At 63.4% G+C, this 377,010-nt stretch carries 360 protein-coding genes, 5 tRNA genes and 2 pseudogenes (1 of these 367 cut by a window edge); 128 read left to right on the forward strand and 239 right to left on the reverse strand.

Annotated features, from left to right (window positions below; genetic code table 11):
- Together narH and ONR57_RS06660 are read right to left on the reverse strand one after the other, a co-directional pair.
- Positions 1–1,153, reverse strand: partial view of a nitrate reductase subunit beta gene (gene narH / locus ONR57_RS06655; RefSeq protein ID WP_265122319.1) — the 5' portion only. 482 nt of this gene lie to the left of the window's left edge; 1,153 of the gene's 1,635 nt are visible here — the first part of the coding sequence; the start codon lies at positions 1,151–1,153; its stop codon lies beyond the left edge, outside the window.
- 34 nt (positions 1,154–1,187) lie between these two features.
- The gene (locus ONR57_RS06660; protein ID WP_265122320.1) at positions 1,188–4,886 is read right to left on the reverse strand and encodes a nitrate reductase subunit alpha; all 3,699 of its coding nucleotides are present in this window, start codon (positions 4,884–4,886) and stop codon (positions 1,188–1,190) included.
- A 530-nt stretch (positions 4,887–5,416) separates the two neighbouring features.
- On the opposite strand from ONR57_RS06660, the gene ONR57_RS06665 reads away from it, so the two are divergent.
- Positions 5,417–8,524: a serine/threonine-protein kinase gene (locus ONR57_RS06665; protein ID WP_265122321.1), complete on the forward strand. Its 3,108-nt coding sequence runs from the start codon at positions 5,417–5,419 to the stop codon at positions 8,522–8,524.
- 51 nt (positions 8,525–8,575) lie between these two features.
- Here ONR57_RS06665 and ONR57_RS06670 read toward each other — a convergent pair whose 3' ends face one another.
- Entirely contained in the window at positions 8,576–9,355 is a 780-nt protein-coding gene (locus ONR57_RS06670; RefSeq protein WP_265122322.1) for a hypothetical protein, read from the reverse strand.
- Between the two features lie 98 nt (positions 9,356–9,453).
- Here ONR57_RS06670 and ONR57_RS06675 point away from each other — a divergent pair, with 98 nt between their 5' ends.
- The 14 genes from ONR57_RS06675 (at position 9,454) to ONR57_RS06740 (ending at position 21,935) form a co-directional block, all read left to right on the forward strand.
- A complete protein-coding gene (locus ONR57_RS06675) occupies positions 9,454–10,956 on the forward strand; it encodes a DHA2 family efflux MFS transporter permease subunit (RefSeq protein WP_265122323.1) in 1,503 nt (500 codons plus the stop codon).
- Between the two features lie 333 nt (positions 10,957–11,289).
- The gene (locus ONR57_RS06680; RefSeq protein WP_265122731.1) at positions 11,290–12,144 is read left to right on the forward strand and encodes a transporter substrate-binding domain-containing protein; all 855 of its coding nucleotides are present in this window, start codon (positions 11,290–11,292) and stop codon (positions 12,142–12,144) included.
- The gene (gene ehuC / locus ONR57_RS06685; protein WP_265122325.1) at positions 12,141–12,875 is read left to right on the forward strand and encodes an ectoine/hydroxyectoine ABC transporter permease subunit EhuC; all 735 of its coding nucleotides are present in this window, start codon (positions 12,141–12,143) and stop codon (positions 12,873–12,875) included. The genes ONR57_RS06680 and ehuC overlap by 4 nt, the downstream gene beginning before the upstream one ends.
- Positions 12,876–12,878: 3 nt before the next feature.
- A complete protein-coding gene (gene ehuD / locus ONR57_RS06690) occupies positions 12,879–13,526 on the forward strand; it encodes an ectoine/hydroxyectoine ABC transporter permease subunit EhuD (protein WP_265122326.1) in 648 nt (215 codons plus the stop codon).
- Between the two features lie 10 nt (positions 13,527–13,536).
- Positions 13,537–14,298 carry an ectoine/hydroxyectoine ABC transporter ATP-binding protein EhuA gene (gene ehuA / locus ONR57_RS06695; RefSeq protein WP_265122732.1) on the forward strand — a complete coding sequence of 254 codons (762 nt, stop codon included), beginning with the start codon at positions 13,537–13,539 and terminating at the stop codon, positions 14,296–14,298.
- Positions 14,299–14,311: 13 nt separating this feature from the next.
- On the forward strand, positions 14,312–14,467 hold the full coding sequence (locus ONR57_RS06700; protein ID WP_265122327.1) for a hypothetical protein: 156 nt from the start codon (positions 14,312–14,314) through the stop codon (positions 14,465–14,467).
- Positions 14,468–14,572: 105 nt separating this feature from the next.
- Positions 14,573–15,661 (forward strand): ribosome small subunit-dependent GTPase A, encoded by a 1,089-nt coding sequence (gene rsgA, locus ONR57_RS06705; RefSeq protein ID WP_265122328.1) that lies wholly within the window; start codon positions 14,573–14,575, stop codon positions 15,659–15,661.
- 53 nt (positions 15,662–15,714) lie between these two features.
- Positions 15,715–16,230 (forward strand): GNAT family N-acetyltransferase, encoded by a 516-nt coding sequence (locus tag ONR57_RS06710; protein WP_265122329.1) that lies wholly within the window; start codon positions 15,715–15,717, stop codon positions 16,228–16,230.
- A gap of 108 nt (positions 16,231–16,338) precedes the next feature.
- Positions 16,339–17,343, forward strand: coding sequence for an alpha/beta hydrolase family protein (locus ONR57_RS06715; protein ID WP_265122331.1), 1,005 nt, complete (start codon positions 16,339–16,341; stop codon positions 17,341–17,343).
- A gap of 48 nt (positions 17,344–17,391) precedes the next feature.
- Positions 17,392–18,402 (forward strand): YdcF family protein, encoded by a 1,011-nt coding sequence (locus tag ONR57_RS06720; protein WP_265122332.1) that lies wholly within the window; start codon positions 17,392–17,394, stop codon positions 18,400–18,402.
- A 122-nt stretch (positions 18,403–18,524) separates the two neighbouring features.
- Positions 18,525–19,427 (forward strand): ABC transporter substrate-binding protein, encoded by a 903-nt coding sequence (locus tag ONR57_RS06725; protein ID WP_265122333.1) that lies wholly within the window; start codon positions 18,525–18,527, stop codon positions 19,425–19,427.
- Entirely contained in the window at positions 19,424–20,533 is a 1,110-nt protein-coding gene (locus ONR57_RS06730) for an ABC transporter ATP-binding protein (RefSeq protein ID WP_265122334.1), read from the forward strand. Before ONR57_RS06725 ends, ONR57_RS06730 begins: the two co-directional genes overlap by 4 nt.
- Positions 20,530–21,255 carry an ABC transporter permease gene (locus ONR57_RS06735; RefSeq protein ID WP_265122335.1) on the forward strand — a complete coding sequence of 242 codons (726 nt, stop codon included), beginning with the start codon at positions 20,530–20,532 and terminating at the stop codon, positions 21,253–21,255. The genes ONR57_RS06730 and ONR57_RS06735 overlap by 4 nt, the downstream gene beginning before the upstream one ends.
- Positions 21,252–21,935 carry an ABC transporter permease gene (locus ONR57_RS06740; RefSeq protein ID WP_265122338.1) on the forward strand — a complete coding sequence of 228 codons (684 nt, stop codon included), beginning with the start codon at positions 21,252–21,254 and terminating at the stop codon, positions 21,933–21,935. Before ONR57_RS06735 ends, ONR57_RS06740 begins: the two co-directional genes overlap by 4 nt.
- A 44-nt stretch (positions 21,936–21,979) precedes the next feature.
- Here ONR57_RS06740 and thpD read toward each other — a convergent pair whose 3' ends face one another.
- The 7 genes from thpD to ONR57_RS06775 all read right to left on the reverse strand — a co-directional run bounded on the left by thpD (position 21,980) and on the right by ONR57_RS06775 (position 27,445).
- Positions 21,980–22,900 (reverse strand): ectoine hydroxylase, encoded by a 921-nt coding sequence (gene thpD, locus ONR57_RS06745; protein ID WP_265122339.1) that lies wholly within the window; start codon positions 22,898–22,900, stop codon positions 21,980–21,982.
- Between the two features lie 189 nt (positions 22,901–23,089).
- Positions 23,090–23,749 carry an urease accessory protein UreD gene (locus ONR57_RS06750; protein WP_265122340.1) on the reverse strand — a complete coding sequence of 220 codons (660 nt, stop codon included), beginning with the start codon at positions 23,747–23,749 and terminating at the stop codon, positions 23,090–23,092.
- Positions 23,739–24,440, reverse strand: a complete 702-nt coding sequence (ureG, locus tag ONR57_RS06755) for an urease accessory protein UreG (RefSeq protein ID WP_265122341.1) — start codon at positions 24,438–24,440, stop codon at positions 23,739–23,741. The genes ONR57_RS06750 and ureG overlap by 11 nt, the downstream gene beginning before the upstream one ends.
- Positions 24,441–24,464: 24 nt before the next feature.
- Positions 24,465–25,091: an urease accessory protein UreF gene (locus ONR57_RS06760; RefSeq protein WP_265122342.1), complete on the reverse strand. Its 627-nt coding sequence runs from the start codon at positions 25,089–25,091 to the stop codon at positions 24,465–24,467.
- Positions 25,091–26,812 (reverse strand): urease subunit alpha, encoded by a 1,722-nt coding sequence (locus tag ONR57_RS06765; RefSeq protein WP_265122343.1) that lies wholly within the window; start codon positions 26,810–26,812, stop codon positions 25,091–25,093. The genes ONR57_RS06760 and ONR57_RS06765 overlap by 1 nt, the downstream gene beginning before the upstream one ends.
- Positions 26,812–27,123, reverse strand: coding sequence for an urease subunit beta (locus ONR57_RS06770; RefSeq protein WP_265122344.1), 312 nt, complete (start codon positions 27,121–27,123; stop codon positions 26,812–26,814). The genes ONR57_RS06765 and ONR57_RS06770 overlap by 1 nt, the downstream gene beginning before the upstream one ends.
- Before the next feature lie 19 nt (positions 27,124–27,142).
- Positions 27,143–27,445 carry an urease subunit gamma gene (locus tag ONR57_RS06775; RefSeq protein ID WP_265122345.1) on the reverse strand — a complete coding sequence of 101 codons (303 nt, stop codon included), beginning with the start codon at positions 27,443–27,445 and terminating at the stop codon, positions 27,143–27,145.
- Between the two features lie 263 nt (positions 27,446–27,708).
- Here ONR57_RS06775 and ONR57_RS06780 point away from each other — a divergent pair, with 263 nt between their 5' ends.
- From ONR57_RS06780 to ONR57_RS06800, 5 genes and pseudogenes are all read left to right on the forward strand, one after another.
- Entirely contained in the window at positions 27,709–28,311 is a 603-nt protein-coding gene (locus ONR57_RS06780) for a LemA family protein (RefSeq protein WP_265122346.1), read from the forward strand.
- Positions 28,312–28,314: 3 nt separating this feature from the next.
- Complete coding sequence (locus ONR57_RS06785; RefSeq protein WP_265122347.1) at positions 28,315–30,264, forward strand: M48 family metallopeptidase; 1,950 nt, start codon at positions 28,315–28,317, stop codon at positions 30,262–30,264.
- A gap of 1,966 nt (positions 30,265–32,230) precedes the next feature.
- A pseudogene (locus ONR57_RS23495) lies at positions 32,231–32,323 on the forward strand (hypothetical protein); the annotation flags it as partial.
- 653 nt (positions 32,324–32,976) lie between these two features.
- Positions 32,977–33,846, forward strand: coding sequence for an alpha/beta fold hydrolase (locus tag ONR57_RS06795; protein ID WP_265122348.1), 870 nt, complete (start codon positions 32,977–32,979; stop codon positions 33,844–33,846).
- Between the two features lie 72 nt (positions 33,847–33,918).
- The gene (locus ONR57_RS06800) at positions 33,919–34,368 is read left to right on the forward strand and encodes an SRPBCC family protein (protein WP_265122349.1); all 450 of its coding nucleotides are present in this window, start codon (positions 33,919–33,921) and stop codon (positions 34,366–34,368) included.
- 65 nt (positions 34,369–34,433) lie between these two features.
- On the opposite strand, the gene ONR57_RS06805 is transcribed toward ONR57_RS06800, so the two are convergent.
- On the reverse strand, positions 34,434–35,750 hold the full coding sequence (locus tag ONR57_RS06805; RefSeq protein ID WP_265122350.1) for a LuxR C-terminal-related transcriptional regulator: 1,317 nt from the start codon (positions 35,748–35,750) through the stop codon (positions 34,434–34,436).
- Positions 35,751–35,888: 138 nt separating this feature from the next.
- Here ONR57_RS06805 and ONR57_RS06810 point away from each other — a divergent pair, with 138 nt between their 5' ends.
- Entirely contained in the window at positions 35,889–36,353 is a 465-nt protein-coding gene (locus ONR57_RS06810; protein WP_265122351.1) for a DoxX family protein, read from the forward strand.
- A gap of 74 nt (positions 36,354–36,427) precedes the next feature.
- Here the strand turns inward: ONR57_RS06810 and ONR57_RS06815 are convergent, their stop codons facing one another.
- Positions 36,428–37,003 carry a flavodoxin family protein gene (locus ONR57_RS06815; protein ID WP_265122352.1) on the reverse strand — a complete coding sequence of 192 codons (576 nt, stop codon included), beginning with the start codon at positions 37,001–37,003 and terminating at the stop codon, positions 36,428–36,430.
- A 230-nt stretch (positions 37,004–37,233) separates the two neighbouring features.
- Here ONR57_RS06815 and ONR57_RS06820 point away from each other — a divergent pair, with 230 nt between their 5' ends.
- Positions 37,234–38,511 carry an amidohydrolase gene (locus tag ONR57_RS06820; protein WP_265122353.1) on the forward strand — a complete coding sequence of 426 codons (1,278 nt, stop codon included), beginning with the start codon at positions 37,234–37,236 and terminating at the stop codon, positions 38,509–38,511.
- Here ONR57_RS06820 and ONR57_RS06825 read toward each other — a convergent pair.
- Positions 38,469–40,523: an alkaline phosphatase family protein gene (locus ONR57_RS06825; RefSeq protein ID WP_265122354.1), complete on the reverse strand. Its 2,055-nt coding sequence runs from the start codon at positions 40,521–40,523 to the stop codon at positions 38,469–38,471. The two genes, ONR57_RS06820 and ONR57_RS06825, sit on opposite strands and share 43 nt — an antisense overlap.
- Positions 40,524–40,655: 132 nt before the next feature.
- Here ONR57_RS06825 and ONR57_RS06830 point away from each other — a divergent pair, with 132 nt between their 5' ends.
- On the forward strand, positions 40,656–41,465 hold the full coding sequence (locus ONR57_RS06830) for an MBL fold metallo-hydrolase (protein WP_265122356.1): 810 nt from the start codon (positions 40,656–40,658) through the stop codon (positions 41,463–41,465).
- Here the strand turns inward: ONR57_RS06830 and ONR57_RS06835 are convergent.
- Positions 41,457–41,789 (reverse strand): hypothetical protein, encoded by a 333-nt coding sequence (locus tag ONR57_RS06835; RefSeq protein ID WP_265122357.1) that lies wholly within the window; start codon positions 41,787–41,789, stop codon positions 41,457–41,459. The genes ONR57_RS06830 and ONR57_RS06835 overlap by 9 nt on opposite strands.
- 206 nt (positions 41,790–41,995) lie before the next feature.
- On the opposite strand from ONR57_RS06835, the gene ONR57_RS06840 reads away from it, so the two are divergent.
- Positions 41,996–42,349, forward strand: a complete 354-nt coding sequence (locus ONR57_RS06840) for an RNA polymerase-binding protein RbpA (RefSeq protein WP_265122358.1) — start codon at positions 41,996–41,998, stop codon at positions 42,347–42,349.
- A gap of 66 nt (positions 42,350–42,415) precedes the next feature.
- On the opposite strand, the gene ONR57_RS06845 is transcribed toward ONR57_RS06840, so the two are convergent.
- The 6 genes from ONR57_RS06845 to ONR57_RS06870 all read right to left on the reverse strand — a co-directional run bounded on the left by ONR57_RS06845 (position 42,416) and on the right by ONR57_RS06870 (position 49,048).
- Positions 42,416–43,219 (reverse strand): polyprenol monophosphomannose synthase, encoded by an 804-nt coding sequence (locus ONR57_RS06845; RefSeq protein WP_265122359.1) that lies wholly within the window; start codon positions 43,217–43,219, stop codon positions 42,416–42,418.
- A gap of 71 nt (positions 43,220–43,290) precedes the next feature.
- Complete coding sequence (gene lnt / locus ONR57_RS06850) at positions 43,291–44,913, reverse strand: apolipoprotein N-acyltransferase (RefSeq protein WP_265122361.1); 1,623 nt, start codon at positions 44,911–44,913, stop codon at positions 43,291–43,293.
- Positions 44,910–46,511: an amidohydrolase gene (locus ONR57_RS06855; RefSeq protein WP_265122362.1), complete on the reverse strand. Its 1,602-nt coding sequence runs from the start codon at positions 46,509–46,511 to the stop codon at positions 44,910–44,912. The genes lnt and ONR57_RS06855 overlap by 4 nt, the downstream gene beginning before the upstream one ends.
- A gap of 6 nt (positions 46,512–46,517) precedes the next feature.
- Positions 46,518–47,114, reverse strand: a complete 597-nt coding sequence (locus ONR57_RS06860; RefSeq protein ID WP_265122363.1) for an FxsA family protein — start codon at positions 47,112–47,114, stop codon at positions 46,518–46,520.
- An 82-nt stretch (positions 47,115–47,196) separates the two neighbouring features.
- On the reverse strand, positions 47,197–47,856 hold the full coding sequence (locus tag ONR57_RS06865) for a response regulator transcription factor (protein ID WP_265122364.1): 660 nt from the start codon (positions 47,854–47,856) through the stop codon (positions 47,197–47,199).
- Between the two features lie 13 nt (positions 47,857–47,869).
- Positions 47,870–49,048 carry a histidine kinase gene (locus ONR57_RS06870; RefSeq protein ID WP_279347575.1) on the reverse strand — a complete coding sequence of 393 codons (1,179 nt, stop codon included), beginning with the start codon at positions 49,046–49,048 and terminating at the stop codon, positions 47,870–47,872.
- A 104-nt stretch (positions 49,049–49,152) separates the two neighbouring features.
- On the opposite strand from ONR57_RS06870, the gene ONR57_RS06875 reads away from it, so the two are divergent.
- Positions 49,153–50,673 (forward strand): TldD/PmbA family protein, encoded by a 1,521-nt coding sequence (locus ONR57_RS06875; RefSeq protein ID WP_265122367.1) that lies wholly within the window; start codon positions 49,153–49,155, stop codon positions 50,671–50,673.
- Positions 50,670–52,046: a metallopeptidase TldD-related protein gene (locus ONR57_RS06880; protein WP_265122369.1), complete on the forward strand. Its 1,377-nt coding sequence runs from the start codon at positions 50,670–50,672 to the stop codon at positions 52,044–52,046. Before ONR57_RS06875 ends, ONR57_RS06880 begins: the two co-directional genes overlap by 4 nt.
- Positions 52,047–52,056: 10 nt before the next feature.
- Here ONR57_RS06880 and ONR57_RS06885 read toward each other — a convergent pair whose 3' ends face one another.
- From ONR57_RS06885 to ONR57_RS06915, 7 genes are all read right to left on the reverse strand, one after another.
- Positions 52,057–52,440 carry a PPOX class F420-dependent oxidoreductase gene (locus ONR57_RS06885; protein WP_265122371.1) on the reverse strand — a complete coding sequence of 128 codons (384 nt, stop codon included), beginning with the start codon at positions 52,438–52,440 and terminating at the stop codon, positions 52,057–52,059.
- Positions 52,441–52,457: 17 nt separating this feature from the next.
- Positions 52,458–53,531, reverse strand: coding sequence for an ABC transporter ATP-binding protein (locus tag ONR57_RS06890; protein WP_265122373.1), 1,074 nt, complete (start codon positions 53,529–53,531; stop codon positions 52,458–52,460).
- Between the two features lie 143 nt (positions 53,532–53,674).
- Entirely contained in the window at positions 53,675–53,899 is a 225-nt protein-coding gene (locus tag ONR57_RS06895) for a hypothetical protein (protein ID WP_265122374.1), read from the reverse strand.
- A gap of 135 nt (positions 53,900–54,034) precedes the next feature.
- Entirely contained in the window at positions 54,035–54,847 is an 813-nt protein-coding gene (locus ONR57_RS06900; RefSeq protein WP_265122376.1) for a shikimate 5-dehydrogenase, read from the reverse strand.
- Between the two features lie 6 nt (positions 54,848–54,853).
- Positions 54,854–58,456 (reverse strand): cobaltochelatase subunit CobN, encoded by a 3,603-nt coding sequence (cobN, locus tag ONR57_RS06905; protein ID WP_265122378.1) that lies wholly within the window; start codon positions 58,454–58,456, stop codon positions 54,854–54,856.
- 121 nt (positions 58,457–58,577) lie between these two features.
- Complete coding sequence (locus ONR57_RS06910; protein WP_265122379.1) at positions 58,578–59,126, reverse strand: hypothetical protein; 549 nt, start codon at positions 59,124–59,126, stop codon at positions 58,578–58,580.
- A 102-nt stretch (positions 59,127–59,228) separates the two neighbouring features.
- Positions 59,229–60,122: an alpha/beta fold hydrolase gene (locus tag ONR57_RS06915; protein ID WP_265122380.1), complete on the reverse strand. Its 894-nt coding sequence runs from the start codon at positions 60,120–60,122 to the stop codon at positions 59,229–59,231.
- 63 nt (positions 60,123–60,185) lie between these two features.
- Between ONR57_RS06915 and ONR57_RS06920 the strand changes: the two genes are divergently transcribed.
- Positions 60,186–60,839: a helix-turn-helix domain-containing protein gene (locus ONR57_RS06920; RefSeq protein ID WP_265122382.1), complete on the forward strand. Its 654-nt coding sequence runs from the start codon at positions 60,186–60,188 to the stop codon at positions 60,837–60,839.
- Positions 60,840–60,856: 17 nt separating this feature from the next.
- On the opposite strand, the gene ONR57_RS06925 is transcribed toward ONR57_RS06920, so the two are convergent.
- The 4 genes from ONR57_RS06925 to ONR57_RS06940 all read right to left on the reverse strand — a co-directional run bounded on the left by ONR57_RS06925 (position 60,857) and on the right by ONR57_RS06940 (position 63,736).
- A complete protein-coding gene (locus tag ONR57_RS06925; RefSeq protein ID WP_265122384.1) occupies positions 60,857–61,576 on the reverse strand; it encodes a hypothetical protein in 720 nt (239 codons plus the stop codon).
- Positions 61,577–61,642: 66 nt separating this feature from the next.
- Positions 61,643–62,299 (reverse strand): cysteine hydrolase family protein, encoded by a 657-nt coding sequence (locus tag ONR57_RS06930; protein ID WP_265122386.1) that lies wholly within the window; start codon positions 62,297–62,299, stop codon positions 61,643–61,645.
- Entirely contained in the window at positions 62,292–62,858 is a 567-nt protein-coding gene (locus tag ONR57_RS06935; protein ID WP_265122733.1) for a class I SAM-dependent methyltransferase, read from the reverse strand. The genes ONR57_RS06930 and ONR57_RS06935 overlap by 8 nt, the downstream gene beginning before the upstream one ends.
- Positions 62,859–63,292: 434 nt before the next feature.
- Positions 63,293–63,736, reverse strand: a complete 444-nt coding sequence (locus ONR57_RS06940; RefSeq protein ID WP_265122388.1) for a GNAT family N-acetyltransferase — start codon at positions 63,734–63,736, stop codon at positions 63,293–63,295.
- A gap of 213 nt (positions 63,737–63,949) precedes the next feature.
- Between ONR57_RS06940 and ONR57_RS06945 the strand changes: the two genes are divergently transcribed.
- Positions 63,950–64,579, forward strand: coding sequence for an isochorismatase family protein (locus ONR57_RS06945; RefSeq protein WP_265122390.1), 630 nt, complete (start codon positions 63,950–63,952; stop codon positions 64,577–64,579).
- Between the two features lie 95 nt (positions 64,580–64,674).
- Here ONR57_RS06945 and ONR57_RS06950 read toward each other — a convergent pair whose 3' ends face one another.
- The 4 genes from ONR57_RS06950 to ONR57_RS06965 form a co-directional block, all read right to left on the reverse strand.
- Positions 64,675–65,028: an RNHCP domain-containing protein gene (locus tag ONR57_RS06950; protein WP_265122391.1), complete on the reverse strand. Its 354-nt coding sequence runs from the start codon at positions 65,026–65,028 to the stop codon at positions 64,675–64,677.
- A complete protein-coding gene (locus tag ONR57_RS06955) occupies positions 65,028–65,396 on the reverse strand; it encodes an RNHCP domain-containing protein (protein ID WP_265122392.1) in 369 nt (122 codons plus the stop codon). The genes ONR57_RS06950 and ONR57_RS06955 overlap by 1 nt, the downstream gene beginning before the upstream one ends.
- A gap of 165 nt (positions 65,397–65,561) precedes the next feature.
- A complete protein-coding gene (locus ONR57_RS06960; RefSeq protein WP_265122393.1) occupies positions 65,562–66,095 on the reverse strand; it encodes a putative glycolipid-binding domain-containing protein in 534 nt (177 codons plus the stop codon).
- The gene (locus ONR57_RS06965; RefSeq protein ID WP_265122395.1) at positions 66,092–66,826 is read right to left on the reverse strand and encodes a 3-keto-5-aminohexanoate cleavage protein; all 735 of its coding nucleotides are present in this window, start codon (positions 66,824–66,826) and stop codon (positions 66,092–66,094) included. The genes ONR57_RS06960 and ONR57_RS06965 overlap by 4 nt, the downstream gene beginning before the upstream one ends.
- A gap of 209 nt (positions 66,827–67,035) precedes the next feature.
- On the opposite strand from ONR57_RS06965, the gene ONR57_RS06970 reads away from it, so the two are divergent.
- A complete protein-coding gene (locus tag ONR57_RS06970) occupies positions 67,036–67,254 on the forward strand; it encodes a hypothetical protein (RefSeq protein ID WP_265122396.1) in 219 nt (72 codons plus the stop codon).
- On the opposite strand, the gene ONR57_RS06975 is transcribed toward ONR57_RS06970, so the two are convergent.
- Positions 67,246–67,899 (reverse strand): TetR/AcrR family transcriptional regulator, encoded by a 654-nt coding sequence (locus ONR57_RS06975; RefSeq protein ID WP_265122397.1) that lies wholly within the window; start codon positions 67,897–67,899, stop codon positions 67,246–67,248. The two genes, ONR57_RS06970 and ONR57_RS06975, sit on opposite strands and share 9 nt — an antisense overlap.
- Before the next feature lie 159 nt (positions 67,900–68,058).
- On the opposite strand from ONR57_RS06975, the gene ONR57_RS06980 reads away from it, so the two are divergent.
- Both ONR57_RS06980 and ONR57_RS06985 read left to right on the forward strand, forming a co-directional pair.
- Positions 68,059–68,763 (forward strand): DUF4386 domain-containing protein, encoded by a 705-nt coding sequence (locus tag ONR57_RS06980; protein WP_265122398.1) that lies wholly within the window; start codon positions 68,059–68,061, stop codon positions 68,761–68,763.
- Between the two features lie 88 nt (positions 68,764–68,851).
- Positions 68,852–69,433, forward strand: coding sequence for a GNAT family N-acetyltransferase (locus ONR57_RS06985; RefSeq protein ID WP_265122399.1), 582 nt, complete (start codon positions 68,852–68,854; stop codon positions 69,431–69,433).
- 13 nt (positions 69,434–69,446) lie between these two features.
- Here the strand turns inward: ONR57_RS06985 and ONR57_RS06990 are convergent, their stop codons facing one another.
- Positions 69,447–70,355 (reverse strand): LysR substrate-binding domain-containing protein, encoded by a 909-nt coding sequence (locus ONR57_RS06990; RefSeq protein ID WP_265122400.1) that lies wholly within the window; start codon positions 70,353–70,355, stop codon positions 69,447–69,449.
- A 131-nt stretch (positions 70,356–70,486) separates the two neighbouring features.
- Here ONR57_RS06990 and ONR57_RS06995 point away from each other — a divergent pair, with 131 nt between their 5' ends.
- The 5 genes from ONR57_RS06995 (at position 70,487) to cobG (ending at position 76,857) form a co-directional block, all read left to right on the forward strand.
- Positions 70,487–71,512 (forward strand): YeiH family protein, encoded by a 1,026-nt coding sequence (locus ONR57_RS06995; protein ID WP_265122734.1) that lies wholly within the window; start codon positions 70,487–70,489, stop codon positions 71,510–71,512.
- 60 nt (positions 71,513–71,572) lie between these two features.
- Positions 71,573–72,493 (forward strand): LuxR C-terminal-related transcriptional regulator, encoded by a 921-nt coding sequence (locus ONR57_RS07000; protein ID WP_265122403.1) that lies wholly within the window; start codon positions 71,573–71,575, stop codon positions 72,491–72,493.
- Between the two features lie 136 nt (positions 72,494–72,629).
- Positions 72,630–74,042 carry an MFS transporter gene (locus ONR57_RS07005; RefSeq protein WP_374116406.1) on the forward strand — a complete coding sequence of 471 codons (1,413 nt, stop codon included), beginning with the start codon at positions 72,630–72,632 and terminating at the stop codon, positions 74,040–74,042.
- Positions 74,043–74,086: 44 nt separating this feature from the next.
- Positions 74,087–75,628, forward strand: coding sequence for an AMP-binding protein (locus ONR57_RS07010; protein WP_265122405.1), 1,542 nt, complete (start codon positions 74,087–74,089; stop codon positions 75,626–75,628).
- Between the two features lie 95 nt (positions 75,629–75,723).
- Positions 75,724–76,857: a precorrin-3B synthase gene (gene cobG / locus ONR57_RS07015; protein WP_265122407.1), complete on the forward strand. Its 1,134-nt coding sequence runs from the start codon at positions 75,724–75,726 to the stop codon at positions 76,855–76,857.
- On the opposite strand, the gene ONR57_RS07020 is transcribed toward cobG, so the two are convergent.
- Positions 76,838–77,431 (reverse strand): DUF305 domain-containing protein, encoded by a 594-nt coding sequence (locus ONR57_RS07020; RefSeq protein ID WP_265122409.1) that lies wholly within the window; start codon positions 77,429–77,431, stop codon positions 76,838–76,840. The two genes, cobG and ONR57_RS07020, sit on opposite strands and share 20 nt — an antisense overlap.
- Before the next feature lie 74 nt (positions 77,432–77,505).
- On the opposite strand from ONR57_RS07020, the gene ONR57_RS07025 reads away from it, so the two are divergent.
- Genes ONR57_RS07025 through ONR57_RS07045 form a run of 5 tightly spaced genes read left to right on the forward strand, consistent with a single transcriptional unit; the run spans position 77,506 to position 82,554 of the window.
- Positions 77,506–77,712, forward strand: a complete 207-nt coding sequence (locus ONR57_RS07025) for a heavy-metal-associated domain-containing protein (protein WP_265122411.1) — start codon at positions 77,506–77,508, stop codon at positions 77,710–77,712.
- 29 nt (positions 77,713–77,741) lie between these two features.
- A complete protein-coding gene (locus ONR57_RS07030) occupies positions 77,742–80,042 on the forward strand; it encodes a cation-translocating P-type ATPase (RefSeq protein WP_265122413.1) in 2,301 nt (766 codons plus the stop codon).
- Positions 80,026–80,358, forward strand: a complete 333-nt coding sequence (locus ONR57_RS07035; protein WP_265122415.1) for a metal-sensitive transcriptional regulator — start codon at positions 80,026–80,028, stop codon at positions 80,356–80,358. The genes ONR57_RS07030 and ONR57_RS07035 overlap by 17 nt, the downstream gene beginning before the upstream one ends.
- A 43-nt stretch (positions 80,359–80,401) precedes the next feature.
- The gene (locus ONR57_RS07040; RefSeq protein WP_374116407.1) at positions 80,402–81,070 is read left to right on the forward strand and encodes a precorrin-8X methylmutase; all 669 of its coding nucleotides are present in this window, start codon (positions 80,402–80,404) and stop codon (positions 81,068–81,070) included.
- Complete coding sequence (locus ONR57_RS07045) at positions 81,067–82,554, forward strand: precorrin-2 C(20)-methyltransferase (RefSeq protein WP_265122417.1); 1,488 nt, start codon at positions 81,067–81,069, stop codon at positions 82,552–82,554. Before ONR57_RS07040 ends, ONR57_RS07045 begins: the two co-directional genes overlap by 4 nt.
- Positions 82,555–82,558: 4 nt before the next feature.
- Here ONR57_RS07045 and ONR57_RS07050 read toward each other — a convergent pair whose 3' ends face one another.
- From ONR57_RS07050 to ONR57_RS07095, 10 genes are all read right to left on the reverse strand, one after another.
- Positions 82,559–83,410, reverse strand: coding sequence for a F510_1955 family glycosylhydrolase (locus tag ONR57_RS07050; RefSeq protein ID WP_265122419.1), 852 nt, complete (start codon positions 83,408–83,410; stop codon positions 82,559–82,561).
- 16 nt (positions 83,411–83,426) lie between these two features.
- Positions 83,427–85,517 carry a heavy metal translocating P-type ATPase gene (locus tag ONR57_RS07055; RefSeq protein ID WP_265122420.1) on the reverse strand — a complete coding sequence of 697 codons (2,091 nt, stop codon included), beginning with the start codon at positions 85,515–85,517 and terminating at the stop codon, positions 83,427–83,429.
- Positions 85,518–85,605: 88 nt separating this feature from the next.
- Positions 85,606–86,355, reverse strand: a complete 750-nt coding sequence (locus ONR57_RS07060; protein ID WP_265122422.1) for a metal-dependent hydrolase — start codon at positions 86,353–86,355, stop codon at positions 85,606–85,608.
- A gap of 107 nt (positions 86,356–86,462) precedes the next feature.
- Positions 86,463–87,011, reverse strand: a complete 549-nt coding sequence (locus ONR57_RS07065) for a GNAT family N-acetyltransferase (RefSeq protein ID WP_265122424.1) — start codon at positions 87,009–87,011, stop codon at positions 86,463–86,465.
- Positions 87,008–87,763, reverse strand: coding sequence for a DUF1906 domain-containing protein (locus ONR57_RS07070; RefSeq protein ID WP_265122425.1), 756 nt, complete (start codon positions 87,761–87,763; stop codon positions 87,008–87,010). The genes ONR57_RS07065 and ONR57_RS07070 overlap by 4 nt, the downstream gene beginning before the upstream one ends.
- 184 nt (positions 87,764–87,947) lie before the next feature.
- A complete protein-coding gene (locus tag ONR57_RS07075; RefSeq protein WP_265122426.1) occupies positions 87,948–89,006 on the reverse strand; it encodes a YdcF family protein in 1,059 nt (352 codons plus the stop codon).
- Between the two features lie 63 nt (positions 89,007–89,069).
- Positions 89,070–89,810 (reverse strand): cobalt-precorrin-6A reductase, encoded by a 741-nt coding sequence (locus tag ONR57_RS07080; protein ID WP_374116416.1) that lies wholly within the window; start codon positions 89,808–89,810, stop codon positions 89,070–89,072.
- Complete coding sequence (cobM, locus tag ONR57_RS07085; RefSeq protein ID WP_265122429.1) at positions 89,807–90,556, reverse strand: precorrin-4 C(11)-methyltransferase; 750 nt, start codon at positions 90,554–90,556, stop codon at positions 89,807–89,809. Before cobM ends, ONR57_RS07080 begins: the two co-directional genes overlap by 4 nt.
- Positions 90,553–91,764, reverse strand: a complete 1,212-nt coding sequence (gene cbiE / locus ONR57_RS07090; RefSeq protein WP_265122430.1) for a precorrin-6y C5,15-methyltransferase (decarboxylating) subunit CbiE — start codon at positions 91,762–91,764, stop codon at positions 90,553–90,555. The genes cobM and cbiE overlap by 4 nt, the downstream gene beginning before the upstream one ends.
- Entirely contained in the window at positions 91,761–92,555 is a 795-nt protein-coding gene (locus ONR57_RS07095; RefSeq protein ID WP_374116408.1) for an SDR family NAD(P)-dependent oxidoreductase, read from the reverse strand. Before ONR57_RS07095 ends, cbiE begins: the two co-directional genes overlap by 4 nt.
- Before the next feature lie 31 nt (positions 92,556–92,586).
- On the opposite strand from ONR57_RS07095, the gene ONR57_RS07100 reads away from it, so the two are divergent.
- Entirely contained in the window at positions 92,587–93,045 is a 459-nt protein-coding gene (locus ONR57_RS07100) for a TIGR03618 family F420-dependent PPOX class oxidoreductase (RefSeq protein ID WP_265122431.1), read from the forward strand.
- Here the strand turns inward: ONR57_RS07100 and ONR57_RS07105 are convergent.
- The gene (locus ONR57_RS07105) at positions 93,004–93,768 is read right to left on the reverse strand and encodes a DsbA family protein (protein WP_265122432.1); all 765 of its coding nucleotides are present in this window, start codon (positions 93,766–93,768) and stop codon (positions 93,004–93,006) included. The genes ONR57_RS07100 and ONR57_RS07105 overlap by 42 nt on opposite strands.
- 33 nt (positions 93,769–93,801) lie before the next feature.
- Complete coding sequence (locus ONR57_RS07110; RefSeq protein WP_265122433.1) at positions 93,802–94,935, reverse strand: Xaa-Pro peptidase family protein; 1,134 nt, start codon at positions 94,933–94,935, stop codon at positions 93,802–93,804.
- A gap of 127 nt (positions 94,936–95,062) precedes the next feature.
- On the opposite strand from ONR57_RS07110, the gene ONR57_RS07115 reads away from it, so the two are divergent.
- Positions 95,063–96,022, forward strand: coding sequence for a 5'-3' exonuclease (locus tag ONR57_RS07115; RefSeq protein WP_265122434.1), 960 nt, complete (start codon positions 95,063–95,065; stop codon positions 96,020–96,022).
- Here the strand turns inward: ONR57_RS07115 and ONR57_RS07120 are convergent, their stop codons facing one another.
- The 8 genes from ONR57_RS07120 to pafA form a co-directional block, all read right to left on the reverse strand.
- Positions 96,023–97,573 carry an aldehyde dehydrogenase family protein gene (locus ONR57_RS07120; RefSeq protein WP_265122435.1) on the reverse strand — a complete coding sequence of 517 codons (1,551 nt, stop codon included), beginning with the start codon at positions 97,571–97,573 and terminating at the stop codon, positions 96,023–96,025. It lies immediately after the preceding gene.
- Between the two features lie 49 nt (positions 97,574–97,622).
- Positions 97,623–98,111: a DUF4333 domain-containing protein gene (locus ONR57_RS07125; RefSeq protein ID WP_265122436.1), complete on the reverse strand. Its 489-nt coding sequence runs from the start codon at positions 98,109–98,111 to the stop codon at positions 97,623–97,625.
- A gap of 6 nt (positions 98,112–98,117) precedes the next feature.
- Entirely contained in the window at positions 98,118–100,820 is a 2,703-nt protein-coding gene (locus ONR57_RS07130) for an RNA helicase (RefSeq protein ID WP_265122738.1), read from the reverse strand.
- Positions 100,821–100,864: 44 nt separating this feature from the next.
- Positions 100,865–101,779: a twin-arginine translocase subunit TatC gene (tatC, locus tag ONR57_RS07135; RefSeq protein ID WP_265122438.1), complete on the reverse strand. Its 915-nt coding sequence runs from the start codon at positions 101,777–101,779 to the stop codon at positions 100,865–100,867.
- Between the two features lie 85 nt (positions 101,780–101,864).
- Positions 101,865–102,137: a Sec-independent protein translocase subunit TatA gene (gene tatA / locus ONR57_RS07140; RefSeq protein WP_265122439.1), complete on the reverse strand. Its 273-nt coding sequence runs from the start codon at positions 102,135–102,137 to the stop codon at positions 101,865–101,867.
- A gap of 117 nt (positions 102,138–102,254) precedes the next feature.
- Positions 102,255–103,232, reverse strand: coding sequence for a YafY family protein (locus tag ONR57_RS07145; protein ID WP_265122440.1), 978 nt, complete (start codon positions 103,230–103,232; stop codon positions 102,255–102,257).
- Positions 103,229–104,227 (reverse strand): YafY family protein, encoded by a 999-nt coding sequence (locus ONR57_RS07150; RefSeq protein WP_265122441.1) that lies wholly within the window; start codon positions 104,225–104,227, stop codon positions 103,229–103,231. The genes ONR57_RS07145 and ONR57_RS07150 overlap by 4 nt, the downstream gene beginning before the upstream one ends.
- A 24-nt stretch (positions 104,228–104,251) precedes the next feature.
- A complete protein-coding gene (gene pafA / locus ONR57_RS07155; RefSeq protein ID WP_265122442.1) occupies positions 104,252–105,610 on the reverse strand; it encodes a Pup--protein ligase in 1,359 nt (452 codons plus the stop codon).
- Positions 105,611–105,738: 128 nt separating this feature from the next.
- Between pafA and ONR57_RS07160 the strand changes: the two genes are divergently transcribed.
- On the forward strand, positions 105,739–106,380 hold the full coding sequence (locus ONR57_RS07160) for a phosphatase PAP2 family protein (protein WP_265122444.1): 642 nt from the start codon (positions 105,739–105,741) through the stop codon (positions 106,378–106,380).
- On the opposite strand, the gene prcA is transcribed toward ONR57_RS07160, so the two are convergent.
- From prcA to arc, 5 genes are all read right to left on the reverse strand, one after another.
- A complete protein-coding gene (gene prcA, locus ONR57_RS07165) occupies positions 106,369–107,100 on the reverse strand; it encodes a proteasome subunit alpha (protein WP_265122445.1) in 732 nt (243 codons plus the stop codon). The two genes, ONR57_RS07160 and prcA, sit on opposite strands and share 12 nt — an antisense overlap.
- A gap of 5 nt (positions 107,101–107,105) precedes the next feature.
- Positions 107,106–107,975: a proteasome subunit beta gene (gene prcB, locus ONR57_RS07170; protein WP_265122446.1), complete on the reverse strand. Its 870-nt coding sequence runs from the start codon at positions 107,973–107,975 to the stop codon at positions 107,106–107,108.
- Complete coding sequence (locus ONR57_RS07175) at positions 107,972–108,166, reverse strand: ubiquitin-like protein Pup (RefSeq protein ID WP_265122448.1); 195 nt, start codon at positions 108,164–108,166, stop codon at positions 107,972–107,974. The genes prcB and ONR57_RS07175 overlap by 4 nt, the downstream gene beginning before the upstream one ends.
- A 119-nt stretch (positions 108,167–108,285) precedes the next feature.
- On the reverse strand, positions 108,286–109,788 hold the full coding sequence (dop, locus tag ONR57_RS07180) for a depupylase/deamidase Dop (RefSeq protein WP_265122449.1): 1,503 nt from the start codon (positions 109,786–109,788) through the stop codon (positions 108,286–108,288).
- Between the two features lie 90 nt (positions 109,789–109,878).
- On the reverse strand, positions 109,879–111,636 hold the full coding sequence (gene arc / locus ONR57_RS07185; protein WP_265122450.1) for a proteasome ATPase: 1,758 nt from the start codon (positions 111,634–111,636) through the stop codon (positions 109,879–109,881).
- A 375-nt stretch (positions 111,637–112,011) separates the two neighbouring features.
- Here arc and ONR57_RS07190 point away from each other — a divergent pair, with 375 nt between their 5' ends.
- Positions 112,012–112,296 (forward strand): hypothetical protein, encoded by a 285-nt coding sequence (locus tag ONR57_RS07190; RefSeq protein WP_265122452.1) that lies wholly within the window; start codon positions 112,012–112,014, stop codon positions 112,294–112,296.
- A 9-nt stretch (positions 112,297–112,305) separates the two neighbouring features.
- Here ONR57_RS07190 and ONR57_RS07195 read toward each other — a convergent pair whose 3' ends face one another.
- The 5 genes from ONR57_RS07195 to ONR57_RS07215 all read right to left on the reverse strand — a co-directional run bounded on the left by ONR57_RS07195 (position 112,306) and on the right by ONR57_RS07215 (position 116,620).
- Entirely contained in the window at positions 112,306–112,761 is a 456-nt protein-coding gene (locus ONR57_RS07195; protein ID WP_265122454.1) for an SRPBCC family protein, read from the reverse strand.
- A 72-nt stretch (positions 112,762–112,833) separates the two neighbouring features.
- Entirely contained in the window at positions 112,834–113,577 is a 744-nt protein-coding gene (locus ONR57_RS07200) for a hypothetical protein (protein WP_265122455.1), read from the reverse strand.
- A gap of 65 nt (positions 113,578–113,642) precedes the next feature.
- Positions 113,643–114,878, reverse strand: coding sequence for an APC family permease (locus ONR57_RS07205; protein ID WP_265122456.1), 1,236 nt, complete (start codon positions 114,876–114,878; stop codon positions 113,643–113,645).
- Positions 114,879–114,951: 73 nt separating this feature from the next.
- On the reverse strand, positions 114,952–115,758 hold the full coding sequence (locus ONR57_RS07210; protein ID WP_265122457.1) for a tryptophan-rich sensory protein: 807 nt from the start codon (positions 115,756–115,758) through the stop codon (positions 114,952–114,954).
- Positions 115,759–115,792: 34 nt separating this feature from the next.
- Positions 115,793–116,620, reverse strand: a complete 828-nt coding sequence (locus ONR57_RS07215) for a tRNA (adenine-N1)-methyltransferase (protein ID WP_265122458.1) — start codon at positions 116,618–116,620, stop codon at positions 115,793–115,795.
- 75 nt (positions 116,621–116,695) lie between these two features.
- On the opposite strand from ONR57_RS07215, the gene ONR57_RS07220 reads away from it, so the two are divergent.
- Both ONR57_RS07220 and ONR57_RS07225 read left to right on the forward strand, forming a co-directional pair.
- Positions 116,696–117,682, forward strand: coding sequence for a RecB family exonuclease (locus tag ONR57_RS07220; protein ID WP_265122459.1), 987 nt, complete (start codon positions 116,696–116,698; stop codon positions 117,680–117,682).
- Between the two features lie 5 nt (positions 117,683–117,687).
- A complete protein-coding gene (locus ONR57_RS07225) occupies positions 117,688–118,506 on the forward strand; it encodes a thioesterase family protein (protein ID WP_265122460.1) in 819 nt (272 codons plus the stop codon).
- Between the two features lie 16 nt (positions 118,507–118,522).
- On the opposite strand, the gene ONR57_RS07230 is transcribed toward ONR57_RS07225, so the two are convergent.
- Complete coding sequence (locus ONR57_RS07230) at positions 118,523–118,957, reverse strand: VOC family protein (protein ID WP_265122739.1); 435 nt, start codon at positions 118,955–118,957, stop codon at positions 118,523–118,525.
- A 188-nt stretch (positions 118,958–119,145) separates the two neighbouring features.
- Here ONR57_RS07230 and ONR57_RS07235 point away from each other — a divergent pair, with 188 nt between their 5' ends.
- A complete protein-coding gene (locus ONR57_RS07235; RefSeq protein ID WP_265122461.1) occupies positions 119,146–119,799 on the forward strand; it encodes a TetR/AcrR family transcriptional regulator in 654 nt (217 codons plus the stop codon).
- 27 nt (positions 119,800–119,826) lie between these two features.
- Here the strand turns inward: ONR57_RS07235 and hisG are convergent, their stop codons facing one another.
- From hisG to ONR57_RS07325, 20 genes are all read right to left on the reverse strand, one after another.
- A complete protein-coding gene (gene hisG / locus ONR57_RS07240) occupies positions 119,827–120,675 on the reverse strand; it encodes an ATP phosphoribosyltransferase (RefSeq protein ID WP_265122462.1) in 849 nt (282 codons plus the stop codon).
- 51 nt (positions 120,676–120,726) lie between these two features.
- Positions 120,727–120,990, reverse strand: coding sequence for a phosphoribosyl-ATP diphosphatase (locus tag ONR57_RS07245; protein WP_265122463.1), 264 nt, complete (start codon positions 120,988–120,990; stop codon positions 120,727–120,729).
- Between the two features lie 83 nt (positions 120,991–121,073).
- Positions 121,074–121,805, reverse strand: a complete 732-nt coding sequence (locus ONR57_RS07250) for a DUF6390 family protein (RefSeq protein ID WP_265122464.1) — start codon at positions 121,803–121,805, stop codon at positions 121,074–121,076.
- Positions 121,806–121,812: 7 nt separating this feature from the next.
- Positions 121,813–122,853: a hydrogenase expression/formation protein HypE gene (gene hypE / locus ONR57_RS07255; protein ID WP_265122740.1), complete on the reverse strand. Its 1,041-nt coding sequence runs from the start codon at positions 122,851–122,853 to the stop codon at positions 121,813–121,815.
- A 34-nt stretch (positions 122,854–122,887) separates the two neighbouring features.
- Entirely contained in the window at positions 122,888–123,997 is a 1,110-nt protein-coding gene (gene hypD / locus ONR57_RS07260; protein ID WP_265122465.1) for a hydrogenase formation protein HypD, read from the reverse strand.
- Positions 123,994–124,347 (reverse strand): HypC/HybG/HupF family hydrogenase formation chaperone, encoded by a 354-nt coding sequence (locus ONR57_RS07265; protein WP_265122466.1) that lies wholly within the window; start codon positions 124,345–124,347, stop codon positions 123,994–123,996. Before ONR57_RS07265 ends, hypD begins: the two co-directional genes overlap by 4 nt.
- A 33-nt stretch (positions 124,348–124,380) precedes the next feature.
- On the reverse strand, positions 124,381–126,651 hold the full coding sequence (gene hypF, locus ONR57_RS07270; protein WP_265122468.1) for a carbamoyltransferase HypF: 2,271 nt from the start codon (positions 126,649–126,651) through the stop codon (positions 124,381–124,383).
- Positions 126,648–126,926 (reverse strand): HypC/HybG/HupF family hydrogenase formation chaperone, encoded by a 279-nt coding sequence (locus ONR57_RS07275; protein ID WP_265122470.1) that lies wholly within the window; start codon positions 126,924–126,926, stop codon positions 126,648–126,650. The genes hypF and ONR57_RS07275 overlap by 4 nt, the downstream gene beginning before the upstream one ends.
- A 3-nt stretch (positions 126,927–126,929) precedes the next feature.
- On the reverse strand, positions 126,930–127,478 hold the full coding sequence (locus ONR57_RS07280) for a hydrogenase maturation protease (RefSeq protein ID WP_265122472.1): 549 nt from the start codon (positions 127,476–127,478) through the stop codon (positions 126,930–126,932).
- An 11-nt stretch (positions 127,479–127,489) separates the two neighbouring features.
- Positions 127,490–127,609, reverse strand: coding sequence for a hypothetical protein (locus ONR57_RS23500; protein WP_374116409.1), 120 nt, complete (start codon positions 127,607–127,609; stop codon positions 127,490–127,492).
- A complete protein-coding gene (locus ONR57_RS07285; RefSeq protein ID WP_265122473.1) occupies positions 127,606–129,027 on the reverse strand; it encodes a hypothetical protein in 1,422 nt (473 codons plus the stop codon). The genes ONR57_RS23500 and ONR57_RS07285 overlap by 4 nt, the downstream gene beginning before the upstream one ends.
- Positions 129,024–129,680 (reverse strand): DUF6084 family protein, encoded by a 657-nt coding sequence (locus ONR57_RS07290; protein WP_265122474.1) that lies wholly within the window; start codon positions 129,678–129,680, stop codon positions 129,024–129,026. Before ONR57_RS07290 ends, ONR57_RS07285 begins: the two co-directional genes overlap by 4 nt.
- The gene (locus ONR57_RS07295) at positions 129,677–130,363 is read right to left on the reverse strand and encodes a DUF5947 family protein (RefSeq protein WP_265122475.1); all 687 of its coding nucleotides are present in this window, start codon (positions 130,361–130,363) and stop codon (positions 129,677–129,679) included. The genes ONR57_RS07290 and ONR57_RS07295 overlap by 4 nt, the downstream gene beginning before the upstream one ends.
- Entirely contained in the window at positions 130,360–131,268 is a 909-nt protein-coding gene (locus ONR57_RS07300) for a NifU family protein (RefSeq protein ID WP_265122476.1), read from the reverse strand. Before ONR57_RS07300 ends, ONR57_RS07295 begins: the two co-directional genes overlap by 4 nt.
- A 9-nt stretch (positions 131,269–131,277) precedes the next feature.
- The gene (locus tag ONR57_RS07305) at positions 131,278–133,014 is read right to left on the reverse strand and encodes a nickel-dependent hydrogenase large subunit (RefSeq protein WP_265122741.1); all 1,737 of its coding nucleotides are present in this window, start codon (positions 133,012–133,014) and stop codon (positions 131,278–131,280) included.
- A 93-nt stretch (positions 133,015–133,107) separates the two neighbouring features.
- Positions 133,108–134,160 (reverse strand): hydrogenase expression protein HypE, encoded by a 1,053-nt coding sequence (locus tag ONR57_RS07310; protein ID WP_265122477.1) that lies wholly within the window; start codon positions 134,158–134,160, stop codon positions 133,108–133,110.
- Positions 134,161–134,270: 110 nt separating this feature from the next.
- On the reverse strand, positions 134,271–134,363 hold the full coding sequence (locus ONR57_RS23505) for a hypothetical protein (protein WP_374116410.1): 93 nt from the start codon (positions 134,361–134,363) through the stop codon (positions 134,271–134,273).
- A complete protein-coding gene (locus ONR57_RS07315) occupies positions 134,323–134,784 on the reverse strand; it encodes a cupin domain-containing protein (protein WP_265122478.1) in 462 nt (153 codons plus the stop codon). Before ONR57_RS07315 ends, ONR57_RS23505 begins: the two co-directional genes overlap by 41 nt.
- A gap of 10 nt (positions 134,785–134,794) precedes the next feature.
- Positions 134,795–135,640, reverse strand: coding sequence for a hydrogenase nickel incorporation protein HypB (hypB, locus tag ONR57_RS07320; protein ID WP_265122742.1), 846 nt, complete (start codon positions 135,638–135,640; stop codon positions 134,795–134,797).
- 2 nt (positions 135,641–135,642) lie between these two features.
- Complete coding sequence (locus tag ONR57_RS07325; RefSeq protein ID WP_265122479.1) at positions 135,643–135,972, reverse strand: hydrogenase maturation nickel metallochaperone HypA; 330 nt, start codon at positions 135,970–135,972, stop codon at positions 135,643–135,645.
- Between the two features lie 95 nt (positions 135,973–136,067).
- Between ONR57_RS07325 and ONR57_RS07330 the strand changes: the two genes are divergently transcribed.
- Positions 136,068–136,904: a (2Fe-2S)-binding protein gene (locus ONR57_RS07330; protein WP_265122480.1), complete on the forward strand. Its 837-nt coding sequence runs from the start codon at positions 136,068–136,070 to the stop codon at positions 136,902–136,904.
- On the opposite strand, the gene ONR57_RS07335 is transcribed toward ONR57_RS07330, so the two are convergent.
- Genes ONR57_RS07335 through metH form a run of 3 tightly spaced genes read right to left on the reverse strand, consistent with a single transcriptional unit; the run spans position 136,901 to position 141,547 of the window.
- On the reverse strand, positions 136,901–137,275 hold the full coding sequence (locus tag ONR57_RS07335) for an MmcQ/YjbR family DNA-binding protein (protein ID WP_265122481.1): 375 nt from the start codon (positions 137,273–137,275) through the stop codon (positions 136,901–136,903). The genes ONR57_RS07330 and ONR57_RS07335 overlap by 4 nt on opposite strands.
- A 41-nt stretch (positions 137,276–137,316) precedes the next feature.
- Entirely contained in the window at positions 137,317–137,985 is a 669-nt protein-coding gene (locus tag ONR57_RS07340) for an HAD family phosphatase (protein WP_265122482.1), read from the reverse strand.
- A complete protein-coding gene (metH, locus tag ONR57_RS07345) occupies positions 137,978–141,547 on the reverse strand; it encodes a methionine synthase (RefSeq protein ID WP_265122483.1) in 3,570 nt (1,189 codons plus the stop codon). Before metH ends, ONR57_RS07340 begins: the two co-directional genes overlap by 8 nt.
- Before the next feature lie 148 nt (positions 141,548–141,695).
- Here metH and ONR57_RS07350 point away from each other — a divergent pair, with 148 nt between their 5' ends.
- Complete coding sequence (locus ONR57_RS07350; protein WP_265122484.1) at positions 141,696–142,604, forward strand: PAC2 family protein; 909 nt, start codon at positions 141,696–141,698, stop codon at positions 142,602–142,604.
- Positions 142,605–142,616: 12 nt separating this feature from the next.
- Here ONR57_RS07350 and ONR57_RS07355 read toward each other — a convergent pair whose 3' ends face one another.
- From ONR57_RS07355 to ONR57_RS07380, 6 genes are all read right to left on the reverse strand, one after another.
- Positions 142,617–143,018 (reverse strand): hypothetical protein, encoded by a 402-nt coding sequence (locus ONR57_RS07355; RefSeq protein WP_265122485.1) that lies wholly within the window; start codon positions 143,016–143,018, stop codon positions 142,617–142,619.
- A gap of 53 nt (positions 143,019–143,071) precedes the next feature.
- Positions 143,072–144,334: a cysteine--1-D-myo-inosityl 2-amino-2-deoxy-alpha-D-glucopyranoside ligase gene (gene mshC, locus ONR57_RS07360; RefSeq protein ID WP_265122486.1), complete on the reverse strand. Its 1,263-nt coding sequence runs from the start codon at positions 144,332–144,334 to the stop codon at positions 143,072–143,074.
- A 17-nt stretch (positions 144,335–144,351) separates the two neighbouring features.
- Entirely contained in the window at positions 144,352–145,179 is an 828-nt protein-coding gene (locus tag ONR57_RS07365) for an SCO1664 family protein (protein WP_265122487.1), read from the reverse strand.
- A 9-nt stretch (positions 145,180–145,188) separates the two neighbouring features.
- A complete protein-coding gene (locus ONR57_RS07370; protein ID WP_265122489.1) occupies positions 145,189–145,812 on the reverse strand; it encodes a DUF3090 domain-containing protein in 624 nt (207 codons plus the stop codon).
- Positions 145,813–145,891: 79 nt separating this feature from the next.
- The gene (locus ONR57_RS07375; protein ID WP_265122490.1) at positions 145,892–146,581 is read right to left on the reverse strand and encodes a histidine phosphatase family protein; all 690 of its coding nucleotides are present in this window, start codon (positions 146,579–146,581) and stop codon (positions 145,892–145,894) included.
- Positions 146,582–146,599: 18 nt separating this feature from the next.
- The gene (locus ONR57_RS07380) at positions 146,600–147,433 is read right to left on the reverse strand and encodes an undecaprenyl-diphosphate phosphatase (RefSeq protein ID WP_265122743.1); all 834 of its coding nucleotides are present in this window, start codon (positions 147,431–147,433) and stop codon (positions 146,600–146,602) included.
- 247 nt (positions 147,434–147,680) lie between these two features.
- Between ONR57_RS07380 and ONR57_RS07385 the strand changes: the two genes are divergently transcribed.
- On the forward strand, positions 147,681–148,316 hold the full coding sequence (locus ONR57_RS07385) for a heme oxygenase (biliverdin-producing) (protein ID WP_265122492.1): 636 nt from the start codon (positions 147,681–147,683) through the stop codon (positions 148,314–148,316).
- 123 nt (positions 148,317–148,439) lie between these two features.
- On the opposite strand, the gene ONR57_RS07390 is transcribed toward ONR57_RS07385, so the two are convergent.
- On the reverse strand, positions 148,440–148,808 hold the full coding sequence (locus ONR57_RS07390) for a hypothetical protein (protein ID WP_265122493.1): 369 nt from the start codon (positions 148,806–148,808) through the stop codon (positions 148,440–148,442).
- 163 nt (positions 148,809–148,971) lie between these two features.
- On the opposite strand from ONR57_RS07390, the gene ONR57_RS07395 reads away from it, so the two are divergent.
- Positions 148,972–150,018, forward strand: coding sequence for a YncE family protein (locus ONR57_RS07395; RefSeq protein ID WP_265122494.1), 1,047 nt, complete (start codon positions 148,972–148,974; stop codon positions 150,016–150,018).
- 13 nt (positions 150,019–150,031) lie between these two features.
- A complete protein-coding gene (locus ONR57_RS07400; protein ID WP_265122744.1) occupies positions 150,032–151,123 on the forward strand; it encodes a quinone-dependent dihydroorotate dehydrogenase in 1,092 nt (363 codons plus the stop codon).
- Between the two features lie 39 nt (positions 151,124–151,162).
- On the opposite strand, the gene ONR57_RS07405 is transcribed toward ONR57_RS07400, so the two are convergent.
- A complete protein-coding gene (locus tag ONR57_RS07405) occupies positions 151,163–151,693 on the reverse strand; it encodes a YbhB/YbcL family Raf kinase inhibitor-like protein (protein ID WP_265122496.1) in 531 nt (176 codons plus the stop codon).
- 32 nt (positions 151,694–151,725) lie between these two features.
- Positions 151,726–153,060, reverse strand: coding sequence for a M20/M25/M40 family metallo-hydrolase (locus ONR57_RS07410; RefSeq protein ID WP_265122497.1), 1,335 nt, complete (start codon positions 153,058–153,060; stop codon positions 151,726–151,728).
- 186 nt (positions 153,061–153,246) lie between these two features.
- Between ONR57_RS07410 and ONR57_RS07415 the strand changes: the two genes are divergently transcribed.
- Positions 153,247–153,331, forward strand: a tRNA-Leu gene (locus tag ONR57_RS07415).
- Positions 153,332–153,480: 149 nt separating this feature from the next.
- On the opposite strand, the gene ONR57_RS07420 is transcribed toward ONR57_RS07415, so the two are convergent.
- A complete protein-coding gene (locus ONR57_RS07420; RefSeq protein ID WP_265122498.1) occupies positions 153,481–153,804 on the reverse strand; it encodes a hypothetical protein in 324 nt (107 codons plus the stop codon).
- Between the two features lie 191 nt (positions 153,805–153,995).
- Here ONR57_RS07420 and ONR57_RS07425 point away from each other — a divergent pair, with 191 nt between their 5' ends.
- Positions 153,996–155,414 (forward strand): SDR family NAD(P)-dependent oxidoreductase, encoded by a 1,419-nt coding sequence (locus ONR57_RS07425; RefSeq protein ID WP_265122499.1) that lies wholly within the window; start codon positions 153,996–153,998, stop codon positions 155,412–155,414.
- A gap of 12 nt (positions 155,415–155,426) precedes the next feature.
- Here ONR57_RS07425 and ONR57_RS07430 read toward each other — a convergent pair whose 3' ends face one another.
- The 5 genes from ONR57_RS07430 to ONR57_RS07450 all read right to left on the reverse strand — a co-directional run bounded on the left by ONR57_RS07430 (position 155,427) and on the right by ONR57_RS07450 (position 160,875).
- Positions 155,427–156,047: an FHA domain-containing protein gene (locus tag ONR57_RS07430; RefSeq protein WP_265122501.1), complete on the reverse strand. Its 621-nt coding sequence runs from the start codon at positions 156,045–156,047 to the stop codon at positions 155,427–155,429.
- A gap of 85 nt (positions 156,048–156,132) precedes the next feature.
- The gene (locus ONR57_RS07435) at positions 156,133–156,624 is read right to left on the reverse strand and encodes a DUF4333 domain-containing protein (protein ID WP_265122503.1); all 492 of its coding nucleotides are present in this window, start codon (positions 156,622–156,624) and stop codon (positions 156,133–156,135) included.
- A gap of 90 nt (positions 156,625–156,714) precedes the next feature.
- Entirely contained in the window at positions 156,715–159,123 is a 2,409-nt protein-coding gene (locus ONR57_RS07440; RefSeq protein ID WP_265122504.1) for a serine/threonine-protein kinase, read from the reverse strand.
- A 110-nt stretch (positions 159,124–159,233) separates the two neighbouring features.
- A complete protein-coding gene (locus ONR57_RS07445; protein ID WP_265122505.1) occupies positions 159,234–160,148 on the reverse strand; it encodes a hypothetical protein in 915 nt (304 codons plus the stop codon).
- Positions 160,149–160,284: 136 nt separating this feature from the next.
- Positions 160,285–160,875, reverse strand: a complete 591-nt coding sequence (locus ONR57_RS07450) for a TetR/AcrR family transcriptional regulator (protein WP_265122506.1) — start codon at positions 160,873–160,875, stop codon at positions 160,285–160,287.
- Positions 160,876–161,110: 235 nt separating this feature from the next.
- Here ONR57_RS07450 and ONR57_RS07455 point away from each other — a divergent pair, with 235 nt between their 5' ends.
- The 4 genes from ONR57_RS07455 to ONR57_RS07470 all read left to right on the forward strand — a co-directional run bounded on the left by ONR57_RS07455 (position 161,111) and on the right by ONR57_RS07470 (position 165,540).
- Complete coding sequence (locus ONR57_RS07455; RefSeq protein ID WP_265122745.1) at positions 161,111–162,118, forward strand: nucleoside hydrolase; 1,008 nt, start codon at positions 161,111–161,113, stop codon at positions 162,116–162,118.
- Between the two features lie 168 nt (positions 162,119–162,286).
- Positions 162,287–163,078: a histidine kinase gene (locus ONR57_RS07460; protein WP_265122507.1), complete on the forward strand. Its 792-nt coding sequence runs from the start codon at positions 162,287–162,289 to the stop codon at positions 163,076–163,078.
- A gap of 15 nt (positions 163,079–163,093) precedes the next feature.
- The gene (locus ONR57_RS07465) at positions 163,094–163,858 is read left to right on the forward strand and encodes an energy-coupling factor transporter transmembrane protein EcfT (RefSeq protein WP_265122508.1); all 765 of its coding nucleotides are present in this window, start codon (positions 163,094–163,096) and stop codon (positions 163,856–163,858) included.
- 2 nt (positions 163,859–163,860) lie between these two features.
- Complete coding sequence (locus ONR57_RS07470) at positions 163,861–165,540, forward strand: ABC transporter ATP-binding protein (protein ID WP_265122509.1); 1,680 nt, start codon at positions 163,861–163,863, stop codon at positions 165,538–165,540.
- 3 nt (positions 165,541–165,543) lie between these two features.
- On the opposite strand, the gene meaB is transcribed toward ONR57_RS07470, so the two are convergent.
- Genes meaB through ONR57_RS07485 form a run of 3 tightly spaced genes read right to left on the reverse strand, consistent with a single transcriptional unit; the run spans position 165,544 to position 170,728 of the window.
- Positions 165,544–166,515: a methylmalonyl Co-A mutase-associated GTPase MeaB gene (gene meaB, locus ONR57_RS07475; protein WP_265122510.1), complete on the reverse strand. Its 972-nt coding sequence runs from the start codon at positions 166,513–166,515 to the stop codon at positions 165,544–165,546.
- Between the two features lie 11 nt (positions 166,516–166,526).
- A complete protein-coding gene (gene scpA, locus ONR57_RS07480; protein ID WP_265122511.1) occupies positions 166,527–168,767 on the reverse strand; it encodes a methylmalonyl-CoA mutase in 2,241 nt (746 codons plus the stop codon).
- Between the two features lie 26 nt (positions 168,768–168,793).
- Positions 168,794–170,728 carry a methylmalonyl-CoA mutase family protein gene (locus tag ONR57_RS07485; protein WP_265122512.1) on the reverse strand — a complete coding sequence of 645 codons (1,935 nt, stop codon included), beginning with the start codon at positions 170,726–170,728 and terminating at the stop codon, positions 168,794–168,796.
- Between the two features lie 144 nt (positions 170,729–170,872).
- On the opposite strand from ONR57_RS07485, the gene ONR57_RS07490 reads away from it, so the two are divergent.
- The 4 genes from ONR57_RS07490 (at position 170,873) to ONR57_RS07505 (ending at position 174,586) form a co-directional block, all read left to right on the forward strand.
- The gene (locus ONR57_RS07490; protein WP_265122513.1) at positions 170,873–171,634 is read left to right on the forward strand and encodes a TVP38/TMEM64 family protein; all 762 of its coding nucleotides are present in this window, start codon (positions 170,873–170,875) and stop codon (positions 171,632–171,634) included.
- Between the two features lie 58 nt (positions 171,635–171,692).
- Entirely contained in the window at positions 171,693–172,274 is a 582-nt protein-coding gene (locus ONR57_RS07495; RefSeq protein WP_265122514.1) for a SatD family protein, read from the forward strand.
- Entirely contained in the window at positions 172,271–172,840 is a 570-nt protein-coding gene (locus ONR57_RS07500; RefSeq protein WP_265122515.1) for a hypothetical protein, read from the forward strand. The genes ONR57_RS07495 and ONR57_RS07500 overlap by 4 nt, the downstream gene beginning before the upstream one ends.
- A gap of 234 nt (positions 172,841–173,074) precedes the next feature.
- Positions 173,075–174,586: an NAD(P)/FAD-dependent oxidoreductase gene (locus ONR57_RS07505; protein WP_265122516.1), complete on the forward strand. Its 1,512-nt coding sequence runs from the start codon at positions 173,075–173,077 to the stop codon at positions 174,584–174,586.
- A gap of 28 nt (positions 174,587–174,614) precedes the next feature.
- Here ONR57_RS07505 and ONR57_RS07510 read toward each other — a convergent pair whose 3' ends face one another.
- From ONR57_RS07510 to ONR57_RS07520, 3 genes are all read right to left on the reverse strand, one after another.
- Positions 174,615–175,760: an SPFH domain-containing protein gene (locus ONR57_RS07510; RefSeq protein WP_265122517.1), complete on the reverse strand. Its 1,146-nt coding sequence runs from the start codon at positions 175,758–175,760 to the stop codon at positions 174,615–174,617.
- Positions 175,760–176,191 carry an NfeD family protein gene (locus ONR57_RS07515; RefSeq protein ID WP_265122518.1) on the reverse strand — a complete coding sequence of 144 codons (432 nt, stop codon included), beginning with the start codon at positions 176,189–176,191 and terminating at the stop codon, positions 175,760–175,762. The genes ONR57_RS07510 and ONR57_RS07515 overlap by 1 nt, the downstream gene beginning before the upstream one ends.
- An 87-nt stretch (positions 176,192–176,278) precedes the next feature.
- Positions 176,279–177,103: a DUF3097 domain-containing protein gene (locus ONR57_RS07520; protein WP_265122519.1), complete on the reverse strand. Its 825-nt coding sequence runs from the start codon at positions 177,101–177,103 to the stop codon at positions 176,279–176,281.
- A 62-nt stretch (positions 177,104–177,165) separates the two neighbouring features.
- On the opposite strand from ONR57_RS07520, the gene ONR57_RS07525 reads away from it, so the two are divergent.
- Positions 177,166–177,972, forward strand: a complete 807-nt coding sequence (locus ONR57_RS07525; protein WP_265122520.1) for a hypothetical protein — start codon at positions 177,166–177,168, stop codon at positions 177,970–177,972.
- Here ONR57_RS07525 and ONR57_RS07530 read toward each other — a convergent pair.
- The 8 genes from ONR57_RS07530 to ONR57_RS07565 all read right to left on the reverse strand — a co-directional run bounded on the left by ONR57_RS07530 (position 177,936) and on the right by ONR57_RS07565 (position 186,544).
- Positions 177,936–179,024, reverse strand: a complete 1,089-nt coding sequence (locus tag ONR57_RS07530; protein ID WP_265122521.1) for a ferrochelatase — start codon at positions 179,022–179,024, stop codon at positions 177,936–177,938. The genes ONR57_RS07525 and ONR57_RS07530 overlap by 37 nt on opposite strands.
- Before the next feature lie 3 nt (positions 179,025–179,027).
- A complete protein-coding gene (inhA, locus tag ONR57_RS07535; protein ID WP_265122523.1) occupies positions 179,028–179,819 on the reverse strand; it encodes an NADH-dependent enoyl-ACP reductase InhA in 792 nt (263 codons plus the stop codon).
- 50 nt (positions 179,820–179,869) lie between these two features.
- Positions 179,870–180,601 carry a 3-oxoacyl-ACP reductase FabG1 gene (gene fabG1, locus ONR57_RS07540; RefSeq protein WP_265122525.1) on the reverse strand — a complete coding sequence of 244 codons (732 nt, stop codon included), beginning with the start codon at positions 180,599–180,601 and terminating at the stop codon, positions 179,870–179,872.
- 84 nt (positions 180,602–180,685) lie between these two features.
- Positions 180,686–181,666, reverse strand: a complete 981-nt coding sequence (locus ONR57_RS07545) for a VWA domain-containing protein (protein WP_265122528.1) — start codon at positions 181,664–181,666, stop codon at positions 180,686–180,688.
- Positions 181,666–182,691 carry a DUF58 domain-containing protein gene (locus tag ONR57_RS07550; RefSeq protein ID WP_265122529.1) on the reverse strand — a complete coding sequence of 342 codons (1,026 nt, stop codon included), beginning with the start codon at positions 182,689–182,691 and terminating at the stop codon, positions 181,666–181,668. The genes ONR57_RS07545 and ONR57_RS07550 overlap by 1 nt, the downstream gene beginning before the upstream one ends.
- Before the next feature lie 6 nt (positions 182,692–182,697).
- Complete coding sequence (locus tag ONR57_RS07555) at positions 182,698–183,702, reverse strand: MoxR family ATPase (RefSeq protein WP_265122746.1); 1,005 nt, start codon at positions 183,700–183,702, stop codon at positions 182,698–182,700.
- Positions 183,703–183,874: 172 nt separating this feature from the next.
- Positions 183,875–185,434 carry an NlpC/P60 family protein gene (locus tag ONR57_RS07560; protein ID WP_265122530.1) on the reverse strand — a complete coding sequence of 520 codons (1,560 nt, stop codon included), beginning with the start codon at positions 185,432–185,434 and terminating at the stop codon, positions 183,875–183,877.
- A 468-nt stretch (positions 185,435–185,902) separates the two neighbouring features.
- The gene (locus ONR57_RS07565) at positions 185,903–186,544 is read right to left on the reverse strand and encodes a DUF6676 family protein (protein ID WP_265122531.1); all 642 of its coding nucleotides are present in this window, start codon (positions 186,542–186,544) and stop codon (positions 185,903–185,905) included.
- 423 nt (positions 186,545–186,967) lie between these two features.
- On the opposite strand from ONR57_RS07565, the gene acnA reads away from it, so the two are divergent.
- The gene (acnA, locus tag ONR57_RS07570) at positions 186,968–189,772 is read left to right on the forward strand and encodes an aconitate hydratase AcnA (protein ID WP_265122532.1); all 2,805 of its coding nucleotides are present in this window, start codon (positions 186,968–186,970) and stop codon (positions 189,770–189,772) included.
- 123 nt (positions 189,773–189,895) lie between these two features.
- Positions 189,896–190,486 (forward strand): TetR/AcrR family transcriptional regulator, encoded by a 591-nt coding sequence (locus ONR57_RS07575; protein WP_265122533.1) that lies wholly within the window; start codon positions 189,896–189,898, stop codon positions 190,484–190,486.
- Positions 190,487–190,544: 58 nt separating this feature from the next.
- Here the strand turns inward: ONR57_RS07575 and ONR57_RS07580 are convergent, their stop codons facing one another.
- On the reverse strand, positions 190,545–190,778 hold the full coding sequence (locus tag ONR57_RS07580) for a helix-turn-helix domain-containing protein (protein WP_265122534.1): 234 nt from the start codon (positions 190,776–190,778) through the stop codon (positions 190,545–190,547).
- A 188-nt stretch (positions 190,779–190,966) separates the two neighbouring features.
- Positions 190,967–192,598 carry an ABC-F family ATP-binding cassette domain-containing protein gene (locus ONR57_RS07585; protein ID WP_265122535.1) on the reverse strand — a complete coding sequence of 544 codons (1,632 nt, stop codon included), beginning with the start codon at positions 192,596–192,598 and terminating at the stop codon, positions 190,967–190,969.
- A gap of 175 nt (positions 192,599–192,773) precedes the next feature.
- Between ONR57_RS07585 and ONR57_RS07590 the strand changes: the two genes are divergently transcribed.
- Entirely contained in the window at positions 192,774–193,541 is a 768-nt protein-coding gene (locus tag ONR57_RS07590) for an SDR family oxidoreductase (protein WP_265122536.1), read from the forward strand.
- Between the two features lie 12 nt (positions 193,542–193,553).
- Here ONR57_RS07590 and ONR57_RS07595 read toward each other — a convergent pair whose 3' ends face one another.
- On the reverse strand, positions 193,554–194,222 hold the full coding sequence (locus ONR57_RS07595; RefSeq protein WP_265122537.1) for an acVLRF1 family peptidyl-tRNA hydrolase: 669 nt from the start codon (positions 194,220–194,222) through the stop codon (positions 193,554–193,556).
- 32 nt (positions 194,223–194,254) lie between these two features.
- Between ONR57_RS07595 and ONR57_RS07600 the strand changes: the two genes are divergently transcribed.
- Complete coding sequence (locus ONR57_RS07600; RefSeq protein WP_265122538.1) at positions 194,255–195,394, forward strand: lycopene cyclase family protein; 1,140 nt, start codon at positions 194,255–194,257, stop codon at positions 195,392–195,394.
- Between the two features lie 6 nt (positions 195,395–195,400).
- Here the strand turns inward: ONR57_RS07600 and ONR57_RS07605 are convergent, their stop codons facing one another.
- From ONR57_RS07605 to ONR57_RS07635, 7 genes are read right to left on the reverse strand one after another with little or no spacing between them, the layout of a single operon-like run.
- On the reverse strand, positions 195,401–195,736 hold the full coding sequence (locus ONR57_RS07605; RefSeq protein WP_265122539.1) for a metal-sulfur cluster assembly factor: 336 nt from the start codon (positions 195,734–195,736) through the stop codon (positions 195,401–195,403).
- A gap of 25 nt (positions 195,737–195,761) precedes the next feature.
- Positions 195,762–196,208, reverse strand: coding sequence for a Fe-S cluster assembly sulfur transfer protein SufU (gene sufU / locus ONR57_RS07610; RefSeq protein WP_265122540.1), 447 nt, complete (start codon positions 196,206–196,208; stop codon positions 195,762–195,764).
- Positions 196,208–197,506, reverse strand: coding sequence for a cysteine desulfurase (locus ONR57_RS07615; RefSeq protein ID WP_265122541.1), 1,299 nt, complete (start codon positions 197,504–197,506; stop codon positions 196,208–196,210). The genes sufU and ONR57_RS07615 overlap by 1 nt, the downstream gene beginning before the upstream one ends.
- 1 nt (position 197,507) lies before the next feature.
- Entirely contained in the window at positions 197,508–198,269 is a 762-nt protein-coding gene (gene sufC, locus ONR57_RS07620; RefSeq protein WP_265122542.1) for a Fe-S cluster assembly ATPase SufC, read from the reverse strand.
- 35 nt (positions 198,270–198,304) lie between these two features.
- Positions 198,305–199,528: a Fe-S cluster assembly protein SufD gene (sufD, locus tag ONR57_RS07625; RefSeq protein ID WP_265122544.1), complete on the reverse strand. Its 1,224-nt coding sequence runs from the start codon at positions 199,526–199,528 to the stop codon at positions 198,305–198,307.
- On the reverse strand, positions 199,528–200,982 hold the full coding sequence (gene sufB / locus ONR57_RS07630) for a Fe-S cluster assembly protein SufB (protein WP_265122546.1): 1,455 nt from the start codon (positions 200,980–200,982) through the stop codon (positions 199,528–199,530). The genes sufD and sufB overlap by 1 nt, the downstream gene beginning before the upstream one ends.
- Entirely contained in the window at positions 200,979–201,776 is a 798-nt protein-coding gene (locus ONR57_RS07635; protein WP_265122747.1) for a metalloregulator ArsR/SmtB family transcription factor, read from the reverse strand. The genes sufB and ONR57_RS07635 overlap by 4 nt, the downstream gene beginning before the upstream one ends.
- Positions 201,777–201,888: 112 nt before the next feature.
- On the opposite strand from ONR57_RS07635, the gene mptB reads away from it, so the two are divergent.
- The 5 genes from mptB (at position 201,889) to ONR57_RS07660 (ending at position 206,978) form a co-directional block, all read left to right on the forward strand.
- Positions 201,889–203,577: a polyprenol phosphomannose-dependent alpha 1,6 mannosyltransferase MptB gene (gene mptB, locus ONR57_RS07640; RefSeq protein ID WP_265122547.1), complete on the forward strand. Its 1,689-nt coding sequence runs from the start codon at positions 201,889–201,891 to the stop codon at positions 203,575–203,577.
- A 19-nt stretch (positions 203,578–203,596) separates the two neighbouring features.
- Positions 203,597–204,541 (forward strand): ABC transporter ATP-binding protein, encoded by a 945-nt coding sequence (locus ONR57_RS07645; RefSeq protein ID WP_265122548.1) that lies wholly within the window; start codon positions 203,597–203,599, stop codon positions 204,539–204,541.
- Positions 204,542–204,573: 32 nt separating this feature from the next.
- Positions 204,574–205,368 (forward strand): ABC transporter permease, encoded by a 795-nt coding sequence (locus tag ONR57_RS07650; RefSeq protein WP_265122748.1) that lies wholly within the window; start codon positions 204,574–204,576, stop codon positions 205,366–205,368.
- 119 nt (positions 205,369–205,487) lie between these two features.
- Positions 205,488–205,940 (forward strand): hypothetical protein, encoded by a 453-nt coding sequence (locus ONR57_RS07655; protein ID WP_265122550.1) that lies wholly within the window; start codon positions 205,488–205,490, stop codon positions 205,938–205,940.
- A gap of 66 nt (positions 205,941–206,006) precedes the next feature.
- A complete protein-coding gene (locus ONR57_RS07660) occupies positions 206,007–206,978 on the forward strand; it encodes a heme A synthase (protein ID WP_265122552.1) in 972 nt (323 codons plus the stop codon).
- On the opposite strand, the gene ONR57_RS07665 is transcribed toward ONR57_RS07660, so the two are convergent.
- Positions 206,923–207,252: a hypothetical protein gene (locus tag ONR57_RS07665; RefSeq protein ID WP_265122553.1), complete on the reverse strand. Its 330-nt coding sequence runs from the start codon at positions 207,250–207,252 to the stop codon at positions 206,923–206,925. The genes ONR57_RS07660 and ONR57_RS07665 overlap by 56 nt on opposite strands.
- An 89-nt stretch (positions 207,253–207,341) precedes the next feature.
- Between ONR57_RS07665 and ONR57_RS07670 the strand changes: the two genes are divergently transcribed.
- Complete coding sequence (locus ONR57_RS07670; RefSeq protein WP_265122554.1) at positions 207,342–208,307, forward strand: quinone oxidoreductase; 966 nt, start codon at positions 207,342–207,344, stop codon at positions 208,305–208,307.
- Positions 208,308–208,311: 4 nt separating this feature from the next.
- On the opposite strand, the gene ONR57_RS07675 is transcribed toward ONR57_RS07670, so the two are convergent.
- Entirely contained in the window at positions 208,312–209,292 is a 981-nt protein-coding gene (locus tag ONR57_RS07675) for a heme o synthase (protein WP_374116417.1), read from the reverse strand.
- A 334-nt stretch (positions 209,293–209,626) separates the two neighbouring features.
- Between ONR57_RS07675 and tkt the strand changes: the two genes are divergently transcribed.
- From tkt to ONR57_RS07695, 4 genes are all read left to right on the forward strand, one after another.
- On the forward strand, positions 209,627–211,729 hold the full coding sequence (tkt, locus tag ONR57_RS07680) for a transketolase (RefSeq protein WP_265122556.1): 2,103 nt from the start codon (positions 209,627–209,629) through the stop codon (positions 211,727–211,729).
- Positions 211,730–211,837: 108 nt separating this feature from the next.
- Positions 211,838–212,965 carry a transaldolase gene (tal, locus tag ONR57_RS07685; protein WP_265122557.1) on the forward strand — a complete coding sequence of 376 codons (1,128 nt, stop codon included), beginning with the start codon at positions 211,838–211,840 and terminating at the stop codon, positions 212,963–212,965.
- 12 nt (positions 212,966–212,977) lie between these two features.
- On the forward strand, positions 212,978–213,742 hold the full coding sequence (gene pgl / locus ONR57_RS07690) for a 6-phosphogluconolactonase (protein ID WP_265122558.1): 765 nt from the start codon (positions 212,978–212,980) through the stop codon (positions 213,740–213,742).
- Complete coding sequence (locus ONR57_RS07695; protein WP_265122559.1) at positions 213,739–214,656, forward strand: hypothetical protein; 918 nt, start codon at positions 213,739–213,741, stop codon at positions 214,654–214,656. Before pgl ends, ONR57_RS07695 begins: the two co-directional genes overlap by 4 nt.
- Positions 214,657–214,735: 79 nt before the next feature.
- Here ONR57_RS07695 and secG read toward each other — a convergent pair whose 3' ends face one another.
- From secG to rpe, 14 genes are all read right to left on the reverse strand, one after another.
- Positions 214,736–214,969: a preprotein translocase subunit SecG gene (gene secG / locus ONR57_RS07700; RefSeq protein WP_265122560.1), complete on the reverse strand. Its 234-nt coding sequence runs from the start codon at positions 214,967–214,969 to the stop codon at positions 214,736–214,738.
- 105 nt (positions 214,970–215,074) lie between these two features.
- Entirely contained in the window at positions 215,075–215,857 is a 783-nt protein-coding gene (gene tpiA / locus ONR57_RS07705; RefSeq protein WP_265122561.1) for a triose-phosphate isomerase, read from the reverse strand.
- 3 nt (positions 215,858–215,860) lie between these two features.
- Entirely contained in the window at positions 215,861–217,087 is a 1,227-nt protein-coding gene (gene pgk / locus ONR57_RS07710; protein ID WP_265122563.1) for a phosphoglycerate kinase, read from the reverse strand.
- A 17-nt stretch (positions 217,088–217,104) separates the two neighbouring features.
- On the reverse strand, positions 217,105–218,121 hold the full coding sequence (gap, locus tag ONR57_RS07715) for a type I glyceraldehyde-3-phosphate dehydrogenase (RefSeq protein ID WP_265122564.1): 1,017 nt from the start codon (positions 218,119–218,121) through the stop codon (positions 217,105–217,107).
- A gap of 78 nt (positions 218,122–218,199) precedes the next feature.
- Positions 218,200–219,177 (reverse strand): DNA-binding protein WhiA, encoded by a 978-nt coding sequence (whiA, locus tag ONR57_RS07720; protein WP_265122749.1) that lies wholly within the window; start codon positions 219,175–219,177, stop codon positions 218,200–218,202.
- Entirely contained in the window at positions 219,174–220,235 is a 1,062-nt protein-coding gene (gene yvcK / locus ONR57_RS07725) for a uridine diphosphate-N-acetylglucosamine-binding protein YvcK (RefSeq protein WP_265122565.1), read from the reverse strand. The genes whiA and yvcK overlap by 4 nt, the downstream gene beginning before the upstream one ends.
- Complete coding sequence (rapZ, locus tag ONR57_RS07730; protein WP_265122566.1) at positions 220,232–221,116, reverse strand: RNase adapter RapZ; 885 nt, start codon at positions 221,114–221,116, stop codon at positions 220,232–220,234. The genes yvcK and rapZ overlap by 4 nt, the downstream gene beginning before the upstream one ends.
- 63 nt (positions 221,117–221,179) lie before the next feature.
- Positions 221,180–223,168 carry an excinuclease ABC subunit UvrC gene (gene uvrC / locus ONR57_RS07735; RefSeq protein WP_265122567.1) on the reverse strand — a complete coding sequence of 663 codons (1,989 nt, stop codon included), beginning with the start codon at positions 223,166–223,168 and terminating at the stop codon, positions 221,180–221,182.
- Between the two features lie 41 nt (positions 223,169–223,209).
- Positions 223,210–223,695 carry a PH domain-containing protein gene (locus ONR57_RS07740; protein ID WP_265122568.1) on the reverse strand — a complete coding sequence of 162 codons (486 nt, stop codon included), beginning with the start codon at positions 223,693–223,695 and terminating at the stop codon, positions 223,210–223,212.
- Positions 223,692–224,183 (reverse strand): 6,7-dimethyl-8-ribityllumazine synthase, encoded by a 492-nt coding sequence (gene ribH / locus ONR57_RS07745; protein ID WP_265122569.1) that lies wholly within the window; start codon positions 224,181–224,183, stop codon positions 223,692–223,694. The genes ONR57_RS07740 and ribH overlap by 4 nt, the downstream gene beginning before the upstream one ends.
- Positions 224,180–225,448 (reverse strand): bifunctional 3,4-dihydroxy-2-butanone-4-phosphate synthase/GTP cyclohydrolase II, encoded by a 1,269-nt coding sequence (locus ONR57_RS07750; protein ID WP_265122570.1) that lies wholly within the window; start codon positions 225,446–225,448, stop codon positions 224,180–224,182. The genes ribH and ONR57_RS07750 overlap by 4 nt, the downstream gene beginning before the upstream one ends.
- 5 nt (positions 225,449–225,453) lie before the next feature.
- Positions 225,454–226,137: a riboflavin synthase gene (locus ONR57_RS07755; RefSeq protein WP_265122750.1), complete on the reverse strand. Its 684-nt coding sequence runs from the start codon at positions 226,135–226,137 to the stop codon at positions 225,454–225,456.
- A 34-nt stretch (positions 226,138–226,171) separates the two neighbouring features.
- Entirely contained in the window at positions 226,172–227,176 is a 1,005-nt protein-coding gene (gene ribD / locus ONR57_RS07760; RefSeq protein ID WP_265122571.1) for a bifunctional diaminohydroxyphosphoribosylaminopyrimidine deaminase/5-amino-6-(5-phosphoribosylamino)uracil reductase RibD, read from the reverse strand.
- Between the two features lie 9 nt (positions 227,177–227,185).
- Positions 227,186–227,875 (reverse strand): ribulose-phosphate 3-epimerase, encoded by a 690-nt coding sequence (gene rpe, locus ONR57_RS07765; RefSeq protein ID WP_265122572.1) that lies wholly within the window; start codon positions 227,873–227,875, stop codon positions 227,186–227,188.
- 41 nt (positions 227,876–227,916) lie between these two features.
- Here rpe and ONR57_RS07770 point away from each other — a divergent pair, with 41 nt between their 5' ends.
- The 3 genes from ONR57_RS07770 to ONR57_RS07780 all read left to right on the forward strand — a co-directional run bounded on the left by ONR57_RS07770 (position 227,917) and on the right by ONR57_RS07780 (position 229,019).
- Positions 227,917–228,297 carry a hypothetical protein gene (locus ONR57_RS07770; protein WP_265122573.1) on the forward strand — a complete coding sequence of 127 codons (381 nt, stop codon included), beginning with the start codon at positions 227,917–227,919 and terminating at the stop codon, positions 228,295–228,297.
- Positions 228,294–228,734, forward strand: a complete 441-nt coding sequence (locus ONR57_RS07775; protein WP_265122574.1) for a hypothetical protein — start codon at positions 228,294–228,296, stop codon at positions 228,732–228,734. Before ONR57_RS07770 ends, ONR57_RS07775 begins: the two co-directional genes overlap by 4 nt.
- A gap of 72 nt (positions 228,735–228,806) precedes the next feature.
- On the forward strand, positions 228,807–229,019 hold the full coding sequence (locus ONR57_RS07780; protein ID WP_265122575.1) for a DUF2945 domain-containing protein: 213 nt from the start codon (positions 228,807–228,809) through the stop codon (positions 229,017–229,019).
- A gap of 13 nt (positions 229,020–229,032) precedes the next feature.
- On the opposite strand, the gene ONR57_RS07785 is transcribed toward ONR57_RS07780, so the two are convergent.
- From ONR57_RS07785 to ONR57_RS07800, 4 genes are all read right to left on the reverse strand, one after another.
- A complete protein-coding gene (locus ONR57_RS07785) occupies positions 229,033–230,472 on the reverse strand; it encodes an amidase (RefSeq protein WP_265122576.1) in 1,440 nt (479 codons plus the stop codon).
- A 10-nt stretch (positions 230,473–230,482) separates the two neighbouring features.
- Entirely contained in the window at positions 230,483–231,979 is a 1,497-nt protein-coding gene (locus tag ONR57_RS07790; RefSeq protein WP_265122577.1) for an RsmB/NOP family class I SAM-dependent RNA methyltransferase, read from the reverse strand.
- Positions 231,980–232,008: 29 nt separating this feature from the next.
- Positions 232,009–232,944, reverse strand: a complete 936-nt coding sequence (gene fmt / locus ONR57_RS07795; RefSeq protein ID WP_265122578.1) for a methionyl-tRNA formyltransferase — start codon at positions 232,942–232,944, stop codon at positions 232,009–232,011.
- 93 nt (positions 232,945–233,037) lie between these two features.
- Positions 233,038–234,042, reverse strand: a complete 1,005-nt coding sequence (locus ONR57_RS07800; protein ID WP_265122579.1) for a triacylglycerol lipase — start codon at positions 234,040–234,042, stop codon at positions 233,038–233,040.
- 261 nt (positions 234,043–234,303) lie between these two features.
- On the opposite strand from ONR57_RS07800, the gene ONR57_RS07805 reads away from it, so the two are divergent.
- Together ONR57_RS07805 and ONR57_RS07810 are read left to right on the forward strand one after the other, a co-directional pair.
- Positions 234,304–235,518, forward strand: a complete 1,215-nt coding sequence (locus tag ONR57_RS07805) for an acetyl-CoA C-acyltransferase (protein ID WP_265122581.1) — start codon at positions 234,304–234,306, stop codon at positions 235,516–235,518.
- Between the two features lie 15 nt (positions 235,519–235,533).
- Positions 235,534–237,636, forward strand: a complete 2,103-nt coding sequence (locus tag ONR57_RS07810; RefSeq protein WP_265122582.1) for a 3-hydroxyacyl-CoA dehydrogenase NAD-binding domain-containing protein — start codon at positions 235,534–235,536, stop codon at positions 237,634–237,636.
- Positions 237,637–237,737: 101 nt separating this feature from the next.
- Here ONR57_RS07810 and ONR57_RS07815 read toward each other — a convergent pair whose 3' ends face one another.
- The 18 genes from ONR57_RS07815 to ONR57_RS07900 form a co-directional block, all read right to left on the reverse strand.
- On the reverse strand, positions 237,738–238,103 hold the full coding sequence (locus ONR57_RS07815) for a nitroreductase family deazaflavin-dependent oxidoreductase (protein ID WP_308198662.1): 366 nt from the start codon (positions 238,101–238,103) through the stop codon (positions 237,738–237,740).
- A gap of 9 nt (positions 238,104–238,112) precedes the next feature.
- Complete coding sequence (locus ONR57_RS07820) at positions 238,113–238,739, reverse strand: PadR family transcriptional regulator (RefSeq protein ID WP_265122583.1); 627 nt, start codon at positions 238,737–238,739, stop codon at positions 238,113–238,115.
- 84 nt (positions 238,740–238,823) lie between these two features.
- A complete protein-coding gene (locus ONR57_RS07825; RefSeq protein WP_265122584.1) occupies positions 238,824–240,779 on the reverse strand; it encodes a primosomal protein N' in 1,956 nt (651 codons plus the stop codon).
- 60 nt (positions 240,780–240,839) lie between these two features.
- Positions 240,840–242,054, reverse strand: coding sequence for a methionine adenosyltransferase (gene metK, locus ONR57_RS07830; protein ID WP_265122585.1), 1,215 nt, complete (start codon positions 242,052–242,054; stop codon positions 240,840–240,842).
- 99 nt (positions 242,055–242,153) lie between these two features.
- Positions 242,154–243,425, reverse strand: coding sequence for a bifunctional phosphopantothenoylcysteine decarboxylase/phosphopantothenate--cysteine ligase CoaBC (gene coaBC / locus ONR57_RS07835; protein WP_265122586.1), 1,272 nt, complete (start codon positions 243,423–243,425; stop codon positions 242,154–242,156).
- A gap of 11 nt (positions 243,426–243,436) precedes the next feature.
- Positions 243,437–243,730, reverse strand: a complete 294-nt coding sequence (gene rpoZ / locus ONR57_RS07840; RefSeq protein ID WP_265122587.1) for a DNA-directed RNA polymerase subunit omega — start codon at positions 243,728–243,730, stop codon at positions 243,437–243,439.
- 39 nt (positions 243,731–243,769) lie between these two features.
- Positions 243,770–244,378, reverse strand: a complete 609-nt coding sequence (gene gmk, locus ONR57_RS07845) for a guanylate kinase (protein WP_265122588.1) — start codon at positions 244,376–244,378, stop codon at positions 243,770–243,772.
- 19 nt (positions 244,379–244,397) lie between these two features.
- Positions 244,398–244,718 (reverse strand): integration host factor, actinobacterial type, encoded by a 321-nt coding sequence (gene mihF / locus ONR57_RS07850; protein WP_265122589.1) that lies wholly within the window; start codon positions 244,716–244,718, stop codon positions 244,398–244,400.
- A 281-nt stretch (positions 244,719–244,999) separates the two neighbouring features.
- Entirely contained in the window at positions 245,000–245,866 is an 867-nt protein-coding gene (pyrF, locus tag ONR57_RS07855; RefSeq protein ID WP_265122590.1) for an orotidine-5'-phosphate decarboxylase, read from the reverse strand.
- Positions 245,863–249,189 carry a carbamoyl-phosphate synthase large subunit gene (gene carB, locus ONR57_RS07860; RefSeq protein ID WP_265122591.1) on the reverse strand — a complete coding sequence of 1,109 codons (3,327 nt, stop codon included), beginning with the start codon at positions 249,187–249,189 and terminating at the stop codon, positions 245,863–245,865. The genes pyrF and carB overlap by 4 nt, the downstream gene beginning before the upstream one ends.
- Positions 249,189–250,355 (reverse strand): glutamine-hydrolyzing carbamoyl-phosphate synthase small subunit, encoded by a 1,167-nt coding sequence (gene carA / locus ONR57_RS07865; RefSeq protein WP_265122592.1) that lies wholly within the window; start codon positions 250,353–250,355, stop codon positions 249,189–249,191. Before carA ends, carB begins: the two co-directional genes overlap by 1 nt.
- Positions 250,352–250,924 carry a transporter gene (locus tag ONR57_RS07870; RefSeq protein ID WP_265122593.1) on the reverse strand — a complete coding sequence of 191 codons (573 nt, stop codon included), beginning with the start codon at positions 250,922–250,924 and terminating at the stop codon, positions 250,352–250,354. Before ONR57_RS07870 ends, carA begins: the two co-directional genes overlap by 4 nt.
- Complete coding sequence (locus ONR57_RS07875) at positions 250,921–252,222, reverse strand: dihydroorotase (RefSeq protein ID WP_374116411.1); 1,302 nt, start codon at positions 252,220–252,222, stop codon at positions 250,921–250,923. The genes ONR57_RS07870 and ONR57_RS07875 overlap by 4 nt, the downstream gene beginning before the upstream one ends.
- Positions 252,219–253,169 carry an aspartate carbamoyltransferase catalytic subunit gene (locus ONR57_RS07880; protein ID WP_265122594.1) on the reverse strand — a complete coding sequence of 317 codons (951 nt, stop codon included), beginning with the start codon at positions 253,167–253,169 and terminating at the stop codon, positions 252,219–252,221. The genes ONR57_RS07875 and ONR57_RS07880 overlap by 4 nt, the downstream gene beginning before the upstream one ends.
- On the reverse strand, positions 253,166–253,810 hold the full coding sequence (gene pyrR, locus ONR57_RS07885) for a bifunctional pyr operon transcriptional regulator/uracil phosphoribosyltransferase PyrR (protein ID WP_265122595.1): 645 nt from the start codon (positions 253,808–253,810) through the stop codon (positions 253,166–253,168). The genes ONR57_RS07880 and pyrR overlap by 4 nt, the downstream gene beginning before the upstream one ends.
- A gap of 66 nt (positions 253,811–253,876) precedes the next feature.
- Positions 253,877–254,461, reverse strand: coding sequence for a transcription antitermination factor NusB (gene nusB / locus ONR57_RS07890; protein ID WP_265122596.1), 585 nt, complete (start codon positions 254,459–254,461; stop codon positions 253,877–253,879).
- Positions 254,458–255,015, reverse strand: coding sequence for an elongation factor P (gene efp, locus ONR57_RS07895; RefSeq protein ID WP_265122597.1), 558 nt, complete (start codon positions 255,013–255,015; stop codon positions 254,458–254,460). Before efp ends, nusB begins: the two co-directional genes overlap by 4 nt.
- 76 nt (positions 255,016–255,091) lie before the next feature.
- On the reverse strand, positions 255,092–256,219 hold the full coding sequence (locus ONR57_RS07900) for a Xaa-Pro peptidase family protein (protein ID WP_265122752.1): 1,128 nt from the start codon (positions 256,217–256,219) through the stop codon (positions 255,092–255,094).
- Between the two features lie 226 nt (positions 256,220–256,445).
- Here ONR57_RS07900 and ONR57_RS07905 point away from each other — a divergent pair, with 226 nt between their 5' ends.
- Positions 256,446–257,081 carry a B-4DMT family transporter gene (locus ONR57_RS07905; protein ID WP_265122598.1) on the forward strand — a complete coding sequence of 212 codons (636 nt, stop codon included), beginning with the start codon at positions 256,446–256,448 and terminating at the stop codon, positions 257,079–257,081.
- Between the two features lie 269 nt (positions 257,082–257,350).
- Here the strand turns inward: ONR57_RS07905 and ONR57_RS07910 are convergent, their stop codons facing one another.
- From ONR57_RS07910 to ONR57_RS07955, 10 genes are all read right to left on the reverse strand, one after another.
- Positions 257,351–259,225 (reverse strand): HNH endonuclease signature motif containing protein, encoded by a 1,875-nt coding sequence (locus ONR57_RS07910; RefSeq protein WP_265122599.1) that lies wholly within the window; start codon positions 259,223–259,225, stop codon positions 257,351–257,353.
- 95 nt (positions 259,226–259,320) lie between these two features.
- Positions 259,321–260,433, reverse strand: coding sequence for a 3-dehydroquinate synthase (gene aroB, locus ONR57_RS07915; protein ID WP_265122600.1), 1,113 nt, complete (start codon positions 260,431–260,433; stop codon positions 259,321–259,323).
- The gene (locus ONR57_RS07920; protein ID WP_265122601.1) at positions 260,430–261,101 is read right to left on the reverse strand and encodes a shikimate kinase; all 672 of its coding nucleotides are present in this window, start codon (positions 261,099–261,101) and stop codon (positions 260,430–260,432) included. Before ONR57_RS07920 ends, aroB begins: the two co-directional genes overlap by 4 nt.
- Position 261,102: 1 nt before the next feature.
- A complete protein-coding gene (gene aroC / locus ONR57_RS07925) occupies positions 261,103–262,335 on the reverse strand; it encodes a chorismate synthase (RefSeq protein ID WP_265122602.1) in 1,233 nt (410 codons plus the stop codon).
- Between the two features lie 63 nt (positions 262,336–262,398).
- The gene (locus tag ONR57_RS07930) at positions 262,399–262,872 is read right to left on the reverse strand and encodes an A24 family peptidase (RefSeq protein WP_265122604.1); all 474 of its coding nucleotides are present in this window, start codon (positions 262,870–262,872) and stop codon (positions 262,399–262,401) included.
- A 3-nt stretch (positions 262,873–262,875) separates the two neighbouring features.
- Positions 262,876–263,706 (reverse strand): shikimate dehydrogenase, encoded by an 831-nt coding sequence (locus ONR57_RS07935; RefSeq protein WP_265122606.1) that lies wholly within the window; start codon positions 263,704–263,706, stop codon positions 262,876–262,878.
- Positions 263,696–265,018 carry an endolytic transglycosylase MltG gene (gene mltG / locus ONR57_RS07940; RefSeq protein WP_265122608.1) on the reverse strand — a complete coding sequence of 441 codons (1,323 nt, stop codon included), beginning with the start codon at positions 265,016–265,018 and terminating at the stop codon, positions 263,696–263,698. Before mltG ends, ONR57_RS07935 begins: the two co-directional genes overlap by 11 nt.
- Complete coding sequence (ruvX, locus tag ONR57_RS07945; RefSeq protein WP_374116412.1) at positions 265,015–265,527, reverse strand: Holliday junction resolvase RuvX; 513 nt, start codon at positions 265,525–265,527, stop codon at positions 265,015–265,017. Before ruvX ends, mltG begins: the two co-directional genes overlap by 4 nt.
- On the reverse strand, positions 265,527–268,196 hold the full coding sequence (gene alaS / locus ONR57_RS07950; RefSeq protein ID WP_265122609.1) for an alanine--tRNA ligase: 2,670 nt from the start codon (positions 268,194–268,196) through the stop codon (positions 265,527–265,529). Before alaS ends, ruvX begins: the two co-directional genes overlap by 1 nt.
- Before the next feature lie 106 nt (positions 268,197–268,302).
- Positions 268,303–269,679, reverse strand: a complete 1,377-nt coding sequence (locus ONR57_RS07955) for a replication-associated recombination protein A (RefSeq protein ID WP_265122610.1) — start codon at positions 269,677–269,679, stop codon at positions 268,303–268,305.
- A gap of 97 nt (positions 269,680–269,776) precedes the next feature.
- Here ONR57_RS07955 and ONR57_RS07960 point away from each other — a divergent pair, with 97 nt between their 5' ends.
- A complete protein-coding gene (locus tag ONR57_RS07960) occupies positions 269,777–271,435 on the forward strand; it encodes an alkaline phosphatase (protein ID WP_265122612.1) in 1,659 nt (552 codons plus the stop codon).
- Positions 271,432–272,733 carry an alkaline phosphatase family protein gene (locus tag ONR57_RS07965; RefSeq protein ID WP_265122613.1) on the forward strand — a complete coding sequence of 434 codons (1,302 nt, stop codon included), beginning with the start codon at positions 271,432–271,434 and terminating at the stop codon, positions 272,731–272,733. Before ONR57_RS07960 ends, ONR57_RS07965 begins: the two co-directional genes overlap by 4 nt.
- Here ONR57_RS07965 and ONR57_RS07970 read toward each other — a convergent pair.
- From ONR57_RS07970 to aspS, 4 genes are all read right to left on the reverse strand, one after another.
- Positions 272,730–273,869, reverse strand: coding sequence for a phosphotransferase family protein (locus tag ONR57_RS07970; RefSeq protein ID WP_265122614.1), 1,140 nt, complete (start codon positions 273,867–273,869; stop codon positions 272,730–272,732). The two genes, ONR57_RS07965 and ONR57_RS07970, sit on opposite strands and share 4 nt — an antisense overlap.
- 79 nt (positions 273,870–273,948) lie before the next feature.
- On the reverse strand, positions 273,949–274,863 hold the full coding sequence (locus ONR57_RS07975) for a transglutaminase family protein (RefSeq protein ID WP_265122616.1): 915 nt from the start codon (positions 274,861–274,863) through the stop codon (positions 273,949–273,951).
- Positions 274,860–277,388: a circularly permuted type 2 ATP-grasp protein gene (locus ONR57_RS07980; protein WP_265122617.1), complete on the reverse strand. Its 2,529-nt coding sequence runs from the start codon at positions 277,386–277,388 to the stop codon at positions 274,860–274,862. Before ONR57_RS07980 ends, ONR57_RS07975 begins: the two co-directional genes overlap by 4 nt.
- 26 nt (positions 277,389–277,414) lie before the next feature.
- Entirely contained in the window at positions 277,415–279,202 is a 1,788-nt protein-coding gene (gene aspS, locus ONR57_RS07985; RefSeq protein WP_265122618.1) for an aspartate--tRNA ligase, read from the reverse strand.
- Positions 279,203–279,349: 147 nt separating this feature from the next.
- On the opposite strand from aspS, the gene ONR57_RS07990 reads away from it, so the two are divergent.
- Positions 279,350–280,249, forward strand: coding sequence for a neutral zinc metallopeptidase (locus ONR57_RS07990; RefSeq protein WP_265122619.1), 900 nt, complete (start codon positions 279,350–279,352; stop codon positions 280,247–280,249).
- A 19-nt stretch (positions 280,250–280,268) separates the two neighbouring features.
- On the opposite strand, the gene ONR57_RS07995 is transcribed toward ONR57_RS07990, so the two are convergent.
- The gene (locus ONR57_RS07995; protein WP_265122620.1) at positions 280,269–281,135 is read right to left on the reverse strand and encodes an Fpg/Nei family DNA glycosylase; all 867 of its coding nucleotides are present in this window, start codon (positions 281,133–281,135) and stop codon (positions 280,269–280,271) included.
- Positions 281,136–281,383: 248 nt separating this feature from the next.
- On the opposite strand from ONR57_RS07995, the gene ONR57_RS08000 reads away from it, so the two are divergent.
- Positions 281,384–281,809 carry a hypothetical protein gene (locus ONR57_RS08000; RefSeq protein ID WP_265122621.1) on the forward strand — a complete coding sequence of 142 codons (426 nt, stop codon included), beginning with the start codon at positions 281,384–281,386 and terminating at the stop codon, positions 281,807–281,809.
- Here ONR57_RS08000 and ONR57_RS08005 read toward each other — a convergent pair.
- From ONR57_RS08005 to ONR57_RS08025, 5 genes are all read right to left on the reverse strand, one after another.
- Positions 281,792–283,126, reverse strand: a complete 1,335-nt coding sequence (locus ONR57_RS08005; RefSeq protein ID WP_265122622.1) for a nitrate/nitrite transporter — start codon at positions 283,124–283,126, stop codon at positions 281,792–281,794. The genes ONR57_RS08000 and ONR57_RS08005 overlap by 18 nt on opposite strands.
- Positions 283,127–283,235: 109 nt before the next feature.
- Positions 283,236–284,279, reverse strand: coding sequence for an Rv2578c family radical SAM protein (locus ONR57_RS08010; RefSeq protein WP_265122623.1), 1,044 nt, complete (start codon positions 284,277–284,279; stop codon positions 283,236–283,238).
- A gap of 21 nt (positions 284,280–284,300) precedes the next feature.
- Complete coding sequence (locus ONR57_RS08015) at positions 284,301–285,002, reverse strand: hypothetical protein (RefSeq protein ID WP_265122624.1); 702 nt, start codon at positions 285,000–285,002, stop codon at positions 284,301–284,303.
- Positions 284,995–286,257 carry a histidine--tRNA ligase gene (gene hisS, locus ONR57_RS08020; protein WP_265122625.1) on the reverse strand — a complete coding sequence of 421 codons (1,263 nt, stop codon included), beginning with the start codon at positions 286,255–286,257 and terminating at the stop codon, positions 284,995–284,997. The genes ONR57_RS08015 and hisS overlap by 8 nt, the downstream gene beginning before the upstream one ends.
- Before the next feature lie 21 nt (positions 286,258–286,278).
- On the reverse strand, positions 286,279–286,959 hold the full coding sequence (locus tag ONR57_RS08025; protein WP_265122626.1) for an MBL fold metallo-hydrolase: 681 nt from the start codon (positions 286,957–286,959) through the stop codon (positions 286,279–286,281).
- A gap of 164 nt (positions 286,960–287,123) precedes the next feature.
- Between ONR57_RS08025 and ONR57_RS08030 the strand changes: the two genes are divergently transcribed.
- Together ONR57_RS08030 and ONR57_RS08035 are read left to right on the forward strand one after the other, a co-directional pair.
- Positions 287,124–288,005: a peptidylprolyl isomerase gene (locus ONR57_RS08030; protein ID WP_265122627.1), complete on the forward strand. Its 882-nt coding sequence runs from the start codon at positions 287,124–287,126 to the stop codon at positions 288,003–288,005.
- 5 nt (positions 288,006–288,010) lie between these two features.
- Entirely contained in the window at positions 288,011–288,811 is an 801-nt protein-coding gene (locus tag ONR57_RS08035; protein WP_265122628.1) for a peptidylprolyl isomerase, read from the forward strand.
- A gap of 19 nt (positions 288,812–288,830) precedes the next feature.
- Here ONR57_RS08035 and ONR57_RS08040 read toward each other — a convergent pair whose 3' ends face one another.
- The 20 genes from ONR57_RS08040 to ONR57_RS08135 all read right to left on the reverse strand — a co-directional run bounded on the left by ONR57_RS08040 (position 288,831) and on the right by ONR57_RS08135 (position 310,140).
- Positions 288,831–291,173 (reverse strand): bifunctional (p)ppGpp synthetase/guanosine-3',5'-bis(diphosphate) 3'-pyrophosphohydrolase, encoded by a 2,343-nt coding sequence (locus ONR57_RS08040; RefSeq protein WP_374116418.1) that lies wholly within the window; start codon positions 291,171–291,173, stop codon positions 288,831–288,833.
- A gap of 149 nt (positions 291,174–291,322) precedes the next feature.
- Complete coding sequence (locus ONR57_RS08045) at positions 291,323–291,904, reverse strand: adenine phosphoribosyltransferase (RefSeq protein WP_265122630.1); 582 nt, start codon at positions 291,902–291,904, stop codon at positions 291,323–291,325.
- A gap of 2 nt (positions 291,905–291,906) precedes the next feature.
- Positions 291,907–293,637, reverse strand: a complete 1,731-nt coding sequence (locus tag ONR57_RS08050) for an ABC transporter substrate-binding protein (RefSeq protein ID WP_265122631.1) — start codon at positions 293,635–293,637, stop codon at positions 291,907–291,909.
- A 26-nt stretch (positions 293,638–293,663) separates the two neighbouring features.
- Complete coding sequence (gene secF / locus ONR57_RS08055; protein ID WP_374116413.1) at positions 293,664–294,911, reverse strand: protein translocase subunit SecF; 1,248 nt, start codon at positions 294,909–294,911, stop codon at positions 293,664–293,666.
- Positions 294,908–296,503, reverse strand: a complete 1,596-nt coding sequence (gene secD, locus ONR57_RS08060; RefSeq protein ID WP_265122632.1) for a protein translocase subunit SecD — start codon at positions 296,501–296,503, stop codon at positions 294,908–294,910. The genes secF and secD overlap by 4 nt, the downstream gene beginning before the upstream one ends.
- Positions 296,504–296,565: 62 nt before the next feature.
- Complete coding sequence (yajC, locus tag ONR57_RS08065; protein ID WP_265122633.1) at positions 296,566–296,934, reverse strand: preprotein translocase subunit YajC; 369 nt, start codon at positions 296,932–296,934, stop codon at positions 296,566–296,568.
- 105 nt (positions 296,935–297,039) lie between these two features.
- Positions 297,040–298,137, reverse strand: coding sequence for a Holliday junction branch migration DNA helicase RuvB (ruvB, locus tag ONR57_RS08070; RefSeq protein ID WP_265122634.1), 1,098 nt, complete (start codon positions 298,135–298,137; stop codon positions 297,040–297,042).
- A complete protein-coding gene (ruvA, locus tag ONR57_RS08075) occupies positions 298,134–298,748 on the reverse strand; it encodes a Holliday junction branch migration protein RuvA (protein ID WP_265122635.1) in 615 nt (204 codons plus the stop codon). Before ruvA ends, ruvB begins: the two co-directional genes overlap by 4 nt.
- Positions 298,745–299,359 carry a crossover junction endodeoxyribonuclease RuvC gene (gene ruvC / locus ONR57_RS08080; protein WP_265122636.1) on the reverse strand — a complete coding sequence of 205 codons (615 nt, stop codon included), beginning with the start codon at positions 299,357–299,359 and terminating at the stop codon, positions 298,745–298,747. Before ruvC ends, ruvA begins: the two co-directional genes overlap by 4 nt.
- 104 nt (positions 299,360–299,463) lie before the next feature.
- A complete protein-coding gene (locus tag ONR57_RS08085; RefSeq protein WP_265122637.1) occupies positions 299,464–300,216 on the reverse strand; it encodes a YebC/PmpR family DNA-binding transcriptional regulator in 753 nt (250 codons plus the stop codon).
- 86 nt (positions 300,217–300,302) lie between these two features.
- Positions 300,303–300,920: a pyridoxal 5'-phosphate synthase glutaminase subunit PdxT gene (pdxT, locus tag ONR57_RS08090; protein ID WP_265122755.1), complete on the reverse strand. Its 618-nt coding sequence runs from the start codon at positions 300,918–300,920 to the stop codon at positions 300,303–300,305.
- 39 nt (positions 300,921–300,959) lie between these two features.
- Entirely contained in the window at positions 300,960–301,802 is an 843-nt protein-coding gene (locus tag ONR57_RS08095) for an acyl-CoA thioesterase II (RefSeq protein ID WP_265122638.1), read from the reverse strand.
- A 37-nt stretch (positions 301,803–301,839) separates the two neighbouring features.
- Entirely contained in the window at positions 301,840–302,724 is an 885-nt protein-coding gene (pdxS, locus tag ONR57_RS08100; protein ID WP_265122756.1) for a pyridoxal 5'-phosphate synthase lyase subunit PdxS, read from the reverse strand.
- Between the two features lie 163 nt (positions 302,725–302,887).
- Complete coding sequence (locus ONR57_RS08105) at positions 302,888–303,943, reverse strand: NUDIX hydrolase (RefSeq protein WP_265122639.1); 1,056 nt, start codon at positions 303,941–303,943, stop codon at positions 302,888–302,890.
- A 36-nt stretch (positions 303,944–303,979) separates the two neighbouring features.
- Positions 303,980–305,113, reverse strand: a complete 1,134-nt coding sequence (locus ONR57_RS08110) for a glycosyltransferase family 4 protein (protein ID WP_265122641.1) — start codon at positions 305,111–305,113, stop codon at positions 303,980–303,982.
- 137 nt (positions 305,114–305,250) lie between these two features.
- A complete protein-coding gene (locus tag ONR57_RS08115; protein WP_265122643.1) occupies positions 305,251–306,180 on the reverse strand; it encodes a phosphatidylinositol mannoside acyltransferase in 930 nt (309 codons plus the stop codon).
- Positions 306,177–306,833 (reverse strand): phosphatidylinositol phosphate synthase, encoded by a 657-nt coding sequence (gene pgsA, locus ONR57_RS08120; RefSeq protein WP_265122644.1) that lies wholly within the window; start codon positions 306,831–306,833, stop codon positions 306,177–306,179. The genes ONR57_RS08115 and pgsA overlap by 4 nt, the downstream gene beginning before the upstream one ends.
- 93 nt (positions 306,834–306,926) lie before the next feature.
- The gene (locus ONR57_RS08125; RefSeq protein WP_279347623.1) at positions 306,927–307,487 is read right to left on the reverse strand and encodes an HIT domain-containing protein; all 561 of its coding nucleotides are present in this window, start codon (positions 307,485–307,487) and stop codon (positions 306,927–306,929) included.
- The gene (gene thrS / locus ONR57_RS08130; protein WP_265122646.1) at positions 307,484–309,541 is read right to left on the reverse strand and encodes a threonine--tRNA ligase; all 2,058 of its coding nucleotides are present in this window, start codon (positions 309,539–309,541) and stop codon (positions 307,484–307,486) included. The genes ONR57_RS08125 and thrS overlap by 4 nt, the downstream gene beginning before the upstream one ends.
- 95 nt (positions 309,542–309,636) lie before the next feature.
- The gene (locus ONR57_RS08135) at positions 309,637–310,140 is read right to left on the reverse strand and encodes a TIGR02611 family protein (protein ID WP_265122647.1); all 504 of its coding nucleotides are present in this window, start codon (positions 310,138–310,140) and stop codon (positions 309,637–309,639) included.
- Between the two features lie 189 nt (positions 310,141–310,329).
- Here ONR57_RS08135 and ONR57_RS08140 point away from each other — a divergent pair, with 189 nt between their 5' ends.
- Positions 310,330–310,659 carry a TfoX/Sxy family protein gene (locus tag ONR57_RS08140; RefSeq protein ID WP_265122648.1) on the forward strand — a complete coding sequence of 110 codons (330 nt, stop codon included), beginning with the start codon at positions 310,330–310,332 and terminating at the stop codon, positions 310,657–310,659.
- Between the two features lie 39 nt (positions 310,660–310,698).
- Here ONR57_RS08140 and ONR57_RS08145 read toward each other — a convergent pair.
- Positions 310,699–310,770, reverse strand: a tRNA-Val gene (locus tag ONR57_RS08145).
- 193 nt (positions 310,771–310,963) lie between these two features.
- Between ONR57_RS08145 and ONR57_RS08150 the strand changes: the two genes are divergently transcribed.
- The 3 genes from ONR57_RS08150 (at position 310,964) to ONR57_RS08160 (ending at position 311,222) form a co-directional block, all read left to right on the forward strand.
- A tRNA-Gly gene (locus tag ONR57_RS08150) sits at positions 310,964–311,036 on the forward strand.
- Between the two features lie 25 nt (positions 311,037–311,061).
- Positions 311,062–311,132 (forward strand) — tRNA-Cys (locus ONR57_RS08155).
- A 15-nt stretch (positions 311,133–311,147) separates the two neighbouring features.
- Positions 311,148–311,222: transfer RNA gene (locus ONR57_RS08160), tRNA-Val, on the forward strand.
- Between the two features lie 113 nt (positions 311,223–311,335).
- On the opposite strand, the gene ONR57_RS08165 is transcribed toward ONR57_RS08160, so the two are convergent.
- A complete protein-coding gene (locus ONR57_RS08165) occupies positions 311,336–311,761 on the reverse strand; it encodes a DUF6463 family protein (protein ID WP_265122649.1) in 426 nt (141 codons plus the stop codon).
- Positions 311,762–311,841: 80 nt separating this feature from the next.
- Here ONR57_RS08165 and ONR57_RS08170 point away from each other — a divergent pair, with 80 nt between their 5' ends.
- Entirely contained in the window at positions 311,842–312,441 is a 600-nt protein-coding gene (locus tag ONR57_RS08170) for a TetR/AcrR family transcriptional regulator (protein ID WP_265122650.1), read from the forward strand.
- A 36-nt stretch (positions 312,442–312,477) separates the two neighbouring features.
- Here ONR57_RS08170 and ONR57_RS08175 read toward each other — a convergent pair whose 3' ends face one another.
- From ONR57_RS08175 to ONR57_RS08185, 3 genes are all read right to left on the reverse strand, one after another.
- Positions 312,478–313,035 carry an ABATE domain-containing protein gene (locus ONR57_RS08175; protein ID WP_265122651.1) on the reverse strand — a complete coding sequence of 186 codons (558 nt, stop codon included), beginning with the start codon at positions 313,033–313,035 and terminating at the stop codon, positions 312,478–312,480.
- Positions 313,036–313,132: 97 nt separating this feature from the next.
- The gene (locus ONR57_RS08180) at positions 313,133–314,029 is read right to left on the reverse strand and encodes an alpha/beta fold hydrolase (protein ID WP_265122652.1); all 897 of its coding nucleotides are present in this window, start codon (positions 314,027–314,029) and stop codon (positions 313,133–313,135) included.
- Between the two features lie 152 nt (positions 314,030–314,181).
- Positions 314,182–314,355, reverse strand: coding sequence for a hypothetical protein (locus ONR57_RS08185; protein ID WP_265122653.1), 174 nt, complete (start codon positions 314,353–314,355; stop codon positions 314,182–314,184).
- 178 nt (positions 314,356–314,533) lie between these two features.
- On the opposite strand from ONR57_RS08185, the gene ONR57_RS08190 reads away from it, so the two are divergent.
- The 3 genes from ONR57_RS08190 to ONR57_RS08200 are packed head-to-tail and all read left to right on the forward strand — an operon-like array spanning position 314,534 to position 316,064.
- Positions 314,534–314,920, forward strand: a complete 387-nt coding sequence (locus tag ONR57_RS08190) for a cupin domain-containing protein (RefSeq protein WP_265122654.1) — start codon at positions 314,534–314,536, stop codon at positions 314,918–314,920.
- Between the two features lie 30 nt (positions 314,921–314,950).
- On the forward strand, positions 314,951–315,421 hold the full coding sequence (locus tag ONR57_RS08195) for a GyrI-like domain-containing protein (protein ID WP_265122655.1): 471 nt from the start codon (positions 314,951–314,953) through the stop codon (positions 315,419–315,421).
- A gap of 34 nt (positions 315,422–315,455) precedes the next feature.
- Positions 315,456–316,064 carry a GNAT family N-acetyltransferase gene (locus ONR57_RS08200; RefSeq protein ID WP_265122656.1) on the forward strand — a complete coding sequence of 203 codons (609 nt, stop codon included), beginning with the start codon at positions 315,456–315,458 and terminating at the stop codon, positions 316,062–316,064.
- On the opposite strand, the gene zapE is transcribed toward ONR57_RS08200, so the two are convergent.
- Positions 316,061–317,086 carry a cell division protein ZapE gene (gene zapE, locus ONR57_RS08205; RefSeq protein ID WP_265122657.1) on the reverse strand — a complete coding sequence of 342 codons (1,026 nt, stop codon included), beginning with the start codon at positions 317,084–317,086 and terminating at the stop codon, positions 316,061–316,063. The two genes, ONR57_RS08200 and zapE, sit on opposite strands and share 4 nt — an antisense overlap.
- A gap of 67 nt (positions 317,087–317,153) precedes the next feature.
- Here zapE and ONR57_RS08210 point away from each other — a divergent pair, with 67 nt between their 5' ends.
- From ONR57_RS08210 to ONR57_RS08230, 5 genes are all read left to right on the forward strand, one after another.
- The gene (locus ONR57_RS08210) at positions 317,154–317,900 is read left to right on the forward strand and encodes a pyrimidine reductase family protein (protein WP_265122658.1); all 747 of its coding nucleotides are present in this window, start codon (positions 317,154–317,156) and stop codon (positions 317,898–317,900) included.
- Positions 317,901–317,974: 74 nt separating this feature from the next.
- Positions 317,975–319,549 carry an alpha/beta hydrolase gene (locus ONR57_RS08215; RefSeq protein WP_265122659.1) on the forward strand — a complete coding sequence of 525 codons (1,575 nt, stop codon included), beginning with the start codon at positions 317,975–317,977 and terminating at the stop codon, positions 319,547–319,549.
- A gap of 113 nt (positions 319,550–319,662) precedes the next feature.
- Positions 319,663–320,946: a glycosyltransferase family 87 protein gene (locus ONR57_RS08220; protein ID WP_374116419.1), complete on the forward strand. Its 1,284-nt coding sequence runs from the start codon at positions 319,663–319,665 to the stop codon at positions 320,944–320,946.
- A gap of 48 nt (positions 320,947–320,994) precedes the next feature.
- Positions 320,995–321,423, forward strand: coding sequence for a peptide-methionine (R)-S-oxide reductase MsrB (gene msrB, locus ONR57_RS08225; RefSeq protein WP_265122662.1), 429 nt, complete (start codon positions 320,995–320,997; stop codon positions 321,421–321,423).
- 218 nt (positions 321,424–321,641) lie between these two features.
- Positions 321,642–321,989, forward strand: a complete 348-nt coding sequence (locus ONR57_RS08230; protein ID WP_265122664.1) for a hypothetical protein — start codon at positions 321,642–321,644, stop codon at positions 321,987–321,989.
- A gap of 3 nt (positions 321,990–321,992) precedes the next feature.
- Here the strand turns inward: ONR57_RS08230 and hemQ are convergent, their stop codons facing one another.
- From hemQ to hemE, 3 genes are read right to left on the reverse strand one after another with little or no spacing between them, the layout of a single operon-like run.
- Positions 321,993–322,688: a hydrogen peroxide-dependent heme synthase gene (gene hemQ / locus ONR57_RS08235; RefSeq protein ID WP_265122666.1), complete on the reverse strand. Its 696-nt coding sequence runs from the start codon at positions 322,686–322,688 to the stop codon at positions 321,993–321,995.
- 4 nt (positions 322,689–322,692) lie between these two features.
- Positions 322,693–324,090, reverse strand: a complete 1,398-nt coding sequence (gene hemG, locus ONR57_RS08240) for a protoporphyrinogen oxidase (protein WP_265122668.1) — start codon at positions 324,088–324,090, stop codon at positions 322,693–322,695.
- Between the two features lie 11 nt (positions 324,091–324,101).
- The gene (gene hemE / locus ONR57_RS08245; protein WP_265122670.1) at positions 324,102–325,181 is read right to left on the reverse strand and encodes a uroporphyrinogen decarboxylase; all 1,080 of its coding nucleotides are present in this window, start codon (positions 325,179–325,181) and stop codon (positions 324,102–324,104) included.
- A 180-nt stretch (positions 325,182–325,361) separates the two neighbouring features.
- Here hemE and ONR57_RS08250 point away from each other — a divergent pair, with 180 nt between their 5' ends.
- The 3 genes from ONR57_RS08250 (at position 325,362) to ONR57_RS08260 (ending at position 327,600) form a co-directional block, all read left to right on the forward strand.
- Positions 325,362–325,958, forward strand: a complete 597-nt coding sequence (locus ONR57_RS08250; RefSeq protein ID WP_265122672.1) for a DUF3000 domain-containing protein — start codon at positions 325,362–325,364, stop codon at positions 325,956–325,958.
- 74 nt (positions 325,959–326,032) lie between these two features.
- Entirely contained in the window at positions 326,033–327,274 is a 1,242-nt protein-coding gene (locus ONR57_RS08255; RefSeq protein ID WP_265122674.1) for an HRDC domain-containing protein, read from the forward strand.
- An 11-nt stretch (positions 327,275–327,285) separates the two neighbouring features.
- A complete protein-coding gene (locus tag ONR57_RS08260) occupies positions 327,286–327,600 on the forward strand; it encodes a hypothetical protein (protein ID WP_265122676.1) in 315 nt (104 codons plus the stop codon).
- Here ONR57_RS08260 and dxs read toward each other — a convergent pair.
- The 3 genes from dxs to ONR57_RS08275 all read right to left on the reverse strand — a co-directional run bounded on the left by dxs (position 327,597) and on the right by ONR57_RS08275 (position 331,670).
- Positions 327,597–329,552, reverse strand: coding sequence for a 1-deoxy-D-xylulose-5-phosphate synthase (dxs, locus tag ONR57_RS08265; protein WP_265122677.1), 1,956 nt, complete (start codon positions 329,550–329,552; stop codon positions 327,597–327,599). The genes ONR57_RS08260 and dxs overlap by 4 nt on opposite strands.
- Positions 329,553–329,664: 112 nt before the next feature.
- The gene (locus ONR57_RS08270; RefSeq protein ID WP_374116414.1) at positions 329,665–330,972 is read right to left on the reverse strand and encodes a class I SAM-dependent RNA methyltransferase; all 1,308 of its coding nucleotides are present in this window, start codon (positions 330,970–330,972) and stop codon (positions 329,665–329,667) included.
- Complete coding sequence (locus tag ONR57_RS08275) at positions 330,972–331,670, reverse strand: DUF3159 domain-containing protein (RefSeq protein ID WP_265122758.1); 699 nt, start codon at positions 331,668–331,670, stop codon at positions 330,972–330,974. The genes ONR57_RS08270 and ONR57_RS08275 overlap by 1 nt, the downstream gene beginning before the upstream one ends.
- Positions 331,671–331,728: 58 nt before the next feature.
- Here ONR57_RS08275 and ONR57_RS08280 point away from each other — a divergent pair, with 58 nt between their 5' ends.
- Positions 331,729–332,460 (forward strand): alpha/beta hydrolase, encoded by a 732-nt coding sequence (locus ONR57_RS08280; RefSeq protein WP_265122679.1) that lies wholly within the window; start codon positions 331,729–331,731, stop codon positions 332,458–332,460.
- On the opposite strand, the gene ONR57_RS08285 is transcribed toward ONR57_RS08280, so the two are convergent.
- Positions 332,437–333,228, reverse strand: coding sequence for a DUF3710 domain-containing protein (locus ONR57_RS08285; protein WP_265122680.1), 792 nt, complete (start codon positions 333,226–333,228; stop codon positions 332,437–332,439). The genes ONR57_RS08280 and ONR57_RS08285 overlap by 24 nt on opposite strands.
- 98 nt (positions 333,229–333,326) lie before the next feature.
- The gene (gene dut, locus ONR57_RS08290; RefSeq protein ID WP_265122759.1) at positions 333,327–333,791 is read right to left on the reverse strand and encodes a dUTP diphosphatase; all 465 of its coding nucleotides are present in this window, start codon (positions 333,789–333,791) and stop codon (positions 333,327–333,329) included.
- A gap of 7 nt (positions 333,792–333,798) precedes the next feature.
- Between dut and ONR57_RS08295 the strand changes: the two genes are divergently transcribed.
- On the forward strand, positions 333,799–334,335 hold the full coding sequence (locus ONR57_RS08295; RefSeq protein WP_374116420.1) for a DUF3093 domain-containing protein: 537 nt from the start codon (positions 333,799–333,801) through the stop codon (positions 334,333–334,335).
- Between the two features lie 125 nt (positions 334,336–334,460).
- Here the strand turns inward: ONR57_RS08295 and ONR57_RS08300 are convergent, their stop codons facing one another.
- Positions 334,461–334,760 carry a DUF4193 domain-containing protein gene (locus ONR57_RS08300; RefSeq protein WP_265122682.1) on the reverse strand — a complete coding sequence of 100 codons (300 nt, stop codon included), beginning with the start codon at positions 334,758–334,760 and terminating at the stop codon, positions 334,461–334,463.
- A gap of 452 nt (positions 334,761–335,212) precedes the next feature.
- Between ONR57_RS08300 and cei the strand changes: the two genes are divergently transcribed.
- Positions 335,213–335,860 (forward strand): envelope integrity protein Cei, encoded by a 648-nt coding sequence (gene cei, locus ONR57_RS08305; protein ID WP_265122683.1) that lies wholly within the window; start codon positions 335,213–335,215, stop codon positions 335,858–335,860.
- 63 nt (positions 335,861–335,923) lie between these two features.
- Here cei and ONR57_RS08310 read toward each other — a convergent pair whose 3' ends face one another.
- The gene (locus ONR57_RS08310) at positions 335,924–336,835 is read right to left on the reverse strand and encodes an inositol monophosphatase family protein (protein ID WP_265122684.1); all 912 of its coding nucleotides are present in this window, start codon (positions 336,833–336,835) and stop codon (positions 335,924–335,926) included.
- A gap of 78 nt (positions 336,836–336,913) precedes the next feature.
- On the opposite strand from ONR57_RS08310, the gene ppgK reads away from it, so the two are divergent.
- The 3 genes from ppgK to ONR57_RS08325 all read left to right on the forward strand — a co-directional run bounded on the left by ppgK (position 336,914) and on the right by ONR57_RS08325 (position 339,771).
- On the forward strand, positions 336,914–337,702 hold the full coding sequence (gene ppgK / locus ONR57_RS08315) for a polyphosphate--glucose phosphotransferase (protein ID WP_265122685.1): 789 nt from the start codon (positions 336,914–336,916) through the stop codon (positions 337,700–337,702).
- 131 nt (positions 337,703–337,833) lie between these two features.
- Complete coding sequence (locus tag ONR57_RS08320; RefSeq protein WP_374116421.1) at positions 337,834–339,360, forward strand: RNA polymerase sigma factor; 1,527 nt, start codon at positions 337,834–337,836, stop codon at positions 339,358–339,360.
- A gap of 219 nt (positions 339,361–339,579) precedes the next feature.
- On the forward strand, positions 339,580–339,771 hold the full coding sequence (locus tag ONR57_RS08325) for a hypothetical protein (protein ID WP_265122688.1): 192 nt from the start codon (positions 339,580–339,582) through the stop codon (positions 339,769–339,771).
- Between the two features lie 75 nt (positions 339,772–339,846).
- Here the strand turns inward: ONR57_RS08325 and ONR57_RS08330 are convergent, their stop codons facing one another.
- Positions 339,847–341,601, reverse strand: a complete 1,755-nt coding sequence (locus ONR57_RS08330; protein ID WP_265122689.1) for a DEAD/DEAH box helicase — start codon at positions 341,599–341,601, stop codon at positions 339,847–339,849.
- A gap of 270 nt (positions 341,602–341,871) precedes the next feature.
- Between ONR57_RS08330 and ONR57_RS08335 the strand changes: the two genes are divergently transcribed.
- Positions 341,872–342,999, forward strand: a complete 1,128-nt coding sequence (locus ONR57_RS08335; protein ID WP_265122760.1) for a YihY/virulence factor BrkB family protein — start codon at positions 341,872–341,874, stop codon at positions 342,997–342,999.
- An 11-nt stretch (positions 343,000–343,010) separates the two neighbouring features.
- Here the strand turns inward: ONR57_RS08335 and ONR57_RS08340 are convergent, their stop codons facing one another.
- The gene (locus ONR57_RS08340) at positions 343,011–343,241 is read right to left on the reverse strand and encodes a DUF3039 domain-containing protein (protein WP_265122690.1); all 231 of its coding nucleotides are present in this window, start codon (positions 343,239–343,241) and stop codon (positions 343,011–343,013) included.
- A 71-nt stretch (positions 343,242–343,312) separates the two neighbouring features.
- On the opposite strand from ONR57_RS08340, the gene ONR57_RS08345 reads away from it, so the two are divergent.
- The 4 genes from ONR57_RS08345 (at position 343,313) to ONR57_RS08360 (ending at position 346,807) form a co-directional block, all read left to right on the forward strand.
- Entirely contained in the window at positions 343,313–343,714 is a 402-nt protein-coding gene (locus ONR57_RS08345) for a DUF3099 domain-containing protein (protein ID WP_265122691.1), read from the forward strand.
- Entirely contained in the window at positions 343,711–345,222 is a 1,512-nt protein-coding gene (locus ONR57_RS08350; RefSeq protein ID WP_265122693.1) for a class I SAM-dependent methyltransferase, read from the forward strand. The genes ONR57_RS08345 and ONR57_RS08350 overlap by 4 nt, the downstream gene beginning before the upstream one ends.
- Positions 345,219–345,644: a D-aminoacyl-tRNA deacylase gene (dtd, locus tag ONR57_RS08355; RefSeq protein ID WP_265122694.1), complete on the forward strand. Its 426-nt coding sequence runs from the start codon at positions 345,219–345,221 to the stop codon at positions 345,642–345,644. Before ONR57_RS08350 ends, dtd begins: the two co-directional genes overlap by 4 nt.
- A gap of 179 nt (positions 345,645–345,823) precedes the next feature.
- Positions 345,824–346,807: a sigma-70 family RNA polymerase sigma factor gene (locus tag ONR57_RS08360; RefSeq protein WP_265122695.1), complete on the forward strand. Its 984-nt coding sequence runs from the start codon at positions 345,824–345,826 to the stop codon at positions 346,805–346,807.
- Between the two features lie 192 nt (positions 346,808–346,999).
- Here the strand turns inward: ONR57_RS08360 and ONR57_RS08365 are convergent, their stop codons facing one another.
- A complete protein-coding gene (locus tag ONR57_RS08365; RefSeq protein ID WP_374116415.1) occupies positions 347,000–349,696 on the reverse strand; it encodes a GNAT family N-acetyltransferase in 2,697 nt (898 codons plus the stop codon).
- Entirely contained in the window at positions 349,680–350,936 is a 1,257-nt protein-coding gene (locus ONR57_RS08370) for an acetoin utilization protein AcuC (RefSeq protein WP_265122697.1), read from the reverse strand. The genes ONR57_RS08365 and ONR57_RS08370 overlap by 17 nt, the downstream gene beginning before the upstream one ends.
- A gap of 171 nt (positions 350,937–351,107) precedes the next feature.
- On the opposite strand from ONR57_RS08370, the gene ONR57_RS08375 reads away from it, so the two are divergent.
- Together ONR57_RS08375 and galE are read left to right on the forward strand one after the other, a co-directional pair.
- Positions 351,108–351,794: a metal-dependent transcriptional regulator gene (locus ONR57_RS08375; RefSeq protein WP_265122698.1), complete on the forward strand. Its 687-nt coding sequence runs from the start codon at positions 351,108–351,110 to the stop codon at positions 351,792–351,794.
- A 3-nt stretch (positions 351,795–351,797) separates the two neighbouring features.
- Positions 351,798–352,799, forward strand: a complete 1,002-nt coding sequence (gene galE, locus ONR57_RS08380; RefSeq protein ID WP_265122699.1) for a UDP-glucose 4-epimerase GalE — start codon at positions 351,798–351,800, stop codon at positions 352,797–352,799.
- Between the two features lie 22 nt (positions 352,800–352,821).
- On the opposite strand, the gene ONR57_RS08385 is transcribed toward galE, so the two are convergent.
- Together ONR57_RS08385 and ONR57_RS08390 are read right to left on the reverse strand one after the other, a co-directional pair.
- Positions 352,822–353,952 (reverse strand): DUF4192 domain-containing protein, encoded by a 1,131-nt coding sequence (locus ONR57_RS08385; RefSeq protein ID WP_265122700.1) that lies wholly within the window; start codon positions 353,950–353,952, stop codon positions 352,822–352,824.
- Between the two features lie 131 nt (positions 353,953–354,083).
- Positions 354,084–354,857: a hypothetical protein gene (locus ONR57_RS08390; protein WP_265122701.1), complete on the reverse strand. Its 774-nt coding sequence runs from the start codon at positions 354,855–354,857 to the stop codon at positions 354,084–354,086.
- Positions 354,858–355,380: 523 nt separating this feature from the next.
- Between ONR57_RS08390 and ONR57_RS08395 the strand changes: the two genes are divergently transcribed.
- The 4 genes from ONR57_RS08395 to ONR57_RS08410 all read left to right on the forward strand — a co-directional run bounded on the left by ONR57_RS08395 (position 355,381) and on the right by ONR57_RS08410 (position 360,984).
- Positions 355,381–356,382 (forward strand): proteasome assembly chaperone family protein, encoded by a 1,002-nt coding sequence (locus ONR57_RS08395; RefSeq protein WP_265122702.1) that lies wholly within the window; start codon positions 355,381–355,383, stop codon positions 356,380–356,382.
- Positions 356,383–356,425: 43 nt separating this feature from the next.
- On the forward strand, positions 356,426–357,271 hold the full coding sequence (locus ONR57_RS08400; protein ID WP_265122703.1) for a transglutaminase family protein: 846 nt from the start codon (positions 356,426–356,428) through the stop codon (positions 357,269–357,271).
- Between the two features lie 153 nt (positions 357,272–357,424).
- On the forward strand, positions 357,425–358,441 hold the full coding sequence (locus ONR57_RS08405; RefSeq protein ID WP_265122705.1) for an alpha/beta fold hydrolase: 1,017 nt from the start codon (positions 357,425–357,427) through the stop codon (positions 358,439–358,441).
- Positions 358,442–358,491: 50 nt separating this feature from the next.
- Positions 358,492–360,984 (forward strand): RNA helicase, encoded by a 2,493-nt coding sequence (locus tag ONR57_RS08410; RefSeq protein WP_265122706.1) that lies wholly within the window; start codon positions 358,492–358,494, stop codon positions 360,982–360,984.
- Here the strand turns inward: ONR57_RS08410 and ONR57_RS08415 are convergent.
- The 3 genes from ONR57_RS08415 to ONR57_RS08425 all read right to left on the reverse strand — a co-directional run bounded on the left by ONR57_RS08415 (position 360,891) and on the right by ONR57_RS08425 (position 364,129).
- Positions 360,891–363,164 (reverse strand): cation-translocating P-type ATPase, encoded by a 2,274-nt coding sequence (locus ONR57_RS08415; RefSeq protein WP_265122708.1) that lies wholly within the window; start codon positions 363,162–363,164, stop codon positions 360,891–360,893. The genes ONR57_RS08410 and ONR57_RS08415 overlap by 94 nt on opposite strands.
- Before the next feature lie 8 nt (positions 363,165–363,172).
- A complete protein-coding gene (locus ONR57_RS08420) occupies positions 363,173–363,484 on the reverse strand; it encodes a DUF1490 family protein (protein WP_265122709.1) in 312 nt (103 codons plus the stop codon).
- A 66-nt stretch (positions 363,485–363,550) separates the two neighbouring features.
- The gene (locus ONR57_RS08425) at positions 363,551–364,129 is read right to left on the reverse strand and encodes a TetR/AcrR family transcriptional regulator (protein WP_265122710.1); all 579 of its coding nucleotides are present in this window, start codon (positions 364,127–364,129) and stop codon (positions 363,551–363,553) included.
- 98 nt (positions 364,130–364,227) lie between these two features.
- Here ONR57_RS08425 and ONR57_RS08430 point away from each other — a divergent pair, with 98 nt between their 5' ends.
- Genes ONR57_RS08430 through hrpA form a run of 4 tightly spaced genes read left to right on the forward strand, consistent with a single transcriptional unit; the run spans position 364,228 to position 371,156 of the window.
- On the forward strand, positions 364,228–365,367 hold the full coding sequence (locus ONR57_RS08430; RefSeq protein ID WP_265122711.1) for an acyl-CoA dehydrogenase family protein: 1,140 nt from the start codon (positions 364,228–364,230) through the stop codon (positions 365,365–365,367).
- Positions 365,368–365,397: 30 nt separating this feature from the next.
- Entirely contained in the window at positions 365,398–366,159 is a 762-nt protein-coding gene (locus ONR57_RS08435) for an SDR family NAD(P)-dependent oxidoreductase (RefSeq protein WP_265122712.1), read from the forward strand.
- Positions 366,160–366,179: 20 nt separating this feature from the next.
- Positions 366,180–367,112: a homocysteine S-methyltransferase gene (gene mmuM / locus ONR57_RS08440; RefSeq protein WP_265122713.1), complete on the forward strand. Its 933-nt coding sequence runs from the start codon at positions 366,180–366,182 to the stop codon at positions 367,110–367,112.
- Positions 367,113–367,133: 21 nt separating this feature from the next.
- Positions 367,134–371,156 (forward strand): ATP-dependent RNA helicase HrpA, encoded by a 4,023-nt coding sequence (hrpA, locus tag ONR57_RS08445; RefSeq protein ID WP_265122715.1) that lies wholly within the window; start codon positions 367,134–367,136, stop codon positions 371,154–371,156.
- Between the two features lie 39 nt (positions 371,157–371,195).
- Here the strand turns inward: hrpA and nrdR are convergent, their stop codons facing one another.
- Positions 371,196–371,660 carry a transcriptional regulator NrdR gene (gene nrdR, locus ONR57_RS08450; protein WP_265122761.1) on the reverse strand — a complete coding sequence of 155 codons (465 nt, stop codon included), beginning with the start codon at positions 371,658–371,660 and terminating at the stop codon, positions 371,196–371,198.
- Between the two features lie 278 nt (positions 371,661–371,938).
- A complete protein-coding gene (locus ONR57_RS08455) occupies positions 371,939–372,283 on the reverse strand; it encodes a LysM peptidoglycan-binding domain-containing protein (RefSeq protein ID WP_265122717.1) in 345 nt (114 codons plus the stop codon).
- A 622-nt stretch (positions 372,284–372,905) separates the two neighbouring features.
- Here ONR57_RS08455 and lexA point away from each other — a divergent pair.
- Positions 372,906–373,646 (forward strand): transcriptional repressor LexA, encoded by a 741-nt coding sequence (gene lexA, locus ONR57_RS08460; protein WP_265122719.1) that lies wholly within the window; start codon positions 372,906–372,908, stop codon positions 373,644–373,646.
- A 9-nt stretch (positions 373,647–373,655) separates the two neighbouring features.
- Here the strand turns inward: lexA and ONR57_RS08465 are convergent, their stop codons facing one another.
- From ONR57_RS08465 to ONR57_RS08475, 3 genes and pseudogenes are all read right to left on the reverse strand, one after another.
- Positions 373,656–374,807, reverse strand: a complete 1,152-nt coding sequence (locus ONR57_RS08465) for a hypothetical protein (protein ID WP_265122721.1) — start codon at positions 374,805–374,807, stop codon at positions 373,656–373,658.
- A gap of 48 nt (positions 374,808–374,855) precedes the next feature.
- Positions 374,856–376,304: a GTPase HflX gene (gene hflX, locus ONR57_RS08470; RefSeq protein WP_374116422.1), complete on the reverse strand. Its 1,449-nt coding sequence runs from the start codon at positions 376,302–376,304 to the stop codon at positions 374,856–374,858.
- Positions 376,305–376,472: 168 nt separating this feature from the next.
- Positions 376,473–377,010: pseudogene (locus tag ONR57_RS08475) on the reverse strand (diaminopimelate epimerase); the annotation flags it as partial.

Consider the following 377,010-nt stretch of genomic DNA (forward strand, 5'->3'; position numbering starts at 1 on the left):
GCAGCGCATCGATCGCACCGAACAGATTGCCACTGTCTTCACCATCGCCGCCAGACTCTGTCACCGCGTCGACCATCGGCGAGAGCGGCGGCACGTACCAGACCATCGGCATAGTCCGATATTCCGGGTGCAGCGGCAGTGCGACCTGATAGTCGGCGATGAGCTTGTACACCGGCGAATTCTGCGCAGCATCAATCCAGTCAGGCGAGATCCCGGCCTTCTCTGCCGCGTCGATGACGCGGGGATCATGCGGGTTGAGGAAGACGTTGAGCTGCGCCGGGTATAAGTCCCGGTCGTCAGGAACCTGGGCAGCCTGCGTCACCGCGTCAGCGTCGTACAGCATCACGCCGATGTAGCGCAGCCGGCCCACACACGTCTCCGAACAGATGGTCGGTATTCCGACCTCCACCCGCGGGTAGCAGAACGTGCACTTTTCTGCTTTGCCCGTTTTGTGGTTGAAATAGATCTTCTTGTACGGGCAACCCGACACGCACTGCCGCCAGCCTCGGCATTTGTCCTGGTCAACCAGCACGATGCCGTCCTCTGAGCGTTTGTAAATTGCGCCGGAGGGACAGGACGCGGCGCATGATGGGTTGAGACAGTGTTCGCAAATGCGGGGCAGGTAAAATATGAACGTCTGCTCGAACTCAAGTTTGATCTTCTGGCTGACCTGCTTGAGGATCGGGTCTTGCGCCACCTGCTCGGGTCCGCCCCCGAGATCGTCATCCCAGTTTGCGCCCCACGTGACCTTCGTATCTTCACCGGTGATTGCTGATTTCGGACGCGCGACAGGCGTGGTGTCCATTGGCCCGGAACCGAGAATGGTGCTGTAGTCGTACGTCCACGGTTCGTAGTAGTCCGCGACTGTCGGCAGGTCAGGATTGGCAAAAATGTTGCCGAGCCGCTTTAACCGTGATCCCGATTTCAGTGTTACTTTGCCGCGCCGATTGAGGGTCCAGCCGCCTTTCCAGCGTTCTTGATCCTGATACTGGCGCGGGTAGCCCTGCCCCGGGCGGGTTTCAACATTGTTGAACCACGCGTACTCGACGCCGGAACGGTTGGTCCATGCTTGCTTGCACGTCACCGAACACGTATGGCAGCCAATACATTTGTCGAGATTCATGACCATGGCGATCTGAGCCATCACCCGCATAGCAGTGCTCCCTTCCTACGTCCCGTTTGCGCCATCAGTAGTCCACCTCCTGCGCACGGCGACGAATGGTCGTCACCTCGTCGCGCTGATTGCCTGTCGGGCCGTGATAGTTGATCGCGAACGACTGCTGCGCGTATCCCCCGATCAGATGGGATGGTTTGATCATCACGCGGGTGAGGGCGTTGTGAATGCCGCCGCGCTTGCCAGTGCGCTCGATGCGCGGCACATCCACCGCCCGGTCCTGCGCGTGGTACATGAACACGGTTCCTTCGGGCATGCGGTGGCTGACGATTGCGCGCGCGACCACGACACCGTTGCGGTTGACCGCTTCGATCCAGTCGTTGTCCGCCACCCCAATCTTCTCGGCATCCACCGCCGACATCCAGATCGTCTGGCCGCCGCGGGACAGGGTCAGCATGTGCAGATTGTCCTGGTAGGCGGAGTGAATTGACCACTTCGAGTGCGGCGTCAAGTACCGCACGGTCACACCCGCGGTGCCTTCACGATTCGCGACATCACCGATGCGCGGTTCACTAAAAAGCGCCGTCATATCGAGTGGCGGGCGGAATACCGGCAACTGTTCCCCGATTTCGGACATCCAGTCGTGGTCAAGGTAGAAGTGCTGCCGGCCGGTGAGGGTGTGCCACGGCTTGAGGCGTTCAGTGTTGATGGTGAACGGCGAATACCTGCGTCCGCCCGACTCTGACCCCGACCATTCTGGCGAGGTGATCACCGGCACGGGACGGGCTTGCGTGTCCGCGAATGTAATGCGCTTGCCCTCATGCTCTGCCGCCAGGTCCGCAAGCTTGGTCCCGGTGCGTGTTTCGAGGCTGTGAAAACCTTCGGTGGCGAGCCTGCCGTTGGTCGTGCCCGAGAGCGCGAGGATAGCCTCGGCTGCGTCCGTATCCTTCTTCAGGGATGGCCGGCCCGCGGCGGCGCCGGTCGGAACGACGCCGTTGACACCCTTGAGGTACTCCACCTCCTCCGCGGGGTAGGTCGTCACGCCTTTCACGGTCAGCCCGATTTGCTCCACCAGTGGGCCGAGGGCCGCCATCTTGTCGGCAAGTGCTGGATAATCACGCTCCACCACGGTAAGTTTCGGCATCGTCTTGCCAGGAATGGGCTCGCATTCGCCCTTCTTCCAGTCTTTGACAGTGCCGCCGGGTTGTGCGGTCGCATCCGCGGTGTCGTGCATCAGTGGTGTCGCTACGATGTCTTTCCGCTTCCCGAGGTGCTTCTCAGCAAGCCAGCCGAAGCCGCGTGCGATGCGATGAAACGCATCGAAGTCGGTTTTTGTTTCCCACGGCGGACTGATCGCCGGCGAGAACGCATGGACAAAGGGATGCATGTCGGTGCTCGACAAGTCGTGCTTCTCGTACCATGTCGCGGCGGGAAGCACGACGTCGGAAAACAGCGTCGTCGAGGTCATCCGGAAATCAAGGGACAGCAGCAGATCCAGTTTTCCGGCGGGTGCCTCGTCCCGCCACTTGACCTCTTCTGGACGAATACCTTCGGTGTCGGACGCGCGCAGGTTCGTGTCCGCACCAAGAAAGTGCTTCAGAAAGTACTCGTTACCTTTGGCCGAAGATCCCAGCAGATTCGACCGCCACACCGTCAGGACGCGCGGAAAGTTCTCCGGTGCATCCGGATCCTCACACGCAAACTGCAGATGACCGGTCTTCAATCCATCGACGACGTGGTCGATAGGGTCCTTTCCCAACCGCTCCGCGTCATCCACGAGGTCGAGTGGGTTGCGGTTGAAAGTCGGGTAGGAGGGCATCCAGCCCAGCCGCGACGCCAGTGCAATGTTGTCCGCTGCGGTGCGTCCGCGAAACGCGCCCTTCGCCAGCGGCGACGCGACAACTTCCGACGTGAACGGATCGTAGCGCCATTGGTCCGTCGCCAAGTACCAGAAAATCGTTCCCTGCATCTGCCGAGGTGGACGTGCCCAGTCCAGCCCGAAAGCCAAAGTGCCCCAACCAGTCAGCGGACGGCACTTCTCCTGACCCACGTAGTGCGCCCAGCCGCCGCCGTTGACGCCCTGGCAGCCGGTCAGCAAAGTCAGTGCGAGGAACGAACGGTAGATCTGATCGGAATGGAACCAGTGGTTCGTACCGGCTCCCATCAGGATCATCGATCGGCCACCGGAGCGCTCCGCATTGTCAGCGAACTCTCGGGCAATCTTCGCCGCGGACGCGGCCTTTACACCGGTGATTGCCTCCTGCCAGGCGGGCGTGTAGGTCTCGGATGCGTCGTCGTAGCCCTGCGGCCAGGAGCCCGGCAGTCCATCACGGTGCACGCCGTACTGCGCGAGCATGAGGTCAAACACGGTGGTGACGCGCTTGCCGGCGACAGTGCGTACTGGTACCCCGCGCGTGAGCACTTCGGGTGTGGGAGTGTCGAAGCGCGGCAGTCTCACCTCCGCTGCCTCGGCTCCGCCGTGCAGGGTAAGTGCCGGGACCCGATCGCCGAGATCAAGATTCCACTGCCCCTTACCGGACGCGGTGAAGCGATGTCCCAGTGAACCATTCGGCACGAACGGCTCGCCAGTCTCGGAGTCGAGGAGGACAGTTTTGAACTCCGCACCCTCGGCATCAGATCCGAGGTCCGCGGCCGTGAGGAACTTGCCCGGCACGAACCCGCCGCCGCGCTCTTCGAGCGTTACCAGGAAGGGCAGATCGGTATAGGTGCGGACGTAGGAAAGAAACCGCGGTGTCGTTTTCTCTACGAAGAACTCTTTCAGAATGACGTGCCCCATCGACATGGCCAGCGCACCGTCGGTGCCCGGTCGGGCGGGCAGCCATTCATCCGCGAACTTGGTGTTATCGGCGTAATCGGGCGAGACGACAATGACTTTCTGGCCCCGGTACCGGGCTTCGGTCATGTAATGGGCGTCCGGTGTGCGTGTCACCGGAACATTCGAGCCCCACATGATGAGGTAACCGGCGTCGAACCAGTCGGCGGACTCGGGCACATCGGTCTGGTCACCGAATACCTGCGGCGACGCTTCGGGCAGGTCGGCGTACCAGTCGTAGAACGACAACATCGTGCCGCCCAGCATCGATACGAAACGGGCGCCAACCGCGTGCGAGACCATCGACATCGCCGGGATCGGTGAGAACCCAGCGACCCGGTCCGGTCCGTACTTTTTGATCGTGTGAACGTGCGCCGCAGCGACCATTTCGGCCGCTTCCCACCATTCGGCCCGAACGAAGCCACCTTTGCCGCGGGCGTTCTTGTAGCGGCGCGACTGCTCTGGGTCATCGGCGATATCGGCCCACGCCAGCACGGGATCCTTAAGCCGTTCCTTCGCTGCCCGGTACATTTCAAGCAACGTCCCCCGAACGTAGGGGTAACGGATCCGCGCGGGTGAATAGGTGTACCAGGAGAACGATGCGCCGCGAGGGCAGCCGCGCGGCTCGTATTCAGGTTTGTCGGCACCGATCGACGGATAGTCGGTCTGTTGCGCTTCCCAGGTGATGATTCCGTCTTTGACGTAGATCTTCCACGAACACGATCCGGTGCAGTTCACTCCGTGTGTGGAACGAACAACCTTGTCGTAGGACATGCGATCGCGGTAGAAAGCGTCCGCTTGTCGCCCGCCAGACTTGTGCACCGTGCGCAAGTCGGCGGAGGCGTCGCCGCGCTGAAAATGACGGCCAAGGCGCAGCAGTGATTCGGCGATGTCTGGACTGCTTACACTGCGCGCGCGAGAGTGGGCAAGGTCGGTCACAACTGTCCTCTCGTAGGACCACCAGAAGCCGGTTCGTAAACTCCGGCATCTCGTGCAAACTGCGATGGGCTGGGCAGGTGGAGATGACTGTATATACGGGTTGACCTGCGACTCAACGCGCGCTGCGCATCGCACCATGCGGTGTGGAAACCCGTGCGGAGCGCGCAATGCGGCAGTTACACACGAGGCGCCGGCCGAGGTGGGCACATGCGTGTGAACAGCGCATTATGCGCCGCGCTCCTTCAGGTCGCTGCGGCGCGGTGAAGTGTGCGGAACAGAAATTTAACGTTGCGAAACGCACGAGACGAATTGCCCGCAGGGATGCGGGTGCAGGAATCTCACACCTAGGGTGGCTGGGCATCCTCGGCGCGGGGGCGCAAGATTGCTAACAAGAGTTAAGGAGCGTAGACGCCCTCCGAGTCTGGTGGGAAACTAAGAACGGGCAGCCCGCACCTGGTGAGAGGATCGCTCGTGGCGCCGGCGACACAGTTCGGGTCTGTCGTCCGTCCCGCAATAGGAGGCTGGACGAAATGACAAGCGAAGGGGACACTCCCGGCACAGCCGGCAGACCGTATTCCGGAGGCAGCGCCGATGGCGCCGGACTCGCGGACGAACTCGCAGCTGCCGGGTTTACCAGTGCCAAGCTGGTGGGCCGCGGCGGTTTCGGCACCGTCTATCGGTGTGTACAAGCGGCAGTGGGCCGTGTTGTCGCCGTTAAAGTGCTTTCATCCGATCTGGATCGTGACAACCGCGAGCGGTTTCTCCGCGAAGGCCATGCGATGGGGCGGTTGTCCGGCCATCCCAATATCGTGAACATCATCCAGGTCGGTACAACGGCATCCGGACGCCCATACATAGTGATGCCGTTTCACCCGCGCGACTCGCTCGCCGTGCGCTTGCGACGGCATGGACCGATGGCGTGGAGCAGCGCGATCAGCATCGGAGTCAAGCTCGCGGGAGCGCTCGAAACGGCACACCGCGTCGGGACCCTGCATCGCGACGTCAAACCGGGCAACATCCTCATGTCCGATTACGACGAGCCGCGACTCACCGACTTTGGCATAGCCCGCATCGAGGGTGGTTTCGAAACCGCCACCGCCGCCTTCACCGGCTCGCTTGCATACACCGCACCGGAAGTGCTCCAAGGTGGCAAACCCACGCTTGCCGCCGACATCTACGCGCTCGGCGCGACCCTGTTCGCACTGATCACCGGGAAAGCCGCCCACGACCGCCGCACCGGCGAAGAGCTCGTCGCTCAGTACGTGCGCATCACGACCCAGCAGATTCCGGATCTTCGGCCGCGCGGCATACCCGACGTCGTCTGTACGGCCATCGAGACGGCGATGGCCCTCCAGCCTGAGGATCGCTGGTCCAGCGCCGAGGAGTTTGGCCACGCGCTGCAAGCCGCGCAAGAACGTTTTGGGCTGCCGGTCGACGATATGGCGATTCCTGAGTTCGATGAGAGCGAGGGCAGCGACGAAACATTCGCCAGCGGCTTCGGGGCTGGTGGCTCCGGTCTTACGGAGACCGTCTCCCCTGGCTATAACGAATTCACGCCCCCTTCACCTACTGCACCGCCCACCGAAGCAGCTCCTGCACCGCCACCTGCTATTCCGCCCGCGAAACCGGCTGAACAGGCAGGAGCCGCCGCCAGCCCAGCGCCTACAGCCGAGCCGTCGCACCGCGCTGCGCCGCCGGAGACTCGTCGAAGCCGCGCGCGAAGGATTTCTGCCTACGCGGCGATCGTCCTCATTCCGATCCTCATCGCCGGTGTGACATGGGCATTGTGGCCGCGCGGCGGAGCAGCGGCGTGCACGATGCCGCCGTACTCCCACGATGAATGCTCATTCGAGACAGTGGCGGCGACCTGGCTGCCGTATTCGGACGCGCCGCTATCCCGGCAGCAAACCGCGACCGCGGTAGACGAGGGCGGCATTGTCTGGGTGATCGGTGGCCTCGATGACAACGGGGCGGGCAGCGACGCGGTCCGCGGATACGATCCAGGCGGGGGGCGCCAATGGCGCACCGGACTGAGCCTGCCTGAGCCAGTGGACCACGCGGCCGCCGTTGTCTACAACGGTGACCTCGTCGTTATTGGCGGCTGGCTCGATGATGGATCCAGCGTTACTGGCCAGGCACTCACGCTCCGTGAGGGGCGCCGTTGGGTCGAATTGCCGCCGCTCAACCACCCCCGCGCCGCCGCTGCGGCCGCTGTCGCGGATGGCAAGATAGTAGTTTTTGGTGGTCAGGCGAACGGTGAGCTCGTTACTGAAACCGAGGTGTTCGACGGAAACGAGTGGTCCACAGCCGCACCCATTCCGGTACCCCGTGAACATCTCGGTGCGGCCACGGACGGCACCTACGTGTATGCGGTCGGGGGCCGGCAGCTTTCGGTTGACGCCAACACCGCAGCATTCGAACGGTACGACCCCGCGGCAGACACGTGGACGCAACTGCCAGACCTGCCCACCCCGCGCGGCGGCCTCGGGGCTGCATACTCCGACGGCCGGATCATCGCGGTCGGCGGTGAACTGCCCGATCGCGTCAGCGGCGCCGCCGAGGCGTACGACCTCGCTTCTGAAACCTGGTCAGAGCTCCCCGAGCTCGGAACCCCGCGGCACGGATTATCAGTGGCGGCGGTTCGCGGGGAAGTTCAGGCGATCGGCGGTGCAACGCAGATCGGGCATCGCAATGCGACCGCGAGCACGGAAACCCTCCGCATCCCCGCACCGCGCACAGATACCGACTGGTGGATCGAGGTGGCCGAGCCGGGCACGCCAAGGCAATGGTCGGCCGCAGCTGTCGTCGACGGACTTGCCTGGGTAGCTGGGGGCATCGATGACCGTGGATCGACGGCACTCGTCGAGGCGTTTGATCCCAGCGGACGGCCCCCCGATTGGCGTCGCGGACTGGCACCACCGCTGCCGGTCGACGTGAATCACGCGGCGGCCGTGTCGTACCGCAACGAGCTAGTGCTCATCGGCGGCTGGTCGGCGGAAGGGGGCGACACCTCCGCGGTTGTGTCCGACCGTGTATTCGCTCTGCGCAGCGGCCAGTGGACCGAACTTCCGGCATTGAATCATCCGCGTGCCGCGGCCGCCGCAGCGGTCGCCGGAAACAAGATCGTTGTGCTAGGTGGCCAGTCAGACGGTGAACTCGTGCGCGAAACTGAGGTGTTCGATGGCACCGCGTGGACAGTCGCTGGCGATATCCCCACCCCCCGCGAACATCTCGCTGCAGCGAGCGACGGCACCTACGTGTACGCGATCGGCGGCCGTGAACTCACTGTGGATCGCAATTCCGCCGCGGTTGAGCGTTTTGACCCCGTGACCGGCAGGTGGGAGTTCCTGCCTCCGCTGCCGGAGCCCCGTGGCGGACTGGCAGCCACGTACGTCCAGACCGCGGCGCGGGAGGGCTACATCGTCATTGCGGGGGGTGAAGAGCCGACGCATGTGCTGTCCAGTGCCTTCGCCTTGAATCCCGCCACGGGCGCGTGGACCCAACTGCCGGACCTCCTGCGCGGGCGGCATGGGCTCTCGCTCGTCACAGTAGACACCACGGTGTACGCGGTTGGCGGCGCGACCCGGCCTGGCCACACCGCGTCGACCAGTGCGGCGGAAATGCTGAGCTTCGAGTGAGTCTGGCGCAACCACCAGCACGCAACAAGAGCGTGACGACACTCGGCCTGTCTAGACGCACAGCCCTTCGCCGGTGACGCCGCGTGCACACATCACCGTGCGTTCAACGGTGCGCAGCGTGACTGCACCTTCTGTAGTTTCCGTCTCAGCCGCGTCCTCCGCGGGCAAGCCAAAAACGTGCAGCCGGTAACCCATCACGGAGTCATCTCCGAGTCCCACGACGTCGTATGTCACCTCGTGCAAATCCCCACGTTCCGCGGGCCCGGACTTCACGACACGTGAAGGCGGCTCGTCTGACGCGTAGAACTCCGCGACCTGCAGCCCCAGCTCTTCAATGGAGTCCGCACTGAAGCGGCCTTCGGCCTCGACGATCGCGCTCGTGGCGTCATCAGTCTGGCCGAGCTGGGTGAGGTTACGGGCGTTTACCCAGCCGGTGCTTTCCCCAGAGTCCAGTTCGTACCAGGTTGAGTCGGGCAGCGACCAGTTGTTGCCGGTCGCGGTAAGAATCGCGGTCAGCGGATCGAGATCGCTGATTACTGAGGCCGTTTCCCCGGGCGTTTCGAGCAGTGCGATCGTACCGGGGTATTCCACCCCGACGATCGTCATGTCCGCACCTGCTTCGGGGCCGAATAGGCTCGGTTCGCCTTCTAACGATTCGTCCTCGTCTGCCGGGTCCGCAGGTTCCTCGGTGGGGCTAACGGCCGTGGGCGGCACCGGCGGCACCGTGGTGTCGTCCGGCGCAGGAGCGTCAGGCTGCGCACACCCCGCTAGGACGAGGAATCCCGCTGCAGCGGCTGCAATCACGAGTCGATGCTTCACACGCGAGTCCATGCGCCCATGCTACGGCGCGCTGCCCGGTTTGCGCCGAACGTCTGCCGAGCTGTGACACTGCTGTCATCGCGCCGAGCGCGATTCGAGAGGATGACTGTATGTCAACGCCTGCAGGTGCCAGCCCTGCCGGACCGAATCGTGCTTCGCCCGCAGGGACGCGCACAGCCTCGGTGAGCCCGTGGGCTGGTTTGTGGGCACTCTGCCTCGGGTTCTTTATGATCTTGATGGACACCACGATCGTCACCGTCGCGACCCCGACAATCATGCGCGAACTCGACACTGATATCGCGACCGCGGTCTGGGTCACCAGCGGTTACATGCTTGCGTTCGCGGTGCCACTGCTGATTACGGGCCGCCTCGGTGACCGGTTCGGCCCCAAACGCGTGTATCTCATTGGACTCGTCACATTCACCGCGGCATCGGTCGTATGCGGACTGTCCAGCACGATCGGGACACTGATTGCGGCCCGAGTCATCCAGGGCATCGGGGCGTCATTAATGTCCCCGCAAACGATGGCGGTCATCACCCGAACCTTTCCGCCGGAACGGCGCGGGACCGCAATGGGAATGTGGGGTGCCGTCGCGGGGGCGGCGACTCTAGCAGGGCCACTCCTCGGCGGACTGATTGTGGGGACGCTCGGCTGGGAGTGGATCTTTTTCGTCAACATCCCGCTCGGTTTGCTCGCTTTTGTGCTCGCATGGCGCCTTGTACCCAACCTGCCGCGCGCCGCGCGCAGTATCGACATGCTTTCGGTCGTACTGAGCGCGAGCGCTGTCTTCCTCATCGTGTTCGGCATCCAGGAGGGTGGAAAATACGATTGGGGCACCGTGACCGGCGTTGTGTCGATTCCCATGATGATTGCTGCGGGCACAGTGCTGTTCGTACTGTTCGTACTCCGGCAGGCGCTGACCTCGCGGGACCCCCTGCTGCCGTTATCAATTTTCCGCGACCGCAACTTCTCCCTGGCCGCGTTCGGCATCTTCACAATGGGTTTCGCCTCGGTGGGCATGTTCCTGCCCGTGATGCTGTACGCGCAGGAAGCGCTCGGCCTAAGCGCTGGGCAGGCCGCCGTGCTCCTCGTCCCTGTCGCCATCCTCGCGGGTGTACTCGCGCCATTGGCGGGGCGCTCCGTTGACCGCATTGACGCACGTGTGATCGCGGTTCCGTCGTTTTTCATCCTTGCGGCCTCGACGGTGTGGCTCGGTCTCATCATGCGCCCAGGGACACCGTTCTGGCTCCTAATGATCCCACTCGCGCTCATTGGCGCCGCTAACGCTGGCATCTGGTCCCCACTCTCAACGACCGCGACCCGCGGTCTCGGCCACACCGTCGCCGGGGCCGGAGCTGGCGTGTACAACACCATGCGCCAGACCGGGGCCGTACTCGGCAGCGCGAGCATCGCAGCTCTTATGGCGGCCCGCAGCAGCACACTTGGCGTTCCTGTGACACCTGATGGCGCCACAGTGGTGACGGCGGATACTGCCGGAGCATTCAGCACCGCCATGGGCCAGTCGCTTTTCCTCCCCGCCGCAGTTCTCCTGGGCGGCGCCATCGCTGTGACGTTCTTCCAGCCGCGCGTACCCGCACCCCCTCAGCGATGACCACCGGGCAGCGCGAGCATTGACGGGTTTTCGTTACATCTGGGTCACGGGTGGCCCCATCCGGCACCAACAGCGCTGCTAGCTGCCTCAAAGGTGACTAGGGTCGGTGCCGATCAATTAGCCAGTTAACTACCAGCCAGACAACAACGGAGGCATACGGGTCAATCGCGACCAGGATCGCGGCGCGTGTAGGCGGAGAATACCGCGGCCAGAGGTTGTTTCGTATGCCACAAATGGAAGGACATCCAGGTGGCGCGCACGGACATCACGGCTAAAGGACTCACAAAGAAATCACGGCGCACCGGATACGTCGCGGGAGCGGGGGCTCTCGCAATGGCCCTCAGCGGGTGCGCAACCGGTTCGCTCACCGTGGACGAACTCGCGGAGCAGGGCTCCATCACCGTGGGATTCGCCGGTGAAGCGCCGTACAGCTTCGAAGAAGGCGGCCAACTCACCGGAGGGACCGTCGCGCTGCACCGTGAGATCTTCGGCAATCTGGGAATCGGTGAGGTCGATGGCGTCCAGACCGAGTTCGGATCGCTGATCCCAGGCCTCAACGCCGGGCGCTTCGACGCCGTGAGCGCCGGCATGTCAATCCTGCCGGACCGCTGCGAACAAGCCGCGTTCAGCGAGCCCGAAATCGTCTACACCACAGCACTCATGGTGCCGGAAGGCAACCCGATGAACCTGTCCGACATGCAATCGATCGCGGATGCCGGTGCCAGGATGGTGGCTCTCACCGGAGCGATCGAAGTCGACTATGCCAACGCACTCGGCATCGAGGTCACGCCTATCGGCAACCCGGTCGACGGGATGGACGCCGTCATCGGGGGCCGCGCTGATGTCTTCGCCCTCACTGGTGTGTCACTGAACTGGATGGCCGAGAACCGGCCCGACGCTCCGGTGGAAGTCACGGATTCGTTCGTCGCGGAGATCAACGGCGTACCGCAGATTGGCGCTGGCGCGACAGTGTTCCGCCAGGATGACACCGAGTTGCTCGATGCCTACAACGAGCAACTCGCCGAGATTAAATCGGACCCGCAGCGCTGGCTTGAGCTCATGGAGCCCTTCGGGTTCAGTATGAATGAATTCCCCGGCCCGGAACTCACAACCGAAATGCTGTGTGAGGGCGTACCCGGCGTCGGTGACGAAGAGGGCGGCGAAGACGACACCGGGAACGGTGCATGAGCAACTTCGACGCCTTAAGAGCAGCGCTCCCCCGAATCATTGACGGCATCGTCGTGACGGTGCAACTCACCATCGGTGGAGCGCTGCTCGCGCTGGTCGTCGCGATTGCCTTCGGACTCGCCGCTCGCGTGCACAATCCGCTTGTGCGCGGCGGCGCGCGCGCCTTCATTGAACTCTTCCGGGGCACGTCACTGCTGGTGCAGGCTTTTTGGCTGTTCTTCGTGCTGCCTGCTTTCGGCGTCCGCCTCGAACCGATCGTCGTGGGCATCCTCGCACTGGGCCTCAATTACGGCGCCTACGGAGCCGAAGTTGTGCGCGGATCGATCAACGCCGTGCCCAAGGTTCAGTGGGAGGCCGCTATCGCGATGAACTTCAGCCCAGCGCAGCGAATGCGCCGGGTGATTTTCCCGCAAGCGTGGGTACTGATGATCCCCGCCCTGACGAACCTTCTTATCCATTTGCTCAAGGGAACGGCGATCGTCACGGCTATCACGCTGCAGGATCTCACATTCCAGATCAACCGATTGCGTGAGACTACAGGTGATACCTTTTTTGCCTTCGGGATCGCGCTCGTCATCTATTTCGTCCTCGCGTACATCCTCACGCTGGTGATGCAGCTCGTGGAGGCGCGCGCGAAGCACCGGCTTGGCCGCGGCCCCTCGATGCGAGAGATCTTCAGACTCAAACCAGACGTTGATTCAGCGGTTGTCGCCGGAACGGGAAGGGGGTAAACCATGTGGAGCTGGCAACACGCATGGGACTCGCTGCCTGTCCTGCTCGAAGGTTTCCGCATTACCCTGCTCGCGACCGTGCTTGGCTTCGCCATCGCCGCGGCCCTGGGCCTGATCGTCGCCGTGCTGAGAATCGCGCTGCCGCGATGGCTCAGCTGGCCGTTGTACGCGGTGATGGAGTTCATCCGGCTCACGCCGCTGGTGGTGCAGCTGCTTTTCGTCTTCTACGCGGTGCCGCCCAATGTCACCGGACTGCAAGTCGGCATCATTGTGCTCGGCGTCCATTATTCGGCGTACATGGCCGAGGTGTACCGCGCCGGCATTGAGGACGTGCCGAAGGGCCAGTGGGAGGCCGCCCGCGCGCTGTCGCTCCCTCCGGCGCGAACGTGGCGCGCGATCATCCTTCCCCAAGCCATCCGGAAGATCATTCCGTCCCTCGGTAACTATGCCGTGTCCATGTTCAAGGACACGCCATTCCTGTTCTTCATCTTCGTCGCAGAAATGGTGACGCGCGCGCAGCAATACGGCGGCCAGACCTTCCGCTACACCGAACCCATCACCATTGCGGGTGTCATCTTCCTGATCGCAAGCCTGGTAACCGCCTACTTCATCCGCAGACTGGAGAATCGTTATGCCACACAGCCAGCCTGACGAGCGCCCCATGATCCGCTTCGAGGACGTGGTGAAGCAGTTCGGGGACAATGTCGTTCTCGACCACCTGAACTTCACAGTCGACCGCGGCGAGAAGGTCACGCTCATCGGCCCCAGTGGGTCGGGCAAGACAACCATTCTGCGGCTGCTCATGACGCTGGAAAAAATCAATGAAGGTGTTATCTGGGTCAACGACGAGCCGTTCTCGCATGAGCATAAGAAGGGTGAACTCGTCCCTGCGAGTGAGAAGTATCTGCGCCAGGCCCGCCGTCGAATCGGAATGGTTTTTCAGCATTTCAATCTGTTTCCGAACATGACCGTGATCGAGAACCTCACTGAAGCGCCTGTGCACGTGCTGGGGCGGAGCAAGTCGGAGGCAGTCGAGCGCGGTCGCACATTGCTCGAGATGGTGGGTCTCGCGGAGAAGGAGAACGCGCACCCGTCACAGCTTTCGGGCGGTCAGCAGCAGCGTGTCGCGATCGCACGAGCACTCGCGATGGATCCCGACATTCTTTTGCTCGACGAGGTGACGTCTGCGCTCGACCCTGAATTGGTGGTCGGCGTGCTGAACGTGCTGCGCGAGATCGCACACCACACGAACATCACCATGCTCATCGTGACCCACGAGATGCAGTTCGCCCGGGATGTGTCAGATCGGATTCTCATGTTCGATAAGGGGAAGATCATCGAAGAGGGCAGCCCCGAGCAGATCTTCACCAACCCCCACAACGCGCGCACGAAGTCATTTCTGCAAGCGGTGATCAGTCACTGATCTGCTGGCACCGGTGAGTGCGGAAATACGCTGGCAGGACGGTCCGCCTGGTGTTAAATTCGATTCTGGCCTCGAGGCCGAAAGAATCGGAGGTGAATTGATGGTTGCGGTGAAGATCGCTGTCGTTCGCAGCGCCCGGATCATCCTCACATCCCGGGCCCCGGTCTAAACCCGGTACTGGCCGACCTCATTCGCCACGAGCTATCGCTCGTGGCGGGAATGCAGCTGGTGTACTCGGTGTTCGAGCGGGGCTCCCTCACCAAAGGCTCTCACCGTGCATTCACCTCACACTTCTTCGCCGTCTTCGCCACGCCTCTCTGAGCTCGGCTGGGATGAGCAGTTTGCGGCGCTGTTCGCCCCATACGCCGCCGCCGGATTGATACCGGCCCGAATCGTGCGCGTCGACCGCGGACGCTGTGACACCCTCACCGAATTCGGTCTCGTGCGCGCCAATAGCAGCGCGATGAACACTGTCGACCGCGAGCACGTCGTGTGCACCGGTGACTGGGCCGCGCTGCACCTCGGTGCACCACCGCAGTTAGCGGCGCTGCTTCCCCGGCGCACTTTAATTACGCGCGCTTCGTCCGATCGAACCTCGCATCAACAGGTACTAGCGGCAAATGTCGACACCGTACTGATCGTGGTGTCGCTGGCGGCGCCCGTGAGGGCAGGCCGGATCGAGCGCTTGCTGGCATTGGCCTACGACAGTGGTGCCCGACCGGTCGTCGTGTTGACCAAAGCCGACCTGGCAGAACATCCCGGTGTGGGCGAGGCGGCAGTCTCAGCCGTCGCGCACCACGTAGACATCCTCACCACCAGTGTGACGACCGGCGCGGGGCTCGAGCGGCTGGCCGCAGTTGTAACGGGGACCGCGGTGCTGCTTGGTCCGTCCGGTGTCGGAAAATCGAGCCTGGCCAACGCCCTGCTGGGGCGAGAGCACCTCAACACCAGTGAGGTTCGCGCTGTCGACGGCAAGGGCCGCCACACCACCGTGCATCGCGAACTGCTGGTGTTACCTGGTGGGGGCGTGCTTATCGACACCCCCGGCCTGCGCGGCATCGGTGTACACGCAGTCGAGGAGGGCATCGCGCAGGTTTACGCCGACATTGAGGCTTATGCGCACGACTGCAAGTTCAGGGACTGTGAACACCGCGGCGAACCCGGCTGCGCCGTGCAAGGAGCGATCACAGCGGGCGAACTGGAACCAGCGCGGCTCGACCGATACCGCAAACTGCAGCGCGAAAGCGAATGGGCCGCCAGTCGCGGTGACGCCCGACAGGCAAACAAACGCCGCAAGTCGGATAAGGCTATCGCGCGGGAGCAGCGTGCGAGCTACCGGTTCCGCGAACGCCAGCAACACTGATACTGCAAGCGGCTCACTCGGCCGCCATCATCACAGTCAAAGGAAGCATCTCCATGCGCACTCGTAGCAATTGGACTACACGAGCCGAAACCAGCTCTGATATCGCCACGATCCGTGAGATCAACCTCGCCGCGTTCGATACCGCTGAAGAGGCGGACCTTGTGGACACACTGCGCCAGAGCCCAGCCTGGATCCACGGACTGTCTCGTGTCGCTGTCAGCGACACCGGCGTACTCGTGGGGCACGCGCTGCTCACCCGGGCCCACATCGGCGCTGTCCCGGCACTATGCCTGGCGCCCTGCGCCGTGCTGCCGCAGTACCAGAAGACCGGGGCCGGATCAGCCGCGATCCGCGGGGCCCTCGACGCCGCTAGGGCGATGGGTGAGCACGTCGTCACCGTACTGGGACACCCTGGCTACTATCCGCGGTTTGGGTTCACACGTGCCAGCATTCACGGAATCACTATGAAGCTTCCGGTGCCCGATGAGGCACTCATGGTCCTGAGCCTGGACGACGAACCTCTGCCCAGTGGCGTCATCCAGTACGCGGCGGCGTTCGGCGACATCTGAGTAACGCCCACAACCTTCGCTACTTTGTGACCTTGAACGGCAACATACTCGTACGATCTCGGGCATCGTTGTTAACCGTCTTTAGTGGCCCACTATGGAGGAACACGCGTGAACGAGTCTCAACGGGCAGAAGCATTGCCAACGCAGGTGCCACGCGCCCTGATCATCCTTTGCGCCCTGTTCCTCCTTATTCTTTCGGTTCTTGCGGTGGCCCCGGCGGGCGCCCAGACCGGCCCGCGGGTCGACCGCATTGACCGCATCAGTGACCGCTTCGCGATTGTGCATGTTTACTCGCCGTCAATGAATCGCGTAATACCCAACGAGGTTTACCTGCCGGAGAACCAGGGCGCCCCAAGCCCCACGCTCTATCTGCTCAACGGCGTTGATGGAGGGCAGGAGGGCAAGAGCTGGTTCCAGAGCACCCGCCTCCGCGACTTCTTTCACAACAAGCACGTTAAGGTCGTCAGTCCTGTCGGCGGGCGGTACAGCATGTACACGGACTGGCGGCTTCCTGACCCCATACTCGGAGTCAACAAATGGCAGACCTACATGACCGCCGAGCTGCCAATCGCTATTGACAACGCATTCCCCTCCACAGGTCGCAACGCGGTCGGCGGCCTTTCCCTCAGCGCAGCGTCCGCACTCAATCTCGCGATTCAGGCGCCCCACCGCTACCAGGCCGTCGCGTCATACAGCGGCTGCGCCCGGACAAGCTCGCCGGAAGGAATCGCGGCGAACGCAGCTGTGGTCGCGTTCGGCGGCGGAAATGTGGTCAATGCCTTCGGCGCGCCCGGTGACCCCGCATGGGTCGCCAATGATCCGTTTGTCAACGCCGAGCGGCTGCGCGGCAAGGCAATTTACCTCGCAGCGGCGAGCGGAATTCCCGGCCCGGCCGATGGCGTCACCGGACTCGCGGTAATCGGGCAAACACTGGGGCCAGGCGCCGTCGAGTTCGCAACAAACCTCTGTTCGCTGGCGTTCAAAGCACGACTCGATTCGCTGAGCATCCCGGCCACACTGGCACACCAAGCGAACGGCGCGCACACGTGGGGGTTGTTCGAGCAGCAAATGCGTGACTCGTGGCGCGTCATCGGGCCCGCAATCGGTGCCTGACGCTGAGCGCCTGACTCTGCGAACGGCAATTCCGGCTAACGTTGCGTCGTGATCTTTCTGATCTTCGCACTCGTGCTGGCGGGCGTTTTCACAATACGCGTCCTGCGCGAGCCGCGACGCTTAAGCAACGGCATCTACCTCATGTTCGCGTTACTCCTTGCCGCGCTGTGGGCGATGACCGGCGAGTCGCACACCGTCATTCCTGCACTCATCGGCCTCACCATCCTGATTTCGCCGCTGCTGGTTCTCGCGCTCGCGGCGTTCCTCGTCGCAAACGGCGTCGTGATGATTCGCCGTGAAGGCGTGTCTGCTGGTAACAGCCTTTCGCTCCTCGCGGGCATCGCACTTTTTGGTGTTCCCGGAGCCGGAATCTTTGCGCTCGCAACTGGTGCGACTCCCCTTACAGTCACCGCAATCTCAGTTACGTTAATCGCCGGATACTTCGGTGCCGCATTCACGTGCTTCCTGCTGTACGCGTGGGTGTACAGCAGCCTGCCGCTGCGGAATCACCCGTCGGCAATCATCGTGCTAGGAGCCGGTCTGATAGACGGGGCTGTACCGCCCCTGCTCGCAAATCGGCTCGACCGCGCACGGGACTTGCACGCGCGGCAGCGCGCCACGGGACCCGCCCCGGTTATCGTTACGTCTGGTGGTCAGGGACCAGACGAGCCGCTTCCGGAAGCTGATGCTATGGCGGCATACCTCCATAGCCGAGGCATTCCCGAACCGGACATCATCACGGAAACGCGCTCGAGCTCGACTGCCGAGAACCTCGAATTCAGCGCCGCCCTACTGGAGAAGGCTGGCATCCAGGGCAACGTGTTAATCGTCACAAGCAACTACCACGTGTTGCGCGCGGCGGTCTTGTCACGCCACCAGAAGCTCAACGCACACGTCACCGGCGCGCCAACTGCGCGCTACTACTTGCCGAGCGCGTTTCTGCGCGAGTTCGCTGCACTGATGGTTCAGTATCGAGGGATCACGATCACCGCCTGCGTGGTGCTCGGCGCCCTGCCGCCACTGCTGTATGCAGTGAGTGAGCAGTTGATAGCCACGTAGTCCGGTGCGGCTGCGCTGCACGCAACGCGAATATTAACGAAACGGCTGAGTCCCAAGCGATCCCGCGGCATCCCGAATAAGGTCAGTACCACCAGCCTGCTCGCCGTCGAGGAGTTCACGCCATGAAACGTATTGGCCGTCTAGCCGCTGTTCTCGCCGCAACCGCTGTCGTGGTGTCCGCGTGCGGAGGGGAACCAGACGACCCGCTCGCCAACGGCGGGCAAGCGGGAGAGATCGTGGTCGGTTCTGCAAACTTCCCGGAGAATGTTCTTCTCGCCGAAATTTACGCCCAAGCCCTCGAAGCTGAGGGTGCTACCGTGCGGCGGCAGTACAATATCGGCAGCCGGGAGATTTACTACGGCCAAATCGAACGCGGCGCGATCTCTGTGCTGCCCGAGTACAACGGCGCACTGCTCGCCTACCTCGACGATGGTAGCGACGCCCGCACTACCGACGCGATCAACGAAGCACTCGCTGCCGCCCTGCCCGAGGGACTGACGATCCTCGATTCAGCGCCCGCAGAGAACAAAGACTCGCTTGTTGTGACACAGCAGACCGCGGACGAATTCGACTTGCAGTCAATCGAAGACCTCGCTCCCGTCGCCGGCGAAATGCGCGTGGGCGCGGCACCCGAGTTTCGTGATCGGCAGCAAGGGCTTCTTGGTCTCGAGGAATACTACGGCGTGGTTTTTGACGAATTCGTTCCCACCGACAATTCCGGCCCGCTGACGATCAGCGCATTGGAACGCGGTGATATCGACGTCGCCAACATCTATTCCACGGATCCGTCGCTAACCACCCGGCCGTTCGTTGCGCTCGACGATCCAGAAGCAGTGTTCGGTTCGCAGAACGTCACTCCCCTCGCCGGTTCGGGTGCCCTTGACGAGCAGAGCATCGCCGTACTCAACGACGTCTCCGCGCGCCTCACAACCGAAGTGCTCACTGAGCTGCTGAGCCAGGTTGTGACAGAACGTCGCGATGTGGACGATGTGGCCCGGGAGTGGCTGGAAACCGGAAGCCGATGATCTCGTTCACGGAGGTCTCCAAGCGGTACCCTGACGGGACTACCGCAGTGGACAACTTGACACTTGAGGTGCCCGAGGGGTCGCTCACGGTCTTTGTCGGACCTTCCGGATGCGGCAAAACGACCTCCCTGCGCATGATCAACAGGATGATTGACCCCACCTCCGGACATATTCGGCTGCACGGTCACGACGTGCGCTCGCGCGATCCTCACGAATTGCGCCGCGGTATCGGTTACGTCATTCAGCACGCCGGTCTCTTTCCGCACCGGACGGTCATCGACAACGTCGCAACAGTGCCACGGCTACTCGGGGTGCCACGGAGGCAGGCCCGCGCGCGTGCATCCGAACTGCTCGAACGGGTTGGTCTGGGACAGGAATTCGGAAAACGGTACCCTGCACAGCTTTCGGGTGGGCAACAGCAGCGCGTCGGTGTTGCCCGCGCGCTCGCCGCGGACCCGCCCGTGCTGCTCATGGATGAGCCGTTCTCCGCTGTGGACCCTGTGGTCCGGAAAGACCTGCAACAAGAACTGTTGCGCCTGCAATCCGAGATCAGCAAAACGATCGTTCTTGTCACGCATGACATCGACGAGGCGATCACGCTCGGCGACCGGGTGGCCGTTATGCGCCCAGGCGGCCGACTCGCCCAGTATGCTCCCCCGGCCGAGCTGCTCACCGCGCCTGCCGATGGTTTCGTCGCCGAATTTCTCGGCCTCGACCGTGGCGTCCGCCTCCTGTCATTCTTCAGTGCCGGCGGACTGCCGCTGCGCACAGACAACGTCATCGCGGCCACTGACCACGAAAGGCTCAAAACGGTCCGTGACGGCCACTGGACTCTCCTCACCGACGAGAACAACAAACCACTCGGCTGGCTGCGCGGACGTCAGCACCAGGAAGTTCCGCGAGCGGAGCTGCTCAGCATCGGCCATGGCTTCACCCCGCAAACTGACTCGTTGCGTGCAGCGCTCGACTCCGCAGTGCTGTCCCCGTCGGGCTACGCAGTCGCTCTAGACGGCGATCAGCGGGTCCTGGGTGTCATCAGTCAGGAACTGATCGCCCAGCATATTCGCGAAGCCCACGCCGGCAGCGCGGTTCAGGCGGAACCGTGACGTTCTCGATCCCCAGCTACCTCGGTTCGTTCGGCGAGCTTTTGGGCCAGCACCTGTACATGGCGCTTACCGCGTCACTGCTGGGTCTGGTCATCTCACTTCCCGCTGGACTCGCATGTGTACGGTGGCCACGCCTGTACCCACCAGTCCTCGCCGTTGCGAGCGTGCTGTATTCAATTCCGTCACTGGCATTTTTCGTTCTGCTCATCGCCTTTACGGGGATCACGCCTACCACGGTGATCATCCCCCTGTCGCTGTACACACTGTCCGGACTGATTCCGAACGTCACTGACGGCTTGCGGTCGGTACCTACTGACGTGCGGCAAGCGGCCACGGCTATGGGGATGCGTCCCCAGCGGCAACTGCTGACCATCGAGCTGCCGATCGCGCTGCCCGCGGTGATGGCCGGACTGCGAGTCGCAACGGTCGCCAACATCAGCATGGTCAGTGTCGGTGCCCTGATCGGGATGGGCGCTTTCGGGTCGTTGTTTACTGCGGCAGCGCAACTCGACCGGTATGAACTCGCAGTGACGGGCATCGTCATCACCATCATCATGGCGCTGGTCATCGATCTGGCGCTGCTGACCATCCAGTGGCTCGCTACCCCCTGGACCCGAGCAGCGTCCAGTCAGTCTGGAAGGGCGCCGTTCGCGCGCCGCACGCCGCTGCGAGCACTGCGGCGTGCCACTCGCACCGAACCAGCGGAGGAGGCGGCCAGATGACGACACTTTGGTTCTACCTAACCGACTTCTTCGGCGATCCGGCGAACTGGCGCGGCACCGACGGGATACCGAACCGGCTGGCCCAGCACGCGTATTACACGGTGCTGGCGCTAGTGCTTTCGGTGCTGCTTGCGTTCCCCCTGGGGCTGGCCGCCGGGCATTCGGGGCGCGGTGGGACGACCCTGACTGCGCTGGCAAATGCCGCGCGGGCACTGCCCACCTACGGCGTGCTGGTGCTGCTTGTGGTCCTTATGGGCATTGGGCTTGTTCCGGTGCTCATTCCGCTCGTCGCACTCGCCGTGCCGCCAATACTGCTGAACACCTACGAGGGAATCCGCGCGGTGAGCCCAGCGCTCACTGACGCCGCGCGCGGTATGGGAATGACGGGCTGGCAGGTACTGACACGTGCAGAATTGCCCACCGCACTGCCGTTCATCCTTGTCGGAATGCGAACTGCCGCGGTTCAAATTGTGGCCACCGCGACGATAGCCGCGGCCGTGAGTTTTGGTGGTGTCGGCCGTTTGATCGTCGATGGTCTTGCCCGCAGGGATTTCACGCTCGTCGTGGGCGGCGGTGCGCTTGCTGCGCTCGCGGCCCTTGTAGTTCTCGGTGTGTTCGCTGCGCTGCGGCGTCTCCTGGTCTCCCCCGGGCTTCGGGGAGACACGAAGGCCGGTCACTGACAACTCGCAAAGTTACCAGTGACCGGCCCTCGGCCCCGATCAGATCACGCGAAGGGTGAGTCCGCTACTGGCGATAGCGGTGTGTAATCGCGGCTGCCAAGGTGGTTCGGCCTCGGCTTGGTACCGGCGTACGGCTGCTCGAGCGAGTTATCAACGCTGTTGAAGACCAGGAAGATATTCGCGCGCGGGTACGGCGTGATGTTGTTCGACGACCCGTGCATCGAATTCGAGTCGAAGAACAGCGCACTGCCTGCCGGGCCCGTGAACTGCTCGATGCCGAACTCGTATGCGAGTTCAGTTATGGCCGCTTCCGCCGGAACACCGATCCGCTGTTCTTGCAGCGACGATTTATAGTTTTCGTCCGGGGTTTCTCCCACGCAGGGCACAAATGTTTTGTGTGCACCTGGCATCAGCATCAGGCCGCCATTAAAAGCATAATTGTCGGTCAGAGCGATTGATAAACTCACTGCACGCGGAACTGGCATTCCATCCTCAGCATGCCACGTTTCAAAGTCTGAGTGCCAGTAAAAACCCGTACCGGCGAAACCTGGCATGCAATTGATACGGCTCTGGTGAATATATACATCGGAGCCGAGGATCTGGCGCGCGCGGTCAAGGATTCGGGGGGTGCGCACCAGTTGCGCAATAAGCGGGCTCACCTCGTGCACCGCGAAGATCGAACGAACTGTGTCGGAACGGCGTTCCCGCACAATCAGTTCGGTCTTCGCAAGCTCGGGATCAGCGGAAAGACGCTCCACCTCGGACCAGCAATGCTGTATCTGCGCCGGGGTCAGCAGGCCCTCTTCGATGTGAAAGCCCTTCGCGTCGTACTTGTCGAGCGCGTCCGCGCTAAACGGCCCTGAGGTGCTTCCCCAGGTAGTGGGATGGCGGCGAGGGAACGACGCCGCCGCGGCCGATAGCCGCGAGGGATAAAGATCCCCAATTGCGTTCTGAGCGGTTGTCATATACCACACCCTCCTAAATCAGGCCCACGGCGGCAGCCGCGGGCGCATCTATTAGTCGGACGCATCCACGGTAACGCAGTAAGTGTCACCGGGAAAACTCGCAGAGGTGACATCCGGGATTCGCTCGTTACGCGCAGCGCCAAAATCGGCAGCTAACAGTGGTGTGGCTCACATACATTAACGGGGTTTTTAATGCGGTGCGTGGACGAGTTCGGTACCGAGCCAGGTCCTCAGCGCTCCGCCCCGCGCCAGCGGCACACACACGCCATTGCCACCAGCGGTGTCGTCGAAGACCACCTCCTCCGCACCCGGGTATTCCAGTTCACTGATAAGCGCACGCGACACACCAAGCACGTCACCCTGGCCCAACTCCAGGGTGTGCACCACGAGTGGGGTCTTATCCACCGTCGTGCTGAGTGTGCCGCGCCAGAACCCTTGCTCGCGCTCTCCCGCACGTCCAACCTGCACCCGCTCGCATAGGCGAACCGTGGACGACGCGGTGAGGGAAACATCCGTCACCGCGTCGTGCGACGCCCGGCCGGCCACGATCATGGGCTCTGGCTCGCAGTCGAAATACCCGTCGTCGGCGATCTCAAACACCCATTTCGAGGCCGAATGCGGGTCAACACGACCAGGCAGCGCAATGGTTGCAGCAACCGAACGGACGGTAAGGCGCGCGCCCGGGCCGACGAACACTCGGACATCGATCTGGTCACCACCCAGCGGTGTCATCGCCGTGCCGATCAAGTGCACCGTGTCCGGCGCGGTGAGGCGGGCAGCCAGACCGCCAGCTGAACTGATGCGGGGCAGGCGGCCCCGCTCTGCTTCGAGGACGAGTTCAGTGCGCATGTACTCCCGCAGACCCTGCTGTGAACTCCTGAATCTGCTCGCGCACCCACGCGAGCACAGGCGTCGCAGCGGGATCTTGCGTCAGCGACGTAAAGACCGTCGGACGGCCCTCACGAACTTTCGCAGCGTCGCGTTGCATCACCGATAGATCAGCGCCCACCATCGGCGCGAGATCTGTCTTGTTGATCACCAGCAAGTCTGAGTACGTCACGCCTGGGCCACCTTTCCGTGGCACCTTGTCACCACCCGCGACGTCGACAACGAATATTTGCACGTCGATCAAACCAGCCGAGAACGTCGCGGTCAGATTGTCACCGCCAGATTCGACAAGGATGAGGTCGAGCGGCGGATTCGCATCGATTAGATCATCGATCGCATCGAGATTCGCGGTGATGTCGTCGCGAATCGCGGTGTGTGGGCAGCCGCCCGTTTTGACGGCCGTGATCCGATCATCGGGCAGGACCGCGTTGCGGCGCAGAAAGTCTGCGTCCTCGGTGGTGTAGATGTCGTTCGTCAGCACGGCGAGCGAGAGTTCGTCACGCAATTCCCGGCACAAGCACGCCACCAGAGCAGTCTTCCCTGACCCCACGGGACCGCCGATGCCGATCCGGACAGGCTCGCCTGCTTTGCGCTCACGCACGGGTCGATCAGCGTGCGTGTGTGGTTCTCCATCGAGGAGATGCGGGGGCATTGGAGGCACGGTCAATCATCCCTTTCACGAAACGAACAGCGGCATGTCACGCAAAACGTGCCGCTGCGCCAGCAGATCGAACAATGGGTCAGAAAGGCTGTGCAGACCGGTTGCGGCGCGATCCGCGGCCTCGTCGCACAACGGGGCAAGCTCGAAGGTGAGGCGCGCGACATGCCCCGGGTCGAGTGCCAAGAGCCGCTGCGCCGCGGTGGCCGCGCCCGTCATCGCGGTATATACGACAGCGAGCGCGGTGTCACGAGCGGAAAGGCCGCATGTGCGGCCCACCGCACCAGCGATCACGGGCAGATGCGGCCGCGAAGAAAACCCGCTCCAGTCATGTTGCGGCCAGACTGTTTTCGCCAGCCGCAGAAACCCTCGCCCCTGAATCCGGGATGCGTCCCGGGCCGCCGGCGCCGGCGTTCTCGCGTCCGTCTCGATCTCAGCCTGCGCAATGCTCATTCCGTCGCACACCGCTGCTGCGATCGACGCGGTGACCACCCCGCTTGTGCGAATGCGCCGGACAAGAAACGCCTCAAGCGTGCTTATGTCACGGACGAGCCCGGTAGTCACCGCTTCTTCAGCCCCGCCAGAATGCACGTGCCCGCCGATGGGGAGCCTGGAGTCGGCCAGCGCAAGCAGATTCGTGAGCATCAGAACAGAAAGTATCGCTGCGCCATCGGAAGCTCCGTTGCAGGCTGCTCCTCCCACACGTCACCATCGATCTTCACAGTGAAGGTGTCCGGGTCGACCTCGATTCGCGGGACGGCATCGTTGAGCGGCATTTGTGCCTTGCCGATGGTCCGAGTGTCCTTGACGGCGACGAGGCGGCGATCGCAATTCAGGCGATCCGCGAGCCCATCCTCCAGCGCGACCGGGGCAACGAAGTGCAGCGAAGACGCAGCCGCTAACTTCGGTGCCGCACCGAACATGGGACGTGGCAGAGAGGGTTGCGGCGTCGGTATCGACGCGTTGGCATCACCCATCGCTGCCCAGGCGATCGCACCCCCCTTCACCACCGCGTGTGGCCGCACCCCGAAGAACGCTGGTTCCCACAGCACAAGGTCGGCTAGTTTACCGATCTCGACCGAGCCGATTTCACCGTCGAGGCCGTGCGCAACCGCCGGACAGATGGTGTACTTCGCGACGTACCGCTGCACCCGCTGGTTGTCTGCAGCGCCGTCACCAGGCAGTGAGCCGCGCCGTTTCTTCATCATGTGCGCGGTCTGCCAGGTCCGCATGATGACTTCACCGACTCGTCCCATCGCCTGCGAGTCACTGCCGATCATGGAGATTGCGCCGATGTCATGCAGCAAATCTTCCGCGGCGATCGTCGATGGCCGGATGCGGCTTTCCGCGAACGCGAGATCCTCGGGTATTGACGGGCTCAGGTGATGGCACACCATCAACATGTCCAGATGCTCGTCAACAGTGTTCACGGTGTGCGGACGGGTTGGGTTGGTTGAGCTTGGGAGAACATTCGGGTACGCCGCAACGGTGATGATGTCAGGCGCATGTCCACCGCCCGCGCCTTCGGTGTGATACGCGTGAATGCTGCGTCCCTGGATGGCTTCCAGCGTCGACTCGACGTAGCCCGCTTCATTCAGCGTGTCCGAGTGCAGCGCAACCTGAATACCTGAGGCATCGGCTACCCGCAGACAGGTGTCGATCGCCGCGGGCGTCGACCCCCAGTCCTCATGCAGCTTCAGCCCGGACGCACCGGCGCGGATCTGCTCCCAAATCGCGTCCTCGCTCACAGTGTTGCCTTTGCCGAGAAGCGAAATGTTCATCGGGAAGCCATCAAGCGCTTCGAGCATTCGTGCCAGATGCCATCCGCCAGGTGTGACCGTGGTGGCCTTACTCCCTTCCGCGGGCCCTGTCCCCCCGCCGATCATGGTGGTGAGGCCCGCGCCGATTCCCTCTTCGAGGACCTGCGGGCAGATGAAATGGACATGGCAATCGATGCCGCCTGCGGTGAGGATCTTTCCGTTTCCCGCAATGATTTCGGTGCCGGGACCGATTACGAGCGCGCTATCCACGCCGTCCATCGTGTCGGGATTCCCGGCTTTGCCGATGCCGACGATGCGACCGTCACGGATTCCGACGTCAGCCTTGACGACACCCCAGTAGTCGACGATCACCGCACCGGTGATGACCGTATCTGGCGCGCCTTCGGCGCGAGTCACACGCCCCTGCCCCATTGACTCCCGCAGCACCTTGCCGCCACCGAAGACAGCCTCATCACCGGCCTTGCCTGGCCCGCCGCACCGGTCCTCAGCAACCTCCACGAAAAGGTCCGTGTCAGCCAGCCGGATCCGGTCGCCGACGGTGGGGCCGAACAACTCTGCATAGCGCGCGCGGCTTATGTGCATCATCAGTGATCCAGCTTTCCGGGAGGAGTGAGACTCAAGCCGTGGACCTCGCGTGTGCCGCCGATCGGCACCAGCGAAACTCGGTGCCGTATGCCAGGCTCGAAACGGATGGCCGTTCCAGCGGGGATGTCCAGCCGGTGACCGTGTGCCGCTGTGCGATCGAATTCGAGCGCGCCGTTTGCCTGCGCGAAATGGAAGTGGCTGCCCACCTGCACGGGACGATCACCGGAGTTCACCACATCGACTTCGCGGCGCTGCGCGTTGTCATTAATTCTGAGTTCACCCGCTGCTGTGACGATCTCACCTGGAATCAACGTCTGCCTCCTGGGTGCTTCACCGAATCGGGAGGTGCACGGTCACGAGTTTCGTGCCGTCCGGAAAGGTTGCCTCGACCTGCACGTCATGCAGCATTTCAGGCACGCCCGCCATGACATCATCGCGGCTCAGCACTTCGCGGCCCGACGACATGAGTTCGGCCACCGTGCGCCCGTCACGGGCACCCTCGAGAACATGATCGGTGATGATGGCGATCGCTTCCGGATGGTTCAGCTTCAATCCGCGCGCACGCCGGCGGCGGGCCAGTTCCGCGGCATAGCTGATCATCAGCCTCTCTTGCTCATGCGGCGTCAGTCGCATCAACTCTCCTCGGGCAGCCTCGCGCGCTTGGCACCGCATCGTGGGACACGGGGCGCAGGAGTGACGTTAGCAGCGGTGACACACAGTGCCGCCACCTCTGAGCGCAGTTTCTGCGACCATTTAACCGCGCTGTAACCGGCGAGCCGCGCACGCGCCGACCGCCACGGATGCGGCTGCTGTGCGATGATGGGATGAACTGCGTGAAACCGGTGTGCTTCACGCTCGCCAGCAACCGAACCCAACTCCTCAAAGGGGGGTCGCACGTGACTGGAGTTCTCATTGGACTTCTCGTCGTTATCTTGATCATTGCGGTGATAGCTGTCATCGCAGTGATCAGCATCTACAACGGACTCGTCACCCGCCGCAACGGGTACAAAAATGCATTCGCGCAGATCGACGTGCAGCTCACGCGGCGCCACGATCTGATTCCCAACCTGGTTGAGACAGCGAAGGCGTACATGAAGCATGAGCAGAGCACGCTCGAGGCCGTGATCAACGCACGCAACTCGGCGGTGTCCGCGCAGAACTCGGCGCGCCAGAACCCGGGCGATCCGGACTCGATGAACGAACTTGCCGGTGCGGAGAACACGCTGACCCAGTCACTCGGCCGGCTGTTCGCACTCACCGAGTCATACCCAGATCTCAAGGCGAACCAGAACATGATGCAGCTCTCCGAGGAGCTCACCTCCACCGAAAACCGCGTGGCTTTCGCGCGGCAGGCGTACAACGATGCAGTGATGGCGTACAACAACAAGCGCGAGGTCTTCCCCTCGAACATCATCGCTGGCATGTTCAATTTCCAGCCGGCAGCGCTGCTCGAAGCTGAAGGTCCTGATACTCGTCAGGCGCCGCGCATCTCGTTCTGACGCATGAATTTCTTCGAGCGCCAAAACGAGGTACGGCGAGCGTCAGCGCGGCTCGTCGTGCTGTTCATCGTCGCAGTCCTCGCGATCGTCACGCTCGCCAATTTGCTTGTTGTGGTGGCGTCGGTGTCCGGAGGCTCCGAACCCGGCGAGGTTGCCATGTTTGCGGTCCTCGTCACGATTGGCACGCTGATCTTCATCGGCGGTGTCTCGCTGGTGCGCACCGCTTCGCTGCGCAGCGGGGGCGGCAGCAAAGTCGCACGAGCACTGGGCGCGATGCCCGTTCCCCACGACACGACGGACCCCCATCTGCGCCGCTATCGCAACGTCGTTGAAGAGATTGCGATCGCATCGGGCACGCCTGTGCCCGAGCTTTTCGTGATGAACGGCGAACGGGGCATCAACGCTTTCGCAGCCGGTTACACCCCGGCGGACGCTGCCGTCGCGGTGACACAGGGCGCGCTCGAGCGTCTCAACCGCGATGAACTCCAGGGCGTGATCGCGCACGAATTCAGCCATATCGTCAATGGCGATATGCGACTCAACATCCGCCTCATCGGTGTCCTCGCCGGGCTCACCGCCCTGTCCGTCATCGGCCGGATTCTCGTGTACTCCGGCGGTGGTCGGCAGCGCGGTAGCAGCAACAACTCGGGCGCCCCGATCGCGCTAATCGGCATGGTAGCGCTCCTGGCTGGCTTCATCGGTGTTTTCTTCGGCCGGCTCATCAAAGCGGCGGTCTCACGCCAGCGCGAGTACCTTGCTGACGCATCCGCAGTCCAGTTCACGCGCCAAACGTCGGGGCTCGCGGGTGCACTGAAGAAAATCGGCGGGCTCGATGACGGCTCGAAGCTGCGCAACGCGAAGACTGAGGACGTCAGCCACATGCTTTTCGGTGAAGGCATGAATTTCTCGTCCCTGTATGCGACACACCCGCCGCTGATCAAGCGCATCCAGACGCTTGAGCCTGATTTCCAGCCGGAGAATCTCGCGGAACTGCGCAAGCAGTGGCGTTCACAGCCACCTTCCGGCCTGCGCGAAGACGCCCAGCTCGGACTGGTCGCCGAACACGATATGCCCGCGGGGGGAGCGCAACAGTCCACGACTCGGGCCACACCGGCGCCGACGCGTGCCAATGCTCCGATTTCAATTGACCCAGCCGCGGTGGTAGCGGGTATCGGAGACCCGAACGCCACGTCGTACACCCATGGCGAGCGCATCCGTGGTGAGATACCTGCCGTCTTCGCCGACCGTGCACACGACGCCAGCGCGGTTGTGCCCCTGATCTACGGGTTGCTCCTGTCAGCAGATCACGACGTCCGCACCCAGCAGCATGCGATCCTGGTGGGTAAGTACGGAAGAGAGCTTGCCGACGCCGCTTGGCAGGCTGGCGGCGAACTCCAGCACCTCGATCCCCACCTGCGGCTTCCGCTTGTCGAGATCGCGTTTCCGGCCTTGCGAAACCGTGAGCCCGACCAGATCCGCGAGATCATGGCGACGCTCAGTGACCTCATCGCCGCGGACGGCCGTGTCAGCGTGTTCGAGTACTGCCTTGGCACACTGGTTTTCTCCGGATTGCATGAGGTGCTCACCCACAAGCCGCGCTGGTCGGGCAGCGGCCAGCGGCTCCACAGCAGCCGGGCTGCTGTCACACCACTTCTAGCGGTGCTCGCGAGAGTCGGCAACGATGAGCCCCGTGCTGCTGAAAAGGCTTTTCGCGCAGGCATGAACGTGGTGTATCCAGGGGACGACGTTAGGTTCGAGCTCCCGCAAGAGGGGATACTGGCGCTCGAACACGTGTGGCCGGCGGTCGACGGCCTCAACGGACAGGACAAGGCGAAGCTGATCGAGGCACTCGTCACGACAGTCATGGACAACGGACGCGTCACCTTGGAGGAGGCGGAGCTTCTCCGCACTGTGTGCGCCGTCTTGCATTGCCCCATGCCGCCGCTAGCGTAAGGCTTCGCAGACCGAAGCTCCGCGTCGTTGTGGCACAATGCGCACGGGCACAGCGCAGTTCGCCCTCAGCTGAAGTGGAGGCAGCAGCGTGTCAGGTAGCGAAAACGATGTGTGGGACGGGCGTATCGAACCGTTGCTGGCGCTGCAGCATCTCCTTGCCCCTATCCAGCACTCCGGAGCTGAACTTGGTGGCGGGCCGCCTGCGGGGTATGTGCACGACGCCACGTATGACATTCCGGTGCCACGCCAGTTCACCGACTTCAGCAACAGCCGGACGGAGTGGAACGAGCTGCTTGGTCTCAGTCGGCGTGAGGTTGCAGCAGCACAGCGCGAACAGCCGGAAGACGACGCCATGGGCCGCCACTACGAGGCGTACTGCCGCGCCAGTGCTGACGTCACAATGAAAGGCGGCACCACCTCTGGCATCGTCTACCCACTCGCGGTGTGTGAAATAGCGCGTTCCTTTAAGCTGCGCAACGTTGGCGGAACGTCCGCTGGTGCGCTGGCGGCCGCCGCGGCGGCCGCCGCCGAGCTTGGGCGAACACGAGCCACCGCCGGTGTGCCCCTCGATCCGCCGCCCCCAGGGGCACCTCAGCCCGGCTTCGCGGGCCTCGCAAGCATCCCGCAGTGGCTCGCTCAACTCGAACCGGGCGCTGCCAGTGACGAAGAGCACCGGCTAGCGAGCCTTTTTGCGCCTGAAGATGGTCCTGAAGACACGGATGCGACGATCGCGACCGATAAGCGGTGGTTCCGGGTCGTTGCTTTCTGGGCGAATCGGGGTGAGCGACTCAGCAAGCTCCCCGGTGTCCTGAGATCTCTCGGCGTCGGCCCGATCTGGCTTACCTTCGCCCTTCTCGTCGTCATCCTCGCAACGATTACGCTTGACCGCGCGGGGGTCCCGGCCGGACTTCTGCGGCCATGGTGGGCGCTTCTGCTGAGCATCGCTGGCGGAGCAGCCGCGACCCTGCTGCTGGCGGCAGGCGGAGGTTCCGCGATCGCCGGTATGGTGCACTGGCGCACCAACCGAAGACGCATCGCCCGTGCTCGGGCGTGGTCCGGGCTTGACGAGGCCTACTGGGAACTGCGCCGAGCGGGGCTAACGCCCTCACCGTTCCCGCGGCGCGCGATCCGGAATGGTCTGCTCGCGGCGTTTGGCGGCACAGTTATTTTCAGTGTCCTCGCCACTGTTGTCAGTGCGGTACCCGGCACGAGCTTGCTCGTGACGCTGGCTGTCGTTGGAGCAGCGATTATGCTGTGTACCTTGGTGTTTGCCGTCCAGGTCGCGGAGGCATCCGTCCGCCTGTTCCGCGGGTTCCGCACCGATCACCATTTTGGGCTGCTTACCGGGAAGCACTTGGTAAAATGGGTCGACCTCCAGTTACGCGGCCTTTCCGGGCAGAACCGCACGGTAACGTTCGGCGATTTGTGGAGTGGTGCCCGACCACACAGCACCGATTTGCTGCATGCGCTCAGCCGCGACGAGTTCCTGCGATCGGTGAATCTGAAACTGATGGTCACCGACCTTTCGCAGCAGCGGCCCTTCCGGTTTCCACTGCCAGAGCACAGTGAGCTTGCGGAGTCGATCGGAAGCAAGCTGTACGCGAGCCCAGCGGACCTGCGCCCGATCTTCGGTGATGACCTCACCGAACTCATCGCGCCCCCGAACGAGCAGGGCGGTCTCTATTACACGTGGAACGACGAATCTGGCTCTTACACGGCCGTGGAGCTGCGGCCCATTGCCGAACCATGGGATTTGCCAGTGGTGTTCGCCGTCCGGGCAAGCATGTCGCTGCCGTTTCTCTTCCGCGCTGTTCGCGTGTATCGGGTGCGGCCACCGACGATCGTCCGCGACAACTACGGCGACCCGATTCCCGCGGACACTGCGCCGTTCACCTCCCCGACTCCGCCAGCCGGTGCCGCAGCGCCTGGGCAGCCGTGGCTGCTCGCAGAAGAACTATGGCTTTCTGATGGCGGCGTGACATCGAACTTTCCGGTTCACCTTTTCGATCGCCAACTGCCCGAGTGGCCCACCTTCGGCCTGAACCTGGGTGCACACCCGCTCGGTTACGAGCATCAAGACGTCTGGCTGCCTGAAGATTGGCAGGCACACGTCCCGCGCTGGACTCGCGTCCGTGGCTCCGCCGGAGCATTCGCAACCGCCATCATCGATACGGCTCGCGAATGGCGCGACGTAATGCAAACGCACATGCCGAGCACACGCGGCCGCGTCGCGTGGGTGTGGCTGAAGCCCAGCGAAGGCGGCACGAACCTGTTCATGCGGCGGGAGCGGGTGGCCGCGTTGTGTGTGCGTGGAGCGCTAGCGGGAATGCGGCTGCGCACCCGATTCGAAGACAGTAGTGACCGCTGGCACCGCCACCGCTGGTTACGAATGCGCGCCACTCTGCACGCGCTCGATCAGGTGCGCGATGACGTCGCGATCGCACTGCCGCACTACCGCGACCTCCTGAATCCAGCGAGCGCCGCGCGGGCGGCACGCATCTCGGGAGCTGATCCCGCGCCACCGGATTTCCTCCCGGCCGATCAGGCGTTCTGGCCAGCTGCCACCGTGATGCTTGAGCGACTCGCGGCGGAGGACCTCGATACAGCGGACTTTCAGAACGGGACACCGAAACCGGCACCGGAGCTCCGGCACGTGCCGCGGGTGTAGGCTCAGTCCACCGCAGCAACAGTTCCTCGGCCATAAGGGGACCTATGACTGGCACCGCGTTCGCTGATTTACCGCATCAATCAGTGTCCGTGCCCGGCGGCCACATCCAGTATCGCCGCACGTCGCCGCGCAGTGCGGAAGGCAGCTCACCACCCCTGCTATTTCTGCACGGAGTCTTCGTCAACGGGAACGTGTGGCGTGGCGTGGTCGACAGGCTTGCAGACACCTTCGATTGTGTCGTGCCGGATCTGCCGTTCGGGTCACACGAAGTACCGATGGACGCCACTGCCGATCTGACTCCACTTGGCGTCGCGGATGTGATCTCCAACCTGATCCAAGCGCTCGATCTCGCACCAGTCCGCCTCGTGGCGAACGACAGCGGCGGTGCGTTCGCGCAGATCCTCACAGCTCAGCAGCCTGATCTGATTGACTCCCTGGTGCTCACCAACTGCGACTGCTACGGCAACTTCTTCCCGCTGATCTTCCGCTACCTGACTCCCCTCTCACGGGTGCGCGGTGGACTCTTTCCGGTTGCGCACGCGTTGCGGTTCAGGGCGGTACGCCGATCTCCGCTCGCCTACGGGTGGTCGACAGCCCGGCCCCTTCCCCGAGATGTGGAGCGTGCTTACGTCGCGCCGCTGCGTCATTCAGACATTCGGCGCGATATCGCCAAAGTGATGAGAGATGTGCACCCGCGTTACACGCGTGCGGCGATCGTTACGCTGCGCAGCTTCGAGCGGCCTGTGCTGATTGTCTGGGGGGACGCGGACAAGTACTTCCCTATTCGGCTAGGGCGGCAACTCGCGAGCGATATCCCCAACGCGAGGTTCGTGGCGATACCGGGCGCACGCGCTTTCTTACCCGAAGACGCCCCGCACGAGCTGGCGGACGCGATTCGCGAGTTCTACGCGTAACCGCTGTCTACACCGGTGCGGCCGCTCGCAGGTACAGTCGGGACGACGACGCAGTCAACGAGGAAGGCGCAGATGAAGGGCGACACGGTTTCGGTTCAGAGGTTGATCCCGGCTCCCCCGGAAGAAATCTTCGCACTGTTGGCTGACGCCGCGAAGCATCGGGAGTTCGATGGTTCCGGCACGGTGGTAGGCACGCGCGGGGATTCGCGACCGCTCACGCTGGGAACGAAGTTCGGGATGTCGATGAAGATGGGCCTTCCCTACTCGATGGCGAACGTAGTGATCGAGTTCGAAGAGAACCGTCGGATCGCGTGGAAGACCACCGGCTTCGGCGGTCTGCTCGGCGGGCGGATCTGGCGTTACGAACTCGAACCCGCTGACGGCGGAACGACGGTTACCGAGACGTGGGACCTGTCGGAGGACAAGCAAAGGTTCTTTCTGAAAAGAAGCAAGTTCCCCGAGACCACCCGGTCGAACATGGCGAAGACGCTGAAACGTATCGAGGCCGCTGTCGCAGACTAACGGTCCGCCCTACCTCCCCAAATCCAGCACCGCAGGTCAGCAAGAACCCCCGATTTTGGGGAGTTTTAGTTGACACGCGTTGCTGAATTCGGGAAGGAGGTGACGGGTGCGAAGCCGGCGTGCCGGGCCATCGCTGCCGCTTCGCCCCTCGAGCCAACACCGAGTTTGTCAAGGATATTCGCCACGTGGTACTTGACCGTGTGTTCGCTGATGTGGAGTTCCTGCGCGATTCGGCGGTTACGGTGTCCGAGGGTCAACTGGTGCAGAACGTCGATCTCACGCGGGTTCAAGACCTCCAGAGGATGACCCGCGGGTACTCCAGCCGTGCGGAGCGGGATGGTAGCGGTCAGCGTCGTTCCCCACCCCGGCACCGAGTCAACCTCAAGCGGTGCGTCGACGGCGGCGAGGCTCATCGCCAGCCGCCTGATGGCAAAATCGTCTGCTGCGAGCGTTCCCGGCCCATCGTCGCGCACCTGCACGTGTAACCTCGCCCCGGTCACCTCCCAAGCCACCCTGATGCGCGACACAGAAGGCTGCGCCAGCATCGTCATCGCCGCACCGCGCGCAAGCGAGCGAGCAGCGATGGCGACACTCGACGGCAGAATGTGGTCCGTATCTTTCGGCGCGGACAAGTCAAGTTCCGCATCGTGGTATCGCATGAGGAGCACGAGCTTATCTGCCATTTGCGCGAACGCGTCTGAGACAGTTTCGGATTCCGCGCTGCGTGCTTCGTCACCGGAGGTTCGCAACTCGACCAGAGCAGTCGCACCGATATCCGTTGCTACACGCCGGGCGGTCGAGTCTGCGAGGTGAGCTGAACGCAGTGCCCCCAGCATGGTTGTGAGCGTAGCCGCATGAGCGTCGGTGAGTTCGGCGACAATTCTGGCCCGATCACTCGACGCGATCCTGGATTGCGCCAGTTTCGCTGGCTCAATCCGCGCGTTGAGGACCACGATCTTCTGCGCGGTGATCTCCCAGAGCAACTGCAAAAGCCTCGTCGCGGAAGCATCCGGCCGGGCGGTGTCCGGCAGCACGCACGCCAACACGGATCCGGCTGAACCGGCCGGTGCTGACGCAAGCGATAGCGCGTTCACCTCGTTATCACCCATAGTCACCCTGTCGGCGCGCGACTCACCGATGACCATGGTTCGCGCGAGCTGGGTCATCGCTGTTACGACCGCGGGACCCGTCGGTACGTCGCCGTACCAGCGCACTGGTTGCGCGACACAGTCACCGCTATAGAGCAACAGTCCCCGCAGCGGCAGAACTCCGCGCGCGACGTCTGCCAGCGCAGGCAGCGTCTCCGCGAGCGGCGATGAGAGCAGGCGCGCGACTCCAGCCAGCATGGATTCCGCTTGAGGCCGCTGATTTACCTCCGTCATTCCGTCACTCTAATGCGGCCAGCCCGAGATTTCGCCCCCAAAACCGGCTAGGCGGAACTAGCCCAACGAGTGGCCCACATTCCGGTCCAGCGCAGACAGGCTTGCATCAGCAACTCATCTCATCATCATGGAGGGCACATGGAGCGCGCTCGCGATCGACTCTTACTCGATACTGGAATTCTCGTTGCTCGTTTGGGTCTCGGCCTTGTTCTGGTGGCGTACGGCTGGCAAAAACTCTTTGATTGGGGCATCCCGATGACGGCAGAGATCATGTCTGCCGGTGGCGTCCCGCTCGCAAATGTCACTGCCTATATCGCGACCTTTGTGGAACTGATCGCCGGGCTTGCACTCATCCTCGGTGTAGCGGTGACCACAGCGGGGATCGGCGCAGCGGTGCTGATGACCGGCGCAGTCGTCTTCGTCAACATCGGTTCAGGCATCTACACGGCGGACGGTGGTTTCGCATTTCCGCTGGCGGTCGGGGTTGCCGCGCTCCTCGTGGCTGCCACCGGCGCCGGGCGCTTCAGCCTCGACCACGTGATGATTCGGCCTGCGCGCAACCGGCTTGACGCACGGCGAGCAGACCGGCAGCCCGCCGGATAGAGGAAACGAACAAAGCAACCCCCGGCAGAGCCGCTTGCGGCGACACCCGGGGGTTGTGGCTGTGCGCGCCGCCGTCAGGCATCGGCGGGGCGACGCAGGTGGGCCGCCACGTGTGCGACGCGAGTACCGAGGTGACGGGCTGTCGCCAGATCGGCCTGATTCATGGCACTTGGTTCGTGATCACCAGGGCAGTGCGCCAGTGCGCCAAGCCAGCCTCCGAGCCGGTTAAGATCGCGATCCGTGCCGCCAGGCAAGAGATCAAGGTTGACCCAGTGCATTCCGTGCTGCGCGGCGAGCACCGTGAAGTACTGCAGCGTGTTGAGCTTGTCGCCGCTCATCGCGCCTGACGTCGTGAACCCGGCCGCGACTTTGTCCTTCCACTGCTGTCTGCCCCACCGGGTGCTCGAAGCGTGACTGAAGGCGTGGAACTCTGGGCTGGCGCTTCCCATGTAGGTGGGTGACCCGAAGACTATCCCGTCTGCGGCGTCGAGCCCCGACCAATCCGCATCAGTCATCGAACCAACCTGGATCAGCACGGAGGATACACCGCTGACGGCAGCTGCCCCGTCGTGTACCGCCTGGGCCATCCGTGCCGTGTGGCCATAACCGCTGTGGTAGGCCACGCAAATTCGCACAGGTGAATCGGACATGCTTATTCTCCTCAATCGCCAATCAAAGCGCCGTGTTAAACCCACGACCCGCCTAGCCTCACATCGCGGTGACTCCCCCGGAACCGCTCATTCGGCCTGTTCATACCAGCCGATAGAGCTGGCACCTCCCTCAGATCCAGCTCCGCATGTCAATCACAACCCCAGTTTCTCGGGGTTGTGATTGACGTCCGGAGATGGATTCGGGGAGGAGGGTGGGTGACAATGAGCGAATGACGATTCGGCGGCTGCTCATTCGCGGCGGTTCGGTGCTCACCATGGACGGTCGGCTCACGGCGTTCGATGACGGCTATGTCGCGGTCCGCGGCGACACGATCGAAAGCGTCGGCAACGGCAGCCCCGCGAGCGAGCCCGGCACCGAAGTGATCGATGCGCGCGGCTGCGCGGTTCTGCCGGGCTTTGTCAACGCGCACACCCACCTTGCGATGACGCTGTTCCGCGGTATCGCCGACGACGTGGGCCTGCAAGACTTTCTGACGAAAGTGGTTGGCGAGGAATCGCGCACCCTGAACCCGGCGCGTATTTACGCCGGTGCCACGGACGCGTGCCGGGAGTCAATCCTGGCCGGCACCACCGCGGCACTCGATATGTACTGGTTTCCTGAACAAGCGGCGCGCGCAGGCCGACCCTACGGTGTCACCGTCGCTGCCGGCCCGGCCTTCGCGAACTTCGCAACACCCGAAAAGACAAGTGTCGACCGGAAACTGGAAGCCGCCGAAAGCTGGCTCAGCCGCGGCAACGGCCAAGGGCCACAGTGGCTTATGCCGCATAGCGCGTATGCGCTCACCCGAGATCACCTCAACGCGCTCGGCAGTCTCGCGCAACGCTACGGTGCTCGGATACATGTGCATGCATCGGAAAATGAGCGGGAAGTGGACACCGTTCGTGAAATGCACGGCGCCTCGCCAATCGAGGTGCTCGCGGACGCGGGACTGCTGACGGACCGCACCGTAGTCGCACATGCGGTTCAACTCAGCGACAACGACATCCGGCTCCTTGCTGAATATGGGGCTTACGTCGCGCACTGCCCCTGGTCCAATCTCAAACTCGCCTCAGGTATTGCACCGGTGCGGGCGCTGCTCGATGCGGGTGTGCGTGTCTGCCTCGGCACAGATGGCGCGGTAAGCAGCAATTCCCTCGACTTGTGGTCGTCGATCCGGCTCGCAGCAACTCTGCACAAGTGGCGTGAGCGTAATCCGGCCGCAGTGGGCGCGCACGATGTTCTCACCATGGCGACGCGTGTGGGTGCGCAAGCGCTGGGGCTCGACGAACGGCTGGGTTCCCTCGAACCAGGTAAGAAGGCGACCATGCAGGTTGTCGAATTGAGCGGTGTGCACCACGCTGGTGTGGCTGACATATGGTCCGCGATGACGTATTCGGCTCGCCCCGGTGATGTGCGGGATGTGATCGCGGACGGCGTGCCGATTGTGCGCGATCATCGGCTGCTTCAGGACGACGCGCTGCTTCGCCACGCGGAAAGCACGTCGTGAATGGCTGCTGCGCCATACAAGCGTCCGCCCGGGACCGGCAACTCCTGCGGGTAAAGCAGGAAGGGGCGGGTCTGCTCGCCGCCAAGTCCCCCATGGGAACCCACCTGCTCCTCAAACGCCGCGACCTCCTCAGTGACTGGTGAGTACACGCTGTTGATCATGAGATCCGGCACATTCGCGAAACTATCGGTACGGCGGACGCGTTCGAGCGCGAACGCTCCGTAATCCGCCAGCGGATCCTCCCCGTCAACCTCGCCGGTGTTGACATCGACTGACCCGTGCCGCCCCAATACCACCGAACTGCGGTTGTCGCGTGCCACCAGGACGAACCCGATGCCCGGGTGATCGACTAGCGCCGGAATGAGCCCCGGATAGTGCGCCGTGATCCATTCGAGGGTTGCTCGTCGCGGATGCCAGGGGAAACTGACAAGCCCGAGATTCCCGGACGCCAGCACGATCGGCTCGGTCGAGGGCTGTTCCTTCTCCGGTGCGTCCGCCTCCGTGTGAAATGCTGCGGCCGCGAATTGCAGCGTCTCCGCGCCACGCCCGAGGGCACCGGCATGTTCATCACCGTTCTGTGCGAGGGCCGAGTGACGCCGGCGCGTCAGTACGCCGCTGAGGTGCCGTGGCAGCGGTTGTTCGGGGGGCGGTAGCGCGCAGGCCCGGTGCACCAGTTCACGTAAGGACTCTTTGTAACGCTGCCGGAACGTCGCCCCTTGGGATTGACCGTGGTCCGACAGAACGATCACGTGATAATCCCGCTCAACTTCCCGCACCACGGCCAGCAGCAGGCCTATCTCCGCGTCGAGACGGCGCAGCACATCCAGCGTTTCGGGACGTTCGACACCGGAGTGGTGTGACACCTCGTCGTACCCGACGAGATCGGTGTAAATGATGTCACGGCCCCGGATCAGGTCGCCGATTACGGCAGCCACCGCGACATCCGTCAGCACAACTGTCGCGAACGCGCGCACCAGCGGGTAAAGGCCGCCGCGCCCGATACGAGGCTGGAAGTCGTGGCGTCGCTGCCGCCAGGATTGCCGGAGTTCGCGCAGCACCTCGGCGATGAAGCGCACGGTCGTGCGCGTCGCGTTGGCCGGGTCAACGAAGTACGCGGCGTACCCGTTACCACCGCCCATGCGCGGGCCGCGGAACTGACTGACCACGAGCATTGTGTCTTCTGCGCCACCGGTGAAGAGGTTGCCGCGGCTCGCACCACCTTTGAGTAGTTCGTTGCCATTCGTACGCTGCGTCTCGAGCCACAGCGTGTCTTCTGGCCGGTTACTCACGACGACCCGCTTTTCGCGCTTGTCGTACCAGCGGAACGCCGGTACATCGCGGTTGGTGCCGTAGAAGATGCCCAGCTGGCTCGCGGAGGTTTGGCAACTCCAATCGGTTTCCCACGGGATAAGCCGGTGCGAATCGGAGTGAATGAGTTCCGCGATGTGCGGAACATGCCCAGACCTGGCGGCCCGGCGCAGTACGTCGTAGCCGAGGCCATCGATCTGGATGCACAGCAAACCTGGCGTTGCGTAACGCTTCTGACTGCCCCGACGGCGCAACCTGCGCCGCTCGCGCCGCATCACCATGACCCGATACGCGTCATCGTGGGTAGACGCGATCGCGCCTGAAACGGCTGCCGCGACCACCGCCACCACCGCGAACGTCACTATCGTTGCCAGAGTCCCCTGGAGCTCCGCGACCGGGACGACGTAGATCGAGATCAGCAGAGTGATGACACTGTAGGCCATCACTGCCACGTAGAGCAGCGCCGGGCCAACCCATAACATCGCCCGCAACAGGAGCGGCCACAGGACCGCGTTCAGCCCGCAGAAAACGGCCGCGATCGCAAGCGCCCGCCCGAACGCGATCAGACCTTCCTCGGTTGCTACCCGGAGCGAAAACCCGTCGAGCAACCCATCGAGAATGAGCAGGGTCGCAGCGACGAAAGCGGCGAGCAGCAAGAACTCACCGAGTGTGCGCAATCGGCGCTGCAGGCGGCGCTCTTCCATCGCAGATGCTCCCCCTTATTTGGTCGTACGACTGCCGCCCTCCATGATCGCGCACGGTGCCCCATAGTGAGCGTCACTCAGGTGACGCGCGGGCGAGGTTGCTGTACAAACAATGGTGGCGCAGGCATCACGATGGCAAGGCGGCGTGTTTCGTTGACGGAGAACCATTCAGTTTCGGTGCGATGGCACGGCCACGCCACAGCGACCATTTCCGACAGCGGAACGACCGTGCTGACTGACCCTGTGTTGACGAACCGAGTCGGCCATTTGCGCCGCCGGCGCGGTCCCTCGCCGGGCGCCGCAGTGCGGACACCTGACGCTGTCGTTCTGTCTCATCTGCACGGCGACCACACGCACTTGCCATCCCTGCAACTACTCGACGGAAACACTCCCATCATCGTGCCGGTGGGCGCGGCGGATGCCGTTCGCGGGCTGCGCGAGTTTGACGATCAGCTGGTCGAGGTGCAGATCGGCGACACCGTCGCTATCGGGGCGCTGCGAATCACCGTGACCCCAGCGGCACATGACGGCCGCCGCTGGCCGCGCGGACCAGCACACACGGACGCGGTTGGCTACCTCATCGAAGGATCTGCGACCACGTACTTCGCTGGGGATACCGACCTTTTCACCGAGATGCGCGAGTGGGCCGCGACATGTGATGTCGCCCTGATACCGGTGGGCGGATGGGGCCCGACTCTCGGACCCGGACACCTCGACCCCCAGCGCGCCGCCGAAGCGGTAGCGCACATTGAAGCCAAGCATGCGGTTCCAATTCATTTCGGGACACTCTGGCCGATCGGTCTCGAGAAGGTACGGCCGGAACGCTTCCACAGCCCGGGTAAGCATTTCGTGGACAGTGCCGCCGCGGCGGGGGTTACCGCTACGGAGCTGATTCCTGGGGGCACGCTGCGCATCGGCGAGCGGCAACCGCGCTCAGCGTAACCGCTCGGCCGCACGGGCCAGCGTCACAAGCGAGTCAACGAGATCGCGCAGTTCGCCATCGGTGGCGCCCTCAGAGATTGCCGTGGCAACGTCTTCTGCAGCACAGCGAACTTCGAATGCACGGTCAGCCAGCGCTGACGCCTCAGCCGCCGACAGCACCACCGCGTCGGCAGGAATGGATGTACCCCGCACCGCCGCTCGGTGCTCGTAGGCGCGCTGACGGCACGATTGCCGACAGTACTGCCGCCTTCTTCCCACGCCAGTGTCCGGCACTTCCCGCCCGCACCACTGACACGCGTGCGGGCGCCGAGCAAGTCTCGCCACAATGCTAAAGATTAGCGTCCGAAATGAACGAAGTGACGGAACAACGCGCCTGCGCGTTCACGTGGACTCCACAGCAAGTAAAATGATTCGGCCACCTTCAAGCGGGAACCTTTCCCACTGTCGGTGCGTTGAAGACTGTGTACGGTCCGGCGGGCGACAGGCTGCGGGAACGCGCAGTCTATGTCCGACGATGAAAGGGGAAAGCGATGGCAGATCGGGTCCTCCGAGGGAGCCGTCTCGGCGCTGTTAGTTACGAGACCGACCGGGACCATGACCTCGCCCCGCGCCGGTATGCCCGGTACCGCACCCCTAGCGGTGAAGAGTTTGAGATTCCGTTCGCTGACGACGCGGAAATCCCTGGCACCTGGTTGTGCCGGAACGGCGAGGAGGGCGAGCTTGTCGAGGGCGCTGCGCCCGAGACGAAGAAGGTCAAGCCACCCCGGACACACTGGGACATGCTCCTTGAACGCCGCAGCGAGGAAGAGCTTGAGGACTTGCTCACTGAGCGCCTCGAACTTCTGAAGCAGCGGCGGCGCGGGCAGCGTCCAGTGTCTAGCTGACGGCTATCAGCAAAATGAGGCGGCACCCCGACTAGGGTGCCGCCTCGTTGTCATTGGGCGCCGGTGTCAGGAGGCCTTGCGCCGCCGGAACCGCGCGGTGCGGTGCTGCCACCCCCATTGAGTCACTTTGAGCAGTGCTTCCCGCACAATATTGCCGCTCATTTTCGACTCGCCGCGCTCACGTTCGGTGAAGGTGATCGGGACTTCCCGGACGTTGAAACCAGCCTGGATACTTCGCCACGCGAGGTCGACCTGAAAGCAGTAGCCGTGCGACTCGATCTCAGCGAGCGGCAGCGCTTCGAGCACGGTGCGCCGGAAGGCGCGGTAGCCTCCCGTGATGTCTCGCAGACCGACGCCGAGCGCCAGCCTGGAGTACACATTGCCGCCCCGGGACAGCCACTCGCGATGCTTCGGCCAGTTCACAACCGTGCCACCTCGGACATAGCGGGAGCCAAGAACTAGGTCGTAACCGGCGTCGATCTGGTCGAGGAGCCGATGCAGCTGCTCGGGGGCGTGACTGCCGTCAGCGTCCATTTCGACAAGCACGCCATAGTCGCGCTCCAGACCCCAGCGGAATCCAGCAATGTATGCGGCACCCAGACCGTTCTTCGCAGTCCGGTGCATCACGTGGATGCGCTTCAGTTCGTCCGCGTCAGCCAGTTTGTCGGCCAGTTCTCCGGTGCCGTCTGGGCTGCCGTCGTCAACAACCAGAACATGCGTGTGGGGCAGCGCAGCGTGGAGACGGTCAATGATGGCCCCAAGGTTGTCGCGCTCGTTGAACGTTGGGATGATCACCAAGGTGCGCGCGCTGGGACGGCTCTCTGCCGCCCCCGAATCATGCTGGCCACTCGCTTGCGGGGTGCCCGCCATTCGCTGTCCTTCCTGCCGGTGTCGCCCACTATTCCGCACACGACGCACGGAACATATGAGAGTGTATGCGTTCAGCTCGATGATGAATCTAGCGTGACGGGTGTGCGGCGCGCTGCCTGCACACCGGTTTCGCTGCCAGCTTCACGGCGCCGGTGCATCACAATACCCGCTGCGCAAGCAGCGATAGCGAGGGTCCCGATGACACGCTCCGGCCACGGGCCAAGTGACGTCGCGAGGGTTGTGTCGGTGTAGAGCGGCAACTCGCTCACCAGCACATCGGGAGTGAAGATCCCGCTTTGCTGCTCGATCTGCCCGTCAGCCGTGACGATCGCGCTGACCCCGCTTGTGGCCGCGACAACGACGGCACGCCCATGCTCCACAGCACGCACTCTCGACATCGCGAGCTGCTGGAAGGTCATATCGGTGTCGTCGACGGTCGTGAATGTCGCATTGTTCGTAGGCACTGTGAGAAATTCCGCACCACTGCGCACCGATGTCGTGAACGCGCGATCGAACGCGACTTCATAGCAGGTAGCCACGCCAACTCGAACGCCCGCCGCGTTCACCACAAAATCGCTGTCGCCGGGGACGAAGTTGCCTGCCATATCGACGAGGTCAGGAAAGAGTAGCCTGAAGACGCCACGCATCGGCATGTACTCGCCGAACGGCTGGATGATCGCTTTGTCGTGTTTATCCGCGGGTCCCCCTTCGGGCTCCCACACCACCACAGTGTTCGAGAACGTGCCATCCCCGTTGTTGCGCACCGCCCCAACGAGGATCGGTGCCCCCACCGCCCGGGCGGCATTAGTGATGAGTTGCGTTGCGTACGGGTCGCGAAACGGGTCGATGTCGGATGAGTTCTCCGGCCAGACCACGATGTCCGGCGGTGGCGCCTCGCCGCGCTCCACCGCCCGGGCGTATTCGAGCGTCCGCTGCACATGGTTGTCGAGGACCGCTCGCCGCTGTGCGTTGAAGTCCAGGCCCAGGCGCGGGACGTTGCCCTGCACCGCTGCCACCGTTATTGTCCGGTCCGGCTCACCCTCTTGCGCGGCAGTCGCACCCAGCACAGCAGCACCCACAAACGGCACCACAACGGCCAGCACACTGACTGCGACGCCGCCGATCGCTCGTGTGCGCAGGCACGCGGCCATTCCGGCAAGCCCCACCCCCGCGAGCGCGACCGCGAACGTCAACCCGGGCGCGCCGAATCCCGCAGCCCAGGGCAGCAGTGGTCCCTCCGGCTGCCCGAACGCCAATCGTCCCCACGGGAACCCGCCGAACGGGAACATCGAGCGAAACCACTCCGCCGCCGTCCACCAGGCCGCCACGGCGGGAATAGCGATCACGAGGGGCAGCCGCCACACCAGCACCGTGCCAGCGCCGAATATGCCCATGTAGACCGCGCATGCGAGCGCCAGTGCCAGCCATGGCACCGGGCCAACATACATCCCTACCCACGGCAGCAGCGGAGCAAAGAAGCCCACCCCGCCGAGAAAGCCGTAACCGAAGCCGCCCCACAATCGCGGCTGAGCGCCGCCGAGCCTCGTGATGACGGCGACAAGCAGGGCCACTCCGAGGGGTGCGAGAAACCACGTCGTGCGCGGCGGGAAACTAAAGAAGACCAATACACCCGCAAGCAGCGCGAGCACGCTGCTCACGGCGGTTCGCAGAGTCTCACTCACCGGCGTGTTCATGCTTTGCGCTCGTAAATCAGCGTGCCCTGGTGAACGGTCCGCAAACACACTGGCAGCGGCCCGTCGAGCCGCGGCAGGGCGGGGACGCGTGACCGCGGGTCGGTTGACCACCTCTGGACCCTGTCCGGCGGGGCGGAAACTTCCAGTTCGGCCGCGTCCCACACCGCGTACGAGGCGGGTGCGCCAGGCACGAGTGTTCCCGCGACACCGTCCCGCACGCCGCCCGCGCGCCAGGCGCCGCGCGTCGCCGCCGCGAACGCGGCTCGGGGGGAAATGCCTGAGCCATCGGTACGGTGCTGGACGGCCGCTCGGATCATCTCCCACGGCGCTACCGGTGTCACTGGCGCATCTGAACCGAAGGCGAGCGAAACCCCTTTGGACGCGAGCATCGCGAACGGGTTGAGAGTTCGCGCGCGCCCGGCCCCGAGCCGCTGCGCGTACATCCCGTCCGCGCCGCCCCACAGCGCGTCGAACACCGGTTGCATGCTGGCGATCACACCGAGCCGGGCCACGCTCTCCGCCTGCTCCGCGCTTACCATCTCGGCGTGTTCTAGACGATGTCCGCACCGCGCAACTTCTGGCCCACTGAGTTCGGCGGCAGCGCGCTCGCAGGCACGCACCGCCGCTGTGACAGCCGCGTCACCAATAACGTGGAACCCGGCCTGCACACCGGCTTGCGTACAGGCCGTGATGTGTGCGGCCATCGTGTCCTCGTCGAGGTACATCCGCCCGAACCCGGCGTCCTCGCGATCGTGATAAGGCTCGGAGAGCCACGCGGTCCGGGAGCCGAGCGCGCCGTCTGCGAACAGGTCACCGCCTAGCGCGTGGGCGCCGGTGCTAGCCATGAGTTCCTTTGCCGCCTCTGCGGTCGGCACCGCTTCACCCCAGTAGCCGCGGATCTCGACACCATGGCCGGTTGTAAGAAGCTCGCGGAAATCAGTGATGCCCGCGATCTCAGGGCCGCCGCACTCGTGCACGCAGACGATCCCGCGGCTGGCGGCATGGTCGAGAAACGCGGCGCGGGCGCGGGCGCGCTGGCGCGGCGTCAGCTTCGAGCGCGCGGCCGTGCGTACCCGGTGGTGCGCTTCAGCCGTCAGCGGATCGGCGGCGGCGAAACCCGGCGCCCCCGTCAGGCCGGCGGCGGCTTCACGCAGCGCGCTCGACGCCGCCGCCGAATGCGCGTCGATCCTTACCGCATACACAGCCCGGCCCGGTGCCGCGGCATCCAGTTCATCCGTGCGCGGCGGACGCTGATCTGGCCACACCGTCTCATCCCACCCGGTCACCCAGATCACCCCGTCATCGCTGGTGCGCGCATAATCCTGCAGCGCCGCGAGCATCGCGTCCCGCGTGGGGCAACCGGTGACGTCAAGACTTATGTGCGCCAGGCCCGCCGCCGTAGTGTGCACATGCGGGTCGACAAACCCGGGGGTCACGAACGCTCCGTCGAGGTCAACGATCTCAGCGGCGGGGTGCAGGGCCCGCCCAGGGTGGTCGTCCCCCACCCACACGACGACCCCGTCTGTGATCGCCATCGCGGTCGCGGAGGGTGACGCGGGGCTGTAGATGCGCCCGCCAACTAGCAGCTGAGTTCCCACGACGTGTCAGTGTGCCTGGTCCCGGCGAGACTGTCCCTCATCCCACTCATCAGGTGTGTCATCGACTCCTGGCCGGAGCTCCGGCCGGCCGTCTTCTGGATCACGGCGTGTCTCGTCCGCACCGTCGACACTGTCACCTTCGACGGTGTGTTCACTGACCACCACGCCGTCGACTACGCCTGCGCCGCGGTCCCGTGTCCGGTACGTCCGCACCGCGGTCCACCCAACTGAGCCCGTCGCGACGGCGGCCTGGTACCGGCGCACCGCCAGGAACATGACGACTGGGCGCAGCAGCGCCCGGGTTGGCGGGAACAGCAACAGCAGCCCAAGTACCGTGGTGACGAGCCCGGGGATCACGAGGAGCACCCCGCCGATGGTGATGAGCATCGTGTCTGTGACCGCGCCCGCGGGCGAGCCTGCGCCGCGGCTCAGCTCGCTGAGCTGGCGTAACGCCGCGCGCGTTTGCATGCCGAAGAGCATGAAACCCAGCGCTGTCGCGCCGAGCACCACAGCCACCGTCCAAAGGATGCCGATCGCCTGCGCGAGCAGCACGAGCGCTGTCACCTCGGCGATGACGTACAGCAGAAAGATCAGCAGAAACACGGACATCCTTTCCGGCGCGAAAACTCACTGTCCAGTGTTCCGCAAAAGCCCGATCCGGGGCCACATACTGCTCATGCGGTTTTCATGACCGTGGTCTCACCAGCCCGTTCTCATAAGCGAAGACCACCGCCTGCACGCGGTCCCGAACACCGAGTTTCGCCAGGATACGGCCCACGTGAGTTTTCACCGTTGCCTCGGAAAGGTAGAGTTCAGACCCTATTTCCAGGTTCGACATACCGGATGCGACGAGTTCAAGTACCTCACGTTCCCGTTCCGTCAATTCACTGAGCACCTTCGGCTCTGGGTTCGGCACCTGGCCGCCGGAGAGGAAACGGTCGAGCAGCCGTCGCGTGATCTTGGGGGAAACCACAGCGTCCCCCGCAGCCACGACACGGATTGCGGACACCAAGTCTTCAGGCGGGGTATCTTTCAGCAAGAACCCGCTGGCGCCTGCCTGCAGCGCACCGAGTACGTGCTCATCAAGATCGAAGGTCGTCATGACGAGTACCCGGGCGGGACAGTCGGAAGCCACAATTTCTCTAGTTGCGGCAATTCCATCAAGTACGGGCATGCGCACGTCCATAAGCACGACGTCTGGTTCGGTGCGGCGCACCTCCGCGACCGCTTCCCTGCCGTTTCCGGATTCCCCGATCACTTCCAGATCTGGGTGCGCATCGATGATCATGCGCAGCCCCATGCGCATGAGTTCCTGGTCGTCGACGAGAAGAATTCTGATCGGCACGGACTCACCCTAGTCAGTCGACGGGCAGCTGGGCGTGCACCCGCCACCCGTCACCCGGCGTTGGACCGGTCTCGAGCGTGCCTCCGAGCACCGCGACGCGTTCGCGCATACCCACGAGTCCTTTGCCGCTGCCGACAGCGCTCATCGACACGCCGGCGCCCGCCGGTCCAGCAGCGAGTGCCGGGCGGAGTTCGCTGTGACCGCCGAAATCGGTGATCGTGACGTCGACCGCACCATCGGTACGGCGAACGCGTACACGCGCACGCGCGCCTTCACCGGCGTGCCGCAGGACGTTGGTCAGCGACTCCTGGACGAGACGCTGAATTCCGAGACCAACGGCAGGTCCGAGCGAATCCAGATCCCCAGTCAGTTCCAGCTCTACCGGGAGCCCAGCATCGCGCATCAACTGCGCGGTGCGTGCGAGGCCCGCCGTCCCGTACTCAGGGAGCTCGTCCGGCGCCTGGTCAGTGCGGAGCAGCGCGAGCGTTCGCCGCAGCTCCGCGAGCGCCTGACGGCCTGTAGACGCGACGGTATTCATCGCGCGTTCCGCGAGTTCCGGATTCTTTTTGATCGCGAAGGTCGCCCCCTCTGCTTGCACGATCATGACGCTAACGGCGTGGGCTACGACATCGTGGAGTTCACGCGCGATGCGGGTCCGCTCCGCCGCCACTGCGTCCTGTGCGCGGCGGTCCTGTTCAGATTCGGCGATCCGCAGGCGCGCCGCGATTTCTTCGTTGTAGCGGTGACGCACAGCCACCACTTCCGCTGCGAGCCACGCGATGAAGTAGAACAGGAAGAGGAAGAACGCGCTCGCTGGCATCTCGTAGCCGAGCAAATCGACCTTGAGCGCAGTGTCGACGACAAGTCCCGCGACGAATAGGCCGGCTACCTTGCGGTTGACGTGCATCACCAGCGTGTAGAGCGCGACAACGAGCAGCAGGCCGGAGGGGTGCCCCACATTGGAGCCTTCGTACAGCGCAAGCACGACCGTGCTTGCGAACGACGCGGCGAGGATCGCGAACGACGATAGGACGGGGTAAGCGCGCCGCCAGATCACGGGCAGACACATCAGCGTCCCCATCACCAGAAACAGAACTGGCGATTCGGTGGCTGGTGCGGTCAGGAGTTCGAACAGCACGAACAGGCCCGCGAGCAGACCGTCCGCGAATTTCGGTTTTTCTCTGAGCCACATACTGAATCGGCGCACGTGCTCAAGCGTAAGCGCGCCCACCCGATTGCGTTGCCTGCGGCGTCCTTTCAGGGCGCGCCGGCGGCGGACCCGCTAGCCTCAGGAACGTGAGTCTTTCGCGGTCCGTAGATGACGATTTCCTCGCGCTCCCGATACGCGCGCTGACGGATGCGGCACTCTCTGCCGCAGTTGAGGCCGGCGCGTCGCACGCTGATATTCGTGTGCACCGTACTCAATCGCAATCGCTGCGCCTGCGCGATGGTGTGGTGCAATCGGCCACTGACAGCACGGACTTGGGGTTCGCGGTGCGCGTGATCGCCGACGGCACGTGGGGATTCGCATCACACGCGCAACTCAGCCCCGATGTCGCCGCTGATACCGCCCGCCGTGCAGTTGACGTGGCTCGCGCACTGCGCCTGCTCAACCGCGAAACCGTAGAACTCGCACCCGAACCCGCCTACCCAGACGCCACGTGGGTTTCGGCGTACGACACGGATCCGTTCACTGTGCCACTGCTGGACAAAGCTGCGGTACTCGGAGAGTTCTCCCACCGCTTGCTCTCCGCTGCAGGGGTACACCACGCAATCGCCTCCTGCCTCATCGTCAAAGAGCAGACGTACTACGCCGACACCTCCGGCTCCAGAATCACGCAACAGCGAGTTCGCCTGCATCCGCAACTCGAGGCGATCACCGTCGACCAGAACGCAGGCACCTTCGAGACAATGCGGACACTCGCACCTCCGGTGGGCCGCGGCTGGGAATACCTCACGGGCACAGGGCTGTGGGACTGGGACGCTGAGCTGACGGAGATACCCGAACTTCTCCGCGAAAAGCTGACCGCACCGCCGGTCAGCGCCGGGCCCACGGACCTGGTGATCGATCCGACCAACCTGTGGCTCACGATTCATGAGTCCATCGGCCACGCCACGGAATACGATCGGGCAATCGGCTACGAAGCGGCATACGCGGGTACATCTTTCGCGACACCCGAGAAGCTGGGAACCCTGCGTTACGGCACCCCGATCATGCATGTGACCGCCGATCGTACCGTCGACCACGGCCTTGCCACGATCGGGTACGACGATGAAGGAGTGGCGGCGCAACAATGGGACCTCGTTCGCGACGGCACCCTTGTGGGCTACCAGCTCGACCGGACATTCGCGCCGCGGCTCGGACTGCCCCGTTCAAACGGATGTTCCTACGCCGACTCGCCACACCACGTGCCTATTCAGCGAATGCCGAACGTATCGCTGCAACCCGACCCCAACGTTGACCGGCAGACGGACGACCTTATCGCCATGGTGGATAACGGCATTTACGTCGTGGGAGACAAATCCTGGTCGATTGACATGCAGCGCTACAATTTTCAGTTCACCGGGCAGCGCTTCTACCGAATCAGAAACGGGAAACTCGCGGGACAGTTCCGTGACGTCGCGTATCAGGCGACCACTACTGATTTTTGGGGATCAATGGAGGCGATCGGCGGGACCAGCACCTGGCGACTCGGTGGCGCATTCAATTGCGGCAAAGCTCAGCCTGGCCAGGTCGCCGCGGTCAGCCACGGATGCCCCTCCGCACTTTTTCGCGGCGTTAACGTGCTCAACACCAAAGAGGAGGCAGGTGCGTGATTCCCGCTGCTGATCTTGTCGGCCAGTGCCTGGCGATCGCCACCGCCGATCAGACCATTGTGATCGTCACCGACGTCAGTGAAGCATCGTTACGCTGGGCAAACAGTTCGATGACGACCAACGGATCGTCCATGTACCGGCGGTGGTCCGTACTGTCGTTCGTCGACAAGCCTGAGGGCACGTCCGTTGGCGTGGTGAATTCGCAAAGCGCTGACGCGGGCGACATACCTGCTGTCGTGCGGGCAAGTGAATCAGCCGCGCGGGAGTCCGCCCCAGCCCGCGACGCGATGCCCTTGCTAGCCGGGCATGACGAGGCACCAGACTGGACCGCGCCAGCCGAACGCACCGCTATTGACGTCTTCTCGTCTTTCACACCTGATCTTGCTCAGGCATTTAGCCACACGGACCAACTTTATGGATTCGCGCACCACGAGGTGCAAACGACGTGGCTCGGCTCGAGCACCGGGCTCCGCAAACGCTGGGTGCAGCCCGTAGGATCCGTCGAGATCAACGGCAAGCGCGAATACCGCTCACACACCGCCAGCGCCTGGACGGGGGCTGGCACCCGCACCTTCGGCGACGTCGACATGCCAGGGATGCTCGCAGACCTGGACACGCGTCTGCGCTGGGGCGCCGAGCAGCGAGAGTTGCCCGCTGGCCGCTACGAAACGATCCTTCCACCGTCAGCGATCAGTGACCTATTGATTTACATGATGTGGAGCATGGAGGGCCGCGGCGCCGAAGAGGGTCACAACGCGTTCGCGCGCAGCGGCGGCGGCACACGCATCGGCGAACGCCTCACGACACTGCCACTCAACCTGGTGTCGGATCCCGGCACGCGCGGCCTCGAATACGCGCCCTTCGTGGCGGCAACATCCTCGAGCGACCTAGTATCCGTATTCGACAACGGCATGCCCGCCCAACGTGTCGAATGGTTGCGGGACGGGGTGCTCAGTGCACTCGCCTACCCTCGCGCGAATGCGCACGAATTCAACTCAACCCCAACCGTTCCCGGTGAGAACCTCATTCTCGACGGTGGCTCCGCCGCTACCGTCGAGGACATGGTGCGCAACACCGAACGGGGCTTGCTGCTGACCTGCCTCTGGTATATCCGGGAGGTAGATCCTTCGTCCCTGCTCCTCACCGGACTTACCCGCGATGGCGTGTATCTCATCGAAGACGGCACAGTGACTGCTGCGGTCAACAACTTCCGTTTCAACGAAAGCCCGATCGATCTCTTGCGCCGCATCAGCGAGGCTGGTTCGACGAGACGAACCCTGCCGCGCGAGTGGAAGGACTGGTTTACCCTTACCGCGATGCCACCGGTACGGGTACCGGACTTCCACATGTCCTCGGTGAGCCAGGCGACGTAAGGAATAGCCGCTATTCAGGCACCGAGATCGCGATACCGATGGTGCCTTTACGGCCGCGCCGCACGATACTCGCCTTGACGCCGATCCAGCCGAGGAAGCCGTACTTCTTGGCGATTGCCGCGCGGGCACGCTCTGTGCCCTGCGGATCGAGAATTTCGGCGGTTCCGAAAACTGAATCGCCTTTCGGGCGGCCGCGAACGTCACAGACGGCTACCTCGACGCGGGGGTTGTTGCGAATACGCTTCACCTTCCACGAGTCCGTGGGGGTCCACACGAGTAACCGATCGCCGTCTGGCGCCGCCCACACTGCGGTTGCGACTCCCTCTCCGCTCTTCCGGAAGCTCGTCAGAAGGATATATTTTGCGTCTGCAAGCTGAGTGAACGTGGCCGTCATACCCCAAGCCTACGAGGTCATCGAGGCAGACGCGCGCCATCCCCATCCGCCGCGAATAGGTGTACGTGTTCTTCGTCGACAGACACGTGGATGATGTCACCTTTAGCTGGGGGCTGACGCCAGTCAGCGCGTGCGATCACATCTTGTTCACGACCCGCAATGCGGGCGCGGCCGTATACGAAGGCTTCTGAACCGAGTTCCTCGACCACGTCTACTTCCACCCGCAACCCGTCTGGACGGATCTCAAAGTGCTCCGGCCGGATTCCGACCACGATGTCTTTACCGGCCGCCGCCGCTGCCCGCGGTACCGGGATCGTCAACTCACCGAGAAGGGCCTGCCCGTTGACGATTGACGTTGTGTAGAGATTCATCGCCGGTGAGCCGATGAAGCCAGCGACGAAGACGTTGACAGGGTTTCGGTAGAGTTCGCGCGGGTTGTCGCATTGCTGCAGCACACCGCCGTTCAACACAGCGACCCGATCGCCCATTGTCATCGCCTCAACCTGATCATGCGTGACGTAGACGGTAGTCGTGGCCAGACGCCGCTGCAGCTGCGCGATCTGTGTCCGGGTCTGAACGCGCAGTTTTGCATCGAGGTTTGAGAGAGGCTCATCCATGAGGAAAACCTGCGGCTGGCGGACGATCGCCCGGCCCATCGCCACGCGCTGGCGCTGCCCACCCGACAGCGCCTTCGGCTTGCGCTCAAGAAAGTCTGTGAGACCGAGGAGTTCCGCCGCGTCGCGCACCCGGGCTTCGATTTCCGGTTTGGGCGTCCGCGCAAGCTTGAGCGCGAAACCCATGTTCTGGGCAACCGTCATGTGCGGATACAGTGCGTAGTTCTGAAACACCATGGCGATGTCTCTGTCACGCGGATCAAGGTGAGTGACATCGCGGTCACCGATGAATATCTGGCCAGCGTCGACGTCTTCGAGGCCCGCAAGCATCCGGAGACTTGTCGACTTCCCGCACCCCGAGGGGCCGACGAGGACAAGAAACTCGCCGTCGTCGATATGCAGATCGAGTCGGTCGACAGCCGGAACGCTGGAACCGGGATACACCCTCGTCGTCTCAGCGAACGTAATCGACGCCATTGCCGCCACTCCTTCTGCCCTTGCGTGCTCAGCGTGCTAGCTGAACGGTCGCGACTCACTTTAGGTGAGCCACGCCCCAGACGCGGACGTGACGCGCGTACGGCAGCGTGGCAGACCGGTAAGCCGGGAGCCCAGCAGCCGTGCTAATTCGCGAGCCCGTAGCCGTCGCCGTCACTGAAAGGATCCTCCTCGGGGCCCGTGAAATACACAGCGGCGAGGATGCCCACCGAAGTACCGAGGGCCATACCGATGATCATCGAGAACAGGAGAAGGTCAGCGACTGCGATCAGGAAGGCCACCGCAACACCGGATACGAGAATCATCCACACTGCAGCGTTGATTGCAGCGTTTCGTGAAGCAGCGGACATGACACTCCTAGCGGGCGCGGTGAACAGCAGACTTCAGTGCGGCACTGCACGCGTCCAAATATTTCGACCAGGATAGTCGCGCGGGTGTTATCTGCCTAACGGCCGAGCCAGAATGTGGGACATGCCACGGTCCGTCTATTGGCGTGAGAATTCGGACGCCGCGGCGATGAGTTCAGCGTCTGGGCGCACGCCCGTATACAGCTCGAACTGTTCAGCCGCTTGGAGCGCGACCACCTGCGCTCCGGTGATCGTGTCCTTTCCAGCCGCTTGGGCGGCGCGGATCAACGGCGTTTGTGCAGGCATCGCGACGACGTCGAATACCGTTCGTGCGCCGTCGATTTGCTCCTGCGAAAACGAGAGCGCACCCGACTCCGTACCTCCGGCCATCCCGATCGGTGTGACGTTGATCAGGAGGTCTCCTCCCGCGCCGTTGCCATTTGGCTGCCACGTGAACCCGTAGCGGTCAGCGAGTTCCCGGCCTGTACCCGCATTGCGCGCAATTACCGTGACATCGCTAAAACCGCTGTCACGCAACGCTGCTACGACGGCTTTCGCCATGCCCCCACTGCCCCGCACGAGCACGGACGCGCTGTTCGCGACAGGTTTCAAGAGCGACCGTACTGCGACATAATCGGTGTTGTAGGCGGTGAGGAAGCCATCGTCGTTCACGAGAGTGTTGACCGCGTCGATGACGCGGGCTGACTCATCCAGATTGTCAGCCAACGGAATCACCGCCTCTTTGAACGGCATCGACACCCCACATCCACGGATGCCGAGCGCCCGAATGCCCGCGATCGCCCCGGGAAGGTCTTCGGTGGTGAACGCCTTGTAGAGGTAGTTCAACCCCAGTTCGCGGTAAAGGTAGTTGTGGAACCGGGTCCCGATGTTGCTCGGCCTGCCGGAGAGCGAGATACAGAGGGCGGTGTCGCGGTCTGGCATCGGGATCATGGCTGGCTACTCACCCTCCAGGTCACCCTCGGTGCGGAGGTACGCGTCGCGAAGGGCATTCAGCGTTTCCTGCGTGGGCTTTTCCCACATCTGTCGCTCGGCGGCTTCGAGCAAGCGTTCAGCGATCCCGTGCAGCGCCCACGGATTCGACTCTTGCATGAACTTGCTGTTTGTGTCGTCGAACACGTACTTCTCGGCGAGTTGCTCGTACATCCAGTCCGAGACTACCTTCGCGGTCGCGTCCAGACCGAACAGATAGTCCACCGTGGCCGCCATCTCGAACGCGCCCTTGTATCCGTGGCGGCGCATGGCGTCCATCCACCGCGGGTTGACGACACGTGCCCGGAAGACCCGCCGCGTCTCCTCCGTCAGAGAACGAGTACGCACACTGTCCGGGCGGGTGCTATCACCGACGTACGCTTCAGGGTCCTTGTTGGTGAGGGCGCGGACCGTTGCGACCATGCCCCCGTGGTACTGGAAATAGTCGTCGGAATCGGCGATGTCGTGCTCGCGTGTGTCAGTGTTCTTGACCGCCACACTGATCCTGCGGTATGCCGCGCGCATGTCCTCAGCGGCCGGAACGCCATCGAGACCGCGGCCGTACGCGTATCCGCCCCACGCGGTGTACACCTCGGCGAGGTCAGCGTCGGACCGCCAATTTTTTGCGTCTATCAACTGCAGCAAGCCCGCGCCGTAGGTGCCGGGTTTTGACCCGAAGATTCGGGTTGTCGCGCGTCGCCTATCTCCGTGGCGCTGCACGTCTGCCGCCGCGTGGGCACGCACGAAGTTGTGCTCAGCAGGTTCGTCGAGATCTGCGACCATCTGGAACGCGTCATCGAGCAGTGCGAGGACATGCGGGAAGGCATCCCGGAAAAAGCCGCTGATCCGCACGGTGACGTCGATCCGGGGCCGCCCGAGTTCCGCGTGGGGAATGACCTCGAGCGCACGCACCCGGCGCGACGCTTCATCCCATACTGGGCGCACACCGAGGAGCGCGAACACCTCGGCAACATCGTCACCCGATGTGCGCATCGCGGACGTGCCCCACACGGATAGCCCCACTGACTTCGGCCACTCCCCGTGGTCCGCTTTGTAGCGATCAAGCAGTGACTCTGCCATCGCCTGGCCCGTTTCCCACGCGAGCCGGGACGGGATGGCTTTCGGATCAACGGAGTAGAAGTTGCGGCCGGTGGGGAGCACGTTGATGAGTCCGCGCAGGGGCGAACCGCTCGGCCCCGACGGGATAAAGCCGCCTTCGAGAGCGTGAAGGATCCGTGGGACCTCATCGCGGGTGGCACGTAACCGCGGAATGATCTCGTCACAGGTGAATTCGAGGATCCGGGCGACCGTGTCGTTCTCGGTGAGTTTCGAGACTTTCTTTCGCTTCCAGCCCTTTTCGGCCAGTTGCTCGAGCAGTTCGCGAGCCTGCGCCTCAACATCATCGACGCGGCTGCGGCTCTCATCACCGGCTTCGCTCAAACCTAGTGCCTCGCGCAGCCCTGGCAGCGTCTGCTCACCGCCCCACATCTGCCGTGCCCGAAGCATTGCCAGCACGAGGTCGATCTCGTCCTCGCCGCGCGGGGGTTCCCCAAGTATGTGCAGGCCGTCGCGAATCTGAACGTCCTTGATTTCACACAGCCACCCGTCGACGTGCATGAGCATGTCATCGAACTCGGCGTCATGTGGGCGTTCCTCGAGCCCCATGTCGTGATCCATCTTTGCCGCGGTCATGAGCGTCCAGATTTGCTGACGGATTGCGGGCAGCTTGGCGGGGTCGAGCGCGGAAATGTTCGAGTGCTCGTCCAGCAACTGCTCTAACCGCTGGATGTCACCGTACGTTTCCGCTCGGGCCATCGGCGGGATCAGATGGTCGACCAAGGCCGCATGGATGCGCCGTTTGGCTTGCGTACCTTCACCGGGGTCATTGACGAGGAATGGGTAGATCACCGGCAGGTCACCGATGGCGGCGTCCGTCGCGCAGGACGCGGAAAGGCCGAGGGTCTTGCCCGGCAGCCACTCGAGGTTGCCGTGTTTACCGAGGTGAATCAGCACGTCAGCAGCGAAACCGCCGTCTTCTTCGGGCGCCGCTAGCCACCGGTAGGCGGCAAGGTAGTGGTGGCTCGGCGGCAGGTCCGGGTCGTGGTAGATCGCGACCGGGTTCTCGCCGAAACCGCGCGGCGGCTGCACCATCAGCACCAGATTGCCGAAGCGCAGTGCAGCGAGCACGATCTCGCCGTTCGGCTTCTGGGAGCGGTCAACGAACAACTCCCCCGGCGCCGGACCCCAGTGGCTCTCCACGGCAGCACGGAGGTCCTGCGGAAGCGTGTCGAACCATTTTCGGTACTTCTTCGCAGAAATCCGGACGGGATTGGCCATCAGTTGATCTTCGGACAGCCAGTTCGGGTCCTGACCGCCAGCCGCGATGAGCGCATGGATCAGCTCATCTCCATTACCGGATGCGAGTCCAGGTACGGCGCCGTCCCCGCTCTCCGGTCCAAGATCGTATCCGGCTTCCTGCAGCGCACGCAGCAGTGCGATCGTGCTGGCGGGGGTGTCCAGGCCGACAGCGTTACCAATCCGGGCGTGTTTGGTCGGGTACGCGGACAGCATCAGTACGACGTGCTTCTCATGCGGCGCGATGCGGCCCAGTCGGGCATGCTTCACCGCAATGCCGGCCACACGGCTGGCGCGTTCTGTGTCAGGCACGTAGCTCGTGAGCCCGTCCGCATCGATTTCCTTGAACGAGAAGGGGACGGTGATGATGCGCCCGTCGAACTCTGGAACCGCGACCTGTGTGGCCACGTCCAGGGGTGACAGCCCGTCGTCATTAGCCTCCCAGTCGGCGCGACTCGACGTCAGGCACAGCCCCTGCAAGATCGGGATGTCGAGCGCGGCGAGAGCCTCGACGTCCCAGGCCTCGTCCTCACCACCCGCACCAACCGTCGCTGGCTTCGTACCGCCCGCAGCGAGCACCGTCACGACCAAAGCGTCCGCCTGGCCGAGCGCATCGAGCAGTTCAGGCGGCGCAGTCCGCAGCGAGGCACAGAAAATGGGTATCGCTTGCGCACCCTTAGCTTCTATAGCGTCACACAGCGCATGGACATATCCGGTGTTGCCGGCGATGTGCTGAGCGCGGTAATACAGCACGGCAACGATCGGGGTGTCTTCGGGATACGCCACAATCTCGCGCTCGAGGTAACCCCAGCCAGGCAGTTCCTGCGGTTCACTGAATCCGAAGCCAGTTAGTAGCACCGTGTCTGACAGGAAGTTGTGCAGTTCGCGGAGGTTATCGGCACCACCCTGCGCAAGGTAATTGTGTGCCTGCGCGGCCACACCAGCCGGCACCGTTGACTGCTCCATTAGTTCGGCATCCGGGGCGATCTCCCCGCTCACCACAACGGTAGGCAGTCCCGCTCCGAGTACCGCGTCCAAGCCGTCTTCCCAAGCGCGCTTGCCGCCAAGCAGACGAACGACGACCAGACTGACACCGTCGAGAAGTTCCGCTAGGTCGGCCGTCTCCAGACGAGCTGGGTTGCCGAGCCGGTACTCGGAGCCGCTCGCGCGCGCAGACAGCAAATCAGTATCCGAAGTGGACAGAAGCAGGATCACGCCGAACCTTTCCCCGCCGAACGTTGCCTAAGTGCCGAGCCGTCATGTCTGCTCATCGTGTGGGATGCTACCGGTTCCGTCGAGAACACGCTGACACCAATTAGGCGGCCGCTTATGCCCGCTAATGCCGAAACTCTCGCCCCGTCGACTCAAGAGTCTCTCGGAGGATACGGACCGCCTTCGGCCCCACACCATGCATCGCCGACAGTTCCGCCTCGGACAGCTGTGCTACCTGATCAAGGCTTTCCATCCCAGCCGTGACCAAAGCCTGAGTCGCGGGCCTCCCAATCGTTTTGGGCAAGTCTCCCACCTCGCCCGGCACGGCGGTCTCAGCAGCCCTCGCTCTGGCCGCCAGTTCGTTCGGTGCGCAGAATAGCCAGGCCTGACGAACCCAGTAGTTAAGCTGCTGACCGTCCAGTTCGTTTAGTGGCACACAGACCGTGACTGACGTGTCAGAGCCGGATAGTTCTTCAGCGGCGTGATGCGCGGCAATCATGTCGGCGCCGACCTTCGCGGACAAATGAAGGTGAAGAACACCGCCCGCATCGACGGCCGCGAACTGCGCATCCTCCACGGTGAAAGCCGTCACACCGTGCGTTGTCGTACCGTCCTGCTCGACGGCCGCTGGGTGCGAAAGCGCAGACTTTCGGAGCTGTCGGACTGACGTCATGTGGCTACCTCGGACTGCTCGCGGACTGCCTCTTTGTGGGTCCACGGTACTCCAGTGTCCCCTGTCGCGACTTGAGACAGCGGGCACCCGGCGTTCCGGGGCTTAACGCGCAACGTTATCGGCGACCGCACGACGGTGCCACGAGCGAATCGCTGCAGCAAACTGATCAGGCGCGTCGGACTGCACGAAATGGCCTGCACCCTGGATGATCACGGTTTCGGAGTCGACGAACGTCTCCTCCCAGCGGCGCCGTTGATCACTTCCGAAAGCGACGTCCGCATCGCCCCAGATGATGAGCGCAGGAAGCGAAGCGAGGCGCGGCAGACCTGCTTCCACGTCAGCGAGAAAGTCTCGGCTCGCCGTGATTCTGCGGGGCAAAATGGCCGAGGAGTGGCGCCGCGCGGGGCTATCGAGAGCCTTTCGGTAGTGGGCCATTTCTTCGGCTGTAAGTTTCCGCAGCCGGTGCCCTGCCGGAATCATGACGTTGACAAACAAGTTGAACTGACGGATCAACAGGCGTCCGAGCGGTCCACCCAACAAGCGCGAGAAGATGTGCACGCCGAGCCCCTCAGCAGGCCAGGCCCCCGTGTTTGCGACCACCAGGCCGTTGAAGCGGGCAGGGTTCTGTTCAGCAACTGACATCCCGATGGGCCCGCCCCAATCGTGGGCTACCAGCGTGACTTCTCGCAGTTTCAGTTTTTCGATGAAGGCGGCGACCACGAGCGTGTGGTCCTCCGGAAGACACCCATAGCCGGGCGCAGCCGCAGATAGGCCCATCCCTGGGTAATCGAGGGCGATACAGCGAAACTCGTCCTTCAAAGAGCTGATGACGTCGCGATACAAAAACGACCATGTCGGGTTGCCGTGCAGAAAGAGCAATACCGGACCGTCTCCTTCGTCGATGTAATGAAGCGCATGTCCATCGATCTCAGTGAAACGGCTCTCGAACGGAAACATCGTGTCATCCACCCAGGAGGGCCGTACTTGCACACCCATGACCAGCTCCATTTCCGCCTAAATTGATTTTCTCAAGTGAAGTTTACAATATAAACTTGGAGGATGAGCCGAAACTACGGTCAGTACTGCGGATTAGCCAGGGCACTCGATGTTGTCGGCGATAGATGGAACCTCCTCATCGTTCGCCAACTGCTCATTGCGCCCGCACGGTACCGACAGCTGGCGGATGGGCTTCCTGGGATTGCCACCAATCTGCTCGCCGAACGGCTGCGCGACCTGGAGAAACACGGTGTGATCGAGCGCCGCCTGGACGAAAACGGTGCGAACGTTCGCTATGCCCTCACCGCATGGGGGGCACAACTGCGCGAACCCATCGAAAGCCTGATCCGGTGGTCCGCGCCGCTGATGATGCCGGGCCCGGGCGGCAACCATTTCCGCGCCGATTGGCTAGTAGTCGCTCTGCCCGCGCTGCTCGCTGCGCGTGAACCCATCGAGCACACGACAACCGTGGGCATCGCTACCGAAGGTGGCATGGTGCAGATCCTGGCCACACCCTCGAACACCACAGTGAGCTCGCACGACGGGCGCAAACTCGACGCCGTGATTACCGCTGACCCTCCATGGATCCTGGGGTTGGCAGCAGGCGCGCTTACGCTCGATAACGTCCGCGACGTTGTGCACATCGACGGCGATGAAGCCGCCATCCAGCGTGTGTTCGGTGGCCCAATCGGCCGCACATCGGCAGCCACCGAATAGCCAACACTGAAACGTCATCAGGTGGGATCGGCCGGACGGGATAGGCCTGTCGATCCCACGGTATGCGGATCTTCCACAACGTTCGCAGCGAAGTCGCCGATATCAGCGAACCTATGAGCGATGGCCGCGGGTGGCGCAACGTCGAAAGCCGGAACTGGTGTCAGTCGCAGGCTTACTCGGTCTGCAACGCCGTCCGTGCAAGGAAGGCTCACGTCACACGCCGCGAGCGCTCCCTCCGTGCAGGAAACTTCTAGGTGAATCGTGCCGATGGGGTTGACGAAATACGCTTCAGCCGAGCTAACTTCGCCGTTAATGACGCTGAAGATGTCATCGGGAATTCGAGCAACCGGGACATCGATGATCGTCACGCCCTCGGGCGCGAGCGAGCTCTGAGGGTCAGCGACTTCAAGTAGACACAACGGCAACAACTCGTTGAGCCACCCCCTCCCGGTATCGGCAAACTCCATCCAGTCGTCAGCACCGGGCTGATCCAAGCGCTGAAACAGCCTGCCCCCGTAGACAATCACCCTGCCGTGGATCAGCTCATCAGGAGCAACTGCCCCGAGGAAGCGCATAGTGGAGGTCGCGGCGAGGTTCCGCGTCAGGATGTCCACGCGCCCGCCACTGGTCATGACGCACCCGAAGCGTTCGCTCGCCTCGTGGAATTCAGCGGTGAACTGGAAGGAAAAGTACCGCGCAGACACCATCCTTCGCACTGCGTCGCTGATTGTTGGCATCACCGCTCCGATTCTCCGCGCCTCATAGCGTTAAACTCCTGCGGCCTATGTCGATTGGCGCGAGGCTCACTGCAATTGGTGTGCCTGCGGCTGCCCGATCCAGGCGAGCACCTCCGTGCAGTTGTGCACCCTCACACCGATTCCGCGGCATTCAGCAAGCCCTCGCTCGTACACTTGCGATACCGCGTCACTGACCACAATCACCCTGAAATCACGCTCGCCCGCCTGGTAAATACTTGCACGTGGACAGTTGGGAAAGTTGACGCCGACAAAGGTCAGCGTGTCAACGCCGATGCCGGTGAGGTGATCGTGCAACCCGGTCTGGTAGAACGCACCCCAGCGTGGTTTGAACATGATCCACTCGTTCGGCGCGACCTCCTGGAATCCGCCGCGCAGCAAGAACTCCGGGTCGATCTTTGTGCCAGGGTCTGGCCGAAGCCCGGCAACTAGCTGACTCCCAGCACTGTCTGGTGCGACGATGCCACCACTGTTGGCTACCGCTTCTCTGCGGCACAGTTCAGCATTGCTGCCATCGCGGCTGTAGAGGCGAATGACATGAACGATTGGTTTACCGGCAGCGCGAAAACCGCGAACAACTCGCCCGATGTTCGGCAGGATTTCTTCGGTACCGTCGATGTATGCGGCACCGTCCTTATGCGAGAAGTCGTGCTGCACATCGATGGTGATGAGAGCACTTGCACCGGGATTGGGCTTGTCATGCATTGGATGCTCCGTAGCGCTGGTCAAGACGGCCCTCTGCATAAACTCGTCGTGCAACGATGGCTGCGTGGTCTCGATGATGCTGTGACGAGCGTGTATGCACCTCATCAACTCTGAATCCGAAGTCAGACAAGCTATTGCACGTCTCCTCGACATCCCAGTAGAACGCCGTAGCAATTGCATGGGGGAACTGGTTCCATGCCGGGCCCGTGAAAAAGCCGAGCAGCAGACTGCCCTCCGCGCGAATCAACCGGTTGAACTGCTTCAGTATCGCTTCCACAGATGCCCGCTCACAATGGATCATCGAGTACCAGGCCAGGACGCCCTCGAACGACCCGTCAGGAAAACAAGCGCGCTCCATATCCATGGTCTCGAACTGAACCTCTGGGTACCGCTGGCGAGCTGATCTGATGAACTCGGGCACTACGTCGATGCCGATGACCTCGGACACTTCGTTGCTGAGCAGATCAGTCCAGTGCCCAGGCCCGCACCCAGCGTCAAGAATCCGCCCACCCGTGCGCGCACCCCAAGATCTGATAAGTGCGGTGTCGCACGGCTCCATCTGATCCACGCAGCCGAGTTTGAGCGTGTATTCTCTCGCACGCGCACCGTACGCAGTTTCAATTGATTTCACAGCGTGGCCCTTTCACGCGGCCAATTCCAGAAGGGGCGGCGGCGCCCATTTCGGCTCACCAATGGTATGGTGCGGCGGCACCACCGCACGTTCACCCTGCGGCATACTAGCTTCTCTGCATGCCTCACGAGTCTCGGGACGTTTGCTCATCCGTTGTGCGAGTAGCCGAATGACTCTCTGTGTACTCGGTGGCTTTACGTCGACGGCCTACTATCACTGCCCTGATGAAGAAGATGACGCCAATTACCAACGCAAACATCGCGATTGACCAGGCGAGGTCATACAAAGCGGGCATCGTACTTACACCTCCAGGCTTCAAGATTCGTCGCTGACTATTGTGAGACACACCTGACCTTCAGTGCCTATTGATGTTTGGGTGTCCAGAGCAGTAGTCCGCGGACGTTGGAGAATCCGCGGCGAACATAGAACGATACAGACATTTCGCTCGCCGTGAGAACGACCTTGGAGTATCTGCGGTTCGCAGCTTCGGTGAGTACCTGCTCGACGAGTGCGGTACCGATGCCCTCCCTGCGGGCTGACGGCCGGACGTACAGATGGCCGAGATAGCCCCAACTGCCCTCAGCTTTCGCTACAGGACTGGGCATGCGTTCAAACTGAGTCAAACACACCATCCCGACGGCACCGTCTGTGTTGTGTGCTGTCCAGACCGTCCGCTCACCCTCCATCCACCGTGCGACCGAACTAACGAAGCCGTCATCGGGCCCAGTTCCTGCCGTCGGATGCCACTCTTGTGCCCACTCCCACCGAAGCGCCGCAACCTCAGCCGGTTCTCCGTACGCGATCATGTGACAAGTCAAGCACCCTTGGTGGAGACGCATGACGTGACACCCAAACGCGTCGCCACAGTTTCGAGTCGCCGGAAAGCTTCGCTTGTGCTACGCAATGAGGAATGGACGCAATGAGTTCGGGAGATGCCCGGCCGCGACCTAAGAGTGCGGCGCTCACCGGAGCACCACGTGAGCAGGTCTCCTAAGGGCGGTCTTTGACAGTATGGCGGTATGGCCACCTTTGCTGCCGAAACAACTCCGTACGAACTGAGAGCCTTCGGCGACACCCAAGCCGGGCTGGGATGGACGCTTGAGCCCAAGCGCTGCGCGGTACTTGTGCACGACCTGCTGCCTTACTACGTGAATGTGCTTGATTCGGAGGTGAAGTCAGCAGGCATCGACCAATCTCAAGTCATCGTGGACTGGGCAAGGATTGCCGGTGTACCGATTGTGGCCTCGGCGCCGCGGCCGGCTCCGACCACCCGGCAGCGCGGCCTCGGCGGACAGCTTTGGGGTGTCGGTCCGGCCGCCGACCAGGCCGCGCAGTCTTGCCTTCCCGGCCTGCAGGCCCCAGACATACCGTGGGTTCATAAGCGATCCCTCAGCGCGTTTTACGCCACCGACCTGGAGGTGGAGCTTCGCCGACAGGGCAAGGACCAACTCGTGGTCTGTGGCGTGTTCGCTTCGCAGGGAATCCTCGCGACGAGCTTCGACGCACTAGCTCGAGACATCCAGTTTTTCGTCGCAGCGGATGCAGTCGCGGATTACAGCGCCGAATTGCATGAATGCGCGCTCACACAGGTCGCGAGATCAACTGGCCAGCTACTGCCCGCTGCCGATGTCACCAGAACGGCCAGTTAGGCATCCCCGCAAGTGTTGCGGCGGTGAAAGCCCGCGCGGCCTGCCGCGACCCGCGTGCATCCATGCCAGCTTGGGCTGCAATCCATCACGCTGCACTACATCAGCGCAACCATCTCGCGCAGATTCGCCAATGGCCGGACAGCGAGACGAGTAAGCGCCACGGCGTTATCGTCACCTGCGACGCGGTTGAGGCGCAGGACACCGCAGGCTAGGCATCGGTGCACAATGAGCCATTCGCCATCCCTGCGGGTAGCGATGCTCACTGCTTCCATCCGCCCTTGGCACGTCGCTGCCCGATCACCGGGGATTCGCAAGTCAAGATGACGACTTGTCAGACAGTGCGGGCAGTGGTTGCGGTGAGCAGTGCCGGGCGCGTCACAGGGGACATCGAGTCGGCACCCCACGCAGCGGAATGCTGTTCGGGTCCGGTGGCGTGTTCGGCTCGCCATCACAGTTCGCTAAAGAGTTCAAGCGGAAACGGCGGCATCGAAAGAGGCCGGACCGCTATGCGCATGAGCACCAGGTGGTTGTCATCGCTGCTGATGGCGGCAGTCGAGAGCTCTGCACACCCGCTGCACCGATGCACAATCATCCATTCTTTGCTTGCCGCAACGGCGATTGACAAGGGAACCATACGTTCGCCACACCCGTGGCGGGCATGCAGACAGATAGCGCAGTGACTGCGTTGCTCACCGGACGGTGTGGTGGCGCTGATGGATCTGCCGCAGTGGCGGCAGGTATAGGTGGGGCGAGACACCCGTCTTACTCCTTGCTGAAAAGGTTGTGGGACAGCAGGAGAAGGCCGAGCGTTCCTCATTGTGAGGCTCGGAATCAACTGGGCCGCAGCGTCAGTGAGGCGCGCTCGGCACGGGCACGGTCATAAACCACCTACTCGGACAGTATGCGATGGAAGAGCTTCCAGGAACATAGTTGCAGAGCCTGGAAAGTGGCAATCGATTTTCGGCAGGCGTTCAAACAATAGCTAGGTGCTCACTCGCGTGAACAGGCCGGGATACTCGATGACGAGACCGTCGGCGTCCACTGTGACTGATCGTTGAAACTCAGAGTCACGCGACTCGTAGAGGTACACGTTCTCGCTGATGCGCGTGTAGCGCTGGGGGTCTGCCGTGACGTCGAGTTCGGGGACTTGGATGTAGGCGGTGATGATGTCAGCGCTTGCCCCGACGGCGAGGCCGAGTCGCCGGATGGGCAGGGTGTTGCTCAGCGGGGACACAGAAATGTCGACCTCCCGTGCGTCACTAAGGTCGGGACGCGCTTGGCCCGCGACTTCCCACCCCCGTTCGGTGCGGCGCACCTCAAGTGTGCACCCGCCGGCGCGAAGTACGACATCGGTGAATTGCCAGTCCGCCGTCGTGCGCAGTGTGTACGAGCACTCAGCGGCACCCCCTTCGATGACACTCTGTACCAGCACACCATCCGGGCCTCGCTCGATCAGGCACGATTCGAGCGATAGATCCTCCAGACCTCTCCACACGATCGCAGTCGAATCTGTCACGAGCGTTCCAGTTCGATCAGGCGCAGTGCGGCGCTCACCAGCGCAGCGTTGCCGGGTGCCGGGCTGCCGTTGGGAAGCACCAGCGTGTCTTCCAGCCCGATCCGTGTGGGTAGCCCGAGCCGTGCAGCGTCGGACAACGCGGCCCAGCAACTGCTGCCCTCGCCGTGCAATAACACGGGCATCCGATCGCCGATCGCGCGTCCTACGCGCGTGAGCAAGCGGCGCGCGATCGCGGTGGTTGTCGCGGCGCCCGGCCCGTCAGGGATCTCAACCAGCACCCGCGCGCAGAGGTTACGGAGCGGAGACCGGGCCCACACCTCCACTGCAGGTTCATTCCAAAGACCTGCCTCGACGTCGACGCCCTGTTCGAGGAGCGCTCTTCCCACTTCTTCGGCACCTTCCTCATGCCAGTTGACCGACGCGAAGTCCGGGAGCTTCTTCCACGACTTGATGGCGGCGACGCGGTCTGCAGGATCTGGAAGTGCCCATGCGCCGGTTGTGACGCCGATAGGTAACCGCGGCGCTTCGTCGCGCACAGCGGCAAGGACCCGCTCTAGTGGCTCTGTAGCGAGTGTGTCCGCGCCAGCGGCGTCCTTCACGTGCACATGTACGGCTTCTGCACCCTCCGAAACGACCGCACGCACATCGGCCGCAATGTCGGCTGCAGTGATGGGTATCGCCGGGTGCTCCCAGTGGCGGCGCGCACCGTTGATACAAGCCTGCAGCAACATCTGCCGATTCTCGCACGCGACTGTCGGTGACCGCAGGTTCATGCCAGGCGTTCAAGTGCGAATTCTGCGCTGAGCTTCGGTAGCCGCTGCCGTGCCGGCACACCGAGTAGTTTGTCGCACGAATTGTGCACTGCCCGTGAGATTCCCGAATGAAACGTTTGTGGATTCATCGGCGATATCAGTGCGTGGGGGCAATGGTACGGAAACTGGTGTTGCGCGTTCGGCGCCAGTTATTCGCGCGCGAGTTCCTGCCGCACATGACGTACCAAGCGGTGACCACGAACGGCGAGCGTGTAACAGTGTCTGGCCCGCACCGGTTGTATCCGTCCGGACTTCCCTACTACCGAGTCGTCAGCGAGCCGAGATACGTATTCGCGGGTCATATCACCTCGCTGCAGCCTGCCGCCCGGTATTCGCGGCTATCGTGAGCGCTTCTTGCGCCCTCGCGAGGTCCACCCTGCCTGGTGCAACCGTTCAAAGGCGTCGAGAAGCAGATCGAGCGCGAACTCAAACTCGAACTCTTCATCGCAGCCCTTAATGGCCGCAATACTATCGCCACCGCTCGCGTCGGCGGCGATCGCCACGATGTGAGGGTATGCCGCCGTCATTCTGCGCATCATCTCCGTTTGCGCCGCAGCATCTTTCGGGATTGGGAGCGCGTTCGGTCCGGTGAATGCCTCCGGGCTGAAGCCCCAGATGCGGTAGCCGAGGGCATGCATCGCGTGGTGCGTGAGGTCGGCTGAGAATCCAGCCTTCATAAACATGCCAGCCAATGAGTCCATGTACGCCAGGACGGCGGGCGTTCGTTGAGTCCTCGACTGAATCGCCTCGCGGGCCCACGGATGCTGCAGAAGAACACGGCGTGCAGACAGAATGCGCCTCCGAATTGCGTCCTTCCAGTCGCGGCCCACTGCAGGCGGATCGTACATCTCGACAATGACGTCGATCATTCCGGCAAGCAGGTCTTCTTTGCCCGATACATGCTTGTAGAGGGCCATCGGAACGACACCAAGCACCTTCGCGAGATTGCGCATGCTTACCGCATCGATCCCGGCCCCGTCGGCTAACTCCACGGCAGCGAGCAGCGCCCGCTGCCGGTTGAGCGGTGTCCGTTTCGGGGCAGACAGTTCGTTCTCGGAGATTCGTTCCCCTTATTGACGAGTGTACAGCGTACACCCTAGCATCGAGGCGTGTGGTGTACGCCGTACACCTGACTCTCGGGAGGTCGGCCCATGTCCCCGGATCGCAGGGCAGCGTTCATCGCAGGCATGCTCTACCTGGTCACCTTCGCGACTTCGATTCCGGCACTGATCCTCAAAACGCCAGCGCTCGGGGATCCCCACTTTGTGATCAGCACCGATGGACATACCGGGGTGTTGTGGAGCGCGGCTCTAGAAATCGTCCTCGCAGCTGCGTGCGTCGGCACCGCGATTGTGCTGTTCCCAATCCTCGGGCGACACAGTCCCACTGCCGCCATTGGTTTGCTCAGCTCACGAATCGTCGAAGCAACGGTTATTGCGTTTGGCGTGATAACCATGCTCGCCCTCGTAACGATGCGGCAGGGTGCAGTTGGCGACGCAGAGTCACTGCTCGTTGCCGGAGCGGCCCTCGTTGCCTTTCATGATTGGGCCTTTCTTCTCGGGCCTGGCTTCCTGCCAGCGGTGAATGCGGTTTTCCTGGGATACGTACTATTCCGCCACTCTCTCGTGCCCCCGACCATCCCACTGCTTGGCCTCGTTGGCGCACCCTTGCTTGCAGCCTCGGCAATGGCGACGCTGTTCGGTGTTTTCGGTCAGGTTTCTGTACTCGCCGCGATCGCCGCGCTGCCCATCGCCCTGTGGGAGCTATCGCTGGGACTCTGGCTGGTCGCCAGAGGTTTTCGCCCTCATACCCAGCGAGGACAGGAAACACTGGCGCCCACGGTACGCGCGACCTAGCCTCGTCGAAGGCAGGAGTAACGTCCTGCGAGGCACCGTCCACGCGGGCACATTGCGCCTGCCAACGGTTTCGGTTACAAGGAAAAGCATGCTCGAAATGACCACCCCCATCACGACCGAACGCCTGGTGCTGCGACCGTTCACGCAAGCAGACGAGGACGACATGTATGCGTTCGAGTCACTGCCTGAGGTGGCGCGCTACCTTTTCAACGAGCCCCGTTCACGCGAGGACAACGCCCGGGAACTCGCCATCCGATGCGGTCAAACCGCGCTGCGCGACGAGGGTGACACCCTCATGCTGGCAATTACGCTCGACGGCACCGTAATCGGGTACACGCTGCTCATCTGGCTAAGCAAGACGCACCAGCAGGGCGAGTTCGGGTACGTCTTGCACCCTGCCTACGGTGGGAAGGGATACGCAACCGAAGCCGCCGTCGAGATGCTTCGCCTCGGCTTCGAGGAGCTTGGCTTGCACCGCATTATCGGGCGCTGCGACCCCCGCAATGCTGGGTCCGCACAACTCATGCACCGGCTCGGCATGCGTCAGGAGGCGCATTTCCGCGAGTCAGAGATCTTCAAAGGCGAATGGGGCGGCGAACTGCACTATGCGCTCCTCGAGTCTGAGTGGCGCGCGGCAGGAGGGAAGCCCGCCGCGTCCCATCGGGCGTAAGCCCGCACCTTCGTCACACCCCTGCTTTTCCTTCGCGGCGGGCAAGACGCACCAATTCGCCCGCGAGTCCGCCGAGTTGCCTGGGCGGTCGCCACACCGCGCGCAGCGCTCGTTCGAGATCGAGACCTTCGACATCGACGAGCCTTAGCTCGCCGGATCGTACCTGGTCGCCGACAGCGAGCGTGCTCATCACCGCGGGCCCAACGCCGCCCAGCACGCTAGTGCGAATCGCAGCTGCACTTCCGAGTTCGATCAGCGGCTCGGCCCGCTCGTACTCCTGCAGCGCCAGGTCTAAGGTCGTGCGAGTCCCTGATCCGGGTTCGCGTACGAGCAGGGGTGTGGCCGCCAGTTCGGCCATAGTGAGTGGTTTGCGCCGGCGTGCCCAAGGGTGCGCCGGGTTGACCACCACTACCAGCCGGTCACGGGAAACTGTGACGCTGTGCAGTCCGCGCGGTACTGTCGGCGACTCCACAAAACCAACGTTGCACACACCGTCGGAAACTCGCTCGAACACTTGTGCCGAGTTATGAACCTGGAGATGGACGGTCACTTCAGGGTGCATCCGGTGAAATGAACCAAGCCACGCAGGCATCAGGTGCTCAGCCACGGTCAAGCTCGCGCCCACCGTCAGCTCTGCCGAACGCTCCACACGCAAACCCGCGGCGACGTCGAGCAGCGTGGCCGCATCGGCCAGAATCCGGCGTGACCAGTGCGCGATCACGGTGCCCTCGGCAGTCAAGGTGGATCCGCTGGGATTTCGGCGCAACAGCGGAATTCCAAGTTGCCGCTCAAGCTGTTTGATCGATCTGCTCGCGTTGGGCTGCGCGATATCCGCCTTCCGGCTTGCGGCACTCAGGCTACCGTGGTCATCCACTCCCACGAGGAGCGCCAGGACATGCAGATCAGGCAGCCGCTGAGACATACATACATGATATAGCTCCCCCGCTATCCATATCTGATTGATATGAGTATATGCGAAAATAGCGGCTACTGCATCCGTCCGCGCTGCCAGACGATTGATGGGTGACTAACACGCACATCGCGCCCGCCACCATGGAGAAGAAGTCAGCGGCACAATCGCCGCGTCTTCGCCCAATCCGCGGCGTGACGACGCTGAGCCCTGGGCTCGCAGCCTGTGCCGTGGCAACAGCAATCGCCTTAACCGCGAACTACTTTCTGCCCACCGTAAGCCCTTTGTTGCTTGGAATCCTCTGCGGAGCGCTCTTCGCAAACGCGGTACGGGTACCGCAGTGCATCCGGCCGGGTCTGCAGTTCTCGTCGAAGCGACTGCTCCGTCTCGGTGTTGCGCTCCTTGGGCTGCAGGTGATGTTCACTGACATCATCGGCCTCGGCTGGGGAATGCTCGCGGTGGCAGTTGGCGTCGTTTGCCTCGGGATCGCAGGAACGATGCTGGTCGGCAAACTTCTCGGCCTTTCCTGGACGCAACGACTGCTGATCGCATGCGGCTTCTCGATCTGCGGCGCCGCGGCGGTCGCGGCCGCAAGCGGCGTCGTGCGGTCAAAAGACAGAGAAGTGGTCACCGCCGTGGTGCTCGTAGTCATCTTCGGCACGCTCATGATTCCAGCGATTCCGATGCTTTCCAGCCTGATTGAGCTGTCGAACACCGAAGCCGGGTTGTGGGCCGGAGGCTCAATCCACGAGGTCGCGCAGGTTGTTGCGGCGGGCGGCGTGATCGGGGGTGCAGCTCTCAGCGTCGCTGTGCTCATCAAACTCGCCCGGGTGCTCATGCTCGCCCCGGTGATGGCGGCACTCAGTCTGCGGCAGCGCTTCAGCACAGACACCGTAGCCGGGCAGGGACGTCCCCCACTGATTCCGCTGTTTGTTCTCGGTTTCCTCGCTTGTGCCGGCCTGCGCTCAACCGGGGCCCTGCCGGATGATGCCTTGTCTGCTGTCTCCGTCCTGCAGACTGCGCTGCTCACCGCAGCCATGTTCGCGCTCGGCGCTGATCTGCGCGTATCGGCTTTGCGTCAGGTCGGGGCGCGGCCGTTTATTCTCGGGGCAATCTCGACCGTCTGGGTTGCGGGGCTCGCGCTCGCCGGAATCCTGCTCGTGAGCTGACCGTCGCATATCGCTGAATATGGGACGATGTAATGAGTCGCGTCACACTACAGTGCCGATGTGACTCACCTGATACGTCAAAGCGTAACCAGCGAGGAGATCATGGACACGAGCGTCCACGACACCATGAGGGCCGCACTGCGCCGCGCGAAAGCAGACACGCAGCTCCCTGTCGTGTTCTCTGGTGACTACACCGGCAAGACCCTGACGCTTAATCGCTTCATCGGGATGCGTACTGACGGTCTCCGGAATCTGGGCGTCAGCCCAGGCGCCGGGCTGGGCGGACGATGTGCCGCGTCGGGCCGGCCGCTGTTTGTCAGCGACTACACGACGTCAGAGGGCATTTCCCACGACTATGTGGATGTAGTCCGGGAGGAAGGGCTGCGCAGCATGCTCGCCGTGCCCGTGCTGGTCAACAAGACTGTGCGCGCAGTCCTGTACGGCGCTGTCCGTGAGGCGACCAACTTCGGTGATTCCGTACGCGGGGCGTTGTTCGCGGCCGCGAAGGACCTTGGCGACGAGTTGCGCGTGCGCGAAGAAGTCGAGCGTCGCGCTGAACAAGCCGAATTCTTGCGGGCCGACATGAAAGCCGAAATGGCGGGCGCAGACCGCGAGACCCTGCGGATGCTCCACAGTGAGCTGCGCGCGATCGCGGCACAGATCTCGGACCCGGAGCTGCGTGACCGGCTCACTCGCGCCGGCGCCGCACTCGTATCGGTGGGGCGCCCAGACGACCCCACCGCAGCAGCCACCGCACCCGTAGCCGCCCCTTCGCCTATCGCACTCCCGACGCTCACCCCCCGCGAGATCGACGTCCTCTCCCAAGTCGCTCTGGGATGCACCAATGGCGAGGTGGCGGGACAGCTCGCACTTTCGGCTGAAACTGTCAAAGCCTATTTGCGAAGCGCTGCGACGAAACTCGGGACCCGCACCCGCATGGAGTCAGTCACCCGCGCGCGGCTGCTTGGCCTGCTCCCGTAGATTTCAGCTGCCGGATTCACCGCGATCGCCGATACACCCTTTCGGGGGTATTCGGGGGTGACGAGCATCACTACCTTGGTCTTACACCAGAACCGGTGCCCGATTTACCGGGCTCGATCCGAGAGAGTGAGACAAGGTGACCGTGACTCGCACCGCTTCGCCGCCACCACCCCCGCCGGCGTCAGCTACAACGACTGCCGGCCACAAAGAGCCGGACCAGAAAAAGACTAGTCTGCGCCGTGTCGCAGCGGCCAGCTCGATCGGCACCACGATCGAGTTCTACGATTTCTTCATCTACGGCACGGCCGCGGCGCTCGTCTTTCCGACGGTCTTCTTCCCTGCCGCTGACCCGCTGACCGCCACCATCGCATCGTTCGCGACGTTCGCGGTCGCGTTCTTCGCCCGCCCGGTCGGCGCGATCATTTTCGGTCACTTTGGTGACCGCATTGGCCGCAAGCGCACACTCGTGTGGACGCTGCTGATCATGGGTATCGCGACCGTGGGTATCGGTTTGCTGCCCGGCTATCAGACCGGAGTGTTTGGGCTGTTCGAAGGTGGTATCGGCATTTGGGCACCGATCCTGCTTGTGACGGCCCGCTTCTTCCAGGGGTTCGCTGTCGGTGGTGAGTGGGCGGGGGCAACGCTGCTCACCGCGGAGTACGCTCCCCAGAACAAGCGCGGCATGTACGCGATGTTCCCGCAGCTCGGGCCGGCGTTCGCGTTCTTCCTGTCGAGTGCCACATTCCTCATCGCGAGCCTCACGCTGGGCACAACGAGCACCGCATTCCTCGAGTACGGCTGGCGGATCCCATTCATCCTGTCGTTCGCTCTCGTAATCGTGGGCCTGTGGGTACGTCTGGCTGTCGCTGAGACGCCGGTGTTCCGGGAGAAGATCGAAGCGCAGAAGACCGCTCCCGCTGCCGAGAAGCCCGCGGAACAGAAGCTGCCATTCCTCGACGCGTTCCGGTTCCAGAGCAAAGAAATCCTGATCGCCGCAGGTGCGCTGGCCAGCCTGTTCTCGCTGTTCTACATGGGCACTGCGTTCCTCACCAACTACGGCGTGGGCACGCTGGAGCTCTCTCGAAACTACGTGCTCGCGATGGGCATGGTCGCGGCTGTCTTCTTCGGCCTTTCCACCGCCGCGTCCGCACTGTGGTCGGACCGGATCGGCCGGCGCCGCGTGATCATGACCTCGTGTGGCCTCGCGATTCCGTGGGTGATGGTGCTGTTCCCGATCCTCAACCTCGGCGGTCCGCTCGCTTTCGCAGTCGGGCTCTTCGGCACACTGACGATCTTCGGTATCGCATACGGGCCCGCAGGTGCACTACTGCCGGAAATGTTCCAGGCACGCTACCGCTACACCGGCGCGGGCATGGGCTACAACCTCGCAGGGATCCTCGGCGGTGCACTGCCTCCGCTGATCGCTGCTCCCCTCATTGCAGGCCCCGGCGCGATCTGGGTAGGCATCATGCTGGCCGGTCTCTCCGCGATCAGCGTGCTCTGCACCTACAAGATCATCGAGACCAAAAACCGCAACATCAACGCCTGACCTGGCCGAATGTTTGCCGCCGCGCACGATTGGATGACAAGACGATGAAATTCCCACTTACCATCGCCGACCACCTCTACCGGGCACAAACGGTTTATCCCGATCGCATCGCGATCGTCGACGAACCGGACCAGCCCGCCCAGTCACTCGGCGCGTTCACGTACCGGGAAATGGCGGAATACGCGGCGGCGCAGTCCGCCCGGCTTGACCAGATCGGTGTTCCGACTGGCGGCCGGGTGGCAATCATCTCGCATAACTCAGCACGGCTGCTGATCTCGCTCTTCGGAGTCTCCGCATGGGGACGGGTCCTCGTGCCCGTAAACTTCCGGCTCGCCGAGGCTGAGATCAGATACATCGTCGAACATTCAGGCGCCGAAGTGGTGCTGTGTGATCCCGAACGTCGCGACGTGCTAGATGCCCTCGACGTGCCCCACAAGTACGTTCTCGGCGAGGATGACGACAAGATCTTCGCGTTCGGTGTGACGCCGAAGCCGTGGGAGGGTGATGAGGACGCGACCGCGACCATCAACTACACGTCAGGCACGACGGCGCGGCCGAAGGGAGTGCAACTCACCCACCGCGCGCTGTGGCTCAACGCCACCACCTTCGGTCTGCACGCTGGCGTCAACGATAACGACGTCTACCTGCACACACTGCCCACATTCCATGCCAACGGCTGGGGCATGCCGTACACCGTGACGGGTATGGGCGCGAAACACGTGGTGATCCGCAAGATTGACGGGTTCGAGATCCTTCGCCGAATCGAAGAGCACGGTGTGACGCTGATGTGCGCGGCTCCGGCTGTCGTCGCGGCGGCGCTTGACGCCGCAGAAGAGTGGAGGGCACTCGGCAACGAGAAAATCCCGGGCAGCGGCAGAGTGCGCATCATCGTCGCCGGCGCACCGCCAGCCACGCGCACGATCGAGCGGGTTTGGGAGGAACTGGGGTGGGAGTTCATCCAGATATATGGGCTGACCGAAACCGCCCCGCTCCTCACGTTCAACCGGATGCGCTACGAGTGGCTCGAACTGGATACCCGGGAACGCGCCCGCAAGCTGGTGCGCGCCGGCGCCCCCGCGCTGGGGGTTCGGCTCACCACCGATGACAAGGGCGAGATACTGTCGCGCAGCAACCATGCCCTCGACGCGTACTGGCGTAACGAGGAGGAGACCACCCGTGTAATGGAAGGCAATTGGTTCCACACCGGTGACGGTGGCACGGTCGATGCTGACGGCTATCTGACGATTGCGGACCGCAAAAAGGACGTCATCATCACCGGCGGTGAGAATGTGTCGTCGATCGAGGTGGAGGACGCCATCAGTCTGCATCCAGCGGTACAGGAGGTGGCTGTCATCGGTATCCCAGACGAGAAGTGGGGCGAGCTCGTCACCGCGCTGGTGGTGTCGCGGGACAAGGATCTCACGTCCGCGACACTCATCGCGCATTGTCGCGAGCATCTGGCCGGTTACAAGTGTCCGAAGCGGGTCGATTTCATCGAAGCACTGCCGCGCACCGCCACCGGCAAGGTACAGAAGTTCAAGCTGCGTGAGCCGTTCTGGGAGAACCAGGAGCGCCAGATTCACTAGGCAACAGCGAAGGGCTGTTCATTCCCGACATGAGGGGAATGAACAGCCCTTTTCGTGGTTTCGTGGGTCACGAGCGGCCCCGCTACCCTGATGGGGTGAGACCTGAGGATCGATGCCCTGGAGCTCTTCGCCTGCACGCCGCTGCGGACGGCCTTCTGGCGCGTGTCCGGCTACCGGGCGGTGCTCTCTCAGCGGCGCAGATGCACACTCTCGCGGAACTCGCGCGCGAGCACGGCAGCGGCGTTCTGGAACTCACTTCGCGGGGAAACATCCAGATTCGGGGGCTGCGCGCGGCGGACCCGGCCGGGACCATCCTGACGGCAGCGGGCTTACTCCCGTCCCCCACTCATGAGCGGGTACGCAACATTCTGAGCTCACCTCTCAGCGGACTTATTGGTGGCTTCGCCGACGTCCGCAGCTGGGTCCGGAACCTCGACGCGGCGTTGTGTGCGGATGCTGCGATGACCGAGTTGTCCGGGCGTTTCTTGCTCGCAGTCGACGACGGGCGCGGCGACGTCGCCGGGCTGGACACGGACATCGCAGCGATGGTCTACGACGAAAGCAGCGTTGCGCTCCTCATCGCGGGTGCCGACACCGGCGTGCGCATGCCGCCTGAGGCGGTTGTCTCGACGATCATGGCGGCCGTGCACGCGTTTCTGGCCGTGCGCACGGACGAGTGGCGAGTCCGCGAGCTCCCGCGCGCAGGACACGAAATCACTGAGCACCTCGCGCTCACTCCTGATCCGCAGCACATGCCGGTGGCAATCAGTTCGCGGCCCTTGCCGCCGATCGGGTGGTTTGCGCAGGATGACGGTCAGGTCACACTGGGCGCGGGACTGAAATTGGGCCGCCTGGACGCTCGCCTCGCGGAGTTCATCGCTGCGATCGAACGTCCACTGACTGTCACGCCGTGGCGCACGCTGGTGATCAGCGACCTCGATGACTGGCGTGCGGAGCAGGTTGTCCGCGTCCTCGCCCCGATGGGGCTGATCTTTGACGCAGAATCACCGTGGATCGAGACCACGGCATGCACGGGCAGCCCTGGCTGCAATAAATCGCACACGGATGTGCAGAAGGATGCTGCGGACGCTATCGAGTCAGGTACCTCACCGGCAGAAGGCCGCCAACACTGGGCAGGTTGTGAACGCGGGTGCGGTACGCCGCCCGGTGACACGACGGTAGTGGTCGCGACGCCGGACGGCTATCACATCAAGAGTCGAGATCGTTGAGGAGCATCCGCATCGAGTCGATTTCAGTTTGCTGCGTGTCGATGATCGTCTGCGCGAGCTCAAGTGCGGCTGAGTTGGCGCCGGTCTGCAATTGCGCCTCAGCCATGATGATCGCGCCTTCGTGGTGCACGATCATCTGTTCGATGTAGAGCCGGGCTGCGCTCTCTCCTTCGGCGATAGTCAGCGCGTCGATGTCGTCGGAGGACATCATGCCTTCCATGCCATGGCCATCGTGCATATCGTCCATGACGGCGGGGGACGCATCCCACTCGTCGAGCCAGGATTCAAGCAACTCGATCTCTGGTTCTTGCGCTTCTTTGATCTGCTCTGCGAGTTCGGTGACCCGCGGATCGATCCTTTCTTTGTCGAGGATGATGTTGCTCATCTCAACGGCTTGCTCGTGGTGGGGAATCATGCCCTGCGCGAACTGGACATCGGCCTCGTTGAAGTTGACGGCGACATCTGCCGTGCCGGGTTCCTCCGGACCTGCCGTGTCAGCGTCGTCTGCGCCGCAGGCGGCCAGGCTGAACGCGAGCGCGGTTGCTGTCGCAGCGGCTATGAATTGTTTGCGCATGTGAGTCCTTTGCGGTTGCCGTTCATACCCTACGGGGGTACCCTAGCATCACGTCAGTCGTGAAAGGAAGAGACATGCCGGTGACAGCAACACTCACAGTCCAGGGTATGACGTGCGGGCACTGCGAAAACGCGGTTCGCTCAGAACTCTCCGCACTGCCAGGCGTTATCAGCGTCGCCGTCGACCTGACAACTGGTGCCGTGACGATCGAAAGTGAAACGCGCCTCGACGACGCTGCGATCAGGGACGCGGTCGGCGAAGCCGGCTACACCGTAGCCTGAGCCCACTTACACAGTCTGGGAGATCCGCGATGAGACCACTACTCGACAAACGAGCACACGAGAAGACCATCGACCTGGATATCGCAGGCATGACCTGCGCGTCGTGTGCTGCGCGAATTGAGAAGAAGCTCAATAAGATCGACGGGGTCGCCGCCACGGTCAATTTCGCGACCGAAAAGGCACACATCACCTCGCACAGCCCCGCAGTAACCGCGGGGACTCTGATCGCGACGGTCGAAAAGACGGGGTACTCGGCACGGTTACCCGAGACGATGTCCGCCACGTCCGCCACGTCCGCTGCGGACATCGACGAGACTGACGACCGGGCCGTTCGCATACTCCGGCTGCGCCTTGTCGTCGCTGCGGTGCTCAGCATTCCGGTCATCGCGATGGCGATGATTCCCGCATTGCAGTTCACGTACTGGCAGTGGGTCTCGCTGGTGCTCGCAGCACCCGTTGTTGTGTGGTGCGGGTGGCCCTTCCATAGAGCAGCCGCCGTCAACGCGCGACATGCCACCGTCACCATGGACACGCTGATCTCCATCGGCACCCTCGCCGCGTTCGGCTGGTCGGTGTATGCGCTCTTCTTCGGGATGGCGGGCATGGTGGGCATGACCCACGAATTCACCCTTATCCCCGCTCGCGGTGACGGCACAGCCAACATCTACCTCGAAGCTGCCGCGGGGATCACCGCATTCATTCTCGCGGGCAAATACATGGAAGCACGTTCGAAGCGGCGTGCAGGCGCAGCTCTGCGGGCGCTCGCCGACCTGGGCGCGAAAGACGTCGCCGTGCTCCGAGACGGGCGGGAAACACGCATCCCGGTGAGTGAACTCGCCGTGGGTGACTCTTTCATCGTGCGCCCCGGCGAGAAAATAGCCACCGACGGCACCGTCGAAGACGGTCACTCGGCGGTCGACGAATCGATGCTCACCGGTGAGTCCGTCCCTATTGAGGTGGAACCAGGTGCAAAAGTCACTGGAGGCACCCTCAACACGTCGGGGCGGATCGTGGTGCATGCCACGGAAGTTGGCGACAACACACGGCTCGCGCAGATCCGCACACTCGTTGAACGCGCACAGACGGGGAAGGCGCAGATTCAGCGTCTCGCTGACCGCATTTCGGCGACATTCGTCCCGTTCGTCATTCTGCTTGCGGCCGGCGCGTTCGCGTTCTGGCTCTTCCGTGGGGAGCCACTTCAGTTCGCTTTCACCGCCGCGGTAGCGGTACTGATCATCGCGTGCCCCTGTGCACTCGGGCTCGCGACACCTACAGCGCTGCTCGTTGGCACCGGGCGCGGCGCCCAGCTCGGCGTGCTGATCAAGGGCCCCGAGGTGCTGGAATCGACACGAACTGTCGACACCGTTGTCCTTGACAAGACCGGAACGATCACCACCGGGCAGATGACGTTGCTCGACGTCATTACCAGCGGCGGGACGACCCGCGATGAGGCACTGCGGTATGCCGGTGCCCTTGAGGACTACTCCGAGCACCCAATCGCCCGGGCGATCGCCGCTGCCGCGCACAACCGAGTGCCCGGCCTCCCCGCGGTCCACGGTTTCCGCAACCTCGCCGGCCTCGGAGTCGCCGGCACAATCAACGGGAGCACCGTACTCGTGGGCCGCCCCGCAATGCTGGAAGCCGAAGGAATGCCACTCAGCCCCGAACTGAAGCATGGCGCCGAGGCGGCTGAACGTTCGGGGCTCACCGCCATCGCAGTCGGCTGGGACGGACAAGCACGGGCAATTTTTACCGTCGGTGACACCGTTAAGCCTGAGTCCGCTGGCGCCATCGAAGACATGCGGCACCTCGGACTCCGCACGATCATGCTGACGGGCGATAACGTAACAACCGCCCGCGCGATCGGTCAGGAAGTCGGCATCGACGAGGTCATCGCCGGTGTGATGCCCGAGGACAAAGCCGCCACCATCGAGCGCCTGCAGCGCGAAGGCAGCACCGTGGCGATGATCGGTGACGGTGTCAATGACGCGGCCGCGCTCGCACAGTCCGATCTCGGAATCGCCATGGGGTCCGGAACCGACGTCGCGATCCACGCCAGCGATCTCACCCTGATCAGGCCGGACCTGCGGGCGGCAGTCGACGCGATCAGGCTCTCTCGCCGCACGCTGCGCACTATCAAGGGCAACCTCTTCTGGGCGTTCGCCTACAACGTCGCCGCCCTGCCGATCGCCGCGGCCGGTTTGCTCAACCCGATGCTCGCGGGCGCCGCAATGGCGCTATCGTCGCTATTCGTTGTCGGCAATAGCCTGCGACTCAAGCGGTTCACATCCGTTTCAGCGAAAGGGGGCCACCATGCCCGCACCAAGTAGCCCGGCCACGGGGGAAGCCTGCAGCACCGGCCACCACCATGGCTACATCACAAGTAAAGAGGCGTACCTGAAGCGGCTGCGCCGCATCGAAGGTCAGGCCCGTGGGTTGCAGCGCATGGTCGAGGACGAGAAGTACTGCATCGATATCCTCACGCAGGTGTCCGCGATGAAGAGTGCCCTGGAAGCCGTCGCGCTCGGACTGCTCAACGACCACATGGCGCACTGCGTCGCAGAGGCGGTCGCCAGTGGCGGCCCCGAAGCTGACGCAAAGCTCAAGGAGGTGTCCGACGCTGTCGCGCGCCTTGTCCGATCGTGATGGCGTGCAGGCATCACTTCCCGGGCACCGTAAACTCTCCCCCATGCCCGTGACTCATCTGGCCGACAAGGACCGGTACCAGGCGCTGATGGACGACGGTTACGAACGGGACGGCCTCGCTATCTACCGTCAATCGTTCGCGATCATCCGCACCGAAGCTGACCTCTCCCCTTTTCCAGCGTCAGAAGCGGATGCGGTCGTGCGCATGATTCATGCATGCGGACAGGTGGACCTCACCAGCGATATCTCATTCACTCCTGGCGTGGTCGACGCAGCCCGCAGCGCCATGCACGCCGGCGCCCCGATCCTCGCTGACACCGCAATGGTGGCATCCGGTGTCACTCGTAAACGGCTGCCCGCCGACAACCGCGTCATGTGCACGCTGCTAGACCCGTCCGTCGCATCCCGCGCCACGCTGCTCGGCACCACGCGCACCGCCGCAGCCGTCGAACTGTGGGAAGAACACATCGGCGGCGCGGTCGTCGCTATCGGCAACGCGCCCACCGCTCTCTTCTTTTTGCTGGAGAGAATCGACGCTGGCTGGCCCGCACCAGCTGCGGTGGTTGGCGGACCCGTCGGGTTCGTCGGCGCCGCCGAGTCGAAGGAAGCTCTCATCGCGTCTGGACTCCCCCACCTGGTGGTTCGGGGCCGGCGCGGCGGCAGCGCGATCACCGCCGCCGCTGTCAATGCGATCGCGAGCACCGAGCTGTGAGCGGAAAACTCTATGGAATCGGCCTGGGCCCCGGCGACCCTGAACTCGTCACGGTAAAGGCGGCACGCATCATCTCGCAGGCCGATGTCGTCGCCTACCACAGCGCCAAGCATGGGCGCAGCATCGCGCGCGGCGTCGCAGCCCCGTATCTGCGTGACGGCCAAATCGAAGAGAAGCTCGTCTATCCGCTGACGACGGAAACCACGGACCATCCGCGCGGTTATCAGGGTGCGATCGACGAGTTCTACGAGGAATCCGCCGCACGGCTTGCCGCACACCTCGACGCTGGCTGCACTGTCGCTTTACTGGCCGAGGGTGATCCGCTTTTTTACAGCTCCTACATGCACATGCATAAGCGGCTCGCGGGCACCTACGAAACAGAGATCATCCCGGGCGTCACGTCGGTTTCGGCAGCCGCTGCCGCCATCCAGACACCGCTGGTCGAACGCGACGAAGTACTGACCGTCCTTCCTGGCACGCTTGCCGCAGAAGAACTCTCCGACCGCTTGGCTGCCAGCGATGCTGTCGCGATCATGAAGCTGGGCCGCACGTTTCGGTCAGTGCGTGACGCACTCGAACGATCTGGGCGGCTCGAGGAAGCCGTCTACATCGAACGAGCAAGCTGGGACGCGCAGCGCGTGCTTCCGGCGAAAGACGTCGACCCAGACGAAGTACCCTACTTCTCAGTTGCGCTCCTCCCCTCCCCCCTGAACACCGCGTCGCCGCACGGCGCCGGAGGCGAGGTTGTCGTGGTGGGCCTCGGGCCAGGCGCACCCGAATGGACAACTCAGGAAGTGCGGCGTGAGGTACGGTCAGCCACCGACCTCGTTGGATACGGGCCGTACCTTGCGCGAATAGCACCCAACGCCTGGCAGCGCCATCATCCCTCAGACAATCGTGTGGAGGAAGAACGCGCCGCCTACGCGCTCGACCTCGCGCGCGGGGGCGCCCGCGTCGCCGTTGTGTCGTCCGGCGATCCGGGCGTGTTCGCCATGGCCACCGCGGTGCTCGAAGTTGCGGCACGGCCCGAGTACGCCGACATACCCGTCCGAGTGGTGCCAGGCCTCACCGCCGCGAACGCTGTGGCAGCGCGCGCGGGCGCCCCACTGGGCCACGACTATGCCGTGATCTCACTATCGGACCGGCTCAAACCGTGGGAGATCGTCGCCGCCCGGCTGCGGGCGGCCGCCGAGTCGGACTTCGCGATCGCGATCTACAACCCTGCGTCGAAGAGCCGCACGTGGCAGGTTGAAGCGATGAAGAAGCTCCTGCTTGAGCGCAAGTCTCCCGATACCCCCGTCGTTGTCGGACGGGCTGTGGGGTCGGATTCCGAGAGTGTCGCGCTGACCACCCTGGGCACGCTCGACCCGTCCGCGATCGACATGCGCTGCCTGCTGATCATCGGCTCGTCTCAGACAACACTCGCGGATCGGGACGGCAGTCCCGTCGTCTTCACACCACGACGCTATCCGGAGCCCGACTAGCCACTCACTGAGTGTCCTCCCACAGCGGCGTGAAGGTCGCACCATTGTCACCGGAGGACAGGATGCCCCGGTCGGTCGCAACGTAGATCTCACCATCGCCAGCGGCGAGGAGGGCGTGCGGCGCAGCACCCACGGTGCCCATCTCGCGCCACGAGTCGCCGCCGTCGGCACTGACGTAAACGACGCCATCGGCGTCGATACCCACCAGTTCGTCCGCAGCTGGCCAGTCGACGAAAACCAGGGCCGGTGCCCCGCCGAGAACCTCGAACATCTCGCCACGGTCAGTGCTGCGGGCTGGCCCGCGCTCCACTGTCGCAATGACTTCGTCGGGGTTCAGCGGGGATACGGCAATATCGTAGGCGGGAAATCGCGCGCCACCGATCCACTCGTGTTTGTCTTCGCTCACCATGATTTGCTGGTTGAGGCTGTCGTATCCGTACACAATTCCGTGTTTGTATTCGAGCGCGTGAAAGTCCGCTGCCCCTGATAAAGACAGCACATCCCAGCTGTCACCGCCGTCGCGGCTCTCGATGAGCCCGAGGTTGACGGGCTGATCCATATCGTCCGGGCTCGGATGGCCACTAGCGAGGAAGTGGTCATCCCCTGCCGCAGCCAGACCCATAAAATCCTGGGCGACGCTGCCCACGCGCTCGGCGCCCGAATCTGTCAGCGTGAAGAGACCGTAGTGGGTGCCCGCATACACGGTGCCAGTGGCTGGGTTGATTGCGAGCGCGTGGATATGCCCCATACCGGGGTCGAAAGTCGAGTCTCCAGGTGGTTCGGAGGTGCATCCGGCAGTCAGCGCCAGCACGCATAACCCGATTGCTGTCAATCCGGCTTGTTTCGTTCCCGGCATGAAGGTGCAGCTCCGATCAGTGGTGTCCGTTTTCCAAGGGCGCGGGTTCGAGGTTAACGCGCCGCAAAAACTGCGCGTTGATCGCCACCACGATCGTGGAGGCTGACATCAGCACGGCGGCCATCGCGGGCGGCAGCACGAATCCGGTGAACGCGAGGGCGCCTGCCGCGAGCGGAATCGCAACAATGTTGTACGCCGTCGCCCACACCAGGTTCTCCCACATCTTTCGGTACGAGCGCCGCGAGAGCGTGATCACTGAGAGCACGCCACGCGGGTCATCGGATGCGAGTACGACTCCGGCCGATTCGATGGCGACATCCGTACCCGCACCGATAGCGATCCCCACATCCGCGCGCGCCAGGGCGGGCGCGTCATTCACTCCATCGCCGACCATTGCAACGCGGTGCCCGCGCTGCTGCAACTCGCTCACCTTCGCTTCCTTGTTTTCCGGCAGCACGCCCGCGAATACTTCGTCAATTCCGAGATCGTGCGCCACCGCGTCCGCAACTTGCTGCGCATCACCGGTGACCATCGCGACTGCGACACCGTGCCGGTGCAGCTCGGCCACTGCGCGGCGAGATTCCGGCCGGACCGCGTCCTCAAGAGCGAACGCACCGAGCACCTTGTCCGCCTGAACGACGTGCAGGACTGACGCACCACGCTGCCGCCAACCGCGAGTCTGGGTCGCGAGGTCTTCGGGCTCACGCACTCCCACATCGCGCAGCAGTGCTGGCCCGCCAACGTAAGTCTGTGCGGCGCCAGCACTCCCAGGGCCAGTCACAAAAGCACTCACGCCACGTCCGGGGAGTGAGCGAAACTCCGATGCGCGATATTCCCGTGCACTCGCACCGGCTTTGCCCACGATTGCGCGTGCGACCGGGTGTTCGCTTTCTCGCTCCACCGAGGCGGCGAGCGCGAGCACCGTTTTCGAGTCGGTCCCAGCGGTAGACGCGACGGCAGTCACTTCATGCCGGCCAGCAGTGAGTGTTCCGGTCTTGTCGAACAGAACGACATCGACAGTGCGCATTCGTTCGAGCGAGAGTCGCTCTTTGACAAGAATTCCCGCACGTGCGGCGCGCTCCGTCGAGATCGCGATGACGAGCGGAATCGCCAGACCAAGCGCATGCGGGCAGGCGATGACAAGTACCGTGACCGTACGGACAACTGCGTCGTCGATATTGCCCGCAACCATCCACGCCGCGAAGGTCAGGACGCCAGCGGCGAGGGCAAAGTAGAAGAGAAACGCGGCTGCGCGGTCAGCAAGCGCCTGCGCCCTGGACGACGATGCTTGAGCTTGCGCGACGAGACGCTGAATCCCCGCGAGCGCGGTGTCCTCACCGATTGCCTTGACGTGCACATGGATTGAGCTGTCTGTGGCGACGGTGCCCGCGACCACAGTGTCACCGCGCTGCCGGCGCACAGGTTTTGATTCACCCGTAATCATCGACTCGTCCATGTCCGCACTGCCGGAAACGATCTCGCCATCGGCAGGGACCCTGGCGCCCGGACGGACCACCACGGTGTCCCCCGGGCGCAGCTGATCGAGCGGCACATTCTTCAGGTCGTCCCCGTCAACTCGCTCCGCGGTATCGGGCAACAATGCGGCGAGGGCATCGAGGGCACCGGATGCCGACCCAAGAGCACGCATTTCGAGCCAGTGCCCGAGCAGCATGATCACGATTAGCAGGGCAAGTTCCCACCAGAAGTCGAGGTCGAATCCACCGATTTCCAGCGTGGTGGCCCACGACGCGAGGAATGCTACGGAGATCGCCATCGCGATCAGCAGCATCATGCCTGGCTGGCGGCCCTTGACTTCGCGCACGCCACCGACCAGGAAGGGTGCACCTCCGTAAACGAAGATGACGGTGCCGAGAACCGGAGGGATCCATTCCGCCCAGGCAAAATGCGGGATTGTGTAACCCAGCAGATCGGCAACCATGTGGCTGAAGTAGACGACAGGGACAGAAAGGATGAGGCTCGCCCAGAATCGTTTCCGGAACTCCTCCCCGTGTGCCCCGTGCCCCTTATGTTTGTCGACTGCATGTCCGGCGTGCGCCGACGCGTGCCCGGCATGATCCCCAGTCGTCTCTATGTGCTGGTGTTTCATGGCGAAATCCCTCTGTAGACTGGCGCCTACTATACCCCCCTATGGTATTTACGCAAGGGATTTGATCCGCACTCGCGCGGCCATCGCGCTATGCCGAAAGCCACTCCGCGGTCCACCACACGTGGCCGCTCAGCACCGCTGGGGCAATCCACAGTCCAGCAGCCAATGCAGCGCTCGTGACGATCTGCTCGCGGCTTCCGCCCGCGCGACCCAAGACGGGGAACCGCAGGCGCACACGCGGCAGAGGCCAAAAGAAATTTGGCAGGCCACGCACTGTCATCGCATCCTGCAGACAGTGCAGCAGGCAGCCAACGGCGGCCGTCCACGGCATCCACCACCAATCGTCAGGCGCCAGCCAGACAGCAAGCGCGACGATACCAATGGCTTCGAGCGCGATGATCTCATCACCAATCAGTCGCGACCGGAACACCGAGAGCCCCAGCGTCAGCATCATCGTGTACGCGAGAAACCACATCATGACCAGCAGCGCCCAGTTAACCGGGAGCGTCACGCCACCAAACTCATGGGGCACAGAAGCGAGCGCCCCGGCAAGCACACCCATCGCGACCGCGAAAACCAGCGTGTGAGTCTTTCCCACACGATGGCCGCCGGACAGTGTGCCCACCACTCGCGCAAAGAACTTCGAGATCGGGCCCAGCGTGCGGGCCAGGCGCGCATCTGAATGGTCCCAGTCGGGCCAGACAGACCACCCCGCGATCGCGATCGTCGAGACGATGATCTCGCCACTGGTCATGGGATGGCCAGCCGCAGCGGCGATCGGTGGCGCGCACGCCAGCCACAGGACACTCGTTGTCGCCATATGGCCCCGGCCCATCATCGCGCTACACCCCTCTCACTGAAAAGTATTGCTGGAGAGAGAAATACCGGACGAGTCTGACACTTTCGGGGTCAGCGCGGCCGCACCACCGGCGAGTGTGCCGACAATCACTCACGAATGGGTCGCTGTTGCCAATCCGCGCGGGTGAGCCGCCAGATGCACTCGCGTCCTGTGTGTCCTGGCGCGAGCATTGGCGCGTCGAACGTCCCGCGCAACGTGTAGCCGAGCCGGAGCGGAATCCGCCCGCTCACATGGTTGGCGGGGTCGTGATGGATTTCGGTGTAAGCTACGCGCGGACTGGCGAAGGCGTAGTCGGTGATCGCACTTGCCGCAGTCCTCGCGATTCCGCGACGGACGTGCGCAACATGGGTCCAGTACCCAATCTCCGCACCGTCGGGCTCGAGGTGCCGGTGCACACCCACTGCGCCAACGAGCTCGCCGCGGTCGAAAATGCCGAAATGCTCTTCCCCGCCGGAACGAGCCTCCCCCTGCCAGACAGCAATCAGTTCACGCCGCTCGGCTGCTGTCAGGGGCTCCGCCGCGAACCACGGCATCCAGGGCCGCAGGTGATCGTGGCTGACGTGGATTGCGTCTGAAAGCGCGGCAGCGTCGTCAGGTTCCCACCAGCGGATGAGGAGGGAACCTGCCTGAATCACCACTGTCCGTAGCTGGCCTTCAGGATGCGGTTGCGATCGATGCCGATACCGTCGACGCGCAGCCGGTCGATCTCGAACTGGTGTATATGCGCGTCTGGATGCACGCGCCCGCCACTGCCCCAGTTGTGCATCCAGAAATAGGTGCCGAGCCCACGGGAGCGAAGCACGTCAATCGTGGGGTAGTTTGCGTACACGCCGGTACGGCCTTTGCCAATCACTGACTCCCAGCCCCGAATGTAGTCGACGACGAGGTTCATCTCCGCAGAGGTAGGATTGTCGTCGATCGCCGCGTAGATCGGCACATTGGACGGTCCGCCCGCCGCGGTGTGGAACGCGATGCCCTTGTTCGCGTGCGTGACCCCGCCCGCGAAACCAGCTCGCCAATCCGAGGTCGTGCCCTTGCCGAACTGATAACAGGACACGATCGCGAGCCCATGTGCTTTCATGTCAGCAACCTCTGCGGCCCGCATCGGCTTACCGTGCATCCACGACTCGCGCCGGTCCGACATGTATCGGATCACGCCGCGGTAACCCGCTGCTTTTACAGAGCGCGCAGAGGGAACACCGGCCGAGTAGTCAATGAGAATCTGTCCAACGTCGTTCGAGCTGGGCGGCGGGGCTGGCTGCGGTGACGGAGGCGGCGTTATGCCGCCAGAGTTCAGCAGGTCATCGAGAGAGCCCAGAAGCGCAGGCGTATTCAGCGCAAGGCCGCCGAGCGCGGCCCGCTGCAGAAAAGTTCGTCGGGTAGCCATTTCTGGTGTGTCCTCTCGGTCGTCTCAGTCTCGGGAGGCGAAACAATGCGTGGTCATGGTAACCACATTGTTATCTTGAGTACGGAAGTATCTCAAAATTCTCAGAAATCACACCTGCACCGCGTGTCACCTTGCACGACAACCAACTGAGCGCCCCAGTAGTTTTCTTCGCCCACAGTGACAATCAACGCTCGAGCGATCCACCCGACTCAAGCAGGAGGTCGAGGAGCTCACCGACGACCTCTAAAACGTCCGGAAGCCCAGTAAGGTCCCACCCCGGCAGAACACCAGGTGACGGCTGCGGCGACGCAGGAGAACCGGCCTTTGTCACCGGAATCCGGGCGGCGCGAGTTGCCTCGACCCTGATGCCCGCCTGCTGCTCGCGGGTGTATGGGGTGAGGTAACTCGCGATGTCAGTATCCGTGGTCACCGTGCCCGCCACCCTGGTGCCAGTTGCAGCGAAGGCTGCGGCTGCGCGGCGGACGTGGCTCGGCGAGGTGACCAGAACGACCTCCGAGATACCGAGTTGTTGCAGCAGCTCAGTGGTGAACTGCGCGTTCGATACCGTCGATGTTGATCTTTCCTCCGTAGTGATACGCGACGCCGGGACTCCCTGCGCCAGCAGCCATTCCTTCATCGCAGCAGCTTCGGTGATGCCCCGTTTCGGTACGCCACCTGAAACGAACAGCGGAAGATCTGGCGTTGCCTGCGCCTGCGCTAGGCCCGCCGCGACCCGATTAACCAGTTCGGGTGCCATGCTGCCGTCATCATTGAGCCCGTATCCGAGCATGACGATTGCCGTGGGGGCCGACGGCGCGGCAACTGGCTGGGTCGAGGGTACGATCTGCGCCGCCGCGTTCACGCCATCGATAACGTTGCGCGCCATCTGGGCTGCAGCGGAGTCGACCCGCTCCAGGGCGCTGAGGGCGCCGTCGCGCGTTGCGGCGTCGTCGAGCTGCTCCGACCAGATCGCCTGCAATGCCAGTGCGTCCACGTCATCCGGGGTGATCGCAAGCATCGCTCGGAGATCAGCGAGGCCGCCTGCGGCATCTCGGGCGGTGAACTTTGCTTGCGCTCGGTTGTAGAGGTTGGCCGCGTCAGCCGCCGATACGTCGGCAACCACCACTGGATTCGTGGCAGGCACGGCGAGCGCAGCGGGGGCGGTCAGCACAGTGAGCGCAGAATAGGCCACCGTGGAAAGTGCGATCGTGCCAATGGCGGCAACTCTAGAAACATGCGTCACATCAGTAACGTTATGTGATGCAGACAACAGCGCGAGTCCGGCAGAAGGACAGATCGATAACGGTTATTCCGCACCGCGCGTGAGCGCATCGATCCACTGCACCGCCGCACGCGGTGACGACACTGCAGCTGTCCCGGAAGGTAGCGCTGGACGACGCACCACCACGACAGGAATGCCGAGCTGGCGCGCGGCGACAAGCTTTGCGCAAGTCTGGTCGCCGCCGCTGTTCTTCGTGACTACGACACCGATGCGATGCCGCTCCATCAACGCACGCTCGCCACTCACGCTGAACGGCCCACGCTGGGTGATGACGTGCCACGAACTGGGCAGGCTGCACCCGGGTGGCTCAATAACCCGCGCAACCACCTCTGGCAATCCCTCGAACGCCCGCAGTTCTTGGCGGCCAATGGTGAGAAACACCGGCGTGCGGTAGCTGTCTGCGAGCATGTACGCGTCGTCCATCGTGTCCGCCCACCGCCACGTATCCCCAACCACCGGGTGCCACGGCGCTCGATGCACAACGAGCAGTGGGACCTGCGCTGCCCGGGCAGCCACCACCGCATTCGCTGTAATGCCCTGCGCATACGGGTGCGTCGCGTCGACGAGCGCGCTGATGCGCTGCTCGCGAAGCCAACTCGAGAGACCTCCAGCACCGCCGAAGCCGCCGATCCGCACCTCCCCTTCCGGCAGCGTTGGCGCGCTGATACGGCCGGCAAGCGAGGATACGACGTCGTGGTGGCGAGAAAGGACCCCGGCAAGGCGGCGACCCTCTCCCGTCCCGCCCAGCAGCAATATTCGCATCAGTGCGTCGCCCGGCTCCGCGCAGCAGAATAGAGGTAACTGTCCGGAAATCCCTCAGCAGCCAGCACCCGGCCGACGATGATCACAGCAGTCCGCCGGATGTCCCGCTCCATCACCGCGTCCGCAATCGTCCGGAGCGTGCCGCGCACGATCACCTCGTCCGGCCGACTTGCGAACGCCACCACCGCCACCGGACAGTCACTCCCGTAATGGGGAAGCAGCGCACCAACAACCTTATCCATATGCCCAACGGCAAGATGCAGCACCAGCGTAGTACCGGTGCGGGCGAGCGCATCGAGTTCCTCCCCGGGCGGCATCGCGGTCGCGTCGACTGCGATGCGCGTGAGCACCACCGTCTGACCAACACCCGGAACAGTAAGTTCGCGGCCGAGCGCTGCCGCAGCGGCGGCAAACGCTGGTACACCCGGGACGATCTCGTAACGCACGCCTGCGTGCTCCAAACGGCGTACTTGCTCCGCTACCGCACTGAAAAGCGATGGGTCCCCTGAGTGCAGCCGCGCGATATCCTTACCCGCACGATCGGCGGCCAGTATACGTTCGATGATTTCGTCGAGGCTCAGACGGGCTGTGTTGACCTTTTCCGCGCCCGGCGGACACTGTGCTAAAAGCTCCTGCGGAACAAGAGAACCCGCATACAGGCACACCTGACTGGCAGCGATGAGTCGCTGGCCCCGCAGCGTGATCAGGTCGGCCGCCCCGGGGCCAGCACCAATGAAGTACACAGTCACTGCTTCGTCCCTATCCACTGAGTTCCTGGCAACTGCGGACGCCACGTGGTGAAGTCACCTAACGGCGCGGCGCGATAAAACTGCATCTTGCGCAGCGAGCCGCCACGGTGCGAAAACCACCGCACGAGCAGTGCTTCAGATTCCGCTGTCACTGCGTTGACGACCATACGCCCGCCCGGCCGGAGGTGCCGCCAGCTCTCCTCGAGCAGCGCTGGCTGCGTCACCCCGCCACCCACCATCACCGCATCAGGCAGCATAAAGCGGTCCGCAAGCCCCCCGAAGCTGGCGGGCGCCGCACCGGTAACGTGGAGGTCCGGTACGCCGAGACGCTCAGCATTGGCAATGATTCGCCCAATCCGATCCTGCCGCGACTCGAATGCCACTGCGCGGCACGAAATATGAGTTCTCATCCATTCGATTGCGATGCTTCCCGAGCCCGCACCCACATCCCACAGCAGCTCGCCTGGGGCCGGGCCGAGTGCTGACAGCGTGAGCGCGCGCATTTCCTGCTTGGTGAGTTGCCCATTCGCACCGTAGACGTCGTCGGGCAAACCCGGCATGCGTGTCAGCCGTTGCGTTCCGCCGCCAGCCACTGCGACGGCTACGACGTTGAGGGCCGCACAGTCCACGTCCCAATCAGCGGCCTTTCCGGCACAAACACGTTCAGCTGGGCCTCCGAGTTCTTCGAGCACCGTGACTGTAGAAGCTCCGAATCCCCACTCGGTGAGGCGGGCAGCCACCGCTGCGGGTGTCGACCCATCCCGGCTCAGGATGAGCAGCCGGCGCCCCGGCGCCAGCTCCGGCAGAATCACCGCGACGTTCCGGCTGACCAGGCTGATCACCGGAATGTCAGCCAGCGGCCACCCCAGGCGCGCACACGCGAGTGAAGCGCTCGACGCCGCCGGTACGACATCCAGGTTCTCCGCACCGGCAAGACCGGCAAGCGTTACGCCGATGCCGTGAAACATCGGGTCTCCGCTCGCCAGCACGCACACCTTCGAATCTGCGTGCTGCGCGAGCAATCCGGGCAGAGCGGGAACCAGTGGCGAGGGCCACTCAACACGTACCTTCCTGTCTGTGGGTATCAGAGCGAGCTGCCGTCGCGAACCCATCAGCACATCGGCGGCGTTGATGTGGTCGCGCGCGTTTGCGGTAAGACCGCGCCATCCGTCCGCGCCGAGTCCTACCACACTGATCCGGTTAGTCATCGCGGCATTCTCCGCCAGATGGGCTGGGGCACGTACCGAAGCACAGCGAACAGCAGGCGGAGCGTGCCCGGTACCCAGATCCTGCCCCGCCGGAGTCTGAGTCCGCGCACGACCGCGTCCGCGACCTGGGCCGGAGTGCTCGCCAGCGGGGCAGGGTCCATGCCCGTTGTCATACGCCCGATCACAAATCCTGGCCGCACGAGCAGCAGATGCACGCCACTGCCGTGGAGCGCATCGGCAAGACCGCTGGCGAAACCATCGAGACCCGCTTTCGCTGATCCATAGACGTAATTCGCGCGGCGGACGCGCATACCCGCAACCGAGGAGAAGACGACCAGCTGGCCGCTGCGCTGTGCGCGCAGCGCCCGTGCAAGGTGCGTCAGCAGGCTGAGTTGTGCGACGTAATCGGTGTGCACGATCTGTACCGCATGCGCGGCATCCCGCTCTGCCAGCTGCTGATCGCCGAGGATGCCGAACGCCAGCACCGCGACGCCGATCTCACCTGCCGCGCGCGTGATGGCACCCAGCGCCTCCGCATGCCCTGACACGTCGTCGGCATCGAAGTCGATCGTGTCGACGCGCACTGCTCCCGCCGCTCGCAGCAGCGCAGCTTCACGCTCGAGGTGCGCAGCGCCGTCAGCGCCGTCCCTGACTCGCGCCGCGAGTACCACCTTCCGGCCGGGCGCAAGCCGCTTGGCGACCTCCAGTCCAATCTCACTGCGGCCCCCGAAGACCACCACCGCCCCCGGATCGATTCCGCTGTGCCTCTGCCTGGCATGCAAGATTCTCACCTGACTAGTGTGCTCGACTACCGTGGGCGCCATGGCACACACCCCCGCGGATCTCGCTCCCGAAGCAACTGAATTTCTGACGGAACGGCATCTCGGTTCCCTCACCACACTGCGAGCAAGCGGACTGCCGCACGTTGTCGCGGTGGGTTTCACGTGGGACGCAGGAAACGGCATAGCCAGAGTCATCACGAGCGACCACAGCCAGAAAGTCCGGAATGTGGAGCGGCATGGATACGCCACTGTGTTTCAGGTTGAACGCGCGCGCTGGCTCGCTCTCGAAGGTTCCGCTGTGGTCCGCAGGGAAGCAGCGGCAGTTCGCGAAGCAGAGCACCGGTACGCGCAACGCTACCGCCAGCCCAAGATCAATCCGCAGCGCGTGGTCATCGAGATTTCCGTGTCACGCATTCTGGGCTCTCGGGCGCTTTTTGTCGACGGCAGCACGGCTCGTTCAGCGGTTCACGCCGGCGACGCGCACCGCCGCGACGAGTGACGCGGGGTTAGCGAGGTCGATAGGCTGGCCGTTGACGAGAATCGCTGGCAATTCCCCATGCACTTCAGATTCCCACCGGTGTGTGCTCGCAGTGATGTGGTGAGAGTACTGCTGCTCACGTATGCACGCGTCCACCGCATGCGACGCACCGTGCGCCTGCGCAGCTGCGATCAGTGGTGAGTCGGCTGCGGCATCGTCCGACGGCGCAGTCCCGGCCTGTTCGTACAGCGCCGCGCGGAACGCCGGCCAGTTCGATTGATCGTCAGTGGCGACACACAGCGACGCGTTCGCCAGACGCAGCCCGTGACCCGCGCGTGCAGCACTCTGCGCTGCCGCGCTGGTGACCGCGACGTACTCGACAGTAGCTGCCCCCGATTCGGCCAGATCGCGCAGCGCGGGGGTGAACGTGCCGGCGTACTCGCGGCAGGCATCACACAGGAAGTCTTCGATGACGGTCACGACTACGACGCCACTCGGGGCGCCCTGCGGAACGAGACGGACACTGCCGTCTGCTATCGATGCCAGGGGTGCAGTGACCACGGGCGACGGCGTGACGTGCGTTGTGCCGAGCGACGCCCCGGGCTCCCCCACTGTCTCCTCACCGCGCGAGAAGATGATGACAACAGTGATCACGGCAAGAATGAGCGCTGCTATCGCGCCAAACCGCTTCAGCCTCGTGTGACTGTTCTGTTCGGATACGTTCTGCTCCCCGGCTGCTGGCACCGCGCGCTCCTCGTCGCAATCACCCCGCATAACCTACGACAACACCGTTAACTCGTGGGGCTGGTTGTTAAGCGACTCGGCACCATGGTCCGTGACGACGATGATGTCCTCGATACGCGCACCCCACTGCCCGGGCAGGTACACACCGGGTTCCACGCTGAACGCCATACCCGCCCGTAATGTCTGGTTGCTGCCCGACACGATATATGGCTCTTCGTGGACCGACAAGCCGATCCCGTGGCCCGTGCGGTGTACAAAGAACTCCGCCAGATCGTGGTCGCGCAGGTGGTCACGAGCTGCCGCATCGATCTCGCCAGCGGTGACACCTGGGCGTACTGCGCGCACTGCCGCACGCTGAGCCGCCTCCAGAATGCCGATGCGCTCCGCTGCGGTGCTGTCTGGTTCGCCAAGTGCGTACGTCCGTGTGCAATCCGAGTAGTAACCTGCGGCGACTGGGCCGCCAATATCTACCACAACGACGTCGCCAGCGGAGAGAAGCCGATCTGACACTTCATGGTGCGGGTCAGCTCCGTTGGGCCCGGACCCCACGATGACGAACGCCGCCTCGGTGTGCCCTTCCTCGATAATCGCAGCAGTGATGTCGGCGGCAGCCTGCGCTTCTGTGCGGCCCGCCTGCACAAATTCAGCCATTCGCGCGTGCACGCGGTCGATTGCCGCCCCTGCGGCGCGCAGCGCCGCGAGTTCGGCGTCGTCCTTGATCATGCGAAGCTCTCGGAGCACGGGGGTAGCCAGCTCGAGCGGGCGCTCGGAGGTGACGCGCGCGAGCGGTATCGCGTGCAGTGCAGGCATCGCATCTGCAATGGCGACGCGGCCTTCGCTCGCGAGCGCAGATCGAACCAAGAGGTAGGGATCGTCGCCATCCACCCAGGGCCGCAGTTCAATTCCGAGCGCATCGATCGGCGAACCGCGCAGTGCCGCGACCTCGAGGCGCGGCACCACCACTGCTGGATCGCCATCCGCTGGAATGACCAGGCACGTCAGTCGCTCAAAGGAGCTCATCCGGGAACCCGCAAGATACTGCAAGTCAGGACCCGGGCTGATGAGCAGACCCGCCAGTCCTGCCGCAGCCGCGTGAGATTGTGCTTTGCGGATGCGCTCGGCATAGGCGCCAGGCGGGAACGTGGTGGCGCCGGAAGTGTCGCTCATGGACGTCAGCGTAGTCTGTCGTAGACAGTGGCGCGCCTGCGGCCAAGTGCGCCAACTGCCAGGCCGGATGCGCCCGCGTCTCGCCCCGCGTGCCCGTGTCCGGCCGTTTCCTGGCAAGATCGTTGGAGTGACTGCACCGCTGATGCTTCTTGACGGAGCAAGCCTCTGGTTTCGGGCGTTCTATGCACTGCCTGAATCGCTGACCTCGCCCGACGGGCGCCCCGTCAACGCGGTGCGCGGGTTCACAGACATGGTGGCCGCGCTCGTGCGCGCGCACCGTCCGGGACGGCTTGTTGTGTGCCTCGACAATGACTGGAGGCCGCAGTTCCGGGTTGACGCGATCCCGTCGTACAAGGCGCACCGAGTCGAAGCAGTCGCCACCGAACCGGGAACGGTCGACGTCGAAGAAGTTCCCGACACGCTGACACCGCAGGTCGACATGATTCTCGAAGTCCTCGACGCTTTCGGGATTGCGACGGCCGGGGCGGACGGCTATGAAGCAGACGACGTGCTCGGCACTCTGTCCGCCCGCGAAACAACGGCTCCGGTCATCGTCGTCAGCGGGGATCGTGATCTCCTGCAGGTCGTCCGGCATGAGCCGGTACCGGTGCGGGTGCTGTACGTCGGGCGCGGTTTGGCGAAGGCGGAACTGTTCGGTCCCGATGAGGTGGCCGCGAAGTACGGCGTACCCGCTGACCGAGCTGGTGCCGCGTACGCGGAGCTGGCGCTGCTGCGGGGTGACCCGTCTGACGGCCTGCCCGGTGTCGCTGGTATCGGCGAAAAGACGGCGTCTCGTCTGCTCCTCGAACACGGATCACTTGCGGCGCTCATCGCTGCCGCGAACGATCCGGCCAGTCAGCTGTCGGCTGGTCTCCGCACGAAGCTCACTGGTGCTGCCGATTACATCCAGGCTGCTGACGCCGTTGTCCGCGTCGCTTGCGATGCGCCCGTTGCGTATTCCCGCGATGACGTGTTGCCTTCCGCACCTGCTGACCGCAGACGCGTCGCGGAACTGACTCAGGAATACGGGCTCGACAATGCGGTCGCGCGTCTCACCAGTGCACTGGCCGGCGAGCCGGGGCAATGATCAGCCGAATTCCACCCCCTGCGCGAGGGGCAGGTCCCTGGAGTAGTTGATCGTGTTGGTTGCCCGGCGCATGTACGCCTTCCACGCATCTGACCCAGACTCGCGCCCGCCTCCGGTTACCTTCTCCCCGCCGAACGCGCCCCCAATTTCTGCGCCTGACGTTCCAATGTTGACGTTGGCGATCCCGCAGTCCGACCCAGCCGCAGACAGGAACAGCTCCGCCTCCCGCACATCATTGGTGAAGATGGCCGACGCGAGGCCTTGCGGGACCGCGTTATGCAGGCTGATCGCGTCCGCGAAGTCGTGATAGGTCATGACGTACAGGATTGGCGCGAACGTCTCCTCATGAACGATGGGTGCTTGCTCAGGCATCCGCACGAGCGCGGGCGATACGTAGAACGCGGCCGGCGCGTCGTCCTCGTAATACCGCTCGCCACCGTGGAGAACCTCGCCACCGCACTGTTGGGCCGCACGCAGCGCCGCCAGCATCGATTCGTACGCGTGTTCCCCGATCAGAGGACCCACCAGGACCCCAGATGAGAACGGGTCACCGATCCGTAAGGTGCTGTATGCCTTGGCTATCCGTTGGGTGACCTCATCCGCGATGGAGTCGTGCACGATCAGGCGCCGCAGCGTCGTACATCGTTGCCCCGCGGTACCAGCTGCCGCGAACACGATTCCCCGTACAGCGAGGTCAAGATCCGCAGTGGGGGCGATGATCGCGCCATTGTTGCCACCGAGTTCGAGCAGTGTCTTCCCAAAGCGCGCCGCCACGCGCGGTGCCACTTCCCGGCCCATCCGCACTGATCCCGTCGCGCTCACGAGCGCGACGCGGTCGTCATTGGTGAGGAACTCGCCTATCTCGCGGCCCCCGGGCAGTACCGAGTGCAAACGCGAATCGGTGCGGGTTTCAGCGAACGCCTTTTTTAGCAGCGCATCACACGCCAGCGCCGTCAGCGGCGTCTGCTCGGACGGTTTCCACACCACTGGGTTACCGCACACCAGCGCTATCGCCGTATTCCACGCCCATACCGCGACCGGAAAGTTGAATGCGGTGATGACGGCGGTAACACCGAGTGGATGCCAGGTCTCCATCAGCCGGTGCCCCGGGCGTTCAGACGCCATTGTCAAGCCGTACAGCTGGCGCGAGAGCCCGACGGCGAAGTCGCAGACGTCGATCATCTCCTGGACTTCACCGAGTGCTTCCGACTCGATCTTCCCTGCTTCTAGCGTCACGAGCTGCGCCAGGCCAGCTTTGTGTTCGCGCAATATCTCACCGAATCGCCGAACTACCGCGCCACGCTCAGGTGCGGGGACCACCCGCCAGTCGGCGAATGCTTCCGCTGCGGCGGTGAGGACGTCGTCTGCGTCTTGGGTCGTGGCCTGTGCGATCTCTGCAAGCACCTCTCCAGTGATAGGCGTTCGCACCGTCAAAACACCATCGGAGGAGTCGCCCGGCGGGCGCAGAGAAACGCCGCAAAGCTGCAACGCATCCTCGGTGCGCCCGCGGAGATGGTCAACGTTTGGAAAATCGCCCTGATCGTGACCCATGTGTCCATTCTGCCAGTGCGTCCGGGCGTCAGACGTTCTGGGTGTCCGCTTAGTGCGGATTTCCGACTTCGTAATCGCCTCTGCTGTTCAGGACTGTTATCTCTACCCGACGGGGCTCGTCATCGAGGTTCACCACGCACATGAAACGCACACCGCTTCGCGCTTCCTGGCCGGCGGGACAGTCCACGGCGCCAACACTGCCAGCCCGGTACACGTCTGTGATGATCGAAGCGACACCTGTCTCGACGGAGCTTTGGTTCAATGTTTGACGCACTAGCAGACCACCGCCGGGCCACACAAAGCCGAAGACGACGAACGCTCCTACGAGAAGCACACCGGCCGCGCCCCACGTAAGCCAGGCGCGACCCTGAGGCGCCGGTGACTGTGCCTCGGGAACGCTTTGTTCGCTGTGTGACGGGGCTGGCGGCGGCTGCCCGACCGGCGGCCCGAAGCCGTAGCCGCCGAGCCCTTGCGGCTGGCCGCTGCCGTGCCGCGACCATGGGTCAAACCCGGACGAACCAGGCGCAGGATCGGTCATCTCGCCTCACTCATCTGCATCTACGGCGACAACCCCGCGGCGGATCGCATCGATCGCCTTGCCTGCGGTGGACCTGACCTCCCGGTCGGGTGCCGCAACCCTGATCTGGTCCAGAAGGTCAATAAGCTGACGGCACCAGCGCACGAAATCGCCCGCGGAGATCTCGTTTGCGGCGAGGAGCGCCTCCACGAGCGGCGCCTGGGTACCCCACAGATATGCGGCGTGCACGAAGCCCGGGTCGGGTTCGCGCATCGTCGGCAGCTTATGTCGAAGCTCATCCGAGTGGATCTCTTCCCAGATACGCATTGTGTCCGCGAGCGCCCGGCGCATCGGAGCGGTCGGGATCTGGCCCCCGCTGGCGCCTTCGCGACGGGTTTCGAACACAACCGCCGACACGGTTGCCGCAAGTTCGGTCGGTCCGAGACCTTTCCAGATTCCCCGCCGGAGCGCCTCCGCGACCAGCAGATCGCTTTCGCTGTAAATCCGGCTCAGCCACTCACCTTCCTCGGTGACAGTCAATTCACCCTTCACATCCACGTAGCCGCGTTCGGTCAGCAGCGCGACGATCCGGTCGAATGTGCGCGCCAGCGAAGAGGAGGCCAGGTCCATCTGGCGCCGCAGCCGGGAGGTGTCGGACCGTAACCGGTCGTATCGCTCGAACCAGCGCGCGTGTTCTTCGCGTTCTTCACACCGGTGGCACGGGTGGGCTTTCAGGGCGCGGCGCATCTGCGCGAGATCTTTGTCGTTGGCCGCCGCAGATTTCTTGGTCTTGCGGCCGAGCGGACGGCGCGGCGGGGTGTAACCAAGGTTGCGCAGCGTCGATGCGAGATCCCGCCGAACTTGCGCCGAGCGGTAGTCGACGTGCCGGGGCAACCGCACTGCACCGAGCGTCTGTGCGGGCACCGGAAAGTCTCTCAGCGTCACACGGCCTGCCCAGGCCGAGTCGGTAATCACGAGCGGACGGGGATCCGCGAACTCCCTGTCCGGTTCCACCACTGCCGCGACACCCGCGCGCCGGCCGCTGGGGATGACGATGACATCACCGCGGCGCAGCGCGACTAAAGAGGCGGCGGCATCGTCTCGCCGCTGCTCGCTCGCGCTGCGTTCCAGGTCGCGTTCCCGCTTCGAAATCTGCTGGCGAAGTGTCGCATACTCACGGAGGTCTCCGAGATGGCATTCGACTCGGCCTTCGAGCCGGGCCAGCTCGGCTTCGTTGCGTTCCACGGTACGTGCTGCACCAACGATTGAGCGGTCAGTCTGGAACTGGGCGAACGAACGCTCCAGCAGTTCCCGCGCATCACCGGCGGGCCGCTGCCGCAACAGGTTGATGGCCATGTTGTAGCCAGGTGCGAACGAACTGCGCAGCGGGAATGTGCGCGTCGAGGCGAGACCGGCCACCATCTCAGGATCAACGCCCGGCTGCCACAGCACTACCGCGTGACCCTCAACGTCGATGCCCCGCCGTCCGGCTCGTCCAGTCAATTGTGTGTACTCGCCAGGCGTGAGATCGGCGTGCGTGTCACCGTTGAACTTCACGAGGCTCTCGAGCACGACGGTCCGAGCGGGCATGTTGATTCCCAGTGCGAGGGTCTCAGTCGCGAAGACCGCGCGAACAAGACCCTTGACGAAGAGTTCTTCGACCGTGTGCCGGAAAGCGGGGAGCATTCCGGCGTGATGCGCGGCGATGCCCCGCTCCAGCGCGGCACACCACGAAGCGAAACCGAGTACTTGCAGGTCGGCCCGGGGTAACTCGCCCGTGTGCTTCTTGATGATGTCGCGAATCTGTTTTGCCTCGTCCTCCGAGGTGAGGCTAAGCCCCGCGCGCATACATTGGCCGACCGCCGCGTCACAGCCCGCGCGGCTGAAAACGAACGTGATCGCGGGCAGTAGACCCTCATCGTCAAGCCGCGCGATCACTTCGGCACGGCCCTGCGGGCGGAATCGCCCGCCAAATCCGCCAGTCCGCCCGGAGGCTCCGGAGCCGCCGTTGCCTCGGAATCGGCTGGGACCGCCCCGGTAGGGCCCGCGTTCCGCGCCCACAGCCGCCAGCCGCTTACGGACGTGCGCGAGCAAATCCGGGTTCAGCGCTCGCGCACCCTTTCCGTGGGCGCGGCTGGGAAATAGATCGAGCAGCCGTGGACCAACCAGCATGTGCTGCCACAACGGGACAGGGCGTGTCTCATCCACGATCACCGTTGTGTCACCGCGCACAGTTTCCATCCACGCACCGAACTCTTCGGCGTTACTCACCGTCGCTGACAAGCTGACGAGCTTCACGTCGTCAGCCAGGTGCAGGATCACCTCTTCCCACACGGCGCCACGGAAGCGGTCGGCAAGGAAATGCACCTCGTCCATGACGACGTAAGAGAGACCGCGCAGTGTGTCCGACCCCGCGTACAACATGTTGCGCAGCACTTCGGTCGTCATCACGACGACCGGTGCTTCCGAATTAATACTTTGATCGCCGGTCAGCAGTCCCACGGTCTCGCGGTCATATCGCGCGACGAGGTCAGCGTACTTCTGGTTCGACAGCGCCTTGATCGGCGTGGTGTAAAAGCACTTCCGGCCAGCGCGCAGCGCGAGGTGCACCGCAAACTCGCCGACTACCGTCTTTCCCGCACCAGTGGGCGCGCAGACGAGAACTCCATGCCCACCTTCTAGTGCATCACACGCGCGCAGCTGGAATGGGTCCATCGGGAACGGCAGCATGGCCGCGAACGCGGAGCGTTCAGGTGGCGGGCTGGGCGCATCGGTCACTTCGATTGGGTTGCCTTGTCGTCTTCGATGGGGGTCACGGACGTCAGCGGTGACGCTTCGTCGTCGCTCACACCGCCGAACTCATCGTGTTCCCTGCGCGCTTTACGCTTGTCGTGAATCCGTGCGGCTTGGACCGCTCCTTCGAACAGTACGGTCAGGACGAGCGCCAGAGCGAGCATCGAGAATGGATCGTGTGGCGTCACAATGGCAGCGAACACGAACAGCGAGAAAATCAGCCCGCGCCGCCATGCTTTGAGCTTCGCATACGGCAGCACACCCACGCGATTCAGCATGATGATCAGCAGTGGAAGCTCGAAACTGACGCCAAAGATGATGATCAGCCGGATGATGAAACCAAAATATTCTTGACCACTTAGCGCTGTGACCTGGACGTTGTCACCGACGGTCAGCAGGAAGCTCAGGGCGTAGGCGACGAGGTAGTACGCCAGCACGGCGCCACCGACGAAGAGTACGGCCCCGAACGCGACGAACGACATTGCCAGGCGGCGCTCGTTGCGGTGCAGCGCCGGGACGATGAACGCCCATATTTGGTATAGCCAGACGGGACAGGCGAGCACGATCCCGGCCGTCACCGCGACCTTCAGCCGCAGCATGAACTGCTCAAACGGGCCGGTTGCCAGCAGGCGGCAGCCATCCGCACCGCCGGATGTCAGATCCGCCCGGCTTTCCGGCGGCAGCGCACAGTAAGGACCCCGGAGCAGCTCACCGAGCGATTCGAGGCCGAACACCCGCTGCGAGTACCAGATGAATGCAACGACCGTCGTGACGGCGACCGCGGCGACGCACACGAGTAACCGGGTGCGCAACTCGTAGAGATGCTCCACCAGCGGCATCGTGCCGTCCGGATTCGCCCTGCGCTTGCTGCGCCGGGAGGTAAGAGGCAAACGCAACGTTGGACTTCTTCTTACTCAAGGGATAGGGACACAGCGCACACCGCGACGGTGCCCACTCGCCCGCCGAACGATGACCTGAGCTTCAGGACTGCTGGCCTGTTTGCTGGACACCCTGCTGATCAGGTGCCTGCACGCCAGGCTGGCTGGCCTGTTCTGGCGCTGCGGCGAGCTGCTGAGGCTGCTGCTGCGCTGGCGTGGTCTTCGACTCACCGTCCTGCATCTCTTTAATCTCGCTCTTGAAGATTCGCATCGAGCGTCCCAGACCGCGTGCGGCGTCAGGCAGCCGCTTCGAGCCGAACAGGATCACGGCGATGAGCAAAACGATCAGCCAGTGCCACAGGCTCATTGCACCCACGATTTAGCCTCCCAATCACGTCTCTCTCCAGCGATGCTACCGGAGTTTTGCTGACGCACCTGTGTGCGCGCTATGCGTTCATCCACGATTCACGCTGCCGCACACGCGTACCGCATATTAACCGTACGCTCCCAGGGCCGCTTTCGTGTACGCAGCGATCCCGGCTTCAGCTCGCTGCCGCACACGTTCCACCAGTTCAGGCGGTGACACAACGTGGATTTGCGATCCGAATCCTACGAGCAGCCGAGCCATCCACTCGGTACTCGCGAATCTCATGGTCCCTGCCATGACACCCTCGGCATCGGGCGGTCCAGCCAACTCGACCGGGTAGTAATCGAGAAACCACGCGGCTTCCGGTCTAATGCGCAAGTCTGCTATCGGCAGCGCAGTGTCGTCGCTGAATAGGCCGGTCCCGATCTCGCCTTCGGCTTCGCGGGGCACTGCTGCGGACTCCTCCAGCACCGTCGCATCATCGATGCGATCAAACCGGAACAACCGAACCCCTTCCGCCATTCGGCACCAGGCCTGCAAGTAGCTCTGGTCGTCGACGAGCAAAATTCGGATCGGATCCACGATCCGTTCGGTCTGGGCATCGCGCGAGGCCGAATAGTAGCGCAGCCGCAAGGCTCGCCCGGCAGCTACCGCTGCACGTACTGCTGCCGCCGCGGCGCTGTCTGTCGCAGTCGGCGAGATCGCTTCCTCCCGTTCTTTGGAGGCGACGCCCGCCGCGGTCTCGATCTTCGCTATGGCGCGCTGTGCAGCCGCAGGATCAACCATGCCTGGCTGGTCCAGCAGGGCACGCAGCGCCACGAGCAGCGCCGTAGCCTCTGGTGAGGTAAGGCGCAGCGGACGCTCCATTCCCGCAGCGAATGTCACCGAGACCGTTGAATCGTCGAACGACAGGTCGATAAGGTCACCGGGCCCATATCCCGGCAGGCCACACAACCACAACAGATTGAGGTCGCGCATGAGGTCACGCTGGCTGACGCCGAATTCATCCGCGAGGTCGGCCTTGCTGATTCCCGGGTTGGCGAGGAGATACGGCACAAGGTTAAGCAGACGCACCAGCCTGGCAGAAACTCTGGATGCGCTCATCGTGCTGACCCTTCGCTCACGGCGTCCTGCGCGACTGCCCCTTCGAGCAGTTCAATGACCTGAGTACGGAGCGCCTGCGGTTCCAGGACGAGCGCGTCGGGCCCGTGTCCCGCGGTCACACGCGCCAGCCATTCCCATGATGACGCGGGGACATCAAGCACGGTACCCGGACGGCCACCAACCTCGGCTGGTTCGTGCGCTGTAGCGATCCGGCGCAGCTCAAACGCACGTCCATCCGCAACCCACACTTGGGCCGACCCGCCCGTCACGGTTGCCGTCACCGCATTCTTCGCGATCTCCCGCAGGTCCGCGTCCGCTGGTTTGTGGACCGTCCCCGCGGGGCCGATCGCTTCCACGTCGCCCGCAATGCGGGACAGCCGGAACGTCCGTGTATCGCGTTTTTCCTGGTCAAACCCCACGAGGTACCACTTGCCGCGCCAGGTGGTCAGACCCCACGGCTCAACCGTGCGGATTACGTAGGGATCGCTGGGCTGCCTGCGATGAGAAAACCGCACCACCCGGCCGTCGTCCACGGCGGCGAGCAGCTTCGTGACCACTGTCTCCGAGCCGCGGGTGCGTAACGGCATCGCGGCGACGGGAATCGAATCGTCGACCGGCACCCCGCCCGCCCGCAGCTTCAACAGGGCAGACTGGGTGGCCGAGTGCAGTTCCGGGGACTGCCACAGGTGCGCTGCAACTGCTACTGCAGCTGCTTCATCATGTGTCAGCTGAATGTCCGGCAGCTCATACGCGTCACGGTTGATGCGATAGCCCTCGGTTTGCGAATGCCACGATGCGCGCCCCGTTTCAAGTGGCACACCGAGGTCGCGCAGCTCAGCCTTGTCCCGCTCGAACATGCGGTTGTAGGCCTCTTCGGTGGCGTCATCCGGATAACCCATCACCGTTTCGCGGATTTGTTCAGCGGTGAGAAACTGCCTGGTAGACAACAGTGCAATCACCAGGTTGACGAGCCGCTCCGCCCTCGTAATCGACACGTACGCCGCGCCTTTCTGCCGCTCTTACATCGCCGCGATCAAGCGCTCCACACGTTCGTCAACCGCCCGGAAGGGGTCTTTGCAAAGCACGGTGCGCTGCGCTTGGTCATTGAGCTTCAGATGTACCCAGTCGACTGTGAAATCACGCCCCGCGGCCTGGGCTGCGGCAATAAATTCGCCGCGCAGCTTAGCCCGCGTGGTCTGTGGCGGTGTTTCCATTGCCGCCTTGATTTCGGCATCTTCGGTGATCCGGCTGACGAGGCCTTTGCGCTGCAGCACGTCGAACACCCCGCGGCCTCTCTTGATGTCGTGATAGGCGAGGTCGATTTGCGCGATCTTCGGGTCACTCAGCGACATGCCGTGCTTCTCTTCGTAGCGCTGGAAGAGTTTGCGTTTGATCACCCAGTCGATCTCGGTATCCACTTGCGAGAATTGCTGGGTCTCGACAGCATCCAGCATCCGGCCCCATAGATCGACAACGTGTTCCATGTCGGGATCCGGGTCGCGAGAGCGCATGAAGTCAACGGCACGGCTGTAGTACTCGCGCTGAATGTCGAGTGCACTCGCTTGCCGTCCCCCGGCGAGACGCACCGGTTTGCGGCCCGTGGTGTCGTGGCTGATCTCACGAATCGCTCTGATCGGATTGTCGAGAGCGAAGTCCCGGAATGACACGCCCGCTTCAATCATTTCGAGAACCAGCGCAGCAGAACCGACCTTGAGCAGCGTGGTTGGCTCCGCCATGTTCGAATCGCCGACGATCACGTGGAGGCGCCGGTACTTCTCAGCGTCGGCATGCGGCTCATCACGGGTGTTGATGATGGGCCGCGAACGGGTGGTGGCCGAGGACACGCCCTCCCAGATGTGCTCCGCCCGCTGCGACAGGCAGAACGTGGCAGCCTTCGCAGTGTTCAGCACCTTGCCAGCACCGACAATGAGCTGGCGGGTGACGAGGAACGGTAAAAGCACATCGGAGATTCGGGAAAACTCACCAGCGCGGACGATCAGATAATTCTCGTGGCAGCCGTACGAATTGCCCGCAGAATCCGTGTTGTTCTTGAACAAGTAAATGTCGCCGCCGATGCCCTCGTCCGCAAGGCGCCGCTCCGCGTCGATAAGAAGATCCTCAAGGATCCACTCGCCGGCACGGTCATGGGTCACCAGTTGCCGAAGCCCATCACATTCGGCCGTCGCGTACTCCGGGTGGGAGCCCACGTCAAGATAGAGACGAGCGCCATTACGCAGGAACACGTTCGAGCTTCGGCCCCACGAGACCACCCGCCGGAACAGATACCGCGCAACCTCGTCTGGACTGAGTCTCCGGTGCCCATGGAACGTGCAGGTGACACCGAACTCCGTCTCAATTCCCATGATTCGTCGCCGCACCCCAGCAACACTACCGGGAGTTGCGCCGCAAGCGCTTGCGGTTGCACGGAGCAGCCATCCGCGTCAAGATCAGGTCACCGAATTACGGTCCAGACAACTAGGCGTCACTGACGATTTAGGCTTAAACCATGGATTCACCGGCCAACGAGGGCCTGGATCTCCGTATCCCCCACACAGATGCCACTGCGCGAGCCGAAGAGCCCCGCCTAAGAGCACAGGCGGTGCGCCGGGCCGTAGGCCGCGCGGACCGCAGGTTCGTTGCGAGGACTGCGCAGTGGCGGCCCACCCCTGTCGACCGATTGATGATCGGCCTGAGCCGCTCCGCCAACCGCGGGCAGATCTGGATCGTCGTAGCTGCCTTGCTCATCGCACTAGGCGGGCCGGCACGCCGCGGCGCGGTGCGGGGCAGCCTGGTCCTCGGCGCAAGCACACTGGTCGCGACGAAACTGCTGAAGCCGCTGTTCCCTCGGACGCGGCCGCCCGCACATGCGGTGCCCGGCACCCGGCGGTTCAGCGAGACCCCAGACACCCCGTCATTCCCGTCCGCACATGCGGCGCTGGCGGCCGCATTCGCGACCGGGGTCGCTATTGAGTCGCGGCGCGCAGGGTATGTCCTCGCGCCACTCGCCGCGGCGGTCGCTTATTCACGAGTGCACACCGGCGCCCACTGGCCGTCCGACGTGGTCGCGGGCAGCGCCGTGGGTGTAACCGTAGCCCTCGTCACGCAGCGCTTCTGGAGTGCCCGCCGCAGCGCGGCGTCAGTTCGGTGATTGCTCGGAGAGTATCGCTTCGAGTTGCGGCCCGCGGATCCGCCGGAAAGCACGGCGCGGACGGGTCTGATCCAGGACCGCCACCTCTAAGGCGTTCGGCTCAAGCACTCGGCCCTCGCTCGCGGCTGGCTGGCCGGACGGCGGAGCAGCCTTCTGCAATGCCCCGACGGCGACCCGGATCGCCTGATCCAGCGGTGAATCCGTAGCGAACTTCTCTTTGAGTTCCGTGACGATCGGCTCTGTGGACCCGCCCATCACAACGAAGTTCGGTTCATCAGAGATGGAGCCGTCATACGAGATCCGGTAGAGCTGCGCTGCCCGCGGCTGCCGAGCCGCCCCGACCTCCGCCACGCACAGCTCGACTTCATACGGTTTGGGCTGTTCAGTGAAGATGGTGCCAAGCAGTTGCGCGTAGGCGTTGGCGAGCGAGCGTCCGGTCACGTCACGGCGGTCGTACGAGTAGCCGCGCATGTCGGCATGCAGGATCCCGGACCGGCGCAGATTCTCGAACTCGTTGTATTTGCCGACGGCCGCGAAGCCGAGCCGATCGTACAGTTCACTCACCTTGTGGAGGGCAGTCGACGGGTTCTCCGCTACAAACAGCACACCATCGGCATAGGTCAGGACGACCACGCTGCGCCCCCGCGCAATGCCTTTCCGCGCCAGTTCCGAGCGATCGCGCATGATCTGCTCGGCGGACGCATAGTAAGGAAATCCCATGGCCATCAGGGCTCGCCCCCGTTTCCGTTCCGTGACTGCGCCGCGCGCTCTTCAACAATTGTCCGCGCGATCTCCGCGGTCCTGGTATCAGGCACGCGTTCCGCTCCCGCAGAGTTGATGACGACCACGGTCGGATACAGGCCGCGCACCAGGTCAGGGCCGCCGGTAGCGGTGTCGTCGTCCGCAGCGTCGTACAGCGCCTCTACAGCGCACCGGACCGCGTCGCCCTCCTCCATGTCGTACCGGTACACCTTCTTCATGGCCGACTTGGCGAAAAGTGCGCCCGAGCCAACTGCGTAGAACCCCGAATGCTCCTCGTAGCGACCGCCGACGACGTCGAAGGAAATAATGCGCCCGCCCTTTTCCGGCTCAGGCGCATCGACGTCGTAACCCGCAAACAGCGGCACGACGGCCAGCCCCTGGAGGGCAGCACCGAGATTGCCGCGCACCATGGTGGCGAGCCGGTTTGCCTTACCATCCAGCGTGAGCGATACACCCTCGATTTTCTCGTAGTGCTCAAGTTCTACAGCAAACAGGCGCACCAGCTCGACCGCAACGCCGGCAGTCCCTGCGATCCCGACAGCCGAGTAGTCGTCCGTAATGAACACCTTCTCGATATCACGGCTGGCGATGACGTTGCCCATTGTTGCGCGCCGGTCTCCCGCGATCACCACTCCGCCCCCGAATGTCAGCGCGGTGATCGTCGTCCCGTGTGGCGCGATGTCACTGGAAATAGTCAATGCTCCGGCCCGGTTTCCGGGCAGCAGTTCCGGCGCATGCTGGCGCAGGTAGTCGCTGAACGACGAAAGCGCAGAGAAGCGTTCGTGCGCCACAGCACCGCCACGGGCCAGCCGCCACAGGTCATCCGCTGTCACTGGCCGCCCTTCTGCACGTAAGCGCGCACGAAGTCCTCGGCGTTCTCTTCGAGCACATCGTCAATCTCATCGAGAAGGTCGTCGGTCTCCTCGGCTAATTTCTCGCGCCGTTCCTGACCTGCTGGCGCGGCGCCTTCCGCGGACTCGTCGCCATCCCCGCCGCCCTTGCGCCTGACCTGATCTTGCGCCATTACGCCCGCCTCCTTCTCGCTGCGCCTGCCCGCATGGGCCGGCTGCTCGATATCTCCAACAGTACCGATCGTTTAGGGTTACGGCCCGGATTGGCCCCCGTTTACGATCATCGCCGGTGTCACGACTTCGTCAGCTGGTCAACGAGTTCCCGGGCCGAGTGCACCGAGTCCAGCAACTCCTCGACGTGGGCACGGGTACCTCGCAACGGCTCCAGCGTCGGTATACGGACAAGGGAATCACCGCCAAGATCAAAGATCACCGAGTCCCAGGAAGCGGCAGCGATCTCACCGCCGAAGCGGCGCAGACACTCCCCGCGGAAGTACGCGCGGGTGCCGTCCGGCGGTGTCTCCATGGCGTTTATTACCTGTTCCTCACTAACAAGCCGTTTCATCGAGCCGCGGGAAACGAGGCGGTTGTATAGGCCCTTGTCGAGGCGGACATCGGAGTACTGGAGGTCAACCAGATGGAGTCTCGGAGCTGACCAGCTCAGTCCTTCACGCTTCCGGAAACCCTCGAGCAGACGCAGTTTCGCGGGCCAGTCCAGAACATTCGCGCACTCCATCGGATCCCGGCCCAGCGCGTCGAGGACATCGACCCATGTTTGCAGAACATGGCGCGCGCGTTCGTCGGTGCTGCCCTGGCGATCGAGGAAGTCACCTACCCGTTCGGCGTATTCACGCTGCAGGTCGAGTCCACGGAACTCGCGCCCATCCGCCAGTGTCACTTTGACCTGCAGGCTCGGGTCGTGGCTGATTGTGTGCACCGCCTCAACTGCACTCGCAAGCTCGAGGTCGGAGAAGTCGATTCCCGCCTCGATCAGATCGAGAACCAGCGCGGTCGTGCCCAGCTTCAGGTACGTGGCGGTCTCGGAGAGGTTCGCATCCCCGATGATGACGTGCAGCCGCCGGTACTTTTCGGCGTCCGCGTGCGGTTCGTCGCGCGTGTTGATAATTCCGCGCTTCAGCGTGGTCTCGAGGCCGACCTCGACCTCGATGTAGTCGGCACGCTGCGACAGCTGAAAGCCTTCCTTGTCCCCCTGCTGACCAAGACCCACCCGGCCCTGTCCCGTAATCACCTGCCGGGAGACAAAAAAGGGCGTCAGTCCGGCGATCACGGCGGAAAATGGCGTGTCGCGGCGCATGAGGTAATTCTCGTGGCTGCCGTAGGAAGCGCCCTTGCCGTCGACATTATTCTTGTACAGCTGCAACCGCGGATTCCCAGGGACTGACGCCGTAAACCGGGCGGCAGCTTCCATAACCCGCTCGCCAGCCTTGTCCCAGATGACTGCGTCCATCGGATCCGTGACTTCTGGACACGAGTACTCGGGATGTGCATGGTCGACGTAGAGCCGAGCACCGTTGGTCAGAATCATGTTCGCGGCACCGACCTCGTCGGCGTCGATTACCGGGGCCGGCCCTCCATAGCGGCCGAGGTCGAAGCCACGCGCGTCACGCAGTGGCGATTCGACCTCGTAGTCCCATCGTGTCCGCCGCGCCCGGGGCAATCCCGCCGCTGCGGCGTACGCAAGAACTGCTTGGGTGGATGTAAGGATCGGGTTCGCCGTCCGATCGTCCGGTGAACTAATCCCGTACTCGACCTCGGTGCCCATGATGCGCTGCATGAGTCACCAGCCTATCCGTGATGGTCGAAGGTGTGCAGGTCAGGGTCAGCCGCAAGCCGGTAGCACCCAGCGTAGATGCGGCCTTTCCGGCTACAGGTACTGCCCAGTGTTCGACTCGGTGTCGATGGCCCGGCTCGCACTGGCATTCTTGCCCGTGACGAGTGTCCGGATGTACACGATGCGCTCGCCCTTCTTGCCAGAGATTCGCGCCCAGTCGTCCGGGTTCGTTGTATTCGGCAGATCCTCGTTTTCGGAGAACTCATCGACGATCGAGTCATACAGGTGCTGTATGCGCAAACCCGCTTTACCCGTCTCGAGGTATTCCTTGATCGCAAACTTCTTCGCCCGGTCCACGATGTTCTGGATCATCGCGCCTGAGTTGAAATCCTTGAAGTACAGGATCTCTTTGTCGCCATTCGCGTACGTCACTTCAAGGAAGCGGTTGTCCTCACTTTCGGTGTACATTCGCTCGACCACGCGTTCGATGATGGCCTGGACACACGCGTCACGGTCGCCGCCGAATTCCCCGATATCCTCAGCGTTGATCGGCAGCGATGGAACAAGATACTTCGAGAAGATATCCATCGCGGCTTCGGCGTCTGGTCGCTCGATCTTGATTTTCACATCGAGCCGACCGGGACGCAGGATCGCCGGGTCGATCATGTCTTCGCGGTTGGATGCACCGATCACGATGACATTCTCCAGCCCTTCGACACCGTCGATTTCGCTCAGGAGCTGCGGCACCACTGTCGTCTCCACGTCAGAGGAAACTCCAGAGCCGCGTGTGCGGAAGATGGAATCCATCTCATCGAAGAAGACGATCACGGGTGTGCCCTCGGATGCCTTCTCCCGGGCGCGCTGGAAAATCAGCCGTATATGACGTTCCGTCTCGCCGACAAACTTGTTGAGCAGTTCCGGGCCCTTGATGTTGAGGAAGAACGATTTTGCTTCACGACTGTCCTCGCCGCGCGCCTCCGCAATCTTCTTCGCCAGCGAGTTAGCGACAGCCTTGGCGATCAGCGTCTTGCCACAACCGGGAGGCCCGTACAGCAGGACACCTTTCGGTGGCCGCAGCGAATACTCGCGGAACAGGTCGCGGTGCAAAAAAGGCAGCTCCACCGCGTCGCGAATCTGTTCGATCTGCCGTGCAAGACCACCGATGTCGTGGTACCCGACGTCCGGCACTTCCTCAAGCACCAGGTCTTCAACCTCAGCCTTCGGGATACGCTCGAACGCGTAAGCTGCTTTCGTATCGATCAGCAGTGAATCCCCAGGGCGCAGCAACCGGGGCGGCGCGAGCGGATCATCGGAGACCTCGGGATTGACGAGCGGATCCGCGAGCCAGACGACCCGTTCCTCGTCGGCGTGGCCGACCACGAGGGCCCGGTGGCCATCATCGAGCACTTCACGCAACGTGCAGATTTCACCGGTCTGCTCGAACTTGCCCGCCTCGATGATGGTGAGGGCCTCGTTGAGCCGGACGGTCTGCCCCTTACGGAGCGACTGCGAATCAACGTTCGGTGAGCACAGCAATCGCATCTTGCGGCCAGAGGTGAATACGTCCGCCGAGTCGTCCTCATGAACACCGACCACCACACCGTAGCCGCTCGGCGGCTGACCGAGGCGGTCCACTTCTTCACGGAGATTGAGCAGCTGCTGCCGGGCTTCTTTGAGCGTGTCCAGAAGCTTAGCGTTGCGCGCTGTCAGAGACTCGATCCGGACTTCAAGTTCACGGACCTTCTGGGGGTGCTGTGCGAGCTGACGCCGCAGGGCGCCCACTTCTGACTGCAAGGACGTTATCTCGCGATTCAGCTCATCCTTGTCGCGAGGACGTTCTGAAGTGCTCATGGGCGTCTCCTCCCGATCTGATCTATCAACGCTACCGGCGAACCGCCGAATGTGGGATGTGACGCACGTCTACTTGAGATAACGTCACCAGATTGTCATGGATCCTTTGATGGGTACGTCTGATTTCCAGCCAGAGCTGGGGAGGATCAGCGGCCTTCTGAGGTGCCGGGAGCGACAACGACATTCACCGATTGCGACGACAATGACCATGCTGGGGCCCGCTGCCGGATCCCAGGCCGAGGACTACTGCAGCTATACCTTTTAGCCGGAGTGTCCATTCTGTTGTGTGGGTTAAGTGGATTTACCCATTGTGCGTCAATGTAACCCTCTGCGCCCGCGGAATATTCCCGCCCGGTTCAGCTAGGGTGCGACATTGTGACGCATCCAGACGACCACGCTGACGATGGGCCGCCGCGATTCGAACGCTCCGGCGACAGCGCCGGCGGCACGCGCCCGTACGACTGGCGGCGTGACGAACCACTCCGGAAAGATACTCCTGCCTCGGCAAACCCCGCAAGGCCTGAAAAGACCCCACACCACGACGAGCGCAAGCCGCCGTACGTCGGCGGCAAGCCCTGGCGCGGTGTGGCGTTTCTCGCGATCTTCTTTATCGCCGCGGCGATTCTTGTCGCTTGGCTTTACACAGGTTTTACGCCCTGAACCTGGCGGTTACCGTTCGGCTTCGGCCTTGATGCGTTCCAGGGTGGCCCGCATGCCCGCGACGAGGTCCGCCTCGAAATCCTCGTTCCCTCCAAGAAAGAGTTTCACCAGGGTGCGGGAGACCGCACTCGTGCCGTTGGGGGCCTCGCGGCGCTGAATGATCCGGGTGCCGCTATCCGTCGGCTCAAGAGTGAACGACCAGACACTGTTGTTATCGAGAACCTTGAAGGCGATCTGCTCGTTCGGCTCGACGGTGACGATCCGCGTGCGCGTGGGCCAGTACAGCTTGCCCTTCTTATTGATATTGAAAGCCAGTGCCCCCTCGCGCACCTGACCGCCAAGGATCACCGTTTTGCGGGTGCGCGGGCTCCACTCGCTCATGCGCGGCAAGTCAGAAACGATCGACCACACCTTGTCCGCTGCTGCGCTGGTCTCGATCTCGGCCTCGAGTAGTGGGCTTGGCATACTCTGTCTCCCCCTGGATCACACGGTTAACTTAACAATGGCAGCCCTAGCTAGAGCCCCTGAAGGGGCACTCTACTCCGGTACTGCGACATTCTTGCCACGGGTAACGTTCTCGTCAGAGGTGATGGCGTCGCGGGCGAGTACCGCAAGAACGCGTCGCCGAAAGGCGTCCTCGCGCACCGCACGCAGCACAAGGTCCTCGGCGGTGAGGCCGAATTTCTCTCCGACCGCGGTGAGGACCGCCTCCTCCCCCAGCGCGCGCCTCGTCCGCCCGGTCGCTGGTACCTCCGCCAGCGCCACGGTATCGCCGCCAAGATTAAGGAGACCGCGGGTCGCCTGGTAGGCGGTGAGTTCGCCTTCGAACTCCACTTCACAGCTGACACTCTCCGGTGCGACCACCGTCGGTGTGTACCCCGGCGGACTGTCATAGCCGCCCTCACTGCGGTCCAGGATCTCCCGCTGCTCTGAGGTGAGGAACATGACATGCACCGCCAACCGCGTCCCGGCGGATTCCGAAAGGGACGCCGGGATCGCCCCGTACCGCGAGATACGAGCCGCATAGACCACGTCGTATCCGCGCAAGACGGCGGCGAGCACCGGAATTCGCTGCGCAGGCTTCCGTCCGAACTTACGGTTCAATTGCACGAGGGACGCGTTCGATCCGACAGCGAGAACCGGACTACGCCCCGCCAGGCCGCTGCGCTCCATTGTGAGCGGGCGAACCGACGCGGGGCTCTCGAAGAGGAACGACGCCGCGGGGCGGTAGTAGGGGTAGCCGAATGCCCTGGCCACTACCGCACTGTCACCAAGCATCACTCTTCCATCGTGTCATCACGGGAGGCCACCGTCATGCGTGTCAATTGACCTCCGGAATCCGGAGGTCAATTGACACGCATCCGCTGCCGCACGCGGTAGATCGCAGCTCCAAGCAATAGGACAGTGCAACCGGCCGCAACTGAGGCCGTCGGCAGCGTGAACGCCAGAACCACACATCCCCCCGCCCCGAGGGCCGGTATGAGCCGGGTGTGCGGGCGGCTCGACAACGTCCATGCTGATGCGTTTGCGATGAGGTAATACGTCAGCACCGCGAATGATGAGAATCCGATCGCGCCGCGCAAATCAGTCAGAAGAACGAGTGCGATCACCACCGCCCCGATTGCAAGTTCGGCGTGGTGCGGCACGCGAAAACGCGGGTGCACTGTGGCGAGCGTGCCGGGGAGATGTCCGTCCCGGGCCATCGCGAACGTTGTCCGCGAAACACCCAGAATCAGGGAAAGCAGCGCACCTGCCGCAGCGACCACGGCACCCACCCGCACAAGTTGCTCCGCGCCGGGATAGTCCGCCACCGCCCGCGCAAGCGGATCAGGCGCTGCGGCCAACCCCTCCGCGCCGAGGACAGAAAGCACGGCGACGGCGACGAGCGCGTACAGGCACAGCGTGACGCTCAAAGCGATCGCCACCGCACGCGGAATCGTCTTAGCCGGATTTCGGACCTCCTCGCCAAGGGTGGCAATCCGCGCGTAGCCGGCGAACGCGAAGAACAGCAGCCCGGCAGCCTGCAAGACGCCAGCGACACCAACGGTGCCCAGATCCTCAGGCAGCCGCGGCCCGCCCGCCTCAACGAACGAAAGCACCACCACGACGGCGAGTACGGCGATAACGAATCCCACGATCACGCGCGCGACCCGCGCCGACTTGTGGACTCCGGCGTAGTTCACCGCTGTGACGGCAATGACCGTGATCACAGCAACGATCCGCGCATGTTCAGGCCACGCGTAAGCCCCCACAGTGAGCGCCATTGCGGCACATGAGGCTGTCTTGCCGACGACGAAGCCCCAGCCGGCCAGAAAACCCCAGAACTCGCCAAGCCGTTCGCGGCCGAAGACGTAGGCCCCACCCGATGACGGGTAGACGGCGGCGAGGCGCGCCGACGAGTTCGCGTTGCAGTAGGCCACTACACCGGCGATCGCGAGGGCGATGAGGAGGAACTGGCCCGCTGCTGCGGCGGCTGGGGCTAGCGCCGCGAAAATGCCGGCGCCTATCATCGCGGCCAGTCCCACCACAACCGAATCGGTGAGCCGAAGTCTGCGGGCAAGCTGCGGGTCAGACGGTGTCACGGCTGCACAGTAGCGCGCCCTGCGCGCATAAGCATGCCATTCAGATTGCTGTAACGTCGCCGTCGCCGCGACTTCACGTTGCTAGTCGCAGTGCGCGCCGCCGGCCAACGCCAAAGCGCGCCAGGACGGTGCCGAGCGCCACCACCAGCGCGGCCGCGAACGCAGCACCAGCCACAGCTGTCGATTCGGGAGCCGTTTCGAGGCGCGCATAGCCGATCCACGCCAGCCCCCACACGATCGCAAGCGAAACCCCGAGGCGCCCGCCGCTGAATACAGCAAGCGTCACGCCAATCACTGCGGCGGCACTGAGCACGACGATTGCCCAGACTTGAGCACCGAGTACGAGGTCCCCGGCACCGCCCGCAGACGCAGCCGCTGCAGTGTTGGCAATCGTCGCGACGGCTACCCACCCCAGATACAGTCCCATGACCCCGTCCAGCAGTACCGCTTCTGTCGCGCTGCGCGGGCGGGTCTGGACGCACCGGCCGAAGATAACCGCAAGCGTGGCGAGCAATGCGACGATGATGCCCACGCTCGCGGTGAGCCAGCCCAGCTGGATCGCGGCGAGCCATATCGCGTTCAAAAGCAGCGACAGCGCCACCAGCCAGCCGGTTCGCTGCAGGCGGCGGTTCATCCGCTGTGCAGGCAGAAGCTGCCAGACCGCCAGCGCAACGAATCCGGCGTAAAGCACGGACCAGATGACGAAAGCCGGTCCCCCGGGGGCCACAAAGGTCGCATCGGCGGCAAGTGCTCCCCCAGCGGCCTCCGACACCGGGGTGCCGCCCACTTCCCCGGATCCCACGACGGCGCCACCAATGGCGATCAGCGCCGCTGCGGCGACCGTGAGCTGCCTGGCGGAATCCCGCGTGGATGCGGCCATCGTCTTAGCGTCTCCTCACATCATACTGTGGTTGTCACCCTTTGCTCGGGCGACGCTGCGGTTTGGGAGCGACGGCGCCTTCCGCAAGACGGCGCGCGGAGACGAGAAATGCCGTGTGGCCCTGCATGCGGTGTCCAGGCCGCACTGCGAGACCCACGACGTTCCAGTCCCGCACCAGCGATTCCCACGCCCGCGGTTCCGTCCAGCACTGCAGTTCGCGCAGCGTTTCGACTACGCGCGACAGTTGTGTGGTGGTCGCAACGTAGACAATGAGCACACCGCCCGGGATCAATGCCTTTGAAACCGCTGGCAGCACCTCCCAAGGGGAGAGCATGTCCAGGACGACGCGATCCACCTGACCCTCGAAGCTGGCGACATCACCGACGGTCAGATGCCAGTTCGGGGGACGATCGCCATAGAAATTCTCGACGTTGCGCACGGCGTGTTCCGCGTGGTCCTCGCGCACTTCGTACGAAATGACAGTGCCCTCCGGACCGACCGCCCGCAGGAGCGAACAGGTGAGCGCGCCGGAGCCTGCCCCTGCCTCAAGGACTCGCGCGCCCGGGAAAATGTCGCCCTCATGCACGATCTGAGCGGCGTCTTTGGGATAAATGACTTGAGCGCCGCGCGGCATCTTGAGCACGTAATCAGTAAGTAACGGCCGCAGCGCCAAATACGCGGTGCCATTGCCGGATTTGACTACCGAGCCCTCATCGGCACCGATCAAATCGTCGTGCGGAATCGAACCGCGGTGGGTGTGGAACTCCCCGCCCGCAGTAAGGAGAAGGGAGTAGCGGCGGCCCTTCGCATCGGTGAGCTGAACCCGGTCGCCCGCACGAAATGGTCCGCTGTGCACTGTCATGCTTCCTGCAATTCCCTTCAGTCATTCCGGCCCTGGTTACCAGAAGTTGTCAGAGCGGGCGCTTAGGCTGCCGGTGTGAGGCAAAACGTCATGACACCGATCCCCGAAGGCCCCGCTGTACATGCTCCAGCGAGCGGAGGGTCCACAATCGCATCTGCAGCGTGCGCCCTCAACGGTACTGCCTCACGTGCGCCGTTCCCTCAGCAGGATCGCTCACCTGCCGCTGCGCAAGGCGCGTCCCGACGGCCGCTCGCACTGTCGCCGTCGCGCGCGAACGATTTCAGGCAATGTCCGCTGCTCTATCGTTTCCGCGCCATTGATCGGCTGCCTGAAGCCACGAGCCGTGCACAACTGAGGGGCACCGTCGTGCACGCGACCCTCGAAGCACTGTACGAGCTCCCTGCGGGTCATCGAAATCCCGAAGCCGCCGCACAACTCATCGCGCCCGTCTGGGAAAAAGCATGTGCGGACGCGCCTGAAGTTGTCGAACTCGTGGCGGGCACACCCGAGTCCTTCCTCGGCGAGGTCGAGCGTCTCGTCCGGCGATACTTCGACATGGAAGACCCGACTCAGTTCAACCCGGAATCATGTGAACTCCTGGTCGAAGCGCACACAGCGGATGGCGCCCTGCTGCGCGGGTTCGTGGACCGGGTCGATGTGGCGCCGACTGGCGAGGTTCGTGTGGTGGACTATAAGACCGGCCGCAGCCCCTCCCACAATGCTGTGGGCCAGGCGCTTTTTCAGATGAAGTTCTACGCGCTCGTGATTTACCGGATCCGCAAAGTGGTGCCCGCCCAGCTGAAACTCATGTACTTGGGTGACGGCAATTCGCTGACATACACGCCCGAGGCTGCGGAATTGGATCGGTTCGAGCGGACGTTGTCCGCGATCTGGCGCGCAATACGCTCCGCCGGCGATTCCGGTGATTTCCGGCCCAGCCCAGGCCGGCTCTGCAACTGGTGCGACCACAAGGCACATTGCCCTGCGTTTGGCGGGACACCGCCTGTCTACCCTGGGTGGCCAGAGGACTCCGTGCCGTCGGCGCACGCTGAATGGGGCTGATACGCGTGAATGCAGGAGAACCGTTCTACACTCGGGGACCGCGGACAGAGGGGTGGCAAAGCTTCACCGCGACGCCATCGACTGTCGGGGTGTGGTCAGATTCAGCGCAGCATGGGTCGCCGCCAGCGACTTTGCTCGTCAAAGCGCTGGAAGAGCATGATCCGCGCGCGGATGCGCGTATCTCACGAGTCGTGCTGGAGATTCTCGGCCCTATACCGGTGACCGAATGCCGAGTCCGTACGTGGGTTCAGCGGCCTGGCAAGCGGGTGGAACTCCTCGGCGCCGAACTCGCCGCGCCCGACGCACACGGCAACTTCCGCGCGGTCGCGCGAGCACACGCCTGGCGGCTGGAAACACACGACACCGCGGCGGTCGCGGATCCGCCTGGTGCCGTGCACGAGCCACTGGTTCGCCCGGAAGAGGGTGAGCCGTGGGATGCGGCTACCATGCTGAATCCCGGCTACATCACCGCGATCGAGTGGTCATCGGTGCGGCGGCCCAGTCGTTCCGGCGCGCCTGGCCAAACGTGGGGGCGTCCGCTCGTCAAGGTTGTCGACGACGAACCGCTCAGTCCGCTGCAGCGGCTCTTCGCGGTCGTTGATTCCGCGAACGGGATTGGCGCCAAGCTCGATATCCGGAAGTGGACGTATCTCAATACTGACCTGACCGTGCACGTGCACCGTCTCCCCGAAGGTGAGTGGATTGGATTGTCCGCGAAAACAACAACCGGCCCAGATGGGATCGGAATGTGCAGTTGCGTCATCTACGACGAGAAAGGCCCAGTGGGACGGTCTGCGCAGACTCTGCTCGTCCGTCCGCGCTAGCGCAACGGCACACCATTCAGGTTGAGACCACTGTCTCAGCTGGCCGCTCGCCTGCCGCGACTACGGGATCCATCCACATCACTTCCCAGACGTGGTTATCTGGGTCACGGAACGCCCGGCCATACATGAAGCCGTGATCCTGTGGTTGCATCCATGGCCTTCCGCCGTGGGCGAGCGCGGTGTCGACGATCCGGTCGACGTCCGCGCGAGTTTCGGCCGATATGCAGAGCAGTACCTCGCGTTCCTTCTCGGTGTCGCACATATCGTCCGCGATGAAGCCGCGGAAGCGCTCCGCGGTCATCAGCATGACCCAGGTGAGTTCGTTCACGGCCATGCAGAGTGTCGCATCGTCACAGAAGTTCTCGTTAAACGTGAAGCCGAGCGCTCCGAAGAACGTCCGGGCAGATTTAATATCGCTGACGTGGGTGTTCACAAACAACATGCGCGACATGGAACTGCCCTTTCGCTGTGAGGTCCGCACCCGCTGCATCGTGCGGTCATCGATGCAGACTCACCGAGACAGGCAAACTCATCGCGGCTTCTGAAACATCTCCTGACAAGCGGTTTCTAGAGGCAGTGCAATGCGCAGCTTTGGGGCCGCGCGGACAGGGACGTGCGGAAGGACTAGAGTCACAGTCCATGACAGCGACAGCGAGTGGGAAGAAGACCGGTCGCCCACGATCGCTCCATGAGCCCGATATCATCGATGCGGCCCTCGCCGAAGGGCTCGCCACCGTCTCGATGCCAGCTGTTGCGCGGCGCCTCGGAGTGACCCACTCCGCCCTCTACCGATATTTTCCCGACCGGAACGCCCTCCTTGTCGCGTGCGTGGGCGCAGCTGTCGAACGTACACAGTGGCCGATCGGCAGCGAACCGTGGCGAGACTGCCTCACCCAGTTCGCCAATTCGATGTGGGGTATGTACTCGACGTACTGCGGGCTCGCGGAAACCGTCGTCACTATTTCCGGCACTCCGCCCGCGGGCACAAGCCTGGTCGAACGTCTTGTGAGCGGCCTCCATGGTCAGGGCTTCTCCATCAGAAACGCCACTCTCGCAGTCGATTTCGTCGCTGACGTCACGACGTCAACGTTCGCCGCGATGACGCGGCTCGACACTCCATTGGAGACCGGCGGAACGACGCGGGACCGCTTCCGGGAAGACTGGTCCCGGCCGGAAATCCTCAGCGAGATTGTGTCGGATGACTCGGCATGGTTCGGCCGCGGCTGGCTCGACGAGAAGATCGACGTCCTCCTCGACGGCCTCGAACGCCGGATCAGCGCTGCGCAGAAGTAAAGCAGGACCTGGCAGCGCTGCGCCGCTTCACAACCGGCAGGACCGAATGTCAGACGCGAGGATCGCCTTCGCGCCCAGTGCCGCCAAATCGTCCATCACCTGGTTGACGTTGCGCCGCGCCACCATCGCGCGCACGGCGACCCACCCCGGCTCAGCGAGCGGCGCGACCGTCGGAGATTCGATCCCGGGGGTAATCGCGGTTGCAGCCTCGAGCAGGTCCTGCGAGCAGTCATAGTCGAGCATCATGTATTGCTGCGCGAACACCACACCCTGTACCCGCGCGACAAGCTGCTCACGCACCGGTGTGCTCGGGTCATCACCGTCGCGCTCGATCAGAACCGCTTCCGAATCGCACAGCGACTCACCGAAGGCCACCAGATTGTGCTGACGCAGGGTACGTCCCGAGCCGACCACATCGGCGATCGCATCTGCCACGCCGAGCTGGATCGAAATCTCTACCGCCCCATCGAGTCTGATCACGGTGGCATCGATTCCGCGTTTTGACAGGTCGGCCCGAACAAGGTTTGGGTACGAGGTCGCGATGCGAAGATCCTGCAAATCCTCGACCTTCCATTCGCGTCCCTGCGGGGCCGCGTACCGGAAAGTCGACCGCCCGAAGCCCAGCCCGAGGCGTTCGCGGACCGGCGCGCCCGAATCCGACGCAAGGTCGCGCCCCGTTATACCGAGATCAAGTTCGCCGGAACCAACATAGATCGCGATGTCTTTCGGGCGCAGGAAGAAGAACTCCACTTGGTTCACCGGATCGAGCACGGTCAGATCCTTGCCATCTGACCGGCGCCGGTAACCCGCCTCGGAGAGAATTTCGGCGGCCGACTCGGACAGCGCACCCTTATTGGGAACAGCTACACGCAACATTTGACAGTCCTCTTTACGGTCGGAATTGACTTCAGCGAACGGGCGTCGGGATCACAAATGTCGGTACACGTCCTCGAGCGACAGTCCCCGGCCAACCATCAATACCTGCACCCAGTAGAGGAGTTGCGAGATTTCTTCAGCGAGTTCTGTGTCACCCTGGTACTCGGCAGCCAGCCACACTTCGCCGGCCTCCTCCAGGATTTTCTTGCCCTGCGCATGCACGCCCGCGTCAAGCGCTTTCACTGTTCCCGAACCCTCGGGGCGGGTCGCGGCGCGGTCCTGCAGTTCAGCGAACAGGGCTTCGAAAGTCTTCACGGGCGTTCATTCTGTCACGACTAGTGACACGCGAGGAACTTGACGGCTCTACCGCGGACAGGAGCGGGCAGCGGCCGCGGTGCTCAGCGTGCGAGGACACGATTCACGATGCGCAAGGTTTGCTCAGTGCATGCGTGCAGGCTCTCCACTTGAGCAGTGCTGAGTCGTTCGCACATCCAGTCCCAATGGATAGAGAAAACGTCACCGGAGCGAGGCGGAACAGCCAGCTGATGGTGCTCTGTGCGCCACCGCACGCGTTCTTCCGCAGGCGGCCCCAGTGTCAGCACACCGCGGAATTCCAGCGGGCGTGACACCACAGTGGCGCTACTGGAGTCAACCGCGACGACGGTGCCCCAGCGGATCCGGCAATTTTGCAGCACGGACAGCGCGACCGGCCCCTTCTCGAGCAGCCGGGCCCACGGATAGGCCGCACACACATGAAAGCTGTGATGCGCCAATGCCTCATCAACATCACCAAGGAGGGTGCCCGCTTGATGCGCGAATGCGCGGCGCAGCGCCCGAAGCAAACCCTCGCTGTCCACAGCCCGAAGCAGGGAGCCGCCCACCCAATACGCGTCGACAACGTCGGACCGCAGCGGATCAGCGGCGCCGATTGCGCTCGCAATGGCTTCCAGGTACGGCCAGGCACCGTCGAAACCCCTGGCCCAAGCACTGGCCCCGACATCCGGCACGGAAGCCGCATGCGCGGCAGCGGCGGCACCCGCGTCCGGCGGACCGCAGTAACCGAGCTCATTCGGGGGGTACGCGTAGCGCGCGAACAGCGCCGAACCGGCGTTGGCGTCTGTTTGTGTCACGGCGTTCTCAACAGATCCGAGGCAGTTGCTCACCCGCCGGCAGATCAACCACCCGCGTCCCGCCGAGGCCAGTTCTCGCGACGACCATGCCTGGATGATCCGCAACAACCTCACCGATAATGGCCGCGCCACCTGCAAGCGGGTGAGCACGCATCACGGCGAGCACCTGCTCAGCCTCTGCCGGGTCGACGAATGCGAGCAGTTTGCCCTCATTCGCCACGTACAGCGGATCGAGCCCTAAAAGCCCGCACGCATCCCGGACCTCAGGCGGGACCGGCAGTGCCCGTTCCGAAAGGCGCACTCCCACTCCCGCCGACCGGGCGATCTCGTTGAGGGCGGCCGCCACGCCGCCGCGCGTGGGGTCACGCAGAACGTGCAGATCCGCGCCGGTCGCGATCATGGCGGCTACCAGTCCACTGAGCGGTGCGGTGTCGCTCTCTATGGTCGTGCCAAACTCCAGTCCTTCACGGCAGCTGAGAATCGCGACACCATGCACGCCAATGTCGCCGCTCACAATCACCACGTCGCCGGGGCGCGCGCGGTCTGGCCGGATGTCGACTCCGTCGGCGATAACACCAATCCCACTGGTGTTGATGTAGACGCCATCTCCGTGACCCGAGTCAACAACCTTCGTGTCCCCGGTGACGAGTTTGACGTCCGCGGTGCGCGCGGCGGCGCCCAGGTCAGCCGCGAGATGCGCGATCGCCGAAAGCGGGGTGCCTTCCTCAAGAATGAAAGCTGTCGAGAGCACGAGCGGGTGAGCCCCGGACATCGCCACGTCGTTCACGGTGCCGTTGACCGCGAGGTCACCGATACTCCCACCGGGAAACGTCATTGGCTTCACGACGAATGAGTCGGTCGAGAACGCGAGACGCACGCCGCCGACGGTAACAATCGCCGAATCCGTGAGTTCACCGGCTGCTGCCTCCCCGAAGGCAGGCAGGAACAAGTGCTCGATCAGTTCGGCGGACATCGCACCGCCCCCGCCGTGGCCCATCACGATGTTCGGCGCGTCACGCAGCGGCATGGGACACACCCAGTTTGTCATATCGACGCTCGCTGTAGCTTCCGAAACTCGCAGGTCAGACACCGCTGGCCTCCTTCAGTTCCAGCCGCCGGTACAGGTAGTAGGCCGCGCAGGCACCCTCGGAGGACACCATTGTCGCGCCGAGCGGGGTGCGTGGGGTGCACTGCTTTCCGAATGCCGCACATTCGTGCGGTTTGATCAGCCCCTGCAGCACTTCACCGGAGCGGCATACTGGTGATTCGTCCGTGTGCACGTCGGTCACCTCGAAGCGGTACTCCGCATCGTAGGCGCGGTATTTTTCAGACAGTCGCCAGCCGCTCTCCGGGATGATCCCGATCCCGCGCCAGCCGCGATCGGTGCGTTCGAAGACGTCGTCGAGCATTCTCTTCGCTGCGAGATTGCCCTCGGCCTGAACTGCACGCCGGTATGCATTCTCGAGTTCGTGGCGGCCGCTTTCCAACTGGAGGACGGTGCGCCGGATCCCTTCGAGGATGTCGAGCGGCTCGAAGCCGGTTACCACAATCGGCACCCCGTATTTGTCGCACAGCGGCGGATATTCGCCGGTGCCCATCACAGTGCAGACGTGACCAGCCGCTAGGAACGCCTGGACGCGGCACGCGGGTGATTCCATGATCGCCGCAATCGCCGGAGGGACCAATACGTGGGACACCAGCAGTGAGAAGTTGTCGATGCCCAAACGCTGGGCCTGGTAAACGGTCATCGCGTTGGCCGGCGCAGTGGTCTCGAAGCCGATGCCGAAGAAAACAACCTGGCGATCTGGGTTCTGTCGCGCGATATTCAGCGCGTCTAGCGGCGAGTAGACGACTCGGATGTCACCGCCGCTGCTCTTGATGCGGAAGAGGTCCGCATCGCTGCCCGGTACGCGCAGCATGTCACCGAACGAGCAGAAGATGACGTCCGGCCGGGCAGCGATTTTCAGCGCTTTGTCGATGATTTCGAGGGGTGTGACGCACACCGGACACCCAGGTCCGTGGATCATTTCGATATCAGGTGGCAGCAGCTGGTCGATTCCATGCCGGATGATTGAATGTGTCTGGCCGCCGCACACCTCCATGATTGCCCAGTGCTGTGTGGTGGCACTGTGGATCTGTTCGAGCAGCTTTTTCGCCAGCTCCGGATTGCTGAACTCGTCGAGATACTTCATGACGCGTCCTTCCCTGCGTCGTGCCCATTTGTTTCAGCAGTCCCCGCCGCAGCAGCTGGCGGTGCGTGCGAGCTCACTCCGGCCTGCTTAGCGGCCAGTGCGAATTGGTCACCGAATTCTTCTTCAAGAATTCCCAGCTGTTCGAAGTCGGCGAGTGTTTTTTTGGCGGACTCTTCATCGAGCCGCTGGATCGCGAACCCGACATGAACGATGACGTAATCGCCAATCGAGGCGTCGGGTATGTATTGCAGACAGACCTCTTTGTGCACTCCACCGAAGTCGACTTCAGCCATGAGTGTGCCATCGCGCTCTTCCATGCCGAGGATTTTCCCGGGAACTGCCAAGCACATAGTTAGCTCCTTATCCGAATTCTGATATGCGGTTCACTGCATGGCCCCTACAAGCAACTGGCCAAGCGCAATACCCCCGTCGTTGGGGGGCACCCGGTGATGAGTGAGAGCCCGGAACCCGCGTGCCGAAAGCGCGTTTCGCGTGAGGCTCAGCAGCAGTCCGTTCTGGAAGACTCCCCCGGTAAGCGCAACGACTGCCAGACCAGATGCCGAGCGCGCGGCTTCTGCCCAGTGCAGCGCCAGATCGGCCACCGCACGATGGCAGCGCGCGCCGATTTCACCGGCCGGGACACCTGCCCGTATGTCGGAGATGACGGCCTGCAACAGCGGGGCCGGATCGGCGATCCCGTCTGCGATCGAAAAACGGTATTGGGGAGTGCCCGGACAGCCGCGCGCCAGACCTTCGAGCTCGATGGCGGCTTCGGCCTCATAATCCACCACCTGCCGGACACCGCTCAGCGCGGCCACCGCGTCGAACAGGCGGCCCATGCTCGATGTCGTTGCGCATCCCAGCCCCGTTTCCAGCTGGTGCGCCAGAATGCGCCGCTCTGCAGCGGGACACGCCTTGACCGGTGGCAGATCCGCATCCCATGGCAGGCCGGCTGCGAAAAGGTGGGCCAGCGCCATGCGGTATGGGCGCTCGACGCTGATGTCGCCTCCGGGCAGCGGCACATACTTCAGATGCCCGAACCGCTGAACGTCCTTATAGCCGCCGATGAGAACCTCACCGCCCCACACTGCCCCATCGGTGCCGTAGCCCGTGCCGTCGAAGGCCAGGCCGATTACGGTTTCCTCGCCGCCGAGGCCGTGCTCAGCCATCGTTGCCGCGATGTGCGCGTGGTGATGCTGGACCAGACGCAGCGGGCGCGTGCCTGCATTGCGGCGCGCCCACGCTGTCGATCGGTACCCAGGATGCGCATCAGCGAACACTTGTTCCGGCCGCACGCCCGTCAGGTTCTGAAGGTGGCTTTCGGTGTTCGTGAAGGCGTCGAGTGTCGCGATATCATCCATGTCGCCGACGTGCTGACTCAGCCAAACGTATCGCCCTTCACCCACTGCGCACGTGTTCTTCACATCCGCTCCGACGGCAAGCGTTGCCGGAATCGGCACCGGCAGGGCGAGCGGCAGCGGAGCGTATCCCCGTGAGCGGCGGATCGGCATTTCCGCACCGTCCACGATTCGCACCACCGAGTCGTCGCACGGCACCAGAATCGGCCGGTCATGCAGCAGCCACGCGTCCGCGATGCCAGCGAGTCGCTGCAGCGCATCCTCGTTGCGAAAAGCGATCGGCTCGCCACCGAGGTTGCCCGACGTCATAACGAGCACGTCGGGACCGACGTTGTCCCCGGGTAAACCGAGTAATAAATGGTGTAGCGGCGTGTACGCGAGCATGACTCCCAGATCCGGGATTCCGGGAGCCACGCCGCGAGCGAGGCGCCCGGCCGGGTTTTTAGGCAGCAGCACAATCGGACTCTGTGAACACTGGAGCACCCGCAGCGAATCGCTTCGAACAACAGCGATCTCACCGGCTGTGGTGCCGTCGCGCACCATCACCGCGAATGGTTTGGCGCGCCGGCGCTTTCGGTCGCGAAGCCGGGCGACTGCGGCCTCATTGCGGGCGTCGCATGCGAGATGAAACCCACCAAGACCCTTCACTGCCACGATCGCGCCATGAGCCATCAGCATGCGCGCCCGCTGCAGCGCGGCCTCGCCGTTCAGCCGATTGGGGCCATCGGTCAATTCGAGCGTGGGTCCGCACGCTGGACATGCGATTGGCTGGGCGTGGAATCGGCGATCACCCGGATCGCGATACTCGGCCGAGCACGTGGCGCACATCGGGAATTCGGCCATGGTCGTGGCGGCCCGGTCGTACGGCAGCTCCCGAATTATCGTGAAGCGGGGGCCGCAGTTCGTGCAGGTAATGAAGGGGTGCCGGTACCTGCGGTTTGCTGGGTCCTTCAGTTCACGCACACAGTCAGCACAGATCGCGACATCAGGCGAAGCCAGCGTGCGGCCACCTGGATGTCGCGAGGTGCCGGCGATGCGAAAGCCAGTGCCGCCACGCGGCGGTATCGCTTCCGTCCGCAGCGATTCAACCACGGCCAGCGGTGGCGGGTCATGTGCAACGCGGTGCGCGAATTCGCGCACCGCGGGTTCGGAGCCCTCGACTTCGATGATCACCCCGTCGCTGTCGTTGCTCACTTCTCCGGTGAGGGCGAGCTCGCACGCAGTGGCATAGACGAATGGCCGGAATCCCACTCCTTGCACGACTCCGGTCACCAGCAACCTCTGCCGCACCCTCATCCCGAATCACCGCTAGCCGCCGCCGGGTCGGCACGGCCGAGCAGTTCGAGTCCGGCGCGGGCTTGCGCGGCAGCATCGGCGCTCACTCGATCGACAGCGAAACCCATATGGATGATCACCCAGTCGCCGGGGGCAACGGGTGGACGGTCACCGGGGAGGTCCGGCAGCATGCCGATGTTGACCTTTCGCGGCTGCCCCTCGACGTCGACAAGCGCGAGCTGGTTGCCGTATCCATCGAGCATCCGTTTTACCCGACCGGGTATACCGAGGCACATCGTTCAACCGTCCTCTCGCGAAGCAATCGGCTGCATAGCACCTGACCGCAGGGTGGTGAGGAGTTCACAGATCTTCCGAACAGCGTCAGGCACGGCATGTTCAACTTCCGGTGATAGGCCTATGCCTTCGCGAGTGGTGGCTGCTTCGCAACCGATCACGAACGTGCGCGGCAGGCGGCCGCCCAGTGCGTCGAGGCTGGCGAACACCGCCGCCGGATCCATGGCGTGGCCGTCAAGCTGAGCTGCGTTTCGCGGCACATCCAGCGACCGCAACTGCGGGAGGTCGCGCGCGGAGACCTCAAGAACGTGAACCGTCCCCGGCGCACCGCGGTTGGGCAGCGCGTCGATAAGCATGAGTACGTCCCATTGTTCGAGGAGGTCGTAGGCGAGATGCATGCCGCGGATTCCGTAGTCGACACAACGCGCATAGCTCAGCGCGCTAGCACTCCCTCCGTGCAGCGCGCGAAGGACGGCGGGACCGAATCCGTCATCGCTGAGAAAGATGTTCCCGATTCCCGCGACGAGGACATGCGGCGATCGCTGTTCTGCCATACAAGCGCCTCCTACATCTGACGGATGCGTACGTAACGCTTGATATCGGGGAGCGAGCGCACTCCAATAACCAGTCCCAACACCACCAGCAGGGAAACGGCGACCGTTGTGGCAACTCCGATTCCTTTCATGTTTCACCATCCTTTCGGGCTGCAATTGCACCGTCGCCGAGCGGTTCTAGTTCGCTCGGGGCGAAGTAGAAATAGCGGCCGAACCAGTCATGCAGGTCTGCCGCAGGGTCGTCGACAAGAACAACACCGATGTGCACGCCACCGTCGACGTCTCGCTGCACGAGCGTCACGCGCGCTACTTGGTCTTTAAAGAAAAGGTCCTGCGCGTCCGCGAAACGCGCTGGATGCACGCGCACAAGACTGCCTTTGCCCACGGACACGCCCGCGATGTCGACCTGCTCTGACTCCGGGTCCACGCTGCGGTCAGCCGCGGGATCCCACCATGGCCTCGCTGTGGATTCGCTGCTCTCTGACATCACCTCCGCGGCGCCGGGCGGTACCTGCCCGATGTCCCGGATTGTTCCGTGCAGTGCACCCAGCGACTCAGCCGTGCTGCTATCAGCACGGTCAATGATCGTCGCCGCGAGCGGATCTGTCGCCCGGGCGAGTGCCTTCTCTTCGTCGGTCATCGCCAGGATCCGCAGCGTAAGAATCTCGTCGATCTCCGTCGCATCGAACATTGACCCCGCGCTCTCCCGTGCGACTTCGGGGTAGTCATAGAGAATGATTGGCGACGCAAGCACTATGCGTCGTTCACCCGCACGTCCCGCAAGAACTGGGAAGCACCGATGATGAGTGCAGCGTTTGGCGGCCGTGGCCAGTTCAGCTGCATCAGCGCTATCGACCGCCTGGTTTTCAGGCTCGAGCAGGGACACGAACTCTGCGTCACTGCTGATGAGCAGCAGGTGCGCACCTAGCAGCGATCTGCGCAGCGCATCGGTTTTGGGGCTGGGTCCCCGCGGTGCTGGCCCTGTGTTGCGAACACCGAGTCCGAGTATCACCGTGTGACCGCTGGGCGACTCCGCGGTGACTGTCGCATGGATGGGCCAGCGGGTGCGGCGTATCCGTCCCGCAACACGGTCGCCGTCATACAGTTCTGCAATGTCTTCCCCCGCACCCACGTGCCCTGTGAGGATAGTGCGCCGACCAGGTGAGATTTCTCCGAGATCCAGCTCGTGGGCGATCGCCTCGTCCCACGACACATAATGCCGCTTGGCTATGGTCAGCGCGGGAGCAGGCACCCACGCACCGTTGCGAAATAGTTCCACTTCGCGGCGCTGCAGCTGCAGAAACCGCAGCAATACCCGTACCCGCGGGTTGCCCCCCGTACGAACGAGGCATGAGACACGCATTTCGGCGTCCTCGCCCACGCCGCGTTCCGCCGCTTCAGGCGGTCCCAGCACCCCGAACTGCCACCGGGTCTGGTTCTTGCGCGCATCGCAACGATAGGGATACAGCAAATACCCCTCGTACAGGACCGCATCTGCCACAGCCCGGGCCTGTTCCAGGCTTCGCGGATCAACCGCTGCGTCCCTCATGGCGCGACCTCCCCCGGCTCGTGCTCCCGGACTAGATCGGCTATCGCAGCATCGAGAGTAGTCAGGCCTCTTTCGGCTTTGATGCGCGCGAGCTGCTTGAGCGTGTCTGTCTCAAGCCGCAGCCAGCCGCTGTTCGGATAGTGCTGCTGGATGAGCGCGTGCCAGACCGCGACTGGCATGTCATACGGCGCCTCGCAATGCCACGGAATGCGTTCGACGTGGATTCCCGAACCACTCCTGGTGAATACGGTGCCGCTGAAAAGCAGCACGAGCGGCACGAGGCCTCCCTGGCCGTGTTCGAGCGCATGAAGGTATTTCGCGGCCGTGACCTCGAAGTCATAGGTGCATGGAATGAGTAACGTCGCGTCGTAGCTGCCCGAGAAGCCTGGAACGGTCGTAGCGGTGTGCAGCCAGGGAAAGGTGCGCAGCGTTGAACCCCACCGATCGCGGGGCCCGAAGAGGTCACGTAAGCCCGCGGCTTCGTCGCTGCTGTACTTCCGGCGCTGCGGCTCGATGCGTATTTGACAGTTCAGGACGACCGCGTAGACCAGTGCGCCGCTCGTTTCGGCGATGCGCAGCCGAACCACGAGGTTCGGGGTGACGGCGAACAGCTCCGGCTCGATCCCGAGGACGCTGAACTGCAGGTCAGTCATGGCAGACCGCCCGCGCGATCAGGTTCGGTGTTCTTACTGCGCGCCGCGATCCGTGTGAAGAAGTCCGCGATGCGGGCACGCGCTTCTTGTCCGCCGTCGAAGCCGCGCCAGACTGCGCGCAGGTGGCCGACGAGCTCGTAACACGCGTCTATGGGGACAAGGTAGCTTTCCGGTCCGTCAGCCGTGTTAGCCGATGATTCGGGTGCACGGATCAGCAGGGCCTCGACGTCGTCGAGCATCGTCCGCAGCGGCGGGATCGCCAGGGTGAACCGCTCCCAATCTTCAAGGGGCAGTTGTGATTCAGTGGCACCGGCGGGCCCGGGGTAGAACGTGACCACACGCCCGAGCACCGAGTTCCGGAAGAAGAAGGCCAGGCCGACGGGGATATCGAGCGCGTTCCACTCCGCTGCGGTTATCGCGCCCGCCCCGAACCTCAGGTAGCGGTCGGGGACCGCACGAAAGCGAAGATGCGCGTGTTCGTCGGTAAACAACAGGTAGCAGGGTCGGCAGACGCACATCAATTGGCGGCCCTGCACATCGACAACGTGCGAGTGCTCCGCAGCGATCGGTACCGCGCACATGTCGCACCGTTCGCCAGGTGGCGCGGCTGGGCGCCCCTCACGAATGCGGCGCAGCACGTCGAACGCGGGCGCACCCTCCGTTCCGCTGCTCTTTCCGGTCATCGCTCTGCCCCCGCTGGCAGACTCACGGAAAGCACTCCCTCTCTGGGCAGTACTGGCAGCGGCGTGAGATGTTCTTCACTGCCGTCGATGGCCGCGCCCGCTCGCCGCACATCGAAGTGGGCGTGACAGCGCGGACAGCGCAGCACCGACTCCCCTGCCTTGCCGCCCGCTCTTCGGTGCAGCACGGCACCAGCCATCGGGTGCAGGCAGTGGCCACACCGGTCCGCGAACGCAAAGACCTCGTCTCCGTTGCGGCATACGAGGATGGTGTGGTGACGGATCGTATAGCCCCGCACCTCACCGTCGCACAGCTCGGCGAGTTCAGGCAGCGGTGCCCAGTGCGCATGGCGATGGACCTTCGTGAAAAGTGAATCGGGTGCAATCACGCCCGATTCACGAGGGGCTGTCTCCACCTCGAGGTCAGTTACTTCGGGAGCAGCTGCCTTTATCGCGCCTTCTACCGCGAGTTCCAGCGTTACGGACGACGACGGGCAACTCTTACATGTGCCCTGGAAGCGCAACCTGGCCACACCACCGTCGATGCCGAGTAGTTCGACATCGCCGCCATGACTGCCCAGGTACGGCCGGACACTGTCGAGAGCGCGCCGTACCCGAACCTCAACGCCGTCGGGATGGAGACCATGGACGAGAAGCAGGCTTGCGACGAGGTCGTCGTCGGCAATCCTGCGGAGCAGCGTGTCGTGTCCCTCTTGTTCGGCGCACACTACTATGCGAGCGAGGGCCGCCCCATATAAGCCGACGACTTCCCGCAGCAGGTGTTCCGCACGTTCGCGCATGATCGGTCCACCCGCTGACATGGAGTCGAGCAGCGCGTCGATTCGGTCGCCGGAATTGCGCCAGTGCTCATTGCCCGGGCTGTGGTGAGCCTCTCGTTCGTTGATCATGGAGAGCCATCAGTCTGCGGTCAGTGACTGGGTGGGTGAATGCAGCTTCTCGAGTGTCTTCCCTCCGCCGAGGTACATGTGCACGCCGCAGGGCAAGCACGGGTCGAAGCTGCGCACGGTTCGCATGACATCAATGCCTTTGAAGTTCTCCCGACTGTTCTCCTCGAAAATCGGCTGCCCTTGGACCGCATCCTCGTATGGGCCGGGTGTGCCGTAACTGTCCCGCGGGTTCGCGTTCCACGGCGTTGGCGGGTAAGGGTGGTAGTTAGCGATCTTGCCGTCGCGGATCACCATGTGGTGGCTGAGGACGCCTCGCACGGCTTCGGTGAAGCCACAGCCGATGCCCTCGTCAGGTACCTCAAACGTCTCCCACGTTTTGGTTCTTCCGGCCCGGATCTCCTCGAGGGCTTTCTCGCAGAAGTGGAGCGCACATCCCGCGGCGTAGGCCTGGAAGTACGTCCTTGCCCGGTCACGTTCGATGGTGTTCGAGCCCTGCTTCGGGATCTTCCATTCGAAACTGACTGGGCCTTTCAGCGCGGTCTTCGGCAGGTTTATCTGGACACTGCTGCCCGTTGCTTTGACGTAGCCGATGTCAACCAGCCCGGCCAGCGCTGTCGACCATAGCCGCGCGAGCGGGCCACCGCCGGTATCGAGGGCGAGGTGGTCTTTGCCGTCGTACCACCGCGGCGACATCACCCATGAGTACTTGTCATCGAGATCCCGCTTCTGGGGGCGCGGATTGGTGTGCTGGTTCCACGGATGGCGCCGGTCCACAGGGTTTCCGAGCGGGTCGTGGCTCACGAACATTTCCTGATCGGACCAATCGTCGTAGTACGAACTGCCGAGCAGGATGCGGATGCCGAGATTGATGTCGACGAGCGATGTCGTCACGAGTTTGCCGTCGACGACGACACCCGGGGTGACGAACATCTTGCGGCCCCACTCCTCCATATCCTTGTACGCGAAATTGCAGAACTCAGGGTCCTGGAAGGAACCCCAGCAGCCGAGCAGAGTGCGGCGCAGGCCGACTTTCTCGTAACCGGGGAGCGCGTCGTAGAAGAAATCGAACAAATCGTCGTGCATTGGCACGACCTTCTTCATGAATTCGACGTACCGCATCAGTCGGCTCATGTAATCCGTCATCAGCTGGATTGTCGCGACGGTGCCCACGCCACCGGGATATAGCGTGGACGGGTGAACGTGACGCCCCTCCATCAGGCAGAACATTTCGCGGGTAGAGCGGCTGACCGCGAGGGCCTCGCGATAAAACTCCCCAGTGAACGGATTCAGCGAGCGCATAATGTCGCCGATCGTTGTGTAGCCATGTTCGCCAGCGTGGGGAGCCTCGGTCTTATTCGCCTTGTCCAGAACGCCGGGGTTCGTTTCGGACACCATTTTCTCGCAGAAATCCACGCCAACCAGGTTCTCTTGGAAGATGTTGTGGTCGAACATGTATTCGGCCGCCTCGCCGAGGTTCACGATCCACTCGCCAAGATGCGGAGGCCGCACGCCGTACGCCATATTCTGCGTGTAACACGAGCAGGTTGCGTGGTTGTCGCCGCAAATGCCGCAGATGCGGCTGGTAATGAAATGCGCGTCGCGGGGATCTTTTCCTTTCATGAAGATCGAGTAGCCGCGGAAAATCGACGACGTGCTATGGCACTCGACGACCTCCTTCTTCTTGAAATCAATCTTGGTGTATATACCCAGGCTGCCAACGATCCGGGTAATCGGATCCCAGTTCATCTCGACCAGGCCGTCGGGACCCTCTTGGGGCAAAGGCGGCGTTGGCAGCGGGCCGGGGCCGTGAATAGTGGAAGTCATCGCATGCCTCTTCGCTTACCAGGTGCGGGTGGCGCCGGTCCGGAGTTCCTCGCCGGGTGTGCGCCATCGTGGTTCTTTGTCGACCGTGCCGCCGGTCACTCGGCGCAGCGTGCGCATCACCGATCCGTAGACGCCGACTGTCGCAGTCGAGAGTTTGCCGCCCGGTGGTTCGTCCATGAACGGCATGAACTTGTCGGGGAAGCCCGGCATTGTGCAGCCGATGCAGATGCCGCCCACGTTGGGGCAGCCGCCGACACCGTTCAGCCAGCCGCGCTTGGGTACGTTGCATTTAACGACGGGACCCCAGCACCCGAGTTTGACAATGCACTTCGGCGAACCGTACTCCGTTGCGAACTCAGCTTCCTCGTAGTAGCCGGCGCGATCACATCCCTCATGCACGGTCTTGCCGAATAGCCACGTTGGCCGCAGCGCTTCGTCAAGCGGGATCATCGGGGCCTGGCCTGTTGCTTGATACAGCAGATAAGTCAGCGTCTCTGACAAGTTGTCGGGCTGGATTGGACAGCCGGGCACACAAATGATCGGGATGCCGGCCTTGGATTTCCAGTCCCAGCCCAGGTAGTCGGGAACGCCCATCGCTCCGGTCGGATTGCCCGCCATTGCGTGGATGCCGCCGTACGTTGCGCAGGTACCGACTGCGACTACGGCCGTGGCTTTCGGTGTCAGCCGGTCGAGCCACTCGCTGGTCGTCACGGGCTGATTGTTCTCGTTGTTTCCGAATCCGCACCAGTAGCCGTCGGCGTCGTGGAGCTTTTCGTTCGGGATGGATCCTTCGACGACGAGTACGAACGGTTCGAGTTCACCGCGATCGGCCCTGCGGAACCATTCGAGGAAGTCGTCGGCTCCCCCTTGTGGTCCACATTCGAAGTCGATGAGCGGCCAGTGCACAGCTATCTTTGGAAGCCCGGGGAGTGCGCCGAGTGCTATTTCTTCGATAGTTGGCTGGGTGGCTGCCGTGAGCGCCACCGAGTCTCCGTCGCAACTCAATCCCGCGTTGATCCAGAGAACGTGGATCAAGGTCTCTTCTGCTGCAGCCGCCGTGTCAGACATGGTTGCCACTTTCCGGGGCGGGCACCGCCCACGCCCCTTCGCCACAGGAGTCGACCTTCGGCCCACTTGCGTGACGCAGATCACATATTACGCGATCATGATCCGCGTGGTCAAAAACCTGCAGCGTTACTCACCTGCGGGAACGACACTTTCGGCGTGCGGTCACTCCGCGCATCGAACATCATCTGGCGCTTCCGCCTCAATTGATGTCTGCTGTCCGTTGGGCACCAGATAAGCGACGTACAGAACCACCGGTGAATCACCGCGATTCACGCCGTTGTGACGCGCGGTCGGTCCCACGACCTCCTCGATCACTGACCCCGCGGGAGATGTCTCTTCAGCACAGTCAGCAAAAACACGCGTCAGTGCGCCCTCGGAGACAACCGCGTACACCGGCCCTGGGTGCCAGTGCCAGCCGGTCGAACCCCCCGGGTCTATGTCGATCCGGCGCAGCGTCACCGACGTTCCGACAGCCGGCTGACCCGGCATGCTCAGCGGAACGGTGAACTGAGCAATGTCGCTGGCCTGCACCCCTGAGGGCGGTGACGCCACCGCGAGTCCCGGCGCCGTCAGGGCCAGCATCAGCGCTGCGAACGCACCACAACACACATGCGATCTTCGCATCGATCCTGCCTCATTGTGAGGGGTTGTGCCCGGCCACCGCGGGCATAAGGCGTTCGAGTTCCGCGAGCCAGCGCTCCATCCCCTCGCCGGTCTTGGCCGAGAGCGTGATTAACCGGAGCTGCGGATTGACGGCACGCGCGTTGCGCGCGCACACGTCAAGGTCGAAATCCACGTACGGCAAGAGATCCGACTTGTTGACGACCGCGAGGTCGGCAGCTGCGAAAATGTGTGGGTACTTCAACGGCTTGTCGTCACCCTCGGTCACGGACACGATGACAACTTTCGCCTGCTCCCCCAGATCGAACAACGCCGGGCACACCAGATTGCCGACGTTCTCAACAAGAAGCAGCGTGTCGTCCACAGGTGCGAGCTCGACAAGCGCACGCTCAAGCATTGACGCATCGAGATGACAGCCCGCCCCGGTATTCACCTGCACGACACGCGCCCCCGTCGCGGCGATCCGGTTCGCATCCAGGTGGGTTTCTTGATCCCCTTCAACAACGGCCACCTCGTGGCCGATTTCCCGGATCGTGCGCTCAAGCAGTGTCGTCTTCCCCGCGCCGGGCGAACTCATCAGATTGACCGCGGTGATACCGTGCGACCGCATCCACGCACGGTTTTTCTCCGCAATGCCATCATTTTTTGCCAGCACCTTCTGCTCGAGGAGAATGGTGTCTTCGCCAGCGGTGGGATCTGCCCGGACGGCTACTACATGCCCGTGCCCGTGACCGTGCCCGTGACCGTGACCGTGACCGTGGCCGTGGTCCTGTCCATGCTCATGGACGTGAGGGTGATCGGAGGCAGCCTCATATACGCGGGGGCCTTCGAGGTTTCCACATCCACATGTCGAACACATGGTCATCCCACCTTCATCGATGCGATCAAAAGCTCCCGGCCAGAAAGCAGTTCGACATCCGCACTGCCGCATGAGCACAGCAAGATTGGGTCGGGTATGACGAATTCACAACCGCAGACCGAACAATGCGCGCGCGCCGGGATGACGTCAAGGTCAAGTTCGGCACCCTCAGCGACCGTGCCTGCAGTCGCTAATTCGAAGCAGAACTGCATGGCCTCCGGTACTACCGCGCACAGCGCACCGACGTTGACCTGGACCGAGCGCACCCGGCGGCCCGCGGCATGCTCACACACCACGTCGACGATGCTCTCAACGATCGCGAGTTCGTGCATAACGCCCCCGTTTCAGGAGACGGGGCTGATGATCTCTAGGCTAGGACCACGAGTGTGATATACGCAACAGGCACTGCATAAGCTAGCTTCGCACCATGAGCGTCAACAGCCACCCGCTTGAGAAGACGGCGCAGCACATCGGTGAATCCATCGATTGGGCGACGGTACGCTGCGACGTTCCCACTGCTCCGGAGCTCGAGAACGGCTGGGTGCGCTGCGCCGACGCGGACAGCATTTTTATCGCCGAGTGGGAAGACGCGGTGACCACCATGCTGCTGCGTGATTTCCAGCGGCACCATCGCGCGGCGTCCACGTCGTATGTCCTCGACTGGTACGCGGCGATACCCGGCTATCTCGGCGGGCTTAGCTTTGCTCTCGCGAACCGTGTTCCCCGTCTCGACCGCCCGTCACTCTTCTTTCACCGCCACCCTCAGCATGCGTACCCTGACGGCCTTGCTCTCGCGAGACCCGAATTCTGGTGCCTGGCCAGTGATCCCGACGCTACACACCCCGATGCGACGGTCGTTGCATCCGCACACCATTTGGCGGCTGTGCTGCGGCAGCAGGTGAGCGCGCATGCACGTGACTTTCTGGCCGCCTACGAGCCGCGCGTTCGCATCCCCCGCCGACACCGCCTTGGTGCCTTCTTTGATGGCCTCGACACGGCTCTCTCCATGGCGCGAACAACGCCCGCGGAGGCCATCGAACTCGGGCACGTGGTATTGCCGAAAGACACTACGGATTTTCCTTTCGGATCAACGCTCTATCGAGTCCATGACGCACAGGGCCGCGAGCACCTCACCCGCACCCGCGTGAGCTGCTGCTACTACTTCAAAGTGTCCGACGGCGGCATCGCGTGCGCGACGTGCCCACGCACGTCGGCCGCGGAACGAGCAGAGCGCGTGGTGGCCTTCGCCGGCGGCGACGATTAGCCGCCGTCCAGTGCCTTAAGCATGCGTTTCAGCGCGACAAGGCGATATGACGATTCGAGGAGTTCCGCGATTTCCTGCAGGTCTGGTTTGGCCGATGTGAGGTCGAGCGCCAGCCACCCAAACGCACCGTTGTACGGCGGTACGAAGATCCGCTTATCCTGTTTGAGCGCGTCCGACTCGGACATGTCCGGCTTGAATTCGAGGCTGATCCGCTCGCTCAGACTGCCGTTGTAGATCCCGAACATCTTCTTGGCCCGGAATGTCGGCCGTCCCCAAGCTTCGACTTCAGTCGCTTCAGGGAAGCTCAAAGCGATCTCGCGTATCTCCCGAAGCCACGGATCTGTCTCGGTATACATGCGCGGGTGTGCCACGTGAGCAAGCCTACAGCCGGGCGGCACACACCACACCCGTGTCAGCTGCGCCAGACTGACTGCAACTCGGTCCAGCTCAGCCCTTCCAGACTGGCACGCAGCACACGGCCGGGGCCGGGATGCATCGGTACAGCACATGGAACGACCAGCAGCGGGCAGCCTGCGGCTTCAGCCGCTGCGCTGCCCGTGGGCGAATCCTCGATCGCAAGGCATTCTTCAGCTGGGAACCCTAAGGCGGCGGCCGCTTTCAGGTAGGGCTCGGGGTCCGGTTTGCCGAAATCAACCTCATCACCGCACACGATCGTGCTGAACCTGTGCCTGCCGAGAGTACCTAGAGCTCGTTCGGTGAGAAAGCGTTCGGTGTTCGTCACCAATGCCATCGGCACGCCTGCGTCACCGAGCATGTCGAGCGCAGCTTGTGCCCCAGGGCGCCAATCGATCCCGTCGTCGAACAGTTCAGCCGTCTTATTGCGCAGCCACTTCGCGGCGTACGCCGCGTCTTCAGGCTCGTAAGGCAGGCCGAGATCACTGAACAGAACCGTCAGGCTATGCGCCATATTGGTTCCGACCATTGCCTCCCGCGCGGCCACGGATAACACGCCCCCGAGATGCTCAGCGAGCAGGTCGAGCGAAACATCCCAGATTTTCTCGCTGTCGAGGAGCGTGCCGTCCATGTCCCACAGGACGGCACGCATGCCCGGTTCAGACATTGAAGTACTTCGCTTCCGGATGGTGAAGGACGAACGCGTCCGTAGATTGCTCGGGATGCAGCTGCATCTCCTCGGACAGCACGACCCCGAGCCTGCCAGGCTCCAGGAGCTCAACGAGTTTCGCCCGGTCTTCGAGATCGGGGCACGCGCCATAACCGAACGAGTAGCGTGCACCGCGGTATCCGAGGCGGAAGAACTCCTGAACGTCCTCAGGATCCTCCCTAGCGACCGCGTCGCCCCCGGGCATGACCAGTTCTTCACGAACGCGTTGATGCCAATATTCGGCCAGCGCTTCCGTCAGCTGCACGCCAATGCCATGCACTTCGAGATAGTCTCGATATTGGTCCTGTGCAAAGAGCTCGTTGGCGAAGTCCGCAATCGGCTGTCCCATGGTGACCAGCTGGAAAGGCAGCACATCAACCTGGCCGAGTTCGCGAGCGCGCGCGCGAGATCTGATGAAATCAGCCACACACAGGAAGCGGTCACGCTGCTGACGCGGGAAGTCGAATGCGTACCGCACCGGTGCATCGGGATCTGGTGATTCGAGAACGTACACGGTGTCGCCTTCTGACACCGCCGGGAAGTAGCCGTACACCACCGCCGCGTGGGCGAGAATACCCTCGGTGCTCAGACGGTCGAGCCAGTAGCGCAGCCGCGGACGGCCTTCCGTCTCTACAAGTTCCTCGTAAGACGGGCCGTCGCTGCCACGTGCGCCGCGCAGGCCCCACTGGCCGAGAAAGAGCGCACGTTCGTCCAGCGTGGTCGAGTACTCCGCGAGGCTCACGCCCTTCACGATGCGCGTCCCCCAGAACGGTGGGGACGGAACGTCGATATCTTCGGCGACGTCTGATCGCGCGGGGACTTCGACCGGCTTCTGTGCGGCTTTGCGCTTCTCCGCGGTCCGCTTCGAGCGGGCGTGCCGGGCTTTACGCTCTTCTGCCTTCGCGCGGGCTTCGATCGCCTCAGGACTGTCGGGGTCAGGCCCCTCTCCGCGCTTTTCCGCCATGATCGTGTCCATCAGGCGCAGCCCTTCGAACGCGTCGCGTGCGTAAAGAACGTCGCCGTCGTACACCTCCGTGAGGTCGTTTTCAACGTAGGAACGTGTGAGGGCCGCGCCACCGAGCAGGACAGGAAAGCGATCAGCGAAGCCGCGAGAGTTGAGTTCCTCGAGGTTGTCCTTCATGACGACAGTCGACTTCACCAGCAAACCGGACATGCCGATGACGTCGGCCTTCTTTTCGACTGCTGCCTCGAGAATGTTCGCAATGGGCTGCTTGATTCCGAGGTTGATGACCTCGTACCCGTTATTGGACAAGATGATATCGACGAGGTTCTTACCGATGTCGTGGACGTCACCTTTGACGGTGGCGAGCACGATGCGGCCCTTGCCGGAGTCACCGGTGGCCTCCATGTGTGGTTCGAGGTGAGCCACTGCTGTCTTCATCACCTCAGCGGAAGTGAGCACGAACGGAAGCTGCATCTGCCCGGAGCCGAACAGCTCACCCACTACCTTCATGCCGGCCAGGAGGTTCTCGTTGATGATCGCGAGCGGTGGCTTCTCTTTCATGGCCTCGTCGAGATCGGCCGCGAGGCCGTTGCGCTCGCCGTCGATGATGCGCCGCTCAAGGCGTTCGAGCAGCGGCAGCGCAGCAAGCGCCTCGGCCCGGGATTCACGCGCCGAAGCCGCGGAGACGCCCTCGAATAGTTCCATGAACCGCTGCAGCGGGTCGTAACCGTCTCGCCTGCGGTCGTACACCAGGTCAAGCGCGACTTCGCGTTGTTCGTCACCGATTTTCGACATCGGGAGAATTTTGGACGCGTGGACGATCGCGGTATCGAGTCCAGCCTGAACGCACTCATGCAAGAACACCGAGTTCAGCACCTGACGCGCGGCGGCATTGAGACCGAACGAGATGTTCGACACACCGAGTGTCGTGTGCACACGCGGGCGGCGCCGCTTCAGCTCGCGAATCGCCTCAATGGTTTCAAGACCGTCGCGCCGGACCTCTTCCTGTCCAGTAGAGATCGGAAACGTCAGGCAGTCGACAATGATGTCTTCTTCCTTAAGACCCCAGTTCTTCGTGAGGTCCGCGATGAGCCGCTCCGCAATGCGCAGCTTCCACTCCGCGGTGCGAGCCTGGCCCTCTTCATCAATGCACAAAGCGACGACCGCCGCACCGTGCTGCCTGACCAGCCGCATGATCCGCTGGAACCGCGAGTCGGGGCCGTCGCCGTCCTCATAGTTCACTGAGTTGATGGCGCACCGGCCGCCGAGGTGTTCCAGGCCAGCCTGCAGGACATTCGGCTCAGTGGAATCCAGCATGATCGGGAGGGTGGACGACGTTGCCAGCCGACTCGCCAGTTCAGACATGTCCTTAGCGCCGTCGCGGCCGACGTAGTCGATGCAGAGATCCAGCATATGCGCGCCGTCGCGGGTTTGGTCCTTCGCGATGTCGAGGCACTTCTGGAGATCCCCAGCCAGCATGGCTTCGCGGAACGCTTTCGAACCGTTCGCGTTGGTGCGCTCACCGATCATCAAAATCGAGCTGTCCTGCTCGAACGGCACGTGTGTATACAGCGACGAGATACCTGGCTCACGCTGGACACGCCGCTGCGCCTTTTCGGTCGCGAGGATGGCCGCCCGCAACTGCCGGATGTGCTCGGGTGTGGTGCCGCAGCACCCGCCGACGAGCGAAAGCCCAAACTCCCGGACGAAGGTGCTCAGTGCGGCGGCAAGCTCTTCGGCGGTGAGGGGATACTCCGCGCCGTTCGGGCCCAGTACAGGCAAGCCCGCATTCGGCATGACCGACACAGGAAGCACGGAGTGTTTCGACAGGTGCCGGAGATGCTCGCTCATCTCATCGGGCCCGGTGGCGCAGTTAAGCCCGATCATGTCGATCCCGAGGGGTTCGAGTGCGGTCAGCGCCGCACCGATCTCGCTGCCCAGGAGCATGGTCCCGGTCGTCTCCACCGTCACATGCGTAATGATCGGCAGCCGTGAGCCAGCCGTCTCCAGTGCGTTTTGGGTGCCGATGATCGCGGCTTTTACCTGTAAGAGGTCCTGGCAGGTCTCAATCAGAATGGCGTCTGCCCCGCCATCGATCATGCCCAGGGCACATTCGGTATAAGCGTCTCGCAGCACGGCGAAGGGCGCGTGGCCAAGCGTGGGCAGCTTAGTCCCGGGGCCGACAGAACCGAGAACGAACCGCGGCATACCGTCGTCGCTCGGTCCCGTTTCATCAGCAGCCTCGCGTGCGAGCCGCGTGCCCTTTTCAGCGAGTTCGCGAATTCGATCCGAAATGTCGTAATCTGCCAGGTTCGGAAGGTTGCAGCCGAAGGTGTTCGTCTCGATCGCATCCGCACCGGCTTCGAGGTATGCGAAGTGGATATCGCGCAGCACCTCGGGCCGGGTGTCGTTGAGGATCTCATTGCAGCCCTCAAGACCCCGAAAATCATCAAGCGTCAGGTCAGCTGCCTGCAGCATTGTGCCCATTGCCCCGTCGCCGATGACAACACGCTGAGTGAGTGCATCAAGCAGGGAGCTACGATCAGACACAGGCATGGACTCCAGGGTAGTGGCAGATTTTTGGTACCCCGGCAGGTTATCCCACTTGTTGGGCCTATCAAGAATCCGCGGCGGCCGCAGCCCCAACCGCAAGGGTTTCACCACCCGATACACACAAAGTGCCGTGCGGTCGTAGGCTTCGAATGTGACCCTCCGCAAATTGACGCACGAACCGCGCTCGCTTCGCGACCCGATTCTCATCGCCGCCTTCGAAGGCTGGAACGATGCGGGTGACGCGGCGAGCGATGCTGTCGAATACCTCGAGCTCATCTGGGATGCGGAGCCCCTCGCCGAGATCGATCCCGATGATTACTACGACTACCAGGTGAATCGCCCAACCGTGCGGCTCGTTAGTGGCGTTTCGCGAGAGGTGCAGTGGCCGACGACCCGGCTCTCGTTGTGCGCGCCGCCGGGTTCCGCGCGCGATGTCGTAGTGCTGCGCGGCATTGAGCCGAATCTGCGCTGGAAAGCGTTCTGCCGCGAACTGATCGATTTTGCGGACGAACTCGGCGTGACAACAGTCGTGATGCTTGGGGCGTTACTTGCGGATACAGCGCACACCCGCCCCGTTCCAGTAAGCGGTACGGCCTATAGCGCTGAGTCCGCGAAGATGTACAACCTCGAACAAACCAAGTACGAAGGGCCGACTGGAATTATCGGCGTCCTGCAGGACGAATGTGTGCGGCACGGGATACCGGCGGTCTCGTTCTGGGCTGCGATTCCCCATTACGTCTCGCAGCCGCCGAACCCCAAAGGCACAGTCGCGCTGCTGCACCGTGTGGAAGACGTCCTCGACCTTGAAGTTCCGCTCGGTGAACTGCCAGGTCAGGCTGAGGAGTGGGAGCAAACCATCACGGAGATGGCCGAAGAGGACGAGGAGATCGCGGACTACGTTCGGGCGCTTGAAGAACGCGGCGACGCTGAGGAGGACATCGGCGAGCTCATGTCAAAAATCGACGGCGATCAGATCGCGCACGAGTTCGAGCGTTACCTGCGGCGCCGCGGGCCAGGCGGACATGGCGGTGCCAATGGCCCGGGCGGTTTCGGAATCTGAATCCGGCCGGACTCAGACGGCAGCTCTGACCCGATGGCGCGAGGGCGCCACCGACACTGCTACGCCGCCAGCTTCCACCTCATGGACTTCAACTGCGTACACGGGCGGCGCCCACACATCGATCCGGTGGCCATTGCACGAGGCATCGCCGATCTGAATGAACACTGGCCGGTCCGGATCACCACCGATGAGGAAGGTGACGGTTTCACTGTCCGGTGCCGCGAACCGTGCGGCCCCATGCTTGGGAATATCACGCGGCGCTGTTTCCGGAAATCCAGGGGATCCCGTAGCCGCGTCGAGTTCGAGGGTCTCCTCAGTTAAGTTCGTCACGCTCAGTGTGACGTTGCCGCCGTCTGTCATCCGGATCATCTCCCACCCGTATGGACTTACTCCCGCATCCGCAGCGCGAGTCATGTCCGGATGCGCTTCCTACGGGTTGTATCGCCCGCTGCCCCGGTAGCGTTTCACTATCGAAGCGAAACGCCAAGCAACGCTTCGATAACGATCGCTACGTCACCCGGTGCAGTGGTCGAGGGACCGCCCCTTGCCACTGTCTCTTCCGCCCAGAAGTCAATGGCTGCCAGTGCTTTAGGAGTATCGAGGTCGTCTGCCAGGTGCTGCCGAACACGAGCGATCATGTCATCTGCGAGCTGGGCGGACTGACGTGCCGCGGCGGCACGCCACGTAGCAAGCCGCCGCTGCGCATCCGCGAGCAACTCCGAGGTCCAGGAACGATCCGCGCGGTAATGCCCATCAAGCAGGGCCAGCCGGATCGCAGCCGGATCTACGCCCTGGCCGCGCAGCTTTGATACGAAAACAAGATTGCCGCGACTTTTCGACATCTTTTCCCCGTCAAGACCGATCATCCCGGTATGAACATAGTGACGCGCCATCCGTTGCACGCCCGTGGCGGCTTCGGCGTGCGCAGCCGAGAACTCGTGGTGCGGAAAGATCAAGTCGCTGCCGCCGCCCTGAATGTCGAACCCGGTACCGATGCGATTGAGCGCGATCGCTGAGCACTCGATGTGCCAGCCCGGGCGTCCCTTGCCGAATGGCGAATCCCAACTCGGCTCCCCCGGCCGCGCCGCGCGCCAGATAAGAGCGTCAAGCGGGTGTCGCTTGCCGGGCCGGTCGGGATCACCCCCGCGTTCGGCGAAGAACCGTCGCATCGTTTCTTCGTCGTAGCCCGATTCGTAGCCGAACTGCGTGGTCGCGTCGATCGGGAAATAGACGTCTGGGTACTCAGCGTCATCAACGACGTACGCCGCACCAGAGGCCATGAGCTTTTCGACCATTTCGATGACTTCACCGATGGATTCGACCGCACCAATGTAGTCACGCGGCGGCAGCACCCGCAGCGCTTCCATGTCTTCACGAAACAAGGCGGTTTCGCGCATACCGAGGACCACCCAGTCTTCACCGTCGCGCTGCGCCCGCTCAAACAGCGGGTCATCGACGTCGGTGACGTTCTGTACGTAGTGAACGTCGTGGCCCTGCGCGCGCAACACACGATTGATGATGTCAAAAGTCACATATGTCGCCGCGTGACCTAAATGCGTCGCGTCGTAGGGGGTGATTCCGCAGACATACATTGTGACGGTTTCGCCAGGCGTCACAGGCCGCACTGCGCGGTCGGCGGTGTCAAAAAGCCGGAGCGCGGGGCCTGCCGCGTGCAGACCCCCAGGCGAATCGGCGGCGCTGGGCAATTCAGGTGCAGACCACGACAGCATGGCACCACTGTATGTCGTTAGAACGGTGGCCAGGGAATGGGGCTCATCGGTCCGAGCCCGGAAAGCGGACGCGGAAAACGCGGGGTATCGAGGATGCGCTGAATACGCTGCTGAACGGCGCCGAGCTCTTTCGGCGAAATCAGAGTGCTGAGCTCAGCACCGAAATCGCCGGTAAGTGCCATCCCCAGGCGCTTCACGTCGGCCAGCAGGGCATCCGGAATCTCCCGTCCCGCCCAGCCCCACAGGACCGTGCGCAACTTGTCTTCCTGATGCAGGCAGATGCCGTGGTCGATGCCGAACAGAGCACCGTCCGAAGTCGCAAGGATGTGACCACCCTTGCGGTCAGCGTTGTTCACAATGAGATCGAAAACCGCTAAACGCGCGAGCCGCTCGTCATCAGCATGAGCGAGGATAACCTCAGCGTCGTCCTCGGTGACGGCGCGCAGCACCGGCAGCCACCCGCTGGGCAACGCGGCCGGTTCGAACACCCCCAGGAGGTCCGCACCGCGGGACTCGTCCTCGGTGATCCACTCCTGAACCATGCCAGGCCCGAACGGCCCATCCCGGAGCAGCGTAGTAGGCACGATATGCCAGCCGAGTTCGGCTGAGACCTCGTACGCGGCACGTTCCCGGGCAGCCAGCGTGCCGTCAGGAAAATCCCACAGCGGACGTTCGCCGCGGATCGGCTTGTAGATACACCGCACTACCGCGGCACCCCATTCGGCGTCGCAGAGGAAGCTAGCGTTACTCGCGGCGCGCAGCTGCCCAAGCACGGTTAGTGTGCCGTCGCGCAACGACTTCTGTACCTCGCCATCGGCGTTCCCGCTGCCCTCGTCGTGTGTCACCGGGACGACTCACTCGCCGAAGCCGGAGATGTCGTCGTCATCGTCCGCATCGGGGTCGACGTCAGCGGGATCGATCTCGGCGCCGCGCCGGTACCCGTTGAGCCGGATACACAGATGCCCTTCCGCGTCGAGCGGTGTCGCACACAGGGGGCACAGCGGCCGGCCCGCCGCAATCACACGTTCCGCCCGCGCGACAAATTGCCGGGCCTGCGCCGGTGAAAGGAACACGCGGACGGCGTCCGGGCCTTCCTCACTGTCACCGAGCACCACCGACTCATCGATTTCGCCTTCGGTGAACGCAAGCAGCTCGACAACAACGGTGCTCGCTTCGGAATCCCACCCGAGGCCCATGGTGCCCACCCGGAATTCCGGTTCGATCGGCGTCTGCAGCGGGCTCGAATCAGCGAGTTCGGTTTCCGGTGGCGGTATCGCCGCCCCAAACCTGCGCTGCACCTCGTCCAGCATGGCACCGATGCGTTCAGCCAGCACCTTCACCTGCTGCTTTTCGAGCATCACACTGATGACGCGCTTGTCGTGAACGGCCTGAAGATAGAAGATGCGCTCGCCGGGCTCACCGACTGTTCCAGCAATAAACCGGTCGGGAGTGCGGAAAACGTGTATGACGCGAGACATGGCACCTCCCACAGTAACGGGCACACAATAACGAGCACGAACTAATGCGCCGACAGTACGCGGCCTGAAGGACTCTCGCTCAGCGGGGGACGTCACCACCAACCACTGCATCAGAGGCGTTTGCGGCCCCGGGCTTTTCACGCGGCGCGAAGTGCGCGAAATCCGACCCGCTGTCATTGAGGTGATACAAAAATGGACGTGTCGCGGTATAGCGCACCACACTGACCGATGCGGGTTCGACGATGATGCGCTGGAATCCGTCCAGATGCAGGCCGAGCGCGTCGGCAACGATGGATTTGATGACGTCTCCATGCGTGCACGCGATCCAGAGCGCATCCCCACCATTCGCTTCCGCCAGCGCCCGGTCGTACTCCCGCACCGCCGCCACCGCCCGCGCCTGTACCTGGGCGAGGGACTCTCCCCCTGGGAAGACCACCGCTGACGGGTGCTGCTGGACGACCGCCCACAAGGGCTCTTTGACCAGATCTGTCAGCGGCCTGCCGGTCCACTCGCCGTAGTCGACTTCGATGAGCCGGGTATCGGGTACCGGCTCAAGTCCGAGTTCTTGCGCTAACGGATCCACCGTTTGCTGGCACCGCAACAGCGGAGAACACACGATAGTGCGAATCGGCACGCCGCGCAGCCGGGCAGCCAGGGCCACGGACTGCTCGAGCCCTCGCTCATCGAGCGACACGGCTTCAGTCCGGCCCGCCAGCAGTCCCGACGTGTTCGCGTGTGAACGCCCGTGGCGCACCAGCATCACTGTCATAACGCTCCAGAGTAGCCGTCACGTGGCGCTGATAACGCCGCCCGCGAGCAGACCCATGATCAACGCACCCACCACGAGGCGGTACCCCACAAACCAGTACATCGAATAGTGCTGCACAAACCTCAGGAACCAGGCGATGCACGCGTACCCGATGACGAAGGTAATGACGGTTGTCACTGCGAGCTGGGCACCACTTGCAGGCAGCCCCTCGCCAGCCGGGTCGAACGCGTCGGGCAGACTGAACAGCCCTGACGCCACAACCGCGGGGATTGCGAGCAAGAACGAGAATCGCGCCGCCGCGTACCGGGACAGACCCATCGCGAGACCTGCCGTAATCGTGCCGCCAGACCTTGAGACACCGGGGATGAGCGCCCCGGCCTGCGCAACACCCATCGCCACCGCGTCCCGCATGCGTAACTCGGTCATAGGACGCTGCTTGCGGCCCCAGTACTCCGCCGCGGCTAGCAGGAGTCCCGCGAAGATGAACATTGACGAAATGATCCACAGGTTGCGGGCTCCAGTCCGGACCTCATCCCGAAAAATGAAGCCGAGAATCCCGATCGGCAACGAGCCGATGATGAGATACCAGCCCAGTTTGTATTCGAATACGTGCCGCTCGTCCCGGTTGAAAAGGCCCCGGAACCAGGCGATCGCGACGTAGTAGATGTCCTTCGCGAAGAACACAAGAACGGCGGCTTCCGTGCCGAGCTGACTCACTGCCGTGAAGGAGGCGCCCGCATCTGTGCCGAATAGCAGTTCGTCGGCCAGCCGCAGATGGCCGGACGAAGAGATCGGCAGAAACTCCGTGAGCCCCTGGATGACTGACAACACGATCACCTGCAGCCACGACATGTGTTCAATCGCTGTCTCGCCGCCCTGGGCGAGTACGGTTACGGAGTGCCCCAAGGTCCCCGAAGTCACTGCGGAGCCTCCGGCGCCGGGCCGATCTTCATGGAGTAGTACGGTACCTCTCCCCGGGGCATGATGCGGCCGAGCGCGGCAAGTGTGCGCATTCTCGCATGAGCGGCCCGACTGTGCTGCGCGGCGCCGCGCAGCGGCAGATCCCTACGGAAAGCGCAGTCAGGCTAGCCTTTACACCATGGCCTTCCATGAGCGTCTGAAAGCGGAAACGAGCGAGGCGCACCGCGCCGCCGAAGAATCGCCCTTTGTTGATGATCTGCTCAGCGGCAAGCTGCCAGCTTCAGCGTATGCATGTTTGCTTGGACAACTGTTCCTCGTGTATCAGACGCTGGAGGACGCAGCGCGCTCACACCGCGAGAATCCAGTCGTCACGCCGTTTCTCGACGACGCCCTGTTGCGTGTGCCCGAACTTGAACGGGACCTACGCCACCTGAGCGGCGACGACTGGCTCGACCACATCGACCCAATGCCGGCCACGCTCGATTACACCAACCGCATCCGCGAGGTCGCCTACGGCTCGAACGCGGCATTTATCGCGCACCATTACGTTCGCTATCTGGGAGATCTTTCGGGCGGGCAGATCATTCGGCGCTCCCTCGAGCGTGCGTACGGTTTTTCTGATGACGGGGTGCGTTTCTACCGTTTCGACTCGATCCCGAAGATGAAGCCGTACAAAGATCGCTACCGATACGCTCTTGACTCCGCACCACTCAGCGCGCGCGAGCATGACGAACTAATCGGCGAGGCAATCCAGTCGTTTGAGCTCAACGCTGCGGTGTTCCGCGATTTGGGCCACGAACTGGCCCGGCGCTAGGCACGCTCGTTGCTGAGCCGTTCGGGCGGTCATGGTTGAGCCCTGGGGGCGAGGACAATCGGGAAAGATCGGGGCGCTATAGACACCCTAATTCTTCACAATCTGAGAGTTCCGCTGGGCTGGTCAGCCAGCCGATGTCCACCGGCTTAGCAGCGCGCGAACACCGTGTCCGTCATCGCGCTGCGCCGCTATCGTCTCCGCATCCGACACCGCGTCGCGTACGGCGGCCGCGATGCTGCGCTCGTCGCCCAGGTCCACGTCGACGACCGGCCGGTCCACAGATGCTTCGACATCGGAACTGTCAGGTACCGTAGTTTCGAGATCCGCGCGGTACACCTCGACATGAAGGGTTCTGCGGTGGAGCGCGCTGTTACGCACCTGGAAAGCGAACGTCCGGCCACGGCCGGTCTGGCCGAAACCGTGTGCGTTGGGACCGGGGGAAAGGTCGTCGATGACGAACGCAGGAGCGGCAGAGTTGTTGTGAGCTGTCATAGCGAACTCCGTGTGCCCATGGTCCACCTCGGTCCTGGTACAGCGCGCACAGCAGCGAGGGGTGGAGTTCAGCGCGACCGCCGTGGGCGCGTGCGTAACAGTTGCGTCTTCAACGATACAACCTCCAAAAGAACAATGCGGCGAATCGGGAGGAACGGGGACGTTGTCACCACTGCGTTGCGTTGATCGGCGGCGCCGGTCAAGAGAGATCATTGCGCTGACCACAGCGTTTTCCGCAGCACTCGTAGTCGGGCTGACGGGCTGCTCGTCCTCCGATGAACCCGACGTGCAAGTCGTGCCACCTGCGACCGCAGCGGAGTCGCCACCCTTAGCTGCCGCCCCTGAGGGCGACATCATTCCGCTTGATCTCCCTGTCACCGCTACTGCTTTCGACTCCGGCACAGAATCGCTCGTGCTGCTTTCCGGCCACGAACTTGTCTATTTCTCCCCGGCGGCCGACGCACCGGATAACGTCAACCGCGTCACGCTGCCAAGCGCAGGCAGCGATCTCGCTCTCGATGGGCAAGGGCACGCCCTCATCGCGGCTGGTGACTCCATCGCGCAGGTTGATTTGTCCAGTGGAGATGTAGGTTTCCTCCCTCTGGGCAACGACGAGGACGGTGGCGCAGAGTTCACCGCAGTAACCGCATTCGGCGACGGTTCAATTGTCGCCGGCACGGCGGACGGTGCTGTGCTCACCGAAGGACGCAGCGTTCCGGGGCTCGTTTCCGCTGATGTTGTGATCGCATCTGGTGAGCATCTCGCAGTCATCGACCGGCGTCAGAGCATGATCGCCGAAGTGTTCCCAGACCGGGAAACCCGCGGCTTCGCGCTCCGGGCGGGCAACGGCGCAACAAACGCGGCAACCGATGGCCGCGGCCGGGTCTTCGTCGCGAACACACGCGACGGCGAACTCCTCGTGTACTCGCTCGACCGACTCGTTCTCAGACAGCGGTATCCGGTGCCCGATTCTCCCTATGGTATTGCCTACGATGCTGGTAACGAACTCGTCTGGGTGACGCAAACCGGGCTCAACGAGGTCGCCGCCTATGTGCTGGACACGGGAATTCCGGTTGAGGTTGCGCGGTATGCCACCGTGCAGCAGCCAGATTCGGTTGCCGTGGATAGTGCTGGGGGTTATCTATACGTGTCATCCGGGACGGGTGGCGGCGTGCAGCGCATTCAGTTGGAAGCACCAGATGAGGACTGATCGGGGAGCAATGGTGTACGGCATTCTGCTGAGGGTGATGTTCCTCTTGCCACCGGAGGTCATCCACCGGTTCGCGTTCGGCATGATAAAGACTGTTAGTTTCGTCCCGCCGCTGCGCTGGCTGGCGAAAAAGGTGCTCGGAAACCACGATCCAGCACTGCGAATCAGGGCGTTCGGAGTCGATTTTCCCGCACCGCTTGGCCTCGCAGCGGGATTCGACAAGAACGCGGCCGCGATCAACTCTTGGGGGCCGCTCGGATTCGGCTATGTCGAGATCGGCACCGTGACGGCCCATCCCCAGCCCGGCAACCCTGGCCCCCGGCTTTACCGGCTGCCCGCGGACCATGCGCTAATCAACCGCATGGGCTTCAACAATCATGGTGCGGGTTTCGCCGCCAATCAGCTGCGCACGCGCCGCACATCCATCGCTGTGGGCGCCAACATTGGCAAGACGAAGGTCGTGCCCACGGGTGAAGCCATCGGCGATTACCTCGCGAGCGCGCGCCTGCTTGGTCCGCTCTCGGATTTCCTCGTTGTCAACGTCAGCTCACCGAACACGCCGGGGCTGCGCGATTTGCAGGCTGTGGAATCCTTACGTCCACTGCTCGCGGCAATTAAGGCGGCAGTGAATGTCCCTGTGCTGGTGAAGATCGCCCCCGACTTGTCTGACGAAGACGTCGACGCAATCGCGGATCTCGCTGTGGAACTCGAACTCGACGGCATCGTCGCAACAAACACGACGATCAAACGAACCGGGCTGAATACCCCTGCCGCCGAAGTGGAGGCTATGGGCCCTGGCGGACTCTCCGGCGCACCGGTGGCTGACCGTTCTCTCGAGGTTCTGCGCCGGCTCTATCGCCGGGTCGGTGACAAGATCACCCTCGTGTCCGCAGGCGGTATCGAAACGGTCGAGCAGGCCTGGCAGCGTATCGAAGCGGGCGCGACGCTGCTCCAGGGCTACACCGGGTACATCTACGGCGGCCCGCTATGGCCGCGCCGCATCAACCGCGGTATCGCGCAGCGGTTGCGCGCGCACGGATACGCAACCCTGCAAGAGGCGGTTGGCGCCGAGCATCGGCGCCGGGGCTCGAGTCTGGGCAGCTGAGGTGGGCAGGGCGGGCGCACATTGCCGCCCTGCCGTCCCTCACTCCTGACTGTAGGTCGCGACGATTACAGCGCGCGCGATTGCCTGGGAGAAAAGATTGAAGCCGAGAAACGCAGGGGTAGCAGTCTCCGGAAGGTCGATCCGCTCCGTACCCACGGCGTGCACCGCGATGTAGTAGTGATGCGTGCCGTGCCCGGCGGGCGGGGCAGCGCCAACGTAGCCGCGGAATCCGGCATCGTTCTGAAGCTGCACGGCCCCGTCCGGCAGCGCCGAGTTGTCGTTCTGTCCAGCTCCAGCGGGCAGTTCAGTGACCTGTGCGGGAATGTTCGCGACAGCCCAATGCCAAAATCCCGACGCTGTCGGTGCATCCGGATCGAAAACAGTGACGGCGAAGCTCTTGGTCTCCGGCGGAAACCCAGACCAGCTCAGTTGGGGCGAGACGTCCTTGCCACCAGCCCCGAAGACCCCCGAAACCTGCGGGTTCGCCAGCCGCTCCCCCTCCTTTACGTCGTCCGACTTGAGTTCGAACGTCGGCAACACAGGCAGCGACGCGTACGGATTCGTGCTCACATCAAACCCCTTTCATTGTGGTGTCGATTACGTCAGCAGTTGCGCAGAAAGTGATCGAGTACACGGGTGCCGAAACGGAGCGCATCAACAGGAACCCGTTCGTCGACGCCGTGGAAAAGCGCCGCAAAGTCCAGGTCTGGCGGCAGTTTGAGCGGAGCGAAACCGAAGCACCGGATCCCGAGCTTCGCGAAAGCCTTCGCGTCCGTGCCGCCGGGAAGCATGTACGGCACCGTCCTGGCACCGGGATCTTCACTCAGCAGCGCCGCGTTCATGGCGTCGACGAGATCTCCGTCGAAGGTGGTTTCGTAGGAGTCGAGGTTCGTCACCCACTCGCGCTCGACGTGGGGACCGATCAGTTCGTCAACTTCACGCTCGAATGACGCCTGACGGCCGGGCAGCACGCGGCAATCTACGACCGCCTCGGCGGACTGCGGGATCACATTGGCCTTGTAACCGGCCCGCAGCATGGTCGGATTTGCGGTATCGCGAAGGGTCGCACCAATAATCCGTCCGATGCTGCCCAGCTTAGCGATGGTGCCTTCGAGGTCTGGTGATGCGGGGTCGAAGTCGAGTCCGGTCTCTTCGGCGACGGCTGCCAGAAACTGCTCGACGGACTCGGTGAGAACTAGCGGGAACCGGTGCCTGCCAAGCCGTGCCACAGCTTCCGCAAGGTAGGTGACGGCGTTGTCTTCATGCAGAAACGAACCGTGGCCCGCTCGCGCCTTCGCAGTGAGCTTCATCCACGCAATGCCCTTTTCGGCCGTCTCAAGCAGATACAGACGGCGTTCCGAGCCGTCGGGCCGTGGCACAGTCAGCGAGTAACCGCCCACCTCACCTACTGCTTCCGTCACTCCATCGAATAGGTCGGGCCGGTGTTCGACAAGCCAGTGCGAGCCAAATTTGCCGCCCGCTTCTTCATCCGCGAGGAAGGCGAAGACTAGGTCGCGGGGCGGCACTATGCCGTCCCGCTTGAACTGGCGGGCCAGTGCAATGGTCATTCCGACCATGTCCTTCATGTCAACCGCACCACGGCCCCACACATAGCCATCCTCGATCGCACCCGCGAACGGGTGGACGCTCCAGTCGGCGGGCTCGGCGGGCACAACATCCAGGTGACCGTGGATCATGAGGGCCCCGCGGCTGCGGTCCGCGCCCGGGAGCCGGGCAAAGACATTCGACCGGCCGGGCGCGCCCGAATCGACGAGGGTCGTCTCGTAGCCAGCGTCCTGCAGTTGCTCCGCAACCCACTCCGCGCAGGCGCGCTCACCCTTCGTGGTCGCGGGATCACCAGTGTTCGAGGTATCGAACTGGATGAGCCGGCACACAAGGTCGACGACCTCTTGCTCGGCCTGCGAACCACGATTCATGTCAGACGCCACTCCCCTTTCCTACCATCGCGGGCGGGTGAAGTCTTGGTTGCACTTACAGCGGACTGACCCCGGGCTGCGAACAATCGCCGAAATCCGGGCTCGCGACGTGCCGCGAGCAGGCAATTTGAGCTTGGGCGCAAGTATGGGCTAGCCTGTTCCGGCACACGCAATTACAGCGTGGATGTCCGAGTGGCGGAATGGCAGACGCGCTAGCTTGAGGTGCTAGTGTCCGGTATAGGACGTGGGGGTTCAAGTCCCCCCTCGGACACCGCTTGAGATCTCTCCGGAGATATCGGAAAACCGAACCCCCAATTGGGTTCGGTTTTCCTGTTTTCTGGATGTATGTGCGGCTTATGTGCCCGTCGTGCTGAGAGCAACAGGGGCCCAGGACTCTCTCGAGCTCCGGGCCCCTTACGTTTAGCGATTGCGGGCGGATTCCGTCTTCGTCACTTCACGGTTGATTTGATTCCATAGATCGTCGCGCACCTCGACCAGCGCCTTGTCGAGGTCGTTCTCCCGAGAGGTCGCCACAAACTTAGGCATGCCACTGATCCAGCATTCCAGCACGACTCGCTGCGACGGAGTCTCGCGCTCCTTGACGGAGAGTTCGAGGTCCACTTGACTGGGCTGCCACCGCGCAAGACGGCTGTTCAGCCTACCGAACATGAGGTCACGTACCTGCTCGGCCTCGCTTTCCCGAAACCCTGCGATTACGCGAAGGCGATCGCGAAACTCGCTCACTCGTTTCCTCCCGGTGCTCGTCTTTCTCCAATACCACGGTTCCAAGACCATGGCCTTGCCGATGCTACCGAACTACGGGATAGCTGTGGGTCGCCATGATTCGGCTCAGCGCGGGCACGGACGCTAGAATCGACGCCCGGGCACGGTGCTGCCCACGGTTACGGCAAAGAAATGGCTGGCGCGCGACTCTCATGATCGACCCGGATGAACTCGCAATCTGCTTGCGTGTCCTTGACCAGGCTGCGGAACTCGACAAGGACGACCCCGATTCGGTGACCGTGCAGCGCGCCGTCGGCCGAATGTTCAAGACGCTGAAGCGGCGCCGCCGCATCGAGGCGCGCGACACCAAAGCCAAACATGACGCCGCCGTTATCGCCGCGACCGCGACCGGTTCACCGAACCGCATCGATGACGAAACACAGGGCATCGCGCTCACGTCACGCGCACACGGCGACTCCGCGGGAACGCTCGTGAGCCCGCAGGGCTGCTACGTCTGTAAACAGGACTACACGCGCGTCGACTGGTTCTATCACCAGCTCTGCCCCGAGTGCGCAGCGTTCAGCCACGGCAAACGCTCCGCGCGCACCGATCTCACCGGGCGCCGCGCACTACTCACCGGCGGGCGCGCCAAGATTGGCATGTACATCGCGCTGCGGCTGTTGCGTGACGGCGCCCACACCACTATCACCACGCGATTTCCCCGGGACGCGATGCGGCGTTTCGCCGCGATGGACGATAGCGCGGACTGGCTGCACCGGTTGCGCGTCGTGGGCATCGACCTGCGCGATCCAGCCCAGGTCGTGTCGCTCGCGGAGATGATGGCAGCAGAGGGCCCGCTCGACATCTTGATCAACAACGCGGCGCAGACGGTCCGCCGCTCCCCTGGCGCGTACAGCGCACTCGCCGACGCTGAATCTGCGCCGCTGCCCGCGGGTGAGTTGCCTGAGCACATCACTTTCGGTAAGCCAAGCCAGCTGCACCCTGCCGCGCTTTCAGGTGCGCTCGATGGTGCAAACCTCACGGCCGAACAAGTGTCCGCGCTCGCACTGGTGGCGGGTTCGGCGACCCCGGATCGCATCAGCAAAGGCATCGCAATCGATGCCGGCGGGCTCGTACCCGATCTGGTGGACACCAACAGCTGGGTTCAGCGCGTACACGAGGTCGACCCCCTTGAATTGCTCGAGGTGCAATTGTGCAACTCGGTGGCGCCGTTCATCCTCGTCTCCCGGCTGCGGGGGGCCTTGGCCGCGTCCGCCGCGCGGCGGAAGTACGTCGTGAATGTCTCCGCGATGGAAGGACAGTTCTCGCGCCGGTACAAGGGCCCGGGCCACCCGCACACCAACATGGCGAAGGCCGCGCTCAACATGCTCACCCGGACCAGCGCGGAGGACATGCTGGCTGAAGGCATCTTGATGACGGCAGTCGATACCGGATGGATCACCGATGAGCGCCCCCATCCGACGAAGATGCGGCTCGCGGATGAAGGATTCCACGCGCCGCTTGACCTTGTTGACGGCGCTGCCCGCGTCTACGATCCGATCGTGCAGGGAGAGAACGGCCTCGACCTCTACGGCTGCTTCCTAAAGGACTACCGTCCGTCGCCATGGTGAGGCCGTACGGCGCTACAGGTCCCGGACAGTGATCACACCGCTGTGCAGCGCGCGTTCCGCAAGTTGCGCGCGCTTCTGGTTCTGCGGCAGTTCCTCGACCTGGAATTTGGTGAACAGCGTGCGCAGGTGGGTTTTTACGGCGTCGATACTGAGAAATAGTTCGTCGGCTATCTGCTGATTCGATGCGGGGCGAGCGAACGACGCGTTCGCCCGGTACGGGCGGCACAGCGCGACAAGTACCGAGCGCTGTGTTTCCGTTAGCGTCGGGACCAGCGACCCGGTCGACGCCACCCGGGTGGTCGTCCCTGTCGACCCGAGCAGATCCTCGAACGTCAGCGCGGTTTCGCCGACAAGGATCACGTCCTTGTGCCGCAGTCTCCGGCGCCCCGTGATCCGCTGTCCGTTGACATACGTACCGTTGCGGGAGAGGCCATCGTCGACCACCGTCCACTCACCCGCGATCATCTCGAATGCGGCGTGGAGCCGGGACACCTGATGGTCACCAGCGATAGTGACGTCGGCCTGTTCCGAACGCCCGATTGTCAGCCGCGACGCCTCTGGCGGGAAGTCCCAGTAGTGGCGCTGCCCCGATCCGCTGCTGACGTAAACCCGCCACCGTACCGGCTCTTCCACGTGAACCCCATTCCGACGAACGAATCCCTACAAATGGTTCAGCAGGCATCCTCGCCTATAAACAGCGTAGTCCGAGGCACGGTTCCTACTCGTCGAGCGACCAGTAGACTTCGCCGTCTTCCTCGACGGTGGCCACTGCCGCGAACTCCTCGTCCGCCGTCGCGACGGCGCACCGCACTGCCTCCCCCGCGGTGTTGCTCAGCGCACCGTCGCACGACACGTCACCGGCCTCAACTCCGGTGATTCCAGCCAGATCCTGTTCGAGGTCAGCGGCGCCGTACCGGACGATCTCCGCGACTTCCCAATCGAAGTCGACATCTTGCCCATCTACGGCGCTCGCGCGCACGGTGATGCGGTATTCGGTGTCGAGCGCATCGACGAAGGTGCATTCCGCGGTTGCGCCGACCTCGGCGTCGAGCGAGTCCGGGCAGGAGACCGAGGCGGGGGCCTCGCCCGTCTGCTCCTCAAGACCCGTGGTCAGTTCGGCTTCCAGATCGCTGCCCGAAACGCTCGATGAACACCCAGCCAGAAGCACCGCGCCTGCAGTGACAGCGACGACGGCATACCTGCGCCTCATGTGGTTCTCCCCTGCATGCTGCCGCCCGGGCGTTGCTGTCTGGGCGTAATGCGGGAAGACTACCAAGCAGCGTGGCGTCGCGACTTGCATTTAGTGGTGAGCGCCCTCCAGTGGCGACGGCAGCGATTCGACAGCGCGCAGCCCGGAACCGACAACGCGCTCGAGTGCGCGCAGGTCCTCTTCCATCAGCCGGTACAGCCAGTACGCGACCACGAACGCGATAATGATGAACACCGCGGGCACTCCGAGCCCAGTGACCACGGCCTGCACTTGTTCAGGCGAGAGGAATGTCACGGCGTAGACGCCAGCGAGCGGTACGAGGGCAGCTATCGGGAGATAGATCATGCAGCGCCGCCGTAGTCCCCGCAATCTGCGCAGGTCACCCCGGTTTGGCTGGCCATGCCGCAGGAACAGCGGGTAGATACAGCGGACGAGATAAAAGTTGACCAGGAAGAACGGGTACAGGACGGCGAGCGCGCCGTGCACTGTCAGAGAACTCAGGAAATGCAGGTAGGCACCGGTCGGCAGCGTTCCTCCCGCAGCTTCGAGGCCAAGCGGAATGCTGAATGCTGCGGTAAGCCAGAAGCCGAATATCACCAGGACCACACGGTCGCCGAAAAGTAGCGTGTCCGCTCGGGCATGGGCCAGCGTTTCTGTGTCGTACTGTTTGCCTTTCATCAGCCCGCGCGGAATCGTCAGCAGCCTCCTGCCAAAGAAGATCAACAGCGCCGCTCCGACGGGCCACAAGGTGGCGTTCGTCATTGCGACCGCCGACCAGAATGCCGCTTCGGTCTGCGCGTCGGTTTGCGCGATGATCAAAGCGTGATTGTGCGTCGTGTTGTACACCCCGGCTAGCGCGCCTGGCACCGCAATCGCAAAGAATATAACCGGGAAAAGCCAGCGGGAAAGCCGTGCCCGCCAGCTGCGGGGCGGCGGATCGACCAGATCTCGTGCGCGGGCGTCGAGGCACAGTTCGAATTGCTGAGCCAGCAGCGCTCCTGAGGACCAGCGTTCATCGCGGTCATGGCGCAGGCATCGAGATAACACGCGCCGCAGGGCCCCCGGGCAGTCGGCGGGCAGGGAATCTTCCGCTTCCAGGACCGGACCGTGCTCACGCAGTGCGATCATGTTTCCCAGCGCCACGTTTGTTTCCGCGGAAAGCTGCTCGTGCCCGAACGGGCGGCGCCCGGTGAGCAGCTCCCACAGCATGACTCCTAAGCCGTAGATGTCGCTGCGGGTATCCAGGTCAGCCGGGGTGCGAGAATGCCCTGGGTGGCAGGCCTCCAACTGTTCCGGTGACATGTACGCTAGGGAACCGCCGAAGTAGGCGACCGGGTTGTCCCCCGCGATCTCATTGCTGTAGCTGATGTTGAAATCGGCGAGCTTGGGGACACCGTCCGCGGTGAGGAGCACGTTCGCAGGTTTCACGTCGCGGTGCAGCACCCCGCGCGTCGCCGCATAGTCGAGCGCCAGCGCGAGGCACCGGCCGAGCCACGCGACCGTCTCCGGCCAGGACATCGCCGCAATCATGGCCCGGGCGGATGATTCACTCGGCCGGATCGAGGCTTTCTGCGTGAGCACCTCGTCGACGGTATCGAGCAGCAGCTGTCCGCTGCGCTGTTCAGCCGGAACGTCCCGTAGCCGCTGCAGCACCCCCTGCAGTGTTCCGCCGGAGAGATACTGCATGTACAGCAGTCGCGCATTGTGGCTCGGAAGCACGCGCTGGTCGAAGACCCGCACAATGTAGTCGTGGTCGAGTTGCGCGAGTGTTTGCGGTTCGGTCCCGTGATCGTGTGACACTTTGACCGCCACCAGGCGCTGCATGGATCGCTGCCGCGCCAGGAATACTCGCGCGAATGCACCACTGCCCAGCGAGAGCAGCAAGTCGAAGTCGTCGAGCCGCTGGCCCACATCAATGTCATCGAGTGTTGGCTGCGTGCGCTGCACGGATGCAGTCGGCAGCCCCGCCGCGGCTGTTCGTGTCTGGGTCTCCGATAGCAATCCGGTAGCGTCCGCTGTGACATCAGTCGCGGCCACAGCGTGGGTAGGGTCAGCTGCTGAGTTCGCCTGGATCATGTCGGCAAGCGCAGCCGACTGGCCAGGGAAGCGCCGCTGATAATCACCCAGAGAGACAGTTTCACCTGCGTCTCTCCGAGCGAAAAACTCGGCGGCGATCAAATCGGGCGGTACAGGAGCGGTCTGAAGTTCGGGGAACTCGTGGACGTACTCACTGAGTCGTTTCGGCTGGCCATATTCGCGCCACCGATAATGGAGGTCGACCTTGATCAGCTCGATGAGCGACAGACGGCGCAATTCAGCGGCGTGGGAGGCGTACCGTGCGAGCTCTGGCGGCTCACCTGCAGCTTCCCACGCGAGTGCGAATCGCCGCACCACATCAGCGGGGACGGACAGCGCCTGCGTCAGCCCGTGTCTCTCCCGCCCGAAGCCGCCGCCAGACACCGCATCGTCTTCGGCCCGCGAACGACGTGCATTTTTCATTCGTGCACCGACCGTTTGCGTCGTTCTGGTCTGACTATTCGCTCAGGATACGCCCGTGCCGATGCGCTGTCCGAGCAAAACGGCCGGAGCCGGCCGGGAGCGCTGGGCGGTCATCGGTTTCGCAGAACCTCACGAACGTCGCGCCGGTGTGAGCGCGGGAGTACGGGGTACCGCTGGTGCCCGAGGCGCAGCACCGCCTGCGCGTACCCACCCGACTCGGTCCCGTTGCCAACTGATCCGTTATGACCATTCCTGCTGCGCCGCGCCGCGTCTCGCACACCGGGACGGTCGTCAATGTCGATGATCGGACAGGTCGCGACATTGAGGGATGTGGCCAGCAGAATAATTGCCGAGAGGGCGATACCCGCGTGCAGCCAGGCCTGGGGATCGTCGCTTTCCGTGAGCAGCACGCCCACATCTGCCCGGTCGCGTTCTACCCGCCACGCCGACATGCGCTCCGAGCGGAGCGGCAGCCGTGCTGCACCGGTGATTGCGTCGATACCGTCATCGTCGAGCAATGCCAAACTTGCACCGTGCGCACGCGCGCACTGCGCCAGCTGGTGCGGAACCGGCGAGAGCGGGCCAAGTGACGCGAGCGGACGCGTCTCGGTTCGGCGGGAATCCATGGCGAGGAACATTGCGAGGATCGCACCACCGTCAGCGCCAGTCCGAGTAAACCGCAGCGACGCGATGTGCAGGGCGTTCTCGTCGGTGGGGAATTCGGTGACGTGCGCCGTCCAGCCCAGCCCGGCGAGCGCCACAATCCCGTGATGCAGGGCCATTCCGCAGCTCAGCAGCATGAGCCTGCCGTCCGGATCAGATACCCCGGCCAGCCGTTCGGGATCAGCGAACAGGTGCAGCTCGGCGCCGTCAAAACGCCATTGCCAGGGTTGCCGATTCCATACTGACGGCGCACGCCGTGCGCGGCTCAGGGCCTCACGCACGAGGTCGAAACTCGGCACCTGCGCGTCAGCCTTGATCGGCTGTACGCCCAGAACGGGAGGGGCGATGCGTCGGGTGCTCATGACTACTCCATTCGGAACGCGGTGCGGTTTTCTCCGCATTCCAAGAATCACCCGGCACGGCGCCACTTCGTCACGGCCACAAGACATGGCGCGGGAGGATTTGGTCCCCGATTTCCGAGGACCAAAGTCACCAGGGCTACGCCGCTGGCAGCGCCGCAGCGAGTACTTGTTCGAGTTCGCTGATTGTCTCCTCGAGCGGCCGGAGTGAGCGTTCAGCCCGGCACATGATGATGGCACCTTCAAACGCCGCAATGGTAAGCACCGCGAGGCTTTCAGCCCGGCTAATCGCGATGCCTTCCGCCGTCAGCCCCGCCGCGAGCGCCGCTTTCCAGCGCCGGAAGGTGTCGGTGACGGCGTCTGCATGCTGCTCGCTGTCTTCCCCGCCGCCCGCGACGACTGAGACCACTGGGCAGCCGGCCTGGAAGTCGCTCGATATGAGGACACTGCTCCAGAAGTCTCGCATTTTTCCCAGGCCAGTCAACGGACCGTCAGTGACGGCCGAGTCGATCAGCGAACTGATCGCGTCGCTCGCTACTTCAAGCGCTTCCGCAATGATCTGGTTGCGCCCACCAGGAAAGTGGTAGTAGACGGAACCTCGCGGGGCCTCGCTCCGGCTCAGGATCGCATCGATCGTCACTCCAGCGGAGCCGCGCTCACGCATGAGTTCAATCGCCGCGAGCACCATGCGGTCCCGGGTCTTGACGCGAGTTCGCTGCCGTGTAGCCACCTCTCACCTTCCGACATAACACGAGTACGCCAATCACACGCGTAACGGCTGGCGCTATCTGAAGCGATAACACCAGTTGGCAATCAAGTCTATGACATCTGGCATGGTGATGTGGTTTGCCGTTGGTGATCTTGGTGCGTGCCCGCGGTGATCGACCCTCGTCGTGCTTGAGCTTTACATATCGGATAAGTTCGTCACAGTACGCAGAAAGGAGGAATCATTGCGCCAGCGCCTGATGCTTGACGTCGACACCGGCATCGATGATTCGCTCGCCCTGCTATACCTGCTGGCCAGCCCGGAGGCCGACATCCGGGGTATCGCGGCAACCGGAGGCAATGTACCCGCCCGGCAGGTCGCGGCTAACAACCTTGCGTGGCTCGAACTGTGTGACGCACCGGCGATCGAGGTCGCACTCGGCGCGGAGGCCCCACTCTCAGCGCCTCTGCAGACCAGCGAGGAGACCCACGGGCCACGGGGCGTCGGGTATGCGGAACTCCCGGAGCCCACACGCGAACTCTCCGAGCGCTCCGCTGCCGAGCTTTGGGTAGAAACTGCCCGCAAGTGCAAGGGCACACTGACCGGATTGGTCACCGGCCCGCTCACGAATCTCGCCCTCGCTTTGGAGATCGAGCCGGAGTTGCCATCGCTCTTGAAGCGACTGATCATCATGGGCGGCGCTTTTAACTACCCCGGGAACACCACCCCAATCGCGGAGTGGAACATGTCAGTCGACCCGGAGGCCGCCAAGATCGTCTTTGACGCTTTCAGTGAGGCACCAGACGAACTGCCGATCGTCTGCGGGCTTGATCTGACGGAACGAGTCATCATGCGCCCGAACCACATCAGCGAGTTGGCTAAGGCGGCGGGCGCCCCTGTGGAACGCGTGGCACCCGAGGATCCACTCGGCGAGCGATCGCAGTCGCCGAACCTGCTCATCCGGCACCTTTCGGACGCCCTGCGTTTCTACATGGAGTTCCACCGCGCCTACGAACAGGGCTTCATCGCGCATATTCATGACCCGTTTGCTGCGGCTGTGGCGATCAATCCGCAATGGGTGCGCACACGCGCCGCGACCGTTGATGTGGAACTAGCAGGCACGCTGACACGTGGTGCAACGGTGGCAGATTGGGTCGGTATGTGGGGCAGGCCCCCAAATGTGGACATCGCGGTGGCGACTGATCCGGACGCGTTTCTTAGTCACTTCATCGACCGGCTCGGCGGCTACGCGGCAAGATTCAACTAAGACCCGGAAGGCTGCGGTTGGGGCGGAGATGACGCGGGCCGATTGCACATGAAACGTGGCTGCAACACCGGACAAGCGCGGCACCTGCTAGTCTCGACACCGCCGTCGGGGCAGCGGCGGCTGGCATATCCACGAGAAGTCAGACTCGATTCATCGCAGGAGTGTGGAATGGCGGCCCCGGAGACCCTCGCGGGCGGGAAATCACTCGCCCGGCACCGTGTTTTTCTCGTACTCGGTACGGCTTTCATAGTCTCGACATACCTGGCCCTGGTGTACTGGCGGCCCGAAGGACTGGACGAGGCTTCGGGAACTCCGGCTATCGCCGCCCTGGCCGGTAACACAGTGGGGGCCATACTGCTTCTCGCTGGTGTAATACACCGCCTGCCACTGACGACTGTCGTGCTGATTCCCAGCGCGATCGCGCTCAACATCGTGATCGGCCAGATCGCGGCGCTCGCGGGGATACCGCTGTATCTCGACTCGGTCGGAACAGTGCTGGTCGCGGCGCTGGCGGGCCCAGCCGCCGGAATCGCGGCGGGAGTGCTCAGCAACGTGGTCTGGGGACTCACGCTCGCGCCAGTCGCCGCCGCTTTCGCCATTGTTGCAGCACTTGTGGGCGCACTCGCTGGGTTGCTCGCGCGAGCAGGCATGTTTCGCCACATTCTGCTGGTACCACTTGGCGGCGCGCTGACGGGCGTGTGTGCCGCACTCGTCGCGGCCCCCATCGCCGCTTTCGTGTTCGGCGGCGTAACTGGCGGCGGCGCAACTGCCGTCGTGGCCGCATTTCGGTCGGTCGGAACGTCGCTACTCGAGGCGACGACGCTGCAAGGACTCCTGTTCGACCCCCTCGATAAGGCAATCAGTTTCACCGTGGTCGCCTTGATCATCACTGCGCTTCCTTTACGGCTGAAGCAGCAGTTCCCGTTCGCGGCCCGCTACATCTCGAAACCTGCGACGTGACCGGCCAGGCATCCAGTGCAACTGTATTTACCTGGCCGATCATGGCTGCACCGCCGAAATCCGCTGACAAAGCTCATCTCAGTGGTGTGCCTCGCCCTACTCGTATTCGCCGTACCGGAGTGGTCATGGCTGGTGATCCCGCTTGGCGTTTTGTTAACGCTGTCAGTGACGGTACGGAACACCCGCCAGATCATCGCCTGGTGGACGGGTCTGGTGCTGCCGTTCGCCCTTCTGTCGTTCGCGCTGCAAGGTTTGTTTTTCCCTGAAGGTGACACGCTGATCGCAGGGTTCGGGCCCTTTCAGATCACGTCGGAAGGCCTCGCTTTCGCCGCTCTGTATACCATGCGGATCGCGACGATTCTCGCCGCGTTCGTGCTGTTCGCTGCGACGACGTCAGCGGCTAAGCTCATGGGCTCGTTGACCGCCGCCGGCGTCAATCCCAAGATCAGCTACATCGTCACCTCAGGTATTACCCTCATTCCCGCGCTCAACGAACGCGCACAGTCGGTGCTTGCCGCTCAGCGAGCTCGCGGACTCGCCACGTCAGGCAGCCTTCTGCATCGGGGTAAGGTCTTCTTGCTGGTGCTGAAACCCGTTGTTTTCGGCATTCTCGCCGACCTCGAACAGCGCGCTTTCATCCTCGAGCAGCGCGGGTTTGGGTCCCCGATCCGCCCGACCTCGTACGTGGAAGTGCCATTCGTCACAGCAGAACGGGTATTCTGCCTCGTCGCGCCGATCGCGACGGTGATTCTGGTGGTCATCTTGCTTAGTGTGAGTTGACCATGATCTCTCTCAACACCGTCAGCTACACGTACCTCGGGAGCCGCGAGCCTGCGCTCCGCGACATCACCCTCGACGTGGCTAGCGGGACCGTGTGCGGCATTATCGGACCCAACGGGGCCGGGAAGTCGACGCTCGCACGCCTCGTCGCGGGCTGGGAAGGGCCCGGCAAGATGCGAGGATCGGTGCTTGTCGGGCGGCGCGACATCCATTCCGCCAGTGCATTGCAGCGCACCCGACTCGTGTCCTTCGTCGGCGACAACCCTGCCCTGCAGCTCACGGGATTTAGCGAAACAGTGGCTGAGGAGATCGCCTTCGGACTTGCTAACCGCGGCGTGCCCCGCGACCGGATGGTTCCGCGTGTCCACGCCATTTCTGACCGCCTGGGGCTGCGCGATCTGCTCCACCGGCCGCCACACTCACTGTCGGGCGGCGAACAGCAGTGCGTGGCTATCGCTGCGGCGCTCGTTCAGCGCCCCCGGGTCCTCGTGCTCGACGAACCCACTACGATGCTGGATCCTCATGGCACAGAGCGGTTTTGCGCGACGCTCCGGGATGTCACTGCCAGCGGCGTGGCCGTAATTATCGTGGAGCACCGGTTCGAGGTACTGCGCGAGTACGCCGACACGGTACACCTTCTCGCAGAGGGCACTGTCGCGCAGTCTGGGGCGCCCCGTGACGTACTGGGCTCGCTGCTCGCAGCGCGGACGGGTGCCGGGACGACCCGGTACACAGCCGCCGCCCGTGCGGCCGCGCTCAGCAGTACCCCACCGCCGGTGTCGCTCGACGATGCCGTCACTGCTTTTGCAGGACGGGTGGTACAGGAACCGCCCATTCAGCCTGTCCCGTACAGCGACAGGGCCGAGTTCACCCCAGCCGCCCGAGACGTGCCCGCGGTGAAGCTGCGAAATGTCCACGCAAGCTACCGGGGCAGCATCCAAGCGCTGCGCGGTGTGACGCTGGAACTGCCCCCAGGAAATCAGGTCGCGGTTGTCGGCCGTAACGGCGCAGGGAAAACCTCGCTCGCCCGTGTACTCAGTGGCGCGCTCCTACCGGATATCGGGGCGGTGTCGATCGGCGGCCGTCTCACTCGTGACACTCCCCCGCATGTGCTGGCACGGTCGATTGGGTTTGTTTTCCAGAATCCGGATGATCAACTGTTCGCGCGCACGGTACAGGAAGAAGTCGCATTCGGACCGCGCCAGCTGGGCCGCGCCGCGGTCAATCAGCTCGTCAGCCACGCGCTGCAAGCGACCGGGCTCGACGGCAAGCGCGACATGCACCCGCATGATCTGTCCACCGCGGAACGCAAACTGCTCAGCATCGCCAGCATCGTCGCAATGGACACTCCGGTTGTCGTGCTCGACGAGCCCACGGTGAGTCTTGACGCCGCCGCCGTGAACCGGGTCGCACAGATACTTTCACAGCTTCGCAGCAACGGCCGGACGGTCATTACGCTCACACATGATCTTGACTTCGCCGCCGAGAATTGCGATCGCATCGTGCTGCTCGGCGGCGGACGGGTCGCCGGGGACCGGGCGACCCGGAACATGTGTGCCAGTGAGCTGCTGCACGAACTGTACGGCCAGCTGCCACAACTCGCCCGGCTCGCGCGCGCCCTCCACTGGAACTGGTGCCCCCTCACGGCCTCTGAGCTCGGTACCGCGTTCGGGAGCGTGTGATGTTCAGCTGTCGAACGCGTCGAGGATGCGCTGCGCGCCGAGCGCGGCGGTGAGCGAGCCCTCTCGTACCTGTTTCTCCACGTCGACACGTATTGCCTTGACCGCATCGCTGTTCGCGAGACGCTGAAGCAACTGATCGTGCACCATGCTCCACGTCCAGTCGACTTGTTGCTGCCGACGGTTCTCCTCGAAGACCCCAGCTGCAGTCAGCGTGTCGCGGTGCGTGAGAACTGTTTCCCAGAAGCGGTCGATACCCGAGCCTTCAAGCGCACTCATCGTCAGTACCGGCGGCATCCACAGCGAATCACGGGGATGAATGAGCCGCATCGCGCCAGCAAGTTCCCTCGCTGCCCGTTTAGCATCCCGCTCGAACGGTCCGTCTGCCTTGTTTACCGCGACAACGTCAGCGAGTTCAAGAACACCCTTCTTGATGCCCTGCAGCTGGTCGCCGGTGCGAGCGAGCGTGAGGAAGGTGAAACAGTCCACCATGTTCGCCACGGCGACTTCCGACTGCCCAACGCCGACGGTCTCCACAAGGATCACGTCGTAACCCGCCGACTCCATCAAGATCATGGTTTCCCGGGTTGCTTTCGCGACGCCGCCCAGCGTTCCAGCTGTCGGTGAGGGCCGGATATACGCATCGCGCTCGAGTGACAGTTTCGCCATCCGCGTCTTGTCGCCCAGAATCGAACCGCCGGTGCGGGTGGAGGACGGGTCGACAGCGAGCACCGCGACACGGTGCCCCTTCCCGATGAGATACATGCCGAGCGCATCGATGAACGTGGATTTCCCGACACCGGGCACGCCCGTGATCCCCACTCGGTAGGCGCTGCCCGCGTGGGGCATCAGCTTGAGCAAGATCTCCTGTGCCAGCTCACGATGATCTTTCCGGGTCGATTCGACCAGGGTGATCGCGCGAGCGAGATCCGCACGCCGGTTCTCCTGCACTGCCTGCGCAATGGCGTCAGCGTCCATATGCCTCACCGTCAGGCAGACTCGCTGAGGTCATGACCGAGCCGTTCAGCGAGTGTCTGCAGCAGTCCCGCCGCGGCGTCAGCGATCACCGTGCCCGGCGGGAAGATTGCTGAGGCCCCCGCCTGATACAGCTCATCGAAGTCACCCGGTGGAATAACGCCACCCACGACGATCATGATGTCGGGACGGCCAGCCTCCGCTAGCGCATCCCGAAGCGCCGGAACCAGGGTGAGGTGTCCTGCCGCGAGTGACGACACACCAACGACATGCACGTCGTTATCGGCAGCCTGCTGCGCCACCTCGTCCGGCGTCTGAAAAAGTGGGCCCACGTCAACGTCGAAGCCCAGGTCAGCGAACGCGGTCGCAATCACCTTCTGGCCCCGGTCGTGACCGTCCTGCCCCATCTTCGCGACAAGGACACGCGGCCGCCGACCCTCTGCATCGGCGAAGCGCTGCACCAGCGCGCTGGCCTTTGCGACATTGCTCACGGTCCCCGCCTCGTCTTTGTACACACCGCTCAATGTCCGAATTTCCGCTTGATGACGACCGTATACGTTCTCCAGCGCAGCTGAGATCTCACCCACCGTCGCGCTTACTCGCGCCGCGTCGATCGCGAGTGCCAGCAAGTTGTGTTCGAGCCCCGGTTTCGGACTCGCCGCGGCATCGGAGAGGCGTTCCAGCGCCGCATGCACCGCGTTCTCGTCGCGCTCCGCCCGCAGCCGCTCAAGTTTGTCGAGTTGCTCCCGGCGCACCCGCGAATTTTCGACCTTGAGGACTTCGATCGGATGATCGTCCTCCACTTGGTACTTGTTGACCCCGATGACAGGCTGCCGGCCGGAATCGATGCGGGCCTGTGTGCGGGCTGCGGCTTCCTCGATCCGCAGTTTCGGGATGCCGTCGCTGATTGCTTGTGCCATACCGCCGTGCTCACGCACCTCGTCGATATGGGCGCGCGCCCGTTTGACGAGTTCATGCGTCAGCCATTCGACGTAGTACGACCCGCCCCACGGGTCGATCGGCCGGGTCGTCCCCGATTCTTGCTGCAACAACAGCTGAGTGTTGCGGGCGATTCGCGCGGAGAAATCCGTGGGCAGCGCCAGCGCCTCGTCGAGTGCATTGGTGTGCAGCGATTGGGTGTGACCTTGTGTGGCAGCCATCGCTTCAACGCACGTCCGCGCCACATTGTTGAACACGTCCTGCGCTGTCAGCGACCAGCCTGACGTCTGTGAGTGGGTACGCAGCGAACACGACTTCGCGTTCTTCGGTCCGAAAGAATTGACGAGTTCGCTCCACAGGAGCCGGCCTGCACGAAGCTTCGCGACCTCCATGAAGAAGTTCATGCCGATCCCCCAGAAGAAGGACAGGCGCGGGGCGAACGCATCGATGTCAAGGCCCGCGTCAAGACCCGCCTGGATGTACTCGACACCGTCAGCGAGGGTGTACGCAAGTTCGAGGTCCGCCGTCGCGCCCGCCTCCTGGATGTGATATCCGGAGATCGAAATCGAGTTGAATTTCGGCATTTTGGCGCTGGTAAAGGCAAAGATGTCCGAAATGACGCGCATCGACGGCTTCGGCGGATAGATGTAAGTGTTGCGAACCATGAATTCTTTCAGGATGTCGTTCTGAATGGTTCCTGAAAGTTTTTCTGCCGGAACGCCCTGCTCCTCAGCCGCCACCACGTACAGCGCGAGGATCGGGAGCACCGCCCCGTTCATTGTCATCGAAACCGACACAGCGCCAAGGTCAATTCCCTCGAACAACTGACGCATATCGAGAATCGAGTCGATCGCCACACCCGCCATGCCCACGTCGCCCTGGACGCGCGGGTGGTCCGAGTCGTAACCACGGTGGGTCGCAAGGTCAAACGCGACTGAAAGACCCTTCTGTCCGGCCGCGAGATTCCGGCGGTAGAAGGCGTTTGATTCGGCGGCAGTGGAGAAACCCGCATATTGCCGGATAGTCCATGGCTGATTGACGTACATGGTCGGGTACGGCCCGCGAATAAAGGGCTCCGCACCGGGAACCGTCTCAAGCGGATACCCCTCAGCTACCGCCTGCTGACGGTCTGCCGCGGTGTAAAGCGGATGAACGGCAATGCCTTCTGGCGTGTGCCAGACGACGTCATCGGCGGTGTAATTGTTGGCCGATGCCGCGGCCGCTTCATGCGCTCGTGCTTCTTCCGCCGTCGGCGCGGCGGCGGGAGCCGAACCCGGGGCGCCGAATGGAATCTCCGCGAAACGCGGGAACGTCACGTGTGTACGATCTGCTGATTCAGTGGTCACTGGACCCCCAGAGTGTCAAGCAGTGCCGACAGAACGGCCACCGCGTCGATGCCCGCGCGCAAATACCCGTCAGGCTGTGTGGTCGCCGCTGTATCGGTTTGCGTTGCTGCCGGGAAGGCGGATTCCGAACCAGCAAGCATCACATGGGTCACGCCCGCTCCTCGCAGGATACGCACTGCGTCAGCGGCTTCTTCTGAGTACCGCGCGTCCGAACCGCACACGACAGCGACTTTCGCCGCGGTGCTGCGCGCCGCACCGGCGAGTCCGTCGAGACCCACTGGTCCCGGATTGACCGCCTCGATTCCGCCCGATCCGACGAGATTCGCGATGAAAGTTGTCCGGATGTTGTGCTCGGCGAGCGGCCCAAGCGGCGCAAGCAGCACAGCAGGCCGGGCACCAGTGGCAGCGAGGTGCCGATCAGACCGGTTGCGCAAGTTCTCGAATGGCTGGGCGTAGCGGGCTGCGTCAGGCCGCGGCAAACGGGTCCCCACAGCCCCCTCGTCATCGACCGGAAGCGGTTTCTCGCCTCCGTCGGGAAACTCATTCACGCCGGTCAATTGGACCTTGCGCCGCGCGATGTCTTTCTCGCGCGCCGCCCGCACCGACTCGATCTCCGCCCGCAACCAGCCAGACTCAACTGTGGAAAGGTAGCCGCCCGCCGCGTCGATATCCTGCAACACCCGCCATGCCGCCAGAGCTAGGTCACTCGTGAGCTTCTCCGCATACCAGGATCCCCCGGCCGGGTCGACTACCCTGCCAAGGTTCGACTCTTCGAGTAGCAGCAGCTGAGTGTTGCGCGCGATTCGCTCAGCGAACGAGTCCGACACACCCAAGGCGCCTGCAGGGAGCGCGGCGTCGAACGGCAGAACAGTCACCGTGTCGGCGCCGCCCACGCCCGCGCCGAATGCCGCGACCGTCGTCCGCAGCATGTTCACCCACGGGTCCCGCTGACTCATCATCGCCCCAGACGTGACCGCGTGCTGAGGTGCGTTACCCGCCTGCGGCTCGCCAAGGACGTCCGCGACGCGTGCCCAAACTTGCCGGGCCGCGCGCAGCTTGGCGATCGTCTGGAACTGGTCGTCAGTCGCGGCGAACCGGAACTCGATCTGCCCGAGCGCCTGCGCTCGCGTAAGGCCCGCCGCGAGCATGGCCTTGACGTACTCAGCACCCGCAGCGCACGCCGCGCCTATCTCCTGCACGTCGCTGGAACCCGCATCATGGAATGCGGTCGCGTCGATCATCACCGCGCGGATCGTCTCGTCCCGCGCGGTCGCACTGCCGGCCAGTGACACCGCCTCCTGCAAACCCGCGCTTGCGTTCGCGGCATCGCCGGTGAACGCCTCGGTCAGTGGCGCCGCCCCGAGACCGATCGTGATCTGCGCCCGGTTCGTGACGCCGTCACCGGCGTGGGCACGAGCGTCGAGCATCGCAAATAGATTCGCTGCTGCGGACGGGGCCTCCGCCCCGGCGTCGAGCGTAAGGGGCGCTAGATCCAGCAGCACGCCTTCGAGCGCGCGATCGATCGACTCGACCGGCACGCCGTTTGCCCCAACGGTGAGCCACAGTGCAGAAACACCACGTTCGAGGGCGGCGAGAATTTCCTCGTTGATGTCAGCCGCGCTGGACGTACCCGCACCGAACCGGGCCGCCACTCCCCAGCCCCGGTTGACGTCGCGAAGCGCATCCCCGCCGCGCGTAAACGGGTACACGCCGGGGAGCGGATGCTCAGGTTCCGCGTCCAGGCTGGTGTACAGCGGATTGACCGTTACGCCGTCATAAGTATGGATCGCGAGGAGGTCCTCCGGCCGGTCGCCTAGCTCGTCCGGCGACACCCGCCGCGATTTCGCAAGCACTCCCGCTACCGCGCGCCGCCATGCCTGAACATCAGGCACTGCGCCCGCCGGGGCTGTCATTCCTGACTCGACCGTCATTGGACAGAGTTTAGTAGGACGCCCAAGCTTGTCGGTGCCCGGGCTCCCACCGATTCCGCCAAAGAGATACATGTCACATGCCGCGCTGTGAGCTATGACCGCATTGGTTCCAGATGGGGCAGAGTGCCCGTAAGGTAATCAGTCGTGATCACAGCGCCGCGCCCCGACAGTCCGCGTCTCCGTGGAGCACTGTCGCGTGCCGCCCGTTCCCTCTCGCGCATCAAGATTCTCGCGGCCTGCGCAGTACTCACCATATGCGTTGCCGTCCTCATCCTTGCACCCGTTCCGACCGTCAGTGAGGTGCGGCAGTGGGCGGCTGACCTCGGTCCGGCATTCCCGCTGCTGTTCTTCGCCGCAAATGTTGTGATCACACTGTTCCCTATTCCGCGGACGATGTTCACAGTGACGGCTGGCATCCTGTTTGGGGTCGTGCCGGGAATCATGATCGCGATCGGCGCCGGGACACTGAGCGCGGTTATCTCGCTGCTGCTTGTCCGCAAGCTGGGTCGCGACTTCGTGCACGCCAAAGTCACCGCACCGACCTTCATTGAGGTTAATCGGCGACTAGCGCGACGCGGCTGGCTAGCCGTTGCGTCGCTGCGGCTCATTGCACCCATCCCGTTTTCCGTGGTCAATTACTGCTGTGCGCTCTCCTCCGTGCGAGTCTTCCCGTTCGCAATCGCCACCTTCTTCGGGATGATGCCCGGCACCATCGGTGTCATCCTGCTCGCGGACGCTGTTACCGGTGAGACCGATCCGCGTCTAGCGCTGGTTTCGGCGGGGCTCCTCGGAATCGGCGTCATCGGCCTGATCGCCGACACGAAGCTCGGCGCCCGCGGAAGCCTGCCCGGACGCGACGACAGCGCCGGCCCTGAGATCGCGCAAAGCTCACCCGCCACGCACTAAGATCAAGCCTCATTAGTTGACAGCACCGGGCCGCGGTGCAGCGACAGGGAGGTCACGATTGTTCGTGATGACGGTTGACCAGCGCCGCAGCCGCCGCGACATCGATCGGGTCGAAGGCGTACTCGAATCTCTCAATGAGGCGCAGCTCGTGCGGCCGTTCGAGCGCACTGCCGGAGACGAACTTCAGGGCGTCCTCGATGACCCCGCGACGACCGTCACCCTCGCGCTGAATCTCATCCAGGAAGGTCACTGGAGTGTCGGGATCGGCATCGGCGCAGTCCGGCTACCACTGCCGGAAGCCACACGAGCCGGGCATGGCCAAGCTTTCGAGGCCGCCCGCGACGCCGTGACCCGCGCGAAGAACTCTCTTGCAGGTGTTGCCATCACCGGGCCTGACGCTGAGTCCGCGCGCCACGCGGAGACCGCGCTCGCCCTTCTCGGAATCCTCATCTCGCGGCGCTCCGAGCAGGGCCACGAAGCTGTCGCGCTCGTGGCGCAGGGCATGACGCAGGCAGACGCCGCGGCCCAGCTCGGAGTAAGCAAACAGGCGGTCTCGCAGCGCCTCGCCGCCGCTTCGTGGCATATCGAGCGGCCTGCTCGTGAACTAGCTATTCACTTGTTGCAGGCGGCAGCACAGTGATCGTCCTCGCCGTCACATTCCTCGTCCTCGCGCTCGTTATCGCACTGATCCCCCGGTCCGCACAACTGCCTCAGCGCGCTGAGCTGCCCGCCTGGGTGCACGCCGGTTCGGCTGTTGTCGCGCTCGGCGCCGCAGCACTTGCCGGCTACATCGCTGACGCACCGGCAGCTGCAGTGCAAGTGACAGTCCTCGTCATCGCTGTCGCTGTCGCTGCGGCAGGCGGGTCACCGATCGTTCTCGGCGCGTTCAGCATCGCGCACCGGCAAGCAGCGCGGCGCCGCAGCCCCGGGATCGACGGCGGGGACGAATCGGCCGCTCTTCCGGACGATGACGAAGGTCCGCTGCGCGGCGGATTCACGATCGGCATCCTCGAACGAATCGCCGTCACCGTGTCGATTCTGACGGCATGGCCTCAAGGCATAGCTATCGTGATGGCAGTAAAAGGCCTGGCGCGTTACCCGGAACTGCGAAATCCGGACGCGAGCGAACAGTTCATCATAGGAACCGCGTCGAGTGTGTTGTGGGCGGCGGCCGCCAGCGGAACCGCGTACCTCATCATCACCTGATACCTGTGGAGAACCGCACGGCGCGGGCGGCGCCGCAACCCCGCACCCTGCTTTCGCCACCGGAATCCACGTCACATGCAGGGCAGCGCGCTCGAACGGACCGGCATACCACAAAGCCCTGGAGCGAGATCAACTGAGGAGTAACGTCGTACCCAAACCGGCACGGTTAGGGGTTATTGTCCGCCTTGCACGGATTCCGCGCACGGTGTGACGCTACAGCGAAAGTGAGGGCCCATGAGCGAACCAACGGTGGCGAACGCGCAGCCACAGGCGCCGTTGCCCGGCCACGTACGCGTGCTGATCGCTGGCGCCGGGTTCTCCGGCCTCGGGGCTGCCATACGTCTCAGCAAGGCCGGCATCGACGACTACGTTGTCGTGGAGAAGGCCCGTGATGTCGGCGGCACCTGGGAAGCCAACTCATATCCCGGGTGCGCCTGCGACGTTCCCTCTGTGCTGTACTCGTACTCCTTCGCCCAAAACCCGGACTGGAGCAGCACCTTTTCACCGCAACCGGAGATCTACGCCTACCTCCAGCGCACCGCTCGCGAATTCGGTGTCATGCCGAAGGTACATCTGCGGACAGAACTGCTCGACGCCTACTGGGACGAGGCCGCCCGGCAGTGGCAGATCACCACGACCCGTGGATCACTTACCGCCACGATTTTCATCAATGCGACTGGTCCGCTGTCGGACGTTGCCATTCCGGAGATCCCCGGGCAGGAATCGTTTGAGGGCAACGTGTTCCATTCGGCGCGGTGGGACCACAGCTACGACTTGGCCGGTAAGCGGGTCGCCGTGATCGGCACCGGTGCGTCCGCGATTCAATTCGTGCCCGAAATCCAGCCGCTGGTCGAACACTACGTGCTCTTTCAGCGCACCGCGCCCTGGATTTTGCCCCGTCGAGACCGGACGTACACCCGCGCCGAAAAAACACTGTTCCGGCGCGTCCCGTTGTTTCAGCGCCTGTCGCGTTACGTCACCTATTGGTACCGGGAGAGCTACGTAATCGGCTTCACCCAGGTGCGCGCCGCGCTGCGCATCGCCGAAGTCGCTGGCCGCATCAACATCCGGCGCCAGATCAAGGACAAAGACCTGCGCAAGAAGGTGGCGCCCACCTTTCGGCTCGGCTGCAAGCGAGTGCTTATGTCCAACACCTACTACCGCGCGCTTGACCAGGCCAACGCGGAGGTAAATACGTCCGGTATCGCGCAAATCAACCGCAATTCAGTCATCGCAAATGACGGCACCCAATACCCCGTGGATTGCATTATTTACGGTACGGGCTTTCACGTCACCGACGCGGCGATCGCGAAACACGTTAAAGGCCGATCCGGCCGCACACTGGACGAGGTATGGAAAGGCAGCCCGGAAGCATACTTGGGGATTACCGTGGCGGACTTTCCTAACTACTTCCACATGGTCGGGCCAAATACCGGGCTCGGCCACAGTTCAATCGTATTCATCATCGAAGCGCAGCTGCGCTACATTATCGACGCGATCACGCAACTTTCTGGCAGGCGCCTCGGGACGATCGAGCCGACGCAACAGGCACAGCGCGAATGGGTCGACCTGGTGCAGGAAAAGTCACAGGGCACGGTATGGCTCGCTGGTGGCTGCAACAGCTGGTACATCGACGAGAAGGGCCGCAATTCGACCCTCTGGCCCGGTTTCACTTTTACCTATCGCAAACTCACGGCGAAAGCCGACCCACAGAAGCATGCGGAGGCAGCTCTCGCCGAGAAATAGCCACCTCCACAGCCCATGCGCAAGCGCGTCAGTCCTTCTCTGGCGAAGGCGGTGCGATGCCCGGCAGATCTGTGAGGCTCGTGGAGACGGGCTTCTGTGCCTCCGCCTCAGCTGCCTGAACGGCGGCGGTTATCGCCGGGTCCGTCTTGATGTCGAACCAATCTTCGATATCCCCCGGATCGTCTTCCGGCCGTGGCAGATCGTCCTCCACCGGGCTGGGCTCGAAGCGGAACACGCCGTCGTCGCCGGGGGCGCCCAGGTGCTTCGCGAACCCCTGCAGCGCAGCGTTGTAGTCGCTCGGCACCACCCAGACCTTGTTGGCATCGCCTTTTGCCATTTCGGGCAGCGTCTGCAAGTAGCGGTACGCGAGGAGTTCCGGAGTGGGCCGGCCCTTCTTTATTGCGGCGAACGTTTTTTCGATAGCCTTTGCCTCACCTTGCGCCCGCAGGTAGGACGCGGCACGTTCACCCTGGGCACGCAAGATCGAGGACTGGCGTTCACCCTCCGCATCCAGAATCGCGGCCTGTTTTGCGCCCTCTGCCTGAAGGATCTGGCGCTGCTTCTCACCCTCAGCGGTGCGGATTGCCGATTCCCGGTGGCCTTCCGCAGTCAGGATCATGGCTCGTTTCTCACGATCCGCTTTCATCTGCTTCTCCATCGACTCCTGGACGGAGGGCGGCGGATCGATCGACCGCAGTTCCACGCCGCCGATCTTGAGTCCCCAACCAGACGTCTTTTCGTCGAGCGCGCCGCTGAGCTGCTGATTGATGACGTCGCGGGAGGTCAGCGTCTCTTCGAGCGTCATTCCGCCGACAACGTTGCGCAGCGTGGTGGTCGTCAGTTGCTCAACGCCTCCGATGTAGTTGTTGATGCCGTACACGGCCGCGCGCGGCTCAGTCACGCGGAAGTACACCACAGTGTCGATCATCAGCCGCAGATTGTCTTTTGTGATCGCTGACTGCGGGGGAAACGACACGACCTGCTCGCGGGTATCGACCCGTGCGCGGATGCGATCCGCAAAGGGCACAAGGAAATTCAGGCCGGAAATTGTGCGGGTGTATTTGCCGAACCGCTCGATAACCGCGGCCTCGGCCTGCGGGATCAGCGCAACCGACTTCGCGAGAACAACAACCGCAAGCAGGATGATGACGACGGCGACGATAAGTACTTCCATCAGAGTTGCCTCCAGACGATCGCGGTTGATCCATCGATGTGTGCCACAGTCACGGACGTGCCTTCCGGATACTTCTCGGTGATGTCCAGCGGCCGTGCTGTCCAAAGTTCGCCCAATAGTCTGATTTGCCCATGCTCCGAGGTGATCTCTTGGGTCACGACCGCAGTGCGGCCCTCAAGCTCTTTGACCGTGCCCTCGATCGCAGGTTTCGCATGCAGACGTTTAAGCAACAGTGGCCGGACGCCAGCTAGCAGTGCGATGGACATCACAAAGAAGAACACCGCATCGACCCAGATGGGGAAATCGAAAATCCAGCTGAATCCGGCCGTTGACAATGCTGCAGCGGCGAGCATCAAAAGGAAGAACTCTCCCACCAGCAGCTCACCAACGGCGAGAAGCACCGCGCCTACGAACCACAAAATTGCTGCCACATCTTCCATCTAAGACGTGATCATCAATTCCGGCAACCAGCTTGCCCCGCAGCCGCTGGTTCAGAGCAATTACGAGGCTTCGCACAGCTATTCGGGTTCAGTGACGAAGTCGACGAGACGTTCCACAGCTCCTATTAAATCGGCTTCGAGGTCTCGAAAAGTCGATACGGCATCGCGCACCCGGCGCCAGCCGTCTTGTGGTGTGCCCCATCCCAGAGAATCGCAGATACCCGTCTTCCAATCCTGACCGCGCGGAACATTCGGCCACTTTGCAATCCCGACTGCTTTCGGCCGCACTGCCTCCCAGATATCGACATACGGATGCCCTGTGACCATCACATATTGCCCAAGACTCTGCGTGAGCCGCGATTCCTTCGAACCCTCAACGAGATGGTCCACCAGCACCCCGACCTTGCGTCCCGGTCCGGGCTCAAATCGGGCAAGCTTGTCTGCCAGGTTGTCGAGACCCTCCAGCGGCTCGACGACAACTCCTTCGACACGCAAGTCGTGGCCCCACACACGCTCCACAAGTTCCGCGTCATGCAGACCTTCAACCCAGATCCGGCTACCGCGAGCGGTCCGCGCGCGCATCCCCTCAACCCGCACTGACCCGGAGGCTGAGCGGCGCGGCGCGGAAGGCATGCGCTGTACCGGTTTCGTCAGCGTCACCCGCTTGCCCTCGAGCAGGAAACCGCCGTCCCGCAAGCGGAACAACCGGGTACAGCGCGCAGCGTCTTCGAGGCGAACGAAATCACCATCATAAGTCCGCTCGAACCCAGTTACGGCTCCGCAGTAGCCTGATGCCGCATCTTCAACCACCATCCCTGGCTCTGCCGGGACGGAAGGATACGAGGGGCGACGCGTCCGTGCGTGGCCCGAGAGTATGTCGCCTGAATACCTGTTATCCACCACGCAAACCCTATGAGCTGGCCTCAAGTAGAGGTAGCAGCCACGCCGAATTATGCTGGTCTGTCATGTCGACTCCATGCGCCACTCTCGCTGTCTGGGCCAGTTCCTGGCTGGCCGGACGCGCTGCGCCGGACGATGTGATCGACGCCCTTCTCCAATGGGCGCCCCTGCACATCGTCGTCGCAGGCGACCGGGTGAGTACGGGTGCGGTCGATCCTCATTGGTTCGCCGAGTCCGATGGCACTGCGGCACATCTGCTTCGCCTCGTGCGGTCAGGCACCGCGACATCAGCAGATTTCCGGCTCGTTCTCCCGGTGCCCGGCGATGTGCGCGGCGTACCGCCTGGCACGCCCTTTGCCGCGGCCGCGGCAGGTGCCGGCCAGGGCGTCATCTTGTCCGGCACCAGTGAGGCGCTCGGTCTTGTGCCCGCGCCTGAGGGTGCCGAGGCACTGCGGTGGTCGGTGTACGGCCTCGCGCACGCCGGAACCGAGCCGACGTATCCACCTCTTGGGGAAGCGGAATTCACGCTGCGTGAAGCTACCCGTGAAGCTGCATCCGCGCTCGCTCGCCTCGAGTTCATCGATGTCACAACCGGGGCGGATGTTCGCCCGATGATCGTCGAAACGCTTGCGGACCTCTCAGCGTTCCGCTATCCGGCCAGCATTCCAGGGCGCGCGGCGCGGGTGCTCGATGCCGCGAACGAGATCGACGCTATCTTGACCGTCGCCGACCGTTACGGACCCGTCGGCGCGATTACTGCCGCGCAGAGCGACAACCGCGAGGCGCTGCTGCGTCCGCTGCGCACCGCCGTTCGTGAGGCGCGACTAGCTGCGGTTCAGGCTTGTGTCGCGGAAACCCGGCGCCGCACCTGACAACAGCCTGGCACGCACGGAGACCCGTTCACGCCTGACCCGCGGGACGGTTCCTGTCCAAGCCGGCGAGGCCCTATCTCACCCAGCGCCTCCCGCACAAGTTCGACGGCCAGTTGCGCAAACCGCGGGTCGGGTCCGGGTGTCGCAGCACGCGCGAAACCCAGTCCCAACTCGGCAGCTTTGTCCTTCGCTTCGGTATCGAGGTCCCACACCACTTCTAGGTGATCGGACACGAAACCGACAGGGCACACGATGACGGCGTCCGCCCCCGCGCCGGCAAGCACTTCGAGATGGTCGCAAATATCTGGTTCGAGCCAGGGAATGTGCGGTGGGCCGGATCGCGATTGCCATACCACGTCATAATCGCCGTAGCCTGCGGCCGCCGCACACAGCGCGGCCGCCTCGCGGACCTGACGGCTGTACAGATGGCCACCCTCACTGGCGAGGCCCGCGGTTTCGTCGGCCGATACAGGCACCGAATGTGCGGTGAAAACGAGGCGCGCAGCCGTTCGCAGGTGGGGTTCGAGTTCCTCACGGGCCCGGGTAATCGCGTCCGCGAACGCGCCCACGAGCAGCGGATGATCGTAGTAATGACGCAGCTTCACCAACTCAGGGGCAGGCGAGGCCGCTGCACCGGAGTTTTCTTCAGCGGACGCGCGCGCGCGGGCGATGTCCTCGTGGTATTGACGGCACCCCGAATAGCCGCCCCAGGCGGATGTCGGAAAGACGAGTGCCCGGCGCACACCCGCCGCGGCCATCTCCTCAACCGTATCTTCCACGAGCGGATGCCAATTCCGGTTGCCGAAGTACACAGGGAGATCACAATTCGCGCGCGTCAATTCAGCCTCGATCGCGGCGATGATTTCCCGATTTAGGGCATTGATCGGCGACACCCCACCGAAGTGCAGGTAGTGCTGTTCCACTTCGTCCAGACGGTCAGGCGGCACGTTGCGGCCGCGCGTCACGTTCTCGAGGAAGGGACGCACGTCTGCTGGCTTCTCCGGACCGCCAAACGACAGCAACAGCAGCGCGTCGACATCACCAATACTCATGATTCAGAATGCCTGCGTACTGGTTCCGCCGTCGACGTAAATGACTGTGCCAGTCGTCATCGGCAGCCAATCTGACAATACCGCGCACACCGTTTTCGCCACCGGTGAAGGATCATCAGCATCCCACCCAAGCGGTGCGCGGTCGGCCCACGCCTCGTTGATTCTCTGCAGCTCCTCGCCCGCTCCCGTGGCGGTCCCCGCGATCGCTTTCGCTGCGAGTGTGCGTATCGGTCCGGCGGCGACTAGGTTCGAGCGGATGCCGTGGGGCCCCACCTCGCGTGCCACATAGCGATTCACTGACTCGAGCGCGGCTTTCGACACGCCCATCCAGTTGTAAAACGGCATCGCCGAGCGCGGGTCAAAATCCATTCCGACGATTGATCCTCCCGGGCCCATCAGCGGAAGCGCGGCCCTCGCGAGCGACGCGTAGGAGTACGACGACACTTCGAGCGCCACCGCAACGTCGCCCCATGGTGCGTCGAGGAACGGGTGTCCCAGACAGGATGGCGGTGCGAAACCGATCGAATGGACAAGCCCGTCAATGCCGTCCATATGTTCCCCGACGCGTTCAGCAAGCGAATCGAGATGGTCTTGGTTCTGGACATCCAGTTCGATAACCGGAGCTTCCTCGGGCAGCCGCTTGGCGATCCGCTCGATCAGCCGCATCCGCGCGAAACCCGTCAGAACCACCTGCGCGCCTTGTTCCTGAGCCGTTTTCGCCACATGAAAGGCGATTGACGCATCGGTGATGACGCCGGTGATGAGAAGCCGCTTGCCTGCGAGCAAACCGCTCACTTAAGTACCTCCGTGTCGGTGGTGCCGTCGATTGTTCTTACTATTCTGGGTCAGTGCCCCATCCCGAGGCCTCCATCGACAGGGATCACTGCACCGGAAACGTATCGTGAGTCGTCAGACGCGAGCCAGCTCACGGCGGCGGCGACCTCGTCCGGCTGCCCCGCCCGACCCATTGGGACCGCGCCGACGATCATTTTCTTGTGGTCATCCGCAAGCTCGGCAGTCATGTCCGTTTCGATAAAACCAGGCGCGACCACATTCGCGGTGATCGAGCGCGAGCCGAGCTCACGGGTGAGCGACCGCGCCATGCCGACCAGGCCAGCTTTCGAGGACGCATAATTCACTTGCCCGGGACCGCCGGCCAGACCAACGACCGAGCCAAGGAAGATGAACCGCCCGAATCGGGCGCGAAGCATCGCGCGGGTAGCACGCTTTGCGACACGAAATGCGCCGGTCAGGTTGGCGTCGATCACTCGTGCAAACTGTTCGTCACTCATCCGCATGAGCAGCGTGTCATCGGTGATCCCAGCGTTTGCGACTAGGACTTCAACCGGTCCCTGGTGGGCCTCGATTTCGGTGAAGGCTGCGTCGACGGACGCGGAGTCCGTCACGTCGCACCGCACACCGAACAGTCCGTCAGGCACGCTCGCGCCCCGGTGCGTGACCGCGACCTTGTGGCCGTCCGCGGCGAGCCGGCGAGCGATTGCCAGGCCAATGCCACGGTTGCCGCCGGTGACCAAGACGGAACGGGCGGTGAATCCTGCAGCTTCGTCGGTAGGCATGGCTGTCAACTTATCTGGTCAGCAGTTGCGGCCTCGACACCGCATCGCAATTCTTCACGAATTGTGATCGTTACCTGCCCGCGGCTACGGGATCCGGCGGCTGATAATGAGTGCTGAGCCGACAGCCCCGGCGATCACGAGAGTGCCCAGAATCAGCCACGGCTGGCTCGCGTCGCCCCGGACCACCTCGTATCCGATCTGGGATTCAAGAGTCGCGTACACAGCTTCGAGTTCATCGAGCGACGCCGCCGAATAGAAGTCTCCGCCGGTGATTTCGGCGATCTCCTGCATCGACGGTTCGTCCACGGGCACCGGAATCGTCTGTCCGTCTATCGTGACGGTGCCCATCATGGTTCCGAACGAAATCGTCGAAACCGGGATCCCGCGATCCGCAGCGAGCCGCGCCGCAGTGAAACCGCCCCGTGGTGCATCCATTTCCCTGGGGACGGTCTGCTTTCCGTCCGACAGAACCACGATGTGGGCGGGCGGGGGTTCCTCCCCCGCCGGAACGATCGCGGCTAACGCGTCAACGGCTTGCAGCGACGTGAAGATCGCTTCACCTGTCGCGGTGCGCTCCGCGAGTTGCAGCCGGTCGATAGCGGATTTGACAGGCGCTCGGTCCGTCGTGGGAGGGACGAGAACCGACGCGGTGCCCGCGTAGCTGACGAGCCCCAGGTTGAGTCCAGGCGGCAGCCCATCGGCGAAGTTCTTCGCTGCTTCCTGCGCCGCTAGGAGCCGGGACGGAAGAACGTCGGTCGCCTCCATTGATAGCGACACATCGATCGCGAGAATGACTGTGGCGCGATCGCGGGGTTCCCGCTGCTCCTTCGTGGGGGATGCCAGCGCCACGGTAAGCATCGCGAGACCCACCAGCAGTAACACCGCGGGAACGTGGCGCTCCCCGCGGGGACGGCGCGGCGCCACCTTTTCCAGCAATGCGAGGTTGGTGAATCGCATGACATTGCGCTGCCGCAGCCGCTGCGCGATGACGTAACCGGCCGCCATCGCAACGACGACGAGCAGGAAGAGCAGCCACCAGGGACTCGCGAAGTCAGTCACACTCATCAAACAGCTCCACTGCGAATGCCCGCTGAGGTACTGAGCCGCGAACGCCGCGATACGACGAAGCGGACAATATCGGCGATCCAATCGCGGTCAGTGCGCAGCGACAATAACGGGCAGCCGCAGCGCCGAAGCACAGTTGCCACGTCTGCCCGGTGCTGCTCCGCGGCTGCGGCAAAGTCACTGCGCAGCCTTCTGGTTGTTTTCACTTCCTTTGTGGCACCGCTCTCGGGATCCTGCAACGTCACGAGTCCGACGTCGGGCAGTTCGACATCGCGAGGGTCGAGGACTTCTATCGCCAGCAAATCATGACGTCCCGCCACGGCGCGCAGTGAACGCTCCCAATCGATGGGCCCGAGGAAATCACTGACGATCACCGCGAGCCCGCGGCGGCGCTGAGGCCGTCGCAGCGCGTCGATTGCCGCGTCGAGACTCCCCCGTGTGCCAGACTCGGCACGGGGCGTCGTGGCGATCTTTCGCAGCAGCGTCTGACGGTGATGCATCCCCGAGCCCGCCGGAATACGGACGGTGCTGGCGCCAGTCGCGACTATCGCACCAATCCTGTTTCCGCCTCCGCCGGTGAGGTAAGTGATCGCGGCGCACGCCGCAACCGCGAGATCCCTCTTGTCGCTGTCGGCAGTGCCGAAATCCAGGCTTGCGGACAGATCCAGGACGATCCACGTTTCGAGTTCTCGGTCGGCAATTGTCTGCCGAACATGCGGATGGGTGGTGCGCGCGGTTACTGACCAATCCATCTGGCGCACATCGTCGCCGGGCTGATAAAGGCGGGCGTCCCCCGGTTCCGAGCCCGGGCCCGGTATTAAGCCCAGGTGATCGCCGTGCAAAACACCATCGAGCTTGCGGCGCACCGTCAGTTCGAGCGTACGCAGCGCAGCCGCAAGCTGCGGATCGCGCAACTCGCCGTTCGCGAAGGACGGCGGAGCCGGATGCTTGCGGGCACCAGGTGTGGGCGGGTTCGTGGCCGTTGCCGCTCCGGCACTATCCGCGTGTTCAGCTTCAGCCGACATCAGCCGTCACCGGGAGGAAGGTTGCGCGGCACCGACCGGCTGTGCCGTCACTTGCGGAAGCCCGACCGTCCGCAAAACACGCTCGATAATCGAGTCCGCGGTGATCTCGTCCGCCATTGCGTCGTAACTGAGCACGAGCCGGTGCCGCAGCACATCCGGGATGATTTCGACGACGTCCTGTGGCACAACATAATCCCGGCCGCGCATCAGCGCGAGTGCACGGCCAGCGGCGATGATGCCCAGGGTCGCGCGCGGTGAGGCTCCATACGCCAGCCAGCCCGCCACTTCGTCCATGCCGAAAGCTCGCGGGTCACGCGTCGCAGTGATGACACGGACGACGTAGTCAATCAGTGCGTGATGGACGAACACATTGCTAGCAACCCGCTGCAGACGTGTGACGTCCTCAGGTCCGAGGATCTGGCGTGCCTGGGGCGGCGTCACGCCCATCCGGTAAACAATCTCGCGCTCTTCCTCCATCGTCGGATAGTCGACGAGGACCTTGAACAAGAAACGATCACGCTGCGCTTCGGGCAGCGGGTACACGCCTTCACTTTCGATCGGGTTCTGTGTGGCGAGGACAAGAAACGGATCGGGCACCGGATACGTTGTGCCTCCGATCGAAACGTGCCGCTCAGCCATCACTTCCAGCAGCGCGGACTGCACCTTCGCGGGCGCGCGGTTGATCTCGTCAGCAAGGACGAAGTTGGCAACCACTGGACCGAGTTCAGTATCGAACTGTTCACGCCCTTGCCGGTAGATGCGCGTGCCGACGAGATCCGTGGGCACGAGGTCCGGCGTGAACTGAACCCGGGAGAAACTGCCACCGATCACCTGCGCCAGCGTTGACACCGCGAGGGTCTTCGCCACGCCGGGGACCCCCTCAAGGAGAATGTGCCCACGGGCGAGCATCCCAGCCAGTAGCCGCTCGACGAGGGCATCCTGGCCGACGATGACCCGTTTCACTTCATGTGCGGTTCGCTCTAGGAGCCGTGCATCGTCCTCCAGCGTCAGCGATGGGGGAGCCTCGCTGCTCTGTTCTCCTGTGCGCTCGAACGTCACTCTGCAGACCACCGTTACCTTGCCAGGGCCAGCACACTGCTGGCGTGAGTCAGTACGAGATCCACTATTCCAGGTTCAGCCGGACTATGCCCGGACGTCCGGTGTGCTGCGCCGGCGGCTGTATTCAGATCATGCGTACGGCGAACGGCTGAATCCCGCCCCAGCGGACCGGAGTGATCCGCACAGTGGCGCCAGAGAACGGTGCTTCGATCATCTGGCCATCACCGAGATACAGGGAAACATGCTGGCTGCCACCCGCGCCCCAGAAGAGCATGTCGCCGCGCTCCATCTGCGCGACCGGTACTTTTGTGCCCGCGTTGTAGATGTAGCCACTGAATCGCGGCAGGCTAATGCCAGCGGCCGCAAAGGAATACACCATGAGCCCGGAGCAGTCGAAACCAATCTTGAGATAGTCGCCGTGCCGGTCGGCGACGCCGCCGTCACGGATGCCCAGCGTCGGCCCCTGTGCATTGCCGCCACCCCACGCATAAGGGACGCCAACTTGGGACAACGCACGACTGACCACCGCTTCGATCTTCTGTGCCCGGGTGCCGGGCACTGGGTCACCGCCCCCGTTTGACGGTGGCGGATCCTGACTGCCGGGCGGTGTGGGTATGGAGGGCGGTGTCGGCGTCACACGGTCGAGCGAGCCAAGGGAACCGGAGGCGAGAAGTGTGTCGACGACACGGCCCAGGTCGAGGTTTGCGAGCAGATTCGCATCGTGCCGCGCAGCGTCCAGGGAGCCGGTGCTAGGGACCCCTGCCGGGGCGGCAGCAGGGGCGGGCGGTGCGGCTGCCGCCGCCGCCTGTTCTGGCTCCGCGCCGACAAGGCCAGAATCAGCTGCTTGATCATCCGTGGCCGCTTCCAGCGCCGGTTGCGCTGCAGGGCGGCTGTCGTGCTCACGCTGCTGATTGCGCAGGCCAGCCACCGCATCGCGGGCACTTTGCAGAAGCGCCTGGGCCGCCGTGCGCTCGCGTTCCAGTCGAGCGCGATCATTTACCGCAGCCTGTTGCCGCTCTAGCGCAGTGCCGAACGCGGCTATCGCCGCTTCGCGAGCACCCTGGGCGAGACCGGCCGCGGTGCGCGCCTCGTCTCTTGCCAGCCTGGCTCGTGAGTCTTGGTTCGCCAGCTGGGCTCGGGCGCGTTCGAGAGCTTCCAGGGCACTGCGCTGGCTGGAACCGACCACTTGACGCAAGTGGGCACGATCGAGGACTTCTGAAGGATCGGCGGCCCCGGCGAATATCTCAAGCGAGTCTGCAGGCCCGCCCTCCATGTATTGGTAGCGCACGAACGCGTCGTACCGCTCTTGCGCTTCCCGAATCGCCGCGCTCGCCTCGTCGAGCAGGGTGCGAGCACCGCGCGCTTCGTCTTCCGCCCGCGCGGCATTGTGCTGCGCGTTTTCGAGGTCGACGAGGGCTTTATTGGCCTGTTGCCGGAGAGTCGCGATTTCGGAGTCGAGGCTCGCTAGGTTTGCTTCCTTGCGCGCAAGTTCGTCGATGAGGTGGGCGACTGTGCGCAGTTGTCCGTCCGCGGCTGCTTGTGCGCCCGCGATTTCACCGTCATCGGGGCGTACAGGTTCCGCGAGTACCGCGGTCGACTGCATCGTCATCAGCAACCCTGCCAGCCCCAGGCCGACCATCATCCGGACGGCCCGTTGCGGCGCCCTGACTCGTCGTCGGTTCACATTCCACTCCTTGAGCCAGCTACCAGTGCCCGGCGTGCCTCGGCTGCGTGCCGGGTGCACCCCGGCCGCGTGACAGCTGAGCGAGTCGGTTGCTGAGCTAATGCACGCAACCTCCTCTGGCTGAGGAATCCCAGCCCTTCCGCCTCATAAAACACAGTGGGCAACACCACCCACCTACGCTCCATGTGAACCGTACGACAACACACATCACGATTTCATCAATTTCCACAAAACTACAGCGAAGTAATTTGCAAAGTTCGCCCCGTATCTGTACGGAAATGCGCGATTTGCAGGAGGGTTTACCTGCCGTTAATGCGGAATTGCGGAAACGCACGCTCGCGCCTGCAAGCGCATCTCACCGAGGGATGCCCGCAATGCCCGAAACGCGAATCCGCACGTCAGAGCGCGGCGAGTCCGCGCGCCACAGGCATATCACGCGTGGATAACAAACACGCGAGGCCGAATTACTTAGTTTCGGGAACTTGTCGTGGTGTCGCTACCGGGCGCCTCCGGAGCCCCGCTCGAACTGGAGCCCGACCGACGGCCGTCACTGACTGACTCAGGAGCAGGGCCCACTGCGCCATCCGCCTCGAAGTCATATCCGCGGCGGGTCCACCACCGCGTGAAGACGATGACCGCGGCGACAATGAACAGAAGTGAAAAAGTGACACCAGTCCAGGGAAAGCCCGGGGCAGCGATCTGCTCGAGAAATATCGCGGCCGCTTCCGCGTGCTCACGGCGGGCAATTTCGATCTGCGCACCTTCGAGCGCGAACCGGCTAATGGAATCACTGTAGGTGCCGATGACATTCGGCCCGAGGACAAGGACGGTTCCGCCGTCTGCGGCGCCGATGTCATTCGCGAGGTCACGAGGACCCCCGCCGTACCACGGGTTGTAGGGGAAGGCGACGATCTTGAGGTCAATGCCCTCGTCCGCAGCCTGCGAGACGATGTCCCGAAATGCGTCCACGTCACCCTCTGGCGCATGCACATTGTCATCCGCGAGACCCGCGAGTACTTCGTTGAGATTCACGGCGGGTGGTGCTTCCGCCCGGAAAGGCCCGCCACTCGCGAGCATCTCGGTAACGGGACCAGCCTTGAAAGATCTCACTTCGTCTCCATCCGGATGCCGAGTCGAGGCCGGCCTCCGCATCACATTCGCTGCCACGCCAGCCACATCGCCTACTTCGGCACCGTCGCTACATCCGACTCTTCCCGCGCCTCGCACCGAGCCGTAACTTTGCGGACCGGGTGGCGATTTCAGCCCCCGATCCTACGCGACTGAATCACCATAAAACTGGCAGCACGGACCGCGAGTGTCGTCACAGTGACCCTTGTCGCGCCCCCGTGCATTCACAGTACGATCGTACTGTTAGAATTCGTGGTGCCACTCCAAGGTATATGTCGGTGCGCTCTGGCATGCTCGTGACCATGCGTCATCGGCCCATAAGTCATCGACACGGTGCCGCGGGTGGCGCGCGACCCCGTCGGCACAGCCCAGCTGGCGGACGACTTATCGACGAGTGGAGCTGACGTGAGCACCAGCATTGATTCCTTTGGAGCGCGCGGAACACTGGAGGTTGGGGACAAGTCCTACGAGATCTTCCGCCTCTCCGCGGTTCCTGGCACCGAGAAGCTGCCTTATGCGCTGAAAGTTCTCGCGGAGAACTTGCTGCGCACCGAAGACGGCGCAAATATCACCAAAGAACACATCAACGCTATAGCTGGCTGGGATCCCAGCGCGAAGCCAAGTGTAGAGATCCAGTTCACGCCTGCTCGCGTGATTATGCAGGACTTCACCGGTGTTCCCTGTGTTGTCGACCTCGCAACCATGCGAGAGGCAGTGACGACTCTCGGCGGCGACCCCGACAAGGTCAATCCGCTCTCCCCTGCCGAAATGGTGATCGACCACTCCGTTATCCTTGACGTCTTCGGTCGCGCCGATGCCTTCGAACGCAACGTCGAACTCGAATATCAGCGCAACGGTGAGCGCTACCAGTTCCTCCGCTGGGGTCAGGGCGCCTTCGACGACTTCAAAGTCGTGCCACCGGGCACTGGCATCGTCCACCAGGTCAATATCGAGTACTTGGCGCGCACGGTGATGGTCCGAAACGGCCAGGCCTACCCCGACACCTGTGTAGGCACCGACTCCCACACCACCATGGTCAATGGTCTCGGCGTCCTCGGCTGGGGCGTTGGCGGTATCGAAGCCGAAGCCGCCATGCTTGGCCAGCCGGTCTCGATGCTCATTCCGCGCGTTGTGGGCTTCAAGCTCACAGGGGAGATCAAGCCTGGTGTAACAGCCACCGACGTCGTCCTTACGGTGACGGACATGCTGCGCCAGCACGGTGTCGTCGGCAAGTTCGTGGAGTTCTATGGTCAGGGTGTCGCCGAGGTTCCGCTCGCCAACCGGGCGACGCTCGGCAACATGAGCCCCGAGTTTGGCTCGACCGCGGCGATCTTCCCGATCGATGAAGAGACCATCAACTACCTGCGCCTGACTGGCCGTGATGACGATCAGCTCGCACTCGTCGAGGCATACGCCAAGGAACAGGGCATGTGGCACGACCCGGCACGTGAGCCGGAATACTCCGAGTACCTCGAGCTCGATCTCAGCACAGTGGTACCGTCGATCGCCGGTCCCAAGCGACCACAGGACCGCATCCTGCTTTCCGAGTCGAAAACCGCGTTCCGCAAGGACATCCACGAGTACGTGGAGGAGAACCACCCCACCCCCCACAGCACGCTCGACGAGGCTGTCGAAGAAACCTTCCCGGCATCGGACCCCGTCGCGCTGTCCTTCGCTGATGATGGCGCAGTCGACGTCCAGTCCGCCGCGAACGGTTCGAATGGCCGCCCATCGAAACCTGTCAAGGTCGTGTCCGAAGAGCGCGGTGAATTCGTTCTCGATCACGGTGCTGTCGTCGTCGCGGGCATCACGTCGTGCACAAACACGTCCAACCCCTCCGTGATGCTCGGCGCTGCCCTGCTCGCGCGCAACGCGGTGGAGAAGGGCCTCTCAAGCAAGCCGTGGGTCAAGACCAACATGGCGCCCGGCTCCCAGGTGGTTTCCGACTACTACGAGAAGGCCGGCCTGTGGCCATACCTGGAGAAGCTGGGCTTCCACCTCGGCGGTTACGGCTGCACCACCTGCATCGGTAACACCGGCCCGCTGCCCGAGGAAATCTCCAAGGCTGTCAACGACAACGACCTGACCGTCACCGCAGTTCTTTCGGGTAACCGCAACTTCGAGGGCCGCATCTCCCCTGACGTCAAGATGAACTACCTGGCGTCGCCGCCACTGGTCATTGCGTACGCACTCGCGGGCACGATGGACTTCGACTTCGAGAACGACTCCCTCGGCAAAGACACGGACGGAAACGACGTCTACTTGCGCGATCTGTGGCCGTCGGCGCAGGAGATCGACGACACGATCAAGTCGGCGATCAGCCAGGAAATGTTCAAGAAGTCCTATGCCGACGTCTTCAAGGGCGACGAGCGCTGGCGGAACCTTCCCACCCCGTCGGGCAAGACGTTCGAGTGGGACGAGAAGTCAACGTATGTCCGCAAGGCGCCGTACTTCGACGGCATGACGCTGGATCCAGCACCCGTGTCTGACATCAAGGGCGCACGTGTGCTTGCGCTGCTCGGAGACTCGGTGACCACGGACCACATCTCACCCGCCGGTCCGATCAAACCCGGCACTCCCGCGGCACAGTACCTCGACGCCCACGGTGTGGATCGCAAGGACTACAACTCTCTCGGCTCGCGGCGCGGAAACCACGAAGTCATGATTCGTGGCACGTTCGCGAACATCCGCCTGCGCAACCAGCTCCTCGACGATGTCTCCGGTGGCTACACCCGTGACTTCACCCAGGAGGGTGGCCCGCAGTCGTTCATTTACGACGCGTCGATGAACTACCAGGAAGCCGGTATTCCGCTCGTCGTGATCGGCGGCAAGGAGTACGGGTCAGGCTCGTCACGTGACTGGGCCGCCAAAGGCACCCGTCTGCTTGGGGTGAAGGCCGTGATCACTGAGTCCTTCGAGCGCATCCACCGCTCCAACCTCATCGGCATGGGTGTTATCCCGCTTCAGTTCCCCGAAGGCGAGAGTGCGAAGACGCTTGGCCTCGACGGCACCGAGGTCTTCGATATCGAGGGCATCGAGAAGCTCAATGAGGGTGTCACGCCATCGACCCTGAAGGTGACGGCAACCAAGGAGAACGGCGACAAGGTGGAATTCGACGCCGTGGTCCGTATCGACACCCCCGGCGAGCGGGACTACTACCGCAACGGCGGCATCCTGCAGTACGTGCTCCGCAACATGATCCAGGGCTGACCGCAAGCGGTCCGCTGCAGGCAACAGTTCGCCCAGCACACTGCTGCGGGCCCGGGCCACACCGCAACCTTGCGGTCCCCGGGCCCGTGGCGCTGTGGGCTATGACGTGAAGGGCTTGTGCCAGTGCCCAAGGTCAGTGAAGATCACCTCGTCGCGCGGCGCGGGCAGATACTCGACGGCGCGCGCCGCTGTTTCGCCGAGTACGGTTTCGAGGGCGCGACAGTGCGGCGGCTCGAAGACGCAACCGGACTCTCGCGGGGTGCAATCTTTCACCACTTCCGTGACAAAGACGCGCTGTTTCTCGCGCTTGCGCACGAGGACGCGCGCCGCATGGCGGATACTGCCGCCGAGCAAGGCCTCGTCCAGGTCATGCGCAACTTGCTGAAAGACCCAGCCCAATTCGATTGGCTCGGCACCCGCCTCGAAATTACCCGGCGGCTGCGCACGGACCCAGACTTCCGCAGCGAATGGTCGCAGCGATCGGAGGAACTCACCGCCGCAGCGACTGCGCGGCTTGAACGGCAGCGTTCCGCCGGACGGCTCCGCGAAGACATTCCAACGGAAGTGCTTCTCCGGTACCTGGACCTCGTCCTTGATGGCCTGGTCTCGCACCTCGCGTCGGGGCAGTCAACGGATCATCTGGACGCTGTGCTCGATCTTGTCGAGGCATCTGTGCGGCGAGACAGCAGATCCTGGGGCATCCACACTGACTGAGAGCGGCGAATGTCCTAGTCGCTGTTTTCGGGCCGAAGGCTCGGAGGCGGGTACGCGATCAGGCAGAAATGCGGCGGCGGCGGTTAGCTCCGCCTCTGCCGCGCAATTTCACGTCCGCTTCGACGAGAATCTTGTGCACGAAACCGTAGCTCCGGCCCATCGACTCCGCCAGCGAGCGGATGCTTGCGCCCGACTCGTACTTTTGACGAATCTCTGAACGGATGCGCTCCCTGGATTCGCCCGTGATCCTCGCCCCTTTACTGAGCCCCGATGACCCTGCCGTACCCGCCATCTCAACCTCCACTGAGTTCGGCGCCGGGGATTGCAATTACCGTTTGCTGGCGCGCTCACACACGCCTCGCGCTGGGCTTTTCAGCTGGCACAAATGCTGTATATCTCCAGCGTAAACATAGGTAAAGCAGTGATCAACAATTTGACCAACCATCCTTGACCAATCTTGCTATCCCCCGGCGGGAAGGACTACGCGAGCTGAATCAGCTCGAGATACTCCTCCGACCAGTGGTCTTCTGCCCCATCGGGCAGCATGATAACGCGCTCCGGATTCAGCGCCTCCGCGGCGCCGGGATCATGCGTCACCAGAACGACGGCACCCTCGTAGGTGCGCAGCGCATCGAGGACTTGCTCCCGCGAAACTGGGTCGAGGTTGTTCGTAGGCTCATCGAGCAGCAACACATTTGCCGCGGACGACACAAGCCCGGCAAGCGCCAGCCGAGTCTTTTCACCACCAGATAACGTCCCTGCAGGCTGTTCGAGCTGTGCGCCGGTGAACATGAAGGCACCAAGCAGGCCCCGGAGGTCTTGCTCACCAGCGTCTGGTGACGCGTGCCGAATGTTCTCCCACACCGTTGCGTTGTCGTCGAGGGTGTCATGTTCTTGCGCGAAGTAACCCCGCTTCAGGCCGTAGCCCGGCTCGATGGTCCCCGTATCGGGCGTTTCCTGCCCAGCGAGTATCCGCAACATTGTAGTCTTACCGGCCCCGTTCAGGCCGAGGATGACGACGCGGCTCCCCCGGTCGATGGCCAGGTCAACGCCCGTGAACACTTCAAGCGAGCCGTAGGACTTCGATAATCCCTCCGCCGTGAGGGGTGTTTTTCCACATGCCGCGGGCTGCGGGAACTTGATGCGCGCGACTTTGTCGGACACACGTTCGTCGTCGAGGTCCGCAATCATCCGGTCAGCGCGACGCAGCATGTTCTTCGCGGCGGCGGCCTTCGTCGCCTTCGCGCCCAGCTTGTCGGCCTGTGCGCGCAGCGCGGACGCCTTCTTCTCTGCGTTCGCACGCTCGCGCCGCCGACGCGCTTCGTCGGTCGCGCGGGCGTCAAGGTACTTCTTCCAGCCCATGTTGTAGATGTCCGCTTCACCTCGGACCGCGTCAAGGAACCACACCTTGTTCACTACCGCGTTGAGCAGATCTACATCGTGGGAGATGATGATCAAGCCGCCCTCATGGCTCTGCAGGAAGCCTCGCAGCCACGTGATGGAGTCCGCGTCGAGGTGGTTCGTCGGTTCATCGAGCAGCAGCGTCGTGCCTGACTTGCCGCCGGAGCCATCTGATGCGGAGAACAGGATTCGCGCCAGTTCAACGCGGCGGCGCTGACCACCCGATAGGGTGCGCAATGGCTGATTCAGCACACGATCGGGCAGGCCGAGCGAGCTGCAGATCCGGGCCGCTTCGCTTTCCGCCGCGTACCCGCCAAGGGCTGAGAAGCGGTCCTCGAGGTTGCCATATTTGCGTACAGCCGCGTCCCGCTCCCGCTCATCAAGGAGTTCCGCCATTTGCGCCTGCAGCTTCTCCATTTTTCGCAGGATGCTGTCGAGCCCGCGCGCAGACAGGACACGGTCCTTCGCGACCACCTCCAGATTTCCTTCGCGCGGGTCCTGGGGCAGATACCCAACCTCGCCTGAACGCATCACCGAACCGGCGTAAGCCTCGCCCTCACCAGCGAGTATCCGCATCGTGGTCGTTTTTCCCGCGCCGTTGCGGCCGACCAGCCCGATTCGGTCACCGGGCTGTACGCGCAGCGCCGATCCCGGGGCGGCGAGCAGGGTACGCATCCCGGCGCGCACTTCAAGATCGGTAGCGGTGATCACAACAACTCCTGAGCAGGCAGACGATTCAGGCCTCAATTCAGGCCCAGCGGTCCAGGATACCGGCAACCCGATTTGGCCGCGATGTCATAAATCACACCGCGAGCATCCGCACGACACGCCCGAGATGATCGCTCCGGATTGACGATCATGCAGGTCCCGCCACTACGGTGGTGCAATGACTTCTCTCGACCTCGCAGGCCGTACCGCCCTCGTGACGGGTGCCAGCCGCGGCATTGGAAAGGCTATTGCCGTTGAGCTGCTGAGCCGCGGCGCGAACGTCGCCATCACTGCGAGGAAGGCGGAGCAGCTGGAGGCCGCGGCCCACGAGCTTGCCGAGCAAGCGGGCCAGGCGGGAGTCGTCGCGCTTCCGGGAAACACTGGCGACCCCGAGTCACGTCACGGCGTCGTCGCAGCCACCCTGGATCGCTTCGGTTCGCTCGACATCTTGATCAACAACACCGGCATCAACCCGGTATACGGCCCACTTGTCGAAGCTGACCTCGGTGGCGTGTCCAAGATTTTCGACGTCAACGTTGTGGCTGCCCTGGGATTCGTGCAAGAGACGTATAAGGCGTGGATGGGCGAACACGGTGGCTCTATCGTGAACATCGCGAGCGTTGCTGGCCTGCGGTCTACCGGGGTGATATCGGCGTATGGCGCCTCAAAAGCCGCGCTGATCAGGCTCACCGAGGAACTCGCATGGCAACTCGGCCCGGCGATTCGGGTTAACGCGGTCGCGCCCGGTGTCGTCAAAACGCGTTTCGCCGAAGCCCTCTACTCAGCTGGTGAGGAACAGTCAGCACAGATCTATCCGATGAAGCGTCTTGGCTCACCAGAGGACGTTGCGCAGCTTGTCGGTTTTCTTGTTTCCGACGCTGCGGCGTGGATCACCGGCGAAACCGTGCGCGTCGATGGCGGTCTGCTCGCCACCGGCGGACTCTGACTGCGACGCTCATCACGAATGAAAGTGCGCCCAGACCGCATGCGCACGCTGCGCCGCCTCGTCCAGCACGGTGCGCCGCGGTTCCGGTACGTCGAGGAAGCGGTAATGCCGCAGGCCGGCTATCGCGCTGAGCCGCCTGTCTTCGAGAACCTCCGCCACGGCGGTACGATCACCACCGGTTACCAGCGTGTTCAGCCTGGCGTTGTTCAGCACGCGCACCGCGGCATCAGCAGCTGCGTCACACGCACGTTCACGCTGGCTGGCGCGTCGGCGAGCGAACCGCCGCTGAGACCATCCGCCAGCCGCCGTTCTGCCCTGGACATGCCTGCGCCCCGTCAGCGACGACGCGACCTGCGGACGTTCGGACGGGCCTTCAACGACGCCAGCACTGAAGCCGCCCGCGCGTACGAGAAGAAGCCCCACTCGGAGCGGCTGCCGCAACGCCGCTTCGAGTTGTTCAAGGCGGCGCCCCGCTTCACGACCGGGCACAAGCTCGGCGAGCAACGGCACCAGCCGTACTTCTTCTCCCGAGGCGGCAGTGACGATTACGGCATCGGCCTCGTACCGTGTGGCGACAATGGGACCATGTCGTGTTTCGATCCCGGCGACGAACCGTGTCAGGCGCCCAGGCAGCACCTCTACTACCCGGCCACCACCAGGTTGCTCCCACACCCGAACCACGCCCTCCACGTTAGCTCTCGAAGGACCGCGCAGTGAACGGCGCGAATCTCAGCGGGGACGTTGTCATAGTGGGTCTGGGGCCGGCGGGACGGGCGCTGGCATACCGCTGCGCGCAGCGCGGACTCCGGGTCGTTGCGATCGACAAGCATCCCTTCCGAACCTGGACACCCACCTACGGTGCATGGACCGATGAGTTACCTTCATGGCTCGGCCCGTCGGCGCTGGCTGCCGTTGCGGTACGGCCGAGTGCGTTCGGCACTCGCGAATGGAAGATCGAGCGTGACTACGCTGTCTTCACAACTGCGGGCCTGCAACAGGAACTGTCGCTGGACGCATGCACCGTGGTTCAGGGGTCAGCCATTCGCCTGGGCGCCGGCGTTGTCCGTCTTGCTGATGGGCGGCACATATACGGCAGAGTCGTGATCGATGCCCGTGGCGTGCGGGAACCACGCGCGCCGCAGCAGACAGCGTTCGGGATCGTAGTACCGGAGGAGACAGCAGACCCGCTGCTGGAAGGCCGCTCAGCCTGGTTCATGGACTGGCGCCAGCCTGCAAAGCTGGCGGCGATGGCGGCGCCGTCGTTCCTCTACGCGATTCCTCTTGGGGGCGGGGCCACACTTCTTGAGGAGACCTGTCTGGCTGGCCAGCCACCGCTGGGGTTCGCAGAGCTGCGGGCGCGCCTCCAGTCCAGGCTGAGTGCACATGGGGTGGCCGTCACGGGCGCGGAGCCAGTGGAACGCGTTCGGTTCGCTGTGTGCATGCCAGCTTCCACGCGTTCACCGCAGGGCGTGCTGGCAATCGGATCTCGTGGCGGGATCCTGCACCCCGCCACCGGTTACAGTGTCGCAGCGTCACTCTCGGTAGCTGATCTGCTCGCTGACGCGATAGCGTTTCGCACGAACCCTCGGGCGATACTGTGGCCCCTATCGGCTCGCCTAGTCTACGCGCTGCGCGAGCGCGGGCTCGCGAGCTTTCTCCGTCTCTCCCCCACGGATATTCCCGCCTTTTTCGATGCGTTCTTCGCTTTGCCCGTGCCGCTGCAGCGTTCCTACCTCTCCGGACGCACGGACGTCACGGGCCTCGTCACGGCAATGAGGCGCATTTTCACTGCGAGTCCATGGCCCGCGCGCAGGCAACTCGCCGCTGGGGTTATGCGGCCAGAGCTGCATTAAAGGGTCTTAGACGGTGAATCCCAGGGCACGCAGTTGCTCTCGGCCATCATCGGTTATCTTCTCCGGCCCCCAGGGCGGCATCCATACCCAATTGATCTTCATGTCGGTGCACAAACCGCTCTTCACAAGGGCGGACCGCGTCTGCTCTTCAATCACGTCGGTGAGGGGGCATGCGGCGGAGGTCAGCGTCATGTCCACCGTCGCAACCGCGTTGTCGTCGATGTCGATTCCGTACACAAGGCCCAGGTCAACGACGTTGATGCCGAGTTCCGGGTCAACAACGTCACGCATCGCCTCTTCGACCTCATCGAGTGGCGGGATCGTCACATTTGAGTCCGTCATCTGATGTCCTTATTTCTCCGTGGTCCTAGCTCGATGGACGTTCAGTAATTTGAACAACCGCGTCTTTGAAAGCCATCCATCCAAGCAGCGCACATTTGACCCGAGCAGGGTACTTCGCGACCCCCGCAAACGCGATACCATCGCCGAGCAGGTCTTCGTCACCCTCTATTGTGCCGCGGCTGCCGATCATCTCCTGGAACGCGTCCACGATTTTCAGCGCCTCACCAAGCGGAAGCCCAATCAGCTGGTCGGTCAGCACAGATGTCGACGCCTGACTGATCGAGCAACCCTGTCCGTCGTACGACACATCGGCGACCGTGTCGTCTTCAATGTGTACGCGCAACGTCACTTCGTCACCGCACGTGGGATTAACGTGGTGCACTTCAGCGCCGAACGGCTCCCGAAGTCCGCGATGGTGCGGGTGCTTGTAATGGTCCAGGATCACTTCCTGGTACATCTGGTCCAGGCGCATCACACCGTCCCGAAGAACTCTTGCGCCCGCCGGATTGATTTCGCGAGGACCTCGACTTCGTCCACGGTGTTGTACAGGTAGAAGGACGCGCGCGCGCTCGCCGCGATACCAAAACGGCGGTGCAGTGGCCAGGCACAGTGGTGGCCTACGCGTACCGCGACACCGTCATCATCGAGCACCTGGCCGAGGTCATGCGCATGGATGTTTTCGACGACGAACGAGACCGCGGCGCCGCGCGCTGCTGCCGTCCGGGGACCGATGACACGGACACCGTCGATCGACGTGAGTGCGTCAACTGCGGCCGCGGTCAGCTCGTGTTCATGTGCGGCGATCGCGTCCATGCCCAACTGGTTGAGGTATTCGACTGCCGCACCGAGCCCAACCACTTGCGAGGTCATCGGAACGCCCGCCTCGAACCGCTGGGGCGCCGGGGCGTACGTGCTGAGTTCCATCTGCACGGTTTCGATCATGGACCCGCCCGTGATGAACGGGGGCATCGCGTCGAGCAGTTCCTCCCGCCCGTACAGCACGCCCACACCTGACGGCCCGAGCATTTTGTGGCCGGAGAACGCCGCGAAATCGACACCAAGCGCGGGAAAGCTGACTGGCATGTGCGGCACCGACTGGCACGCGTCCAGAACGACAAGCGCACCCACATCGTGCGCACGCCGAACCAGCTCTTCCACGTCAGTTATCGCACCTGTCACGTTCGACTGGTGCGTGAACGCGACAACCTTCGTCCGTTCGGTGAGTTCAAGCGAGTCGAGGTCAATTCGCCCCTCGTCTGTCACGCCATACCACTTGAGTGCGGCGCCCGTCCGGCGGCATAGCTCCTGCCAGGGCACGAGATTGGCGTGATGCTCCAATTCCGTGACGACGACCTCGTCACCAGCCTGAAGTGCGCGCCCCGCGAACCGCTCGTCACCGAGGGTGTGCGCAACGAGGTTGAGCGCCTCAGTAGCGTTCTTCGTGAAAACAAGTTCATTGAAGTTCGCACCAACGAACCGCGCGATCAGCGCGCGCGCGTTCTCGTAGGCGTCAGTGGCCTCTTCCGCGAGCTGATGCGCGCCGCGATGTACGGCTGCGTTCGACGTCATCAGGAATTCGCGTTCAGCGTCGAGCACCTGGACTGGGCGCTGGGAGGTTGCGCCGGAGTCCAGGTAAACGAGCGGCTTCCCCTCCCGCACGGTGCGCTGCAGGATTGGGAAATCCGCGCGGATCCGGGCGACATCCAGCGGCGCGGAGCGGACGTGACGCTCGTCCCGCGCTGATGGAGAGTTCGCCTGCGCCGCCGTCATGTCACACCGCTGCCTTTGTGAAGCGAACATACCCGTTGGCCTCGAGTTCGTCTGCGAGTTCCTTGCCGCCCGACTCCACGATCCGGCCGCTCGCGAAGACGTGCACGAAGTCTGGCTGGACGTAACGCAGGATGCGGGAGTAGTGGGTAATCAGCAGAACCCCGCCATTCTCGCGTTCTTTGTAGCGGTTGACGCCTTCGCTGACGACACGGAGGGCGTCCACGTCCAGCCCGGAGTCGGTTTCGTCGAGAACCGCGATCTTGGGCTTGAGCAGGCTAAGTTGAAGAATCTCGTGGCGCTTCTTCTCACCACCGGAGAATCCTTCGTTGACTGCGCGATCAGCGAACGCCGAGTCGATCTCGAGTTCCTTCATCGCCTCTTTGACTTCCTTCACCCAGTGACGCAGCTTGGGTGCTTCACCACGCACCGCGGTGGCCGCGGTACGAAGGAAGTTGGACATCGACACACCCGGAACCTCGATCGGATACTGCATCGCGAGGAAGAGGCCTGCGCGAGCGCGCTCGTCGACACTCATCTCGAGCACATTCTCGCCATCAAGCGTGATTGAGCCGCTCGTGACCTGATACTTGGGGTGCCCGGCGATCGCGTACGACAGCGTCGACTTACCGGAGCCGTTGGGGCCCATGATCGCGTGGGTCTCACCGGACTTCACGGTGAGGTCGACACCCTTCAGGATCTGGATCGGCTCATCGTCACCCGGGGTGATCTCGACGTGGAGGTCGCGAATTTCAAGCGTGGACATCTGATTCCTTTTGGCAACTATTGGAGAAGGTCGGGTTAAGCGCCGATTGCGGCGAGTTCGGCCTCAATCGCAGCGTCAATTCGCTCGCGGACGTCCGGCACAGCGATCTTGTCGATAAGTTCGCGGAAGAAGCCGCGCACGACAAGCCGTCGCGCTTGCTCCTCCGGTATGCCGCGTGAACGGAGGTAGAACAACTGCTCATCATCGAAGCGGCCGGTGGCGCTAGCGTGCCCCGCTCCGAGGATTTCACCGGTCTCGATCTCGAGGTTCGGCACCGAGTCGGCGCGCGCACCATCGGTGAGCACCAGGTTGCGGTTGAGTTCGAAGGTGTCGGTACCCTCAGCCTCCGCACGAATCAGCACGTCACCGATCCACACGGTGTGCGCATCGGCCTTGCCGGAGTCAGGCTCGCCTTGCAGCGCGCCCTTGTACACGACGTTCGACTTGCAATGCGGCACTGCGTGATCGACTAGGAGGCGGTGCTCGATGTGCTGGCCAGCATCAGCGAAGTAAAGGCCGAGCAGTTCCGCATCCCCGCCCGCACCGCCGTAACGCACGGTCGTCGAAGTGCGCGCGAGGTCACCTCCCAGGCTGACGGCGAAGTGCCGGAGCACCGCGTCACGGCCGAGTTTGGCGGCTTCCGAACGAACGTGAACTGCCGTTTCCGCCCAGTCCTGCACGGACACGACGGTCAGGCGAGCGCTGTCCCCGACGATGTATTCGACGTTGTCAGCCATCGTGCCGTCGCCCTTGTGGTCAAGCACAACGGTGGCGTGGCCAAATGTCTCGACCCGAATCTGAAGGTGGCCGTAAGCGACGTTTCCGGTGCCCGGTCCCGTAATGGTGACCGTGATGGGGTCGCCGACTTCTTGTTCACGGCCGACGGTGATAACCGTTGCCTGTGCGAACTCCGAGTAAGCCTGCGCAGCGACACGATCAGTCGGTGCACCGGCGGCGCCGAGACGGGAATCGTCACGGGCGACGGTCTCAACCGTCACCCCTGCCGCCTCGGTTACTTCAATGCTGAGCGCTGAGTTCGCGTCCGCGGTTCCATCATGGAGTCCGCGCAGGCGGCGCATAGGAGTGAAGCGCCAGAGCTCGTCGCGGCCAGATGGGATCTCGAACGCATTCACGTCGAACGACGCGAACAGTTCTCCCTTATTGACAGCGGGTGTGCTGCCAGCGGCCTCCCGGTTTTCACCGGCGATCGCGCCCTGTACTCCAGCGGCGCCTACACCAGCAGGTGTACTGGCAGTCACTAGCCCACGGCCCCTTCCATTTGCAGTTCGATCAGTCGGTTGAGTTCGAGCGCGTACTCCATGGGGAGTTCCTTCGCGATCGGTTCGACGAATCCGCGGACAACCATCGCCATGGCTTCGTCTTCAGTGAGACCGCGGCTCATTAGGTAGAACAACTGATCCTCGCTGACTTTGGACACAGTTGCCTCGTGACCCATCGTGACGTCGTCCTCGCGGATGTCCACGTACGGGTAGGTGTCGCTGCGGCTGATCGTGTCGACCAGCAACGCGTCACACTTGACGGTTGACTTCGAGCCGTACGCGCCCTTGTTGACCTGTACGAGTCCCCGATATGACGCACGACCGCCACCCCGGGCTACCGACTTGCTCACGATGGTCGATGACGTGTGCGGTGCGAGGTGCAGCATTTTCGAGCCGGTGTCTTGGTGCTGGCCCTCACCGGCGAACGCCACCGAGAGAACCTCGCCCTTGGCGTGCTCACCGGTCATCCACACGGCTGGGTACTTCATCGTGACCTTGGAACCGATGTTGCCGTCGATCCACTCCATAGTGGCTCCGGCTTCGGCCTTCGCCCGCTTGGTGACGAGGTTGTAGACGTTGTTGGACCAGTTCTGGATCGTCGTGTAGCGGCACCGGCCGCCCTTCTTCACGATGATCTCGACGACCGCGGAGTGCAGTGAGTCGGTCTTGTAGATGGGCGCGGTGCAGCCCTCGACGTAGTGAACGTAAGCACCCTCGTCAACGATGATGAGCGTCCGCTCGAACTGCCCCATGTTTTCGGTGTTGATCCGGAAGTACGCCTGCAGCGGGATGTCGACGTGCACACCCGGCGGAACGTAGATGAACGAGCCGCCCGACCACACAGCCGTATTGAGCGCGGAGAACTTGTTGTCGCCTGCGGGGATCACTGAGCCGAAGTACTCGCGGAACAGTTCCGGGTGCTCTTTCAGGCCAGTATCGGTGTCGAGAAAGAGGACACCCTGCTTTTCCAGGTCTTCGCGGATCTGGTGATACACGACCTCTGACTCGTACTGCGCCGCGACACCGGCGACGAGGCGCTGCTTTTCAGCCTCGGGTATGCCAAGCCTGTCGTAGGTGTTCTTGATGTCCTCGGGCAGATCTTCCCAGGACGCCGCCTGCTTCTCCGTGGAGCGCACAAAGTACTTGATGTTGTCGAAGTCGACGCCCGTGACATCCGCGCCCCACCGCGGAAGGGGCTTCCGGTCGAAGATGCGCAGCGCCTTCAGCCGCGCGTCGAGCATCCACTCAGGCTCGTTCTTCTTCGCGGAAATATCGCGCACGACATCTTCGGACAGGCCGCGGCGCGCGCTCGCACCCGCCTCGTCCTTGTCCGCCCAGCCATATGCGTAATGGCCGAGCGACGCGATCGTCTCTTCCTGGGTCAGCGGCGCCGCACCCGCGGCAACCGCACCGGGCTCTGACGTGACGGTCATGTGCGCTCCTCCCGGAGTCTCTGGGTTTCCGCTGCGGGCTGTGCAGCGGTGGGCTTTCCTTTTGCTTGCGGCATCTGCAGCGGAACGTGGGTGGTGCAGGCACAGTCTCCGTTGGCAATCGTCGCGAGACGCTGCACGTGGGTGCCCAGCACTTCCGCGAAAACTTGTTCTTCCGCCTCGCAGAGCTGTGGAAACTGTTCCGCGACGTGCGAAACCGGACAGTGGTGCTGACAGATCTCCACACCGAGACCAACGCGCCGTGTTGACGCGGCATAACCAGCCGCAGTGAGCGCCTCAGCGACCCGTTCCGCGGTCTGTTCCACAGAATCTGGGTCGCGCTGCACTGAGCCGACAATCGACCTTACCCGCCGGTCGGCGAAACGCGCGACAGCGGCGTCCCCGCCGATCTCGCGAAGTTCACGCATCGCGGCGGTGGCGAGATCGTCGTACGCATGCCGCAGGTGGTCGCGTCCGGCAGCGGAGAGCATGTACTGCTTCGCTGGACGGCCGCGCCCGCGGCCGCGCAGCGCCCGTGGCGGGGCAATCTCGGCGTAGCCGTTGTCGATAAGTACATCGAGGTGCCTGCGCACGCCTGCGGCGCTCAGCCCAAGCCTGGCGCCGATAGCGGACGCCGTGATCGGCCCGCGTTCGAGAAGTAAGCGCACTACTTCAGCCCGAGTCCGGCCCTCGTGCGAGAAACCGGCAGGCGCGAGCCCGCGTGATGAACGCGACGTGGGCAGCACCGCATCAGCAGAGGCTGCGCCTCCGCCTGATGCTTCAAGTGGCACTCCCATTGTTTTCACAACACTAGTGTGACGCAATTCAGGATGTGAATCTACCCAGGGCACCCTCACCTGCGTGTGGAGTGCCTCACCCGGGCCGATCAGCTGCCGCTACGCTCAAACTGTGCCGGACACAGATCACGCGAGTTCACGCGCAGAAAGCGCAGCGCCAGAACAGGCCGCGGCGGTCCGGCGCACGCGTTTCCAGGATCTCGAAGTGAAAGTCGCTCATCTTCACGGTGATGAAGCCACCAAACCCCCGCTCTCGCGGCGCGAACTACGGCAGCTCGGCCGTGTGCGCAGGTTCGGCGCAGCAGGTGCGATCCTTATGGCCTTCGCGGCTCTTGGCGCCGGTGCGCAGCCAGTTCTGCAGAATCCCGTGACGGGAATGCGAGTGTTCGGCCTGCCCGCGCGCATGACAACCGTCTCCCTGACGCTGGGCATCACAGGCACCGTGATGGTCATGCTTGCCTGGCTGATGCTGGGTCGCTTCGTCCTCGGAAGCTTCGTTGTGCAATCCGCGCCCAGGCGGATCAGCCGGGGCCAGCTCGACTACACACTGCTGCTTTGGATAACGCCGCTGCTGTTAGCACCGCCCATGTTCAGCCGCGATGTCTACTCCTACCTGGCCCAGAGCGAAATCGGTGCTCGCGGACTCGACCCGTACGCGCTCGGGCCAGCGCAGGCGCTCGGCGTCGACCATGTTCTCACTCGCACCGTGCCCAACATCTGGCGGGAGACCCCGGCGCCGTACGGCCCGCTGTTCCTCTGGATGGGTGAGGGAATCGCCTCGCTCACCGGCTACAACATCGTGGCGGGAATTCTCCTCCATCGTGCTCTCGCCGTACTGGGCGTCCTTATGATCATCTGGGCGCTCCCCCGGCTCGCGCGCCGGTGCGGCGTTGACCCTGTGGTCGCAGTCTGGCTCGGCGCCGCGAACCCGCTTGTCATCTTTCATCTCGTTGCCGGTATCCACAACGAAGCGCTGATGATCGGAATGATGGTCGTGGGCGTGGAACTCGCCCTCCGCGCTATCGAATCATCCGCCCCGCTCGTTCGCGGAAACCTCCTACTCATGCTCGCTGGCGTACTGATCATCGTCCTGTCATCGACGATCAAGATCCCCTCCCTGCTCGCCCTTGGTTTCGTCGGAATGGCACTCGCTCGCCGCTGGGGCCGCGGAGTGTTATCGATGGCGGCAGCTGCGGCGCTGCTTGGCGCTGTCGCCGTCACCGGGATCGCGGCTATGAGCCTCATCAGCGGCCTGGGATTCGGCTGGGTGAACACCCTCGGCACCGCGAACGCCGTGCGCAGCTGGATGTCGATTCCCACCCTCGCTGGGCTCGCGACCGGCCAGGCCGGGGTGCTGCTTGGCCTGGGTGATCACACCACCGCAATCCTGAACGTCACGCGCCCGATCGCGGCGGTGATCGCAGGGCTGATCATCCTGCGAATGCTTTTCTCGACGCACGCGGGCCGCCTGCATGCGGTTGGCGCATTGGGGGTGTCGATGGCGGCACTCGTGTTTCTCTTCCCTGTCGTCCAGCCGTGGTACCTGCTGTGGGCCCTGATCCCGCTGGCGGCCTGGGCGACCCGTCCTGTTTTCCGGGTGCCAGCGATCGCTGTTTCCGCCATCATCAGCGTTATCCTTATGCCGAACGGGGCCGAATACCCCGCGTGGACAATCGTTCAGGCTGTACTGGCTACGATCGTGACGTTCGCCGCACTCTTTGCCATCCTGTACTCCCGATCCGCCTGGCGTGAGTTCTTTGACGAGAGCTTCCGGGGACACTTTTCGCCGCAGCGGACCTGACCGCCTACTCTGAATCGTCGTGACTACTCAGATACCGCCCTCCCGTACCCCAGCAGTGAAGCTGCGCGGGGTGACGAAGCGCTTCGGCGCAACCGAGGCGGTCAAAGGGCTGGATCTGACGGTCGAGGGGGGCCAGGTCCTCGCTCTGCTGGGGCCCAACGGAGCGGGCAAGACCACCACCGTCGAGATATGTGAAGGATTTCTCACCGCAGATAGCGGCACCGTCCAGGTACTAGGCCGTGACCCGGTTGCGCATGCCGCCGAACTCAAGCCACGCATCGGTGTCATGCTGCAGGGCGGCGGAGCGTACCCCGGGGCCCGGGCGGGCGAGATGCTGCGACTCATCGCGCGCTATTCCCGCAACCCACTTGACCCTGATTGGCTGCTCAGCACGCTAGGCCTGACTGAGGTGGTGAGCACTCCCTATCGCCGCTTGTCAGGCGGCCAGCAGCAACGCCTGTCGCTGGCGGGCGCTCTCGTTGGACGCCCGGAACTCGTATTCCTCGACGAGCCGACCGCTGGTCTCGACGCGCAGGCACGCCACCTTGTGTGGGAACTCATCGACGCACTCCGGCGCGATGGCGTCAGCGTGCTCCTCACGACGCACATGATGAACGAGGCCGAACAGCTTGCCGACAATATCGTCATCATCGATCACGGACGAGTGGTTGACCAGGGATCCCCCGCGGACCTCACCCGCCGTGACGCGCAGGATCAACTGCGGTTCACCGCACCGCCACGTCTTGAAATCAACCTGCTTCTGCTTGCGCTGCCCGAGGGGTACCGCTGCCATGAAGGTTCGCCGGGCGAATACCTGATTGAAGGTGAAATCACGCCGCAAGTGCTCTCCACGGTCACAGCATGGTTCGCGCGAATCAACGTGCTCGCCACGAATCTGCGGGTCGAACAGCGCACACTCGAGGACGTTTTCCTCGATCTCACCGGACGCGAATTGAGGGGCTGACAGTGCCTGAATTATCTGACTTGTCTAGCTCCATGCGCGTCACCGCGAATCGCTTCCCTGCCGGGACGTTCACACCAGCGCCGCATCCCAGCCGACCGTTCCCCATGCTCGCCGCGCAGACGCGTCTCGAACTGGTCTTGCTCCTCCGCAATGGGGAGCAGCTACTGCTCACGATGCTGATCCCAATCTCCCTGCTGATCGGTTTTGCGGTGCTTCCCATCGGTGACCTCGGCGAATCACGGACCAACGCGATCGTTCCCGGGATACTCGCCCTGGCGATCATGTCCACAGCATTCACCGGCCAAGCGATAGCCGTGGGATTTGATCGCCGCTACGGAGCATTGAAACGGCTCGGCGCGACAGCCTTGCCGAAATGGGCGATCATTGGCGGGAAGAGCTGCGCTGTAGTGCTGGTGGTCTGCCTGCAGATGGCGCTGCTGGTGGCGATTGGAGTGGCGCTAGGCTGGCGCCCCAGTCTCACTGGACTCGCATTAGCGGTGCCCGCCGTCGCGCTCGGAACTGTGGCGTTCGCAGCAATGGGCCTCTTCATCGGCGGCTGGCTCCGTGCGGAGATCGTTCTAGCGCTCGCAAATATCCTATGGTTTGCGCTCGCCGGAATCGGGAGCCTCGTCATCGCGGCGCGGCTGTACGGCGAGGAGTTCCCCGGCCTTGCACATGCTTTCGCGCGAATCACACCGTCGGGCGCACTGGTCGAGTCGCTGGCGATGGCGTTCGACGGGGCCGCGGACGTGACCGGGTACGCGGTACTCGCAGCATGGGCTGCCGCGTGCGGACTGGGCGCCTTCCGGACATTTCGCTGGATGTGAAGAAACTCCGGGCCAGCAGGTTGGGCGGGGCGTAGGGTTTGCCGTGTAACGGCCCGCACGGCGCAGTTATCCGCGCTGGAAGGCTCCCTTGTCATCCTCATCTGGAGGACCCGATGGTCATGAAAACCGCTCGAAGAGTCGGCGTTGCCGCCGCGGCGTCGGCTGCACTTCTCGCACACCCTGCGATCGCCGCCGCCGCCATCGAATCAGTTGTGCTCACCAACGTGACCGGCGGAGAAGATTCCATAACCGGCACCATCACCGTCACCCCCGACGACACATTCAGCGACACGGTGAACTGCATTATCGTTGCGGTCGCCGACGAATCGAACGTTGATGGCACCACTGTCAACTTCGGCCCGCCGACACCCCTTGGTGTGCAGGTAAGCGAATTCACTATCTCGCCGCTCCCGCCGAATGTTTACAGCGTTGCTGCAGACTGTGAGGACGGGGTCAATTCCTTGCCGGCTATTTCGAACATCGTCACCGGCATCGAGGTAGGCACCGCCGACCCAGAGCCCGTCCCGAATGGATTCCTCGCCAGCATCGAACTCTTCTTCGGCAGCAGCTAGCGTTCCACGAGCCCAGCGGACAAGCCCGTTTCTTCGTTTACGGAGCGTTCCCTCTACCATCAAATCGTGCTATCGCGTACCTACCTCAGTCTGGTCGACCGTCTGCCGCTGCCTTCGCCGAGAACCCAACGGATCATTGCGATCCTCGTGATCCTCACCCAGGCAGGTATTGCGGTCACCGGGTCTATCGTGCGTGTGACGGCTTCGGGGCTCGGCTGCCCGACGTGGCCGCAGTGCTTCCCCGGTTCGTTCACGCCTGTGCCGGTGGAGGAAGTGGCGACGCTGCACCAGCTGGTGGAGTTCGGGAACCGGCTGCTCACGTTCGTCGTGGTCGCTGCCGCGATCGCGGTGGTACTGGCGGTTACGCGTGCGCGGCGCCGGCGGGAAGTGATCGCGTATGCGTGGATCATGCCGCTCTCCACGCTGCTCCAAGCAGTGATCGGCGGTATCACGGTTCTTACCGGCCTGCTGTGGTGGACGGTGGCAGTGCACCTGCTGGTGTCGATGGCCATGGTGTGGATCGCGGTCGTTCTCTACAACAAGATTTCTGAGCCCGACGAGGGGACTGCGCACCGCGTTGTGCCAAAGCCGCTGCGCGGTCTTACTGCCGTGTCCGGTGTGGCGCTAGCCGCAGTGCTCGTTGCGGGGACCATGGTCACGGGCGCTGGCCCACATGCGGGAGACCCCGATGTGGATCGTTTGGAAGTGGAGATTGTCACTCTCGCCCACCTGCATTCACAGCTCACTGTCGCCTACGTCGCACTGCTCATCGGCCTGACTTTCGCGCTGTTCGCAGTGGCCGCGCCGCGGAACGTAATTCGGATCCTGTACACCGTCATCGGTATCGCGGCAGCTCAGGCGGCCCTCGGAGTCATCCAGTACTTTATGCAGGTGCCCGCTTACCTGGTTCCGATACACATCGCGGGTGCGGCGGCATGCACCGCCGCGACCGCCGCGCTGTGGTCGAGCATGTCGGTACGAACTACGAATTCGCTAGCCAGCCAGCCATCCGGCGTGCGTGTTCCGGAGCCGGTGTAGCCGTTGACGTGAGCTCACGGTCCCACTCTGCTGCCTCAAGGTCGGGCACCGCGTCCACCACGGCCTTCGCTGCCTCCATGTTCGGTACAACCTGGTCGCCCATGACCCCGTCGGCGCCGACGAGCGTGATGCGCACACCAATGCGCCCAAGGTTTTGCAACACCGCTTTTGCGGAACCGCCGTGGTCTTTTATGAATTCCCGAACGGCGGGGAGCACCCCGCTGGGGATAACGGGGCCTGCGCCTTCGGTGGCCGATTTCTGCTGGTCACTCATGGCGTAAAGGCTACCTGGAACGGTAGGCGCCACGCGCTAGGGGGCTGTGCTGCTAGCGGCACGCCGGTGGCCGGGTGTAGAAATCGATCATGCGCGCAATCCAGGTGACACAACTCGGCGGCCCTGAGGTTCTTCAGCCAGCAGAGGTGCCCGACCCCATGCCCGGTGCGGGAGAGCTGCTTGTTCGTACTGACGCGATTGGCGTCAATTTCATCGACGTGTACTTTCGCACCGGCGTCTACAGCACCGAACTGCCGTACATACCCGGCAAGGAGGCAACCGGAACGATCGTGGATATGGCCGACGGGGTGACAGGTTTCTCGGTCGGCGATCGAGTTGCCTGGGCCTTAACGCCTAGCAGCTACGCAGAGCTCGTGCGTGTGCCAGTCTCAGCGGCCGTACCGGTTCCCGCCGGGATCGATCCAGCCGTCGCGGCGTCAGCGCTGCTGCAGGGGATGACAGCGCACTACCTCCTCACCTCCGTGTACGCCGTGCAGGAGGGCGACACCATCCTGGTTCACGCTGGGGCTGGCGGCGTGGGGCTGTTGCTCACGCAGCTCGCGGTTGCTCGCGGCGCCCGCGTCATCACAACCGTTTCGACGGAGGAAAAGGCGGCGCTATCCAGGGAATCGGGCGCCACGGAAGTGCTGCGGTACAGCAGCGACATTTCCGCGAAGGTGCGTGAGCTCACCGACGGTGAGGGTGTTGCCGCGGTGTATGACGGCGTCGGCAAAGACACCTTCGACGCGAGCCTTGACTCCGTGCGCGTGCGGGGCACGCTTGCGCTCTACGGTGCCGCGAGCGGACCAGTGCCTCCGTTTGACCCGCAGCGCCTCAACGCGGCCGGATCGGTCTTCCTCGCCCGTCCCTCGCTCGCACATTTTGTGCGGACACGCGCGGAACTGATGTGGCGGTCGGAGGAGATCTTCACGGCCCTCGCTAGTGGCGATGTGCGCTTGCGGATCGGAGCGGAGTATCCGCTCGCTCACGCTGCGGACGCGCATAGCGACCTCGAAGGACGCAAGACGACAGGCTCTATCGTCCTGGTTCCGTGAGCGTTTACAGCCCGAGCAGTTGCGGCACTGTCGCGAACCCGAGAATCGAGTCGACAGCCAGGCCGAAAAAGACTGCGGCGAGGTAGTTATTCGACATCAGGAAAAGCCGCAGCGGCTTGACCGGCACCCCGGCTTTGACGCCCGCATATAGGCGGTGCGCCATGACCACGAACCAGACTCCCACCACGAGCGCAGTCAGCGCGTAGATCAGGCCTGTCCACCAGGCCAGCGCGAGCGTCGTCAGGACAGTGACCCACGTGTAAATGAGAATCCGCTTAGTCACTTCTTGTTCGCTCATGACGACGGGAAGCATCGGCACCCCGGCCGCGCGATAATCCTCTTTGTAGCGCATCGCCAGTGCCCAGGTGTGCGGCGGTGTCCAGAAGAACACGATGAGGAACATCACCAGCGCCGGCCATTCCAGCGTGCCCGTGGCTGCCGCCCAGCCAATCATCACGGGCATACAGCCCGCGGCGCCGCCCCACACGATGTTTTGCGCCGTGCGGCGCTTGAGAACCATCGTGTAGACGAAGATGTAGAACAGGATCGTGACCACGGCCAGGAGGGCTGCGAGGAGATTCGTCGCCCACCAGAACCAGGTGAAAGAAGCCACGCCGAGCGCGAGACCGAACACGAGCGCATGGGATGTGGGCACCGCCTGGCGCGCAAGCGGGCGCCGCGCTGTGCGTTTCATCACCTTGTCGATATCGGCGTCGACAACACAGTTCAGACTGTTCGCGCTGCCTGCCGCCATCGCTCCTCCGAACAGTGTGGCGAGGATGAGGAGCGGCTCTACGGAGCCGCGCGACGCGAGGAGCATCGCAGGAATCGTGGTCACGAGAAGAAGCTCGATTACGCGCGGCTTCGTGAGCGCCACATAGGCCAAAACTGTCCGGCTGATGCGCTGGAAGACACCGTCAGCCGCGGCGGGTGGAGCCTCGGCAGATTCACCCCCGGGCGCGCTGACATGGCCGTTCTCACTGATGTCGTGAGATCCGCTATGTGCGCTGGGGGCGAAGCCGTGTCCGCCTGCCTGCGCCCTACTCCGCACTACTTCTCCTTGCGATACCTGCTGGCCTGAGCGGGGCCCCGAGCCCCGGCCTGGCAGCCCGTGGATAGCCCTTTGATGGTAGACCGAGTGGACGACCCTGCCGAACCACGGTAACCCATCGCCAGATAGTGACGGCGCGCTGCCGCCGGATTCGGAGTCTTGCTGATGTAATGGCACCATTACAGTTGGACCGGGTGTGCGCAACCGCGCCCGCGCCCGCAACTGCATCCAAAGCCCGTTCAGCCAGCACCCCAGGAGACGCTCGCCAGTGTCGGTTACAGACGAGATCCGCAGCCTGACCACCCCAGACCTTCCCGACGACTGGACGGAGCTCGACACCAAAGCGGTCGACACTATCCGCGTGCTCGCGGCGGATGCGGTGCAGAATGTTGGCAACGGGCACCCCGGTACGGCGATGAGCCTCGCTCCCCTCGCGTACGTGTTGTATCAGCGTGTGATGCGTCACGACCCTGCTGATCCGAACTGGATCGGGCGTGATCGTTTCGTGCTTTCATGCGGACACTCGAGCTTGACGCAGTATCTGCAGCTCTACCTCTCGGGGTACGGCCTCGAATTGGATGACCTCAAGGCGCTGCGCACGTGGGGCAGCCTTACGCCGGGCCACCCTGAGTACGGCCATACTCCGGGCGTCGAAATCACCACTGGGCCGCTCGGCCAGGGCCTTGCGTCTGCGGTGGGCATGGCCATGGCTGCCCGGCGTGAGCGTGGCTTGTTCGATCCGGACACTCCGCAGGGTTCGAGCGTGTTCGATCATTTCGTGTACGTGATCGCGTCCGACGGTGACATCCAGGAAGGCGTGACTTCGGAAGCGTCATCGATCGCAGGAGTGCAGGAACTCGGCAACCTTGTCGTCATCTACGACGACAACAAGATCTCCATCGAAGACGACACGACCATCGCACTCGGCGAAGACGTCGCGAAGCGTTACGAGTCGTATGGGTGGCATGTGCAGAGCGTCGCGGGCGGTGAGAACGTGACGGGCATCCTCGAAGCGATCGACAAGGCGAAAGCTGTCACCGACAAGCCGTCGATGATCGTCCTCCGCACCATCATCGGGTATCCGGCACCCAACAAGATGAACACTGGCGCATCGCACGGCGCTGCCCTCGGCGCGGATGAGGTGGCAGCAGTCAAGGAAGCCGTCGGTTTCGATCCGGAAAAGACGTTCGACGTCGATCCGGAGGTCATCGCACACACTCGCGAAGTCGTATCGCGGGGCGCGGCTGCCCGTGCTGAGTGGCAGAAGGCGTTCGACGCCTGGGCAGCGGGCGAGCCAGAACGCAAGGCGCTGTTCGACCGCGTCACGGCCCGCAAGCTTCCCGATGGGTGGGAATCAGCGCTTCCCACGTGGGAACCGAGCGAATCCGGCATGGCCACACGCAAAGCGTCTGGCAGCGTGCTCGCCGCGATCGGCCCGGTCCTGCCGGAGCTATGGGGCGGTTCGGCTGACCTCGCGGAGTCGAACAACACGACGATAAGCGGATCGGACTCTTTCGGTCCGGTATCGATCTCGACCAAGCACTGGAACGCCCACCCCTACGGACGCACCTTGCACTTCGGTGTGCGTGAGCACGCCATGGGCTCAATCCTCAATGGCATCGCCCTTCATGGGCCTACCCGGCCGTACGGCGGAACGTTCCTCGTTTTCAGCGATTACATGCGCCCAGCGGTGCGGCTCGCGGCACTGATGCAGGTGCCGGCGCTGTATGTGTGGACTCACGATTCGATCGGTCTGGGTGAGGACGGACCTACGCACCAGCCGATCGAACAGCTCGCAGCGCTGCGCGCCATCCCCAACATGACTGTGATCCGCCCTGGTGACGCGAATGAGACATCGTTCGCGTGGAAGGCTGCACTCGAGCACCTCGATGGCCCGACCGCGCTCGCGCTCACCCGCCAGAACATCCCGGTTCTCGACGGCACGCGCGAAAAGGCTCAGGAGGGCGTTAAGCGGGGGGCCTATGTGCTGTTCGAAGCTGAGGCCAGCGATGTTCAGGTCATCCTGATCGGTACCGGATCTGAACTGCAGTACGCCGTCCAGGCGCGCGCCGCACTCGAAGCGGAAGGCATTGGCACACGAGTTGTTTCCGCGCCATGTCTCGACTGGTTCGATCAGCAGGATCGGGCCTATCAGGATCAGGTGCTGCCCCCGGCGGTTCGCGCTAGGGTGACTGTAGAGGCTGGGGTCGCGATGCCATGGCACAAGTACCTCGGGGCGTACGGTGAAGCTGTGTCGATCGAGCACTTCGGAGCATCCGCCGATTACAAGACGCTGTTCCGGGAGTTCGGTTTCAGGGCTGAAGCCGTTGAGTCGGCCGCGCGCCGCTCCCTCGAACGCGCTGGTGGCTAAAACGTGCCGGGAATGGCCCGTATGTCAATATCTGGCACACGGGCCGCGGCTGGCATGGTCACCACGCCACAATTAGAAGCGGATTTCTTCTCTTAGGGGTGACCACTGATGGCTCAGAATGAAAGACTCGCTGCTCTCAGCGCGGCGGGCGTGTCCGTGTGGCTTGACGATCTGTCACGCGAGCGCCTGAATTCAGGCAACCTCGCCGAACTCATCGAGACACGCAGTGTCGTCGGGGTTACGACCAATCCGACGATCTTTCAGGGTGCGCTGGCAAATGGCCACGCCTACGAGACGCAGTTGCGAGAACTTGTCAGCCGCGGTGCGGGCGTCGATGATGTGGTGCGCGAGCTCACGACCGACGATGTGCGCAGTGCTTGTGATCTGATGCTTCCGGTCTATGAGGCCACCGATGGGTCCGACGGTCGCGTTTCCATCGAGGTCGACCCACGCCTTGCACACGACACCGACCAGACCGTCGCGCAGGCTCGCGAATTGTGGAAGATCGTGGACCGGCCCAACCTGCTCATCAAGATTCCCGCAACGATGGCCGGGCTGCCGGCGATCACGTCGGTCATCGCGGACGGGATCAGCGTCAACGTCACGCTGATCTTCTCCGTCGAGCGGTATGAAGCTGTGATCGACGCTTATCTTGCTGGACTCCGGCAGGCGCAACAGTTGGGTCGTGACCTCTCCCGCATTCACTCTGTCGCGTCATTCTTCGTCTCCCGCGTGGACACTGAGATCGATGCCCGGCTCGAGCAGTCCGGCACCACCGCTGCTCTGGAACTCCGCGGCAAAGCTGGAGTTGCGAATGCCCGGCTGGCATACGCCGCGTTCGAGGGCGCGTTCAGCGACGCCAGCGAACGCTGGAGCGAGCTGCGCTCGGCCGGCGCGAACGTGCAGCGCCCACTCTGGGCATCCACCGGTGTCAAGAATCCCGACTATCCGGACACGCTGTATGTCACGGAACTCGTCGCGCCTCACACCGTCAACACAATGCCCGAGAAGACGATGCAGGCTTTCGCAGACCACGGCGAGGTCCGCGGCGACATCGTGTCAGGCACTGCTGTGGAGGCTCAGGAGGTATTCACTGCGGTCGCAGACGCCGGCATCGACCTCGGCGACGTTTTCCGCAAGTTGGAGGAAGAGGGCGTCGAGAAGTTCGCGACCTCTTGGGGCGAGTTGCTCACCGCAACGGCGGAGCAGATCGACTCCGCACGTCAGATGTCGTAGGAGGGCACGAGAATGAACAGTGCCAGCCAGCCTCCGGAAGTCCTCGTATTTGATGACGGTCCCGCTGTGGCCTCTGCTGTGGCCGAGCGACTCACCGCCGCGATCGCGGGTGCGCAGCAGTCCCGCGGTATTGCACGCATCGCAATTACCGGCGGAAGCCTCGGAATCGCGGCGCTGCGCGCACTGCGCAGCGCCGCTGACCGCGTCGAATGGAACAAGCTCGAGATTTTCTGGGGTGACGAGCGCTTTCTGCCAGCGGGCCACGACGACCGCAACGATGCGCAGGCCGACGAGGCACTGCTCAAGCATGTGCCCGTCGACGCCGCGCGAATCTTTCGCATGCCGTCACTCGGTGACGGACAGGAACCGGGGACCGCACCGGACGTCGACAGCGGCGCGGCTGCGTATGAGCGCACACTCCGATCGCTTACCGCGGATGGCAGCGTCCCGCAGCTTGACGTTCATCTCCTCGGTATGGGGCCCGATGGCCACATCAACTCACTTTTCCCGGGCAAGGCCAATCTGAGCGAGCAGGAGAAGGCTGTCGCAGCCGAACATGACTCGCCCAAACCGCCGCCCGAGCGCATTACGCTGACGTACCCGGTGGTGAATAACTCTCGCCAGGTGTGGTTCGTGGTCGCGGGCGAGGACAAAGCGGGCAAGGTCGCTCAGGCAGTCCGTGACGGCATGACCGATGATTGTCCCGCTGCCGGCGCGCACGGCCGCGATAACACGATTTGGTTTCTCGATAAGAAGGCAGCAGAACTTCTCCGGTGAAGCGACACGAACTCGTCAACCTTGCGATTTTCATCACGCTTGCTGGCGTGATGCTGTTTCGCGTTGGCAGTTTGTGGCCGGACGTCCCCGATGCAGGAGCCGTTTGGCGCCGTATCGGTCTTGGCCTGTGCGCTGCCATGATCATCCCCGCGAGTGGCTGGGTTTCCCAGAACTTTCAGCGTCCCTCCGCAGGCTTCCTCGGCCGGGTGTACCTGGCGTTTGTTCTGCTCTCCATCATCATCGACGCGGTGACGGCGCGATACTTCGAAATGATCATGGGGATACTGTGGCTGCCGATCTTCTTCGGTGTCATTTATCTGCTTCGCATCAACCGCTGGATCGACACGGTGACGCGTTCTCCCTCACGCGCCGTGGCCATAGAGAAGGCAACTCGGGCCGTCTCCTCGGGTGCCCGGAGCGTCCCCGGCCGACTGCCCGCTCGCCTGAACCGCCACGAGACAGTCAACGTTATCGTCGGTGTTGTACTCAGTATCACCGCCGCTTTCATGACCATTACCCGCTGGCTCGAAGCCGACTACGGTGACGAAACATCACTCGCGGCGCAGTGGCAATCATGGGTACTCGCCGGGTGTTTCGTGGTGATCACCGTGATCGCGGCGTGGGGCGCGAGCAACTATGGGCGGCCCACCGTCGACTACGTGACGATCGTCTACGGAACCCTCGGCGCTGTCGCCGTCATCGGCTACCTCGTCACCGAACGATTCACCAACGCGCTCACCATTGCGATCGCCACGCCACTGCTCCTCATTATCCTGCGGCTGCCGACGGTGCGCGGCTGGCTGGAAGCCTCGGTCAGCGACACGACCTTGAACCCAACCTTGGGGTCTTCCTACCGCCCGCCGAACCACGTACCAGCGGACGGCGCCGATAACCGCCCCAGCGGCGGCCACTGACTCTGCAAGCAACGAAACACCCCGGCTGCATTCAGCAGCCGGGGTGTTTCGTTTGCGTCAAGGCTTGACCGGGATGGGCTTACGCGTAACGAATATTGAGGCCCATGCCGACGATCGAAACGGCCCACACGATCGCGACGTAAATAGTCAGCCTGTCAAGGTTCTTCTCCGCGACGGTTGAACCAGACAAGCTAGACTGCATGCCCCCACCGAAGAGTGACGACAAACCGCCACCCTTCGCCCGGTGCAAAAGAACCAGCAAGATCATAAGCACACTGGTAGAGACCAGAATGATGTCTAAAAACAGTGACATTGAAGTCCTTACGTCCACGTCGCGTCAGCGCCGGATCGGCGCCGGTGCCCGGTCGATACTACCTTCAGTACCGGGCGACTTCGAGCTAGAGGCCCCGTGTGTGCATCAGAATGGACCGCCCGCGGCGATCGCGCATAATTGCGCGAAATCGTCTGCCTTGAGCGAGGCACCACCCACAAGGGCACCATCGACGTCGGACTCGGCAACAATGCTGCCGACGTTCTTCGCGTTTACGGAGCCTCCGTACAAGACGCGGATCGCACCGGCCGTCTCGGGGGAGGCTATCCGCGACAGCTCCGAACGGATGGCAGCACACACTTCCTGAGCGTCGGCCGCTGACGCAACCTTGCCTGTGCCGATAGCCCACACAGGTTCGTAGGCGATGACGATTTTCGTCAACTCCTTCTGCGTCAGATCTGCCAGCGAATTACGAAGCTGCGTCAGGTTGTACTCAACGTGTGTACCGGCCTCACGGATCTCAAGCCCCTCACCGATACAGATGATTGGCGTCATACCGTTCTTGAGCGCTGCCTTGGCTTTCTTCGACACCAGCTCATCGTCCTCGTTGTGGTAGGTGCGGCGCTCCGAGTGACCGACCACCACGTACTTGCAGCCCAGCTTGGCAAGCATGGGGCCGCTCACCTCACCGGTGAAGGCTCCGGAATCGTGCACACTCACATCTTGCGCCCCGTACGCGACTTTCAATTTGTCGCCTTCGACGAGAGTCTGAACGCTGCGAAGATCGGTGAATGGCGGAATCACCACGACATCGACCTTGTCGTAGTACTTGTCCGGCAGCGCGAATGCGATCTTCTGCACTAACGCGATCGCCTCAAGATGATTCATGTTCATCTTCCAGTTGCCGGCGATGAGCGGCTTACGAGGCATGCCTCATCCTTCCGATTCGGTGTCGTCGAGGACGGAGATTCCTGGTAGCTTCTTGCCTTCGAGGTACTCGAGAGAGGCACCGCCACCCGTGGAGATGTGTGAGAATCCGTCGTCTGGGAGCCCCAGTAAACGCACTGCCGCCGCAGAGTCACCACCGCCGACGACACTGAAAGCGCCCTTCGACGTTGCCTGGATGATCGCCTCCGCAACCCCCCGGGTGCCCGCAGCGAACGCGTCGAACTCGAACACACCCATCGGCCCGTTCCAGAAGATCGTCTTCGCGTTGCCGAGCACTGTCGCGAATCGATCGGCTGATTCTGGACCGATATCAAGGCCCATCCAGCCCTCCGGAATCTCTGCCGCTGCCACCGTCTGGGTGCTCGCGTCCGCACTAAAGCTGTCGGCAACCACAATGTCCACAGGAAGGTGGATCACGTCAGCGTAGCGCTCAAGGAGATCCTTGCACGTGTCGATCATCTCTTCTTGCAGCAGCGACGAACCGACCTGAAGGCCCTCCGCCGCAAGAAACGTGAAGCACATGCCGCCGCCGATGACGAGAGTGTCGACCTTCGGCGCGAGCGCCTCGATAACAGCGAGCTTGTCGGAAACTTTCGACCCGCCCAGCACCACCGCGTACGGCCGCGCGGGATCGGCAGTGAGCTGCGTCAGGACATCGACCTCAGCAGCCACGAGCCCGCCCGCGTAGTGCGGCAGCAGCGTGGCGATATCGAATACTGACGCCTGCTTGCGGTGTACCACGCCGAAACCATCTGAGACGAACGCCCCGTCGGTGCCGGTGAGCGCAGCCAGTTCCCGCGCCAGTGCCTGACGCTCAGTGTCATCCTTGCTGGTTTCACGAGCATCGAAGCGCACATTCTCCAGCAGGAGAACGTCCCCCTCTGTCAGGCCCGCTGCCCTCTCCTGGGCATCCTGACCGACCACGTCGCCCGCGAGCTGGACGTAGCGGTCGAGTTCGTCACCGAGCCGCTGCGCCACCGGTGCCAGCGACAGCGCAGCGTCTGGGGCGCCTTTCGGGCGCCCCAGATGTGCGGCCACAATGACGCGCGCACCGGCGTCAGCGAGTGCACCGATCGTCGGTGCCGACGCAATGATCCGGCCAGCATCAGTGACGCTGCCTGCCTTCAACGGAACATTCAAATCAGCGCGAACAAGAACTGTGCGCCCGGAAACACCTTCTGCCAGGAGGTCCTGGAGAGTTTTCACTGTCATCTGTGCGTCTAACCCCTTTAAAGGGACTTACCCACAAGACCGACAAGGTCGGCAAGCCGGTTCGAGTAGCCCCACTCGTTGTCGTACCAGCTGACAACCTTAACCTGGCCGTCGATCACCTTTGTGAGCGGCGCGTCGAAGATCGACGAATGCGGGTCAGTAACGATATCGCTGGACACGATCGGGGCCGTCGAGTACTTCAGAATCCCCTTCAGCGGTCCCTCAGCTGCTGCTTTGAGCGCGCCGTTGATGTCATCGACGGAACCGGCCTTGCGGACATCGACGGTGAGGTCAGTGGCCGAGCCTGTCGGGATCGGCACGCGGAGCGCGAAGCCGTCGAGCTTGCCCTCAAGGTGCGGGAGCACCAGGCTGATCGCCTTGGCCGCGCCCGTGCTGGTTGGCACGATGTTCAGGGCGGCTGCGCGCGCACGGCGCAGATCCTTGTGCGGGCCGTCTTGCAGGTTCTGGTCCTGGGTGTATGCGTGGATGGTCGTCATGAGGCCCCGCTCGATGCCGAACTCATCGTCGATGACCTTGGCCAGTGGCGCAAGGCAGTTCGTGGTGCAGGACGCGTTCGAAATGATCGACTGGCTGCCGTCGTACTTGTCATCGTTGACGCCCATCACGATCGTGATGTCCTCGCCTTTGGCGGGCGCTGAGATGATGACCTTGCGCGCACCTGATTCCAGGTGACCCTTCGCCTTCACCGCATCGGTGAACAAACCTGTCGACTCGACGACGACATCCACACCGAGGTCTCCCCATGGCAGTGCGGCCGGGCCCTCCTTGATCGCAAGCGCCTTGATCCGCTGCTCGCCGACGACGATCTCGTCGCCTTCGGTCGTCACATCGTGCGGCAGCCGTCCGAGGATAGAGTCGTACTTCAGCAGGTGTGCAAGCACGTCGTTCGAGGTGAGGTCATTGACCGCCACGATTTCGATGTCAGCGTTGCCAGCCGCACGCAGTGCATCTACAGCTCGAAAAAAGTTACGTCCAATACGCCCAAATCCGTTAACACCTACGCGAACAGTCACTTTTCGCTCCTTCAATCTGATTTTTTCCGGGGTGTTCACTTCACCCTAGCCATAGCGGCGGTTCAATCGAACCAACATTTACGCTTCTTCAAGCAACTCAGGAGTTACCGCTGAATCCGTGTCTGGAATGCCCAGTTCACGCGCTCTGCGGTCAGCCATTGACAGTAGTCGCCGGATGCGGCCCGCAACGGCATCTTTGGTAAGAGGCGGGTCCGCAAGTTGACCGAGTTCCTCCAGTGAACTCTGTCGATGTTTAATCCGCAGCCGCCCTGCTGCGGCCAGATGTTCAGGGGCGTCGTCGCCCAAGATTTCAATCGCACGTTCAACCTTCGCCGCGGCTGCTACCGCTGCGCGCGCTGAGCGGCGCAGGTTTGCGTCATCGAAATTCGCCAGCCGGTTCGCGGTCGCGCGCACCTCACGGCGAATCCGGCGCTCTTCCCACACCAACCGCGTGTCTTGAGCACCCATACGGGTAAGTAGCGCGCCAATCGCATCGCCGTCCCGGACGACAACGCGGTCGGCGCCACGCACCTCGCGCGCCTTTGCTGCGATACCCATTCGCCGTGCAGCACCAACAAGGGCCATTGCGGCTTCAGGCCCAGGGCAGCCTACTTCGAGCGCCGCCGAACGTCCAGGTTCTGTCAGGGAACCGTGGGCGAGGAAAGCACCGCGCCAAGCAGCTTCCGAATCGTGGATGCCGCCGCCTACCACGTGGGCGGGGAGGCCGCGGACAGGCCGTCCTCGCAGATCGAGGAGACCGGTTTGACGTGCCAGCGCCTCGCCGTCTTTCGCAACGCGCACGAGGTAGCGTGTGCTTTTCCGCAATCCGCTCGCACCGACTACGTGGATATCGGCGCTATAGCCGTACAGTTCGTGTATTTCGCGGCGCAGCCGACGTGCAATCGACCCCATGTCGACATCCGCCTCGACGACCACGCGCCCGGCCACTATGTGGAGTCCCCCGGAGAATCGGAGCAGCGAGGCGACTTCCGCCTTTCGCGCACTCACCTGGGTGACAGTCAGACGGCTGAGTTCATCTTTGACCTCCGCAGTCATTGCCACGGCGCAGATTCCTTCCGGTCGATCCCTACTACACTGTCAGTCTGCACGCTCCCCGCAGAAATGCCAGATACGTCGCCATGCAGCACATCGCCGAGCACCGCGGCGAGCTTGAAGATGTCATGCTTCGCGGTACCTGGAACACCCACTGCGGCATACCGTACGTCGGCACCCAGCTGCGCGGCAGCCCGGCACAGGTGAGCACGCTCGCTGCCTGGCGGCACTGTATTCGCGTCCACGATGACCTGGTCTACCCGGAAACTGGGGGCGTGCTGCGAGAGTACGTGAAGATGACGCTCGGCGGAGAATCCAGCGGTCTCCCCCGCCTGCGGTCCGAGGTTCAGAACTAGAGCCCGCCGTGCCTTCGTCGCAATCAGCGCGTCACGCTGCTCCGGTACAAGAACGTGCGGAATGACGCTGCTGAACCACGAGCCTGGCCCGAGAATAACCAGGTCAGCATTGTTGATCGCGGCGACCGCCTCGCGGCACGCCGCAGGTTCACCGGGCAGCAGCCGCACCCGCCTAACCCGGCCGGGCGTCGTGGCGACCGCGACCTGTCCGCGGATAACGCGATTGATCCGCGGATCTTCTTCCAGCCCCACCACATCAGCTTCGATCTGCAGTGGAATCGTCGCCATCGGAAGCACGCGACCGCGCACCCCGAGGACCCGGCCCAGCTCCTCGAGAGCGCTAATAATGTCGCCCAGCACCTCCGTAAGCCCGGCCAGAATCAGGTTGCCCACGGCGTGCCCGGCAAGCGCACCAGTTCCGCGGAAGCGGTGCTGAACCAGGTCGCGCCATAATTCTGCATGTTCATCGTGGTCTGCGAGGGCCGCGAGGGCCATGCGCAGATCGCCGGGCGGAACCAGGTCGAGCTCCGAGCGCAGCCGCCCTGACGAGCCCCCGTCGTCAGCGACGGTGACGACAGCAGTGATGTCATCGCTCAGCTGGCGAGCAGCGCTCAGCGTGGCGTAGAGGCCATGACCGCCGCCCAGCGCGACGATCGACGGTTGCCGCCCCGGAGGCGAGCCGTAAAGGTTGTTCGGAGCTGTCATTCCCTACCCAGATCCCGGTGCCGTGTGCGGACGGTAACGCCGTCATCTTCGGACAGCAACTGTGCGATCGCTTCGGTCATCGCGACGCTCCGGTGTTTACCGCCAGTGCAACCCACCCCAATCGTCATGTATCGCTTGCCCTCCGCCCGATACCCCTTCAGAACCGGCACGAGCAGCGCACGAAGCGTTTTCAGAAATTCGTCAGCGCCGTCCTGGCTCAATACGAAGTCGCGCACGCCGCCGTCCTTACCAGTGAATGGCCGCAGCTCGGGGATCCAGTGCGGGTTCGGCAAAAAACGGACGTCGAGAACCATATCCACATCGATCGGCAAACCGTATTTGAACCCGAAGGACAATACCGCAACCTTAATTTTGCGGCTGTGTGCGTCCTCGAACTCGGGCTCGATTCGTGCGCGCAGATCGTGGACTGACAGACTCGATGTGTCGATCACCACGTCCGCCATCGCCCGGACCGGCGCGACCAGTTTCCGCTCCGCCGCGATCCCCTCTAGCAGCGTGCCATCGCCCTGCAGCGGATGACTCCGCCGGACTTGCTCATAACGGCGCACGAGCACCGCGTCCGAGGCTTCCAGAAACAAGATCCGCGGCGTGATGTCGCGTGCCGCTAGTTCCCGCACCACCGAGTCGAGACCGCCCGCGAACGCACGGCTGCGCACGTCGAGGACAACAGCGAGCCGCTTGGTCGGATTGTCCGCGGCGAGGCTCAAATCGACGGCCTGCGGCACCAGTTCCGCCGGAACGTTGTCGATCACATACCAGTCGAGATCTTCGAGAACCTTCGCTGACGTGCCCCGGCCTGCTCCAGAGAGTCCCGTGATGAGGGTGACATCGATACTGGGCGGACTGAATTGGTCGCTCACCTATGTTCCTGTCGCTCGAAGCCGTCGGAGGTTCACCCGGCGCCATGGGCACCACCGCTGAGGTTATTCGACTGAAGCCTTCCCTGGGGAGGGCTCGGCCGAAGAATCCTTATTCAATGCCTCATGCACAGCTGCGGCCGTCGCAGTCCCTATGCCGGGAACTTCGGTGATTTCACCGACTGAGGCTGCCTTGAGCCGTGCCACTGAGCCGAAATGGGAGACGAGGGCCGTTTTCCGTGTCTGCCCAAGTCCAGGTATCGAGTCCAGGACGGATTCAGTCATACGCCGTGAGCGCTTACTGCGGTGAAACGCGATAGCGAACCGATGGGCCTCGTCCCGCACGCGCTGCAATAGGAACAGCGCCTGACTGGTACGCGGAAGAATTACCGGGTAGTCCTCGCCGGGTAGCCACACCTCCTCCAGTCGCTTCGCCAGCCCGATCACAGCGATATCGGTGATTCCGAGTTCTTCAAGCACCGCAGACGCGGCGTTGACCTGGGGCAAGCCGCCGTCGACCACGAAAAGGTTCGGCGGGTACGCGAACCGGCGCGGCTTGCCAGTGTCCGGATCAATTGCCTCGAACCGTGCCTCTGCTTCGTGGTGATCGAGTGACTTCCGGTACCGGGCGAACCGACGCTGAGTTACTTCGGCGATACTCGCGACATCGTTCGAGCGGCCTTCACCCGCGGCTTCCCGGATCGTGTAGTGGCGGTAGTCCGATTTGCGGGGCAGCCCGTCCTCGAACACGACAAGTGAACCGACCACATCCGTGCCCTGAACGTGACTGATATCGATGCACTCGATCCGCAACGGCGCAGTATCGAGGGTGAGAGTGTCCTGGAGTTCCTGCAAAGCAGCAGAACGCGCGGTGAGGTCCCCGGCGCGGCGCAGCTTATGCTGCTGGAGTGCTTCACGCGCGTTGCGATGGACAGTCTCCGCCAGCGCCTTCTTATCACCGCGCTGGGGCACCCGCACCCGCACACTAGACCCGCGGAGGTCGCTGAGCCAGCGTTCGAGCCCCTCGGCTCCCGGCGGCAGCACCGGCACGAGGACGGTCTTGGGGATGGGACTGGCGGCTTTGTGCCCGCCTTCGGGAAGATCGCGTGCAAGCGCCTGCTGCTCCCCGTAGAACTGGGTGAGAAACTCCTCCACCATTTCCGGCTCGTCCTGCTCGCCGACGCGCTCGATCACCCAGCCGCGCTGGCCCCGCACACGGCCTCCGCGCACATGGAAAACCTGGACGGCTACTTCGAGTTCATCAGCGGCGAACGCCACGACATCGGCATCCGTGCCGTCTCCGAGAACCACGGCCTGCTTCTCCAGCGCGCGCTTGAGCGCGCCGATATCGTCCCGAAGCCGCGCGGCTCGCTCGAAATCGAGGGCCTCCGCCGCCACACTCATGCGCTTTTCGAGTTCGCGGACCATTCGGTCGGTTTTGCCGGACAAGAAGTCGCAGAAATCCGCCACGATCTGCTGATGTTCGGCCGCATCCACCTGTCCGGTGCAGGGCGCCGAGCATTTCCCGATGTATCCCAGCAAACAGGGTCGGCCTAACTGCTGGTGGCGTCTGAACACACCGCCGGAGCATGTCCGGGCGGGAAATACCCGCAGCAGCAGGTCCAGCGTTTCCCGGATCGCCCACGCGTGTGAATACGGCCCGAAGTACCTAACACCCTTCTTGCGCGGGCCACGGTACACGAACAGCCTTGGAAACTCCTCGTTCAGGGTGACAGCGAGGACCGGGTAGGACTTATCGTCGCGGTAGCGGACGTTGAAGGGCGGATCAAACTCCTTGATCCAGTTGTACTCGAGCTGAAGCGCCTCCACCTCGGTGCCCACGACGGTCCACTCCACGCTCGACGCCGTGGTGACCATTTTCCGCGTGCGCGGCTGCAGGCCACTCAGATCCGCGAAGTAGGAGTTGAGCCGGCTTCGCAGACTCTTCGCTTTTCCGACGTACAGTACCCGGCCGCCCGAATCACGAAATCGGTAAACACCCGGCTCGATCGGAATCGAACCGGGTGCTGGGCGATAGGTGGAAGGATCAGGCACGTGCCCAGGTTATCCGCAGTATCCGACAAATTCTCGTGGCATCAGTGGGCATCGACATGCGGCAGCCCGTACCGGGCCTCCAGCTCCCGGTAGCGCTCTACAGCTGCGATCGCGTGGTGGCCATCTTTGGCCTGAATCGCAAGTACGGGGATGTACTCGTCATCGGGAAGCTCGAGCCGGGCCCAGCTTCCACCACTGCGGAAGCTCAGCCCGTCGACGATTTCCCACGGCACCACACGTTCGGAAAAGAAGTTGCGAATCGCGACCCCTGCCCGGCCGACCCGCAACCGCGGACGTGCAAGCAGCAGAAAAAGGCCACCGAAAAACGCACCAAGCAGCACCATCGCAATCTGGTCGGCAAACCGGAAATACACACCCGTGTTCGCGCTGCCGAGCAAGATTCCAAGTATCACGAAGGTCACGAACATTGCGAGCGCCGCGGCCGCCGCCCAGCGCGGCATCTTCCGCGCACGAACGATCAGCTCCCATTCCGGACGCGACTGATTCTCAGGCTTCTTGACGGTCATACACGAACTCCCCCACTGGTACGCAGCCTGCGCAGCGTCAGCGCCGTATCGATCGCTGCGCTGCACGCCTGCGCACCCTTGTCTTCGGACGAGCCCGCGAGACCGGCGCGGTCGCGGGCCTGCGCCTCTGTGTTCACGGTGAGAACGCCGTTGCCGACGGGCGTCGCCTCATCCAGTGACACCCGCGTCAGCCCATCGGTAACGGACTGGCACACGTATTCGAAATGCGGTGTTTCGCCACGAATCACCACACCCAGCGCGACTACTGCGTCGTGACTGCGGGCGAGTTCCTGAACCACTACGGGGATTTCCATCGATCCCGCGACGCGGACCACTGTGACGTTGCGTACTCCGGCCTGGTCCACGACGCGCTGCGAACCAGCAATCAGTGCCTCACAGATTTCGGTATGCCACTGGCCCGCGACGATGCCAAGAGAAAGATCCTCCGCGCCCTCGATGCTGAGTTCCGGCTCACCGCCGCCGCTCATGTGGCTCCTCCTTCAAATCCGCGCTGCTCAAAGTGCTCGTCAAGGCCGTCGAGCTGATGACCCATCCGGTCACGCTTCGTGCGCAGGTAGTGAATATTTTCTTTGTTCGGCCGGATGGGCATCTGGACGCGATCGACGATGGCAAGCCCATACCCGTCGAGACCCGCACGTTTAGCCGGATTGTTCGTGAGCAAACGCATGGTTTTCACGCCCAGGTCCACCAAGATCTGCGCACCGACACCGTAGTCACGTGCGTCCGCAGGCAGGCCGAGTGCCAGATTCGCATCCACGGTGTCTGATCCAGCATCTTGAAGCTGATACGCCTGCAGTTTGTGCATCAGCCCGATGCCGCGGCCCTCGTGACCACGCATGTACAGCACCACGCCCCGTCCCTCTTCAGCGACCATCCGCATCGCGGCGTCAAGTTGTGGCCCGCAGTCGCAGCGCAGTGAACCGAAAATGTCACCGGTCAAGCATTCCGAATGCACGCGTACCAGGACATCGTTGCCTTTCCCATCAGGTCCGGGCAGATCACCCATGACAAGGGCGACATGCTCGACGCCGTCGTAGATGCTGCTGTAACCGACTGCCCGGAACTCCCCGTACGGCGTCGGTATCCGCGCATCTGCCACGCGTACAACGTGCTTTTCATTCTTGCGCCGCCACGCGATGAGGTCCGCAATCGAGATCATCGCGAGATCGTGGTCGTCAGCGAAGATCCGCAGTTCCTCAGCCTTAGCCATATAGCCTTCGTCTTTCTGGCTGACGATCTCACAGATAACGCCTGCAGGCCGTAATCCGGCCAGCCGCGCCAGGTCGACCGCGGCCTCCGTGTGCCCAGCGCGGCGCATCACGCCGCCTTCTTTCGCCCGCAGCGGCACCACGTGGCCAGGCCGTGTGAAGTCCTCCGGTCGCGCCGCTGGATCAGCGAGCAACTGACACGTCACCGCTCGGTCGGCCGCGGAGATGCCGGTGCCCACGCCTTCCTTCGCATCCACCGTCACCGTGTACGCGGTTTGGTGCTTGTCCTGGTTGGTCGCGAACATGGGCGGCAGGCCGAGTCGGTCACAATCCGCACCGTCGAGCGGCACACAGACATAACCGGACGTATACCGCACCATGAAGGCAAGCAGCTCCGGCGTGGCCTTTTCTGCGGCGAAGATCAGATCGCCCTCATTCTCACGATCTTCATCGTCGACGACGACGACCGCCTTGCCTGCGGCAATTTCGGCAATCGCGCGTTCGACAGTGTCGAATCTGATCACTGTTCTTACTCCTCGGCCCCGCTAGCAGCGGTGTCCTGTAGGGCGGTACCGCGGTAGCGGAACCCTTCACCAGGAGTGCCCTCACCGCTTCGGCTGTGCAGACGCTCCACGTATTTGGCAATGACGTCGACCTCAAGATTGACGGTCGTGCCGACGCTCGCGCGGCCAAGAGTGGTCAGCTGCTGCGTCGTGGGAATAAGGGAAACCTCAAAATAATCGGCTCCCGCGCTTTTTCCAACGGCCGACACGGTCAGCGACACACCGTCAATCGTGATCGACCCTTTCTCGACGATATACCGGGCAAGCTGCGCTGGCACTGAGAGCCGGACAACCTCCCAATGTTCCATCGGAGTGCGGCTGATAATCACACCGGTGCCATCCACATGTCCTTGCACGATGTGGCCACCTAAACGGCCGCCCACAGCGACCGCGCGTTCGAGATTGACCTGGCTGCCCGCGCCAATTCCCGCAAGGCTGGTACGCCGCATCGTTTCGCCCATGACGTCCGCGGTAAACGACCCGTCCACAAGCACGTCGACGACTGTGAGGCAGACGCCATTGACCGCGATCGAATCGCCGTGTGACGCGTCGGATGTGACCAGCGGGCCGCGCACCGTAATGCGCGCCGAATCCCCGCGTGTTTCGGCCGCGACGACCTCACCAAGCTCTTCGACGATCCCTGTGAACACTCGCGCACGCTCCTCACCGCTGTACGTCACCACGTTATCGCGGCACAAGGCTGATAAGCACATCGTCCCCGAGCCGCTCCACACTCTCACAGTGAAACCGGAAAGCATCGCCAATGCTTCCAGCGCCAGCGTCACCCACCGCCGCGGGGCCGTCACCGAGAACAACCGGGGCCACGTACGCCGTGATCCGGTCGACCAAACCTGCGCGGAAGAATGCCCCCGCGACTGTCGGGCCGCCTTCGAGCACCACGTCCACACAGTCCTCGAGCGCCCCGACAACGTCACGCGGATCGCGTGACCGCACGATTCTGGTTTCCGCGGCGGCGTCGGCGACGCGCGCGCTGGCGGGAATCTCGCGCAGACCGAAGACAACGCGAACGGGCTGGTGGCCGGCCAGTGAACCGTCCGCGTTTCGCGCGGTGAGCCACGGATCGTCCGCATGGACGGTGCCGGTACCGACGACGATCGCGTCGATACGGGAGCGCTCCATACGATCCCGTGCCCGCGACTCGGGACCTGAAATCCATTGGCTCGACCCATCGGCCGCCGCACACCGGCCGTCGAGACTCGCGGCGTACTTGTAAGTGAAGTGCGGCCGCCCCGTCCGCTGCCGATGCAGCCACGCACGCAGCGGACCCTTCACCACGGGGGCCGGATCGTGCCACTTCGTGACCGCGACGCCTGCGTGTGTGAGCGTGCCGCTTCCCCCTGCCGCCTGCGCAACCGGATCGTCTACCGCGTAGTGCACCTGCGCGATGCCGGCGTCAATCAGGGCTTTGCTGCACGGCGGGGTACGTCCGTAGTGGTTACAGGGTTCCAGCGTCACGATTGCGGTGCCGCCAAAGGCACGCGAGCCAGCCTCGCGCAAAGCCACCACCTCAGCGTGCGGGCCGCCGGCCGGCTGCGTGCCCCCGACCCCGACGACGTTGCCACCCACGTCGAGAATCACCGCGCCTACCGGCGGGTTCGGGCTCGTCGTGCCACGTACCCGCTCAGAGGCTTCCACGGCGAGACGCATCGCGTCGCTGAGATGCAGCATGCAGGCCTGCTAGTGCTCGAGGTGAGCGGAGGCTGCACCCGCGAGCGCGCGCAGTTTTTCTACCGCGGCCGCTGGATCGTCCGCTCCGTACACAGCAGATCCGGCCACAAAACAGTCCACCCCCGCCTCCGCGGCGGACTCGACCGTCTCCATGTTGATGCCGCCATCAATCTCGACGAGCACTGTGAGCTCACCCGCATCGACGAGTTTGCGCACGCGGCGTGCCTTGTCGAGTACGTGGGCAATGAACTTCTGCCCGCCAAAACCGGGTTCGACGCTCATCACGAGGAGAGTGTCGAACTCGCGCAGGATTTCGAGGTACGGATCGAGTTGGGTGTTTGGTTTGATGGCCAGTCCGGCCTTCCCTCCCGCAGCGCGAATATCGCGAGCCACGGCCACCGGGTTGTCGGTGGCTTCCGCGTGGAAAGTGACGTTATGAGCACCTGCCTCCGCGTACGGCGGGGCCCAGCGTTCGGGGTTCTCAATCATCAAGTGACAGTCGATCGGAATGGTGGTCGCTTTCAGCAAGCTCTCCACGATCGGGAGACCAAGTGTGAGGTTTGGCACAAAGTGCGCGTCCATGACGTCGACGTGGAGCCAGTCGGCACCGCCGACCGCAGCGGCCTCGTCGGCGAGATGGGCGAAGTCCGCGGACAGAATCGAGGGGGCGATCATCGGTCCCCGAGGGTGAGCAGCCATGCTGCGAGTGTAAGAGGTGCGGTGTTAAAGTCTTAAACCCGATGATCACCCCACTCTCCATCGCCATCACAGTGCTCACGCTCGGGGCCGCACTGTGGGCGCTGGTCAAGCTGATAGCCGATCGCCCCGTGGATCTGAGCCGGTTGGCTGGCAAGATGCTGCTCGGCGTTCTGGGCGTCGCGGAGGCGCTGACGATCGTCCAGACCTTCGCAGGGTTTATGCTGCTCGTTACGGACGATCGCGAAGTCTCGACACTGACGTTCGTGCTGTACCTCATCGGTGTCCCGCTAATCATCCCGATAGCCACGTGGTGGGCGCTCGGCGACCGGAGCCGGGCAGGCGCCGGAGTGCTCGCGGTCGGTCTCGTCGCAGTGCCGGTAATGGTGCTGCGAATGCACGAACTGTGGAGCGCAGGAGTATGACGGTTAGCACATCAGGCACTACTCCCGGCGGTGCACCGGAGCAACAAGTCCGCGAACGCACACGCACCGGCACCGGCCGGATCCTCATCGCCGTGTACGCGGTGTTCAGCCTCGCTGCCGCAGCGCGCTCGTTCGTACAGATCGTTGACCGGTTCGAGGTTGCACCCATTGCATTTGTTCTGTCTGCTGTCGCCGCCGCGTTCTACATCCTCGCGACGTTCACGCTAGCCCGTGCGACCACCGTTTCCCGCCGCCTCGCGATGTGGTCGTGCATCGTTGAGTTCGCCGGCGTGATAACCGTGGGAACGATCAGCTTTGTTGTCCCGGAATGGTTCCCAGAACCGACAGTGTGGTCACACTTCGGTCAGGGATACCTGTTTATCCCGCTCGTGCTGCCCATCGCCGGGCTGTGGTGGCTGCGACATACAGCGCACTAACGCCCCGTGCCTGACGAAGCACCCAGGTTCTTGTGATGTTTAGAGTGGGATTGCTTGAGGGACATCTTCCTCATGAGCTCACAACCCAAAGTCGGTGACATCGTCGCGTGGAAATGGGGCAACGGAATTGCCTCCGGCGAGGTGGAGCGGGTTTGCTGCGAGAAGACGCACATCCAAAGCAAAGGGCAGACCGTCACCCGCAATGGCAGCCGAGACAACCCGGCCGTAGTCATCAGGCAAGATGACGGCACCAAAGTCATCAAGCTTCACAGCGAACTCGACTGAGGACGGAGCGGGATCAGGCGGTGATCCTTCGGAAAGGCGCTGCCTCCTCGATTTCCAGTGCGAGTTCCAAGAGCGTGCGTTCCTGGCCGTGGTGCGCCGAGAAGTGCACGCCGATTGGCAGCCCCCCTGCTGTCTGGCCAAGTGGCAGTGAGAGAGCGGGTGTGCCCGCCACGTTGTTGAGCGGTGTGAACGCGACGTATCGGGTGAGTCGCTCAAGGAGTTCGCCGAACGGCTGCCGAGGTGAGAGGTAACCGATAGGCGGGGTCGTGTGGCTCACGACAGGGCTGAGGATGACATCCCAGCGCGCTAACTTCGCGCGGGCCAGCTCCCCCGTGCGCCGCAGCCGGTACAGCACGGCGGGTGTGAGGTGGGCGTTGCGCCAAAAACGTTCCACGAGTCCGCGGGTTAGCCCATCAAGGCGGTCAGGACTGAAGTCCTTGCCATGGATCCACCGCCCGGGCACCGTGAGCATCACGGACAGCAGCGCCCAGTAGTGCAAAAAATCCTCCGCGAATCCTGCACTCACCGGTACGGGGGCTTCGTCGACGTAATGACCGAGGTCAGCGAGCAACTCTGCGGCCGACAACACCGCTGCCCGAGTCTCTGCGTCGGTGGGATGCCCCAGGACGGAATCGAGGACGACCCCGACCCGCAGCCGGCGGCCGGGCCCACTGATGTCGCCGATGGGCGCGAGATTCTTGTTACGAAAGGTGCGCTCTGCGGCGCTGAAGAACGCCGCGGTATCCCGCACGCTACGTGTGAGCACTCCGTCCGAAATTATCCGGACCGGCAGGGCGTCGTGCAGTGGTTCGGACCGCAGCCGCCCGCGGCTTGGCTTCAGCCCGACGAGCCCGCACGCGGCTGCGGGGATGCGGATCGAGCCTCCCCCATCGTTGGCGTGGGCGATCGGCACTGCGCCGCTCGCGACGAGGGCCGCCGCACCTCCTGATGACGCGCCGGCGGAGAAGTCGGGCAGCCAGGGGTTGCGAGTCGGGTCGTCATCCATGAATTCCGTTGACGCGTTGAAACCGAACTCCGGCAGGCGGGTTTTACCCAGCACCGCAAGCCCCAGCGACACGAATTGCGCGACGAAGCGATCGTCGCGTGCGACCGGATCCGCGGAGAATGCGCGGGACCCGCGTGTCGTGGGCAAGCCAGACATGTTCACGTTGTCTTTCAAGAACGTGGGCACGCCCTGGAAAGGACCCGTCGGCAAGCGCCCGGCCGCCACATGCGCGCGCGCCCGTTCGAATGCTGCGATCTGCACGGCATGCAGCGCCGGGTCTGCTGATGCCGCGCGCGCGATAGCAGCCTCGAGAGCCTCGGACGCGGAGATTTCACGCGCAGCGATCCGGGCCGCGATGCCGACTGCGTCATCGGTGCCCAGTGCATCGTCACTGAACGTGGATATACGGGTAGCCCCGCCATTCCCGCACGTAGGTCGCTGTGGCACTCCCGCGATCCTACTCGCTTGCGGGTTTCCTCAGCGCTGCGATGAACATCGCGTCGGTGCCATGACGGTGGGGCCACAACTGGATGGCCTTGCCCGCCTCGGCTGCTTCGATATCACAGAGCAGACTGCTCCCGTCGATCTGCTCAAGAGCGTGCCGCCGCACCGCGGCTGCGACGATGGTGGTCGTTTCCAGCAGGTGCGGGGAACAGGTGGAGTACACGACCACGCCGCCGGGCCGGAGCAGGCGCACTGCGGAATCGAGGAGCTCGCGCTGCAGCTTGCTCAGGTCCCCGATATCGCCAGACTGACGGCGCCACCGTGCTTCTGGCCGGCGGCGCAGCGCCCCGAGGCCGGTGCAGGGCGCGTCGACGAGGATCCGGTCGTAGCCAGGCGAAAGACCAGGGTCACGTCCGTCGCCTTCGTGCACTGTTACGGGCAGACCCTCCACAGCCTGCCGCACGAGGCGGGCGCGGTGCGCCGCGACCTCAACGGCATCGACATGAGCACCATCGATTCGCGCGAACGAACCGAGCAGGACAGCTTTTCCGCCAGGACCCGCGCAGAGGTCCAGCCAGCGACCGCTGTCCGCGCCGGATAACGGCGCGCGTACCAGCGAGAGCGCCACGAGCTGACTGCCCTCATCCTGCACGAACGCGAGACCGTCGCGAACCGGCTCGAGCGATGCTGGATCTCCGCCAGATTCGAGCCGCACCGCGTACGGCGAATACGGTCCTTCGTCGCCGCCCGTGACAAGCGCAAGTTCTTCGGCAGTTATTTCTCCTGGCCGTGCCGCAAGATGGACGACCGGGCGCGCATCGTCGGCCGCGAGGGCCGCGCTCAGCTCGCCGGCGCTCGGCCCCAGCGAATCCGCGAAAGCCTGTGCGATCCACCGTGGGTGCGCATATGTAAATGCCAGTCGCCCAATCGGATCCGGCGGCGCGAGCTGAGCTACCCACTCTGCTTCGGTCTTCTCCGACACCCGCCGCAACACTGCGTTCACGAACCCAGAGACGTGCGCGCCAGCAGTGTCGCGGGCCATCGCGACCCCCGTGCTGACGGCGGCATGCGGCGCCACCCTGGTCCGCAGCAGCTGATACGCGGACAGGCGGAGGATGTCTAAGACGTCACCATCGATGGTATCTGCGTCCCGGCTGGCGGCGGCGGCAATGATCGCGTCGAGCAGGCCGAGCGCGCGGCACGTTCCGTAGGTGAGTTCGGTGGCGAACGCCGCGTCACGGCCTTTGATTCGCCGGTCACGCAGGAGCGCGGGCAGCAACAGGTTGGCGTAGGCATCGCGCGCGCGAACCGCCTGCAGGACGTCGCGGGCTACCTCCCTCGCTGGGTCGGCGGCAGGCGGCGGCTGAGTGCGGCGCGGGGCCCTGCGGCTCTGGTCCTCGCCGCTGCGCCGCGGCCCTGGCCGCGTGTTGTCCGCCTGGCGGCCGGTACCACGGGCCCGGCCCCCGCGTCCGTTGCTTCGTTTGCGTCCGCCTGGCTCTTCGCTGCTCACGCGACCACTCTCTCCTTCAGCTTGTTCATTCAGTGTGCGACCGTACCGGCCGCGAGTCGCGCTCCGCGTGCCCAGTCCGCGGCTGTCATCAGCTTCTTGCCCTGCGGCTGAACGGTGCTGAGCGTGACGGCTCCGCTTCCCGTACCGATGTGCACTGCCGACTTCGTAGTACTGACTTCTCCGGGCGAGAGAGCAGGCCCCTTGTCCGGCGGCGTGATCGACACCGGGCCAATCTTGACGCGCAGGTCACCGATGCGGGTCCAGGCGCCCGGCTCCGGGGTCATCGCCCGAATGAGCCGGTCAATGGCATGCGCGGGCTGATTCCAGTTGATGTGGGCTTCGTCGACGGTGATTTTCGCGGCGTAAGTCACCCCCTCAGCGGACTGCGGCACGGCTGTGAGGGAGCCATCCGCGATTCCATCCATGGTTCGTTCGAGGAGGAGCCCGCCAGATTCGGACAGCCTGGCCAGGAGGTCGCCCGCCGTGTCCGTGGGTGAGATCGTTTCAGTCACCACACCGAAGAGCGGACCAGTGTCGAGGTCTTGTTCGATCAGGAACGTGCTAGCCCCCGTGATGTCGTCACCTGCCTTGATCGCCGCCTGTACGGGCGCGGCGCCCCGCCACGCGGGCAGCAGCGAGAAGTGCAGGTTCACCCAGCCATATTTAGGGATCGCGAGCGCTTCCGATGGGAGCAGCGCGCCGTAGGCGACGACGGGGCAGCAGTCGGGGGCCAGTTCCCGGAGCTGGGCGAGGAATTCGGGGTCGCGTGGGCGCAGCGGTGTGAGCACCGGGATGCCGTGCTCATCCGCGAGCCGCGCGACTGGGGAACGCTGCCGCTTCCGTCCGCGTCCTGCGGCCGCGTCTGGCCGGGTGACGACGGCAACGACGTCATGAGCCTTGCTCTCGATGAGGCGCCGCAGTGCGGGGACAGCAGGCTCGGGGGTGCCCGCGAATACGAGCCGCATCGGTCTCCTTACGGTGGGATCACTGACCGCACCAGTCTAGGGATCCTCGCCGGCGCGACGAAAACCGCGGCGCTCGATTCCGTACCGGCTGAGTCAGAAGTTGTTGGCGATGATCGTTTCGAGTAGGCCGACGCCAGGTGGCACGAAGCTGCACTCGTGCCGCAACGCGTGCTTCTCATCGAGGGCCGCGAGCACGAGTTCAGCGACGAGCGGACTGTAAGGCAGCTGGAAATGCCCACTCATATCAGCCATGCAGAAGTCTTGTATGTAGTGATTGCGGGCGTTCTCGCCGCGCAGCCTGCCATTGTCGCCTGGAGTGATCACCTCGTCGTAGCGGGTACCGATCGTGGTGTAGCGCACGCCCGGAACAGTGTCGCGGGGTGTGTTGAGTTCAGTCAGGAATTCGGAGCCTGCCAGTTGCTGGACCAGTGCCGGCGCCAGGATCTGATCAAGGCTGGCACCCTGCGGAGCCAGCACGCCGGGCGGGGCCTGCGTGCCATAGGACGGCGATGCGATGCCTACCCACGAGGCGGTGTAGGTGGCACCACCGAGCTTGTTGACGTAGTACCGCGTGACATTTGCGCCCTGCGAGAAACCAATCAGGTGAACTTTTTCAGCACGCGTGGCAGACCTGATAAGTGCTACCGCCCGTGCCACTTCTTTTGCTGATTCCCGCATGTCGGTCGTTCCGTACGTGGGTGCTTCTAGACCGGTGGCGGGGCTGAAATTAATGCCGGGTTTTCCAAGCCCATAGTTGAGTGCAAAAACACAGTAACCGTGGTCGCGCAAGAATGGCGCGAGGCGCGCGTAGTCCGCATACGCTGACGCGTCTGTGCCGTGTGCAAGCAGCACGGGGTGCGGCTTCTGCGCATCCGGCCGACAGAGAAAATCGTTAGTTTGCGCAGGCGCATGGCCCGGGAATGCCAGGTCGAACTTCTTCGCTTGTGGTGCCGTCAGTTGCCGGGGCCCTTGTACCTCAGGCATGCCAGCACGCGGCACGTCAGCGACCGCAGCACCGGGCGACAGGAGAACGATACTCAATAGCAGAATTAGTGCGGACGACGCGGATTTAATGACATGGCCTCGTGAATTTCGCATGGCCCGCCTTCCCGTTCCTGCGGCCGACAGACACCGCGCGTTTCGAAAATTGTAAGAGGTGACGGCCGATTTCGATATTCAAAGAAAACCCACACCATGTTTGTTATAGGAAGATGACCTCGAGCGGCGGCTCCAGCACTCACCGCCGCAACTCCGGCGGGCGAATCCAAACCCCCGAAGGCTAAGCTACTGATCAGTAACTTGAGTTAGAGTGAGAACCGCTTCTCGCAATCACCGCACTCTCCAGCCAGGAGGAACAGCGTGGCTTCCACCACCAATTCCCGGAGTGTCGTATTCGTTGACGGCATCCGCACCCCGTTCGGGCGGGCCGGCAAGAAAGGCATTTACGCCGAGACCCGCGCCGACGACCTCGTCGTCAACTGCATTCGTGAACTCATCCGGCGCAACCCGCAACTCCCGCCTCAGGACGTTGACGACGTCGCGATTGCCGCCACTACCCAGACCGGTGACCAAGGGCTCACAATTGGGCGCAGCGCAGCCGTGCTAGCCGGACTGCCCGAAACCGTCCCCGGGTACGCCATCGACCGCATGTGTGCCGGCGCGATGACCGCCGTTACGACCACTGCAGCCGCAATTGGCTTCGGTCAGTACGACGTCGCCATCGCTGGCGGTGTAGAGCACATGGGGCGCCACCCCATGGGCGAAGGTGTCGATCCGAATCCACGCTTCCTCGCCGACAAACTCGTCGACCCCAGCGCGCTTGTCATGGGCAACACCGCGGAGAACCTCCACGACCGTTTTCCCTCGATCACCAAACAGCGCACCGACGCGTACGCGATCGGCAGTCAGCAGAAATTCGAGGCTGCCCGTGCAGCGGGCAAAATAGCCAATACCCTCGTGCCAGTAGCAACCCGGCACAGTGAATCCGGCTGGGGATACGCGACTGAAGACGAGCCGCCCCGCCCGGGAACCACTCTCGAAGACCTTGCGGCCCTCAAGACCCCGTTCCGCGTCGCAGGCCGTATCACCGCGGGTAACGCCGCTGGTCTCAATGACGGCGCGACCGCCTCGATTATCGCTGGCGAGGACACCGCACACGTGCTCGGCCTGCCCATCGGCATGCGTATGACCGGATTCGCGTTCAGAGGTGTCGATCCCGCCGTCATGGGAATCGGCCCAGTGCCCGCAACCGAGAAACTCCTCGCCCGTACCGGCCTCACGATTGCAGATATCGGTCTCTTTGAAATCAACGAAGCCTTCGCAGTGCAGGTGCTCGCCTTCCTCGAGCACTTCGGCATCGCTGACGATGATCCGCGTGTCAACCAGTGGGGCGGTGCGATCGCGTGCGGGCACCCCCTCGCTTCCTCAGGTGTGCGCCTCATGACGCAGCTGAGTCACCAGTTCAAGGAGCGGCCCGATGTCCGCTACGGCCTCACCACAATGTGTATCGGAATGGGCATGGGCGGCAGCGTGATCTGGGAAAACCCCCACTACGACGGCAAGAAAAACGACTGAGGAAGGACGAAGAAGATGACAGATCAGTCCACATTTGCCGAAGTCGTCACCCACGCGTACATGAACCTCGTCAGTGTCCCGGGTATCGATGGCCAGGTTGCGCTCATCACTCTTGACAATGGGTTCGACCACACGAAGCCGACAACGTTTGGCCCGCAAGGGCTGGCGAACATCGACGCGGCCCTCGACGCCGCATTCGGCGCAACGCCAGCGGCGATCGCGATCACCGGAAAACCATTCATCTTCGCGGTGGGCGCGGACCTCAAAGGCGTCGGCCAGCTCAGTGAGCGGTCGGAGGCTCTCGAGATCGGCCGTCTCGGTCACCGGGTGTTCAAGCGGTTGCGCGATTCACCGATCCCAACATTTGCCCTCGTCAATGGGGCTGTAATGGGCGGTGGCCTCGAAATCGCCCTCGCCTGCCACTACCGCACCGTGTCGGCCAGTGTCGCGGCAATCGCATTGCCTGAGTGTTTCCTCGGCCTCGTTCCCGGCTGGGGCGGTACCCAACTGCTACCCAATATCATCGGGCCCTCGAATGCCGTCGCCGTCATCCTGGAAAATGCGCTTAACCAGAACCGGATGCTCAAACCCGGCCAAGCAATGCAGCTGGGGATTTTCGACGAACGGCTTGACTCGGCTGATTTCATCGAACAGTCACTGCGCTGGGCAGCACGCGTCCTCGCTGGTGACGTCACCCTGAACCGGCCCGCTATCGACCGGGACCACGACTGGGACAATGCGCTCGATCGTGCACGCAACTTCGTCAGCGCGAAGACGCGTGGCTACGCTCCAGGTCCTGCGAGAGCGCTCGAACTGCTGGCCCTGGCGCGCGACACTGACATCAACGATCCCGACTCGCTTGCCAGCGGGTTCGCCGCCGAAGATGAGGCCCTGGCCGACCTCATCATGAGTGACGAATTGCGAGCTGGCCTCTATGCGTTCGACCTCGTCCAGCGCCGCGCGAAGCGGCCCTCCGGGGCACCTGACAAGGCCCTCGCCCGGCCGGTCACTGGTGTCGGCATCATTGGCGCCGGCCTCATGGCCTCACAACTTGCGCTGCTGTTCGTGCGGCAGCTCCAGGTTCCTGTGATCCTGACCGACATCGACCAGGAGCGCATCGACAAAGGCGTCGGCTACGTTCACGGTGAGATCGCCAAGCTGCAGGCCAAGGGCCGTGTCTCCCCAGATGGCGCGAACCGGCTGAAAGCACTTGTCTCTGGTTCGCTCGACAAGTCGGTGTTCGCGAATACCAGTTTTGTGATCGAAGCGGTTTTCGAGAACATGGACGTCAAGAAGAAAGTGTTCGCCGAACTCGAGCAGCACGTCTCAGCTGACACGATTCTCGCGACGAACACGTCCTCGTTGTCGATCACGAAGATGGCGGCCGAACTGAAGCACCCCGAGCGCGTGGTGGGCTTCCACTTCTTCAACCCGGTCGCGGTGCTGCCGCTCCTCGAGATCATCAAGGGAGAGAAGACCGACGACGCGACCCTCGCCACCGCGTTCGCGACCGCGAAAACTCTCAAGAAGTCAGCGGTGCTTGTTGCCGACTTGCCAGGCTTCGTCTTCAATCGGCTGCTGATTCGTACGCTCGGCGAGGTAATGAATGCCGTTGACGAGGGTACGCCCTTCGATGTCGCTGACAATGCGATCGCCGAGCTGGGCATGCCGATGTCTCCGTTTACGCTTCTCGGCCTCGTCGGCCCCGCAGTCGCGCTGCATACCGGTGAGACACTGTCCGCGTACTATCCGGACCGCTTCACAGACTCGCCCGGTTTGCGCGCGATCGTGGACGCCGGACTGAAGCAAGTGTGGGCATACGACGAGCACGGCAATCAGTCTGTCGACCCGAAGGTCGCCGAATTGTGGACACAGGGTGACAGACAATCAACGGCTGACGACGTGCTTGAACGAACTCGCCGGGCCTTCGCGGAAGAGATCAGGATCATGCTCGAGGAAGGTGTCGTCGCTGCGGCGCAAGACATCGACCTGTGCCTGATTCTCGGTGGCGGATTCGCTTTCTGGAACGGCGGCATCACGCCGTATCTCGACCGCAGCGGCACGTCAGAAGCGGTCAACGGAAGACGTTTCCACGAACCAGGCGTTGCCAGCGTATAGCGCGCCCGGCTGTACGCGCCGACTCTCGGCACCTTCGCGGCCACACGCTGCGCAGGCAAGGGGGTCGGCGCAGCGTGCGCCGCGGTTTCACCGCACCGGCGTCAGGCGAATTGAGTCGGGCGCATTGACGGTCCGCAGGACAGCTCGGACCACGACCGGCGCCCAGCGGCCGCGCGATCCCGCTCAATCACGGGATCCGTGAGTTGTATTCTGCGGCCGCGGGTTTCGAGCACGCATCCGCGCGCGGCGACGACATTACGCACCCAGTCACTTTTCGTGCCGTACGTGAGCGCGATGCGATAATCGTCCCCGTCGCGAAACACATTGACGGGCGTCGTGTAAACGTTGCCGGAATGCCGTCCGCGGTGCACCACCAGGCCCATCCCGGGCATTCGTGTCGCAGCCATCGCGGCGACCTTGTTCGTGGCGTGACGGTTGAACCTCGCGAGCGCAGCGGGAAGTGGCATGGCGTTTCCTTATTCTCCAGCTCGCCCTCCAGCGTCTTCGGCGAGGAGCCGGTACAGGGCTTTGCGCGCCTCAGTCAAGATTCTGGCCGCTTCAGTGTACTGGTCCGCAGTTCCTACTGCTGCGACTTGCCGGGCGGCGGCATGCAGCAGACGGGCAAGTTCTCTGAGGTCACGAGCCTGAGTGGCGCCGTCCGCTCCCCCAGCAACCGCAGCGAAGGGATCGCCGAGCTTGTCGTGCTGACTTGTGACGTGTTCTGTGCCGGCATCGGTAAGCCGCGCAGTTTTCCGGCCTTCGACACGCTCGATGACCAGCAGGCCTTCGTCTTCGAGCGCGGACAGTGTCGGGTAGATCGAACCTGGGCTCGGTTTCCACTCACCACCGCTGCGCTCTTCGATCTCCTGAATGAGCTGATACCCGTGCATTGGTGATTCAGCGAGCAGCAGCAAAACCGCGGCCCGTACATCGCCGCGCTTCCCGCGGGTGCGGCGAGTGACTGGCCCGCCAATCCGAATCAGACCCGGCCCACCGCCGAAGCCTTCAATGTGCAGACCGCCGCGTGGGCGCTCGTGTCTGGCTCGGCGTTCCGCCCGGCGTTCATCGCGGCGACGGTTGCGTTCGTGTTGTTCGTGGCGCATGCGCGCACTCCCTTCGATAGGTTACGTTATATCGCTTTATTAACGATATATCGCACAACTTCGCGACGCAACCCCTCATCCGGCTCAACCCATATGTGGCGGCTCCACCTGCGCCCGCACCGGCACGGAGCCCTTCTGAGCGCTGCGCACGGCCTGGACTCGCCGCACCTCCCGAACCAGTTCGACGCTCTTCGTCCGCGCTATCCGCAGCAGAACGCGTTCAGCCTGTTCGGAGGGAGACGCGGTTGCGGACACCGGGGCCCGGGCTGCGGGTGACAGCGGCACCGGACCCAGAATGTCGGTGCCCTCGGGAAAGTCGGCGCGGGACACGAAATCGGTGACCGCCGCCGCAGGCCCATCTACTGCGATCATGCGCACGGCCGGCGGGAACCCCACCTCCTCCCGCTCGCGCAACTCCGCGTCAGCGAATCCTGCTGGATCCCAGCGGATCAGCGCTTGAACCGCGGGGATGGCGGCGTCAGCAACGACGACGACGGTGCCGCCCGCCAACGCTGGTTTGACGAGTGCTGACGCCGCCATCCACTTGCGCAGGGCATCCTCCGCAACTCGCAGGTCTGCCCGCCCCAGCATCGCCCAGCCGTCAAGCAGCAGCGCGGCACCGTACCCATCCTCTTCGGTAACCGGTTCTGCACCAGGCGTACACACCACGAGGGAGCGCCGCCGCGGCACAGTCGCCAGCACTGCGTCGCCGCCGGAAGTCACAACTGGGACACCCGGAAACGCCCGCCCCAATTCTTCCGCCGTACGCCGCGCGCCGACCACTTGTGCCCTGATCCGTCCTGAGCCACACGCCACACATTTCGGCGCACCTGCCCCGGTTGCGCACCATCGGCAGCGATAATGCTGTGTGCCGCCGTCACTGAGCATCTCCATCGGACCCGCACACACGCGACATCGCAACGGCGTCCGGCAGTCCTGGCAGGCGAGTGCGGGCACATACCCCCTCCGCGGCACCTGCACTAACACCGGCTCGTCCCGACCGAGCGCTGCCCGGGCTGCCTGGAACGCGATCGCAGGCAATCGTGCTGCGCGGGCGGCGGGATCGCGAACGAGCGCCGTGTCACTGTCCGCCAGCGCGACGACGCGCGGCGATCGGGCACGCACAACGTCCCTGGGCGCGCTGACTTCCTGTGCCCAGCCGCTTTCGGCGAGCAGCTGCGCCTCACACGTCCGGGCAAAGCCTGCAATCACCAGACCTGTTCCCGATAAGTGAGCGCGCTGAATAGCGACGTCACGCACATGTGGGTACGGGGATCGCGGCTCTGCGTGCAGATCGTCACCGTCGTCCCAGACAATGACCAGGCCAAGATCCTGCACGGGCGCGAACATCGCGCTGCGGGTACCTACTACGATGCGAGCGCTGCCCCGCAGGGCGCGCAGCCACGTGCGATACCGCCGCGCCGGACCCAGTCCGGCGGACAACACTGCAACGGCTGCCGCGCCAGCAAGTTTCTCGCACGCCGCCCCAACCCGATCCAGATCGCGCTGATCCGGAACAACAATTAATGTGCCTTTGCCCGAGGCTGCGACCTGCGCAGCGAGTTCGGCGCACCGCATCGGCCACTCTTCCCCCGGTGCGGCCTGCCAGACTGCGCGTGCCGCCTTTCCTTCCCCGAGAGCGGTCACGAGTTCCGCGCCCAGCGCGTATGTCCGCCATGCGGTTACGTCAGGCGCAGCGGTGACTGTTGTTTCCGGGGTGTGGTCCTCCCCCTCGACCCGCGCGTGACGCGACGGGATCGCGAGGCGCAACACATCAGCCCTGGTGCCCGCACAGCGCTGCGCGACGACCGTCACAAGGCGAGCCACTTCGGGGGTCAGGACCTGAACCGGGGACACTATCCGGTCGATCCAGCCGAGCTTGCCATCCCGTTCGCTCGTGCTCACCCGTTCAAGAAGGTACCCATCTACCAGACGGCCAGCGAACCGGACGCGGACGCGCACCCCGGGTTGCGCAGCCTCGTCGATGTCAGCCGGAACAAGATAGTCGAACTCGCGGTCGAGGTGCGACAGTGGAAGCATCGGAAGAATCCGTGCGATTGGCCGCTCCGCTGCCGCTGTTCGCTCCAGTATCGCTCCCGGTCAGAGGCTCGCTGCAGCACGCAGCGCATCAACCCGGTCAGTCTGCTCCCACGGGAGGTCGATATCGGTGCGGCCGAAATGTCCATACGCGGCCGTCTGTGCATAAATTGGTCGCAGCAAGTCGAGGTCGCGGATGATCGCGGCCGGCCGCAAGTCGAATACCTCCGTGATCGCCTCTTGGATCTTCGCAGGATCGACCTTCTCGGTCCCGAACGTCTCGACGAACAACCCAACGGGAGCCGCCTTACCGATCGCGTACGCGACCTGCACTTCTAGCCGGTCCGCAAGGCCTGCAGCGACTGCATTTTTCGCAACCCAGCGCATCGCGTAGGCCGCGGAGCGGTCTACCTTCGACGGGTCCTTACCGGAAAACGCACCACCGCCATGGCGCGCCATTCCGCCGTACGTGTCAACGATGATCTTCCGGCCGGTGAGTCCGGCATCGCCCATCGGGCCGCCAAGCACGAACCGCCCGGTAGGATTCACCAGCAGCTTGAAGTCCGATGTATCGAGATCAAGCTCCTTGAGGTCGGATAGCACCGAGCCCAGCACGTGAGTCCGGATATCCGGCGCTAAAAGATTATCGAGGTCGATATCTGCTGCGTGCTGGGTAGAGACAACCACTGTGTCGAGGCGTGCTGGACGGACACCGTCGTACTCGATTGTGACCTGCGTCTTGCCGTCCGGACGCAGGTACGGCAGGACTCCGGTCTTGCGGCTTTCGGTCAGCCGCCGCGACAGCCGGTGTGCCAGCGCGATTGGCAGCGGCATAAGTTCCGGCGTCTCCTGGCACGCGTAACCGAACATCAATCCCTGGTCGCCCGCCCCCTGGCGGTCGAGGTCGTCCTCGCTCAGGCCTTCGACCCGCGACTCGTAAGCGTGTTCAACACCCTGTGCGATTTCCGGCGATTGCGCGCCGATCGCCACGTTCACGCCGCACGAATTGCCGTCGAAACCTTTGGAGGATGAGTCGTAGCCGATCTCCAGCACTCGTTCGCGCACGATCGTCGGAATGTCGACGTAGGCGGTGGTGCTCACCTCACCGACAACGTGGACCTGTCCGGTCGTCACCAGAGTCTCCACCGCGACCCGGGCGCCCGGGTCTTCCTTGACAATCGCGTCAAGGATGGAATCACTGATGGCGTCGCAGATTTTGTCGGGATGGCCTTCAGTTACTGATTCACTGGTGAACAGTCTGCGACTGGACGGGCTCACGTCGTTTGCCTCTCGCTTGGTTACCTTGCGGTCATTACGCTCAGTCTAGGCACGGTTGGTTCGTTCCGCCGTACTCGGCGAGCGAGGTGTTTTCCACCATTATCCGGCGTACAGCAACGCGCTGACGGCATCAAGAATTCGGCTCGCCATGAGGTTTTTCGACCCGAGCGGCAGGGCCTTCTCTGATCCTTCCCGCGACAGAATCCACCCCATGTTCGAGTCCACCTCGAATGCCTTGCCCTCGCCGACCGCATTGACGACAAGAAGCTCACAGCCTTTGCGCTTAAGCTTCGCGCGGGCATGCGTCAAAACATCACCGTGCTCGTCACCCGTCTCCGCGGCGAATCCGACGATCACTCGCGTTGCAGGCAGCGCACCCTCGTCTCGCCGTTCCACGGTTTCCGCGAGGATGTCGGCATTGCGGACCAGAGGGATCATATCCGGCTCGCCGGCGCCCTTTTTGATCTTGCTCTCTGCGACGGATGCCGGGCGGAAGTCTGCAACCGCCGCCGCCATGATCACGACGTCGGCGTCATCGCTGTGCTTGCGCACCGCGATTCGCATTTCCTCTGCTGTCGAGACTCGAACGATCTCCACTCCAGCTGGGTCAGTGAGGCCGGTAGCCGGACCAGCGATCAGCGTGACCTTCGCCCCGCGCTGAACCGCCAGCCGCGCGACGGCGTAACCCTGTTTGCCTGAGCTGCGATTGCCGAGGAAACGCACCGGATCCAGCGGCTCCCGCGTGCCACCCGCTGACACGACCACTTTGGATCCCGTCAGGTCGCGAGGAAGCGCATCCGCACGCTCGAGAAGCATGCTCCCGAGCCCATAGATCTCATCCGCCTCGGGCAGGCGGCCGGGGCCAGTGTCTTCGCCCGTCAGCCTGCCCGACGCGGGTTCCATCACAATCACACCGCGGCCGCGAAGTGTCGCGACGTTGTCAGATGTGGCGGGATGCTCCCACATTTCGGTGTGCATCGCGGGCGCGAACAGAACCGGGCACCGCGCCGTAAGCAAGGTCGCGGTAAGCAGATCGTCCGCGCGGCCATGAGCGGCGCGTGCCAGCAGGTCAGCCGTGGCGGGCGCGACCACAACGAGGTCGGCCTCCTGCCCCAGCCGAACGTGCGGCACTTCGTGCACGTTTTCGAACACCCCGGTATGCACCGGATTACCCGAAAGCGCCTCGAACGTCGCTGCGCCGATGAACTCCAGCGCTGAATTAGTCGGGATGACACGGACGTCATGCCCGGCCTCAGCGAAGTAGCGCACGAGCGCGCACGCCTTGTAGGCGGCGATACCGCCGGAAACCCCGACGATCACCCGCTTACGCGGCGCCGCACCATCAACCACTGCAGTTTCCGTTGCGGACACTGCGGGACCCGCTACTCGCCCTCGTTGTGAATAAGAAGATCCCCGTGGATCTCACGCAGCGAGATCGAGAGGGGCTTCTCATGCATTCCGGGATCAACAAGCGGCCCGACATACTCGAGCATCCCGCTGCCGATCTGGTTGTAGTAGTCGTTGATCTGACGGGCGCGCTTCGCAGCGAAGATCACCAGTGCGTACTTCGACGACGTACGGTCGAGCAGCTCGTCGATCGGCGGATTTGTCAGGCCGACCGGCGGATCATAGACAGGAACTGCACTGGCATTCGTGTCAGCGCTAGGCGTCGTCACACATACTCCTCTGATACTGCGGTCCAAAGTGGGCCATCACTATGCCCCAACGAGCAAGGATAGCAACTCACCGACCGCACGTTCCACGTCGTCGTTCACGACGACGCGGTCGAACTCGTGCTGAGCAGCCAATTCTTCACGTGCAGTCGCGAGACGCCGCCGGACAATCTCCGGAGCTTCTGTTCCCCGCCCGGAGAGCCGCTCAACGAGCACATCCCAGCTCGGCGGTGCCAGAAAGACGAGCGTCGCCTCAGGCAGCCGCTCCCTGATCGCCCGCGCACCCGCGAGGTCTACCTCGATGAGTACAGGTGTCCCAGCGCGCAGCGCGTGATCAACGGGCGCCTTCGGCGTTCCCGAACGCTGCAAGCCACCGTGAACCTCAGCCCATTCCAGCAGTTCGCCCGCGTCGATCATGCGATCGAATTCAGCACGCGAGACGAAGTAATAATCCCGGCCGGGTACTTCACCCGGCCGTGGGTCGCGTGTCGTAGCGGACACGCTGAACCAAAGGTCCGGCACCACATCGCGCAACCGCTGCACGACCGTGGATTTACCGACAGCAGAGGGGCCAGCCAAGACGACTAGCCGCCCCCTCCGCCGTGCCGCCGCCTCGGTGCCAGACACAGCCGCGCCTGACGCTTCGTTCACGGCAGCATCCACCTCACACTCACGCCTCGAAATCGAACCGCTGCAACAGCGCCTTACGCTGGCGCTCACCGAGGCCCCGGAGGCGACGCGTGGGAGCGATCTCAAGCTCGGTCATGATGTCCCGAGCCTTCACCTTGCCCACCTTGGGCAGAGCCTCGAGCAGCGCCGAGACCTTCATCTTGCCGAGAATCTCATCAGTTTCCGCATCGGCGAGAACCTGCTTGAGGTCGGTGCCACCGCGCTTGAGCCGCTCTTTGAGCTCCGCCCGGGCCCGGCGTGCCTCCGCCGCTTTCGCCAGAGCAGCCGCCCGCTGCTCATCGGTCAACTGGGGAAGGGCCACGATTCCTCCGTCTCATCTACCTACGTTGTTCTCACCGCGAGCCGCGGTGAGTGCGACCGTACACACGAAGCCAACGGTCTGCTAAGCCTGGCGAGGCTCAGCGTGTCGGCCTGCGCACTAAAACGCGCCTTGACCATACCGCGCGCACTGCCGGTCACCGTGGCAATCCTTGCGACACGCAGGGAAAACGTCAAACCAAAGCGCCGAGTTCGGGCAAATTTAGCGACTTTGTGAGCTGGATCACATCGAATTGGGGTGTCTTGGGGTTTTGCTGCCAACTTTTATTGCTGGCGCAAGAAGCTGAAGGCCTCGGCAGTGCGGGTTACCGCTGCGCGCAATGCACCCACGTCTGGGCCGGTCCGCAAGACATCCCTCGATACGGCAGGGAGCGCGAGACGGCCGTTTCCACCCATGAGCCGCGCAACCGAAGCAGGGGTTCCCCCCTGCGCACCCACACCCGGCAGCAGGACCGGCCCGTTCAGCCCGGACAGGTTGGGCACCGAATCTAGCGTGGCTCCAATGACGACACCCACCGACCCCAGCGGTTCCGCCTCCCTATTGCATTCCGCGGCGTCATCCACCATGGTCTGCGCGATACTGTGACCAGGCGCCGAACGAGCAGCCTGCACCTGCTGACCTTCCGGGTTGGACGTCGCGGCGAGCACGAAAACGCCGCGTCCGGTCTGCTGTGCGAGTGTGATCGCTGGTGTGAGCGATCCAAAGCCTAGATACGGCGACACAGTCATCGCGTCAGCCGCCAGCGGTGATTCATCGGCCAGCCATGCGCGCGCATACGCCGCCATGGTCGAACCGATATCACCGCGTTTAGCGTCAGCCAGAACCAGAGCTCCGCCCGAGCGCAGCGTGGCCATTGTGCGTTCCAGGACGGTATACCCCTGCGCACCATATGCCTCGAAGAACGCGACCTGCGGTTTCACGATCGCCGCTGTGTGTGCGAACGCGTCCGCACACCGGTCGGCAAACTCCGCGAGTCCACGGGCGCAGACACTCAGCCCCCATGCCTCCAGAAGCTGCGGATGCGGATCGATTCCGACGCATACCGGTCCGCGCTGGTCCAGCGCGGACCGCAGCCGGGCACCGAATGACGCACGCGTGCCCGCACCCCCAGTCGCAGTCGCTTCGCTCATCCGCGCAGCACGGCGTGCAGAACCTGCAGGGGCTGCACCCCGATATCGCCACGCCGGAGCGCTTCGATTCCCTGCACGGCAGCCGCCGCACCCTGCACCGTTGTGATGCACGGCGTTGATGTCGCGACAGCAGCGCTGCGAATTTCGTATCCGTCAATTCGCGGGCCCGAGTTGCCGTATGGCGTGTTAATCACCATGTCAACCTCACCATCTCGGATCTGGTCGACGATCGTCCGCTCGCCTTCCGCGAGGTCCTCACCCGAGAGCTTGCGCACCTCGGTGCACGGAATTCCGTTGCGGTGCAGCATTTCCGCGGTCCCCTTGGTGGCCAGGATCTGGAAGCCCAGATCAGCGAGGCGTTTCACCGGGAACACCAGGGCACGTTTGTCGCGGTTCGCGACTGAAACGAACACTGTGCCCTCGGTCGGCAGCGAACCGTACGCAGCGGTCTGGCTCTTCGCGAACGACGCACCAAAGTTCGAGTCGATGCCCATGACCTCGCCGGTCGATTTCATCTCGGGACTTAGCAGCGACTCGATGCCCGTCCCGTCGGCGCGGCGGAACCGGTTGAACGGCAGAACCGCTTCTTTCACCGCGATCGCGGAGTCAATTGGCATCTCGCCACCGTCACCGGTCTTCGGCAGCACCCCGCTCTCGCGCAGGCCGGCGATGCTCTCTCCGAGCATGACTCGCGCGGCCGCCTTAGCGAGGGGTACAGCCGTCGCCTTAGAGACAAACGGCACGGTCCGGCTCGCCCGGGGATTCGCTTCCAGCACGTAAAGGACGTCGTCTTTGAGCGCATACTGCACGTTGAGCAGTCCTTTGACGCCGATACCTGCCGCGAGCGCCTCCGTGGAACGGCGCACTGCCTCGAGGTCGGAACGGCCGAGCGTGATTGGGGGCAGCGCGCACGCTGAGTCACCGGAGTGAATACCGGCTTCCTCGATGTGCTCCATGACCCCGCCGATGTAGACCTCGGTGCCGTCACACAACGCGTCGACGTCAATTTCGATCGCATCATCGAGGAACCGGTCGACAAGCACGGGATGTTCCGGCGTTAACTCAGTCGCACGGGAGATGTAGTCCTCGAGCGACTGCTCGTCATACACGATCTCCATGCCACGTCCGCCCAGCACATAGGACGGCCGGACCAGCACCGGATATCCAATTTCCGACGCGACGTTGCGCGCCTGCTCGAAGCTTGTCGCGGTGCCGAAACGCGGCGCAGGCAGGCCAGCCTGACTCAGCACAGCACCGAATTCGCCCCGATGCTCAGCGAGGTTGATGGCGTCGGGCGAGGTACCGACGATCGGCACACCGGCAGCCTCAAGCTGCTTGGCGAGTTTCAGCGGCGTCTGACCGCCGAGCTGCACGATAACGCCGGCGACGTGGCCCGACTGTTGCTCTGCGTGCACGACCTCGAGCACGTCTTCCAGCGTCAACGGCTCGAAGTACAGGCGATCGGCCGTGTCATAGTCAGTAGAGACAGTCTCAGGGTTGCAGTTGACCATCACCGTCTCGTAGCCCGCCTGCGAGAGCGTCATCGCGGCATGCACGCACGAGTAGTCGAATTCGATGCCCTGACCAATCCGGTTCGGACCAGAGCCAAGAATGATAACCTTCTGCTTCTCACGCTGCGGTGCCACTTCACTTTCAGCGGCCGGGTCGAGTTCGTAAGCCGAGTAGTGGTACGGCGTTTTCGCTTCGAACTCCGCGGCACAGGTGTCCACAGTCTTGTAGACCGGGCGCACACCGAGCCGGTGCCGGAGCGCGCGAACCCCCTGTTCGCCAGCAAGCTCTGGACGCAGGGCCGCAATCTGACGATCGGAAAGACCTGAGTTCTTCGCCCTGCGCAGCAGCTTCTCCTCGAGCACCGGGGCACTCAGCAGTTCCGCGCGCAGGTCGACCAGGGCTTCGATCTCCGCAAGGAACCACGGGTCGATACCGGTCGCTTCGTACAACTGCTCAACGGACGCACCCAGACGCAGCGCCTGCTCAACCCGGTACAGTCGGCCATCGAGCGGGGTCCGCACGGCCTCCAATATCTCTTCGAGTGAACCGAACTGCTGATCCGCCCGAGTCCAGAACCCGGTTTCCTTGGTCTCCAGTGAGCGGAGCACCTTGCCGAGCGCTTCGCGGAAGTTACGCCCGAGCGCCATCGCCTCACCAACGGACTTCATCGTGGTGGTGAGCGTTGCGTCCGCGCCCGGGAACTTCTCGAATGCGAAGCGCGGCGCTTTGACCACGACGTAATCCAAAGTGGGCTCGAACGATGCTGGTGTTTCTTTGGTGATGTCGTTGACTATCTCATCGAGCGTGTAGCCGATCGCAAGCTTCGCCGCGATCTTGGCGATTGGAAAGCCCGTTGCTTTCGACGCAAGGGCCGATGATCGAGACACGCGCGGGTTCATTTCGATGACGACGATGCGGCCGTCGTCCGGATTGACCGCGAACTGAATGTTGCAGCCGCCCGTATCCACGCCCACTTCGCGCAGAATCGCGATGCCCAGATCCCGCAGCTTTTGATATTCCCGGTCCGTTAGCGTCATTGCCGGCGCGACAGTGATTGAATCACCGGTGTGCACGCCCAGGGGGTCGAGGTTCTCGATCGAGCACACGATGACCACGTTGTCGCGACCGTCGCGCATCAGCTCGAGTTCGAACTCTTTCCAGCCGAGAATCGACTCTTCGATGAGGACGTTCGCGGTGGGCGACGCGTTGATTCCGCCACCAGCGATCCGGTCAAGATCGTTGTAGTTGTAGGCCATTCCCGAACCTAGGCCACCCATGGTGAAGCTGGGCCGGACAACGACGGGGAAGCCCAGCTCCTCGACGGTGTCGTGGACCTCCTCCATCGTGTAGCAAACCCGGGACTTAGCGGATTCGCCGCCCACTTTCGCGACGATGTCCTTGAACTTCTGGCGATCTTCGCCGCGCTGGATGGCGTCAAAATCCGCGCCGATCAGCTCAACGCCGTACTTCTCGAGTGCGCCGCGGTCATGCAGCGCGACAGCGGTGTTCAGTGCGGTCTGGCCGCCCAGCGTCGCCAGCAGCGCGTCGACTGGGTGACCGTTGTCGCGTTCACGCTCGATGACCTTCTCAACGAATTCGGCGGTGATCGGCTCGATGTAGGTGGAGTCCGCGAACTCGGGGTCCGTCATGATGGTGGCCGGATTGGAGTTCACGAGTGTGACCCGCAGGCCTTCTTCCCTGAGTACCCGGCATGCTTGCGTACCGGAATAATCGAACTCACATGCCTGGCCGATCACAATCGGCCCAGAACCGATGACGAGCACATGCGACAGGTCGGTGCGGCGTGGCATTACACAGCGCCTTTCTTGGCCGAAGCGGCGTCGAGCGTGGAAATGAACTGATCGAAGAGGTACGCGGCGTCATGCGGGCCGGCGGCCGCTTCCGGGTGGTACTGAACCGAGAACGCGGAGCCGTCCAGCAGCCGCACGCCCTCTACTGTCCCGTCGTTGGCACACGTGTGACTGATGACTGCCCGGCCAAACGGCGTGTCAAACTCTTGGCCCGCTTCGCCTTCGAGCGCGAAGCCGTGGTTCTGCGCAGTGATTGCTACCTGCCCGGTCGCATGGTCGATGACCGGGATGTTGATTCCGCGGTGCCCGAACTTCATCTTGTACGTTGACAAGCCGAGGGCCCGACCCAGAATCTGGTTTCCGAAGCAGATACCGAACAGCGGGAGCCGCTGTCCGAGAATAGCTTTCGTCAACTGAACCGCGTTGTTCGCGGTCGCGGGGTCGCCGGGGCCGTTGGACAGAAAGGCACCGTCAGGATCGAGGTCCAGGATGTCTTCTAGCGTCGCGGTGCTGGGGACGACGTGAACCCGCACCCCGCGCTGCGCGAACATTCGCGGAGTGTTCGTCTTGATACCGAGGTCAACCGCCGCGATGGTGAACCGTGCCGTGCCTTCGGGCTCGATGGTGTAGCCGCCTGGCGTCGACACTTCCTCGGCGAGACTCGCACCGAGCATCGAAGGCTGGTTGCGCACACGTTCGACGAGTTCATCCGCGGGAGCGAGTGCGTCACCTGAGAAAACACCGGCCCGCATCGAGCCGAAGTTGCGGAGGTGGCGCACGACGGCCCGCGTGTCAATGCCCTGAATGCCCACTACATTCTGGCGGATCAGTTCGTCCTCGAGAGTCCCGGTTGCGCGCCAGTTCGATGTCCGGCGAGTTGCGTCCCGGATCGCATAACCCGCGACCCAGATTTTGCCCGCCGCACCCGCGGCCTCGTGGCCGCGTGACCCTATGGACTCGCTGTCATCGAGGTTCCACCCGGTATTGCCGATCTGCGGCGCCGTGGCCACAACGATCTGCCGGTGGTAGCTCGGATCCGTGAGTGTTTCCTGATAACCCGTCATCGCGGTACTGAAAACTGCCTCGCCGAGGGTTTCACCTACGGCTCCGAAGCTGCGGCCACGATAGACCTTGCCGTCTTCGAGAACCAGTGCTGCTTCGCTCACCCGTCCACACCGTTCTTTCCGTCTTGTTTTGAGCTGTTTGTAGCGTTGCGTTCCGGGTTTCCCGGCCCGTCCGTGCGGGTACTGCCGCTATCCCAGACGCCCACCCAGTCGTGGTATTCGAGTTTGTCGACCGCACGGAAGCCGCTGTCAATTTCGGCTCCCGTGCTTGTGCGCCATCGAATCACGAGCAGGCCATCCCGTGTCATGACTTTGCCGGCCAACTTCGCATCAGTGCGAAGATGCAGCACTTGCTCGCGCGGCATCCAGATCGTGCTCGCACCCGAACGCGTCAGCAGCAGGCCATCGTCGTAAGCGGTAAGTTCACCCTCAGCACGGTCCCCGAAATCGTCGACCGCCACCCGGTTGATCCATGACGGCGCCAGCGTGGATCCCACATAGAGTCCCGCGCTCGGTCCCAGCAGCGGCGCGCCGAACGTACCCGGAATTTCTGGGAGCGCACCGACAATCGCACGTTGCCGCTCGCCGCGCCGCCGCCATGATCGGATCATCAGCCACACAAGCAGGATCCAGATCGCAAAGAGGAGAACCGTGAGAAGTGTTCTCGTCACAGCGCATTCACCTTGCCTTCCTCAGCCGTGATCCGGCCGCGGAGCATCGTCAGCCGAACCTGACCTGGCAGCGTGAGACCTTCAAATGGGGTGTTGTCCGAAATGCTCGCGAACGCGTCACCCTGTACGACCCAGTGGGTTTCCGGATCGACAAGTGTGAGGTTCGCGGGTTCGCCCACCTCGATTGGTCGTCCCTGATCGGTCAGGCCGACGATCTGTGCGGGTTTCTCACTCATCACCCGCGCGACGGCACGCCACGTCAGAAGCCCGGGCCGCACCATCGTGTCGATGATGATCGACAGTGCTGTCTGCAAACCGAGCATCCCCGGCCGTGCGGCCGCGAACTCGCAGCATTTGTCCTGCGCCGCGTGCGGAGCGTGGTCGGTAGCCACGCAATCGATCACTCCCTCGGCTAAGGCCTGCCGCAAGGCCGCGACGTCGCTCGTTTCGCGCAGCGGTGGGTTCACTTTGTTGACCGCGTCGTACGTCTCGAGTCGTGAGTCATCGAGCATCAGGTGGTGCGGGGTAACTTCAGCGGTGATCGAGATGCCCTGCGACTTCGCCCATTTGAGGAGTTCCACCGTCCCTGCTGTCGACGCGTGACAGATGTGCACGCGGTAACCGGCGTCACGTGCTAGCAGCGCGTCCCGCGCCACGATTGATTCCTCCGCAGCCCGCGGCCAGCCAGTAAGGCCGAGGCGCGCCGCTGCGGGGCCCTCATGCGCCACGGCACCGACCGTCAGGCGCGGTTCCTCCGCGTGCTGGGCGATCAGCACCCCTAGGCCGCGTGCATATTCAAGCGCCCGGCGCATAATTAGTGGGTCCTCGACGCAATAGCCGTCGTCCGAGAACATCTTGACGCGCGCTTTTCCGCTGGACATCGCGCCGAGTTCGGCGAGTTGCTTGCCCTTGAGACCAACGGTTACTGCCCCGACCGGGTGCACGTCGACGAGCCCGATCTCCCGGCCGCGGCGCCACACGTGATCGGTGATCACAGCGGTGTCTGCGACGGGATCGGTGTTCGCCATCGCGAACACCGCGGTATATCCGCCGAGCGCCGCTGCTGCGGAACCAGTTGCAATCGTTTCCGTGTCTTCACGACCTGGCTCGCGCAAGTGCGTGTGCAGATCCACGAACCCGGGCAGCAAGATGTGCCCGCCGGCTTCCACCACTGTTGCGCCGTCCGCGTCGAGTCCGGCGCCGATTTCCGCGATCTGACCGTCACGTACGCGCACATCGACTGGTTCGCCTTCGCCGTACAGCCGGACTTCTCTAAGCAGAATGGGAGTGTTTGTCACGATTCCTCTCCTGAGTCCGCAAGGCCGACAAGCAGCCGGAAAAGCACCGCCATCCGGATGTGCACGCCATTCGTCACCTGCTGCAGTACGGTTGACCGATGCGAGTCGGCCACTGAGAAGCCGATCTCCATTCCCCGCACCATCGGGCCGGGATGCAGAACCACCGCATGGTCCGGCAGCATTGATATTCGTCTGTCATTGAGCCCGTAGCTAATCGCATATTCCCGCGCCGATGGGAAGAAGGAACCGTTCATTCGTTCCGCCTGTACGCGCAGCATCATCACTGCATCCGCAGCGGGCAGTTCCGCCTCGAGGCTGTGCCCGATCGTGACGGGCCAGGTTTCGGCACCAACAGGCAGGAGCGTTGGCGGTGCGACAAGCACGACCTCCGCTCCGAGCATGGAAAGCAGCAGCGCATTGGACCGCGCGACCCGGCTGTGCAGCACATCGCCGACGATGACGATGCGACGCCCAGCGATGTCGCCGAGGCGCTGCCGCAATGTGTAGGCGTCAAGCAGGGCCTGTGTCGGGTGCTCATGGGTGCCGTCACCCGCATTGATCACGGCCGGGCCCGACCCGTCAGCGCCACGTGTCCAGCTCGCGATCTGCGCGGGCGCGCCGGAAGCCGGATGCCGGACGACCAGTGCATCCGCACCTGCCGCGTGCAGCGTCATCGCGGTGTCACGCAGTGACTCGCCCTTGCTGACCGAAGAGGCGCTGATACTGACGTTGATAACGTCCGCGCTCATCCACTTGCCCGCCACCTCGAACGAGACTCGGGTGCGCGTGGAGTTCTCGTAGAACACAGTCATGATCGTGCGACCGCGCAGCGTCGGGAGTTTGCGAACCTCTCGGCCGAGTAGTGCCTGCTCAAAGCGGTTCGCTTCATCGAGGAGCGCGGTGGCCGATGCGGGATTCAGGTCGGCTACGGAAAGGAGGTGCTTCACCGCGCACCGCCCTCGGGGCGCAACTCCACACCGTCACGCGCGTCGTGCTCGCTCAACAACACGAGAACTTCCTCAGATCGGGCCGTCGGAATGTTCTTGCCGACGTAGTCGGCCCGGATAGGTAATTCCCGATGCCCCCGATCCACGAGAACCGCGAGCTGCACGATCCGCGGCCGCCCCACGTCGCGCAGCGCATCAAGCGCTGAGCGCACAGTGCGTCCCGAATACAGCACGTCGTCCACAAGGATGACCAGACAGCCGTCAACTCCGCCCACTGGCATCGATGTTCGTTCCAGCGGGCGATGCGGCTTTGAACGCAAATCGTCGCGATACAGCGTCGTATCCAGCGATCCCACCGGCAGGGTGATTCCCGTGAACTCTTCGATCTTCGCCGCGAGACGTTGCGCCAGCGTGGAACCGCGCGTCGGGATACCGACGAGAACGACGTGGCCTTTCGCGTCTTCCTGATCGAGCGCAGTCTTTTCGATGATCTGATGCGCGATACGCGCGATCGTCCGGCCGACATCTGCAGAACTCAGCAGCTCTCGGCTGCCGCTTCGGCTCGATTGCCCCGAACTGCGCCCGCCACCGCCTGCGGCGCGCTGCGCAGTACTCTCCGCCGGATACTCTTCTGGGAGCATCCCCAGACCTCCTTCTCCGCCTCACGGGACGGATCGTTAAAGGACGCCGTTTTGCCGCAGTCGACCTTACCAGTCGCTCCGGGTGACGGGCGGCCCGCCGTCTCCAGACCCGCTGCTGCCGTGAGCACCCTCACTGTGCGCGTCAGCTGCCCCGCCCTTGTCCTCTTCGAGGGCCGCCAAGGCAGCTGCAGCTGTCTCTTCCGCTGCGCGCAACTGTGGCGCTACGTGCACTAGTTGCCCGAGAACGCCATTAATGAACCCGGGTGAATCATCGGTGGAGAGCTCTTTCGCAAGTTCGACAGCTTCATCAACCGCGACGACTGACGGCACATCCGTTGCGTACAGAAGTTCCCACGTGGCGACGCGCAGAATCGCCCGATCCACGGCAGGCAACCGTTCGAGCGTCCAATCGTGCAGGTGGCTGGCGATCACATCGTCGAGCCGCTGCTTATTCTGTTCCACGCCTCGCACGACGATGTGGGTGTACTCGGCAACCGGGGGCAACTGATCATTGTCAGCTGCCATGGCGACACGCTCTGCAACGACCTCCGTCGGCCGGCATGAGCGGGCCTCAGCTTCGAAAAGGAAATCGACTGATCGGCGCCGCGCCTTGTGGCGCGCACCGAGTTTCTTGAAGCGGTTATTGCTCACGCGCGGCCAAGGTAGTTGCCGTCACGGGAATCGACCTTCAGCTTGTCCCCCGTGTTGATGAAGAGCGGAACCTGAATTTCCGCGCCTGTCTCAAGGACTGCGGGTTTGGTGCCACCGGTCGAGCGATCACCCTGCAGGCCCGGGTCTGTGTGCTGCACAACAAGTTCGACGGTGACCGGGAGTTCGACGTAGAGCGGCTCACCTTCGTGCGTAGCCACCTGAACCTGAGTGTTCTCAAGGAGGAAGCGCGCCCCGCCCCCCACGGTGTCCTCGCTAACGTGGATCTGATCGTACGTCTGACCATCCATGAAGACGAACTCTGCGCCGTCACGGTAAAGATATGTCATGTCGCGGCGGTCGACAGTTGCGGTCTCGACCTTCACACCCGCGTTGAATGTTTTATCGATAATCTTTCCGGAGAGCACATTCTTCAGCTTCGTGCGCACGAAGGCAGGGCCCTTGCCCGGCTTGACGTGCTGAAACTCGATGATCTGCCACAACTGGCTGTCCATCTTGAGTACAAGCCCATTCTTGAAGTCAGCGGTCGTGGCCACGACGTCTCTCTCCTCAGTTCTTCGTAAAGCCGTTACAGCTATCAGCGGTGCACCAGCAAGACGCCGGCAGGTCCAGCTAGACCACCATCAAGTCTTTGCTGGTGTGAGTCAGCAACTCAGGCTGACCCTCGCGGACGATTAACGTGTCCTCGATTCGCACGCCGCCGCGCCCCGGCAAATACACACCCGGCTCGACCGTGACGGCAGTGCTGGAGAGTAGTCTACCGGTCGCCGTCTGCGCCAATGCCGGTGCTTCATGTATCTCAAGCCCGACGCCATGTCCGAGGCTGTGAATGAAATGGTCACCGTACCCGGCCTCGGCGATCACCGTACGGGCGGCACTATCCACCGAAACGCACTCCGCGTTGGGTGCGAGCGCAGCACAACCCGCCGCCTGCGCTTCACGCACGAGTTCATACACGTCACGCTGCCAGCCTTGCGGCTCGGACCCGAGTACAAAAGTCCGCGTCATATCCGAGTGGTAGCCGCCGGCGACCGCGCCGAAGTCGATTTTGACAAAATCACCTGCCGCGAGCTCCGCATGAGTCGGCCGATGGTGCGGCACGGCGGAGTTAGCCCCGGCAGCAACGATCGTCTCGAATGCCACTCGTTCTGCCCCGGCATCGAACATGATGGCTTCAAGTTCGCGCGCGACTGCCATCTCCGAACGTCCCGGGCGCAGAGCGTTTCGGGAAATCAGCTCACCCAGCGCAACGTCACCAATTGCGCACGCCCGCCGCAAGAACGAAATTTCTGCATCATCCTTGACCGCGCGGAGTTGCTCCACCAGTCCGCGCGTGGGCTGCCACTTCACTTCATGTGCTTCGTCTACCAGCCGAGCGTGCTGATCAACAGTCATGACGTGGCTCTCGAAACCCACCTTCTGGCTTCCAAGAGCAGAAACGGCATGGCGCGCCAGTGCGGTGACGCATGCGCGGGCGATCAGAGCCCGCACGTCTGGAGCTTGCTCCGCGACCTGGGTGGTGTATCTGCCGTCCGTGCAGATAAGGGTCGCGCTCTCGCCACCATTGTCAGCGCAGACCATGAGCAGCGCGGCGTTCGAACCCGTGAAACCAGTGAGATACCGGACATTAGTCAGCCCGCTCACCAGGAGGGCACTCACTTCCCTTTCCTGCATCACAGACCGCAGCCGCTGCCTGCGGTCACCGTACTGCTCCCGGGTTACTCCCCGCGCCTCAGGCACTGTAATGGCGCCTTCACTGCCCACTTCTCGCCCTCCTGGTTGTTCGCCTCTCCCATCCTTTCATGGCTGTGCGACAGCCGGTCTTGCCACCGGAAGATCAGGCACCCCCTGTGCGTGCATTCACGTAGACACAAACGACAAGGTAAGAGTCTTGTCGCTGTTCTTTAGATGTCCAAAACGTGCGGGTTGTCGCACAGGCCACAGCGACAATGGTTACTCTGCATACATGGATTTGTGGCTTCTTCGTGGCCTTGTGATGGCTGCCGTCATTACCTTCGTGCGAGCCGTGCTCGGCATCGGCATCTACACCTGGCCGGAGAGCGGTGGCGTGCAGCGAACGATCGCGCTCGTCGTCGTGATTTTGGTGGCACTCGCATGGCCGTTCTTCGACGGGCGTCGCGACGCCTACGAGAACGAAGATCCCGAAGACCGCTCAGACCTCACGCTGCTGTGGCTCAAAGCAATGGTGGTCGCAGGTGTCGTATCCGGCGCCGCGTCGTGGATCCTGAGCTTTATCTTCCCGGGTGCGAGTTCGCAGTCGTTGCTGTTCGAACTCACCATCGGTGCTGGTTTCATGGTTATCTTGCTGTCGATCCCTGCCCAGATCGGCATACTCAGTGGCCGGGCGTTTGGCGAGCGGTCGCGCCGCCGCTCGGCGCCGCCGGAGGAAGTCGATGAGTTCGGTCGGCATCACATCCAGGCACACCACCAGAAAGGCCCTGTCGAGACGCATCACGCGCTCGGAGCTTCCAGCGGCACGGCCGCCGGTACCACCACGCTCGAGGCCGACGAGTACAGCGATCAAGACTTCGCTGAAGAACGCGCGCACCTCGACGACGACGATCGGCGCGGCACACGCTAGCGCCGTAAGCCACCTAAGAGCGGGGTCCTTCATGCGAGGGGCCCCGCTCACATTTTGAGGCTGCCACTCTTGGTCTCCATCCACTCTTGGTCTTCATCCACTCTTGGCCCTTCATCCACTTTTAGCGCTCATCCACGAGTCGTCGACAACTCCGTGCGAGCGCCACTGGTAATGCGCCAGGCATCAGCACGGCCTCGGTGACCTCGCTTCTACTGTGGGCAAGCGTGAGCGGGCGGAGTGGTCGCCCCGCCTGCTCGGTGTGGTGGGTGTTAGAAGGGGGGCTCGGTGCCGGCGCTGTCTTCTCGCTGCTGGCGGGCGGCGCGGTTCATGTTTCGCTCCCGGCGGATACGCGCGGCCCGGTTCTGCATCCGTGACCGGTTTTTCGTTCGTTTCATTAGCGGGACGATGGGCTGCTTCCGGCAGCTGCGGGACTCGCCGCTTTTCGGGTCAGTTTCGCGTGCGGGAGTGTCGCTGATCGGAGCGTCTATCGGGGCACAGTTAGTGGGGGCACAGTTATTCGAAGTGCAGTAATTGGGGGGATCCTCGCGGGCATCATCCACATTCGGGGCATCCACACTCGTCCGGATTTCGGTGCCTGGCTGGCCCGGTACCTCCGCCGCGCACGCGGGGTTACCGTTGCCGGCACCTCCGCTGTTCGCCGCACCGCTAACAGCGGAGGTGCCGGGTTCAGTGAGCAGGCTGACCGGACCGTGCGGATACACCGTGTAGCTCAGCCCACTCGGCGCGATCAGAACTAGCGCACCACAACTGGAGCGTTCGATCCTCCAGCCACCAGATGTTTTGTGCGTGTGGTGGCCCCGGCATAACGGCCCGAGATTGTCCAGCACCGTCTGGCCCCCCGCGTCTGGCTCTTCACGATCGAAAGCCTCGTGATGGTCAAGGTCACACTCCCACGCCGCGCCATCACACTGCGGCCACAGACAGCCCCCATGCAACGCGCGCGCGGCATCCCCCACTTCCTCACGCGGCCGGTACCGCAGCGACCCACTGTCGTCGCTGTGACCATCCCCGTCACTAGAGTCGCCCGGCTCGCCATCGCCACCGAAACGCAGCGCGCGGATAACCCCGCCTGCAGCGAGTTCCCGGACGAACGCACCATCAATCAGACCGTACCCATCCAGATACCCGAGTCCGTCCGCATCAGGCGGCTCAGGGTCTGCCTCGTGTGGTTCGAGACTCGGCTCAAACTGTGCCGGGCTAGCATCCTCGACAGCCGTTCTGCCTGCACTGCGGGCGCCGTTCGTCCTACTGGCGCTGGCGTAGCTGACGGCAGTGTCCGTGGTAATCACATGAATGAGCGGTTTTCGCCGGGCCGGCGGCGGCACGGCCCCGCCCGCCGGACAGTCCTCACTACCGCACCGGCACCCCAGCCGGTCTTCCCCGTGCATCAACGCCACCAGCGCGTCCGCGCGCCGGACCGCGAACCCTCGCGGATCACCCGCACACACCTGCTTCGCCATCTCCGACAGCCGCGCATCCAGGAACCGGCCCTCGTCCGCACGCAAACTGCCCAATAGCGACACCATCCCATCCTCTGCCGCAGATACCTGCACGTACCGATCCTGCTGCGCACGCTCACGCCGCACCCGCAGCCCCTCCGGATCCCGCGCCACAATCACCCGATCCACCATGTCCCGCAACCGCCGGCCCGAGGCCACCGCACCACCAGCCACCACACGTTCTAAGACCTCCCGCTCCACCTCCTCAATCACCTCATCACCCACATTCGCCGTCAACGACTCAAGTTGGCGCGCCTGGTACACCGACAACACCCCTGCAGCTAGCAGCGCCCGCGTCCCAGGCAACCGCCTCGCGAGCGCATCAGCAAGCCCTACCAAGCCCCCCGCCGCGCGGCGCCCAATGCCCAGCGCGGCCCCAATCTCTGCCTCCGCCCGATCAAACGCATCCACCACCACCCACTCGTCGGCAACACCACCCGCAGCTTCAGCAGCCTCCACCTGGAAACGCCGAAATACCTCTGCCACCGCAGCCAGCGTCCGCTCCGCAACGACTCCTTCCAGCCGATGCCACACCGCAGCCACTTCTATCACTCCCGCATCATCGACACCCGCAAACCCCCCGCTCCCTACGCCATCGAGCGCCCCCACCAACGTATCGAACATATGAGCGACTCTACTCCCGCCCACCGACAAAAACGCCACACCCCGGGCGGTGATGAGCCCGGGGTGTGGCGGATTCGTTTCGGAATCGGGATTGGCTATAGCAATACAGACCCGCTTCGAGTCGTGCCGTCCTGCCGAGCGACCACTGAATACGCGGCGGCGAGCAACGCGGGGTCCGGCCCCTCGAGGCGACCGGGCTTGGCCAATCCGTCAAGTACTACAAAACGAAGCATGCCCGCCCGGTTCTTCTTGTCTGAACGCATCCCTTCCATCAGCTGGTCGAGAACGCCATCTTCGTACGCCGTCGGCAATCCTATAGCCCGCAGAATTCGTGTGTGCCGGTCCGCGGTTTCGTCGTCAAGCCTGCCCGCTAAACGCCCGAGCTCCGCGGCGAACACCATACCCACAGCGACGGCCGCTCCGTGCCGCCAGCGGTAGCGTTCGCGCCGCTCGATAGCGTGCCCCAGCGTGTGGCCGTAGTTAAGGATCTCTCGAAGGCTCGACTCGCGCAGGTCAGCCGACACCACGTCGGCCTTCACCTGAATCGAGCGGCGAATCAGCTCGGGCAGCACATCACCTTTCGGATCAAGTGCGGCCTCTGGATCCCGCTCGATCAGGTCCAGGATCACGGGATCTGCGATGAATCCCGTCTTAATGACCTCCGCCATACCCGCGACAATTTCATTCCGGGGCAGCGATTCGAGTGTGGCAAGGTCGACGAAGACTGCGTCGGGCTCATGGAACACACCGACCAGATTCTTGCCGGCCTCGGTGTTGATGCCGGTTTTTCCCCCGACAGCCGCGTCGACCATCGCGAGGAGTGTTGTCGGCACGTGAACGATTTTGACGCCCCGCATCCACGTGCCCGCGATGAAGCCAGCCAGATCGGTTGCGGCGCCGCCACCAAGGCTTATGATCGCGTCACTGCGTGATACCCCGATGCGTCCAAGTACCTCCCAGCAGAACCCAGCGACTGCGAGTTCCTTGCCGTCCTCCGCGTCTGGGATTTCGATCCGGTGAGCGTCCGCTCCACCCTTTTCAAGTTCAGCGCGCAACGCTTCAGCCGTCTGCGCGAGCGTTGGCTGGTAGAAGATCGCGATCGTAGATGTGCCCCGTAAGCGTTCGACGATGTCCCCCAGCAGGCCGCGCCCAACTACTACGGGGTACGGGCGTTCCGTCTGGACTTCCACCTTCACTGGCTCGGTCACCGACTGTCCTCCATCGTCTGTGGGCTTGGCGCCTCAGGCGCATCGGGCTCATCCGCGCCGCCCGGTTGGGGGCGCTGGTTCGGATTCGATTCGCGCGGCTGCGGCCTGCTGGGCGGGCGCGCAGGACGCATCGACACGGGCCAGCGGCTGCGCGGCTGGCCTTCGGGGTCGATCCGTCGCAGAATGTACTGCACAGATCGCCCTGGGCTGCGGCCATTCGTGCGGACGCGCAGTGTGGCGAGTTTTTTGTAGATTGGCCGGCGCCGTTTCATCAGCGCGCGATATTTGGCTGCCGCATCGTCACCGGCAAGCAGTGGCCGGTTCTTGTTCGCACCGGTCCTGCGCAGCCCTTCAGCGACGGTAATCTCGAGATAGATCACGGTGTGGCCGCGCAGCGCGTTTTGGGTGCGGGGCGACAGCACCGCACCGCCGCCGAGTGACACCACGCCTGATTGCTCAGTGATCGCCCGGCCAACCACATCCTCTTCGATCTTGCGGAAATGGGATTCGCCCTCGTTAGCGAAGATATCCTTGATCGTCCGGCCTGTTTCCCGCTCAATGGCGGTGTCTGTATCGAAAAAGGGCACCCCCAGGCCCGACGCGAGACGTCGGCCGATGGTCGACTTCCCCGCGCCGGGCGGACCGATCAAGATCGCGCGTGGCGGCACCTCAGATCGCTTCTCCTGCAGTTTCGCTGCGCGCTGCTTCCCAGCGCATGCGCTCCTCTACCACCAGTTGATAAGACTCGACATTACGGCGTGTCTCGGTCAGCGAGTCACCACCGAACTTCTCGCACACTGCCTGCGCGACAACCAGTGCCACCATTGCCTCCGCAACTACTCCGGCTGCAGGCACCGCGCACACGTCAGAGCGCTGATGGATGGCGACAGCCTCGGCGCCGGAACTCATGTCGATCGTCTTCAGCGCCCGTGGCACCGTCGAGATGGGCTTCATGGCAGCGCGAACACGCAGCGGCTGCCCATTCGTCATGCCCCCCTCAAGGCCTCCGGCCCGGTTCGATAGGCGCAGTACGCCATCCGGGCCCGGGACCATCTCGTCGTGCGCCGCAGAACCCCGGCGCCGCGCAGTCTCGAAACCGTCACCGATCTCGACACCCTTAATCGCCTGGATACCCATGAGCGCCCCGGCCAGACGCGCGTCAAGGCGATCAGCACCACTGATGAACGAACCGATTCCAATGGGAAGACCATGAACGACGACCTCAACGACACCGCCGAGTGTGTCACCGGCCCGTTTTGCCGCTTCGATTTCCTTGATCATCGCGTCGGCCGCATCCGGGTCGAACGCACGCACCGGACTCTCATCGATGGACCCGAGGTCGCTAGCTGCCGGCAATGCCTCGGCGGTCGAGGCCGCAGTGCCAATTGCCACAACGTGGGAAACGACGTCTGCACCGAGTGCCTGCTTCAGGAACCGGCGAGCCACAGTACCTAAGGCGACACGAGCCGCGGTTTCGCGGGCGCTAGCTCGCTCGAGCACGGGACGCGCGTCTTCGAAACCGTATTTCAGCATGCCCGCGAAATCAGCGTGACCCGGGCGCGGGCGTGTCAGCGGCTCATTGCGTGCAAGATCGTTCAGCACTTCAGGATCAACAGGGTCGGCGGACATCACCTGTTCCCATTTGGGCCATTCGGTGTTCCCGACTTGAATCGCAATGGGGCCGCCCAGCGTCTTGCCATGCCGGACTCCGCCGAGGATCGTCACCTGATCTGCCTCGAACTTCATGCGCGCACCACGCCCGTAGCCGAGGCGGCGGCGTGCGAGTTGCTCAGCAATATCAGATGAAGTGACGTCCACTCCCGCGACCATGCCTTCCAGCACGGCCACGAGGGCAGGTCCATGTGATTCTCCGGCAGTTATCCAGCGCAGCACGTGTCTCATCTTCCCACGAGTTGAGGACCATTCCAGCATCGTCTCGCTCGCGGCGGCGATGCCACCCGCTCGCTATTCACCTGCCGCCACAGCGATCGCGATCGCTACGACGGCAGCTGCACACATTGAGGGGCCGTGTGGCAAGCGTATACGGCGTGCCGCTGTTACCGCAGACACCCCTGGGGACTCCGGTTCAGACCGCCGCAAAACGAGCAACCCCGCCGCCACGGTGAACAACGGTGCCATGATCGTTGACAGGAACCACGCCGCTGACCCGAAAGTGCCGGTCAGAGCACCAATCCCGAGGGCGAGTTTCACATCGCCCGCACCCATCCCGCGGGCCGATACCAGATGTGTTACAAGGTACAGCGCGGCGAGCGCCGCGCCGCCCGCAAGAGCGGAAAGCCCATAACCGCCAAACGCGGCAGCCGCCATGATCAATCCCGCCCCAGGGATGGTCAACCAGTTCGGCAGGCGGCGGCTGCGCCAGTCGTAAGTACACAGCGCCGCCATCCATGGCAGCGCTGTCAGCGCCAGCGGGACCATCAGTTATTGCATCGCATGGTTCAGCGCGGCGGCCATTTCGGCGCGCGGCGCTGGCATCTCAGTGAACTGCTCCACCTGGCCGAAGGCTTGATTCAGCAGCATCGAGAGACCGCCTACCACCGCACCACCGCGCTGCTCGACGGCGGTGGCGAGCGGGGTCGGCCACGGGTGATAGATAACGTCGAGAACGCGGCTCGCATGTGCAGCAGCTTCGATGTGCTCCCCCAATGCATCCGCTGGCACCGTACTGATGAGGACACTGGCCTCTTGCGCGAGTTCCGCGATGGCCGCGAACGGCGCATACGAAATCTCGAGACCAGCCGCTGCGCCGCAGCCGAGTGCGCCTTGCGCGCGACCTTCGTCGCGCGCAACCACCGACACACCACGTGCTCCCAGTTCGGCGAGCGCCACCAGCGCAGGACGCGCTGTGCCCCCGGCACCGATCACGACGGCCGGGCCAGAGGAAAGATCGGTAAGTCCGAGGTCCGCCAGAGCGCCAGTGACACCGTCCACATCGGTGCAGTCTGCGCGCCATCCAGTATCCGTGCGAACCAGGGTGTTCGCTGACCCCACCGCAACGGCGCGAACCGTCCGCTCGCTGGCGAACTCCAGGGCTTCGAGTTTGCCCGGCATTGTCACCGAGACCCCCACCCATTCGGGTCCAAGGTGCGACACAATGCCCGCCAATTCGCCAGCGCGGCACTCAATTCTCTCGTAGGTCCAGTCGGTCAGCCCGAGCGCACGGTACGCGGCAAGGTGCAGCTGTGGTGACCGTGAGTGCGAAATGGGACTCCCGAGCACACCCGCCTTGCGCGCAGGCCCCCTATCGGCCACTCGCCAGCACCCCGTTCCGGATCGCGATCTGCACGTTTCGCAGGTGCTCATCAAAGGTGTCCGTAAACACCGTCGTGCCGTCGAAGTCGATGGTTACAAAGAAGCGCCAGTCTCCATCTTCAGGATTCTCTACCGCCTGCAGCGCTTCGATACTGGGCGACGACACCGGAGTCTGCGGCAGCCCTTCCATAGCGTAGGTATTCCACGGCGTGCGTTCCTGGCGCGCTGCGTCGGTGGTGGCAATTTCGATCTCGTCAAGCGCGTAATTGACAGTCGAATCGAACTCCAGACGCATCCCGGCGTCAAGACGATTGAGAATCACGCGGGCGACCTTGCTGAAGTCGCCGGGCAGTGCCTCATGCTCGAGCAGAGATGCGATCGTCAGCATTTCATACGGGCTGACGCCGACGGTCTGGCTTGCCTCGAGAATGCCGGTCTGCTCGTAGGCGCGGGCGCTGCGTGTGATGAGTTCAGCCAGGATTTCGACGGCTGATGCGTCGGGGTCAACATCCCACTGACCAGCGCGGATAAGTCCCTCGATGCGCCGCTCGGGGTCTTCGGCGCGGGCTACTTCAGCGCGCGCCCAGTCCGGCACGCCCAGGCTGTCCAAATCTGCATTTGCGGCTGCGCTGCGGAGCTCGTCTTCCGTGAGGCACGTTTCGGTGCCATCAAGTTCGACGCAACTCGCCCGCGCGATCATCGCGTAAATGCCGGCGGTGACATGGCCTCCTGTCACTGCGGTGGACGAGTGCAGTTTTCGCCCTTCGGGGATCACAAACGAACCAACGCGGTTATCGCCATCAGTGAGCATGTCGACTGCAGTTGCTGCCGGGATCTGAGTACGCACCTTGTAATAGCCAGGCTGAATGGCGGCGATGTCGTCACGGCCGTGCGCTGCTGTCATGAACGCGCTCGTGCTCATAATCACGTCCCGCTCCAGCAGGGTAGCCGCGATGTCGGAGCCGGAGTCCCCTGGTTGCACGCGCACCACGATGTCGCTCACACCGCTGCCCGTGTAGTCCGGGACGGGTGCCGGGCGCCGGCCATCGAGAATCATCGCGCCGATGTACACCACACCCGCGAGCAACAGCACCACGATCAGTCCGAAGACCAGCATGTTGCGGCGCCGACGGCGGTTTCGCTCGAGTTCACGACGCCGGCGCACATGCTGCGGAGTGCCGCTGCCTTCCGCACCTACCCACTCAGGCTCCGCCCGTTCGAGTCCGTAGTCCGCAGTGTCCCAATCCTCGGGCGCAGATCCAGCGGAACCGCCTTTGGCCCCAACTGGCTCATGTCCTCGATAGTCGTTCACGCACGATCCTCCGTTGTGGGTTGATGGCGCGCGCGTTCGTCGAGCCATCCCTGCAGTATCGCGACCGCTGCCACCTGATCGATCACGTCACGCTGTTGCTTCGCCTTCTTCCCGGCCGCACGCAGGTCACGCTGCGCCGTCACGGTGGTCATACGCTCGTCGGACAGCCGGATGGGGACCGGCTGGATGCGATCCCGGAGCTGCTCGGCGAACGTCAGCGCCGCTTCGGCGGCACGGCCCCGTTCGCCACGCAAGGTGCGCGGCAGGCCCACGACGACTTCGACGGCGCTGTACTCCTCGATGATGGCAGCAATCGCGTCAAGATCCCGGGAATCGGACACGTCGCGTGTGTTGCGTGTCACGGTGGTGACTGGGGACGCGAGAATCCCGTCGGGGTCACTCGCCGCAACCCCGATCCGGACCGAGCCAACATCAATGCCGATCCGTCTGCCGCGCCCTGGATCATCGGAACCCGGACGATCAGGAATGATCCCGTCCAGTCCCGCCACTAGCTGGCCCGCGCCGCGATCGCTGCGCGCAGGTGCGCGATTGCCTGGTCGATACCGCCCGGCTCACTGCCCGAGCCTTGGGCCATATCTGGTTTCCCGCCCCCTCGGCCGTTGATGTGGGACGCAAACTCACGCACCAGATCACCAGCCCGCACACCAAGATCACGGGCACCCTGTGTTGTGGCAACCACGAAGGGCACTTTTCCGTCGGCGACACTGAACAGCGCAACGACGCCCGGCTGCGGGCCGAGCCTGCCGCGTACATCCGCCGCGAGCGTGCGCAGGTCGCCAGGACTCACGCCGGCCGGGGCGTTCTGAGCGACGACCAGCAAACCACCAACACGCTCAGCGGCAGCCGCCAGAGTTCCAGCGGAGGCGAGAATCGCAGCCGCGCGGTGTTTTTCAAGTTCTTTCTCGGCCGTTTTCAGCCGGTCGACGAGAGCTTCCACCCGTGCAGGTACCTCATCTGGAGCGACTCGCAGGGCGGTCGCGACACCTGCGAGCAGCGCGCGTTCCCGGGCAAGGTGCCGGTAGGAATCCATTCCGACGTACGCTTCGACACGGCGCACACCCGAACCCACGGAACCCTCGCCCAGAATCGTCACGGGTCCGACGTGAGAAGAGCTCGCAACATGGGTGCCCGCGCACAACTCCATCGAGAACGGGCCGCCCATTTCGACAACCCGCACCCGGTCGCCATAGTTCTCGCCGAACAGCGCCAGCGCCCCCATAGCCCGCGCCTTCGGCAGGTCTGTGATGAACGTGTTTACCGGATAGTCGGCGAGGACAGCCTGGTTGGTGACCTCCTCGATCTCTTGCCGCGCAGCCTCAGAAAGCCCGCCCTGCCAGGAAAAATCGAACCTGAGGTAACCGGGTTTGTTGAGCGATCCAGCCTGGACGGCGTTGGGGCCAAGCACCTGGCGCAGTGCCGCGTGCACCAGATGTGTGCCGGAATGCCCCTGGGTAGCGCCGCGCCGCCAATCAGCGTCGACCTGGGCCAAGACCTCAGCGCCTTCTGTGACCTCACCCTCTTCGACTGTCACTTTGTGAACCCACAGCCGCTTGCCTATTTTCTGAACGTCGTTGACGCGCAGTCGCAGTCCTGGCGCCGTGATACGGCCCCGATCCGCAAGCTGGCCGCCGGACTCGGCGTAGAGCGGACTGCGATCGAGCACAAGTTCGATCTCCTCGCCTGCGCCTGCTGTCGGCACCCGGGCACCGGCAGCGATGAGGCCGAGGACTTTCGCCTCGGAGTTCAGCTCGTTATATCCGGTGAACTCGGTGGGCCAGCGGTCGAGCAAGTCGCGGTACACACCCTCATCAGCGTGGGCTTGCTTGCGGGCTGCGGCGTCAGCTTTCGCGCGGTCGCGCTGCTCGGCCATCAACGTGCGGAAGCCTGCCTCGTCGACCGTCAGGCCCGCTTCGCTGGCCATCTCGAGCGTCAGATCGATCGGGAAGCCGTACGTGTCGTGCAACGTGAAAGCTTCGCTACCGCTTAACACGGTGCCGCCTTGTGCCTTCACATCCCCCACCGCTGTCTCGAAGAGGCGCGAACCCGTGTCGAGTGTGCGGAGGAAAGCTGCTTCCTCACCTGACGCGACACGTTCGATACGCGCAAAATCCGTCGCCAGTTCCGGATATGACGGCGCCATCGTATCGCTTACTACCTTCATGAAGTCCGGCATGACCGGCCGCGTCGCTCCCAGGAGTCGGGCGGCGCGCACTATCCGGCGCAGCAGCCTGCGCAGCACATAACCGCGTCCATCGTTACCGGGATTCACGCCGTCGGCGATCAGCATGGCGGCCGTGCGGGCGTGGTCAGCGATCACCCGGAACCGTACATCGTCCTCGTGGACCCCGACGTGGTACGTGCGGCCCGTGAGCTCCTCAGCCTTCGTGATGACCGGGCGAACAAGGTCCGTCTCGTAAACGTTGTCGACACCTTGAAGCAACAGCGCGACACGTTCGACACCCATGCCGGTGTCGATGTTCTTCTTCGGCAACTCCCCGATCGGTGGATGGCCTTCTTTGGGACTGAGTTCCCCCCGCTCATCCTGCATGAACACGAGGTTCCAGATCTCGAGATAGCGATCTTCGTCCGCGACGGGGCCGCCTTCTTTCCCATACTCCGGGCCACGGTCGAAATAAATCTCAGAACACGGTCCGCCCGGGCCCGGCACACCCATATCCCAGTAGTTGTCTTTGCCATCACGGTATTGGATGCGTTCTTTGGGAACGCCCACGATGCGTTCCCAGATCTCAGCCGCCTCGGGGTCATCCTCATACACCGTCACCCAGATGCGCTCCGGATCGAACCCATAGCCGCCTGCCTCCTGCGGCGCCGTAATGAGTTTCCAAGCGTGCTGAATCGCGCCCTCTTTGAAGTAGTCACCGAACGAGAAGTTTCCGGCCATCTGGAAGAAGGTGTTGTGCCGGGTCGTCTTGCCAACTTCTTCGATATCCCCCGTGCGCACGCATTTCTGGACGCTTGTCGCGGTGGGATAAGGCGGCGTCTGCTGACCGAGGAAATAGGGCTTGAACTGCACCATTCCTGCGTTGACAAACAGCAGATTCGGGTCGTCGAGGATCAGGGACGCGCTGGGAACCTCAACGTGTCCGGCCTTGACGAAATGGTCAAGAAAGCGTCTGCGGATCTCGTGGGTCTGCACTGCTCATCCTCGCTCGATGTGGGAAAACTGTTGGTGCGGGTTGAATCGCACCGTTCAGGGTACCGCGCGGTGACGGTGCACCCGCCAACCGTGGGCGCAGCGCCACTTACGTGCCCCGGACGATCTTGCGGAGCTTCGCCACCCGCACGGAAAGGTCACGCTCATGGCCGTGACCAGCCGGATGGTAGTAGTCCACGCCCACCAGATCGTCAGGCGGATACTGCTGCCGCAGCACACCCTCGGCGACATCATGCGGGTACTTGTATCCGACCGCGTTGCCGAGCGATTGGGCGCCCGAGTAGTGGCCATCGCGCAGGTGCGCTGGTACCGGTCCGGCTTTGCCCGCAGCGACGTCGCGCATGGCGGCGTTCAGCGCGGCAACCACGCCATTAGATTTGGGTGCGGTCGCAAGATGGATTGTCGCGTGCGCAAGTGTCAGCCCCGCCTCTGGCATCCCGATGAGCTGGACGGCTTGTGCCGCAGCTGTTGCTGTCTGCAGTGCCGTGGAATCGGCCATGCCGACGTCCTCGCTGGCATGAATCACAAGCCGTCGGGCGATGAACCGCGGGTCTTCGCCCGCGGTGATCATCCGCGCAAGGTAGTGCAGCGCCGCGTCTACGTCGGAACCGCGGATCGACTTGATGAACGCGCTGATCACGTCGTAGTGCTGATCACCGTCCCGGTCATAGCGAACGGCTGCTTTGTCTACCGATGACTCCACGGTGGCGAGGTCGACGTCGGCGGGCTGGGCGTCTGGTGACGCGCCGGCCAGCGCCGATTCGGCAGCGGCCTCGAGCGCGGTGAGGGCACGTCGCGCGTCCCCAGCCGACAGCGCTATCAGATGTGCACGCGCGTCAGTCGTCAGGCGCACGGTGTCAGCGAGGCCGCGCTCGTCGGTGACCGCACGATCGATCAGCAGGCCGATCGCGGCCTCATCGAGCGGCTTCAACTGCAAGATCAGTGAGCGAGATAAGAGCGGTGCGACAACCGAGAAGGACGGGTTTTCGGTGGTCGCTGCGACCAGCAGCACCGTGCGGTTCTCGACCGCGGCCAAAAGCGCATCCTGCTGGGTCCGGGAAAAGCGATGCACTTCGTCGATGAAAAGCACCGTTTGCTGGCCATTCAGGAGACGCCGCCGCGCGAGATCGATGACGCCGCGGACGTCTTTCACGCCCGCAGACAGTGCCGACAGCGCCTCGAAACGGCGGCCCGTCGCCTGCGATATCAGCGAGGCCATCGTTGTCTTGCCGGTGCCGGGCGGGCCATACAGGATCACTGACGCCGCGCCAGAGCCCTCGACCAGGCGGCGCAGCGGCGAGGCTGGGCCAAGCAGGTGTGCCTGCCCCACGACTTCCTCGAGGGACTCGGGTCGCATTCGTACCGCAAGCGGGCGCAATTCGGTGCGCCCCACTCCCGCGGCACGCGGCTGGCGCTGCTCGTCGGCAGCTGTGCTGAACAGCCCGTCTTCAAGCTCTTCGCTCACCTGTGCGAGGTTACCCGAGCTCGCACGTCAGCCAAACTTTTGGTGAATCCGCCCGCTTCGGTGCGCACGTCTTCGTGACATGGTGTGTGATAAACGAATGGTGATCTCACGCCGAGCGCTGCTGCGCTCTGCAGCAGCGCTTTCTGGCGCCAGCGCTGTCGCTGTGACCTACCCGCATGGGGCCTTCGCGCAACCAGGGCCTGTGTTTCGCCACGGTGTCGCATCCGGGGACCCGCTACCTGATCGGGTGGTCATCTGGACGCGGATCACGCCCGTCCCCGAGGCAGCGCCGGGGTCCGGGATCGGCCCCCCAGTGAGCGTACGCTGGGAGCTCGCGCGCGATCCGGCGTTCACTCAGGTCGCCGCGCAGGGCACCGTCACAACCGGCCCGGAACGTGACCACACCGTGAAAGTCGATGTCAGCGGGCTTGCCCCCGCAAATAGGTACTTCTATCGCTTTCACGCTGGCGGCGAACTTGGCGGCACATCGGACACCGGAACAACCCGCACCGCTCCCGCGCCGGGGACGCCGGTGCCGCGGCTGCGCTTCGCAGTGGTGTCGTGCTCCAACTGGGAGGCCGGGTACTTTTCGGCGTACCGGCACCTCGCGGACCGGGGTGATCTCGACGCGGTTATCCATCTCGGCGACTACCTCTACGAATATGGCGTTGGCGAGTACGGCGGCAAACATGGTTCGGTGCGCGCGCACCAGCCGTCGCATGACATCGTCACCCTTGCCGACTATCGCATCCGCCATGCGCAGTACAAGACCGATCCGGATCTCCAGAGACTGCACCGTGAGGTGCCGTGGATACCAATCTGGGACGACCACGAGTCAGCGAACGACTCGTGGCGCGGCGGGGCCGAGAATCACGATCCCGCCACGCAGGGTGATTGGGCGACCCGCTACCGCAGCGCCTTGCAGGCATACCTCGAATGGCTGCCGGTGCGTCCCGCGGGTGACAGGCTCTACCGGCGGCTGCAGTTCGGCGATCTCTGCGAACTATCGATGATCGACCTGCGCTCCTACCGGGATGAAACCCCGGGGGTCGCCGAGTGGCCAGCCGTTGACGCGCCGGGCCGGACGATCGCCGGAGCGGACCAGCTCTCGTGGCTTGTCACCGGACTCACAACTTCTCCCGCGCGGTGGCAGCTAGTCGGCAATCCGGTGATGATCGCTCCTCTCGTCGTGCCGCCACTCGAACCTGACACCACTGCGGCGATCACCGAGATGCTCGGTATCCCGCGCGGCGGCATTCCCATCAACACCGACCAGTGGGACGGGTATACGGCGGACCGGCGCCGCGTGATCGAGGCGATCACCGCGAACGGCCCGGCGAGCGTCGTGTTCCTGACCGGCGATATTCACTCGACCTGGGCCAACGAACTGCCAATCAATCCCGCGAACTATCCAGCCGGGGGTACGGCCGCCGTGGAGTTCGTTGTCCCTTCCGTGACATCGAAAAATATCGACGACATTCTGCAAGTACCAGAGCGCACCGTCAGCCCCGCGGCTGAAGGCGCCATCCGTCAGGTCAACCAGCATGTACGCGACGTCGAACTCGACTCGCACGGCTACGGCGTGTGCGAGGTAACCCCAGAACAAGTGCAGATGGATTGGTACTACGTAAGCCATGTCGCTGATCCGGGTGCGAGCGTGCGGCATGCGCTGTCGCGGCGTACGCGGCACGGCAGCGCCGTCGTTGAGCCCGCCGTCGTTCTGGATCCCGCCGCATATCAACCCGGAAGGCCGTGACGTACACTATGCCTGCTGCCGCATCTCGCTCTTCCCCCGCCACAACGCGTGCCGGAGTCAGCCGCCGCACTTTGATCGCCGGCTCAGGTGCGCTCGCCGCTGGTGCGACACTCAGTCGCACTGCCGCTGCTTCACCGTCGGGCAGTCGCACAGCAATGTCGGTCCACGTCATCGTCGTCGACGGTCTCCGCGTCGACGAAGTGAACGCGGACCTGATGCCAGTGCTGGCACGGCTGTCCCGCGAGGGCGGCCGCTATGTCACCGCGAACGCGATACAGATCGCCGAGACGCTCCCCAACCACGCCGCGATGATGACGGGCGTCACGCCCGCGCGCAATGGTGTGCCGGCGAACAAAATCTACGACCGTGCCGAAGGCCGCTTCCGGTATCTCGACCGGCCTGATGACCTTTCCGCACCCACTGTGCTCGACATGGTTCGCACCGGGCTGGGTTTGACTACGGCCAGCATCATGTCGAAAGACTATCTTTATGGCCTGTTCAAGGGCCAAGCGTCGGCACACTGGTCGCCGGAGCCGCTGCTGCCGCTGACTGATCACGCGCCGGATCAGTTCACGATGGACGCACTGCTCGACGTCATGCGGGAACACAAGCCCCGGTTGACGTTCACGAATCTCGGTGACGTGGATCGGGTCGGTCACATCGACGTCACCGGCACAGGTTTTCGCTACGCACGTACCGCGGCAGTGCGCAATACCGATGCACAACTTGGCCGGTTCGTCACCTACTTGCACGAGGCGGGCGTATGGGAGTCAAGCGTTGTGATCGTCGTTGCGGACCACTCCATGGACTGGTCGGCGCCGCTGTCGCTCATCAGTCTGCAAGTCCCGTTTTCGCTTGATCCGCTGCTTCGCGATAACACGCGTATCTCCGACAACGGCGGCGCATCGCTGTTCTACTGGACAGGCCCAGCACATCAGCGCGCTGATGCGGTCGCGCGCATGCGGGCAATCGCCGACGGCCACGCGGGCGTCGCCGCCACGTTTGACGCCACGGCCACAGATCTCGGCGAACGTGCGGGTGACGTCGTTGCGTTCTGCCACCCGGGCTGGCGCTTCACGGATCCCACCGTGCTGTCGAATCCCATTCCGGGCAATCACGGACATGACGTCACATTGCCGATTCCGCTGATCGCAACCGGCGGCCATGCGGTGGTACCGCGCGGCGACACGTTCACTGCCCCCGTTACCACGATGGATGTGGCGCCGACTGTCGCCGCACTGTTCGGCCTCGGTGCGCCGGGCGGCGGATTTGACGGCCGGGTACTGCCCGGCTTCTAGCCTGGGAAACCAGTGCGGCGGTTCAGGGCATCCATGACGCGATCGGCATGCTCGGCGATCGCATCAGCACCGATCTGATCAGCCGCAAGCGCCAGTCCCGCCCACCGTGACGCCAGTGCCTGCGCGGGCGGAACGGCAAGTGCATGGTCGCGCTCGATGGCGCGTCGCGCATAGTTATCTGGCAGGTGCCATGCCGTGGAAAGCCACACCCACAGCATGCGTGCGTCAAGCAATCGCGGATAGAGCACGTCGTCGTCTAGCAATTGCGGCCACAAACCGGCAATCTCAGCGCGCCACGCCTCGACCATGGCGTCCGACTGTTCCACGGTGAGGCCCAAATCGCACAAACATTGTGGGAAGGACACCAGCATGCAGCCCAAATCGAGCGTCGCATCCCGGAAGCCGCCCCATTCGTAGTCGAGGAACTTCACTCCGTCTGTGTTGACAACGATGTTGTCGGGGCACAGGTCCGCCGGTGTGAAGGCACGGAACGAACCGCGAGCGAACATCTGAGATGCAGACTCAACCGCGGACAAGACTTCGGGTGGTGTACTGACGCCAAGTTCGTCGCTGAGCAGTGCGGGCACCGATGGTAGCGCCGCACTCATGTCGTCCGTGTTCGCCTGCGGTGACAGCGTGCCGCGCGCGCGCCGAAGCAGCGCGCCGAAATCGTCCGCGCGGCCTGCGGTGACCGCATGCATGCGTCCGAGTGACTGGGCCAGCGCCATCAGCAGGTGCGTAGCCGACGCAGGGTTCTCCCCTGTCAGCAGCACTCCAAGCGTCCGCGCGTCACCGAGGTCGGACAGAATAAGCAGTCGCTGGCTGAGATCGTGGGCAAGAAGTTCCGGCCCCGGGCGCTGCCCGCGCGCAAGGGAATTCGCGAACTGGTAAGACACGGCCTCCCGGATGAAGCCTTCCACACCGCTTTCGTGTGAGTCCCACATTTGCTTGACGATGAGGGTCCGGGGCAACCGGATCGGGCTTTCAGCGACGCGCACGCGAAGAACGACTGCTTGACCGCTTCCCCCCAAGTCCTCCGGGTCGGTGAGAAGGACGTTCACGCCGTAACGCTTCGCCAGAACGCTCTGGGCAGCAGCCACGACGGCCGTCGCTGGATTAGTTATTAGTGCGGTCATCGCCTACCAGGCTACCTGTTTTTTTCCCGGCATTTCCGTCACCTCAGTGGGCTCTCAGGAACTTCTCGAAGTCACGTCTTCACGGAACCGAAGCAATGGGTACGGTCTCCTCATTCGCCGTCGGGGCGACATCCACCGATACCGACATGGAGCTGGTTTTCGCGCGCGTGTAAATGATCCCGCGCAGCGGTGACACATCAACGAAATCGCGTCCCCGCGCGACCGTCACATACCGCTCATCGGCGAACTGGTCGTTAGTCGGATCAAACGCCAGCCAGGTCCCGCCAGGCAGCCACACCGCAGCCCACGCATGCGTCGCATCCGCACCGACCATGCGCTCTTTTCCAGGCGGCGGCGTCGTTGCCAGATAGCCCGAAACATAACTCGCTGCGAGGCCTTGCGAACGCAAACACGCGATCGCGACCCGCGCAAAGTCCTGACACACGCCCGCGCGGCGATTCATCACTTCAGCGACACGTGTCGACACCGTCGTAGAGCCGGAGTGGTACGTGAAGTCGGTGTAGATCCGATGCGTGAGATCCCACACGGCGTCGCCGAGCGGACGCCCGGGTGTGAATGTCTCCGCGGCGTACTCCGAGACTAGCTCGCCGATCTCCGGGGGGTCATTGTCGAGACGGAACTCAACTGCGCGCGCAGCGGCTTTGCCCACCGGCCGAGATAGTTCCCACGGCGCACCCGCGGGGCCGATGGTCAGGTGGTCGGCGGCCGGTGCGTCCACTTCCACCCGGGAACGGCCCGTAACAACCAGTTCCGTGTGACCGGAAGTGACATGAAAATAGAACCCTGTATTGCCGTAGACATCCTTCATGAACGACCGGTCTGACGGTTCAGGTGCCACTGTGACCGTGTGGTCAAGGAGTCGCTGTTCGGGGAGTTCCAGCGGGGTCAGGTAACCACGCCCGTAGGACGACGTAACCTGCTCGGGATACGTGTAAGTGGTGATGTGGGTGACGTCGTACAACCGGGTGCTCACACCGTCACCCCGCTCGGCGAGTCCCTGATCTCAGACGAGCCCCAGAGCGGCTGCATGTCCACGGGGGGTGCCAGCAAACTGGAGAGCACAATGTGCGACAGCTCTTCAAGCCCACTGCCGAGCTCCTGCATGAGCGACCGAAGCGCCGCTCTAGTGTCATTCTCGTCGGCTGCTTCCAGGGCCGCTGGTTCAGCTCGGCGAACATGCGTAACGAGGTCGGTTAACAACCGGGTGACGCGGACGGGCACAGCTTCTTCGGGCAAGCCCGCAAAGTCGTCGCGGAGCCGCTCTAGCTGATACAGCAGCGCACGCGGATTCGCGCCGTCAAATACCAGAAGCTCGGTCATGGGCGCGACGCGCACCACGCCGTGCTGTCGGCGGCGATACATCACCGACGACTCGCACGCGAGCAGCACCGACTCGATAACAGCTTGCTCCGACGGAGCAGGCAGCCGCGTCACAAGGGACGCTTGTATCAAGCGCGTCAATTGCAGGCCGCGCTCAATGCGACGGCCAATGTCCATCAGGTACCAGCCAGGATCGCGCACCAGTGATTCGGCACCCAGTCCGGCAAGCGCGAGCATGCCATGCAGCACCGCGGTATGCGCGGACGCCATAACCACCGGGTCTTCGGTTTCGTCCTCGGTGTATTCGCTGATCGCTTCGCGCACGCCTGTCAGCACCATCCAGGTATCGACCGATAACTGGTCGCGCACACCCCGTGCCGCTGACTCGAGTCGGCGCACCGCATACGCAAGCGAACCGACACGGTCGGGATCGCCTGTCAGCGAACTCATTTCGGCAAGCGCCGCCGCGGCAGCCCCATCACCGGGTGACTTCGCGCCGTCCGCTGTCACGGGATCGCCGTCTGCCGCCGAACCCGCGACCGCGCTCAGCGCAGTGATCAGCACAGTGAGTGAGCGACTGCCCGGCAGCCACGGCCGAAAGCGGTAGTCCTGGTAACGTTCGCGAACCGCACCCAGCAAGCGCGCCATGTCCTCAGCCTGCTCCGCGTGGCGGCCTAGCCAGTAGAGGTCACTGAGCACACGGGGCGAACTCACCCCCTCCCAAGGCAAGCCGTGCTGGGCCGCCGTGAGTGCGAGTGCGGCGTCGGTCTCGACGCCCGCAGGCGCGACGTGAGCCCCCTCCGCCGGCTTTTCTGCCTGCACCCAGATGTCTTTGGCCGCCCCGATCCCGGGCACCGTTACGCCTGCTGACGACTCGATCGGAACATGGGCGAAACCGCCCGCCATCGCGGTGAACCCAGCGCGCTGGGCCACAGAGAACAAACGCATCGTCACAGGTGCCGTGGCAATCCCTCCAGTTGCACTGACGACCGGTTCCCGCGCCAGTTCCGGTCGGGCCTGGGCGCACCATTGCCAGGATTCAGCCTCAACCCTTGCCAGCAACTCGTCCCGCTGTGCCCGGCTCAGGTCGGCACCGGTGTATACCTCACCGGTTCGTATGTTTTCGGCAACGACATCGCTCAACCGCTCGCGGAAGACGGTGATTCCTTCGCGGCTGCCCGCCCACCATCCCGGTACCGCTGGCAGTATCAGGTCCTCGTCAAGCAAGACCCGCGCGATCTCGGGGAGGTACGAACTGAGCGCAAAGCTTTCGACGACGCCACAACCCACCGGATTCACCACGGTCACGGCGCCGCGGCGCGCCATCTCGGTGAGCCCGGCCACGCCGGTGCGCGCAGCCGATCGCTGATCGAGCGGATCCGTAGCGGGCGCGTCGACGAACCGGACCACCACATCGATCGGCAACCGCTTGCCTAGGGCCCGCATCCACAATCTGCCCTCACGGACAGTCAGATCCGAGCTTTCGACGAGCGGGTAACCCAGCACTGACGCCAGGAAAGCGTGGTCGAACGACGCCGCGCTTTCCGGCCCTGGGCTGAGGATCGCCACCAGCGGATCAGAAATGTGTCCAGGCGCGACGGATGCGAGCGCTACGCGCATGACCTGCACGAACGACGCGAGGGGGCGCGGCATTGACCGCTGGTACAGCTGCGGCATCGCGCGTGCGAGGACTTTGCGGTCCGCGAGCGCATATCCCACTCCCACCGGGGCTTGTGCCCGGTCAGCGGCGACGGCGAACTCACCTCCTTCGAGGGTCACTACGTCGGCGGCGTACAGAAACAGCGAGGGTGTACCCGAGCCACTGCCCGCCGAAATAACGGGGTGGGCGGCACGAAGATACCCGCGGTGGCCGTACACAAGTTCCGGCGGCACCAATCCTTCGCTGATCACGCGTTGCTCGCCGTAGATATCTGACAGCAGCGCATCGAGGATCCGCGCGCGCTGCGCGAGCGCGGTTTCCAGATGGCGCCACCGTGCCGGGTCCAGCGCTACCGGGATCGGGTCGAGATTCCAGGACGTGCCTTCATCAGCGAAAGTGATTCCGTCATTCGCGACGAGCCGCCGAACGCGGCTGCGCAGGCGGCGCAGGCCGTCGCCGCCAAGCGCGAGAATCGAGTCAGCCTCGTTCAAATCGCCCGCCGGGGTCGCCTCATTCATCGCAGCTGTGTCACTTCCCGGCTCAGTTATTGCTTATCTCCGGTTGTTTTGCGAGCGGGACGCGCATCGATTCCCGATTCCTTGCGCTGCTGCTCGGTGATCGGCGCCGGCGCATCGGTCAGCGGATCGACCCCACCGCCCGTCTTGGGGAACGCGATAACGTCACGGATGGAGTCAGACTTTGACAACAACGCGACGATGCGGTCCCATCCGAACGCGATACCGCCGTGCGGCGGTGCACCGAACTTGAACGCGTCGAGGAGGAAGCCGAATTTGTCCTGCGCTTCCTCGGCTGCGATGCCCATGACTTTGAAGACACGCTCTTGCACGTCACGCCGGTGGATACGAATGCTGCCGCCACCGATCTCATGGCCGTTACACACGATGTCGTAGGCGTAGGCGAGCGCCGAGCCAGGGTCGGTGTCGAACGTGTCCACGCATTCCGGCTTCGGTGAGGTGAACGCGTGGTGCACCGCAGTCCAGGCGCTGTATCCCAGGGCGACGTCACCAGAGGCTGTGGCCTCCTCGACTGGTTCGAATAGCGGGGCGTCCACTACCCATACGAACGACCACGCGCTCTCATCGAGCGCGCCGGTACGCTTCGCGATCTCGACCCGCGCGGCCCCAAGCAGGGCGCGGGAAGTTTTCGGACTGCCCGCACCGAAAAAGACACAGTCGCCCGGCTCCGCGCCGACATGCGCGGCAAGTTTCTCACGCTCGGCCTCCGACAGGTTCTTCGCGACCGGGCCACCGAGGGTGCCGTCTTCCCCGACAAGCACATACGCCAGGCCTTTAGCACCGCGCTGTTTGGCCCACTCCTGCCAGGCGTCGAGCTGACGCCGCGGCTGGCTCGCACCGCCCGGCATGACCACCGCGCCGACGTACGGCGCCTGGAATACACGGAACGGTGTGTCCTTGAAGAAGTCGGTGCACTCGACGAGTTCGAGACCGAAGCGCAAGTCCGGCTTGTCGGTGCCGTAACGGCGCATCGCCTCCGCGTAGGTGATTTGCTGGATCGGCGTTTCGATTTCGTAGCCGATGAGCTTCCACAGCGCGGCGAGGATCTCCTCCGCGAGGAGAATGACATCCTCCTGCCGCACGAAACTCATCTCCAGGTCGAGCTGGGTGAACTCCGGCTGGCGGTCCGCACGGAAATCCTCGTCCCGGTAGCAGCGGGCAATCTGGTAGTACCGTTCGACGCCCGCGACCATGAGCAGCTGCTTGAACAGCTGCGGGCTTTGCGGCAACGCGTAGAAACTGCCGGGCTGCAACCGCGCTGGTACCAGGAAGTCGCGCGCACCCTCGGGGGTCGACCGGGTCAGCGTCGGCGTTTCCACTTCGACGAACTCGTGCCGTGCCAGCACACCCCTAGCGGCGGCGTTGACGCGCGAACGCAGCCGGATCGCCTCACCAGGGGCGTCGCGCCGCAGATCAAGGTAGCGGTAGCGCAGGCGCGTCTCCTCGCCCACATGCTCCTCGTCTAGCTGGAATGGCAGCGCCGCGCTCTCGTTGAGAACCTCAAGAGACGTGGCGTTCACCTCGATCTCTCCGGTCGGGATCTCATAGTTCGCGTTGCCCTCGGGGCGCATTTCGACGATCCCGGTGACGCTGATGCAGAATTCGGAGCGCAGCCGGTGGGCCCGCTCAAGAATCGCTTCATCCCGGAAAACCACCTGGCACACGCCTGACGCATCACGGAAGTCGATGAAAATCACACCGCCGTGGTCGCGGCGCCGCGCCACCCAGCCAGCAAGGGTGACTGTCTGCGAGCCGTGTTCAGCGCGAAGCGAACCGGCCAGATGAGTGCGAAGCACAGGGATCCTTCCTCAATTTGCACGAGCGAGAGCGCATGGCTCCATACGATCCTAGAGCCTGTTTTACCGACCCTCGAAGCTGGGACCGTGCGTCACGAGTAACACCATCAGGATCACATTGCGCGGACGCCATGGAAAACTAGTTTGATGACGTTCAACCCGAACGCTCGCACGGATCCCCGGCGCGTGCGCACCCGTGGCGGCGGCAAGCAAGGAACGACGCTTGTGGTTGGCGGCGGCGGCATCGGCGCGCTGATCATCCTCGCAGTCATCCTCCTGACTGGCGGCGACCCTAGCCAGGTCCCTGGACTCACTGAACCCGGCGCTCCAGGCGCGGGCACTGCGGGCGCGCCCGATGTATCGCATTGCGTTTCCGGCGCCGCAGCGAACGAGGACGTCAACTGCCGGATCGTCGCGACGGCCCACAGCCTTGATCAGATCTGGTCGGTTGCGCTCCCCCACACTGGGCTGCAGTACGAGCCGCCGGGTGTCACGTTATTCACCGCATCCGTGGGCACGGCGTGCGGAAACGCGACGAGCGCGGTCGGGCCCTTCTACTGCCCCGCCGATCAGACAACATACTTCGACACGTCCTTCTTCGACGTGCTCAGCCGGCAGTTCGGCGCGTCGTCCGGCCCACTCGCACAGCAGTACGTCGTTGCGCACGAGTTCGGCCACCACATTCAGCACCTGATGGGAGATCTAGATCGGTCCCGTACCGACCCACGCGGTCCGGGCTCCGGCGCAGTCCGGACCGAACTGCAAGCTGACTGCTACGCAGGACTGTGGGCGCATCACGCCGACAAAACACCAATGCCGGGTGAAACGGCACCGTATCTGCTGCCGCTTACGGCTCAGGACATCGCTGACGCCCTATCCGCAGCGGAGGCGGTGGGCGATGATCGCATCCAGCACGCCGCTACCGGCCAGGTTAACCCCGAATCGTGGACGCACGGGTCGGCGGAACAGCGTCAGCGCTGGTTCACACGCGGGTACGAGACCGGTAGCATCGCCGCGTGTGACACCTTCAGCGCCCCCGAGCTCTGAAAGCGTTCGCGGTTCGAGGCTATTTGAGCAGCCGAGACATCCGGCGGTCAGCGAGGATCTTGCCGCCAGTCTGACACTGCGCGCAGTACTGGAACGAGCGGTCCGCATACGACACCTCCCGCACCAACGAACCACAGACCGGGCATGGCAGCCCAGTGCGCGCGTGCACGCGCAAGCCCGATCGTTTCTCCCCTTTGAGCCGCGCGACGTCCTCGCCGACACACCTTGCTACAGCGTCGGATAGAACGCTGTAAAGCGCCTGATGCAGACTGGCAGCCGCGTCCGCCGACAGCGAGTTCGCCTGCGCGAAGGGTGACAACTTCGCGACATGCAGTATTTCGTCTGAGTACGCGTTGCCGACACCGCTCACGACCGACTGGTCAGTGAGGAAGGTCTTCAACCGTGCGGTTGAGTCGGCCAAGAGCCGGCTCAGGTCCTTTTCGGTCACGTCCAGCGCGTCGGGACCGAGCCGGCTTATCTGCGCGAGGTCGTGCGGGTCGCGAGCGACCCACACCGCGAGGCTCTTCTTCGTGCCGGCTTCCGTCAGGTCGAGGCCGCTGCCACTGGCCAGGTGGATTCGCATCGCGATCGGGCCCCGCCCCTGCTTCGGCGCCGCCGCGGATATCGCGTCCGACCAGCGCAGCCAGCCCGCCCGGGCGAGGTGGAAGACCAGGTACAGCGCCTCGTCAGCACGCGTGCATTCGACCGCGAGGTACTTTCCGAACCGTTGTATGGCAGTTATCTCGCGTCCGTGCAGTTCTGTCGGCGGCGGATCGAAGGTCTTCAGCACGCTGATCTGGCTGACATCAACTCGCGTGATTGCAGTACCTACGGCATGTTCCCGCAGGAAGTGAGCGATGGCTTCGACTTCGGGAAGTTCTGGCACCTTCTCAGTCTGCCTTCGGTCGAGACGCACGAAAAGCGCAATCGCGCAATTCGCCGGTCAAAACGCCGGTGGCATTACCAAATTATTAGCAGACTTTTAATTTGAATCCGTGTGTGCCACGGCTCGAAGAGCGTCCCATGAAATACCATCGTAGTTATAGCCCCGGATCGATTCGGAACACCAACCGTTGGGGACTTTGGTTCACGCGACCGCAACCACAATCCGGTTGCGCTACTAGAGGGGGGACCATGGTATTGCCGGTCTCGGTGCGAAAGAGCACCCTATGCGACGCTGTGCGCCTGCCGAACACGCTGATCCGGCGAGTTGCGCGCGAGATGCCGACACGAGCGGAGTCCATCGCAGCGCAGTTTTTTGGACAGCGGCTCGATCCGTTGAGCGCTGCCCCTGGCAATTACCTTGCGCGACAGGGCACCAAGGTCATCGCCGTCCACGGTCCGTACCGCAGGTATCCCTCTGGGCTGCGGTATTACCTTCGGCACACCCCCGACAACCGCGGCGGCTGGTACATCTTCGCCGGGCAGCTGGATTGGGTGACAGTGCCCGTTATCGCGCGCGCCACGGAGGCCACCCAGCTTTTTGCGTCCAACAGCAAGCTGATGTTCAACAGCACGCTGCGCCGCCTTCAACTGGAGGATCTACGCGTCGCCGCTTGACGTACGCGCGCGGCGACGCAGCACATCGCGGATTCTGCGCGGATAAATGCCCTGCGCGGCGAGTGCTTTCCGTGTCTTTCTGCGCGTCACCAGCACGCCGGTAATCGCGATCGCCCAGATCGGGTACTGGACGAGCCAGGCGGCGCGGAACGCTTCCGCAGAATACTCGCCGAAGAACGTCAGCACCACGCCGACCGCCGCGACCGTGACGAGCGTTCCACTGAAGCCGCCCTGGTTTACCATTCCCTGTGCGATGCCGAGCGTGCGCGGATCGTTGAAGGTACGCGCGTAATCGAAGCCGATGATCGAGCCTGGACCACCGGCTGCCATCGCGATGACGAGCAGCAGGATAACCCAGTAAGGCGCGGGCCACGGAATTGCCAGGACGACCGTCCACATCACCACATTCGCGCTGATGATTGCAATGACAAGCCAGGATCGCCGCAGCGGGTGCCGGGCCGTTAGTGCCCCCACCCCTGGACCGATCACGATCGTCGCGACCACGAAGATCGTCAGCAAGACGCTCGCCGCGGGTTCGCTCAGGCCCTGTGCCGTCACCAGGTACGGAAATCCCCACAGGAGCACGAATACATTGCCGGAAAACGAGGTACCCATGTGGGCGTAAAAGCCCAGGCGCGTTCCAGACTGCCCCCACACCGAGGAGATCGTTTTCCCCACCGCACGCAAGGACGCGGGACGTGTCGTCACCTCCCGGCCGAAGGGGTCGTTGCGGATTATCAGTACCGCAAGAACCGCGGCGAACACGCACAGCGCCGCAACCGACAAGTATGCCGTCAGCCAGCCTGGCCCGCGCAGCAGGAATAGCAGCGGCACTGCGGACAGCACCTGGCCGCTCTGGCCGAGAATGCCAGTGAGCTGGGTGATCACCGGGACTTTCCGGTTCGAGAACCACTGGGGTATTAGCCTGATGACGGCGATGAAGATCAGCGCGTCACCGAGACCTACGAGCACACGCGCGGCGATCGCCCACTGCAGGTCGGTGCTAAACGCCAGCACAATCTGGCCAGCACCCATAATGAGTGCACCCGTCGTGATCATCGCACGCGATCCGAACCGGTCGAGCAGCACGCCCGAGGGTATCTGCATCGCCGCATACACCACGACCTGCAGCACGACGAACAGCGACAGCACTCCCGCCGACACGCCGAACCGGGTTGTCGCTTCCAGGCCCGCGACGCCGAGGGAGGTCCGGTTAAGGACGGCCACGACGTACGCGAAAAGGCCGACACCCCAAACGATCAGTGGTGCGCGAAGAAGGGCCCCGGGACCGGCTGAACTCTTTCCCTTCACAGACATCTGCGAACTAACAAAACAACAAAATCATTAACCACACACGTAATCATGCTTGGTTTGCCGGCGGAATGCATATCGCCCGCGCGGGCACCAGATTCGATGTCGTTTTGCGTCAAAAGAGCGTCAGCGCAGGCTCCGGAACGCTACTCCCCCGGGCCGTTCCCGCGGGACGATCGGCAGCATCCTCCACCTTCCGAAATCCGCTGGAGCTATTCCCCGCCAGGCCGTGCATCCGCACTAGTGGCGTCACGCGACCGCGCAGCCAGTCTCGATACTCCGCACTCACGTAAGCGCCGCGGCCGTAGATCACTCGATATCGCCGGATCAGCGACGGATGGTGCTCACTCAGCCATTCAAGGAAGACGCCGCGGGTACTGCCGCGCAGATGCATAGGCAGCACGGTGACTGACGTCGCGCCAGCATCAGCAATCGCAGCGAGCAGGGCGTCGAGATGCTCCGCGGAGTCTGTGAGGTACGGTACGACCGGCGCGACCATGACACCGCAGGAAAATCCTGCCTCGCGGACAGCCCGGATGAGTCCCAGCCGGGCGCGCGGCGCCGGGGTGCCCGGCTCGAGTGACCGCTGCAAATCGTCATCGAGGATGGCCAGCGACACCCCGATAGCTACATCGACGTGACGCGCCACCGCGCTGAGCAGCGGCAGGTCGCGCCGAAGCAGCGTCCCTTTCGTCAACACCGAAAACGGCGTTCGCGACTCCGCCAGCGCAGAGATAATGCCCGGCATCAGCCGGTAGCGCCCTTCGGCCCGCTGATACGGATCGGTATTCGTACCGAGGGCCACATGCTCACGGCGCCATGAGCCACGGCGCAGTTCTTTGCGCAGCACCGGAACGATGTTCGTCTTGACCACAATTTCGCGGTCAAAATCGGCCCCCGCACTGAAATCCAAATACTCGTGCGTCGGCCGCGCGTAGCAGTACTTGCATTGATGCGTACAGCCGCGAGACGGATTAACTGTCCACCTGAACGGCATCGCCGATCCCTCGGGAACCCGATTCAGCGCAGACTTGCACAGCACCTCGTGAAACGTCACACCGTCAAACTCCGGTGCCTGGATGCTGCGCACAAGACCCGCACGTGTCAGCCCGGGAAGCGCGCCGTCGTCGACAGCCAAAGATTGTGCGTCCCACCTCACGCACAAATTCGAACACGTGTTCTAGTCGGTGTCAAGCAGGCTTACTAGGTCAGCGTCTGTTAGCACAACCCGGCCGGTTCGGCTTGGCTTCTGCAGACCTCCCTGGGCTGCTGCCGGACGCGGCGCGCCGGGCCCTCTCTGCGATTCAGCACGCTCCACGGCGCGGTAGAGGGGGCGTTCAGTCAGCGCAGCTCCGCGAGCCTCAGCCCGCAAGTGCTCAACTAGCACGCGTGACACGGTGCCTGCCGTGATCGATTCACTCATCGCGAGTACGTCAGCCAGCCGGCGGATCGCCATAAGATCTAGCTCCGCACCGCGATCGGTCCCGTATAAGGCGAGGTGCACGGTCACCGTGCTCTGATGGTCCTGAAGTACCAGGTGAACCTGCCGGAACCGCCCAGGCTGCACGGTAACCTCCGCACGCCGCAGCGCACCCGTATCAACGGACTTCGTCGTGAGTCCGCGCGAATACACGGTCCGGCCGTCGAGCCAGGCCGCCCGGCGCGCCGCGAACAGCGCGCCGAAACCCGGCGGACCACCGACTACTGCGCCAACCAGGACACCAATCCAGAGCTGACTCACCAGCGACACCAGCAGTGCGAGCGCGGCACCCACTGCGAAACAGATCAGCGCAATCCGTCGCAGCTTCGGGACGACAACGTCACGGCGAACCAGATCGAGGGCCACGGGAGGTGCGGGCTCCGGCTGTGGCAGATCAGTCACGAGTCGCCACCACCTCGTCACGAACGGAACTGAATTCGACCGCACGCTGGTCACCGCTGCGAAGATCCTTCAGACCCACGACCCCGTCCGCGAGGTCCCGATCACCCAGGACCAGCGCGATTCGCGCTCCTGACTTGTCCGCGGCCTTCATCGCCCCTTTAAGACCGCGGTTTCCGTAAGCGATATCGACGGCGATACCGGCGCTGCGCAGTTCTTGCGCCAGAACAACCATGCGTTCCCGGGCTGCTTGCCCAAGCGGCACCCCAAACACCTCGCACCGAGCGGTGTCCCCCGCTGTCCTCTGCTCCGCTGCGAGGGCAAGCACCGTCCGGTCGACGCCAATTCCGAAACCGATTCCCGATAATTCCAGGCCGCCGAGTTCAGCCATCAGGCCGTCATAGCGGCCGCCTCCGCCGATTCCCGACTGTGCACCCAAACCGTCATGGACGAACTCAAACGTCGTCTTCGTGTAATAGTCCAGACCGCGCACCAGCCGTGGATTGATGACGTAGGAAACGCCAAGCCGGTCGAGGTGGCCGAGGACCTCGTCGAAGTGCGCCTTCGCGCCCTCGGACAGGTGATCAAGCATGAGCGGTGCATTCGCGGTCATCTCTTTGATGTGCGGCCGCTTGTCGTCAAGGACTCGCAGCGGGTTCAGCTGAGCGCGGGTCCGTGTCTCCTCGTCGAGATCAAGCGCGAGTAAGAAGTCCTGGAGGCGCTCGCGATACTGCGGACGGCACGTGTCGTCGCCCAGTGACGTGATCTCAAGACGATAGCCGCCCAGCCCCAAGGCGCGGAACCCCGCGTCCGCCACGGCAATCACCTCCGCGTCAAGGGCCGGATCGTCGACACCGATCGCTTCGATTCCAACCTGTTGCAGCTGACGGTACCGCCCTGCCTGCGGACGCTCATAACGGAAGAACGGACCCGCGTAGCTGAGCTTCACCGGCAGCTGGCCACGATCTAGCCCATGCTCTATCACCGCGCGCATGACACCCGCCGTACCTTCCGGGCGCAGAGTCACCGACCGGCCGCCCCGATCGGCGAAGGTATACATCTCCTTCGACACCACATCTGTGGACTCGCCGACACCGCGCGCGAATAGGGACGTATCCTCGAAAATCGGGAGTTCGATGTGGCTGTAACCCGCGAGACGGGCGGTGTGGAGCAGTCCGTCCCGCACCGCGAGGAACTCAGACGACACGGGCGGAACGTAGTCAGGCACCCCTTTGGGGGCTGAAAATCTGGTTGTCACGTTTGCTGGTTCGACTTTCTGCTACCGGATGTCCTGCAGGAACGGATTAGCTGCGCGCTCACGCCCAATGGTTGACGTCCCACCGTGTCCCGGCAAAATCACGGTGTCGTCCTCCAAGGGAAGAAGTTTATCCGCGATGGCCGCCAAAAGCTGCTCGTGGCTGCCGCCGGGCAAGTCGGATCGGCCGACCGAACCCGCGAACAAGGTGTCACCCGTGAACACGATTGCACGCGGCCCGTCCACGGTGCCGGCGCCACCCACCGTCGTTCGCGCAACGACGGAACCACGCGTATGCCCCGGGGTGTGATCGATGGTGAACTCGATGCCAGCCAGTTCCAGCTTGTCCCCGTCGCTGAGGTCCTTGACGGTGCCTGGTTCGGTGAAGTCACTGTCTGCCACGAACCCACTCAATTGCGGCCCCAGACCCGTGGACGGTCGCGCAAGCATCTCCCGGTCGTCCGGGTGAATGTAGGCGGGGATGCCGAACTCATCACAGAGCGGCTGCACCGACCACGTGTGATCAAGATGGCCGTGGGTCAGCAAAACCGCGACTGGAGAAAGCGCGTGCTCAGCGAATACCTGTTTCAGCGGTTCGAGAGCATCCTGGCCTGGATCGATGACGACGCATTCTTGCTCGTCATCGAGCGCGACGACATAACAGTTGGTCTGGAACATCCCTGCTGGAAATCCCATCACACGCACACGCTACTCCTTGCTATTTCGGCCTCGTGAGCCAATCGGGCTCGCCCTGGTATCGACATGAGACCCACTTGGGGACCTATTGGTCTGACTTCTCAGGGTAGGCGGCTAGCCTGTCAAGCGGTAATTCCGTGAATACGGGCGTTAACGAGGGAGGTCATGCTGCGGTGCCGTCGAACCAGGAACGCAGGGAAGCCGCTAAGAACAAGCTCGAACAAGAACTGAAAGCGCGAGCTGACCACGATCGGCGCAAGAAACAACTCACAATCGCTGCGGTTGTCGGCGGTGCGGTACTCGTCATCGGTGCGGCGGCTGTCGTTTTCGCAGTCACCAGAGGGGACGATACGGACACAACCGCCACCGACGATCCGCTGACCGAGGCCACGGAAGATCCGTGGGAGATCCCGGAACCTGAGGCGCTGCCAGCGGCCCGGGCCGAAGCACTGCCCCCAACCGTCGACTGCTCCTACACCGAGGCCGCGATGCCCGCGGCGCGCGAAGCGGAACTGCCCCCGGCCAGCGACGTCCCCACCGAAGGCACCGTCGATGTCACGCTGGAGATGAGCGGCGGACCAGTGACCCTAACGCTCGACCGGGCAAAATCACCGTGCACAGTGAACAGTTTTGTCAGCCTCGCGGAGCAAGGCTTCTACAATGACACGGAGTGCCACCGGCTGACCACGGGCGGGATTTTCGTGTTGCAGTGTGGTGACCCCAGCGCGACCGGATCCGGTGGCCCAGGATACGCGTTTGCGGATGAGTTTCCGCGCGACCAGTACGCCGATCTGTCTGAAGAGGACATGATGTTCACCCAGACCATCTACCCGCGGGGTACGGTCGCTATGGCGAATGCGGGGGCCAACACCAACGGCAGCCAGTTCTTCCTCGTGTACGACGATTCGCCACTGGCGCCGGCGTACAACGTCTTCGGCACTATCGACGATGAGGGGCTCCGCGTGATCGACGAAGTCGCAGCAGGCGGTGCGCCGGAAAACGACGGCCCACCCAACGCCCCGGCAGACATCTCCACGGTGACGGTCAGGGGCTGATCACGATGACGCGTGCACGCCGAGTCGCCGCAGCAGTCGCGGCACCGGCATTGCTTCTCGCCTCGTGTGCGGGAGACACTGAACAAACCGCCGACGCGAATGGCGTGCACACCAGCCCCGGTGCTCAGACCACCGGGGCTTCACCCACCGCTATGACGGCGCCGCTCGAGACGGCGCCCTTTGATGTCGCCGCTGCGCGCAGCGAGCCTTTGCCCGACGAGGTGCGCTGTCAGTACGAACGCGCAGGTAATGCGGCCAGGCCAGTTGACTTTCCGCCGGACGAGCCCGTTGCGGCAACGGGCACACTGCCCGCACGGATCGAGTTGCGTGAGGGAACGATTGATGTTCTTCTAGATCGCGCGAAATCACCCTGTGCCGTGAACAGCTTCGTCAGTCTCGCCCATCAGGGCTACTTCACAAGTACTATCTGCCATCGCCTCACCACCCGCGGCATCTACACACTGCATTGCGGAGATCCGACAGGCACCGGGATTGGCGGGCCCGGTTACGTATTCAATGAGGAGTTCCCCGCGGATCAACTCGCTGCGGAAGGCGGATCTCGCGATGTCAGCACAACTTATCCGCGTGGCACTGTGGCGATGCGCAGCCAGGACGACGGTAAGAATGGCAGCCAATTCTTCATCGTGTACGACGATTCACCGCTGACGCCGGTATACACCGTGATCGGCACGGTAACCGACGGGCTCGACATCGTCAGCGACATCGCGAGTGCGGGCGCCACACCAGAGCACCAGGGCTCCCCCCGCCAAACGGTGCAGATCATGAACGTTGTTGTGGACGACTAAACGAATCCACGCTGCCGGGTTAGGAAGCTGACGTGACTCGGTACACGTCGTAGACGCCCTCAACATTGCGCACCACGTTCAGCACATGACCCAGGTGCTTAGGATCCCCCATCTCGAACGTAAACCGGCTGATTGCCACCCGGTCGCCCGACGTCGTCACCGACGCCGACAGAATGTTCACCTTCTCGTCCGCCAGGGCTTTCGTGACGTCGGACAGCAAGCGGTGCCGGTCAAGCGCTTCGATCTGAATGGCGACAAGGAACATCGAGTGCGGGGACGGCGCCCAGCGCACGTCGATGAGCCGCTCCGACTCGGCGCGCAGCGAGCCGGCGTTCGTGCAGTCCGTACGGTGCACACTGACCCCGCCGCCACGTGTCACGAAACCCATGATGTCGTCACCTGGTACCGGTGTGCAGCACTTCGCGAGCTTCACGAGCACGCCATCCGCACCTGGCACCTCCACACCCACATCGCCCGCAGTGCGGCGCTGCCGTTTCGGCATCGAGGAGGGCGTTGACCGCTCAGCGAGCTCTTCTTCGGCGACCTCGACGCCGCCGAATTGAGCCACGAGCCGCTGCACCACGTGCTGTGCCGACACGTGATGCTCACCCACCGCGGCGTACAGCGCGTCCACATCCTGGTAGCGCAATTCGCGTGCCGTCGCGGCCATGAGGTCACCGCTGAGGATTCGCTGCAACGGCAAGCCAGTCCGGCGGACCTCTTTCGCTATCGCGTCTTTGCCTGCTTCGAGCGCCTCCTCCCGGCGCTCCTTTGCGAACCACTGCCGGATTTTCGTTTTGGCACGTGGCGAAACAACGAAGCTCTGCCAGTCACGGCTGGGTCCCGCGTTCGCGGCCTTCGACGTGAAAATCTCAACAACTTCACCGTTGTCGAGCTTCCGTTCCAGCGGCACGAGACGGCCGTTCACCCGAGCGCCGATACATCGGTGGCCAACTTCCGTGTGGACGGCATAAGCGAAGTCAACAGGCGTCGAACCTACCGGAAGCGTGACCACATCACCCTTCGGCGTGAAAACGAAGATCTCCTTGAGCGCGAGGTCATAGCGCAGCGATTCCAGGAATTCGCCCGGATCGGCGGCCTCACGCTGCCAGTCGAGCAACTGACGCATCCAGGCGATGTCGTCGACTTCAGTCGCGTCGGACGAATGCCGGCCCTTGGTTTCTTTGTAGCGCCAATGCGCAGCGATGCCGTACTCCGCGGTGCGGTGCATCTCCTGCGTCCGGATCTGTACCTCAAGCGGTTTGCCTTCAGGGCCGACCACCGTGGTGTGCAGTGACTGGTAAACCCCGTAGCGAGGCTGTGCGATGTAGTCCTTGAACCGCTGTGCCATCGGCTGCCATAGCGAGTGCACAACGCCCACTGCGGCGTAGCATTCGCGAACCTCGTCGCACAGAATCCGGATGCCGACGAGGTCATGAATCTCGTCGAAGTCTTTCCCTTTGACGATCATCTTCTGGTAGATCGACCAGTAGTGCTTGGGGCGGCCTTCGACCACGGCGCTCAGTTTGGCTGCAGCGAGCGCGTCGTTAATTTGCGTGCGCACTTTTTCGAGATAGATGTCGCGTGAGGGGGCACGGTCCGCAACGAGCCGCACGATTTCCTCATACCGTTTCGGGTGCAGGATAGCGAACGCGAGGTCCTCAAGTTCCCACTTCACAGTAGCCATGCCAAGCCGGTGTGCGAGCGGCGCGATCACTTCAAGGGTCTCGCGTGCTTTGCGCGCCTGCTTCTCGGGCGGCAGGAAACGCATTGTGCGCATGTTGTGGAGGCGGTCAGCGACTTTGATCACCAGCACGCGCGGATCACGAGCCATCGCGATGATCATCTTGCGGATGGTTTCCGCTTCCGCTGCCGAACCGAGAACGACCTTGTCGAGCTTGGTGACGCCGTCGACGAGGTGCGCGACCTCATCTCCAAACTCTTCGCGGAGCTGATCCAGGCTGTAGCCGGTGTCTTCAACAGTGTCGTGCAGCAGCGCCGCAATTAACGTTGTGGTATCCATGCCAAGCTCAGCCAGGATGGACGCGACGGCAAGCGGATGCGTGATGTAGGGATCACCGGACTTGCGGACCTGTTCGGAATGCCGGGCTTCGGCCACGTCGTAGGCGCGCTGCAGAGTCGCGAGCGGTGCTTTCGGGTAGAACTCGCGGTGAATTGCAACGAGTGGTTCGAGCACTGGTTTGATGCCAGCGTTGCGGCCGGCGGTCATCCGCCGGGCGAGGCGCGCGCGTACCCGGCGAGATGCGGATGCCGGCGCGCTAACGAAACCGGGTGACTTCGGTGCGGGTGGTTGCCCCGACGGCTGGCCGGTGTCATCGCCATGGGGGTTCGCTGGGCTCACTGACGCGCTGGGGCCCGAACTGAAACCCGAGCGCGTTGATCCGGGATCTTGACCCACACGATCACCTCCCGCGCGTTCGCCAGCCCTCATAACCTAAGGAACCAGTCCACGCGTCACAGTTGCTTTCCACTCTCCTGCAACTCTAATCCTCACCCGCTCGACAGCACCGTCAGTGGTACCCCTCCAAGGCGTTCGCGCCCCTTGAGATCCGGGATTTCGAGCACTACTGCCGCCGCAGCGACCTGTGCACCTGCGGTCCTCAGCAGATCCATTGCTGCGGCCAGTGTGCCACCGGTAGCAAGCACATCGTCGATCACCAGGACGCGCTGACCTGTGAACTGTATTCCGCTAGCGGGTATTTCGAGTGCGGCAGTGCCGTACTCCAGGGTGTACGCCCGCGTATGCACCGGTGGAGGCAACTTACCGCCCTTCCGGACGGCGAGCACCCCAGTGCCCAGCCTCAGCGCGACAGCGGAACCGAGCAGGAACCCGCGTGAGTCGATTCCGGCGACTAGGTCGATGTGCCGAACGTCACCGCGTTGTCCCGCTTTCGCGAGTCCCTCGACGACTGCGCGCAAGCCAGCCGGATCGGCGAAAACCGGGGTCAGATCAGCGAATGTCACACCCCGCTGCGGGAAGTCAGGAACGATTCGGGTCAGCCTCGCGATATGCGCCGCCACCTCTTCGGACAAGCGTGCGCCGACCCCGTCTTGTGGATCAGTGTCGGTCACCGTTAACCCCGAACCCACTTGTCCATGTTCCAGCCCGCTCCTGCGCGTGTCGGATTTGGGATCACACCCACCACTGATTCGTCGGACGCCACAGTCCGAGGCTGAGCTGTAAGAGGCACCGATGGCAGCTCGTCCCACGAAACCCGCTCGGCCTCCGCGAGCCGCTCGAAAAGTGCGTCCTGCTGCCCAGTCACCGCGAGTTCGGCGACGAGGCCGTCAATGGCGTCGAACGAGAAAGCCCCGAGGTTCAGCGGGCTGTTCGAGTGGAAAGTCAGCAGCTGCGCTGCTGGCGAGGCTCCACCAGGTCCCTGAACACCGCCCGCACCGCCGAGCACGATGTCCACTTCACCTTGATCCATCGCCGACCGTGGATCAAACGCAGGCGAGCTGATGTTTTGCACGATGATTCCCGCCTCACTACACGTGCGCGCGATGAAGGAGATTGTTTCTTCGCGCCGCCGGTCCGGCCCGATGTAGCCGACCCGTATACGGGCGCCGTCAAGTTCAGGAAATGCACGTGCAGCTTCCGCATCCGGCTGGATGAACGCTTGCTGGCCGCCACCAGCAACGAAGCCGTATCCCGGCATGCCTGGGGGCATGACCCGGGACCCTGCGACACGGCCGTACCGGCCGCTCAATTCGTCGTCGTCGCCATACAACGGCGCAATGACGTCATCAGCGATTCGCTGCCGCGGCAGGCACGCGGCAAACGCCCGCCGCGCATCGACGTTGCCGAAAATGCCCCGCGTGTTGAAGATCAGCTGTTCGACGTTCATCCCGCCGACCGGTTGTTCCGTAAACCCGTTGGTCTCCAGTCCTGCGAGCGATCCGGCACCGGTATCGAGCACCTGGATGTCACCGCGGCCGACCGCCTCGCGGATATCGCGGCCCGTGAAGATCTGTATGCGGGGCGTTCGCGGCGGATCGCCCCACCACGCAGGGTTGCTAGTCAGTACAAGCCCGCTCTCCGCGGTGAATGATTCGATCATGTACGGCCCCGAAGACGGGAACAGTGAGAGGTCCAGCTCACCGGGCTGGAGCGCCCACCCGTTGTTCCAGAAGTCCGCCAGCCTCGTCAGCGCGTCGACATCCCCCTCATTGACTGCCGCAACGATGTCAACATCGGTGACCCGGGCCGCGACGTGCGACGGCATCACGGTGGTCGCCGCGAAGAGTGAGCGCCACTCAGCGAAGGGACGGCCCTCGCGCAGCTCTACGCGGGCGTGCTTTGTGCCTGGCTCACACACGACGTTCTCTATGTCGGCGAGCCCCCAGTCACTGGCGGCGTCGAAGAGTCGCTCTGACTCGCCGTCTTCGGGACCGGGAGATGTGAACCGCCCGCTGCCCGCTGCCCAGGTGAGTACTAAGTCGTCACAGGTAATCGGTTCACCGTCGGAGAACACCGCCTCGTCCCGAATTGTCACATGGAGGACAAAAGCTTCACCAGGCACTTGTTCGATGGTTCCGAAATCGCGATCCTCGATCGGCGTGCCGTTGGGTCCGGGATAGCTAAGGCCGGTCAGGGTGCGCCCGAATACCGCAGGAGCGGCGGATAACGCTCCGCTGACGGTGTTCGCGTTGTAGGTCGTGATCGGCGCGTCCACGCCGTATCCGAGCGTGACCTCGCGCTGCTGATCCCCTTCTGCGCAGCTGACCAGCCCGCCCACAGCAATGACGGCCACGGTCGCGGCCGTGCCTGCCTTCACTCGCCGCCACCTGGACTGTGTGCTCATTCCCGGCCGTCCTTCCCGGAGAGTTGTCACCGCTTTCGTTTGCCCGTCGGCCGTGCACCCGGGCTCGGCGCGCGCCCGCGGCGGCCGGAAGACTGGGCGTCCGGTGCGGTCACCCTGGATTCTGCACTGACCGCTGGGCCAGTTGTCTCGGCAGTTGCCGACGCAGCAGTTGGGGTCCCGCCGACAGCGACCGCGGCGCCGCGCGGGACCCCATTGCGCTCTGCGCGTTTTTCCAGCACCAAACGCGAATGTTCGCGGACCTCTTCGGTCCGTTCCTTCATCCACACCAGCAGCGGTGTGGCGAAGAAGATCGACGAATACGTGCCGACCAGAATGCCGACAAGCTGCACGAGGGCCAAGTCTTTGAGGGTGCCCACACCGAGCATCCAGACTGCCACGATCATGAGTGAAGCGATCGGCAGAATACTGATGAGCGAGGTATTGAACGAACGCATCAGGGTCTGGTTCACACCCAGGTTTGCCTGCTCGGCGTACGTTCGTCGGTGCGTCTGCAGAACCCCGCGAGTGTTTTCTTGCACCTTGTCGAACACGACGACCGTGTCGTATAGCGAGTAACCGAGAATCGTCAGGAGACCGATAATCGTCGCGGGACTGACTTCGAAGCCGACGATCGCGTACACCCCTGCGGTCACGGTCAGGTCGAAGATGACTGCCGCGATCGCCGCGAGCGCCATGTACCACTCAAAGCGCAAAGAAATGTACACGCACACCAGGACCAGGAACACGATCAGCGCGATAATCGCTTTTTCGGTTACTTGGCCGCCCCAGGTTTCGCTGACTCCAGAGACGCTGATGGCGTTGATGTTCGGTGTGCCCGTTTCGTCCACAGGCTGAAACGCATCGAACAGGGCTCGCTGCACCGTTTGGATCTGCGGCTCGTCGAGCGCTTCCGATCTGATCTGGATGGATGCTGTTGCACCCGTGCCCACGACCTGTGTCACTGTCGGGCTGATGCCGATCGCTTCGGAAAACACCTCTTCCGCTTCGGTAACTTCGATCTGACCGGCGGGAAGCTCGACACGGGTACCACCGGCGAAGTCGATGCCGAAGGTGAAGCCGCGCACTAGGATTCCAGCGATGGAGATCGCTACGAGTACGGCGGTGAGAAGGAAGAAAAACTTGCGGCGGCCGATGATGTTGAAAGCACCCGTACCGGTGTAGAGACCGTACAGGAAGCCGTGCCGGGGCATGTCTTCGGGGCGCGGCGCGTCCTCCGGGATCGGTGACGTTGTCGTCACATCGGGACCGGTCATACCTGCGCCTCCTTAGCCGCAGCGGGCGTCTTCGCCAGCGCTGCCCGTTCACGCGCCACCTGAGTGATCGCACCAAGCCCATTGAATCGCGGGTTGGCCAGCAGCTTCGACTTCGTAGCGAGCGCGAGAATTGGGTACGTCACCATGAACACGACGACCAGGTCAATGATTGTGGTCAGGCCAAGCGCGAACGCGAAACCCTTCACCTGGCCGACGGCCAGGATGTACAGAATCGCAGCGGCAAGGAACGACACGGCATTGCCCGTCAAGATGGTGCGCCGCGCTCGCTGCCAACCGCGTTCCACCGCGGAGCGGAAACTTCGTCCTTCCCGCATCTCGTCCTTGATGCGCTCGAAGAAGACGATGAAGGAGTCGGCGGTCATGCCGATACCAATGATGAAACCGGCGATAGCGGCGAGATCCAGCGTGAAGTTCATGTATCGGCCGAGCAGCACCAGAATGCCGTACACCAGAAGCCCTGCCAGACCCAGCGAGAGTGCGGCAACGATCCCGAGCAGGCGGTAGTAGGCCAGCGAATAAATCAGCACCGCGATCATGCCGATCGCGCCCGCGATCAACCCGGCTTCAAGCGAGGCGAGCCCCAGGGTTGCGGAGACAGTCTGCGCTTGAGAGGACTCGAATGACAAGGGCAGCGCGCCGTATCGCAGCTGGTTAGCGAGGTCGCGGACTTCCTGTTGTGTGAAGTTTCCGGAGATCGAGGTCGCACTGCCCGCGGGCGTGGGTTCGCGGATCACCGGTGCACTGACGATCGCGGTGTCGAGCACGAAGGCTGCCTGCTGCCCCACGTTTTCTCGGGTGAACGTCGCCCAGGAACGTCCCGCCTCGCCCTGGAAGCGGAATGACACCTCCCACCGCGCTTGCTGCTGGTTGTAGCCGTCGGTGACACTGCCGCTGTCTATGTCCTCACCCTCAAGGAAGACAGGTCCGAGGAGGTACACCGACGTTCCGTCACTGCTGCACGTCACAAGCGGCAAGTCGGGAAGGTCGTTTCCCGCGAGTACGTCGTTAGGTGCGCACTCATGCTCTGCGAGAGCCTGTTGCTGGACCTCGGGGTCTTCACTCTGGCGCAAGTCTCGAGCGGCGCTTACTTGCGCAGCGAGCTCTTCCGGGTCGAGAGCCGCAGCGACCGGCTCATCGTCGTCGTCCGGGGCGAGTCCTGTGTCAGCATCTTCCGGCGCTGGCGCATCTGGTGCTGGCTGCGAGGTAATGACGGGCCGCACGAACATACGTGCTGTTTGGCCGAGTGTGCGCGCCTGCGCTCCGTCTTGTCCAGGAACCGTGATCACCAGGTTGTCGCCGTCAACGACAACCTCCGAACCTGCGACACCGAGCCCATCGATGCGGGTCGAGATGATCTGCTGTGCTTGACGCAGCGCGTCCTCGCTGGGCCTCGACCCGTCCGGTGTGACTGCGGTCAAAACAACACGAGTACCACCCTGTAGATCAACACCAAGCCGCGGCGTCGTGCCGCGGTCCCCCGTGAAGAACACAAGCAGATAGCACAGTGTGAAAATCACTCCGAAGGCGCTCAGCACTCGAAGCGGGAATCTCCGTCGATTCGACGTTGCCACGAACTCTTCTCCTTGACAGTGTGGCTAGTGACCGGCCCGTCATAGGCCGGAGCGGTGCCGCGTTACTGCCTGCCTGATTCCGGACCGCGCTGGTCGAATCCTTCGGGGCTGTCAAATCCGCTAGCCTCAGTGGTGTCAGCGGGTTGGGCCGATCCGGCCGCCGCGCTCTCAGCATCCTCTTCAGTCACAATGTCGCGCACCACAACGCGCAGCCATGTCGTTACCACGCCAGGTGCTATCTGAATATCTACGGTGGTCTCCCCCAGTGCCACGACCTCACCGTACATACCTGACGTCGTCATCACCCGGTCCCCAATGGTGAGTGCGTCCTGCAGCGTCCGCTGACGATCAACTTCCTTCTTCTGCCGCCGCACTGAAAGGAAAAGCGGAACCAGAAGGAGGAGTACGAGTAGCGGCAGGAGCAGTTCCATCAGTGTGTCAATCCTTGAGTCGAGGTATCTGCAGGCTCAGGCGGATGTCGCCCGACCAGTACACCAGTGTGCCATCAACCGTGCGTGATGCCGAGTTATCATCGATCACAATTCGCCCGCGTCGAACAGTGATGCAGGTTCTGCTCGCTCCCGCACGGCTATTCCCGCGACAGTCGTGTCAGGCGGCGGAACCAGGCCCAGGTGCTCCCAGGCCGCCGCCGTCGCGACTCTGCCGCGGGGTGTGCGCGCGAGCATACCCGCCCGCACGAGGTACGGTTCGCACACCTCTTCGACTGTGGCTGGCTCTTCACCCACGGCGACGGCGAGTGTCGCGGCACCGACCGGTCCGCCGTTAAAGCTTTTCACCAGCGCGAGAAGCACAGCGCGGTCGAGTCGATCGAGCCCTAGATCATCCACGTCGTAGACCGACAGCGCCGCCCGTGCGACCTCAATTGTCACCACACCGTCTGCGCGGACATCCGCGTAATCGCGCACTCGCCGCAGCAACCGGTTGGCAATTCGCGGTGTACCGCGTGAACGGCGTGCTATTTCCGCGCTGGCGTCTTCTTTCAAACGCACGCCCAGTATCTGCGCGGAACGCAGGAGAATGCGCTGTAATTCACCCGCATCGTAGAAGTCCATGTGTGCGGTGAAACCGAACCGGTCCCGCAGCGGTCCGGTAAGAGCACCTGACCGTGTAGTGGCGCCGACCAGTGTGAACGGCGCGATTTCAAGCGGGATCGACGTTGCTCCTGGCCCCTTGCCGACGACCACATCGACACGGAAGTCTTCCATCGCCAGATACAGCATTTCCTCCGCTGGCCGCGAGATACGGTGAATCTCGTCGATGAACAGAACGTCGCCCTCGACGAGATTGCTGAGCATCGCCGCGAGGTCACCCGGGCGTTCCAGCGCCGGGCCCGACGTGAGCCGCAGCGATGTTCCCAGCTCGGAAGCGATAATCATCGCGAGGCTCGTTTTGCCGAGCCCCGGTGGGCCCGACAGCAGGATGTGGTCGGGCGCAGCGCCTCGCTGTTTAGCCCCAGACAAAACGAGGTCCAGTTGCTCACGGACCTTCGGCTGTCCAACGAAATCCCGCAGACTTCGCGGCCGGAGGCTGCCTTCGACATCTCCGTCCCCATCGATAACCCCAGGCGAAACCGGCCGTGCACCAGAATCTTCAGGAGCGGGCGAATTACTCATTTCGTCTTCCCTAGTGACGACAATGCGCTGCGCAGCAGATCAGATGTCGACGCGTCCGGCTTCAGCTGCACCGCAGCGGCCGTGGCTTGTTCAGCCTGCGCCGCGCTGAAGCCCAGCCCGACTAACGCCTCGGCGACTTGATCGTGCACGGGACCAAGGCCCGCCGACCCGGCAAGCGACGCGTCTGAGCCCTGGGTGCCCGCTGCCGGGAGCGGGCCGACCTTGTCACGCAAGTCGACCACCAGCCGCTCGGCTACACGTTTTCCAACACCGGGCACCTTCATCAGCGCTTTGACGTCGCCGGCCGCAAGTGCCGTCCGCAAGAGCTGGGGCTCAAGCACCGCAAGCACCGCCATCGCGAGTCGGGGACCAACACCGGTGACCGTTTGAAGCAAGGCAAAGAGTTCGCGCGACTCTTCATCGGGGAAGCCGAAAAGCGTCATCGAATCTTCGCGGACCACCATCGTGGTGATAAGCCTGGCTTCGCCGCCGCGCGATAGCGTGGCGAGTGTGGCAGGTGTCGCGTTGATTCGGTAACCCACACCCGCAGCCTCGATAACTGCATGGTCGAGTCCGACCGACAAAACAGGACCCCGGATCGAGGCAATCATGTGATCCCCTTGACGTGTGCGTCACCTGACTGCAGCCGACTGACGTTTTTCCGCGCGCGGCGCTCCGCCGCCAGCCGTGCCTTGTACTTGCGCTGCGCTGCCGCCGCGGCAGCTTCCGCCTGAGCCATGCGATCAAGCATGGGGGCACGCCAGCAGTGGCAGATCGCGAGTGCAAGGGCGTCCGCCGCGTCCGCCGGCCGCGGTGACTCCGGCAGACTCAGAATTCTCGTGACCATCGCGATCACTTGTTCCTTCCCGGCTGAACCATTGCCGGTAACCGCTGCTTTAACTTGGCTCGGGGTGTGAAACGCGACAGGAATGCCCCGCCGAGCAGCGGCTAGCGCAACGACGCCGCCGGCTTGGGCCGTGCCCATCACCGAACTGACATTGTGCTGGGAGAAAACCCGCTCGACCGCCACGACGTTTGGCCGGTGCCGGTCCATCCACTCCTCCGCGGCAATCGCAATACGGAGCAGCCGCGCGGACAATTCGAGGTCCGGCGGCGTGCGGACTACCTCAACCGCAACGGGTGTTACCTGGCGGCCACTGCCCGCGTCGACAATCCCGAGCCCGCACCTGGTCAACCCAGGGTCGACACCCATGACGCGCATTCCGCCTCCTTCGAGCCACTCCACCAGCTGCGAACATTCGTTCGATAGCCTACTGGAGGTGGCCGTCAATCAGTGGAAGCAACGCCCTGGGTGACGCCAGGTCGTTATGCGTCAAGTTCCTCGAGAACGTCATCGGAAATATCAACATTCGAGTAGACGTTCTGCACATCATCGCAGTCTTCAAGCGCGTCGATCAGTTTGATCACCTTGCGCGCGCCGTCGGCGTCGACTGCGACGCTGACAGATGGCTGAAAACTGAGTTCCGCCGAATCGTAGTCGATACCCGCTTCCTGCAATGCCGTGCGCACGCCCACAAGGTCGCCGGCCTCGGACACTACTTCGAAACTCTCACCGAGATCGTTGACCTCTTCGGCACCGGCGTCGAGAACGGCCATCAGCACATCGTCCTCCCCGCGGTCCGCCTTATCGAGCATGACCACGCCCTTTCGGGAGAAGAGGTACGCCACCGATCCCGGATCCGCCATGTTGCCGCCGTTTCGGGTCATCGCGGTTCGCACCTCCCCGGCCGCACGATTGCGGTTATCCGTGAGGCACTCGATCAGCACAGCGACGCCATTCGGGCCATAACCCTCGTACATAATGGTTTGCCAGTCGGCACCGCCGGCTTCCTCACCTGAGCCGCGCTTGCGCGCCCGTTCGATGTTGTCGTTCGGGACCGACGCCTTCTTCGCCTTCTGAATCGCATCGTAAAGAGTGGGATTGCCGCCAGGGTCACCGCCGCCCGTCCGGGCCGCGACCTCGACGTTCTTGATCAGTTTGGCGAAGAGTTTGCCGCGCTTGGCATCGATCGCGGCCTTTTTGTGCTTCGTGGTGGCCCATTTGGAGTGGCCGCTCATCTTGGCACATCCCTTCCAGCAGTGGTGCGTGCCCCCGGGACTACGGGTGGCAGCGGGAGTCAACGGAGTGGTTCAGTCAGCCGATGTTACCCGCTTGACGACACGGAACGGCGCACCATCTTCACGAACAACTCATGGATGCGGCGATCACCCGTCACTTCGGGGTGAAACGAGGTAGCCAGCACAGCACCCTCCCGCACAGCAACGATGCGGCCCTGTGCTGGCCCAGCTTCCACTCGGGCAAGCACCTCGACGTTCGGCCCCGCACGCTCAACCCACGGCGCGCGGATGAAGACCGCGCGGACGGGGCCACCGTCGATACCGTCGACGTGGATGTCCTCTTCGAAAGAGTCGACCTGACGGCCGAAGGCGTTTCGGCGCACCGTGATGTCGAGTGCGTCGAGATGCTGGGCGTCGGGGCGCGTATCGAGAATCTCACTGGCCAGCATGATCATTCCGGCGCAGGACCCAAGCGCGGGCAAGCCGTCTTTGAGCCGCGCACGCAGCGGCTCCAGCAGGTCGAACACTGTGAGGAGCCGACTCATTGTCGTGGATTCTCCGCCCGGAACAATCAGGCCATCGATCGCCTCGATCTCGTCTCTCCTGCGCACCCCGACTGCGCGCGCGCCACATGCCTCAACAGCAGCGATATGCTCACGAAAATCACCTTGCAGCGCCAGGACGCCAATCACCGGTGTGGACATCACCGAGACAGAATAGTCGCTCGACGACGGTGGCCGTTCTCACGCATGGGCGCCATCTTCATCGGGATTCCGCAGCCAGCGAGTCAGACCTTCTTGCGCAACAGCAGCGACCAGCGTCCCGTTGACGTCGAAGATGCGGCCCTGCGTAAACGAGCGGCCGCCGCCTGCGAATGGCGATACCTGGTCGTACAGCAGCCACTCGTCCGCACGGAACGGCCGGAAGAACCACATGGCGTGGTCCAGCGACGCCATCTGCACCTGCGCGCGCGGGTGCGGCACCAGCGCGGAACCCAGCAGCATCATGTCGCTCATGTACGCCAGCGTGCAGACGTGCGTTGTCTGATCATCCGGTAGCGGCGCACGGTAGCGCATCCACACTCGTTGCTGGGACGCGAGGCGCGGGTGCAACTCGGTCTGTTCCTTCGGAACAATGCGAAGGTCCCAATTCGACCATTCTTTGAGTTCCCAGCGATCCCGGTATTTTGGATGATTCTGGGGATCTGGTAATTCGTCAGCGGCGGGGACGGGCGGCATCTGATCCGAGTGTTCGATGCCCTCATCGCCGCGATGGAAAGACGCGGACATCACAAAGATGATTTCGCCGTCCTGCACGGCGTTGACCCTGCGGGTCCGGAAGGAACGGCCCTCGCGGATCCGCTCCACCCGGTAAACAGTCGGGACTTTCGGCTTACCCGGACGCAGGAAGTAGGCATGCAGCGAATGCACCTGGTATTCCGGGTCGACAGTGCGCACGGCGGAGACGAGAGATTGCCCCGCTACCTGGCCACCGAATGTGCGCTGGAGGATCGTTTCTATCGGTGCGCCCCGATATATGTCCCGGTCGATTTGCTCGAGCTCAAGGACTTCTTCGATCCTCGCCATATGCGCGAACTCCCGTCAGTAATGTCGGCGACCCCGCTCACCAGCCGCGTTCAGCCAAACGGTGCGACTGTGGGAGGTCGTCGACGTTGATGCCGACCATCGCCTCGCCCAGTCCGCGCGACACCTCAGCAAGCGTGTCGGGGTCGTCGTAGTACGTCGTCGCTTTGACAATAGCGGCCGCGCGTTTAACGGGATCACCTGACTTGAAGATTCCGGAGCCGACAAACACGCCCTCAGCCCCAAGCTGCATCATCATCGCCGCGTCTGCCGGCGTCGCGATGCCGCCAGCGGTGAACATCACCACGGGCAGCTTGCCCGTCGCAGCGACCTCAGCAACGAGGTCGTATGGGGCCTGCAGCTCCTTCGCCGCAACGAACAGCTCATCCTTGCTCAGCGCGGCCAGACGGCGCAGCGCGCCGCCGATCTCCCGCATGTGGGTAGTGGCATTCGACACGTCACCGGTGCCTGCCTCGCCCTTGGAGCGAATCATCGCAGCGCCCTCAGCGATGCGGCGGAGCGCTTCACCGAGGTTGGTAGCACCGCACACAAACGGCACCGTGAACTGCCACTTGTCGATGTGGTTTGCATAGTCAGCCGGGGTGAGCACTTCCGACTCGTCGATGTAGTCCACCCCGAGGCTCTGGAGAATCTGAGCTTCGACAAAGTGCCCAATACGCGCCTTCGCCATGACAGGAATCGACACGGCCTCGATGATGCCCTGAATCATGTCAGGATCGCTCATCCGCGAAACACCACCCTCGGCACGAATATCAGCCGGCACGCGCTCGAGAGCCATGACGGCCACGGCGCCCGCATCCTCCGCGACCTTGGCCTGCTCGGGAGTGACCACGTCCATGATCACGCCCCCCTTGAGCATTTCAGCCATGCCGCGCTTCACACGGCCCGTGCCGGTGACGGGCATAGCCGCATCTGATGAATTGGTGGGGGTTGCGCTCACGGAAGTCTCTCCTGCAAATGGCGACGAGTTGGTTGTTGTCGATGTTTCATCCTATGAGGTCCGCCGCGCAAACCGCGAAGGCGATCCGCGCTGCGGCCCACCATTTCGCTGTCCGCTGAACAGCGAGCTAGAAGATGCGCCGCGGTGTTGCCGTGACGGCAGCGCCGTCCGCGACGGCAACAGCCTCGTCCACAAGTCGCGGAAGGTCTTCCGGGTACACCTTCTCTCCGGCCCGCACGAAGCTCTCCATATCCGGTGGGGTGCACCATTTATAGTCGTGCACCACGGTGTTTTCGAGATCGGTCAGGCCGTCGGCTGACAGTGTGAATGCGGGAGTACGGGCGACGAAGAACTCCTCTTCGCTCCGCATCACCGAACCATTGAACGTGAAAACCTCTGTGCGCTTCCATAGCGGACCGAGCAGATCGTCGGGAGCGAGCTGATGACCGGTTTCTTCCCGCACCTCCCGCAGAGCCGCGTCGCGCAGCGTCTCACCCGGTTCCACCCCGCCACCGACGGTGAACCAGAAGAACTCACCAGAACCCTGCGGATCCGTGCCGCGCATCAAAAGCACGCGATTACTGTCATCGAGGAGCACAACGCGCGCGGACGCCCGTGGCGCAGCACTGTCGAACTGGGGCGACAGCTCGCGCTCCGCGATCTCGAAGTGCCGGGGATTCGGCGCCGTACCGGCTAACCGCAACCAGCGCACCGGCCGTCTGCTGCGCAGCGTGACGATGTCGCCCACCGCATCGTTGTGGAAACGACGAGCGATGAGCACGCGCGCTTCCGCATCTGCAAGTTCGGCAGCGAGTTGCGGCGTGAGCCACTCTGGCCGAACCTGCGACAGCGCCGCAGAAAGCGCGTTCTCGGCATCCTCACGCTGGTCCCGGTCCGCGCGTTCGGCGCGCGCGGACAGAATTGCGAGCTGGTTCGCCTTGCCGTACGGCGACGCGGTGGCCGGCGCGCTCTCGGTGCGCTCGTCCGCCTGAACGAACACGGCGGCTATCGATCGGGCCACAACCGCGCGGCGGGCGAGCGCGGCATCAAGAGCCTGCCACGCCTTCTCATAGCGGATATGCAGCCGGTCTAACCGCGTTGCCGTGGTCATGATCCAGGCGATCGCAACGACGACGATTGCCACCACCACAGCTGTGAGGAGCAAAAACCACCAGGACGTCACTGCTTAGCTCCCGTCATGCACCGGCTCGTAATCATCTCAGGCACGCCGCAGCGGCTTCGGCAGCGCAGGTGATGTTGTTACCACTGTCTCGTAAACCCGCAAGACCTGCCGCGAGACAACACTCCAGTCATAGTGCAGCACGGCGACGCTGGCCGCCGAGATAATTTCCGCGCGGTAAGCGTCGTCATTGAGCATCCGGTCGATCCCAGCCGCGAGCTCCGGCCCACTTCCCGTCCGCGTCAGACATCCCGCCCGGCCATCGCGAAGTACGCGCCGGAACGCATCGAGTTCGCTTGCGACGACCGGTGTGCCAGCCGCCATGGCCTCGACAAGAACAATTCCGAAGCTCTCGCCCCCAGTGTTCGGTGCGCAGTACACGTCCGCGCTGCGCAGCGCGGACGCCTTCTCTGCATCCGACACTTGCCCAAGGAAGCGGAAGTGCCGTGCAAGATCACCCAGCTGTGTACGCAACGCGGCCTCGTCACCACGACCGACGACGAGCACCTCAAGATCGTGGTGTTTTCGCACGAGTTCTGGCAGCGCGTCGACTAGCACTGACATGCCTTTGCGCGGCTCGTCATAGCGCCCGAGAAAGAGAATTGTCTTACCCGGGCGCGGATAGCCTGGCAGCGGCCGGGCAGTCGCGAAGAAACCCACGCGCACTCCGTTGGGGATTTCGACCGCGTCAGAGCCCAGCGACTCGATCTGCCAGCGGCGGGCCAATTCGGACACCGCGATTTTGCCGTTAATCTTCTCTAGCAGCGGCTGCAAGACCGGCTGGAAGGTGCTGAGGGCGAGCGATTTTGTGGTCGACGTATGAAACGTCGCGACAATCGGGACGTCGGCGAGGGTGAGCGCGAGCATCGACAAGCTCGGCGCGTTCGGTTCGTGGAGATGCACCACGTCGAACGAATTCTCCGACAGCCATCGACGCACCCGTGAGTACGCGCCAGGCCCGAACCGAAGCCGAGCCACCGAGCCGTTGTACGGAATCGGCACCGCGCGTCCAGCTGACACGACGTAGTCAGGCAACTCCACGTCATCCGAGGCTGGCGCCAGCACGCTGACGGTGTGTCCCATCTCGATGAGGACAGCTGCGAGCTCAGCGACATGCGCCTGCACGCCCCCGTGGACATCAAACGAGTACGGACAGACCATTCCGATTTTCACGATGCGCGCTCTTTCACCAGCATGCTCCCCGTCCTCCTCATTCCACTCTGGTGCATCGAGCCCACCACGGCCACCCCATCGTGGCCAGTCCTGCAGGGACTGCCGGGGCCACACCGCGCCCGGCCTGTACGTGCGGGTCAGCCCATGGCCCGGCTTGGCACTCCCATCCGTGCGAGCCGCTCGGGCGACAGGTCACTCCACCACAGCGGCTGCAGCATGTGCCAATCGGCTGGGTGCCGGACGATATTCAGCGAGAAGACATCCGCAAGTTCCTGCGTGGCGGCTTCAATTCCCTGTTGAAGGCTAATTTCCGGCTCCGCTTTGAAGCCCCACGCACGAGCGGTGAACCAGCAGTGCACCGGAACCAGGGCCGCACCCGTCTCCGCCGCCAGTTTTGCCGGGCCCGCAGGAAAGCTGGTGCGCTCACCGAAGAAATCGACCGGCACTCCTGCAGCCGTGAGATCGCGGTCAGCAAGCAGGCACACGACTTTTCCGGCCTCGAGACGCTGCTTGAGCACACTGAACGGCGGCTGCTCTCCCCCGCTTGCCGGGAAGATCTCGAAGCCCAGCGATTCCCGGTATGCCACGAAACGCTGATATAGCGACTCAGGCTTGAGCCGCTCTGCGACAGTCGAGAACTTGCCCAGCTGGTGCACCAGCCACACACCGGCAAGGTCCCAATTGCCGCTATGCGGGAGGGCAAGCACCACTCCGCGGCCCTCCGCGTGCGGGTCAACGAAGTGCTCACGGCCTGCCACACTGTGGTCAATCGCATGCGCGACGGCACCTAGGTCCATTGAGGGCAAGCGGAACGCCTCCCGCCAGTAACGCGCATAGGAACGTACTGCTGCGCGCATCAGCACGTCAGGCACTGCCATCGGGTGTACGCCGAGGACTCGCGCAAGGTTGCGGCGCAGCTGTGCCGGGCCGCCCGCACGTGACGCATAGTCCGCGCCCATGTTGAACGCACCCGCTGCAACCGGCTCCGGCAGCGCGCGCACAACACGCCAGCCGGCTGCGTACGCGAGGTCTGACGCGTTGCCAGCCAGCAATGCCGATTGCTTCATGTGCCCTCCGGTGTCTCGTCCGCGTCAAGCTCAGCGTCTCTGATGATGGTCATCGCCCCCGGTGAGCGGCGCACTGCAACGACTCGCTGCACGACCGTGACGACACTCCCGGCCGCGAGCAGCCACATCGCGACGTGAATTGCCCACCCCACACCGATACCGGTGAAGCCCGCGCCGAGTAGCACCACTACGAGACGGTCTGACCGTTCAATCAGACCTCCGTCTGCCCGCAGGCCGCTGGCTTCCGCACGAGCTTTGGCGTAAGAGATCACCTGCGACGCGACGAGACAGATGAGCGTTGCAATGACGAGCGGGCCCGACCCTTCGTGGTACATCGCCCACCAGACGAGCGCGGCGAAGATCGCGCCGTCCGCGATTCGGTCACATGTCGCGTCGAGGACCGCCCCGAACTGTGTGCCGCCGCCGCGGGCCCGTGCCATTGCGCCGTCAACGAGATCGAACAGCACGAACAGCGCGATGACCACAGCACCCCAGAAGAGGTGGTCGGTGGTGAACAGCGCGAGTGCGGCGGCCACCGTCGCGGTCGTTCCCGCGACCGTCACGGCATCAGGGCTAATTCCGGCACGGACAAGCGCCTTCCCGACCGGCGCGGTAACCTTCGACACCGAAGGTCGCCCGAAAACGCTCAGCATGACAGCCCTTTTCCGTGGTGTTGTAGAGAAACGTTACCGAGAGCCTATAGCCGGAGTGCCCGCTAAGCGCGGCAGGTCGGCGTGCTTGTCTCGTCAGTCACCCTTTGCGGGGGCAGCGTCCCAGGCGAGCGATAACAGTGTGCGCGTCTCACGCAACAACTGCGGCAGCACTTTCGTCTCCCCAGTGACAGTGATGAAGTTCGCGTCGCCGACCCACCGCGGCACCAGATGCTGATGCAGGTGCGCGGACAATGATCCTCCCGCCGCACCACCGAGGTTGAGACCGACGTTGAAACCATGCGGCTGCGAAACCCCACGGATCACCCGAAGCGCTTGCTGCGTGAATTCGGTGAGTTCGGCGCTTTCGCCGTCGTCCAGCTCAGTGAGGTCAGCCACATGCCGATACGGGACGATCATCAGATGTCCAGGGTTGTAAGGGTAGAGGTTCAGCACCGCGTAGACCGTGCGGCCCCGCGCGATTACGAGGCCTTCCTCGTCGCTCAGCTGCGGAATACGGCACAGCGGGCAGCCCTCGTCTTTTTCTGGCACTGAGGCGTCCGCGATGTACGACATCCGGTGCGGCGTCCAAATTCGCTGGAGACGATCTGGGGTGCCGACGCCGGAGTCGACAAGCCGGTCATTGTCCACCGTCAGTGTGCCCCGTCCACCTCAAGTGTCTCCGCTGTCGGCGCAGCATTGATCCGCCCGCGAACCCAGCCGGTGATCGTCGTGATGGCTTGTGCTACGGGCACACCGTTGAGTTGCGTTCCGTCGTGGAACCGGAAGCTCACCGCTCCTGCCTCGACATCCCGATCGCCGGCCAGCAGCATAAAGGGAACCTTGCCGGTGGTATGGTTCCGGATCTTCTTCTGCATGCGCTCGTCGCTCACATCCACTTCGGAGCGAATGCCTGCGGCTTTGAGCTGGCTAACCACACTGAACAGGTGCTCTTCGTGCTTCTCTGCAACCGGAATCGCCATCACCTGAATCGGCGCGAGCCACGCAGGGAACATTCCCGCGTAATGCTCAGTGAGCACTCCGAAGAACCGTTCGATCGATCCGAAAAGCGCGCGGTGAATCATCACAGGACGCTGCCGGCTGCCGTCGGGACCGGTGTACTCCAGGTTGAACCGTTCTGGGAGGTTGAAATCCAGCTGGATGGTCGACATCTGCCAGGTTCGGCCAAGTGCATCCTTTGCCTGCACGGAAATCTTGGGCCCATAGAACGCCGCACCACCGGGATCTGGGACTAGTTCGAGACCCGAAGCCTCGCCCACTTCAGCGAGCGTGCGTGTGGCTTCGTCCCAAACCTCTTCGGATCCGACGAACTTCACCTCATCCTTAGTCGACAGTTCGAGGTAGAAGTCGTCGAGACCATAGTCTTTCAGCAAGTCGAGCACGAACTGGAGGATGCTTGCGAGCTCATCGCGCATCTGCTCCTTCGTGCAGTAAATGTGCGCGTCGTCCTGGGTCATGCCACGCACCCGGGTAAGGCCGTGGACGACGCCGGAACGTTCATAGCGGTATACCGACCCGAACTCGAACATCCGTAGCGGGAGTTCCCGGTACGAACGCGCCCGCGACCCGAAGATCAGATTGTGCATCGGGCAGTTCATGGGCTTCAGGTAGTAGTCCTGTCCCGGTTTGCGCAGCGTGCCGTCCTCGTCGTACTCGGCATCGATATGCATCGCCGGGAACATGCCATCCTTGTACCACTCCAGGTGGCCGGACGTCTCGTACAAGTCGCCTTTGGTGATGTGGGGCGAGTACACGAACTCATAGCCGGCTTCGATATGCCGCTGTCGGGAGTAATCTTCCATCTCCTTGCGGATGATTCCGCCCTTCGGATGGAAAACGGGCAGCCCGGAACCGAGTTCGTGCGGGAAACTGAACAAGTCGAGTTCCGCACCGACACGCCGGTGGTCGCGCCGCTCTGCCTCTGCGAGCATCTCGAGATGATGGTCCAGCGCTTCCTGCGATTCCCAGGCGGTGCCGTAAATCCGCTGCAGATCTTCACGACTCTGGTCGCCGCGCCAGTATGCAGCTGAACTGCGAGTGAGCTTGAACGCCGGTATGTGTTTCGTTGTGGGAATGTGCGGCCCGCGGCAGAGATCACCCCACACACGGTCCCCGCTGCGCGCATCGACGTTATCGTAGATGGTCAGCTCGGAACCGCCGACCTCCATGACTTCAGGATCATCGGCACCGGACTTGTCGTCGATCAATTCCAGCTTGAAGGGCTCATTCGCTAGTTCCTCGCGGGCCGCCTCAACGGACTCCACAATGCGCCGAGAGAATCGCTGTGACTGTTTGATGATTTTCTTCATCCGCGATTCGAGGCGGCTCAGATCCTCTGGAGTGAAGGGACGACCGACACGGAAGTCGTAGTAGAAGCCGTCCTTGATCGGTGGCCCGATCCCCAGCTTCGCCTCCGGAAACTCCTGCTGGACTGCCTGCGCGAGAACATGAGCGCAGGAATGACGGATCACGCTGCGCCCGTCCTCGGTGTTCGCGGCGACGGCTTCGACACCGGCGGTCTCGTCAGGAGTCCACGACAGGTCACGCAAATTACCGGCTGCGTCGCGCACGACGACGATTCCGTCCGCACCTTTCGTTGGCAGACCGGCGTCAAACACGGCCCGCCCGGCCGTCGTCCCGGCCGGCACGATCACGCGCTGGGCCTGGGAACGAGTTACGGACGTGGTCACGGTGCGAATCTCCTCATCTGCGCGGACACGAGTTACCTGTGAGTATCTCGATTGACATCTCTCTTGCGGGCGTCACTGGGCTGTCTTCCCAGGGGTTACATCAAAACACCCTCTAGCCACGGCCAGTCAATTCCGAACCACCCTGCGACGAACCCCAGGACTCCGAAGAACCACAGAGTTGCCGCAGTAATTATGACCGTGCCAAGTACACCCAGGAGACGGACCATGACGTGCTGACGCGAATACCATCCGCGCACCGCGTGGTAGCGAGACAACCCGTACTTGAGGACCCGCCGAGCCCAGGCGAACTCCGTGGAAAGGATACCCAATCCCGTAAACACGACGAGCCAGCCTGGGCCGGGGTAAGGAATAAGGATCACTCCGATGATCACGACTGCCGTGCCCACAAGACCAATAGTGATTCGGTACGCCCGCGCCGACAGCGGATGCCGTTTCACGAAACTCCGCATCCACCGCAACTGGTGGAACACCGCGTGATCGAAGAACTTCGGGGTGCCACGGGCCTCCCCTGATCGCCGGGAGGGCCCCGCAGATGCGGCAGGTTCGACCGCGAGTTCCCGATCAGGACCGTTAGACATTCGCCACATGCTCCGGCTTTCGTGCGGGCTCAGAGTCAGCGGAACACCACTCACCGAACGGTGACACGGGGATCATGGCAACCATTCTGCCGCCGCGGTGCACCATCGGCTAGTGTCCAGCACCCTACGCTGGGAAGGAAGAGAGTCATAAGGACGACTCCTTACTAGCGAAAGTGAGGGGAGGTCGAGATGTCGCGGCAAGCCGAGCTGACCGAGCGCCTGCGTGCGCGGCTATCCGGTGCTCGCGAGGTGGCGATGTTCGGAGGCCGCTCATTCATGGTTAACGGCAAGATTGTCGCCAGCGCTTTGCGGGACGGCGACCTGCTGGTCCGCGTCGACGCTGCGCGTCACGATGAACTCGTCACGCTCCCTGGGGCGAGCCAGGCGCAGATGGGCGCGGAACGTGACATGGGCGCCGGCTGGATTGCGATCGACGCCAGTTCCCTCGCTACAAGCGACCAGTTGTCCTTCTGGATCGATATCGCGCTGGAGTACAACCGCACGATCACGACGCGGTGAAAATGCTTGGGAGCATCAGACATGCCAGAACTAGCTGTGTGGTCCCGACTGGGATTGAACCAGCGACCTTTCCGGTGTGAACGGAACGCTCTCCCACTGAGCTACGGGACCAGCCGCACGGCAATGCAGCGCCGATGCGGTCGAAACGATAGCACGTCGGCCACCGGGTCTCCAACATCATCGCGGGCAGCTCCCCAGACCGCCTAACACGCCGCCGCCACCATGGGGATTTGTCTTTGACGGCGCTCGTGAGCTAATGTTCTCAACCGCACCGCCGAACGGAACACCGGGAGGCACGGAGCGTGCGGATGTAGCGCAGCTGGTAGCGCATCACCTTGCCAAGGTGAGGGTCGCGGGTTCGAATCCCGTCATCCGCTCAAGAGGTTGGGCTTGACCCCCTACGGTGGAGTGGCCGAGTGGCGAGGCAACGGCCTGCAAAGCCGTGTACACGGGTTCGATTCCCGTCTCCACCTCTTTACGAGGTTCACGCGCGATTAGCTCAGTGGGAGAGCGCTTCCCTGACACGGAAGAGGTCACTGGTTCAATCCCAGTATCGCGCACCATAGTAACCCCAGGTAAGAGCATATTTCTTACCTGGGGTTTCCTCATTTGTGCAACAGGCGCGCAACTAGGCCGGGCTTAGGTTGCACGCCAGTTGACCTCAGACCCGCAGGCGTCACGCGGCAGGGTAGTTACCTAGACGCGAAGCGTCAGTCACGCTGTTGTTCTCGCGTTTCTCCCGCCGGATCCCTATCAGCAACAGAACGCTGGCGAGCAGGAGAATCGGCCACGGAGTGTAGGGATTAATGATTCCATCCATCATCGTCAGGCCCCCCAGCATCCAGGCGACGAAGGCAGGCGGGGTGATACGCCGCCGATGAAGCCACAGCAGGAGCAGTCCGAGGATGAATAGCGGTGGAGCGAAGCTGGCCAGAGTCAGCCACAGGGCACTCCCCGCTGGGCTCATGTTGGAGAAATCTTCACCCCACAACTGCCCGCTAAACCACGCAGGAACGTGACGAGCAGCGTCCTCGACGACGAACGCGCCGACGGTGTGCGCGGATGCATACACCACCATGAGCCACGACGCGATTCTGATCATGCGATCGCCCCCATTGCGCATCGGCAATAACTGGCATCCATACACTACTGTATGGATATTCAATACAGTAGTGTATGGATGTGGCGAAGGGCAAGTGGACCAAGCAGATGTGGATCGATGCGGCGCTGCGCGCAATCGCGCGAGGCGGGGTGTCCTCAGTCGCGGTAGACAACCTTGCGACCGAGCTCGGCGCGACCCGAGGCTCCTTCTACTGGCACTTCAAGGACCGCTGCGACCTCATCGAGAAATCGATGGTCGCATGGGAGGAAATGGAGACCGGACGCGTCGAACGGTCAATGGCCGAGATCGCAGACCCCGTGGAAAGGATGCGCACCGGCTTCCTCATTGCACTGGCCGACGTCAATGACACGAGCATCCCGAACCTCGAACCGGCGATTTATGCGCAGCCGGAGGATCCCGCAGTCGCAGCAGTTATCCAGCGGGTGAACGCGCGGCGGATAGACATCCTGACTCGCGGATACACCGACCTCGGCCTCCCGCCTGAAACCGCCAGGCTCCAGGCGGTTCTGGCGTACGCCACCTACCTGGGCTGGCTCCAGCTGCAGCGCATCGCCGCCGATGAAGTGCCTGAGGTTGCAACAGAAGGACCGGCGGCGCAGGCATTCGCAGTCCACATCATCGAGCAGCTTGTTCCGGGCGGACAGGATGGGAATCGCTGACAGCTGCCGCAGCACACGCCGAACCTGGCGCGCTCGTCACAGGTGGGAGGAGCGGTAACGAGCGGCTTTGGCCTGGTTACCGCAAGTCTTCATGCTGCACCAGCGCCGCCGGCGACCACGGGAGGAGTCGATGAAGAACCAGCCGCAACGGTCGCAGGCGCGCACGCCCTGCGGCGGCGGGTCGAGCACAAGCGTGAGCCCGCTCAGCGCCACGACTGTGAGGGCCCCGCGCGGGTCGTGCGAGCTGATGCAGCCGTCAGCATGAATGGCCACGTCAGCAATGGAGCGCCGGGCGATATCCAGCAAGCCTGCGAAGGCATCGGCTGGGATTGTGCGCCTGTCCCTGTGTGCATCAAAGACGGTCCACAGCAGCGTGCGCAGCGTGCGAGCCTCTTCGAGGTTACCCTCGGTCACACTAACGCGGGGGGCGTCCTGGAGCAGTCGCGTTCGGGTCAGCCAGGCGGCGAGCGCGTCGGTGTCGGTGAACAGGTCGGTGCCAATTTCTGGCCATCGGCGATAAACGGTGTTCGCGAAATCCAGTGCGAGGTTCCCGGCGATGAAGTGGTCCTCGAGCCACTCGGTGGAGTTTGTCATGACAGCGGGCAGCGTCCGGCGCCTCGCCCGCCCAGGTCTGCCTCGAAACCGCTCCACGCAGTCGGCCTCGGAGGTGCGGCCAGTAACGCGAGTGCGGTCACGCGGCAGCCCTCGCGCGGTCGAGGGCGTCGAGACTAAAGGCGACTAGCAGGGCGGAGACCTCCGCTGCGTGGGTCTCCATCAAGAAGTGCCCGGCGTCGAAGATGTGCGCCTCAAAGGTCGTGAGCACGTCGTGGTAAGCAAGGACTTCGGCAATGTCGAAGGCTGGATCGTGGCGGCCCCACAGCACCATGCATGGCGGCTGGTGTTTGGCGTGGTAGTCGGCAATCTCCCCGAAGCGGGCGACGTGGTCGCGGTAGTTGACGAAGAACTGAAAGTACACGTCGATGCTCCCTGGCCGTGACAAATGCTCCCAGTCCAGATGCCACGACTCCGCTGGATGCAGTTCCGCCACCTCCGCTGGCAACCCCGCGAGGTAGGTATCTCGCGTGCCCTCGAAAGTGAGCCACTCAGGCAACGCTGCCTTGTTCTCCGCTGTCGGGTCTGCCCAGAACCGGCGAGCGGAGTCCCACGCCGCACCCAAGCCAGCTTCGTGCGCATTGCCGTTCTGCACTACCAGCCCCAGCACGCGTTCTGGGTGTCGTGTGGCCATGTAGTAGCCCACCGGCGTGCTGTAGTCCGTCACGAACAACACGTATCTGGTGACACCGAGGTCGTCGAGCCAAGCCTCGATCACACGGGAAAGACCGTCGTAGGTGTACTGATACTCCCCCAGCGGTGGGACGTCGGAGAACCCGAAGCCAGGGATGTCCGGCGCGACTGCGTAAACATGCTCACCCAGCGCCGGGAGTACCTCGCGGAAGGAGTACGACGAGCTGGGCGCGCCGTGCAGCAGCACGACCGCGGTCGATGACGGCCTCCCCGCTTCGCGATAGTGCACCCGCAGACCCTCGACATGGTGGTCCCGGTGCCTGGTCTTCGCTGTGCGCTTCACGGCGAACCCTCCTTGCTCGCTCCGGACAACTTCTTTCAGTGTAACCCTCTTAATGACTTTTACCAGTTACCCGATGGGGGCCCGCAACGGGCTAGGACCCGGACAGGAGTGCAGCCCCCAATGCGTCCGGGACTGCACTCCTGTCCGGGTCCTCACTGTGTCGGTTCGTCGTCGGTCGCCGACTGCATTTCCTTGTCGTCAAACGATCCCGCAGGACGGTCTACCGGCCCGCCGCCGGGCCCGGTGGTCCCCTTGTCTCGCGAACCTGGTTCCCCACGCTCCTCCTGTGGTTCTTCATCAAGCCGTTCGCCGCCGTTGTCAGTCATCGCGCGCTCTCCTTCCTCTGGCTGTCAGCCAGACATACCCGTTGCAGTACCCACAACCACGCAGCTCAACCCGAGAGTCGGACAACGCCTGTGTGGGTACAGATAACCGCAGTAGGGTAAGAGCGGGCACCGGTTTCGACCCCCGCAAACCGCGCCCCCACCCCTCGAAGGACGCACCATGCGCATCGCGAAATCAGACGTGGATGTCAAGCTGGAAATTCCTGGAGCCGTCGCCCGCCAGCACACCGACTTCGGTGACGCGTCGGGCCTCGGGATGATCAGCGGCGAGTACTTCAGCCTCTCGGCCGGCGTTGACACCACGCCGCTGTTTGAGGGTTTGGAGGGAAACGCCTGCCAATGCCCGCACTGGGGCTTCGTGTTATCCGGGAAGATCACCACCATCGACATCGGCGGCAAGCAGGAAACCGTCGTTAAAGACGACCTGTTCTACTGGCCCCCGGGGCACAACGTGAGAGTGGACTCTGACGCTGAGATCATCATGTTCAGCCCACAAAGGGAACACACGCTGGTTATCGAACACATGAAAGACAAGGTCAGCGGCTAGCTACGTCGCCACGAACCGGAGACGATACCGATGCAGTTCGAAATCGTGAATACAACGGCGCAGCCGATGCTCTACGTCACCCGCAGTTCCAGCATGAACTCTGAAGAGATCGGCGGCGTGATGGGTGATGCCTTCGCCGCGATCGGTGAATTCATCAATCGCAGCGGAGTTGCACCCGCCGGTCCGCCGCTGGCGGTCTACCGAGATTGGGATGGGTCGACGATGAAGGTCGACGTCGGGTTCCCGGTCGCCCCAGACAGCGCGGTGTCCTCCGAACCGGAGGTTCGCTCGGGCCAAACACCAGCGGGCAAGGCTCTCAAGGCGGTGCACCGCGGCTCCTACATGCGGTTGCGCGAGACGTATGAAGCCATGGAAGTCCATATCGCACAGGAAGGACTGACCGCCGGTGAGATCGCATGGGAGGTCTATGTCAGTGATCCGGACCAGACCTCCGAGGAAGACCTACTGACCGAAATCTATATGCGTGTGAACGGGGCTTGAGCAGACCGCGCGCCAAGCCGGTAAATTTGCGGGCGTGACCGAGACCGCCGACACCCGCACGTCAGCCCCCCGTCTGAGCGTCTCCGCGCCGTCCGGACCAACTGTTATCCAACGCGCGACCGCCCTGGATGCCGCTGAAATTGCTTACGTCGCGGCCATCACGTTTCCGTTGGCGTGTCCGCCGCATAGTCACCGCGAAGACATGGCGGCGTTTATAACATCCAACCTATCCCCCGCCCATTTCGGCGCATACCTCAGCGACCCGGCGTGCGCGGTGTTCGTTGCCCGCACCGAGTCGGAGATAACCGGCTACACACTTATCAAAACGGGCCCGCCCGCCGCGGACGCGGAATGTGAGCTGCCTCCTGGTCTCGCACTCGAATTGAGCAAGATTTACGTGTTGCCCGGCCACCACGGGACAGGAACCTCGGCTCAGTTGATGGGTGCGGCAGTGCAGCATGCGCGCAACGCTCGCGCGAGCACACTGTGGCTCGGGGTGAACTCGCTCAACGAGCGGGCGCAGCGCTTCTACCGAAAGTGCGGTTTCACTTACGCGGGTACTCGAACGTTCACCGTCGGCAGTCAGACGGAGCACGATTTCATTTTCGCGCTGAACCTCAGCAGCGCCGCACCGGACGTCTAGGCGCCCGCGCGCGTAGCCGCGCCGAAGCGCGACAGCGCCAGCAAACGCGAGGTGGCCCGCAAGTACTTCTTCCGGTAGCCACCAGCAAGCATTTCCTCGGTGAAGATCTCGTCGAGCTTCGCGCCGGAGACGATTACCGGGATACTCGCGTCGTACAGTCGGTCCGCCAAGACCACCAGTCGCAGCGCAACCGCTTGATCATCGGCGGGGCGCACGTCCTCGAGGAAGACAGCGGATACGCCATCGACAAGTTTGCCGTACCGGGATGGGTGAAGTTTTCCGAGATGTGCGCAAAGCTCGTCAAAGTTGTCGAGTGTCGCATCAGGGGTGATCTCCGCGCGCTCGCGAAGCTCTGAACGCTCTGCGGGCGCTGGGGCGGGCGGAAGATCTCGGTGCCGGTAGTCAGGTCCGTCCACCCGTACCGTCTGGAAGACTGACGCGAGTTTCCGGATTTCCCGCAAGAAGTCCTGCGCAGCGAAGCGTCCCTCCCCCAACTGCCCAGGCAGAGTGTTGGATGTCGCGACGACCGACACACCGCTCGCGGCCAATTCTGTTAGCAGGCGGGAAACGAGCATTGTGTCACCGGGATCGTCGAGTTCGAATTCGTCGATGCACAGCACCGAGTGGCTCGACAGTTCCTCCACAGCTTTCATAAAACCCAAGGCCCCCACAACGTGGGTGAGTTCGACGAATGTGCCGAATGCCTTCGGCTCGGGAACCGCGTGGTAGATCGATGCGAGCAGGTGAGTTTTACCCACCCCGAAACCCCCGTCGAGGTACAGGCCCTGCCCCGTCGTGTTTTTCGGCTTCCGGCTGAATAACCCGCGTTTGCCAGATTTACGCGTGACAACTGCGTTTGCGAATTCCCGGGCGGTGTTCACTGCGGCCGATTGCGACGGTTCTTTCGGATCCGGTATGTACGAATCGAAGCTCACGTCGTTGAACATTGGTGGCGGTACCATTTGGGCCACCAACTGATCGGCTGGGATCACCGGATTCCGCTCAGTCAGGCGCGCAGTCATTGGTGCATCGTATCGGCGTGATCAGATAGACACCGTGCGGTATTTCAAATGTGCGACAGATTTCACAGTGACCTGCAGTGATGCTGATCTTCGCGAACTGTATTCCTACCCTGAGTCCCCTTGGCTGCGAATGAACTTCGTCGCCAGCATCGACGGCGCCGTCACCTCAGGCGGCGCGTCCGGGGCATTATCGAGCGAAACGGACAAACACCTGTTCGGCCTTCTCCGTGAACTCGCTGACGTAATCGTCGTTGGTGCAGGCACAATCCGGACCGAGAACTACGGCGGCGCCGTGATCACACGTGAGGCGCAGAGGCGCCGGGCGGCTGCTGGCCAGTCTTCCCATCCGCCGATCGCGGTCGTCACCGCACGCGCCGATCTCGATCCTGATTCGCGCCTGTTCGCCGAAACAACGGCCGCGCCGCTGATCGTGACAACTGCGAACGCCCCCACCGCCGCGAAGGCGACTCTGCGCGCCGCCGGGGGCGACGTCATCGAGGCTGAGCCCGGAAGTTCGGATGGTGTTGACGGCGACAGTCTGATGGCGGCGCTTCAGCGCCGTGGGCTGCGGCGGATTCTGTGTGAAGGGGGACCGCGCCTCTTCGGCCACCTGCTCGCCGCCAACCTCGTCGACGATCTTTGCCTGAGTATCGCGCCGGTACTTACTGCCGGCACCGCCGGCCGTATCGCAGTCAGTGACGCAGCTGGTTCCGCGAACGCCGCACAGCAGCGCAAAATGCGGCTCGCGCATACCCTGTCAGGAGATGACGGAACGGTCTTCACACGGTGGGTCCGCGACCCAGCAGTAGGCTGACATGGGCAAAAGCAACGGCCCCTAGGTAGAACCCGTTCAGCCCGCTCAGTCACCCTGGAAAGGAGTGCGCGCAGGTGCGAAACCGCGCCGCAGCTGTCCTCATTCTTCTGCTGACAGCCTGCCTACTGGGAACAGCGTGCGGTGCCGCGCCATCGAACCGTCCGGAAGTTGCCATCGATTACGGGCCGCCGCCCGCTGGCCCGGGGCCCGACACCGAGGCAGGGGCCCTCCCGGAACTCGACGTGCCGCAGGTCGAAATGGGTTGGCAGGACTGCACCACGACGGTGCTCGGCCATTACGAGCTGCAAGAAGAAACGCCGGGACTCACACTCGAGTGTGCGTCCTTCACCGTTCCAGCGGACCCCAGTGGCCAGGTTGCTGAATGGCTCAACATCGGGCTCACGCGGGCGCGAATGGAAGGCACATCGACTGGTGCGGCACCGCTGGTCCTCACTACCGGCACGAGCCAGCCCTCTTCGCGAGCGCTCGCGGCAATGGCTGCGTCTGCGGGGCCGATTCTCGAAGAACGCCCTATTGTCGCGATCGACCGCCGCGGTACCGGTCTTTCAGATCGGGTCAGTTGCTTCACGCGTGCGATCGAAGAACAACAGCTCGATCTGGGGGCTGGACCGGGGCGCGATCCCGTGGACGCCGCAACCACCGTGGGCCGCGACTCGACACTCGGTTGCACGGACCACATCGATCCCATGGAGACGCTATTCAGCGCAGCGAACGCCGCCGCCGACCTCGAAGCACTGCGTACGCACTGGGGCGTCGACCGGCTCGCACTCGCCGGGATCGGCGACGGTGCGACCGTCGCCCTCGCCTACGCCTCGATGTTCCCTGGGCATCTGTCCCGGCTCATCCTTGATTCCGTTCCCGCTATGCCCGGCGGAACACCTACCCTTCCTGGCTCAGAAGCGATGACGACTGCTGAACAACAGGCACAGGGCGCCGAAGCGGCGCTTACGGTACTGGCGTCGCACTGTCTGGCTATCGATTGCGCGCTGGGGCCAGACTTGCTTTCTGAGCTTCGTGCGCTGCTATCCCGCGCGGCTGAGGGACAGGTGTGGCCTCTCACCCCCGGAGCCCTCGTCTCGACGATCACGGGAGTGCTCGGCGACAACGCGGGAACAGCTACGGAGCGGATGGACCGGCTGATCGGCGCGCTCGAGGCGGCGCGAAACGGATCCCCGGCCGAACTCGTCGAACTTTCGTTCGCAGTGCAGGCGTTTACTGGCGACGATGGCCAATTCGTGGGCCGGTGCAGCGACATCACAACCCGCGCTGTCCCCGAGAACGTCCGCGAGGTTCTCGAACAGTGGAATAGTGACTATCCCCACGTCGGCGAAACACTCGCGCTGAGACAGCTGTTGTGTGTCGCGTGGCCCGCACTTGATCCGATCGAACTCCCCAGCGAGATCAGTGCGCCTGTCCTGCTCGCGGAGGGTGCCAATGACGCGTGGGTGGGCGACGGTACTGCCGCTGACCTGCGCGGACCCTTGCAAGCTGGCGGCGCGCCGACTTACCTGCTGCGCTGGCAAGGTACCGGCCACGGCGTCGTGCTGCATTCAGAATGCGGCGCGAACATCGCTGCCGCGATGATCACAACCGGCGCCCTGCCTGCAGACAACACCTGCCCCGCATAATGTGACCTGCGGCGAGGCACGCCGCAAGTCCGCCCGACTTGGGGTAGTTTACCTGCGTGTTTCCCTCACAGTTGAAGTCAAGGACGCCTTTGCAAACGGGCGACATCATCAAGATGGTGATGTGGCCGCTCGCAGTGATGACGATCATTCACCGCACGGTCATTCTGGCGTTCAACGGCGCTGTGACGAACGACTTCCTGCCGATCTATACGGCAGCGGTGAACTTCATCAATTACACCGACGTATACCTCGACAACTTCAACTGGACGCACCCCCACTATCTGTATCCGCCTAGCGGCACCCTCATGATCGCGCCGCTGGGCTACCTTGATTACGATCTCGCGCGCCGGCTGTATATCGTCATCAATGCGATCGGCGTGCTCATCGCGGCGTATTACCTGCTGAAGATGTTCGGATTCGGCATCAGATCAGTGGCGATGCCAATCACGATCTTCGCGATGTTCTCGACCGAGACAGTGTCGAATACGCTCATCTATACCAACATCAACGGGCTCATCTTCCTGGCTCAAGTGCTGTTCATGAAGTTTCTGCTCGAGCGCAGACTCTGGTGGGCGGGTGTGCCAATGGGTCTCACTATCGCAATTAAGCCGATTCTTGCACCGTTACTCATTTTCCCGTTCATCAAGAAACAGTGGCAGCCGTTTGTCGCCTCAATCGCGATACCTGTGATCCTCACGGCGATCGCATGGCCGTTGTCCAAGGATCCCGGACGGTTCGTCCGGGAGACCGTGCCGTACCTGGCTGAGTCACGCGACTACTTCAATAGCGCGATTTCGGGTAACGCCGTCTACTACGGCTTACCTGACTGGCTTGTACTCGGGCTGCGCGGTCTATTCGCGGTAATCACACTCGTCTCGTTGTGGCTGCTATACCGGTATTACCGCAACGATGAACTCTTCTTCATCAGCACCGCGTCCGGAGTAATTCTCACCGCGCAGTTCCTGTTGGGCTCACTTGGTCAGATGTACTACTCGATGCTGCTTTTCCCACTGCTGATGACAGTGGTGATGCGGCACTCTGTCGTCAGGAACTGGCCTGCGTGGCTTGCAGCGTACGGCTTCCTCACCTTCGACATGTGGTATTCGGTGCCCTGGCGGCAGACCGGCGAGGCCTTCCAGTTCTTACGCACGACGTTCGGTTGGTCGCTGCTGCTCATAGTGATTTGCACAGTTTTGGTCAACCGTTACCTCGACGCGCGCAGGGCCGGAACGCTCGACACGAGTTTCTCGGGGATCTCTGGGATAAACGCGCCTTACCTTCGTAACGACGTCGACCACCCGGTCCCTCTCCACGCGGAGCAGCCCGGCCCGAGCGCGTCCACAGCGCATCGCGAATCACCCAGTGGCGTGCCCGCCGGAGCGAGCACTCGCGTCTGACCGTCAGCAATCGTGGCGACGATGAGATGCACCTATTAGCGTTGAAGCATGAGTACCGAGGAGTTGCCGGCCCCCAAAGTCCAGCTGTCCGACGCAGAGTGGCGCGAGCGCCTCACGGGTGCGGAGTACGTTGTACTGCGCCAGGCGGGCACTGAGCGGCCTTTCACAGGTGAGTACACCGATACAAAGCAGGCTGGAATCTACGAGTGCCGGGCCTGCGGTGCGGAACTGTTTCGCAGCACCGAGAAGTTCGAGTCGCACTGCGGATGGCCATCGTTTTTCGACCCTGCTTCGTCGTCAGCTGTCGTCCTGCGTGAAGACACGTCCCTCGGTATGAGACGCGTCGAGGTGCTGTGCGCTGCCTGCCACAGCCACCTCGGCCATGTCTTTGAAGGCGAGGGTTATCCCACGCCCACGGACCAGCGCTACTGCATCAACTCCATTTGCTTACGTTTAGTCCCTGAAGCCCGCGCTTAACGCCCTAGCGTGCGTTAACGGCGTTCCCCTCTCCCCTGGCAGCCGTTATCATCGTGGTGCCGCGAGACTGTCGGTCGATGCCGAAGCTGCCGTCGAACGACGATGGCGTTTGCATCGATTGATCGCGAAGAATTGGGACAACCCGGCATATGAGCGAGCTTTCTAGGTACTTGAAGGACCATATCCCGCCTGGATGGGGGGTGAGGAAACTCTCGCAGATGGCAGAAGCACATGGACTGCCGCTGTCGATCGCCACCATTTCCATGTATCTGCGGGCCCAGCACGGCAAGCCGACGCATCGCACACTGTGCGCATTCTCCCGGCTACTCGGTATACCACTCGCGCAGTTACTGTCGGTTGCGAAGCTCCCGCCACCTCATGACGATTACCTTTGGACTCCTCCGCGTGAAGCGTGGCAGCTCTCGCGTCAGCAAGGCGACGCAGTGAACGCGTTCATCAAAGCGCTCGCGGACGGCGCTACCGCGGTTGCGCCCGCCGCACCGGCCCGTCGTGCACCGGAGTATGGCTACACCATCATGCGGCGGACTCTCGGACTGAAGGACTGACCCTCAGGGCAGTGCCGCGATCAATTGCGCCGCATCGACACGCGGGCCCGTGAAGAACGGTATCTCCTCGCGCACGTGCAACCGGGCCTCTGTTGCGCGGAGATCACGCATCAGGTCGACGATGCGGTGCAGTTCGGGAGCTTCGAAGGCCAGGATCCACTCGTAGTCACCGAGCGCGAACGAGCTAACGGTATTCGCGCGCACGTCCGGGTAGCCGCGCGCCGCCTTGCCGTGATCCGCCAGCATCTTCCGCCGTTCATCGTCGGGCAGCAAGTACCACTCGTACGACCGCACGAACGGGTAGACGCAAATGTAAGCGCCCGGATCCTCGCCGGCGAGGAACGCAGGGATGTGGCTCTTGTTGAACTCGGCCGGCCGGTGCAGGGCGACCGCGCTCCACACCGGTGCACTCGCGCGGCCGAGTACCGTAGTCCGCCGGAACTCCTGATACGCGGCCTGCAACTCCTCCACCTGCTCCGCGTGCATCCAGAGCATGAAATCCGCGTCAGCGCGCAGACCCGAAACGTCGTAGACGCCCCGAACCACAACTCCACGGTCCTCGAGGGATTTGAGAAACACCTCGAACTCTGCGATAGCCGCATCGCGCTCTTCGCCGAGCACGCCAGGCTCTACCTGGAAAACGGAAAACATAATGTAGCGGATGGTGTCGTTGAGAGCTTTGTAGTCAAGCCGTGCCATGGCCCTATCCTGCCATGTCGCCGAGGGCTTTCGTGACGGCCGCCTCCGCGGACGCGACGCAGGCGGGCACGCCAACGCCGTGCAGGTAACAGCCAGCCACACCCACGCCGCGCAGCCGTGCGATGTCCCCTTCGATTGCGTTGACGCGCGCACTGTGGCCGCACTCATACTGCGGCAACCCGTCTGGCCAGCGCTGAACCCGAGCCGCACGCGGCTCTGCAACGATGTGTGAGACGTGCCTGAGGTCGCGAAGGGCGACGCCGATCAGGACGTCGTCGAGCGAGTCTGTGACAGGTTCCGGATCACCAAAACGGCCCAGTGAGACGCGCAACAGCCCGCGGCCGGCGTGGTGCGGCCACTTCCGGCTCGTGAAGGTCACCGCTTTCGCGTGAAGATCCTCGTCGCCCGCGACGAGAACACCCGACCATTCCGGCAGTTCCGCGTCGCCGGGAAAGGCGAAAGTGACAACCGCGCTGCTCGCGTGCCGTATCTCGCGCGATGCCGAGGCAGCCTCAGGTGCGACCGTCGCGACTGCATGACTCAGGGCGTGTGCGGGAACCGCCAGGATGACGATGTCAGCAGCCGTGGACGAACCATGCGCCACCACCTCCCAGTTCGCCTGTGCGCCGCGCACGATCGATGCGGGGGCGCCATTCCGGATGTCTGGACGCGCGGCTTCGAGCAACGCAGACAGCAGGGTCTTGTAGCCGTTGCGGAACGTAGCGAAAACCGGCCCGGACGCTGCGCCGGACCCGGCGGTCAGCACCTCCTGAACCGCTGCTGTCACACTCGGCGCACCCATGTCGAGCGCTCTCGCGAGCTCGGGAATAGCGGAACGAACACTGACACTGCGCGAGTCTCCGGCATAGACACCCGCGATCAGCGGATCCACGGACCTGCGCGCGACCTCCTGGCCGAACCGCTCGCCCACGAGCTCGGCGAGAGTGCAGTCCGTGCCCGCCGACCATTCGATCGGCCGGTCTGCCTCCGCCGCCGCGTACTCAAGGGTTGCCCGGCTTACTAAGCCCCCCAAGTCGGCGATACTCGATGACGAAGCAGGTATGCCCATGAAGGCACCTGAGGGCAGGGGATGCGCAACCCCCTGGGACCAGATCACCGGCCGGTAGCCGCCAGGTGCCACCAGTTCACCGGAGAGCCCCAGCTCACTAGCGAGCGCCAGCATCTCAGGCCTGCGCCGCACAAACGCCTCGGCACCGACATCCACCTCGAAGTCGCTGACGATCTGGGTGTGCAGTTTGCCGCCCACCCGCGCGGACCCCTCGTAGAGCGTGATCTGCGCGTCGTTTCCCAGCGCTCTGCGTAGCCGGTATGCGGCGGTGAGTCCAGAAATCCCGCCGCCGAGCACAGCGGCACGCACGGGCTGCCCGGTGCGGTGGCTCATACTGCGATCCGTCACAGCGAATGAACCAGCTCCACCACCCGGGTGATCACACCGGGATCGGTCTCAGGCAGTACGCCGTGGCCGAGATTGAAAATGTGCCCCGTAGCGCCACTTCCGAGGGCGGCATCGCCTTCCCTGACGATCCGCCGGACCTCAGCTTCGATCGCTGGCCAGCCGGCAAACAAGATCGCAGGATCGAGATTGCCCTGGAGCGCTTTCCCTGGCCCAGCACGGCGCGCCGCCTCGGCCAGCGGGATCCGGAAGTCGACTCCTACGACATCCGCGCCCGCTTCGGACATAGCACCGAGCAGTTCACCAGTCCCGAGGCCGAAGTGGATGCGCGGCAATGCGGCCTCGGCGAGTTCCTCGAAGATTCGCGTTGAATGCGGCAGGACGTACTCGCGGTATTCCGCAAGCGAAAGCGCGCCTGCCCAGGAGTCGAACAGCTGAACTGCGTCGACACCTGCATGCGCCTGAGCCTTGAGGAACACTATTGCGATGTCGGTGAGCCGGCCCAGCAACTCGTGCCACACCGCTGGCTCCGAATGCATCAGCGCCTTAGTTTGCACATGGTTTCGGCTGGGCCCACCCTCAACCAAGTAGGACGCGAGCGTGAAGGGGGCACCAGCGAAACCAATCAGTGGGACGTCACCGAGTTCGTCGGTCAACAATGCGATCGCCTCCGCCACCGCTGCCACCTCGTCTGGCTGCAGCCGCGGCAGGTTGCGCACATCTGCAGCCGTCCGGATTGGCTCCGCCACCACCGGACCACGGCCAGCGACGATGTCCAGGTCGACGCCCGCGGCCTTCAACGGCACGACAATGTCGGAAAACAAAATGGCGGCGTCCACATCATGGCGACGGACCGGCTGCATTGTGATTTCACACACCAGCTCGGGGCGAAAGCACGACTCCAGCATCCCGATGTCCGCGCGAACCTTCCGGTATTCGGGGAGTGAGCGACCCGCCTGACGCATGAACCACACTGGTCGCCGGGTGGGTTTTCGGCCGGTGGCAGCCGCCAGGAAGGGCGCATCTGTCAGCACACGACGGTGTGGGTAAGCGAGACTGCTATGCGATGAGGCGCTCATGATGGCTCCATCCTCGCATGCCTCGGCACCGCATAGTCATCGCGGTCGCACAAACGGCCGCGGAGAAGATAACGGGTAAGCCGCCGTAAAACTTCAATTCAGTACAGATGCTGTGTGCTGATGCGCGGAGTCGGCGCGCCTCCGATACGCGCAGTGTGATCCAAACTACCGTCCGAAGCTGTGACGACGCCAGGGAATCATTCCGAACCGGAGCAGTTCCGCACAGCTGTTGAATCGATGTCGAGCGCATCCGTTCGGCCGGAAATAGTGGTAGGCCCGATCCGGCCCCCGCAGCGGCTTGCGCCCTACAGCTACGCGGTGGGGGCGGAAGTCAAGCACGTGGCCAGCGACATCGTGCGCGAGTTCTCCGAAGGCGACGCGTTCGGACGGCTCATCTTGCTGTACGACCCTAACGGCGATGAGGCGTGGAATGGCATCTTCCGGCTGGTCTCCTACATTCAGGCGGACGTCGACGCCGCGCTCGCCGAGGACCCATTGCTGCCAGAAGTGGCGTGGAGTTGGCTCAGGGACGCCCTCGACTCACGTACCAGCGAATACACCGCACTTGGCGGCACTGTGACGGCAACCACTTCGGTACGTTACGGCGATATCGCGGGGCCGCCTAAAGCACACCAGCTCGAGATGCGCGCATCGTGGACACCGCAGACACTGAACCTCAAACCGCAGGTCGAAGCGTTCTGCGAGGTGCTCGAGTACGCCGCGGGTTTGCCGCCGATCGGGGTGACCTCGATCAACGGCCGGTTTCGCACACAGTGACCGACACCCGGGATGGCCTCCACCATGCCCAAGTCACCTGCCTGCCGTATGAATGTCACGTACGCTAGCGCGTTATGAGCGAGGCGCATTCAGAGCACAGCGAGCACGAGCCTGTGCCGCTACTCGCTCCTCGGGAGGGCCTGCCACCGCTGATCGAAAAGCCCGCCGATCTTGACGACGCGGCACACGCGCTGCAGTCGGGACGCGGCCCGATAGCGGTGGATGCGGAACGCGCATCCGCATTCCGGTATACAGCGCGCGCGTACCTGATCCAGCTGCGGCGTGCCGGCGCCGGCACTTTCCTGATTGATCCGATCCCCCTCGCCGGTGAATTCAGCACCCTCGCGTCAGTGCTCAATCCCCTCGAATGGGTGCTGCACGCGGCCGACCAAGACCTGCCAGGGCTGGCTGAGCTTGGCCTGGAGCCGCGCGCACTCTTCGATACCGAACTCGCAAGCCGTCTAGCAGGCTTCGAACGCGTCGGGCTCGCAGCGATCTCAGAACGCCTGCTGGGTTACTCGCTCGCCAAAGGGCATGGTTCTGCCGATTGGTCCACACGCCCGCTGCCGCATTCCTGGCTCAACTACGCCGCCCTGGACGTCGAGATCCTTCTCGAGCTTCGGGATGTGCTCGACGCCGAACTGCAGCACCAGGGTAAAAGCGAATGGGCCGCGGAAGAGTTCGAGTACGTGCGCACCCGCCCGTCTGCGCCACCGTCACCAGATCGCTGGCGCCGGACGGCGAACATCCACACCATCCGCGACAGACGCGCGCTCGCGACCGCTCGGGAACTGTGGCTCGCTCGCGACTCCATCGCACAACGGGAAGACATCGCCCCCAAACGCATCCTTCCTGACGCGGCTATCGTCGCTGCTGCGATCCGCCGGCCTCGAACTGCCTCAGACCTCCGCACGGTTCCCGGGTTCGGTGGCCCGCGCCAGCGGCGCCGCGCCCGAGAATGGCTCGACGCAATCGAACGGACCCGTGCCCTTTCACCGTCGGAACTGCCACCGCTGCGCGCCCCCACAGATCCCAGTGCACGCAGCGCACGACCCCGCCCGGGCACCGACGCAGCGCTGCGGCTGACGGAGGCTCGCTCCGCGCTCACTCAGATCAGCGCCGAACTGGACATCCCGCTGGAAAACCTGTTACCCCCCGATATTGTGCGCCGGTTGAGCGTGACCCCACCTGAGCCCGTCACCCGTGACACGGTGATTGAACTGCTTGAAGAAGGTGAGGCGCGACCTTGGCAAATCTCCCTGACCGCGGATGTTCTTGCTCACGCGATCGCCGCGGTCCGGGAGTCAACAGAGTGAGGAGGTGCGCGGTGACCGACCGGCACCACGGAGGCCGTCGCTACCGATTGATCTCAGCGGGTGCAGTAGCCCTTGCTGCGCTGGCTGTGATGGTCCCTGGCTGTTCGAACGGAATCTTAGGGAACAGGGGCGGAGACACGCGCTGCGGCGACTTCCTCTCGCAAGATGAACAGGCGCAACGCGAAACAATTCGCGCCTATCTGCGTGAAGGCGGCGAAGATCCGGTTAACCTGCAGATCGACACGACACGGGTGATCGTGCTCGGCTTCTGCCGAACCATCGGCCGCGATGACGATCCGATCAGGCGAATCGAAGGTAACCGCTAGCCGCTTCCCGAGATGGGTGCCGACTCCCCCATTGACGGGCTCGCGCCAGCCTCGGTATCACTACCCATCGACGTGTTTTCCAGGCGCGCCGCCCAGCCTGTCACCTGCCGGGCAATGTCCTGCGCGGTGATTCCGAGTTCGGTGAGGACCTGGTCCCGGGACGCGTGATCTAGGAACCGCTGCGGGATCCCGAGTTCACGGAATCGAACGTCAACGCCACCAGCTCGCAGAGCTGCCGCGATCGACGCACCGGCACCGCCATGTACGCCGCAATCTTCGATCGTCACCACCAGTCGATGCTGGTCCGCCAGCTTCACTAGCCCTTCGCTGACCGGGAGCACCCACCGCGGGTCGACGACCGTCGCCGCGATGCCATGGTTGCGCAGCAGGTCAACCACATCAAGGGCGACGCGGGCGAACGGCCCGACAGCCACAATCAGTACGTCAGCTCCTGCGTCACGGTGCAGAATGTCGATTCCGTCGTGAGTCCGTTCAAGGGCCGGGATGTCCGGGCCGACCGCGCCCTTCGGGAACCTCAGAGCGGTGGGCCCGTCGGTGATCCGCACGGCTTCACCGAGTTCCTCACGCAGCGTCGCAGCGTCACGCGGCGCAGCGACCCGAATACCGGGAACGATGCCGAGGATCGACAGATCCCACATACCGTTGTGGCTCGCGCCGTCCGACCCCGTTACACCCGCCCTGTCGAGCACGAGGGTCACAGGCTGTTTGAGTAACGCCACATCCATCAACAGCTGATCGAACGCACGGTTGAGGAAGGTAGAGTACACCGCTACTACTGGATGCAAACCACCGAGCGCGAGACCTGCGGCCGAGGTAAGCGCGTGCTGTTCGGCGATACCCACGTCGAACATCCGGTTCGGGAACTTCTGCCCGAACGCGGCGAGGCCAGTCGGCCCCGCCATCGCGGCAGTGATCGCCACAACGTCTTCGCGCGCGCTCGCGATGTCGATGAGTTCCTCGGAAAACACCGAGGTCCAATCCCGCGCCGGTTTGCTCTTGGCCAGACCAGTCTCCGGGTCGATGACGCCAGTGGCGTGCATCTGATCGTCCTTGTGGTTTTCCGCAGGCAGGTAGCCCATACCTTTGCGGGTGACAGCGTGGACGATCACCGTGCCACCGAAATCCTTGGCACGCCGCAGCGCCGCCTCCAAGGCGCCAAGATCGTGCCCGTCCACCGGGCCCAGGTATTTGATGCCCAAATCTGAGAAGAGGGCCTGCGGACTCACGGCGTCTTTGATTCCCGCTTTCATGCCGTGCAGCATGGCGTAGGCGGCATCACCTACGACGGGGATCCCTTTGATAGCCTTCCGGCCGCTGGCCAGCATCTTCTCGTAGCCGGGCTGCAGCCGCAGAGCGGACAGGTGGTCAGCAAGCCCGCCGATCGTCGGCGCATACGAACGGCCATTATCGTTCACCACGATGACGAGGGGGCGCTCCTTGTCGAGCGCGATATTGTTCAGCGCTTCCCAGCACATGCCGCCAGTCAGCGCGCCATCACCGACGATCGCGACGACATGCCGGGAACGCTGTCCCGTAAGCGCGAATGCCTTGACGAGTCCATCTGCGTACGAGAGCGCTGCAGACGCGTGCGACGACTCGACCCAGTCGTGCTCGCTTTCCGCACGAGCGGGATAGCCGGAGAGGCCACCCTGTTTGCGCAGCGTGTCGAACTGGCCGGTGCGCCCGGTCAGTATTTTGTGGACGTACGCCTGATGGCCGGTGTCGAACAGCAACGCGTCGTGCGGCGAATCGAAGACGCGGTGCAGCGCAAGTGTGAGTTCGACGACGCCCAAGTTGGGACCGAGATGGCCGCCGGTGGCCGAAACCTTCTGAACGAGGAAGTCCCTGATCTCGCCCACGAGGACCGTGAGGTCTTCGTGGGACAGCTCCTTGACGTCATCGGGAGTTCGAACGCGCTCCAGAAGCCCCAACGAGTATCTCCATTCGTTCTGGCGGCACGGACATCACCGTCCCAGCGTTCATGGTTCTGTCCAGTCTACGGATACCGGACCGTGCTTCCAGCTTCTGTGGCCTAATCGACGGTCACTTCACGAACATACCTATGCATTCGACGTGGTGTGTGAGCGGAAACGCGTCGAACGCGCGAAGCACACTCAGACTGTAACCCGCGCCGGCATACAGGGCACAGTCGCGGGCAAATGCAGCGGGGTCGCACCCGATGTGGATGATGCGCTGCGGCGATGCCGCCGCAACCTTGGCAATTACCCCGCGTCCCGCACCGGTCCGGGGCGGGTCGAGGACGACGACATCGGGTGACGTGGTCACCACGCGGTCGAGCACACGCTCCGTCGGCCCCTGATGAAACGTCACCTGTGGGATGTCGGCAAGTGCAGCGGCGCCGTCACGCACCGCGGCGGGCGCTGCCTCCACCGCCGCCACCGTGCCTCCTGGGCCGACCTGGTCGCCTAGCACTGCCGCGAACACGCCCGCTCCGCTGTATAGGTCCCAGGCATGCTGGCCCGGACGCAGCGCCGCCAACTCGCCCACGACAGCGCTATAGCGTTCAGGGGCGTGAATATGCGCCTGCCAGAAGCTAGCAGCCGCGACGCTGAATCGGCGACCTCGCACAAACTCGACCGCGCGGTCTGATCCCTCCACCACTCGCATCCCGCGCTGGTGTGCCTGCTTTGCCCGCCGTGCCGCGGCCGCCCGGCGGCGCTGAGCGGGGTCTCCAGACCTGGTGCGCCCTCGCGCACCCGACTCTTTCACAGGCTCGACTTCAGTTATGTGGCGGTCGCCGCAGCCATCGGTCGCAATGTAGAGTTCCGCGCCTGGCGTCCACGTGCGGTCCGCCACCCCTGCGAGAAGGCCTGGCACCGGCTGCGCACAGTTGGGGTCCTTCACCAGGTCATTGCTCCGGAGCCGCCGAACCCCGGCCGCACCCGCGCTGTCGACGCCGAGCCTTACGCGCGTGCGCCAGCCCGCGGCGAGTGGCACATCAGGGTCGGGTTCGAGCGGTTCGACAGCGATTTCGGCATCAATATGGGCGATGCGGCGCAGCTGCCCGGCGACGACACCCGATTTGATTTTCCGCTGGAGCGAACTTTCCATATGGGCGAAGTCGCAGCATCCCGCACCGCCCGGACCGCTCACCGGACACAGCGAGTCGGATCGTCCCGGAGCCGGATCGATGATGTCGATCGCCTCTGCGAAGCAGAATGCCCCGCCGTTGTCCTCTGTAACGAGGGCACGCACTCGCTCGCCTGGGATGCCGTACCGGACGAAGACGACGCGGCCTTCATGGCGAGCCACACAGACACCGCCGTGGGCAGCCTCACCGAGATCCACACTGAGTACGTCACCCGTCCAATTCACCGTTGACGCAACCACTACAGCGACCGGGTGCCGTGTTCGCCCGTGTGCGGAATGGATCCGCCGCCGGTTGTCTTCTCCGACTCATTGTCCGCTGCCGCACTGATTGCCTTGTCGGCCCGGCGCACAGCGTAAACGCAGACCAGGAATGCCACGGCGGCCAGCGGCCAGCCCATGGCTAGTCGTGCGAATGCGAGCCAGCCTGTCTGGTCGGCGTCGTACAAATGGGCCTGGACAAGGTAACGCGCGCCGAATACCAGCACCCAGACGGCCGTGGCGAGATCGTAGTACCGCAGCGCGGTACGGTTCCGCCGCCACGTTGTCCCCCTCTCCGTGAGGTAACTCCACACCACACCGACAAGCGGCCATCGGACGATGATCGAGAGCAGGAACACGGAGCCGTAGATGAGGCTCGTGTAGATACCGAACAGGAAGAAGCCGCGGGCCTCCCCCGTCCGGTGGGCAATGAACGCGCAGATGCCCACGCCGATGAATCCGGAGATCGCCGGCTGGATGGGGTCTTTGCGGACAACCCGCCACACGAGCACTGCCGCAGCCGCAGCGAGGGCGAGCCAGATCGCGGCAGTCAAACCCGTCAGGGTGTTAGCCACAATGAAGACGACGATGGGGACCGTCGACTGGATGAGGCCGCTGACCCCGCCGAGCTGGTCGAGCCGTGACTGCTGCTGATCGAACACACTACGAGGGTGCCACATCGCGAGCCACCGCGCGTCCGCGGCTTCGCGAAGGAAGCGAACAGGCAAGATATGTGACGTGCCGATTGACAGCGAAGACGACAAGCGTCCGTATCGTCCTGATGTTGCCGTGTTGTTGCCGGGTTCCGGCTCCCGCTCAGAGTTTATCGAACGCGCTTTCGGTCCCGCTCTGCGTCACGCTGGCATCCCGCTGCTCGCACCGCAGCCGGACCCGGAGTTTTTGGTCGAGTCCTCCCTGGAGTTGTTGACCGCGGCCGCCACTGGCCACACTCGCCTGCTTGTCGGCGGGGTGTCGATCGGTGCGGCGATCGGTGTGCTGTGGGCGGCACGAAACCCTGGGAATACGGCGGCCATCGCGGCGGCTTTGCCCGCGTGGACAGGCGAGCCGCATGAGGCGCCCGCCGCGCACAGCGCCCGGCACACCTCAGCACAGCTTCGCGCTCATGGCCTCGAGACTGTCATTCGCGACATGCGCGCAACAAGCCCGGCGTGGCTCGCTGACGAACTCGACGCGTCCTGGCGAAAACTGTGGCCGGGGTTGCCCGCCGCGCTCGCGCAGGCGAGCGAGTTCAGTGAACTGACGGAAGCGGTGCTCGCAGCGGTGCCCGTGCCAACAGGTATTGCCGCAGCAACCGACGACCCTGTACACCCGTGGGAGACCGCAAAGCAGTGGAGCGCGCACCTTCAGAACTCACACATCACTCCCGTGACGCTCGTCGACGCTGGGCGTGACCCGGCAGTGCTGGGCCACGCGTGCCTCACGTCGTTACGCTCGCTCGGCGCCGTCTGAGGGAGCCGGGCCAGGCTGCTGTGGCGCGGGGCCCGGCTGCTGCGACGTCTGCGCAGCTTGTTCGGCTGCGGCTTTGGCAGCCTGCATCGCCTGCTGTTGCTGCATGGCCGCCAGCTGCTGTTGCAGCGCCTTGGGCAAGGTGACCGGCAGTGGCGTGCGCACCGGCAGCGGACCATCGCCACGGCTGACGATTGTGCCCTTCAACACATCGCGAGCCGTCCGCGCTAGGTCGCCGTCAGCAGTACCCGTTCCAGCCGGGCCCGCCGCCACGAGCCGTACCATCCAGCGCGGCCCATCTACACCGATGAACCGAATGTCGGCAGCCTTCGTGACTGCGACGACCTCCGGGCCCCACGGGCCGTTCTCAGTCCGCACTTCCGCGCCGTCACGTTTCACAGACTCACTCAACTCGACAGAAACCTCGCGCCACATTCCTGACGAGCGTGGCGCGGCATACGCCGCTACCGTAATTCGGCCGAACTGCGTGGCCAGATGCACACCCTGCACGCCCCCGCCAGATTTCGCCATCTCTACCTGGACCTGCCCGCCAGGAGGGAGCGGGAGAGACAAGGACCCGAGATCGAGGCGCTTCTCCCCCGATGCAGGCGGGTCGACCTCACTCGAATCGAATGGCCCGTCCGAGCGATCTGATTCGTGCGGCTCCAGGGCATCCGGTGCCGCCGCGGGGTCAGGGGTCTCGGCTGCGGCGGACGGAGGCGTGACCGCACCGCCGTCGTCTGCGTTCTTTTTACGCCGGAGAATGCCCACGTCACTTCCCTTCCTGCTTGGTGCCGCGCAGCGAAACCGCCTTCGCGTGTGCGGGCGTGGCGTGCACGCTCCGCGCCGTGGCGGTGAGCTGCAGGGCGCTACACATCAGCGGCCAGACTCGCGTGTCCGCCACTCGAGCCGTAACCACCGCCGCCCCGCGACGTGTCACTCAGCGACTCCGCTTCCACGAACACCGGCAATTCCACGCGCTGAACCACCAATTGAGCAATCCGATCGCCCCGGTGAATGTGAATAGGCGTGCGCGGATCGTGGTTAATCAGGCAAACCTTAATTTCGCCACGGTACCCAGCATCCACCGTACCTGGCGTGTTCACGATGGACAGACCCGTACGTACCGCTAAACCTGAACGGGGATGAATGAGTCCAACGGTGCCTTCCGGCAGCGCTACCGCGATGCCGGTGCCGACCAGCACCCGCTCACCAGGTTCGATGACAACATCAACCGCGGACACGAGGTCCGCGCCCGCGTCACCCGGGTGGGCTCGCGCCGGCAACGGCAACTCGGGATCGAGCCGGATAACAGGGATCGCGAGATCAGTCATGTTTTCGGTGCGCACGTTCGGCGAGACTACTCTCATTGTCGTGCAAAACCACGCTTCGCCCCCTCCAGATGACAGCGCGCCCGCCGAATACCAGGAACAGCTTTGGGTTCCCTGGTGGTGGTGGCCGCTCGGCTTGGTCGCTTCTTCGCTCGTTGCGACTCAGTTTGCACTGGGAATCGACGCGCTGCCAGCGTGGATTCCTTATCTGGTACTCGCGCCAGTGCCCATCTGGGTGCTGTGGTACTTGTCGCGAACAAAGCTGCGTGTGACAGCCGACGGCCCGGACGGGCCATCCCTGCACGTGGGCGATGCCTGCCTTCCGGCGAGCGTCATCGCACGCACGGCGGTAATTCCGCCCTCAGCGAAACAAGCGGCGATGGGAAGACAACTCGATCCTGCGGCATACGTGGCGAACCGCAATTGGGTACGTCCTATGGTGCTGGTCGTCCTCAACGACCCGGACGACCCCACACCGTACTGGCTCTTTAGTTCCCGGCACCCAGAGCGGCTGGTCGCGGCGCTGGAAAGCAACATCAGGAGCTGAACCCTATAGTGCGTTGTCCGACGGCATTGCCGCTGGGGCGCATGGTCCCGCCATGGAACGGCCGGAGAGGCACATGGGTGCGCGCTCCACTCACTCAGTGAGTGGAGGCCCGCATAGGTTCACGGTCAGATGCAGTCCTGGCAAACCAGCTGACCACCCTCACTGCTCGCGAGGCGGCTCCGGTGGAAGACCAGGAAGCACTGCGAACAGGTGAACTCGTCAGCCTGCTTCGGAATAACCCTGACCGAAAGCTCCTCACCTGAGAGATCGGCCCCGGGCAGTTCAAAGGACTCAACGGTGTCTGAGTCGTCGAGGTCGACCGCTGACGATTGAGCCTCACCACGGCGCGACGTGAGCTCATCCAGCGAGTCCTCGGACATCTCGTCCGTTTCGCTGCGCCTCGGCGCGTCGTAATCAGTCGGCATCTACTTTCATCCCCTATCCACGTGCGCTGCTACCAGACGCTTGTGCCGTATTCTCCATAACACGCTGCCGCGACTGAACATTTCCGGCCGCTCGACCAACTCGAGCCGTCACAGCAGGCGCGCACAGAGTACGTGTGCGGGTGGGTAACGTACCAGTCGGGGGTTTTATGCCCGCACCCGCCGCCACACGATCTGTGACATTCGTCACAATTCGGGCGTGTCGATGGAACAACCAGCCGCCAGACAATAACGGACCTACCCATGATTCGCCCGTCAAACCCGGCAGGATGCAACAAAATCTCAACAGTTTGAAGGACACCGCGACGGGCCGTTGCAACTTCGGCGACAACCTTCGGCATGGCGCCACCCGGGTAACGACCCGCAACTGACTAGACTGCCCTCAACGAACTGCGCAGCAGTGTTGTTCAGCTTGAGGAAGGACCAACCAGACTGTGGTCTCGCTGATCACCGAGGGACACACCACCGATCCGCATGGCAGGCCTTACAAGCGCCGCAGACCGGTGCCCCTCCTCATTCTTGCCGGAATACTTGCCGCGGCCGCGGGTATCGTGTGGATTCAGGTCCTCACCATTGAGAAGGCCCCGGTCAGCGCCATCGACTGCAACGATCCGCCGCCCGGATCCCCCCCTGTCGGCGAGCAGTTTTCTCGCTCGGAAATGGTCAAAATCAGACCTGCGCCGCTGCCTCAAACGCAGGTCCGCGTCTACAACGCGAACGGCGAAGCGGGCCAGGCGTCGTCCGTGGCTGCGCAGCTAAGCGACCTCGGCTATGAGCCCGCACCTGACGTGCAGGCGGGAAATGACCCCGTGTACACCGACCAGAATCTGCAATGCCACGGACAGATCCGGTTCGGCCCTGAGGGCCGCGCCGCCGCCAGCACTCTCTGGCTCGCGGCACCCTGTGCGGAACTCATCGAAGACGCCCGCGAAGACACCACGGTTGATTTGGCGCTGGGAACATACTTCCGCACGATTTCACCGTCGCCGGAAGCCGAGGTTGCCCTGCAACTCCTGCGCGGAGATGGCGGCGACGGGCCAGAGCAGGACGTCATCGACTCCGCCCGGTCGGCGCTCTGCTGACGCCGCCGGTCTCACTTGCCTCCAAATGCGGAGGGAGCGCAACCGGGCTGCCCAGTCCGCGCCCTAGACAGGCTCGAGCGCGCCGTGTGCGCGGAGTAACTCCAGAAACTCGTCCGCGATTCCCGGAGCCGCCGCCACAGTGACATGCCTCGCGCCAGCACCGCTGGCGCGAGGCAATTGCACAACAGCGCCGGCTTCGCGGGCAATCAGGCTGCCTGCCGCCCAGTCCCAAGGATTCAATCCATGCTCGAAATGTGCGTCGACCTGACCTGATGCGACCATGCAGAGGTCGAGCGCCGCAGAACCTATCCGCCGGATATCCCGTACCTTCGGGAGGATAGCCGCCACGAACGCACCCTGCTTGCGGCGGATTTCCGCCGCGTACGCGAACCCGGTGGCAACGAGAGCATGCGAGACGTCAGTCTCACTGCTGCACCGCAGAGGATGCGGTGCAGCACGCACCGCATCCTCCCGGTCCAACTGCCGCAGTGCCGCCCCTTGCCCCAGCGCGGCGGAGTAAAGCGCGCCCGAGGCAACGTCGGCGACAGCACCTGCTACCGAGGCACCGTCAATCTGGGCTGCGACCGACACTGCATACGCCCTGATGCCGTACATGAAGTTCACCGTGCCGTCGATGGGATCGACTACCCAGCGCACACCCGCGGTCGCTGTCGCATCACCGCCGCCTTCCTCCCCCAGCACAGCATCACCAGGCCGCCGCCGGTGAAGTTCCTCCCGGATCAACTTTTCGCATTCGGAGTCGACGATCGTGACTGGATCTGTTGGCGTCGATTTTGCTCGCACCGCGCCGTCCGCGACAGGACCCGACACGCCGAACACTTCAGGGCGCCGCCGGCGAACAAAGCGCGTCGCCACCTCGGCCACTTCCTCTGCGACGCTGCGAAGTTCCGCTATGAGCTGACTGTTGTTGCTGGTCTGTTCCGGCACGGGTCTATCGCAGCATATGGCAGTCATCCGCGCCACCGGGAGCGCTAAGGTAAAGCCACGCGAACGGCCGCACTCTCAACCATGTCCGCAGCGAGGGGGCACGACATGAACTCCACGAACTCGGCGCCAGAACCAGTGCCGCCCACATCTCAGCCGCCATTAGGCCTTGGTGTTGACATTGGCGGCAGCGGTGTCAAAGGCGCCATCGTGAACCTCGATGCCGGGACGCTGCACACCGAACGCATACGCATCGACACGCCGAAACCTGCGACACCCGCCGCCGTCGCCGGTACCGTGGCGGAGATCGTCACCCAGTTCAGCTGGGATGGCCCGGTCGGCATCACTGTGCCTGCCGTGGTCAAGGCCGGCGTCACCTACAGCGCCGCAAACATTGACCCCTCGTGGATCGGCACGAACGCGGAAGCTCTATTTGCTTCGTACCTCGGCGATCGCAGGGTGACTGTGCTCAACGACGCAGACGCGGCTGGCATCGCAGAGCTTCAGTTCGGAGCGGGGCGCGGCGAAAAGGGTCTTGTAATTCTGTTGACGTTCGGTACTGGGATCGGCTCGGCCATTCTGTACGACGGCGTACTCGTGCCGAACAGTGAACTGGGCCACTTGGAAGTGAACGGCAAAGAAGCCGAGCACCGTGCGGCAGCCTCAGTTCGTGAGCGAAAAAAGCTCAGCTGGACTGATTGGGCCGCCGAGGTATCAACCGTGCTTAACACGTACCAAGCGCTCTTTTCGCCGGATCTCTTCATCGTCGGCGGCGGCGTCAGCAGGAAAAGCGAAAAATGGCTGCCGCTGCTTTCCGTAAATACCCGAATCGTGCCTGCGCAGCTGCGCAACACCGCTGGCATTGTGGGCGGTGCGCTTGCCGCGCGGTCGCTCTGATTTGCTTATTTTGCAGACTCAGGGCGGATCGGGCGCTCCTCACTCCGGCGGGATCGTTACAATGGAACGCGGCCCGTTTTTCAGCAGGCCAATCCGAAGGACTTTCCGCCAGCACGGTTCCCCCGACGAACCTGGCTCACGCCGCACGACGAAGTCACGAAAGGGCGTACGTGGCATCTACCGAAACACCGGGCACGACCGGCTCAGATTCTGACACTGGGGCCGGTTCCGTATCCGCTCCTCAGCGGACGGCTGCCCGCAAGGCCCCTGCCAAAAAGTCTCCCGCGAAGGCTGCGAAACGCGCAGCCGGCCAAATGACGCCGGACCAAGCCGCTCAGGATGAGGCAGCGAGCGCTGGCGCAGCTGCCGCCGAGAATGGAGCCGACGGTCCCGCGAAGACTGCGCGCCGCCCTGCAAAAAAGGGAGCACGCAAGGCACCTGCCAAGAAGGCGCAGTCCGCCACTGCCGGTGCGGCTGCTGCCCCAGCGGAACCCGATGCTGAGCCCGACGACGAAGCAGGCCTCGGCGATATCGAGCCCGGTGATCTGACCGACGCTGATATCGAACTCGGTGATGACGCCGAACTGGAAGCCGAACCCGCGGAAGCTGCACCGTCTCCTCGCCGCCGCAGCCAGGCGAACGACAAGGATGACAAAGCTGAGGCTTCGGGTGATTTCGTCTGGGACGAGGAAGAGTCAGAGGCGCTCCGGCAAGCGCGCAAAGATGCTGAGCTTACGGCTTCGGCAGACTCGGTTCGCGCTTACCTGAAGCAAATCGGTAAGGTCGCGCTGCTCAATGCTGAGGAAGAGGTTGAGCTCGCCAAACGGATCGAAGCCGGATTGTTCGCCGCAGAGAAAATGCGGCGATACGCTGAGGCAGGCGAAAAAGTGCAGCCTCCGCTGCGCCAGAACCTGAGCTGGGTGATTCGCGATGGAAACCGGGCCAAGAACCACCTTTTGGAAGCCAACCTCCGGCTAGTGGTATCTCTGGCCAAGCGATACACCGGCCGCGGTATGGCGTTCCTCGACCTGATCCAGGAGGGCAACCTGGGTCTGATCCGCGCGGTCGAAAAGTTCGATTACACCAAGGGTTACAAGTTCTCGACGTACGCGACGTGGTGGATCCGTCAGGCGATCACCAGAGCGATGGCCGACCAGGCGCGTACGATCCGCATCCCCGTGCACATGGTCGAAGTCATCAACAAGCTCGGGCGCATTCAGCGTGAGCTTCTCCAGGATCTCGGCCGCGAACCAACTCCTGAAGAGCTGGCAAAGGAAATGGACATCTCGCCGGAGAAGGTCCTCGAGATCCAGCAGTATGCGCGCGAGCCGATCTCGCTTGATCAAACAATCGGCGACGAGGGTGACAGCCAGCTTGGTGATTTCATCGAAGACAGTGAAGCCGTCGTCGCTGTCGACGCCGTCAGCTTCACTCTGCTCCAGGACCAGTTGCAGTCCGTGCTGGAGACACTGTCGGAGAGAGAAGCGGGCGTCGTGCGTTTGCGCTTCGGGCTGACCGACGGGCAACCGCGCACGCTCGATGAGATCGGGCAGGTGTACGGCGTCACGCGTGAACGTATTCGGCAGATTGAGTCGAAAACGATGTCTAAGCTGCGCCACCCCAGCCGCAGTCAGGTCTTGCGCGACTACCTCGACTGATCGGTATCAGCGCAAGGTTTGAGCGAGGCGAAGCCCGGGCAGCCTATGGTTGTCCGGGCTTTACCCTTTTGTTGGTTGTTGCGTAAGCCACATTTAAGCCTGAGGCGGGAACAACGTGATAGCGCCATTCGTCTACTGGGGTAAGGGACGCGAGGACCGCGGCAGCCGCTAACTCGTGTTCGCCCAACAGGAGCCCCCGGGCACCGGAATGGAGGAGATATGACCGCAACCGCGACCACCGTCCGGCTGACTGCGATTGATCGCTGCGACCGGTGCGGCGCACGCGCCCGGGTGTTAGCTACCCTCCCGTCGGGCGGCGAACTCTTGTTCTGCCAGCACCATGCAAACGAGTACACCGCGAAGCTCACGGAACTAGAAGCGAATGTGGCGGTCGCTGCTGAAGGCGAGTGACCGCTGCCTGGGTGTGCAGGCGTTCCAGGCTTGATCTCGGTGGGGATCCCAGGTGGGGTCCCCACCGTGCGTTAACTACCAGCTCCGCAAGATCGCAATTCGGTCGCGCAGCTGCTCAGCGGTGGCGCTCGCGGTAGCTGGCCCGCCGCAAATGCGGCGCAGTTCGCCGTGGATCGCTCCGTGCGCTTTTCCGGTGCGATGGTGTTGCATAGCGACGAGTTTGTTCAGCTCCCGCCGCAGGAGTGACAACTGTGCAGCGGTCGACTCCCGGGGCTCGGGGGCTGGCCTCGGGATCTCCGGTTCTGTGGGCTGGCTGCTCTGACCGGCCGCGCCTTCCTGGGTACGTTTCTTGATTTGCTCGCTCTGTCGCTGCTGCAGCAGCGCTCGCATCTGCTCAGCGTCAAGCAGCCCCGGCAGGCCGAGGTAGTCAGCCTCTTCCTCGCTGCCGGAGAACGTCGCGGTTCCGAAGGAAGAACCGTCATAGATAACCTGGTCGAGCTCAGCCTGCGCACCAAGCGCGGTGAAGGCTTTCTCTTCCTCGCCAAGCTCGTCTTTCGTCTTATTCGCCTCTGCTAGCAGATCATCATCGAAACCGTCTTTTTCCCGGTGCGGCTTGCCAAGCACGTGGTCGCGCTGCGCTTCAAGCTTGCTCGCAAGATCGAGCAGAACCGGCACCGACGGCAGAAAGACACTCGCGGTCTCACCCGCGGTGCGGAGCCGCACGAAACGACCGATCGCCTGCGCGAAGTACAGCGGTGTCGATGCGCTTGTGGCGTACACGCCAACGGCGAGGCGGGGCACGTCCACGCCCTCGGACACCATACGCACGGCAACCATCCATTTGTCTGCACTCGCGTTGAACTCAGCGATGCGGCCCGACGACGCTGGGTCATCCGAAAGGACCAGCACGGGACTCTCCCCGGTGATCTCCTCTAGAGCACGGGCATATGCGCGCGCCATCGTCTGATCAGTCGCGATGACGAGCCCTCCGGCGTCGGGCATGCCACCGGCACGCAGTTGCCCCAGCCGGGTGTGTGCGGCAGACAGGACGGACGGGATCCAGTCGCCTTCTGGATCCAGCGCAGTGCGCCACGCGCGTGCCGTCTGTTCAGCATTCAGCGGCTCGCCGAGTCGCGCCGCGAACTCCTCGCCTGCACTATTGCGCCACCGCGCTTCACCTGAATAAGCGAGAAACACGACCGGCCGGACGACGCCGTCCCCGAGCGCATCCGCGTACCCGTACGTGTGATCTGCCTTCGACCGTGCGAGTCCGCCGGGTTCAGGCTCGTAGGTGACAAACGGAATCGGGCTGTCATCGCTGCGGAACGGGGTACCCGTCAGCGCCAGCCGGCGCGTCGCGTCGGAGAAGGCTTCCCGCATGGCCTCGCCCCAGCTCTTCGCATCGCCGGCATGGTGAACCTCATCGAGAATCACCAGCGTGCGCCGATTTTCCGTGCGAACACGGTGCTTGAACGGGTGTGATGCCACCTGCGCGTAGGTAACGGCAACGCCGTGATAGTCACGGGAAGTCTGCCCGGCTGAATTCGAAAAGTTCGAATCGATCGCGATGCCCACCCGATTCGCGGACTCCGCCCACTGATGCTTCAGGTGTTCTGTCGGGGCGACGATCGTCACCTGGTCGACCGTGCGATCCTGCAGAAGTTCGGCGGCCACACGCAACGCGAATGTCGTCTTTCCTGCGCCCGGCGTCGCGACCGCCAGGAAGTCGCGCGGTCGCGTCGACAGGTATTTCGTCAGCGCGCGCCGCTGCCAGGTGCGCAGCGTGACTGTGGATGCCCTGACCTCGGTCTGCACCGTTTCCGCCCGCACACACTCTCCTTGTCAGATTTCGCTCGCCCCACCGTCTCCGCGATCAGCGGCGACCATTCAGTTGCACACGTCAGCACACACTGACCGCGACAATCAAATGCGCCGCGCGCTCTTCGCACGTGGGCAGCGCCACACGACTCCGCCCTAAGCCGCCATGGGCGGGAGACCGGCCCGCCCCATATTATTTCACCGAGCCGCCGATCACCCGGCGCGGACACGGCAGGCCGCATGCCCGCAAAGACCACGGCCGTCGAGCATCCTAGAGAGGCCATGAGCGAACAGGAACAAGCGACCCGCGCCGAACCAGTCGTGCGCAGGCATCGCTGGCACCCAATCCGGCGGACCGGTCAAGTGATCGGCCGCACCGCCTCGCGCGCGTGGGACGATTCGATCTTCTCGCACTCCGCGACCGCTGCCTTCTGGCAGGTTCTCTCGCTGCCGCCACTACTGCTCGGCGTGCTCGGCATGCTCGGTTACGTCGGTGACTGGTTCGGCCCGAACACCATCGAAATCATTGAAGGCAAGATCATCACGTTCAGTGGCGCGATCTTCAACGAGAGCGTTGTGGAACAGATTATTCAGCCCACGGTGAACGATGTGCTGGTGCGGGGACGGCTTGAGATCGTTTCCGTGGGCTTCGTGCTGTCGCTTTGGGCGGGATCGTCCGCAATCTCCGCCTTTGTGGACGCTATCGTCGAAGCGCACGGTCAGACGGAGCACCGGCATCCCGTGTGGCAGCGTTTGTTCGCGCTGCTGCTTTACGTCGTCTTCATGTTCCTGGCCGTGTTCACGATGCCCCTGGTCGCACTCGGGCCAGCGATCATCATGGACCTGATTCCCGACTCTTGGGACCGAATCGGTTCCGAAATGGTGCACACGTTCTACTACCCCGCCGTTGCGCTACTGCTGTTGTTCGGGCTGACAACGCTGTACAAGGTGGCACTCCCCCGCAGCCTGCCATGGCACCGGCTACTCGCGGGTGCCATGCTCGCTGGCGCCGTGTTCTACGCCGCGAGCACTGGGCTGCGTGTCTACTTGGGCGCAGTCACCCGCACGGGCTACACGTACGGGGCGCTCGCCACGCCGATTGCATTCCTGCTGTTCGCGTTCTTCCTTGGATTCGCGATCATGCTCGGTGCCGAGTTCAACGCCACCATTCAGGAAATGTGGCCGGCGCGGGCAACCCGTATCGAGCAAGTGAAGATGTGGCTGGCGACACAGGCGCAAGCGGCATCGGACCGGCCCGAAGACCGGCCCGTAACCTCACACCTGCTGCGGCTCGCGTCCGGGTCTATACGGGTCGTGACGGACCGGCCTGCCCGGGGCCCACACGCACACGGTAAGCACGAAGCCAACCCCAGCGACGACGCCGTGGTCGAGACTCTGAAGAACCCGTGACGGCGCGCCCGCTACTGCCGCAACCGTTCGTACACTTTCTTACACTCCGGACACACAGGTGACCCAGGTTTAGGCGATCGCGTTACGGGAAACACTTCACCGCACAGCGCTACCACGAAATTGCCGGTTACCGCGCTCTCCGTGATCTTGTCCTTGCGGACGTAGTGGAAGAACTTCGGGACGTCGTCGCCGGTCGTCTCATCAGTACGGGTATCGGGACGTTCCTTGATATCAGGGCTCACACCTCAATAATGCCGCACTCTGCCGAGAGCCCGAAGTGGCTTCCCAGAGTGGCTAGTGGGAGAGTAGAAGAATGACGAAGCATCCGCACAGTTCCCAGGGCGGATTTTTTACCGGGGACGACTCAGCGGCCCGAGCCTACGGCAAATCCGCGAAGCCACTTCTCATCACTGGTGCCTCCGAGACTTTCGAGCAGCAACAGCGGGCCCGTGTGCGGAAATACACAATCCTCATGGCGTTTCGCATACCAGCACTCGTGCTCGCGGCGATCGCGTACTCGATCACCGGGACAGGCTGGATACCGCTTCTCATCATCGCACTCTCGATTCCGCTCCCCTGGATCGCGGTGCTCATCGCCAACGACCGGCCGCCGCGGCGCAAAGACGAACCCGACCGCTACGATGCGCGCCGGCGCGCCGCCGATGCTGACCAGCGCGCGATTGAACAGCAGCGGCACGAGACAATCGAAGGGTGACGAAAAACGAGACAACCGCGTTCTGGTCTGCAGTCCGCGACGTTTTTGAGCGGAATGATTTCACTGCGGATGGCGTGATCGCACTGCTCGCCCCAAGCGGACTCGCTGCACTCGACCGAGGTGAGCCCGGCGCTGTCCGGAGACGCTGTCGCGAGGCAGGGCCGCTCGGTCTCCTAATCCGCTACTTCATGCTTGGCGATGCCGTCCCGGCCGACGATATCGCCCGGGTTCTGGCACCGATCGACACCGGCGACTTGCTGTCTAATGGCCTTCTCGAGCGGGGTACGGCCGGGCTTGCGGAATCGCTTGTCGATGTGCGGCCTCTCGATGCGGGCCACGGCAATCGATGGATCGTTTCAGATTTCGATGCGACGATGCGGATACGCGAGCTCAGCCCAGATCACGTTCTCGGTGTCGGGGCCGCGTCGCTGTCGCTGTTGCGCGCCACACCCACCGAACCCGTCGGCAGAGTCCTGGATCTCGGCACCGGTTGCGGAATTCAGGCTGTACACGCCGCCACCTACGCAAACTCCGTCACCGCGACGGATGTTAGCCCCCGCGCGCTGCGCCTCGCAGCTGCGACTTTCGCGCTCAATGGAATCGACGCCGACTTGCGCGAGGGATCGTGGTTCGAGCCTGTCGCAGGTGAAGAATACGACCAGGTGGTCGCTAATCCGCCGTTCGTCGTCAGTGGTCCTGCAGTGGAGCTGACCTACCGGGATTCAGGCCTCGTGCTCGATGACGCAAGTGCACTCGTCATACGTTCAAGCCTCGAACATCTCGCTGTTGGCGGCACCGCGGCGCTGCTCGCCTCGTGGGTGCACCAGGACGGGCAAGACTGGCGTACCAGGGTGGCGTCGTGGCTGCCTGACACCGGTGTCGATGCCTGGTTCGTCCAGCGTGACGTCGCCGACAAGGAATTCTACGTCTCAACCTGGTTGCGAGATACGGACGTCGACCTGCGTACACCCGCAGGCACCGCACGCCAGGAAAAGTGGCTCGAACACCTCGACCGCGCCGGGGTGGATGCGATCGGGTTCGGTTTTGTTTTTCTGCGGCGCACCACCGCTCCGTCGGACATCTTGTGTGAGGATCTCCTGCACGAATTCGGCGACCCGCTGGGTACTGAAGCATCGAGTTATCTGCGGCGGGTCGCGTGGCTGCGAGATAACGACGTACGCGCAGCCCGGCTCTGTCTGAACCCGCACAGCGCTCTCGAACAGGTCTCGAGTCCCGGCGAGAACGGCTGGGAACACGTCGTCACCCGCATCCACCGAACCGAAGGACCTCGCTGGCAGCATGAGATCGACGACCTCGCTGCTCGGCTGCTCGCTGGGCTGAGGCCCGATGGGCTTCCGTTCGCGGACGTGATCAGCCTGCTCGCAGCGACCACTGACGAGCCCGCGGACGAACTCTTGACACGCGGCACCGCTTTGATCGAGGGACTCATCCGGCACGGTGTTGTGCTGCCCGCCGGGTTGTGTGACGCCGACGAGGGACCACGATGATCGCAGTGATATCACGGGTGACGCGCGCATCGGTCTCCGTCAGCGGCGATGTGGTCGGTGAGATCACCACACCGGGTCTTCTAGTGCTGCTCGGCGTCGCTCGTGACGACGGCGCTCAGCAGGTTGCCATCATGGCAAGGAAGATCGCTGAGCTCCGAATTTTGCGCGACGAGAAATGCGCCTCCGAGGTGGGGGCACCCATTCTGCTCGTAAGCCAGTTCACGCTGCTCGGCAACACGAAGAAGGGACGCCGCCCATCATGGGTCGCCGCCGCTGCTCCCGCCGAGGCGCAACAGCGCTACAACGAGGTCTCCGAAGCTCTGCGCGCTCAGGGGCTGAAGGTTGAGCACGGCCTCTTCGGCGCAGACATGGCGGTGGAATCGGTCAATGACGGACCGTTCACAGTCCTCGTTCATACGTAAACCCCTTCGGGACACGACGACTGGTAAACCGGTTCCGCAGTTCACCCTTTCTCAGCAACTTCTCAGATGACCGACAAAATCGACGCAGGTCAGGGTGTTTGAACTCGTGCGATGACGGGAACTTTTTTATGTATCCGATTCGTTGTGGATATGTACGACAACCGATGAGGAGGCACGCAATGACCAGCCCCGCGACAACTCGCCGCAGGAATGGAACCGCTGACATCAGCGCCGCCGAGCTTGATTCGCAGAGCCCAGCCGCTGACCTTGTACGTGTCTACCTCAATGGTATCGGGCGAACCGCACTTTTGACGGCCGAGGACGAAGTCGAACTCGCCAAGCGCATCGAAGCAGGCCTGTATGCGACACACCTATTGCAGACCGCGCCCAAGCTGACGCCCGCAAAGAAGCGTGACCTCGCCTTCATCGTTCGCGACGGCCAGCGCGCACGCGGTCACCTTCTCGAGGCAAACTTGCGTCTCGTCGTCTCGCTTGCGAAGCGGTATACCGGACGTGGCATGCCGCTTCTGGATCTGATTCAGGAAGGCAATCTCGGCTTGATCCGGGCAATGGAGAAGTTCGACTACGCGAAGGGCTTCAAGTTCTCCACCTATGCAACCTGGTGGATCCGGCAGGCAATAACGCGCGGAATGGCCGACCAGAGCCGCACGATCCGGCTCCCAGTGCACCTCGTTGAGCAGGTGAACAAGCTCGCACGCATCAAGCGAGAACTGCACCAACAGCTGGGCCGGGAGGCGACCGAGGAGGAACTGGCCCGAGAGTCGGGGATCCCGCAGGAAAAAATCCAGGATCTGCTCGATCACAGCCGCGACCCGGTGAGCCTCGACATGCCCGTCGGCAGTGACGAGGAAGCACCGCTCGGTGACTTCATCGAGGACTCGGATGCGACAGACGCGGAAACCGCAGTTATCACCACACTTCTGCACAGTGATATCCGGACCGTGCTCGCGACGCTCGACGAGCGTGAACGCCAGGTCATCATTCTTCGATACGGTCTCGAAGATGGGCAGCCACGGACACTCGATCAGATCGGCCGTATTTTCGGACTTTCCCGGGAACGTGTTCGCCAGATCGAGCGTGAAGTCATGACAAAGCTGCGCCAGGGCGATCGGGCGGAGAAACTGCGCGGTTACGCGTCGTAATGCCTCGGCGCACCTAATTCATCTCAGATGCTCGTCAGAAGCATCTGTCTGCCGCGGCGCGGGTCAGTCTTGTCGGGAGGCTGACCCGCGTCTTTTGTTTGCGACAAAGCCTCACACGAGATATTCGGCGAAACGTCCCGTATCGGTGACGAAACGCCGCCGGGTTAGCGGAGGCGGCGGGCCGCCGCCGCGTTAGCGGAGGCGGCGGGCCGCCGCCGCGTTGTCCAGGTCCTGGAATGCAACCTCTTTCCCGATGCGCAGTTGCGCGCCAATCACCGACGCGTCGTCTGGGGCTGCAAGGACCGGATGGAGCAGCAGGGCCCGCACCTCCGGAAGGTCGACGGCGAGTGCGGAGACTCGCTGCGCGAGTTCGACGAGAGCTTCCTTGTTGGCCGCCGGCGCGCCACGGAGACCGTCCAGCAGCGGGGACGCTTTGGGCGAATTGATGAGTGTGTGTGCGGCGTCTTCGGTGAGGGGCGGGACCTGATAGGCCCGGTCACCGACGAGTTCGGAAATCACCCCGGCGAGCCCGAACGTGACAAGTGTGCCGAATGATGGGTCATCCTGCAGGCTGAGTGTACAACCCACCCCTTTCGCTGCCATCTTCTGCACGCGGACAGTCGCTGATCCGGAGATGGCGGCCATGTCGCTGTAAGCGAGCCGCACCGATGTGTCACGCGTCAAATCGAGCCGGACGCCAAGGAGGTCGGTCCGGTACTGCCACTGCTCCCCGACCGCCTTCACCGCGACAGGGTAGCCCAGTTCTTGTGCCGCAGCGATCGCCTCGTCGGGCGTCGTCACGTCTTTGAACGGGACAATCTTGATGCCGTAGCATCCAAGCACTTCTGCCGACTGCTCATCAGTGAGCAGACGCTGGCCCTGTTCGGGCAGCCAGCCGCGTATCAAGTCCCGCGCGCGGTCGGGATCCATACCTTCAGGCCGGACGACCTTGGATACGGGCTGGCTCTTCCAGCGCGCATAACGCCAGGCGCGAGCGAGTGCCGCTACCGCTCGTTCCGGGCCAGGATACGACGGCACAGAACCGCGCATCGGCGCACCAGCGTGATCGCGCACGGCCAGTTGATCGGGGATGCCCTCACTACCAAGAAATGTGCTGACCAGTGGTTTCGCTGCATCTCGTGCTGTCTCACGCAAGGCTGCCGCGTACGGTTCGGACGGCACCGCGACCGGGGGCACGAACACCGCGATCACAGCGTCCACGTCTTCGGACGCCAGTGCCGCGGCGATCGCGCTGGCGAATTCCGATGGTGACGCGTGCGGCCCAACATCGATCGGATCGTTGGCGGCGAGGTTTTCGCCGCGAGCAGCGTCAACGGTAAGGACACCCAGTGCGGTCGAGTTACCAACGACAGCAACCCGCGGCCCAGCAGGCAGCGGTTGGTAGCCGAAGAGCAAAGCACAGTCGAACAGGTCGGAAATGCTGCCTACCTGGACCACACCGGTTTGTTCGAACAGTGCCGACACACTGGACTCGTCAAGCGACACCCCTGTTGCCGCCAGGGCAAAAGGCGCGGCATGGCGCCCGCTCTTGACAGCGACTACTGGTTTGCTGCGCGCCACCCGGCGGGCGATGCGTGAGAATTTGCGCGGATTGCCGAAGCTCTCCAAGTACAGCAGCACCACATCGGTTTCTGGATCCGAGTCCCAATACTGGAGCAGGTCGTTGCCCGAAAGGTCGGCGCGGTTACCCGCAGAAACAAACGTGGACAGCCCGAGCTGCCGCCGCCGAGCGGTGTCCAGAATCGCTATCCCAAGCGCGCCCGATTGACAGAAGAACCCGATTCTGCCGCGCGGGGGCAGTACCGGCACGAGGGAGGCGTTCATCGCGATCGCCGGATCAGTGTTCGCGACCCCGAGCGCATTCGGGCCGATTACCCGCATGCCGTGCGTTCGGGCCGACTGCACAAGCCGTCGTTCTGCCTCCACGCCGTCCATGCTCGCCTCGCTGAATCCAGCGGAGACAACGACGAGCGCTTTGACTCGCTTTGTCAGACAGTCGTCAAGTACTTCGTCAATCGCCTGCGCGGGCACCGCGACGACGGCGAGGTCCACTGGGTCAGGGATGTCCCGAACCGTCGGATAGGCCCGCACACCGCGAACCGAGTTGCGTTCGGGGTGCACCGGGAACACTGGGCCGGTGAAACCGGCTGCGAGCAAGTTCTGCAGAACGGCACCCCCGACCTTGGTGGGATCCGTTGATGCCCCGATAACGGCGATCGACCGTGGGTGCAGCACGTTACGCACACTGCGCGCTTCCGACATGCGCTCGCGAGACTCACGCACGGTCTGGCGGGCGTCGGTGGGATCGATATCGAAGGCCAGGTGCGCGACACTCCCGTCGTAACTGCGGGAGATCTCGTAGCCAGCTTCTTTGAACACCGCTATCATTCCGCGGTTCTCGGCGAGCACTTCCGCTTCGAATCGCGTGATCCCGTTCTGGGCGGCAGCATCCGCGAGGTGCTCGAGGAGGATCGAGCCCAAACCCCGGCCTTGATGCTCGTCGGCGATCACGAAAGCTACCTCGGCCGAGTCGCTCGTGCCGGAGTACATCAACCGTTCGTACAACCCCACACCGATGATGTCGTCGCCGAGAATCAGCACGAACGACACGCGGTCTTTGTGGTCGACATTCGTGAAATGTATGACGTCGCGTTCCGGCATTCGCGGATACGGACCGAAGTAGCGCAGGTAGCGGGTGCGTTCGGAAAGGCCGGCGTGGAAGCGAACCAGTCGTTCGCTGTCCACCGGAGTGATTGGCCGCAGATGCACGACGCCGCCGTCGGAGGCGAGCACGTCCGCTTCCCAGGCGAGGGGGTAGTTATGGCCGCCGTTGTTCTTGCGGAGCTCTTGTTCAGTCACGGGGATCATCCGGGTCTAGGCCGAGCAGTGGATACACAGCTCGGCGGGTCTCGAGAATGGCACTGTCTACGCGTGCAAGGTCACGTTCCTGGCTCGGCGGCCCGACGACCGAGGCGACGACCGAGCCGCTCCAGCGCTCGAATTCGACTTTGCCGCTATCACCCATGCGGTCCGGCGGTGATATGTCTGGCGCCACCCGCTGCGCTTGTTCTTTCCACTGATCTGGAATCGGTGTGGCGGGGTCAATATCGATCCCGGCCGCGAGCGAGATGAGGTGGGTCCACGACCGCGGCACGACCCGTATCAGACCGTAACCACCGCCACCGACGGCGAGCCAGCGTCCGTCGCACACTTCATCGGCGAGGTCCCGCATAGCGCGGAACGCGAGTCGCTGCCCGTCGACAGTGAGGGAAAGATCAGCAAGCGGATCCTCCCGGTGAGTATCCGCACCGCACTGGCTGACGATGATGTCGGGCTCGAATGCGCGCACTGCCCCAGGGACTATCGCATGGAAAGCTCGCAGCCACAGCGAGTCGGGAGTGCCCGGCAGCATTGGGATGTTGATCGATGTTCCTTCGGCGGCACCGTTACCGATCTCCGCAGGCCAGCCCGTGCCCGGCCACAAGGTGGCGGGATGCTGATGCAGCGAGATCGTGAGCACCCTGGGATCGTCGTAGAAGGCGTGCTGTACCCCGTCACCGTGGTGGACATCGACGTCGATGTACGCCACGCGTTTGTAGCCCTGTTCGAGCAGCCAGGAGATCGCGATCGCGCAATCGTTGTAGATGCAGAAGCCGGCCGCATAGTTCGGCATCGCGTGGTGCATTCCGCCCGCGATCGACACCGCGCGGCGTACACGTCCGGAGAATATTTGGCGGGCAGCGGCGAGGGTTCCACCGGTGACGATTGTGCCGGCGTCGTGCATCGCCGGGAACACGGGGTTGTCCTCGTTCCCGAGACCGTGCGCGAGGCCGACGATCCGGTTTTCGCGGCGCAGGTCCGCGTCCGGCTCGGAAACCTTCTGAACAGCGGCGAGGTACGCGGGGGTGTGTACACGCAGCAATTCTGCTTCGGAAGAACGGTCGGGCCGTATGACTTCGCTGTCCGATAACACGCCGAGGGCTTCGGCCAGCGCGATGGTGAGTTCCAGCCGGACGGGGTTCATCGGGTGCGAATCGCTGAGTCGATAGCTGAGGAACTCCGGCGTCCAAATGACACTGTGCGGGACGGTATCCGGCTGCGGGCTCATAACTTTCCACGCTACTGCCCTAGCTGGAATTCTGCGTGCTTCCCCCGCGTTTACCTTCAGCTGGTTGGGGTTGCGGCCACCGCTGCGGAAATGTGGGACGTTTGGCACCGACCAAAGGCCCCAGGGCCCTTGCCGTAAAGGTAAACTCGCTTGCGACAGAGGGGTGTGAGAGTGAAAGAACTGGTTGACACGACGGAGATGTACCTCCGGACCGTCTACGAACTTGAGGAAGAGGGCGTGGTGCCGCTGCGTGCCCGCATCGCGGAGCGCCTAGAACAGAGCGGGCCTACGGTCAGTCAGACCGTAGCGCGAATGGAGCGTGACGGCCTGCTCTCTGTAGGGGGAGACCGCCACCTCGAGCTCACCCCGAAGGGCAGGGAACTCGCAGTCGCTGTCATGCGAAAGCACCGCCTCGCGGAGCGGCTCCTCGTCGACGTCATCGGACTCCAATGGGAGAATGTGCATGCTGAGGCATGCCGCTGGGAACACGTGATGAGCGAGGACGTGGAGCGTCGGCTTGTTTCAGTGCTCAACAATCCAACCACTTCGCCGTACGGTAACCCGATTCCCGGACTGGAACGGCTCGGACTCGACGTGACGGCCGAACCCGACCCACAGCTCATACGCCTGTCTGAACTTCCGCAGGGATCTGCGGCGCCGGTCGTCATTCGCCGGCTTGCCGAACACGTTCAGGTGGATACGGAGCTTATCGCCCGCCTGCGCCATGCGGGCGTTGTTCCCAACGCCCGCATCACCGTAGAGGTATTCCCCGGCGGGGTGCGCATCACAACACCCGGCCACGAAGGCCTCGATATCCCCGACGATATGGCACACGCAATACAGGTCGAGAAAGTCTAGCCAGTGAAGTTGCTGGTCACCGGCGGCGCTGGCTATGTCGGCAGTGTCTGCGCAGCCGTGCTGCTCGAGCGCGGGCACCGTGTCACTGTGGTTGACGATCTCTCCACTGGGAATCGTGAGGCGGTTCCCAGTGGAGCCATGTTCGTCGAAGCGGACGCAGGTGCCGCCGCAAGCGACATCCTCCGCGCGGGAGTCGACGGGGAACAGTACGATGGTGTCCTCCATTTCGCGGCGCATTCGCTCGTCGGCGAATCCGTGACCAGACCTGACTTGTACTGGCATGGCAACGTCGTCACGACGCTCGCACTTCTCGATGCAATGCGGTTGCACGCAGTCCCACACCTGGTCTTTTCCTCAACCGCAGCGACATACGGAGAGCCCGAATCGGTTCCCATCACCGAGGACTTCCCAACCCAGCCGACTAACCCGTACGGCGCCACAAAGCTTGCGATCGACCACGCGATCACGTCGTACAGCCGTGCCTTCGGGCTGGGTGCGACCAGTTTGCGGTACTTCAACGTCGCAGGTGCGTACGGGTCGATTGGTGAAAACCGGGCGATCGAAACTCACCTCATTCCACTTGTGCTGCAAGTAGCCATGGGCTTCCGGGACAGCATTTCGGTGTTTGGATCCGATTGGGATACCCGCGACGGCACGGCGGTTCGCGACTACATCCACGTGCGTGACCTCGCCGAAGCGCATGTGCTCGCACTCGAATCGTCGCAGCCCGGCCGTCACCGAATCTTCAACCTTGGTTCTGGGGAGGGATTCACTGTTCGTGAGGTGATCGAGGCGTGCCGGAGGGTAACCGGCCACCCGATCCCAGCAGTCGAGGCGCCGCGCAGGCCTGGCGACCCGGCGGTGCTTATCGCGTCAAGCGACCGGGCGATCACTGAACTCGGCTGGTCACCGCAATACACGGACATCGACAGGATCGTGCGCGACGCGTGGGATTTCACAAGGGAACTCGGGGACGGCGCCCACGCGGCACACCGCACCGCCTAGCGCCGAAAGCTGATTGGTCTGGCTATGTCGCATGTCTCGATCGCTCTGAAGCCAGTGGAAGCGCGAGCGGCGGCAGCGTGACACCGAGCGCTTCAGCAAGCTGCCAGCCGATCGTCGCGATTTCAGCGATGACATTTGGTGGTGTGCCGGCGCGCAGCGCGGTATCGAGCAAACGCGCCATCCTGTGCTCCGAATCTGCGCCTAGCGCGATATCGAGAGCGACGCCCGCAAGTGTCCCGTCACCACGTACGTACGCAGAATGCGCGAGCAGCGTCGCAGCTTCTGCACGAGCTGGTTCAGGCAGGTATCGGGTAAGTACAGTCCAAAGCCGCTCCGCTGGCTCCGCTTCGTCGGTGAGGGCCAGCGCGAATACGCAGTCGCGCACCGGGATCCGCAAAAGTGCCTCGGCGAGCGCAACGCACTCTTCGTCTCCAGGTTGCTCCCAACAGTCGATTGACGAAACCGCGAAAAGGACCCGTTCGAGGTGGTGAGCGTCCTCCGGCGACTTCGCTCTGCGCTTATGAGACGGAAGCAGCTTCAGTTTCTTGGCGATGCGTTGTGATTGTTGCTCGTCTGCACATTCGAGTTCGGTGACGAGATCGGAGCGGCTTGGCCGTATCATCCGGCCGGCCGCTACGAGTTCGGCGGCGACTGCGGATTCTCGAGGGTCAGCGATTACACCTTCATCCCGGATCGGCAGTTCGCTGCGCCAGCGCTCGCCCGCACTGATGCGCGGTGCCATGTACGCTGCTCCCACCGAAATGCCAGCACACTCAAGCCCCTCGATGACAGCATCCGTGATGTCCGCGGCCAACAGCGGCGACGTGTCGCTGATAACAGCGAGGAGAACGGTATTCACGCCGTTGCTGTCACAGAACTGAATGAGCGAAGAGACGACCTCGGGAAGCACATCGAAGCACACCGCGCCATCCGCATCGAACGGGACGTCAGCCCGGATAAACCCGGTGAAATCTGTGCGGCGCGGACCACCCATGCACATGACGACGATGGACTCCTCCGGGTAGTACCCTAACAGCGCGGGCAGTGCCCCGAGTAAGTCGCTTACGTGCGTGAGCCGCAGTTTCGCGGGTGCATTTCCGGTTGTGACTGACGAATCTGCGGGCGGCGCCGGAGGCACGTGGTGAGGTGTCATGCGTTAAGAATGCGGTGGCGCCTCGAACTGCAACAGCGGAAAGTCAGCGAATGTGGACAACTCACTATCCTGTGGAAAACGTAGTGGGTATTATCCGTACCTGGCTGGGCCTTCTGCGGCTGCGGGTCGCGTTATCGTCCCGCCACTCTGTCAATTGCGTTGGTGAACAGCAGGTGCAGCATCGTGGCATCGGGCTCGCCCACCTCGTACTGGGCGGCGATCGCGGTCACCCGGTATTCGCCAATTTGCGTAGCCAGAACGAGTTGCCGACTGCTCGCCGCAGAATCGGCCCGGCTCACGGTCCTTGTGTACGCGAGTGCACCATCGCCGCTCACCATCGGCGGCGGCAGCAGCTCAACACTGATGTCTGTCACGCTCGATGACGTGCCGCGCCCGTCGACAGCCTTTGCAAACGTGCAGTCGGTGAGCTGGCCTTCCAGGTCTGTCAGCGGGTCGTCGGTCCGGGAAAGAACGAGAGTGAACGATGACCCACCATCGAAGGCGGTGGCGGTGCGCACGATCACCGGGTCGCTCACCGCGGCGGGAGCGCATTCCGCCGGCGTGACCCGGCTGTCGCGCGGCACACCCGCTAACGCCGCAAGTCCACGTTGCGCTGTCTGACCGCTGCGATCACTCACAACGTACGGGTCCGGAAACGCTGAAACCGGGAGCATCAGTTCCCACAACCCGGAAACTTCAGCTTCCCTGGCGGGTTCGTCAAGCTGGACGAACTGGACGCGATCCGCGTCAAGCGGCACTACATGGAGCGAGCTGTGCTCGCCACGGTCAGACGGGCTGGGCTCCGCAGGCGCTGCCGGTGCAGCCATCGCTGAGACCAGCGAAACCACTGTCGCCGTCCCGGCAATGACTGCCGCTGCACGAACTGTCTGTCGAGCTGATCGCACCGATACCATTGCCTCATTCCCTTCCCCGAATCACCGCTCGGCACCCGTGTACAGGGCATCCGGTGCGCTGTCTGCCGATTCATCCCCATGTACCGGCACGTGAGCGAAAACCCCTGTGCGCAGATCACTTTCCGCCCGTACAGTTCCCCTGCCGCCGTGCGTTCGTGCCCACATCAGGCCCTGGTACGGCGCGAAAGATTCTGCCTAACAGGTATTTCCACTCGCTCCCTCGCCGTAAATCTTATCGGTCGAGCCCGACATTCCGCTCTGAGCGACCAGCCTCTAAGCTTGTCGCAACAGTCTCAACTTCGTTGCGATTGCATCACTGAACAGGCTGTGACCTAACGCTGGTCAAACACGGAAACATCTCGGCGCCGTTACGCGTTGTTCTGGTGACGACACCGGAACCGAGTGGAAGTCCGACGCATGACTGCGAGATACTTCCCGGGCGCGGCCGCACATGCGGCCAGCACCTTCGACGTCCGGCAATGTCAATGACACGATCCGAAAGGGGGCACACGGTATGGACGATCAGGCACGGATCTATGAACTCGAGTTCCCAAGTCCGCGTATCGAGGTTGGCGACGGTACCACCCTCGTGCTTGTTCATGGGCTCGAAGGCTTCGCCGATGCCGGTCACGCCGTGCGACTCGCCACCGAGCATCTGCGCCAGAGCCTGGAAACGGAACTGGTCGCTTCGTTCTCCGTTGATGACCTCATCGACTACCGGTCCCGGCGCCCGCCCATGACCTTCGCGTCAGACCACTTCTCGGCGTATGAGGCTCCTGAACTCAGCCTCTACGCGGTGAAAGACACCAATGGCGTGCCTTTCCTGCTCCTCACCGGCCTAGAACCCGACTTCAAGTGGGAGAAGTTCACCTCTGCGGTTCGCCTGCTCGCGGAGCAGTTTGGCGTGTCACGCAGTGTCGGTCTGTCAGCGATACCGATGGCAACGCCGCATACTCGCCCGCTTGGGGTGATCGGCCACTCGTCCAATCCGGGTGAGGTGCCGCGGCATCAGCGGCTCGGAGCCGAAGTGAAGGTGCCTGGCAGTGCTTCCGCACTACTGGAGTACCGGATGGGTCAACACGGTTTCGATGCCCGGGGGTTCTCCGTGCACGTACCGCACTATCTGGCCCAATCGCCCTACCCCGCCGCCGCCGTGACACTGCTCCAGCATCTCGGCCAGGTGACGGGGCTATCGGTGCCGCTCGCCGCGCTCGAAGAGGCAGCCGCCGACGTGGTCCGCCAGGTAGACGAGCAGGTGCAAGCAAGCCCGGAAGCAGTTGCTGTGGTGCACGCCCTGGAGCAGCAGCACGACGCGGGGCCGCAGCACGCAGAGACGAACCTCCTTGCGCTTGACGGTGATCTCCCTGATCTGCCCTCCGGGGACGAACTCGGCGCGCAATTCGAACAGTTCCTCGCGGAGCACAGCGGTGAGTTCGGTGCCGCTGACGAGTCCGATGGCACGCAGGCCCCGCAGGATGACTCCCGGGAATCCGGTGACAAGGACGAAGAGCAATGACTCGGGTAGCGCCGGGCGGCGCAAGCCTGCACAGTTAAGGATTGTGAGCGCACCGTTGCCCCCTGACTCTTCCTCTCCGCCGCCAGCCCGCCGCGACGTCTACTCGCGCATCGAATTGGAGGTACAACAGCCTGCCCGTGTATTCGCCCAAGTGGCGGCAGCTCATCACCCGGGTGCCGAACTGACCGAGAAGCTGATCGTCACCTGGGACGGGCAGCCGCTGACACCCGAGGAGATTCGGGCTCCGCATCGCGGCCGGCTCCATCGGTTCGTCGCCCAGCCTGGCTATGTGGTGATTGAGTACTCGGCGTCGATCACCGGCCAGGCCAGCGCGCTCGTGGCAGAGCCACAGGATGAGGCCCTCTATCTGCGTCCCAGCCGATACGCCGAATCCGACGAACTCCTCGCGAAGGCGTACGAAGAGTTCGCTGGTGTGAAAGATGCCCGCGCGGTGTTCGCCGCAGTCACGGAGTGGGTAACGACGAATCTGAGTTATGTACCCGGCAGCAGCGGCCCCTCAGACGGGGCGGGTAACACACTGTTGCACAGACAGGGTGTCTGCCGGGACTACGCTCACCTCACCACGGCTCTGCTCCGGGCGCTTGACGTGCCCGCTCGCGTCGCCGGTGTGTACGCGCCGGGAATTAGTCCGATGGACTTCCACGCGGTCACGGAAGCATTGATTGACGGTGAGTGGATCGTCGCCGACACCACCCGGCTCGGCCCACGCCAAAGCATGGTGCGCATGGTGACCGGACGCGACGCCGCGGATACGGCATTTCTCTCGACGTACGACGGTTTCGCCGAACTGAAGTCGACACGCATCCTCGCCACCGTTGAGGGTGCTCTCCCCGTTGACGACTACACGAGCACTGTGCAGCTGCGCTGAGCGGTCCGGCGCGTAATGCGCATGAAACTTAGCTGGAACAGACCGTTACCCTCCTCGAGTTGTGTTTCCGCGTGGACCCGCTAGCGTGTGAAGTGCTCCGTGCCGCGCAAGGAGATCGGCGACGATGCGCGGTCCAACGATGGAGGAGGATTCGTGGCCGCCCTGCCCTTCCGAGCTTTGCGATCGGTTCCCGACGAGGAACCGACGGTGTCGTACCGCGTGATCCACGGATATCGCCGCGCGTATCGTATCGCCGGAAGCGGACCTGCAATTCTGCTGCTGCACGGGATCGGTGACAACTCGTCAACCTGGACTGACATCATCCCCCATCTCGCGAAATCCTTTACGGTGATCGCACCTGACCTGCTGGGCCACGGCCTTTCGGATAAGCCGCGCGCCGATTATTCGATTGCCGCGTACGCCAACGGCATGCGAGACCTGCTCTCTGTGCTCGAGATTGACCGGGTGACTGTGGTCGGGCACTCGCTCGGCGGCGGCGTCGCTATGCAGTTCACCTATCAGTTTCCGCAGCTCGTGGAGCGGCTGATACTCGTCGGCGCTGGCGGCATCACACGGGACGTGAGTCCCTTGTTGCGCCTCATCTCCCTGCCCGGCACCGCGCGGGTGCTCGAGCTCCTGCGAATTCCAGGCATTGCCTATGCGATCGGCCATCTCGGCAAGGTGCTTAAGCCTATTAGCCCGCATTTTCATGACACGCCAGATCTAGTGCGGATCATTTCCGACCTGCCAGACCCGGTCAATAGGGCCGCATTCCTCCGCACTCTGCGATCTGTTGTGGATTGGCGCGGGCAGGTCGTCACCGGCCTGGACCGCTGCTACCTCGCAGAAGCGATGCCTGTGCAGATCATTTGGGGCGAGCACGACAACGTCATCCCGGTCGCGCATGCTCATCTCGCGCACGCCGCGATGCCAGGCTCACGCTTGGAAATCTTCGAAAAATCTGCGCATTTCCCCTTCCACGACGATCCGATGCGTTTCCTGTCGGTCGTCGAAGATTTCATCGCAGCCGCCCCGCCACACACGTTCGACGATGCCCGCTGGAAGCGGCTCTTGAACCGCGGTATGAGTGACTCATCGGTCACCGGAAACGCGTGGACGCGGTCTGCTGTATTCAGCGCGATGGGCAGTTCCGAGCGCAGCGCGACGTAGTGTCCCGCCGGCCCCGGAAACGGAGCCAGAGAAGCAGCTAGCCTAGAGCGGTGCTGCTTCCTGACGAGATCCCCAACCAGCCCGAGGTCATTTACGACGCGTTCGAGTCGTGGGCCACCGAACAAGGTCTCACGCTTTATCCGGCACAGGAAGAGGCACTGCTCGAGATCGTTTCCGGTTCGAACGTGATTCTGGCGACGCCAACCGGGTCAGGTAAGTCGCTCGTTGCTGCAGCGGCTCACTTCGCCGCGATGGTCCAGGGCACGCGAACGTTTTACACCGCTCCCATCAAGGCCCTGGTCAGCGAAAAGTTCTTCGCGTTGTGTGAAATATTCGGACCGGAGAACGTCGGGATGATGACCGGCGATGCCGCTGTCAACGCGTCCGCCCCCATCATCTGCGCGACGGCCGAGATTCTCGCGAACATCGCGCTGCGCGAAGGCGCGGACGCCAGCGTCGGCCAAGTGGTGATGGACGAGTTCCACTTCTACTCCGAGCCGGATCGTGGCTGGGCGTGGCAGGTGCCCCTCCTTGAGCTCCCCCGTGCTCAGTTCCTTCTGATGTCCGCCACACTCGGTGACGTCAGCTTCTTCCAGAAGGACCTCACGCGCCGTACCGGGCGCAGCACAGTTCATGTCAGCGGCGCGGAACGTCCCGTTCCACTGGTTTTTTCGTATGCGATGACACCAATCCACGAGACGATCGAAGAACTCGTGAGCACCCATCAAGCGCCCGTTTACGTCGTACACTTCACACAGGCGGCAGCGCTTGAACGGGCCCAGGCGCTGACGAGTGCGGCCGTCGCGAGCCGAGAGGATCGTGACCGGATCGCGGAAGCGATTGCGGGTTTTCGCTTCACGACGGGTTTTGGCCGAACCCTGTCCCGGCTTATCCGGCATGGCATCGGCGTACACCACGCGGGCATGCTGCCTAAGTATCGCCGTCTCGTCGAACGGCTCGCCCAGGACGGGTTGCTCAAGGTGATTTGCGGCACCGACACGCTCGGGGTCGGCATCAACGTTCCCATACGCACGGTCCTCTTCACGGGTCTCACGAAGTTCGATGGTTCGAAGAATCGCATCCTGCGCGCGCGTGAGTTTCATCAGATCGCGGGACGTGCGGGACGGGCCGGCTTCGACACCACCGGCAGTGTGGTTGTGCAAGCGCCTGAGCATGAGATTGACAATGCGCGGGCGCTGTCGAAAGCAGGCGATGACCTGAAGAAGCGCCGGAAGGTTCAGCGGAAGAAGCCACCAGAGGGCTTCGTGAACTGGAGCGAGCAGACGTTCGAGAAACTCACTGCCGCGCAACCGGAACCACTTGTGTCGCGCTTCCGCGTCACGAATGCGCTGCTGCTGAACGTCCTCACGCGCCCGGGCAATTGCTTCACCGCGATGCGTCACCTCCTCGAAGACAATCATGAAGCACGTCCTGCGCAGCGCAAACACATCCGACGGGCGATTGCGCTGTATCGCGGTCTGCTCAATGCGGGGATCGTGGAGCGGTTGCCACAACCCGATGAAGACGGCAGGTGGGCCCGGCTTACGGTTGATCTGCAGCGGGATTTCGCCCTGAATCAGCCGCTCTCCCCCTTCGCGCTCGCCGCGCTCGATCTGCTGGACCGCACTGAGCCGACCTATGCGCTCGACGTGGTGTCCGTCATCGAATCGACCCTTGAAGACCCACGTCCGCTCTTGCTCGCCCAGCAACACGCGGTACGGGGGCACGCGATCGCCGAGATGAAGGCGGACGGCATCGAATACGACGAGCGGATGGAGTTGCTTGAGGACATCACGTGGCCCAAGCCGCTTGAAGGGGTGCTGGTTCCCGCGTTCGAGATGTATCGCGCTGGACACCCGTGGGTGGCTGAGTTCACGCTCTCACCGAAATCAGTGATCCGTGACATGGTCGAGAAAGGAATGACCTTCTCTGATCTGATTGCGACATATGGGCTCAATCGATCAGAGGGCCTCATCCTGCGTTATCTTGCCGACGCATACCGGGCGCTCCGCCAAACCGTACCCGCGGACGCTCGCGACGACGAACTGGAGGACCTCACTGAGTGGCTCGGGGAACTCATTCGGCAAGTCGACTCCAGCCTGATCGACGAGTGGGAACAACTCGTCAACCCAGCTGCTCAGCCCGCTGAACAGCGCGCGTTCACCGATGATTCAGCCCGTCCGATCACGGCGAACACACGGGCCTTCCGCGTCATGGTGCGTAACGCGACGTTCCGCAGGGTGGAACTCGCGGCCCGCGAGCGGTGGGAAGACCTTGCTGAACTTGGTGACATGGACGCCACCGAATGGTCCGCGGCGCTCGACCCCTACTTCGAGGAATATGGCGAAATCGGCACCGGTCCTTCAGCTCGCGGGCCCGCACTGTTTCTCGTTGAGGAACTCCCCGGCCGGTGGGAAGTCCGTCAGATTCTCGAAGATCCCGACGGAGATCACGGATGGGCGCTCAGCGCGTCCATTGATCTTTCGGAATGCGACGGCGCAGGCGAGGTCGTCATCGAGGAACTGCGCGTGGTTTCGGGCTGATCGGCGAGCCGGTACCGAATAAGCCGTGAACTGTTGCCCACGACCGCGACGGAGGACGCGTTGTGCAAAATCGCGGCCAGCACCGGCGAAAGCGCTCCGACCGCGCTGACCGCGAGGCCTGCGGCGTTAACCGAGATCGACATGCCGTAGTTCTGACGGATCACGTCAACGGTATGCGTGCCCAGTTCGCGAAGATCGATGAGTCGGCGCAGGTCATCCGTAGCTAACGCGATATCAGCGGTTTCCACCGCTACATCGGTGCCGGCAATCCCCATCGCGATGCCGATATGTGCACCCGCGAGCGCGGGCGCATCGTTGGTGCCATCACCGATCATCGCAACAGTGTGGCCCGCTCGTTTGAGGTTTTCGATCAGGTCCAGTTTCTCGTCGGGCAGCACCCCGGCGTGCCATTCAGTGATGCCCAAGTCCTGCGCGACCGCCGCTGCGGTATCGGGATGGTCGCCGGTGAGCATGATGACGCGTTGCACACCTGAGGCACGCAGTGCATCGAGTACGCCCCACGCTTCGGGGCGTACCTCATCACGCAGGCTGACGAGGCCAACAAGGTCACCGTCAACGGCAAGCAGCAGCGGTGTCTCGGAGCGCCCGCGCAGCCGCGCAACCCAGGCGTGGGCCTCGTCGCTAACAACGACGCTTTCATTCTCTAGTAGCGCAGGACTGCCGAGCAGCAGTGTGCGGCCATCTGCCCACGTGCGCATACCGAGACCGACAAGCACCTCACATTGCTCGTGCGGCGGGATGACGATGCGGCGTTCCTCGGTTGAGCGAATCACTGCCTGCGCCAGCGGGTGACGTGAGTGTATTTCGGAGCTCGCTGCATATGCCAGCACCTGGCTCGGCGTCCAATCCTGATGGAAGCTCACGATGTTGGTAACCACCGGGCGCCCCACCGTGAGTGTTCCCGTCTTGTCGAAAACGATCACGTCGACCCGGCCCGCGAGTTCTAGGTGCGAGCCGCCCTTGATGAGGATGCCGCGGCGCGCCCCGTTACCTATCGCTGCGGAGATCGCGGTGGGTGTCGCGAGCCCCACTGCGCACGGGCATGCGATGAGCAGCATCGTCATGGCCCGGCGCACGTCTCGCGTGAGCAGCAGCGTGGCACCGGCAAGTATGAATGAGGCTGGAACGAAGCGGCGGGAAAATGTTTCTCCGACGGTCTGGATGGGTGCTCGGTCACTCTGCGCTTGCTCTACGCGGCTGATGATACGGCCGATGGCGGTGTCTTTGCCGACAGCTTTTGCTTCGACGACGATTGACCCGCGCATCAGTACGGAACCGGCGTGCACTGTCGCGCCCTTTTCGACGGTTACGGGCAACGGCTCACCGGTGATCGCCGATTGGTCGATGATGCCTTCACCGTCGACAATGACGCCGTCGACGGGCAGCGCAATGTGCTCGTGGATGACGACGTGGTCCCCGACCCGCACCGTGTCGATATCGACCCGGATCTCCTCGCCTTCCATGGTTCGAATCCAGGTCGTGTCCTGGGCACCGCTCAACAGGTCGGAGATCGCGCGCCGGGTCCGTCTCAGTGTCAGATCCTGAAGGTACTCACCGATGTTCAGCAGCCATAATACGGTGAGCGCGACGACGTTCTCACGCAACAACAGGCTTGCGACAGTTGCCGCCGACACAAGCGTGTCCGTGCCCCCTACTTTGGACTTGGTGAGAGAGCGAGCCGCGCCTTTCAGGAACGGGTAGCCGGTGATGATGGTGACGCCGGTGGCGAACGTCCGGCTGGCGGGCCCAAGCACGGGCGGCCGCCGCAGCACATAACGGCGAAAACCGAGCATGGCGAGGGCCACGCCGCCAAGTGTCATACGCGCGAGGTCACCGGTGCTCACTTCCGCTGAATACGGCGCGCGCGGGGGCACTGCCCTCGCAGCTACCGGGCTCGTGTCCGAAATTGCGTGCACGATCGCATCCGCGTCAACCCGATTTGGCGAGTACCAGACAACGAGCGACGCCGTCCGCGGGTATGCGTGAACGGCCCGGACCCCGTGGACAAGCTCGATTGTGTTCTCGATAGCCACTGCACGGGCGGTGCTGCGCCGCATCCACGGTACGGAAACACGCAGCCGACCGGCTGCATTGGACCGGATCACAATGCCCGCGGCGGGCCCTGTGCCGTTTACCGGTGGCGGAGTCTGATCACCCATTGAGTTAATTAGTGTTCGTGACCGTGGCCAGCTGTCTGGCTGGGCGGACGAGCTTCTTCGCCGACACGCTCACGAGCCTCGGCGACGATGTCAGCGGCGGCGAGACGCACGTTTTCCGCACCTTCCTCGGCTTTGCGTGCCCCTTTGATCCCGAGAGTGGTTGCGGAAACGGCAATTTCGCGTGCCGGTGTGCGCTTCGCCACCCAGCGAACCCCATTGTAAGCGGCCACCCCGACGACTCCGGTAACCACTGTCCCCAACGCCTTGCCGAGTAACACGCCGTGTATCACGTTGCCTCCTGGATCCGCGAGCTGTGCCATGCGCCTGCTTCCTTTGATTCTGCCTCATCACGGACGAACGTGGGGCGGCAAACTACACCCGCCGAGTCAGGCGCTGATGCCCGCGGTGAGGATCGACGCGAGTTCACGATATGCGCGCGCATCATCGAGGCCGGTGTTTTCGCGCACCTCGCCCTGCTGGATCCGAACCATCGTGGTGGCAACAAGGTCCGCAGCGAATGCCGCGTGAACGTCCCGGAACTCTCCCGCGCGAACGCCTGCGGTGATCAGTTCCTGTACGCGCCGAGCGCCAATACGGGTGTTCTGCTCATACACCTCGCGAGCGGGCGCGAACGCGTCGAGGTCGGCCAGAAACTGCTCCGAAGCTGGAGTCAGCACCTCCTCAACACCCGTGAGGTATGCGACGATTCGCGCCCGGGCACCAGTAATGCCCGAAACTCGGGCTTCCACTTCTTCCGTCGCGCCCCGGAAGTAGTGGACCGTCACTGCGCGGACGAGTTGCTCTTTACTTCCTGCGAGCGTGTACAGCGTGGATTTCGAGCACCGCAAGCGCGCGGCTATGTCATCGAGCGTGAAATGCGCGAACCCTTCAGCAAGAAAAAGTGCGAGCAGCTCATCAAACAGCTCTCCCTGCCGCTTGGTGGCAAACCCCGTGGACCGGCTCATGCCGAGTAATAGTACTGAGGTGGATCTTGCAGTACTACGCCCTTTACCAGTACTGTCTCTGGTAATTCAGTACTATCTGGCGTTCAGAGGTGATCCCTGTGGCAGTCGACCGGCTCGTGCCGACCGAAGAAGCGCGCGATCTGATTGCGCTTACCCGCGATGTAGCTGACAAAGTGCTCACTCCCCGCGCGGACCAGCACGAGAAGTCTGAAACCTACCCGGAGGGTGTATTCGCAACCCTCGGCGAAGCCGGACTGCTCAGCCTTCCCTATGCGGAGGAGTGGGGCGGCGGTGGCCAGCCATATGAGGTTTACCTGCAGGTGCTCGAAGAGCTCGGGGCAAGATGGGCGGCCGTCGCCGTTGCCGTCAGCGTGCATAGCCTGGCGTGCCACCCACTCAGCGTGTTCGGCACCGAAGACCAGAAAAAGAAGTGGCTTCCCGAGCTTCTCGGCGGCGGAGCCATCGGCGCGTACAGCCTGTCCGAACCCCAGGCCGGTTCTGATGCATCCGCACTCAGCTGCAAGGCCGCCAAGACTGATGGTGGGTACCTCATCAACGGTGCGAAAGCGTGGATCACACATGGCGGTATCGCGGACTACTACAACCTGTTCGCCCGCACCGGCGATGGCTCACGCGGCATCTCCTGTTTTCTCGTCCCCAAAGACACCCCCGGCCTGAGCTTCGGCAAACCCGAAGAGAAGATGGGCCTGCACGCCGTACCAACGACTGCAGCCCACTACGACAACGTGTTCCTCTCCGAGGAGCATCGCATCGGAGAGGAAGGCCAGGGCCTTCAAATCGCGTTCAGTGCCCTCGACTCGGGCCGCCTCGGGATCGCGGCTGTCGCAACTGGACTCGCTCAGGCTGCGCTCGACGAGGCGGTCACCTATGCGAAGGAACGGCACGCCTTCGGCAAACGCATCATCGACCACCAGGGTCTCGGCTTCCTGCTCGCCGACATGGCCGCCGCCGTCGACTCGGCCCGCGCCACCTACCTCGACGCCGCGCGCCGCCGCGACGCGGGAATCCCATACTCCCGCAATGCCTCCGTCGCCAAACTTGTCGCCACCGATGCCGCGATGAAGGTGACCACCGACGCCGTGCAGGTCTTCGGCGGCTACGGCTACACCCGTGAATACCGGGTTGAACGCTACATGCGCGAGGCAAAGATCATGCAGATCTTCGAGGGCACCAACCAGATTCAGCGACTGGTCATCGGCCGGTCGCTTGCACAGTAGAGACACCGTTCCGGGTACGAAGGAGACAATGTGGAGTTGAATGGTGCTGTGGCGGTTGTATCTGGCGGCGCATCTGGGTTAGGTCACGCGACCGCCACGGCGCTGCACAAGCGCGGAGCGCACGTGGTTCTGCTGGACCTGCCATCCTCCCGTGGCGCAGATGCCGCACGCGAGGCCGGCGAGGGCATGCATTTCGTCGCCGCTGACGTGACATCTGCCGAACAGGTGGCGTCTGCTATCGATCATGCTGCCCAACTTGGTGACATTCGCGTCGCTGTGAACTGCGCAGGTGTAGCCACCCCCGGCAAGGTGCTGGGACGCAGCGGTCCCCTCGCACTCGATGACTTCGAGCGAGTGGTCCGCATCAACCTCGTCGGAACCTTCAACGTCATCCGGCTCGCCGCCCAGAGGATGGCTGCCACCGAACCGATTGACGGCGAGCGTGGCGTCATTATCGACACTGCGTCCGTCGCGGCGTTCGACGGCCAGACCGGGCAAGCAGCGTATGCCGCATCTAAAGGTGGAGTTGCCGCGCTGACGTTGCCGGTAGCACGTGAACTCGCGCGCCACCTCATTCGTGTTGTCGCCATTGCCCCCGGCATCTTCGAGACGCCCATGCTTCTCGGCCTTCCCGTGGAAGCGCAGCAGTCGCTCGGCCAGCAGGTGCCCCACCCCTCACGGCTCGGGAAGCCGGAAGAGTACGCCTCCCTGGCTATGCACGTCGTCGACAACCCGATGCTCAACGGCGAGACCATTCGCCTTGACGGAGCTATTCGGATGGCAGCGAAGTAGGCAGGCCGCACAATGGATAAGTGGCTTCTCTCGCAAACCGCGCCGCCGCCCGGGTACTCGTCGGGGACGGCGGTCTAGCCACCGCGCTCGAAGCGCGCGGCCACGACCTCACTGGCGGGTTGTGGTCCGCGCGCTTACTTGCCGAAGCGCCCAGCGAGATCGCGGACGTCCACCGCGATTTTTTCCGGGCGGGCGCAGACATTGTGATCACGGCAAGCTACCAGGCGAGCTTTCGCGGATTCAGCGCATGCGGTATCGGCAGGCGCGGGGCGGAACAGTTGATGCGCCGCAGCGTCAGCATTGCAACCGCAGTGCGCGATGAGTTCGATGAGCGATTTGTCGCAGCATCGATCGGGCCCTATGGTGCAGTGCTCGCTGACGGCTCGGAGTATCGCGGCCGGTACGGACTCAGTGTCCGTGAACTGCGCGCCTGGCACAGGCCGCGCTTCGAGATTCTTGCGACCGCCGGGGCTGACATTCTCGCTCTGGAGACAATTCCGGACATCGACGAGGCGCACGCCCTTGTGGATCTCGCCACGGACGCTGGCACGCCCGCCTGGCTGACCTACACCACCAGCGGCACCCGCACTCGCGCGGGCCAGGCGCTCGCTGACGCATTTAGCGTCGCAGCGGACTCTGAGGCGGTCATCGCAGTTGGCGTGAACTGCTGCTCGCCCGAGGATGTCCTCCCGGCCATCGCAGCGGCGCGCTCATGCGGCAAACCAGTAATCGTCTATCCCAACAGTGGTGAACAGTGGGACACCGCGGCAGGCGCCTGGACAGGCACCAGTACATTCACGCCACAGCTTGCGCGCTCATGGATCGCCGCGGGCGCGAATATCGTGGGCGGTTGCTGCCGAGTCGATGCGGCCAGCATCGCGCAACTACCCGCCGTCATCGCCGAGTCCCGCGGAGGTGACGCCGGACGGGATGCCGAAAAACCGCTCGCATGAGCCGGTAGTCTTGACGAAGATATGAATCCGTCACCGAGTTCGGCAGATCAGGCCGATCACGCCCGGCTGCAGGAAACGCCTTCCCGGCAGGACCTGCGCGGCCTCCTCGGCACGCTGACGCTGCGCGACGCCCACCGGCTCGGGCAACGTCTGCGCCGTGCCCGCAACAGCGCCGACCGGGCGAAGATCGCCGCCGCCGCCAACCGCGCCCAACAGCATGTCAGCGCACGCGCGGCCGCGCTTCCGATCATTACCTATCCAGCGGAACTGCCGGTGACCCAACGGCGCGACGACATCGCCGCCGCGATTCGTGAGAACCAGGTTGTCATCGTCGCAGGGGAAACTGGCTCCGGAAAAACCACCCAGCTTCCGAAAATCTGCCTTGAACTCGGTCGCGGCATTCGCGGCATGATCGGCCACACCCAGCCCCGGAGGCTGGCAGCCCGTACCGTCGCGGAGCGCATCGCAGAGGAGGTGCGCTGCGAACTCGGGGAGGCAGTGGGGTACGCGGTTCGCTTCACCGATCACGTGTCTGACACAACGCTGGTGAAGCTGATGACCGACGGCATTCTGCTGAACGAAATCCAGCGTGACCGTATGCTGCGCAACTACGACACCCTCATCATCGATGAGGCACACGAACGCAGCCTCAATATCGACTTTCTGCTCGGGTATCTGAAGCAGCTGCTGCCGCGCCGCCCTGACCTGAAAGTGATCATCACCTCGGCAACGATCGATCCCGAACGATTCGCGCGCCACTTTGCGATTGACGGCGTATCAGCACCGATCGTTGAGGTATCCGGGCGAACATACCCGGTCGAAATACGGTACGAGCCGCTTGTCGCAGAGTTGCCGGGCCGCGATGAGGAAGCCGACACCGCCGCGAGTATGACCGTGGCAAAAGACCCAGTCGAAGCCGTCTGTGACGCGGTGAATGAACTGCTGCGTGAGGGCCCCGGCGACATCCTGGTCTTTCTATCGGGTGAACGTGAAATCCGGGACACTGCGGATGCGCTGCGCGACCGGAAACTGCCCGCATGGGTCGAGGTGCTGCCTTTGTACGCACGGCTGTCGGCCGCCGATCAGCATCGCGTGTTCGCACCCCACAGCGGCCGCCGGGTCGTCCTGTCGACGAACGTAGCGGAGACATCGCTGACAGTCCCCGGGATCCGGTACGTCATCGACCCCGGCTTCGCGCGAATCTCGCGTTATTCAGCTCGCACCAAGGTGCAGCGGCTGCCCATCGAACCGATATCCCAGGCGTCGGCACGGCAGCGCGCCGGCCGCTGCGGTCGTGTCTCGGACGGCATCTGCATCCGCTTGTACTCGGAGGAAGACTTTGAATCGAGGCCTGCTTTTACCGATCCGGAGATTCTCCGGACCGGTCTCGCCGCTGTGGTGCTGCAAATGGCGGCCCTCGATTTAGGTGATGTCGGCGAGTTTCCCTTCATCGATGCGCCCGATCCGCGCAGCATCCGCGACGGTGTGCGCCTGCTCGAAGAACTCGGAGCAATCGCGCCGCCCCACTCTGGAAAGGCCGTCCGGGCCTCTGCCACTAACACCGGAAAACCCGCGAAACCGCGACAACCTCACGTCCTCACAGAAACCGGCCGGCAGCTGGCGGCCCTGCCCATCGATCCCAGACTTGGCCGCATGCTCGTCGAAGCGCACCACACCGGGTGCCTGCGCGAGGTGCTGACAATCGTTTCTGGCCTCTCCATTCAGGATGTGCGAGAACGTCCCGCCGATCAGCAACAGAAAGCGGACGAGCTGCACCGCCGATTCACCGAAGGCGGTTCCGATTTTCTCGCCCATCTTGAACTGTGGGGTTATCTGCGTGAGCAGCGTGACGAGCGGTCTTCCAGCCAATTCCGCAAGATGTGCAGGGCTGAGTTCCTCCACTGGCAGCGCATCCGCGAATGGCAAGATCTGCGCGGCCAGCTCAAGCAAATCTGCACGGGCCTCAACTGGGAGCAAAATGACAGCCCAGCCGCGCCGGACACCGTGCATCAGGCGCTGCTCGCTGGTTTGTTGTCCCACATTGGAATGCGCGAAGCTGACTCCCGCGAATTCCTCGGTGCGCGTGGAGCCAGGTTCATGATCTTCCCTGGGTCCACGCTGGCGAAAAAGCCTCCCCAGTTTGTTATGGCTGCTGAACTTGTCGAAACGTCGCGGCTGTGGGCACGCACCGTGGCGAAAATCGAACCCGCGTGGGCGGAACGTCTAGCGGGAGACCTTGTTAAGCGCACGTATTCCGAGCCACACTGGTCGACCAGGCAAGGTGCGGTGCTCGCATACGAACGAGTGACCCTTTACGGTGTCACGCTTGCGGCGAAGCGGCGTGTGAATTTTGGCGCGATCGACGCGGAAACGGCGCGGGAACTCTTTATCAGGCACGCACTCGTGCAGGGCGAATGGGACTTTCGCCACGAGTTTTTCACGCGTAACCGTGAGCTGCTCGCCGATGTCGAGGATCTCGAGAATCGGGCGCGACGGCGCGACATACTCGTCGACGATGACGCCCTCTTCGACTTTTACGACGCGCGCATTCCGGCAGACATCGTCTCAGCCCGGCACTTCGACTCTTGGTGGAAGAAGAAGCAGCGCAGTGATCCGGACGCACTAACGTTCACGCCGGAAACAGTAGTCAACACCGACGCCGCCGCGGTACGTGCCCGCGACTTTCCAGACGCATGGAAGCAAGGCGAACTGCTGCTCGGATTGTCGTACGTCTTCGAGCCTGGGCATCCCTTCGATGGCGTCACGGTCCGCATCCCGTTAGCGCAACTGGAACGGGTCCGCCCTGTTGGTTTTGACTGGCTCGTGCCGGGGCTGCGCGACGAACTGGCCATCGCGCTGATAAAAACGCTGCCAAAGCAGTTGCGCCGCCAGGTAGTTCCCGCTCCTGATTTCGCAGCCGCGGCACTGCATGCAGTGAAGCCACGCACCGAGCCGCTCACCAACGCGTTCGCGCGCGAACTATCGCGTCTCGGCGGGTTGCGTATCGAGCCACACCATTTCGACGTCACGGCCCTGCCACCCCATTTGCGCATGACCTTCGCTGCGGTCGGGGACAACGGCGAGATCATCGACACCAGCAAAGACCTCGACCACCTGAAAGTTCTGCTGGCACATGCGGTAACGCGCGCCGTCGCGGAAGCGGGTTCGTCGGTGCAGCGGCCCCCACGATGGTCGTGGCCCGACCTGCCAGGCGGGCGGATTCCGGGCGTGGTCGATCAGCGGACCCAGGGCGCCGTGGTCCGCGGCTATCCGGCACTGGTTGCAGAGGAGTCCGGCATATCTGTCCAGGTGCTGAGCACCGCTGCCGCGCAGGCCCAATCAATGCGGCTTGCCATACGCGCGCTCATCGCACATGAAGCCGGACCGCTTCCGAAATCAACATTCAACGGTTTCCCTGCTGCACAGCGCCTGGTGCTGAATCACGCCGGGGCTGGAGGCCTCAGCCGAGTCGCTGGGGATTGCCGCAACTGTGCGATAGATGCCCTTATCGGTGCGCATGGCGGTCTGCCGTGGGACGCTCAGTCGTTCGCCGCGTTGTCGGCGAAGGTGCGCGCCGACCTGACGGCACGCACTCGCAGTATCCTCGCAGCGGTGCTTCCTGTGCTTGAAGAAGCGCACGCGGTGAGCGTTCTCGTAAGTTCGCGGAGCGATGAGGCGGGGCAGGATGTCAAAGAACAGCTTGACGAGTTAATTTATCCGGGTTTCGTTGCTGAATCGGGTGCTGACCGGCTCCCCCACCTAGCCCGTTACTTGCGAGCTGCGCGTAAGCGCGTGGAGTCTCTCCCTGGCAGCTCCACTCGCGACTCACGCGGAATGGCCACACTCGACCGGGTATACACGCATTTGAGCGAAACACTCGACCATCTGCCGCCGCAGGCGCGGGAGAGCGCTCGAGTCCACGAAGTACACTGGATGATTGAGGAATTGCGAGTTAGCCTGTTCGCCCAGTCGGTAGGCACGGCGTTCCCTGTTTCTGAGCAACGCGTGATGCAAGCTATTGACGCGCTCGCTGCGGAGCGATAACGCTGATGCCACTGCGCAGCCAGGTCGCGCGGGTGCCCGTCACTTACTCTGAAGGTGCGCGCGGTGCACTCGCAGGTTCTCAATCTCCTTCTCGAAGTCTTCCGCCGAGCTGAATGATCGATACACCGAGGCGAATCGGAGGTAGGCGACCTCATCAAGGTCGCGCAGCGGCCCAAGAATCGCAAGACCGATTTCGTGGCTCGGCACCTCCGCCACACCTGACGCGCGAACCGTGTCTTCGACTTGCTGAGCAAGCAGGTTCAGTGCATCGTCATCAACTTGCCGTCCCTGGCACGCTGAACGTACGCCGCGAACCACCTTCTCACGGCTGAACGGTTCGGTCACGCCACTGCGCTTTAGGACGGCGAGCACGGCGGTTTCGACTGTCGTGAATCTGCGTCCGCATTCCGTGCACGACCGGCGGCGGCGTATTGCTTGCCCCTCGTCTGCCTCCCGCGAGTCGACGACACGCGAACTCGCAGACTTGCAGAATGGACAACGCATACCTACTCCTCGCTCACGCCCGGCCGGACTGTCCAGCTTATGGGCACTGCCAGGAACACATGACGGGTGACCCTCCCCCATCCTCCCAGTAAGCGCACCCAGTCGCCAGCTTCCAGCTTCATTCGCACTGTACGACAGGTAGACGACACCGGCCCCCGCTGCGTGCTTTCCTGTCCGAACGTATTCGTTCGGATGCGTCGCCGCAAGTGCGGTCAAATCGGGCGCCACCGACACGGCCAGGACGGTTAGCGGCGACCTTCCGCCGACTGGCTGACCACTCATTGCCACGGCCCCAGGGAACAATCACCCGTGCAGGGAACGACTGGTGCGACAAGAGACTGACCGGGAACGACAAGCGAATTCTGCAATCCGTTAAGTTCGCGGATGTTCGCTACTGCCACGTCAATCGGCACCGCCGGAGCTACCCGCCGCGCAACATCGCTGAGTGACTCTCCCTCATTCACGGTGACGACTCCGACACTTGCTGGTGCGCTGCCGCCCGCCCCTTGAGGAGCAGGCGAGAACACTAGCCCCCACAGCGGCACCGCGCACATCGCAGCGATGACCGCCGCGAACAGCAGTCGCAATACGAGCGTGTCCTCTCTGCCTTCAGGGCGCCGCACTCGCCGCCGGGCAGGAGCACATCCTGGACGCCCGTGAATCTCTCGATACGCCGGACGTGGCCGAGAAGGCCGCCGCCACGCGTCACGGTTGGTTCTGCGCCGCTGCGGCGACTCGCCGGATCGGCGCGGCTCGACGCCGACCTGCCCTCTGCCGCAAGTGTGCCCGCTCCGGCCCCCTCCTCGCCGAGTCTCCGTTCTGCCTCCATCGCGGCGCAGAAGGGAAGGCACCGCGTTATGACTGCCGGCACCGCTTCCTTCAACGGCACGCCTGGGGAGGTGACGGCCAGGCACCACCGGCCGCAAGCATGGGGCAGGTGAGCCGAACCGAGCACTGCTGCTGACGTATCCGCCTTGCCTGGTTGGTGCAATCCGCACGCTCATATCAACCTCCACAGAAATCGGGTCCGAAGACCACGGTCGGTGCGCTCGAACATGCCGATGGTTCGAACATGCGTTTGACTCGATCGCACGTTCGATTGATATCACGCCGGTCTGACAAGTTTTGAACGAACACCCGAAACAGTCGAACAGATGTTTGGCAATTCGCCCCGGAATGGCTATTGTCAACATCAGCAACATGCGGCACAGCCACTCAGTGGACAGCCCTGAAGGAGCCCCCAATATGACCGCGCGCCGGAGCCAGCAGACCGCCGAGCCTCAACCTGAGACTGGGAATGAGAGCGCGCTGCCGCCGCTCACCGCGCGGCAGCGCGAAGTCCTCGACGTCATCCGCGCTTCCGTGAATGATCGCGGCTATCCGCCGAGCGTGCGTGAGATCGGCGAGGCCGTAGGGCTGACATCGACCTCGTCGGTGACACACCAGCTCCGCGCGCTGGAGCGCAAAGGCTACCTCCGCCGCGACCCACACCGGCCGCGCGCGGTTGACGTGCGCGGCGCTGATGACGACTCAACAAGCACCAGCACGCATGCGATCGGGGCTGCAGGCCGCGAACCACACGAAATCGGCGGTTACGCGGGGCATACCGCTGCGCCGGTATACGTCCCAGTGGTGGGCCGCATCGCCGCGGGCGGACCGATACTCGCTGAACAGCAGATCGATGATGTGTTTCCGCTGCCCTCCGAACTAGTCGGCCAGGGTTCCCATTTTTTGCTCAAGGTCGTGGGCGAATCGATGATCGACGCAGCGATTTGCGATGGCGACTGGGTGGTTGTACGGCAGCAAGAGGACGCGGTCAACGGAGACATCGTCGCCGCGATGATCGACGGCGAAGCGACCGTGAAGACGTTCAAGCGGGAAAAAAGCACGGTGTGGCTGCTGCCGCAGAACCCCGTTTTCGATCCGATACCTGGTGATGAGGCAACCGTACTTGGGAAAGTCGTATCGGTAATCCGCAAGCTCTGAATTATGCAGTCAGCCGCGCCGTCGCCACAAGACGGCGGTCGCGCCGCCTATGAGCACTGCTACACCCACGCCGACACCCAGCGCGATAGCACGGTCCCGGACAACCGCGAGCGGACCGTCGCTGGTTGCATTGTGATCGGCGGCCTTACTGTCACCGCTCGCAGCGTTGTTGTCTGGCTCGGACGGAAGTACATCCGGTTCGTCCTGGGCTTGTACGGACCACACATAATCTTCTACGCCCCGCAGGATCTGAATCGGCGGTAGCGGACTTGTGTCCTCCGGTGGCCTGTTGGGGTCACCCGTGATCGGGAATCCCAGTTCAGAGCCGCTCAGCAAGTCTCCAGTCGCGGTGAAAGCTATCGCCTCGCCCTGCGGTTCTCCCGGCAGCGGAATGATTATGGGAGCACGCTGCAGCGCTGTTACGAGATCGCCGCTCGCATCGGCATACAGGTGCACGTCGGTATACGTGCGTACCGCCGCGATGGTGCCCGCATCGTTGACAGCGCCCCCCGTAGGGAGAACGGAGCTGAACGCTCCGATCGGCCCTCCTGGCGTGTCCGTCATCTGGAATGTCAGGGTCGCGACCTGTTCGAGCGGTATCGGCCCAGGTGAGGGCAGTTCGTCGACTGTCATGTGGCCGCCCTCTGGCACGAATACCTCGCCGACACCGATGCCCTTGGACACAATGATGGGCATGCCCCGCCTGTCAAGCAGAATGGTCTCCGCGTCGCGCGCACGATCGGGATAGTGCATCCGGTGCAGCTGTGCCGCACCGGAGTCGGGGTCGACCCGGATGAGTGCAACGGTGTCACGCTGGGCGTTGTTGTCACCGATGTCCGCGACCCACAACGTGTCGCCGCGCGCAGTGAGATCTTCCGGGTCGTAGGGGTTGAGTTCGTTGCGGATCCAGCGGGTTACGCTGCAGTCACCTGCGAGGACATTCGCCATTTCGGCGACCGCGACACTGCTTCCACCGTCGGGCACCGCGTATACCGCGTCGCCCACCATCGCTAATCCGGATAGCTCCTCGAGTTCACGATCAACGGGCACACACAGCGGTTCTGGCACTGGTGCGGTGGGCGCAGGCTGCGCGACTGCATAAGCGGCGAAGCCCGCGCCGAGTATGCCCGAGGCTGCCGCGACAACGCAGGCGGCACTCACCTTTTGTGAGCGCCGCCTGCGTTGCGACGAGGGTGCCTGCATTACGCGTTACAGCGCGTATTCCTGCAGATTTGCAGCGAGCGCCGGAGGAACGTGCGCACGGATCCGAGTGCCCTGTTCTTCATGCGCCTCACTCGACACGGTGCCCTCGGCGTGGATGCGAGCAACCAGTTCACCACGCGAATAGGGCACCTCGACCAGTACCTCTACGTCCGTGCGGACGAGCAAGTCCGCCAGCCGCTCCCGAAGCGCCGGGATGCCGGCGCCGGTGTGCGCCGACACGAATACCGCGTCCGGCAGCGCTCGGCGCAGTTGGGCGAGTGCCATCGGGTCGGCTGCATCGGTTTTATTGATCACGAGGAGTTCAGGTGGCGCTTGCGTGCCCTGTTCCTCGACGACCTCGTTGATCACCTGTCGCACCGCATTGATCTGACCGAGCGGGAACTCGTCCGATCCGTCGACGACGTGCATCAAGACGTCGGCTTCGGTCACTTCTTCCAGCGTCGAGCGAAATGCCTCCACGAGCTGGGTCGGCAAATGCCGCACGAAACCGACGGTATCGGTGAGGACGTATTCACGCCCATCGTCAAGAGCGGCTCGTCGCGTAGTCGGGTCGAGAGTCGCGAACAGGGCGTTTTGTACCAGCACGCCTGCCCCTGTGAGGCTGTTGAGGAGACTCGACTTTCCCGCGTTCGTGTAGCCCACGATCGCTACTGCCGGGACCTGATTTCGCTGGCGCCGCGCACGCTTTGTGTCGCGTGCGCTCTTCATCGAGCGGATCTCCCGCTTCAACTTCGCCATGCGTTCGCGGATGCGGCGGCGATCCGTCTCGATCTTCGTTTCACCCGGGCCACGCAGACCCACGCCCCCGTTGCTTCCAGCGCGGCCACCGGCCTGCCGAGAGAGCGCTTCACCCCACCCGCGCAGCCGCGGCAGCATGTACTCCATCTGAGCGAGCGTGACTTGTGCCTTGCCTTCTCGTGACGTCGCGTGCTGGGCGAAAATATCGAGGATCAGCGCGGTTCGATCAATAACCTTCACCTTGACGACCTTTTCGAGCGCGGTGAGCTGTGCCGGTGTGAGTTCACCGTCGCAAATCACCGTGTCCGCACCACTTGAGAGCACGATCTCCCGAAGCTCGGCCGCCTTGCCCGATCCCAGGTAGGTCGCAGCGTCCGGCTTATCGCGGCGCTGAATCACTCCGTCGAGCACGACGGAACCGGCTGTCTCCGCTAATGCTGCCAGTTCTCGCAGGCTAGCGTCCGCCTGCGCGGCCGTGCCCTGCGTCCACACTCCGGCGAGCACGACTCGTTCGAGCCGCAACTGCCGGTATTCGACCTCGGTGATGTCCTCGAGTTCGGTCGACAGTCCCACCACACGCCGCAACGATGAACGGTCTTCAAGCTGGAGTTCACCGGTCGAAACATCCGCACCGCCGGGGCCGCCGTGTTCAGCCGAATCTCGAGCCGCTGCGAGCGGATCGCCGTGAAGTTCGATCGCACCGTCACCCGATGCGAGACCTTGTTGTTCTAAATAGTTCGCTGTTTGCCGCAAACGTGCGGTCACCTTCCCACTGTTCTGCTACGACTTTGCGTCGTCCTTGTCACCGATAATACGGAGGTTTCAGCCGCGTGGCGATCGAGTTATTTGTGCCCGCGCCTCTGCCTAGGCAGTGTGCAGGGCGGCCTCCCACCACTGCGTGGCGAGGACGCCAGCCGCGACGAGGACCGACGGACCCCGGAGATACGACGTCTGGCCGGTGATCGTCACCGCCACTTCGCCGCCCGGAATCCGGACATTCACCTCGCCGATGCCTGGACCAGCAGTAGCCAGCGCTGCCGCCGCAGCGGCGACTGTCCCGGTACCACAGGACCGGGTCTCACCGACGCCGCGCTCAAATACCCGCATATCCACCGAACCGTCACGCAGCGCGGTGACGATCTCGATGTTCACTCCTTCCGGGAAGAACTCCCGATCAAAAGTAGCCCTTGTGAGGTCCAAAGCCGCCAAGGCTTCTGCTGTGAGTTCCGGATCCACACAGGCTAGATGCGGATTGCCGACATCAATGCCAATCCCCGTGAAACTACGATCTGAGACAGTCGCGCTGCTCGATCCCAGTTGGCGCACAGGCCCCATTTCAACTGTGCACAGTGACGGGACGCGCGCCCGCGCGGCTGCCGACTGTGAACTCAGTGCGCTGTTC

Origin of the sequence: Hoyosella sp. YIM 151337, assembly GCF_026041215.1 — a bacterium.
Lineage (GTDB): Bacteria > Actinomycetota > Actinomycetes > Mycobacteriales > Mycobacteriaceae > Hoyosella.

Excerpts from the sequence above, each read along its gene's own strand:
- ONR57_RS08135 (WP_265122647.1), bottom strand. The coding sequence starts at position 310,140 with ATGTCTAACGGTCCTGATCGGGAACTCGCGGTCGAACCTGCCGCATCT.
- ONR57_RS07210 (WP_265122457.1), bottom strand. The coding sequence starts at position 115,758 with ATGGCCGCATCCACGCGGGATTCCGCCAGGCAGCTCACGGTCGCCGCA.
- ONR57_RS08300 (WP_265122682.1), bottom strand. The coding sequence starts at position 334,760 with ATGCCGACTGATTACGACGCGCCGAGGCGCAGCGAAACGGACGAGATG.
- yajC (WP_265122633.1), bottom strand. The coding sequence starts at position 296,934 with ATGGAACTGCTCCTGCCGCTACTCGTACTCCTCCTTCTGGTTCCGCTT.
- ONR57_RS06795 (WP_265122348.1), top strand. The coding sequence starts at position 32,977 with ATGACTGGCACCGCGTTCGCTGATTTACCGCATCAATCAGTGTCCGTG.
- ONR57_RS06840 (WP_265122358.1), top strand. The coding sequence starts at position 41,996 with ATGGCAGATCGGGTCCTCCGAGGGAGCCGTCTCGGCGCTGTTAGTTAC.
- hemQ (WP_265122666.1), bottom strand. The coding sequence starts at position 322,688 with ATGGCACGGCTTGACTACAAAGCTCTCAACGACACCATCCGCTACATT.
- meaB (WP_265122510.1), bottom strand. The coding sequence starts at position 166,515 with ATGGACGCTGACGCCATTGCGCAGGCAGTGCAGGAGAACCGGCGTGCG.
- ONR57_RS07505 (WP_265122516.1), top strand. The coding sequence starts at position 173,075 with ATGAGCGAACCAACGGTGGCGAACGCGCAGCCACAGGCGCCGTTGCCC.
- ONR57_RS06995 (WP_265122734.1), top strand. The coding sequence starts at position 70,487 with ATGGAGAAGAAGTCAGCGGCACAATCGCCGCGTCTTCGCCCAATCCGC.
- ONR57_RS08275 (WP_265122758.1), bottom strand. The coding sequence starts at position 331,670 with ATGTGGCACCCTCGTAGTGTGTTCGATCAGCAGCAGTCACGGCTCGAC.
- arc (WP_265122450.1), bottom strand. The coding sequence starts at position 111,636 with ATGAGCACTTCAGAACGTCCTCGCGACAAGGATGAGCTGAATCGCGAG.
- ONR57_RS06830 (WP_265122356.1), top strand. The coding sequence starts at position 40,656 with ATGGCAAGGCGGCGTGTTTCGTTGACGGAGAACCATTCAGTTTCGGTG.
- ONR57_RS07775 (WP_265122574.1), top strand. The coding sequence starts at position 228,294 with ATGACGGTTAGCACATCAGGCACTACTCCCGGCGGTGCACCGGAGCAA.
- whiA (WP_265122749.1), bottom strand. The coding sequence starts at position 219,177 with ATGACTGCGGAGGTCAAAGATGAACTCAGCCGTCTGACTGTCACCCAG.
- ONR57_RS07340 (WP_265122482.1), bottom strand. The coding sequence starts at position 137,985 with ATGTCTGAACCGGGCATGCGTGCCGTCCTGTGGGACATGGACGGCACG.
- ONR57_RS08165 (WP_265122649.1), bottom strand. The coding sequence starts at position 311,761 with ATGATCAGAATCGCGTCGTGGCTCATGGTGGTGTATGCATCCGCGCAC.
- ONR57_RS07285 (WP_265122473.1), bottom strand. The coding sequence starts at position 129,027 with ATGAGGGACGCAGCGGTTGATCCGCGAAGCCTGGAACAGGCCCGGGCT.
- ONR57_RS08115 (WP_265122643.1), bottom strand. The coding sequence starts at position 306,180 with ATGAAGCAATCGGCATTGCTGGCTGGCAACGCGTCAGACCTCGCGTAC.
- ONR57_RS08175 (WP_265122651.1), bottom strand. The coding sequence starts at position 313,035 with ATGACAAACTCCACCGAGTGGCTCGAGGACCACTTCATCGCCGGGAAC.
- ONR57_RS06805 (WP_265122350.1), bottom strand. The coding sequence starts at position 35,750 with ATGACGGAGGTAAATCAGCGGCCTCAAGCGGAATCCATGCTGGCTGGA.
- ONR57_RS06920 (WP_265122382.1), top strand. The coding sequence starts at position 60,186 with ATGAGCCGAAACTACGGTCAGTACTGCGGATTAGCCAGGGCACTCGAT.
- hypB (WP_265122742.1), bottom strand. The coding sequence starts at position 135,640 with ATGTGTTCGACATGTGGATGTGGAAACCTCGAAGGCCCCCGCGTATAT.
- ONR57_RS08230 (WP_265122664.1), top strand. The coding sequence starts at position 321,642 with ATGGCAGAAGCACATGGACTGCCGCTGTCGATCGCCACCATTTCCATG.
- ONR57_RS07440 (WP_265122504.1), bottom strand. The coding sequence starts at position 159,123 with ATGAAAAATGCACGTCGTTCGCGGGCCGAAGACGATGCGGTGTCTGGC.
- ONR57_RS07370 (WP_265122489.1), bottom strand. The coding sequence starts at position 145,812 with ATGTCTCGCGTCATACACGTTTTCCGCACTCCCGACCGGTTTATTGCT.
- ONR57_RS06985 (WP_265122399.1), top strand. The coding sequence starts at position 68,852 with ATGCTCGAAATGACCACCCCCATCACGACCGAACGCCTGGTGCTGCGA.
- ONR57_RS07235 (WP_265122461.1), top strand. The coding sequence starts at position 119,146 with ATGACAGCGACAGCGAGTGGGAAGAAGACCGGTCGCCCACGATCGCTC.
- ONR57_RS07740 (WP_265122568.1), bottom strand. The coding sequence starts at position 223,695 with ATGACCGTCAAGAAGCCTGAGAATCAGTCGCGTCCGGAATGGGAGCTG.
- dut (WP_265122759.1), bottom strand. The coding sequence starts at position 333,791 with ATGACTGATCTCGCGATCCCTGTTATCCGGCTCGATCCCGAGTTGCCG.
- ONR57_RS07215 (WP_265122458.1), bottom strand. The coding sequence starts at position 116,620 with ATGACAGTGCACAGCGGACCATTTCGTGCGGGCGACCGGGTTCAGCTC.
- ONR57_RS06675 (WP_265122323.1), top strand. The coding sequence starts at position 9,454 with ATGTCAACGCCTGCAGGTGCCAGCCCTGCCGGACCGAATCGTGCTTCG.
- ONR57_RS06820 (WP_265122353.1), top strand. The coding sequence starts at position 37,234 with ATGACGATTCGGCGGCTGCTCATTCGCGGCGGTTCGGTGCTCACCATG.
- ONR57_RS07390 (WP_265122493.1), bottom strand. The coding sequence starts at position 148,808 with ATGACAGCTCACAACAACTCTGCCGCTCCTGCGTTCGTCATCGACGAC.
- ONR57_RS07435 (WP_265122503.1), bottom strand. The coding sequence starts at position 156,624 with ATGAGGCGCAGGTATGCCGTCGTCGCTGTCACTGCAGGCGCGGTGCTT.
- ONR57_RS07300 (WP_265122476.1), bottom strand. The coding sequence starts at position 131,268 with ATGATCAACGAACGAGAGGCTCACCACAGCCCGGGCAATGAGCACTGG.
- ONR57_RS07130 (WP_265122738.1), bottom strand. The coding sequence starts at position 100,820 with ATGCTGCCGTTCCCGATGGACCCATTCCAGCTGCGCGCGTGTGATGCA.
- ONR57_RS06800 (WP_265122349.1), top strand. The coding sequence starts at position 33,919 with ATGAAGGGCGACACGGTTTCGGTTCAGAGGTTGATCCCGGCTCCCCCG.
- ONR57_RS07770 (WP_265122573.1), top strand. The coding sequence starts at position 227,917 with ATGATCACCCCACTCTCCATCGCCATCACAGTGCTCACGCTCGGGGCC.
- ONR57_RS07310 (WP_265122477.1), bottom strand. The coding sequence starts at position 134,160 with ATGTCTGACACGGCGGCTGCAGCAGAAGAGACCTTGATCCACGTTCTC.
- ONR57_RS06965 (WP_265122395.1), bottom strand. The coding sequence starts at position 66,826 with ATGTTGCTGCAGGCTTGTATCAACGGTGCGCGCCGCCACTGGGAGCAC.
- hrpA (WP_265122715.1), top strand. The coding sequence starts at position 367,134 with ATGAATCCGTCACCGAGTTCGGCAGATCAGGCCGATCACGCCCGGCTG.
- ONR57_RS06760 (WP_265122342.1), bottom strand. The coding sequence starts at position 25,091 with ATGCTCACGAATCTGCTTGCGCTGGCCGACTCCAGGCTCCCCATCGGC.
- ONR57_RS06730 (WP_265122334.1), top strand. The coding sequence starts at position 19,424 with ATGATCTCGTTCACGGAGGTCTCCAAGCGGTACCCTGACGGGACTACC.
- ONR57_RS08370 (WP_265122697.1), bottom strand. The coding sequence starts at position 350,936 with ATGAGCCCGCAGCCGGATACCGTCCCGCACAGTGTCATTTGGACGCCG.
- ONR57_RS07050 (WP_265122419.1), bottom strand. The coding sequence starts at position 83,410 with ATGCCGGGAACGAAACAAGCCGGATTGACAGCAATCGGGTTATGCGTG.
- ONR57_RS07385 (WP_265122492.1), top strand. The coding sequence starts at position 147,681 with ATGGCCTTCCATGAGCGTCTGAAAGCGGAAACGAGCGAGGCGCACCGC.
- ONR57_RS07425 (WP_265122499.1), top strand. The coding sequence starts at position 153,996 with ATGATCGACCCGGATGAACTCGCAATCTGCTTGCGTGTCCTTGACCAG.
- ONR57_RS07410 (WP_265122497.1), bottom strand. The coding sequence starts at position 153,060 with ATGAATCGTGGTTCGCAGGCCGAGCAAGAGGTCGTCGACCTTGTGTGC.
- ONR57_RS08325 (WP_265122688.1), top strand. The coding sequence starts at position 339,580 with ATGACCGCAACCGCGACCACCGTCCGGCTGACTGCGATTGATCGCTGC.
- ONR57_RS08035 (WP_265122628.1), top strand. The coding sequence starts at position 288,011 with ATGACGCGTGCACGCCGAGTCGCCGCAGCAGTCGCGGCACCGGCATTG.
- pyrF (WP_265122590.1), bottom strand. The coding sequence starts at position 245,866 with ATGAGCGAAGCGACTGCGACTGGGGGTGCGGGCACGCGTGCGTCATTC.
- ONR57_RS08000 (WP_265122621.1), top strand. The coding sequence starts at position 281,384 with ATGGTATTGCCGGTCTCGGTGCGAAAGAGCACCCTATGCGACGCTGTG.
- sufU (WP_265122540.1), bottom strand. The coding sequence starts at position 196,208 with ATGCGCCTGGACCAGATGTACCAGGAAGTGATCCTGGACCATTACAAG.
- ehuD (WP_265122326.1), top strand. The coding sequence starts at position 12,879 with ATGTGGAGCTGGCAACACGCATGGGACTCGCTGCCTGTCCTGCTCGAA.
- ONR57_RS07635 (WP_265122747.1), bottom strand. The coding sequence starts at position 201,776 with ATGGGAGTGCCACTTGAAGCATCAGGCGGAGGCGCAGCCTCTGCTGAT.
- ehuC (WP_265122325.1), top strand. The coding sequence starts at position 12,141 with ATGAGCAACTTCGACGCCTTAAGAGCAGCGCTCCCCCGAATCATTGAC.
- prcA (WP_265122445.1), bottom strand. The coding sequence starts at position 107,100 with ATGGGATTTCCTTACTATGCGTCCGCCGAGCAGATCATGCGCGATCGC.
- pyrR (WP_265122595.1), bottom strand. The coding sequence starts at position 253,810 with ATGCTCCCAGAAGAGTATCCGGCGGAGAGTACTGCGCAGCGCGCCGCA.
- ONR57_RS08255 (WP_265122674.1), top strand. The coding sequence starts at position 326,033 with ATGAGCGAGGCGCATTCAGAGCACAGCGAGCACGAGCCTGTGCCGCTA.
- ONR57_RS07590 (WP_265122536.1), top strand. The coding sequence starts at position 192,774 with ATGACTTCTCTCGACCTCGCAGGCCGTACCGCCCTCGTGACGGGTGCC.
- ONR57_RS07145 (WP_265122440.1), bottom strand. The coding sequence starts at position 103,232 with ATGAGCGCATCCAGAGTTTCTGCCAGGCTGGTGCGTCTGCTTAACCTT.
- ONR57_RS06980 (WP_265122398.1), top strand. The coding sequence starts at position 68,059 with ATGTCCCCGGATCGCAGGGCAGCGTTCATCGCAGGCATGCTCTACCTG.
- fabG1 (WP_265122525.1), bottom strand. The coding sequence starts at position 180,601 with ATGCCTACCGACGAAGCTGCAGGATTCACCGCCCGTTCCGTCTTGGTC.
- cbiE (WP_265122430.1), bottom strand. The coding sequence starts at position 91,764 with ATGACTAACCGGATCAGTGTGGTAGGACTCGGCGCGGACGGATGGCGC.
- ONR57_RS08335 (WP_265122760.1), top strand. The coding sequence starts at position 341,872 with ATGAGCGAACAGGAACAAGCGACCCGCGCCGAACCAGTCGTGCGCAGG.
- ONR57_RS08005 (WP_265122622.1), bottom strand. The coding sequence starts at position 283,126 with ATGTCTGTGAAGGGAAAGAGTTCAGCCGGTCCCGGGGCCCTTCTTCGC.
- ruvB (WP_265122634.1), bottom strand. The coding sequence starts at position 298,137 with ATGAGTAATTCGCCCGCTCCTGAAGATTCTGGTGCACGGCCGGTTTCG.
- ONR57_RS08140 (WP_265122648.1), top strand. The coding sequence starts at position 310,330 with ATGTCGCGGCAAGCCGAGCTGACCGAGCGCCTGCGTGCGCGGCTATCC.
- ONR57_RS07455 (WP_265122745.1), top strand. The coding sequence starts at position 161,111 with ATGCTTGACGTCGACACCGGCATCGATGATTCGCTCGCCCTGCTATAC.
- ONR57_RS08415 (WP_265122708.1), bottom strand. The coding sequence starts at position 363,164 with ATGGGTGATCAGACTCCGCCACCGGTAAACGGCACAGGGCCCGCCGCG.
- zapE (WP_265122657.1), bottom strand. The coding sequence starts at position 317,086 with ATGACTGCGCGCCTGACTGAGCGGAATCCGGTGATCCCAGCCGATCAG.
- ONR57_RS06950 (WP_265122391.1), bottom strand. The coding sequence starts at position 65,028 with ATGGCGAGCCGAACACGCCACCGGACCCGAACAGCATTCCGCTGCGTG.
- ONR57_RS07100 (WP_265122431.1), top strand. The coding sequence starts at position 92,587 with ATGGCACACACCCCCGCGGATCTCGCTCCCGAAGCAACTGAATTTCTG.
- ONR57_RS07820 (WP_265122583.1), bottom strand. The coding sequence starts at position 238,739 with ATGCGCCACGAACAACACGAACGCAACCGTCGCCGCGATGAACGCCGG.
- ehuA (WP_265122732.1), top strand. The coding sequence starts at position 13,537 with ATGATCCGCTTCGAGGACGTGGTGAAGCAGTTCGGGGACAATGTCGTT.
- ONR57_RS06915 (WP_265122380.1), bottom strand. The coding sequence starts at position 60,122 with ATGGGTGTGCAAGTACGGCCCTCCTGGGTGGATGACACGATGTTTCCG.
- ONR57_RS23500 (WP_374116409.1), bottom strand. The coding sequence starts at position 127,609 with ATGAAAGGAATCGGAGTTGCCACAACGGTCGCCGTTTCCCTGCTGGTG.
- ONR57_RS07055 (WP_265122420.1), bottom strand. The coding sequence starts at position 85,517 with ATGAAACACCAGCACATAGAGACGACTGGGGATCATGCCGGGCACGCG.
- rpe (WP_265122572.1), bottom strand. The coding sequence starts at position 227,875 with ATGGCTGCTCACCCTCGGGGACCGATGATCGCCCCCTCGATTCTGTCC.
- ONR57_RS06670 (WP_265122322.1), bottom strand. The coding sequence starts at position 9,355 with ATGGACTCGCGTGTGAAGCATCGACTCGTGATTGCAGCCGCTGCAGCG.
- ONR57_RS08425 (WP_265122710.1), bottom strand. The coding sequence starts at position 364,129 with ATGAGCCGGTCCACGGGGTTTGCCACCAAGCGGCAGGGAGAGCTGTTT.
- ONR57_RS08395 (WP_265122702.1), top strand. The coding sequence starts at position 355,381 with ATGGACGATCAGGCACGGATCTATGAACTCGAGTTCCCAAGTCCGCGT.
- ONR57_RS07020 (WP_265122409.1), bottom strand. The coding sequence starts at position 77,431 with ATGCGCAAACAATTCATAGCCGCTGCGACAGCAACCGCGCTCGCGTTC.
- dtd (WP_265122694.1), top strand. The coding sequence starts at position 345,219 with ATGATCGCAGTGATATCACGGGTGACGCGCGCATCGGTCTCCGTCAGC.
- ONR57_RS08345 (WP_265122691.1), top strand. The coding sequence starts at position 343,313 with ATGACGAAGCATCCGCACAGTTCCCAGGGCGGATTTTTTACCGGGGAC.
- thpD (WP_265122339.1), bottom strand. The coding sequence starts at position 22,900 with ATGACAACCGCTCAGAACGCAATTGGGGATCTTTATCCCTCGCGGCTA.
- ONR57_RS07615 (WP_265122541.1), bottom strand. The coding sequence starts at position 197,506 with ATGACGGCGGCGCAGGCGAACTCTCCATCAGCGCGGGACGAGCGTCAC.
- ONR57_RS08190 (WP_265122654.1), top strand. The coding sequence starts at position 314,534 with ATGCGCATCGCGAAATCAGACGTGGATGTCAAGCTGGAAATTCCTGGA.
- ONR57_RS07035 (WP_265122415.1), top strand. The coding sequence starts at position 80,026 with ATGCCCGCACCAAGTAGCCCGGCCACGGGGGAAGCCTGCAGCACCGGC.
- ONR57_RS06785 (WP_265122347.1), top strand. The coding sequence starts at position 28,315 with ATGAATTTCTTCGAGCGCCAAAACGAGGTACGGCGAGCGTCAGCGCGG.
- ONR57_RS07525 (WP_265122520.1), top strand. The coding sequence starts at position 177,166 with ATGTCGACTCCATGCGCCACTCTCGCTGTCTGGGCCAGTTCCTGGCTG.
- ONR57_RS07030 (WP_265122413.1), top strand. The coding sequence starts at position 77,742 with ATGAGACCACTACTCGACAAACGAGCACACGAGAAGACCATCGACCTG.
- ONR57_RS06935 (WP_265122733.1), bottom strand. The coding sequence starts at position 62,858 with ATGGAGCCGTGCGACACCGCACTTATCAGATCTTGGGGTGCGCGCACG.
- ONR57_RS07810 (WP_265122582.1), top strand. The coding sequence starts at position 235,534 with ATGACAGATCAGTCCACATTTGCCGAAGTCGTCACCCACGCGTACATG.
- ONR57_RS06930 (WP_265122386.1), bottom strand. The coding sequence starts at position 62,299 with ATGCATGACAAGCCCAATCCCGGTGCAAGTGCTCTCATCACCATCGAT.
- pgk (WP_265122563.1), bottom strand. The coding sequence starts at position 217,087 with ATGACAGTGAAAACTCTCCAGGACCTCCTGGCAGAAGGTGTTTCCGGG.
- ONR57_RS07110 (WP_265122433.1), bottom strand. The coding sequence starts at position 94,935 with ATGAGCGACACTTCCGGCGCCACCACGTTCCCGCCTGGCGCCTATGCC.
- carB (WP_265122591.1), bottom strand. The coding sequence starts at position 249,189 with ATGCCACGCCGCACCGACCTGTCGCATGTGCTCGTCATCGGTTCTGGG.
- ONR57_RS07175 (WP_265122448.1), bottom strand. The coding sequence starts at position 108,166 with ATGGCGCAAGATCAGGTCAGGCGCAAGGGCGGCGGGGATGGCGACGAG.
- ONR57_RS07580 (WP_265122534.1), bottom strand. The coding sequence starts at position 190,778 with ATGGCGGGTACGGCAGGGTCATCGGGGCTCAGTAAAGGGGCGAGGATC.
- ONR57_RS07545 (WP_265122528.1), bottom strand. The coding sequence starts at position 181,666 with ATGAGTGTGACTGACTTCGCGAGTCCCTGGTGGCTGCTCTTCCTGCTC.
- pgl (WP_265122558.1), top strand. The coding sequence starts at position 212,978 with ATGAACAGTGCCAGCCAGCCTCCGGAAGTCCTCGTATTTGATGACGGT.
- ONR57_RS06940 (WP_265122388.1), bottom strand. The coding sequence starts at position 63,736 with ATGATCGCGTACGGAGAACCGGCTGAGGTTGCGGCGCTTCGGTGGGAG.
- ONR57_RS07990 (WP_265122619.1), top strand. The coding sequence starts at position 279,350 with ATGACGTTCAACCCGAACGCTCGCACGGATCCCCGGCGCGTGCGCACC.
- hypD (WP_265122465.1), bottom strand. The coding sequence starts at position 123,997 with ATGAAGTATCTCGACGAGTTCAGCAATCCGGAGCTGGCGAAAAAGCTG.
- ONR57_RS07605 (WP_265122539.1), bottom strand. The coding sequence starts at position 195,736 with ATGACGGACTCAAATGTGACGATCCCGCCACTCGATGAGGTCGAAGAG.
- ONR57_RS06815 (WP_265122352.1), bottom strand. The coding sequence starts at position 37,003 with ATGTCCGATTCACCTGTGCGAATTTGCGTGGCCTACCACAGCGGTTAT.
- ONR57_RS07510 (WP_265122517.1), bottom strand. The coding sequence starts at position 175,760 with ATGGAAGTACTTATCGTCGCCGTCGTCATCATCCTGCTTGCGGTTGTT.
- lnt (WP_265122361.1), bottom strand. The coding sequence starts at position 44,913 with ATGAACACGCCGGTGAGTGAGACTCTGCGAACCGCCGTGAGCAGCGTG.
- dop (WP_265122449.1), bottom strand. The coding sequence starts at position 109,788 with ATGCAGCGCATCATGGGCACCGAGGTCGAGTACGGGATTAGTTCACCG.
- pgsA (WP_265122644.1), bottom strand. The coding sequence starts at position 306,833 with ATGCTGAGCGTTTTCGGGCGACCTTCGGTGTCGAAGGTTACCGCGCCG.
- tpiA (WP_265122561.1), bottom strand. The coding sequence starts at position 215,857 with ATGCCTCGTAAGCCGCTCATCGCCGGCAACTGGAAGATGAACATGAAT.
- ONR57_RS07025 (WP_265122411.1), top strand. The coding sequence starts at position 77,506 with ATGCCGGTGACAGCAACACTCACAGTCCAGGGTATGACGTGCGGGCAC.
- ONR57_RS06765 (WP_265122343.1), bottom strand. The coding sequence starts at position 26,812 with ATGATGCACATAAGCCGCGCGCGCTATGCAGAGTTGTTCGGCCCCACC.
- ONR57_RS07650 (WP_265122748.1), top strand. The coding sequence starts at position 204,574 with ATGCGCGTCACCGCGAATCGCTTCCCTGCCGGGACGTTCACACCAGCG.
- ONR57_RS06775 (WP_265122345.1), bottom strand. The coding sequence starts at position 27,445 with ATGCGACTGACGCCGCATGAGCAAGAGAGGCTGATGATCAGCTATGCC.
- secF (WP_374116413.1), bottom strand. The coding sequence starts at position 294,911 with ATGACCGGTCCCGATGTGACGACAACGTCACCGATCCCGGAGGACGCG.
- lexA (WP_265122719.1), top strand. The coding sequence starts at position 372,906 with ATGACCGCGCGCCGGAGCCAGCAGACCGCCGAGCCTCAACCTGAGACT.
- ONR57_RS07290 (WP_265122474.1), bottom strand. The coding sequence starts at position 129,680 with ATGACTGACCTGCAGTTCAGCGTCCTCGGGATCGAGCCGGAGCTGTTC.
- ONR57_RS07960 (WP_265122612.1), top strand. The coding sequence starts at position 269,777 with ATGGTGATCTCACGCCGAGCGCTGCTGCGCTCTGCAGCAGCGCTTTCT.
- ONR57_RS07800 (WP_265122579.1), bottom strand. The coding sequence starts at position 234,042 with ATGCGAAATTCACGAGGCCATGTCATTAAATCCGCGTCGTCCGCACTA.
- ONR57_RS07040 (WP_374116407.1), top strand. The coding sequence starts at position 80,402 with ATGCCCGTGACTCATCTGGCCGACAAGGACCGGTACCAGGCGCTGATG.
- sufB (WP_265122546.1), bottom strand. The coding sequence starts at position 200,982 with ATGACCGTCACGTCAGAGCCCGGTGCGGTTGCCGCGGGTGCGGCGCCG.
- ribH (WP_265122569.1), bottom strand. The coding sequence starts at position 224,183 with ATGAGCGGCGGCGGTGAGCCGGAACTCAGCATCGAGGGCGCGGAGGAT.
- ONR57_RS08220 (WP_374116419.1), top strand. The coding sequence starts at position 319,663 with ATGGTGATGTGGCCGCTCGCAGTGATGACGATCATTCACCGCACGGTC.
- ONR57_RS07970 (WP_265122614.1), bottom strand. The coding sequence starts at position 273,869 with ATGACCGCACTAATAACTAATCCAGCGACGGCCGTCGTGGCTGCTGCC.
- ONR57_RS07445 (WP_265122505.1), bottom strand. The coding sequence starts at position 160,148 with ATGAGCACCCGACGCATCGCCCCTCCCGTTCTGGGCGTACAGCCGATC.
- ONR57_RS07665 (WP_265122553.1), bottom strand. The coding sequence starts at position 207,252 with ATGAGTGACCAGCAGAAATCGGCCACCGAAGGCGCAGGCCCCGTTATC.
- ONR57_RS06740 (WP_265122338.1), top strand. The coding sequence starts at position 21,252 with ATGACGACACTTTGGTTCTACCTAACCGACTTCTTCGGCGATCCGGCG.
- ONR57_RS07230 (WP_265122739.1), bottom strand. The coding sequence starts at position 118,957 with ATGTCGCGCATGTTGTTTGTGAACACCCACGTCAGCGATATTAAATCT.
- ONR57_RS06810 (WP_265122351.1), top strand. The coding sequence starts at position 35,889 with ATGGAGCGCGCTCGCGATCGACTCTTACTCGATACTGGAATTCTCGTT.
- hypE (WP_265122740.1), bottom strand. The coding sequence starts at position 122,853 with ATGACAAACTGGGTGTGTCCCATGCCGCTGCGTGACGCGCCGAACATC.
- ONR57_RS06710 (WP_265122329.1), top strand. The coding sequence starts at position 15,715 with ATGCGCACTCGTAGCAATTGGACTACACGAGCCGAAACCAGCTCTGAT.
- ONR57_RS07905 (WP_265122598.1), top strand. The coding sequence starts at position 256,446 with ATGGATTTGTGGCTTCTTCGTGGCCTTGTGATGGCTGCCGTCATTACC.
- ONR57_RS07070 (WP_265122425.1), bottom strand. The coding sequence starts at position 87,763 with ATGGCTACCCGACGAACTTTTCTGCAGCGGGCCGCGCTCGGCGGCCTT.
- ONR57_RS08360 (WP_265122695.1), top strand. The coding sequence starts at position 345,824 with ATGACCAGCCCCGCGACAACTCGCCGCAGGAATGGAACCGCTGACATC.
- ONR57_RS08085 (WP_265122637.1), bottom strand. The coding sequence starts at position 300,216 with ATGAGCGGCCACTCCAAATGGGCCACCACGAAGCACAAAAAGGCCGCG.
- mshC (WP_265122486.1), bottom strand. The coding sequence starts at position 144,334 with ATGCTGTCGTGGTCTGCACCTGAATTGCCCAGCGCCGCCGATTCGCCT.
- ONR57_RS07355 (WP_265122485.1), bottom strand. The coding sequence starts at position 143,018 with ATGACTCGCGCTGCGGATGCGGGAGTAAGTCCATACGGGTGGGAGATG.
- hisG (WP_265122462.1), bottom strand. The coding sequence starts at position 120,675 with ATGTTGCGTGTAGCTGTTCCCAATAAGGGTGCGCTGTCCGAGTCGGCC.
- ONR57_RS07825 (WP_265122584.1), bottom strand. The coding sequence starts at position 240,779 with ATGCTTCCACTGTCGCACCTCGACCGCGAGTTCGACTATCTTGTTCCG.
- ONR57_RS06725 (WP_265122333.1), top strand. The coding sequence starts at position 18,525 with ATGAAACGTATTGGCCGTCTAGCCGCTGTTCTCGCCGCAACCGCTGTC.
- ONR57_RS06665 (WP_265122321.1), top strand. The coding sequence starts at position 5,417 with ATGACAAGCGAAGGGGACACTCCCGGCACAGCCGGCAGACCGTATTCC.
- ONR57_RS06885 (WP_265122371.1), bottom strand. The coding sequence starts at position 52,440 with ATGACGGCCACGTTCACTCAGCTTGCAGACGCAAAATATATCCTTCTG.
- ONR57_RS07295 (WP_265122475.1), bottom strand. The coding sequence starts at position 130,363 with ATGACCGGAAAGAGCAGCGGAACGGAGGGTGCGCCCGCGTTCGACGTG.
- ONR57_RS06990 (WP_265122400.1), bottom strand. The coding sequence starts at position 70,355 with ATGTCTCAGCGGCTGCCTGATCTGCATGTCCTGGCGCTCCTCGTGGGA.
- ONR57_RS07980 (WP_265122617.1), bottom strand. The coding sequence starts at position 277,388 with ATGAATGAGGCGACCCCGGCGGGCGATTTGAACGAGGCTGACTCGATT.
- ONR57_RS08420 (WP_265122709.1), bottom strand. The coding sequence starts at position 363,484 with ATGGCACAGCTCGCGGATCCAGGAGGCAACGTGATACACGGCGTGTTA.
- tal (WP_265122557.1), top strand. The coding sequence starts at position 211,838 with ATGGCTCAGAATGAAAGACTCGCTGCTCTCAGCGCGGCGGGCGTGTCC.
- pdxS (WP_265122756.1), bottom strand. The coding sequence starts at position 302,724 with ATGCCCGTCACCGGCACGGGCCGTGTGAAGCGCGGCATGGCTGAAATG.
- hemE (WP_265122670.1), bottom strand. The coding sequence starts at position 325,181 with ATGAGCGCCTCATCGCATAGCAGTCTCGCTTACCCACACCGTCGTGTG.
- sufC (WP_265122542.1), bottom strand. The coding sequence starts at position 198,269 with ATGTCCACGCTTGAAATTCGCGACCTCCACGTCGAGATCACCCCGGGT.
- ureG (WP_265122341.1), bottom strand. The coding sequence starts at position 24,440 with ATGCCCCCGCATCTCCTCGATGGAGAACCACACACGCACGCTGATCGA.
- ONR57_RS07325 (WP_265122479.1), bottom strand. The coding sequence starts at position 135,972 with ATGCACGAACTCGCGATCGTTGAGAGCATCGTCGACGTGGTGTGTGAG.
- ONR57_RS07060 (WP_265122422.1), bottom strand. The coding sequence starts at position 86,355 with ATGATGGGCCGGGGCCATATGGCGACAACGAGTGTCCTGTGGCTGGCG.
- ONR57_RS07470 (WP_265122509.1), top strand. The coding sequence starts at position 163,861 with ATGATCTCTCTCAACACCGTCAGCTACACGTACCTCGGGAGCCGCGAG.
- ONR57_RS07670 (WP_265122554.1), top strand. The coding sequence starts at position 207,342 with ATGCGCGCAATCCAGGTGACACAACTCGGCGGCCCTGAGGTTCTTCAG.
- ONR57_RS06910 (WP_265122379.1), bottom strand. The coding sequence starts at position 59,126 with ATGACGTCAGTCCGACAGCTCCGAAAGTCTGCGCTTTCGCACCCAGCG.
- fmt (WP_265122578.1), bottom strand. The coding sequence starts at position 232,944 with ATGCGGCTCGTATTCGCGGGCACCCCCGAGCCTGCTGTCCCCGCACTG.
- ONR57_RS06750 (WP_265122340.1), bottom strand. The coding sequence starts at position 23,749 with ATGCGCACTGAACTCGTCCTCGAAGCAGAGCGGGGCCGCCTGCCCCGC.
- ONR57_RS06845 (WP_265122359.1), bottom strand. The coding sequence starts at position 43,219 with ATGGCGGGCACCCCGCAAGCGAGTGGCCAGCATGATTCGGGGGCGGCA.
- ONR57_RS07330 (WP_265122480.1), top strand. The coding sequence starts at position 136,068 with ATGAGCGTCAACAGCCACCCGCTTGAGAAGACGGCGCAGCACATCGGT.
- msrB (WP_265122662.1), top strand. The coding sequence starts at position 320,995 with ATGAGTACCGAGGAGTTGCCGGCCCCCAAAGTCCAGCTGTCCGACGCA.
- ruvA (WP_265122635.1), bottom strand. The coding sequence starts at position 298,748 with ATGATTGCCTCGATCCGGGGTCCTGTTTTGTCGGTCGGACTCGACCAT.
- ONR57_RS08385 (WP_265122700.1), bottom strand. The coding sequence starts at position 353,952 with ATGACACCTCACCACGTGCCTCCGGCGCCGCCCGCAGATTCGTCAGTC.
- ONR57_RS07780 (WP_265122575.1), top strand. The coding sequence starts at position 228,807 with ATGAGCTCACAACCCAAAGTCGGTGACATCGTCGCGTGGAAATGGGGC.
- ONR57_RS08310 (WP_265122684.1), bottom strand. The coding sequence starts at position 336,835 with ATGACTGCCATATGCTGCGATAGACCCGTGCCGGAACAGACCAGCAAC.
- ONR57_RS06895 (WP_265122374.1), bottom strand. The coding sequence starts at position 53,899 with ATGTCCGCTGCTTCACGAAACGCTGCAATCAACGCTGCAGTGTGGATG.
- ONR57_RS07275 (WP_265122470.1), bottom strand. The coding sequence starts at position 126,926 with ATGTGCCTCGGTATACCCGGTCGGGTAAAACGGATGCTCGATGGATAC.
- ONR57_RS06680 (WP_265122731.1), top strand. The coding sequence starts at position 11,290 with ATGGCCCTCAGCGGGTGCGCAACCGGTTCGCTCACCGTGGACGAACTC.
- ONR57_RS07530 (WP_265122521.1), bottom strand. The coding sequence starts at position 179,024 with ATGAGTATTGGTGATGTCGACGCGCTGCTGTTGCTGTCGTTTGGCGGT.
- ONR57_RS07120 (WP_265122435.1), bottom strand. The coding sequence starts at position 97,573 with ATGGGTCACGATCAGGGCGATTTTCCAAACGTTGACCATCTCCGCGGG.
- ppgK (WP_265122685.1), top strand. The coding sequence starts at position 336,914 with ATGAACTCCACGAACTCGGCGCCAGAACCAGTGCCGCCCACATCTCAG.
- ONR57_RS07195 (WP_265122454.1), bottom strand. The coding sequence starts at position 112,761 with ATGCCAAGCCCACTACTCGAGGCCGAGATCGAGACCAGCGCAGCAGCG.
- pdxT (WP_265122755.1), bottom strand. The coding sequence starts at position 300,920 with ATGTCCACACCGGTGATTGGCGTCCTGGCGCTGCAAGGTGATTTTCGT.
- ONR57_RS07930 (WP_265122604.1), bottom strand. The coding sequence starts at position 262,872 with ATGGTCCCGCTGGCGCTGACAGCGCTGCCATGGATGGCGGCGCTGTGT.
- ONR57_RS07265 (WP_265122466.1), bottom strand. The coding sequence starts at position 124,347 with ATGTGCTTGGCAGTTCCCGGGAAAATCCTCGGCATGGAAGAGCGCGAT.
- ONR57_RS07380 (WP_265122743.1), bottom strand. The coding sequence starts at position 147,433 with ATGTCGTGGCTGCAGGTGATCGTGTTGTCAGTCATCCAGGGGCTCACG.
- nrdR (WP_265122761.1), bottom strand. The coding sequence starts at position 371,660 with ATGCGTTGTCCATTCTGCAAGTCTGCGAGTTCGCGTGTCGTCGACTCG.
- ONR57_RS06925 (WP_265122384.1), bottom strand. The coding sequence starts at position 61,576 with ATGCCAACAATCAGCGACGCAGTGCGAAGGATGGTGTCTGCGCGGTAC.
- ONR57_RS06890 (WP_265122373.1), bottom strand. The coding sequence starts at position 53,531 with ATGGCGTCGATTACGTTCGCTGAGACGACGAGGGTGTATCCCGGTTCC.
- ONR57_RS07125 (WP_265122436.1), bottom strand. The coding sequence starts at position 98,111 with ATGACCGATCCTGCGCCTGGTTCGTCCGGGTTTGACCCATGGTCGCGG.
- ONR57_RS07315 (WP_265122478.1), bottom strand. The coding sequence starts at position 134,784 with ATGCGAAGATCGCATGTGTGTTGTGGTGCGTTCGCAGCGCTGATGCTG.
- ONR57_RS07815 (WP_308198662.1), bottom strand. The coding sequence starts at position 238,103 with ATGCCACTTCCCGCTGCGCTCGCGAGGTTCAACCGTCACGCCACGAAC.
- ONR57_RS07160 (WP_265122444.1), top strand. The coding sequence starts at position 105,739 with ATGGATTCACCGGCCAACGAGGGCCTGGATCTCCGTATCCCCCACACA.
- ONR57_RS08365 (WP_374116415.1), bottom strand. The coding sequence starts at position 349,696 with ATGATCCCCGTGACTGAACAAGAGCTCCGCAAGAACAACGGCGGCCAT.
- ONR57_RS07460 (WP_265122507.1), top strand. The coding sequence starts at position 162,287 with ATGGCGGCCCCGGAGACCCTCGCGGGCGGGAAATCACTCGCCCGGCAC.
- ONR57_RS07655 (WP_265122550.1), top strand. The coding sequence starts at position 205,488 with ATGAAAACCGCTCGAAGAGTCGGCGTTGCCGCCGCGGCGTCGGCTGCA.
- ONR57_RS07910 (WP_265122599.1), bottom strand. The coding sequence starts at position 259,225 with ATGTTCGATACGTTGGTGGGGGCGCTCGATGGCGTAGGGAGCGGGGGG.
- ONR57_RS07485 (WP_265122512.1), bottom strand. The coding sequence starts at position 170,728 with ATGACGGTCGAGTCAGGAATGACAGCCCCGGCGGGCGCAGTGCCTGAT.
- ONR57_RS06870 (WP_279347575.1), bottom strand. The coding sequence starts at position 49,048 with ATGTGGCTCAGAGAAAAACCGAAATTCGCGGACGGTCTGCTCGCGGGC.
- ONR57_RS07280 (WP_265122472.1), bottom strand. The coding sequence starts at position 127,478 with ATGGCAGAACAGCGATCGCCGCATGTCCTCGTCGCGGGAATCGGGAAC.
- secG (WP_265122560.1), bottom strand. The coding sequence starts at position 214,969 with ATGTCACTGTTTTTAGACATCATTCTGGTCTCTACCAGTGTGCTTATG.
- hemG (WP_265122668.1), bottom strand. The coding sequence starts at position 324,090 with ATGAGCCACCGCACCGGGCAGCCCGTGCGTGCCGCTGTGCTCGGCGGC.
- aroC (WP_265122602.1), bottom strand. The coding sequence starts at position 262,335 with ATGAGACACGTGCTGCGCTGGATAACTGCCGGAGAATCACATGGACCT.
- metH (WP_265122483.1), bottom strand. The coding sequence starts at position 141,547 with ATGCCTGTGTCTGATCGTAGCTCCCTGCTTGATGCACTCACTCAGCGT.
- ONR57_RS08185 (WP_265122653.1), bottom strand. The coding sequence starts at position 314,355 with ATGACTGACAACGGCGGCGAACGGCTTGATGAAGAACCACAGGAGGAG.
- ONR57_RS07010 (WP_265122405.1), top strand. The coding sequence starts at position 74,087 with ATGAAATTCCCACTTACCATCGCCGACCACCTCTACCGGGCACAAACG.
- ONR57_RS08195 (WP_265122655.1), top strand. The coding sequence starts at position 314,951 with ATGCAGTTCGAAATCGTGAATACAACGGCGCAGCCGATGCTCTACGTC.
- ONR57_RS07550 (WP_265122529.1), bottom strand. The coding sequence starts at position 182,691 with ATGTCGGCTGAAGCTGAACACGCGGATAGTGCCGGAGCGGCAACGGCC.
- ribD (WP_265122571.1), bottom strand. The coding sequence starts at position 227,176 with ATGCTGCATCTCAGCGACGCGATGCGTCTCGCCGTGGAAGCCTCTGAG.
- ruvC (WP_265122636.1), bottom strand. The coding sequence starts at position 299,359 with ATGCGCGTCATGGGTGTCGACCCTGGGTTGACCAGGTGCGGGCTCGGG.
- ONR57_RS06955 (WP_265122392.1), bottom strand. The coding sequence starts at position 65,396 with ATGAGGAACGCTCGGCCTTCTCCTGCTGTCCCACAACCTTTTCAGCAA.
- ONR57_RS08095 (WP_265122638.1), bottom strand. The coding sequence starts at position 301,802 with ATGGCGAGGATCGAAGAAGTCCTTGAGCTCGAGCAAATCGACCGGGAC.
- ONR57_RS06945 (WP_265122390.1), top strand. The coding sequence starts at position 63,950 with ATGGCCACCTTTGCTGCCGAAACAACTCCGTACGAACTGAGAGCCTTC.
- ONR57_RS06900 (WP_265122376.1), bottom strand. The coding sequence starts at position 54,847 with ATGATCCCGATGCCAGACCGCGACACCGCCCTCTGTATCTCGCTCTCC.
- ONR57_RS07305 (WP_265122741.1), bottom strand. The coding sequence starts at position 133,014 with ATGAACTGGGATCCGATTACCCGGATCGTTGGCAGCCTGGGTATATAC.
- ONR57_RS06825 (WP_265122354.1), bottom strand. The coding sequence starts at position 40,523 with ATGGAAGAGCGCCGCCTGCAGCGCCGATTGCGCACACTCGGTGAGTTC.
- hypF (WP_265122468.1), bottom strand. The coding sequence starts at position 126,651 with ATGAGGGTGCGGCAGAGGTTGCTGGTGACCGGAGTCGTGCAAGGAGTG.
- ONR57_RS08050 (WP_265122631.1), bottom strand. The coding sequence starts at position 293,637 with ATGAGCACACAGTCCAGGTGGCGGCGAGTGAAGGCAGGCACGGCCGCG.
- yvcK (WP_265122565.1), bottom strand. The coding sequence starts at position 220,235 with ATGACAGCTCCGAACAACCTTTACGGCTCGCCTCCGGGGCGGCAACCG.
- ONR57_RS07375 (WP_265122490.1), bottom strand. The coding sequence starts at position 146,581 with ATGACAGTGATGCTGGTGCGCCACGGGCGTTCACACGCGAACACGTCG.